Genomic DNA, 456300 nt, shown 5'->3' on the forward strand with positions numbered 1-456300 from the left:
ACTTTGATTCATCATCCTGCGCGATCAATTCATCGAGATCGGCGTTGCAGAGTATCCGTAAAACCAGGCGCTGCCGCGCCTCGCTCGCATGCTTGTCCTTTGCCGCGATAAACGCGTTCCGTTGTTTGGCCAAATCGATTGCCCACATGCTTCCATTCCTTGTTGAGGGATAGACGCAGTATGGACAAACGCGGATGGTGTAGGATAAAAGTCCTATAAAAATCGGTGGTAAAACAAAAAACCGATCCATAACAGATGGTTAGCAAGCGGACGACGGAAAACTTATCCACGCTCTTGTTCGCTTCGATATAAGAAGATATTCCTACATTCAAAGTGGAGTGAGAATGTCTTCGAGTTTGCCCCGCCTGATCCGCTCCGGAGCCGAAGCCCGGGCCGTCACCGATACGCTGAAGCCGAGACGCTGCCGTTTCAAGCGGTCTGTGCTGCCGGTCGTCGACGAGGATGCGCCGCTCGATGAGCGTCTTTTCCAGCTATGCGATGGCGTACTTGATATTCTGTCGGCTTTTTTCAATGTAAGCGGCCGGGATCTGCGTTCCCATTCGCGCTGTGAGCGTTCGGTGGCAAGGGTCCGGCAGGTCGGCATGTATGTGGCGCATGTGACATTGGCGTTGACCATGAGTGAAGTGGGGCGCGCCTTCGGCCGCGATCGTAGCACGGTCAATCATGCCTGCCATCTGGTCGAAGACATGCGCGAGGATATGGAATTCGACCGGATCATCCAGACGATCGAAAATATCATCCGGGTAGCCTATGTGGAAAGCGGGAGACTGCGCGCATGATCGAGCCGTCCAGCAAGGAAATTGCCCGGCTGCTGCGTTTTATTGCCAAAGGTGGCGCCGAAATTGTCGAGACGCAAAATTTGGACAAGCTGGTGCTGGAAAGCGGCGCCTATGGCACGATTTCCGCGACACGAAAGGTTGTGAAGTTCGCGCTGAGCCAAGGTCTCGGGGCTTTGAGCAAAGGTAAGGTATCGATCAGCGACGCGGGGCGCACCTGGCTTCGCCGTCTCGAATGCACGGACGACCCTTACGCCGGGCAGCACCGGAGTGAAGCGATCATTGCCATTGCCGATGAGCACGGGTCGGTGCGGGTGCGCAGCAATGCCATGGAGTCGCCGCTGGCGATGCTGCGCAACCGCAGGGATGCAAAGGGCCTGCCACTGATCAACGATGAGGCTTTCAAAGCCGGCGAGCGGCTGCGATCGGATTTCACCCTCGGCAATCTCATGCCCTCGATCAGCGTCAACTGGGATGTCACGGGGCCGGGTTCACGCGCCAATGCCGTGTTGGAGATCACAGAGGCGGCACTCGCTGCGCGTCAGCGTGTCGAGCGGGCGTTGGAGGCCGTCGGACCGGAACTGTCGGGTGTGCTGATCGACGTGTGCTGCTTTTTGAAAGGGCTGGAAACTGTTGAACGCGAACGGCAATGGCCGGCGCGCTCGGCCAAACTGATCCTCAAAACGGCGCTGGCCGTACTCGACCGGCACTATCACCCGCCGGCGCTCGTGCGAAGAAGCTCGCGGATCATCCACTGGGGCACGGACGATTACCGGCCGGTGTTTCAAAATTAATGCTGCGTGACCTCGGCGGGGGTGAGGGCGTTCTGCGCCTCGCTGCGAATACGGCCGATCATGGCGCGCAGGCCATTGGACCGTTGCGGCGTCAGATGTTCGTCGAGGCCGAGTTTCTTCAATATTACTTCGGGGTTGATCGCCATGATCTCGGAAGCGCGTTTACCGGAATAGAGCACCATCATGATGGCGACGAGACCGCGCACGATATGCGCGTCGGAATCGCCGACAAACTCGATGACGGGATCGGTGTCAGCATTGAGCGTACTCTTCAGCCAGACCTGACTCACACAGCCCCTGACCTTGTGAGCGGCATCCCGCGCCTCTTCCGGGTAAGGCTTCAAGTCGCGGCCGAGGTCAATGACATACCGATAGCGATCTTCCCAGTCATCGAGAAAGTCGAAATCAGCAAAAATATCGTCGATCGTCTGTGCCATACATCACATATAGTGATTTGAATCCTCTACGTCACCGCCTGAATCGAAAAAGCGCGATCACTGCCGGGAGACGGTGCCGGTCTGGGTCTTGTCGTCGACCTCGTTCGCCTGTTCGCGCTGGCGGGTGGCGGCATCGAGGATTTCGCGCAAGGCCATTTCACGCAGTTTCGCCTTTATGGCGTCTCCCTGCCCGGATTCCGTGTCGGCGTTTTGCGCGCCGGGTTTCTTCGAACTCTCGCCCATGCGTGCATCCAGATAGTCATAGCCGACCTTCGCGACCTCGCCTGCGCGGACGCCGGCGTTGGAAAGTGCGGCCTTGCCCGTTTCGCACGCCTGTGGCTTGCGGGTGCAGAAATCGCTGAGATCGCTGATCGTCTCCTGTGCTGCCAGAAGAGCCTCGATCGGGCCGGGCTGGATACCTCCCTGCGGCCGATCTTTCGGGTTCACGGGAATGAACAAGGAGATGAGCATCATCCAGAAGCAGAACTTGATCGCAAACCTGATCAGAAAGAACATTTCAGCAGTCCTCTATAGCGTCGCTATTCAACCCTTCGTGGTGGACACTGACACAGATCCGGCAAAAACCCGTTGAAACGCATTTCCGCATTTGAACGATCATAGAAACGAACGATTAATAACTGCTGAGGGTAACCGGGGTTGAAGCGGCAGCCATGCAAACCTTTCGCTCAGTTTCGCCGTTACCGCGCTGAAGCGGTTCACGACACCGGTGCGCTGCGGATCGGACGGCAAAGCGGGTCAAAGCCGAAACCCTTCATTTACCATGACCGTCACAATCGCTTGAAACACGGTTCGCTTGGCGTCGGGCGGCCCCGCTTTATCCTTTCCTTAAAGCCTCATCTGCAAAAGTTAACGCCGACAGGAATGTTGCAGAGAGCATTCGGGAAATGACCGCGACTTATCCGGCTCTGGCCGGATTTCGCGGAAAGCAGGAAAAAGTTGGTGCCGATCCACTCCGTCACACAGTCGAAAATTGCGGCAGGCTACAAACGCCTGTGCAAGCGCTGGGTCAGTCCGTCCGCTACTGGTGCCACCGCCGAGCGGGACGCGCGCATGGCCGGCGCGTTTCTCGGTATGCCGCTGATGCTGGCTGTCGCATTGACCATCAGCCACTCGATCGCAAGTGAACTCGATGCGGTACTAAGCTTGGTTGCTGGCGTTCTGGCGCTTCCGATGATCTTTTGCGGGGCGCTTTCGGTATCGAAGAACAGCAAGTTGGTCGGCATGAGCGCGCTTCTGGCCTATTCTCTGTCTGTCGCCGCAATCGGCGTCACCGCACCATCGGCGAATTTGCTGCTCTGGATAATGGCCGCGGCCATCCCACTCGAAACCTGGTTTATCGGCCGCAATGAGAAATCGATTCGCCTGCCGGCTGGTATTGCCGCCGGTGTGCTCGCAATATTCCTTGTCGTTGCGATGCGGGCAGGTGAAAGCGTGACATTGTCACCCCTGGTGCTGCTTGCTTCATTGGGATATCTGGCGGCCCTCATTGTCAGGACCACTGGCACTGTCGCCGCTCGGATTGCTGCGGCCCGCCGCGATGATCGCGTGGCCGATCTGGAGAATGCCATCGATGGCGTCGTGTTCAGTCTTGGGACGGATGGGCTCATTCTCTCGCTGTCCCCCAAAGCGCAGGATCAGTTCGGCATCGCACGCAATCTCCTGATGGGCACACCGCTGCTTGACCGCGTGCATGTGTCGGATCGTGTGCAGTTTTTGAGTTTCCTGTCGGACATGAAGAGCGGCGCCACGAGCGCAACGGCGGAGATCAAGCTGCGTTGTGTTGCGCCGGGGGCCACGCCAAAACATGCCCATAGCGTGCGCTTCGCCACTTATCGCCTGCGTGCTGTGCCGCATAGCGAGGAGACAGGTTTCGTCGTTGTCGCGACCGATATTTCGCAGGCCGTGGCTGACCGCAACGCACTGATAGTTGCACGCCGCGAGGTCGAAACCGCTGAAATCGCCAAGGGCCGGTTCCTTGCTTCGGTCAGCCATGAACTGCGCACACCGCTGAACTCCATAATTGGCTTTTCCGATGTGCTGCTGCAGGAGATTTGCGGCAAGCTGCCGGCCGGACGCCAGCGTGAATATGTGGAACTTGTAAACCAGTCAGGCAATCATCTCCTTTCGGTCGTCAACGCCATTCTCGATGTATCGAAGATCGAGGCGGGCACCTATCCGATCTTCACGGAGAGCTTTGCCTTCAAGAATGCCGTGACCATGGTGCATGACATGATGGCGCACCAGGCCTCGCAAAAAGGCGTAACTCTGTGCGACCGCGTCAGCCCGCGCATCGGCAACGTCGTTGCCGATAGCCGCGCCATCAATCAGGTGCTGATCAACCTGGTTTCAAACGCCATCAAGTTTACCGAAAGCGGCGGCGTCGTCACTATAGACGCGCTGATCGAAGACAACATGCTGGCATTTTCCGTCAGCGATACGGGCATTGGCATTGCCGAGGCGGACCTCAAGACTTTGGGCCAGCCGTTCCGGCAGGTGCAGAACGATTACACGCGCAACCACGAAGGTACGGGCCTTGGCCTTGCCACGGTCAAGGGCCTCGTCGGGCTGCATGACGGCGAGATGAGGATCAAGAGCACTCCGGGGCAGGGCACGGTTGTCGATGTGCGCATTCCCCTGGACGGTCCCGTGATCGAACATTTCCCGGACGAGGCGAACATTGTCGAATTCAAGATCGAAAGCGATATCGAGGGAGGTTCCCATGAGGAAGCCCGTAAGTCGGCCTAGCGGCAAGCGGCGCGCTCCGAGGCGGGGCAAGTTTGCCGTGGCTGTTTTCGCAACTGGCAGTCTGATCGCCAGCAATCCCGGTATTGCCGGCGGCACGACAGCCTTCCTGGTCACGCTCGGTTTCATCTCCGCCAATGCGCTCTGGTATCAGCCCCATGTCCATGACGGCGTGTTCTTCCGGACACGGCCGGAGCTCGTCTTCAAACCCATCAAGCAAAGTAATATTTCGTTGCCGGGCGGTACCTCGCAGGCACAATCAGCCGACGCACCCATTCGCAAGGTAAAATCCGTTCCCATTCCGCAGAGCCCGGACCCGATTGCCGCTGCGATCAATGGTGACCCGGTTCTGGCGCCGGGCGGCGATCCGGAAGTTGCCAAGCTGCAGCAGAAATTGCTGGCGCTCGGCTTTTATAGCGGCACTGTAGACGGTGTTTCGGGCAAAGGCACGCGTGCCGCTATCGATGCCTATCGCAAGGCAACGGCCGCCATGGGTATCGAGCCCGAGCAGGCCGTCGACAATGCCAGTGAGACCACCGCGAGCATTGCCATACCGGAGAAGAAGCCGGAACAGACGCAAGAAAAAGCTACAATCCAAAAGGTTTCGACCAGTCCAACGCAAGACAGTGCGGCCGTCGCAAGCGCTGACGCATTGTCGCCCGCAGAAATCGTTCGGGTTCAGGCGGGCCTTCGTGCATTCGGCAATGACATGGTCGAGATTGACGGCAAGGTTGGTGCCTCCACCAAAAGTGCCGTGAGCGAGTTCCAGAAGCTGTTTCGCCTACCGGTGACGGGCGAGCCGGATCAAAAGCTGCTCGCCAAGATGCAGGAGATAGGTTTAATAAATTAGAGCCTTTCATAGTCAGCTGGAACCGAGCCGTTGGTTTGCTTTGCAAACCAATATGCTTTCAAACCTGAACGCTTCCATCTGGCTATGAAAGGCTCTAGGCTCTGGCTATCCCCCTTGCGTGAGAGAAAGCGCTTTCGCTCGAATTGAGAGAATTGCATGCGCCTGACATCTGAATTCTGGGTCGCCGCACTGGTCAGGCGCGTGAACGGCTCAGGTGCGTTTGCGGCACTCAGCAACAAAGGTGCGGCTGAGGCTGGTGCCATCTTTATCAAGTTCCGCAACGCCGACGGGAGCTACGATCTTTTCGGGCCCGCGCCGCAGATGGTCTATGATGAAACCAAGCCCGCTGAGCGGTTGTTCACACCCTTGAAGACCGGCGTGGCTGAAATGGAAATCAATGACGATCTGGAAAAGCAGAAGCGCTGGGATCGGGATTTGTGGATTGTCGAGATCGAGGATTATCGCGGCGACCGATCCGAACTGTTTCCAGTCGCGAAAGGCTAGGCCGTAAACCGTCTGATTTATGAGTTCACGACCTAGGAGACCTTGCGCGCGCCGTTCTCGAAGTCCGCGGCCATCTCGCGCAGTTTCTGCCGCAGTTTCAGCGAGTTTTCCTTGGCCTTCCAGCGCTCGACGGTCGCTCCGGCTTTTTCCTGATCAATCTGGCGATAGGATTGCACGAAGAGGCGCAGCGAATGCAGATCCTTGTGCACGAGGCCGAACAGCCCTGTGAGGACCAGATGTGCGGCCTCGGCAGAAAGCCCGAGAGACGCCAGCGCGATCGTCAGTTCTGCATTCAGGCCATGGCCGATGATCCGTTTTGCACTTTCGGTATCGAGGTCAAGCGCGCTGGCAAACGCCTGTTCGAAGGATGCGGTCTGGTCGAGAAGCGCCGCATCGACAAGATGTTCGGCCAAAGCCTGATCGCTGGAGAAGCCGGCATCGCTGTCCCGCATCAGCGCCTTCAAAGCCTCACGCGTTTCACGCAGGCGGGGCGATTCCTGGGTCGGCTGGGTATCTGGCATGTCGCTTTCCCTCCCATGGACGGAATTCGATTGAGGCGTCAAAGCACGTTCAATGGCCGGGTCATTGAACCCATGCAGCACACGCAGAAGTTCAGGATCGGTGATCTCGCGCCGCGCGATCGCCCGTGCATGGCCAAGGCCCTTATGCGCGATTATATCGATCAGGTCAGACGTATTCAGCACCGGCGAACGCAGCAGAAGCGGCGCGGATATATCCACCTCGTCCTCCGCGAGCGCGATGACAAGCCGTTTCGGCGCGTGGGAAAATTCCGACAGGGCGGCCGCAGCATGGCGCCGCACACGCTGCGAGGCGAGGGCGAGGAGCGGCACCGCGAGGTCCTCGAGTTGCTGCACATCGCTCTTTGCCGGTCTTGCGACGCAGCAGAAGGCAGTAATTGACGCGGTGAGGAGATCGTCAGCCTTGCTGCCGCTACTGCGGTCTTCAAGCGCCCGAAACTCAGGATACTTCACGAACACAACTCCACGAGACGCAGTACGAGGTTAAACAATGGCTAAAATTAGCCGTGAAGCGTTAGCAACCCGTTAACCATCGATGGGCTAATGAAAATTATGGCGCAAATCGTGCGCGCGTAAGCATCGGCGTATCAAGGAGATCAACGAACTCGGATGCGTTGATATTCACGCCATGACGGCCTGCAGACGGCATTTTTCTGCGATCCGGTGCTCACGTACCTCAAGTACGCTCAGCTCCGGTTCTCGAAAACCACCGTTTTTCGCCTCGTCATGATCGCGAATTTCGACACATCCTAAAACGGATGGGCGATATGGGGTTGGTCATCACATTTCCAGGCAGCGCAAACAAGCGCCGCACCCTTGCAGACAACGAACGGCAGACGACCGCCGAAATCACGATTTTCCCCGGCGTGCGCTATGAGCGTTATGCACCGGAAGCGCCAAAGCGCGCCAAACCAAAATCACCGCGTAGATATTTCGATAGGATGCCGCAGCCAGGCTGAACTGCTGCCTGTTATTCAGGCAATTGGCATCTTTGCTCATTAAATCAGCTTTTAGCGCACGTGCGTGCTTGACACGAGTGGCGGCTGCGTATCCTATTGCGGATTATTGCGCGCGCTAAGTTTGTTCTTGAATCATTTCAATAGAGAGATTTTCAATGTCATCAATCACCGGCACCGCCGATAGTATCGGCTTCCCTTCAGCCCATCCAAAGCGTCTCGCCCTTGCCAGCATGGTTGGTACGACGCTCGAATATTACGATTTCACCATCTACAACACGATGGCGGCCCTGGCCTTCAGCCAGCTGTTCTTTCCGAGCGTGGATCCCATGGTCGGCACGATGCTGGCGTTTTCCACCTATGCAGTCGGTTACTTGTCACGCCCGCTCGGCGGCCTGTTTTTTGGCCGCCTCGGCGACAAGATCGGCCGCCGCGCTGTCCTTGTGATAACGCTGGTGATCATGGGGTTCACGACTGCAGCCATCGGCCTGCTGCCGACCTATGGCTCCGCCGGAATACTGGCGCCGCTGCTGCTGATAATTTTGCGCTTCGTGCAGGGTATTGCTCTCGGCGGCGAATGGGCGGGCGCGGTCTTGCTGGCGGTCGAGCATGGACGGCAGGACCAGCGGGGACTCAATGCCTCGTGGACACAGATGGGACCCGCCCTGGGCACCCTCCTTGGAACCGGCCTGATCTATGGTTTTACGTCGCTCATGGACAATGAAGCTTTCCTCGGATGGGGCTGGCGCGTCCCTTTTCTTCTTAGTCTCGCCTTGGTCACTTTTGGGCTGTGGGTTCGCAGCGGCGTTGAAGAATCCCCGATGTTCAAGCATCTCGAAGAGGCGCATACCAAGGCCAAAGCGCCGATCAAGGAGGTCGTCACCAATCATTGGCGCCGCCTTTTGCTAGCCGGGGGGTCGCGCATCGGCGGCGACGTGCTCTATGGGTTGATCGTTGTCTTCACGCTGACCTACGTGACAACCGTGCTGCAACTGCCAAGGTCCACGGCGTTGATGGCTCTCTTGATTGGTACGGGGTTCAACGCGCTGGCCGTTCCGCTGTTTGCGATGATATCCGATCGTTGGGGACGGCGACCGGTGCTCGCACTCGGTGTCGTGAGCGCAATAGTCTGGGCTTTCCTTATGTTCGCGCTGCTCGACACGGCGCATACCATGGCGATTGTGCTCGCCTCCGCCGGCGGCCTGATCGTGCATGCGTGTCTCTACGGTCCGCAGGCATCATTCATCGTCGAGCAGTTCCCGACCCGAATCCGCTTCACGGGCGCATCGCTCGCTTATACTTTTGCCGGGATTGTTGGCGGTGGATTGGCTCCCTTGATCATGGCGGCGCTGTTCAAAAGCTACTCGAGCTCCTACGCCATCTCGATCTATGTGGCAGGTGCGGCCTGCGTGACGGGATTGGTGCTGCTGTTGGCGCGCGAAACAGCGCACGTGCCTCTGGAGGAGTAGCATTCACGCTTGACGACGCGGCGATTGGATCCAATCGCTGCGTCGTTTATAGCAATGGCGTACAGCTGGCGCTCTTGAGGAAGGAACCGACTTCGTCTTTCCAGGACTCATCCGGTACGAAACTGCGGATGACAACAAAGCCTTCGTCCATGTCGGCCTCGATGAGCACGGAATTTTCCGCCGCTGCGGGCTTGGTCTTGTTGAGTTCGATCATCTGCAGCGGCGTCGCGATGACCAAATCGAGCTGGTCGGCGATCGCGGTGCGATCATTGATCGAGTAGGTGTTTTCGCCTTGCCGGTTGTAGACGGAGATCGACCAATAAGGTGTCGTGCCGACGCCGGTGATGTGGGCGGGAAGATCCTCGATATCGAAACGGCAGGCCGCTGCCTGAAACAGTGGATCGAAGGCTAACGGTACGGTTCCGGGCGCCTGGTCCCGAGAAACGCTATGGAATTGCCAGTCATCGCCATAGGCGGAAATGCGCGACCAGGCGTTGCGATCGGAATAGAGGGGCACGAGCAGGACAACCGCGATGTGAACGATGCCGGCTCCGATGAGACCAAAGAGCAGGGCGCGAACAAGCTTACCCATCACAGCTGATCCTCGTGACCGCCGGAAATGTCATGTCGACGAGACCCGAATTGCTGCCGACAGGCGTGTCATAGAGCGTCATAACCAGCACCATCCGTCCCGCGCCCATCGTCGCAAGCCAGTTTCCCGGTTGAGCCTTGGGCGAAACGAGCACGACGAACCGCCCATTCTCCTGGCGGAATATTTGCCGTGAATGCAGCGCAGGCAGGCGATCCTTACCCGGGTCAAGTGCGATGAGCGAGCGGTCGGCTGCGTAGAGCGTCCAGAAACGCGAATTGGGGCTATTGCCTTCAATCTTGTAGGAGCAGCGCCGGTCGAGTGCCTGACCCTGATCATCGTCATAGGCATAGAAGGCGAGACCCTCTGCCGACCCAAGCGGAAAGGCGCCTTCGCGGGCCGCCCGCGCCTTGGCATAGGGATCGGAAAGGGGTGTGCCGGCTTCTGGATGCCCGGTCCATTGGCCCACGGTCAGCGCGCCAAAGCCATCGAAACGGTTGACCGCATACCACGCGCTCAGCGTGCCGCCGCCGACAGCAATCACAAGCGCAATAAGGGCAAGGAAAACATTTCGAAACATCGAATCAGAAGTACACGCGAGTGTTGGGGCATGCAATCAAAGTGCGGAGACTTTCGAGGGCAGGATCGGCAGTTTGAGCTGCGGCGCGGCTTTCAGCGCCTGGCCGATTTCACGGATGGCCGTTGCGCTGGCGCCTGAAAGAACCCGCGGCCGCTCTTCCGCCTTCAGCGCATCATCGTCAACGGCCTCTTCAGCCTTGGCCGCCGCGACCTTGTCCTGCTTGGGCATGGTTGGGTCGATGCCCGGGATGGCTTTGAGATCGATGTTCTGATGGGCATAGTTCATGAAGCGCTGCCAGGTCATTGCCGGAAGGATGCCGCCTGTCAATTCCTTGGTCGGTGTGAAATTGTCATTGCCGAACCAGACAGCAGCCGTGTAGTTGCCGGTAAAGCCAACGAACCATGCGTCGCGATAGCTTTGCGTCGTGCCGGTCTTGCCCGCCGCCCGCGTCATCGGCAAGGCAGCTCGCCGGCCAGTGCCCCATTCCGGCACCTGCGACAGCATGATGTTCATGTTGTCCGCCGCCGTCACCGAAAGAACCCGGTGCGGTTTCACGCCATCCTTCTTCCAATCCCACAGGACATCGCCATTCTGGCTCAGGATCTGCGTGAAGGGATGACGCATGCCGGCGATGCCGCCGGTCGCGAAGACGTTGTAACCGGTTGCCTGATCCATGACGGTCATGCCGGAGGTGCCCAGCACCATGGTCTTATGCGAGCTGATCGGCGATTCAACGCCAAACGCCTTGGTCAACGCTACGATGGGCGCGGTCGTCAGGTAGTCCTTGGCGAGCCGCACGGGGACTGTATTGATGGATTTGACCAGTGCTGTTGTCAGGTCGATCTTTCCCAGATACTGGCGCGAGTAATTCTGCGGCGACCAGTTGCCCCAAGAAACCGCGCCACCGGAGACCAGAGTCTTCGGTGTCATGCCCTTTTCCATGGCAGCCGCATATACATAGGGCTTGAAAGACGAGCCCGCCTGCCGCAGCGCGGCTGTGGCGCGGTTGAACTGGCTTTCGCCATAGTCGCGGCCGCCGACAATAGCCCTGACCGCGCCGTTGTTTTCAAGAACCACGATTGCAGCCTGGTTGACGTGATATTCCTTGCCGAATTGGCGAAGGTGGTATTCCGCGGATTCCTCCGCTGCCTTCTGGATTCCTGTATCGAGCGTGGTGCGGACGACGAGCGTATGGGTCGGCATTTTCTGCGCGACCTTCTTGACCTCGTCAAAGGCCCAATCGAGGAAATAATCCGGGCTTTCCGAGCGGCCGCGATCGACCACGGTTGCGGGATTGCGCCGTGCGCCCACAACCTGACCTTCGGTCATCAGTCCGCCCTGTACGAGATTGCTGAGCACCACATTGGCGCGGGCACGGGCTGCCGGCAGATTGACATGCGGCGCGTATTTCGCCGGCGCCTTGAAGAGCCCGGCCAGCATGGCCGCCTCCGCCAGATTGACATCCTTGACGCTCTTGCCGAAATAGAATTCGGAAGCCGCCGCGATGCCGAACGTTCCGCCGCCCATATAGGCGCGGTCGAGATAGGTCTGCAGGATTTCCTTCTTGCTGAGGTTCGACTCCAGCCAGAGTGCGAGGAAAGCTTCCTTGATCTTGCGGTCAAGGCTTCGCTCATTGGTGAGGAACAGATTTTTCGCCAGCTGCTGGGTGATGGTCGAGCCGCCCTGAACAACGGAATTGGCGCGCAGGTTTTCCGTCATGGCGCGCGACAGTCCGAGGAAATCTATGCCGAAATGGTCGAAGAAGCGGCGGTCTTCCGTAGCAAGGACGGCCTTGATGACGTGGTCCGGCAGTTCGTCTATCGGTACCGCGCTACGGTGCAGAATACCACGCTGGCCGATCTCGTTGCCGTAGCGGTCAAGGAACGTCACGGCGAAATCATCGCGTGTACGCCAGTTCTTTTCCGTTTCATGAAAGGCCGGGATTGCCAGTGTCAGCATGAGCACGGAACCGACTGTACCCCAGGTGAATGCTTCGCCCAAAACCTCAAAAATCGCGCGCCGCCAGCCCGTGACGTGGAAGCGGCGGAAGAAGATGGTGGTGTCTTCCCAGAATTCTGCCAGGCGAAAGCGCGTTTCGTACAGGGTTGAATCGATCCAGGCATCAAGCCCAAGCAGCGGCGAGACCTTGAATCGCTTGCGTTTCCTGTCCGGCCTTGGCGCGTTCATCAACTTCTTGCCCGCCCTGTGCTAAGCCATACTTGCCCCTGAAGGCACATGGTTTAACGGATATCGCTTAACAGCTTCTTGAAGGGGCTGTTTAAGCTTCAATATATGGTCATTCCATCCCGTAAAAAGAATACCGCCTTTGTGATTAATGTCACAAGGGCAAGCGCTCCCGATATGGAGATTTGACCGGGACTGTTGCCAAAAAGTTTCCCCTTGCAATTGCGCCTATCCGGTGGATTGGTGTCATTTTTCCAAGTGGGAGCATGGGCATGTCCATTGAGCATTGGCTGGCATTCGTTGCGGCATCGGCAATTCTTCTCGCCATTCCGGGTCCGACGATCCTTCTCGTCATCTCCTACGCGCTTGGCCATGGCCGGCGCTTTGCAGCGGCGACGGTTGCGGGTGTCGCGCTCGGCGATTTCACCGCGATGACTGCGTCCATGCTCGGCCTAGGCGCCTTGCTTGCGGCATCGGCAGCGATCTTTACCGTGCTGAAATGGGTTGGTGCCGCATACCTTATCTATCTTGGCATCAAGCTCTGGCGTGCGCCGGTTGCCAATCCTGAAACAGGCGAAACGCCGGAAAAGAACGAGAAGGCCCACCGCATCTTCCTCCACGCCTATGTGGTAACGGCGCTCAATCCCAAGAGCATCATTTTCTTCGTGGCCTTCCTGCCGCAGTTCCTCGATACGACCCGCCCGATATTCACGCAGATGGTGATCTTCGAAACAACCTTCCTGGTTCTCGCGGCACTGAATGCCGCAACCTACGCCGTGATGGCATCGATGGCGCGCCAGACCATCCGCAAGCCGAAGGTCCAGCGTATCGTGAATCGCACGGGCGGATCGTTGATGATCGGGGCAGGGCTGCTGGCGCTCGGCTGGAAAAAGGCATAGAGGACCTCGATGACTCGCCGTGATGGGCATGAGGGGCGCTTCCGCGGCTTGCGAACCAAACGTCGCTGCGCTCCGGTTCTCGCAAAGCACACCAGCTGACTCATCAGGCTGAATTCTCAAAGTCCTGTTTTCACGCATTTAAGAAAATTTTCTTAGTTAAGAATATAATCCTTGACCGCGTAACGGTTGTCCTGTAGGTTTTAGTCATCGTCGGAAATGTGAGTCCAATACCTCGCCGGCCGGTTGGCCGGGCGCGTGGATTCGTTTCAATCTTCTCCCAGGGACAATTCATGACAGTCAATTTTGCCGCCGCTATGCGCCGGCGAAGCGCATTTATGCTTTGCCGTGAATATGGCATGTCCGCCGCCGAGATTGCGCCGGTGCTCGGCTTGAATGCGCAGCAATTCCTGCGCGCGCTCAACCGCGACGGTCTTTCTTATAGCGATATGCAACAGGGAAACGGGCAGTTGCGTCTTGCCCAGCGGATCATGGATCTGCTGCGCAAGGAACTGGATACGCTTTCCTCGTTGGATCGAGAGGCGCCGGGCAAAGTGAGGCTCGATGCCCTGGCGCTTCTTGCCCGCACCATCGATCGCGTGAGCGATCTACAAGACCGCTTTGCAACAACGAGGGCGCAAGCCGTGGGCGGCCTGAGTGCCGATGAACTTCGCGCGGTGCTCAAAAAGATTGACGAAAGGATCGATGAACTTGCCGACATCCGAGCGAGAGAGTTGGTCCGAAAGGAACTTGAACGACAGGGAAGCGCGGGCGGTCCAACCGGAGTGGATGTTCCGGGGCAGGACGGCGCAGCAGCCGCCGCGCTCTGACTGGCAGACATGGCTCATACTCGGGGGTAGAGGTTCCGGCAAGACCCGGATGGGTGCGGAGTGGGTCAACGGCGTGGCCTTGCGTCTCCCTCCGTTCGCGTCGAAAGGATCATGCAATATCGCGCTGGTCGGCGAAACATTGGCGGACGTGCGCGAAGTCATGATCGATGGTCCATCGGGCATCATGTCGGTCTCGCGGGCCGAGCGGCCGCGTTACGAAACGACACGGCGGCGTCTCGTTTGGTCAAACGGCGCCACGGCGTCGATGTTCTCATCGGAGGACCCGGACAGTCTGCGCGGACCGCAGTTTGACGCGGCCTGGTGCGATGAATTGTGCAAATGGAAACATGTTCAGGAAACCTGGGACATGCTGCAATTCGGCCTGCGCCTCGGGTTGAATCCGCGGCAGGTCGTGACGACCACGCCAAGACCGCTTGGCCTGATCAAGAGCATGCTGACCGATCCGGCGATTCCCGTCTGGCGTATGCGGACGCGGGAAAATGCGGAAAACCTCGCATCCGGCTTCGTCAGTCATGTCAATGGGCTCTATGGCGGCACGCGGCTCGGGCGGCAGGAACTCGACGGCGAGGTCATCGAGGAGAGCCCGGACGCGCTGTGGTCCCGGCTGACGATGGAGAACGTGTTCTCGCCAGACGTGCCGGAACTGAAGCGCATCGTCGTTGCGATCGATCCTCCGGCCAGCGCAACGAAGAAATCCGACGCTTGCGGTATCGTGGCTGCCGGCCTCGATGAAAACGAAATGGCATGGGTGCTCGCTGACGAGAGTTTCGCACCGGCCAAGCCGCACGAATGGGCCAGACGGGCGATTGCGCTGTTTCACCGGCTGGAGGCCGATTTGATCATTGCCGAGGTCAATCAGGGCGGTGACATGGTGGCCGCAGTCATCGCTGCGGAGGACGATAGCGTTCCCGTGCGTTCGGTGCGGGCCAACCGCGGCAAGGCGTTACGGGCCGAGCCCATCGCAGCGCTCTATGAACAGGGCAGGGTGCGCCATGCGGCGCGCTTTCCCATGCTGGAGGATGAAATGTGTGACTTCGCTCACGACGGCTTGTCGAGTGGACGCTCTCCTGATCGTGTGGACGCGCTGGTCTGGGCGCTCAGCGATCTCCTGCGGCGCCGCGATGGCAGCCCGAGGATACGCGTGGTGGGCTAATCTCCGGACCGGGAACAGATTTTTGCAGTCCACCTGAACGTTTCACCAAAAAGAAAGTACCCCGCATGGCACTCAACTGGCCGTGGCGCCGACGCGCTGCGAATGAGAACCCGTATCTGCAGCAGAAGTCGGCGCAGGGCTTCGTCGCCTTGCAGTTCGACCGGGAGGCGCGCTGGTCGCAAAGCGGCTATGTCGGGCTTTCACGGCAAGGTTTCATGCGCAATCCCGTTGCCTACCGCTGCGTCCGTCATCTGGCGGAAGCGGCCGGCGCAACACCCTGGCTGCTCTACGAGGGCAAGACGGAGCACAGCGAACATCCGCTGCTCGGTCTTCTGACCAACCCGCACCGTGGCATCGACGGCACAAGCTTCCTCGAGGCGCTCTATGGCCATCTGCTGCTCTCCGGCAACGCCTATGTGGAGCGGGTGCAGAGCGGCGGCGGCGCTAGCGAACTGCACCTCCTGCGGCCGGATCGTGTTCGTATCATTGCCGATGACAATGGCTGGCCGATCGCGCTGAACTACGGTGTCGGCGCGCAGAAACGGACAATCCCGCTTGACGAGGGGCGGGGGCTGCACCTGAAGCTCTTTCACCCGCTCGACGATCACTACGGCTTCGCACCGCTCGAAGCCGCGCTTATGGCGCTCGATATCCACAACGCTTCCGGCTCGTGGAACAAGGCGCTGCTCGACAATTCTGCGCGGCCCTCGGGAGCGCTCGTCTATGCGCCGGGCGAGACCAGCCACCTGACGGAAGATCAGTTCGAGCGGCTGAAGGGCGAGCTGGAAGAAGGCTATACGGGCGCGGCAAAGGCTGGTCGTCCATTGCTGCTGGAAGGCGGGCTTGACTGGAAATCCATGGCGCTGTCGCCGCTCGATATGGATTTCATTGCCGCCAAGAACACAGCAAGCCGCGATATAGCGCTGGCCTTCGGCATTCCGCCCATGCTGCTCGGCATTCCCGGCGACAACACCTACGCCAATTATGCCGAGGCCAACCGCGCCTTTTATCGCCTGACCGTCATCCCGATGGTGACACGAACAGCCAAGGCTTTCGCTGCCTGGCTCGGTCCGGTCTACGGCAATGATCTGCGCATCGAACCCGATCTCGACCGCGTCGACGGGCTTAGCCAGGAGCGTGATGCCTTGTGGCAGCGGATCGGCGCTGCGCCGTTCCTCAGCGATGAGGAGAAGCGGGAAGCAGTCGGCTACGCCCCAAAAAATCAGGGAGAATAAGATGACACAATGGTCCGATGCCGCCTGGATTCTGGCGGCAAAGGCGGCGGGCGCGATTGCAGGCTCCGCCGTCTCCCTCGCCTACATGCTGCCGCGCGACAAGAGCGAAGCGGCCATTCGCTTCATAGTCGGCATCGTCTGCGGTCTTGCCTTCGGAGGCGTAGCCGGGATCAAGATCGCTGCCGAACTCGATATTGGCGGTGAGCTCGGGAAAACCGAATTGATGCTTATGGGGGCGACAGCGGCAAGCCTCGCCGCCTGGACGTCGCTCGGCATTTTCGCTCGCATCGCCGCGCGCATCGGTGAATCAAAACCTCCGCAAATCAACGCAAGCTCCTCGAACGAAAGGGATATCGCCGATGTCCGATAGGCGTTTCCTGCCAAGACTCGAGAAGAAATATACCGGGCTCACTGTCGAAGCAATTGCGCAGGATGGCAGCTTTTCCGGCTATGCCAGCCTGTTTGGCGAGGTTGATCTCGGCAAGGATGCGATCGAGGCAGGAGCCTTTCTGAAGTCGATCCAGGCACGCGGTGCCGCCGGCATTCGTATGCTTTGGCAGCATGATCCGAACCAGCCCATCGGTACGTGGACGGTAGTTCGCGAGGACAAGCGCGGGCTCTATGTCGAGGGCAAGTTGGCCAAGGGCGTTGCCAAGGCTTCTGAAGTGCTGGAGCTGATGCGCTCCGGCGCCGTCGATGGCCTTTCCATCGGCTTCAAGACGATCAAGGCCAAAGCCGGTAGGGGCGGTATAAGGCATATCCACGAGGCGGACCTTTGGGAAATCTCCGTCGTCACCTTTCCGATGCTGCCATCGGCAAGGGTGGGACAGGTGAAGAGCCTGCCTGCCGATGCCCTGCCGGACAAGGATTATTCCAACCAGCATCGGCTTTTGTGGAACATCAAGGCCAACGAGGTGCTGATCGAGGCGCTGAAACGTTCGCCGCAGAGCGACTACAACGGCCGCTGGCTGGCGCGCTTGCAAGAAGAAAACGCGGAGCTGAAAAGCCACTCGACGCTCTATGAGCCTTTCCAGATCTGGGTCAGAAAATACAATCCGCACCAGCCGCGTGTTTCAGCGGGAAACGCCGATGGCGGCCAATGGACTGATGGGGGTGGCGGGAGTGGATCGCCGCTTGCACAAGAGGCGTTTGATCGCAGGTGGGGAACTGCCAGCAGGCCGGCAAGCGAGACGCGCATTGTCTCCGGTCATGGCCGCTTCGGCGGTGGTGCAGCGCTGGCCAACAGGCCTGGTACGGGCCCGAAAGCACCAGATGGAACGCCTGTGCAGTTGGCGCAGTCGGGTGGCGGGCGTCGCGGAAGTGGCCCCAACATCCGCATCATAGCCGGGCGGGCGCAGGAAGTTACGCCCGAGCAGGAACTGCGGATCGAGACGTCAAGGATACGTGCCGACGAGGCTGTCCGGAGGGTTCAGCAACGTGATGCCGGGTGGAAACCGCAACCGGGACTTTATGACACTGCGGAAGGGCTCATTCGCTATCATGAGAGCGTAGCGCGCCAAGCGGAGTATCGAGAGCGGGAACTGAGCGGCAACTGGTTGGGGCAAAATGGCGGTCCGCCGCTGAATGATAAGCCGGGCAGCGGGCAGCAAAGTCGACGTGACGAACTTCTGCAAACATTGCTGCCACGACCTAGTGGCATGAGCGATGCGGTGCTGAGCCACCGATCGTCCAAAACACCTAATGAAGGCACCCCAGGTTCCAGATATAAGAATCCGGGAAACGGGCAGGTAAGAATATATGGCTCGGATGGCAAGCCCATCAAAGATATAGATAGTAATCATGATCATGGATATGGCATTCCGCATGTGCATGATTGGGAGCGTGATGAAAACGGAAAAGCTGTTCGCGGGTCCGGACGCCCTTTTGACCCTACAATAGACGAATAAGGAGATCAGTAGTGGTAAATAATTTAGAGGATTTTCACGACGCTGAGGTGATAAAAATTGAAATAAATAGTGGTGATTTACATATAAGTGTAAATACTGTTGACAATAAAGTAAAAAATATAAAATTAATTGAATGTAAGTTGTTTAGAGTTAACGATTTCATACATCAAAATGTGATATCAAGAATACTACCAATTGGAATTGACTCGAATGATGAAGGCATACTAGAAAAAATTAGTTGGGCCACCGAAATCGGTGGCGACTCCCCTTTTATGGATGTTAAAAGTATTAAAGGCCTTCTCAATGATATTAGATCGGGAAGCCTGTTATTGGTATATTTTGAACCTAGTTGGGGGGCAGAGATTGTTGCTGTTTGCCGTAAAATTGAAATAGGGGCGCTGTAAGTCGACCTCGGCAAGGATGCGATCGAGGCAGGAGCCTTTCTGAAGTCGATCCAGACACGCGGTGCCGCCGGCATTCGTATGCTTTGGCAGCATGATCCGAACCAGCCCATCGGTACGTGGACGGTAGTTCGCGAGGACAAGCGCGGGCTCTATGTCGAGGGCAAGTTGGCCAAGGGCGTTGCCAAGGCATCTGAAGTGCTGGAGCTGATGCGCTCCGGCGCCGTCGATGGCCTTTCCATCGGCTTCAAGACGATCAAGGCCAAAGCCGCTTCGGGCGGTATCAGGCATATCTACGAGGCGATCTCAAGGGAAATCTCCGTCGCACCTTTCCCCGATGCTGCCATCGGCAAGGGTGGGGCCGGATATGAGCAACGCTTCACCGCAAAAAAACAGGAAGTCTCGCCGGCGTATACCCCCTTCGCAGCTTCGAGCGGCGCGGGAGAACCGCTTTCGCGCATTTTTCTAACAATTCAATTTAACAACCAAAGGAAAAGCAATGAACGCACATGACCCTCTGCACGAACCGATGCTGGAGACCAAGGTACTAGGCAACGCTGACAGTTTTGACGAATTTTCCCGCATATTTTACGAATACAAAGCCACGAACGACCTTCGCCTCGGCGACATCGAGAAAGGCAGGAGCGTCGATGTTCTGACGACCGAGAAGTTGCAACGCCTGGACACTGAAATGGACGCGCAAAAGCGCGCCCTGGATCGCCTGGAATTGAAACAGGCCCGCCCTGCGCTGGATGGCGGTGTTCGCCAAGTGTCTTCGCCCGAGCACAAGAATGCCTTTGAAATCTATGTGCGGCGCGGCGATGAAAGCGCTCTGCGTGTCATCGAAACCAAGGCGCATACGATCGGTTCGGCAAGCGATGGCGGCTACCTGGTGCCGCCGGAGCTCGAAACCGAAATTGGCGCGCGTTTGGCGCAAATCTCGCCAATCCGCAATATTGCTTCCGTGCGGCAGGTGTCGGGTTCGGTGCTGAAGAAGCCTTACTCGATCAAGGGACCTTCGGTTGGCTGGGTCAGCGAAACGGATATTCGCCCGCAGACGGAAGGCTCGAAACTGGCAGAGCTGCAGTTTCCCACCATGGAACTCTACGCCATGCCGGCGGCGACATCATCTTTGCTTGACGACGGGGCGGTCGACGTAGAGCAATGGATATCGACGGAAGTGGAGACTGCCTTTGCCGAACAGGAGGGCAAAGCCTTCATCAGCGGCGATGGCATCAACAAGCCGCGCGGTTTCCTGACTTATGACGTCGTGGCAGAAAGCGCCTGGTCATGGGGCAAGCTCGGCTCGCTTTCGACGGGCGTTGCCGGCAAGTTTCCCGCCGCCGATGCTTCCGACATTCTGCTCGATACGATCTACGCGCTGAAGGCCGGATACCGCCAGAATGCCAACTGGGTGATGAACCGCAAGACGCAGGCCGAAATCCGCAAGCTCAAGGACAGGGACGGCAATTATCTCTGGACGCCGCCCGCAACGCCCGGCGCCCAGGCCTCGCTGCTCGGCTTCGGACTTGTCGAGGCGGAGGATATGCCGGATATCGCCGACAAGGCGACGCCGATCGCCTTTGGCGATTTCGCGAGGGGCTATCTGGTGGTGGACCGTACCGGCGTGCGTGTGCTGCGCGATCCTTACTCTGCCAAACCTTACGTGCTGTTTTACACGACCAAACGTGTCGGCGGCGGCGTGCAGGATTTTGATGCGATCAAACTGTTGAAGTTCGCGGCCTGATCCGTTGGGGCCAGGACGGCCTGCGTGGTCCGATGCTCATGGACGAGCATGCACACGGTGCTCCGGTCTAGAAAACCACCATTTTCGGCTCGTCCTGGCCCCAACCCGCGCCTTAAGACCTTCGTCGAATTGCTCATTTCACCCAATCCCGTCGTTTCCGGAGCGCACATTCATGTCGGCGCCATTCAATTCGCATGAGCTGAAAATACTCTGGAACATCAAGGCCAACGAGGTGCTGATCGAGGCGCTGAAGCGCAGTCCGCCCCGGGAACATAACCTCCTTTGGCTGGCGAGCCTGGCCCAAGAGAACTGTGAACTGAAAAGCCGCTCGTTACTCTACGAACCTTTCCGGATCTGGGTCAGAAAATACAATCCGGACCAGCCGCGTGTATCCGCCGGCAGTTCCGACGGCGGGCAGTGGACCGATGACGGGGGCGGCGGAGTGACAGGTGGTGCGCAACCCGCCTCCGGCCATGGGCGGTGGGGCGGTGCGGTGGCGGCTGGACCCAAACCAGAAACTGGCCCCAAGGCACCGGATGGAACGCCGGCCACTTTAGCGCAAAGCCGGGGCGGCGGTCGTCGTGGCGGTGGACCGACGATCCGTACCATTGCCGGTCGCGCTCAAGAGATAACCCCAAAACAGGAGCTCCGGCTTACCCGGGCACAAGACGGTGCGGACGCAGCGACTCGAACTGTGCAGCAACGTGATCCGAACTGGCGCCCACAAGCTCGCCTTTATGAGGATGTCGAAAGCGAAATTGCAGCCAATGAAAGTATCAGGCGCGAAGCGAATGAGCGACTGGCCGAGCTCAATCAAGGTGTGAATATTCGCGGTAGCTTCATTCCCTATGGCTTTGTGGATCAGGAGCAATGCACTGCTTTTGGCTCTGCAGTACGCAACCGGCTGGCCGAACCGGAATAAGGGATGCGAGCATCCATCTGCGCGGCAGTGCGGTTACCGGCAGAAGCTTCACGTCACGAGCGCTTCACGATGGTGCTGAACGAAGTGATCTTGATGTGGCGATTGCCAGCGAAACGTTGTTCAGACGGGCGGAGGATGCAAGAATAACGCTGCGGGAAGGCTGAACGCGAACAGAGCCGATATACGAGCCAGAGACACTTGAGCGGCTTGGTCTTTTGAGGCTAAGAGACACGATGGAGGCCCAGACCGGACGCGACGTCAGTTTCATGGTATACAGGTCGAGGGAAGATATCAGAGAGCGGGGAGAATTTGCGACGCTGCAGGATTTTATCAAATTCATTAGACACAACGGGGATCAAAAATGATTGCCAAAAATCATATACTATTTGGAATACAAAACAGAAAAAAGGATGCGCAATTTACTAATAATGAATTATATGATCTGATAGACGCTGTTGATAAGATCATGTATAGGAATGCTGGGTATGTTGGTATAAATGAAATGGAGAGTCCAGAGGGATTTATTTACTACATATCGGATGACGAGAGTGTGTTGCTGAAAACAAATATATTTGGGCAAGAAACATTGGAAGAAGAAGAATTCCCTGACTTCGCATATCTTCTCTATATGTACGATGTAGGCAAACACCCACAATATTTAGCTGCGATTGAAAAGAGACCCGATATATTCATTAAGCTGAGAACCGAATAAAGCTTATTGTTACACCAATAAGGTGGACATCATCCCTGAGACCAATATCGATTGCGATAAGCTTCTATCTCCGAGGTGAACAAGCTTTTTCGATTTTCGCTACGGATTCAAGCCTGCTACCACCCTGTGATCGGCGTGCGTGTGCTCCGCGATCCTTATTCCGCCAAGCCTTACGTTTTGTTCCACACGACCAAACGTGTCGGCGGCGGCGTGCAAGACTTCGATGCGATCAAACTGTTGAAGTTCGCGGCCTGATCCGTTGGGGCCAGGACGGCCTGCGTGGTCCGATGCTCATGGACGAGCATGCACACGGTGCTCCGGTCTCGAAAACCACCATTTTCGGCTCGTCCTGGCCCCAACGTTCACGCGCCTTAAGACCTTCGTCGAATTGCTCATTTCACCCAATCCTGTCGTTTCCGGAGCGCACATTCATGTCGGCGCCATTCAATTCGCATGAGCTGAAAATACTCTGGAACATCAAGGCCAACGAGGTGCTGATCGAGGCGCTGAAGCGCAGTCCGCCACGGGAACATAACCTCCTTTGGCTGGCGAGCCTGGCTCAAGAGAACAGTGAACTGAAAAGCCGCTCGTTACTCTACGAACCTTTCCAGATCTGGGTCAGAAAATACAATCCGGACCAGCCGCGTGTACCCGCCGGCAGTTCCGACGGCGGGCAGTGGACCGATGACGGGGGCGGCGGGAGCGGCAAGCCGCTTACACAAGAGGCGTTTGATCGCAGGTGGGGAACTGCCAGCAAGCCGGCAAGCGAGACGCGCATTGTCTCCGGTCATGGCCGCTTCGTCGGTGGTGTAGCGCTGGCCAAGACGCCTGGTACCGGCCCGAAAGCACCGGATGGAACGCCAGTGCAGTTGGCGCAGTCGGGTGGCGGGCGTCGCGGAAGTGGCCCAAACATCCGCATCATAGCCGGGCGGGCGCAGGAAGTGACCCCTGAGCAGGAACTGCGGATTGAGACGTCAAGGATACGTGCCGACGAGGCTGTCCGCAGGGTTCAGCAACGTGATGCCGGATGGAAACCGCAACCGGGACTTTATGACAGTGCCGAAGGGCTCATCCGCTATAATGAGAGCGTTGCACGCGAAGCGGAGTATCGAGAACGAGAACTGAGCAGCAATTGGTTGGGGCAAAATGGCGGCCCGCCGCTGAACAATCCGTCAAACAGTGGACAGCGGGGCCGGTATGGTGGCCTGCTGGACTCGCCGCTTGCCGAGCCAAGGCCGACTCTGCCCCCGCCGGTTCCGGGCCACAAGATCGATTATGATAAGGTTTCGACGGCTAAACCTTATGAAGCAACGGAACCCCGCAATCTTGAAGAGCAGGTATTATGGAACGAAGTTATACGTGATCCAGGCGCCGGCAAACTCCTGAACGGACTTAACAACGATCCACGTTTTCCGGTGGAAAATGGATGGCAAAAAATGTACGTGACACATAGAAAACCGGATGGGAAAGTTCTTGAGGTTCACTATCAGTTTAATTTCTACACTGGCAAAGCCTATGACATAAAATTAAAAAACAAGGACTAATATCATGATGTTGCGTGAGTTTGATCAAGAACAGCCGTTGGAGGTCTATGCATTCTATTGGGCCAATAATCCAGCCTTGAAAAGACATGGACAGCGGATGCATCTTGTCGTCCTGTACCAAGGCCATGACGGACTTGGTGTGGTCGCAGAAGATGAATGTGAAATCGTTGACCCGAGCGTTGATGGATTTGTTCTGAGACGATCAGGAAGTGGCGGTGATATTTTTGTTCATTGGGCCGCCGACAAAGATGATCTGCTTGACAGGCTCATTGACCATGACCCCGGCGCAATGGCTGAGTTTCAACGACGCCTTCGTGAGGGAAGGTCCTGAGGACTTTTCGGGTCGCGCCGAGACTGGAAACGCTATAGCGGCAGTGTTTGGCAACTTCTTGAGGGTTTTGGTGTCGTATTGGAATGATAACTGAGGACCGTTCGCAGGTGCGGCCTGGAACAGAACGAGGATGCTCTGCGTATCACTTATTATAACGTGGATGAGAAAACTCTCTCGAAGAATATTAACAAGAGAATAGCCGCTTCGTAGCGGGATCGCCTGCGATTTGAATTCGATCCTCATGGCGATGGCGGTCATCAGCACCTCAATAAGGAGATTTCGGAGGCAATCATGAAGGGACTTGGCTCTAGTAAAAAAAGGTGATCAGCACGGAACTAAACACAACGGGGACTAAAAATGATTGCCAAAAATCATATACTATTTGGAATACAAAACAGAAAAAAGGATGCGCAATTTACTGATAATGGATTAGATGATCTGATAGATGCTGTTTGTAAGATCATGTATAGGAATGCTGGGTATGTTGGCATGAATGTAATGGAGAATCCAAAGGGATTTGTTTACTACATATCGGATGACGCGAGTGTGTTGCTGAAAACAAATATATTTGGGCAAGAAACATTGGAAGAAGAAGAATTCCCTGACTTCGCATATCTTCTCTATCTGTACGATGTAGGCAAACACCCACAATATTTAGCTGCGATTGAAAAGAGACCCGATATATTCATTAAGCTGAGAACCGAATAAAGTTTATTGTTACACCAATAAGGTGGACATCATCCCTGAGACCAATATCGATCGCGATAAGCTTCTATCTCCGAGGTGAACAAGCTTTTTCGATTTTTGGCAACCGGATTCAAGCCTGCTATCACTTGTAATTGGACGTGCGTGTGCTGCGCGATCCTTACTCTGCCAAACCTTACGTGCTGTTTTACACGACCAAACGTGTCGGCGGCGGCGTGCAGGATTTTGATGCGATCGAGCTGTTGAAGTTCGCGGCCTGATCCGTTGGGTAATTACGGTTTGGGGCCAGTAAATTTTAAGGACAGGAAATCAACATGAATGATGCGCTAGAGAAATCTATCAGGCGTATCCTCCTTCAGGAGTGGGATCCAATTGGCATAAAGGATGTTGTTGCAGCTCAGGACCAATATGACGGCTATGTTTCCCAAATTGCAAAAATGGTGTCAGATCACAAAACTGTCGACGATCTTGCACGATATCTGCTGATGACTGAGGATAAGATGGGATTGGATGGAAATCGGGTGCGAGCGGTGCGGGTTGCATCAAACCTGAGGACTCTTATTTGAAGCCCCCGCTTTAGTGAAGTCGAGGACGCTTACACCTATCGTCGAATTGATCCGGATTGGGTGGAAGAATAGATTCCTGGCATGCAGGGGTCAGATCTGCGCGCCGGGTTAATACCAAATATGAACAGGACATTCTTGACTGCACTGGCGTCGATGCGTGCGACTGCGATGGCAGCGGTACTCATCATGGCTGTCGGCAGGGTGGTCGCGCCCGACATGTCTGGCGCGACTGAGTCGACTTCGGCAGACGCGTTCATCGAGGCTTACCGCTGTCCGGTAGTGGCAAGATTGGCGCGTATGCACACAGGTGCTCTCGCGAGGCTACGGCCGCTTGATCGTTATCTTATCATTGATCTGGAAGGGCAGCGCTATGTTCAGTGCCGCTTCGTCGAGAATGACAGCAAGGCGCAGTGCGAGGCGTCGTCGGGATATTACGGTCCGAAGGAGGGTGAACCCGGCTCCTTTCGCATGAGTATGCACGGCTTGCGCGCGCTCGCCGGGCTCGGTTTCTCGACCGATGGGTCAGGCGGGAATTACGGGCTTGTCATCGAGACGCCAGGGCCGCGCGCTTATGCGAAAGTTGCGGAAACCATGCTCGCAGCACTGCAGCTCGGTTACGGGGCGAACATCCATTCCCGAATGGTCGCAAGGTCGGCGCAGGAGCCTGACGAGGAATTGCAAAGTTGCGCCAGTCTGCCGAGTGGGTGATGGCGAAACGTCGACTGGCCGGTTGAACCGGTTTGAACAGGATCGCGAACGCGGGGCGCTACAGAGGGCGCAATGATATTCCGCCGGCATCGGCAAATCAAAAGCTCGGATTTCAACACAGCCTGACATAGGGAATCCAAACATGACCATGACACTGATCAAGCCGCCGGCTGCCGAGCCGGTGACGCTGGCGGAGGTGCGCCAATTTTTACGCCTCGACAGTGATAGCGAAGATGCATTGCTTACTGGCCTTATCAAGGCTGCACGGGAAGCGCTCGAGGTGCAGACGGGCCTAGCACTGATCAACCAGACCTGGCGGTTCTATGCCGATGGCTGGCCGAAAAGCGGTGTCGTCCGGATCACGAAATATCCGGTGCGTTCCGTCGTCGCCGTAACGGCTTACATCGAAGATGGAATGCCGGTTTCGATTGCTGGGCACGACCTCCATCTCAGTGGCTACGCGAGGCCGGCGCGGCTTTACCTTGCGGCGCGCAATCGGCCGGCCCAGCCGCTCGGCGGGCTGGAAATCGATTTCATTGCGGGGTTCGGCCAAACCGGAAACGAGGTTCCCGACGCCTTGCGCCATGCAATTTTGTCCCTGGTTGCGCATTGGTATGAGCTTCGCGGGTTCTATGGCGCTGCGCAACAGCCTGTCTCGTATCCGCCGGCTTTTGAACGGGCGATCGGGCTTTGGCGCAGGGTATCGCTATGATGCCGGCGCTCTTCCTTGATCCGGGCAGTCTGTCCCGCGAGCTTTTGCTGGAGAAATCCATAGTCACTGCCGACGACACGGGCGAACTCATGGAGAACTGGGTCGAGATCGCCAGCGTCTGGGCGCAGATCGAACCGACGGAGCCCGGACTGCGCATCCTCGGCGAGCAAGGACTGCCAGAAGTCACGCACCGCATCACACTGCGGATGCGAAGCGATATCGCCAGCACCATGCGCCTGCGCAAGGGGCTCCGCATTTTTCAAATCCTGACCCTGCACGATCCCGACGATAGCGGGCGCTATCTGGTGTGCCGCGTGCGTGAGGAGCGTCAATGAAGATCACGATGCAGATGACCGTCGCCGACCTGATCCAGACTTTGCGCTGGCAAGCGATCGAACTCGCGGAAGATGCGAATGCCAGATCTGGAAAAGACCAAGCTGCAAATTCGAAGCGTAAGCCCAAGGCTACGAACGAGGCCAAGCCATGACGAGTGCCGGCCTGGAATTGCAAAAGGCACTTCTCGCACTTTTGCGGGCGGATGGCGCGCTGGAAAAATTGATAGAGGGACGGGTCTATGACCGTGTGCCGGAGAAGGCGGTGTTTCCCTACGTGACGCTCGGCGCAGCCAATATCTATGATTGGAGCACAGGGACCGAACGGGGCAGCGAACATCTGTTCACGCTTAACATCTGGAATCGGGCGAGCGGCCGAAAATCGGTATTTACGATCATGAACATCATCGAGCGGTTGTTGGACAAACCGGTACTCACGCTTGTCGGGCACCGGGTGGCCAACCTGGCGTTGCAGTATTCCCAGGCGCGTGCCGAGGACAACCGCGATGGCTATCTCGGTGTCCTGCGCTACCGGGCCGTGACGGAAGAACTCCCCGCCTGACCTCAAATTCAATCTGAAAGGAAATCGCATGAGCGCCCAGAGAGGCAAGGATATTCTGTTGAAGGTTGCCGATGCCAATGGCAGCTATGTGACATGTGCCGGCCTGCGGTCGAAGCGCGTTGCCTTCAACACCGAGACAGTTGATGTGACCGACGCCGATGCGGCCGGTCGCTGGCGCGAGCTTCTGGGGGGCAGTTCGGTCCAGCGCGCATCAATCGGTGGCGGCGGCATATTCAAAGATGCGCAGTCGGACGCGCGGTTCCGGCAAGCTTTTTTCGATGGCGAAATCCCGCTCTGGCAGATTGTATTGCCGGATTTCGGCGCGCTGCAGGGACCGTTTCAGATCACGGCGCTTGAATATAGCGGTGCCTACAACGGGGAGGTCACCTTCGAGATCGCGCTGGAATCCGCGGGTCCCGTTGCGTTCAGGGAGATTGCCTGATGGTGAACCGACATCGCGGCGAAATCAGCGCCGTTCTAGATGGCCGCGAATGGACCCTGTGCCTGACACTGGGCGCTCTTGCGGAATTGGAAGATGCATTCGGCGCGGAAGATTTGGCCGTCCTGTTGAAACGGTTTTCGACGAGCGCGCTCTCGGCGGCCGATATTCTCAAAATCATCGCTGCCGGGCTCCGCGGCGGCGGCAATGAACTGGCGCCGGAAGCAATTGCGCAGATGCGCGCCGATGGCGGAATAACCGGCTTTGCCCGCATCGTTGGCGAGTTGTTGAGCGCCACCTTTGGTGAATCAAATTCGGAGCAAGCCGGATCAAGGCTATGAATATCAACGACGATCATCCCGAGCCATTTCCCTGGGCAGCCATGATGGCGGCGGGGTTCGGCATCTTGCGGCTGTCCTCCGCCGCGTTTTGGGCGATGACACCGCGCGAACTCAATGCTGCCTTCCACAAATCCGGCGCCCGGGTTGCCCCAACACGCACTGCTCTCGAGCAGTTGATGCAAGCATTTCCGGATGAACGATAGGAAAACGTATGCGCGACAACTCCGTAACCACAGTTGAGGTCAAAGGCGATACCAGCGGCATCGACGCAGCCCTCGATGCCTTGCAGAAGAAATCAGAGCTGTTCGGTCGCACTCTGACGAACTCGCTGAAAAGCGCGGCGGTGAGCGGTCATGACCTTGGCGATGTTCTGAAACAACTGGCGATGAGCATAGCCAATATGAGCCTGAGTGCGGGGCTGAAACCGCTGCAGGATCTGGCTTCTGGCCTGTTCTCCGACATGCTGGGCGGACTGACGGGCAAAGCCAAGCCGCATGCGAAAGGCGGGATCGTCGATAGCCCCACCTATTTCAACGCAGGCGGGTCACTTGGCCTGATGGGCGAAGCGGGCACCGAGGCGATCATGCCTCTGGCGCGCGGTGCAGATGGGCGACTTGGCGTCGCCACGCACGGCGGCGGCTCGGCGGTGCACGTTACCTTCAACGTATCGACACCGGACGCTACATCCTTCCGCAAATCCGAGGCTCAGCTTACCGGCATGCTTGCCCGCGCGGCACGCAAGGGCGCCAGAACGTTCTAAGGTGACCATCATGACAGCTTTTCACGATGTCCGGTTTCCAGCGGGCGTTTCCTTCGGCGCGACCGGCGGGCCGGAGTGGCGCAACGAGATCGTCCCGCTGACGTCTGGTTTCGAACAGCGCAATTCGCGTTGGGCGCAATCCCGGCACCACTATGATGCAGGGACCGGTGTCCGCTCACTGGCAGATCTCGATGACGTCATGACTTTCTTCGAAGCACGGAGAGGTTCGCTCCATGCCTTCCGTTTTCGTGATCCGTTCGATCATCTGTCGTGCCGGTCCGGAAAGATGGTTGCACCAGGCGACCAGTTGCTTGGGAATGGCGACGGCACCAATGCTGTTTTCCAGCTGGTTAAACGCTACGGCGACTATGTGCGGCTGATAACCAAGGCACAGGGAGGCAGTGTACGGGTTGCTGTAAACGGTGTCGAAAAGACGGAAGCGCTGGATTTCGTCGTCGAGCTGATTACCGGGAAGGTTATCTTTCAGCCGGGTAGAATACCACCTGCGGGCGCATCCGTGACGGCGGGATTCGGCTTCGACGTACCGGTGCGATTCGATACGGACCGGCTGACGATCAGCATCAAATCATTCAAGGCAGGCGAGATCCCGACCATCCCGATCATCGAGGTAAAGGTATGACCGCAATTCCTCCCGCGCTTGAATCACATCTTGCAGGCGAAGTCACAACACATTGTTTCTGTTGGATCATCCGGCGAAAGGACAGTGTGATACACGGCTTCACGGACCATGATCGGTCGTTACTTGTCAGCGGAGTTGCCTGCGAGCCGCAAACCGGTCTCAGCGCCAGCGAAGCGACCAATTCACTGGGCCTTGGGGTAGACAGCGCGGAGATCGAAGGCGCCCTTTCGTCGGCAAGCATCACTGACAGTGATATCGAGCGAGGGGCCTTCGACGCGGCAATAGTGGAAACGTGGCTCGTCAATTGGGCGTCGCCGGATCAACTCACTCTCCTGCGCAGCGCCCGCATCGGTGCGATTACACGTTCGGGCGGCAAGTTCGTGGCCGAAACGAAAAGCAGCGCGGTCGATCTCGACAAGGTCAGCGGCCGGCGAATCACGCGCCTCTGCGACGCCCAGCTCGGCGACAACCGTTGCGGCCATGCGGGCGGGGCTCAGACGGGAATGGCCGTGACCATCATATCGGATCGGGAGATCGTTGTTTCCGGGCATCAACCTCCAAACGCCGACTGGTTCGATAATGGTACGTTGACCTGGACATCCGGGGCTAATGCCGGACGAGCCAATGTCGTTCTTAACCATGCTCCCTTTGGCAACGCCATTCGGCTCAGCCTGCGCGACGCGCAGATACCCGATGTCAAGGCCGGGGATCAGTTCTCCTTGTTGCCGGGCTGCGACAAGAGCTTCGCGCAATGCCAGGCGAAGTTCGCCAATAGCGTCAATTTTCGCGGGTTTCCGCATCTGCCTGGCAATGACGCCGCCTATAATTATGCCGATGGCAAGGGCAATTTCGATGGAAAGCCACTGGTGCCATGAGCATTGCAGAGGAAGTTCTATCCGAGGCGTGGCGCTGGATCGGCACGCCCTACCGGCACGGCGGGTCGAGATGCACGGTTGGTTGCGATTGCCTCGGACTGGTGCGCGGCATCTGGCGGGCACTCTACGGGCAAGAACCGCAGTTGGTTCCCGTGTATTCCATGGATTGGGCTGAGTCGAGCACAGCCGATCCACTGCTCGATGCCGCACGTCTGCACATGACGGAAAAAACGGTCAACGGGGCCGAACCCGGCGACCTGCTGGTGTTTCGCTGGCGCGATGGCGTAGCTGCCAAACATCTCGGCATCCTCGCCGACCAGGGGCGCTTCATTCACGCCTATGAGGGTCACAGCGTTGTGGGCTCGGCTTTGGTCCCGCAATGGCGCAAGCGGATAGCTGGCGTGTTCGCGTTTCCGGATCGCAATGCTGCTGTGCGTCGTTCGACAAGCTCACCATGAGGGAGGTGGTTTGATCGCAATGACAATAGCTAACGTTGTGGATTTGGCTCCCCTACAACCAATCTTCACCCCTTATGGTGAGCTTGTCGAACCACGCACGGCGGCAATGTAAAATCCAGTATTAATTCAGTAATTCCAGAAAGAATTCAATTGCATGGCAACACTTGTTCTAACGGCTGCAGCAACTTGGGCTTTCGGAACAACCGGGGTAGCTGCGGCGATTGGCTCGGCCGTTGCTTCGGTTGGCGGCTACCTCATCGACCGGGCGCTTTTCGGGCAGACGATCGAAGGTCCGCGCATGTCCTCAATGCGGCCGATGTCCGCCGAGGAGGGCGCGGCGCTCCCGCGCGTGTACGGTGCCGTTCGGTTGGGCGGCACGCTCATCTGGGCAACCCGCTTCGAGGAAGTGAAAACCACCTCGCGTCAAGGTGGCAAAGGCGGGCCAAAAGTCAGCGAATATAATTACTTTGCCAATTTTGCCATTGCTATCGCTGAAGGGCCGATCAGCATGATCCGCCGCATCTGGGTGGATGGAAAGGAGCTCGACCAGACCCGCTGCACGATCCGTGTTTATGGGGGAGCAAGCAGCCAGCCCGTCGACCCGCTGATCGAAGCGAAACAGGGACAAGGCAAAGCACCGGCCTATCGCAATACGGCCTATGTCGTGTTCGATCGATTCCCGCTGGACGACTATGGCAATCGCATTCCGCAGTTCCAGTTCGAGGCAGTGCGAGCGGTGGGAAGCGTCGCGAGTAATCTGAAAGCGGTGGCCCTGGTTCCGGGTGCAACGGAGTTTGGACTTTCCCCGCAACTGGTTACCAGTGAGCCATCCAAGGGTAAGACAAAGAGCCTGAACCGCAATTGCCTGCGTGCTGCTACCGATTGGCAGGCCTCAATGAATGAACTGCAGCACCTTAGTCCTTCGCTAAAACATATCGCCATTGTGGTGCCCTGGTTCGGCGCAGATTTGCGTGCAGCCAACTGCGCGATCAAGCCCGGCGTCATGGACAAGTCCGGATACAAGGAAAGCAGCACCTGGAGGGCAGGCGGGGTCTCGCGGTCACAGGCTCATCTTATTTCACGGGCTGGCACCGGCGCGGCCTATGGTGGGACGCCTTCCGATCAAAGCGTTATCGATGCTATTCGCGATGCCAAGGCGCGAAACCTGAATGTCACCCTTTACCCTTTCGTGATGATGGACATCCGAGCGGACAATAATTTGCCCGATCCATATGGAGGACCGCGGCAAGGTGCTTATCCATGGCGCGGGCGTATTACGTGTCACCCCGCGCCGTACCAACCGGGCAGCCCTGATAAGTCCGAAGCCGCCGCCGCCCAGATCAAAACATTTCTTGGCAGCGTGAAAGCCAGCGATTTCCTGATCAAAAACAACGTCGTCAGCTATCGAGGGAACAAGGACGACTGGGGGTATCGCAGGCTGGTGCTGCATCTGGCGCATTTGGCTGTATGTGCGGGAGGGGTAGAGGCCTTCATAATCGGGTCCGAACTGTGCGGCCTCACGACAATCAGAGACCAGTCCAACGGCTTTCCCTTCGTCAACGCCCTCTGCGATCTAGCGGGTGAAGTGCGCGGCATTCTCGGCAATGATTGCAGACTAACCTATGGTGCCGATTGGACGGAATATTACGGCCACCATCCGCAAGACGGATCGGGCGACGTGTTTTTCCATCTCGATCCGCTGTGGGCGCATGCTGCCATCAACGCGGTCGGCATCGACAATTACATGCCGCTCAGCGACTGGCGCGACGAGGATTACAGTGTTCCAAATCCCGACGGTTTGACCTCGCCCTATGATCTGGACGGTTTGCAACGTCAGATCGCCTCGGGCGAAGGGTTCGACTGGTACTATAAATCGGCCGACGATCGAGCATCGCGAACGCGCACACCCATCACGGATGGTGCGGGGAAACCCTGGGTCTATCGCTACAAGGATTTAAGTTCCTGGTGGAACAACAAGCACTATAACCGGCTGGGAGGTGTCGAGAGCGCGGAACAGACAGCGTGGCAACCGCAGGGAAAACCATTGTGGCTGACGGAATTGGGCTGCCCCGCCGCCGACAAGGGCCCCAATCAACCCAATGTCTTTCCGGACATGAAATCGTCCGAGGGCGCATATCCCTACTTTTCCGACCATGGCCGTAGCGATCTTGCGCAAAACCGCTTCTTGCGGGCGCATTTCAATCACTGGAACAGTGGTAACAACCGCGCCATGATCGATCCGGATCGCCTGTATGTCTGGGCCTGGGATACGCGGCCTTATCCGGAATTTCCGCTGAACAGGTCGCTCTGGTCGGATGGAGACAACTGGACGACGGGACACTGGCTCAACGGGCGGATCTCCGGCGTCGCGCTCGACGAATTGCTGGCTGCGATCCTCGCCGATTTCGGTACAGCCAATATTGACGTCGGCGGAGTGGATGGTTTCGTCAGCGGTTACGTCATTGAAGAGCCGACCAGCGTGCGAGCCGCTATCGAGCCGCTGCTTGCTCTTTTCGATGTCGATAGTTTCGAGAGCGGCAACAGCCTGATTTTCCGGAGCACGGCTCGTATGGATGCCACAGCCCCGCTCATCGACGAGTTTGTGGAACAGGAGGAGGGAGGGCCGGTTACCTGGCGGATGCAGGAACTTACCGATCAGCCGTCGCGTATCGAAATAGCCTATCGCGACCCGATGCTCGACTACCAGGCAGCGATGAGTTTTGCCGAGCGCCTCGACGGCAAGGGCACTGAAAACATCGGACTGCCGGGCATGATCGATACGGCGCAGGCGAAATCGCTGGCTGAGGAGGCGTTGCAGACATGCCGGGCAGCGCGGCGAACCGCATCGTTTGAAGTGCCCTGGAAGCAGGCTGCCCTGAAGCCGGGTGATCGGGTGAGGGTTGCTGGCAACACCTCGGCTCCGGATTTTGTCGTGACCTCCATCGAAGACGGAGCGACACGCCGGGTCGAGGCCAGAGCCTTGCCGCAACATGTCCGCTACCCCGTTCGCGGTGCGCTGCCGGTACCCGCCGATGGCAGGAAATCCGTAGTTCGCGGCAGGCCATATTTCGAGCTCCTGGACTTGCCGATGTGGCCGGGTGTGGAAAGGCCCCCAGACCAGTTTCGCATCGCGGCTTTCGCCGAGCCCTGGGGCGGGGCGAGTGTTTACGCTTCACCCGAAGCAGTTGATTTCAAGCAACGAACTGTAATTGCCGACCGCGCGGTGATGGGGGAACTGATTGCGCCGCTGGCGGGTGGAGCGAGCGGCCGGTTGCTGAACGGACAGGCGCTCGACGTGCAGCTCTATCACGGTGAACTGCGTTCAACGTCCATGGCGCAGATATTCGGCGGCGCAAACACTGCGCTGGTGGCTAGTTCCGACGGCAATTGGGAGGTGCTGCAGTTTATCAATGCAGAGGAAATACAAAGCGATCTGTGGCGATTGAGCGGGCTCTTGCGCGGCCAGTGCGGTACCGAGAACGAGGCCATGCAGCCAAGATCTGCGGGTACACCATTCATCTTGATGACGGATGCCGTTGCCCCGGCTGGATTGAAATCGGAGGAGACAGGCCTTGGACTTTCCTGGCGCATTGGCGCATCCGGAGAAGATTTCACCGATCAATTCTTCAGCACCGTTGAACGAACGGGCGGGTTGCGCGCTGTGCAGCCGCTCGAACCTGTGCAAATCCGGTCGCGCACGGGGGCAAATGGTGATGTCCACATCAGTTGGATAAGGCGTGGGCGGATTGATGCGGACAGCTGGCTCGCGCCGGATATTCCGCTTGGCGAGGAGCGTGAGGCCTACCGCGTCGAAATAAGAAAGGATGAAAAACTGGTTCGATCCGTTGATGTGGAAGGGCCAAACTGGACGTACCGTTTCTCTGAACGACAATCCGATCTTGGCACCCTGACAGCCGAAATCGACTTCGGCGTTGCGATGATTTCAGCCAGGGTCGGACCGGGACGGGCTGCCCGCCGCAAACTGCACTTTAATTGATTTCAAGGGTCTCTTGAGATTCCCGCCATGGCGGTATGCAAATCGCGTTTCTCTGCACTCGGGTGCTCAAAACCATCATTTGCGATCGCCTTGCAAAGAATCAGACCCCGTTCAACCCATTTGAAAAAAGGAATTTATGATGAACACTGAAAAAGCGTGGTATCTGTCGAAAACCGTATGGGCGTCGATCGTGACGATCTTGCTTTCCTGTTCAAGCTTCTTCCACATTTCCACCGATGGCATCGACCAAGGAGCGATCACCGATACTATTGTGCAGTTTCTGACCGCCTTGAGCGGGATTGTTGCGCTTTTTGGTCGGGTCAGCGCCACTGCGCTCATAACACGTAAAGAAATATAGTGTTAAAAGGCGTGAACTTGTGGCAATCCTGACAGTCAGATTACCAAACGTTCATGCATCGTTCAGACAGCAACCGATAATAATGACGCCATGATGAAACACCTCTTTATCTCCCTGCCCCTTGCGGGCCTGATCTCGGTCGCTGGCGCCTTCAATGCCGGCAGCGCCTTTGCCGCAGACTGCTCGTCCGTTGGGCAACGGGTGGCCGATTCGCAAGGTGGTACCCTTGCGCGTGCCACATCGGTTGTGCAGAACGGCAAGGAAGTCTGCGTCGTGGTGGTTCTGATCCCCGGCAAGGATGGTGAACGTCCGCGCCGTGTGGAAGTCGCCGTACCAGCAAGCTGATCCGCGCCGGCAAGGGAAATCCTGCATGAGAATACTCGTCGTCGAAGATGACCGTGATCTTAATCGCCAGCTCGTCGAAGCATTGACCGATGCTGGCTATGTCGTCGACAAGGCTTCCGATGGCGAGGAGGGTCACTTTCTTGGCGACACCGAGCCCTATGACGCTGTGGTCCTCGATATTGGCCTGCCGCAAATCGACGGACTGACCATACTTGAAAAATGGCGCAGGGACGGGCGGGTCATGCCCGTACTTCTGCTCACTGCACGTGACCGCTGGAGCGACAAGGTTGCCGGTATCGACGCGGGTGCCGACGACTATGTCGCCAAGCCGTTCCATATCGAGGAAGTTCTGGCGCGTTTGCGGGCCTTGATCCGCCGCGCTGCGGGTCATGCGTCGTCGGAAATCACTTGTGGTCCATTACGGCTCGACACCAAGACCTCCAAGGCGACCGTCAATGGGACTACACTGAAACTTACGTCGCACGAGTTTCGGTTATTGTCCTATCTCATGCATCACATGGACGAGGTGGTGTCCCGCACCGAGCTGGTCGAGCACCTGTATGATCAGGATTTCGATCGGGATTCCAATACGATAGAAGTGTTTGTGGGACGCCTGCGCAAGAAAATGGGAATGGATCTCATTGAGACCATCCGAGGAATGGGATACAGGATCAAATCGCAAGACAGCAAGTCATAGGCACCCTCCTGAACGCCATTAAAAGGCAGGACAACGTGTGACAATCCCGCTGACCAGCTATCTTCCCAGCCTGCGTTCCCTGTCGTTGCGCGTCATCATGCTCTCGACGCTATGGACCATCATCTCCTTCGTTGCCATTGCCACCATCATTTCAACGATCTATGGCGAGTCGCGTCTGCAGAGCTTCAAGCAGCTGCTTTCCGCCCATCTCTTCAGCGTGATCGCGTCGGTCAGCGTCAATGACGGCACGCTTGCCGGTCGTCCAGACCCGGGTGAGGTGCGCTATTCGAGCCCGCTTTCAGGCTGGTATTGGTCTGTCGAACCCGTGGCCGACAATCTGAAGGGTTCGCTCAAATCCGTCTCGCTGGGTGACAGGGAGATCGACTCGCCCTCGACACTCAATGTTCCCTTCGATACGTCCTTTCAACGCTCCTACGTAGAACCAGGTCCCAACGGCCAGCAGCTTTCCGTCGTCGAAACTGAAGTTGTTCTCGACGCGGAAAACCGCGTTGCACGGTTCAGGGTCATGGGAAATCTGAGCGAGGTCGAAGGCGAAATCGCCCATTTCCGCAACACCCTCTATTTCTATCTCGGTATATTTGCTCTGGGCGGCACGCTGATCAACGCGGCCGTGATCCTGTTCGGTCTGCGGCCGCTCGATCGTGTTCGCCGTTCCCTCGCCGATATCCGCGAAGGCAAGGTTTCGCGGCTGGATGAACGTCTGCCCGACGAGATCGCGCCGCTCGCGCGTGAAATGAACGCGCTGATCGATAATAATCGCCGCATCATGGAGCGATCGCGCACTCAGGTCGGCAATCTGGCGCATTCGCTCAAAACGCCGCTCTCCGTCCTCGTCAATGAAAGCCGGACGATCGGCGGGAGCGAAGGGCGCATTGTCGCCGAGCAGAGTGAGGCGATGCAGGTCCAGGTGCAACACTACCTCCAGCGCGCGCGCATAGCCGCACAGCGCGACAGTGTGGTATTTCGCGCGCCGGTCACCCCGATCCTCACCCGCCTGGTACGGGTCACCGCCAAACTCAATCCCTCAATGGATGTTCAGTTCAACAACTATATGGATGATGCGATTTTTGCGGGTGAGCAGGAAGATCTCGAAGAAGTCGTCGGCAACCTTCTGGAAAATGCAGGAAAATGGGGGCGCAGTGTCATCAGGCTTACGCTCGCGAAGGTAGATAGCGGGCTTGAGATCAGCGTCGAGGACGATGGAGCTGGTCTTGCGCCGAGGCAGATCAAGGACGCGCTGACACGCGGCAAGCGACTGGATGAGAGCAAGCCGGGGACCGGCCTTGGTCTCTCGATCGTCAACGACACGGTCCGGGAATATGGCGGTACGCTGCGGCTGGAGCGGAGCCCTGAGCTCGGTGGTCTGGCTGCGCGGCTGACACTTCCAGTTGCGGCAACCTGAATCGAGCTTGCAAGCGAGCGACTAATCAGGCCATAAAAGGCCACTTTAAAGGACACCCTAAAACGGACCGATGATGAAATTCCATATAGTCATTTCCCTGCTTGCCGTCGTTGTTTTAGCCGGATGTTCCACGACGTCGGCGCCCAAGAGCAATGGCGGGAGCACGCTAAGCAAACTGACAGGTGGCTCGAAACAATCCGCCACAACTGGGGTCCTTGCGGCGCTCGGCAACGGCTTGATCGGAAACAATCCATCTCTGGACGCGTCGGATCGCAAGCGTGCCTTGCAAGCCGAATACCAGGCGCTCGAGTATTCTCCTGCCGGCAAGACGGTCGAATGGAAAAACAGCAGCGGCAACCACTCCGGTGAAGTCGTTGCGGCGCAGCCTTATCAGGTTGGCTCGCAAAACTGCCGGCAATACACGCATACGGTGCGGATAGACGGTACACCGCAATCGGCTCGAGGCACTGCTTGCAGGAACGAGGATGGCAGCTGGACACCGCTGACCTAAGGTCTGGACGCCCCTAGGGCACGGACCCATTAATCTGGTCGAAATGGCAGGAGGCCATTTGATCGGCGGACGGCGCATTCAAACGACGCCGCAGGAAGAGACACGTATCCAACTCTCAGCGATGAATGCCGAGGCGGCGGTGCGCCGGTACAAGAGCGCGATCCAAACTGGAAGCCACGACCCGGCCTCTATGACAGCGCCGAAGGTGAAATCCGTAACAATGAGCGTATGACTCGCGAAGCGGAATACCGGATGATGGAGCCCGGGCGCGGTGCACAACCGGTTTATGAATGGACACCCTATGGCTTTCGCACTGCGCAAAACTATTCGGGATTCCGTCAAAGTATAAGAGACGCCTTCGCGATGCCGGGTATAAGGATGTGCATGTTTTTATGCGCGGCAGTGCCGTGACAGGTCGAACCTTCAAACAGAACTCACCTTTCGATGGCGCCGATCGCAGTGACTACGACCTCGCACTGGTCAGTCCGTCCATGTGGCGGAGATTGAACGACTTGGGGGCGCCAATGCGGAGCGGTCGAACACGTACAGAAGAACTGGACGATGATTTTGCAAATGGGCTCGGCATTGGTAGCCTGCAGCGTTCCTTACGTGCACTGACAGGTCGAAAGGTGTCGTTCATGATCTATCGCTCAGAGCTGGATATCGCAAATCGACCGGGGGAATATGCACGAATAGAGCTAATACTTGAATGATAGGAAATATCAATGAGAACAGATATACTATTTGGTATTTATTCGGAAGATATGGAAGAGATAAAAGAGTTATTGGAAGATATTCTTGGCAGAGAGCTTGAGGCCCGCGAGAGTCTTCAGAAGGGTGAGTACTACTGCCTTGGTGTGTTTGAGGATTTTCTGTATTTGCAGGATAACGAAAATATCGAAGACGGGGAGACGGTTGAAGATGAATTCCCGGAATATCCTCTCATTCTCTATATAAATGACGCAGATGAGTATCCGCATTATCTTTCTGCGATTGAAAAGCGGTCCGATATTTTTGTGAAATTGCGAACTGAACAATGGGATCCCCAAGGTTGATCCTTTGTGTTTGGGAGGGAAGTGACGGAGCTATGAACGCCGCCAACCTTTGCGGCGAATTGCCCTATCAATTTAAATCCATTTGGATTTTACGCGGGGGTGGGGGTATGTCTCAGCCATGGTTTTCTGGATTTCCGCTGCTGTTCTGACCGTAGTTGCGACGTTGCTTGTGCTTTGGCCATTGACGCGACGCGTTCAATCGCCCGTGTCGGACAATCAATATGATGTCGAGGTCTATCGCGATCAGCTGCGCGAACTTGACGCCGATGAAAAGCGCGGACTGATCGATCCTGTCAGCAGCGAACAGGCACGCGCCGAAATCGGCCGGCGTCTTCTCAAATCGGCGAAGGCCGTGGAGGACGACAAGGCGATTGTCCGGCCAGCGAAAAGCGCGACGCGCGAATGGCTCACACTGGCAACTGTTCTTGCCATCCCGTTGATTTCATGGGGTATCTACACCAAGCTCGGCTCTCCGGATCTGCCAGCCCAGCCACTGGCGGAACGGCTTGCGAAGCCGGCGGATCAGAGTACGCCAGCCGAATTGATTGCACGCGCTGAAGCGCATCTTGCGCTCAATCCCGATGACGGGCAGGGCTGGGAAGTGTTGGCGCCCATCTATTTGCGCATGGGACGCCCCGGGGATGCTGTCGCCGCGTATCAAAACTCGATAAGGTTGAATGGTGACAGTGCGGGCCGGCAACTTGGCCTGGGTCAAGCCTTGACTGCAGAGACTGGTGGTACGGTTACGCCCCGCGCAGAGGAAGCCTTCAAGCGCGCAATGGCGCTTGACCCAAAGGACATGCGCCCGCAATTTTACATCATCGATGGCTGGATGCAGCAGGGGCGCCTTCCAGAGGCGCGAGACCTGATCCGCAAGTTGTTGACGGAAGCGCCCGCGGATGTTCCATGGCGCGATCAGGCTCAGGCCGCCTTGACAAGGCTCGATCATGAAATTGCCGGTGATGCGCCGGACGTCAGCGATGTCGAGAAAACCGGTCCCGACGCCTCGCAGGTCGAGGCTGCCGCCGGCATGAACAACCAGGACCGCGCTGCGATGATCGAAGGCATGGTTGCGAACCTTGCCGAAAAATTGAAACAATCGCCTGATGATATCGAAGGCTGGGAGCGGCTCGTCCGATCCTATGTGGTTCTCAATCGGCCCAATGATGCGTTGGAAGCGCTGGGCCGGGCGAGAAAAGTGCTCGGTGCAGACAAGCTTGCGCGGCTCGATGCGGTGGCCAATGAGCTTGGCCTTGCGGACGAACCGGATAAACCGGAGAACAATTGATGACGCGCAAACAGAAGCGGCTTTCGGTGATCGGGGGTGGGCTGTTCGTCCTGGCCGTCGCAGCGGCACTGGTGCTATTCGCGCTGCAGCAGAAGATCGCATTCTTTCGCATGCCGTCCGACATTCAGACGTCCGATGTCGAATCGGAGTCGCGCTTCCGCCTTGGCGGGCTGGTCGAAAAGGGCAGCGTCGTACGCGGCGATGGCACGAGGATCAGTTTTTCCGTCACCGATCATGTCAAAAGCGTTCCCGTAACCTATGATGGGATTTTGCCGGATCTTTTCCGTGAAGATCAGGGCGTCGTCATCGAAGGCAGGTTTATGCCTGGCGGCGCGTTTGTGGCCGACAGTGTGCTCGCCAAGCACGATGAGAACTATATGCCGAAGGAAGTTGCCGATAGTCTAAAAGCCAAGGGCGTCTGGCAGGGAGGGAGCAAGCAGTGACCGTCGAACTTGGACATTTCACCCTGGTGCTGGCCTTGGCGCTTTCGATGATACAGGCTGTGCTGCCGGTGCTTGGCGCACGCCGCAATGACGACCGCATGATGGCTGTTGCGGTACCGGCTTCGTTTACCGTGTTCGCCCTGATTGCGCTGTCTTTTGTGGCACTGACCTCCGCGCACGTCCTCTCCGACTTTTCGGTACAAAACGTCTTTGAAAACTCACACTCGCAGAAGCCGCTGCTCTATAAATTCACAGGTGTATGGGGTAATCACGAAGGCTCGATGCTGCTTTGGGTGTTGATCCTCAGCTTCTTCACTGCGCTCGTCGCCTTCTTCGGCAATAACCTGCCGCCCGCGCTGAAAGCCAACGTCCTTGGCGTGCAGGCCTGGATCGGCAGCGCTTTTCTGCTGTTCATCATCGGCACCTCCAATCCGTTCGCACGGCTCAATCCGGCGCCCATTGAAGGTCAGGACTTGAACCCCATCCTCCAGGATATCGGCCTCGCTATACACCCGCCCATGCTCTATCTCGGTTACGTCGGCTTCTCGGTCTGCTTCTCGTTTGCGGTTGCAGCTCTCATAGACGGCCGCATCGATGCGGCGTGGGCACGCTGGGTACGTCCCTGGACACTGACCGCCTGGATATTCCTGACCGGCGGTATCGCCATGGGTTCCTATTGGGCTTACTACGAACTCGGCTGGGGTGGATGGTGGTTCTGGGATCCGGTCGAAAACGCGTCGTTCATGCCTTGGCTGGCAGGTACGGCGTTGTTGCATTCTGCGCTGGTCATGGAAAAGCGATCGGCACTGAAAATCTGGACCGTTCTCCTTGCTATTCTGACTTTTTCCCTGTCGCTGCTTGGTACATTCCTCGTTCGCTCGGGCGTGCTGACGTCAGTCCATACATTCGCCACCGATCCGGGCCGTGGCCTATTCATCCTGGCGATCCTCGTCCTGTTCATTGGCGGTTCACTGGCGCTCTTTGCCTGGCGGGCGCAGACGCTAGCGCCCGGTGGGCTGTTTCAGCCGATTTCGCGCGAGGGCGCACTGGTCTTCAACAACCTGTTTCTGACCACCGCCGCCGCTACCGTACTGATCGGCACGCTCTATCCTCTGCTGCTGGAATCGCTGACCGGCGAGAAGATCTCCGTCGGCGCACCGTTCTTTAATCTGACATTTGGTCCCTTGATGATCCCGCTGCTTGCAGCCGTTCCATTCGGACCGCTGCTGGCGTGGAAGCGCGGCGATATCCTCGCCGTAGCGCAGCGGTTGATGACGGCGTTTTTCGTGGCGCTGCTTGCCGTCGCCGTCGTGCTCTACAAGACCTCGGCTTCCGGAGTACTCGCCGCCTTTGGAATCGGCCTTGCCGTTTGGCTGATGCTCGGCGCATTAACCGATCTGTCGCTCAAGGCCGGGATCGGCAAGACCTCACTTCGAGGGATGGCACAGCGTATCATGGGCCTGCCGCGCTCGGTGTTTGGCACCACCTTTGCACATTTCGGCCTTGGCATCACGCTTCTCGGCATTGTTGCCACGACAACCTTTGCAACCGAAAGCGTATTGGTGATGAAGCCGGGCGACGGCATTCGGGCTGGTGGATATACGCTGCGGTTTGATCGCGTCGATTCTGTCAAAGGTTCGAACTACACCGAGGATCAAGGCAAGTTCACGATCCTGAATGACGAGGGGCAGCCGGTGACCGATCTTGTCTCGGCCAAGCGTTTCTTCCCCGTTCGCAAGATGCAGACGACCGAGGCGGGCATCAAGACATTCATGTTCAGCCAACTTTATGTTTCGCTCGGCGATGCGGCCAAGGATGGCGGCATCGTGGTCAGGATCTGGTGGAAGCCGCTGGTGACGCTGATCTGGCTTGGCGGCGTGGTGATGATGATTGGCGGCGGCATGTCACTGCTCGACCGGCGTCTGCGCGTCGGGGCACCTGCCAAGTCAAAATTAGGTAGGGCTAAGCCGCGACCGGCGCGAGCCATGCCATGAGACCGCTGTTCGCAGCTCTCGCGCTCGGCCTGACACTTTGCCTTGCCGCGACCGGCGCGCAAGCCCTGTCGCCCGACGAAATGCTGTCCAATCCCGTGCTCGAAAAGCGCGCACGTACCATCTCCGCGGAATTGCGCTGCATGGTGTGCCAGAACGAATCCATCGACGACTCCAATGCCGATCTCGCTCGTGACCTGCGCGTTCTGGTTCGCGAAAGGCTGGTGGCCGGCGATACGGACGAGCAGGTCATTGAGTTCCTTGTCGCGCGCTACGGCGAGTTCGTCCTGCTCAGGCCGCGCTTGCAATTGAGCACGCTGTTGCTTTGGGGTTTCCCGGTCGTCGTTCTGCTTGCTGGCGGCGTTGCGATCATCTTGTCGATCCGGCGGCGCCGCGCGACTTCTGTGGAAACGACGCCGCTTTCAGAGAGTGAGAAAAAGCAGCTGAAGAAGCTATTCGTTGCCCCTGGCGATTGACGCTTGCCATTCGCGGGAAACATGTGTGTCAGTGTGGTGTGAGGTCAGGCTTCCTGACGGCCCTTCAAGACGACATCTATATTGCGCGCGTGAACGGATTCGTAGGGCGCGTAGTAGCTGATCGCACCCGAGGCGAAATCCTCTGCAACGAAGGTTCGGAGGTCTTGTTCCGACAGTTCCGGTTCGTGGGGCAGGCGTAATAGCTTGGACACATAATTGCGCGTTGCCGCGATTAATTCCGGTCCGTAACCGCCCTCAACGATCATGTCCTCCGCGCCATGATTCGGCAGGATTCTCTCGATACCCCACGCCGCCATGCGCTCCAGGTCGCGCAAATGATGTTCCAGCCGTTTCGGTTCGGCGACGTAAGTAATCGGCTCTTCGAGCGCATCGCCCGCCAACATCAGCTTGAGCTGCGGCAGGATCAGCATCGTCCCGTCATGACTGTGAATGTCGACGTGACGCAGTTCCACTTCGACGTCGCCCACCTTCAAGCTCAGTTCCGTCTCAAATGTGCTGTTCGGCATGATGAGCGGTCTGATTGGTGGGTTGTCGTTCTCCAGTCGTTCACGATTGCTGTGCATTGCTTGCGCGGTCAGCGTATTAGCGATGATCTCGCAGTCGGCAAAGACTTCATTCCCGGCTACGTGATCCACGTGCCAGTGGCTGAGCACAACCTTGATATGATTGACACCAAGCTTCTTCTCGAGCGTTTCGCGGATAATCCTCGCATGGGCCAGCGAAATGCTGGTATCGTACACGAGAGCTTCCCCGCCAGATATGATCGCATAGGAGCAAACGCCCAGCGAATAGGCGCCATCGTCAAGCCAGTTCGGTTTGTCCGAGTAAGCCCGCATGCCTTCAATCCGGCCATCATAGAAGGCGACAACCCCCGGATAGGGCTGGTAAATGCGCATAGTCGATCCGAGCAGCGGCATGATGATCAAACTCCAAACGACGACAATGACGAATCGAACTTTTCGGGGACAGTCGAAGGGTTCAACCTACATTATAATATAGGCGTCCGCCCTAGATTTTGCAGATCAATGGCATCCCATATAATTCGCGGGCAATTCGGCCTACAGTCAACGCGGCATCGGCAACGCAATCCAAACGTGGCAAATGACCAATGTGGCTGCTGGCCAGCTCAATGCGCTGATTGACGCTTGCCGCAATAAAATGATCGAGTGAAGCCGCCCCGGCTTCGGCAGAACCTTACAAATTTGTCATAATGCGGAAATAGCGACGTAACCTTCCTATCTGTATCACTGGTATTACAAGACGATCCAAGATCGATCAGATGTCCAAGGAGATACATTCATGCCGAACATTCGTAAGTCCTCTGTTTACCGCACCGGCATTGCCGCCGCCCTGTTGTCCTCGGCTCTCGTCGGGGGCCTTCTGGCGACCGGACCGCTTAGCGCCATTGTCCCGGCGCAGGCCGAGGCTGTGCGTGTCGATGCTCCCCAGCAGCCCGGCTTCGCTGATGTTGTCGAAAAGGTCAGCCCCGCCGTCGTCAGCGTTCGGGTCAAGAGCGCCATTCATGACACGGCCGATGATGGCACCGGTTTCCCCGGGATGGACCAGCTCCCCGATGACAATCCCATGAAGCGTTTCTTCTTTGAGTTTGGCCAGGGCCAGCAGGGTCAGCAGGGCAAACGCGGCATGGAACGCAAGTCGCAGCGCGACCAGAACCGTCCCGACCGCGTTCGCCCGACTGCACAGGGTTCTGGCTTCTTCATCTCTGAAGATGGCTATCTCGTCACCAACAATCACGTCGTTGAAGATGGCTCGGCATATACTGTCGTCCTCAATGACGGCACGGAACTCGATGCCAAGCTCATTGGTAAGGACAAGCGCACCGATCTTGCCGTTCTCAAAGTCGACGACAAACGCAAATTCACCTATGTAACCTTCGGTGACGACAACCAGATCCGCGTCGGACAGTGGGTGGTTGCTGTTGGTAATCCGTTCGGCCTTGGCGGCACGGTGACAGCTGGTATCGTCTCGGCCCGCGGCCGCGATATCGGTGCAGGTCCCTATGATGACTTCCTGCAGATCGACGCTGCCGTCAACCGCGGCAATTCCGGCGGTCCAGCCTTCAATCTGAACGGTGAAGTTGTGGGCATCAATACGGCGATCTTTTCGCCTTCGGGAGGCAGTGTTGGTATTGCGTTTGCCATCCCGGCGACGACCGCCAAGAATGTTGTCGATCAGCTGATCAAGACCGGCTCGGTTTCGCGTGGCTGGATCGGTGTCCAGATACAGCCCGTCAGCAAGGAAATCGCTGAATCACTAGGCCTTTCTGAAGAAAAAGGAGCACTTGTTGCCGAGCCTCAGGCCGATGGTCCTGCAGCTAAAGCCGGTGTCACTGCCGGTGATGTGATCACCGCCGTCAATGGTGACAAGGTCGCCGATCCGCGCGATCTTGCCAAGAAGATTGCGGCAATCAGCGCCGGCAAGGATGCTGAGCTCACAGTCTGGCGCAAGGGCGAGGCCAAGTCGATCAATGTTGCAATCAAGCCTTACCCGCAGGATGACCAGCAGGCCAGTGCCGCTCCGCAGCAGGAGGAACAGGCGAAGCCGTCGGCTCTCGACGACTACGGTCTGACAGTCATGCCATCCGATGATGGCAAGGGCGTTGTAGTGACCGATATCGACCGCCAGGGCGATGCTGCCGACAAGGGTATCACAACGGGCGATATCATTGTCTCGGTCAACAACAAGCCGGTGAAGACTGGTGCGGAAATTGAAACCGCGATTGCAGATGCATCGAAGACCGGACGTAAGGCCGTTCTTCTGCAGGTGCAGACCAATGACCAGTCGCGTTTCGTGGCTCTGCCTATCAACCAGGGTTGATCCACACATAAGGGTTGCGGCGGCGCTGCATACCCACCCCGTCAGCGCCAAAGCACAATAGGGCGGCAGATCCTTCGATAACTCTGCCGCCCGCTTTTTCTGTCTGCGATGTGCGATACTTCACTCATTCGTCAAAACCGGCTTAATATACTGCCATGAAGATTCTTGTGATCGAAGATGACCGCGAAGCGGCCCGTTATCTAGAGAAGGCTTTCACCGAGGCGGGCCATTCTGCGGATATCGCTGGCGATGGCGAAACCGGTTATGCGCTGGCGGAGCAGGGAACTTACGACGCCCTTGTCGTTGACCGCATGCTTCCGCGTCGCGACGGTCTATCGGTCGTTGCGGCTCTGCGCGCTCAAGGCAATGATACGCCCGCTTTGATCCTTTCTGCTCTCGGTCAGGTCGATGATCGTGTCACCGGCCTCAGGGCGGGTGGCGACGATTACCTGACAAAGCCTTACGCCTTCTCGGAGCTCTTGGCCCGCATCGAAGTCCTGCAAAGGCGATCGAGCCCGAAAGAGGCGGAAACCGTCTACCGCGTTGGCGATCTCGAACTCGACCGCCTCTCGCATACCGCCAGACGGGCCGGTCAAGTCATCATCCTCCAGCCGCGCGAATTCCGTCTGCTCGAATATCTGATGCGCCATTCCGGACAGGTCGTCACGCGAACAATGCTGCTGGAGCATGTCTGGGACTATCACTTCGATCCGCAGACCAATGTCATCGATGTGCACGTCTCGCGCTTGCGTGGCAAGATCGAAAAGGGCTTCGAGACACCCCTTCTACACACGGTGCGTGGAGCCGGCTACATGCTGAAGGCGGCCGCCGGAACCAATGCATGAGCCGTTTTCGTGCAATGATGAAAATGACAGCCGTGCGGCTGTCAGCGCTGTATCTCGTACTATTCACGATCTGCGCGCTGGTGCTGGTATTTTATATCACCAGTTCCTCCGTCCGGCTTTTGACGACGCAGACCGAGACGGCCATCAATGAAGAAATCGAGAGCATCGGCCAGGTCTACCAACGAGGCGGTATCGTCGGTCTCGTGCGAACGATCGATCGGCGCGGACGTCAGCCGGGCGCTTACCTCTATCTCGTAACGGACCCAGCAGGGCGCATTGTTGCAGGCAATGTTCAGAGTATCGAGGTCGGCGTTCTGCAGACCGAGGGCTGGATCGAGCGCCCCATCACCTATGAGCGTTATAATGAGGGTAGTGATCCGCAGGTCCACACGGCCATTGCGAGGGTCATCGTCATGCCGAACGGTATCAGGGTCATGGTGGGCCGCGATCTGGGCGAGCCGGAACAGGTCCGGCTCGTCGTGCGCCGCGCGCTCATGGCCGCTCTCGGCATCATGGGTGTCGGGGCATTTCTGATATGGTTCTTCGTCGGGCGGCGTGCGCTGCAGCGTATTGACGAAGTATCGGTCGCTTCGCAGCGCATCATGGGCGGCGATCTGGCGGGGCGGCTTCCCGTGAGCGGATCCGGAGATGAGTACGACCGCTTGTCGGAAAATCTCAACGGGATGCTGGCACGCATTCAGGAATTGAACGAAGGCGTCAGGCACGTCTCCGACAACATCGCGCATGATCTGAAAACGCCGCTGACGCGTATGCACAATCGCGCTGAATCGGCGCTTTCAAGCGCCAAGACGACGAAAGCTTATCGCGCCGCCATGGAAGGCATGATCAGCGACTCCGATCAGTTGATCCGTACCTTCAATGCAATTCTGATGATCTCGCGCCTTGAATCGGGCTATTCGACCGAGATCATGGAGCAGATTGCGCTATCGACGATTGCTGAAGACGTTTTCGAGTTATATGAGCCTTCGGCCGAGGAGGCGGGCGTCAAGCTTACGCTAGGACCGATTGACGAAACGCCGGTCAAGGCGAACCGCGAGCTGATCGGCCAGACCATTTCCAATCTCGTGGACAACGCCATCAAATATGCGGGCGTCAGCGACAATCCGGTAGAAGTAACGCTGTCGGTAGAAAAGCACGACGACAAGGTCAAGGTTACCGTCGCCGATAACGGTCCCGGAATTCCGGCAGATCAGGTGGCTCGTGCGACCGAACGCTTTGTGCGGCTGGAGGAAAGCCGTTCGCAACCGGGGTCCGGATTGGGTCTCAGTCTTGCCAAGGCCGTCATGAAATTGCACGGTGGCACATTGGAGTTGACTGACAATGCGCCGGGGCTACGGGCTGTCCTCGTTTTTCCGGTGGGAGAGGAGAATGTATGAGTTCCGGAGCGGCGGGTGCTAGTGCGCCTTTCTTTGCGCAGGCCTTGCGCGATCTGGAACCATTGGATACGCAGAATGCCGAAGCTTTGCTCCGTGACCTCCTCATGCGCGCTTCGGAAAAGGAATGTGCCGGCGTCGGCACATTGACTGCCGACAAGCCTGCAGCCGCCTTTGTTGCAGCGGTCCTCGATCTCTCCCCTTATCTGCGCGCCATTCTATTGCGTCGTCCCCAAATCCTCGAACCACTGTTCGAGATGCCGTTGTCCAAGCGCCTGGAAGCGCTGATGTTGGAAATTGCAGCGACGAGCGAAGGCGACGATGTCACCGAAGCCGACCTGATGACTGCGCTTCGGCAAGCAAAGCTCAAGGGCCATGTGCTGATCGCATTGGGCGACCTGTCCGGTCAGTTTGCAACCTCCGAGACGACGTTCTGGCTGTCACGGTTGGCCGAAGAATGTCTTGGCGCCGCGGTGCGGTTCCTGCTGCGCGACGCTCATGAGGCGGGCAAGCTCAATCTGCTCGACCCGACCCATCCGACGGAGGATACAGGCTGGATCATTCTGGCGATGGGAAAGTTTGGCGCATTCGAGCTGAACTATTCTTCGGATATCGACCTGATCGTGTTCATCGACGAACAGAGCCCGGCGATTGCCGATCCCTACGAATGTGTCGAGACCTTTTCGCGCTTGACACGCCGCCTTGTCCGTATCCTGCAGGATCGCACCGCCGATGGGTATGTTTTCCGTACTGATTTACGGTTGCGGCCGGACCCGGGCTCAACACCGTTGGCCATCCCCGTCGTTGCCGCCCTCAACTACTATGAAGGTCGCGGCCAGAACTGGGAACGGGCCGCCATGATCAAGGCACGACCGGTAGCCGGCGACATTGAGGCGGGAAAGCGGTTCGTGGCAGAACTTGCACCTTACGTCTGGCGCAAATATCTCGACTATGCAGCGATTGCCGATGTTCATTCGATCAAGCGGCAGATCCACGCGCACAAAGGCCATGGTGAGATTGCCGTGCGCGGTCACAATGTGAAGCTTGGTCGGGGCGGCATTCGCGAGATCGAGTTCTTCGTACAGACGCAGCAATTGATCGCCGGTGGCCGCTTTCCGCAGCTGCGCGGTTCCAGCACTGTCGATATGCTTGGCGCCCTGCATGGCCTCGGCTGGATCAGCGAGGAGGCGCGCTCCACGCTGGTGCAGAAGTACGGTTTTCTGCGTGATGTCGAGCACCGCATCCAGATGATTGCTGACGAACAAACGCACATGCTGCCTGAGGACGACGAGAATTTCCTGCGTGTCGCCCACATGATGGGCTACCACGATGGCGAGACCTTTGCCGAGGATTTTCGGGCAGCACTCAAGACTGTGGAAACCCACTACGCCGCCCTGTTCGAGCAGGCGCAGGACCTGACCGCCGAGGCAGGCAATCTGGTGTTCACAGGTGACGTCGATGATCCCGATACGTTGAAGACACTGGAGAAGTTCGGCTTTGAGCGGCCGAGCGATATCTGCCGGGTCATCCGCACCTGGCATTTTGGCCGCTATCGCGCAACGCAATCAGCGGAGGCGCGCGAGCGCCTGACCGAATTGACGCCGGTGCTCCTGCAGGCTTTCGGCGCGACCAGCCGCGCCGATGAGGCGCTGATGCGTTTCGATGGAATGATCAAGGGTCTGCCGGCGGGCATCCAGCTCTTCAGCCTGCTGCAATCCAATCCGCGCCTGCTCGACCTTTTGGTACTGATAATGGGCGCTGCCCCGCGGCTCGCCGACATCATCACCCGCAAGCCACATATTTTTGACGGCATGCTGGATCCTGCGATCTTCGCGGATGTGCCGACGCGTGCCTATCTGGCCGAACGGTTGGAAGGGTTTCTTGGCCCTTCAAAGGTTTATGAGGATATTCTTGACCGCCTGCGTATTTTTGCGGCCGAGCATCGCTTTCTCATCGGTATCCGGCTGTTGACCGGCGCGATCAGTGGCGGACGGGCGGGCAAGGCCTTCTCGCATCTGGCCGATCTCGTCATCGACAGGGCCCTCAAAGCCGTCATGGACGAATTTGCCAGCAAACATGGCAGCATCAACGGCGGGCGCATTGCCATTCTTGGCATGGGGAAGCTTGGCAGCCGGGAACTGACAGCGGGGTCCGATGTCGATCTCATCCTGCTCTATGACCATGATGAGCATGCCGAGGAGTCGGATGGGGAGAAGGGGCTCGCGCCCTCGCAATACTATATGCGCCTGACCCAGCGACTGATCGCGGCGCTGTCCGCGCCAACGTCGGAAGGCGTGCTCTACGAGGTCGATTTCCGCCTGCGCCCATCCGGCAACAAGGGTCCGGTCGCCACGCACATCGACGCCTTTCGCAAATACCAGCTTAATGACGCGTGGACCTGGGAGCATATGGCGTTGACCCGCGCCAGGCCGGTTGCCGGCGATGAGACGTTGTTTGCTGAAATCGAAGAGGACGTCAGCGATATCCTGGCCATGCCTCGCGATCCGGTAAAGATCGCCAAGGATGTCGTGGAAATGCGCGCGATGATCGAGGCAGAGAAGCCGCCGAGCGATGCGTGGGATCTGAAGCTCGTTGCCGGCGGAATCATCGACATCGAATTCATCGCGCAGTTTGCGGTATTGACGGGCAATGTTGACGGGCCAGCAAATGCGCAACCCACCGCGGAGGTCCTCGAGAAGTTGAAGCCGGACTTCGCCGATCCAGCCGTGACTGACAACCTCGTCGAAGCGGCGCATCTCTATACGGGCATCACCCAGATCATTCGCCTGTGCCTGAACGGTGACGTGAAGCGCGAGGATTTCCCGCCGGGACTGTCTGAATTGCTCTGCCGCGCCTGTGATCTGCCTGATATGGAACGTGTCGAAAGCCAGCTGGCGGAGACCGCACAATCGGTGCGGAAGACATTCGATGCCCTGCTCGGGAAGGCCCGCGATAAGGCGAAATCGTCGAAGTAGGCGGTGCCTCAGGCTTGGTCCATTGCCCGCGTCGGTATGCGTACCGAAACGATTGTACCGACACCCTCGGTGGAACGTATCTTCAATGCTCCACCATGTAATTGGGTCAATGAGCGAGAAATGGCGAGGCCCAATCCCGAACCTGCGTGGGATTTTGTAAATTGATTTTCCACTTGTTCAAAGGGTTGGCCGATTTTCTTCAGCGCTTCTTTGGGTATGCCGCAGCCCGTATCCTCGATAGTGAATACAAGCGCACCTGATACCTTCCGCGCTCGAACAGAGATACGCCCGCCCGTATCGGTGAACTTCACGGCATTCGACAGCAGATTGATCAATATCTGTTTGATTGCACGGCGGTCGGCATTGAGTGTGACGCTTTCCGCGATCCTGGTATCGACCTTCACGTCCTTTTCCTGTGCCTGCAGCGACACGACGCGCACGGTTTCGCGGATGAGCGGGCAAAGATCGATCTCTTCGCGATCCAGCGAGAAATGCCCAGCCTCGATCTTCGACATGTCGAGTATGTCGTTGATCACATTGAGAAGGTAGTTGCCGCTGGTATGGATGTCGTGGACGTATTCCACGTAGCGATCGGAGCCGAGCGCGCCAAAAGTTCCGGAATGCATGATTTCCGAGAAGCCGATGATGGCGTTGAGCGGCGTGCGCAATTCGTGTGACATATTGGCGAGGAATTCTGATTTCGCCCGGTTTGCCGCTTCTGCACGCTCTTTCTCGACAGCATATTTGCTGTTGAGTTCTGTAAGCTCCAGCGTGCGTTCAATCTCGGATTTGCGCGCAAGGCTCAGGTCGTGAATTGTCGCCATCAAGCGGCGTTCGCTGTCGACCAATCGTTCTTCGTGCACTTTCAACTGGGTGATATCGGTACCCACTGACACGAGGCCCCCATCCTGCGTGCGGCGCTCATTGACCTGTAGCCATCGGCCATCGGCCAACTGCCGCTCGAACGTCAGCGCGCCATTGCGACCGTGTTCATTGGCCATCCGCTTTTCCAGGGCGACGGCGCGGATACGCGGCTCGAGCTCCTCGCGGCCGATGCCTGGCAGAAAGCACTCATTGGCGAGCCCTGAATATTCGTTGAACTTGCTGTTGGACATGACCAGACGGTTATCGGCATCCCACAGAACGAAGGTCTCCGAGATGCTTTCGATCGCTTCACGGATACGCTGATCGGCCTGTGCAGTCGCTTGAGCGAAACGGTGCTGTTCGCTGACATCGACAGCGACGCCGACGAGATGCAGATCGCCGACATTTGCATCTGCGACTTGCGCTCGCACCCGCATCCATACCCAATGCCCTTCCGCATGGCGCATGCGGAAGACGCGGTCCATCTGGCTTATTTCACCGGCCGCCACCTGCGCCGCAAGGCTGTAGAGTTTGTCGTCGTCCGGATGGATGATCGACGATATGTCGCCAAGGGAGAGAATGGCGTCGTAAGCCTCGTAGCCGAGCATTTCATACATGGAGCGCGACCAGTAAACCCGCCCACGCGCCATGTCCCAATCCCACAGTCCGCAGCGGCCGCGCGCCAGTGCCGTGTCCACCCGTGCTTGCGTGTGCTGGTAGAGCTCGTCCGCATCCTGTGCGCGAGCCGCCTGGCTGAAATAGGCATAGAGCACGATCAGCATGATCGTGGCTGTACCGGCAAACATCGTGACGTTGATCGAGACGACGCGACGCCAGTCGGCGAAGATGGCCTCTACCGGGTGCATGACGAAGACTGAATAGGCGCCATTGCCCGAACGGCTGAAGGCGGCAAGGGCAGGCGTGCCTTCGACTTTTACGGGCATTGCGCCTGCCCGGTCTCCAAAGAGGAAGAGCGGCTGTCCTTCGGTAACGAAACGCTCGAGATTTTTGCTACGCCAATAATCACTGCCATCGGATGAGACCACGATGTTCGCTTCATCATTCGCGATGGCAAACCACATGCCCGACGGGATCAGATCGTTGGCGCGGATTTCACTGATAATGTTCTGCAAGTCACCCGCACTCAGTTTTTGGCCGCCATTCATGCGATTGTCGATGACGCTCGCCACATGGGTCGCGGCCATCGACAAGGTTGCGCGAGCTGTACGCTCCGTGTCGTCACGCCAACCGAGAAGCGACATCGAGCGCGCGAGCGCCAGTGCGAGCAGGAAGACGATGATGAGGGGTGGAATCGCCCGGCGAAGATAAGGCTCGGCGGCTAGCAGCTTGCCATAGGCGGGATCGGCGAGAAGTTTTATGTGACCCGAAAGCCGGTTGCGCCCCCGCGCATTGTTCCGGTTTTTGGCATAAATCTTCCCCGTCGGCGCGCGATACGCGTCCGCATTTGCCATTGAATGGCCCCCTCATTTTACCATTGTAATCAGTGATTTGCTTCGGCACGCCGCACATCCGAAGCACCTGTAGTGAATCAAAACTGATTCTGCGTGTCTAGTCCCTTTGTTAAATATTTATCAATACTTATGGCGGGCCAAAACTATAGATCAGACGACGAGTCATAACTCCTTGAAATGACTCAAGATACCCTCGGGCGACGCCCGAGGACCATCGATAAGGGGGCAGTGGATAACCTCCGGAACGGCTTCTCAAGCCAGCGTCCGCTCGACAATATCCCGCACATCGGCCGAAAGTCCCGTCTCTTTGGCGATGGTCGCCAGTGATTCACGGGCATGCTCACGTCGCACTGGTTCGAACGATCGCCACGAGCGCATCGCCGTCAGAAGGCGTGCGGCAAGCTGCGGGTTCTTTTTGTCGATGGTCAGGATTGTCTCGGCAAAGAACTTGTAGCCGGCACCGTCGGCGCGATTGAAGCCTGTCTGATTACCGCTGGAAAACGCGCCGATCAAAGCCCGGGTGCGATTGGGATTGTCAAGCGAGAACAGCTTGTGGGTCATCAACGCGCGCACCTTGTCCAGCGCTCCATTTCCCGGTTGCATTGCCTGCACCACGAACCATTTGTCCATGACGAGCGGATCATTGCCGAAACGCGCCTCGAAGGCCTGCAGCGCATGGTTTGTCGCATCACTGTCGCCGAAGCGCTGGACAAGCACACCAAGCGCAGCCGCCCGATCTGTCATATTGTCGGCATTTTTGAACTGCGCTGCGGCCCGCTTCGAACTGCTCTCGGCGACGCTCAGATAATCGAGCAGCACGTTGCGCAGCGCTCGGCGTCCGGCTCCGGCCGCATCCGGCTTGAACGAGCCCTCCTGCGCGAGCTCGCTATAAATTTGCGCGAATTTCCCCGCATGTGCTTCGGCCACGGCGCTGATCAATGCATCACGGCTGCCGAGAATGGCATCCGGGTCGATATTCGCACCAAGTTCCCGCGCAATGTCGCTTTCGGACGGGATACTGAGGCACAGCGCCCGAAATGCCTCGTCCAGCGTTACGTTAAAGGCGATCTCGCCGAGGAGTTTGATCGACGAGTTCTCGATCGTCGCAGGCTTGCCGCCGCGGACGCGTTTGGCATTGCTCGTCAGTTTGGCGTTGAGCAGCTGGGTAAGGGCTTGCCAGCGCGTCACCTCATCGCCGTCGTTGCGGGCGAGGAAGGCGAGGTCGGTCCGGGTCAATTCGCTGGTAAGCGTCACAGGTGCCGAAAAGCCACGCAGCAGTGAAGGGACCGGCCGTTCCGGGATGCCGGAAAAGCTGAAGCGTTCCTTGCGCTTGCGCAGATGGATGACGTCGTCCTTGACCAGTCCGCCCTTCGCTGAGCGCGGCCTGAGCTCACGACCTTTGGCGCCGAGCAGCGCAAACTGCACGGGGATGTGCATCGGCTTTTTCGAAGTCTGGCCCGGTGTCGGCTTCAGCGACTGTTCGATCTCGATTTCGAAAGTCTTCGTCGCCTGGTCATAGTCGTAGGTGATGGCAAGATTGGGTGTTCCGGCCTGGTCATACCAGAGCGCGAACTGGCTGAGATCTTCGCCCGACGCATCCTCGAAGACCTTGATGAAATCCTCGATGGTGGCGGCATCGCCATCGTGACGCTCGAAATAGAGGTCCATGCCTTTGCGGAAGAGATCCGGCCCGAGAATGGTACGGATCATCCGCACGACCTCTGAACCTTTTTCGTAGACGGTCGAGGTGTAGAAATTGTTGATCTCGCGGAACTGACGCGGACGCACCGGATGGGCGAGGGGCCCGGCATCTTCCGGGAACTGATGGGCCTTGAGGCCCTTCACCTCGGCGATACGTTTGACGGCGCGCGAACGCATGTCTGCGGAAAATTCATGGTCCCGGTAAACGGTCAGCCCTTCCTTCAGGCAAAGCTGGAACCAGTCCCGGCAAGTGATTCTGTTTCCTGTCCAATTGTGGAAATATTCGTGAGCGATCACCGCTTCGATCCCTGCGTAATCCGTATCGGTTGCTGTATCGGGATCGGCTAGCACGTACTTGTCATTAAAGACGTTAAGCCCCTTGTTTTCCATGGCGCCCATGTTGAAATCGGACACCGCTACGACATTGAACACGTCGAGATCATATTCACGGCCGAAGACATCCTCGTCCCATTTCATCGAACGCTTGAGCGCATCCATGGCATAGAGTGCGCGGGGCTCCTTGCCGTGCTCGACATAGATGCCGAGATCCACATGACGCCCCGAAGCGGTTGTGAACGTATCGGTAATCACACCAAGATCGCCGGCGACAAGCGCGAACAGATAGGCAGGCTTCGGATGCGGATCATGCCAGACGGCAAAATGCCGGCCGTTGGTAAGTTTGCCCTTATCTTTTGGATTGCCATTGGACAGTAGCAATGGTGCTTCGTTGCGCTCGGCTTCAATGCGAACCGTGTAGACGGAGAGCATATCCGGCCGGTCGAGGAAATAGGTGATGCGGCGAAAACCCTCCGCCTCGCACTGCGTGCAATAGACGTCGCTCGACCGATAAAGGCCGGTCAACTGCCGATTGGTGGTCGGATTGATCTCCGTGGTTATTTCGAGCGTAAAGGCGCCGTTTTCCGGCAAGCCGCGAATCTCGAGACGATCAGGCGTCGCTACGTAGGCATTGTCGCCAAGAACGGCGCCGTCGAGGCGGATATCAACCAGCTTGAGGTCGTCGCCGTCCAGAATGAGTGGAGCGTCGGCTGCAACGCCCTCCCTGCGCTCGATCTGCAGCGTGGATCTGACGACGGTGCGCTCGGGATGGAGACTGAAATCGAGATGTGTTTCGGGTATGAGAAAATCAGTGGGCTTGTAATCTTCCAGATGAAAAACCTGGCCGGTATCGGTACGCATCGTCTAACTGTGTCCTTATTGATGGCGGCGACCCTATCGATCTTTCTTGTGGGGCACAACAAATGCCGATTTGTTTGGTTCACAAACGCAACGTGAATGACTGCCCACTGGTGTGGCCGCTTAAACCATCCTAAAGATATATCAGTTTACAATTCCACACCGCCGCCGACTACTCTTTCTTCCAGGATGTAAAACCGTGTCTACTATCGTTCACCCGCGAGATGGTGAACCACTTGTCGCAGATCGTGCGCGCAGCACCAATGTCATGCTGGGAATTGGCCTCAAGGTCGCTTCGGTCTGCGTATTCGTCTGCATGTCGAGCCTCTTGAAAGCATCTGACGGTATTCCGGCGGGCCAACTGGTGTTCTTCCGCTCTTTCTTTGCAATTTTTCCGGTCATCGCCTTCATTGCCTGGCAGGGACAGATGGCTGTGGCATTCAAGACGCGCGAGCCCTTCAGCCATTTCTGGCGCGGCTTCGTCGGCGTCAGCGCCATGAGCCTTAGCTTTTATGGTCTGACCAAGCTTCCCTTGCCTGAGTCCATTGCAATCAGTTACGCGACGCCGCTGTTGACCGTCGTATGCAGTGCAATTTTCCTACGCGAGACAGTGCGGCTCTATCGCTGGTCGGCGGTGTGCTTCGGTCTCGTCGGCGTCGTGATTATCCTTTGGCCGCGCATGTCGTTCTTTACCGGGGAAACAGAGTTCGGTGCGGATCAGGCTGTCGGCGCGTTGGCGACACTGGGCGGTGCAGGGCTGGCCGCCATTGCCATGCTGCTCGTGCGCAAGCTGGTGCAGACGGAACGCACCCCGACCATCGTCGTTTACTTCTCCATCGCCTCAAGCGTCATTGCGCTGGTGAGCCTTCCATTCGGCTGGGTCTGGCCGACTGCCTTTCAGGCGACCTGTCTGATCTTCGCCGGGATTGCGGGCGGCGTTGCGCAAATTCTTCTCACAGAGAGCTACCGCCATGCCGACATGTCGGCGATTGCCCCATTCGAATATACGTCCATGTTGCTGGGGCTCGCCCTCGGCTATCTGCTCTTCGGTGATATCCCTACGGCGGAGATGATTACCGGAGCAGCAATCGTCATCAGCGCCGGCATCTTCATCATATACCGCGAGCGTCGGCTCGGCCTCGCCCGGGCACGCGCCCGCAAGGTCTCGACGCCGCAGGGATGACCTTATTCTTCCTGGGCCGCCTCGCTCAGGGGGTGCAGCTGGAAAGTCTCTGGAGTATGCGGCCGGTCATGCGGGCGAATGGCGAAATCGGGACGCTCCGAGGGGGCCTGCGACGCACGGCGAAGGCTGCGCCAGAACGCATAGAAACCATAGACCGCATAGCTGATTGCCATCGTGACAAAGAATCCCGAAGGGCCATTCAGATCCATCAAACGCCCGGCGATCTGCGGGCCGATCATGCTGCCGACACCATAGACGATGAGCAGGCCACTGGAGATCTTGACGAATTCACTGGGTTCCGCGAAGTCGTTGGCATGCGCCACATTGAGCGAATAGATCGGAAACAGCACCGTCCCGAAAACAAACATCAACGTATAGACCACCCATGGCGTGACGGGCTGAACCATGATCATCGTCAGCGATATCGCGACACCGCCGATCCCGGCCACGACCATTACGTAGCGCCTGTCGACGAAATCCGAGATACGGCCGATGGGGTACTGGAAGATTGCGCCGCCGATCATAGAACTCGCGATCATGGTTGCAATGCCAAAAGTAGACAGGCCTATCTCGCGGCCGTAGATCGCCGCAAGGAAGTTCCATGCACCCGCAATGATCCCCGCCAGAAGCGAACCGATCAACGCAGCGGGTGATTTGCGGTAGAGCCCGGGAAGGTCCAGCGATACCTGCGTCAGCGGACGTGGAGACTGCGCATTTGAAAGGCCTGTCGGCACCAGAGCACCGGCATAGATCAACGCCCCGATCATGAACAAAGCCTGTGTCGCGGCGTCGCCGAACGGCAAAATATACTGGCCAACCAGAAGTCCGATCATGGAAACGATCATGTAGATCGAAAACACCATGCCGCGCGTCGAATTGGTGACGCGCTCGTTCAGCCAGCTTTCGATCACCATGTAGCTTCCCGCCAGCGAGAAACCCGCCAATGCGCGGAACAGCGTCCATGCCCAGGGATCGATGATCAGACCGTGCATCAGCATCGACATGCTGAGGAGCGTCAAGAGCACGGCAAAAACACGGACATGCCCGACACGCCGCACGAGACGCGGAACGATGATGCAGCCGCCGGTGAACGCCAGCGCGTAACCGGTTCCCAGCCAACCAATGGTTGTCGGCGACCAGCCTTCCATGCCCGCGCGCAACGGGAGCAGGATTCCCGCGAGGCCCCCTGCCGTCAGCATCAGAAAGGTGCTGGTCAATAATGCCGCGATGGGCAAGAGCTGGCGAAACATATATGTATCCTGCGTTTCAATGCCCGAAACTACAGGCTTGGCTTGGCGCGCGAGCCTGAAATTACGACACGGCCATTCCAGTTTTGCGCCAATCTAGTCCGTCAATGCACGCAGTCGTATTTTGACGTTGACGAGATCGCGCCAGGCGAAGCGCTTTTGGGCAGGATTTCGCAAAAGATAAGCCGGATGCAGCGTCGGCATCACCGGGATCTGGATGCCGGACGCAGTCAGATGGGCTTTCCAGTTTCCGCGCAGGCGCAAAATACCTTCTGTCGCATTGGTAAGCGCTTTGGCGGCCGGGCCGCCAAGAGCAACCAGCAGCCTTGGATTGACGAGTTCAATCTGCCGCTCGAAGAATGGGCGGCAAATCTCCGTTTCAAGCGGCGTCGGCGTGCGGTTGCCAGGTGGACGCCATGGAATGGTATTGGCGATATAGACGTTGGTCCGGTCGAAGCCGATGGCCGCAAACATGCGATCGAGCAGTTGCCCCGAACGGCCGATGAAAGGAATACCCTCGAGATCTTCTTCACGGCCCGGTGCCTCACCGACGAACATGATCGGAGCCGCGGGATTGCCGTCGGCGAACACGAGGTTCTTGGCGGTGAATTTCAAGTTGCAGCCGTCGAATGCGGCGAGTTGCTCGCGCAATTCCTCCAGCGTCGTTGCACTTGAAGCCGTCTGCCGCGCCATCGCAATTTTGGCATCGTCCGGGACCGAAGCCTTGCTGAGGATAGATGGAGCCGGTTGGCTAGCTACTACCGGCTGTTCAGGTCGCTGCGGCTGGGAAGGTCGAGCGGCCTGCGCGGGCGAAGCGGCAACGCGCTTTGCCTCGATTTGGGAGAAGCGGTCGACCGGCGCATCTTCGAGCGGCGTATCGACGCCGGCCTCGGCATAGAAATGCAGCAGTTCGCGCAAATTGGTCAAGCTATAATCCTTTTGTCTCTGAAGTCGCAAATTGCCGGCACAATTGCAAGGTCAGGAGGAAGGAATGCGCGGCTCCTGCACCAGATAAAACACGCGTTTAGGTGTGAAATCAGCAATAGGAAAATCAAAGCTCGCACCAAAGCCAGGATCGATCTTGCCATCCCGAAACACCATGCGATCATAGGGCTCGAAGTCATCGCTGAAAGTGCCGTAACCGGTCGATTTGATCATGCCCCTCTTGTCACCTGGCTGATAAAAGGAAAGCCCATCGCCATAATCGCTTGGCACGTTAAGCTGTTCCTGCAGTTCAAACTCGAACTCGACCCATGGATGACCGCTGCTGTTGGTTGCCCTGACGCGCAGATAGAATAGAATCCCGGCATCCTCGCTTGGGTTAAGTTGCGCTACTTTTTCGGTGCGAATGATGAGTGTGGTTGGCGTCACGGAGGGGAATTCTTCCGTAAGGATGATTGGATCCTGCATCGTTCCTGTGCCACTGATGGACCGAATGACGAAGCCCCCAAGCTCATCGGAAAATGAGTAAGGCCCCGCAGTCCAAAGCCGCGGGTCTTCTTGTGCCGATGCTTTTGGGGCGGAACCGACGAAAAGCATGCAGATGGCCATTATGCCACGCAGCATCCAGTCCGTGCGGTATCGTTTCATCAGGTCTCCCATCGGTTGGCATGCGAGACAATAAGCTGAATTATGACTGAAACCGCATCCTGTGCAAACACTCTATGAGAGCGGAAAATATTGACGTTTACGTTAAAGTTATTTAGATTCCGCCAACCGTCGTGAAATGAGGGCAATTGGCCGCATCTGGAATGCATGACTGTCTATGTCATATGGCTATTGTTGCGTTGCCAATCGGGAAAATACTGCACAAAAGTGCATGCGGGAATGATCATCAGGAGGATTGCATGAGCGAGGTAACCGAACTTCCAGAGCGCGAGAGCATGGAGTTTGATGTCGTCATAGTTGGAGGAGGGCCGGCCGGCCTGTCCGCAGCGATCAAGCTCAAGCAGATCAATCCGGAATTGTCGGTTGTTGTCCTGGAAAAAGGCGGCGAAGTCGGTGCGCACATCCTTTCGGGCGCCGTGGTCGACCCGATCGGCGTCGACAAGCTCCTGCCGGGCTGGCGTGACGTGGAAGGGCATCCCTTCAAGACGCCGGTTACAGCCGATCATTTTCTGGTTCTCGGACATTCCGGCTCGATGCGTCTCCCGAATTTCGCCATGCCGCCGCTAATGAACAATCATGGTAATTTCATTGTCTCGCTCGGCAATGTCTGTCGCTGGCTCGGAACCAAGGCAGAAGAACTGGGCGTGGAAATCTACCCGGGCTTTGCGGGCTCGGAGGTGCTCTACGACAATGGCGCCGTTATCGGCGTTGCCACCGGCGACATGGGCATCGAAAAAGATGGCAGTCCCGGGCCGGCCTATACGCGCGGTATGGCTCTCCTTGGCAAATATGTCCTGATAGCAGAAGGCGCGCGCGGCTCGCTCGCCAAGCAATTGATCAACAAATTCAAGCTCGACGAAGGTAAGGAACCGGCGAAATTCGGTATCGGATTGAAGGAATTGTGGCAGGTTGACCCGGCAAAGCACAAGCTTGGCCTGGTGCAGCATTCGTTCGGATGGCCGTTGGACATGAAGACGGGCGGTGGGTCATTCCTCTACCATCTTGAGGACAATACGGTCGCCGTCGGCTTCGTCATGCACCTCAATTACAAGAATCCCTACCTTTCGCCATTTGAGGAGTTCCAGCGCTTCAAGACCCATCCGTCCATTCGTGGCCTCTTCGAAGGGGGCAAGCGCCTGGGCTATGGTGCGCGCGCGATCACTGAAGGCGGGTGGCAATCGGTTCCGAAGCTGTCCTTCCCCGGAGGGGCGCTGCTCGGCTGCTCGGCTGGCTTCGTCAATGTGCCGCGCATCAAAGGCTCACACAATGCCATGCTCTCCGGCATGCTGGCCGCCGAACATGTGGCGGAAGCGATCGCCGCCGGGCGATCCAATGACGAGCTCATTGCCTACGAGAACGCTTGGCGCTCGAGTGAGATCGGCAAGGATTTGAAGCGTGTGCGTAACGTCAAGCCCATGTGGTCGAAGCTGGGCACAATCGGTGGGGTCATGCTTGGCGGCCTCGATATGTGGCTCAACACGATCTTCGGCGGCTGGTCACCCTTCGGCACGTGGAAGCATGGCAAGACCGATGCGGCCTCACTCGAGCCTGCGAGCAAATACGTCCCAATCGCCTATCCGAAGCCCGATGGCGTCCTGACATTCGACCGTCTGTCGTCAGTATTCCTGTCGAATACCAATCACGAGGAAAACGAGCCGGTTCATCTGATAGTCAAGGATATGAGTTTGCAGAAAAGCTCTGAGCTCGAAGTCTATGCCGGACCGTCGGCACGCTACTGCCCGGCTGGTGTCTATGAGTGGGTCGAGGAGGCAACCGGGCCGAAGTTTGTGATCAACGCGCAGAACTGCGTGCACTGCAAGACGTGCGATATCAAGGATCCCAATCAAAACATCAACTGGGTGCCACCACAGGGCGGCGAAGGTCCGGTCTATCAGAATATGTAACTGCCAAACCGCTCTGTCTCAATACCGTTTGCCGATCTGGACCGCCATTGTCATCGACGCCGCTGATCGTAAAGCGAAGCAGCAGCGGCAAATGATCCGAGCCGACAGGCTGCAGTGTTTCAACTCGCGTTTGGATAATTCGGTCGGAAACGAGGATGTGATCGATCGGCAGGCCAATCCAGCGCGCCGCATGCGCCAAGGAGCCGTTGACGAGCCAGCTCGGCCGTAACCCTTCGGCTGAAGATGTCTTGCTCGCTTCGGTGATGGTTTTAAGTGTCTGGCTCCAGGATGTCGCGTTGAAATCACCAGCGATAATCATTGGACCTTGCAGCCGCTCGAAGAAAGGTTGGATCGTCGCAACATTTTCGGCTTGCGAATAGGGCCACGGCCAGTCGAGATGGATTGCGGTAACAATGGCGCTGCGTCCACCGAAATCAATGCGTGCTAGACCAATCAGGCTGTCGACACATTGTGGCGTGGTTCCGAGAGCGAACGGGCGGCGGGAGAGAATGGCAACGCCGCCAATGTGACTGCGGTTCGGGCAGTAAAGATTATAGGGATAGCGTGCTTCGATCGCTTTCAGTTTGGGGCGCCAAGCGGTGGATACTTCCTGCAAGGTGATGACATCAGGCGTTTCTTGCGCGATCAAGCGAAGGACGTCCGCCTGGTGAGGATTGTCGTAGCGCAGGTTGAGCTGCATCAGTTTGTATTCCGGCTGGGCTGTCTTCGCCTCTGCGGAAGGTGCAGGGGAGGGAACAAGCACTGTACCAAGTGCGGTCAGTGCCAGCACCATTGCCATCAAACCTTCTCGCCACAGTCCGAGAACAAGGGCCGGGATGGCCGATATGGCCATCAACACTGCAAGATGCATGCGGAAATGCGCAAAGGAATCGAACAGCGGATGGGCCGCACCGAAAAACCCCAATACCAGCGGCAGCGAAAACATCACCGGTATCAATACGGCGGCAAGTCTAATCCACGATAGCCTGTTTTCTGTCGTCATGCTCCGCATTAAACCGGCAATTGCGACGCAATCAAGATGGCAGTGCTTGTGATCTCGGGACAACCCGCAGCGCCGCTAAGCAGCCGCTGATGCAACCCCTGCATTCGTTGTGTTCGACGATGATTCCAGCAATTTTTGGAGGCGTTTTGGAGGCATAAGCGGCACGTATCGAGTGAACCGGTACATCGGGGAAGATTGGCTACTCCGACTCCGGCAAAGCCTTGCCTTTGAAACTTGGAGGTGCACTATGCGGTTTTTGCCGTTTAGCGTCACACTGAGAATGAAGAGAACCCGGATAAGCTGGTCACTCAGCGTCCGGGTTCAAATCAAATAGTCAGCAAAACGAGGGGCGGATGAATATCCGCTCCTCACTCCAAACCGAAATATAGCAGCTTATCCATTGTTTCCAAGCAGTGCCGTTTTGGACTTTAGACGCATGACAGAGATGATTAGTGTGAGATCTCGGACGAGACTCAACCTTGAGGAGGATGTCCCGTGGTCGTAAAACGCATCGTTCCAAATTTCGCACATCCTGACCCCGGCAGCGTTCGTGACTTCTACGGAAACTTGCTGGAACTGAAGGTCGTCATGGACCATGGATGGATTCTGACATTTGCATCCGACATTGCGGCAAAGCCGCAGATCAGCATCGCCAGCGAAGGAGGGTCAGGCACTCCCGTGCCAGACATTTCGATCGAAGTGGACGATGTCGATATGGTCTATGAGCGGGCGAGAACGGCCGGCTATGAGATCGCATATGATATCGCAGATGAGCCTTGGGGCGTCCGCCGTTTCTACGTCCGCGACCCAACCGGACGATTGGTCAATATCTTGACCCATGCTGTTGATTGAGATCACAAGAGCTTCTTCAAGCCGTGTAAAAGTCGATCATGCTCGCCGTCTGTGAGCAGTTCTTCAAGTTTGCGATGGGATTTTTTCCATATCGGCACGACTTCCGAAAGCAGGCGCATACCGTCCGGCGTCAGCGCCATGAGGCGGCTACGTTTGTCAGCGGGATCGACCACCACCGTCACCAAGCCCCGTCGCTCCAGCGGCTTGAGGGCAGCCGTAAGTGTAGTGCGATCCATCGCGAGCAATGAAGCTACCGAACTCAGATTGGGTGGCGACGGCCGGTTCAGCGACATCAAGAGCGAAAACTGTCCGTTGGTGAGGTCGTAGGGCCGCAAGGCTTCGTCAAAGCGGCGCGCAAGAGCACGCGCAGCCCGTTGTACGGCGAGGCACAAGCATGTATCGCGAACATGGATCGTTGTTTCGAAAGGAACAGAAATCGGCTTTGACATAGCCTATATATGTTGATATCAACGTAAATGTCAACATCCAGACACGAGCCATCTATAAAATTCGGTCGATCATGAGAAGGAGGAGTATCATGTCCAATTCCGGTAATTTTGTTTGGTACGAACTGATGACCAGCGATGCGGCATCCGCCGAACGCTTCTACAGCAATGTCGTTGGCTGGAGTGCGCAGGACGCTGGCCATCCGCAGATGAAATACACCTTGCTGAAAATCGGCGAGGCTCCGGTTGCCGGTATGATGACAACGCCGGAAGGCTGCAATACCGGCGTCGAGTCAATGTGGTCCGGCTATATTGCTGTCGATGACGTCGATCAGTTTGCCGCCCGCGTAAAGGATGCGGGAGGCAAGATAACGGTCGAACCTCAGGATATACCGGAAGTCGGCAGATTTGCGATCGCTGCCGATCCGCAGGGCGCGCCGTTCACTCTGTTCAAGCCCTCGATGCAAGATCGCGGCGATAATCCAAAGCCGCCTGCGCCGGGTACAGTCGGGTGGCACGAGTTGAACACCAGCGACTGGAAGGGTGCTTTTGAATTCTATTCCGGCTTGTTTGGCTGGACCAAGGGCGAAGCCATGGATATGGGCGGCATGGGCACATACCAGATCATTGAGCGCGACGGCCAAATGTTTGGCGCCATGATGAACAATCCTGAGCCGTCAACCCGTCCAGCCTGGTGCTATTATATCTGCGTGGACGACATTAACGCCGCCGAATCGAGGATCAAGGACAAGGGCGGCAGCGTTGTCTTCGGGCCGATGGAGGTTCCGGGCGAGCAGTGGGTTTTGCAGGCGCTCGACCCGCAGGGCGTGTCTTTCGCTCTTCTTGGTCCTCGCAAATAAGGTTTACTGAAAGGCCATCTCGTAGAAACTGCGCAACTTTCTGGAGTGCAGTTTCTCAGGGGGCATGTCGGCCAGCTTTTCAAGGGCACGAATGCCAATCTGCAAGTGTTGCGCGACTTGGCGTTTGTAGAACTCCGTCGCCATGCCCGGCAGTTTCAATTCGCCGTGCAGCGGTTTGTCCGAAACGCATAGAAGCGTTCCATAAGGCACGCGGAAGCGAAAACCATTCGCCGCGATTGTCGCCGATTCCATATCGAGCGCGATCGCGCGCGATTGCGATAGCCGTTTAACGGGGCCGCGCTGGTCGCGCAGCTCCCAGTTGCGGTTGTCGATCGTGGCGACGGTGCCGGTACGCATGATGCGCTTCAGATCATACCCTTCGAGTCCGGTGATTTCCGCGACGGCCTGTTCCAGCGCGACCTGCACTTCGGCAAGTGCGGGTATGGGCACCCACACCGGCAAATCGTCATCCAGTACGTGATCTTCGCGCACGTAAGCATGAGCCAATACATAGTCTCCAAGCGCTTGCGTATTGCGCAGCCCCGCGCAGTGGCCAAGCATTAGCCAGGCATGCGGCCTCAACACGGCGATATGATCGGTAATCGTCTTGGCGTTGGAAGGACCGACACCGATATTCACCATCGTTATTCCGGACCCATTGCCGCGCACGAGGTGATAGGCAGGCATCTGCGGCAGCCGGCCAATAGGCACGCCCGACGTTGGCGCATCATTGCCGGCTTCAGTTATCAAGTTACCGGGCTCGACGAAACGCTGATAGCTGCCGCCGCCTTCCGCCATCAGTCCACGCGCCAGCGCGCAAAATTCGTCGATGTAGAACTGATAGTTGGTGAACAGCACGAAGTTCTGAAAATGCATCGGTCGCGTCGCCGTATAATGCGAGAGCCGGTGCAAGGAATAATCGACGCGCTGCGCCGTAAAGGGCGAGAGCGGCATGATACTGTCGAGGTCGTCGGTTTCATATTCGCCGTTGACGATGCGATCGTCCGTGGCTGCGAGATCCGGTACGTCGAAGAGATCGCGAAGCGGGCGGGTGAATGCATCCGCGACGGATGATTCGACATGCGTGCCCTCAAGGAAGGCAAAGTGGATGGGGATCGGTGTCGTGGATTCCTGTACCGTCACGGGACCGCCGTGGTTACGGATCAACAGTCTTATCTGCTCCTCGAGATAGTTGTCGAACAGGTCCGGCCGCGTGATGGTCGCCGTATATTGACCGGGTGCTGACACATGGCCGAATGCCAGGCGGGAATCGATCTGCGCATAGCTTGATGTTGAAAGACGCACTTCCGGATAGAAAGCGCGGAAATGCATTGTGTCGCGTTCTTCGCCTCGCGCAACTCTGTCGAAGGCATCACGTAGAAACTTGGTATTCCGTTCATACAGCACGCTGAGTGCCTGGACGGCCGCCTTGGCGTCGGTAAATTCACGAGCTTCGACATGGCTAGGCATGCTGATGGCGGTGGGCTTCTTGGTTCCGATTCTTTTGTCCATGCCCCAATATAGTGACATAGCATGACACTTGAAAAGCGGTGTCTCAAACTCTCTGCAGACTGACGAGGAGAACAAGCCCTATGCCGCCATTTGATGGGTTCCGCCCCTCATAGCTTGTGACAAACGCCACGACAGGACCGACGAGAATGGCAGAGAAAATGAGCGCACGCAGAAAAAGCAGCGATAAATTTCTGGTTGATTGTATCATGATCCGCTTGCTCTCCGTCCCGGTGCGGTCTTTCGATTGTCAATATCGAGACAATGGCGCAACCGGTCTGAATGAAAGCTGATGCGCTCGTTCATCCCGCGTTCAACTGACAATATGATTTTTCCAGTCGCAGGGCGCGTCTGCAGGGTTAGAGGCTTTCATGCCTGGATTGAAACAGTTCTGTTTCGTGGATGGCGAGACGATCCACGCGGAAGATGGCAAGGCCGATGTTTAGCCATCGGACACGCCGCCTGACAAAGTGGTTGGCCGCCAGCCGGAAACCCAGCCGTTGGTTTGCTTTTGCAAACCGATAAGCTTTCAAACCCGCTGGTCGAGCGGCATTTCGAGCGAAATGCGAATCGATCAGTGGGCCGGTGAATTTGCCCCAATTCCTTAGGGTTCGGCTTCGTCCGACGGATAAACATCGGCCTCGCCAAATCCCTCGACCTTGAACCGAACTCCTTCCAGCAGAACGCTTCCATCCTGGCGTGAAAGGCTCTAATCGAGGCACGGGCTTTCTATCCGAGCTAGATGGGCTCGGCGACGAGAAGGCAGGAAATCTTTGCTTCACTCTTCAAAACCATGAAAGAAAAAGGCAGCCATGGAGGGACAACCATGACTGCCTGTCTTTTGCCCATGACCAGCGAAGGATCTGTCCAGGCGTCTTGGTCTCGCATTGTTCAATCCAGGCAGGCGACGTACCAACGAATAGAATAGACAATACTTTTTCTATTCTTGGCCTCCCAGAATTTTCACTCAGACTTTGTATGCAGGGGAGGATGCACACAAACGACGATGACTGAACAATACGAGATAAAGAACTTCAATATTCGGCATTTCGAAACAATTACACGCTGAAAGCCGATTGATAGGAGATGTCGCGAATTTCCGCAATTATACCTTAGTCTAATCGATTGAATTTTGCGAAAACAGGGCAATCCATGGCCCAACTGGTATTGCGCCGATTTCGTTATAAATGGCGAATTTCTGCAGGTTGACGCTCCCAATGATCGTGCCTTCCATCCTGGTACTCAACGGGAGCGTTCAACAGGTCGTCAACCGTCAAATCGTCCAGACAGGCGACGTTTATCGCGTAGAACACACCCATATCCGGCGCTTCGCCACAGCCGAAGGGTTTAACGCCGCACGTCCGGCAGAAGAAATGGACGATGGTTCGACCGCCAAACTGGTATTCAGTCAAATAATTTGAGCCGGAGGTTACCCGAAGGGCATTTTCGTCAACAAATGCCTTCCAAAAGCGTGTTTTTGCGCAAAACGAGCAGTTGCATTTGCTCGTACCCTGGTCGATATCGATGTCGGCTTCGAAGCGGATAGTGCCGCAGTGACAGCTTCCGTGATATGTCGTTTTCATGGTCTCCTCCAATAGTGTATATAACCGTATAGTTAAATAACCTTTTGGTTTAATAATAGCTGCGATCACAAAGGTCAAGTTTACGGTCACCACTTTTTTGAGCCACAAGTTTTCCTTGGAAATTGCCATTTCGGATACCAGCTTCCGCCCGGCGGGATTCCGCGCTGTCTGATTTGTCGGAGATGGAGATGAGAAATGAGTGGTCGTATCACGCGCCGCGGGGCACTGATTGGTTCAATCCTGGCAATGCCGGCGCTGGCCTTGTCGCAGAGGTCAATACGGGCTGCACCGGAGAGCCGGATGGACCTTGCCAGCGCGTTCAAGGCAATCGAAGCGGCATCCGGTGCGCGCCTTGGGATTTCGGCGCACGATACCGGAAGCGATAATCGCATCGAACATCGCCAGCACGAGCGCTTTGCCATGTGCAGTACATTTCTGGCGGCAGCGGCGGTCCTCGCGCAACCCTGCAAGCATCGCGGGGCAAGATATTCAACCCTGCGTCGTTGCCGCTTTAGGCAAAGCAAGCCGTGGTTTGATGCTAAGCCGTTTAGGGTCACCCTGGAACTGCAAAGTACCCGGACCAGCGGCACCTGGTCCGGGCACCTGAACTTGTCTACTGACGGGTCAGGCTTTCGCTCTTGCAGATCAGCCCGCCCATCACGCATCCGGAGAGCGAGAGCTTGCTCCCGCTGGCCGTTGCCTTGCCGTTATAGGTCTTGCCTTCGTCGAGCTTGTTGACCGTACCCTTATAGGATCCGTCCTTGCCCGACATTGCACCAATCGACTTGCCCTTGTATTCCCCGGTCAAAACTGTTCCGCAATAGGAATCCCCACCGCACGAAGAATACTGGATAATCGTTCCGTTTGGCCGCTTCCAAGAGCCAACGATAGGTTCCTCCGCAAGGGCAGGGCCTGCCATGAGGACGAAACCGGCACAGGCCAGCACTATTTTGCGCTTCATACTTTCCTCCCGAAATGCGTGGCTGCACATCATTCAACGCATCCCGCGATATTACGCATACGTAAACGTAATTCAAGCTCATTTGCGACGGAATTTCGATCCTCCCAGCCATGCGGGGGCGGCAAATTATAATCGCTGCTCGCTGGGCAAACCTGTTCTTTGGTTATCAAATGCTTGAAATCGCGCACCGGCATTTTACGAGAATTTTCGACAAATGCCCGCAATTGCTGGCGCGTTATATTTAATGAATTCCGAAATTTACGAGTTGTTTTTGTTTTGTTTGTGCCCGGTTAATCATGCCTTTTAACAGCAATTTCAAGCCTATGCTGCATTCTCGAAAGCATCGAAGGAGCACGCGAAACAACAAAACAAGCGGTTCTCAGAAGTCTAACAGGGCTTTCGTCAAGTAACGGTTCGGGTTCAACAGGGGATTTGGTAAAATGGCACGCTTTGATCTTCAACATACGGATAGTGGACATGCCGGAGGTTCGGCGCAGACAGATATTCTCTTCGAAATGGGAATTATGTACGCAACGGGCCGGGATTGCGCTATCGATCTTGTGGCAGCCCATAAATGGTTCAATATCGCCGCCATCAAGGGGTGCGACCGGGCTGCAGAACTGCGTGCGGAACTCGCTCAGTCAATGTCGAAGCCCGATATCGCTGCTGCCCTGCGTGCCGCACGTGAGTGGATGACCTCCCACTAAGACAGTGCACCCGTCCTGCACAAAATCCCATATTGTGAACTCAATCACAACGGGATATCGTAACTTTTGCAACCTTGGGTATACAATCGGTTGTCTTCTCACGTATGAGTATTGCTGTGAGTGCGTATGATTCTTGAGGAAGACGGGGAAGCGATGCTTGACGATCTTGAAGGATTGTTATCGAGATTAACGGGTGCTCAAAAGCAGCTGATATTGTTGTCTGCCAAGTCAAGAGCATTTCCGGATAACAATACATTGAACAAAGTTGCCACCTTAGCTCTCAACATTTCTGCGGTTGAAGCGCTCATCGCCGAGGCCCGAGACCAGAAGGCAAGGCCCGTGAAGGCCAATGATTGAACACTGGAAACTCCAGCTTCGAGAGCTGGAGTTTGTTTCGCTTACTGCTTACACTTAGACGCCGGCCGGTCCGACACGGGTTGCTTCGAACAGGAACCAGTGCCTGCGCTCTGTCTCATCTATGAAGTTCTCGATGATACTCGTTGTGGCGCTGTCTCCGTGCTCGCTGCATAGCTCGTGAACCTGGCGCAGATAACCTATGAAGCTCTTATTATCGTCGCGTAGTTCCGCGAGCATATCCTCAGGCGTGACGAAATTGGCATCGTTGTCGGGGATGCGTTGTTGAGCGCTGATCTGTCCAATGGACTTCAACGTCGTGCCGCCGATTTTCCGTACGCGTTCCGCGAGGACGTCGGTCATCGCAAAAATCTGCTCCGCTTGTTCGTCCAGCAGAAGATGGTAGTCGCGAAAGTGCGGGCCGCTCATGTGCCAGTGAAAATTTTTGGTCTTCATGTAAATTGCAAATGTGTCTGCAAGCAGAGCATTCACCGCTCCAGCGATATCGCGCACTGCGTTACCGCCCAGATCACTGGGTGTAGCGGTTGGTGCACGTCTGATGGTCTGCAGGGATTTTTTAGCCACGGGTCGATCTCCTTGATGTAGGAAAACTCTTCGATTTGACGCTCGATCGAGTGCCGCGCTAGTTCTAGCACGCGTTACCCAGCATTTCTGCCTCAATTCTTGGTTGTATCGGCAGGTGCTTCCTCAAACCGCACCAGGGGGAAATTTTCTTTGACTTGCGAATTCTCGGACACGATCTCGGCAACCTTCCCATCATGCGGGGCGGTTATCGAGTGTTCCATTTTCATGGCTTCGAGCACGAGCAATATCTGACCTTTTTTAACCAGATCACCGGCGGCTACCCGTACGGCTTTTACCAGGCCTGGCATCGGGGCAGTGAGACGGTCTCCCGCGTTGCCTGCCTGTTCGGCGAGCAGAAAAGGATCGGCGATACTGAACGTCGTTGCTATCCCTTTGGCAACCACGGCTACGCCATGCGGTATTGCTACGGTTTTCGCCCGCAAATTGATGCCCTTGCCGGTGAGGTGCCAGCCTTGCGGTTCATGTCGCACCCGCAGTTCTGTTACGGCGTCTGCACCGGAAATCGCATAGCGCTCGTCTCCAAGCACCGACACACCATATCGTACGATCAGCCCAGCCTCTTCCAGCATGACCGGATAAGCCAGCCGGTTGTGATGATTGTAGCCGCGCAGGGCGGTCCACGGATCACCATGGACCGGTCGCTTCAGAAGACCGCTGGCAGACAGGATAGCCAGTTCCTTGGCACCAGGTGGCGTTGCAATTGGAACGATCAATCCTGCAAGATCGCGGTCGATCAGCCCGGTATCGACATCACCGGCGGCAAATCCCTGATGACGGATCAACGCCGACAGGAATGGCGCGTTCGTGGTGGTACCTGCAATTTCCGTCTGGTCCAGGGCACTCTCCATTGCGGCAAGCGCGGATGGGCGATCGGCGCCGTGCACCACAAGCTTGGCGATCATTGGATCATAGTAGGGCGAGATCGTATCGCCGGTCCGAACGCCGGTTTCGATGCGAACCGCGCCGTCGTCCAGCGCATTGGGAAACGACAGATGATGTAGCGTGCCGATGGCTGGCAGGAAACTTTTTGCCGGGTCTTCGGCGTAGAGCCGCGCCTCGATAGCATGGCCGCTGAGAGGGATTTGCTTTTGCGACAGGGGCAATGTTTCGCCTGCCGCCACACGCAATTGCCACTCTACCAGATCGAGCCCGGTGATCATCTCGGTTACCGGGTGTTCCACCTGCAGCCGAGTGTTCATTTCCATGAACCAGAAACGGTCGGGCTTCAGCCCTTCTGTGGCATCGACGATAAATTCGATCGTGCCCGCGCCGGAATAATTGATCGCTTGCGCTGCCTTGACGGCCGCACTGGTCATTGCAGAGCGCACCTCTGCGGTGATGCCAGGGGCAGGGGCTTCCTCGATGACCTTTTGATGGCGGCGCTGCAGCGAACAGTCGCGCTCGTAGAGATGCACCACATTGCCGTGATTGTCGCCGAACACCTGCACTTCTATATGGCGCGGTTTGGCGATGTACTTTTCAACCAGCACGCGATCGTCACCAAACGCACTCTTGGCCTCGCGACGCGCACTCCCCAGCGCCTCGGCGAAATCATCGGGATCATCGACTTTGCGCATGCCTTTGCCGCCACCGCCGGCGCGCGCCTTGATCAATACAGGATAGCCGATCTCGCGCGCTTTGGAGGCGAGCACGACCAGTTCCTGCGCTTCGCCGTGGTAGCCCGGAACGACAGGCACGCCGGCCTTCTCCATCAATCGTTTGGCTGCATCCTTGAGCCCCATGGCCCGGATGGAATCCGCGGACGGTCCGATAAAGACCAGACCGGCTTTTACCACCGCATCGACAAAACCCGGATTCTCTGAAAGGAAGCCGTAACCGGGATGAACGGCCTCAGCTCCACTTTTCAGGGCGGCGTCTATGATGTGGTCGGCACGCAGATAACTGTCGGTGACGGGCGGCGGGCCGATATAGATCGCCTCATCGGCCATCGCCACGTGCAGCGCATGCGCATCTGCATCGGAATAGACAGCGACGGTGCCGATACCCATTCTCTGCGCCGTACGAATGACGCGGCAGGCGATTTCACCACGATTGGCAATGAGGATTCTGGAGAACATCTTTGTCATTATTTCGCTCCCGTCACATCCTGAACATGCCAAAGCGCGTTTCCTCGACAGGCGCGTTCAACGCGGCGGAAAGAGAAAGCGCCAGCACTTCGCGGCTCTTCGCCGGGTCGACAATGCCGTCATCCCAAAGCCGCGCTGAGGAGTAGAGCGGGTGACCTTCGCGCTCATATTTTTCAAGGATGGGTGCCCGGAATGCTGCTTCATCGCTGGCTGACCACTCTCCACCCTTGCGCTCGATTCCCTCACGCTTGACCAGCGCCAGCACCGTGGCCGCCTGTTCGCCGCCCATGACGGAAATGCGCGCATTCGGCCACATCCACAGGAAGCGCGGCGAGAAGGCTCTGCCGCACATGCCGTAATTGCCGGCGCCAAACGAACCGCCAACAATCATCGTTACCTTGGGTACACGCGCCGTGGCGACGGCAGTGACAAGTTTTGCGCCATCCTTGGCGATACCGCGCGCCTCGTAGGAGCGCCCGACCATGAACCCCGTGATGTTCTGCAGGAAGACCAGCGGGATGCCGCGCTGCGTGCACAGCTCGATGAAATGCGTGCCCTTCAGCGCGCTCTCGGAAAACAGCACGCCATTGTTGGCGATGATACCGACCGGCATGCCGTAGAGATGCGCAAAACCGGTTATCAGCGTCGTACCGTAGTTCTGCTTGAACTCGTCGAATTCTGAACCATCGACAATGCGGGCGATCAGTTCGCGCGCGTCGTATGGCTGGCGCAGATCGCCCGGTATGATGCCGTAAAGTTCATGTGGATCATAAAGCGGCGGAATCAACTTGCGAAGATCGAGGCCTATCTCCTTCTTTCGATTCAGGTTTCCAACGATACGCCGGGCGATGGCAAGTGCGTGCGCATCATCCACGGCGTAGTGGTCGGCAACGCCCGACTCGCGTGTATGCACCTCCGCGCCGCCGAGATCTTCCGCCGACACTTCTTCGCCTGTCGCTGCTTTGACCAGGGGAGGCCCTGCAAGAAAAATCGTTGCCTGGCCTTTGACCATGATGGTTTCTTCCGACATGGCGGGCACGTAAGCACCGCCCGCCGTGCACGATCCCATAACGACTGCTATCTGCGGTATGCCCGCCGCCGACATATTGGCCTGGTTGTAGAAGATGCGGCCAAAATGTTCGCGATCCGGAAACACTTCGTCCTGATTGGGAAGATTTGCGCCACCGCTATCCACAAGGTAGAGGCAGGGCAGGTTGTTCTGCATGGCGATCTCCTGTGCCCGCAGATGCTTTTTCACCGTCAGCGGATAATAGGTACCACCCTTTACCGTCGCATCATTGATGACAATCATCACTTCCTTGCCGGATACCCGGCCAATCCCTGCGATCAGACCGGCGGATGAAATCGTGTCGTCATACATATCCCAGGCGGCGAACTGGCCGATTTCAAGAAAGGGCGAACCGGCGTCCAGAAGCTGTGCCAACCGGTCACGCGGGAGGAGCTTGCCGCGCGACGTATGGCGCTCGCGCGCCTCATCGGTACCACCCTTGATTACCAATTCCGCCTTGGCCTGGATGTCACCCACCAGTGCCTGCATTCGCTTTGTATTGGCCGTGAAGGTTTCGGACGTGGTGCTGATCTGGGAGGTGAGGACGGTCATGCGGTCTCCTGTTATCGGCCGGCAGTCATTAGCTGCAGTGATGGTGGCTCAAGCGCTCTCTGCAAACATTTCCCTGCCAATGAGCATGCGCCGTATCTCGCTCGTGCCAGCACCGATTTCGTAGAGCTTGGCATCGCGCAACAGCCGTCCGGTCGGATAGTCGTTGATATAGCCATTGCCGCCGAGCGCCTGAATCGCCTCGAGTGCACACCATGTTGCTTTCTCGGCTGCATACAGAACACACCCGGCCGCATCCTTGCGTGTGGTTTCACCGCGGTCACAGGCAGCCGCCACGGCGTAAACATAGGCCCGGCAAGCATTTGTCGTTGTGTACATGTCCGCCAGTTTGCCCTGCATCAGCTGGAATTCTCCGATCGGTTGGCCAAACTGCTTGCGCTCATGCACGTAGGGGACAACGACATCCAGGCAGGCGTCCATCACTCCCAAAGGTCCCCCGGCAAGCACGACGCGCTCATAGTCCAATCCCGACATCAGGATTTTGACGCCCTGACCCTCTTCGCCAAGTACATTTTCAAATGGCACTTCGCAGTCCTCGAATACGAGCTCGCACGTATTGGAACCGCGCATACCAAGCTTGTCCAGCTTTTGCGCCGTAGTAAAACCCTTGAATTCCTTCTCGATCAGAAATGCCGTGATTCCACGCGAGCCCGCGGCGGGATCGGACTTTGCGTAGACCACCAGCGTGCTGGCGTCCGGACCATTGGTGATCCACATCTTGTTACCGTTCAGAACATAACGGTCATTCTTCTTGTCGGCGCGCAGTTTCATTGAAACGACGTCTGAGCCCGCACCCGGTTCTGACATGGCGAGCGCGCCGACATGTTCGCCCGAGCAGAGTTTTGGCAAAAACTTTGCCTTCTGCTCCGCGGTGCCCCAGCGGTTGATCTGGTTCACGCAAAGATTGGAATGCGCACCATAAGAGAGGCCGACTGACGCCGAGGCGCGAGAGATTTCTTCCACCGCAATGGTGTGAGCGAGATATCCAAGGCCGGACCCGCCGAATTCCGGGTCGGCGGTCATTCCGAGCAAGCCGAGCTCGCCCATTTTTTGCCAGAGGTGCATAGGGAATTGATTGGCTCTATCGGTCTCCGCTGCTAGCGGCGCTATCTCCGCCTGCGCAAACCGATGTACCGTTTCCCGCAGTGCCTCGATTTCCTCAGAGACTCCGAATCTTAGGCCCGACTGGTACATCTCGTCCTCCCTTTTTAGTTGTCGCAATCTTCTTGGCGCCAACAAGGCGCAGTCCCATTTCGACGTACTTTTCTGCAATCTCGTCGACACTAAGCCTGTCGTCCGTCCGGAACCAGACCATGATACCGGTAATCATCGCGATAATGGCGCGCGTTGTCAGTGCAATATCGTCGATGGCAAATTCGCGTGTATCTATGCCGTCGTCGAGTATGTCGCGAAGGCTGTTCTCATAGCGCGCCCGCAGTTCAACGATTATGGCCCGGTTTTCCGGACTGAGGCTGCGCAGCTCCATATTTCCGATGTGCACATCATCCCGCCGCTCGACATGAAAACGGATGTGGAAACGAATGAAGGCGCAGAACTTCTCCAGCGCCGTATGAGCGTTGCGGCTCTCGGCTTCCCAGGCGGCAAGCACACGATCCATGTGTCCCCGCATAACCGAAAACAGCAATTCCTGTTTGTTGGGGTAGTAGCGATAGAAGGCCGCGGGCTGCACGCCCACTTCGTCCGCGAGCTGGCGCATCGACATCGCTTCATAGCCGACGCGGGCAATCAAATGCTTCGCAGCAACATCAATTGCGCTGCGTGTCCTTCCGCCGTCTGATCCGGTCGTGCGTGCCATGTTGAAATTAATAAAACGAACGTTCAATTAATTCAAGAGGCGTGTTGCGAGGTTGTAAACGCATAAATCTGGTGGAAATGGCATATCCATCAGATTTATGCGTTCGCGACCTAGACGAAGGTATGGATGGAGGGGCGGTAGGGATGCCTGTACGATCGGCCCATTGGAGTCGATTTTCATCAATCAATTTTTAGAGTGGGTTTCATGTTTGAACGACGCATCTCTCGTCTATTCGCTACCCTGATTACAGGGGTTTTGCTGCCGATGTCATTGAGCCCTTCTGCAAGCGCCTTGAGCATGAAAGAGTGCAGCGTCAAGTACAAGGCGGCGCAGAGTGCCGGCGAGGCAGAAGGCATTTCGTGGAGCGAATTCCGTAAAGCTCAATGCACCGCGTCCGCCGATGCGGCTGACAAGTCAACCGACACCTCATCGACGGAGGCCAAAGCAAGGACGACTGAAGATAAGCCGGAAACAACGCCAAAAACCGAAGTCGTAGCCAGATCCGCATCCGTAAAGACGACGTTTCCGGCATCGGTAGCCGAAAAATTTGCTGCCGAAAAACCTGCCAAGGCCCGTATGCACACATGCCTCGAGCAATACCACGCCAACAAGAAAGGCGGTACGCTGGGCGTCACGCGCTGGATCGAAAAAGGCGGCGGCTATTATAAGTTGTGCAATGCCAAGCTGAAGGGTGAAGGCTAGAGAGCGGCCGCCTTGGCTAATAAGCCTGCAAGGCTGGAGAGCTTGAAACCCAAATGGCGGAGGCACATTTGACGGTATGGAACATCGCGTCGCAATTCTGGAAAAATCGTTTAAGAAGTTGGACGGCAAACTGGATGTCATCCTCAATGGCATTACAGGTTTGAAGGAGGATGTTTCAATTCTGAAGGTCGACGTATCAGGTCTGAAAGGAGACGTTTCCATTCTGAAGGGAGATGTTTCGGGCCTGAAGGAAGGTGTCGCCTGTATGAGGGGCAAGGTTGAAACGCTTCCTACGGTCGAATTGTTCGCCGCGCTAAGTCAGTCGCTCGGACAGCTGAGCGGTCATGTACATACTCTGCCATCGGCGGCAGCTTTTGGGGAGCTCAAGGGGCGGGTAGATAGTCTGCCGACAACTGCGAAGCTTGCCAGTCTTCTCGCTATCGCGGTCGGTGTCATTGCCATTTTCAACAAATGGCCCAAGGTCATCGACACCATTTTCGGCTGGTAGCGCCAGTTATTCCAATCGCTTGAAGTCCAGTCGCCGCAACGCCGTCGCGGCGATGACGACCCACCCCAAAATAAGCAATGATCCGCCGAGCGGTGCGGCGAAGGCGAACAACCGGTCACCAGCAACATCGCGCGAAACGAGATCGCCGATGAAGAACAACAACCCAGCCACGAGCACCCACGCGCCGAAATAAGCGGCCCGGCTGGCCTTTGCCAATATGGACAGCGCTAAAAATGCGGGAGCGTGGATAAACAGGATCGGCGCAATGGTGGCCATATGACCTTCCGCGCTGTGGGCCGCCGCGGCATAGGCCGCGATCCCTGCAGCCCCGAACAGTCCACCGAGACCGGCAAAAACCCGATTGATATCCAAGCTATTCTCCGTTTCCAGGTTTGTCCGGGCTCACCGGTTATTTTACAGCGGCCAAGGCCTGCGGAAGCTGTTGTTCGAAATAATCGAGTTCGTCGTCAAGGCCGACGCTGACACGGATGCAACGGTCCAGACCAGGCGCCATTGGTTTGCGCACGAAAACGTCGCGGTCGATCAGGGCGTTGAGAACCGCGAGCGCATATGACCCATCGCGCCCGCAATCGATAGTGACGAAATTGGTAGCAGAGGCTATCGCCGCAAGATTGTTCTTCGCAGCAATCTGCACGATCCGCTCACGTCCAGCGATAATCCGTACAATCACCGCCTTGAGATAATCTTGATCCTTCAGGGCTGTAAGGGCGGCTATCTGTGTCAGTTTGTTCATGCCGAAATGGTTGCGGATTTTGTCAAAGGCGAGGATCTGTCTTTCTGCGCCGACAGCGTAGCCGCAGCGCATTCCGGCGAGCCCATAGGCCTTGGAGAAAGTGCGCATACGCAGGACATTTGGTCGCGAAACATCGATCCGCGGCAGAGCGCCCGTTGGTGCCGTTTCGCCATAAGCTTCGTCGAGGATCAGCATCGTATTTTTCGGCAGCGCATCGATAAACCGTTCGATCTCCGCCGCCTCCCACCACGTACCCATTGGATTGTCAGGGTTGGAGAGATAGACGAGCGGTGCCTCTTCGCGCTTTACCGCGGCAAGCAATGCCTCAAGGTCCTCGCGATCCTCCCTGTATGGCACTGTCACCAGCCGTCCCCCGAAGCCGGCCACATGAAAATTGAATGTCGGATAGGCACCGAGCGACGTGATGACCGGCGTGCCCTCGCGCACATACTGGCGCACGGCGAGTCCGAGCAACGTATCGACGCCTTCGCCAACGACGACATTGGCCGGTGCGACGCCGAGATGCGCTGCAAGCGCATGCTTCAAATCGAAATTTTCTGGATCGGCGTATTTCCACGCCTCCCTCGCATGGCCTTGTATGGCGGCAATGACTGAAGGCGCCGGGCCGAAGCCACTTTCATTGGCTCCAAGTCGCGCTTTGAAAGGCCGGTTGCGCTTGCGTTCCAGCGCCTCCGGTCCGACGAACGGTACAGTCGAGGGCAGGGACTCGATCAGCGGGATCAGGTGTGGTTCCATGTCCACAGCGATATCAGTTTTTGTGCCCGCGAGAAGCAAAAATTCGCTCTTTTGAGCTGAACTCACAGTTCGAAACAGTGATGACATATCATCCTTCCGCGGAACCAAACCAGTACCGCGGGGTTTCCCTCCCACTGGGACAAAACAGGTTCAATTGAGAGGCAGGATAATGAAAAAGGTTTTTGTAGTGACTGCAGCGGCGTTTTTCGCTACCTCCGGTCTGGTGATGGCTCAGGATCGCGTTGTCGTTGAAGTGCCGCAGTCCGCCCGGGATTATGTCATCGCGCATCCGGCCGATCCAGTGGTTGTAGAGGGTGACTTGTCCCAGGGTTACGTCGTACCCGAAACAATCGTGGTGCGGCCAATTCCGGAGAGCCCGGGCTATGGCTACATCTATGTCGATGGCCGCCCGGTGATCGTCTCCATGGAGAACCGCGAGGTCGTCTATCTGTCGGACAATGCCGGGGCTGCGCCCGATGACGGAGCTATTCCCGACGACGTTGTCTCCTACATAGAGACAAATCCGACCGATCCGGTTGTCATCGACGGTGATGTAGCCATGGGCACGGTCATTCCCGCCGATGTGCCGCTGGTCGCCGTGCCTGATCAGCCGCGCTACTCATATGTATATGTCCAAAATCGTCCCGCACTCATAGAACGAGAGACGCGGCGGGTCGTCTGGGTCCGATAGATAGATTGTCGAATGACACTCGCCCGCGGTCTGGCGGGCGGGTGTTTACCATCGCCCGTGCCGGTAACGATAGCGGTTGTCATAGAGGATCAGCGGGGTGTTGAATTGCATCTGCTCGAATTGCGCCCGGCTCGCGGCTCGCCTGTCAAGGTCGAGACTGAGCAGACAATTTGCGAATGCATCGGTCCCACGCCGGAAACCATAGGATGAACAGGTTTGGTTATCGAGCGCCCGCCGCTCTTCCGGTGTCATTGAGACACATCCAGTTATGAATAGTGTGAGCAAAACTGCCAATCCTGCCAATGGTCTCATCGATTCCTCTGCCGGACCGCTAAATCCCGATCAACACCAGGAATGTTCAGGTTCCAAATATTGGCGCTCGCACTTGCATCATATCAACAAGGTCGTGAGCACACTATCCCAATTGCTCGGCAGTTTTAATAGCCAGACTTTGGTTGGATAAAGGTATTGGCAGGGAAGCCCACCGCTTCAAGTCGCGAAAAAAACACCGGCAATCATGAGAATAATCACTGCTCCTGCCAGGAGCGGCAGGATTGAAAAACCTGTAGGGGTTGGTTGAGGCCTCAATACCAATTTGGCAAAGCGAGCAGAATGGTGGCTGCTACCTGGGTACATATGACAAAAGTGACGAAAGGTACAAACCCGTCACTGATCTTCCGGTTATCATTTGCTGCGGCAAAGCTCATAAGGACTGCTCCCGATTGGACGATCCTTTGAACGTGCCTAAGGATCATGATCGTCAGTGCCGAATTTCGGCTTGGTCACGCAACTGTAACAGTTTGAAACCTTTTGTCACCCAAAAAGTTCTCACCCTCGTTCAACAGTGCCGTGATAGCTTCCTTCCGGTGATGAATATTGCTGCTGCAACATAGAAGAAAGTCTTCAGTCTCAGTGGTTTAGCTCCGGCGGCGCAGAACCCTTGTAAGTACCGCGCCGCCGGAGATTATTGTTACTCGGCTGGCGTTGCAGCCGGTGCAATCGTGCCCGAATTGTGGCTGGAATCACCGTCGAAGGTGCTGGCATGGTGACTCGTCAGCCGTCGATTTCCGGTCATTGCACGTATCAGCACGTAGAACACTGGCGTCATGAACAGGCCGAACAACGTCACGCCGATCATCCCGGCAAACACCGCGACACCCATGGCACTGCGCATTTCCGCACCGGCTCCCGTCGATGTGACCAGAGGCACCACGCCCATGATGAAGGCGAGCGACGTCATCAGGATCGGCCTGAGCCGCAGACGACTGGCCTCAACCACAGCCTTGAATGGCGTCGACCCGGCAAACTCCAGTTCCCGCGCAAACTCTACGATCAGGATGGCGTTCTTGGCGGATAGCCCGACAAGCACGATCAGCCCGATCTGGGTGAAGACATTGTTGTCTCCCGCCGTCAGCCAGACGCCGGTGAGGGCGGCAAGCAATCCGAGCGGCACGATCATGATGATCGATAGCGGAAGTGACAGGCTTTCATATTGTGCGGAGAGAACGAGGAACACCAACAGGATCGACAGCGGGAAGATAAGGTAGGCCGAGTTGCCCGCAATGATCTCCTGATAGGTCAGTTCTGTCCATTCGAAGCCGATCCCTGGCGGCAGGGTGTCAGCGGCAATCTTTTCCACAGCGGCTCGCGCCTGGCCCGATGAGTAGCCGGGCGCCGCATTGCCGTTCACGTCGGCAGCGAGGAAGCCGTTATAGCGCATGGCACGATCCGGTCCCGCACTGGATGAGACGTTGACCAGGGCCGACAGCGGGATCATCTCGCCCGAACCCGATCGTACCTTCAGATCGCCGATGTCCTCGGACTTCGCCCGGAAATTCGACTCCGCCTGCATGCGGACGGAATAGGTGCGGCCGAACTTGTTGAAGTCGTTGACATAGACCGAGCCAAGATAAATCTGCAGCGTGTTGAAGATTTCCGGCAGCGATACATTGAGTTGGCGTGCCTTGGCACGGTCAACATCGGCATAGAGCTGCGGAACATTGATCTGATAGCTGGTGAACAGGCCCGTCAGCTCCGGCGCTGTGGCCGCCTTGGCGAGGAACGCCTTGGTTGCGTCGTCGAGAGCCTTATAGCCCAGACCATTGCGATCCTCGATCTGCAGTTTGAACCCGCCGATAGAGCCGAGACCCTGGACGGGAGGCGGCGGGAAGACGGCGCTGAACGACTCCTGGATGCCGGCTATCTGCTGATTGAGCGCCATGGCGATCGCCCCGGCACTCAGGTCGGGTGTCTTGCGCTCTTCGAAAGGTTTCAGCGAAACGAACACAACGCCGGCATTCGAACTATTGGTGAAACCGGCGATGGACAGCCCAGGGAAGGCAATCGTGCTTTGCACACCAGGTATCTTCAACGCCATATCCCCGATGCGGCGGACGACCGCTTCCGTCCGGTCAAGCGTCGCACCATCCGGCAGTTGTGTGAAACCGACCAGATACTGCTTGTCCTGCGGTGGAACGAAACCGCCCGGCACACTCTTGAACATGAAGGCCGTCGCGCCGATCAGGATGAGATAAATCCCCATCATGACCGTCTTGCGCGAGATTACGCCGCGCACGCCCTTGCTGTAACCGTTGGCTCCACGCGTGAACACGGCATTGAAGCCACGGAAAAGCCAGCCTAGCGTCAGGTCCATGAAGCGCGTCAAACGGTCTTTTGGTGCGTCGTGTCCCTTCAACAGAAGAGCGGCGAGGGCGGGCGACAGCGTGAGCGAGTTGAACGCCGAGATAACCGTCGAGATGGCGATGGTCAGCGCGAATTGCCGATAGAACTGACCCGTAAGGCCGCTGATGAAGGCGAGGGGTACGAACACCGCGACCAGAACCAGCGCAATCGCGATAATCGGTCCCGAGACTTCGCGCATCGCCTGCACCGTCGCTTGCCGCGGGGCCAGACCGTTCTCGATGTTTCGCTCGACGTTCTCGACCACCACGATGGCGTCATCGACGACGATACCGATGGCAAGAACAAGACCGAACAGGCTGAGCGCGTTGATCGAGAAACCGAACAGATGCATCACCGCAAACGTACCGACGATCGATATCGGCACCGCGATCAGCGGAATGATCGATGCACGCCACGTTTGCAGGAACAGGATAACAACGAGAACGACCAGCAATACCGCTTCAAGCAGCGTATGGATGACGGCTTCGATCGAGGCTCGCACGAACTGGGTTGTATCGTAGACGATCTCGTAGTCCACGCCTTCCGGCATGGTCAGCTTCATCTCGTTCATCGCGGCACGAACTTCGTCGGCGATCTGGATGGCATTGGAGCCGGGTGCCTGGAAGATCGGGATAGCGACGGCGCTCTTGTTGTCGAGCAGCGAGCGCAGGGAATAGTCGGCCGCGCCAAGTTCGATGCGGGCAATGTCGCTCAGATGCGTGATCGCGCCATTGGCTGCAGTCTTGACGATGATCTGGCCGAATTCCTCCTCGGATTGCAACCGACCTTGCGCGTTCACCGTCAACTGCAGATCGACACTGTTCGAGTTGGGCGACGCACCGATGGTACCGGCGGCAGCCTGTACGTTCTGTGCACGGATCTCGTTGAGAACATCGCTTGCCGAGAGGCCGAGTTCTGCGGTCTTCTGCGGATCGAGCCAGATGCGCATCGAATAGTCGCCAGATCCGAACAACTGCACATCGCCGACGCCGTTGATGCGGGCGAGGCGGTCCTTGATGTTGATCAGGGCGTAGTTGCGCAGGTACGTGATATCGTAGCGATCATTGGGCGAGATGAGGTTGACCACGAGCATCAGGTCAGGCGAACTCTTGACCGTGGTGATCCCGAGACTGCGCACTTCTTCCGGCAGGCGTGGTTCCGCCTGCGAAACGCGGTTTTGCACCAGCTGCTGCGCCTTGTCGGGATCTGTACCGAGCGCAAAGGTCACAGTCAGCGTCATCTGGCCGTCTGCCGTCGCCTGGCTGCCCATATAGAGCATGCCTTCAACGCCGTTGATCTGCTCTTCCATCGGCGTTGCGACTGTTTCGGCAATGACCTTCGGATTCGCCCCCGGATATTGAGCCCGCACCACGATGGATGGGGGCACAACATCCGGATATTCCGAGACGGGCATCGTCGTCAGCGCAATCAATCCGCCAAGGAAGATGATGAAAGAAAGAACGCCCGCAAAGATCGGGCGGTCGATAAAGAAATTGGAGATATTCATATCAATTCCACCTGCCCGATGCGGGGCTCTGGATAGTTATTGTTTGACCTTGGCCTGGTCCGCCAGCGCCTGCTGGTCTGGCGCCTTGCTGCCCATCGCTACCATCTCCGGTGCAACGAGCGAGCCCGGGCGAATGCGCTGCAGGCCATTGACGACGATCTTGTCATCCGCCTGCAATCCGGCTGTGACGATCCGCAGGCCATCGGCCTTGGCGCCAAGCGAGATTTCGCGATACTCGACGACGTTCTTCGAATTGACGACCATGACGAACTTCTTGTCCTGGTCGGTTCCGACAGCTTTTTCGTCGACCAGCAATTCGTTACGCTCATTGGCCTGCCCCATGCGGACCTTGGCGAACTGGCCGGGCATCAGCTTGCCATTGGCGTTATCGAACACCGCACGGACCTTGACGGTACCGCTCGTCGCATCGACGCTGTTGTTGATCAGCTGCAGCTTGCCGGTGATTCCGTCCTGGCCGTGCACATCCATCTGAACCGGGATGCGGTTGACGAAGTCGCGGCTGTTCAAGCCCTCGGGAAGATCGGCGAGCGCATTGGCGACGACGTTCTCATCGGCCTCGAAACTCGCGTAGATGGGGCTGATCGAAACCAGCGACGTCAGTAACGGTGCGCTCGGTCCCTCGGCGATGAGATTGCCGGGGGTGATTTCGATACGTCCGACCCGGCCGCTGATCGGTGCGCGAATGTCGGTCCAGTCGAGGTTGAGCATGGCGGTCTGTAGCACGGCCTTGGCCGCTTCGAGGTCCGCCTCGGCGCTGGTCTGAACGTTCAGACGTTGATCATAGTCGCTCTGGGATGCAAAGCGCGATGTCACAAGTTGCTTGCCGCGTTGAAGTTCGCTCTTGGCATAGGCGAGCTTCGATTCGGCAGAGGCCACCTGCGCCTTTGCGCGCGCAACCTCCGCCTCGTAAGGCGCCGGGTCGATCTTCACCAGAAGGTCGCCCTGCTTGACGATCGCGCCTTCTTTGAACGCGACGGACTGAATGGCGCCGGCGACGCGCGAGCGTACTTCAACCGCATCGACAGCCTCGAGCCGGCCGGAGAATTCACTCCACTGCGTTACGAGCTTCGGCTGTACGACCGCAACCGATACAGGGGTGGCTGGCGCAGGTGCCGCCTGGCCTTTCTCGCCTTCCGCATGGCTCTGCTGCATGTCCATAAAGTGCGAGCCGCCGACAGTGGCAAGTGTCAGAACCAAAGCGCTGGCATAAAGGCTTTTTCTTAAAGTGCTGATTGACATCGTGGTCATCCTGCTTTGAAAGTTTCCGCCATTGGGAGGGTGGCGAATCTGAATTCGATCATCGAATTGAGCATTGACGTTCTATACCGATCGGTATAGAACGGCTGATATAAGGCGGCGATGCAACAGCTGTCAATGGAATTTTATACCGAACGGTATAATTCTTTTAGGGAGTGTTGTCCATGGGACGGCCCAGGGAATTTGATGCGGATGATGCGCTGCAAGCGGCTTTGGAGCTATTCTGGCGAAAAGGCTATGAAGGCACGTCCATCACTGACCTGACCGACGGCATGGGTATCACCAAGCCCAGTCTTTACGGGACTTTCGGTAACAAGGAAGAGCTCTTCCGCATGGCGCTGCAGCGCTACGAGGAGAACTATATGGCCTTCTTCTGGAAGGCCTTGGGGCAGCCGTCCGCACGGATTGTTGCGCTGGATATATTGCATGGCTTTGCCAATGCCCAGACGGAAGAGTGCAATCCTGGTGGATGCCTTGGTATCAATGCCGCCATGGGTTGCAGTGAAGCCGCGGAAGCGATCCAAAAAACCCTCATCGAGCGTCGCCAGGTAGGTCAGAAGGCGCTGGCGCGGCGTTTCGAACGCGCCGTGCGTGAAGGTGATCTGCCCGCCGACTGCAATGCGGACGATCTTGCCCGCTATCTCTTGACCATCGCTCAAGGCACTGCTGTCCAGGCATCGAGCGGGGCCGGCCGGGAAGAGCTCTACCGGCTGATTGACATCGCCATGAAGTCTTTTCCAGGCTCGAACTAACCCCCGGCCGAGCGGTTCGACACTGCAGCTTGCAGCCGTTTTGGCGTCCGGAGGATATGGTCCATCTTCCCGGCAACATCGTCGCAAGGGACTTGAAAATGGATAAACATTTCCATCGCCCTTGCTCCTCGTATCCGAAAAGATGGCCTCATACCATTTCCATCGGATTTATGAGTTCACGGCCTAGCTCAGCCTGTTGCGGAACAGCCAGGCGGAAAATGGCAGGGTAACCGCGGCGATGGCCACAAGCGCCAGCATTTCCGGCAGCAATTGCCTCAATCCTGCGCCCTCCAGATAGACCTGGTGGGTAATGCTGATCGCATAGCGCAGCGGATTGATCATCGTCAGATACTGCAGGATCTCCGGCATGTTGCCGATTGGCGCGGTCAGGCCCGACAGCAGCATGAATGGCATCAGCAGGACGAACGAGTAGATCATTGCCTGCTGCATGTTGCCGGCCAGCGACGAGATGAAAAGGCCGATGCCCACTGCCGCAGCGAGGAACAGCACAAGGCCCAGGTAGAGGATGAAATAAGAACCCTTGAAGGGAATCTGGAACCATAGCTGGGCGACGAGCAAAATCGTCGTTGCCTGCGAGAGACCGACGAGCATCGAGGGCAGGGCCTTTCCAACCATGATCTCGGACGGTCTGAAGGGCGTGACCAGCAGCTGGTCGAAAGTGCCTGCCTCACGTTCGCGCGCGACCGACATGGCGGTCAGCATCAGCGTCATCATCATGGTGATCGTGCCGATCAATGATGGGATCATGTACCACCGCGTCTCGAGGCTCGGATTGTACCAGGCGCGCGTTGTTACCTTGATGCCGCTGTTGGCTGGCTGACCATTTTCCTCACGCCATTGCGCGGTGAAATCCGTCGCGATGGTATTGACATAGCTTTGCGCAGTGCCGGCCGTGTTGGAATTGCGGCCATCGGCAATGATCTGCAATTTGGCTGGCATCCCGGCCATCAGCCGCCTCTCGAAATCCTGGTCGATGACCACCACGAGCAAAACCCGGGCATCATTGATGAAATCGTCGATGTCGGATGTCCGTTGCAACGTCGCAACACGGCTGAAAATGCCCGAGCCGTCCAGTTTCGAAACCAACTCTATGGATGCCGCGCTGTGATCGTGATCGAGAACCGCATAGGGCACATTGTTGAGATCGTAACTCGCCGCATAGCCAAAGATCAGACATTGCAGGATAGGCGGCAGCACCAGCACGATACGGCTTTTAGGGTCTTTGAACATCGCCAGCAATTCCTTGCGGATCAGTGCGATTATCCGGAAGAAGGATTCTTTCATGGCCGTCTCATCCGAGTTTCTTGCGCGTGGCGAAAAGCGACGCAGTCATCAGAATGGTTGCCATGACCGCGAGCACCGCCGCGTTGGGCAGGATGACGGCCCAGATGTCGCCCGCAAGGAACAATGTCTGCAGCACACTGACGAAATAGCGCGCCGGGAAGATATAGGTGACACCCTGGATCACCAGAGGCATGCTTCGGATGTCGAACATGAAGCCCGACAGCATCATCGCCGGAAGAAAGGTGACAATCAATGTGATCTGGCTGGCGACGAACTGGTTCTTGGTGAGCGAGGAGATCAAAAGCCCGATACCGAGCGCCACCAGCAGATAGAGCATCGATACGATAATCAATATCCACAGTGATCCGCGCAAGGGCACGCCAAAGAGCACCTGGCTGCCGATGACTGAAAGTGCCAGTCCCAGCATGCCGAGGATGAAATAGGGGACAGTCTTGCCCAATAAAATTTCGCCGGGCCGGGCAGGGGTGACGAACAGCGCTTCGAATGTGCCGCGTTCCCATTCCCGCGCCATCACCAGTGCCGTCAGCAGCGCACCGATCAGTGTCATGACAAGAACGATCAACCCCGGCACCAGGAAATAGGTGCTGTCATTGGCCTCGTTGAACCAAAGCCGTGTCTGCAGATCGATCGACGCGCCGGAATTCAGGACCATTCCTTGCGCTGCCTCGCGTGCCAGCCACGTTCCGACCGCGCCTTGCGCATAGCCGAGCGCGATGCGCGCCGTGTTGGCGTCGCTGCCATTGACGACGACTTGGATTTCCGCCGTCCCGTTCTGCACATCGCGGGCGAATTGCGGAGGTATGCGCACGATACCGCTGACGGTCTTGTCCGCAAGCAACCGCTCGGCCTCCGCCATGGTCTTGACCGGATGCGTCTGGAAATAATCCGAAAGTTCGAATCCGGAAACGGCACCGCTCGCCTCTGCGGAAGATTCCTCCATCACCAGCGCAACGGGGAGGTTTTTCAGATCGAACGACAGGCCATACCCGAACAGGATCAACAGTACCATTGGCATGACGATGCCGACGGCAACGCTACTCGGGTCGCGCACCACCTGCCAGCTCTCCTTGCGCACCAGCGCGAGGATACGGCGCAGGCGGCCGTGCTGGTGCGAGGACGCGGTCATCAGGCGGCCTCCTTCTTGTCCCGCCGGGATTCCTCGACAATGGCGATGAACGCGTCTTCCATGTTCGGTTCTTCGCCATTCTTCGGCTTGGCATGGGCACGGATTTCGGCAGGTGTTCCCTCGGCGAGATTACGCCCCGCATCGAGAATGATGATGCGGTCGCAATATTCCGCCTCTTCCATGAAATGTGTGGTGACGATCACCGTCACGCCTTGCTCGGAAAGCGCGGTAATGCGCCCCCAGAACTCGCGCCGTGCCAGCGGATCGGCGCCGCTGGTCGCCTCGTCCAGAAACAGAATGTCCGGCTCGTGCAGAAGCGCCGCTGCCATAGCAAGACGCTGCTTGAAACCGCCGGGCAATTGTCCGCTCGGCAGCGTTGCCAGATCACCCAGCTCGAACTGCTCTTTCGACCAGGCAACGCGGTCGCGTTTCTTCTGCCCGCGCAAACCATAGGCGCTGGCGAAGAAATCGAGATTTTCATCCACGGACAGATCGCCATAAAGCGAAAACTTCTGTGCCACGTAGCCGAGTTTCTGCCGCGCTTCGGCCCGTGAGGTGCGCAGGTCCGCACCAGCAACGCGCAGCGTGCCGCTCGTTGCGGGCATCAGCCCGCACAACATGCGAAACGTGGTGCTCTTCCCGGCGCCATTCGGGCCGAGCAGTCCATAAATCTCGCCGCGCTTCACCTCAAAGCTGACGTGATCGACCGCAGTGAAATCGCCAAATTTGCGCACCAGATCATGAACTTCGACCGAAATTTCGTCACCCGCAGCAGCCTTGGGCCGCTCCAGTTCCACTTCGCTGGAATGGCTCTTGGTCGCTACGGCGCCGAACAGCACCATGAACCCATCTTCGAAACGCGCCGGGACCTGCTGAAGTTTGATGGCCTTGCCGTCAATCTTGATGTCGTCCTTGAAGTCCGGTTGCTTCACCACGCGTACTTTGCCAGCTTCCGGCACCGCATCGACAACACCGTCCAGCCGGAACAACCGGGCCTGCAGCGACCGCGCGCTGGTTCCTTTCCCCGGCGTGGCTATAAAAACACAGTCGCTGGCTTTTTCCGTGATTTCGCCGGGTTTCCCCTGCGCCAGAACCTTGCCCTGATGCATGACGACGGCATGGTCGCAGAGTTCCGCCTCGTCCAGATAAGACGTGCTGACGATGACTGTCAGTTTGTCCTCGCGCACGAGCTTGGTGACGATCTCCCATAATTCGCGCCGTGACAGGGGATCGACACCCACGGTCGGTTCGTCGAGCAGGAGAAGTTCAGGTGAACGCACCAGCGTGCAGGCGAGGCCGAGCTTCTGCTTCATGCCGCCGGATAGTTTGCCGGCGAGGCGCTGTGTGAAACGCCCGAGGTCGGTCATTTCCATGAGCCGGGGGTAAATCTCCCTGCGCTGTTCCGTGGTGATGCCGTGCAGGTCGGCGTAAAGATCGAGGTTCTGCTGGACACTCAAATCCTCGTAGAGGCCGAATTTCTGCGGCATATAACCTATGCGGTTCTGTATTGTCTGCGGATCGGCTGCGACATCGATGCCGAGCACGGAGAGCTCGCCACTGTCGGCGACCATCAACCCCGCAATCAGGCGCAGCAACGTGGTTTTGCCCACACCGTCAGGTCCGACCAAGGCTGTCAATGTGCCTTGCCGCGCTTCGAAGGAGACCCCCTCCAGCGCTCCGACGGTCTCGCCCGTATCGCGGCGGAAGCTCTTGTGGATGGTCCGCGCCGTGACGGGATTGGTTGGCGCGGCGCCGTTCATGGTGTTGCCTTGCGGTCCGCATTCTGAGGCAGGGGCTTTGGTGCTTCGCTTGCCAGGAGCTTGACGGTGGCGGGCATGCCGAGACGGAGCATATCGTCCTTGTCCTCGACGAAAACCCGCACCTCATAGACAAGGCTCGAACGCAGATCTTCCGTCTCGACGGTCTTCGGCGTGAATTCCGCCACCGGCGAGATAAAACCGACCCAGCCATCAAGCGGGCGATCCGGGAAACTATCGGATGTCACCTTGGCGCGCATGCCGGAACGGACATGTCCGAGATTGACTTCCGAGACATAGGCGCGCACCCATTTCGTGCCGATGGTTGCAAGGGAGAATACCGGCTTCGTCGGGGCTGCCATTTCGCCCGGCTCCATAAGACGCGAACGTACCACCGCGTCGAAAGGCGCCACGAGTTCCGCGTCGTCAAGTTCTTGCCGGATGAGGGCGAGTTGCGCCTCGCTGGCGCGAAGTTGCGCTTCGGCCTGCAGCAATTCTTCAGCGCGCGGACCAGCAATGGCGAGATCAAGCGCACTCTGCGCTACTTCGACCTTGGCGTCGGCAACGCCTGCAGCAGCTTTTGCCGTGTCGAGATCCTGCTTGCTGATCGTAGCCGTCGCGGTCAGGGCAGCTCGCCGCTCATACTGGATATTGGCGTTTGCCGCGTCCGCCTTGGCCGATGCAAGATTGGCGCGCGCCTGTGCGATTTCTTCGGGACGGCTGCCGTTGCGGAGTTTCATCACCATGGCACGTTGCGCGGCGACAGTCGCATCGGCCTCGCGCACCTGCGGCGACAGCCGGCTGGTATCGAGCCGCGCCAGAACCTGGCCCTTTTTGACGATATCGCCTTCCTCGACGAGAATACCAGCAATGCGCTCCGAGCCGTTGAAGGCGAGCGTTGCCTGCCGCAGGTCGACATTGCCGTAAAGCGTTAAAGCATCATTGGCCGCCGGCCGACGCAGATACCACCATGTTCCGCCGCCGATCGCGGCGAGAACAAGAAGGAGGATAACAGTGCGAAGTGGCTTGTTCATCTCTCAACCATAACGCGAAAAATATGCATATGTCAAATTTGAATTTGAATTTTAGCTTTCAAAAAGTTCGGATCTCCTGTAGAATTCTCATATGGCCCGAAAAACACCGCGAAAACTGCCCGGCCGCCGCGAAGACGGCGCCACAACGAAAGCCCAGATTCTGGAAGCTGCTGGCGCAGTTTTTGCCGAGAAGGGGTTCGACCGTGCCACCGGCAAGGAGATTGCCGAGCGGGCTGGGAGCAACTCGGCTGCGGTCAACTACTATTATGGCGGGATCGAAGGTCTCTATGCCGACGTGCTTGTAGAAGCCCATCGGCGGCTTTTGACCTATGACAAGCTCGTTGCGCTTGCGGAGAGTCCCGGAGAGCCGACCGAAAAACTCAAAAGCCTCATCGGCCTGATCGCCCGCAGGATCACCGGGCCTGGTTCGTCGTCGTGGGCGCTGCGTGTCCTCAGCCGCGAGATTCTCTCGCCGTCATCGGTGTTTCCGGTCCTTGTTAAGCAGGAAATTCTACCTAAAAAGCTTGTTGTGACCGGTATAATAGGAGAGATTTTGGGCAGGCCGCATGACGACCCGGCCGTCACGCGTTGTACCCTGAATATCATTGCTCCCTTCGCCATGCTGCTCGTCGGCAACAGGCAGATATTTACCCAGGTGCTGCCGGGGTTCAACTCCGGCGAGCCTGAAGTCCAGGAGCAGATCGTCGAGCATTTTCAACGCTTTGCCCTTGCCGGGCTGGCGGCAACGGCCGCTGCGTTGCGGTTAGACGATCACTGATGCGTATCTTTGGAGTTATGCCTGTCTTCGGGCGATGTGTAGGCAGGCTTGTCGGTGTTCTTTTGTGACTTGGCAATTGCCGCCCGCAGCATCTGCCATTCTCTTTCATGGCGCTGGTAAACATCCTGCGGAACAGTTTGTATCGTCATGTGGGTTCTCCGAATGGGTTGACGCCCTATAACGATCACATAGGGCGCCAGTTCCCACTTCGCCATTCAAGATTTGCAACCGGCATTTACAGATGCGAAGAGGCTGGTCCTGGCCTCCCCGAGGCCGGCGCATTTACCATAGTACGAGAACCTAAACGCTTGGAACTTTGTCGTTCATTGCAAGTTCATCGTAGTGGGTGCACCTAATGGTTGCACCACTCACAGGAGACAATCTATGCACAAGATACTGAACGCCATCTCCGCGGCTATGCTGGGATTGGCAATGTTGTTGACATCTGCGGTCGCGTCCCAAGCCGCGCCCGTGTCCCCCACGACCATTCAGCTATCATCGAATGTTGAACAGGTGCGCGACAACAGGGCAGATTGGAAGCGTCATCATTCCAGGCGCAATTGGCACCACGATCGTCGTGACGCGCGTCGTCATTATTATAGCAACCGCCGCGACTGGCGCCGGTCCCATTGGGACAATCGGCGGCACCATCGCCACCACCGCTATTATCAAAGCAACCGCGGGCGGTATGGCAACGGCTATGTAGGCAAGAGCTGGCAATAACAGCACCACCTTAGAAAAAGCGGGGCGGTTCGGGGAGCCGCCCTTTTTACCGGTGCTTCCGGAGAGACTCGTAACCGGCGCGAACCTTTTCAGCCAATGTCAGCAACCTGTCCTTGCAGGTTTTCGCATCATAGTCGGCGGGTTGTTTCGGCGAAGCGATCACCGCCCTGAGCCAGCCGCGTACGGTACTGTCCGCCTCGTCGGCCGATTTTCCGAGCCCTTGCAGAATGGTTTCGCTGCTTTCGATGGCCGAGTAATGCGGCTCGCGTCCGAGTGCGTCCTGACACTGATAGGAAACGATGACGAGATTCTTCGCATCCGGATGACGCCACTCTTGCTGACGCTGCCGCCCGTCGTCGTGCATGCCGGCAAGATCACAGCCGCCAGCGCAATAGCCAAAACTGAAAATCGCATCTGTTCCCCCATCACTGCAGCGTAGGCTATTCAACAGGCGTCCCGGTGTCGAGAGGCGCGATCTGGAAGGTTCTGGTCCTAGGGAACGAGCAGGTGCTGGCTCCAGTCCTTCTTCGGCACGAGATCGCCGATTTTATATTTGAAGCCGACGACGTTCATGTTGTCGGCGCTGGTTTGGCATTTGTATTTCAGATGGTACCACTCGCCGCGGCTGCGAAAGGCAGCGCCGCGCGTCTTGATGGCATGGTCTTCCATCGTCGGATCGGCGAAGGCATATGCGAGCACTTTATCCGGGTTGAACTTTCCCTCGTCCTTGCGGATGCGCTCCATCGCCTCTACGTCGCAGCGCTGCTCCAGCCGGGTTTGTGGATCAAGCTTCTTCAAGCCTGCCTCCTCGGTCGAATTCATGGCTGATGCTGGACGAAGCGCGAAAGCTGCCAGCGCAATCGTAACAAAAATCTTCTTCATGCTCTGATTGGCCCTGTATCTGCAAATGGTGCCGGACACTATCGGCAAGTGATGCCATTAGCCAACCCTTGCCGAGCGAGCGCCCACAAAATTGAACGATCCGGCAAAAGAGTGGTGCGATAACAGCCGACTGGCAAAGTCCGAGACGCCTTGGGAGAAAACGAATCGGGGTTATGCTATAGACATTCCACTTAAAGGACTTGACCGCATCTCTTTGTCCCCCGCACAAAAGGAGGGCACGGATGACCTAAATCGAATTGATTAGAAACACTTAGCCGAATTTTGCTTTGCGGAACAAGGTGCCATTTGTGTGCGTTGACCCACCATGACCAACCTCGATTTCCTTGCTGTCACGATTGAAGTTGATGAGACGGGCGAGCTGCGGAACGTGAGTTCCGTGGCTGAGGCCGCCGAAATTCTTCGTCAGAATTGGCCAGTCGACCGCGGCAAGGAGCTTTCCAAAGCGCGGCGTGCCTGCCTCGATGCAATGGAAGGCGCGGGGAGCGTGGAAGAGGCAAGAACGGCCTTCGTGGCTGCCGCCAAGGAAGCCGGCATATTGGTTTGGAACAGCGCTTGGCAGTTTTGATCCCGGCTCTGTGCCGGTTATGCGATTTTTGCGCGAGGCGGAACAAAATCCTTGCAAACATGGGGTTTCATCTTTAGTCAGCGTCCTCGGAGAGGTGGCCGAGTGGTCGAAGGCGCTCCCCTGCTAAGGGAGTAGACCCGTTAAACGGTCTCGAGGGTTCGAATCCCTTCCTCTCCGCCACAGACATGTTTTTATCATTATAATGAATGAGTTACGAATTAGACTTACTCAAAAGTGCCTTCCTACTGTAAGGCGCACAAAGACTACGGGGCCACTCGCAGTGTACAAGGTTCTTTTGCCCAGGGTCTCAAACAGCAGTATCTGCGACCGTGGAAACGGCAGCAGTTTTCCAACGAGTTTGGCCGCACTGGTCTGAAAAGGATGACCCCCTTGTGCAGCTGCTTTTCCCTCTTTGATCCAGATATGCGCACGAGATTGAATAAGAAGCAGAATTTGGGCGGCAAGATCAGGGCTTAGATCGGGCAGCCTGCTTCCCCGTAGCTCGGCTCCGCCCACATCGACGCTCTTTTCCTGCAAGTCGGAAAGGGCCGCCAGGTAAAGCTGTTGTTGCAGTTTCGACAGCGATTCCGCCGTTCATGCGCGCATAGTCTCTCGACGGTTGCGGTCAACCTCCTCGCGAAAAGCCGCGATCGGGGGACGTCGCGGAGTTTGACTCGACTGCACCCTGGCGCAATACCCCGCGCGGGGGTTTCGGAACTTGCAAACGCGCGCATAACTTGCCGACCGCTACGTCGGATATTCCGAGTTCCTTGGCCACCTCAGAGGATTTAATCATGCGTCCCAAGCGCCTGAAACAACGCGTTTTTCAACAGTATCGGCCCAAAGCGGCTGCAACGGACTGGCATTGTAACTGTAACGTACTTCCGCGGCATTTGAGCGTGTTTTACCCTAGGGTATCTGAATAGAGGAGCGTGTGGACCGGGAGATACCTGCGCCTGCAAAAGGCTGCACGTGTGTCGAAGGGTACGCGGCTTGGAGGATTCGGTTCGGAGGAAATGCAGTAGAAGGGATGTGGTCCGAGACTGGCATTTTGTCGGCTCTCGATAGGCTACAACAAGCTCATACAGAGAACTCGCGTTAGGAAGGAGCGTTCGTGCGATGGCCAGCAGCGCTGACAACAGTTTGTTTCGCTTCACGCATCTGCGTGCCGCGAAATCTCAATTTCGCCGCCCCGCGCCCGGCGGGACGCCAGTCACCTCAGCGTCGACCGTACGTAAGCCTGCGCCGCTATCCGCGAAGGTAAAGCGGTCCGCGACTATCAGCCAGCCGGTGTTCGATCCGCTGCGTGTGTCCAGAGATCTGGTGAGCGCCCAGCGCGAGTTTGAGAGGCTTGATCCGATCCGCGATCTTAACCTGTCAGTTGAGCGTGGCCTGTTCACGTTGCAGGCCAGCGCCATCAAGCGTTTGTCTTCAAGGACAAAGTCAACGCTGGAAAAACTCGGTATGTCGCTGACAGACACCCATATCGGCGATCTTGTCGCCGCGATCGATGGCGCGCTGACGCCGCCTCAGCCAGAGGATACGCCCGGAGAACCACCGGCGCCGAGCCCCCGTCCTGCCGAATTGAACGCGGTCGGCGTCGCCGATCTGCTGGTGGTAAAACAGCAAATCAAGCGCTATGAAGCCGGCGAAATCGCGCATATCGAAAACATTCTCGACGGTGAATCCAAACTCCGTACACATCGCCAGCTCAACCGAACCGAAGAAGTGATCAGCACGCTTAAGGAGCAGGAGCACGAAAAAGAGACGGAGCTGCAGACCACAGAGCGTTTCGAGCTCAATCGTGAGACTACGCGGACCCAGCAAGCCGATCAGAAGGTCGGATTCGGACTATCACTCTCCGGCAAGTATGGCCCGACTGTAGAGTTCGAAAGCAAGCTCGATGTGAGCAACCAAACCAGCGAAGAAAACGGCCTTAAGAACTCCGTTACCTATGCCAAGGACGTCGTCGAGCGCTCCAAGGAGCGGATTGTCGAGCGTGTCCGCGAAGAACGGCGGCTTACCATCCTCCGCGAGGTAGAGGAAGTAAACGAGCATCGGCTCACAAATGAGAGCGGCGAGCACAGCGCCGGCATCTATCAGTTCGTCGACAAGATATATGAGTCGCAGGTGTTCAACTATGGCCTGCGCCAGATGTTCGACTTCATGATTCCAGAGCCGGCGTCGTACATGTGGCACCTCGAAAAGATGCCGCAACCGGATCCGGAATTGCCTATTCCGCCAATCAGACTGGAGGTCGAAGCACCGGACGCGAGCCACATTCATGAGGGTAATTATCTGCGTCTTGGTGCCCGTTACGGCACCAAGGGGCTGAAGGCCCCACCGCCCATTTTTCTCGTGAAGAGTGCGAGCGTCACACAAGGCATGGGCAACGACTCAGAGGAAGATCAGCCTCGCAGCCGCAATCAAATCGAGATCCAGATTCCAAAGGGCTACCGACCCGTCTGGGCATTGACGACGGTGATGGGCGTGACGGACGAGGATCCTCACTTCGCGTTCAGTGTCGGCAACGAGTACGATTACTGGCGTCCGACGGCGCAAGGCGAGCGGATCGATGTTCAAGAGGGCGATCTTCGATTCTACCGGCCCAATGCCAACCGGGTAACGGTCTTCCCGAGTGACGGCGGTCTCTACGCCGACGACGACAAGCTCACCATCCATATTTTCGCGCATGAGACCGCGAACTACAGTGTGCACACCAAGGTCACCTTCCAGCGCCAAGCCGAGGGGCTGCGCGAATGGGCCACATCGACCTACGACACGATCGCCGAGGCATATTCGAATGTCTTGCTTAGGTATCAGCAAGAAGTCGAGACGCTGAAACAGAAGAAAGAAGCGGAAAAGGGACTCGCCTTCGAGTTTGGGAATCCCCCGTCCGTCAATGAACGTATCATCCGGACGGAGTTGAAAAAGCACTGCCTCGCGTTTATTCGCAATGAACACGCCGGCCTATTGAACACCGCACACACCAGTGGCGGCTCGCTCTACCCGCCGCACTTCGACATCGAGGATGCCAAAGCCGACGGGGCGATCATCCGCTTCTTCGAGCATGCATTCGAGTGGGACCAAATCCAATACGTGTTCTACCCATATTTCTGGGCACGACCCGGTGGATGGGCCGACCGCTTCCGTGCACGGAACATGGATGCCGAACTCGAAGATTTCTTGAAAGCAGGCTATGCGCGCGTCGTCGTGCCGGTGCGGGTCGGGTTCGAGGCTGCTGTCTCCTATTTCATGCAGGAGGGACGCGTCTGGAACGATGAGGGCGAGCCGCCGATCGATCATCCACTCTACAAGCCGATCGTCGATGAAATCAAGGAGCTCACCGGAGGCGATCGGGGCGAAGTCGCGGTCGGCGACCCGTGGGAAACGCATCTGCCGACAACGGCCGTCCTGGTGCGCAAAGGTCACACGCTGCCCGAATGGGAGCGGGTGTCGCCGAACGAGTGGAAATGGAAGCCCAAGGTCTAGAATTCGAGCGCGACTATGGCGAATGGCTCGAGCCCAAGCATTTTCTACAAGGAAGTGGACGACGCGATCGCGAGAAATCCTCCGGACGTGGGCGATCTCGTCGTCCTTAAACAGCTTTGCGAAGCTGTCGAGGCCGACGACAAGCCTGCTGTCGCGCGGCTCACGCGTGACCTCGTCAAGCTGGCCGGTCAGGAGGATCCCCTACACGCGATCTCTTACGAGCTTTTTCACGCCTTGATGGCCCGCATCCTCCTGAGGGGGTGGTTTGAGGAATTCGATCTCCTGATCAACTGGCCCCAAACCCGGTTTGGCAGCAAGAACAAGCGGATCGCGAACAACTGGGGCGGTATCATCACGATTGCGAAGGACCAGCCTCAATCAGTGGAGCTTCTAACTGGATCGAATCGCGAGAAGGAATGGCAGCGAGCTTTGAACGGGCTCGACGGTGCGATGCGGCATTTCGCGAAGGTTGACTTGCCCCCGGCCGCGCGGATGGGCGCGCCGCCAGAAGGCCCCTCCTTTGACGAAAGAGTACTCCCTGAGCAATTGCTGGAAACGATCGAGCAATTCTATCGCGTTCTGCAAATGCTTTTTCAGCAGTTGCTTGAACTCGCACTGGCGAAACTGGAGAGAGATAACAATGACGTGGTCGGCCTGCGCAAGCTGCAAGATCTGCAGCTGTCACTGTGGAAGCTGCTGACTACAAAGGATATTCCGAAAGACTTCAAAGCCGGGAAAGCCCTTGACGATCTGAAGACGCAGAATGACCGCCGTACAATAATTCTGAACAAGACAATACGCGTCACTGAATTCCGCTATGGACGTGGTCGGGCAAAACTGCATCGCTTTCTGGACGCATTTCCACCGCACAACGCGCGGAGCGTCATTTTCAATTCACTGGATCGTGACGATAAGGACCAGCCGGACGTCAGAGGCGAAAGAATAGGCAGCATCCAGGTTTCGCGGGATCGCCAACTTGCGTACTTTCTGGTGACGTATGGCCACACGTGGGATCCGAATGAGCGCCCAACGCCAGCGCATTTGTTTCGCCGCGCCTTGATCAAAGGGCGCCATGGCGGGCGGCTCAGGCTCGTCGAGAACGACGAGTTGATCACGTTCTTGTACAGTTTCTTCGCAGAGACACTCGCGGAGTTCACTCGCCAAGCCACGACCGCCGCAGAAAAGAGCAAGGCACCCGTCAATGCCTGGCGTGAAACCGTCGACACCGCCAGCGTGTATTTCGGGCAGGTGACGACTCACTCCAGGCTCAATCTGACGGAAGGACCGCCAAACTATCTGACGCATGCCTTCCCGCGTAACCTCATCGGCCGACTGCTTCATGACTGCGGAGTTCACGCCGTGAGATCGGCTTACGTGTTGTTGTCAGTCTTGAACCGGATCAACGGGTCACACGCGGAGCTTGCCGGTGGGATACATGCGCGGTGGGTGCGTCTGCCGCTTCACGTCGGTATGCTGATTCAAACCGGCAACTTCGGCGTGGTTGTGCAACACAACGAGTACAGTTCAGTGACCGACAATGACGAGTTGAAAACAACCATGACTGCGTGGAAACAACCGCCTCACGAGACCGACCCCCCGGATCCCAACGATGCCATGCTCAAATTCCAGGAGGATCTCACCGCCAATGGCTTCAGCAGCGATCTGGATATGCCGATCAGCTCGGTTCCAATTCTGGAGATTGGGGAGCCTGTCACGACCCACACCATCTGGAACTCGTATCAAAAGAAAGTTGTGCCGTCACAACTTTTCACGGGTTTGGTGGGCGCGAGCAATGCGCCGCAGTATCAGTTCGACATTCGCTACTTGCGGCTCTCGGAGCTGGAGCGCGAGTGGTACAATAGGGACGTGCTCCGATTTTGGAACAAGGAGTGTCTCGACATCTGGAACCATTGGGCAAACGTTTTGACCAGCACCAAGATCAGTGACACGGAGTATGAAAAGCAGAAGCAGCCATACATAAAGGCGCTGAACGAAGCACTGGATAGAATCGAAGAAAGCTACGAGGCACAGATTCGACCCAAGAAGGACGAACTCAGCAAAGCCATTCGCGGCGAACCCAAGCTCCTGGTACCTGGAGTACGCATCGTCTCCGCGTCGCGCCTAGAAACCGTTCTGCCGGCGGTCGAGAAAGTCGCGGAACACTTGAACGACATCTCGCAGCCGAATTTCAGGCTCAATCCGGACTTCGTTCCGCCTTTCGCCAGAAAGGAGGAGGTCCTGCTGGAGGTGCCATAGGGCGAGGACATGGCGTTAACAAAATAAGACGCTGCTCCGCGCCGCTTGGTCGTTGGCGCAAACCCGTGTGCGTCACCGCAACAGCCATCAGGTATTGGCAGACTGCTTCAAACTCTACCCTGATGACATCAGCCGGGAATACGAGCGATCACCTTGATCTCGAAGTCAAACCCCGCGAGCCAGTTGATGCCGATCGCGGTCCAGTTCGGATAAGGCGGTGCCGGGAAGACTTCGCTTTTTACGGTCATGATCGTTCCGAACTGATTTTCGGGATCGGTATGAAAAGTCATCACATCCACGATGTCATCAAGCCCGCATCCACCCGCTTGCAGGGTCGCTTCGAGATTAGCGAATGCCAGACGGACCTGAGCCTCGAAGTCCGGCTCGGGCGAGCCGTCGCTCCGACTGCCGACCTGACCGGACACGAACAGGAGATTGTCTGATCTGATCGCTGCGGAATAGGTCTGTGAGGTGTAGAGGTCATGCCGACCGGCGGGGAAAACGGTGTCACGCTGGGCCATATGGAATTCTCCTGTTGCGGGTGGAAAGGGTCCGACGAGTCAATGTCCGTCGCGTAGTCTTGTTTGTCCGGCGCACATCAGACGCGCGTCTCTCGCTTGAAGAAGTAATGCAGCACGAAGTGCGCTGGAGAGACAACCGCGACGAGCACCCATCCTTCAGCGCCCAGCTTCCCGAGATCGGCGGAATCCAAGGTCCTTTCGACCACTAGATATTCCCATTGCATCGTTCATTCTCCAATTAATCCTGAAGCATATCCTGGCAGCGGCGAGTATGATCAGCGGGTTCAACTGGTCGCAACGGCCATTGTCGGCAAGACCACCGCTTTCGTACCGACGGGAACTCGGTTGTAGAGGTCCATGATGTCCTGATTCAGGAGCCGGATGCAGCCGGATGACACTTTGGTTCCGATGGTCCACGGCTCGACCGTGCCGTGAAGGCGGTAGTAGGTGTCCCGGTTTTCCCGGTAGAGATAAAGCGCACGTGGGCCGAGAGGGTTTCCCGCACCGCCGGGAAGGCCCTCCTTCAGCGGACCATAGCGTTCCGGATCGCGGGCGATCATGTCAGGCGTGGGTCGCCAACGTGGCCATTCAGCCTTGCGTGCAATTATACCTTCGCCCTGGAAGTTGAAGGCCTCGATCTTGCCGACGCCAACGCCGTACCGCATCGCCTTGCCGTTCTCCAGGACGAGGTAGCAAAACTTTTCGTCAGGATCGACGACGATCGTGCCGGGCTTCTCGTTCGTCTGGTAGGCGACCTGTTGCCGGTAGAAGCGTGGCTTCACTTTAGTCAGGTCGATCGCAGGAACTGGGAAGGGCTCGGTGTCGATTGCCGCATACATCGTCAGATAGTACGGATCGTCGGAAGGTGACTTCAGCGTCATTTCCAGAGGCCGTTGCATCGCGCAGCCTCCCAGTACCATTGGCAATCCAACAACAAACGAACGCCTGCTTATCGACATTTTTACTTCAGTCCCGCGATAGATAAATGTGGGAGCCATAAAGCCCGTGGCGCGGACCGCGTCTTTCCGTTATGGTGTGATGGATCCTATAACCAGAGGATATAAATGGACGTCAATCTCGCCCTTCGAGCCTTTATCAGGACCGTTGAAAAGGGGTCGGTGACAGGTGCGGCACGCGATCTCGGCATTTCGCAGCCGGCGGTGACCAAGCATCTCCGCAACCTCGAACGCCATGTCAACGCGCGGTTGCTGGAGCGCACGACGCGCGCGGTCCGGCCGACCGCGCATGGGTTGAGACTTTATGAAGCGAGCCGTAATGCGCTTGCTTCGATTGAGGCCGCGATGGAGGGAGTTCGCCACGACATGGGCGAGATCGAAGGTGCTCTTCGCATCCATGCCCCATCCTGCATTGGCGCGCAGCATCTTCATGGCATGGTGATGGAGTTCCAGAATGAGCATCCTGCGGTCACGGTCGATCTCGTGCTCGACAACCGCCAGGTCGATTTAATCTATGAGAATTTCGATCTCGCCGTTCAGTACGGCAAGCCGGAACAACAGGAGCTGATCATTCGCCGGTTCGGATCGATCCGGCGCATTCTCGTCGCCGCGCCGGACTTTCTGAAACGAACCGGGCCGATCGACAGTTTGGATCGCTTGTCGCAAGTGGACATGGTCACCACCACGACAATCCTGTCGCCGCGAGATACGCTCACACTATGCAGAGAGGGGGCCATTTCCGAGATTTCCGTTCGCCCATCGCTCAGAACCAACAACGCGCAGGTGATAATAAACAGCCTGAAGTCAGGGCATGGTGCAGGCCCTGTCCAGGTAATCCTGGTATCGGAAGAGCTCGCGGACGGCCGCCTGGTGCGCATATTGCCGGAATACGAGGTCAGGCCGACGGACGCATACTTGACCTATCCATCGACGAGATTCATGCGCCCTGTTGTGCGAGCCTTTACCGATTTTGTGGTTCCGAAATTGCGCAATGTCGAAGGCATTGACTGAGTACTTGACATAGCTTCCCTTCGGCCAAAGGCTGTCCGTTCGCAACGCGCCTCAGGTGCGCGGCCCATCGGCGCAAGGCGCTCGCCATTCAAGCAGATAGCGCCGACCCCGCTGTAGTGAAGCGCGCTGTTAAAGAAACGGTCGGGGGCCTCGATATTCTCGTCAACAGCGTCGGCATTGCCCGCTATATTATCCACGCACATCTTGGGAAGGCGGTCGCATTATCACCGTAGGGTCGAACCCCGCTGAACGCGCCCCGTTTCCCGGCCTTGCCGGATACTCGCTGACCAAGTCCGCGCCGCTCGGACTGACACGCCACCTTGCTCGCGAACTCGGGCCGCAGGACATCACGGTAAACCTGGTACAGCCGGGAACCGATCGACACCGACATGAACCCAGCAAACGGTGAATTGGCCAAGACGGCTCGCGCCCCAAAAGCGGCCATTACGGATGTCGGTGATTGGGTGGAAAGCTGGCCGTCTACTATTGGTGATTCGATTGCGCAATGAGCCCAAGATGCATGTCGCCTCGCATCAGTTGATGATTTCTCCTCGTTCGTCTGAGCGCAATGCGATCAAACGCTCCCTCCACCCGTGTAGTGCTTCGGGCGTCAATCTGGTCCAATGCGTGATTTCGCCGATGACCTTGAGCGGTGCGCTGCTGCGATACGATCGCGTGGGGTTGCCGGGAAATTTCTTGTCGGTCACGTTCGGGTCGTTCTCGAATGTCCCAGTCGGCTCTACGACGTAGACACGCGGGACTGCGCCGCCTTCGATGAGTTCAGCCGCGATTTCAGCGGCAAGCCCGGCACCGTCCACAGTGGCAGTGAAGTAGATGTGATTCATCACCACTTCAGGACGATAGTTCGACCGGTATCCTGCGATGAGGAACTCACCCACGCGCAAATCCGCAACTGTGCCGTGAAAGAAGGGTCCCTTGTCGAGCACTTCGGTCATCGTGATCGTCCTCATCTTGTGAGTCTGCATATAGTCGATGAGCTAAGCGGTGCCAACGTCCGAATGCTGTGCAAAAAGATCAAAGAAGCGGTCCTCTCGAGGCAACAAGGCGCTAAACTATTTCGGCATGACGTGCACATTCTCATTAGCGGGCCTCCAATCAGCTGGCGACTTAACTCGTCGTGGCTGGATCGACCTGCCACTTCAACTGCGCCAACTGTTCTGCGTCCCCGGCACGTTCGGCGAAGCACCTCGACTGTTCAGGAAGTAAACGCCAGCTCCAGCCGCCTTAGCGGTCGGCAAACGCACGTATGGGTGTCGTCCGCAACCGCGTATACTAGGATCGCTGGGCAGTCGTCGTCTGCTCAGGATCCGCGCCGGGAACTTGCAGCGATGTAACCGAGGGGACGCCATGTACATTCTTTATGGGGGTGACTTCACCCGCGCACCGCTTGTCCAATGGGTGCTTGGGGAAGGTAAAATAGAATACGAACTTAGAAAAATAGACATTATGAAAGGCGAGCACCGCAGCGCAAAATTCCTCGCTGTAAACCCAGCCGGCTTGGTGCCCGTGCTGATTACTCCTGAGGGCGACGCACTCTATGAGGTGGCCGCTTTGATGCTATATCTGGCGGATCGGCACAAACTCACAGATCTTGCTCCTCAACTGGCGGATCCGGATAGGGGGCTTTTTCTCTCGACGCTTTTCCACATTGCCGGTGACATACAATCCGAGATGAAGCGCTTTCATTTCCCCCACCGCTTCTCATTGAGAAGGGAGGATAACGCAGGGATCCAGGATCTGGCGAGATCGTTCGTCCTCAGCCGCTTGAACGTCATGAATACCAGACTAGCAAAAGGGGGTCCATACGTCCTAGGATCCCGCTTTTCGCTGGCGGATTTCTATCTGAGCTTTTGGACCGCATACCTCGACCGCGCAACCGTTTGCATGCAGTTTCCGTCAATTGCCACCCTCTACGCCTTGGTCCGATCTCGTCCGAGCGCAGCTCGCTACCTCGATGAGACCGAGAGGATGGCGGAGACCTATGCGGAGATGATGAAAAAAAGACCCGGCGGCGTGATCACCTAACCACAGCCGGCGCTAGCATTTTCCAATCGAACGGATGGGCTAGGCGGCGATAGACGAAGCGGATTCCTCTATTCTCGATATAACAGTTGGGCACCGTTTCTAGCGAGACGGGCGTCCTGGTTCGCGGTACCGAACTCAGTCATGTCATCCTCCGGATGCTTGGCATAAAATATCGAGTGGGAGTAGCTGGTGCGGTTTTGACTGGGTCTGACTCGCTCGCGGTCCGAGGCGTTCCGTAGCCCGCACAGCACGCGTGGTGCTCCCGGCACGAAAGTGCCGGGGGCAGTATCGTCACTTCGCGAGTGCGGCCTTTTCAATCACCGCGGCGACTTCCTTCGCGTGGACGACGAGGGAGGCATGGCTACCGGCGACCTCCGTCGTCTGGGCCTTCATCCTGTTGGCGAACATCTTCTGGACCTCGGGTGTGATGACCTTGTCCTTCGTGCTGATCACATAGAACGTCGGCTTGTCCTGCCAAGCTGCCTTATCGACGGGAGCCTCGAACGCCGTGTGGTTCAGCGGGAGCTGATGGCTTGCCAAGGATTCGGCGATCTCCGGAGGAAGGTCCGCAGCGACTGCCGAAGGAAACACTTTGGGATCAATGTAGAGGTCGCCCTTTTCGTCGGGATGAATCGCTGCGGCGCCTTCGGTTGCCGGACCGCTCTTGGCTAAGATCGCCAGAGATTGTCCCACGTCGGGCGCGAACGCGGAGACGTAGACGAGCGCCGAGACGTGGGGATCGTCCCCTGCTTGCGTGATGACCACACCGCCCCAAGAGTGGCCGACGAGAACGGTCTTGCCGTTCTGTTTTGCGAGCGCCTGTTTGGTGGCATCGACGTCCGCTGCGAGGGAGGTGAGCGGGTTTTCGACAAGCGTTACGTTGAAGCCCTTTTTCGTGAGGATATCGGCAACCGGCTTCCAGCTCGTCTGGTCGACGAAAGCGCCATGGACGAGCACGATATTGTGAGCCGCCCCCTTGGGTAGTTGAGCTGATTGGGCGGGGGCGGCAAATGTTGCCCCGGCCATGAGGATGGTGGCGACTGAGAGTAGAAGATTTCGCATTGATTGCTCCTGTTGGGATGACGGACGACGCGTCCGGGGGAAAGGCAGGCGTGTCGGCAAAAGTCGCGGTCTCCCATCTCGCCGCGCGACCTGTTGGCTCGACTTGAGATCAGGTAGTACGTGGAGCATTTGGACGTTAGGCATCAATCGTCCGAATGTTGTGTCTGACCGTCCGTCGTATTAGCATCGGGAGGATGGACATCCTCGCCCAAGTGCTCGATCGCGTCCGCCTCGGTGGGACTTTGCTCTTCCACTTCGAGCTCGGCCATCCATGGAACCTGGCATTGCCAGCGCGTCCCTACGCCCTATTCCATTATCTCAGCGGTGGCTCAGCTACCCTCGCGCTTGATCAGGGACGAGAACTCGACATGACAGCAGGCGACTTTGTCGTCGTCACACGCGGCGAGCCTCACGTGATTTTCTCGGACCGCCGGACAAAGCCGTTACCGATTATGGACCTCGATCGACTGCCCGGACGTCTTGGCGTTGTTCGTCATGGAGGCGACGCGCAGCCGCTCTCGACGATGATCTGTGGCAATTTCACTGTGGAGCGGCCCTCGCGCGGTAGCGTGTTGGAATTACTTCCGCCCCTGCTTCTCCTGAAGCCGACGGAAGACGGTGGATGGCTCGAGGCAATTCTGCAACGCATGGTGAGCGAGTCGGCGCTTGCGCGTCCTGGCCAAGGCGTCGCGCTCTCGCGACTGACAGAAGTGCTCTTCGTTGAGGTGCTGCGAAGCTGGATCAAGTCTCTCGATTCCGGAGAAGGCGGGTGGCTGGGGGCGATGGCGGACCCGCACATAGGACCGGCGCTTCAGTTGATCCACGAGCGACCGGATCAACCCTGGACCCTTGGCGACCTAGGGCGCCGCGTGGGGCTCGGGCGCTCGGCGTTTTCAGCTCGCTTCACCAATCTCGTCGGCCAATCCATGTACCGTTATCTAATCGCACGCCGGATGTCGGAGGCCGCGTTTTTGCTCGAAACAAGCGACGAGGGGATTGCACGGATTGCGACCTGTGTCGGCTACCAGAGCGCGGCCGCGTTTTCGAAGCTGTTCCAGCGACATCATGGCCTATCGCCTGGCCGTTATCGAGCAGTTCGCCGGACTGACGGTGGCCGAAAGCAAGGGGGCGTTCTGCAAGCAGAACTCGCCGATTGAACTCGACCAGCTGGCTTCTGGGAAGTCTGGCGATTGGCGGCGGTGCGGCTTCGGGACGTATGCCCGGTTTTAGTTCACAAATGGCGTCCCCCGAGAGATTGGACTGTCGTCGCGTTTTGGCTTGATCACATTCGCGACAACTGCTTTCGCGAGTTTGCCATTCAGTAGTGGACAGTCTGCTTGCGGCTCCATCTCGGTCATTCAGGTTTCCTGGCCCATAACTGTTCTAGGGACCACTAGGATTCCCCTGCGCCTTGAAAGGATATGAACCGGCTGCCCGATTTATGAGGTTTCCTCTAATGCGGGTCCGAATGAGCCGTTGTCGATCTTCGACGCGCATTGTGAGAACATGGGGGCGATGTAGTGCTGAAAAAGGCATGACGATCGACGGCGATAAACGTTCCTTTGAAAATGCTGATAACAGGCAATATTCCAACAGTTTTAATTGTAGCGCGAATGACTACAATCCCGATCAAAGGCCTGTTGTATCGGGCCTGTTCGATGGCACTTTGCGCCCTCATTCCGGCCATCCAAACTGCCCACTTTAACTCTTAAAGCCGGTCAGTCTGTTATGCGCGCGATCGTTGCGGACTGCGCACCCAGCGGGGGTTGCCGAGAAGGACCCGTGCGACTGGTTATTACTGCGACCACGGGCTACGTTAAATTCAAGCTCGGCGCTGCAGAATGCCGACAACACCCGAAAGCTTCGTGAGAGTACGCATGGGCAGACCGAATTATCAGGATATCGCTGCGTTGGCCGGTGTAGGCACGGCAACAGTCGAACGGGTTTTAAATGGAAGAGGCGGTGTCCGATCGGAGCTTATTGAAAAGGTCACGCTGGCCGCTCGTGCGTTGAATTACCCACGGATCATACCTGATGCTTACCACAAGATGTTGCGCATCGAGGTGCTGATGGTACGTCCTGAGACCACGTTTTATCGGCGCCTGTCCCATGCATTTGAGGCAATCGCAGCAACGCTCGACCCTTTTGTGCTCGTGCATCGAAGCTTTACAGACGAGATGAATCCTTACGAGATTGCAAAGCGAATTCTCTCTATCGACAGCTCTCGCGCTGGCCTCATCCTTGCCGTACCGAATAGTCCCCAGATTAGCGCCGCTGTGGAAGCTGTTGCGAACAGAGGCGTCCCGATAGTCCATGTGGTGACAAGAGCATCGGAAACGATCGGAGAATTTGTCGGGATCGACAACTATGCAGCGGGACGAACGGCAGCGTATTTTATAGCTCGGATGGCACGGCAGTCCGGACCAGTCATCGGACTTTGCCACCCTATTTATCAGGTTCATCGGGAACGTATGCGGGGGTTCTCCGACTACTTTCGCGAGCATTCCACGGGGGTCAACTTCGAATGGATCGGCTTTAGCAGAGACGAAGAGCAGTACAGCAAGGAGTCACTGTCCTATGCCATTGAAAAGTATCCTGATCTTGTCGGAATTTATAACGCGGGCGGCGCCAATTCCGCTCTGATTGAGGTGTTGGGACGAGATCAGCGCGGCCGAGACATCCTCTTTGTCGCCCACGAATTGACGGACTATACCCGCACAGCCCTTCGCGACGGGCTGGTGGATGTCGTTCTTGATCAAGCACCGGAAGCCCAGGCCCAGCGTGCACTTGACCGGATATTATTCCGAATCGGCCTAACAAAGATTCAGCCAGACGAAAAACCCATCCGTTTCATCACCATCACCGCCGAAGGCCTCTGATCTGATCTGATCTGATCTGATCTGATCTGATCAACAAAGTCTTCGATGTTTTGGCCCTCTTGCTGCTACTTAAGGCGCAAGGAGGAGGGCAGGATGTTCATCTGAACAACTGCAAAAAGCGTCATTCGCTCTCCTTCAATAGAAACTTTGTGCGGGCACGGAGAACGTGATTTGCCTCAGGGAGAAGCCAATGGATGATCTCAACTATGGGAAGCGCAACAAGCGCGGCGACTGGGCACCGACGCAGCCAGTTCAATATGCACCCCTGTTTCAATTCCCAACCCGGATCATGGCGATCCTGAAATGGTTGCCCCATTATTTCTTTCCGTGGAACGCGATTTTCGCGGCTTCCGCAGTAGCATATTGGGCCTGGATTATTCCTTCCGTTGAAACCATGCGCACGCTCGGGTTCGGCTGGATCGGTTGGCTGTACGCCGTCAACGCGGTCTGCGTATTCCTGTTTTACGGAGCATTTGAGCTGCATCTGTATGTGCTAAAGCGGCAGGAAAACCGCTTCAAATACAACGGGAAATTTCCGTCCGAGCAGAAAAACCAGGCATTCTGGTTCGAAAATCAGAACAAAGACAATATCCTGCGCACGTTTTTGTCGGGCGTCACGATCTGGACCGCCATCGAAGCCGGAATGCTCTGGGCCTACGCCAATGGTTACGCGCCTTGGTTGACCGTGGCCGAAAACCCGTGGACGCTGGCGCTCGTTGCGCTTGTCGTTCCAATCATCCACGAGTTTCACTTCTTTTGCGTGCACCGGCTGATCCACACCCCGCTTCTCTACAAGTGGGTCCATTCGGTCCATCACAACTCGGCCAACCCGTCGCCATGGTCGTCGCTGTCCATGCACCCCGTCGAGCACTTGCTCTACTTCGGGACGGCATTTTACCACCTCATATTGCCGTCGAACCCCATCCTGATGCTGTATCAGCTTCATTATGCAGGCTTTGGCGCTATCCCCGGTCATGTCGGCTTCGACAAGCTCGAAGTTGGCGGGGACAAGCTGGTCGATAGCCATGCCTATGCGCATTATCTCCACCACAAGTATTTCGAGGTGAACTACGGGGATGCCTTGATCCCGCTCGATAAGTGGTTCGGCACCTGGCATGACGGCTCGCCTGAAGGTGAAGCGCAGATGCAGAAGCGTTATCGCAAGCGGAAAGAGAAGCTGGTGGCACACAAAGCGCGGGGCACGGTCGGGGAGGCTGCGGAATGAGCTGGGTTTCCGCTTGCCAACTCGAGGACATCGAACAAGAGGGTGCCATTCGCTTCGATCACAGCGGACGCTCGTATGCGATCTACCGTGGCCCGGATGACAGCGTTTACTGCACCGCGGGTCTTTGCACTCACGAAGCTGTCCATCTGGCGGACGGCCTGGTGATGGATTTCGAAGTGGAATGTCCCAAGCATTCCGGCGCCTTCGATTATCGCACCGGCGAAGCCATTCGCCTGCCTGCGTGTGCGAATCTGAAAACATATCCGGCCGAGGTGGTCGATGGAGAGGTTCGCGTGGCTTTGGACTAAGGCCGCCGAAACATCAGGCCCTGCGGGCCTGCGGAGCGTACTGGCGCGCTCCCGCGCCAGTCCCTCCGGGAGAGGAGCAAACCATGGGCGGTTTCGTTATTGTCGGAGCAGGGGAAGCGGGAACCAGAGCGGCCTTCGCGCTTCGGGAAACGGGTTATGACAAGCCCATAAAGTTGATCGGCGCTGAAACGCACTTGCCTTATGAGCGCCCACCCCTTTCAAAGCCGTACAACGGCGCCGTAGCGATGAAGGCGATTTGTTCTGCCGAAGCTCTGTTGAATGCGGGCATCACCTACCTTCCCGCCGTGGAAGTTGCGGAGCTCGATGTCGCGGGGCAGGCTGTAATCCTAAGCGACGGCCAGTCGTTGGCTTATGACAAACTTCTCTTAACCACCGGTGGGCGGCCTCGGAAACTGTCATGTCCTGGCGCCGGACGAGCGCTGGAGTTCCGTACCTATGATGATGCGAAGATCATTCTCGACAGCGTAAATGCTAGCCGGAGTGTCGCGATTATCGGAGGTGGTTTGATCGGGATGGAGCTCGCCGCCATGCTGCGTGGCAAAGGCTTGATCGTCAGTATCGTCGAAGCCGCGCCAAAACCGCTCGGCAGAGCGGTGCCTTCGCGTTTTGCCGCGAAGATGCACACGCGCCACGTTGACGAGGGTGTCAACTTTCATCTCGGGGTCGGCATTTCTGAAATTCGTGATAATACCGTCCTTCTAACCAACGGTGCGGAAGTGCCAGCAGATGTTGTTGTTGCCGCTGTCGGCGTCCAGCCTGAGATTTCCCTGGCTGAAAAAGCGGGTCTCGCGACCGGGAACGGGGTCCTGACCAATCCATTCCTGCAGACGAGCGATCGCCATATCTTCGCTGCTGGGGACTGCGCCGCGGTCGAACAGCATGGCGGCGGACATGTTCGGTTCGAGAGCTGGCGCAATGCCAGGAGCCAGGCGCAGACCGCTGCACGAAACATGGCTGGGGCCAATGAAGCGTTTTCGGCCATCCCCTGGTTCTGGACAGATCAGTATGACCTGGGTCTTCAAGTCGCTGGGTTACCGCAGCCGCATCATCAAAGTGTCGTGCGAGCTCTGCCGACCGGCGAGATGGAGTTCTATCTCGACGAGGGAACGTTGGTAGCAGCGGCCGGTCTCGGGATAGGAAACAGCGTTGCCAAGGACATCAAACTCTCGGAGATGTTGATTGCTGCTGCCGTCAGCCCAGACCCGGCCGCTCTGGCCGATGCTGGCGTCAATTTGAAAACCCTGCTTAAAAGCGCGAAAGCTGCATGATGCAGAAGCTGAATGTTTTCCAGTCTCTCTGGGCCATGGAACGGCGCCATAAACCAGAGAGTGATCAGATCGATCCTTGGGTCGAACCCTGTTCCCGCAATGCATCGGCAGTCTAACGCTACCAGAAGGGGGCGATTTGTGAAACCTCGCGCAGAATCCTCCATCTGAGGCTGGCCTTCTAGCGCCAACTTTTTAATCCAGATGTTGCCCCTCATATCAACGCTCCGAAGGGCCAATGACGGCCTATGAACATCGTGCTGCGGCCGAGCCAACCCTGTGTTCAGCGTTTCTCAATTTGATGATATGGACTGCGCCGCCTTGTTTAATCGGCGCTTCGCGCGAAAAATGTCCCACTGCTGATCGACAAGCACGCCAATAAGGATCACCCCTCCCATAACCGCAAAATTGAGCGATGAGGGAATGCCGAGGAGATTGACCAGATTCTGCAATTCTTGCAGCAGTATTGTGCCGAGAATCACGCCGACGATTGACCCTTCGCCGCCGCGCAGCGAAAAGCCTCCGAGGACGGCGGCCGCTATCGCATAGAGTTCATAGAAATTGCCGTGGCTGGCGGGGGAAATCGAGCGCGTATACATCGCAAAGTAGATGGCCGAGAGTGCGGTCAATACACCGCAAATGACATAGGCAGCCATCACCATTCTACCTGTCCTGATTCCGGAATATCTTGCCGCTTCCTCATTCTTGCCGATGGCATAAAGATAGCGTCCGAAAACCGACCGGTGCAGTACGACCCACGTCACGCCCATAATAACGAGAAGGGCTATAAAGCTGTTGGGAATGCCATAGGTGCGCCCGGCCGTAAGGAATTCAAGCGTGGGAAAGTTCTGGCCGAAAGCAAAGCCGGCGGTCCCATCGGCCGTATAGAACCGGGCGATCCCGCGATAAATCAACAAGCCACACAGCGTCACCACGAAGGGCTGGAGCTTCAGCCGCGTGATCAGCCAGCCATGGGCCAAGCCAATGAGCCCGCCGAGAACCAGGATGAGCATGAAAGCCAATGGCCAAGCCATGCCATGGTTTGCAATCAAATCGATGAACAGGACACCGAGGAGCGCGATGAGCGAACCCACCGAGAGTTCGATACCGCCTGTAATGATCACAAACGCTTGTCCTATCGACAGGATACCGAAGAGGCCGATGAGATTGGACGTATTGGCGAGATTGATGGGCAGCAGGAAACGTGGATTGATTGTTGCAACAACGGCTCCCACGACGACGATGAGGATCAGCAAGCCAATATCTTTTTTATTCATCGTGATCTCCAACCCTGATAGACGCTATCGTGGTGACTTGCCCACCGCCAGCAAAAGCACATTCTCCTGATCAAGTTGCTCCTTGGCCAGAATACCGGAAATCCGGCCTTCATGCATAACTGCGACGCGGTCGGAAACACCAATGACTTCCTCCATGTCGCTCGAAATCATGAGGACCGCGACACCCGTGTCGGCGAGCGCCTGCATCAGTCTGTAGATTTCAGCCTTGGCTCCAATGTCGATCCCGCGAGTCGGCTCGTCGAAAATCATGATCTTCGGTTTCATCGCCAGCCATTTGGCCAGCACGACCTTTTGCTGGTTGCCGCCCGACAAGGTGCCGACACGCGTCTTTACCGATGGAGCCTTGATGCCGAGGTTGCTTCTCTGTGCTTCCGCCGTCGTATGTTCGCTGGCGGCTGAAATGAGCAAATTGGCCGAATGCGCCGAAAGATTAGGCAGCGAAATATTCTGTGCGATAGCGAAATCAAGGAGTATGCCAGCCAGCTTTCGATCCTCGGGGACCAGAAAGATGCCAGTCGCCACCGCATCAGCGGACGAAGAAAGCAGAACAGGTTTGCCATCCAGATGGAGCTCTCCGCCAAGGCTCCTGTCTATGCCGAAGACGACGCGGGCGAATTCGGTCCTGCCCGAACCTACAAGTCCCGCCAGCCCGAGGATTTCGCCATGCAGCACGTCCAAATCGACGGTCCGATGAGGGTAGGTAGCTGTGCGAATGCCCCTGGCGGACAGCGCGACTGCACCAGCCTCGCGCTCCGACGTATGTGTACGGGCTTTCAAGGCACGGCCTATCATGAGCTTGACCATCTGGTCGTGATGAATGGCGTCGCGTGCAAGTGTGCCCGCCAGCATTCCATCTCGAAGGACGATAACGCGATCGGCGACGCTCTCGACCTCGTGGAGTCGGTGCGAAATAAAGATAACGCTGATACCTTCTGCCTTCAGACCCTTGATCACACCGAGCAACTTCTCGGTTTCTGCCAAGGGAAGACTTGAGGTGGGTTCGTCCAGGATGACAAGCCTTGCCTTGATCGAAAGCGCTTTGGCGATCTCGACCATTTGCTGCTGGGCCAGCGACAGTTCCGATACGGGGGTGTCGGCCGTAAAATTGGCGCCGACCCGTTTGAGCAGCGGTAAAACCATCTCGCGCAGTTTAGCGCGATCCACCAGCTTCAAAGGGCCGCCGTGCAGCGGCTCTCTGCCAAGGAAGATGTTGGCGGCAACGTCCAGATTTTCAAACAGGTTCAGTTCCTGATGTACGAAGGCAATTCCGGACTGGAGGCTGTTTTCGACAGTAAGACGGTCATGATCGACGCCGTCGATCCTGATAAGACCCCGGTCCGGGGCCGCCACACCGCCCAGAATTTTCATCAGCGTTGATTTGCCGGCGCCATTTTCGCCGACAAGGCCGATGACCTCGCCAGGTCTGATCTCGATGGAAAAGCCATCCAGCGCCACAACACCGGGATAGGTCTTTCGCACGTCATGCAGGCTGAGGAAGGCCGCCTGATGACGTGCGTCAGAAGAAGTATCGATTGTGCCCGGCATGGATTCGGCGTGATTAACGCCATCTGTTGCGGTAAAACCATTGCCAGTCATCGCGTCGAGCTCTTGTTCGAAAACAGCCTAGTTGCCAGCCATCTTTTTCAGATTGGCAGCGTACGCGTCGACATCGTCTTTGCCGACAATCACAGTCTTGATGATCAGCAATTTGTTGTCCGGAATGCTCGACTTGTCACCCTTAAGGTAAGCGGCCATCATTTTCATGCCCTGATAGGCCCATTCGAACGGCTGCTGCACGACAGTAGCGGCGACAGTGCCTTCCTTGACGCCGCCCAACGTAATCGGATCGTCATCAAACCCAACAACGGTGATCTGCCCCAACTTGCCTGCATCGCGCAGAGCCTCGTAGATGCGAGGTGTATTATAAGAGTAAAAGCCGACCATGCAGTTGACATCCGGGCTGGCCACCAGAGCGTCCTCGACGTTCTTCTTGGCGCGCGTCTGGTCAATATCGTCTCCGCGAACATCGACCAGTTCAATTTTGGTGCCTGCGAGACCATCCTTCATACCCTGGATGCGTTCCTTGGCATTGTCAGCGCCGAGCAGGCCGACAAATCCGAGGCACTTGCCCCCGTTGGGCATGGCTTTTTTGGCGATCTCGGCAGCCTGTTTGCCTGCATCGACGTTGGACGAACCGATATAGGCGATGCGATTGGTCTGAGGCGCATCGCTATCCGTAGTGAAGAGGGCAGTCTCGGACGCGATCTTGTTGAGACCATCGGTGGACGTCTTCGGATCTACGGCCGACACCATGATGCCCTTGACGCCGGCTGTGACGAGATCATCCATCAGACGTTGCTGGATGGCCACCGAGGACTGCTCGGGATATTTCAGCTCCAAGTTGTAGTCAGGCAATTCGGCCTGCGCCTTCTTGACGCCCGCCTCGGCAGCTTTCCAGAAATCGGAGGCCCCATTCACCACGAAAGCCAGCGTTGGCTTGTCGGCGGCATAGGCCATCGTTGGCATTGACGCGCTAAACATCAACGCAGCGCAAAGTGCGGCAATAGATATTGCGGATTTCATGTCTAACCTCCCATTTGGCTCAACGCAGTCGTTGATCCGAGTTTGCAACCGGTGATCGAAGCCGGGCCACCTCCTATGGCTACCGGCAAAGGGTGAAAGGCATTCCACCATTCAGCCTCAAGACTTTAATGAGCCGGTTCTGAATAGTAAATAGAATTATCATATAGTATTATCAATGCATTGAATTTGAAGGGCGAAGGCAGGGATTCGTGGCGGGCAACGTGCGCAAGCAAGCGATGCCACGAACCGGCCTCGGTGCGCCGGCAATGTGATCGTGCAGCCTCCAGGCGGAGCGGGTTGACATCACCCGGAACCGGGTAACAACATTTCCACCAAAGCGACAAATAGCGAGGAGGAAATTATCATGAAGGCAATCGTTGTGACGGACGAGGCCGCGGGAATGGCCGGGATGAAGCTGGTGGAGCGTCCCGAACCGCAGGCAGCGATAAACGACGTTGTCGTTCAGATTAATGCGTCGGGATTCGTTCCGACTGAGCTGACGTGGCCTTCGACCTGGACCGATCGAGGCGACCGCAATCGGACACCGTCGATCCTTGGCCATGAGCTCGCTGGAGTGGTGACGGCCCTCGGCTACGGCACGACGGGGCTGTCGGTAGGGCAGCGCGTGTTCGGGCTTGCCGACTGGTATCGCGACGGCACCTTGGCCGAGTATGTGGCGATCGAGGCTCGCAACCTTGCGCCGCTGCCCGGCGACGTCGACTTCACGATCGGCGCTAGCCTGCCAATTTCGGGACTGACCGCATGGCAAGGGCTGCTACAGCACGGCCGCCTCCAGACGGGACAAAGCGTCCTCGCGCACGGCGCGGCAGGCGCCGTTGGTTCAATGGTGACGCAGCTCGCACGTGAAGCCGGCGCCTACGTGATCGGCACCGGGCGCGCCGCCGACCGTCAGAAGGCGCTCGACTTCGGCGCGAACGAGTTCGTCGACCTCGAGAATGACGCACTGGAAGACGTTGGCGGAGTCGATCTGGTGTTGGATGTGATCGGCGGTGACATCCAGAAGCGGTCCGCCGGCCTGATTCGGGCCGGTGGAATACTGGTGTCCATCGTCGGCCCGGCCGAAGCGCGGCCAGTCGATGGCCTGGCGATCGATTTCGTTGTCGAGTCCGATCGTGCCCAACTGAGCGAGATCGTCCAGCGCGTGCGGGACGGCCGGCTGCGGACGAACATCGGCAAGGTTGCGACCCTCGACGATGCGGTCGCCATTTTCAACGCGGCCGAGCGGCGCACGGGGAAAACGGTCATCCGGGCTCGTCCGTGAGCAAACGGCGAGGGACGTGTACAATCATCGCCTCAGAGACTCGACACGGCGGCAAGTCCTACGCACGCAACCTAACTCTTTCCAGGTCCGGCTCCAGCGGATAATGTTCCCTACGACGACGGGTATCTTTGCGGCCCCTGCGGGGTATTGAGCTGGGAGAGTACAACGCCATGACCGGAACGCGCCGCAAGCTGACGACGATCTTCTCCGCGGATGTTCAGGATTATACGCGCTTGATGCGTACCGATGAGGAAGGAACTCTCGACACCCTGAAAGAATACCGCGATGCCATGTCAAGGTTGATCGAAAGCCATGGTGGCAGGGTCGTCAACACCTGGGGCGATGGACTGATCGCTGAATTCGCAAGCGTGGTCGAGGCGGTGCGCGCAGCACTCGATGTGCAGAACGAGCTTGCGGGCTATAATGCCGACCGCCCCGACGACACGCGCATGTTGTTTCGTATCGGTATCAATCTTGGCGATGTTATCGCCGAAGGTGACGACATTTACGGCGATGGTGTGAATGTGGCTGCTCGCCTGCAAGCATCGGCATCGGCTGGGGGCATCGTCATATCCAACACGGTGTACGACCACGTGCGCAACAAGGTTGCGGTGGGTTTCGAATGCTTGGGACAGCTGCCCGTCAAGAACATAGAGGGTGGCGTGCTCAGCTATGCTATCAGGATCGGGGAAGATAGTGTCCGTTCTCCGCAACAGGAGCCCTTTCCGGCCAAGGGCGCGTCCGGTGAAAAGACCGTTGAACTCACCGACACCCGCAGCGCCGGCTCCGGCGTGATACCAAAGTGGCGAAACTACGGGGTATTGGGTGCAATTTCAGCCGGTATACTCGCCATCAACCTGCTGGCGTGGGATGGTGAGTTCTGGGCGCCGTGGCCAATCCTCGCTTTAGCCATCGTTGCCGCACTCTCATGGATGCGTACCGCCCGACAGGTTGATCACGTTCTGGCCGTCCTCACGATCATTGGGTTTACCCTCATCTGCATCAATCTCCTTTCCTGGCAGGGCACTTTCTGGGCCGCTTGGCCATTGCTTGCCATGGCTGTCCTCGGCAGTATCCGATGGTTTACGCGCCGGCGCGCGGAACCCTAGAGCCTTTCATGCCTGCATGACAGGCTCCAGGGCAAGCGTCGAGGCCCGAACCTCCGGTGATCTTCGGCAGGATTTACTATTTCTCCGCCCACGGTGGATGATACGGTACAAAGGGCTTGCCATCATTGTGCAGGCAACCAGCGAGCAGCAACCCGATGATAGCCAAGGTGAGTAGGGACCTGAGAGACATCGCATTTGCTCCGGCACGCTGTTAGCGTGCGTCGCGCTTGGCCTGTGCTACTTGCGCAGCCGCGCGCTGCCGGCCGCGTTCCATTGGCCGGATAAGACTGTTTACCTTGGTGTTGGGATTCGAACGCATGCCTTGATGTGCATGCCGCGTGTTGAATTCATTGCCTTTTGTCGGCGCTTGCTGCTTCAGGGCCAGCACATTGCGTGCGTTTTCGATCAGCGTCATGCTGGCTGCCAGGCGGCGACGTCGATCCACTTCAGTGTTCAGCCGGCGCATTGTCATCGCGAGAACGGCGACCTTCAGCTGAGATCCATCATCCCGGGCGGAAACCGTGCTGCCCTTCGGGGCGGCCTTGCCGCGCATTTCGCGGCGGCGGCGGTTGGCCTCCGTTTGCGCCTTGTCACGCTGCTGACGTGCAAGCTTCACCAGGTTGGACAGGTCGGCATCATTCATCTCCTGCAGCGCAGGATGGTGAGACTTCTCCACCAAAATTCTCTCTTCTGCGTTCAGGGCTCGCAGTTCTTCCTTGCGTGAGATGGCCATGTTGTGTCCTCTCCGTAGAAGTTGTCGCCCGATTTTCTTATGAATCACGAATGGGGTCAAGGCTGGCGCCGGCATCTGCCCAGCTGACACCTGCGGCGACTGGGCAGGGAACCACCGCAGAGGATGACTTGACAGGGACCAGCCACATGACATTATGTTGCGCTATGGGGTTGCGATCACCCCACAAGGCGTCAGCCGAAGTATCGCGTCCAAACAACAACGGAGGACGCGTCATGACTTCACTTCTCGAAATTTCTTCTGAAAAACTCTATCGTTTGGTTGGCACCCCTGGTTGCCCTATCCTTGTCGACGTCCGCACCAGCGAGGACTTTGACGCTGATCCACGCCTGATCCCCGCATCAATAAGGCGCAGCCATGCCAACGTTCAAGAATGGCTCAACCATGTGGCAGGGCATGCGGTTGTCGTGATTTGCCAACGGGGACGAAAGCTAAGTCACGGCGTGGCGGCATGGCTTCGCCAGGCGAGGGTCGACGCCAATGTTCTCGAGGGCGGGATCGAAGCATGGCTGGCATCCGGCCTGCCGGCGATCCCGGTTTCGAAATTACCCGCTCGCGATAGCGCGGGGCGTACGGTCTGGGTGACACGAGCGCGACCGAAGATCGATCGAATCGCCTGTCCATGGCTGATCAAGCGCTTCGTCGATCGGGATGCCGTCTTTTTGTTCGTTCCCCCCACTGATGTCGAGGCAGTGGCAGAACGCTTCAACGCGGCACCATACGACATTGAGGGCGTTTTCTGGACCCACCGCGGTGACCGGTGCACCTTCGATGTGATGGTCGAAGAATTAGGCTTGTCGTCAGAGCCGTTACTGCGATTGGCGACAATCGTCAGAGGGGCAGATACAGCGCGACTTGATCTCGCCCCTGAAGCTCCTGGGCTTCTGGCAGCATCCCTTGGATTGTCGCGCATGTTCGCGGATGACCATGAGCAGCTGAACGCCGGTCTCGGACTCTACGACGCCTTCTATCGCTGGAGCAGAGATGCGACCGATGAGAAACACAATTGGCCGTCCACGAAGCGGACCGCATGATGACAGACACCATCGGCAAATCCAGCGCAATCACCGATGAGCGAGAGCATGAACATGGCATCTCCTTCTCGGATGCCGTGAAGGTCTGGGCAAGGGTCGCCGCTCTCAGTTTTGGCGGTCCTGCCGGTCAGATCGCGGTTATGCATCGGATCGTGGTCGACGAGAAGCGGTGGATCGGAGAGCATCGGTTTCTCCATGCGTTGAATTACTGCATGCTTTTGCCGGGGCCGGAAGCACAACAGCTTGCAATCTACATCGGATGGCTTTTGCACAGGACGGCGGGAGGCCTTGTCGCCGGGATCCTGTTCGTTTTACCCGGTTTCCTCGCAATCCTTGGCCTCAGCTACATCTATGTCGCCTTCGGCAGCGTCGATGTTATTGAAGGATTGTTCTTCGGGCTAAAAGCTGCAGTGCTGGCAGTGGTTTTTCAGGCGGTGTTTCGGATCGGCGGAAGGGCTCTGAAGAACAAGGCTATGGTCGCAATTGCGGCGTCCGCCTTCGTGGGGATCTTCTTCCTTCATGTCCCGTTTCCAGTGATCATCTTGATCGCCGGTGCGATCGGCTATATGGGCGGACGCATCGGATCACCGTTGTTTCAGCTCGGTGGAGGCCATAAGTCCGGAGCAAGCGCGGTGTTGGAAGACAGACATTCGGCGCTTGGCGAAATCACCCCGCGTCACGCGCGGCCCAACCTTGTCTGGTCGCTGAAGATCTCAGGCATCTTGCTTGCGCTTTGGCTGGTGCCTGTCGCACTCATTGTCGCCTTTCTTGGCTTCGACAGCGTGTTTTCCAAGATTGCGATCTTCTTCAGCCAGATGGCATTGGTAACATTTGGCGGGGCCTACGCCGTGCTTGCATATGTCGCGCAGGAAGCGGTCCAGCACTATGGTTGGCTCAAGCCAGGCGAGATGCTCGACGGCTTGGGGATGGCCGAGACGACACCGGGTCCGCTGATCATGGTTGTCCAGTTCGTTGGCTTCATGGGCGCCTTTCGCGATCCGGGCTCCCTAAATCCAATGGTCGCAGCAACATTCGGAGCAGTGTTGACGACATGGGTGACCTTCATCCCATGCTTTCTGTGGATATTCCTTGGCGCACCGTTCGTCGAGAGCTTGCGCGGCAACAAAGCGCTGACAGGTGCGATGTCTGCAATCACTGCTGCAGTCGTTGGCGTTATTTTAAACTTGGCAATCTGGTTCGGTCTGCACGTGCTGTTTGCAGACGTTGAAACCTTCAGTGTTGGATGGTTCTCGCTTGATATTCCAGTCTTCCGGTCGATAAATTTTGCGTCGCTGCTTTTGACTGCTGCGGCTGTACTCGCATTGTTTCGATTTCGTGTATCCGTCATCTTTACACTCATCGGCTGCGCTATGGCCGGTATGGCTTGGACGCTGATGACACGCTTCTGATGACAGCACGGCAAGCCAGATCGCATTGCCGTGCCCGCCTAGTCACTTCTGTTCGATACGCTTCAGCACGGAGTCGAGGGCAAGCGTCAACGCCTTCGTTCCACCATTCTCCTTGAACTCGGTGAAGACCTGCTCATTCAGACCGCCCTTTGTCGAAAACTCGGAGGCCATTGTCTCGAACGACTGTTCATTGGATGCGTCCGTTACATGGGAGAGACCGCCGAACAGCCCTTTTAAATAGATGCTCGCCTGATCATAGGGCATGCCCTCGGCTTCGAGCCAACGGGCACTTGTTTCCAGCAGACCGAAATATGTGGCCATCAGCGCGCTCGCGGCGCCAAAAAGATCGTATTGCTTGAGGTCTTCTGCCTGCACCGCAGTCCCGAGCGAAGAGAACAAGTCAGCGATCCGATCATTGGGCGGATAGATTGCCGTTGCTCCGCGCAATTCGGCGACGAATGGCAGGGGGATTGTCCTGGTGATGGTTACGGGTACCCCAATCCAACTGCTAAGCGACTCGATCGGTACAGCGGCAATAAAGCTCACCACCTGCTGGTGCTCCCGGAATTTGAGCTCTTTTACCACTTCCTCGGCGATTTGCGGCCTTACGGCAAGAAACACGATATCGGCGCTCTCCACGACATCCTGATTGTCACGACCCACGCGCACGCTCGGAAACATTTCCGCCAATCGCGCCGCAACGTCCTGACCGCGAGGGGAGACGACGATAGTTTCAATGTCGGACCTCGACTTCATCAAGCCAGTGATAACGGCCTCGGTAATGGCACCCGTTCCTACAAAACCTAATTTCATTGTTCCCCGCAAAATCTTGGCGTCTCCGTGTAGCATAAATCAAGCAACTCGCCGAGCCATGCAAAGCCGGCCGGGACTGTGCATCTCCCTCAACACTATGATCAGCTTGCAAGCGGTGGAATATGGGCGCTTCCTGTTATGTGCTGCGCCTTGATCGTTTGACATTATCAGGCACGACCAAAATTCGTAACGACGAAGGGGGACCCGATGAAGCTTTCAGGATTTCTAGGACACGCGCCGATGACGCTTGCGGTGCTGATGATGGTGACCGGCCCGATGATGGTATCGTCCGCGGATGCCGCCCGGCGAACGGTTGCTGGCTGCGGTCCGCGTGGATGTGCCGCCGTGTCGACGGTTCACAGAGGCGCCGTCGTCCGTCCGCCGGTCCGGCGCGGGGTCGTTGTCGTCAATCCGCGTCGTTATTGGCGGCCGGGCGGAGCGATTGCGGCAGGCGCCGCGATCGGCTTCGTTGCAGGGGCCTCGGCGGTCGCCATTGCAGGATCGCCGCCCCGGTCCGGTTATTGCTGGTATTACACCAACCCCGCCAGGACGACCGGATTCTGGGACGTTTGCCCGCGCTGACTCTCGCCTGATCTAATTCTTGGCCGGGCCCTTGTTGCCCGATTCGAAGTCCGTCCATGTCGAGCCGATGTTCAACCAGGTGTTCTTCGGTTGCAGCGTCTTGAATCCGACGCTGCCCGGGCCCAATGCTGCGCCTCGTTCGAAGACGTTCTTGTAGAGGATCGTGTTGTATTTGCGCGAACTGTAGAGCGGCGGCGTTTTGAAGCTTCCGGTGTAGGTCCACATGAGTTGGAAAGCGTCGATGAAGCCGAATTTCAGATTGGCGAACCGGTTTCCTTCAAAAACCGTTCCGTTGTAATCGGCCCCGTTATAACCCCAGGATTCAAATTCAACGCCGATATGCGCGAGCCTGTTGAAGGTGTTCTTGCGGTAGACATTGCCGAGACCGCCCCACACACCCGCAACGCCTGAATCGGTAAAGGTCGTGCCGACATAAAGCCCGCTATTGCTGTCGCTGACCGTGTTGTTGGAATATTGCAGGAAATACGGGCTGAGGCCGTTGGCCGAGCTCAAGGCGACAGTCATCATGCCATGGCGCATTTGCGAGATAGTGTTCCGGTCGACAACTGCGTCATAGACATTGCCGTAGAGCAGGACGGCGGTGGAGTCGGAATCATGCTTGAAATAGCTTGGGCGGCCCTGGAAAGTGTTGTTGTAAATCGCCACCTGCGAAGCCGCTGCCGCAAGGGCGAACCGGCTTGAGCCATCTGGGACGACATTCCAGGCTTTGTCCAAGGTCGCGGTGTTGTCGTTGACCGATACGATACGCCGATGCTGGCCAGCGCCTCTCCCGCCGACGATGACGAGATCCTGGCCTCCAGCCTTGTCGGAGGCCGCGAGTGACGAGAAGCTGACCGTGTTCGCCGTGGCTGCCTTGAATCCGTCCTTCAGGTCGCTGCCGACCATCTCGAAACATATTTGTTCACCCTTGTTGCAGTCGACCTTGTTGCAATTATGCGGGGCGGCCTGGTGTGAGACGTTGTCACCCCAATACATGTTTTCCATGCTGCCGGCGTGGCCTTGGGCCACAAAGAACCGGCCGATGCCGTGTCCGTCGTCACGGTTCTCGTCAGCATTGGCGAGATCGTTACCCACCATCGAAAACTCGCGTCCGCCCCAAAGCGCAACCACTGATTCGCCATATCCCGTCATGCGAAAGCGATTGTTGGTCATGAAGATCTGGCGGCTGCTGCCGTAGAACGATCCATTCTCGATCAACTCGGAGCTGTCGATATACAGGCCCGATGCGTCGTGCGCTTCAAGCGCAGGTGCGCCCCAGGCTTTCAACCGCATGGCTTGCAGGCGCAGGTTCTCGACGCCGGGGATCCACAGCAGCGGGGCTGTACCGGTATTGCCATTGGCATTGAGCGTCAGTTTTTCGAACTGGGCATTGCGGTTCGCGTCGACAATCATGCTGCCGGAAACCTTTTTGCCGAGTCTGATCTCCGTCGCATCCATACCGTCGCCAAGCCAGTGCACGTTATCGGGCGCTCTGAGCACCGAATCGATGCGATAGGTTCCGGCCGGAAAGTGTATGGTAGCGGGCGCAACGCTTGCTGCCGCCGTCAATGCCGCCTCTATAGCGGCGGTGTCATCGGTCACACCATCGCCCTTTGCGCCAAAACTCCTCACGTCGATCATCTTCTGATCTTGCCGGGCCCATGGAGTTTGAGCGGCGATGGCCAGGTTCAACGGACCGCTCCAGCCGAACCGACCTCCATGACCATTGTGGACCCAAACTTCGTAACTCCCCTGAGGGAGCTTCGGCACCTTGAAGTCGACCTTGAAGGGATTGACTGAAACCGGTGTCACATACTGCCCGGCATCATTGGCGGCCTTGATGTAGATGAACGATGTTGATGTGCCGTTGGACTTGGCCAGATTGCGCCCATAGACCGAAATCGCTGCTCCTGGAACAGCATTGTCAGGTCCGAGCCACCAGCTTTCCGTGCGGTTGATGGCAAAGGCCTTGCCGCCCGCGTCATCGCGCTTCGGCCGGATCAGATACATTGACCAGGCGGGCAGGGAATCGGGCAACAGGACGGTCGCAGCGGTATCGTCTGCACGCAGTGGCGGGGTCGAGATCACCGACCCTTCCGGGCTGGACGGCGGTTGCGAAAAGACATCGAAGCTGGTCGCTCCATCCAGCTCGACGCCGGTCATCGAGACGATTTCGTCGTGGTCCGCAGTTCTCGATATTTCGGCGATGGCCGGCGCAGACGGACTTGACCGGAAAACCGGCGGATCGAAGGCGTCCACACCCTGGGGCAGCTCCGGCTCGGGATTGGGTATGGGAAAGCCGAAATCGCTTGGCTGGGCTTTGTCATCTGCCCTGGATGCCTCCGGCAAAAATGCCGTTCCGACCCACGCTACCACAATCAGGACGAGACATTTCGTAAATCGGCTCATGGCCTACCCTGAATGACGGCATGTTGAAATTCAAGTCATGGCAGGACGTGGATTTCGGCCCAGATTGATGGAGTTTACGACCTAGCCTAGTCCGATACGTTTTGCGCCCTGCCTGAAGACAGCCTCGGTGTCGGGTGTGAACTGGAATGTCGCAAGAAAATCATCGACGCAGTACTGGGGTAGTGTCTTGCGTATGGAAGCGGCAAAGCCCTTCGCTTCGTCGATCCGCCCGGCCAGTGCCAGGCAATGTGCGGCGATGGAGAGAATGATGGCATGGGCATTGGGCCGCGCCGCTGCTCTCAGTGCCCATTGCGCCGCTTCCTCGAATTGACCGAGACGGACATGGGCCATGGCGCGCGCACCCAGCATACCGAACAACAGCGGATCGACGGGGCTCAAATGCCGTGAATGGTCGGACGATCCGATCGCCGCTGCCGGATCGCCGGACTGCGACTGGACGAACGACAGCGCGTAATGGCCGAGTGCGAAATTCGGGCTGAGTTCCACAGCTCGTTCAAGCTCGACGAGCGATTCATCCTGCCGATGCCGCAGCCACAGGGCCCGGCCCATGGCCCAGTGTGCTGCCGGATTGTTGTCGTCGACAATAAGGCTCTGGCCAGCCGCAGCGTAGGCCTGGTCACTTTCTTTCGTGTAATCGCCCCAGCGTTGAAAGGCGTTCTGCCAATGGGTGAACGACAGGCCCGCATGCGCTCTGGCAAAGGTTGGATCGAGCTTAACAGCCACCCCGAAAAAGTGTTGCGCAAGCTCGTTCTCCTGCCGTGTAAACCGGTACATGTGCCAGAGACCGCGATGATAGGCCTCCCAGGCATTCAATGAGCTTGGCGATTTAAGGATCGCGCGGTTGCGCTCGGCCAGTTCGATTTCGCTGGAGATTGCCGAAACGATCCTGTTGCCGATTTCGTCAAGCACGAGGAATGTGTCATCAAGCTTATGATCGAAGACTTCCGCCCACACGATGCGCGCGGTTCGCACCTCGACAAGCTCCGCGCGCACTAGAATGCGGTTTTGCTGGTACCGCACGCTGCCGCTGGCCACGTAATCCACGTTCAGGCGACGGCCAGCGTCTTCGGGACCAATATTTCGCTCTGCAAGGGCAAAAACAGAACCGCGTGCGATCACAAAGACGCTTTTCAGCCGGGCGAGGCGGGTGATGATGTCGTGCGTCAGGCCGTCTGCAAGCCCGCCCCGGATCAGCTCGCTGTTTGTCTCCAGCACAAACGGCATGACCGCAAGTGACGCGTGATGGTTTGCACCGGCAATAGGGGTCGTTGGTGAGATCAAATCGATGCGCGGGGTGGCGGGAATATGGATGTGTTCCGCAGTTTTGGTTGGTCGCCCGTTCTTGATGGCGGGCCATGCCTCACGTACCGGCGTGAAATCCAGTCCCTCCGCTTCGAACAACCGCGCCGCAGTTGCAAGATGTTCTTCGCATTCCACGATCTGACCGCACTCAGCAAGCGTTGCCAGCAATGCCAGATGCGCGCGCTTGTCAAATGGCGCGAGCCCAACCCATGCATTCAGAATGGATGATATCTCGTCCGAATCTGCCTGGAGTTTCTTGGCCAGATGTTCAAGTACGGCAGCGTGGCAGGAGCGGAACCGGCGCCGTTGAGCGATCAGCCAGTGGTTGAAATGCGGGCTGCGATCGATCTCAAGCCCTTCGAGAAAATCGCCGGCGAAGTGCCGGGAAAGTTCGCGCAACCGCGGTAGGTCGAGCGTCTCGATCCCTTCTTCCGCAGCCGAGGCAACATGCAGGGCATCGACGAAACAGCCGCCGAGATCGAGCCGGATCGTGTCGTCGGTGGTTTCAATTCGTTGGTGGCCCGGTTCGTTGAGGACACCTCGTAGCTTGCTGAGACTCCAGCGCAATTCGCCGCGCGGATCGTTGGGCACATCCCAGAGGAGATCGCAGAGGCGGCTGCGTCCGACGGCATGCGGCGTCAGCGCCAGATAAGCGAAAAGAGCGCGCACCTTGCGTGACGCGGGAAGTTCCAGCGGGACACCGTTCTGGGCGATTGACAGGGGACCAAGCATCCGCACGCAAACGCCGGCAGCATGGCCGGTCAACGCTATCAATGCAGATTCCACGTGCGTTTCCACGCTTGTTCCCACGATACCCCCACGCATTTGTTCTATCATGGAAATCGAAAAGTTGCATCCGGCGCCCTACGTGCCGGGTGCGGCTTGCGCAATTTGCGCAAAAAACAACCATAGGGGAAAAGGATCATGACAACGCAAGCAACAATCAGAACGACGAATGGGCGAGGGCGCCTTTTCGACAGCATTCTCGACACGGTCGGCGATACACCGGTGATCAGGATCAATAATCTCGCTCCCGATCATGTCAAAATCTATGTGAAGGCCGAGTTCTTCAATCCGGCTTCGTCGGTCAAGGACAGGCTGGCGCTCAACATCATCGAAGAGGCCGAGCGCAACGGCACCTTGAAGCCGGGTCAGACCGTTGTCGAGGCCACCAGCGGCAATACGGGGATCGGCCTTGCCATGGTCTGCGCGCAGAAGGGCTACCCGCTGGTCGTGACAATGGCGGATAGTTTCTCGATCGAGCGGCGCAAGCTCATGCGTATGCTGGGAGCCAAGGTCGTGCTGACGCCCCGCGCGCAAAAGGGGTTTGGCATGTACCGGAAGGCCGTGGAACTTGCCGAGATGAACGGCTGGTTCCTCGCACGCCAGTTCGAAACGGATGCCAATGCCGATATCCATGAAGCGACGACTGCCCGCGAGATCATCAATGATTTTACCGGATCACGGCTCGATTATTTCGTCACCGGCTATGGAACCGGCGGCACTGTCGCTGGCGTTGGCCGTGTCTTGCGCCGGGAGCGCCCGGAAACGCGGATCGTTCTCAGTGAACCGGCCAATGCGCAACTGCTCGGTAGCGGCAAGGCGCAGGAACGGGGCGCGGGCAACGCGCCGGCTGCCAGCCATCCTGCCTTCGAACCACATCCAATCCAGGGCTGGACGCCGGATTTCATTCCGTTCGTGCTGCAGGAAGCCATCGACGACAGCTTCTACGATCAAGTCGTGCCGATTCCCGGACCGGAAGGGATCAAATGGGCGCGGGCTCTGGCGCAAAAAGAGGGCATTTTCACCGGCATTTCCGGCGGTGCGACCTTTGCCGTCGCGCACAGCATCGCCGAAACGGCGCCCGCGGGTTCCGTGATCCTGTGCATGCTTCCCGATACGGGCGAGCGCTACATGACAACGCCGCTCTTCGAGGGGATCGAGGCCGATATGGATGAAGAGGAAACCGCACTTTCGCGCTCGACCCCCGGCTACCAGTTCGCCGCGGAATGACCGGAGGTCTGAAATGGACACATCGCTCAAGCCGGTAGCAAGGAACGCAGAAGAAACGCTCGATCCGGAGGACTGGGCGAGCGTCCAGTCTTTGTCGCATCAGGTCATCGACGATGCGGTCGGTTACTTGCGCAATGTTCGGGAGCGTCCGGTCTGGCAGGACATGCCAGAGGAGGTCAGGGCCTCCTTCGCCGCTCCCTTGCCCCAATCGCCGGCACCACTTGCCGAAGTCTATCGCGAGGTCACGGATACGGTGATGTCCTATCCCATGGGCAACATTCATCCGCGTTTCTGGTCGTGGTACATGGGCTCGAGCAACTTTACCGGGGCTTTGGGCGATTTTCTGGCCGCCATTCAGGGCTCTAACCTTGGCGGCGGCAATCATGCCGCCGCGCTCATGGATCAACAGGTGGTCAACTGGTGCAAAGAGATGCTGGGCTTGCCAGCCTCGGCCAGCGGCACGTTGGTCAGCGGCGGCTCGATGGCCAATATCATCGGCCTGACTGTGGCGCGCAACGCCAGGGCTGGCATTGACGTGCGCGAGCAGGGCGTCGCTGCGATCGAAAAGCCCTTGCGTTTCTATGGTTCGGATCAGCTCCACAGCTGTCACCGCAAGGCGATGGAATCGCTCGGCCTCGGCAACCACGCGCTCCGGCGCATCGGCACCGACGATGAGTTGCGCATTGACCTTTCCGCCTTGCGCGCGGCAATCGCGGAAGATCGTGCAGCAGGTTTTCGGCCTGCCTGCGTGATCGGAACCGCAGGCACCGTCAACACCGGCGCCTTCGATGATCTGCAGGGTCTGGCGACCCTGGCAGCGGAGGAGGGACTTTGGTTCCATGTCGATGGTTGCATTGGCGCACTCATCGCCATTGCACCCGAAAACCGGTGGCGCGTTGCCGGCATAGAGCGCGCGGACTCCGTCGCACTCGATCCGCATAAGTGGCTGCACGCTCCCTTCGAGGTCGGCTGCGCGCTGGTCCGCGATGCGGCTGCGCACCGCGAGACATTTGCGGTGACGCCGGAATATCTGGAGATGACGTCGCGCGGCCTCGCATCGGCCAATTGGCTGCACGAATATGGCTTGCAGACCTCTCGCGGGTTCCGCGCGCTGAAAGTCTGGATGTCGCTGAAGGAACACGGTGTTCAAAAATTCGGGCGTCTCATCGACCAGAACATCCGGCAGGGCCACTATCTCAATAGTCTGGTCGAAGCCGAGCCGCTGCTTGAGCTGGTCGCAATCACCAACATCAACATCGTCTGCTATCGCTATCGTCCTGAAGGGTTTTCCGGCGAACGGCTCAAGGCGCTCAACACCGAGATCATGCTGAGATTGCAGGAAGAAGGGACGGCTTCCATTTCAGACACAACCGTTCATGGCGAACACTGCCTGCGTGTCGCAATCAACAACCATCGCACCCGCCAAGGCGATCTCGACCTGTTGATACGCGAAACATTGCGCCTGGGAGTCGAGATCGCCAGCAGAAGCTGACGCCTTATGAAGGGCAGGCGGCGCCGGTCGCGACCCAGGCCTTGATCAGTTCGCCGAAGGCTTCCTGCGTTCCTGGTACCGGCTCCCTGCCATCGCCCGGATGCCAGCCCCAGCCGACGAGGTCGTCATGCGCTATATGCTCGACGATCTCGTCCAGATTCTTGCCGCCATTGCGCTGCGGATCCTTGATCTGGTTGCAGATGGCGCCGAGAGACTTGCCCTCCCAGGCCATTTCGATAGGGGCCAGGTGCCAGTTCGGATTGCCGGGAATGCTCTTGATCGTCTCGGATTGCCCGATGATCTTGACGTTTTCGGGCCCATGACAGGTGTTGCACTGCATTCCGGGCATGCCCATGCCGCCTTCACCGCGCGACACCGGGGGTTGGTGCGGATGCATGGACATATCCTGCAGCGGCCTGTCGCTTGCCGGATGACAATTGACACACCGCGGATGCTCGATGACCTTGCCGGCTTCCTCGAAAAGCGCAACCGATCGCTGCTTCTCATCGGTAATCGACTGGAACGACGATGCGGGTTTGAGCTCCTCCTTCGCCACGGCCGGCTTGTCCTGGGCGAGGGAAATACTCGAGATGGCAAGCCCGCCATTGACCGCAAGACACACTGCGAGCGAGATGTAAGCGATGTTCCTTTTCATCCTGCGTCCCCTCAAGCCGAAAGCACGTTGACGATCGGCAGCTGCCGGACGGGATTATTGGTCAGTCGCCGCCATGCATTGGCAACCGCGGGGCCGACCGGGGGCACACCCGGTTCGCCGACACCGGTCGGTTTTTCGGTTGACGGAATGATCGCGACTTCGATTGCCGGCATCTCGTTGATGCGCAATGACCGGTAGTCGTGGAAGTTGGATTGGACGATCTTGCCGCCGTCTCCAAGCGTGATCGCATCGAACAGGACCGCGCCGAGACCGTAGCCAATGCCGCCTTCCATCTGCGCCGCGATGACATTGGGATTGACCGCAACGCCGCAATCGACCGCACACCATACCTTGTGCACGCGGGGCGCGCCGTCCTCACCCAGGGAAATCTCGACGATCTGCGCGACATAGCTGTCGAAGCTCTTGACGATAGCAACGCCGCGCTGGCGTCCATCAGGCGCTGGCGAACCCCAATTGGCCATTTCGGCGACCTTCTTGAGCGTTCCCATATGCCGGGGCTCTTTGCTCAAAAGCGCCAGCCGGCCCTCGACCGGATCCTTGCCGACCTTCTGCAGCAATTCGTCGACGAAAGTCTCGACCGCGAAGCCCGTATGCGTATGCCCGACCGAGCGCCACCAGAGCGGCGGCACCTCGAGCGTGGTATTGTGCGCGATGACGCGAAGGTTCGGGATCGTGTACGGCAGGTCCGAAGCGCCTTCGACCGACGTGGAATCGAGGTCGGCCTTGCCCATGATCGACTGGCCGACGATTGTCTGGTCCCAGCCGACGATCTGGCCATCGGCATCCATCGCCCCGCGCATCTTGTGCACATACATCGGACGATAATAACCGCCGCGAATGTCGTCCTCGCGCGTCCACATGTGCTTCATCGGACGTGTGCCATCGGTGGCTGCAAAAACACCAGCGGCTTCCTGCATATAGGGCGAGCCGAACTGTGCCTTGCGGCCGAAGCTGCCGCCGGTGATCTGCGTGTTCAGCCGGACCTTCGCGGGATCGAGGTTCAAGACCTTTGCAGCGGTTTTATGGTCCATGCCGGGGAATTGCGCGCCGTTATAGACATCGACCGATCCATCGGCTCTCTTGATGAATACCGCATCAAGCGGCTCCATGGGCGCATGCGCGAGGAACGGAAAAACAATCGTGGCTTCGAGCGATTGTACGCCCTGGCCGCTGAATGCCTTGTCGACATCGCCATTATGCGTGGCCTGGAGACCCTTTTCTCCGAACATTTTGGTGTAGTCCGCCGTCAACTGGTCACTTGATCGGGTTTCGGCCTTCGAGAGATCCCATTCGACCTTCAAGGCGGCGCGGCCCTTCAGTGCGGCAAAGGTGTTGTCGGCATAGACGGCGACGCCTTGCGGTACCTGTTTGACATCGACAACGCCCGGCACCTTGCGCGCCTCGCCGTCGTCGAAGGATTTGACCGTCGCACCGAAATGCGCGGGGTGCTCCACGACAGCATAGAGCATGTTCTCGGCAGTTATATCGAGCGTATACACGGCTGTGCCATTGGTCTTGCTGAGCGTATCGAGCTTTGGAAGTTCCTGCCCGATTAGCACGAAATCCTTCGGGTCCTTCAGTGTCGGTTCGGCAGGAGGTGTCTGCGTCGCCGCCTTGGCGGCCAGTGCGCCGAAGCCGCTTTCCTTGCCGGAGGCTGCGTGCTTGATCCGGCCTTTCGAGACAGTGATCTCGCTTGCCGGAACGTTCCATTCCGCCGCCGCGGCGGATACCAGCATGGCGCGGGCGGTGGCGCCCGCCTTGCGGAGCTGCTCGTAGGAATTGGCGATGGAGGTCGAGCCGCCCGTGCCTTGAAGCCCAAAGGCAAGGTTGGCATAGACCTTGTCGTCCGCCGGCGAATGCACCGCCCGCATCTGGCTCCAGTCCGCGTCGAGCTCTTCAGCGACGATGGTTGCTAGCCCGGTGAATGGGCCTTGGCCGAATTCGATATGTTTCGACAGGACGGTGACCGTGTCATCGGCGCCGATCTTGACGAAGGCGTTCATCGGCGAAAGCGTCTCCGCGCCGCCGGCCGGGACACCTTCGAGCGCCTGAGCGGAAAACACTTTTGGCGCGAGCGTGAAGCCGATGACGAGCCCTGCACCTGCGAGGAAGGACCGGCGCGTAGCCGTGATGTTGTGAATGGTCATGGCTCAGCCCTCCATCGTGTCGGCAGCGTTATGGATCGCCTGCCGGATACGGTGGTAGGTGGCGCATCGACAGATATTGCCTGCCATCGCGCCGTCGATATCATCATCGGTCGGCTTGGGCGTCGTTTGCAGAAGCGCCACCGCGGACATGATCTGCCCGGATTGACAGTATCCGCATTGCGGCACGTCGATTGCAACCCAGGCTTTGTGAATGGCGTCGGCCTCCTTGCCTTCGATACCTTCGATCGTGATGATATCCGATCCTTCGACCGTCGATATCGGTGTGATGCAACTGCGGCGCGTGGTGCCATCCATGTGCACCGTGCAGGCGCCGCATTGGGCAATGCCGCAGCCGTATTTCGTGCCCGTGAGTTTCTCGAAATCGCGAATGACCCAAAGCAAGGGGGTCTCGGGATCCCCGTCGAAAGTCCGTTCTTGTCCGTTGAGTTTGAAGGTGATCATGTTCGTGTCCCGCATCTGGCTGCGCACGTGGGGCGTGCTGGCTTGAGTTGGTCTGTCCTGAGCGTCCAGGCTGGATCGAACATGGTAGGCGTCCGGCGGGGGGTCAAGACACTTTTCTGCTATCAGAACCGGAAAGCACCTCGCCAGCCCCGAAATAATTTTCGCAAGGCTGTCGGGTGCTCTGGCTACTGTTCGTCATAACTGCATTGGCACACATAAGTTCCCATTGTCCGAGGAGACGAACATGAAAATTCTTTCAAGCCTCATCGCTGTTGCGGCGGTTGCATTGATCGTAACGTCGGCCCACGCCGATCCCGCGGCAAAAAGCGGGCACGTCGAAGCTGGCGGCATTGACTACTATTATGAAATACAGGGCGAAGGGACCGGCACACCGCTGCTCCTGCTGCATGGAGGCCTTGGATCCACCGGTATGTTCCAGCCTATCATGCCGCGCCTCGTCCAGGGTCGGCAGGTTATCGCCGTCGACCTGCAAGGCCATGGCCGCACCGAGCTTGGCAATCGCCCGATGAGCCTTGAAGCGATGGGTGACGACATGGCGACGCTCCTGAAGTCGCTTGGCTACGACAAGGCCGACGTCCTTGGCTATTCCTTCGGCGGCGGCGTGGCGTTCCGGCTGGCCGTGCAGCATCCCGAAATGGTCGGTCGCGTGGCGCTGGTATCGGCAGGCTATGCGCAGGACGGATTCTATCCCGAAATGATCAAGATGCAGGGCGCGGTGGGTGCGGGCATGGCCGACATGATGAAGGAGACGCCCATGTACAAATCCTATGTTGCCGTCGCCCCGAAACCCGAGGACTTCCCCCGGCTCCTTGACGCGATGGGCGATTTGATGCGCAAGCCCTATGACTACTCCACCGACGTCGCGAAACTGAAGATGCCGGTAATGCTGGTGTTTGCCGATAGCGACATGTACCGCCCCGAACATGAAATCAAATTCTACCAGCTGCTTGGCGGCGGCCTCAGAGATGCGGGCTGGATGCGCGAGACCATGTCGCAAAACCGCCTCGCCATCATCCCGAACCGCACGCACTACGACATTTTCTTTGCCCCGGCGATGGCAGAGACCGTCATGCCGTTTCTCGACAGGCAGGACAAGGTGAAGAGCTGGGACGATCTGGTGAATGCGGCCAATTGAGGCAAGGTTCGTGGCGCTTGGCCGGGCAGGGATCGCCGTCCCTGTCCGGCCATTTTTTTCGCTTTCAGTTCACCCCGAACCGACGCTTCCGCAGCGGCTTGCAGAAGCATATGATATCCAGCTGGGTGGACAGCGGGAGACAGCCTATGGTGGCGACCGACAAAATCTTCGCGGGTGCAATTCCGGAAATTTATGACCGGCTCATTGTGCCGATGATCTTTGAGCCCTATGCGCAGGATCTCGCCGACCGGGTGGCCAGGTTCAAGCCGCAAACCGTGCTGGAGATCGCCGCCGGCACCGGTGTCCTGACGCGGGCCATGGCTTCCCGGCTCAACGCGGAAACACGGATCGTTGCATCGGATCTCAACCAACCGATGCTTGATCGTGCACGTTCGAGGCAGTCCGACGACCGTCGCATCGTCTGGCAGCAAGCGGACGCTCTCGCGCTTCCCTTCGATCCGCAGATGTTCGACGCCGTAGCGTGTCAATTCGGTGTCATGTTCTACCCGGACAAGGTCCGGGGACATAAGGAAGCCTATCGCGTCCTGAAGCCCGGCGGGGGCTATTTTTTCAACGTTTGGGACAGGCTCGACACCAGTGATTTCACTCAGGCCGTGACGAGCGCGCTGGAAGAATTGTTTCCCGACGACCCACCTCGTTTCATGGCAAGAACACCACATGGTTATTGGGATCAGAAGGTGATCCGCGACGAACTGTCGGCTGCGGGTTTCAGGTCGATCGCCATGGAAAAACGCGACAAGACCAGCCGTGCGGATTCAGCGCGCGATGCCGCGATCGCGTTTTGCCAGGGAACACCGCTGCGCAACGAGATCGAAGCCCGCTCGCCATCCGGTCTTGAGGAGGCAACAGAACATGTGACACAGGTTTTGGCCCAGCGGTTTGGAAGCGGCGCCATCGAGGGCCGTATCAGCGCCCACATTGTCGCCGCCGTCCGCTAGAGCAAATTTTTGCTCTAGCGTGCAACAACAGGCTGCACTTCGAAATTGTGCCGGGTATTGCCGATCGTCAGAACTGTTCCCCACAACACAAACAAGACGGCTGCCAATAACACTCCCATGACGAGGAAGTCCCGAAGTTCCAAAGGTTCAATGTCGCGATTCCGCATATCACTGGTCCCCGATTCGTTTCTGTGTATTGTGCGGAAACCACTATTTCTCCTCAATAAATCGTCACCTCACTAAAATTAATTAGGGCGTGTATTCATTTACTCCAGGTGCGATGACCTAGACGACCTCCGCTTTACTATCGATCAGCGGTTGATCCATTGTATCGAGCGTCGGGTGATGTTCTTTTTCGGCCGGCAATGGTATTTACCTTCTCGCCCGGCTCTCGCCCACAATGCTGATTGATACCGCAGAGGCGTTCCGTGCTAAGGCCGGGGGGCGTTGCGATGCAGATCAGGGGTAGCAAAAACAAAGGTGCCCTTTCGGCGTGGGCTGTGCCCTTGCGGCTGCATCTGAGTGTCGTGATCCTCGGGCTGCTGGCCTGCATTTCGCTACCCCTCATTTGGATGACCTATGCGCAGGGCAAGTTTACGGCTCTTTCGGCCGGCAAAGCCGAGATGGGCCAACTCGGGCTTCGCGCGATAGAGGATTACCGCAACGTGTTCAACAGTGGCTATGCGGGAGTGGTGACCGCCTCTGTCGTGCCGGAGATGCTTACCGCACCGCCAGGAGATCTGAAGGCAAAGCACGACTTCCTGCTCAAAGTCCTGCAGTCGACATTCCGTATCGACAGCGTCTATGCAGGCTATCCCGACGGTAGTTTCGTGCAGGCTGTCGACGTGACCGCAAATCCGGAATGGCGCACCAATTTGGATGCCTCCAAGGAGACGGCATTTGCCGTCCGCGTGATTACCGAGGTAGGCGGTGGGCAAAGTACTCTCTGGACGTTTTACGACAAGGATGGACGTCAGCTTTTTCGGCGTTCTGATCGCGATGATATGTTCGATCCGCGTATTCGGCCATGGTACATCGCAGCTGTCGACAACGGCAAGGCGGTCTCGGTCGGACCTTACGTCTCGGCCGCCACCAACTCCATGACGATAACGCTCGCGATGCCCGCGGGGGAAGGCAATCGCGTCGTGATCGGAGCGGACGTGCTGCTGCTTACCCTCGGGGAAACGGTCGATGTCAGTGCGCTTTCCAAAGGGGCGCACGGCTACGTTTTTGACCGGAACGGTCGCGTGCTCGTCCACTCCGACAAGACTGTCATGAATGAAATCCGCGGGCAGCTTCGGCGGGGACGGGAGCTCTCGGTTGCCGACCTTGCAAAAGCCGATCCTGCCATTCCGGCAATCGCAACTCTACTAACCTCGGGCGGGGGGCCTGCGACTGGCGATGTGGTCCGTTTTCCGGTGAACGGACGTGAATACCTGGCGCAGTTCTTTAGCGAGGACGTCGCCGGGCTGGTCGGCGGTTATACGGTGGTCATATCGGCCCCGCTCGACGAACTTGTGGCGTCCGTCGAGCGCACGCTGAAGCGCAACCTGGCGATTGCCGCAGCTTTCCTTGCCGCAGGCGTGCTGGCCGCGCTCGTCATATCCCGGCTGATCAGTAAATCACTCTTTGCGCTCGCCGACGAAGCCAGGCACATCGGTGAACTCGAATTCGGCGAAAGCCGCAGCGCACATTCCTTCATATCCGAGGTCAATGCGCTGGCAAAGGCCCTGAGTTCGGCGCGCACCGCCATCAAGACGTTCTCGCTCTACGTGCCGCGGGAGCTTGTGCGCAGGATCGTCATTGCAGGTCAATCGGCTGTCGGCTCGGCAGCACGGCAAGACATCACGGTCCTCTTCACCGACATACAAGACTTCACTACCATTTCCGAGCAGCGCTCACCGGAAGAAGTCGTCGCTCTGCTCTCGAGCTATTTTGAAGCACTCAACGGGATTATCGAACGTCACGGTGGGACGATTGTTCAGTATATAGGCGACTCCATTCTGGCCATGTGGAACGCGCCCGTTCCCGATGATCGGCATGTGGAGCATGCTTGTCACTGCGCCTTGGCGATGAAGGCTGCGATCGACACGATGAATGCCGCCAATTGCGCGGATGGTCGTCCCGAGCTTATCACGCGCTTTGGTCTGCACACCGGACCGGCTGTGGTAGGCAGCGTGGGTGCAGAGACACGCCGGCAGTACACGCCCATTGGAGACACCGTGAACATCGCCTCGCGTCTCGAGGGGCTCAACCGGCAGTATGGAACGTCGATCCTCGTCAGCGGCGCAGTCCGCGATGCGGTTGGCACAATGTTTAATCTTGTCCCGATCGAGATTGTCAGCGTCAAGGGACGAACCGGACAGACAGAACTTTTTGAACTTAGGCCATAGGGCCAATCCTGGTTGCGTGGCAGCCCGGGCTGTTTCAATTGCCGCCAGCAAGACCGCAGGTCTTTATAAGATTTTGATATTTCCGAACCAAAGCTCCAATCGATTTCATATGCCGTTCCGGCTATTTTGCGAATGTCTCCGCAAGGGGGCTCGTTGCTGGCCGGACTTCAGATGAACCGGTCGGAATGATCATCGGACAAAAGGCCTGCGCGGGTTCGACGCCGGTCCATTCGCATTTGGAGGTTACAGTTATGCGTGATCTTTCTATTCTGCTCGCCGTCGCTGTCGTCCTGATCCTGGCGTTCCAGACACAGCGCAAACATCGCTAGACGATCCAAGGCTTCATGGTTTGAGCCGTGCCATGCGGGCATCGACGCCCGGCTGAGCCCTGTCCCTCAACTTATGAGGCGGGGCCTCGTTTATTTACCTGCTGGCAGAAAATTATGAGCAGAGTTGGCAGATACCCACGGCGATCGAGACAGCAAAGCCGAAGATGAGCAAATGGCACCACATTGGCGTGGTGTAATGCATGATGTTGTCGTCTTCTTCATCGTCGTGCATGAATGCCCTCTTGACGTTAAGCCGTCCCTTATCAATTCAATGTGAACGTGGGATGTCAAGAGGCAAGGGGTGTTGCCGGCCGCCGCGTTGCCATCGAATTGGACATCGTTGCGGTTTCGATTATCCTTCCTCCCGTCGCTCGCGGGGAACATTCCATCGTCTCCGTGGTTGGTGATCTGGGCACCGAGAAAAGGATGATGAAATGACAGTCCGTGCCTCGTTCGCGGCGGTGGCGCTCGGTGCCATTGCCGCTATTTCACCGGTGCATGCCGAGCCCGCAGTGCCGGTTGCGGTGGCAAATTTCGACTTTCTCGACACGTCCGGTGAACCTGTGGATCAGAGCGAAGCGCACAAGCGCAGGTTGAAGGCGCTCTCCGATTTTCTGCGCGACCAGTTGGCTGCCAGCGGCAAGCTCGAACTTGTGACGCTTCCTTGCGAGGCGTCCCAATGTACGGCGGCAGACCCAGGTTTCGAACCGCTTGCCCGGCAGGCCAAGCAGGCTGGCGCACGTTTTGTCGTTATCGGTGCCGTCGAAAAGACCAGCACGTTGATTGGCTGGGTCAAATATTCCGTGCTCAACGTCGAGGATCAGCGCGCGATTTGCGGGGAATTGATCACCTACCGCGGTGATACGGACGAATCCTGGCGCCATGCCGCGAAGTTTTCGGCGGGACAGATCGTCAATCGCTGCCAATTCGGCGGATGAGGCTCGCTCGTCTCAGTTGTATGCGAGTTTCGGAGCAGGTGCCGCGTTGGCATGTGACTGCTTGTGCCGAAGCTCCGCAACCTTGAGCTCGGCCGCAGCCGCGAGGTCCGAGAATATCCCGTCGAGCGCATCGGCAGCTTCATGCAGCGCATCGACAAGGTCGACCGCACCGATCTCCCTAGCCAACATTCGCATTTCTTCTGCGTGATTTTCCAGAAAGATGTGCAGCCGTGTTGCCTGATCCAGCGTCAGGCCTTCATAGGCGAGAAACCTCGGTATCTTTTCGCTCAGCTGCCCCGCGAGTTCGTTTTTCTCGCGAAGTATATCCAACCATTGTGCCATTCAAGGTCTCCGGTGTGCCGCTTGAAATCCTTACAGATGAGCGGCGCAACGTCAATTAATCGTCGAGGTTAGATTTCTATAATGCAGATGTATTATGTGACTAAATCAGAAATAAGTTGATATCGGCGCAGTTTTTCTTGGAAAGGGCTCCTAGGGCACGAAAGTACTTTGCCTATTAACAGATCTTAAGCCTGTGAGCCCGCCGGGTTGACTGCGTGTCACCGGGGGGGACCCTGGACGTTTCCTCGGCCCTTGAAAAAAACGGGGTTCACCTTCCGCATGCCGCTGGACCCATGGACCCCAATAAGCTTGCAGGGGCTGGATATTCTTCATTCATCTCAATGGCGTTCGAGTACAGCCACGCAGCTATCGAGGTCATTGGTGGCAAGGTGCGCGTAGCGCATCGTCATCGACAGGGTCTGATGGCCGAGCCAGATCTGTACGCGCCTGATATCGATGCCGCCGCGAACCAGGCGTGAAGCGCAGGTATGGCGCAGAATATGCGGGACCACCTGATCGTCCGTCCCAAGTCCGACTTCCGCCTTGGCTTCGTTCCAGATCGCGCGAAAACGCACTTGCGTGTGCATGGCGAAGGGACCCTTCAACCGGCCATGCGGGATCTGGACGACCTCCTTCACCCGGGCGGTCAAAGGAACCGTGCGGCTGCGGCCGGATTTCGTCAGCCAGAAGGTCGAGCGCGAGTCCTGCAGGTCGTTCCAGTTGAGGCCGATTGCCTCGCCAAGCCGGCAACCCGTATCGACCAGGAAGATGCTCAACCTGTAGCTGTCTTCGCAACGCCTGCGGATCGCCGAGAAAAGCCGCTGTTCCTCTTCGGCTTCAAGGAAGCGGATACGTCCCTGCCGCTCCTTTTGCCGCCGGAACTCCGGCAGATTGTAAATGTCGCCCATCTTGCACGCCTTCCGCAGCAGCTTGCTCAAGGCAGCCATCTTTCGATTGATGGTTGCATTGCTATTGCCGCGCTCGCGTAGCGTGCCGATCACAGAATCGAGCATTTCCTGCGTGAAAACGCTGAAACGCTCGCCGCCCAATATTTCAGAGATTTCTCCAAGGAAAGACCGGACATTGGTTTTGTGCGAACCTTCATCCCAGAGAATACTGATATATTGCGCCGTCAGATTATTGAGAGAATACTCCTTGACCAATCGTTTGATCCCATGGTCCGCCGAAGCATAGCTGAGATCGTACTGGAACCGGACCGGAAACGCCGTTTCGGGCGGGGAGGGAGTGACACCCAAGATCGTCATAATGATTGCGCTCTAATCGATAAAACAAACATCGGAAAAATATCAGACGAGTTGTACCCGTCTTTTCCGAAAGCGCAATCCAGAAATCCATGCCACTTTAGGCTAATAGACTTCCGTTTGATAAAACCATCACCGGCTTCATCAAGGTCCAACCTTGCTGGTTGTTGTCCAAACATGTCACCATCTCCTCGGTCCACGACCGGTTTAAAAATCCTCTCTCGTTAATGTCTGTGCGTTGCTCTACGAACGCTGAAAATTGAATGGTGAATATGGTTTGAAGGGAAGGCCAACGCCGGAAAAAACCCGGCGTTGGTTGTTTAGTTGACCAATGATCAGAAGTTGCGCTGGAAGCGGACGATGCCCTGGAAGGCATCATCCTTGGCGCCGGGCGTACGGGCCTGGCGAGCATCATCAAACTTGGTATAGTTGAGTTCAGGCGTGATAACGAAACCGGGAACCAGGGTGTAAGCCACGTTCAAAGCAGCAGCGATTGTGCCTTCGTCTTCATAGCCGACCTGTGCGTTGACTGTTGCCTTATCTGTGACTTTGGCGGCGATACCGCCCCAGACAACGTAATCGCCATTCCAGGTGCCGTAGAAGTCCTTGCGGTTATTGGACTTGTAGCCGCCCATGACCCACGCCGAGACAGAATCTGTGAGGGTTACGTCCAGACGAGCCTTGCCGGCCCATTCCTCGGCCTTGGAGTCGTAACCGACGACACCGCTGATCGAACCCCAGCTCTGTTTGAATTTCGCGCCACCAAGAATGTGCGGAACATAGTCATCGATCAGGTAAGTGCCCTTACCCTGTTCCGCACCAATGAATGCCGAGAAACCGTTATCGGCAGAATAGGTATAGCTGATCTGGTTGGTGACGTAGCTGCCTTCGGCGATGACGTCATCGGAGATGATGCCGCTGCCGAGATAGCCGGTCCAGGATGTGAACTGCGAGTCGGCAGCGCCGACACGGAAGCCGCCAAGTTCGATGGTCGCCTGATTCAGATCGACCGTTTCCTTGTCTGCACCATTGTTGAAATTGTAGCGAAGTTCCGCGAAGGAACGCAATGTGCCGAGTTCTGTTTCCGAGCGGGCATCGAAGCGAGTAACTGCGCGGGCGCGCCAGTCATAGGTGTCGCGCTCGGCCCCCGTGTATGCATCGTCACCGGCATGAATTTCCGCACGGAGATAGCCGCCGACCTTCAGGCAGGTTTCGGTGCCGGGGATATAGAAGAAGCCGGCACCATATGCATCGCAGATGCGAACATATTCGACGGGTTCTGGTTCGGCGGCGACGACGGCGTCTGCAGCGCGTGCCCCTGATACTGCAACCAGTGCTGCAGCGGAGCCGAGAAGTAGGCTCTTGATGTTCATTTCTAATCTCCAATCAAATAAAAAATGGGTTTGGGCGTTTCAAAATTTGGTGGGTGGACAGGTCTTCTCGACCGGACCCCTGCATTGCAAACAACGAGCGTCGAATTGGCTTGTTGAGGGACAAAAAACCAATGCCGGAACGCCCGGCATTGGTTTGTGTCAGCCAATCAAGGAATTAGAAGTTGCGCTGGAAGCGGAGGATGCCGCCGAATGCGTCATCGGCACCGGCCGCGCGCGCACCGTCGAACTTGGTGTAGTTGATTTCCGGCGTGATCGTGAAACCAGGAACCAGCTCGTAAGCCACGTTCAAAGCAGCGGCGATTGTGCCTTCGTCTTCATAGCCAAGCTGTGCATTGACTGTTGCGGTCTCCGTAACCTTGGCGGAAATACCGCCCCAGACGGCGTAATCGCCATTCCAGGTACCGTAGAAATCGGTTCCGTCGTTGGATTTGTATCCGCCCAGAACCCAGGCTGAAATCGTGTCGCTGAATTTGACATCGAGGCGGAGCTTACCAGCCCATTCTTCCGCTTTGGAGTCGTAGCCGACGACGCCCGAGACCGCGCCCCAACCTTGTTCGAATTTCGCACCGCCAACGATGTGCGGAAGATAGTCATTGATCAGATTGTCGCCATTGCCCTGTTCTGCACCGACAAACGCCGAGAAACCATTGCCGCCAGTGAACGTATAGCTGATCTGGTTGGTGACATAGTTGCCTTCAGCGATCACGTCGTCATTGATGATATCGCCGAGATAACCGGTCCAGCTCGTGAACTGCGAGTCAGCTGCGCCGACCCGGAAACCGCCGAGTTCGATGGTTGCCTGGTTCAGATCGACCGTTTCCGCGTCCGCGCCATTCTTAAAGTTGTAGCGAAGCTCGGCAAAAGACTTCAACGTACCGAGTTCGGTTTCCGAACGGGCGTCAAAACGGAGAAGCGCACGTGCACGCCAGTCATAGGTGTCGCGCTCGGCGCCGGTATACACGTCGTCACCGCCCTGGATGTCGGCGCGCACATAGCCGCTGATCTTCAGGCAGGTTTCGGTGCCGGGGATATAAAAGAAGCCCGAGCCATACGCGTCGCACACCTTCACGTATTCGACGGGCTCTGGTTCGGCGACGACGACTGCGTCTGCAGCGTGAGCGCCTGATACTGCAACGAGAGCTGCAGCGGAGCCGATTAGAAGGCTCTTGATGTTCATTTCTGACCTCCAGTCAAGATTCGACCGGAGGCTCCTGGGAAATGGATGGCTGGCGCACCAATTGGGCAGCAGATACTGACCCTAAAGCCTTGAAAGGCCCTAGTGCCCGACTGAGCTGGAGAAGAGATTGACGATGAGCACGCCGGCAACGATCAGGATCAACCCGATAATCGCAGCAATATCCAGCGATTGCTTGAACCAGAACCAGCCAACAGCGGCGATCAACACGATTCCCGCACCCGACCAGATCGCATAGACAACGCCGACGGGCATGGTTTTGAGCAATATCGAGAGCAGGTAGAACGCCGCTCCGTAGCCGGCAATGCAAACCAGCGATGGCCAAAGCCTGCTGAATCCATCCGCCTGCTTGAGGGCGGAAGTGGCCACGACTTCGCAGACTATGGCGATAAGGAGGTAGAGATATGTCATGTCAAATCACCATTCAGGGAGAGCGGAAAATCGTTGATTCGATTCAGCGATTGGCCGGCAACGCCGCCGTAATGGCCGATTCTTCAGGTGTTTGCAGTTCCAATCCCGCCATGAGCCGACAAGATTTTATTAAAAACCGGGTTACCAATATTAATGAGGGGTAAAGATATTGGAGGAGCCGAGGCGATTTCGTGGCTTTTGTGCAACAGCGGCTTGGCATAGAGCCCTAACAGGGTGCCGATGGGGACATTCATGGTTGAAACCCCGGCGCTGGCGAGTATGGTCTGTCGGGAGGAAGGGCGTTCATCGCATTTCTTCTTGGACTTAGGGGATGGGGACAGGTTGTCCTTCAGCCAAATTGGAATGCCCAGACCCATTTTTAACTTTGACTGGAGGTCAGAAATGAACATCAAGAGCCTTCTAATCGGCTCCGCTGCAGCTCTCGTTGCAGTATCAGGGGCACGCGCTGCAGACGCAGTCGTTGTCGCTGAACCAGAGCCCGTCGAATACGTTCGCGTTTGCGACGCATACGGCGCTGGCTTCTTCTACATTCCGGGGACCGAAACCTGCCTGAAGATCAGCGGTTACGTTCGTTACGACGCTGCTGGTGGTGACAATGTCTATGACGGCACCAACGTTGGCGCCAAGGACAACGAAACCTGGTACAAGCGCACTCGTGCAGAAGTTCGTTTCGACGCTCGTTCGGAAACCGAACTCGGCACCCTGCGTTCGTACATCCAGGGCCGTTTCCAGTACACCAACGGTGTTGATGACGGCGGTTCGTTGCCACAGGCATGGATCGAACTCGGCGGCTTCCGCATCGGTACTGCTGACGAACTCTTCGGTTCGTGGACAGATTATGCCGGCGCGATCATCAACGACGACGTGATCAACTACCAGTCCGGCCAGAGCAACCAGGTCAGCTACACCTTCGTTGGCGGCAATGGTTTCTCCGCTATGATCGGTGCTGAACAGGGTCAGGACGATGTTACCGGCCTCGGCGGCAACTATGTCATCGAAGACTACATGCCACACGTTCTTGCTGGTGCGAAGTTCACACAGGGTTGGGGCGGCGTTTCGGCTGTTGTCGGTTACGACTCCAACGTTGAAGAATTCGCTGGCAAGATCCGTTTGGACGTGAAGTTCAACGAAATGTTCTCTGCTTGGATCATGGGCGGCTATCAGTCCGGTTATGACAACGACTTCGATCCGGTCACGGGCGCAGTTGATCTCGACAGCCGTAACTGGTTCGGTACATGGGAAGGCGATTGGGCAGCTTGGGGCGGCTTTGCTGTCAAGGCTACCGACAAGGCAACCATCAACGCGCAGGCTGCTTGGGAAGACGAGGGCACATACGCTTTCGCTCTTAACGTAGCGTACGAGCTGGTTCCTGGCTTCACGATCACGCCGGAAATCAACTACACCAAGTTTGACGGTGCTCGTCTGGCCGCTTCCGAATTCAACGGCGGTAATGACGATGCATTCGGCGGCATCATCCGCTTCCAGCGCAACTTCTAATCCTTCTCGGATTGGTTGATTTGGACCCGGCAGCGCAAGCTGCCGGGTTTTCTTTTGCCCGAAATCTGGTGCTCTGCAATGTTTATGGCTCGCGGACATACCGCTGTGTTGAAATGGCCATAAATAGCGGGCAGACATATTTTCGGGTGAGAGCCCGTTAGGAAAATCGCCGCGGCGAAACATATGACGTGGTTTTCGCGAACCGGAGCTGAAGCGTACCTATTGTACGCGAGTATCGGAAGCGCAGAAGATCGTGTCAGGTGAGCGCCGCTGCAGAGTTCCAGAACGGGCTCCAAGACAGGAAAGTATTGACTGTATGCAGACGATCAAAAGCTGGTTCTGGCCGGGCGTTATCACCATTGCGCTGCTGACGGCCTTGGCTGTGTGGTTTTTGACAGATCCGATCGACCGTGAGCTCACAGAGGCCGCCAACAATGCGCTTGAGGCCGGCAATCCATGGGCAAGCGCCGAAATCGATGGCCGCGATCTGGTCCTCAAGGGAATTGCACCATCCGAGGAAGCGCTCGCGGACGCGCTGAAAATTGTGAGTGCGACGAGGGGCGTTCGGGTCGTCGACAACCAGGCGACACTTTTGCCCCTCGCTGTTCCGTTTTCCTTCGCGGTCACCAAATCCGATGAAGGTATTCTGCTTTCGGGCAACGTTCCCTATGGCGATTCCCGCGCCAAGATCCTTGCCGCCGCCGAAAGTGCCATGCCTGGCATCGAAATTCTCGATGAAATGGCCGTGGCGCGCGGCGCACCGCAAGGTTTCTTCGATCTTGTCGATTTCGCGCTGGCGCAAGCGGCGCAATTGACCAATGGCGAAGTGGAAATTTCGGGTGAAACCTACAACATCAGGGGTACCGCTGCCAATTCGAATGGCTATGATAGCCTGAATGCTGCTCTGCAGACGGCGCTTCCGGGCAATGGAAAGCCGGGCGAGGTGAAATTGGAAGTGCCGGCCAGCGCCAGCAACAATTAGCCAGCAGCCATTGGCCAGCAGCCATTGGGAGGACAACGGCATGTGGTACTTGATCAGCGAACTCTGGCTCTTTCTTCTGATTGCCGCTCTTGTCGGTTTCTATGTCGGCTGGTCGACCCAGGCCTGACTTCTGCGCGAAGGTGGGATAACGAATCATGGTGATGTTCATTTTATCGTCGCTGTTCCTCATTGCCGCCGCCTTTATCATCGGCGCGATTTTGGGCAATGTTTCCAAGAGGTTCTCGGCAAAAAGCGATTCTGTTTCCGAGAGCTCGACGAGGGCAGCCGATGCGCGGCTTGCGTCCCTGTCGCTGCTCGGTAAACCTGCCAATGACGATGTGAAGAAATCTGCCAGAGAAGCCGCCGCCATGATCCCGCCGGCGGAACCGGTTCCCGCGCCAGATCCTGCAGGTGCGAGCCGCGGATCAGGACGCAAGACGGCCGCGCCAAAGAAAAACCAGGCAAAGGCCGAGGCGAAAATCGTGCGGAGCCCAAGGCAGGATGACAAGAACCGCCCGGCGTTACTCAAGACTGCACGCCGCGGCAAGCCGGACAAGTTGACCGAGATAGATGGTATTGGTGCGGTGATCGAATCGAAACTCTTCGCGGCCGGCATTTTCCATTACGACCAGATCGCCGGCTGGACTCCGGACGAAGCCGCCTGGGTCAGCGAGGAAATCGGCTTTCCCGGTCGCGCTCATCGCGAGGGCTGGGTCAAGCAGGCCGCCGGCTTGGTGAAGCCTGCGGCGAAGGCAAAGCCCAAGGCCGCGCCGAAAAAAGCTGCACCGAAGCCGGTGCGTGGTTCGACTGGCTCATCATGAGGCAAGCAGGGTACTGCAACGACAATCACCAACGTTGCAGAATTTCACTCCCTGCAGTCAATTTGCCCCCCTCATAGTGAGCTTCTATACGGTGAGCCTGTCGAACCGCGAACCACGAACAGCAGCATGGCCGGGCAACAGGAGCTCCAGGACCGGGTACTTAGACCGCCCTTAAATCCACACCAGCCACAAACGCTGCGATCAGCTCGGGCAGACGCCCGGTTTCCAGCATCGGCGCGTGGCCCTGACCGGCCACGTTGATCACCTGCAACGCTGGATGTCTGCGCGTCATTTCCTCGACCGTTTCCCGTGCCAGTAGCGGCGTGTTTTCCCCGCGGATGACCAGCAGCGGCAGTTCGGCCAATAGATCGAACTGTACCCATAGATCCGGCAATTTCTGCGTGAAATCAATACCTTGCAGCGTTTTCACGAGGTTCGGGTCGTAGTCCGGGCGGATAGTTCCATCGATCTCGCGGTAGATGGCATGGGCAAAGCGCACCCAGTCCGCATCCCTCAAAGCCGGAAATGCGGCCCCATGCACGGCGCGCTGGATCTGCGCCGCTTCCGTCCAGCTCTTCGGCAGCCGCGGGTTGTTCAGGTACTGGCTGATCTGCAACAATCCGGCTGGCCCGATCTCCGGGCCGATATCGTTGAAGATCACGCCGGCAAGGAGCTGCGGCGCAATCGCTGCGAGGATGTGGATAATCAGCCCGCCGCGCGACGTGCCGAGAAACACCGCGCGATCGATCCCGAGCACGCCGAGCCCGGCAATCACATCGCCTGCTTCAGTGCCTATATTATAATGCGTGAAATCGGGATCGTAGGCCGATCGCCCGCGCCCGCGATAATCGAAGCTGATCACGCGCCGCGGTGTCTCCGGATGCTGCGAAAGTGCCAGTGCCAGTTCATGGAAATCCCGGGCGTTGCGCGTCAGGCCGGGCAGGCACACCAGCGGCAGGCTGTCCGTCGCGCGCGCCGGTTCGTACACCCGCGCGTAAAGCTTCAACCCATCCGGCGCATCGTAGAATATCTCGCGAAAATCCAAGCGATCAGCCGCGCCGTCCGGCGGTCAGATCGCTTTCGATCTGCGCCTTGCCGGTAAGCCGCGCCTTATAGACCTCGTAGTTCTCCATCACCCGCTGCACGTAGTTGCGTGTCTCCGTATAGGGAATGCGCTCGATCCAATCGACGACCTCGTCGAGCGGCTTGCCGCGCGGATCGCCATATTTCGCCACCCACTCATTGGCGCGGGTCGGGCCGGCATTGTAGCCGGCAAAGGTAAGCACATACGAACCGTCGAACTTCGAGATCTGCTCGCCAAGGAATTTCGCGCCGAGTGTCGCATTGTAGGCGGCGTCGGTCGTCAGCCGGTCCTTCGAATAGCTCATGCCGGCGCGGGTGGCGACGCCCTTGGCCGTTCCAGGCAGAAGCTGCAGCAGGCCGCGCGCCCCGGCGCTGGATACGGCGGCCGGGTTGAACTCGCTCTCCTGCCGGGCGATGGCATAGGCGAGGGCCGTGCCCGAGCCGGAGATATTGGCGTTGCCCGGAATGGCGCCGATCGGATGCGACAGCGCGCCGACGTCGATACCGCGCTGGGCCGCAGCCTTGCCGACGCGCAGGGCGACGTAATGATTGCCCTTGCGCTCGGCCATCACCGCCAAAAGCGCGAGTTCGCCGGGACTGTCGAGTTCCTGTGCAAGGCTCGTATAAAGCATCGCCGCGCGCGAATCGTAACCCGTATCCTCGAGCCGCTGGATCGCCCGCACCGCCTCGCGCTGCGCAAAGCGTGTCCGTTCGGCGTCCGTCGGCTTGGGGTAGGGCAGTTGCAAGCCGGATTGCCCGAGCTTCGCGGCCGCAAGCTGCCCGTAGAACGTCGTGCCATAGCGGGATGCCCGGGTGTAATAGTCGCCCGCGCTGCCCGCGCTGCCGGCTTCCGCCGCGCGTCCGAGCCAGTAATAGGCGCGCGAAGCCGACATTGGCTTCGATGAAATCTCGGCGATCCGGGCAAAATGCTTCTGCGCCGTTTTCGCATCGTTGAGCGCCCGCAGCGCCACCCAACCCGCGTGAAATTCCGCATCCGCCGCAACCGCAGGCGTCTCGGCGCTGTGCGAGGCGGCAACGCGATAGGCGCGCTTGGCATCGCCAATATCCAGAAGCTCGCGCGACAACACCCGGCGCTCGGTCCACCACGCATCCGGGTCGACCAGCGAAGCCGCATCGCGCGGTGCTGCGGCCATCGTGTCCGCCGCTTCCTTGTATTTCTCCTGCCGCCGCAAATATTGCGCCTTGGCGAAGATATAGGCGGCGTTCTGCGCCCAGGAACCATCCACCTGCGCCAGCTTCCTGCCCGCATCGGGGGCTTTCTGCAGCACGGCGGCAAAGGCCTGATACAGCGAAGTCGCACCGGCAAGCTTGGCGACGCGCCCGGCGGATTTCACCTTGCCCTCATAGAGCATGGTCAGCATGCGCGTCAGATGGTCCTCGCGCGAAATCACCCCGGCAAACTCCTTGAGGATCATGGCTTCCTGATTGTCATCGAGCTTCTTCGTCCGCCAGAACGGCCCGAGGATTTGCCGTGCGGCGCGCTGGTTGCCGCTGGCCACATAGGCGCGGGCGAGGATGATCACGCCTTCGGTCGTCTGCGGCGCGGTGTTGCCAAAGGAACTTATGACCACCGAAGGCGCCGGATTTTCCTTGAAAAGCGCCCGTTCGGAATTGCTGCGGAAGGTTGCCATGCCCGGCCAGCCCGGCAGTTCTGCGGCGGCCTGCGCAATCTCGGAACTCGGCACACCCGGCGCATTGGAAAGGCCGATGGCCCAGGTCAGGATATGCCGGTCGAGCGCCTGCGAAGGCAGGCCGTTGCGAATGCCGATCGCCCGCCGCACGTCTCCCGAAGCGATGGCATCGAGCCCGCTCTTCAGGGTCCCGGCGATGGCGGTAGGCCTGGACGGCTGGGCGATGCCCGCCGTCGTCACCGGGTCCGGATGCATCGCCGCCTGAATGGCCGGGCTGACCCGCGTTTGCGTTGAGGCGAAAGGCTTCAGCGTAGGGATAGGGATCGCCGCCGAAGGCACAGGATTTTGGGCGTAGGAAGGCAGCGCACTCAATCCCGCTGGCAGCGCAACGGTGAGGCCAAGAAGAACATGACGCAAAACAGAAGTTCTCAGCATTAAACGACCAGTTATTTTAAAGCGGATCGGCGACTTCTTTGAGAATGCAGCTTGATGAGGCAACTGGTGCGGTTTTCGTGGACCGGAGCGCAGTGGACATTTTCGTCCATGAGCACCGAAGCGGAGAAAATCGCATCAGATGTCCATCAGGGTGCATTCGCATGAAATCGCTTGGGGGCCCCTGATCCGAAGACAATAGCATAATAATGGCGGACCTATGAAAGCACTCTTAACAAAGCGTTAGCCGGAAGCGTGGGATTTGAAGGGTAACGGCTTTGTGACGGTGTAGACTTGCGGGAGCAGCTTCCTCACAGTGTCAGTCATAGGGGCTTCGTTGGCGAGGGGCGTGGTTCGTCGTTCGACAGGCTCAGGATGAAGAAGCCCACCATGAGGGTGGTTGGGTGCTGCAAGGTTAATCACCAACGTTTGAGCCATCCCGGCATCAAGCTCCTCTGCAATCAACCCACCACCCTCATGGTGAGCTTGTCGAACCACGCACATGGCGGTTTTGCCAAGGCTACTTGAGCGCTTTGAGCGATTGATGGGGTTTGGCGTATGGGGAGGGAATTGCGGAGGAGGCGGCGTGGACTGATCCGCGCTGCCCCCTTCCGTGTCATCCGATCGTCGACCTCTCCGTCATCAAGACAGGGACGGGACCTGCGCCCGAGCGATCGCCCTTCATCCACCACGGAATACAGGGTGACCGGGCAACCTGATCAGCGGCGCCCGGCGGAAATGCAGTGTCGATGTTCTCGTGCGTGGTTCTGATACCTTCAAAGTATGAAATCTTGCGCGGTGAGAGGAGAAGCCAAATTCAACATATGGATTTTCATGTCGGCAAAGCCATTGCCGCCTCCACCGCAATTCCCTCCCCGAGGACGCGCAACCCCAGGAATCGCTCAAAGCGCTCAGGTAGGCTTGGCAAAACCGCCATGTGCGTGGTTCGACAAGCTCACCATGAGGGGTGTGGTTTGATTGCAGAGGCGCTTGATGCTGGGATGGCTCAAACGTTGATGATTAATCTTGCAGCACTCGACCGCCCTCATGGTGAGCTTCTTCATCGTGAGCCCGTCGAACGACGAACCACGCACATGGAATCGATGCAACTGGTGAGCACCCGATCGGAGGCGCCCGGTGGAATGCAGCGTCGATGTTCTCGTACGTCGTTCTCATGCCTTCAAAGTATGAAATCTTGCGCGGTGAGAGGAGAAGCCAAATCCAACATATGGATTCGCATGTCGGAAGAGCCATTGCCGTCGACATCCGCGGTGAGCTCCCCCGCGTCGTAACGCAGCGACGCGATCCCGCCTCCACTAAAATTGCCGTTGCCTACGAATGTGAATGCCTGGTCCCCAGCCATCCGCGAGACATCGATCTTGTCTCCTTCTGCGTGCGAAAAGTCGTAGATGCTGTCTTGAAGAAAGCCAAACTCATCTACAAATGGGCTGTCGCTGGCAAGTGAGTAAACGAAAAAATCGGCACCATTACCGCCGATCAATTGATCTCCGTCTCTGTTGCCGAAAATAAGGTCATTCCCGTCGCCGCCATTGATGGTGTCATTGCCAACCTGCCCGAAAATCATATTGTCACCGGCATTGCCCGTGAGGAAGTCATTGAACTGCGATCCGGCGATGTTTTCAAAGCCGCTGAGGACGACATCTCCGCCCGCACCGACCCCGGATACCGACGCGCCGCCAGAAGCATTAAGCGTTACCACGACACTGGTGAATGCCGTCGAATAGCCCAGCGTGTCGATGCCGGCCCCTCCCGTCAGCGTGTCGGCACCGCTGACGCCTTCGATATAATCATTGCCGTCGCCGCCATTGATGGTGTCATTGCCGCCCAGCCCGAAAATCATATTGTCGCCGGCATTGCCGGTGAGGGTATCGCCGAAATCGGACCCGACGATGTTTTCGAAACCGGAAATGACATCGGCTCCGGCGGCGCCGGTGACAAGATTGGTGAGAAGGTTGACATTGACGGCGCCTGTGGCGCTCGCATAACCCACCGTGTCGATGCCGGCGCCGCCGCTCAGCGTATCAACTCCGCCGCCGCCTTCGATATAGTCGTTACCGTTGCCGCCATTGAGGATGTTGATGCCATTGCTGCCATAGATCTGGTCGCTGCCGTCCCCGCCATTTGCGGTGCCGGTGAGGAGGTCGATCCCAAACGTGATACGGTCATTGCCGCCCATGCCGTTGACGACGAGACCGGCACCGATGTTGGTAATCTTGATATCGTCATTGCCCGCGGTGCCGTTGCCGAGCAGCGGGTTGGTGACGGGCCGGTTCCACGGTCCGTCGTAAATTCCAAGTTGCGTGAAAATTGAATGGTCGAGCGCCATGATGGCTTCCCCCGAGACGGGCTGCATGGGCCGGTATCCACCCCAGGGGCCTGTTACCCTGCAGTCAACGGCGCGCAGTCTGCGCCTTTAGGCGTATGGAAACAATAGAATTGCTTAGGCATGGTGCAAACACGCAAAAAATGAGGGCCCATCTAATGCTTACGGGTGAGTAGCTGACAGGGGGGCCTACGGCGATACCTCCAAAGACGTAGCCTGTTCGGTCTATTCCCCAAGCGTGACGTTTCCTGCCGGCCGCGCCGGACACCCACGCCAGCACGGCCATCCGCAATCCTTTCCGCCGCATTCTTGGCCATGCTCGTGCCCGGGTTAAACGCAACCCGAGAATGACGAAGTGCGGGTTAGTCCCCCAAGATGAGGTGGGCCACCGGGCACCCTGTCGGTGCCCGGTGGAAATGCAGTGGCATTGCCCTTTGCGGCCTACAGGATGAAATCACCCACCACTTGCGGAGCGCCGTTTGCAAATTGGATCGTCAGATCCGCCACGCCGTCGCCATTGACATCGCCTTCGATGCTATTATCGCCGGCATTGAAACGCAGCTGGCCGGCGGTATTGTCGAACGCTGTATTGCCGATAAAATTAAAGGCCTGGTCACCGGCAGCGCTCGTATTGGCATCGATCAGCTGCAGGTCGATCTTGTCGCCCTGCCGCTCCGAGAAATCCTCGATGGTGTCGACTGTCCCGTTAATACCGCCGAGCGCCGTGGAGTCGCTGGTGGCCAGATAACGGAACGTGTCCGCGCCGCCTTTGCCGGTGAGGTCATCGAAGCCACCGCCGCCCGTGATGACATTGTTATCGTCACCACCCACGATGAGGTCGGCCCACATGCTGCCGATGACGTTCTCGATGTTGTTGATGAACATCAGTGTCGGGTCGGGGATGTCGGCGACCTGGCCGTGGAACTCGTTGAGAAAGATCTGGACGTCCTCGAAGCCGCTGAGATCGAGCGTGTCGATGCCGTCGCCGCCATCGATGCTGAGCGAGGTATGCGTTGTCGGGGGGGTGAGATGCCCGAGCACCAGCCTGTCGTTGCCATCGCCGCCGTAGAGAGCGCCGCTGCCGTTGCCGGCGACGAGCACATCATCGCCGCCGTTGCCAGAAAGAATGTCATCGCCGTCGAGCCCGATAAGGACATTGTTGCCGGCATTGCCGGTGATCGTGTCGTTGAAATTGGTCCCGACGATATTCTCAAAATTGTTGGAGACGACATCGCCATTGGAGACCCGCTGGCCATTGCCATTGATGACCTTGACATCGATATTGCCGAGTGCATTCAGCTGGCTCATGTCGATGACGACGGGGCTGCCGGTGAAGTCTGCATAACTCAGCGTGTCGATGCCGGCGCCGCCGGACATGATGTCGCTGCCGAGGCCGCCCTGGATAAAGTCGTTGCCGTTGCCGCCATTGATGACGTCGACACCGTTATTTCCATAATCTGGTCGCTGCCATCGCCGCCATTGACGGTGGTAAGGATATTGGCGTTACTGCCGTCGATGGAGATTCGGTCGTTGCCGCCCAGGCCGTTGACGACGAGGCCGGCGACAATGTTGGTGATGTGAATATCGTCATTGCCCGCGGTGCCGTTGCCGAGCAGCGGGTTGGTGACGGGCCGGTTCCACGGTCCGTCGTAAATTCCAAGTTGCGTGAAAATTGAATGGTCGAGCGCCATGATGGCTTCCCCCGAAACGGGCTGCATGGGCCGGTATCCACCCCAGGGGCCAGTTACCCTGCAGTCAACGGCGCGCAGTCTGCGCCTTTAGGCGTATTGAAGCAAATAGAATTGCTTAGGGATTCAGCAATTAGCAACAAATGGAAAGCCTATGTAATCCTTACGTATAAGCGGACAGCAACCGCACGATAAGGGGGAAACTCGAAAGAGCTAGCTCGTTCGGTCTATAGGACTATGCCTTCCGTCGCTGCTGGCCGCGCCGGACATCCACGCCAGCACGATCTCCGCAATTCTTTCCGCCGGCCTGTTTGCCTTGCCATGGCGTTTCCTGATCCACGCCAGAAACTGACCAATCTGGTTATCTTGGCCATATCCGACACCTCACCCATGGAAGCGCAAACGGCGATAGAAATTCCTGCGCTTGAAGTAAGACGGGCGGCTTTGCGCGATCATAAACGGGCATGGCTGATAATCAGCGAATACAATTAGGATGTGGCCGAGCGGTCTTATCATTTTGATTCCGGCCAAGAGCCGCAGGGCCGTATCAGCGATAAATTTCTACTCGAAATTCAGCGCGCTTTGCGTCCTCTGCTGCACTCGCCCCGAGGCAGGATTGATCGGACCAGTTGAGATAATTGACGGAACTTTGCTGTTCCTGTGGGCTATATGAAAGGAATGGTCGTCGTGAGAATTAACGTTTACAATTTTTCCTTGTCGCCTAAGGCTACCGTTGCCATCGAAGCGCGGAAGTTGCCTTGTAACTAGCCGTGCTTACCAAACAGTGATAGCCTGATCGCGTTGGTCACAATCTGCATGTCCTGCTCGGTTGCCTGAAGCTTGGGAGATATCTGCGGCTGTTATGCTCCAATGAGGAGCGGACCGCAACCTCGTGGAAAGAAGGCTGGCGGTGCACGCTCTGCAGCTGTCACTTTTGGATACGCCATTTTGAGGAAGCCAGATGTAGCGCGAAGTACATGGCTCAACCGAGCAATCTGAGAGGGCAAGGGAGAGGAATGTTCGATTTCAAGTTTCTCAACCGTAGGGTGTCGCTCAACCGGGCCGTCGAGGTTGGTTGGACGCTTGACTCCGCCAAGGCTACCTTCATTTGGGAAGCCCCGAGCCGACTCGACCGAGAGGAGAAACGTACCTCGCACGCTAAGAGCGTCTCATTCTGCCCCGCGGTGATCGATCACGAAGCGCGAATTTTTCAAGTGAATTGCCCGGTCGACGTCCAGATCTGCCTCGAAATCGATCCGAAAACCAACCAGCTAAGACTGCGCAGCACGGCGGGCGAAATGTCCTCGATCCGGCCGAAGGCGCTCTCGGAACTGATCGCGCTCAATGCTCCCAGCGAATGGCGCCATCCGAAACGGCCATTTTGCAGATTCGCAGTCCATACGTGTTTGTAGCGGACGAGCTCGTCTATATGATGCAGTTGCCTGCCTTCAATTATTATCCCACGACGCGCTTGCCGGGCCTGATGATAGGCGGCCGTTTGCCGATACACATCTGGCCGCGCCCGATAATGTGGGCGTTCGAATGGCACGACACTAGTCAGGAGCTGGTACTGAAGCGTGGCGAGCCATGGTTCTATGTTCGCTTCGAATTTCAGGAGCCGACGCGACCGGTCCGGATGGTCGAGGCTGACATGACACCGCAACTGCGTGAGTACATACAGGGGCTGTCGGATGTGACCAACTATGTCAGCCGGACGTTTTCGCTGTTTGGAATCGCCAGGTCGCGGCGGCCAAAGACATTGCTCGTCGAAAAGCGGCGATAGGGAATCGAACGGGACGGTAGACGACGCAGGCGTTGCCTTCATTCATCAAAATGTCCAAGACAGCTCATGCGCACTGTGCAGTTGTTGAAGAAGCCCGGCGACGAGATTGGTGATCTTGATATCGTCATTGCCCGCGGTGCCGTTGCCGAGCAGCGGATTGGTGTGACGGGCCGGTTCCACGGTCCATCGTAAATGCCAAGTTGTGTGAAGTTGAATGGTCGAGCGCCATGATGGCTTCCCCCGAGACGGATTGCATGGGCCGGTATCCGCCCCACGGGCCAGTTACCCTGCAATCAACGGCGCAGAGTGTGCTCCCTCACCTTACGGTCGCAACAGAATTGCTTAGGGATTCCGCAGTACACAATAAAGGTAACGCGTGTGTAGTTCTTGCGGGTTAGGGGGATGACGAACTCAGCCATAGACGACACACCAAAAGAGCTAGCCTACTCGGTCTAGTGGACTATGCACCCCGTTCCAAGAGGGAGTTGCCTTCCCCGATTGATGAGGTTCCGCCCCCTTGAGTCTGGTTCATATCGGATGGCTTCTCGGGCTTGCCCGATCACCCATTTCATATGAACCGGCGCTTAATTGAACGGTCGTTTCTTTAATTTTCGCTTGAATTTGGGTTGGGAGGCGGAAATTGGCATGTTCGCGGCGCCCGCTTCCCGTTCCGGGTGCGTAAATGACACGCCTTCATCCCGAACTCACACAACAATCGGCGATTCTCATGCAAGAAACCGCGATTCTGGCGCAAGAATTTCAATCGGCGCGAGAATTTTGGTTGTTACAAGTTGATGATTTCCATCACCAAAAGGAACTTGTAACCAAAAGCCCGCGCGACTATGGTGCGCCACCTCGTGACCGGACAGGGTCGCGGGGCTGATCACTGTTATTTCGGAGTTTCCCATGCTGAAAGGCTCAATCACCGCTCTCGTCACGCCCTTCGATCAGGACGGCGCGTTCGACGAGAAAGCCTTTCGTGGCTTCGTTTCCTGGCAAATAGACAATGGAACCAATGGGTTGGTCCCCGTTGGCACCACTGGCGAGTCTCCGACGCTGTCCCATGCGGAACACAAGCGCGTCGTCGAGGTTTGCATCGAGGAAGCTGCCGGACGCGTGCCGGTGATTGCCGGCGCGGGCTCCAACAATACGCGCGAAGCCATTGAATTGGCTGAGTTTTCCGAGAAAGCCGGTGCCGACGCCATTCTGGTCGTTACGCCCTATTACAACAAGCCGAGCCAGCGTGGCCTCTACGCCCATTACGCGGCGATCGCCGAAGCGGTGTCGCTGCCGATCATCATCTATAACATTCCGGGCCGGTCGATCATCGACATGACCCCGGAGACGATGGGCAAACTTGCAAATGATTTCAAGAACATAGCGGGTGTCAAAGACGCGACAGGCAAGATCGAACGCGTGTCGGAACAGCGCATCACCTGCGGCAAGGATTTCATCCAGCTCTCCGGCGAGGACGCCACGGCGCTCGGCTTCAACGCCCATGGCGGCCATGGCTGCATCTCGGTGACGTCCAACGTCGCGCCGCGGCTTTGCGCGGAGTTTCAGGCGGCGACGCTCGCCGGTGACTATGATAAGGCATTGTTATTGCAAGATAAGTTGATGCCTTTGCATAAGGCGCTGTTTCTTGAGCCCAACCCGTCCGGGCCAAAATACGCGTTGGCGAAGCTTGGCAAAATGCAGAACGCGCTCCGTTCGCCGATGGTGCAGGTCGAGGCTCATACCGCCGATCGTATCGATCAGGCAATGCGGCATGCCGGTCTGGTCAACTAAGGGTCGGAATCCCATATAAATTGCATGAACAAGCCAAAAACCGCCTCAAAACCCATCACGGTTCGCAAAATCATTGCGGAAAACCGTAAAGCGCGCTTCAATTTCGAGATTCTCGACACGCTGGAGGCTGGCATCGTCCTGCAGGGCACCGAGGTCAAGTCGTTGCGCCGCAACCAGTCGAATATTGCCGAGAGCTATGCGAGTTTCGAGAATGGCGAGTTCTGGCTGATCAACTCGTATATTCCGGAGTATCTGCAGGCCAACCGCTTCAACCACGAGCCCCGGCGCCATCGTAAGCTATTGATTTCTAAAAGGGAAATGTCGCGGCTGGCGCAGTCCGTGGATCGTGAGGGAATGACGGTCGTGCCGCTGAAACTCTACTTCAACGACCAGGGCCGCGCCAAGCTGGAGATCGCCGTTGCGCGTGGCAAGAAGCTGCACGACAAGCGCGAAACCGAAAAGCAGCGCGACTGGAACCGCGAGAAATCACGGCTGCTCAGGGATCGCGGCTAGGTTTTTATCCAGCGATTCCATCGAGATAGCGCCTGACCTGTGCAAACACACCCTTGAACATTTCCGTCGTCAACCGGCCGGTATTGGTGTTGTAGCGCGAGCAGTGATAGCTCGAAAAGATCCGGATTTTGCCGATGTCCGACTGCCCGCCATGGCTGAAGGGAAACTTGGCTACGGGCTCGCCAAACGCCCGGATCGTCGATTGGTGCGCGATGGTTCCGAGCGTGACAATGGCACGCAAATTGACGAATTGTTCGATGGTCGGGGTCAAAAACCGCCGGCAATTGCTGATTTCGCCGCCAACCGGCTTGTTTTCCGGCGGAACGCAGCGAACCGCATTGGTGATGGCCGCATCGATCAGCTGCAGGCCATCGTCGGGACGCGCTGCGAACGTGCCGCGCGAAAAGCCGAATTCATTCAACGTGTTATAGAGGAGATCGCCCGCATAGTCGCCGGTGAAGGGCCGGCCCGTACGGTTGGCGCCGCGCAGGCCGGGCGCTAGTCCGACGATCAGCAACCTGACCGGTTGAACGCCTTCGACGGGGAGGAAGGTCGGTACAGGCGCATTGTGCCAGCCCGGCTCTTTCACCCGCCACTCGGCGATGAAATCATGCAGGCGTACACATATGGGGCAATCGGGGGAGGGTTCGACGCTCAACCCCGTTGCGATCAATAATCGACCTGTTCTTCTTCAACCCGCGGCCGCGGCGACCGTTCGGATGGTTCACGCCCGATCTCGGCCCGCAGCGATGTCAGATCGATGAAGTGATCGGCTTGGCGGCGCAATTCGTCCGAAATCATCGGCGGCTGTGTCGACAGCGTCGAAACGACGCTAACCTTGCGGCCTTTGCGCTGCAGCGCCTCGACCAGCGAACGGAAATCGCCGTCGCCGGAAAAGATAACGAAATGATCAACCGTATCAGTAAGTTGCATGGCATCGACAGCAAGTTCGATATCCATATTGCCCTTGATCTTGCGGCGGCCCGCAGAATCCGTGAATTCTTTCGCAGGCTTGGTCACGACCTTGTAACCATTATAGTCGAGCCAATCGATCAGCGGCCGGATTGAAGAATACTCTTGGTCTTCGACCAAAGCGGTATAGTAATAAGCGCGCAGCAAATAGCCGCGTTTCTGGAAAGCCGAGAGAAGTTTGCGGTAATCTATATCAAATCCGAGTACCTTGGACGCAGCGTAGAGATTTGCACCATCGATAAACAGGACGATTTTTTCGCGGGGATCAAACATAATAACGTTCCATTTCAAAAATCTGAGCTTCAATTTCAAATCAGCTGGAGAATAACAAAGCCCGATCTGATCTTATACGAAAGTTGAATATTTAATTACGTCGGGTTGCGGCAAAAGCCAAGGCCTTGATTGAAGATTTGTATATGTTTTTGGACATAAGTGCTCAACATTCGGTGAGGTACCGCACCGGATTCGTTCCATGTAGTGCGAACTTTCGGCGCTTTTGCTTGTTTTTTGCGCGCAAGCACGTTATGTCCCCATTAATCCGCTAATTCAGTTAAAAATGAAAGGGGCAGTTTATGGCCCGCGTCACTGTTGAAGATTGCGTTGACAAGGTTGAGAACCGTTTTGAGCTGGTTCTGCTGGCCAGTCACCGCGCGCGCCTGATTTCGCAAGGTGCAGCGATCACCATCGATCGCGATAATGATAAAAATCCGGTGGTTGCTCTACGTGAAATCGCAGAAGAAACGCTTTCGCCCGGTGACCTGAAGGAAGATCTGATTCATTCGCTGCAGAAGCATGTGGAAGTCGATGAGCCCGAAGCAGTCGCTGTGCCGCAGGTTACTGCTGATAGCGATCTGACCGAGACTGTCGAGACCGATGCTGACGACAATGTTTCCTTCGATTCGATGTCGGAAGAAGAATTGTTGGCCGGTATCGAAGGGCTGGTAGCCCCCGAGAAGAGCGACGACTACTAAGAGACCTGTTTAAACGTCTCTACATCAAATCTCTTTTTGATGCGTCGCAGTCTCTGCGGCGCATTATTTTTGTGTGTTGGTAACGCAATAACCATATAGACGGCATAACAATTCTTCTTCGACCAAATTCTGTTTGTGTGTAACTCCGGAGACCCCCATCCATGATGCGTCAGTATGAGCTTGTCGAGCGTGTTCAGCGTTACAAGCCTGACGTCAACGAGGCGTTGCTTAACAAGGCCTATGTCTATGCGATGCAGAAGCATGGTCACCAGAAGCGTGCATCGGGCGATCCGTATTTTTCCCACCCGCTGGAAGTCGCTGCCATCCTGACGGACATGCACCTCGATGAGGCGACGATCGCCATCGCCTTGCTGCATGACACTATCGAGGATACCTCTGCGACACGGCAGGAAATCGACACGTTGTTCGGTCCGGATATTGGCAAACTCGTCGAGGGGCTGACCAAGCTGAAAAAGCTGGATCTCGTCTCAAAAAAGGCTGTTCAGGCTGAAAATCTGCGCAAACTGCTGCTGGCGATCTCCGATGATGTGCGCGTCCTGCTCGTCAAGCTCGCCGACCGTCTGCACAATATGCGCACGCTTCACCACGTGCCCGAGGACAAGCGCCTGCGTATCTCCGAGGAGACGATGGATATCTATGCGCCGCTGGCTGGCCGCATGGGTATGCAGGACATGCGCGAGGAGCTCGAGCAGCTCGCATTCCGCTACATCAACCCTGAAGCCTTCAACGCCGTTACCAATCGGCTCGCCGAGTTAATGGAGAAGAACAAGGCGACGCTGAAGCAGATCGAAACCGATCTTTCCAGCCTGTTCGAAAAACACGGCGTCAAGGCCAGTGTGAAAAGCCGGCAGAAGAAGGCCTGGTCGGTGTTTCGCAAAATGGAAAGCAAGGGCCTTTCCTTCGAGCAGCTATCGGACATTTTCGGGTTTCGAGTCGTCGTGGACACGGTTGCCGATTGCTACAACGCTCTCGGCATCATTCACACGACATGGTCGATGGTTCCGGGACGGTTCAAGGACTACATCTCGACACCGAAGCAGAACGATTACCGTTCGATTCACACGACCATCGTTGGGCCATCGCGCCAGCGCGTCGAACTGCAGATCCGCACCCGCGAGATGAACGACATTGCCGAATATGGCGTCGCGGCGCATTCGATCTACAAGGACCGCGGCAGTGCACAGAACCCTCATGTCATTTCAACGGAAACCAACGCCTATGCCTGGTTGCGCCAAACTATCGAAGCCCTGGCGGAAGGCGACAATCCGGAAGAGTTTCTCGAGCATACGAAGCTCGAACTGTTTCAGGACCAGGTCTTCTGCTTCACGCCGAAGGGCCGCCTGATCGCACTGCCGCGCGGTGCGACACCCATCGATTTCGCCTACGCTGTGCACACGAATATTGGCGACAGCTGCGTAGGCGCCAAGGTCAATGGCCGCATCATGCCGCTGATGACCGTTCTGCATAACGGCGACGAGGTGGAAATCATCCGCTCCAAGGCACAAACACCGCCTGCCGCCTGGGAATCGATCGTTGTGACAGGCAAGGCGCGCGCTGCCATCCGCCGTGCCACGCGGCTGGCCGTGCGCAAGCAGTATTCCGGCCTCGGCATGCAGATACTTGAGCGAGCATTCGAGCGGGCAGGGAAGGTTTATTCGCGCGACGAATTGAAGAAGGGTTTGCCGCGCTTGGCGCGCAAGGAAATCGATGATGTTCTGGCTGCGGTCGGTCGTGGTGAATTGCCCTCGTCCGACGTGATGAAAGCAGTCTATCCGGAGTATCAGGACGCCAAGCCCAAGCCCAATGCTCCTGACCGTGAGGAAGGTTGGGTGAATTTCCGCAACACTTCCGGAATGATCTTCAAAATGCCGGAAGGTGCGGAGGCCGCTGGTCTGGAGCCGGGTGGCCCGAACGCCCTGCCGATCCGAGGCGCTAGCCCGGATATGCCTGTGCACTTCTCGCCTGAAGGTGCAGTACCCGGCGACCGGATCGTCGGCATTCTCCAGCCCGGCGCAGGAATGACAATCTATCCGATCCAGTCCTCGGCGCTGATGGCCTATGACGATCAGCCGGAGCGTTGGATCGATGTTCGCTGGGACATAGACGAGAGCCGGCGCGATCGTTTCCCTGCCCGCATTAACATTTCGGCGATCAATGCGCCGGGATCGCTGGCGGAAATTGCGCAGATCATTGCCGAGAACGAGACCAATATTCACAATCTTTCGATGGTCCGTACAGCCCCGGATTTCACACAGATGATCGTAGATCTCGAAGTGTGGAATCTTAAACATCTCAACCGGATACTGTCAAAACTTAAAGAGAGCAAATGCGTCAGCGATGCGCAGCGCGTTAGTGGATAGAGAGGCGGAATGAAAACAAATGAGGTCCTGGACGTTTTTCGCGAGGCAGGGGCGGTGCTGGAAGGGCATTTCATCCTGACATCGGGTCTGCGCAGCCCGATCTTTTTACAAAAAGCACGTGTATTCATGCACGCCGACAAGACGGAACGCGTATGTCGCGGCCTCGCGGAAAAAATCAAAGACGCCGGACTTGGCCAAATTGATTATGTGGTCGGTCCTGCTATCGGTGGTATCATTCCTGCCTACGAAACATCGCGGCATCTGGGTGTTCCTGCGATCTGGGTGGAGCGTGAAAATGGCATTTTCAAGCTACGCCGCTTTGAGATCGCCAAGGGCGCGCGCGTCGTCATTGTAGAAGATATTGTAACGACTGGGCTTTCCATTCGTGAAACGGTGACTTGCCTGCAGGAGTTGGGTGCGAATGTACTGGCAGCAGCGTGTATCATCGACCGGTCAGCTGGAAAAAGTGATGTGGGAGTACCGTTGATAGCGCTGGCGGAATATGAAGTGCCAGCCTATCCTCCTGACGATCTTCCGCCTGAACTTGCCGCAATTCCGCCTGTTAAGCCCGGTAGTCGCAACATCTGAATGAACCAAATGAACCAAAGCGGATTTGACACATTCAAAGTATATATTGCTTTGGTGAAGAAGGACTTGGATAGAAATGCTCTTTAAGAGGCGTAAAGAACCGTGTCTGCGGGAACGGCTGCGCGTGGCGCTTTGGCCTCGCCGTTCCGTCGGTCGCTCTTTACGCTATTTCGGCAAGCGTGTCCTAAGACTGCGAGCGACGCCCCACGCTATCGCGACTGGCTTTGCCTGCGGCATCTTCGCCGCGTTCATTCCGCTTCTCGGCGTTCACATTGCAGTTGCCCTGACCATCGCCTGGTTGATCGGAGGCAACATTGCCGCAGCAGTCATCGGGACAACCTTGGGTAATCCTTTGGTTCTGCCTTTTATATGGGCGGCAACGCTGGAAGTCGGTCGCTTCGTACTGACTGGCAGTCTGACCGGAGAACCCTTGCCCCCGCATCTCGGCGCCATGCTCAGGCATTTGGATTTTCTTGTTCTGTGGCAACCGCTGATCAAGCCCATGCTGATCGGTGCCGTTCCGCTCGGTCTCATCGCAGCGCTGCTCATTTATTTTCCGGTGCGCTGGACAGTCGCAAAGTTCCAGCATCGACGGCACAAGGCCGCATTCCACCTGGAAAAGGCAACCTAGGTTGGCGGCAGCGACGCCTTCTCATCGGACGAAACCGAAGCCGAAGGATTTGGAACAAATCGCCAAACTGTTTCCATCTAAACATGAAAGGCTCCAGCCGACATGATCATTGGAATCGGCAGCGATTTAATCGATATCAGGCGCATCGAAAAGACGCTCGAACGGCACGGCAGTCGCTTTGTCGACAGAGTCTATACTCCAATTGAACAGGCAAAGTCTGACCGCCGTAAGGAGCGTGCCGCCTCCTATGCCAAACGCTTTGCGGCCAAGGAAGCCTGCGCCAAGGCCCTCGGCACAGGCCTGTCGCGCGGTGTGTTCTGGCGCGACATGGGGGTCGTCAACCTGCCGAGCGGCGCTCCCACCATGCAACTCACAAATGGAGCGGCGAAACGCCTCTTGGCAATCACTCCTGCCGGCTATTCCACCCGAATTCATTTGACCATCACCGATGATTTTCCCCTTGCACAAGCATTTGTGATTATCGAGGCGCAGAGAATCGAAGAATAGCCGCAATCAAACGGCATTGAGCGGCATTGCCCCCCGCGCGTTCAGCGGTTAAGAGGGGGCACATTGGATTTTTGGAGATATGAGACACGTGAGCGACAAAGCTGTTGTGAAGAATTCTGGTGGTCTTGGCGAGACGATCAGCGTTATCGTGCAGGCGCTGCTGCTCGCCCTGGTAATCCGGACGTTGCTGTTTCAGCCCTTCAACATTCCATCCGGCTCGATGAGGCCGACCCTGCTTGAAGGCGATTATCTGTTCGTCTCGAAATTCTCCTATGGTTATTCCAAATATTCGATTCCCTTTGCGCCAAATCTGTTTTCTGGCCGCATCTGGAGCGGTGAGCCGAAACGCGGTGATATCGCCGTATTTCGCAAACCCAATGACACGTCTCTGGACTTCATCAAACGCGTTATCGGACTGCCGGGTGACAAGATTCAGATGCGCGGTGGTGTACTCTACATCAATGATGTGGCCGTACCGCGCGAGAAGGTTGGCCAGATCGACAATCCCGACGTGACCGAGGTCAACCGGCCTGTCGACGTCTATCGTGAAACGCTGCCGAACGGGATCACCTACGATACGCTTGACCTGACGCCGAACGGCCTAGGCGACGACACGCGGGAATTTATCGTTCCAGCCGGAAACTATTTCATGATGGGCGACAACCGGGACAATTCGAGCGATAGCCGTTTTGACGTCGGCTATGTTCCGCTTGAGAATTTCGTGGGCCGCGCCAATATCATCTTCTTCTCGATCGCCGGTAAAGCAAGCCCGCTTGAGATTTGGCGCTGGCCGTCGGAGGTTCGCTTCGGACGGTTGCTGCACAGCGTCAACGGCGCTCCAGACTCCGTCCAGAACAATTGATGAGCCAATGAGCCTGTCCGCCGACGCCGTTCGCAGACTGGAGGAAAAAACCAGGCACACCTTTCGCGATCTCGGCCGCCTGGAGCGTGCGCTTACCCATGCAAGTGCACGTCCTTCGGCGGGGTCCGATTATGAACGCCTCGAGTTTCTGGGCGACCGGGTTCTTGGTCTTGTGATCGCCGAACTGCTATTCCGGGCCTATCCAACCGCGACGGAAGGAGAACTGTCCCTACGGCTGAACTCCCTTGTCAACGCCGATACCTGTGCATCTGTTGCTGACGAGATTGGTCTGCATGAGTTCATTCGTACTGGCTCCGATGTGAAGGGCCTTGCGGACAAACGGCTCAAAAGCTTGCGTGCCGACGTGGTCGAATCGCTCATCGCCACGATTTATCTGGACGGCGGACTGGAAGCGGCGCAACCTTTCGTAGAGCACTATTGGGATGCCCGCTCGCGCGAAATCAATTCGGCGCAGCGCGATCCGAAAACGGAATTGCAGGAGTGGGCGCACCAGCAGAATGGCGCTCAACCGATTTACAGCGTGATCGACCGCACAGGTCCCGATCACGATCCGCAGTTTACGGTGAAGGTCGATGTCAAAGGCTTCGATCCCGCGACCGGCATAGGCCGTTCGAAGCGTATTGCCGAACAGGAAGCCGCGGTTGAGTTGCTTTATCGTCAAGGCGTTCGTAAGAAGACGCAGGAAGAAGAACCATAATGACCGAACAAGAACAGACAACAGAAGTCGACGCAAAGCCCGATGTTCCCACCCGCTCGGGCTTTATCGCTTTGATTGGCGCGCCGAATGCCGGCAAGTCAACGCTGGTCAACCAGCTCGTCGGAAGCAAGGTGTCGATCGTTACCCATAAGGTGCAGACGACGCGTGCACTCGTGCGCGGTATTGTCATCCACGAGCAGACGCAGATGGTTCTGGTCGATACGCCCGGCATCTTCAAGCCGAAACGCCGTCTGGACCGGGCAATGGTCACCACTGCCTGGGGCGGTGCCAAGGATGCCGATCTCATTCTGGTCCTCATCGATGTCGAGCAAGGGATCGACGAAGAGGCCGAAGCCATTCTCGGCAGTCTCCATGAGAAGAAACGCAAGGTGATCCTTGTTCTCAACAAGGTGGATCGTATCGAGGCGCCGAAGCTGCTGGAGCTGGCGCAAAAGGCCAATGAAATGGTCAATTTCGATAAAACCTTCATGATTTCCGCGCTGAAGGGCTATGGTTGCAAGGATCTGTTGAAATACCTTGCCGACAATTTGCCGGAAGGTCCGTGGTATTACCCGGAGGACCAGATTTCCGACATGCCCATGCGTATGCTTGCAGCGGAAATCACCCGCGAAAAGCTCTATCTGCGCCTGCACAACGAGCTACCCTATTCGTCGACCATCGAGACGGAAAGCTGGGAAGAAAAGAAGGACGGTTCCGTTCGCATTCAGCAGGTGATCTACGTCGAGCGCGACAGCCAGAAGAAAATCGTTCTCGGGCACGAGGGGCAAGCAATCAAGGCCATCGGCCGGGCCGCGCGCAAGGAGCTGATGGAAATCCTCGATCAGAAGGTGCATCTTTTCCTTTTCGTCAAGGTTCGTGACAACTGGGGCAATGACCCTGAGCGTTACCGCGAAATGGGCCTTGAATTCCCGAACTCATAGAGCCAGTCTCGTTAAATGGAATGGCATGACGAGGGCATAATCCTTGGAACAAGACGGCATGGGGAAACCAGTGCCATCCTTGAATTGATGACGCGCGAGCACGGCCGTCACATGGGATTGGTACGGGGCGGGCGTTCTCGTCGAATGCAACCGCTATTGCAGGCAGGCAATCGCGTCGACGTCATCTGGCGTGCGCGCATAGATGAACATCTGGGCATGATGCAGGTCGAGCCTGTCAGTTTTTCCGCTGCGCGATTGATAGAGCAGCCGGTGGCGCTTTACGGGCTCCAGCTGGCCGCCGCGCATCTGCGGTTGCTTCCCGAGCGCGATCCGCATCGGAATCTGTTCGAAACGCTCGCCATCATCCTCGAACATTGCGACGATACATTGATTGCAGGCGAACTCCTCGTGCGCTTCGAAGTGGCGATGCTAGAGGAACTGGGTTTCGGTCTGGATCTGAAACGCTGCGCCTCCACCGGCACGGATCAGGACCTGACCTATGTATCGCCGAAATCCGGACGTGCAGTCTCACGCGATGCCGGAGCGCCGTGGGCCGACAAGCTGCTTGCCATGCCACCGTTCATGGTCAGCTCGAGCGTGCGCGCAACATCACTTGCCGAGCTCATCGCGGCGTTCCGGCTGACCAGTTTTTTCTTCACCCGGCATGTCTGGGAACCCAGGGCGCAAAAGCCGCCTGAAGCACGTGACGGCTTTCTGAATGCCGTTGCCCGATCATTGGCGAATCCGGCAATTTTCCCCTCCGAGACTAACCAGCTCCTCTGAAACTTGTTGAAAAACTGCAACTTGGCGATCTGGATTTCGCCAAACCGTGTTTTGCCGGAAGTCATGCGTTGACTTAGGAAATTGCATATGAGTACACATTGATGCATTGCAGAATACAAATGTTCTGTGATGTGCGGTCGCGGAGGACTGCGGGGGAGGAATTGAATGGATACTATCTTGACCGGCTTGAAAGCCGCCGTCGACGCGATGGGACCGACGGTTCTGTTGCCAATCGTAATTTTCATCATTGCGCTGGTTTTGGGGGCGAGACCGGGCAGGGCGTTCCGGGCTGCCGTTACAATCGGCGTTGCCTTCATCGGTATCAACCTTGTTCTCGGGCTGATGCTTACGTCGATTGGCGATGTCGCCAAGGCGATAGTCACCAATACTGGCATTCATCGCGACATTGTGGATGTTGGTTGGCCATCGGCAGCAGCGATCGCCTTTGGATCATCGGTGGGCCTATGGGTTATCCCAATCGCCATCGCGGTCAATATCGCACTGCTGTTGACGCGACTTACCCGCACATTGAACGTCGATGTCTGGAACTTCTGGCACTTTGCATTTATCGGCTCGCTTGCCGTCGCAGCGACCAACAGCCTCACTTACGGCTTGATTGTCGCCGCGCTGATGGTTGCGCTTTGCCTGCTGTTTGCGGATTGGTCCGCCAGGGCCGTACAAAAATTCTATGGGATTCCGGGGATTTCCGTGCCGCATCTGGCATCGGCGCAAATTCTTCCAATTGCGATCGTACTCAATTGGATCATTGATCGCATTCCCGGGATCAACAAGATCGAGCTCAACACCGAAACCTTCGAACGCCGTTTCGGCGTTTTCGGTGAACCGGTCATTCTCGGTCTGATCATCGGCCTCGCGCTTGGCATCATAGCCTATTACAACGCCGGTGATTTCGGCGTAGTGCTCACGAAGGTGCTTCAGACCGGCATGACGCTGGCAGCCGTCATGCTGCTCCTTCCGCGCATGGTGAAAATCCTGATGGAGGGCCTTTTGCCTGTTTCGGATGCCGCGCAGGAATTCGTGCGTAAACGTACTGGTGATCGCGAACTGCTGGTGGGTCTGGATTCCGCCATCCTTATCGGCCACCCCGCAGCAATCTCGTCGTCGCTCATACTTGTGCCGATCGCGATCATCCTGTCGATCATTCTGCCCGGGAACCGCGTCATCCTGTTTGCTGATCTTGCAGTCATTCCGTTCCTTGTCGCCATGACCGCGCCACTTCTCAAGGGCAATGTCTTCCGCATGGTGATCGTCGGTACTGTTACTCTGGCTGTCGGCTTTTATGTTGCCAATGCCTTGGCGCCGCTCTTTACCGCTGCGGCCCAAGCGTCCGGCTTCCAGATGCCCGCAAATGCAGTGCAGATCACGAGTGTCGTCGATGGGTTCCTGTGGATACCCTATGTCGTCATCGCCCTTATCCAGAACCTAGGCGCAGTTGGGCTTGCGGTGCTGGCAATTGTCATTGCCGGAGCCTTCTGGGCCTATCGACGCAACACTGCGGCGTGGGAACGTGCGGCAGGTGCCGACGATCTCGGGACAGATGAAACCGTCTAGCACCAGTGGAGTAGATTGAATGGCGCATGCCTTGATGAGCTATCTTGATCCCGGGGCGATTGTCCTCGGGCTCAAGGCCGCGACAGACCAGGATGTCATCCGCATCTTGGCAGATCGATTGTCAGCGCTGGGAATTGTCAAGCCAAGTTTCGCCGATGCCGTCATCGCCCGTGAGGTCATGTTGCCTACGGGCCTGCCGCTCGGAGGCGACAACAACGTAGCGGTTCCGCACACAGATCCTGAACATGTGCTGAGGCCCGGTTTGGCACTTGCAACACTGGCTGAACCGGTGTTGTTCTCCAATATGGAAGATCCGGATGAGAAGCTGCAGGTCAGTGTTGTTTTCCTGATGGCTCTCAATGACAAGGATAAGCAAATTGAAATGCTGCAGGAGATCGCAGGCACAATTCAGTCACCCGAAATTATTTCGGCGCTGATTCTATCCAAATCGGTGGAAGACGTGTCTCGGCTTCTGCGATAAGTTTGCATTAAAAATCAGGGAGGGAATTTATGACTCGGCAGAAAACCGTGCTTTTTGCATGCGGAACGGGTATCGCCACCTCGACAGTGGTTGCGCATGCGGTCGAAGATGCAATGAAGGAACGTGGGATCCGCTTCAACTCAAGGCAGTGCAAGACGACGGAAGTGGCAGGACAGATCGATGATGTCGATCTCGTCGTCACAACCGCGCAACTGCCCAAGGATCTTGCCAAACCTGTCATCACCACGCTGGCCTTTCTGACAGGTATCGGTAAAGCGGAAGCGCTCGACAAGATTGAAGCTATTCTGAGAGATTGAGACTGAACTGCACAAGACAAATCCGCCGTTCATTGGCTTGAACGGCGGATTTGTCTATTCCGCGGGCTGGAGGGTAGGGCGTGCAGCGGCGGTCTCTTCGATGGGCCAATGCACAATAGCCGCAAATATACCGAGCGCGACTCCGAGCCACCAGACCGGATCATAGCTGCCGAAGTGATCATAGAGGTATCCGCCGAGCCACACACCCAGGAACGAGCCGATCTGGTGCGAGAAAAACACGATACCGCCAAGCATGCCGAGATAGCGGGTACCGAACATGATGGCGACGAGTGAATTTGTCGGCGGCACCGTCGAAAGCCACATCAGTCCCATCAGGATCGCGAAGACAATCACGGAAGTTCCCGTTTGCGGAAGCAGCAGAAAGGCCGTGACCAATATTGAACGCCCGAGGTAGAGAAACGCCAGAAATTTCGGTTTGGAGTAGCGCTGACTGATCATGCCCGATGCAAGCGAGCCAATGATATTGAAAAATCCGATGAGTGCCAAAGCTAACACAGCATAGGTAGCATCAATCCCAATATCGCCCAGATAGGCAGGAAAATGTGCAGTGATAAACGCCACCTGAAACCCGCAAACGAAGAAGCCCGTCGTCAGTAGCAGGTAGCTCTTGTGCGCAAGTGCTTCCTTTAATGCCTGGCCGATCGACTGCTTGTATTGAGCTTCCTTGATTCTGCCACTTGAGGAATTGCCGCGCAGGGGTATGGCAAGGATCGGAACAATCAACATTGCCAGGCCGAGATAGACCAGCGCATCCGACCAGCCAAACCGATCGATGAGGCCCTGGCTGATCGGCGCAAAGACGAACATACCTGCGGAGCCCGCCGCTGTGCCGATACCGAACACGAAGGTACGGTTCGCTGCTGAAACATTGCGCGCAAAGGCAGATAGAATGACGCCGAAGGATCCCGCCGCAATACCAAGGCCTACAAGGACGCCGCCGCCGAGATAGAGAATGCCGGGTGAGGTTGCCCAAGCCATCATGACCAGGCCACTCGAGTAAAATACCGCAGACAGAAACAGCACGCGCCAGGTGCCATACTTGTCGGCGATTGCGCCGAAGAATGGTTGCCCAGCGCCCCAGAACAGATTCTGCAATGCCATGGCCATGCCAAACGTGGTTCTATCCCAACCCTTCTCGGCCAGCATCGGCAGTTGGAAGAACCCCATCGCGGAGCGGGGCCCGAATGTCAAAAGCGCGATGAAACAGCCGGCGATGATGATCAGCCATGGCACGCCGGAATTCTGGACGACACTTGCTTTGTTCTGCGGCATAGCCGTCTCCTTTATGGAAGGAGCAGAATTATCGCATTTGTCATCCCAATCAATTGAATTGAGTTGATTGGTGCATAAATGCGTTTGATGAGTATCTCGGGTTCCGACCCTGCGATGAGTAAAGGATTGATTTTCATGCGAATATTTCTGCCGATTCTGCTAGCCGCTATGACTCTCGGCGGTTGCGCCAGCTCCGGCAGCGTCAGTCCACTCGTTTGGTGCGATCGGCCAAGCGATCGGGATGCGAAGGTGTTTACCGATTGTACGCCGCAGATCGGCGGCGACAGTCCGCAAAGACGTTATCTACAAGAGCGCCGTTACAATGATGACCGTCGGTCGAGGGGAGGGTAATACCAGGGGTGGAAAGGTCGTCAAGGCCGCACCTGGCATGTCCTTCCCGCCAGGCAGGTACAAAAAGCTCGATTATCAACCTTGAAGCCAGCAAAATAATCCCCTATGTATTCCGTGACGGCCCTGCCGTTTTTCTTTTGGTCATAAATATGCTCAAAGTGAGTATAAATGGCCGGCGACCAAAAACTCGGCCGACTTGCCGGGTAAAAGAATGTCCAGGAGGAAGTGGATATGACCAGCGCTGCCCGCATCAAGACCGACCGTGTGTCCGGTCAAACTGCAGCCGATCGTTTTGGCGTTCTCGAGATGCCGGATCTTTCCTACACACCGGAGATCGCGGCCGAAACCGAGCATCTCTACGAGCGTGTCGCTCACCATATCCCGCGGATCGAATGGCCGGTCTACGCACCTTATGTGGCTGCGATCAACCGTCTGAAGAAACAGCGCAACGCCGTCATCCTCGCCCACAACTATCAAACCCCGGAGATTTTTCACTGCGTGGCCGATATCGTCGGTGACTCCCTGCAGCTCGCCAAAGAGGCGACGCGCGTGGACGCCGAGATCATCGTTCAATGCGGTGTGCACTTCATGGCGGAGACGTCCAAACTTCTCAATCCGCAAAAAACTGTGCTGATCCCCGACATGCGCGCTGGCTGCTCGCTGGCCGAGTCCATTACCGGGGCTGATGTACGCTTGTTGCGCGAGACCTATCCGGGGGTGCCGATTGTCACCTACGTGAATACTTCCGCTGAAGTGAAGGCGGAAAGCGATATATGCTGCACATCGGCCAATGCAGTCCAGGTTGTCGAAAGCTTCGGCGTCGATCGGGTCTTGTGCATTCCGGACGAATTCCTCGCGCAGAATGTCGCCGCACAGACCAATGTCAAGATATTGACGTGGAAAGGCCATTGCGAGGTGCACGAGAGGTTCACGGCGGATGAGTTGCTCGCATATCGGGCGGCCGATCCGGATATCCAGATCATTGCTCATCCTGAATGTCCGCCTGAAGTGGTGGCAATCGCCGACTATACCGGCTCGACGCGAGGCATGATCGACTATGTGAAGGACAATCGTCCGGCGAAGGTGCTGCTCGTCACGGAATGCTCCATGGCCTCCAATATCGAATCCGAAGTGCCGGACGTAAAGTTCATCAAGCCGTGCAATCTCTGCCCGCACATGAAGCGCATCACATTGCCGAACATTCTTGAAAGCCTGGTCTACATGCGTGAAGAAATTCACGTCGATCCGCTGATCGCCGAAAAGGCGCGGCTCGCTGTAGAGCGTATGGTCAACCTGAAGAACTGAGACGGGAAAAGCTGATGTCCACTCATTCCGATCCCGTCATCATCATCGGTGGCGGACTTGCCGGACTTTTTTGTGCACTGAAACTTGCTCCCCGGCCAGTCACCGTGCTTGCGGCGGCACCCATTGGCCGCGGTGCATCCTCGGCCTGGGCGCAGGCGGGGATTGCTGCTGCCGTCTCGGAGGGTGACACAAAAGAAAAGCACGTCGCCGATACTGTCGCCGCTGGTGACGGCATTGTTGACGAGAACATAGCGCGTTTGATGGCGGGCGAAGCGGCCTCCCGTGTCCACGATCTTCTCGGCTATGGTGTTCCCTTCGACCGTGATCTCGAAGGCAGGCTGCAGGTATCGCGCGAGGCGGCGCATTCTGAAAGCCGTATCGTCAGGGTGCGCGGCGACATGGCGGGGCGTGCGATTATGCAGGCTCTGGTGAAAACGGTTGAAGATACGCCGTCTATCAGGGTGATGGAAGGATATGTGGTCGAAGATCTGATGCTTGAGAAAGGCGCTGTAACGGGTGTCATCGCGCGAACAGAAGCAGGGCGCGGCAGGCAAGTGAAACTGGCTTCAAGGGCGGTTGTGATCGCCACCGGCGGCATCGGCCATCTCTATGCGGTAACCACCAATCCTTCCGAAGCACGTGGCGAGGGGATCGGCATGGCGGCCCGGGCTGGTGCAATGATGGCGGATATGGAGTTCGTACAGTTTCACCCGACGGCGCTGGACGTGAAGAAAGACCCCGCACCCCTGGCAACGGAGGCACTCCGGGGTCACGGCGCCACGCTGATCAATCGCGCCGGTGAACGGTTTATGCTCAAGTTAGATCCTGATGCGGAACTTGGTCCCCGTGATGTCGTGGCGCGCGGGATTTATGCTGAAGTCATGGCTGGTCGCGGTGCCTGGCTCGACTGCACCAAGGCCGTGGGTGCATCGTTCGCCGAGGAGTTTCCGACAGTCTACAAGTATTGTCGCGACGCCGGCATTGATCCTGTTGTCGACCCCATTCCTGTCATTCCTGCCGCGCACTATTTCATGGGCGGTATTCTGACAGACGCCGATGGGCGCACCTCGATCAACGGGCTGTGGGCTTGCGGGGAATGCACCTCGACGGGAGCGCACGGGGCAAACCGGCTGGCGTCCAATTCCCTGCTTGAAGCCGTCGTGTTTTCTGCGCGCATTGCCGCCAAGATCGGCAAGGGTGACGCGCAATATACGGAAGATTGGTCGAAGGGCTCGGTAGACCGGGACGATCTTGCCGCCGAAGTGGATACGGCAGCGATGACAACGCTCCGCAAGACCATGAGCGCCAGTTTTGGTGTTGTTCGTGACCGCAAAGGCATGCTTCAAGGGTTGAAGACGATTCTTGAGTTGGACGAAGCTAATCGTGATCCTGCCTTTCGGAATGTATTGGCGACGGCAAAGCTGGTCGCCGTCAGTGCGCTGCGACGAGAGGAAAGCCGCGGTGGTCATTTCCGCAGCGACTTTCCCGAGAAACGTGCCGGGTGGCAGCATAGAACATTTCTGACACTGTCCGATGCCGAAGCTTTTGTGAGTGAAGTGATGGAGTTGGCCTGATGCCTGAAGACATGCAAAAGGCCTTTCCGCCATCACTGCCGCAATTGTTGATCGAGGATGCAGTGCGTGCTGCCCTGCTCGAGGATCTCGGTCGCGCAGGGGACATCACGACAAACGCAACCCTGCCAGCGGATGCCATCGCCAGTGCAGTGCTTTCCAGCCGTGAAGCCGGTACGATCTGCGGCATGGATTTTGTCCGCACCGCCTTTGTGCTGATGGACCCCAGGCTGAAAATCACGGCCCTGGCCACGGATGGCGCGAGGGTCAAGCCTGGCCAGGACATTGCACGCATCGAAGGCAACGCCCGTGCCATTCTCTCCGCCGAACGCGTCGCGCTCAATTTCCTCATGCATCTGAGCGGCATTGCAAGCTATACCGCAAAATTCGCTGATTTGATTGCCCACACCAAGGCCAAGGTCTGCGACACACGCAAGACCATTCCCGGCATGCGGGCCTTTGCCAAATATGCAGTGAAATGCGGTGGCGGCTCCAACCATCGGTTCGGCCTCGACGATGCAATCCTGATCAAGGACAATCACATCGCAGTCGCAGGCGGGGTGTCAAACGCCGTTCTCGGCGCACGCGCCTATGCCGGACATCTCGTCAAGATCGAGGTGGAAGTCGACAGCCTCAAGCAGTTCGAAGAGGCCCTTTCCGTTCATGCCGATGTGATTCTTCTTGATAATATGACGCCGGAACTGCTTGAAAAGGCGGTGAAAATCAATGGCAGACGGGCGAAACTGGAAGCATCTGGCAATATAGCGTTTGACACGATCAAGGCGATTGCAGAAACCGGTGTCGATTACATCTCGACATCGAAAATTACCATGGCAGCGCCGACCCTGGATATTGGACTGGATATCGAAATCAAATGAAGGTCATCGCCACCATTGCAGAACTGCGCGCTGCCCTGAAAGCTGACCGCCTCAAAGGCAAGTCCATCGGTCTCGTACCGACCATGGGCTATCTGCACATTGGGCATCTGACATTGGTCCGTCATTCTAAAACTGCCTGCGACGTCACCGTTGTTTCGATCTTCGTCAATCCGACGCAGTTTGGACCGAATGAGGACCTGTCCTCCTATCCGCGGGACATGGCAGGCGACCTTGCCAAGCTCGAGGCTGAGGGTGTCGACTACGTGTTTACGCCGGACGTTGCGGAAATCTACCGACTGGGCGCCCATACCATCGTTGATAACCCGGTTCTGTCCCGGATACTGATTGGCAAGATCAGGCCCGGGCATTTTCGCGGCGTAACAACTGTCGTCACCAAACTGTTCAATATCGTTCAGCCGGATCATGCGTTTTTCGGCGAGAAGGATTATCAGCAATTGACGATCGTCCGCCGCATGGTGGCCGATCTCGACATGCCCATTGAGATAACGGGGGTGGCCACCGTGCGCGAAGACGATGGTCTCGCATGTTCGTCACGCAATGCCATGCTGACCGCTGCCGACCGCAAAGCTGCTGTAGTCCTGGCGAAATCGCTGATGCGGGCGGAAGAACTGGTCGGACAAGGCCAGCGCTCCGTACCGGCCATTCGCAATGCTGTTCGCACAGTTCTGGAAACCGAAAAGCGTGGCGAGATCGAATCGGTCGATATTCGCGATGCGCGGACACTTGATCCTGTTTCGGGCAAATTCAAACAGCCAGTCGTCATTTTGTTGACGGTCCGCTTCGGCAAGGTGCGTCTGATCGACCAGCGGGTCATCGGCTGAACGGGGAAGTGGGAGGAGGAGCTATGAGCCAGGAAATCGTCACTCGCCGGGTCACCGCACCAGAAATACGGGTCCGCAAGGGCGGCGAGCCGATCGTTGCGTTGACCTCTTACCATGCCAACACCGCGCGCATTGTCGACCAGCACGCTGACATTCTCCTCGTTGGCGACAGTCTCGCTATGGTTCTTTACGCCATGGAATCAACGCTCGGCGTGTCGCTCGATCTTATGATCGCCCATGGCCGTGCCGTGGTGCGTGGCTCAAAGCGGGCGATGGTCGTGGTGGATATGCCGTTTGGCTCTTACGAGGAGAGCCCCGAGATTGCGTTCCGCAACGCCGCTCGCGTCATGCAGGAGACTGGTTGCGGTGCCGTCAAGCTAGAAGGTGGCGTGCGCATGGCTGACACCATCCGCTTCCTGATCGAGCGCGGGATACCGGTGATGGCGCATATCGGGCTGACCCCGCAGTCCGTCAACACGCTCGGTGGTTTCAAGACGCAAGGCCGCGACACGGCACTATGGCCGCTCATCAAGGCTGATGCAAAGGCGGTGAGTGACGCTGGAGCCTTTTCGGTCGTGCTTGAGGGAATTGTGGAGCCGCTTGCGGCTGAGATTTCGCGCGAGATCGCCATCCCCACGATTGGAATTGGCGGGTCACTCGAATGCGACGGTCAGATTCTCGTGCTTGAGGACATGCTCGGCTACAATCCGAAGCCACCCAAATTCGTCAAGGTCTACGGTGCTGTCGGCACGGCAATCGACGAAGCCGTCAAAGCCTACGCGGATGACGTCCGTTCGCGAAAATTCCCAGGCGATGAAAACGTCTATCTGTTGAAGTAAATACTAGCTTTGCGGTTTTCGCTCCGTATCAGCGCCCTGCCAGTATTCCATCGTAGCGGCTTTATCGTAGCCTTCACCCAGTAATCGCACGCCGACGCGTCCGGTTTCGGGATAGACAACGACTTCGTTCGAGTTTTTCTCGCCGATCATGATGAACCGGCAGGGCGTATCGCTGTGGTTGTAAAACGAATGTCCGACTTTCTGGCCGGCTGGAAAGCAGATGTGATCCCCCGCCTTCATCCGATATGTCTTGTCGCCCAGCCGCAGCGTCATCTCACCTTCGAGGATGAACGCCTGCTCTTCCTCGAGCATGTGATAATGGTTCATGTTGGATTCCTTGCCGGGCGCCAGCTCCTCCAGGGCAACACCAACGTGGTTCGCACCGCCGAACCCTGAAAGATACCGGAATTTGCTGCCATAGCGCGTGCCTTTCGACCATTCCTCTAACGGAACATTTTCCGATGCGAACGGTTCGGATATTCCTTCGGCGTTGAGCGATGTCGGCTTGTCGTTCATCCGTTCCTCCTATCCCCTGCCACCAACCCGCAATCCCGCCACGCTGCGCTCTTCGAGCACATTATGCCGGAACCGATAAAGCGCTGCAGGTCTGCCTCGCGCCTGCGTTTGTTCTGCGCCCGTTGGCTCGACCAGCTCCGTTGTCTCAACCAGCCTGCGGAAATTCTGCTTGTGCAGGTGGCGACCAGAAATCGCCTCCACAGTCTCCTGCAATGCGGTCAAGGTAAAAGTGGGAGGCATTAACTCGAATACCACAGGCCTGTATTTCAGCTTGGCGCGCAGCCGCGAGATGGCGGTCGCGAGAATGCGCCGGTGGTCAAAACTCATGGGAAGTCCCAGCACGCGCGAAAGATGTGTGCCTTCCGCCCGCCCATCCCGCGCCGCCTCCTCTATCAATCCTGCTTCGTACAGGAGTTCATAACGTTCAAGTACCCGCTCTTCATCCCACATAATTCCATCGTCTCCGAATGCGAGCCGGAAACGGCTTAGTCGCGCGGGAAGCCCACTCTTGTCGGCCCAGGCATGCAGAGCTGGGCGGATCGTTTCGTCAATCATGGCGGGCTTGCCGACGCGCCAGTCTTCCCAAGGCAAGAACGAATACCAGCTGCGCCAGCGAGCACCGGATTTGCGTAGCGCATCTCCGTCATCGGTTATGCGGGTGAGCGCTAGATAACCGACTGAAACGATGTGCAGGTCGCGATCTTCGGCGGTTTTGTGGCGACCACGGTCACCGAAGGTGTAAAGCTGTTCAACATATCCAAGACGCAAAGGCGTCTGCTCCGCCACCCACTCGCGCAGTCCGGTTTCGAAGGTTCGATGCATCAGCGGGTTGAACGGCCCGAAGGGCAGCTCGTCGCGCTCGTTGTCATCGCTGGAAGGTGTGGTCAGGATCAGCGGATCATTATTGGCGACGGCGACAATGGCGGCGCTGAGATTGATCTCGACAGCATTGGGCGTACCAGTCACGTCTACACCATCAGCGGAAGGACGAACGGCGTGCCCTCGAAGGCCTCTTCACCGCGACCGATCGCTTTGATTGCATCGACCATTCTGCCCTTGCGAACGAGGATGTCATCGGCGAGCGCTACTAGCCTGCCATTGGGTGAGGCAGAGGGTGCATTCTGGCGCAATTTCTGCGCCAGAAGCTCTTCGTCAAGCTCCGGATTAAGGGCAATCGCGGTGATATAGGCGGCGGCGGTCGAGCGCGAGATACCGGCGTAGCAGTGGATGAGCAACGGCGCCTGGCGGTCCCAAAGCCGGCCAAACGCGATCAGCTGGGTGATATGTTCGGCCACGGGGTGGGTCATGCCTTCCGCGGGCTCGAGAATATCGTTGAATCCAAGAAACAGGTGACGCTTCTCCAGAATCTCTACGGGGCGAGGCACGACCGTATCGGCATTGATCAGCGTGATCATATCCCGTGCACCGAAACGAGTTGCGGACTCAGCGAGACGCGACAAGGGAGAGACAACGATATGCGGCATGTTCTTATCCCCGGCTCTGTGCCCGTGACTCATTAAGTATAGCAAAACGCAGCAGAAAAGCATTTTGTGCATTCTGGGTCGCGAGTGCCGTCAAGTCGAGGACTTCCGGATCAATTCCGCGGGGACGCCCGAAAAACTGCACCGCTTCTTTCTCCGCAAACCCTGCAAGGCGGGTTGCTTCAAAATAGGCGGCTATCGCATCCGCCCGCTTGATGAGGCTACGTAAACTTTGGTGGACGACAGGGGCAAGTGAAAAGCGCAGATGAATGGCGTGTTGCAATCTCAATTCGACGCTTTTGTAATCTCCACCGACAACGGCTTTAAACGGCGAAATCATGTCACCGATCACATATTCCGGTGCGTCATGCAGGAGGGTTATAAGGCGCTGTTCCGTCGTCGCCTCGGGGGCGATCTTCCCAAAGATTTCTTCGACCAGCAGCGAATGCTGCGCGACCGAGAATGCGTGCTCACCAACCGTCTGACCGTTCCAGCGTGCAACACGCGACAGCCCTTGCGCGATGTCTTCAATTTCAATATCGAGCGGCGAGGGGTCAAGCAAATCCAGTCGCCGCCCTGAGAGCATGCGCTGCCAGGCACGAAATTCTGTTTTCTTCAAATTGCTCGGTTGCGGCTTTGCCGGTCGCAGCATCCTATTTCCCGATCAGGCCTCTTGCTTCGTCTCGGGAAATGTAAACCGGTGTTCGGAGGGAATGGCAAGGTGGACCGGCATGTCTCCTGCCAGAATTGGGGCGCCGCTATCCATTGCGTCCTTCACACGGTCAATGCGAACGAGAGCAAGTCCAGAGGATCCTGCAACACTGCCCAGCGTGCCAATCTCGCGCTCCTTGGCGGTTATGGCCGTACCAGTAGCCGGCAGGACCGAAGCCCCCGTCACAATCAGGATGCGCCTTCGCGCGGTGCCACGATGCTGCATGCGTGAGACAACTTCCTGACCGACAAAGCAGCCCTTTCGAAAGGAAACGCCGCCGATCTGGTCCAGATTAATGTCATGCGGAAACGCATCACCAAGCGCATAATCCACCGGCGCTTCCGCTACACCATGGGCAATGCGCAGCGCTGTCCACGCAGTTTCATCCTCGTCCACAACCGAAACTCCGCCGTAGCGCCGTGTCACACTCAACGCTGAGGGGAAACGCCGGTCATGCACTGTTGAATCGGTTTCCGAAGCGCCGGACTCATTTTGCCAGAAAACCTGGACAAGTGACTCTGAATCCACGGCTATTTGCACTTTGGCGCGCAGTTTATAAACCGTCAGCCTCTTCAACAAATCATCTGCACAGGTCTGCAGTGTATCTAGACGCAGGCCACCGCCGTTGCGGGAAACGAGAAACTCGAACAGGATCTTGCCTTGTGGATTGAGCAAAGCGCCTGGTTTCAAATCGCCGTCGTCCAGCGTGTCGAGATCGGTGGTAATGAGATTTTGCAAGAAATCTTCGGCATCCTCGCCCGCAACGTTCAGGATTGCTCTTCCACTTAAAGTTAGCCGCGGCATTCGATCACCCTTGCCTTTCCTGTCCCTGTTACGTAATCCGCAAGGGACGCGTTCGCAAGGCTGGAGTGGAAAAGCAAATGGCTCAGACGTTCGACACGATTTTCAGGAGCGGGATTGTCGTCAACCAGGACGGTGTCGGTTTGCGCGATATTGGCATCGTCAACGGCCGTATTGCAGCCATCGGCAATCTTGGTAGCGCTTCAGCCGCCGAGATCATTGACGCCACGGGCTTGCATATCCTTCCGGGCGTCGTCGACAGCCAGGTGCATTTTCGCGAACCGGGTCTTGAACACAAGGAAGACCTGGAGAGCGGTTCGCGCTCTGCAGTGCTTGGTGGAGTGACTGCAGTCTTTGAAATGCCGAATACCAAGCCGCTGACCACCTCCGCAGAGACGCTGGAGGATAAGGTTCGGCGTGGCCACCATCGCATGCATTGCGACTTCGCATTCTGGGTCGGTGGCACGCGCGACAATGCAGCTGATGTCGCCGAACTCGAACGTCTTCCCGGTGCTGCAGGCATCAAGGTATTCATGGGTTCATCCACGGGCGATCTTCTCGTGGAGGACGATGACGGGGTGCGTTCTATCCTGAAAAACACCCGCCGCCGCGCCGCTTTTCATTCCGAGGACGAGTTTCGTTTGCGCGAACGCGAAGGTTTGCGCGTTCCGGGCGATCCGTCTTCGCACCCAATCTGGCGCGACGAAATCGCCGCGCTGCAATGTACCCAGCGTCTCGTACGCATCGCTCGCGAAACCGGCGCGCGCATCCATGTTCTCCATATTTCCACAGCGGAGGAGATCGATTTCCTCGGCGGTCACAAGGACGTGGCGAGTTGCGAGGCAACGCCGCATCATTTGACCCTTGATGCCAGCCAATACGCGACGCTTGGAACGTTGCTGCAGATGAACCCGCCAGTACGCGACGCGCGTCATCGCGATGGTGTTTGGAAGGGCATCGGGCAGGGGATTGTCGATGTGCTGGGGTCCGACCATGCGCCGCACACACTCGAAGAGAAATCAAAGCCCTATCCGACATCGCCATCCGGCATGACCGGTGTGCAAACGCTAGTACCGATCATGCTCGACCACGTCAATGCTGGGCGTATGTCGATCGAGCGGTTTGTTGATCTGAGCTCACATGGCCCCAACCGCTTGTTCGGCATGGCTCGCAAGGGACGAATTGCGGTGGGCTACGATGCCGATTTGACCGTCGTCGATATGAAACGGCGCGAAACCATCACCAACGCGCAGGTTGGGTCAAAGGCTGGCTGGACGCCTTATGACGGCAAGACGGTAACCGGCTGGCCGGTCGGCACGATCATCCGCGGTCACAAGGTCATGTGGGAAGGCGAGATCGTGACGGCAAGCCGAGGCGAGCCGGTGTTGTTCGGGGAGGCACTTCAGGGCAAGTAAATCTGAGCCTTCATAAAGGTAACGGCCGAACCGGTAAGCAGCACACGGTCACCCTCGAGCTCACAACGCAGATGTCCGCCGCGCTTCGACCGTTGAAACGCCGAAAGCCTGGGTTTACCCAGTTCTTCTGCCCAATAGGGCACAAGCGTCGCATGGATTGACCCAGTAACCGGATCTTCCGGAATACCCGCATGCGGGACAAAATAACGCGAAACAAAATCGTGTTCGTCGCCCCTTGCCGTAATCACCAACCCAAATGGATCGAGTTGGGTGATCCTCGGTAAATCCGGAGTGAAATCGAGAACCGCCTGCTCATTCTTCAACACAACAAAGACGTTTTCGAAGTTCTGGAATGCCGATACGTGATCGCCTCCAGTGATTTCGTTGAGCAGGGGAAGAGTTTCGCCAATCGGTTCCGGCGGAAAGCATGGGAAATCAAGCTGGTACGCTGAGTCCTTCCTATTGACGCGCAAAGCGCCGACCCTGGTCTCAAATACCAGTTCGCCCTCCACGCCCAACTCGTTTGCAAGCACATGCGCCGTCGCTAGCGTCGCATGTCCGCAAAAGTCTACCTCGTGCACTGGCGTGAACCAGCGCAAATCCCAGGAGCTCGCATTAGGCTTCACGAAGGCGGTCTCGGCCAAATTATTCTCGCTGGCAATCGCCTGCATTGTCTTTACTGGCAACCAATCATCGAGGACAAGCACTGCGGCAGGATTGCCGCGGAAGAGTTCAGTGGTAAATGCGTCTACCTGATACATCGTCAATGATTGCATAGATAAGATCCTTGGAGGGCGATGATCGCCACGCTAACGAACGCCAGCCAAGGGTCAATGCGCAAAGTCGAGATGACGAAGTTTATCGGGATTTCGCACGACGTAGATGGCCTTGATCCTGCCGTCCTCAATTTCAAGCGCGGTGGTTTGCGGAATGCCGTCACTTTCCGTTGTTACAAAGCCGGGCAGACCATCGATCAATCCTTGATGCAGCAGCGGCGGTAAACTAAACCCGGCCCGGCGCGAAACATCGTCGAAGAATAGGCAAACATTCGCCATTGAATGAATCGGATCGATCACAGCGAAGCGAATTCCGCCGCCATCGGCGTAGAGAACGACATCGTCTGCCAAGAGAGACTGCAGGGCCTGCGTGTCGCCACTGCGGGATGCTGTGAAGAAGGCAGCGGCGATATTCTTGCCGTGCTCATCCGAAACCGGGAAGCGCGGTTTTGCTTTCTGGACGTGGCTGCGAGCGCGGCTCGCGAGCTGCCTGCATGTTGCTGGATCTCGACTGATCGCTTCGGAAATCTGACTGAAATCTTGGCCGAACACGTCATGCAGCAGAAACGCAACGCGTTCCAAGGGTGACAATCGTTCCAGCGCCATCATCAGTGTCAAGGTAATATCGCTATCGCACTCATCATCACTGGGATCGAAAATGGGCTCTGGCAGCCAGTTCCCGACATAGGTCTCCCTTCGAACGCGCGCGGATTTGAGATGGTCGAGGCAAAGCCGCGTGATGGTGCGCACGAGGAAAGCTTCCTCGCTGCGGACATCAGACCGGTCGGCCTGATGCCAGCGAATGAAGCCCTCCTGGACGATATCCTCCGCCTCCGCGACCGACCCGAGCATACGGTAGGCAATGCGGGTCAGGCGCGGTCTGAGGCGATGGAACGTCTCGGCACTATTGTCAGGCTGCGGCACTGTTTTTTTCTACCGGATGGACAGAGCGGAAGCCGATAGCCAGACGGTTCCATCCATTGATGGTTACGATCAACACGGACAGCTTGACGATCTCCTCCTCGGTAAACTGTTCCTTCAGAACGTCATAGACGTTGTCTGGAGCATGGGTTTTGGATATCAGCGTCAATGCTTCCGTCCAGGCCAGCGCAGCCCGTTCGCGTTCACTATAGAGCGGCGATTCCCGCCAGGCGTTCAACAGATAGAGTCGCTGCTCGGTCTCGCCCTTCTTTCGAGCATCCTTTGAATGCATGTCGAGGCAGAAGGCGCAGCCGTTGATCTGTGAAGCCCGCATCTTGACGAGCTCTATAAGGCTTATTTCGAGCCCGCTGCCAACGACGCTCTCTTCCATCTTGAGCATTGGCTTGATGAGTTCTTGGAAATTGTAGAGGTTCAATCTTGGTTTCATTGTCTATCTCCTTATGTGGCATTCAGATGCCTGTACACAAGACGAGACAGCTCCGCCGAACGTGACATCCCGGCAAACTTTTTTATGAATCTTCTATAAGATCAGTCGCCGGTGACGAAAAACCGCCAGCGCCCCTTTGGCGTGATGCCAAGGCGATAGAATACATAGGTGCCGAATTGCTTCATCTCGTCGTAATCGCCTGCGGTGACGATCTGGAAGAGTTCGACCTTCTGCTTCGCGTCAAGCTTGTCGAGCGGGTAGGCGAAGAAATAGGGCCAGACATAAAGCTCGTCTGCCGTGCCGGCATCGAGGTGCACATAACCGGACTCAAGCACATCCACCAGAATTGCGAGAATTTCCTGGCCATCCGGATCGCCGGCGAGGCTTTTCAGATAGGCCAATGGATCGCCATCAATATCCGTCAGCGAAAGCATCGTGACATCATCGCCCGAACCGATCAGTGGACGGAGCGCTTCAATTGATCCGGACTTGGCCGCAGTCAGAATGAGCTCGCGCATTTTCTGCACCGGGAAGGGCAGTTTGGCGACGTCGTATTCGACCTGAGGCGCCGGTGCGCCCTCCTTGGCATTCGGCATGGCAGGATTGTTGGTCTGCGCAGCGTCACCACTACCATCCGTTGCTGCCGGTGCTTGCGCAGGCTGCTCCGGCGTTGCGTCGGGCTTTTGGGGAGAGGTGGGTTGGGTCTGCGTTTCGCCAGCTGGTTTCTCTTCAGCGCCAGGCTTCGCTGGTTCGGTGGCTTTTGGCAGCTCTTCTTTCTTGATTTCGCTCAAGGCAAGCTGGGCGGGCGTGTCCAAACCTGCAGCAAGAGCCGGAACGGAGAAAGCACAAACCGCTGTCGCCAGCAAAAAGGTTCCGGCGATCGCGGAAGCGGAAAAGTGCTTTTCAGGCATGCAGGATCACCAATTATTGCAGAATGCGATTCGATGAAAATTCACCCGCAGAAATACGTTCACGCAAGCCATCGAGCAAGGCCAAGGCGGACACTTCGCCGTTATCACGGATCAGTTCGGTCAATGCGGTGGCAAAAGCGGCTTCGGCCATAATTTCCGGCTCGATACCCTCAAGCGTGCCATCAGCCCAGACTTCATTCTGATATTCGATTGCAACCAGCTTTTTCTCTTCTGCAACCAACCTATCAAGGTCTGTTGATGTCATGTTCATGATATACCATCCTTGGCCGAAGCCAATTCTTAAACTACCGCTAAACAATACCATACGTTTTGTTTAAAATGCGGTTCATTGGCTTCAACAGTTAAAGCCTGGTTAATTTCCATAGCCCGATACGATCTCCGAAGAAAGCCTTGTTCCTTCGATTTGGTAGCGGTCAATCGCCGCAATCGCCTGGCTCGTGCAGGTCGAGTAAGTTTCGTTGAAGGTGCGATATCCGCGATTGAAACTGGCGATCAACTTGGCCCGGCGTGCCGGATCCGGATTCTCCGCCAGGAGCAGCGAATCCATTCGATCTCGCCACTGGTTGCTCCTTTCGCCGCAAAGATTACGCAGCGAATGGATCGATCCGAGAACCTCGGCCAAACGCAGAAGCTTTGCCTCATACAGAGGGTCGACCGCGTAAGCCGGCATAGCCGTGGCGATTGCTGTCAAAAACGCTGTGATTGCAATTATACGCCGCACGAGATGACCCCGAGACCAATTCCCCGATAGGGTTGTTGCCTGAAAGCGAGGCAGCTTCAAGGCGTCCGTGGTCAATACCCTCAACTTTTAAAACCGGCAGCCAATTCAACTACGACGTCCAGAACACTTTCGGTCACATCGAACTTCGCCATTTCCTCCACCCGGAGCCAGTGCACGGCGGCCGCATCATCCGCAGCGATGGCTTCTCCTATTGGATCATGCGCCAGGAAGACGGCCAGGCGGAAAGGTTTCGCTGCTGGAAATTCCGGCGTCGAGTAATCGAAGGTGACGGTCGTGAGATAAGTTACTTCTGTTGCTATTATGCCGGTTTCTTCATGCAGTTCACGAATTGCCGCTTCCTGCGGTGTCTCGCCTTGCTCTCTCCGGCCACCTGGAAATGCGAGCCAGCCTTTTGACGGTTCGCGTGCTCGCTCCACCAAGAGGAAGGCATTATTGCGGATGCAAACGGCCGAAACGCCGTCGACAGTTGCGGAGAGGGGAATTTGGTCCATATGCCAGGGGTAGGTGGTAAGCGACGTTTTGACAAGGCCACCTTGACCCTGCATCGCAAATGCGGATGATCGCCACTCCCAAAACAAATCGGGCATTGACTGCATGTGCGGACGTTTTTCACTCCTCAGTACGCCGGAAGATATCGCGGCCTATCTCGCACTGATGGAGATCGAAGCGTTTCCTCCACGCTATAACATCGCGCCGACTCAGCCGATCCTCATGGTGATCGCTGGTGAAACACCGCCGCCAGGCAGCAACCGGCCTGATCGCAAGGCGCTTCTGGTGCGGTGGGGCTTTATTCCCGGTTGGGTAAAGGATACGGCAAATTATCCATTGATGATCAATGCCCGTTCGGAAACCGCAATTGAGAAGGCATCGTTCAAGACCGCAATGCGTCACCGCCGTGCGCTAATCCCGGCTTCGGGTTTCTACGAATGGCGGCGGGACGGCAACAGGAAATCGCAAGCCTATTGGATACGCCCCCGCAACGGTGCAACGATCGCATTTGCTGGTATCTATGAACCGTGGGCGAATGCTGAGGGCTCCGAAATAGATACCGGTGCGATCCTTACGACAAGCGCCAGTGAGGATCTGCGTTTCATCCACGACCGCATGCCCGTTATCATAGAGCAGAAAGATTTTACGCGGTGGCTCGATTGCAAGACGCAGGAACCACGCCATATCGCCGATCTTCTGCGGCCTGCGCAGGCGGATTTCTTCGAAACGATCCCTGTGTCGGACAAGGTCAACAAGGTTGACAACACAGGTCCGGAGATCCAGGAGCGGTTCGTCGAGACCTTAGCCGAAGCTAAAAAGCCGGCACGCGTCAAACCGCAGGAGCCTGACAACCAAATGAAACTTTTCTAGGCTCTTAAACCAACTATTTTTCAGGATATCTACGCGATGTTTTCTGCCGCTCTTTCCGGTTTCCTTCTTGGTGCGTCCCTTATTATCGCAATCGGCGCGCAGAACGCTTTCATATTGCGGCAGGGACTGCTGCGAGAACACGTATTCCTCTTAAGCTTGATTTGCGCTCTGTCCGACGCCCTGTTGATCACGGCGGGCGTCGCTGGCCTTGGGACCCTGATCGCACAATCGCCCAAACTCATCTCGGTCGTGACGCTGGGCGGTTCCGCATTCCTGTTCTGGTATGCTTCGGTTGCCTTCCGGCGCGCGCTCCACCCTGAAGTACTGAAAGCTGCGAACGCCGGCAACGGCAATTTGAAAGTCGCGATCGGCACCGTTCTGGCGCTGACCTTTCTCAACCCGCATGTCTATCTTGATACCGTCGTTCTGCTTGGCGGCCTGTCGGCACGCTTTGAAGGTTGGAACCGTGCGGCCTACGGCGCAGGCGCCTCGCTCGCGTCCTTCATATGGTTCTTCGGCCTCGGCTATGGTGCGAGGCTTTTGCAGCCGATTTTTGCCAAGCCAGCCGCATGGCGCGTACTTGACGTTTTGATCGGCCTCGTCATGGCCGGCATTGGTCTAAGTCTGTTAGTCCGTTTCCTGAACAACTGAAGCAAACTTCAATTGTGGGCGTTGGCGAACGGTACTGAGAACGGCTGCAAGGATCGCGGCTGGCCCGATTGCGCGGTATTGTGAGGTGAGATGGTCGGCACGAGCGCTTTCGCGCGGCTTTGCCGTTTGCTGGGTGTCGGTCATGGTTATTGTCCTCTCTATTCCCCTAAAGTCTAAGGCATCAGGATTCCCGTTCAAATTGGCCGGAAAGAAGGCACTTTCCGGGAGGATTTTGGGCTATTCGGTTAATTTGGATTAACCATCGGAAAGTCGACAAAAATGCAACACCACCTCTTTGGTCGGGGGCGCTTGACGATTTGCCCGCACTCGATCATAACTGCGCGCATGAAAACGTCGCCCGTAACGATTATTATTACCTGTCGGATGATTATCAGCTAGCGCTCGCTGGCCCGGCCGTTTTCGTCTCAAAAATCCTGATAAAGATGCAAAACGCACCGGTCGCCAGACCAGCGCGATGATATGCGTTTTGACAATGAACCCCGTTTTGAGATCCAGGACATGCCGCAGGAACTGAAACTGTACAACACGCTCACGCGCACGAAGGAAAGCTTTGTGCCGATCGATCCGGATAATGTGCGCATGTATGTCTGCGGCCCGACCGTCTATGACTATGCGCACATCGGCAATGCACGGCCGGTTATCGTCTTCGACGTGTTGTTTCGGTTGCTTCGTCACATCTACGGCGAAAGCCATGTGACCTACGTGCGCAACATCACCGACGTCGACGACAAGATAAATGCGCGGGCGGCCCGCGATTATCCGGACTTGCCGTTGAATGAAGCGATCCGCAAGGTCACTGAATTGACCAACAGGCAATTCCAGGCCGACGTGGCAGCGCTCGGCAATCTGCAGCCTTCGTCTCAACCGCGCGCGACCGAATATATTGCTGAAATGGCGGCGATGATCGATCGCCTCGTCGAGCGTGGCGTCGCCTATGTCGCCGATGGTCACGTCTTGTTCTCGCCATCGGCTATGAATGCCGCCAAAGGCCCGCGTTACGGGTCGCTCTCCCGCCGCTCATCTGACGACATGATTGCTGGTGCGCGCGTCGACGTTGCCTCCTACAAACGTGACGAGATGGATTTCGTTCTGTGGAAGCCCTCCAGGGAAGGGGAGCCCGGCTGGCCATCTCCTGCGGGCATCGCTGGTCCCGGTCGCCCTGGCTGGCATATCGAGTGCTCGGCCATGTCGATGGCGAAGCTGCTTGAACCATTTGGGGGCGGGTTGCAATGCGACGATCCGATGAAGAACATTTTCGACATCCACGCCGGAGGCATCGATCTGGTGTTCCCTCATCATGAAAACGAGCTTGCCCAGTCCTGCTGCGCCTTTGGCACCGACCGGATGGCCAATGTCTGGATGCACAACGGTTTCCTGCAGGTTGAAGGTCAGAAAATGGCCAAAAGCACCGGTAATTTCGTGACGATCCATGAGTTGCTGGAGACAGACACGTTTGGCGGCCGCAAATGGCCGGGCGAGGTGCTGCGCCTCGCCATGCTCATGACCAACTATCGCGAGCCGATCGACTTCAGTGTCAGAAAGCTGGAGGAGGCAGAGAATATCCTCGCCAAGGCCCGCGAATATGCGGGCGGTGCCAGCATCGGAGTAGTTCCGGATGAGGCGATCAATATCTTGTCTGACGACCTCGCAACGCCAAACCTGATCAATTGGCTGGCATCGATCAGGAAGTCGCGCGTCCTCGATCCTGAGGCTTATCGCGCTGTGTTCGCGCTGCTGGGCATTGATCTGAGCATAGAAAGCGTCTCACGCGAGCTGGAGAATGAAATCCAAGCTAAGATCCGCAATCGCCTGTCATTGCTTGCGGCCAGGAGTTTCCCTGAGGCTGACCGCATCCGTGATGAATTGCTGGAAAAAGGCATTCAATTGAAGGATGGAAAAGATCCCGCAACCGGCGAACGCGTCACGACCTGGGAGATGAAGCGATGAGTCTGGATAACAAGCCCGTCTACACTGGCGGTTGCCAATGCGGTGCGATCCGTTTTCGCGTGGAGGGTACCCTCGGTGATGCATCGATCTGTCATTGCCGCATGTGTCAAAAAGCCTTCGGCAACTTTTTCGCGCCCCTGACCTCAGTGCGCGGCACTCATTTTCAGTGGACTCGGGGCGAGCCCAAGCGGTTTCAATCGTCTAATCACGTCAAGCGCGGCTTTTGCGGAAACTGCGGAACGCCGCTCACCTATGAAGCACCGGACGGCACGGCACTTGCTATCGGTGCGTTCGATGAACCTGAAGAATTGGCGCCCACCGTTCAGTGGGGTATCGAAGACAAACTGCCTTACGTCGATGATCTGTCCAAACTTCCCGGATACACATCTGACAGCGACGCGGAGTCGGTAGAATTCCTGAAAACGATGGTATCCTACCAGCACCCCGACCATGACACGGAGCAGTGGCCGCCATCGGGGTCGCGAGGGGAGGCGGGCGAGTGACAAAGGAACGGATCTATCTCTTCGACACGACATTGCGCGATGGCCAGCAAACGCCGGGTATCGACTTTTCAGTCGAGGACAAGAAAGTCATTGCATCCATGCTGGACGAGTTCGGCTTCGACTACGTCGAGGGCGGCTACCCGGGAGCCAACCCGACCGACACGGCCTTCTTCGCCGAAAAGCGCACGAAGCATGCAAAATTCGCAGCTTTCGGCATGACCAAACGCGCCGGCGTCTCGGCCTCCAATGATCCCGGACTTGCAGCGCTCATCCGTTCGCCGGCCGACAGCATATGCTTTGTCGCCAAAAGCTGGGACTATCATGTCCGCGTAGCGCTCGGCTGCACGAATGCGGAAAACCTTGACTCCATCGACGCCTCCGTTCGTGCCGCCGTTGACGCGGGCAAGGAAGCCATCGTCGATTGCGAGCATTTCTTCGATGGGTATAAAGCCAATCCGGAATACGCGCTGGCCTGCGCCAAGACTGCCTACAGTGCCGGCGCCCGCTGGGTCGTGCTGTGCGATACCAATGGCGGCACCCAGCCCGGGGAAGTCGCCGAAATCGTCCGTGCCGTCACAAAATTGATCCCCGGTGATCATCTTGGCATTCACGCGCACAACGATACGGAGCAGGCAGTTGCCAATTCGCTTGCTGCGATCGATGCAGGCGTCCGCCATGTGCAAGGCACACTCAACGGTATCGGCGAGCGTTGTGGCAACGCCAATCTCGTGACGATCATTCCGACGCTCATGCTGAAACCCAATTGGTCGAAGCGTTTCGAAACGGGCATCAGCCTGGAGAAACTCCAGGGTCTCTCCCGCCTTTCACGCAGTTTCGACGAATTGCTCAACCGTGCACCCAATATGCAAGGCGCGTTCGTCGGTGCATCGGCATTTGCGACCAAGGCCGGTATTCACGCGTCGGCCTTAGTCAAGGAACCGGCGACATATGAACATGTACCACCGGAAACTGTCGGCAATCGTCGCAAGGTCATGGTTTCGGACCAGGGCGGCAAATCGAATTTCATCAACGAACTTGAACGTCGTGGCATTCCGGTGGCCAAATCGGATCCGAGGCTCGATACCTTGATCGCCCTGGTCAAGGAACATGAGTCCGAGGGCTATGCCTATGAAGGCGCTGACGCCAGTTTTGAGCTCTTGGCGCGACGGACGCTTGGCACTGTGCCGGAGTTCTTCAAAGTTGACTCATTCCGCTGCATGGTCGAGCGGCGTTTCGATGCAAATGGCAATATCAAGACCGTCTCGGAGGCCGTTGTCCGTATGGAGGTCGATGGTGAGACGCGGATGTCCGTCGCTGAAGGGCATGGACCGGTCAATGCACTCGATCTGGCGTTGCGTAAGGACATGGGCCGCTATCAGGACGAGATCGCTGATCTTGTGCTCGCTGATTTCAAGGTACGCATATTGAATGGCGGCACCGAGGCCATCACACGCGTGCTCGTCGAGTCGACCGATTCCAGCAATGTGCGCTGGTGGACGGTCGGTGTTTCGGACAATATCATCGACGCATCCTTCCAAGCATTAATGGACTCCATTGTCTATAAATTGATGAAAAATCGGGATTTGGCGGGAAAAATAGCAGCTGAATAGGGAATTCTGTTCCATTTCAGGTAAGATTTATCCAAAATTGTGCGAAAACATCAAACGGCTTGATCGATTGATCAGTCGAATTCAATAGACGGCATGCCGCGCGCGGACTACGACTTCGCACCATGACCCAACAGATTAATAGCAATCGAGCAGTCGCTGGCGACGATACAACATCCGATGCTTTCATTGGAATGTCGGATGCCAAGAAGGGATTTATTTTCGCTCTTTGTGCTTATCTGTTGTGGGGCATCCTGCCGTTCTATTTGAAATCGGTCGCGCATATACCGGCGCTGGAAGTGGTGGCCCATCGCATTGTCTGGTCGGTTCCCATTGCCGTGGTACTGCTATGGTGGCTTGGGTTGCTCGGCGATCTGAGGGTAGCCTTCACGACCCCGCGCATGCTGGCGATGGCCATATTGACCGCCAGTCTGATCACCGTGAACTGGGGCACCTATGTCTGGGCCATCGGCAACAATCACACTGTAGATACAGCGCTGGGCTATTACATCAATCCGCTGGTGAATGTGGTCCTTGGCGGCATCTTCTTGTCCGAACGTCTTTCGAAAGCACAAATGGTTGCCATAGCTTTGGCCGCATGCGCGGTCATTCTGCTGACCGTGTCGTCCGGTGGTCTCCCGTGGATTTCACTCGTCCTCGCGTTCAGCTTTGGCTTTTATGGTTTCTTTCGCAAAACCTTGCCGATCGGCGCCATACAGGGTTTCACACTCGAGGTTCTGATACTTTCCGTTCCATCGCTCGGGTTCATAGCCTGGACCCTGACGCAGAACACAAGCCACTTCATCAACGGCGCACCGCACGACGCGGGTATGTTGCTGTTTGCAGGTCTTGCAACCGCCGTGCCGCTTATCTTCTATGCCCTCGGCGCCAAGCTCCTGCGCTATACGACCATTGGTTTGATGCAATATATTGCGCCGACGATTGTGTTCTTCATTGCAATCTTTGTCTTCGACGAGCCGTTCTCGCATGTACAGCTAATTGCATTCGGTCTGATCTGGTCAGCCCTTGCGATCTACACCTGGTCAATGGTGCATGAGGCGCGAAAGCTGCGATTGGCACCGGCGCAGGCAAAACTTGCCTAGTTCCGCGATCCGCCGATCTTTCTCACGACGAGATAAACCATTCCAGAAATACCGAGTGCCAAGGCGGTAATCAGCCAGAACCCGTGTGTACTGCCCGCAAGCGGCAGTCCACCGGTATTCATGCCGAACAGCCCGCTTATGACAGTGCTTGGCAAAAGGACCGCGGTCATCACCGACAAGACATACAGAAACCGGTTCGACTGATCCGTGAGTTTCGCCAGGAGTTCGTCCTGGAGCAGGCGTGCACGTTGCTGCAATTGTTCACCTTCCGCGTGCAACGTTTCGGCCCGGCGTGACAAGCCTTCTATCAGATCGTCCAATTCTTCGGGGAACACCCGGCGATCGGCGTGATCGATATGACGGAACAGTCCTGTCGCAGCCGTGAGGTAGCGATGAAATACAACGATCTGACGCCGGACGGGCACGAGACGTTCCCGTTCGCCCTGCCAGTTCTCGCCGACGATATGATCCTCGATGGAATCCAGGGTTTCGGAGAGTTTGGTGATCTCTATTTTTAGAAGATCGAGAAAACGGCGGAAGATGGCGTTGAACAGGGCGATTGGCGATTTCGGCTTTACCTTGCCGCCGAGAATAGCCTGCCGGACATCGTCGACCGATTGGAGGGGGTGACGGCGTCCGCTGATGAAGAATCGCTCATTGAAAGCGAAGCGGAAATAACCAAGCTCCCGCGGATCCCCATAGTGCTTGTGCTGCAGGTCCGGCAATTCACCGTAGAGCCAGCCCTCTTCATAGGTAATCTGATACTGATCGCCGGGGGAGAGCAATGCTTCCCGCACAACTTCCGGCAGGCTTTCGTCAGTTTCGAGATTGCGCCTCGCCCGCGCATCGGCAAGGCCATAGCTTTTCCAAATCCAGGTACTTTCTGCTGCTCCGGCGTATGCGGATGGCAATAATGTACCGTCGTCGCGGAAGCTGTGGGCGATGACAAACTCATCACTTTGGATGAGGGGTGCGTTGCTTGAGGGATCGGGGGTAATATTATCCGCCATGAGATCCCTTTTACTTGCTATAGCCGCTCTATAATTGCTTCATTGCCTTCCCGGTCACCTCGTGCAGCAGCGTTGAGGATGGCGGGTACGATATCCTCCGGCTTCTCTACCACAAGCGGATTGACCAAATGTGACGTGTGCACGAAACCCTCGGCTTTCATATGCTCGATGAGAGCCAGCATAGGATTCCAAAATCCGTTGATGTTGGCAAAGACCATAGGCTTTCGATGACGGCCGAGTTGTGCCCACGTCATGATCTCGACGATCTCTTCCACAGTGCCGATACCGCCGGGCAAGGTAACGAACGCGTCCGAGCGCTCGAACATCTTGTGCTTGCGCTCATGCATGTCTTCGGTAACAATAAGCTCTGAAAGCTGGCCAAGCGCGTGTTCAGTGGCCTCTTTGTTCATCAGGAATTTCGGAATAATTCCTGTGACTTTGCCACCCGCAGACATGACTCCGTCTGCAACTGCGCCCATAATGCCTTTGGTGCCGCCGCCATAGACGAGCTCAAGCCCGTGCTCAGCAATCGTTTGGCCGAGAAGCTTGCCGCTTTGTTTGTAAATCGGGTCGCGGCCCGGCGAGGAGCCGCAATAGACACAAATGGATCGAATCTTGCTCATACAATGAGTGGTGCCTTGCACATCACAAAACGTCAAGTCGGTACAAGTGCGAGACAAAAGTTTCATACGCCGGCTTTATGGATACGTCGAAAGAATGGGTCTGAATCTAAAGGGTTTTCTTGTAGCTTTGGAGAAAAGGCGGTAGAGCAAAAGGAACAATAGGATCGGGGAACGATGTTCGAGAGTAAATTTGCGATTTTGGGATTTGGTACTGTCGTTGCTGCCGGCCTTGTTGCAGCCTATGTTGGCCTGATGCCGGGCAAGCCCGTTGTGGAGCAACCTGCCCCTGTCATGAGTGGAACGGTGCAGACACAGCCTGCAGCGCCCTCGGCAAAATCCGAACCTCAAATTCAGTCCCTGACAACCGTACCGGATGCAGACGTTGCTTCCGGACAGGTTTCGGCTCCGCCGCCAGCGACGGCAAATAATGGTGCGCCAACTTTTGACGTTCTGCGTGTCGATCCCTCGGGCACGATCGTTATCGCCGGCAACGCCGCAAAAAATGCGACGGTTGACCTTTTGTCGCGCTCAAGCGTCATCGGCACGACCAAATCGACTGAGAATGGTGATTTTGTCATCGCACTGGATAACCCGCTGAAGCCGGGCGACTACCAGCTTGTCTTGCGTTCGACAACACCAGAAGGCAACGCCCTGACTTCGCTTGAGACGGCGATAGTTTCCATTCCAGAGTCAAAGACTGGTCAGGTATTGGCGCTTGTTGAACAATCCGGCCAGCCAAGCCGTATGATTACAAAGCCCGAGCCGGTGGAACCCGCACCTTCATCCGCCAAGCCAACAACCGTTGCGGCACCCAAGGGTGACAAGCCAGGCATTGCTCCTGCAGAGAAAGCGTTGATCACGGTTGAGGCTGTCGAACTCGAAGGCAGCAAGATTTTCGTCGCTGGCAATGCCCAAGCGGGCTCCGCGGTAAAGGTCTACGCAAATTCCACGCTGCTTGGAACGACAAAGACAGCACCCAATGGCCGGTTTTTGGTACAGACTGTTCAGCAGCTGGCTGTCGGAGACTATATCATCCGTGCTGATATGCTGGGCAAGGATGGTGTGACGGTCGTGGCCAGAGCTGCCGTTCCGTTCAAGCGCGAGGCCGGCGAGCGCGTCTCGGCTGTCGCACCGGCGGCTCCGGCTGCGGATACTCAGACCGAGACCGGTGCCATCGCAAGCCAAACCGACGGACAGGCGCCGCAAGTCGCCGATGCGGGCACTCCTCTCCAGAATGTCGATGGATCGGTGATCATCCGCCGCGGTGACAGTCTTTGGCAGATTTCACGCCGTACCTATGGTGCTGGCATGCGCTACACGACCATCTATTTGGCTAACAAGGAACAGATCCGCAATCCGGACATGATTTACCCCGGGCAGATCTTCGCATTGCCAGAAAAAGATAAACCTGTAGTTCAATAGAAAAGACGGGCTGTCGACGCCCGTTTTCGAAAAAAAGAATCGCAATTTCTCCTTGCATCGGAAAATTATATCGTTTATCGCCGATGAACGATGAAACGCACGGGCTCGTTCCAACATCATTGTGATGCCAACACAGCGCGCATACTCGCCGCGTTAGCACATCCGGCGCGCTTGCGCATTATCCGCCAGCTCGCATGCCTTGATGCTTCTTGTTGCAAGGATATCGTCGCCGGGCTTGATCTGGCACAGTCGACCGTATCGCAGCATTTGAAGATCCTCGTCGACGCCGGTCTTGTCCGCTACAAGCAGTCTGGCCAGAGCTCTCACTACAGCATCGATCCGGCAGCGTTTGCCAGTATAGCCGCACGCGTGAACGAGATGGCCCGCCTTTGCTGCTCGCCAGAAACAATCATCGGGGATACGCAAGCGTTGCCCGAACTCGAAATTGTCTTCAAGGATTAATAGTGGCCAACAAAACCGTCTCAGACGAGTCTGGAAAAACCCTTCAGACCATTCGTAATCTCTGGCCCTATATGTGGCCGATGGAACGCCCTGATTTAAGAATGCGGGTCGTCTGGGCTTCCGTGTATCTGATCATCTCTAAGGTGGTGCTGATCCTCGTTCCCTATTTTTTCAAATGGGCGACAAATGCCTTGAACGGGAAATTCGAGGCATCTGATCTGGTACCGGCACTGCTCGTCGGTCCGCTCATGCTCGTGGCGGCTTATAATGCAGCACGTATCGTGCAGGCTGGTTTAAACCAGCTGCGCGATGCACTTTTCGCCAGCGTTGGCCAATATGCCGTACGAAAGCTTGCCTATAAAACCTTCGTACACATGCACGAATTGTCGCTGCGCTTCCATGTGGAACGCCGTACGGGTGGCCTTTCGCGTATCATCGAACGCGGAACGAAGGGCATCGAAACCATCGTTCGCTTCACCATCTTGAATACGGCGCCCACGATCATCGAGTTTCTGATGACGGCGGTGATTTTCGCCGTGACCTATGGAATGTCGTACTTGGCTGTGGTGGTGGCGACGGTGTGGCTCTACACATGGTTCACGGTGAGAGCCAGTGACTGGCGCATCGGCATTCGCCGGGACATGAATGCCTCAGACACGGACGCCAACTCCAAGGCAATCGACTCGCTGCTGAACTATGAAACTGTCAAATATTTCGGCAATGAGACCATGGAGGCCGGTCGTTTTGATGCTGCCATGGCGCGCTACGAGATTTCGGCGACACGCATCTGGACGTCGCTCGGTTGGCTCAACTTTGGACAGGCGGTGATTTTCGGCATCGGCATGGCGATCATGATGATCATGTCGGGCAGGGAGGTGCTTGCGGGCACGCAGACATTGGGTGACTTCGTCTTCATCAATGCGATGCTGATGCAGTTGTCAGTCCCGCTCAACTTCATCGGCTTTATTTATCGCGAAGTGCGTCAGGGTCTGACGGATATCGAGCAGATGTTCGACCTGCTCGACGTCGAGCAGGAAGTGATGGATAGGCCAGATGCCAAGCCCCTGGTGATCGAACGCGGGGCTGTGCGTTTCGACAACGTCCAGTTTGCCTATGATCCCAAGCGCCCGATCCTGAAGGGCGTCAGTTTTGAGGTCCCCGCCGGCAAGACCGTAGCGATTGTTGGGCCTTCCGGGGCGGGAAAATCCACCCTGTCGCGCCTGCTGTTCCGTTTCTATGACATCCAGAACGGCTCGATCACCATCGACGGTCAGGACATCCGTGACGTGACGCAGGACAGCTTGCGATCGGCTATCGGCATGGTTCCGCAAGATACGGTCCTCTTCAACGACACCATCGCGTATAATATCCGCTACGGGCGCATCACTGCGACGGAAGCCGAGATGCGCAATGCAGCGGAGCTTGCACAGATAGGACCTTTTATTGAAACGTTGCCCGAAGGCTATGACGCCATGGTGGGAGAGCGCGGGCTCAAGCTTTCCGGCGGCGAAAAGCAACGCGTGGCGATTGCAAGGACGATTTTGAAAGCTCCGCCCATCCTGATTCTCGATGAGGCGACTTCGGCGCTCGACAGCGCCACTGAACATGAGATCCAGTCCGCGCTCGATCTTGTCAGTCGCAATCGCACGACATTGGTTATCGCCCATCGGCTTTCAACCATCATCGGGGCTGATGACATTATTGTCCTGAAGGACGGAGTGATCGCCGAGCGCGGAACCCATGCGAAACTTTTGGCCAAGAGAGGGCTCTACGCCTCCATGTGGAACCGTCAGCGCGAGGCTACGGAAGCCGAGGAGCGTTTGCGCCGCGTACAGGAGGAGGACGACCTTGGTGTCATCGTGCGTGGAAAGCCCGCTATGCCCGCTTGAATGGTTTGCTCCAGCTGCCAATCTCCGATAAGTAACGCGCGACTTGCCTTGGAGCGCTCGCCGTTTCATGGAAAATGAGCTGCCGGCACAACCAGGAATAAATTAATGAGTCTTGTCGATTCCATACGCAACACCTTGGTGCCTATCCATCGGGAGGGGTATCCCTTCATTGCCGGTTTTGCCGGAGCGACAATTGTCCTCGGCTATTTTTGGGAACCGCTATTCTGGATCGGTCTTATCCTCACCGCTTGGTGCATCTATTTCTATCGCGATCCACAGCGCGTTACCCCGACCGATGACCAGCTCGTGATCAGTCCGGCAGATGGCATCGTGTCGGCTGTCGGACCAGCTATCCCGCCGCGCGAGCTTGGTCTTGGCGACAAGGAGATGACCCGGATATCCGTGTTCATGAATGTCTTTTCCTGCCACATCAACCGCGCCCCAGTACGCGGCCGGATAACGACGATCGTGCACAAGCCCGGCAAGTTCCTCAACGCCGACCTCGACAAAGCCAGTACTGAGAATGAGCGCAACAGCCTTTTGATCGACGGTCCAAATGGTGAGATCGCAGTGGTGCAGATAGCCGGGCTTGTGGCACGTCGTATTGTCTGCTGGGCCGACGAAAACACTGCCATTTCGATCGGCGAGCGGTTCGGTCTGATCCGCTTCGGCTCGCGCGTTGACGTTTATCTGCCGGAGGGCTTTACGCCGCGCGTTGCGATCGGCCAGACTGCCGTCGGCGGCGAATCCGTCATCGCCGAATTCGGTGGCGCGGCAAGCGCTCCGTTGGTCCGGATCAGTTGAGGCAGGGCGCATGACCGAGACCGAAGTCGATCCATTGTTTGACGAGAAGCCGCAGACCGCCGGACCGGTTGGCCGGCGGATTCCCATGCGCTATCTTGCGCCCAATGTCATCACCGTTCTGGCGATCTGTGCCGGACTGACCGGTATCCGGCTGGCCTTCGAGAACCGTTTCGAGCTGGCAGTGTCCATGGTGCTTCTCGCCGCATTTCTCGACGGGATCGATGGACGCCTCGCCCGTATGATGAAGGGTTCCACGAAGTTCGGCGCACAGATGGATTCCCTGGCCGACATCGTCAATTTTGGCGTTGCTCCTGCGCTGGTGCTTTATGCCTATATGCTGGATCAGGCGCGCTCGTTCGGTTGGATTGCGGCGCTGCTGTACTGCATCGCATGTTGCCTGCGTCTGGCACGCTTCAATGTGATGCTTGACGTCGTCGGCAAGCCGCTCTGGCAGAACAATTTCTTCACCGGCGTACCGGCTCCGGCAGGAGCCATGCTGGTCATGCTGCCGGTCTATCTCGGCTTTCTGGGTCTCGCGCCAACGCGTGCGATCGCCTTTGCGGCCGCTGCTTATACCGTTGGGGTCGCGGTGCTGATGATCAGCCGACTGCCGGTCTATAGCGGCAAGGCCGCAGGTACGAGGCTGCGTTCGGATTGGGTCATGCCCACATTCCTGTTCATCGTGGTCTACGTGGCATTCCTGATGAGTTATACGTGGCAAACGCTGACACTTACAGCAATCGCCTTCTTCCTGTCGCTACCCTTCAGTGCGCGAGCGTGGAAGCGCTACGAAGCGGCAGATCGCGCCGCTTTGGCAGCCGCTGAAAGCGCTGGCTCCGGAACCATATCCTGATTTCGGAGCTAATCTGTTTTCACTGCTCGGCTGCGATCAGATTTTTGCGGAAGAAGGCTAGGATATCTGCGTCAAACTGCTTGTGGAAAGCCACGCGATCAAAGCCTGCATGGTCGGTACATAGCTCAGGGTCACCGGAGTTGGATGCCCATAACTGGACTGGAACCGTCACTTTGCCCAAGCCATCGGCGGTGAAGAGGCCATCGCCTGCGGGGTCAACCAATACCGCAGCTTTGATCCGTGCATCACCCGCCAAAGGAGGAGTTGGGGCGCTGCGAATCTGCTCGCAAAAGCGGTTTCCGTCCGAAAAGTCTCTAGAGGTAACCATTTTTGTAGGTTCGTTGTGCAGGCTAGTTGGCGGCGTAGGCCTTTAGTATCCGTTCAAAGGCTTTGCTTATCATGTCGCTCAGCTGCGCATGAATTGCGGCGCGTAATCGCCACCGTCATCGCAAAGTGGATCACCTATCTTTTCAGAAACAATGATGTCGGCAGCGCCCGGTTTGCATTCGGCAAACATGCTATAATGGCTAGCATCTTCGACGACTGTGTACCTCGCATTTGAAATAGCTTTTGCGATCCCGGAGGCTTGAGCGCTCAGGGGATTTTCCCCGGTTTACCGAGATTAATGATATCAACCGGGATTTCAATCTTGGCAAAGCTGCTGAATTCAAAGATTTCGGATGGAGCAGGATCAATTGCCATGGCAAACCGGACGCGTTCATCTCTATTGTCACGATTTGCAGATTCCAAATTCATCGCATGAAGGTCGACTCCGCTCTATCTGACCCACCCGCAAAGTGAAGGATTGAGCAAGTCAGTATCGCAATAGCTTGCCAAAAGTTGTGGATCTATACGAGCACCCGCTATTGCCAAAGCGGAATTACCATCCATGGAAAGACCAAGAGCACCAATTTTGTCTAGATCAAGGTGATTTGGAAGAGTTCATTCTTTTCAATTGTATTCAGGGCTTCCGTCAGATCGGAAGGTCGCAACCATATCTTGAGGGAAGCTTGCCGCTCGCTCGCTGACACGGACGAACCGATCACGCGGATCATGTTTGATGCCGGCTTTCAGACGAAGTCGAACTTCAATCGCGAGTTCCTGCGCGTCACCGGCATGAGCCCGAAAGCGTGGCGTGCCCGGGCTTCTGTCGCCAACGAGAAGACGGAAAAGATCATTCGCCTCGTTAGGTCGTGACCTGGTTAACTCGGGTCGTTATAGCTCAGGAATTTGCCGGTACGTACATCGTAGAGCTTGCCGGTCGCGTTGAGTGCCGGGTCACAGAGCAGGGCGATCTTTTGGGCGACTTCCGCTGGCGTGGGCAAGGTCTCAGGATCTTCGCCCGGCATAGCCTGTGCGCGCATGGCGGTGCGGGTCGCGCCGGGGTCGACGGAATTGATGCAAAGGCGCGTCTGTTGCGATTCCTCGGCCCAGGTCCGAGCCATCACTTCCACAGCGGCCTTGGAAGCTGCGTAGGGTCCCCAATACGCGCGAGCAGTGTGTGCCACGCCCGACGATAGCAGTATAGCGCGACCGGCGTCAGCTAACTTCAAGAGAGGATCGGTGGTGCGGATCAGGCGCCAGACACTCGTAACATTGATTGCCATCAACCGGTCGAAGACTTTTGCCTCCACATGTCCGATTGGCGAAATCGTTCCAAGAATGCCCGCATTGGCGACCATGATATCAAGCCTGCCCCAGCGCTCATGGATGGAACCGCCGAGCCGATCAATGGCAGGCATGTCGGTCAAGTCCAACGGAACGAGCGTTGCGGTTCCGCCTGCTTCCTTGATTTCGTCGTCAAGTTCCTCAAGCCCGCCTACTGTGCGGGCAACGGCAATGACGTGGGCGCCGCGGGCTGCAAGTTCTTTGGAGAGCGAATAGCCGATGCCGCGGGATGCGCCGGTGACAAGCGCGAGCTTGCCGTCCAGCCGAAAACTGCCGTCAGAAATCATAGAGTGAACTCAACCGTTATTTGCGAGAAGCGAGAACTGGCGAACGTTACTCGCCCCGTCCTTGTCGAGAAGCCGCGTCGGATAATCGCCAGTGAAATAATGATCGGTGAAAAGCGGCGAGCGTGGGTCGCGAGGGGCGCCGCTGACAGCCTTGTAAAGCCCGTCGATTGACAGGAATGCCAGGGAATCTGCTCCAATGTATTCGCACATTGCATCAAGGTCCGCATACTGGTTGGCCAGCAGCTTATCTGCGTCGGGCGTGTCGATCCCGTAGAAATCCGGATGGAAGATCATCGGGCTGGCAACGCGGATATGCACCTCGAGCGCACCGGCGTCACGGATCATCTGCACGATCTTGACCGAAGTCGTGCCGCGCACGATGGAATCATCCACAAGCACAACGCGTTTGCCTTCAATGACGGCACGATTAGCCGAATGCTTCAGCTTTACGCCGAAGGCGCGGATCGACTGGGTCGGCTCAATGAAGGTGCGTCCGACATAATGGTTACGGATGATGCCAAGCTCGAAAGGGATACCGCTTGCCTGGGCAAATCCGATGGCCGCCGGAGTACCGCCGTCGGGAACTGGAACCACCACATCGGCTTCGAGTGGGGCTTCCTTGGCGAGATTGATGCCCATGTTCTTGCGGGCAGTGTAGACGTTGCGTCCGCCGACGACCGAGTCTGGACGGGCGAAGTAAACATATTCAAACAGGCAAAGCCGTTCGCGCTTCGGATTCTGCGGCTTGTATGTATCGATGCTGATCGAGCCGTCAGCCTGGATTTCGCAGACAACCACTTCGCCATTCTCGATATCGCGGACGAATTTCGCACCAATAATGTCGAGTGCGCAGGTCTCCGAAGCGAAAATCGGCTTGCCGTCCAGTTCACCCATCACGAGCGGGCGAATGCCGATCGGGTCACGCGCAGCGATAAGCTTGGTGCGGGTGAGGGCGAGCATCGCATAACCGCCTTCCATCTGGCGGATCGCATCGATGAAGCGATCGCTGGATGAGGCGTGGCGTGAACGGGCGATGAGGTGCAGCACGACCTCGGTATCGGAATTGGACTGGCAGATGGCGCCATCGGCGATCAGCTGGCGGCGCAGCGTGAGGCCGTTGGTGAAATTGCCGTTATGGGCAATGGCGATGCCGCCGACCTCAAGTTCGGCCAGAAGCGGCTGCACGTTGCGTAGAACCGTGTCGCCGGTGGTCGAATAGCGTACATGACCGATCGCCCGGTCGCCGGGCAGTTGTGCAAGGGTGGCCGGGTTGGTGTAGTGATCCCCGACGAGACCCATGCGACGTTCCGAACAAAACTGTTTCCCGTCATAGGAGACGATACCGGCGGCTTCCTGGCCGCGATGCTGCAGGGCGTGCAGCCCGAGCGCGGTCAGGGTCGCGGCGTCGGGATGCCCCAAAATGCCAAACACACCGCACTCTTCATGCAGTGTGTCGTCATCCAGGGACATCAATTGATTGTCGTTACGAGAAATGTCGGTCATTGCCGCCAGCCCTTCCGCCCCAAGATTACCTTGGATCGAGTCAATTGTGCCTATATCGCATTATGTCACGTATATGGAGCATTACCAAGTAAACGCCAAGGCCTGATAAATGCCAATATTGACGCAGTTGTGTTCTTCCACTGCATCAAGGCTGGTTTGTCGACCCTTCAGGCGGAATGTCTTCCTTCGGCTCCGGTGTTGTTGTGGCGCCCTCGGGTGCTGCATCCGGAGCCGCCGTCGTACCGGGCTTCAGGCGGTTGAGGATGGTTGATTCCGGGTCCTCAGGCAACAGGCCGATCAGCTTTGTACCCAGTTGATCGATCATCGGCTTGGATTTTGCCTGACCAACCCATGCCGGCTGGTTCTCAGGAACCAACCAATTGAAGAACAGCATGGCGACAACGACGAGAAGAATGCCCCGCGCCGCACCGAAGAGGAAACCCAGTGTACGATCGAGTGCGCCGATGCGGCTGTCGATGATGAAATCGGCAATCTTCATTGTAATGATCGACACGACAATCAGCGTCACGACAAAGACGAGGCCAGCCGCTGCGATCTGCGCAATGGTATCGTTGCTGATATAGGGTGTAAGGAACGGAATCACCGGCTTATAGAAGAGATATGCCGCTGCGGCCGCTGCTGCCCAGGAAACCACCGACAAAACTTCGCGCGAAAAGCCGCGCACCATGGCCAAAACCGCCGAAACGAGAGTGATGCCCAATAGAATTCCGTCAAGCAACGTTATTGGCATTTAAGTTCATCCCCATATTCAGTTTGGCCAATACTATCTGGTCAGTCGTCGCGTTGTCTCTTGTCAGATCCCGATGCCGCAATCCGGGCCACTAGGTCCGGCAGCGAAGCGGTTTCTGTCAGACGAGCATTGCCGTTCTTTGCCACGTCGTTGCTTCCCTTGGGAAGAACAGCCTGTTTGAACCCAAGCTTATCTGCCTCCTTCAGCCTCTGCACAGCATGCGCCACCGGGCGAACCGCACCAGATAAACTGACTTCGCCGAAATAGACGCAATCTGCGGGAAGGGCAATACCGGCAATTGAGGAAACCAGTGCAGATGCAACTGCCAGGTCCGCTGCGGGCTCGGCTATTCGATATCCGCCGGCCACATTCAGGTAAACGTCGTGCTGCCCGAACCTCACGCCGCAATGCGCTTCGAGTACGGCGAGAATCATCGACAGCCGGTTCCCGTCCCACCCGACAACTGCGCGGCGCGGCGTGCCAAGCGTCGAAGGTGCTACCAGCGCCTGGATTTCGACGAGTATCGGACGCGTACCCTCCATGCCGGCAAAAACCGCAGCTCCGGGAGACTTTTCGTTGCGTTCACCCAGGAAAAGCTCGGAAGGATTGGCGACTTCGCGCAATCCCTTGTCCGACATTTCGAACACGCCGATCTCATCCGTCGGACCAAAACGATTCTTGACAGTCCTCAAGATGCGGTAATGGTGGCCGCCTTCGCCTTCGAAATAGAGTACGGCATCGACCATATGCTCGATCACGCGAGGCCCGGCGATCTGACCTTCCTTCGTCACATGCCCCACGAGAACAACTGCAGCGCCGGTCTGCTTGGCATAGCGGATCATGGCTTGGGCGCCGGCTCGCACCTGCGTCACTGTGCCGGGGGCAGAATCGGCGGCGTCTGTCCACAATGTCTGGATCGAATCGATAATGATCAAATCTGGCCGCTTGGAATCGGAGATGGTCGCCAGGATATCTTCGACATTGGTTTCGGCCGCGAGCAGTACGTCGGTATCGGCAGCATGCAACCGCTGGGCGCGTAACCGGATTTGTGCCACCGCTTCCTCTCCCGAAACGTAGACGACACGGTGACCCTGGCGGGCGAGCGCAGCTGCTGCTTGTGTTAGCAATGTGGATTTGCCGATCCCGGGATCGCCGCCGATGAGAATCGCCGAACCGCGGACAAATCCCCCACCTGTGACACGATCCAGTTCGCCGATGCCTGACTGGATGCGCGGTGCATCCTCGATTTCGCCAGAAAGGGTGGTCAGCGCTACTGCCCGGCCTTTGCGTGATGAGAGCTTGCCGGGTCCACTGCCGATACCGCCCGCTGTGCCTTCCTCTACAAGGGTGTTCCACTCGCCGCACTCATCGCACTTGCCGGCCCAACGGCTGTGTACTGCGCCGCAGTTTTGACAGATAAATTGAATTCGTGGCTTTGCCATCAGTCGCTTTCGGATTTGAGATAACGCCGGTGATAGCGATTCCCAAGGCTGGTAAGCAACTCATATCCGATCGTTCCAGCGGCGCGAGCAGCGTCGTCCAACGCAATATTGTGTCCGAAGAGTTCGACGTAGTCCCCTGGGCTGATCGCATCCGCTGGAAGATCGGTGATGTCGAAGGAGGTAAGATCCATGGTGACGCGACCAATAATCGGAACTTTGCTGCCGGCAACAAAGCCTACGCCGCCGTTAGGTACGGCGCCGCGCAACGGCACACCGCTGCCTGATGCGGAACGAAGGTAGCCATCCGCATAGCCTACCGAGCAAACGGCAATACGCGTGTCGCGCGCGAGCGTCGCGGTAGCGCCGTAACCCACGGTCTCGCCCTTCAGTCCAGTGCGGATCTGTACAATGCGTGCTTCCAGCGTCACCACAGGGCGCATGGGATTGGCGGCGGACGAAAGCGGTTCGCCGCCATACATGGCGACGCCGGGGCGGCTCAGCTCATATTCACCTATGGCCGCGTGAAAAATGCCGGGGGAATTTGCAATGCTTGATTCTATTCCTGCAAAAGCCACGCGAAGTTTCTGAAATGATTCGATTTGTTTCCGGTTCAACGCATGCGCCTGATCATCAGCCGTAGCGAGGTGCGTCATCACTAGAACCGGCTTCGGGTTCCGTGGATCGTCCGCGAAAGTCAAGGCTTCCTCAACGGTAATGCCGAGACGGTTCATACCGGTGTCCACGTGCAGCGCGAAGGGAAGCTTGTCCTTTCGACGGGTATTCAGGCGCTTCCACGAACCGAGTTCATGCACCGAGCCAAGAACGGGGATGAGATCCGATTGGCCGTAAGTTTCGAATGCTTCGGCGAAGAACCCGTTGAGCACGAACACGCGCGCGTCAGGCGCGACGGCTTTTACCCGCAGACCTTCCTCAGCCAGCGCGACGAAGAAAGTGCGGCATCCCGCCTGCCACAAGGCCGGTACGACCTGAACAATGCCAAGGCCGTACGCGTCGGACTTGACGACAGCACTGGCCTCTGCGGGTTTCGATTTTTTGGCGAGGAATAGCCAATTGGCGACAAGCGCATCGAGATCGATAGTTAGCCGTCCCCCGGCTAGCCGAGGATCTGCGCCGGTTGTGACGGTTTGGATCTTTTTGGCAGTCAAAGGTTCACTCGAACCGTTCAGGAAGATGCGAATCTTCGGCAAGATCGGTAAAGCGGGTAAATTCCGCCTGGAATGCCAGTCTTACCGTGCCAGTCGGGCCGTGACGCTGCTTGGCGACGATGACTTCCGCTTTACCCGTGGCCTCGTTGAGATCGGCCTGCCACTTGAAATGCTCTTCCGTGCCGACCTTCGGTTCCTTGTTTTTGATATAATATTCGTCGCGATAAACGAAAAGCACAACGTCGGCGTCCTGCTCGATCGAACCGGATTCGCGCAAGTCGGAAAGTTGCGGATGCTTGTCTTCGCGACTTTCCACCTGACGGGAAAGCTGGGAGAGGGCGATGATCGGCGTGTTCAATTCCTTGCCGAGCGCTTTCAGCCCCGTGGTAATTTCGGTAATCTCCTGCACGCGGTTTTCCGACGCACGCTTTGACGAGCCTTGCATGAGCTGAATATAGTCGATGACCAGAACGTCGAGCCCGCGCTGGCGTTTCAGCCGCCGCGCTCGCGCTGCAAGCTGGGCGATCGAAATGCCGCCGGTCTGATCGATATAGAGCGGCACCTTCTGCATATGCTGCGAGCAGGCAACCAGCTTTTCGAAATCGGCTTCGCTGATTTCACCGCGACGGATTTTCGAGGAACTGATTTCGGATTGCTCGGAAATGATACGCGTGGCCAGCTGTTCCGACGACATTTCGAGTGAGAAGAAGCCGACAACGCCGCCATTCTTGGCCTTGAAGGTACCGTCTGCAAGCTGCTCGGGTTCGTACGCCGCGGCAATGTTGAATGCTATATTCGTCGCAAGCGAGGTCTTGCCCATGCCGGGGCGTCCGGCAAGGACAATCAGATCAGACGGTTGCAGGCCGCCCATGCGGGCATCGAGTGCGCGAATACCTGTCGAGATACCGGAAAGGTGCCCGTCGCGCATGAACGCCGCGTTGGCCATGTCGACGGCAGTCTTGACCGCATCGGTAAATGTCTGAAATCCGCCGTCGTAGCGGCCCGTTTCGGCAAGCTCGAACAGGCGCCGTTCCGCATCTTCGATCTGGCCCTGCGGAGCCACGTCAACCGGCGCATCATAGGCTATGTTGACCATGTCTTCGCCGATGGTGATCAGAGCCCGGCGCGTGGCGAGATCGTAGATCGCCCGGCCGTAGTCTTCGGCGTTTATGATCGTCACCGCCTCTGCAGCGAGGCGGGCGAGGTATTGCATTACCGTCATTTCGCCGATTTTGGCGTCAGCCGGCATGAACGTCTTCAGCGTGACCGGATTCGCCATCTTGCCCATGCGAATCATATCCGAAGCGACTTCAAAGATCTTGCGGTGTAGCGGTTCGTTGAAATGAGTCGGTTTTAGAAAGTCGGAAACACGGTAAAACGCGTCATTGTTGACGAGAATGGCGCCCAACAGGGCTTGTTCTGCCTCGATATTGTTAGGGGCTTCGCGGTAAAGCGCGCCTTGAGCCTCGTTGATCTTGCGTACCGTAGCTTCAGCCATTTCATATTTTCCTGTTCTTGGATCACTATGGCCACGGCGTTTTTAACGGCGCAATGCAGAGGCGGAATATACATTTCCATCCACAGCAAGAAGTACAAAACAGGATGTTTACAACTTGACTCAGAGTCACCGATTTGGCGTGTGATTCGCAGGTGACAGTGTATACCCGCAACGCGGAATGTCGCAATTTGGCAGCCATGGAAGCACAAAAAAATCCATCCGCAAATCGCTCTGCAGATGGATTTTGATGTTTGGGGTCAAATCGATAGCCCGACTTACCGCCCGGCGACTGATTCCTTGGTTTCCACCTGACTGTTGGCGGAGCTGCGTTCGCATTCGAGCCGCTTGAGCCGCTTTTCTTCCTTCTCGATATAGTTACGGGTTAGCGGCACGGCTTCCTGCCGGTGCGCGAGCTGGATCTGGAACACCACCAGGTTTTGCCAGCGGAATGCCGCTTCCGAGGCAGCAAGATAGAACTCCCACATCCGGCAGAACCGTTCGTCGTAGATTGCCTTGGCTTTCTCGCGGTTAGCCATGAATCGTTCACGCCAGATACGCAAAGTTTCCGCATAGTGCAGCCGGAGAATCTCGATATCGGTGACAACGAGGCCAGCCTTTTCAATGTGCGGCAGCACTTCCGAGAGGGCCGGAATATAACCGCCCGGGAATATGTATTTCTGGATAAAGGCGTTTGTATAGGAGGGGCCATCGGAGCGGCCGATAGAATGCAGGAGGAATACGCCGTCCTTCTTCAAGAGCCGCGCGGTGTGCTGGAAATACTCCGGGAAATGTCCGATGCCGACATGTTCGAACATGCCGACGGACACGATCCTGTCAAAGCTGTCCTCGATAGTCCGGTAGTCCTGCAAGCTGAACTGCGCCTGCGCCGTCAGGCCTTCTTCAAATGCGCGCTTGTTGGCGATACCGAATTGCTCTTGCGACAGCGTTACACCGGTCACATTGGCTTCGAGGTGCTTTGCGAGGTAGATTCCAAGACCGCCCCAGCCGCAGCCGATATCAAGCGTTTTGTGACCCTTCTGAACCAAAAGCTTGGCAGCGATGTGCCTTTTTTTCGCCAGTTGCGCTTCTTCAAGCGTTGCATCCGGCCGTTCAAAGTAGGCACAAGAATATTGCATGTCCGTATCGAGGAACAACCTGTAGAGATCTTCAGACAGATCGTAGTGGCGCTGAACGTTGCTGGAAGCACGGGTCAGCGTATTCATCTGGTGAAGGCGGCGGGTGGCGCGGCGGATACCTTCGATCGCCAACATCCAGGGTTCCTTGGCGACCGTTGCCCCGGTGTTCTCGAAAATAATCTTCAGGACGTCATAGATATCGCCTTCGAGAACGTCGATATCGCCATTCATATAGGCTTCAGGGAAGTGCAGCGATGGGTCGAATGCGATCTTTCGTTCGGCCGCAGCGCTATTGATGCGAAAGGTGAATTGCTCTCCGGTTCCATCACCGAAGGTTTGAGATTTACCGGAAGAGTCTATGATAACCAAAGTGCCAGTGTAGATCATCCGCGAGAGCGCGGCCTTTAGTATGGCATTCATGAGCAATCTCCATCATTGACGATAGAGCTCGGCCATTAACAGGCTCGGGAGGTGAGCCGTGGTCGGGCGTGGTAGGACAAACAAATCTAATCGTTTTTTCGTTCCTGAAAAGCAAAAAAATACCCGGCACTGCTGCCGGGTACTTTCAAAATGTTGATGAGATCATTCGAAAGAATGATTTATCGAAAAAAGATCAGGCGTTTTCTTCGCCTTCTTCGTCCTCATCAAAGAATTCGTCCGAAAGCGGAACTTCCTCGATACCGTAGATCGCCTCAGCGGAGGTAAGATCTTCGCCCTTTACCTGACGCTCGGCTTCATCTGCAGTACGGGCAATATTGATTGTGACCGTTGCTTCAACTTCCGGATGTAACGTCAGCACGATCTTGTGCAGGCCAATGGTCTTGATCGGCGTGTTCAGTTCAACCTGGTTACGGTTGATCGAGAAGCCTTCAGCGGTGATCAGATCAGCGATATCGCGTGTCGAAACTGAACCGTAAAGCTGACCGGTTTCGCCAGCCGAACGAACGGCGATGAACGACTTGCCGTCGAGCTTTTCGGCGATCGCCTGTGCTTCCGTCTTGCGTTCGAGGTTGCGGGCTTCGAGCTGCGCGCGCTGGCCTTCGAACTTCTTCTTGTTGGCTTCGTTGGCACGAAGAGCCTTGCCCTGTGGCAACAGGAAATTACGGGCAAAGCCGTCCTTCACCTTGACTGTTTCGCCCATCTGACCGAGGCGGCTGATACGTTCGAGTAGAATGACTTCCATTTGAATTATCCTTGTCTGTTCTAATGTTAATTGTCGTTGTTAGGTGGTGTTGTATTCGCAGCCTTCGAAACCGGGGCGTTGCGCGACGTGTCGAACAAACCGGCAAGAAGGAAGAGGAAAAGCACAAAGGCAAAAAGCAGCACCGCGAGGTAAGCGAACCATAGTGCCACTGGACGCCATGGTGCACCGCGCGTTCTTGCATGCAGTATGGCGAAACCCGCCATCGTGAAACCGGCACCGAGTGCGCCGGCAATTGCCGTTGCGGCGTAGCCTATGCCACCCGGCAAAAAGCATGCAGCGCAAACGATAGCGAAGATGATAAGCGCCGAGCGAGGCATACGCAGCGCCCGCGGCCAGTCATCATGCGGTCTGCGGAGTTTGCCTGAAGCGGACGTCAACCGCAGCGCAAGATAGAGGTTGGCGACAATTATCGTCACCCATACGGCAGGCTGCAGAGCGGGCAGTACCCGCACGACAAACACTGCCATGCTCTGTGCAACGTCGGCATTCGCGGCAAGTTCAGGGTTGCTTGCGGCAAGCTGCTGCCCCAGTGATTTCGCCAGCTCGCCCGCAAGTTCATCGCCAAAGCCAACGAGCATGCCGATGACGATGAAACTGGCTGCTACGATCAGCGCCAGGCGTAGCAGAGTATCGGCGAGTGGATACCAGACCATGACGTCCTTCGGCCCGCCGATTTCATCGGCAGGGCGCGCCAGGCCAGTATAATAAGAGGCAGCGGCGGCAGGAAGCGCAGTGATCAGGACAACGATAAGGGCCGCCATTGGCGCGGCAAGTACGGATACGGCAACAGCCATGGAAAGGGCGGCTATCAAGCCGGCGGCCGTACCCCAGCCGAGGGCGGCAACAAAGATAGGCAGTGGCGAAAACAGCAATAGCGCCATAGCGAGCGTCGATTGCGTGATGACGCCAACCGAAAGCAGCGCAGCGGCAAAGCCCGCCAGCACACCTACACCAAAATCTTTTGCAGCCAGTTTCATTTCGCTCGCTGTCCTGCCTGTATCAGCAGTTAGAGGCGGCCCTTAGACTACGACCTCAACTCGGGTTTTATGGATCACCAGACCCGCGCCCATCGCGGATGGTGGAATGAGGCGGCGGACTGAAATCCACCGCCTCAGTTTCATTATTTTACAACGTATGGCAGCAGACCGAGGAAACGGGCACGCTTGATCGCCTGAGCGAGTTCGCGCTGCTTCTTCTGGCTCACAGCTGTGATACGGGAAGGAACGATCTTGCCACGCTCGGAAATATAGCGCGACAGGAGCTTCACGTCCTTGTAGTCGATCTTCGGCGCATTGGCACCCGAGAACGGGCAGGTCTTGCGGCGGCGATGGAACGGACGGCGGGTCGGGATCTGATTGATATCAACCATTATTCTGCTCCTTCACCGGCTTCGTCACGCGGACGGCGTGGACGGCGCGGACGGTCGTCGTCGCGGCCACCGAACTTGTTGTCGTCGCGATCGCGGCGATCGTCACGGCGAGCGAGCATGGCCGATTGGCCTTCCTCGTGTTCGTCAACGCGGATCGTCATGAAACGCAGGACGTCTTCGTTGATGCGCTGCTGACGCTCGAGCTCGGCAACAGCTGCCGCGGGAGCAGTGATGTTGAGCAGCGAATAATACGCCTTGCGGTTCTTGTTTATGCGATAGGTGAGGGCACGAAGTCCCCAGCTTTCAATACGCCCGACTGAGCCGCCATTGGTCTCGATGATACCCTTGTATTGTTCTACAAGCGCATCGACCTGCTGCTGCGAAATGTCCTGTCGAGCAAGGAACACATGTTCATAAAGAGCCATTTGTCTTTGCCTTTCTTCGTTAATATTGCCCGGTATCAACGGTAAACCTCTGCGAATCTCTCTGCCGGAGACCGGCGAAGAAAGGACGCTGATGGAGACGATCGAGAGCGGAGACACGGGAGGCTGAAGCTCTTATGCTTCGACGGATCGAAATCCGGCCCTCCGTTCAGCCCCCAGCTGACGCCGAGCAATGAACGGGCGCTCTATACGGGCAAATACCCAAATAAGCAACCCGCCTGACAGATTTTCTAAGTGTAGGCGTAATCAGGCAAATGTCAGTTTCTGAGAGGGTGCTGGAATGTCGCGGCCCAACTCACTGGCGGCCTCGATCCAGGCTTCGATTGCATCATATGCGTTATGTACGGCCTCTTCCGGCGATTCGCCGCCACTATGATCGGCGTAATCATGAAAGAATGATGAGTGACAATCAATCCCACCCTTAGTCTAACCTCGATTGTGTTCGATCTCCCAAGGCAAGGTAGCATCAAAGCTTGACTTCGTGCTTGCCTGTAGGCACATCGCGCGTCAGATTCCCACTATAAGCAACCTTTGGAGGCGCAGCTTATGTCCATTGCATTCACCTTTCCGGGTCAAGGAAGCCAGGTCGTCGGCATGGGCAAGGCTTTGGCGTTGAATTTTCCGGTGGCCCGCGCGGTATTCGACGAGGTTGATGAAGCTCTGGGTGAGAAGCTGTCTTCGATCATCTGGGAAGGTCCTGAAGAAACATTGACGTTGACAGCCAATGCCCAGCCCGCACTGATGGCCGTATCCGTCGCCGTATTTCGCGTACTGGAGTCCAAAGGCGTATCCTTGAGGGATAAGGTTGCCTATGTCGCCGGTCATTCTCTCGGCGAATATTCTGCGCTTTGTGCAGCCGGCGCATTCTCGCTATCCGATACGGCGCGCCTCTTGCGCATTCGCGGCAACGCCATGCAGAAGGCGGTTCCGGCGGGCCAGGGCGCCATGGCGGCCATCATCGGCCTCGAACACGAAGATGTTGAGGCGATTTGCGCCGAAGCGTCGAAACAAGGCCCGGTTCAGATCGCCAATGACAATGGCGGCGGTCAGTTGGTGATTTCCGGCGCGAAAGTGCCTGTCGAAGCAGCGGCTGCGCTGGCATCCGCCAAAGGCGCCAAGCGTGCGATCATGCTGCCGGTGTCCGCTCCTTTCCACTCTGCTTTGATGGAGCCCGCCGCTGAGGCCATGCGTGTCGCCTTGGCCAATGTTGCCAAAAACGATCCGGTCGTGCCGCTTATTGCCAATGTCCGCGCTGCGCCTGTCAGGTCTGCAACCGAAATCGCCGCATTGCTGGTTGAGCAGGTGACGGGACAAGTGCGCTGGCGCGAGACAGTGGAATGGTTTGGCAACGATGGGGTCACAACGCTCTATGAAATCGGTGCCGGCAAAGTGCTGACTGGGCTTGCCCGCCGTATTAATAAGGACATATCCGGTATTGCTGTCGGCACGCCAGAAGACATCGACGCGGCTGTCGCCGCCTTGAACGCTTAAAAAGGAACGCGCAATGTTTGATCTCACAGGCCGCAAGGCTCTTATCACGGGTGCGACGGGTGGTATTGGCGAGGCAATCGCTCGAGCGCTTCATGCACAGGGTGCAATCGTGGGTCTCCACGGCACCCGTGTGGAAAAGCTGGAAGCTCTGGCGTCTGATTTTAGCGATCGGGTCATGATCTTCCCGGCTAACCTTTCCAATCGAGACGAGGTCAAGGCGCTTGGTGAAAAGGCCGAAGCTGATCTTGGAGGCGTCGAGATACTCGTCAACAATGCGGGTATCACCAAAGACGGGCTGTTCGTGCGCATGAGCGACGCGGACTGGGACAATGTGCTTGAAGTCAATCTGACTGCAGTTTTCCGCCTGACCCGCGAACTCACCCATCCAATGATGCGCCGCCGCTACGGCCGCGTCATCAACATCACCTCAGTCGTGGGCGTGACAGGAAATCCGGGTCAAACCAATTATGTCGCTTCCAAAGCCGGACTTATAGGCTTCTCCAAATCCTTGGCGCAGGAAATCGCCAGCCGTAACGTCACAGTCAATTGCGTTGCGCCGGGTTTCATCGAATCGGCAATGACCGACAAGCTCAACGACAAGCAGAAAGAAAGCATCATGTCGGCTATCCCGATGCGTCGCATGGGTACGGGCGCCGAAGTTGCTTCGTCGGTTGTCTATCTTGCCAGCAGCGAAGCATCTTATGTCACCGGTCAGACCATTCACGTCAACGGCGGTATGGCGATGATCTGATCGGGTTTGCGTCGATCCTATCCACCGGTATGGGTCTCAATCACATTTATGAGATTGAGGCCGTGAATAAAGCGTGATAAGTCGCGCACCAGTCTGGGCAGTCAAATCGATTTGATGTCCTTTCAGTTCCGCAAGGAAAGAGCCGCAAGGACGGGTGTTTTAGCTGTTAAACAGGGCGGAACAACCATCTTATTGCTTGATTAGAGTCATCCGTGCCGCTAACCAAGGCATAGGGAAAAACAAACAGGTTGAGGTTTCCACATGAGTGATACTGCAGAACGCGTCAAGAAAATCGTTATTGAACATCTGGGCGTTGATGCCGAGAAAGTCACCGATGGTGCGAGCTTCATCGACGATCTGGGCGCCGACAGCCTTGATACTGTCGAGCTCGTGATGGCTTTTGAAGAAGAGTTTGGCGTCGAAATCCCCGACGATGCTGCCGAGACGATTCTGACAGTCGGCGATGCCGTCAAGTTCATCGACAAAGCATCTGCCTGATTTTTGTTCGGCCCCGCAGCGATCGTGATATAAGGTATTTAGCCTTGCTCGTTCATGCGTTGGGCCGGAAACAATCATGTTGCATTTGATAGTTAAGGATCTGCCATGAGGCGCGTTGTCATAACCGGCCTTGGGCTGGTTTCTCCTCTCGCATCCGGGGTTGAACTAACCTGGTCGCGGCTTCTTGCCGGCCAGAGCGGCGCCCGGCGTGTGACGGAATTTGAAGTTGAAGATCTTCCTTGCAAGATTGCCTGCCGTATTCCGGTAGGCGATGGTTCTGATGGTACATTCAATCCTGACGATTGGATGGAACCCAAAGAGCAGCGCAAGGTCGATCCTTTCATCATTTACGCTGTTGCGGCTGCCGACCAAGCGCTCGCGGATGCCAAGTGGGCGCCGGAAAGTGATGAAGATCAGATCCGTACGGGTGTTTTGATCGGTTCCGGCATTGGTGGCCTCGAAGGCATTGTAGAAGCAGGCTATACACTTCGCGACAAAGGTCCCCGGCGCATATCGCCGTTCTTCATCCCCGGCCGTTTGATAAACCTGGCTTCCGGCCAGGTATCAATCAAACACAAGCTGCGGGGTCCCAATCATGCAGTCGTTACCGCGTGTTCCACCGGCGCACACGCTATCGGCGACGCCTCGCGTTTGATTGCGTTCGGGGATGCCGATGTGATGGTGGCCGGCGGCACCGAGTCGCCAGTTAGCCGGATTTCGCTAGCCGGCTTTGCTGCATGCAAGGCATTGTCCACTGCCAGAAACGACGATCCGACAACGGCCTCGAGACCCTATGATGAAGACCGCGATGGTTTCGTAATGGGTGAAGGCGCGGGGGTTGTCGTCCTAGAAGAGCTGGAACATGCCCTCGCGCGTGGCGCCAAGATTTATGCCGAGATCATCGGCTATGGCTTGTCCGGCGATGCTTATCACATCACTGCACCATCAGAGAGTGGTGAGGGCGCGCAGCGCTCTATGGAAATGGCTTTGAAGCGCGCAGGAATAACCCCGGGCGATTTGGATTACATCAACTCGCACGGCACTTCGACGATGGCCGATACGATTGAACTCGGTGCAGTGGAACGCGTTGTCGGCGACGCCGCTTCTAAAATATCGATGTCATCCACCAAATCCTCCATCGGTCACCTTCTTGGTGCCGCAGGCTCGACGGAGGCTATTTTCTGCGTGTTGGCGATCCGCGATAATATCGCTCCCGCAACGATCAATCTCGATAAGCCGTCCAAGGAAACGAAGATCGATCTGGTTCCGCACAAGCCGCGTGAACGCAAGATCGATATTGCGCTTTCCAATTCCTTCGGGTTTGGCGGTACGAATGCCTCGCTCGTCATGCGGCGCTATCAACAGTGATTGATTTTTTTGGCGGAGCGCTCTCGCGTTTTTGCCATATTCACAATCGATTCTACCGGCGTCAGCCGGTATCATGTCCCGAGGTGCTTGCGTGAGCTCAGATCAGCAGTCTGAAGAGACAAACGGTTCAGCCGCCAACGCGCCGGATCGTAAGCCGATTGTCCCGCAATCGGCTTCGGAAGCGTTGCGTCCCGAACCGGGTACCCCGCCACCTCTGCCGAAGCGACGCTCTCGCCGCGCTCGCAGCCAGATTGTCGTTTTTGCCAATTTCATGCTGTCGCTTGTCGTTCTGGTGGTTCTTGCTGCGGCGGCCGCCGTATACTTCGGCAAGCTGGCGTTCAACGAGCCTGGACCTAGCGATGTTACAACCAACTACGTTGTGAAGAGCGGTACCGGGATTGTTGAGATAGCCGACGGCCTGGAAAGGCGTAACATTATCAGTGACGCCCGCGTCTTCAAATATGGCGTTCAGGCCTATGGCCATCAGGGCGACATGAAAGCTGGCGAGTACGAAATCAAGGCGCATGCGTCGATGCGAGAGATCATGGATCTGTTGCGCAGCGGAAAGTCACTGCTTCGTTCGCTGACGATTCCCGAGGGGCTTACCGTCGAACAGATTTTTCAACGGGTGCGCGAGGATGACGTGCTTGTCGGCGATTTGCCGGCAATCATGCCGAGTGAAGGCTCGCTTTTTGCCAATACGATGCGCTTTTCTCGCGGCACGACACGCGAGGAACTCATCAAGAAGATGCAGGCGGATCAGAAAAAGCTGGTTGAAGACATATGGGAACGCCGCGATCCCAAGATTCCGTTGAAAACCATTGAGGAGTTCGTGACGCTCGCATCCATTGTCGAAAAAGAGACAGGCAAGGCGGACGAGCGTCCACGTGTTGCCGCCGTCTTCATTAACCGTTTGAACAACCGCATGCGTCTCCAATCCGATCCAACGATCATCTATGGCCTGTTTGGTGGCAAGGGCAAGCCGTCGGACCGCCCGATCCTGAAGTCAGATCTTGAGAAGCCGACGCCTTATAACACTTATACGATCAATGGCCTGCCACCTGGGCCGATTGCAAATCCCGGTCGTGACGCGCTGGAAGCCGTCGCTCATCCGTCGCAAACCAAGGACCTTTATTTCGTTGCCGACGGCACTGGCGGACACGTATTTGCTGAGACGCTTGAAGAGCACAACGATAATGTGAAACGCTGGCGTGAGGTCGAGAAGAATCGCCTCGACGAGGCCGCCAAGGCGGCAACCGGTGACAAGAATGCATCGCCGGACGCAGACAACGGAAATTGATATTGGAAAGGCCCGAGGAAGTTCAGGGCCTTTCGTTTCCAGGGGGTAGACATGTCATTGCAAAGCATGACGGGATTTGCCCGTCACCTCCGGAACAGCGCCGGGGTGCAAATCTCGTGGGAAATCAAGTCGGTTAACGGCAAGGGTCTCGACGTGCGGTTTCGCCTGCCGGCAGGTCTGGAAACGATTGAGCAGAAGGCCCGTGTCCTTTTCAGCCAGCATTTCAAGCGCGGTAATTTCCAGGCGGCCGTTACCGTCGACCGCAGCGCGGGTGTTGCCAAGGCGATCATCAACGAACCACTTCTGAAGGAACTGGCAGCGATCGCAGCGCGTCTGCGCGAGGATTACGGTCTGGCTGCATCCACGCCGGAGGGCCTTATGGCGCTCCGCGGGGTCCTGGAGGCGCCGCAGGAGACCGCCGATCCGGAAGATCAGCACAAGGTAGAAGAAGCAGTACTGGCGGTTCTGGACGAGACACTGGTTCAACTGGCGCACAATCGCCAGGCAGAGGGCAAGGCGCTGGGCGAAATTTTGACTGTACAAATTGCGGCGATCGAAATGCTGGTGGAACAGGCAAGACTTGATCCAAGCCGCTCGTTTGATGCAATTCGCTCGCGCCTGGCTGCACAAGTTTCGCTGCTGCTCGATGCCGCTCCCGCATTGGACGAATCGCGGCTGTACATGGAGGCCGCGTTCCTCGCGACGAAGGCTGACATCCAGGAAGAGCTTGACCGGCTGGAAATGCATGTCACGGCCGCCCGTGATCTTCTGAGGGAGGGAAACGGTGTTGGCCGCAAGCTTGATTTTCTTACACAGGAATTTAATCGCGAGGCGAATACGCTCTGTTCCAAGGCAAACGCGGCTTCGATTACATCAATCGGGCTTGACCTGAAGGCTGTTGTGGATCAATTGCGCGAGCAAATACAGAATTTGGAGTAACCATGCCCAACAGCATCAAAAGACGCGGTCTTATGCTCGTCCTGTCATCGCCGTCCGGGGCCGGGAAGTCGACGATTGCACGGCTGTTGCTGAACGACAAGGAAAAGCTTGAGCTCGCACTGTCTATCAGCGTGACCACGCGTGCACGCCGTCCCAGCGAAATTGAGGGCGTCCACTATCACTTCATCTCGACACGCGAGTTCGAGCGGCTGCGCGACAGCGACGCGTTGATCGAATGGGCGGAAGTCCACGGCAATTTCTATGGCACTCCGCGAGAGGCCGCGGAAAATGCGCTCGCAGATGGTCAGGACATGCTTTTCGATATCGACTGGCAGGGCGCGTTGCAGTTGCAGGAAAAGATGAAAGGCGATGTGGTCAGCATTTTCATCCTTCCCCCATCCATGGCTGATTTAAAAGAGCGGCTGCATCGACGTGCCGAGGACACTGAAGACGTCATCAACATGCGATTGAACAATGCCCGTAACGAGATAGAACGTTGGCGCTCCTACGACTACGTCATAGTCAACGAAGATCTGGACCGCGCCTACCATCAGGTTCAGTCAATAGTCACCGCCGAACGCCTGCGCCGCGACCGCTGCCCGGGTCTGTTCGATTTCGTCAGCAGTCTTCTCGACGAAAAGCTGGACTAGAGCGCGTTCGCCAACGCCACAAACTCTTCGATTGACAGCGTTTCCGCCCGGCGTGTCGGGTCGATACCGACCTTGGCGAGCAAAGCCTCACCGCCGAGCGATTTGATGCTTTGCCGCAGCATCTTGCGCCTCTGGCCAAAGGCAGCCTGAGTTACACGTCCCAGTACTGCCGCATCGCAGGCGAGCGGGGTCACACGCGGCACGAGATGGACCACCGACGACGTTACTTTTGGTGGCGGTGTGAATGCTTGCGGCGGGACGTCGAAAGTAATTTTCGCCTCGGTTCGCCAGCCAGCCAGCACGCCGAGACGACCATAGGCATCCGAACCCGGACGCGCGACGATCCGCTCCGCCACTTCGCGCTGAAACATCAGCGTCAGAGACGCATAGAATGGTGGCCATGGTTCACTCAGCAGCCAACTGATCAGTAGTTGCGTGCCGACATTATAGGGAAGATTGGCGACGATCTTCACATTGCCGCCATCTGCCAGCGCGGAGAAATCCGTATCCAAGGCATCGCCGGCGATGACGCGAAGCCGGCCCTGGTAATGATCGGATATTTCCTGCAAGGCTGCCAAGCAGCGTTCATCGCGCTCAATGGCGATAACATTGGCACCTTGGGCAAGAAGGGCACGCGTGAGCCCTCCAGGGCCGGGTCCAACCTCGATGACAGTCTGATCCTTGAGATCGCCTGCCTGGCGTGCAACTTTTCCCGTGAGGTTCAGATCGAGCAGAAAATTCTGGCCGAGAGACTTCTTGGCCATCAACTCATGGCGTTGGATGACGTCGCGAAGCGGTGGAAGGCTATCTATGCTCATGTGTCGAGTGCGCGGTTTGCCGCCAGTTCATCAGCAAGCCGCAGCGCTGCAATGAGGCTGTCAGGCTTGGCCCTGCCGGATCCTGCGATATCAAAGGCTGTACCGTGGTCCGGTGAGGTACGCACGAACGGCAAACCCAGCGTAACATTGACGCTGTCGTCGAAACCCAATGTCTTGGCGGGGATCAGTGCCTGGTCGTGATACATGCAGATGGCGGCGTCATAGGTGGCTCGTGCGGCGGCATGGAACATTGTATCCGCCGGGAGAGGCCCACGCGCATCGATGCCTTCAGCACACAGCGTTTCGACCGCAGGACGCACGATGACTTCGTCTTCCTTACCCATGCTGCCGCCTTCGCCCGCATGCGGGTTCAACCCGGCAATGGCAAGCCGTGGATTGGCGATGCCGAACTGACTTTTGAGTGCCAGAGCAGTGATCCGGCAGACAGTCAGAATCGTCACTGTATCGAGGACGGCGGGCACCTTGTTCAAGGCAATGTGAATTGTTACGGGAACTGCCCGCAGCAACGGTCCAGCCAACATCATCACCGGCGTAACAGCATGCCTCAGATGTTCGCCGGCGAGATGCGCCAAAAACTCCGTATGACCGGGATATTTGAAACCAGCCTCATAGAGCGGCTTCTTGGCGATAGGGCAGGTGACTACGGCGCGTGAGCGGCCTGCAAGTGTCAATGCCACGGCCTGTTCAATCGCCTCGATGGTTCCTGCCGCATTTTCGGACAATGGAATGCCGGGTTGATCCGATTGCCGGTTTTTCAGCGGCACGATTGGCAGCGCCTCGTCGAATCTGGCAGCCGCGTTCTCAGGTGTTGTGATTTCCAGTGGAACATTCACGCCGAGCCGCACTGCGCGCGAGGCGATTAATTCCGAGTCGGCAAGCAGAAAAAACGCAGGCAGCTGCATGTGCTTGCGCAATATCCACGCAGCCAGCGCGACGTCCGGCCCAATACCCGAAGGATCACCGGAACTGACGGCGAGAGCGGCTTTCATGCCAATCATTCAGTGACGATCTTCGCCTTGCTGCGCAGTTCCTCGAGATATTTCTTGTCGACCGCCTCAGCTGATGCATCCGGCTTGCCACCACCCGCGGCGGCTGTTGCTTCCTGGGAAAAGACCAGGCGAGCCACGCGATCGTCAGAGACTTGACGGGTCGCGCACACGCCGAGAAATTCGACGCCCTTATCCGTATCCAGGGTCGTCGTCGCATGGCCGACCGGTGTGGATATGACCAGCTTCGACCATTCGGGCGGCAGTTCCTGCTCTACGAATTTGCCGAGATCGCGCACTGTGACATCCAATGTGCCCTTGGCGATATCGCGCGTTGTCTGGCAGCCGCTGAAACGGCCGCGCATGGCATTGGCTTCACCTCGCCGCTTGGCGAGAATGCCGCGATTATTGGCAGGCACGACGAATATCACCTGCTGCAGCTGATATTCGGTAGAAACGGGCTTCTTCCCGCCGTCCTTGAGCATGCGTTGCACGGCATCCTGCTCGGACACCCTGGTTCCACCCTGTGTGCGGTTACGGGTGGCGAGCGCGCGGCCCCAACTCATCTGCATGCGGATATATTCTTTGAAGTGCTGCGGTGTCACACCGGACTTGTCCAGCACACCGTTGAGCTGATTGAGCGTCATCTTGTTGTTGGTAGCAAAGCGCGTATAGGCGTCGTTCACTTCGTTGTCGGAAACAAGCAAATTGAGACGTTTCAATTCCTGGCGCTTGAGCGCCTCGTCAGTCAATTCATCGCGCGCCTGCTGGGTAAGGTTGCCCTTTTTGTGCTGAAGTTTCAGAAAGGCAGCACGCTTTGAAATATCGTAGTCGGTGATAGCGGCTCCATTGACGACAATCTTGATCTCACTTGCTGCAGCAGGCAATGTCACGCCAACCGCCAGAACAGAGTTCAATGCAGTGATCATCGCCGCTGCAAGAATATGCTTCCTCACCATCATTTCTCAACTTTGTCCGATCATGGACCATTTTCGCGAAATGGACCGTGTTTTTCTTGTTTTGATGTTCATTTTCTCTTTATTGTCGCTTTACTAAGGCAAAAGCATGACTGGCCGCAAGTGCGGCCAGCTTAGACAATAAGATTAGATGCCACCGATATCGACCGGTTTGCCGATTCCCCACAAGGTCCGGAAGGAGATGTTGAAGCCGAACGTTGAGGTCTTTTCGCCCTCGACGTTGTTCACGGTAACCGGTTGCTCCTGAGTGTAGTACATGCTGTACGTGAAACACTCGTCATCATAGGCAAGCGCAGCGGTACGCTTTACGAGCGTACTCGAAACAAGATCATATGTACCGGAGCCGAGAAGCCGCCAATTTGGCGTCAACTTGGCCTGTCCGCCGACAGTGACTTCCTGGCGGTCGTCGGGGAAACCATAGGTTTCCTGTGCGGCGATAAAAGCGTATTTCACATAGACAGAGCCATATTTACCGGATGTCGTGGTCGCCACTGTGGCACGCTTGACTTCAAAATCGTCCTTATCGAATCTTCCGCCAGTCGTGATATTGAACGCGCCTTTATTGGCACCGATCATCGCGACATAGTCGGAGCGAGCTGATTCCAGGCCGGATTCGGCACCAGCATTGACAAAATCCGGGGATGCAAAGGAATTGAGCCCGCCCAGTTGGAACGATTGGCCTGCAATACCATTCAAGCCCCAGCCATTGTTGAACGTGCCCGAATATCTGAGACCGAGATTGGCACGGGTGCCACCTTCGACGCGGTCGTATCCGGAGAACTTGTCGCGTTCGAACAGGTTTGATGCATCGAACACGAAACTCTGTGCGTCTTCATTCGGCAACTCACCTGCATAGGGTTCGTTGTTGCGCACGAAAAGCTGGGCCGTCGGCTCGAGCACGTGAGACGAGTTGGCGGCCGTAAACAGGATTGGCCATTTCGTTTCTAGACCAGCGGTTGCCATCGCGCGGAAGTCGTTGGAACGCACGTCACCGATACTGCCGTCGGACTCGACAAACGTACCATCTGCATAAACACCATCGCCTCGCAGGGCGAGAAGGGGCGTGATGACCAATCCGCTTTCGGTGATCAACGAACGCTTCCATTCGGCTTCCCCGGTTATACGGCCATCGTCGCCTTCTATGCCGGCTATGTAACCGGTCCGATCGACACCGCTAAAATTGCCATCGAATTTGTCTCGATGCAGGGCCTGCAAATTCAAATTGAAATTGAGCTCGCCACCCGCAACAGACTGCGTAGGCGTATAGGCATAGTCCAGGCTCGGCAGAACCCAGGGCTGCTTCTCCTCAGAAGATCTCGGATCGGAGTTTTCAAAGCCCTCTTGAACGTGGAACCGGTAGAGACTGAGATCAAAATAGTTGCGATCGTGCAGGCCACGCAGATAGATTTGGTCGGTAATGTTATAGTTGTCATAGTCTGATATGCCGTAGCGATAGGCAAAAGCCTTGTCCGACTGAGCCAAAACACTCCAGCCATATGTCCAGCGCGGATTGATATTGAACGCGCCTGTCGTTCCGATCATGCCGCGTGTCGTCGCATTTGCGTCGACCTCGTCGCCGTCAATGCTGTCAAACGCACCAGGATCCTGCTGGTCGATGCCAGCAAGCTTGATCGTATATTGACCATTGGCCAGCCGGTGACGCCATTCGGCCTCGCCCAGGAAGCCCTGCTGCGTATAATAGGTTCCCTGCAACGTCAGGTCGTAATTGGGAGCCAATGCCCAAAAATAAGGAATGGTGACACCGGAACCCAGCTCCGTCTCGTGGCGATAGCTCGGCATCAGGAAGCCGCTCTTGCGCTTGACGGTCGGGTCGGCGATTTCGAACGCCGGCAGGAATGCCAGAGGCATGCCGAACATTTCGAAACGGCCACGCTCAAAGCGAATGGTCTTCTTCTTGCCGTTCCAGACGATTTTCTGGGCGCGAACCTGCCACAGCGGCGCCCGATCGGGTTTTGCCCGGCAGGGCTCGCACGCGGTATAGATACCATTGTTGAATGTCGTCAGCTCGCCGCCGATACGCTCCGCGCTCTCGGCTGCAAAGCGGGTATTGTCGGCTGCTTCGACCCGCAAGGCGTTGACGAAGCCTTCCTTGAAATCATCGGTAACATCGAGATTTTCTGCATAGATGCGATTGCCGTCTTTCTCGACGATCTCGACCTTGCCTTCCGCTTTGAGGCGGCCGGTATTCTGGTCATAGGTGACCTTCCGCGCCACGAGGCGGTTTCCGTCATAATCGATCTGCACGCCGCCGACCGCGGAAATGGTCTTGGCGTTGATATCATAGACAAGCTCGTCCGACTCCAGCAGCAATTGTGCGTTTGGATCCGTTCTTACATTTCCAACAAGTGCATCACCCGTCTGGGCGTAGGCTGGGAGCGAAATCCCGCCCGCAAGGCATAGCAAGGCCGTGCTGCACGCAAGCCGTGCGAGCCACGCCGGCAACACCGAGCGCGTTAAATTCAATCCCACTCTAACCATCCTCCTTGTGCAACAGAAAGGAGACCCCAAAAAATGTTGCAATCAACACGGGTGTCCATGCGGCAACAAAAGGCGGAACGAATCCCGCATTCCCGAATGCCTTGACCACAACAGTGACGACATAAAGCACGAAGCCCGCAAGGACGCCACCCAGAATCATCGTCCCCGATTGTCCGAACCGAACAAATTTCAACGAAACGGTTGCAGCAATTAAAGTCATCGCCATCAGCAGAGCCGGCAAAGCCAATAAAGACTGGAAATGCATATCAAAAGCGTTGGCTGGATAGCCAAAAGAGCGAGCTGCGGCAATTTTGTTACGCAGCTCAAAAAAAGGTATGGTCTCGGGCCGCGCGAGGCTTTCTTCAACGAATTCAGGGCGCAGATGGGTTGGAATGCGTACGGTTTCCAAGGAGACCGGCGTCTCTCCCAACACAAATTTCGTAACCTGATTCAGCTGCCAGAAACCGTCATCCAGATCGGCGCTCTTGGCGTCCAGCCGCTCGATAACGTCCTGGTTCTTGTCAAGTCGAATGAAGACGGCGTCGACCAAACGCAATCCACGGTTGACGATCGACTTGGAGCCGATGATCGTTTCGCCCTCTTCGGTTTTCTGCCGCAACCAAGGGACGCGATCTGCCGATACATCATTGGCTTTTCCAGCGCGCCAGTTTGCCGTTATCTGTTCGCTTCGCTCAAAACCATAGGCAGCAAGCGGATTGACGACCAGCACAGCAGCCAGGCCAAAGAGAAACGCGCCGGTACAGGCGGGCAGAAGAAACTGCCAAGCCGAGACGCCCACAGAACGCGCGACGACCAGTTCATATTTGCGATTAAGCGAAATGAGTGTCGCCATCGCCGCAAACAGCGCGATGAATGGAAAAACCTGCTGCATGATGTAGGGAATGCGCATCACCGACAGCCCAAAGGCCCGGATTGCAGAGTAATCGGGCAGCGCAGACAGTTTTCCCGATAATTCAGTGAAGTCGAGGATCAGGGCAAGCGCAAAGCTGCCCATCAGGAAATAGCATGTGATCGTCACATAGCGGAGGAAGAAGTAGCGCCCTAGCGTCCAGCCGATCATCACCGGTGTCCTCCGCGCTTGCGACCGAACAATCTTGCTCCGGCGCTCGCAAATGCCACCTGCCTCGTTTCAAAAGTCCGTTTGAACCAGTTGCTCCACGTTGTCGGGATACCGATCTGGCGATTGGTTGCAAGCGCATAGATTGCGGAAAGCGCTGCGAGAATCGGAATCGCGAACAGCATTGGCAGCATCGAAGCGTTTTTGTCCGTGCTCTGCCCGGTCGAATATCCTAGCCAGAATACAATGAGACTGATCGTTATCGCGGTAAATGAAGCGGATATGCGCGCTTCGCGATGAGAGCGCGAGTCGGCGGCTGCGGCGAGGGAGATCAATGCAAACACAATTGGATACATCCAGTCCGTCAAGCGCTTGTAAAGCTCGGAAGTGTAGCGAAGCGGACGCTGTTGATATTGTTTGTCGTTTGGATCCGGATTCAGGAGGTAATCGAGAGGCCGGTCCTTCGGAAAAATGGTAGCCTCCTTGTCGTCCGACGAAAGAAATGCCGCGAGATCAAGAGCATAGGTATTGAACTTGATGATGGACACATTGCCGGTCTGCACATCGCGTCGATGAACCTCGCCATCCTTCATGATCAGCAGGCCCTGATCGGCAGTTTGGACGACAAGGCCCTCCTTGGCGTAGTAAATGAGATCCGTCGTCTTGTCGCGGGAGTCAGAAACGAACAGGCCCTGGATCGTGCCATTGGAATCGCGGTTCTCGATCTGGAGATAGAGGTCGGTATCGATTTCCCGGAACGAGCCTTGTTGAACCACGAGATTGATCACATCGCCACGCGCCTCAGCCACCATCTGGCGCATGTTCATCTGGGAATAGGGCACGACGAAGTTGGAAATAAGGAAGGATGCAGCTGCGATGACGATCGCAAAAAGCATGACAGGACGGATCACGGCGGAGCGTGGCGCGCCCGCCGCATTGATGACAACGAGTTCCGAATCCTGGTTCATCGTCGAAAGCGTTTGCGTCACGGCAATCACCAGAGCGAACGGCATCACCACGGGAAAGGCGGACGGAAGCAGATTGGAACTGAATTTCAGAATGTAGTAGAAGCTCTGTCCGCTGGTCGTCAGAAAATTGATGCGGCCGAGCACCTGGACGATCCATGTGATTCCGACCGCTGAAAGCAGAACGGCAAAAAACATGACGACGATCCGTCGCAAGATGTATATCTCAATCAGGCGCATGTCATGTTTCGCAAAAAGAGTTCCGCCACCTTGTTCGACCAGCCGTTCATTAAAGCCCGAACTGTCCAATCCATGCCATGGGAGCCAAGGCATTATTTTGAGCTTTATGGGACGAACCCGTTACATGTTCAATAAACCCGACATATGTTCAATCTAGTCAGGCTTGGCTAAAAATAGGCGAAGAAAGCTAGTTAACAAGGTCTTAGTCAATCCCTTCACGGTCACCCCCTTCATTCATCAAGATCGATGATCATGAAAGTCACATTTTTGTTCAAACCGGAGATATCATGTCCAAACGCCCATCCATCAGTTTCGCAAAATATGCAGTCGTCGAAAGCGCCACTGCAATCTTGCTTGTTACCACTGAAGGCCAAGCCGCTGCAGAAGCCGAATCTGTCGTCGGACAGGCATTGCTGTCGCGTATCATCGATGTCTCGGATTTCAAGGGAAAACTTGCAACGAGCCTGTCTACCCTTGCTCCAAATGGTACGGAACTCGAACGGCTGGTGCTCGTGGGCAGCGGCGATCCGGGCAAGCTCAAGGGCGACGATTGGCTGAAAATCGGTGGCGCGGCATTTTCAAAAATCGGAAAATCCAAAAATGTCTCGGTGATCCTCGCGCTACCGGGCAAAGATATCTCAGCAGAAAACGCCGCCGATTTCGCTCTGGGTATGCTTCTTCGCTCCTACACATTCGATAAATACAAGACAAAAAAGGGCAAAGACGAGAGCGAGAAGGAAGATAAATTCGTCGCTGCCATCACCATCCAGGTAGCGGACCCTCACGCCGCGAAAAAGGCATTTGCCAGCGCCCAGGCGGTGGCGGATGGCGTTGTTCTTGCCCGCGACCTGGTCAACGAACCTGCCAATATTCTCGGTCCAGTCGAATTCGCCGAACGTGTCGAAGAATTGAAAAAGCTCGACGTCAAGGTCGAGATTTTGACGGAGAAAGACATGAAGAAGCTCGGCATGGGCTCGCTGCTCGGTGTCGCACAAGGGTCCACGCGCCCGGCGCGCATCGCGATCATGGAATGGCATGGCGGGAAAAGCAAAGACAAGCCGATCGCCTTTGTCGGCAAGGGCGTGACCTTTGATTCTGGCGGTCTGTCGATCAAACCCGCTGGCGGCATGGAGGAAATGAAGGGTGATATGGGCGGTGCCGCCGCAGTCACCGGCCTCATGCATGCACTTGCCTCGCGCAAAGCCAAGGTCAATGCCGTCGGTGTCATTGGGATTGTGGAAAACATGATCAATGGTGATGCGCAGCGCCCTGGCGACATCGTCACGTCCATGTCCGGCCAGACGATCGAAGTGCTCAACACCGATGCGGAGGGGCGACTCGTCCTCGCTGATGCGCTTTACTATTGCAATGATCGCTTCCAACCCAAGTTTATGGTCAATCTTGCGACCTTGACAGGCGCCATCATGGTGGCACTCGGCGTTTATCAGGCGGGGCTGTTTTCCAATGACGATGCGCTCGCCGCACAGCTCTTCGATGCTGGCCAGGCAACCGGTGAAAGGCTCTGGCGCATGCCACTCGGCGCCGAATACGACAAGCTCATAGACACCAAGAACGCCGACATGAAGAACATTGGCGGACGTCACGGTGGCGCGATCATTGCTGCACAGTTCCTGAAGCGCTTTGTGGGTGAGACGCCTTGGGCCCATCTCGACATTGCCGGCACTGCGATAGGCGCGCCGACCAATGAGTATAGCCAGTCCTGGGCGTCGGGCTACGGCGTTCGCCTTCTCGACAGGCTGGTGCGCGACAATTTCGAAGGGTAGACGTTAAAAAGGACTGGCTTGACGGGAGCCAGTCCTTTCACACAAGACTGCGCTTATGACCGAAATTCTCTTCTACCATCTGACTGAATCGACACTGGAGAATGCATTGCCGGGTCTCGTCGAGCGTTCGCTCGATCGCAAATGGAAAGTCGTCATCCAGACAGGTTCCGAGGAGCGGCGCGACAGTCTCGACAATCATCTATGGATCTGGTCCGATGCGTCATTCCTCGCCCATGCGACCGACCAGGAGCCTCACCCAGAAGAGCAGCCCATCATTCTGACGACGGGCCACGGCAACCCCAACGGCGCGACCGTGCGGTTTCTCGTCGATGGCGCCGAGCCGCAGAATGTCGAAGCCTATGAGCGGCTGGTTCTCATGTTTGATGGCCACGACCAGCAACAGCTTGAGCAGGCGAGGGCACAATGGAAACTGTTGAAAGAACAGGGTCACAAATTGACTTACTGGCAACAGAACGCTGAAGGGCGTTGGGAAAAGAAAGCTTGAGAAACTGTTGATGCGTCCGCTTTTGCTACTCCTCTTGATCGCTGGAATTGTGCTCGGCATCGGATATCCTTGGGTGGTCGGCAATTTCTCGGGAGAAGAAATCGGCTCATGGCCCGTCTATGATCGTCCTGGTCCCTACAAACCTGTCACCGTAACCTTGACTGCAGCCGACTCTCCGGTGCGCGCCTTCGTCGATATGCAGCCTGTGCGAAATTTCGTACCCTCCATAGGGCGCTCGGCGCTGACAGCCGTCGTCACGCGACAAGGCAGGGACGTTCTTGTCAGGACCTTGAGCTACGAGAACAGCAAAGCGGCCAACAGGGGCTCGCCGCAGGGCCCGCAAGTCTATCGCGACAGCATTGGAGATATCGATCCGGTGGAGGATGGCGACTATGTCTTCACCATCGGACCTGGCGATTTCGACGGCCTCGAGATGGCAGAGGTTGATCTTGTCTTGCGCAGGGGCGCGACCGCCGTCGACTGGCGAGCCATGCCTGCAGGCATCGCGCTGATTGTGATCAGTCTTTTTGGGCTCGTTCGCCTGAGACGCAGTCGCAAGGAAGCAGCAAACAATGCACCGCCTCCGCCCAAGTGGGGCAGATGATGGCGGATCAGGCAGGGACCTTTCCAAAGATCCTTACCGAAAGGCTTCGGTTGCGCCAATTCGAGCCAAAGGATGATGCCGGGCTCCACGCCTGTATTGGAGATGCAAATCTCGTGCGCTACTGGGATTTTTCTGCCTGCAGGAATATTCAGGAAACGCGGAGCTGGGTACGGGTGCTCGCCAAAACCACGTCACCCGATGAATCCATCGCTTGGGCGGTTGCCGAAAAAGACAGCGATAATTGCATCGGCATGGTCAATTATCATCACCGTGAACCGCTCAATCGCCGCTTGGAGATCGGCTACATTCTCCGCTCGGAATGGCACGGCCGGGGCTTAATGAGCGAAGGGGTCCGAGCGGTGATGTCCCATTGCCTCGGTAAGCTGAATACCCACCGTATCGCAGCAGTTATTCATCCCGACAATGCCCCCTCCATCAGGCTGGTGACGCGACTTGGATTCGCATGCGAGGGCGGGCCGCTGCGCGATTACTGGCGTGTGGGCAACAACTATATGAGCCCCATGCTTTACAGCTTCATCGCCAACTGACGCTCTTCATCGTGATTTTCGCCGATACGGTAGGCACAGCGCCGTGCACCTTTCAATATATGTTCGAAGCGTTTGACCTCGACATTCGGCCCAAGCGCCGCCTGAAACACCTCGAGCTCTGACCGGCATAATTTCTGGCAGGCTTTGGCTGCAACGCAGATAGGGCAGTGATTCTCGATCAAGACAAGATGGCCACCCGCGCCCCGGCTTACTTCGGCCATGTAGCCCTCTGCCGAACGAATTTCTGCGAGGTGTTGGACCTTCTCTTCTAGCGAAGCAATAGGTTCCAGCGCCGTGCGGTACTGGTTCAGCGTCATTTTCTCACGATGGGAAATCAATTTGTCGAGCCCCGCATCACCAAAGACCGCTGACACCGACGCCAGGAGATCCGCTGTCAATCCGGCATGATTGTCGGGAAACCGAGCGTTTCCGGCGCCGGTCAGATGCCAGAATCGTTTGGGCCTGCCGACGCTCTCCCGGCTGTCCTCGAAACCAACGAGACCGTCCTCGTAGAGACGTGCAAGCATCTGCCGCACCGCCACGGATGTAACGCCCAGCCGACCGGCCAGTGCCGCGGCGGTCTGCGCGCCAGTCACTTTCAGCGAATAAAGCATGCGATTTGTCGTGCGATCCTGCATAGACATACGATACCAAGAAAAATTTAAAAAGCTATTGATTGTTTTATTGGGAGGAATATAAAAACATAAGACTTACTAAATTGAGGGAAGGCCATGCACGAGACGAAAGAAGAAGCCGGCAGTACCAGCTGGTCGGAACTCCTGAGCCCCTCATATTCGGCGGCTACCCTGACGTTGTGTCTTGGTGTAGCGCTGTTTGCCTTCAATGGCTTTCTGGTTTCCACATCACTTCCGACGGCAGTGCGCGAGATTGGCGGACTCGAGCTGATTTCCTGGGCTTTCACCCTCTATCTCGTCCTCTCCATTGTCGGCGGCGCCAGTGGCGCATTGCTGAAGGCCCGCGTAGGCGCGAGAACGGCGCTGGTGGCGGCCGCGCTGGTGTTTCTTGCGGGCACGCTTATCGCGGCCTTTGCTTCGTCGATGACCGAGGTACTGATCGGGCGTGCGTTTCAAGGACTCGGCGAGGGTATCATCGCCGCGATCTGCTACGCACTTATTCCCGAACTTTTCTCTTCGCGGCTTGTTTCCAAAGTTTTTGGCGCCGAGGCCGTGGTTTGGGCAGTGGCTGCCTTCGGTGGGCCGCTGGTCTCGGGGCTGCTGACGGAACATCTGTCGTGGCGTGCCGCGTTCCTCGTGAATGTGCCTTTGGCCCTGATATTCATCGCACTGGTCTTCTATATCGTGCCCAGGTTTTCCGGCGACATCGCACGCCTGTCCGTGCCGTTCCTCCGGTTGGCGGCCATCGGTTTCGGCATCATGCTGGTCGCCTTCGCCAGCATCATGCAGACGGTTGCGACGGAAGTGCTGCTTGTCCTGGGCGCCGCGATTGTCCTCGCCTTGGTGGTCGTCATCGACCGGCGCAGCCGCACGCCGCTCTTTCCCTCCGATGCCTTCGCTCTGAATTCCACTGTCGGCATTGGCCTATGGATTGTCCTGCTCATGCCGGTTGCACAAGCTTCCACGTCCGTTTACCTGGTCATGACCCTGCAGAACCTCTGGGGTTACGGCCCGACAAAGGCAGGTGCCTTCAATGCCACGTTCGCCATTGCATGGAGTACAGTTGCCATCCTCGTTGCCAACATACAGGACGAGCGTCGCCGTGCCTGGTTGATCCGGCTCGGACCGACACTGCTCGTCGTGGGCCTCGCTACAATCGTCTTCGGCTTCTTCGTCGACAGGCCGCTGGTCGCGATGGCGGGTCAGATCGCCATTGGTACCGGCTTCGGCGTCAGCTGGGGTTTCCTCAGCCAGTGGGTTATGGAATCAGCGCGAAGCGGCGAACGTGACCGTGCCTCAGCCCTGTTGCCGACCCTGCAATCCGTTGGCTATGCGATCGGGGCCGCTCTCGCTGGTCTCGTTGCCAATGCCGTGGGCTATCCTGAAGCCACGACACCAGCCGCACTGCGGGATGCTACGATAATTGTCTTTGCCGTTTCGACCGTCATCGGCATTGGCGCTTTCGTGGCCGGGTTCGCCTTGCCGACCCGCAAGAAAACTCTACTGGCGATCGAAATGCAAAAACGGCTATAGATCGCCGATGGCAATTGATGAGCGAGATATGAAAGCCGATCCTGCAATCGTCAGAACATGGGTCAAGGGATGGGCCCTAACCCGTCAGGTAGCGGCGCCGGTTTTCGAGAACGGGGGCTATCGTGTCGAAGTTGGTCTTCCGGACCAGTTGAGGCGTTATGTTTTCTCAGAATATTCCGATTGGGTCCGTCACCGTGCCGAGGCCATATCCGAGCCGGCGGTCTTTCTGAAAGTCTGTGCGCCGCCGGAGCTTGTCCAGCCGAATCTGCCGACGCGTTGGCAGATCCAATCTCCCGCATTCATGATGTTGCTCTCCGGCCCAATGCAAGGCGAAACCACCTCTTTGCCGGATGGCTATGTCTATGACCATCAGGTCTATGACGGCGTAACCATTGTCAATGTCCTTGATACGGGCGGGGAGGTCGCAGCCACGGGGAGGATCGGATTTCCCGGGGAATTGGCTGTCTATGACCGGATAAGTACCCATGAGAACCATCGCCGCAAGGGGCTCGGCCGGTCTGTCATGAAGCGGCTGGAAATGCTTTCCCGAGAAAAAGGCATACAACGCGCGGCACTCGTTGCAACGCCCGATGGCCGTGCGCTCTATGAACCGCTCGGCTGGCAGCTGCATTGCCTCTACACAACCGCTGTTATTCCAACGCCCGGTGCTTGAACCCGGCCCTACTGCGCCAGCTCGGTCATCGCTTCTTCATATTCGCCGGAAAGTGTCAGCCACTCTTCCTCCGCGCGGGCGAGCGAAGACTTGGCGTAGCCAATTTCCTTGCCGATCTGCGTCGCTTTGGCAGGTTCGCGCGTGTAGATGACCGGATCGGCAAGTTGAATCTGCAGCGAGTCGATCTTTTTCTGGAAGCGATGCACCTGTGCTTCCGCTTCCTGGATCTTCTTTTGCAGAGGCTTCAAAGCTTCACGCTTCTGCGCGGCAAGCTTGCGTTGCTCGGCCTTGCTGAGTTTCTGGCCTTCTTCCACCACGATTTTGTTGCCCGACCGCTCCGCTTTCGCATCGGCCAACACCAGTGAGCGATAGGCATCGAGATCGCCATCATAGGGCGCAACGCTGCCATCGCGTACCAGCCAAAGCCGGTCCATGGTCGCTTCGATCAAATGTCTGTCATGGGCGATCAGGATGACGGCGCCGTCGAAATCGTTCAGTGCGTGCATCAGTGCTTCACGGCTGTCGATGTCGAGATGGTTCGTCGGCTCGTCGAGGATCAGCAGGTTCGGCCCCTGAAAGGTCGCAAGACCCATCAAAAGCCGGGCTTTTTCACCGCCGGAAAGGTCTTTTGCGGCCGTGTTCATCTTCACCGTAGCCAAGCCCATGCGTGAGACGCGGGCGCGCACCTTGGATTCCGGCGCATCCGGCATCAATTTGCGCACATGCTCGATCGCGTTGTCCTCAGGGATCAGATCGTCGAGCTGATGCTGGGCAAAGAACGAGATTTTCAGGTTCGGTGCAACGGTAATCTTGCCCTTCTGCAAGGGCAGGCGACCGCCGATCAGCTTGGCCAGTGTCGATTTACCATTACCGTTCGAGCCGAGCAGGGCAATTCGGTCATCCGCATCGATACGCAAATTGAGATGCTTGAGGATGGGCTTGCCCGGCGTGTAGCCGACTTCGCCGCTCTCGATGGCGATAATGGGCGAAGCCACCACTTTTTCCGGTTCCGGAAAATGAAATGGCATCACGTGATCTTCAATGTGGGCGGAAATCGGCTTCAGCTTCTGCAGTGCTTTCAGGCGGGACTGCGCCTGCTTGGCTTTGGATGCCTTGGCACGGAAACGTTCGACGAAAGCTTCCATGTGACTCCGTTGCGCTTCCTGCTTCACGCGCTGCTTCTGCTGCAATTCGAGCGCCTCGCTGCGAAGCTTCTCGAACTGATCGTAATTGCCCTGCCAGAGCGTCAGCTTCGTCTGGTCGAGATGGATTATCGAGTTCACCGCGGAGTTCAGAAGATCGCGGTCATGACTGATGAGGATGACTGTGTGCGGATAACGCCGCACATAATCCTCGAGCCATAGGGTGCCTTCAAGATCGAGATAGTTGGTCGGCTCGTCGAGGAGCAGCAAATCCGGCTCTGCGAAAAGGACCGCGGCGAGAGCTACGCGCATCCTCCAGCCGCCCGAAAATGATGAAGCCGGACGCTTCTGCGCTTCCGCGTCGAAGCCAAGGCCCGAGAGGATCGCGCCGGCGCGCGCTTCGGCGGAATGCGCTTCGATATCCGCAAGCCGAATATGGATATCGGCGATGCGGTGCGGGTCGGTGGCGGTCTCGGCCTCTGCAAGCAAGTCAGTGCGCTCGGTATCGGCGGCAAGCACGATCTCGATCAGGGAATCCTCGGTACCCGGGGCTTCCTGCGCGACCTGGCCGATCTTGATGTTCTTCGGCAGGAAGAAATCGCCAGTTTCCGCGTGAAGTTCGCCGGTGATCACCTTGAACAGCGTCGATTTGCCCGCGCCGTTACGTCCGACCAGGCCCGCTTTCGTGCCGGAGGGCAGGTTCAGGCTGGCATGATCGATGAGCAGGCGGCCGGCCATACGCACGGAAATATCGTCGAGAATAAGCATGGCCGCGCTTTTGCACGGGAAATGGCTTTTCCGCAAGACCGTACTGTTGCATATCTGCCGTGCGCTTGAGGTAAAGAGACGTCACAACGTTTAAAGCAAGTTTTGTTTATTCAAAGCCAATTCAGTTTCGCGGATGGCGAGACAATCCACGCGCAACCAAATCCCTCGACCTTGAACCAAATTCCCTCCGGCAGAATGGCTCTGAATAGACAGAATTTGCTCTAGGAGTACGGCCTGCCTTCTTCCGTTCGCTGGAACTGGATGAGATCAAAGGACGGCGCAGCTTTGCCGAGCGCTGTCAAAATGGCGTGTGCCTGACCGCGATGGTGCGTCTGGTGGTTGAAGAGATGCGCCAATGCCGGCGCCAGCCGCTGACTGATCGTCCGCATGTCGCTAACGGTCGTATAGGTGAAGCGTCCGGCAATATCGGTGCTGTCAAGCCCGTTGACCCAGTCGATAATACGCGCATCCTCCTTTTCGCGTGCAGCCTTCAACGCGTCCAGTTTTTCAAAAAGGGTCGCATCGAGCGCCTTTGGTGCATCGCCTTCGCCGGTAAAGCGGTAGAGCCAGATCCGATCGGTCACCAGCAAATGGTTCAGCGTCCCGTGCAGCGAAGTGAAGAATGCCCGCACGTCGCGCCGGTATTCCTCATCGTCGAGCTCGGCTGCCGCAGCATAGAGGCGTTGGTTTACCCAGCGATTATATGCGGCAAGCATCCTGAAATGCTGTTCCATTACATTGGCTTTTTATAAATATGGTGGGCGTTATTGACATTATGATATCTGAAGGAGGAGTTGTTTCCATGGAAATCATTTGCCGCGAGAATTGAAATGACCGGTCCGCAACTCCTTCCTTGCGAAACGCCTGATGTGAAACTGCCGAGAGGGTCGAAAGGCAAGACCCGGTGGGTTCTGCCCGCCACGATTCTCGGTTCGAGCTTGGGTTTTATCGACGGTTCTGTCGTGAACGTCGCGCTCCCTGCGATTCAGGGGAGTTTTGGATCGAGCCTCGCCACCATGCAATGGCTGGTCAATGGTTATATGCTGATGCTTGCGAGTCTCATTTTGCTGGGCGGGTCGGTTGGCGATCGTTTCGGCCGGCGCCGCATTTTCATCGCCGGCCTTATCGGCTTCGCTGTTGCCTCGATGGGATGCGGGCTGGCGCCATCGGCCGGATGGCTGATAGCGATGCGGCTGTTGCAGGGCGCGAGTGCTGCGATGCTGGTGCCCGCCAGCCTTGCGCTTATCAGTTCTGCCTACAGAGGAGAGGCACGCGGGCGGGCGATCGGAACATGGGCGGCGGCTGGTGCACTCACGATGGCATTGGGACCTCCATTCGGCGGCTGGCTGGTCGATACTGTCGGCTGGCGTTCAATCTTCTTCATCAATCCACCGATTGCCGCCATCGCTTTGTTCTTCGCCTGGAAGTTGCCGTCCGACGGTCGCAGCGATGGTGCATCGAAGCCCCTCGACCTGCGCGGCTCCACGCTTGTGGTCCTGTCTCTCGGATTACTCTGCTATGGGTTGATTGCGTCCGGTGAGGGCAACGGTTTGATCGGGGGGCTCGCCATCGCTGCGGCCATTCCTTTGGGTGCGCTGTTCGTTGTTGTTGAAGCCCGGTCCGTCGCGCCGATCATGGCACTATCGCTGTTCCGCGATCGCGATTTTTCGGGTGCAAACGGCATCACGGTGCTGTTGTATGCAGCGCTCAGCGCGGCCTTGTTTTTACTGCCGTTTCTGTTGATCGAGGTCCATAAGTACAGCGCGACTGCGGCAGGGGCGGCGCTGTTGCCGTTTTCGCTGATCATGGGGATTGGATCGCGCTGGACCGGAGGGCTGGTCGAACGGATCGGGGCGCGGATACCGCTGATGATCGGCCCTTTGGCGACGGGGCTTGGCTTCGTGATCCTGGGCCTGTCGGGCAAATATCCGGGCTATTGGATGGGCTTCCTGCCTGGACTGATCGTTGTTGGCCTGGGCATGACGCTTAGCATTCCGCCGCTGACGACCACCGTCTTCGATTCCGCGCCGGATGAAAAAAGCGGCACAGCATCCGGCGTCAACAATGCGGCAGCACGGGCCGGGGGGCTTGTGGCAGTCGCGGCTCTGGGGCTTGCCTTCGGCGGATCGGAACTTTCATCCATGGACGCCGATGCTATCACCGATGCCTATCGGCTCATCATGTTTGGAGCAGCGAGCCTGGCAGCCTTGAGCGCGCTTGTTGCAGCATTGACGATTGGCAAGCGTAGCGTAGCCCCCGTGAGGGAACCAGCGCCCAAACGAGGCTGAAATGGTCTGCAACTGCGATGGATTGGCAAATGGTCTATTGGCAAATGGCCGGCCTGACGCTATAGAGCGCCACCATTCCCCCAAATGACAAGGTTTCACCAAATGGCAATTGAACGCACTTTTTCGATGATCAAGCCCGACGCGACCCGCCGCAATCTGACCGGTGCCATCACCCAGAAGTTTGAGGAGGCTGGCCTTCGCGTTGTCGCTTCCAAGCGCGTCTGGATGAGCCGCCGTGAAGCCGAAGGCTTCTACGCTGTGCACAAGGAACGTCCATTCTTCGGTGAGCTGGTTGAGTCAATGTCCTCCGGCCCGACTATCGTTCAGGTTCTCGAAGGCGAGAATGCCATTGCCCGCAACCGTGAAATCATGGGCGCGACTAACCCGGCCAATGCTGACGAGGGCACGATCCGCAAGATTTTTGCGCTCTCCATCGGCGAGAACTCGGTTCATGGTTCCGATGCCCCTGAGACTGCCGCAGAAGAAATTGCCTACTGGTTTTCAGGTACGGAAATCGTCGGCTGATACTCGGCTGCGCGAATACGAAAAGCCGGGCGGAAATGCCCGGCTTTTTATTTTGGATCAATCAGTTTTGCTGCGCGAGCCTGGCGATGGTTTTTCCGGCTTCGTCGTGTAGAAGCAGTTTGCCGGTGTCGGCATCGATAGCGTAGGATCGCGTCCGTTCAAGCGCGGAAAAAAACTTTGTTCCTGATCCATCAGGGCGGGTGGACACATCATGCGCGTAGCAGCCGCTGGTTTGAAAGAGAGATTGGATCCAGCAATCGTGGCGCTGGTCGTGAAGCGGTTGCAACCGCCTGATCCATTCGCAGATCCGTCGGCATCGATCGTCAGAGTCGTTTGCGCATTATCGATGACACCGCGTCCGTCGATGTCTTCGGCAAGCCAGGTCACATTCCTGATCTCGCCTCCCGGTTCATCACTGCGGGCGGACAATGACAAAACCAGTAACACCAGAGCGGCCAGAAAGCCGATGATGAGTGAACCAACGGCGACACGGTTCATTTGGTTTTTTCCCAGCGCTTGAGTGCTGCCTCGTCGGTTGCCTTCGCCTCGACCCAGTCGCTGACTTCACCACTGACGAGGTGCTGCTTTTTCCAGAAAGGGGCAGCATTTTTCAGATAGTCCATCAGGAAGGACGCGGCCTCGAAAGCTGCCTGGCGGTGTGCCGACGCAGCGACGACTAGGACGATGTTCTCGCCAGGTTTGATAAAACCGTAGCGATGGACGACGGTCAGGCCTGTCAGACTCCAGCGCTCCAGGGTTTTTTCGGCGATACGGCCAATTTCGACCTCCGCCATGCCGGGATAATGTTCGATTTCAAGCGCTGCCAGCGTCCCGGCTTCGTCCCGGCAAAGGCCGCTGAATGTTACCACCGCGCCGATGCCGCGTCGGTTCCTGGTCATCCGGTCAATTTCGGCGGCTGTATCGAAATCCTCAGCCTGGATCCGGATGAGTGGTTCGACCGTGCTCATGCTTCATCCCCCGGTCATCGGCGGGAAAAGCGCAATCTCGTGTGCACCCTTGATCGGCGCATCGTGTTCGACATGTTCCTGATTGATCGCAACGCGGATCACGTCCTGGTATTCAAGCGCCGATTGATATTCTTCGCCGCGGGACTTCAGATGGGTCAGAAGGTCATTGACCGTAACGATCGAGGGCTCGAGGTCGAGATATTCTTCGCCCTTGCCGATCCGTTCACGCACCCATGCGAAATAGACGAGTTTGGTCATTGGTCAATCCACCACGTGTTTCAGCCCGGCCCGGAAATAGTCCCAGCCAGTGTACAGCGTTATCAGTGCGGCGATCCACAATAGAATAATACCCAATATGGTGATCACCGGAATGATTTCGTCGCCGGCAGGTCCCGCCAGCAGAAATGCGATGGCAACCATCTGGATAGTGGTCTTCCACTTGGCAAGCTGGCTTACCGGCACGCTGACCTTGAGTTCCGCCAGATATTCGCGCAAGCCCGACACCAGAATTTCGCGGCAAAGGATAATGATGGCAGCCCACAGCGACCAGCCCGCGATCGTTCCATCGGCCGCCAACAGGAGCAGACATGCAGAAACGAGCAACTTGTCTGCAATCGGATCGAGCATGCGGCCGATGGTCGACGTCTGCTTCCAGATGCGTGCAAGATAGCCATCCAGGAAATCGGTTATGCTGGCGATAGCGAAGATCGCCAGAGCGCCCCAGCGCGCGGCGTCGCTCGATTGCAGGCGTCCTTCCAGAAAGAAGCACACCACTACCAGAGGGACGGCGATTATTCGGGCATAGGTAAGAATGTTCGGCAGAGAGTAGGCGTTGTTCTTCGACATATTTTCAACCAATCAAATCAGTGCCGATCAAAAGGGTTCGACCGTCAAACGTCAAGCTCATCAGCGGGGAGTCGGGCGCATTTATGTCCCGATTACAATAGTTAGAGTCCTATGTACGAAAATGATCGCGAATTGTAATGGCCATGGCTTCAGATATACCGTCGACCTTCATCAAATCTTCGACAGCCGCTCGCGAAACCGCCTTTGCCGTACCAAATTGATGCAACAAAGCGCGCTTGCGCGAGGGGCCGATCCCGGCGATTTCATCCAGCGGATTCTTTACCATCTCCTTCTTTCGTTTGGCCCGGTGCGTGCCGATAGCAAAACGGTGGGCCTCGTCGCGCAGACGCTGCAGGAAATACAGAACCGGATCACGCGGTGGAAGGGTAAAGGAGGGCTTACCCTCCATGAAGAACCGTTCGCGCCCTGCGTCGCGATCGACGCCCTTGGCAACACCGATGGCGGTCACCTTGTCGGCAATGCCCATCTCCTGCAGGATACCGCGCACCGCGCTCATCTGACCTTGACCGCCGTCGATAAGGATTATGTCAGGCCAAGCCGGGAAAGCATCGGAATCATCGTCAAATTCATCGACCTCCACATCCTCCGCCGGCGCATCCTTGGTTTCCGGCGTACCGTGCTCTTTGACCAGTCGGCTGAAACGCCGCTCGATCACCTCGCGCATCATGCCGAAATCGTCGCCAGGCGTGATCTCGGTCGAGCGGATATTGAACTTGCGATACTGATTTTTTACGAAACCTTCTGGACCCGCCACAATCATCGCGCCAATGGCGTTGGTTCCCATGATATGAGAGTTGTCGTAAACCTCGATGCGTCGTGGTGTTTTCTCCAGCCCGAAGGTCTCAGCCACACCCTTGAGCAGGCGTGATTGCGATGAGGTCTCCGCCAACTGGCGGCCAAGCGCTTCGCGTGCATTGCTAAGAGCGTGCTCGACCAGATCGCGTTTCTCGCCGCGCTGCGGAACTGTGATCGTGACCTTGCGATCCGATTTCGCCGTCAGCGCAACGCCAAGCAATTCCTGATCTTCCACCGTTTCGGAAAGCATGATCAATGCAGGGCAGGGCTTGTCATCATAGAACTGCGACAGGAACGCGCCGAGCACCTCCGCGCCCGAGAGCGATGAATCCGCCTTGGGATAATAGGCGCGGTTGCCCCAGTTCTGGCCGGTTCGAAAGAAAAACACCTGGATGCAGGTCACCCCGCCATCCTGATAGATGGCGAAAACGTCGGCTTCTTCCACCGATTGCGGATTGATGCCCGAATGGGCCTGAACGTGCGAAAGCGCCGACAGGCGATCGCGATATATGGCTGCCCGCTCGAAATCGAGGTCTGCCGAAGCCTCGCGCATCGCATTCGACAGATGCGTTTTCACAGCCTGGCTTTTGCCGGAAAGAAACGCCTTGGTTTCGCTGACCAGTTCGTCATAGTCCGCTTCGCTGATTTCTCCCGTGCAGGGGCCGGAGCAGCGCTTGATCTGGTAGAGCAGACAAGGGCGCGTGCGGTTTTCATAGAACGAATCCGTGCAGGTGCGCAGAAGGAATGCACGCTGCAAAGCATTGATCGTGCGCCCGACTGCCCCCGCCGATGCGAAGGGTCCGAAATAATCGCCTCTACTTGAGCGAGCGCCCCGATGCTTGAAAATTCCAGGCGCGAGCCGCCGATCAGTCTGCTTGGGGGCTGTGAGGAGGATGTACGGAAACGACTTGTCGTCCCGCATCAGCACATTAAACCGCGGCCGTAACCGCTTGATCAGGTTGGCTTCCAGAAGCAGTGCTTCCGTCTCAGTGCGGGTGACGACGAACTCCATTTTCGTGGTTTCGCGAATCATCCGTGCGATGCGATTGTTGTGGCCCTGACCGCGGGCGTAGTTGGAAACACGCTTCTTAAGGCTGTGCGCTTTGCCCACATAAAGCACGTCGCCGGCCTCGTTGAACATGCGATAGACGCCCGGCTTGTTTGGCAGGCGCTTGACCAGCGCAGCGATGACATCGGCGCCGCTTGTTCCATCGCTGACAATCGTCGAATCCCACTCAATGGCACCGATCAGAGCCGCTACGTCCCGCACAGGTTCGCTGCTATCCTCGATTGGTTCGTCCAGATCCTCGCCGAGTGGCAAGTCGACACCATCTTCTCTCACATCGTCGGAAAGAAACTGTTTTGGGCTGGATTGATTTGCCGGGTCGTTCATTCTGCTATCCCTGAAACATCCGGCGTCTGCCAAGCCAGATGCTGCCCTCCGTCGAGAGCGATCATTTGCCCCGTAATAGATGGTGTTTCCCATAGATAGCGGATCGTACGGCCGAATTCTGACAGATCGGGCCCATGCTTCAAGAGGAGCGTGCTTACCTGCCGATCGAAGTCGGCCTGGCTCTGCCTGTCACTCGGCATTGTTGGCCCAGGCGCTATGCCATTGACCCGGATCCGTGGTGCGAGAGCTTGGGCAAGCGTCTGCGTGGCAGTCCATAAAGCCGATTTGGATAAGGTATAGGATATGAATTGCGGCGTGAGCTTCCAGATGCGCTGGTCGATCATATTGACAACGAGACCGTCCTTGCCTGCCGGCAACGCCGTTGCCATCGCATCCGCGAGCAGGACGGGTGCCTTGACGTGCACGGCGAAATGACGGTCCCAGATTGTGTCGTCTGCCAGATTACCGATGCCGTCTTCCTGAAAAAGCGAAGCATTGTTGACCAGCAATTGCACAGGCCCCAGTTGATCCTGTGCGTCGCGAACAAGGCGGCGGACTGCATTGCTATCGGAAAGATCGGCCTGCACCACGCAGGCGGTGCCACCCGCCGCATAGATGTCCGTCAAGAGCTCTTCGCCCTCGTCGCGGGAATGATTGCAATGAATCGCCACGGCAAAGCCATGTGCAGCCAGATCCTGGACAATTGCCTTGCCGATCCGCTTTGCGCCACCGGTTACAAGAACAACGGGCTGATCAGTCTTCAAGTGGTGGGCTCCCTCATGCGGCGATTCAGTCACGAATATAGGGATCGCAGCATGAAAGCGCGAGAGTGAAAGGCCGCAACACTGTCAGTAGTGAACAGATGCAATCGATCGTCGATGTTTATCTGCGCCAAGGCGGGCGCGGGTCGTATAGCAACACAACATCCTCCTGTGATCCAAGTCGAAAGCAAAACTTAAGCATCCATTAAGTGTAATATATTGCACTGCAATATCGCGAGACTTTCGACTAAATTTCTCTCAAATATCGATCGGCATCTATGTTACCGGCTTACTACATTGGCATTGAAATCATTGAAGAATTTGCGATGTTGCAGAAAAAACACATCGCATTTCCGCCATTTTCTCGACAGTTTCTTTTCACAGTGCGGCGCAAGTGCCGCCACAATGCAAAGCGAATGTCTGCCCTGTCAAGCGGATGCAATTCTTGGTTCTTCCCCCCAACCAGTGCCCGCTCCGTGTAAAAGAGTTTAAAAAAGGAGATTGCCATGCGCACTCTTAAAACAACGATCCTCGCTACCGCGGCAGTGTTCGCGCTCTCCGCTCCAGTATTTGCCGCCGACGCCATCCAGGAGCAGCCACCTGCACCGGCTCCTATCGAAGCACCGGCTGCTGCTGATTGGTCCGGCGCTTACCTCGGCGCTTACGGCGGTTACGGCTGGAACAAGCACAAGACCGACGATGCTGGCAACATCAACGCAGACGGTTTCCAGGGCGGCGCTTACGGTGGTTACAACTTCCAGAACGGCCAGTTCGTCTATGGTGGTGAAGCGGATCTCGGCTACTCCGGTGGTGACGAGACCCGTGGCGGCATCAAGGCGAAGCAGGGCGTAGAGGGCTCGGTTCGTGCTCGCGCCGGTATCGCACTTGACCCGGTTCTGTTGTACGGCACAGGCGGTCTCGCCGTGACCAACAGCAAACTGTCGTCGGATACGGGCAGTGATTCGAACACGCGCGTCGGCTGGACAGTTGGTGCCGGTGCCGAAGCCAAGTTTACCCAGAACATCGTAGGCCGCGTCGAATATCGCTACAGCGATTATGGCAAGAAAGACTTCGACCTCGGCGGTCTTGACGACGTTTCCAGCAAGCTGACAACGAACGAAATTCGTGTCGGTGTTGGTTACAAGTTCTAAGCCACGACTGATCTGAAAAGAGCCGGGCGGGAAACCGCCCGGCTCTTTTTTGCGCTTATTTCGGCAGAAGGGCGGCCAAGTCCGGATGCAATTCCTCAAAGCGCTTTTGCCAGCGCTTGAGCTTCGAACGGCCCTTTTCCCATTTGCCTTCAAAACGCAGGCTCGCATAGGCGAGGGCTGCCGCAAGCGCGATATGTCCGCCATGAATTTTCTTGCCGAGACGCGGCGGTGCGGCGTTGAGGTGATCAAGCACGCGGATTGCCTTGCCCCACTGGCGGTCGAGCCATGGCTGATGGATCTTTTCCTCCGGATGGAAGCGGCGTTCATAGACGTGCGCGAGCAGCACATCGCAAAGCCCGTCGGCAACCGATTCCAGTTGTTCGGCCTCAAGCCGCTTTTCGGCATTGCGCGGGAAAATCTTGTTGCCCGAGACGCGGTTCAGGTATTGCGTGATGACGCGGCTGTCGAAGATTGCCTTGCCGTCATCCAGAATGAGCGTTGGAATCTTGCCGAGAGGATTGGCGCTGACCAATTCCACCGGTTCAGCGTTGCTGTCCACCAGCACATTCTCGACAGGGACTCCCGCGTAAAGCGCCGTCATGCGGACCTTGGTACTATAGGGCGAGGCGGGGGAATATAGAATTTTCGGCACGGTGAACTCCCGTTGATTGCGATTCGGTGCCGAACCGTAAACCTGCAGTGGGCTTTCGCAAAGAGTGGCATTTTGCCTGATTATTGCGCAGCGGGCATATCCACGGAACGCCGCCTGCAAGATGACCGCTCGACCTCAGGACAGGAGCGGAAGTTCAGCTCCTTTGTCAGGCAAACGCGCACTTCCCGGAAATAATCGCTGTCGCAGATTACGGCAATGCCGTCTTTGGCAAGTCCGGGATTGGCGGAAACAAAGGCCTGTTCCAGTACCTGGGGATTGACCGGCGCGCGCGATGTGGGCTGGCGGTAGGGGGCTGGGATCGCAACACGCCGGACTGCCTGGCGCATCACGGAGAAATAGTCCTGCTGGGTGAGGCCGGTACAGGAGCCATGTTTGCGCCACTCATAGGTAATGAGGCCGGGCGACGGCATGATATCGGACAATTGTTTGGCTTGGGCATAGGGAACGTTGCGCGGCTGCGATGTATCGCAATCCTGCGGATAACCCCGTTCATATTGCGGCCAGAGCCCATGCACGACAAATCCGTACGGCCGCCCTGACGAACATTGTTGCCGATTGGCATTCGGGCCTTCCGCCGCGCAATAACTCGGCGACCAGGAAAGCGCCAGCACATAGTAGTCGAAGCCCGTACCGGAGGGCAGTGACGAGGGCTGCCCGGCCTGCCGCTCCATCGGCGTGTCCGGAGGAGGCGCGATAGGAGCATTCGTTACCGGCGCATTCTCTTCGCGCAGATAGGAAAGTATTGAAATGCCGATCAGAGCCGCAAACAGCGCATAGCGAGCCAGCTTACCGATCGGCATGCTTTGGCTTGATTAGTAAAGCGTGCGGCAATTGCCGTTGTAGACGTGCCAGCGATCAAATCCGGAAACGCAGAATTCAACATTGTTGCCGATGCCGACGAAACCTTGGCCTTCTTCGACCAGATACCAAACCGGACGTTGATCACCGTCCGAGAGATGTGCAGTCGCGCGGCAGTAATGGCGCGCCACGGCATCCATGTCCGGATCGCGGCTAGGCTCAAAGTGAGTCAAGCGCACGTCGGTGAAATCTTGAATCCCGACTTGAGGCAGGTTTGGTACATGCCTTACCTGATAGGAAAATCTGTTGATGATGCGATTGAGGACGCGCGCCTGCCCGCACGTATCGTCATAACCGGGTCCGCTTTCCACATAGTCTGCTGCCCGCGCCGGAGCGGCAGCCGATGCCAGCGCGACGCCCACGGCGAAGCTTGCAGCAAGAAACGATGATACGCGTGTCATAGGATCACTCTCCGTGAAATCTCGTTGGTCGCAATCTCAACCAGCCGTTGCCTTCGGTCAAGCGACAAGTTACTCGCCGCGTATCCATTCGAGCGTGAAACCTGCATTCTGTTCTTCACTGAGGATTTTCGACAACGCTGGCAGCACGATGCGCAGTTCGCTATCGAGCGTAAAGGGTGGGTTGATGACGATCATGCCGGTGCCATCCATCCGCGGTTCCGGCGAGGCTGGGCGAATCATGAGTTCGGTCCGCAATATCTTGGGGATGCCGGTATTGTGCAGCGCGGCTACAAACCGCCGGACTTCTTGCCGGTCCTTGACTGGGTACCACAAAGCGAAGGTTCCACCGGAAAAGCGCTTGTGCGCCCGCACCAGCCCGTCGACGAGACGGTCGAATTCACCCGACACCTCGAACGGTGGATCGACGAGGACAAGCCCGCGTTTTTCCTTCGGCGGCACGTGCGCGCCGAGCGCCAGCCAGCCGTCCAGCTTGGTCACACGGACTTGCACATCGCCCTCGAACGTCTCGGTCAACAACGCGGCATCTTCCGGATGCAATTCCAGCGCGGAAAGCCGGTCCTGCCGCCGCAGAAGATGCCGCACGATCAGCGGCGACCCCGGATAGTGTCGGATCTCTCCATCCGCATTTTCGGCGCGTACAATATCGAGATAGGGCTGGATGAGTTCCGCAACCTTGGCGTCGATCGTGGCGTCGAGCAGCCGTCCGACGCCGTTCCGCCACTCGCCGGTCTTGCCAGCTTCGACACCGCCAAGATCGTAGCGGCCTATGCCCGCATGGGTATCGATAACGCGAAAGGCTTGCTCCTTGCGTTGGAGATAGAGCACAATTCGCGTCAGGATGATGTGTTTGACCACGTCGGCAAAATTGCCGGCATGATAGGCGTGGCGGTAGTTCATGCTGGGCTTCTCTCATGGCGCGAGCCGGGTCGCAAGCGGGCTTGGTACTTCTTCATTTTCTTTGATGTTGAACTCCAGCTTATCGAATTTGCCATCTGTCGCAAATCTGTCATACAGCGCATCAGGCACACTCGTATCGCTGGCGTGCTGCGGGTGAGCAATAATGTCCGGAACCGTCGTCCTCCTCGTTCTGTTTGCAGCACTCATGCATGCAAGCTGGAATGCCGTTGTCAAATCCGAGGGCAACAAGTTCCTGAACACTGTCGTCGTCGTCACGTCTGCCGGCATCATCGCGGCCATCTGCCTGCCATTTTTAACACCGCCAGCCCGCGAAAGCTGGCCTTTCCTCGCCGCTTCCGGTGTCGCGCAGGTCATCTATCTTGCGCTGGTCGCGGCGGCGTATCGCAGCGGTGATATGAGCCAGGCTTATCCGATCATGCGCGGCACTGCGCCCTTGATCGTTGCCATCGCCAGCGGTCCATTGATCGGCGAAGTGCTTTCCGTGCAAAAGTGGGCGGGAATTGCGCTCATCTGTGGCGGCGTCCTTGCACTGGCGCTGGAGTCGCGGCGGCGCGCCGGCTCAAATCGCGCCACCACCATCCTTGCGCTCATCAACGCCGTTGTGATTGCGTCCTATACGCTGATCGACGGCGTTGGAGTTCGTCACTCGGGCGCTCCGGCTTCCTATACGATGTGGGTGTTTGTGCTGAATGCGGTGCCGTTGTTCGTCTGGACGATGATCATGCGCCCGGGTGAATTGTGGCCGCATTTCCTCAAGCGAACCCGTCTTGCAACGATCGGCGGCGTAGGCACGCTTGGCTCCTACGGCCTCGCGCTTTGGGCCATGACCATGGCGCCAGTTGCTGCGGTTGCCGCTCTACGGGAAACGGCGATCCTGTTTGCAGTGGCTATTTCGGCATTCATTCTCAAGGAAAGCGTCGGGCCGAAGCGCCTTGCGGCTGTAGCTTTGATCGCAATGGGTGCCGCGGTCATGCGCCTGGCTTAAATTTTTGTAATCTACTGGCAAACATTGGATGTGCGCCCTATCTGCGGGTACGCATTTTTGCGCGGGCCTATTCAGACTTGGATAAATCTTGGATATTTGCACCTTCTGGTTCGGTCCCTCTCTTCGTTTTGTTGACCGAATATGTCTGGCATCAATGCTCTTGGCAGGGCATCGCGTAAAGCTTTTTTCGTTCGGCAAGATTGATAACATACCGGCTGGCATCGAAGTTCACGATGCCGGGCAGATCCTTTCCCGTGACACCTTCGCGCGAATCAACCGTAATTTTCCGGCCACGACACCCGGTGTTTCGATCCTCCAGTTCAGCGATCTGTTCCGGGTGATGTTGATGAAATACGACCAGGGAGCTTGGCTCGATACGGATGTTTACCTGTTCAAACCGTTTCTCCCTGCACCGGACAAACCATATCTCGCGCATGATACTCTGACGAGGCTCGGCGTTTCCGCGCTATATCTGCCAATGGGTAATCCTATCATCGCCGATTTTGTCGCCTATATCCAGGGAACCGAGGTTCTCCCCGATTGGCTCGGCTTTCACCGTCGGGTGATCAAGCCGGCCCTGGCCCGCTGGAACGGCAAAGAAGTTACGACGGCAATGATCGGCCATACCGTCTTTGGCAATGACGGCATCTCACGTCTGGCACGCCGGCACGGTTTTTTCACAGAAGCTGCTCCGAAACAAAGTTTCTACTATTGGACGGGTCGGGATGCACTTCGCATATTCGACCCGAGATACGGCTTGGAACCGACACGTCACAAAGACTTCATCGGGTTCCATATTCATAAGAAGAAGCCGACAGATCTGCCTGCAGAGCCGGGAAGTTTCTATCATTGGGCGATTGAGCGGGTGCAGCACCTGCTCGTTTGAACAAAGAGCGCTACTCCGGCCGCATGTGGAAATAGGGCTGTGCTTCCTCCAAGGCTCTCGCAAAGGATGGCCGGTTCATCAGTCTGTCCAGATAACGCGATACGTTCGGATGTTCGCCACCGAGCGGGACCGTCAGATTGGCATAGAAAAGTGCCGGTGAAGCCGCACAGTCCGCCATTGTGTAATGATCGCCAGTCGCCCAAACGGTGTTCGAAAGTTCCTTTTCCAGAATGCCATAGGCAACCGTGAGTTTCTTTTTGCACTCGTTGACTCCGAACGCGTCGTTCTGGCCCTCCGGCCGGAAATTATCAGTCACGATCTTCTGCATCGGCACCTGGACATGCAGATCGAAAAATCTGTCGAGCTGCCGCGCCCTGAATGCCGGCTCGATATCGGCTGGGAGCATCTGCGCTTTCCCCGGATAATGCAGGTCGAGATATTCGATGATCAGGCTGGATTCAGGAATCGTCTTGCCGCGCGCGTCGTCCCGGAGGACTGGAAATTGCCGGATCGGCCAGACCTCGGTGAAGCTCGCGCTTGCCACCGGGTCCATGAAATCAACGACATCCTTCTCGAAGGACAGGTCTTTCTCATAAAGCGCGGTCAGCACCTTCATGCAGAATGACGATAGCGGATGATAATACAGCCTCAGCGACATTTCATTCCTCCCGAGATGAAACTAAAGTAGTTGCTTAACTATCAGCGCATCGTGCGGGCGTCAAGCTTGTCACCAAGACAAAAAGCAGCATTTGTGACAGCCGGAATTTGCGCTATGCATATCCCATGAACAAACCTGTCCTGCTCCGCACGGGCCATTCCGCCTGTCCCCACGACTGCCCTTCGACCTGCGCCCTTGATATCGAGATACTCGATACGGGACATATCGGCCGCGTGCGCGGTGCGAAAGAGAATAGCTACACGGCTGGCGTCATCTGCGCCAAGGTAGCCCGCTATGCCGAGCGCATTCATCACCCTGAACGGCTGCTGAAACCCGTCATTCGTGCCGGCGCCAAAGGCGAGGGCATATGGAAAGAGGCGAGTTGGGATGCGGCGCTCGACCTGATCGCTGAACGGTTTCTGAAAGCGGAAGCCGAATACGGCTCTGAGAGTGTCTGGCCCTATTATTATGCCGGCACCATGGGGCTTGTGCAGCGCGATTCGATCCATCGCCTGCGCCACGCCAAGAAATATTCCAACCAGTTCGACAGCATTTGCACCAACCTGGCCTGGACCGGCTTTTTCGCCGGCACCGGCAAGCTCGGCGGTGTTGATCCGCGCGAAATGGCAAAGTCTGATTGTGTTGTGATCTGGGGCACCAATGCTGCGGCGACACAGGTCAATGTCATGACCCATGCCGTCCGCGCCCGCAAGGATCGCGGTGCCAAGATTGTCGCCATCGACATCTATGAGACCGCGACCGTCCGCCAGGCGGACTTGGGGCTTGTCCTCAAACCCGGAACCGACGGTGCATTTGCCTGTGCCGTCATGCACGTGCTGTTTCGCGATGGCCTTGCCGATTGGGGCTATCTCAACGCCTATACCGACGATCCGAAGGGACTCGAGCAACATTTGAAGGAGCGCACGCCGGAATGGGCCGCTGCGATCACCGGTCTCACCATCGCCGAGATCGAAGAGTTCGCCCGGCTCGTCGGCACTACCAAGCGGACATTCTTCCGTCTCGGCTATGGCTTTGCCCGCCAGCGTAACGGTGCAGTCAACATGCATGCGGCGCTGTCGATTCCGGCTGTCACCGGCGCCTGGAAATATGAGGGCGGCGGCGGCTTCCATTCGAATTCAGGTATTTTCCGCATGGACAAGCGGGAAATCGAGGGCCGTGCATTTGCCGACCCGTCAGTCCGGCACATCGACCAGTGCAAAATCGGACCGGCGCTCACCGGCGATCCGGCCGCGCTCTATGGCGGCCCGCCAGTCATGGCGATGCTGGTGCAGAATACCAACCCTGCCAATGTCGCTCCGGAACAGCGTCTGGTGAAACAAGGTATGCTGCGCGATGATCTGTTCATGGCCGTGCATGAGCAGTTTATGACCGACACCGCCAAACTAGCCGATGTCGTTCTACCGGCCACGATGTTCATGGAGCATGACGATATTTATCGCGGCGGCGGCCAGCAGCACATCGTGCTCGGTCCAAAGCTGATCGATGGTCCAGGTGAAACGCGCCCGAACCTCTATGTTATCAACGAACTTGCGAAACGCCTCGGTGTTGGTGATTTCCCCGGCTTCGATCTCGACGCAAAGACACTCATCGATAACATGATGGCAGCAAGCAATCTGCCAAGCTTCGATGTGCTGAAGGAGAGTCGCTGGCTCGACATCCAGCCGGATTTCGAAACGGCGCATTATGAAAAAGGGTTCAGCTGGCCGGATGGCAAGTTCCGTTTCAAGCCGGACTGGACCAATGGCCCGTCACCCAACCGGCCGCCGCAATCGATGGGCCTGCAAGGTCCGTTCGAAACATTGCCGCAATGGCCGGACTACTGGCAGGCAATCGAAGTTGCCGATGCGAAGCACCCCTTCCGCCTGGCGACGTCTCCCGCGCATAATTTCCTGAACTCCACCTTCTCCGAAACCCCGACTTCGGTGGTCAAGGAAAGGCGGCCGGAGCTGCTTATCCATCCGGAAGATGCGGCCGAACTCGGTATCGAAGACGGCGCGCGCGTTGAAATCGGTAATGATCGCGGCGAAGTGGTTGTGCATGCGCGCATTCAGGCTGTCACCAAGCGCGGCGTGGTAATCTCCGAAGGCATCTTTGCCAATTCGGCGTTCGAGCGAGGCGAGGGGATCAATGTCCTGACCGGCGCCGATGCTCCAGCACCCAATGGCGGTGCCGCCTTCCACGATAACAAGGTCTGGGTGCGGCTGGCGGCGAACTAGTCGGTAAAAACCGTCCGCCCTTTCTTCATCACGGCTTTGCCGCTTGCAACCATCGCGAGCGCCTGCACATAGGTTTGGTGCTCCACTGACAGCACCCGTTCGGCGAGCGTGTCGGGCGTATCGCCGGTCTTCACGGGCACGACGGTCTGGGCGATGATCGGCCCTTCGTCCATGCCAGCTGTCACGAAGTGCACCGTGCAGCCATGCACACGCATTCCGGCTTGGAGCACCTGCTCATGCGTGTGGAGGCCTTTGAACAGAGGCAGCAGGGAAGGGTGGATATTGAGCACCTTTCCTTCCCACTCAGCTACGAATTCGGGCGAGATAATTCTCATGTAACCCGCAAGGCAGACGATATCGGCCCTCGCTGTCTCCAGCGCTTGGGAAACAGCCTTTTCATGCTCGCGTTTCGATGCAAAATCGCGGTGGGGAATGGCAAAGGCCGCAATGCCTTGCGCCCGTGCTGCTTCCAGCCCGCCAGCGTCTGTCTTGTTGGCGATAACCGCAACGATTTCCGCCGGATAATCTGCGTTCTTTGCGGCTTCGATCAGCGCACTCATATTCGAGCCGCGTCCGGATATCAGGATGGCGACACGTTTCTTTGATGTGTTCACAGCGCCAGCGTGCCCTGATAGACGACCCCGGCATCGGTGCGTGCGACCATCGTGCCGAGCCGCACAGGCTGTTCGCCCTGTGCGTTCAGAGCCGCAAGCACCGCATCGGCATTGTCGGACGCCACAACGGCAATCATCCCGATACCGCAATTGAACGTCCGCAGCATTTCATCGCGCTCGACGCCTCCCGTCTTTGCCAGCCACGAAAACACGGGCGGAACCTTGATGGCCGACAAGTCGATGCTTGCGGTCAGGTTCTCGGGCAGCACGCGCGGAATATTGTCCGGGAACCCGCCGCCGGTAATATGCGCCAGCGCTTTTATCGCGCTGGTTTCGCGAATGGCGGCAAGCAGCGGCTTCACATAGATTCGCGTCGGCGTCAGCAGCGCTTGCCCCAGCGTCGTGCCGGTCTTGAATGGCGCGTCGGCGTCCCAGCCGAGGCCCGAAAGCTCGACGATGCGCCGCACCAGTGAAAATCCGTTGGAGTGAACACCGGAGGAGGCGAGACCGAGAATGACATCGCCCTCGGCAATGTCACCGGACGGCAGCAATTGATTGCGCTCGGCTGCGCCCACGGCAAAGCCGGCAAGGTCATAATCCCCGTCGCGGTACATGCCGGGCATTTCCGCCGTCTCACCGCCGATCAGCGCACAACCGGCCTGCAGGCAGCCTTCGGCAATCCCGCTGACGATAGCCGCGCCCTGATCCGGATCGAGCTTGCCGGTGGCGAAATAGTCGAGGAAGAACAGCGGCTCCGCGCCTTGCACGACGAGATCATTGACGCACATGGCGACGAGGTCGATACCGACGGTGTCATGTACGCCCGCATCGATGGCGATTTTCAGCTTGGTGCCGACACCGTCATTGGCTGCAACCAGCACGGGATCGGTAAAACCTGCGGCCTTCAGGTCGAAAAGTCCGCCAAAACCACCTATTTCGCCATCAGCGCCGGGCCGGCGCGTCGAACGCACGATCGGCTTTATCTTTTCGACAAGCAGATTGCCGGCATCGATATCCACGCCGGCCTGCGCGTAGGTAAGGCCATTCTTGCCACCTTTGGCGGGCTCGTTCTTGGTATTCATGATCTGCTCCGGATTGTTGCCCGCGAAATGGCACGACTCTGGCGCTGCTGCAAGGTCTCAGTACCTCAAGGGCCAGGAAAACGCCACTTATCGACATCTTGCCTGCCGTTTGGGCTTGAGCACCACACTCATTCTCTCCATTTACGACCTGAGACACACTGCTTAAGGAAGCGGACCAGGTGACAATTCCCAATTACATCACGATCTTCCGTTTCATTCTCGTTCCGTTCATCGTGATGGCCTTGCTGTCCGGATATGTCGGAGCCGCACTGATAGGCTTCGTTGTCGCCGGTATCTCCGACGGCATCGATGGTTTCATTGCGCGGCGCTACAACCAAGGGTCAGAGCTCGGCGCCTATCTCGATCCCATCGCCGACAAACTCTTGCTGGTTTCGCTGTTCGTGGTGCTTGGTTTTGTCAAGGAATTGCCAGTCTGGCTGGTCGTCATCGTCGTTTCACGCGATATCTTCATTATAGGCGCGGTGCTCCTCGGTGCGGTCATCGGCAAACCGTTGGAAATGCATCCGCTGCTGGTGTCCAAGGCGAACACGGCGTTGCAGATTGTCCTTGTCGCCGTCACACTGGCAGATATTGCATTTGATTTTTCACTCGCCGGCATTCGCATGGTATTAGTATGGATGGTCGCCCTCTTGACCGCAGCTTCCGCGACTGCCTATCTCATGACGTGGACGAAACACATGGCGGGATATGAGCAAGAGCATAAGCAAGACTAAAACGGATCCTGTTCCGGTCGAAATCCCGGACAAGGACATTCATGTCGATATCCAGGTCACTACGCTTGGCGCGAGCGTGCGCCGCCAAGCCGTATTCTGGACAGGCGCAATGCTTTTCCTGGCGTTGTTCCTTTATATCTTCTCATCGATCCTCCTGCCTTTTGTCGCGGGACTTGTACTCGCCTATTTTCTTGATCCTGTCGCCGACCATCTCCAACGTCTCGGCCTGTCGCGTCTGCTGGCGACGATTGTCATCCTCGTCCTGTTTGTCGTCACCTTCGCGCTGCTGCTCATCATCCTTGTGCCGGTTCTCGCTTCGCAGATGAGCGATTTTATCGTGCGTTTGCCAAGTTATGTATCGCGCCTGCAGGAACTCATCGCCAATCGCGACTCGCAATGGTTGAAGGATTTCATAGGTGTCGATGCTTCGGTCATCCGCAGCAGTCTGGACTCGCTTCTCCAGCAGGGCGCCGGCTTCCTTACCACCTTGCTGCAATCGATCTGGAGTTCTGGTAAAACCTTGATCGATGTCGTGGCGTTATTCGTCGTCACGCCTGTTGTGGCGTTTTATATGCTGCTCGACTGGGACCGCATGGTTACCGAGATCGACAAGCTCGTCCCCCGTGAACACGTCCACACCGTTCGCGTCATAGCGCGCGATATGAACAAGGCCATCGCCGGTTTCGTTCGCGGGCAGGGCACGGTGTGTCTCCTTCTCGGTATCATATATGCGGTTGGTCTCACGGTTACCGGGCTGAATTTCGGCCTGCTGATCGGTCTCTTTGCCGGTCTGATCAGCTTCATTCCCTATGTCGGCTCGCTGGTCGGTCTGCTTCTGGCACTTGGCGTGGCGCTGGTGCAGTTCTGGCCCGACTACATCAATGTCCTTTATGTCGCCATTGCGTTCGGCATTGGGCAGTTCATCGAGGGCAATATTCTTCAGCCGAAGCTCGTCGGTTCGTCCGTGGGCCTCCATCCCGTCTGGCTGATGTTCGCGCTGTTCGCCTTCGGCTCGCTGCTTGGTTTCACGGGCATGCTCATCGCCGTGCCGACCGCCGCCGCCGTCGGCGTTCTCGTGCGCTTCGTCATCCATCGCTATCAGCAATCCCCGCTCTACACAGGCGACTATCGCAAAAACGAGAAGACCAAAGAAATCAGATGACAGTGCAGCGTTGCTGGCTGTATTTCATCGCTCCATGACCGATGTAAGTACACCGCGCCAGCTGCCGCTCGATCTTGGCCACGAACCGGGCTATTCCCGTGACGATCTGATCGTGTCCGCATCCAACATGGCCGCAGTGGATATTGTCGATCGCTGGCCGGCATGGATATCGCCCGTCGTCGTGTTGGCCGGTCCGACAGGCTCAGGCAAAACCCATCTTGCCGCCGTCTGGAAAGCGGAATCCGATGCCATCATTCTCGATGCGCACAGCATCGGTCACGCATCGGGTGAGAAGGGACCATTCCTGATCGACGACATCGGCTCTGGTCCCATCGACGAATCCGGCCTTTTCCACCTGATCAACACTGTGCGCCAGAGTGGCTCCAGTTTGCTGATGACCTCGCGCAAATGGCCTGCCAACTGGCCGGTGACCTTGCCGGATCTGGCCTCGCGCCTGAAAGCCGCGACGACCGTGGAAATCGGCGAGCCGGACGACATGCTGCTTTCGGGCGTTCTCTACAAGCTCTTCGCTGATCGGCAGATTGCCGTTGATCCCAATGTCATCAACTTCCTTGTCAGCCATATCGAGCGTTCGCTCTCTACTGCCAATCGCATTGTCGAACGGCTGGACCGCGTTGCACTCGAAAAAAAATCGAGGATCACCCGGGCCCTTGCCGCCAGCGTCGTCACCGCGAGCGATGAGGGGCAGGCGGCGTTTGAGCTCTAGAGCGACTCCCAGCGAGAGTGGGAACCGATTTGGCCCGGAATTGCGTAAAAACAAGCAGTTAGAGCAATTCCGTGATTCAGAACGGAATTCTCTAGTGCGCTTTGTCAACTCTCCTGTTCAGGCAGCAGCGTAGCACCCGGGCGATAGAGCAGGATTGGCCGGATTTCATAGACGGCAGTCGGATTGGCACGGCGCAAATCGCGTGCGGCCGCAACGGCGTCCTCAAGCGTCGGGCAATCCACAATGTAGAGGCCGAGCAACTGCTCTTTGGTCTCGGCAAAAGGGCCGTCGATGATCACGCCGGCGCCCTTGCCACGCAAGGTCACGGCGCGCTGTGTTGGACCAAGCCGTGCCGCCGGCCCTAAAAGCTTTTCGCGGACGAGGCGCTGATTGACCTCGAGCAGTTCAGCCATCAGCGCCGCGTCCTCCTCTTTGGTCCATGATTCGACCACTTCCTCTTCATGATAGGCCAAGATGGCATAGAACACGTTTTATCCCTCCCTTTGTCTCGGTCAAACTTCGCTAATCGGGCAGAGTCCTTTCGGAAACTCGCTGCAGTAGAGTTTTCAAAACGGGCTCTCAGCCTTCGCCCTCGTTTTCGATATTGACGATAGCCCCGCACGCTTTGCAATGCACTGCATCGGGATCATGTCGGCTGAGTCCGCAGGTCGAACAGAGATAGCGAACTTTATTTGGCCGAAACAACACTTGGGCAAGGCGCAAGAACAGCGTTACGCCAAAGATCATGATCGACACTGATATCAACCGGCCGCTCGTTCCCTCAAGCGTGATGTCTCCAAAACCCGTTGTCGTGAGGGCGGTGACGGTAAAATAGAGCGCGTCGGCATAATTGGCGATCTCGGCATTGGTCCGGTGCTGCGTCTCGTAAACCACACCCGTCATGATGAACAGGAACACCAAAAGATTGAGGACGGCGATCAAGGCATCCTCGTATTGGCGCACAAACGGAAAGTCGATGCGCAGCCGGGCGAGAACCTGATAGGTGTGAATTAGGCGAAGCGTGCGAAGAATTCGTAGAAATCCGAAACCCTCTCCGGTAACCGGGGCAAGAAAAGAGAAAACGGCGACAAAATCCGCAAGCGTGGAGGGCCGCCAGATTGACCGCATCGTCATCTCGCCGGTCGAAAAGCGGGCTATCAGATCAAGCAGTATAATCAATCCAATGCCGGTATCTGCCCACTCAATGACCTGGCTCCGCGGAAGGAAGGATGTGCCGATCACGAACAGGACAGTGGCGATATCGAAAGCCAGCAACGCATACCGGAACCGGTGTGCCCTGTTGGTGTTTCCCTCATACAGTTCCGATATCAACCTGCTCACGGCGATCCTGTCATCCCGTTCAACCTGATAAAACCATAAGGCAGAATTCGTTTGCAAATACCATCAAACGAAAATTTTGCGTACAGGAGTTATGGACGTCAGGTCGAGAGGCATCAGCCGTCGGATGTGTTACAGTTACGTACTTGTTCATCGTGGATGCAGAATTCAGAATCGCCAAATACGGCCGTTTCGGCCGCGGGTGGGGCACTGGAGAGTGGAGCAGATCATGACGATGTCGTTGGATTCGGCTGCGGAGGTTTTCCGTGCGGCCATGCGGGAAACGGTCAAGCGGTACTCGTTGTGGTACCTCATTCAAGGTGCGCTTCTTGTCGCAGCAGGCGTCCTGGCGATCATCTATCCCATTTTATCGTCGGTAGCGGTCATCATCATGTTGGGTTGGCTGTTGATCATCAGTGGCGTTGCGCAGGGCATCAGCCTGGTGGGAGCACGGCATGTGCCGCACTTTTGGCTGCAACTCATCTCCGTTTTCCTTGCCTTCCTTATCGGCTTTCTCTTCCTGCGTGATCCGGCGCAGGGCTTGTTGACGGTCACGCTTCTCCTGATCGTGTTTTTCATGATCGAAGGCATCTCGAAGATCGTCTTTGCGCTGACGATCCGCCCATTTCCCTATTGGGGCTGGGTGCTGGCCAGCGGACTCGTCGGTGTCCTGCTCTCTCTGGTGCTTTGGGCAAGCCTGCCGGTAACGGCGCTATGGCTCGTCGGATTGCTGCTCGGAATTCAACTGATCAGCGTTGGCGGTGCGCTGGCACGACTTGCCTGGCAAGTCCGGCGAAGCCCGACGGCTTGAGACGACGGAAATTCTCACCGACCTTTGACGGCTGATGGACGAAGCTTCAGCATTCTCTCATCGATTTTCTGCGAGACGAGGACACTTGACAAAGTGTATTAACAACTTTCGCGCCACTATGTCCGCTCTCGCTCTAAGCAACAGAGTTTTGTATGTCCGATGTCCCGCTGCTCGAGTCCGCCATCATTGCCCGGTTGAAAGCCGAATTACAGGCCAAAGAATGCATAATCCGCGATCAGGCCACTGCACTGGAACACAGTCGCAAAATCTTCGCACGAGCGTCGGTAGCTGCCCGGATTGGTGTGTGGGAGTGCAGCCTTCCCGACGAGACATTGCATTGGACCGACGTGGTATTCGACATCTTCGACCTGCCGCGCGGGTCGGATCTCGATCGCAGCCAGATCTTGGAATGCTATGCGGAGAACACTGTAAAAGAACTCCAGCGACGCCGTAAAAGAGCAATTGAAGATCGCAGCGGCTTCGAGATGGATGCCGAAATTATTACAGTGCAGGGCAATCGCCGCTGGATACGAATTACTGCAACGGTTGAGTCCGAAAATGACGTACCTGTTCGCATTTTCGGCATGAAACAGGACATCACCGAGCAAAAGATTTTGTTGGACCGCACGCGATATCTGGCCGACTTCGATCTGTTGACTGGACTGGCCAACCGCAGCCAGTTCCAGATGAGACTTGCAGATTTGTGTAAAATTGAGACCGGTCAAAGTCCGCGCGGCGCATTGCTCCTGATCGATCTCGACGGCTTCAAGATTATCAACGATAGCCTGGGACACCCCGTCGGCGATGAGTGCCTGAAAGAGGTCGCCAACCGCCTCCTTGCTTTATGTCATGAAACTGAGGTTGTAGCCCGAATTGGCGGCGACGAATTCGCCATTTTGCTGGGACCCCAATTTGGTCAGGATGCGATTACGGACCTTGCACGGCGGATCGTCGGTTCTGTGAGCAGACCTTTGGAGTTTTTCGGTCAGTCACCAAAGCTTGGGGCATCAGTGGGTATCGCGCTCATCGATGATAGTGTGCCGTCCGACGTCGTAAAGAATGCCGATACGGCCCTCTATGCCGCCAAAGCTGCCGGACGCAACACGTTTCAGGTTTTCGATCCGGCGCGCACTCCCGACGAAAAAGCGGCCTGAATTCCAGCTGGTAGTCAGCTTCCTTCGGCCAATTTATCCTCGGTCTTCGTTTCGAAATCGCTCGCATCGTGACGCTCGCGCAACTGGGTCGAAGGTTCGCCTGATGTGCGATTGACCATCCGGCCACGCTTGACTGCCGGGCGTTCGTCGATCTGGTTGGCCCAACGCACCACGTTCTTGTAATCCTGCACCTGCAGGAATTCCGCGCCGTCATAAAGCCGCCCTTTGACCAGTCCGCCATACCACGGCCAGACCGCAATATCAGCGATGGTGTATTCGCTGCCTCCCAAATACTCGCTTTCCGCGAGGCGGCGGTCGAGCACATCGAGCTGACGTTTTGTTTCCATGGCAAAACGGTCGATTGCATATTCGATCTTGGTCGGCGCGTAGGCGTAGAAGTGGCCGAACCCGCCTCCGAGATAAGGCGCACTCCCCATCTGCCAAAACAGCCATGACAGACATTCGGCGCGCGCCGCTGTTTCCGTTGGAAGGAACGCACCGAATTTCTCGGCGAGATAGACGAGGATAGAACCGGATTCGAAAACCCGGATAGGTTTCGGGCCACTGCGATCCACCAGAGCGGGTATTTTGGAGTTTGGGTTGATCGCCACAAATCCGCTACCGAACTGGTCGCCATCATTGATATTGATCAACCAGGCGTCATATTCCGCGCCCCGCTGGCCAAGTGCCAGCAGCTCTTCGAGCATGATAGTGACCTTCACACCATTCGGCGTACCCTGAGAATAGAGCTGAAGCGGATGGCGGCCGATGGGCAGGTCTTTCTCATGTGTCGGCCCCGCAATCGGCCGGTTGATATTTGCGAAGCGACCTCCGCTCTCTTTCGTCCAGGTCCAGACCTTTGGCGGCGTATAATCGTTGGAAGCACTCATTTGCAAACTCCGGGGGGATTCGGTGGTGAATCGCATTGACCATCGATCTAGACTTATTGCTCGTGATGACCAGAGTAACAGGTCAACTTTTGTGGTTCCTGACTTCACTTTTCTGTCAAGTTGCCACCTGACCGGCCGAGACGCGGATCGTTGACTATCGGCCAAACAAGTGAGGTTTGCAATTTATGCGGGACTTTTGGTGTGACACGCCGCCTTTGCAAACCATTCGTTCGGTTTTCTGCTTTTTTCGTGTTTTGAGCTATTGCGTTCTCAGGCCAATATCTCTAGGGACAGCAGCGTCAACAAAGGACGGAGCGTAGCGCAGCCTGGTAGCGCATCTGGTTTGGGACCAGAGGGTCGCAGGTTCGAATCCTGCCGCTCCGACCACTTTCCCAAGCAAATGCTGCTGGAACTGAATTGAAGCCTGTAATATATCGGGATTGCAGACAAAGGAATCTCTTCAATGGCAGCACGCATCTTTCGCCCGGCAAAAACCGCAATGCAATCCGGCAAGGCAAAGACCGATACCTGGACGCTTGAGTTCGAGCCGGAGCAGCCGCGCAAGATTGAACCGCTGATGGGCTATACCTCGTCGCGCGACATGAAGAGCCAGATCCGCCTGACTTTCGAGACGAAAGAAGAGGCGATCGCCTATGCGCAGAAAAATGCCATTGACTATGTCGTGCTGGAGCCCAAGGAAACACGCCGGCGTATCGTGTCCTATTCGGAAAACTTCCGCTTCGACCGCAAGCAGCCTTGGACGCATTGAAATAGCGGTTTCGATTTTTCCCGGGGAGGATCGCTCTCTGCGGGAACTCATATTGGTCCCGTAGCTCAGCTGGATAGAGCACCGGCCTTCTAAGCCGACGGTCACTGGTTCGAATCCAGTCGGGATCGCCATATTTTCAATAGATTGACTGTTGCTCGGAGAAGCCACTCGTCGGTCCATCAGATGGGACGGCGCGCCAAATGGCCGCCGTCCGCACTCCTAGAGCTCAACGCAGCGATCGAAACGCCGACCAGAGGTCTTTGGACAACAGCATCGGCTGTTCCCAAGCGGCAAAGTGACCGCCCTTCTCGACCTTGTTGTATTGGATCAGGTTCGGATACGCCTTTTCTGCCCAACTGCGCGGCGTCTGATAAAGTTCGTCCGGAAACGCGGTAACGGCGACCGGGACTTTGACACCCTTCGGAGTGAAGAAGGGAAGTTTGTTTTCCCAATATAGCCGCGCCGACGAGACGCCTGTGTTTGTCAGCCAGAACAAGGTGCAGTTGTCTAGAACATCGTCAGGCGTAAGACCCTCGGCCCGTCCATCGAATGAGCGCGCAATCATTTCAAGGCTTCGGGCGTCGTGATCGAGCAAAAAGGTTGCCAGCCCGATAGGCGAGTCGGCAAACGCGACCCCTGTCTGCGGTCGAGTTGCCATCCAGAATGCGTAGTAAACCTTCTTGTAGAAGGAGACGAGTTGGTCGTATGTGCTTTTCTCCTCGTCGCTGAGACCAGCCGGCGCCGGCGCTCCACCGAAGGCAGCCCCGTTGATGTCTTCCGGGATCGCACCGGGCATGTTGACGTGGATACCGGCCAACTCTGGTGGAGCTCGCACACCGATCATATCAGTGACGACTGAGCCCCAGTCGCCACCCTGCGCAACGAACTTCTTGTACCCGAGACGCCGCATCAACGTGATCCAAGCGTCGGCGATCCGCTCTGGTCCCCAGCCCGTTGTGGTTGGTTTGCCGGAGAAGCCGTAGCCCGGCATTGATGGAATAACCACATGGAAGGCATCCTCGGCGCGCCCGCCATATTCCGTTGGATCAGTCAATGGTCCGATGATCTTCAATTGCTCCATGATGGATCCTGGCCATCCATGGGTCACGATCACTGGAAGGGCATTTTCATGTTTCGACCGGGCATGGATGAAATGGATATCCAGCCCATCGATTTCAGTGAGATAGTTCGGCACGGCATTCAGCCGGGCCTCAGCCTTGCGCCAGTCATACTTGTCACGCCAGTGTGCCAGAACCTGCTGGACGGTTTTCAGCGGCACGCCTTGGGAGAAGTCGTCAACAGTTTCCTTCTCGGGTAAGCGGGCTTTGGACAAGCGATCGTGCAAATCCGCAAGCGCCTCATCCGAAAAATTAACTTCAAACGGTCGGAGAGCTTCAAATGTTGCTTGGTCTGCCATGGGTATGCTCCTGTTGGTCAAGGCCAAGACAAAGAGACATGTTCCTCACAAATAATGACCCCCGCAGCATCTCCCGTGCTCAGTGGACTTGGCCTGTGAAGGTGCGCGCCGTGATGCTGGTAACCAAGGTCCGAGCGGCGTGGGCTCGCACCATGGTCCGAGCCGTGGGAAAGGGCAAGGATATTCCGGTAATAAGTGCTCTGCTTCGATGAATGTCTTTGCAATGGCCCATCCATGCTCGGTGCGACGCCGGATTGAGGGTGGAAAGCGGAACTTTCCCCAACGGAATGCAGTTACAGCTCCTCATAAGGAGACATTGATATGGGTGATCCGATACCTACGCCAGAGCCAGAACCGTACCCGCCGCTGCCGGACGATCCACCGATTCCCGACCCTGATAAGCCAGGGCCCGTACGGCCATTGACGGAGCCACCGCTAATTGAAGGATGCGATGCGACATCCCTATTAAAATCCCGATCAGGCGGCGCCTGTGGGGCTAATGCTGGGTAACGAGGCGTTTGTTCCAAACTTTGGTCCGGTCGATGTCGCTGCGTGATCTTATCTGTGTCGTTGCCCTGCGATGCTTAAAAAAAGAGGCTCGGCGGAGTACATTCTGGTCGCACACTTCAACGCCGAGCCTCATGCCATTTAGGGTGGATGGCACAAGGGAATTATGTAATGATTTCCGTGAGATAACAATTAATCTGGAGCTCGATAAATCTAGTTATGACCAAAGGCCCTAAGAATAAGAGACCTTCGACCATATCCGCTGATCAGCCGCTGAGCCTGGACTGGGGCCGTTGATTTGCAACTGCGTGGAAGCCCGACCCTCCGGAACGTAAAATTGCCGGAGGATCGAGCGTCAGTCGGGTCTGCTGTGAAAAAGAAGCGGTGCCCTCTTTAGCAGGCCTCGCCGGCCCCGGGGGAGGTGCCGGCGCAACCAAAGGTACTCCCAAAACGATCGTGGCAATATGGACCAAATGCCTGCGAATGCTCAGACCAAGGTCCGGTCTGCAAATTCGCAGGTCTGATGCGATCGGGACCAGATGAGGCCGGCACCCTCTTTGGGCTACCGGCCAGAAAGATGGCCGATCAAGCGGTGGCGTTATTTGATCGCCAATCGGGTGTTGGTTTCGGCGCCCTGTGCCGCCAACTGCTCATGAGCGCTGGACTTGAAGCGGGCTTCAATATCCAGGTAGGTCGAGTAGCCGATGCCGACCAGCAGCACTATGGCCACGCCATAATCGCAAATCTTTACCAGGAATGACCGCGTGCGTCTTTCTTCAAAATCATAATGGTTGCGAAGTCTTCTCATGGCCCCACCCAGTTTCTTCTTGTTATTGGGTGAGGATTCTACTCCCGAGGGTAGTCCCGGGCAATTCACCGACGGGTAATCAGTTGGGATGAAGATCCCGCTCCGGGAACAGCCAAAATTTGCTGCGCCGGGCTCCATACGGTAGGCTTCATCCCTGCTCAATCTGCGAGTGCCGGTGATGAAACGTGGCCTTATTTTCGGTTTAGCCCTGTGCGCCGGTCTGCTGGGCGGTGCCGCTGTCTTTGTTGCCGGCCAATCCAGCGTTTCACCCAAGGCAATAGAAGCGTCGGTCATCCGTACACCGGAACTTCTAGAGCGGGCATGGCGCCTTCCGGTTGCCGCTACATTCAACTCAGACGTGACTTGGCAATCCAACGGGTCTCGCTGCGGGCCGGCAAGCATCGCAAACGCTTTCCGCTCGATTGGCGAGGAGGAAACCACGGAAGCGAAGGTTCTCGAAGGCACGGGCAAATGCTGGACCGGCTTCTGTATCATCGGGCTGACGCTGGACGAACTCGCCGAAGTCGCGCGTGCCCATACCGAGCGAAAAGTCTCGGTCATTCGCGATCTGACCGCCGAGCAGTTTCACGAGCATATGAAACACGCCAATGATCCGGATCGCCGCTACATCGTCAACTTTGCCCGGGAAGAGATTTTCGGCGGCGGTAGCGGTCATCATTCGCCGATCGGCGGATATCTGGAGGCGGAGGATGCGGTTTTTGTTCTCGACGTGAACGAAAACTACAAGCCTTGGCTGATCAAGCGAGAACGATTGTTCAAGGCGATGGATACGCTGGATGGCGACAGGAAGCGCGGGCTGCTACTCATACAATGAATAATCTATGTCCATTCAACCCAAAGCGTTTCGCGTTTCGACATGTCGAGAACCGTTGCGTGACGGTCCAGTATCGCCCGCAGACAGGGGCCGATCCGCTCCTCTGGCATGGGTCCAAAGCCAAATTTGCGAAACCACGGACCGTTCCAGCGCGGCGCCCGGAAGGTCGTCAACATGACGCCGGACAGGTTTGAATCTTTGGCACGCGATTCAACCACGTCGAGAAATGCTGCGCCCACACCGCTTCCGGAGAAATCGGCAGCGACCATGATGCTGGCAATGTACATCAAGCCGTCGAGCGGCTGCATAAGGACATAGCCGACGCATTTTCCATCGATTTCGGCGACGACTGTTTCACCACGCAGAAAGCGTTCTGGGGCGATAGACGGAGCGTCCACCATCATCTCGAGACCGTCCCATCCGGCATAACGCAAACGCGCGGATTTCTCGATCGATCGCAACGTTTCGATTTCTTCGAAGCGCAATGGCCGCAGGTTGAGGTCGTGATGGTCCATTGTGAATTTCCCGGCGCGCAGAATCAAAGGAATCATAAGACTCCTTCATGACAGCTGCGCGTCGGGTAATTATTTCGGTGTAACTTCTATGCGCTCGCCCGTCGATAGAATGCGAGCGAACCGGCGAGGGCGAGCAATGCGCCGCCGCAGATCCTGTCTAGCCAGAGCGCACCGGATTTTTTCAAGAGGCGCACTGCACGCGAACCCAGAACGGCGTAACCGAACATGACGGCAAAATCGATCAGCGCGAAGGTCGCCGCCAGTGCCAGATACTGCGGTAACTGCGGCAATTCCGGTCTGACGAACTGCGGAAGAAACGCCGAGAAAAACAGATATCCCTTCGGATTTGTTACAGCGACGAAGAAACTCTTCAGAAATATTGCTCGCGATGACGAACCTGCGCTACTGCCTCCCGTATGCAAGACATCCAGCGTTCCCTTTGACCGCAACAGCATGACACCGAGGAAGGTGAGGTAGCCGACGCCGATCCACTTGACGATGGCGAACCAGAATTCCGACGCAGCGAGGAGGGCGCCGAGCCCTAGCGCTACCGCGCCGATGAGGACGAAATCCGACAGCACCGCGCCGGCCATACCGAGACAAGCGGCCTTGATTCCGAATCGCGAGCCGTTCGTCAGCGCCAGCAGAACTGTCGGCCCTGGTGTTGCGATGCCGATGAATGACACCAATGCAAATGCCAAAATCGTCAAGTTCGTCATGACCCGCTCCCCGCCCATCCACTAGCATCAAACATCATTCTCTTTTTTCGGTTGTGAACTCAAGGCGCTGGTCGCGGATTATTGGTTCGCCATTGATTTGCCGTCCCTTGAAGCGATAATGAGTGGATCACTCATGATCGCGGAGTCGCCTCAAAGAATCGATGGAAACCAAGGCCAACTATCTTCTCGTTACGGTTTTCAGCCTTGTGGTCTGTGCGCTGGCGTTTGGTTTCTTTTACTGGGTCGGCCGTTATGGCGATACGCGGGAAACGTCGACGCTGGAAATCAGGGTTCCAGGTTCCGTCACGGGCCTTGCCGCGAACAGCCCGGTATTCTTCAACGGCCTGAAGGTCGGTGAGGTGAAGCGTCTCTTTATCGATTCGACCAATCCGGACGCCGTTATCGTTCAGACCGCGATTGACTCGACTACGCCGATCACGCGCTCGACCGTGGCAACGCTTGCCTTCGAAATCTTGGCCGGACAGGCGCGTATCGAGTTGACGGGCGGTAAGGCCTATGAGCCCAGGCTTCTGGAAGAGGCGGACAAGGAGGACACGATCGCGCGTATGGACGTCGATCCGTCGTCGCTAAAGACGCTGGTACAGACTGCGCAGGACTGGATCGACCGTGTCGACAAGGCGACGACCGCCACGGAGGAATACGTCGCAAAAACGCGCGGGCCGCTGCTCGCGAGCATCCGCCAGGCCAAGGAATTTACCGACGGCCTTGCCGGCAAAACCGAAATGATCAACGAATATGGCCAAAAGGCCCGTAGCGTCGGGGAACTCATGAATGATGCGCGCGATGTCATCTCGCGGGTCAACAAGGCTTCTGTGCGCGTCGATGAAACATTGGCCAAGGTCGACAAGCAGCTTTCGGACGACAAGGACAGCGTGGCCAGCGAAATACGCTCCAAGCTTCAATCCTATCAGCTGCAAGCCAAGAACTTGAATACCCAGCTCGTCGCCGTCCTTAACAATCTCAGCAATTGGACGGGTCAACCGCTAAAAAATGCGCAGCGCTTCATCTCGAATAGCCGGCGTACGGTCGAAGGTATTGATCGCAGCGTTTCCGAAATCGCGGATGATCCGCACAAATATTTCTTCGGGCCCACCCGTACCGCCCCCGAATACAAAGCGGCCCCGCGATAGAAATTCAGGAAAAATACATTCCCACAGCGTAGCTGCCGACGGCCAGAAGAACCATGATCATTGCTGGCGGCCAGTACAGATAGAACTTCATTCCATTGTCGGCTGCGTACCCGTTTTCATCATTCGACGGGGTATATGTCATTGTTGCAGGGGACTTCGCCCTCTTGTTAAAGCTCGTTAACGACACAAGAATTCACCTTCCGAACTGGCGGCCTAAATACAGGACAATTGGTATGATGATCAAAAAGATTATGAGATAGCCCCAGATGGACGTCATGTAGGGCGCATAATCTTCCTTTTCCTTTTTTTCATCCTCTTCCATTGGTGCCTCCCACATCTGCCAATGAAAACAGTGATTAAGAGGACTTCGAGCCGCGATAAACTACGGCTTTGATCGCATCAGGCCATAGCGGCAGTGCGAAAACAACTTAGTAATTTTGGCTATAGAGCTAGCTCGAAAGCACTTCATAGGATCAATCCTTATCCGTGAGCCCGGATAAGGATGCGGTGAGTCCGCCGTGCAGGCAAGCCGGATGGTCTAATGTGTCTTCCAGGGGACAAAAGTAACATCGTAAATACAAAAAGATCGCTGCAGCACGGCCACGGCGATCTTCATGTCAATCCTGCCGTGACTCCGTCGCGGGCTATTTCGTATGCTGCTTAAAACGCCGATGTGCAAAGCCGCCTTTGGCTCGTCTCAGGATGTCCGAAAGCCTGTTGGGGCTGGTAGGCTTTTTTGGCATTTCTTCGCGGACTTTTTGTAAAATCTGCGGTGTAGCGCAGCAGGCATTGTGGGGGGTATGAAGCGTCACGTCTCCCATTTGTCACTCCCTTAGAGAACAATTGACCTAGCGGGCTTATCCGAAAGGCTGAAAGCAATTCCTTCGCTTAAGCTGATAGGTGTACGCTTAGTTTTGCGGTTATTCAACTGGATTTGCAGGGCGGGGTAGTCGTGTCTGCGTTTGCCGATCATCAACATGCTGTGAAACAAGCGGCGTTGCTTGAAAAGGACACCGCTTGCCTCTGTTTCGCAGAGCTGAAGGCTTCGGTATCAGGCGTAAATCGGGTGAAACCTTCGCAGCGAAAGAAAGCCCGCGATTACGAACAAAACCAGCAAAATACCCTGAGCAATCGCGAACGGTGGTTCTGACCCTGTCGGAGCAAGTGCGTTGAGTGCGGGTATCTTCTGGAACGACTGCGCAATGAGAACAAAGCAATTCAGATAGAGCGACACGATTGCGCTGACCACATAGATCAAGCGCCAGAAACCGGCAAGACGATAGACATAGAGCGCAACGATGGCCGCGATGAGGAAGATCATCGATATGATACCCACCCCTATGGCCGGCGTGAAGCCGCTATAGGGAAAAAGGAAGCCGGTTACGCTCGTGGCTACTGTCGTTATCAGGAAGATCAACGTCCAGCCTTCCTTCCTGTCGGAGCCGATAAGACCCGCCAGAACAATCAGCCCTGAAACAATGCCGATCAGGCTTAGAATCACATGGAAAAGTGTAAAAGGCGTCATACCGAAGATCATGTTCGTGCCCCCAAGTTGCGATCCATCCGTTCTTTTGAATCCGGATATGGCAACACGAAACAATGTTTGCGGCCGGTTGTAAATCCGTCTGTTTGCGAAGAAAATATGAGAAAACAACTCAATAATTCTTCAACAATCAACGGATGTTGATTTATCCAGTGCATTTCCGGCGGTCTATTGATCGGGTCATTGAATCGGCTTGTCCCTGCAAGGCGCCGGCCTGCTTCTGGTTGGCTGTTCGATAATCGGGCAGGAAGGGACCGAAACCGGTGATCACATTCGGGTCCTGGTAGCCGCGGCCGTTCGTAAGCCGGCTGATCTCGGCCACAGCCTGGTTGCGTTGCGCCACAAGGGCGGGGCAGGCGACATTGTCATAACGCAAGGATGAAATTTTTTCATTATCAAGCTGGCTTTGAATGCCTGCGCAGCCCGAGAGCAGAGCGGAAAGAATGATCACCTTAAGGTGCCTTGTCGTCATGGGCCAATATCCTCACCGGATCATGTCGCGCAAAAGCGTGCAGCGGTTTCGCGCTAACGACTTGCGTGAAAATCAAAGATCTAAAGCGCGGAGCGAATCTGAAAGATCGCGACGCGCTTCAGCGAACAGCGCGGACATGAATGCGGCAACGGCGCCAGTTTGGCAAGATGGATGCGAAAAAAGCAGCATTCAACTGAAGTCTAGCGGTCAGTCGATCAGCAGGACGCGCACGCTTCCCTGGTCGAGGGGGATGTCAGATACGTTGACGATTCGTGGCTCGGCGTCAGTCAACAAGACGCAGCGGCGATAATATGTAGCGAGATAGCGAACGAAGCTCGAACCATGATCGCGGTGATAGAGTTCCGGCGAAAGCACGGCATAAATTGGAATATTGCGCTCCATTAGCCCGGTCATCGACAGGCAGGCGATCGCCTCATAGCCTTCAATATCGATCCATACGAGACCGATCTGTTCCAGCGGGACATGCGCGTCCTGCAGGATCGTCTCGACCCTGCTGATCGGGAGTCGCATCTGGGTATCACTGAGGCTCTGCCGTTTCATGCCGCTGCGCTGCCTGTCGTCGCGGCCCACGTAGAAATTGGTCATTCCGTCGATGACGCCAGCTGCACATGGGAAGCAGGAAACCCTATCCCGCAGATCGTAGTCGTCTACATTGCGTTTCAAGGCTGCAAAGTTGACCGCCTCCGGTTCGACGGCGAGGATGCGCGCAAATGCGCCGCATGTTGCCATCTCGATGGTCTGCACTCCGGATCCGGCGCCGAGTTCCAGCAATGTCGCATTAGCGCGAAATGTGCCCGTTGTGCTCAAGATATGACAAACTTTCGCGACTTCGCTTCCGGGGAGTTCGCCAAAGCCGATACACCCGGCCTGGGCGCTGCTTGGCTCACCCCATGCGCCTGTTTTCAAAGAAGGAAAACACCCGGCAAGCGGCTGGATGCAGGCGGTCAAATAACCACCGAGACGTCGTATGAAATTGCCCGAAAAATCTGGCCGCGGCTCAAATGCCGCCGTGCGTTGAAAATAGGTCATTGAAAAAGTCCAGTTCAAAACAATGATCGATAAAAGCAGAATGTATTTCTCAATAACGTTGCGGGCCTTTCCAGTCAAACCTGGACAACTCAATAATTAGAGTTATATGGAAAATTTTCCTCGAAAAATACAGTATATTCAACGGCATGGTCAATCATGCGCAGTTCTTGGTTGAATGAAAGAGCTTAAAACTGTAGCGAAAACTCGATTTAATCAAGAATGACTAGTAAAATGGTATGGTATGGCAGATTAGGCTTGCGATAGGTGCCAACTCACCCTTATGATTCCACTTCCGGGAGCCCCCGGCAGTTGCAACACAAAGAGTGAGGAGACAGGAATGCCTGGTTTGCTGCACCCACTTCATGAGGGCCATGCGCCCATCATATTGCACAATGCCTTTCAGGATGCGATTGACGCCTTGGAGGATTGGGAACTCGGCAGTGACGAGCCCCAGATTGACGTCAACGAGAAACGGGTCCCGATCAGTGCTGTGTTCCGGCGTCTATGGACCTGCACGGATATCCTTCCCGCGCGCACGCTTGCCGTCGTGGAGGATTTGTTGCCTTTGCGTTCAGCCGAATTCAGAATCGGATCATCGACCTATGCCGATGCCGCCCATAGTCTTTGGCAGTTGAGCATGCAGAAACGCGCTGCAACGAACGAGATACGCCAGTAAACTGGAAAATGGTTTTGTGAAAATCACCCGCCGGCGAAAACCGGCGGGTGATTCCTGTTTGTTCAGCCGCCGTTCTTGGCCAGCCAGGTTTTCATCTGTTTGATCTCGCCTTCCTGTGCTGCGATGATCGTTTCGGCCAGTTTGCGAATCTCCGGATCCTTGCCGTATTCCAGCTCCACCTTGGCCATGTCGATGGCGCCTTGATGATGCGCGATCATGCCAGACACGAAATCCTTGTCGGCATTGCCGGTAAAGGGAATTGCCATGCCCTTGTGCATTTTCGCATTGGCTTCAGCAAACGCCTTGGAGGATGCGCTTTCATCGCCTTTGGGCATCGCCATCATGTCATGCTGTTTGGTCTTGTGCTTTGTGTGATCCTGAGCCAGCACCGGTGAGGTGAAGGCGAGGGCGCAGACCAGCACTGCACTGTGAATATATATGTTTTTCATCGTTGATCTTTCCATGGGCCAGTCAAACCGGCGCAGGCTGTGGCCCGCTCACCTGCGCGTGAAAACGAAAGGATTGATCAATTATATGCGGGGAGGGCGCGGGAGCGGCGCATCGTCGAGCGCTACAAGCGGCAATTCTCCGGCTCGCGGAATGACGATTTTGGGTTGCGGAATAACCGGGACCACAAGCGCGATTGCGGGCACGCCGATACAGGCCGCACAGACCGCTGGATGCAGTTGTTTTATGTCCCCCGGACAATGATGCTTGCCGGCGCAGTCATTGCTACGATGAATATGGCCAGACGACTGCGAAGCCCCGGTCGCGACATCCTGTAAACCCAGTTCAACGGCCAGACGGGCAGGCGCCGCAAACACCGGGACCCAGCCAACGCTGAGCGCGGTCAACAATGCGAGGATTGCGGCGAGCCTTTTCATTTGCGCTTTATAACCTGCGTGCTATCCGGATTGAAATCATTTTGTGTTTATCCTTGAACTGCCCTTGCTGCGGCCAATCCGTTTTCAATGTCGGCAATAAGATCGGCCTTGTCTTCAAGCCCGATCTGCAGCCGGATGACCGGTCCTGCATAATTCCTGCCTGTAATCTCTCGGCCGCCGAGATGGACATGCAATGCGAGGCTTTCATATCCGCCCCAGGAATAACCCAAGCCGAAAATCTTCAACGCGTTGAGGAAGGCGTGTGCCTGTGCAACTCCGCCCTGGATCACAAGGGAAAACACTCCCCCCGCGCCACAAAAATCGCGTTTGAACAAGGCGTTTCCCGCATGGCTCTCAAGACCGGGATGCAGCACCTCGATGACACCGTCCTGCGCCTCGAGCCATCGGGCGATTTCCAGCGCGCTCTCCGCATGCCGTTCCATGCGCACGCCCATGGTGCGCAGTCCGCGTAGAACCTGATAGGCATCGTCACCGCTCACACAGAGCCCAAGCGCCGAATGCGCCGCATCCAGTGTCTTGAAGCATTTCTCATTGGCTGAAATGGTTCCCATCAGGATGTCTGAATGACCCGCCGGATATTTGGTCGCCGCATGGATCGAGATATCGACGCCATATTCCAGCGCCTTGAAATAGATCGGCGTCGCCCAGGTATTGTCCATCATGACGATGGCATCTGCCGCATGGGCCTTCTCAACGATCGCCGGGATGTCCTGGATTTCGAATGTGTTGGAGCCTGGCGATTCGGTGAAGACGACACGGGTGTTCGGCTTGATCAGTTTCTCGATGCCAGCGCCGATCAGGGGGTCATAGAATTCGACCTCGATACCCAATCGCTTCAACATGGTTTTGCAGAAATGGCGGGTATTGCCATAACAGCTGTCGACCATCAGGAGATGATCACCGGGGGCGAGGAAAGCCAGAAGCGGTACCGTCACTGCCGCGAGACCCGAGGGAACGAGGACAGTGCCGGCAGAGCCCTCCAGCTCATCGATCGCACGGCACAAAGCATCGGTGGTCGGTGTTCCATGCGTGGCATAGGTGTATTGCTGGCTGTGATTGGCCATGGTTTGCGCGTCCGGAAACAGCACTGTAGAGGCATGGACAACAGGTGGATTGACGAAGCCGTGATAGTCGCGTGGATCATAGCCACCATGGGCAAGCCTCGTATTGATTCCGAATGGTTTCGGTTGCTTATCCATGAGATCGTCTCCACATCTTGTATGCTTTATGAGATGTCGATAATGCCACGGAGTGCTTGTTGCAACAGGAGAGCAGGCTGATTGACTGGAAAGACAAGATGACGAAGCCACGCAATCAGGAACAAACGCAATCCGCCTTGAGCCGGGTCGGTCAGTCCGTTGTCCGCTTTCTGCGCCGCATCAATTCGCCCGCCTATCCGGGTTCGCCGCCCGCATGGACGAACGGCATGCTCATGGCTGTCGTTCTCATCTTCTTCCTCATTCTGTTGATTCACCCCTATGACGCGCTCCTGTCGCGCACGCTGTCGACCTATGAGCCCCTCAATGGTGTGCGGCATCTGACGGATATCGGCCTGTCGCAATGGTATCTCATTCCGGCCTTCGTCATCGGTGTGTGCCTGATCGGCATCGACTGGCGGAATATTGCCCGAGACCGGCGGATGCGCTTTGGCCTCGTCTATGCACAGGCAACGTTCGCGTTCTGGGCTATCGCCTTATCTGGGATCCTGACCAATATTGCGAAGTTCCTTATTGGCCGGGCGCGCCCCAAATTCATCGATACGCTGGGTGCCAACAGTTTTTCACCGTTCGAAGCCGGGTACAATTTTGCGAGTTTTCCGTCTGGTCATTCAACCACGATGGGCGCGGTTGGCGGTGTACTGGCTCTATGGTTCCCGCGATGGCGGACGCCGATCATCCTGGCAACTATGTTCATCGCCTTGACCCGGGTCTTTGCCCGCGCCCACTATCCGACAGATGTCGTGGCCGGTTATACGCTCGGCTTTTTGTTCACGATTGTGCTGGCCCGATTCTTGGCTGGACGCCGTACCGCCTTCGTCTTCGGGAAAAGCCATTTCTGGCCTTCTATGCGGTTCGGCGAGCGTTTTTGGTAACAAAACGCAGGTCTGAACAACAAATGAACCAAAAATCTCGTCGTAGCAGTCGAAAGTCTAGAGCAAATTTTGTCTATTCAGAGCCGTTCTGCCGGAGGGAATTGGGTTCAAGGTCAAGGGATTTGGCGAGGCCGATGTTTATCCATCGAACGAAGCCGAAGCCCGAAGGAATTGGGCCAAATTCACCCGGCCCCTTGGGTTTTCGGCTGGCGGCCAACCACTTTGTCAGGCGGCGTCATCCGATGGATAAACACCGGCCTCGCCACCTTCCGCGTGGATTGCCTCCCCATCCGAGAAACAGAACTGGCTTTGAATAAACAGAACTTGCTCTGACATTGCTATAATATTGGGCAAAGATTACCGCTTGACCAAAGCGTCAGAATGGCCTTCGATAGCCGTGTGAATGGGAGACATATTGGGCCCTTTTTTGGGGCGTGGGGAGCGATCCGCCAGTATGATTTTTCCTCTGTGGGAACTATGGGCATCAACTTAAAGGGTCAAATCGTTATGAAAAATCTTGTTTTGAAGGGCGCACTGGCAGCCTCGGCGCTCGTCCTTCTGGCGAACGCAGCTTCGGCTGCCACACTGGATGACGTCAAGAAGAAGGGCTTCCTTCAATGCGGCGTCAACACCGGTCTTCCAGGCTTCGCTTCACCGAATGACAAAGGCGAATGGTCGGGTTTTGACGTTGACTATTGCCGCGCTGTTGCTGCTGCCGTTTTTGGTGATCCGACAAAAGTAAAATATACGCCATTGTCCGCGAAAGACCGCCTCCCTGCATTGCAGTCGGGCGAAATCGACGTTCTCATTCGCAACACAACCTGGACTCTCAGCCGTGACGAACAGGGCTTTGATTTCACTGGCGTCAACTATTATGACGGTCAAGGCTTTATGATCAACTCGAAGAAGTTGTCGGGGATCAATTCCGCCTTGCAGCTTTCTGGTGCTTCGGTCTGCGTTCAATCGGGCACAACCACCGAGCTGAACCTTGCCGACTATTTCAAGGCGAACAAGATGGAATATAATCCCGTCGTGTTCGAAAAGGTTGAAGAGGTCAATGCTGCGTACGATTCAGGACGTTGCGACGCCTATACGACCGACCAGTCCGGTCTTTATGCGTATCGCCTCGCGCTGACAGCGCCGGATGATCACATCGTTTTGCCTGAGATCATTTCAAAGGAACCGCTCGGACCTGTCGTACGCCAGGGTGATGCGCAATGGGCCGACATTATCCGCTGGACTCATTATGCCTTGTTGACTGCGGAAGAACTTGGCATCACCAAAGCCAACGTCGAGGAATTGGCCAAGGGTGACAGCCCTGAGGTCAAGCGTGTGCTTGGCCAGGAAGCCGGGACGAAGCTTGGGACTGATCTTGGTTTGACCAATGATTGGGTCGTCAACATCGTCAAGGCCGTGGGCAATTACGGCGAAATTTTCGACAAGAACCTCGGTTCCGGAAGCCCGCTCAAGATTGCACGCGGTATCAATGCCCAGTGGAGCAAGGGGGGCCTGCAATACGCGATGCCGATCCGCTGATTACTGAAGCAATTCCAGCAAAAATGGGAACTGGAATTGCGGCAAACAAAGTGATCTTTTGAAAATCAGGTGGGGAGGCCCGGCCTCCTCACCTACCATAATAAAAAACAATAAGAACAAGCATATACAGAAATGAGGGGCCAATGGCATCACAGGATATTACGCCTGTCGGCAAAGACAGCGCCAAGGTATCACTTTTAAACGATCCGAAATTCCGCGGTTATATTTTTCAGGCGGTGGCTGTCCTTGTGATCGCCGGCCTCGTGTACTGGATGGTCAACAATACGATCGCCAATCTCCAGCGTGCTAACCTTGCATCGGGCTTCGGGTTTCTGGACGGTCGTTCCGGTTTCGATATCAGCAGTAGTCCGTACCTGGCTTATTCGAGTGATTCGACTTATCTGCAAGCCCTGTGGGTCGGTATTCTCAATACGCTGACAGTTGCTTTCACCGGCATCATCACCGCCACGATCATCGGTTTCATCATCGGTGTCGGCCGGCTTTCTCACAACTGGCTGATACGCAAGATTTGCACGGTTTACGTCGAGGTTTTCCGCAACATTCCGCCACTGCTCGTTATTTTCTTCTGGTATTCCGGCGTTTTGTCGGTGCTCCCGCAGGCCCGTCAAAGCATCAGCCTGCCATTCAACACGTTCCTGAACAATCGTGGCTTTTTCTTCCCTGCAGCTGTCTTCGGTGAGGGCGCGTGGCTTGCAGGAGTTGGCCTCCTGGTTGGCATTGCGGGCACATTCTTCGTCCGGCGCTGGGCCTACAAGCGGCAGATGGCGACCGGACAGCAGTTTCCCGTCGGCTGGACCTCGCTTGGATTGATTATAGGATTGCCAGTCCTGGCGCTCGCCATCAAGGGTTTCCCGCTGTCGTTCGACTATCCGGTTCTAGGCGCTTTCAATTTGAAGGGTGGATCTCAGGTCGGTCCGGAGTTCATGTCGCTCTATCTGGCCTTGTCTTTCTATACCGCTGCCTTCATTGCCGAAATCGTTCGCGCCGGTATTCGTGGTGTCGGCAAGGGCCAGAGCGAAGCCGCTCATGCTCTCGGATTGCGCGCAGGCCCGACGACGCGGCTCGTAGTCGTGCCGCAGGCAATGCGCATCATCATCCCGCCTCTGACGAGCCAATATCTCAATCTGACCAAGAACTCGTCCCTTGCCGTTGCGATCGGCTATCCGGATCTGGTTGCAGTGGGCGGAACGATCCTCAATCAGACAAATCGTTCTATTGAAGTCGTTACCATCTGGCTGGTGGTCTATCTTAGCATCAGTGTTCTGACATCGCTGTTCATGAACTGGTTCAACGCCAAAATGGCACTGGTGGAGCGCTGATCATGGTCGATAGTAATCTAAGCTTTGTCCGTACCGAAATGCTTCAGGGGCAGACACCGCCGCTGGCCGAACGTGGCGTGGTCAAATGGGTGCGCACCAATCTCTTCGCCACGCCCATCGATTCGGTACTTACGATTCTCGCGCTTCTGCTCATAGCGTGGTTCCTCCCTCCGGTTATCAGATGGGCGTTCATCGAGGCGTCGTGGGTCGGGCCTGACCGGTCGGTCTGTTCGACGGTCGCGCAGGGCGGTATCCAGCCGGATGGCTGGTCTGGCGCCTGCTGGGCCTATGTGAACGCCAATTTCAACCAGTTCATGTATGGCCGCTATCCGATTGAGGAACATTGGCGCGTCAATCTCGTGGGCATTATGTTTGTGCTGCTTCTTGTTCCGCTGCTCATTCCCAAAGTGCCCTACAAGGCGGTGAACGCCGTCACGTTTTTCTTCATTTTCCCGATCGTGGCGTTCTTCCTGCTCGTTGGGGGCTGGCTTGGCCTTCCCTATGTCGAGACGCCATTGTGGGGCGGCTTGCTGGTCACGCTGGTGATATCCTTCGTCGGTATTTGCGTCTCCCTGCCGCTTGGCATCATCCTGGCGTTGGGGAGACGGTCGAAACTGCCTGTCATCAAGATGCTGTGCGTCATCTTCATCGAGACGATCCGCGGCGTCCCGCTGATAACGGTTCTCTTCATGGCGAGCTATATGCTGCCGCTGTTCCTCCCGCCCGGCGTGACATTCGACAAGTTGTTGCGTGCCCTGATCGGTGTGGCGTTGTTCGCATCGGCCTATATGGCCGAGGTCGTACGCGGCGGTCTGCAGGCGATCCCCAAGGGCCAATACGAAGGTGCCGATTCGCTCGGCCTTGGCTACTGGCAGAAAACGAGGCTGATCATCCTGCCGCAAGCGCTGAAGCTGGTGATACCCAGTATCGTCAACACCTTCATTGGCCTGTTCAAGGATACGAGCCTTGTTTCCGTCATCAGTATGTTCGATCTGCTCGGAATCGTGAAACAGCACTTCTCCGATGCCAATTGGGCATCTCCGCAAACACCTATTTCCGGCCTAGTCTTCGCCGGGTTCGTCTTCTGGATTTTCTGTTTCGGTATGTCGCGTTATTCCCTGTTCATGGAGAACCGGCTCGATACAGGACACAAACGCTAAGGAGCATATGCTTATGACCACAGAAAACATCATCGATCCGGAAGAAATCCATGTCGACCGCTCGCTCCTTCACGTTTCAAAGACGGACGTAGCTGTTGAAATTATCAACATGAACAAGTGGTATGGCGACTTTCACGTTCTGAAAGACATCAACCTCAAGGTGATGCGGGGTGAGCGCATTGTCATTGCGGGTCCTTCCGGTTCGGGCAAGTCCACCATGATCCGCTGTATCAACCGCCTGGAAGAGCATCAAAGCGGTAAAATCCTTGTCGACGGTATCGAGCTCACCAGTGATTTGAAAAAGATCGATGAGGTGCGCCGCGAAGTCGGCATGGTGTTCCAGCACTTCAATCTCTTCCCGCATCTGACGATCCTCGAAAACTGCACGCTCGCGCCGATCTGGGTGCGGAAGATGCCGAAGAAAAAGGCCGACGAAGTGGCAATGCACTTCCTGGAACGCGTCAAGATTCCCGAACAGGCCAATAAATATCCGGGCCAGCTCTCCGGGGGCCAGCAGCAGCGCGTGGCAATCGCCCGGTCGCTCTGCATGAATCCGCGGATCATGCTGTTCGATGAACCGACTTCGGCACTCGATCCGGAGATGATCAAGGAAGTGCTGGATACGATGGTCCAGTTGGCCGAAGAAGGCATGACGATGATTTGCGTCACGCACGAGATGGGCTTTGCCCGTCAGGTCGCAAACCGTGTGATCTTTATGGATCAGGGTCAGATCGTCGAACAGAATGAACCCGCAGCATTCTTCGACAACCCGCAGCACGAGCGCACGAAACTGTTCCTCAGCCAGATCCTGCACTAGCAGCCCTGGAGCGAAATTTCCGATTTATTGCGGCGGCCAAACCGGCCGCCGTCATTTTATGATTTTTAATTTCAGATTTTTGACAAAGCCATTTTCATCAGGATTTGCATGACCGAAGATCTTCAGCAGCCCAACTCCGCGCAACAGCAAGCGGTAGCAACAGAAAAGATTCGTAGCAATGAAGTTCAAAAATATATAGCCGCCGCTATCGACAGGTTATCCACTGCTGTCGCCGTCGTCGGGTTCCTAGGTCCTGTTGTCAGCTTTGCAAATTCGGAAATTGAACACAGACCATCGTTTTATGTTGTGCAATCGATCGTCATGTTCAGCAGTGCGTCGCTCTCGTATGGCCTTCATCTATATGGTAGATTGCAACTGAAAAGAGGACTGCAATAATGTGGTTTGATGCATTTTTCATAGTATTTTGGCTGACGTTTATCAGCGGTGGCGCGATCTTGGTTGCCAGACACGAGTTCAATCAGGACCGGAGAGAAACCAAGGATCGCATCGCCGAAATCACCCGCGGGTTGAAACGCCGCGGCACGCCGGCCGAATAACGTTCAAACCTGTTCTTTTCGTTCTTCCGCATCAAATCCGTACAGCCAGTCAAATCCCTTGATGAACTTTTCCACCGGACGGTTGCGCAAAAGGATATTACGCGCAACGGCCACCGGTCCCTTTGCGTGATAGGCCAGGTGGTTGAGCGCTCCGCGCCTGACAACTGCGCTGATACGCTTCGTCCGGGCTCTGCTGAACCGGGCGAGGGCAGAGGGCCACGCGGCGCGATCTGCACTTAAAGCATCAGCCAATGCGCACGCATCTTCGATGGCCATCGCTGCACCCTGTGCCGCATAGGGTGTCATGGCATGCGCAGCGTCGCCAATCAGCACCACACGTTCCTCGGTCAGGAACCGGCATTTCTTCATTTCAAATAGCCGCCATGGCGTCCAGGGACGACCCGCGCGCATGACGTCGCGTAGGCCCACATGCCAACTCGCGAACTCCCGGATGAAATTCTGGCTCGGGCTCCCCGGATCGACGGGAACGGGCCATCGGTTGCCAGCCTGATGGTCGGGCGCGACCGCTACGAAATTGATCATCTGGCCTGAACGGATAGGATAGGCGATCAGATGCGCGTTGGAGCCGGTCCAGGCGACGACGTTGATCCCTGGTGGCAACAGGGTCTTGAACGATTCCGGCAATTGGTCGACCCCTAGCGACGATCGCCATGCGACCATGCCGGTATAACGTGCACGGTCCGCGTCGGAGACGGCGGTACGCAGGTTCGACCACACGCCGTCTGCGCCGACCAGCAGCGCGCCGCGGTGTTCTTCGATGCGGTCATGATATTGCACGCGGACGAGCATGCCCTGGCTGTCTGCCTTGCGCTGCGTCACGGTCGACTGCAACTGTATGGCGATGTTGGGCTGGCTGCGGGCAAGAGTGAGCAAAGTGTTCTGCAAATCGGCGCGGTGACAAACGATATAGGGCGCTCCCCAGCGTTCCGTCGCCTGTTCGCCAATTGGCAACCGCAGCAATTCGCCCCCGCTTGTTCCATCCTGCAGGCAGACCGCTTGCGGTTCAACAGATGCGTATTGCAGCTGTTCCATCGCGCCGAGCCGAGCGAGAAGCCGAGTCGCATTCGGGGAAAGCTGCAATCCGGCACCGATTTCAGCGAGCGCCGCGCTTTTCTCGAATATCTGGACATGAAAGCCCTTGGCGCTCAACGCGAGGGCAAGAGTGAGGCCAGCAATCCCTGCACCGGCAATGATGATCTGATCAGGATTTGGAATTCGCCTGTTTCGTTCTGTTTTCAGATCAATGAGTGCTGCTTTCAAGCGGCCTTATCCACATAGGTGCAACCCTCGGGAACGGTCACATCAGCGGCAAGTGAGGGGTCAAATCGATAAAGCGTCGAGCAATAGGGACAGACCTTCTCATTGTCGTCGCCGAGATCGAGGAAAACATGCGGGTGGTCGAAAGGAGAATTGGCGCCGACGCACATGAATTCCTTCACTCCGATGGCGATGCTTGCATGTCCTGCGCTGTTCTGGAAATGAGGGATGCTGTGTCCAGCCATTATTCGCTCCTGAAATCTTCGCCAAGCGCGCACAGCGCCCATTCGATTTGTCTTAAAACAAAAGGCGCGCAAAGGAAACGCGTTCTATGTCGCAGTATTGCTTCTGCATTCGCCAAACAGTGCGAATCCCCGGAGGCATCCCGCCGGCAGGTCCATCATCCTCTCAAGACGAGCCGCGCAATGGCTATTTCAAAGTAAAATTCACCCGGCACAACGATTCCATTTGGATGTTTTTCGCTCTAGAGTGCAATTCAGCGATATGATGACGATTTCAAGACGCTTGCTATCAAACTGTCAAAAGACTTGTCTACGGTGAGCGCCTGAGCGTCCGTCTTGAAAGGCGCTGCGGCGACATATGGCGTGGTTTTCGGGGTCGCTTTCGCGACGAGTGCAACGTACGTAAGATGCGTGAGCACTGAAAGTGTAGAAAATCGCGCCGGATGACCGCCGCAGTAAAGTTTCAAGTCGGACACTGAGACCATTTCCAAAGGGCGCCGAAGGGTCTTCCATTTTTAACGGGACGTTTTTGTCGGAGAGTACCAATGAACGAACAATCATCCGCGATTCCGAAAGCCTTGGAACAAGCGGATTCGAATGCGATTCCACAGGCCCTGGAGAATGTGGATCTGGCGAATTTGCACACCAGCGTCGATCGCTTCGTTAATCGTGAGTTCTCCTGGCTGCAGTTCAATCGCCGCGTTCTAGAAGAAGCCGAGAACACGCACCAGCCGTTGCTCGAACGTTTGCGTTTCCTCTCCATCTCTGCAGCCAATCTCGATGAATTCTTCATGGTGCGTATCGCCGGACTGGCAGGACAGGTACGCGCTGGCGTTTCAGACCGCAGCGACGATGGGCGCACACCCCAGGAACAGCTGGAATTCGTCCTCGATGAGGTCGTGAAGCTGCAGATTGCCCAGCAGCACCGGTTTGATGATTTGCGCGCGGAAATGCTCAAGGAAAACATCGAGATCGTTCGTCCTGACAGGTTGACCGCCAATGAGCAGTCCTGGCTGGAAGACCATTTCCTTGAAACGATCTATCCCGTTCTGACGCCGCTTGCCATTGATCCGGCGCATCCTTTTCCATTCATTCCCAATCTTGGTTTCTCGATCGCCATGCTCCTCAACCGGAGCACCGACAATCGTCCAATGACAGCGTTGCTGCGTCTGCCTCAAGCGTTAAGGCGCTTCATCCAAATTCCCGACGACAAGGGTCGTTTCCGCTTCCTCACGCTGGAGGATGCGATCAGCCTGTTCACCGGGCGGCTTTTCCCGGGGTACGAGGTTAAAGGTGCCGGTACTTTCCGCATCATCCGCGACAGTGATATAGAGGTCGAGGAGGAGGCAGAGGATTTGGTGCGCCTGTTCGAAACGGCACTCAAGCGGCGCCGTCGCGGTCAGGTTATTCGCATCGAATTCGACGATGAAATGCCGGAATCACTGCGCAGTTTCGTTGCCACCGAGCTCGGTGTTCCCGACAATCGCATCAGCGTTCTCGATGGACTGCTTGCGCTCAACATGATTTCGGAAATCGTCAGCATCCCGCGTGCCGATCTGAAGTTCGTGCCCTATAATCCACGTTTCCCCGAGCGCGTTCGCGAGCACGGCGGCGATTGTTTTGCAGCTATCCGCGAAAAAGATATCGTCGTTCACCATCCTTACGAATCCTTCGACGTGGTCGTCCAGTTCCTGCGCCAGGCTGCCGCCGATCCGGATGTCGTAGCGATCAAGCAGACCCTCTATCGCACGTCGAACGACAGCCCGATCGTGCGTGCCCTGATTGATGCCGCCGATGCCGGCAAGTCGGTAACGGCGCTTATCGAACTCAAGGCCCGCTTCGACGAGGAAGCCAATATCCGCTGGGCCCGCGATCTCGAACGTGCCGGTGTACAGGTCGTCTTTGGGTTTATCGAATGGAAGACCCACGCTAAGATGTCTCTCATCGTGCGCCGTGAAGAGGCGAAGTTGCGCAGTTACGTGCATCTGGGGACGGGAAACTATCATCCGATCACCGCGAAGATCTATACCGACTTGTCATTCTTCACCTGCGAGCCTTCTATCGGTCGCGATGTGGCGCAGATATTCAACTTCATCACGGGCTATACGCCGCCCTCCGGCGAGATGGGCATTGCCGTTTCGCCGATCACACTTCGCCCGCGCATCATGCAGCACATTGCCGAGGAAATCGCTCATGCCAAGGCCGGGCGGCCGGCTTCGATCTGGATGAAGATGAACTCCCTGGTCGACGCCGAGATTATCGACGCCCTCTATGACGCGGGCCGGCAAGGGGTAGAGATCGATCTCGTCGTGCGAGGCATTTGTTGTCTTCGACCGCAGCTCCCGGGCCTTTCTGACAATATCCGCGCGAAATCCATCGTTGGGCGTTTTCTCGAACACAGCCGCATCTTCTGCTTTGGCAACGGTGAAGCGATGCCGTCAGAAAAGGCACGGGTTTATTTGGGCTCTGCCGACATGATGACCCGCAATCTCGATCGCCGCGTCGAGACGCTGGTGCCGATCACCAATCCAACAGTGCATCAACAGGTTCTTTCACAGATTATGTTGGCGAACCTTCTCGACAATCAGCAGAGTTACGAGTTACTAGCAGACGGAACGTCGCGTCGGATCACACCTGCTGACGGGGAAGAAGCTTTTAACGCACAGGAATATTTCATGACAAATCCCAGCCTTTCAGGCCGTGGCAAGTCGCTGAAGTCTTCAGCACCGCGATTGATTGCGCATCGCAAGCGGTCAAAGAGAAATAAGGCTTAGAGCCTCGGACGATAAATATGACGCATTCTGCCGGAGGGAATTTGGCTCAAGGTCGAGGGATTTGGCGAGGGCGATGCCTTTGCATCGGACGAAGCCGAAGCCCCAAGGAATTGGGCCAAATTCACCCGGCCCTTCGGGTTTCCGGCTGGCGGACACCCACTTTGTCAGGCGGCATCGTCCGATGGGTAAACATCGGCCTCGCCACCTTCCGCGTGGATTGTCCCGCCATCCGGGAAACAGAACTGCGCCATACTTACCGTCCGATTCTCTCATGATATCGGCTGCACAAGGACGCGTGCAGGGGCGTCAACCAGCTGCTGTCATCGATATCGGTTCGAACTCTGTACGTCTGGTGGTGTATGAAGGCGTAAACCGGTCTCCCACCGTTCTGTTCAATGAGAAGATACTCTGCGGCCTCGGCAAGGGGCTGGCGAAAACCGGCAAGCTGAATGCGAAGGCAGTACAGAGCGCGCTGCGTGCTTTGCGTCGTTTTCGCGCGCTGGCCGATCAGGCCGGGGCCGTTTCGCTCGACGTTCTGGCGACAGCCGCAGCGCGCGAGGCCGAGAACGGCTCACAATTCATCCGGGAAGCCGAAGCGCTGCTCAAAGAGCCGATCAAGGTTCTTTCGGGCAGGGAGGAGGCCTATTTCTCCGCGCTTGGCATTATTTCTGGCTTCCATGATCCGGACGGCATAGCCGGCGATCTTGGCGGCGGCAGTCTGGAACTTGTCGATATCAAAGGCAGTCAGATCGGCGATGGCATCACCCTTCCGCTTGGCGGTCTGCGCCTGCAGGACATGTCCGACGGCGATTTGAACAAGGCCACGGATCTTGCAAGAAAACATCTCGCGTCGGCAAAGCTGCTGGGCAATGGCAAGGGCAGGGCGTTTTATGCGGTTGGTGGCACATGGCGAAATCTTGCTAAGCTGCACATGAGTGCCAAGCACTACCCGCTCCATGTCATGCATCATTATGAGATCCCGTTTGATGAAGCCCAACGCTTCCTCAAGCTCGTAGCGGCAGGCGATCTTGATTATATGCGTGGCATCGAGGACGTTTCCAAAAACCGCCGTTCGCTCCTGTCTTACGGTGCCATAGCCCTTCTCGAAACCATCCGGTTGATGCGGCCTTCCAACGTCGTCTTCTCGGCGATCGGCGTGCGCGAGGGCTTCCTCTACTCGCTCCTGTCGGAGAGCGATCGACTGGAAGATCCGCTGATCTCGGCAGCAGAAGAACTGGCGGTTTTGCGCGCCCGCTCGCCTGCCTATGCGCGGGAGCTCGCGGAATGGAGTGGAGAGGCGTTTGCCGCTCTCGGCTATGAAGAATCCGAGGATGAAAAACGCTATCGTCGTGCCGCCTGTCTGGTCGCGGATATCAGCTGGCGCGCGCATCCGGATTACCGCGGAAGCCAGGCGCTGAACATGATTTCAAACGCCTCCTTCATCGGTATCGATCATCCCGGACGCGCCTATATTGCGCTCGCCAATTTCTTCCGGCACGAGGGTATTACCAACAGTGTGGCGGATCCCGAACTTGCCGCCATCGCCAGCCCGCGCTTGCTCGAATATTCGAGGGTCCTCGCAGCGGTCATGCGCATCACCTATCCGTTTTCCGCATCCATGTCCGGTGTGGTCCCCAAGCTTTCCTGGAAGACGACGGCGGACGGGCTCGAGCTTGTGATCGACAAGAGTAAGGCTGACCTGATAGGCGATGTGCCGGAAGGCCGCCTGCAGCAACTCGCAAGGCTGACAGGCAAGAATATCAGGATGGTTATCAGCTAAACGCTGACGGGACGCGATAGGCGTACAGCTACAACATCACCTTTAGAGCCTGTTTGGAACGTGGAGTTTCCAGACGGGCCCTCAGGCGGCGATGCCCAGCACGCCCGTGAACAGCGCACGGCCATCGGTGCCGCCATGAGCCGCTTCGATCAGGTTTTCCGGATGCGGCATCAGCCCCAGCACGTTACCATTCTTGTTGATGATACCCGCAATATCGTTCATCGAGCCGTTCGGGTTGGTGCCTTCGGCATAGCGAAACACGACCTGGCCGTCGCCCTCGATGCGGGCAAGCGTCTCAGCGTCGGCAAAATAATTGCCATCATGATGTGCGACAGGGCACTGGATGATCTGACCATGCGAATAGCCGCGGGTGAACGGCGTATTGGCATTGGTCACTTCGAGTTTCACCTGGCGGCAAACGAATTTCAGCGAGGCATTGCGCATCAGCGCACCGGGCAGGAGGCCGGCTTCCACCAGAATCTGGAAGCCATTGCACACGCCCATCACCATGACGCCCTTGTTGGCTTTCTCGCGGATCGCCTCCATTACGGGCATGCGCGCGGCGATGGCGCCGCAGCGCAGGTAATCGCCGTAGGAAAAGCCGCCGGGGATCACAATCAGATCGACATCGGGAATTTCCGTATCCGTCTGCCATACCGTATGCGGTGCAACGCCGGAAATCTTCGTCAACGCCGCAATCATGTCGCGGTCGCGGTTAAGGCCGGGAAGGAGTACAACTGCCGATTTCATGGGTGTGGTTCAAACCTTGCTTGTGCTTCTGCGAATTCCCGAAGATCGAGGCGGGTTTCGATACGATCGAGACGATCCAAAATTTGCGTAACGTTGCCATGCAGATTATTCAGATCACCCTGCATCAAATGGATTTGGCTACGAATACTATTATTATCGTGGCGTAAGTCACGGTGACCATCTTTCAAATACGAAACGTCCGCCTGAATTTTCTTCAAAATTTCATAAATCACAGCTTGAGTCACTTCGATCATTGAAAATCTCCGATGCGTCAATCAATGACGACAGCATAATCCTCGATCACCGTATTTGCCAGCAGCTTGTCGCACATCGCCTTAAGGTTCGCTTCAGCGCTGGCGCGGTCCGTCGTATCGAGTTCGACGTCGAAAACCTTGCCCTGGCGAACCGAGCCGACACCCTCGAAACCGAGGCTGCCGAGAGCACCGACGATCGCCTTGCCCTGGGGGTCAAGAACGCCATTCTTCAAGGTTACAGTGACACGTGCCTTCATCGATCTGTCTTCTCCGGTGTTACTTGACCAGAACGGGCCCGGCAGGCCGCGTCGGTTCGTTTTCATTCATGATGCCGAGACGGCGCGCAACTTCCTGATAGGCCTCGATCAGGCCGCCCATATCGCGGCGAAACCGGTCCTTGTCCATCTTCTCGCTCGTCTGCGCGTCCCAGAGGCGGGCGCTGTCGGGCGAGAATTCGTCGGCCAGCACGATGCGCATCATTTCCCCTTCGTAAAGCCGGCCGCATTCGATCTTGAAATCGACGAGCTGGATGCCGACACCGAGAAACAGTCCGCTCAAGAAGTCGTTGATGCGGATGGCGAGCGCCATGATGTCATCGATTTCCTGCGGTGCAGCCCAGCCGAAGGCCGTAATGTGCTCCTCGGAGACCATCGGGTCATCAAGCTCATCGTTCTTGTAGTAGAACTCGATGATCGAGCGCGGCAGCACGGTGCCTTCCTCGATGCCGAGGCGCTTTGCCAGCGAGCCGGCCGCGATGTTGCGCACGACAACCTGCAGCGGGATGATCTCGACTTCCTTGATCAGCTGCTCGCGCATGTTCATGCGGCGTATAAAGTGCGTCGGGATGCCCATGCGGTTGAGCTGGGTGAAGATATATTCGGAAATGCGGTTGTTGAGGACGCCCTTGCCGTCGATTACTTGGGTTTTCTTGGGGTGAAGCACAGTTGTGTCGTCTTTGAAATGCTGGACGAGTGTGCCTGGTTCTGGTCCTTCGTAAAGGATCTTTGCTTTGCCTTCGTAGACACGGCGGCGACGGTTCATTGCGGATTCTCTGGTATTGGAGTTATCGGTCGGCCTTGGGTCTTGGCCGTCATGTTGGCGCGCTAACTATCGCAAAAGCAAGCATTCTACAATGATCCTTTATGGAGCTCCCCCGATTTATGGGTTATATGCTGGTTCTACGACAATTTGAAACCAGTGATGATCGATTGAGACTTTTGATTTTGCACGGAATGATTATATGGGAAACGAACAAGACAAAAACATCGGGACCTGCCTGAAAAACGCCTGATACATGATTGTATTACTAAGCAAGACACAATTTGCGGGAGCAAGAGAGGATGACAATGCAAGATCGCGAAAACGCCTTTGAAAACAAGTATGCGCATGACGCAGAAGTGCGTTTCAGGGCGGAGGCCCGGCGTAACAAGCTTCTTGGCATCTGGGCGGCGGAAAAGCTCGGCAAGACCGATGAAACCGCCGACGCTTATGTAAAAGAGGTCATCAAGGCGGATTTCCAGGAAGCAGGCGACGACGATGTCTTCCGCAAGATCCGGGCCGATTTCGATGCCGCCGGAATAGACACCTCCGACCACCGCATCCGTCGCAAGATGGAAGAGTTGATGATCGAGGCCATACAGCAAATCGAAGGCGCTCCCTGATTTTCTGCCGCCCTTCAGAACCGGAAAAAGCCGCCCGCTGGGCGGCTTTTTTCCGTAAGATGCCTCGGCCATTTGGAGATTTCGCGTGGTAGAACCTTCCTCGGCAAAGTTCGACGCAGCTCGTGCCAACGAATATGCTCGACAAAGCCGGATCGCACTCGCAGGCTATGACGCATGCCACGAGCTTACCGCTTGCATGCTGGCTACACATCTCGGACATGATCGACCGGCTCGAATTCTGGGGGTGGGCGCTGGAGGAACCGCGGGCGAGATTATCTCTTCGGCGAAGCTCGGACCGAATTGGGATTTTGTCGCAGTCGACCCATCCGAGCCGATGCTGGAGCTCGCGCAGAGCAATATTGTCGAAGCCGGCATTCAAACCCGCGTGCAATGCATGCTCGGCAACGTCTCCGACATAGTGGCACAAGAGCCATTTGATGCGGCAGTGATGATCGGCGTGCTGCACCATCTGCCGGGTGCGCAGATGAAGGCCGATATTCTGAAACAGGTATCGACACGGCTGAAGCCGGGTGCGCCGTTCGTCATCGCGGGCAATTATCGCACATATGCGTCTCAGCCCTTGCTCATGGCGGCATGGGCCGAAAGATGGCGGCTGCATGGTGCGAGCTCTTCCGAGATAGAGGCGAAGATGGCGAAGATTTTGCAGGGCGCCGACCCGCCTGTATCCGAAGAAGCCGTATTCTCGCTCTTGTCGGCTGCGGGCTTCGAAGCACCTTTGCGTTTCTTTTCGAGCCTTTTCTGGGGCGCATGGCTTGCGCAGCGAGTCTAGCCTTATCGGCCCACTCCTCACGTCAAATAACGCTGACATGGTTTCGCCCACCGAGCTTCGCCTCATAAAGAGCAAGGTCAGCGCGGGCGAAAAGATCTTGTGCCGTATCGCCGGGACGCAATGCCGTAATCCCGACCGAACATGTATAAGCAAGGTCCGGCCAATTCTGCAAAGGGCGGGCCAACCTGATCCGCTCCAACACGCGCTCAAGAATGCCGATGCCGGTTTCTAGTGGTGTGTCGGGCAGGATCAGCATGAATTCCTCACCGCCGATCCGTCCAAAACAATCGAGCCGCCGCACAAAACTATGCGCGTGCCGTGCGAAATCGAGCAAAACCTGATCACCGGCCTGATGCCCGTAACCATCGTTGATCGCCTTGAAATGATCGATATCGAGCACCGCGACACAGCCTTTCAGAGGCTCATCAGGCGGCAATTCGCGCCTTGTCAGCTCCTCGAGCCTGGTCATGATGAAACGCCGGTTGCCAACGCCGGTCAGTTCGTCCGTCTGCGAAGCACGCAATGCGAGATCGCGGTCCTGCCGCAAGCGGCGGTCGTCCGTGCGTAACGGCGTAACGTCACTGGCCGTACAAAGCATCCAGCCGTTCCGTTGGACCGATTCCGTCATCCAGAGCCAACGGCCATCGACCACATCTGTCTCAAAAGCGCGAAACGGCACCTTTCCCCGGCGCGACTGGGTCGATATCAGCCATTCGTCGAAATTTTTGGTTGCGAGCACCGTCCCGAGCCCGGCCTCGAAATTCCGGCGCATCAGCACCCCCCATGCGACCTCTTCGCCAGGTGCAATATGATAGGCCGCTCGCCAGCTCTTGTTGGCGTAGCGCAAAACATCATTCTGGTCGTAGAGAGCGATGAGAACCTGACTTTCATCCTGCGATAGCAGGAGGTTGTAGAGAATTTCGTCTCTTAGCCCGGTCTCTTCTATGAATTTCTGCTCGTTTCCATCATGGAAAACTGTCATCTGCACCATAATTGCTTTGGTGATAGGACTCACATTATCGTTAGTTTACACGATTTCGACCCTACAATCGATCCCGTCACGCATTTGTTCCAAACGCGCTTGGCAAATGTCGGAATTTCACCATCGCCCTTGACCAGTCTGCTCCCGCGTTCCCATACTCGCGCAAAACACCACACGAGGAATCTCCCATGTCGCTCGCATCGCGTCTGAAATCTGGCGAAATCATCTATTCTGGCTGGTCGCATCTGACCGATCCTTTCGCGATGGAGGCGCTTGCCCGTACACCGCTCGATGCCGTGCTCTTCGATATGCAACATGGCCCGCACGATACCGCGAGCGTCGCCGCGCTCACCGGCATCCTGCGGAGCGTTCAAAAGCATGCGCTGGTGCGCATCCCGGTCGGTCGTTTCGACATGGCGAGCCGCGCGCTGGATTTCGGCGTTGAAGGCGTCGTCGCGCCGATGATCAACAGCGTCCACGATGCAAAGCTTTTTGCAGCCGCGATGAAATATCCCCCGCTCGGCGAACGTTCCTGGGGCCAGATGCGCGGTCGTCCCTCAAGCTATGGCGCCGGCGGCTCCGGCGGATATTTGCGCGAGGTGAATGATCAGACGCTTTCCTTCGCCATGATCGAGACCCGCGCCGCCTATGAGGCGCTGGATTACATTCTTGAGGTGGACGGTATCGATGGTGTGTTTGTTGGCCCTTCGGATTTCTCCATTGCCTGGAGCGACGGGCAGGAGGTGGATGCGGCTTCCGAGGCTATCATCGAGCCGCTGATGCAGATTGCCGCGAAGACCAAGTCGGCGGGCAAGCTCTGCGCGATCTACGCTGCGACTCCCGCGCTGGCAAAACGCTTCGCTGGTCTCGGCTATACCTATATTCCTCTTTCCGTGGACACTGCCTATCTCACGCTCGGCGTGCAAGCGCTGCTTGATGCGATAAAGGGCTGAGACCGTTCTCCTGGAGTTTCATGCGGGGAAACCGTAGAAAATATAGGCGCCGACGATCATGACGATCGAAAGCAGGATGAGCGTCGTTTCGTTCACGTCAATCACTCCCGTTGACCGCTTCCAGCAAAGGCGCGGAGAATGAAGGCACAGGATAGGGAGTTAATCCCTCGGGATGAGGTGGTCCACCGGGCCCCGTTCCTTGCCCAACGCCTTTGTCGCGCCGTTTAACGTGTAAGTTGGTTGCCTCCTGCCATGACTTGCTTGACGAGACCGAGTTGCCTATCGACGCAGTCGGGTAAGGCGTAACGCTCCACGATCGTTTGGCGTGCGCGTAAGCGATGCTGCGCGAATGCTTGCGGCTCGGCCAATGCATGACAGATCTTATCGGCAAGTGCTGCATGATCGAAGAAATCAGTCAGTAGCCCATTGCGATCATGCTCGATCACCTCGCAAACTGGCGGCGTGTTGGACCCGATAACGAGTGCGCCGCAAGCCATCGCTTCGAGGCATGACCAGCTTAGCACGAACGGATAGGTCAAATAGACATGGGCGCGGGATGTCCGTAGCAGCGCAAGAAAGTCGAGATAGGGCAGCTTGCCGATACAATGCACGCGTGAGCGATCGACCGCGACCTCCGCAAGCATTGCTTCGCGCCAGTTGGGGTGTTCTTCCGGTTTGGACCCATAGCTGACATCATCGCCGCCGACAATGACGACTTGCGCGTTCGGCCGGCGGTGCATGATCTCAGGAAGTGCGCGCATGAAGGTCGGGAAACCGCGATAGGGTTCGAGATTACGCGCGGCATAGGTGATGAGTTCGTCGTCCCGGCGAACGGCGGTCCCATCGGGTAGGGTCAGCGTCTCGTCGCCATCCGGATTGACGCGATCGGTATCGATGCCGTCGAAGATCACCTCGATTTTGCTGTGAAAGGCGTCCGGGTGAACGCTCTTCTGCCAGTGGGTGGGGCTGATCCCGATGTCACAGGCCTCAAGACTGAGCAGCAAATGGCTATTCTGTGCCCGCGAACGACAGATTGCATCGATATTGGCGATCTCGCCGGAATCGAACGCGAGGTCCGATCCCCGGTAGAAGAACTCGCAATAGCTGATCACCGGCACCTGAGGGAGCACGTCCTTGACGAACAGCAGTTCGCCCCAGCCCGGATGGCCAATGACGAGATCGGGCTTGAAGCCTTCGCGCGACATTGCCTCAATCGCCCGCACGACCTGCTGACCGTGCAGCATGGCGCTCTCGTGAAGCCGCAAATAAGGATGGGTGTCTTTGCGCACGTCGCGCGGTGGCCTATAGGTCACCCGCGCAACGCCGGGTAACATGACGTCGTCGCGTTTGGTGAGGAAGGCGACCCGATTTCCCGGATCGCGCCCCAAGGCCGGGGCGAGATGCTTGAACTGTCCCGGCATGTTCTGGTGAATGAAAAGTATGTTCATTGCCGTCGCAGGTGGGGTATCTGTCAAATGCAGGGCGGATAGCCGCGCTGTGCGCCGCGATCCGCCCTGCCGCCCCGGAGGATGAAATCGGCGGCCGCCGATGGCTTGCCGTTGCCGAGCCCATTCAGCTGGCTCAAGTCGATGACGACGGGGCTGCCTGTGAAGCCCGCATAACTCAGCGTGTCGATGCCGGCGCCGCCGGACATGATGTCGGCGCCAAGGCCGCCCTGGATAAAGTCGTTGCCGTTGCCGCCACCGATGACGTCGACACCGTTATTGCCATAGAGCTGGTCGCTGCCATCGCCGCCATTGACGGTGGTGAGGATATTGGCGCTACCGTCGTCGACGGAGATTCGGTCGTTGCCGGCCATGCCCCTGACAACGAGGCCGGCGACAATGTTGGTAATGTGAATATCGTCGTTACCCGTGGTGCCGAGCAGCGGGTTGTTGACGGGGCGGTTCCACGGTCCGTCGTAAATTCCGAGCTGCGTGAAAATTGAATGGTCGAGCGGCATGATAGCTTCCCCCCGAAACTCTTACCCATGCTGCCGCCTTCGCCCGCAGTCTGCTCCTTTAGGCGAAGGGACGCAAATAGAATTGCTTAGGGATTCGGTGATACGCAACAAATCGAAAGGTCGGCGTGTAGTCCTTGTGTATGACTGGAAGGGGAATGGGCATTGTAGAGATACATCGAAAAATGTAGCCCGTTTGCGCTATAGGACTATGCATTCCGTCCCAAGGGGCGTCTGGTGCACCACCGTTGCACTCCCTCTCCGTACAACTCTGTATACTCCCTGGCCGTCCATCCTCGGGACATCCACGGGCTTGTCCCAAGGACAAGGATGACTGGCGTAGGTCGTGTCGCGGGCAGGGGGTCGCCGGTTAAAGGCGCGACAGGAATTGCGCGAAGACCATGGAGCCTTCCGTCCAGGGGCCATGGCCGCTTGTCGCATTGAGATGGCCGGATGCGCCGGCACGATGATCATCGATCCCCAGGCGGCGGCATGGTGCGCGAGCGTATCTTGCCTGCTGCCGAAACGCTGTTCACCCCGCCGTGACCGCCGCTCTCCGGCGGGTTGGCAGCGTCATTGCTGCGACGCCCGCAATGACGCAGACAAGGCCAATCCATGCGGTCGGATTGAGGCTTTCGCCAAGGAAGAGGACGCCGATACCGACGCCGATCGGCACACGAAGATAGGCTTGTGATGTGGTGCTGACCGAACCCAATGTGTGGATCAAGCGGAAATAGATCACGAAGGCGAGGGCGGTCGAAAAAATCGACAGGCCGAGTAGTGCCAGGATCGAGTGTGCCGATGGCACGACGGTCCAGGGCTGGTCGATGACGAGGCTGACCGGAATGAGCAGCACCGCTCCGCAGAGGAGCGAGCCGGCGGCGGGCATCATTGGGTCGAGCCCCTTGAAACCTCGGCCGAAGATTGCCGCCGCGGCATAGGAGATGGTCGCGGCCACAATCGCCAGTTGCGCCAGCGCTTCCTTGCCTACGCCGTGAAACGCTTCAAGACCGATGATGAGGCTGATGCCGATGACACCGGCAACCACGCCGAAAAGCTTGCGGGCTGTCACGGCTTCATGACGCGTGATCAGGACGGTCAGAAGGAAGGTGAAGATTGGCGTCGTCGAATTAAGGATTGTTGCGAGTCCGGCATTCACAGTCAGCTCCGCCCAGGCGATGAGCGTGAACGGAACGACACTGTTGATGCAGGCCTGGATAAAGAAGCGTTTCCAGATGGCAGGGGCGCGTGGCAGCGATAATCCGCGCATCCTGATGATCGCCAGAAGCAACCCGCCGGCGATGAGCGTCCGTGCCGCGATGAAGGTGACAGGCGGAATGGTTTCGACGCCGATCTTGATGAACGTATAGGACGCGCCCCACAGCGTCGCGAGAACGGCGAGGAGGGCGATTTCTTTTGCAAGCGACGGGGCAGGGAGCGTCGATGTGGTCATGATGGTCTACTCAATTTTTGCTGCATGAATATTGTGGGTGGTGCGACGACCTCCCCATGCGGGAGTGAGTGAGTTGCAAAAGCCGAGAACAGCAACCTCAACGATTATCACTGCAATCAACCTTTCTCCCTATGGCGAGCTTGTCGAACCAGGCACATGATCGATGCAAGAAATCGATGGCTCGATGCTTCGGTCACGACCGAACTATATGTTTCGAGTAAACCTGTTTGGTCCTGGGATAGAAATCACACAAGATTTTGCGATTCCTGCACAGGAATGATCAATTCCCATGCAAGAATCATCGAATCCGGCGCAAGAATTTCAATCGAGAGTAGAAATTTGGTTGTTTTCGGTTGCGGTGCTGGCGTCCGGCCATTTTACGGCGCGTATCTTCTTGTTCTCGAATTTGAGGCAGAGCCCGCCGTTGATGAGCTGCAGCGCCTTCTCGCCAAACACCTCGCGGCGCCATCCCTGCAGCGCTGGAATGTCATCCGCATCGCCTTCCGCGGCGATCCTGTCGATCTCGTCGGTGGTGGCGACAACCTTTGCGGCAACGCCGTGCTCCTCGGTAACGAGCCGCAACAGCACCTTCAAAAGCTCGGCCGCTGCACCGGCGCCTTCTGGCGACTGCACGGATTTTGGCAGACGCGGCATGTCTTCCTTGGGCAGATCCAGCGCGAGATTGACAGCATTGAGCAGGCCGGTAGCCATACTCGAACGCTCCCAACCCTTTGGAATCGTTCGCAAACGTGACATCGCTTCCGCATCGCGCGGCTGCTGCTGGGCGATTTCGTAGATGGCGTCATCCTTGATGACCCGGCCGCGTGGCACATTGCGTTCACGTGCTTCCCGCTCGCGCCAGGCGGCGACGCTGCGCAGGACAGCAAGCTCCACCGGCTTGCGCAGGCGCATCTTCAGCCGCTTCCAGGCATCATCCGGATGCATGTCGTAGGTCTCGCGTGCGGTGAGGATCTTCATCTCATCGAGAACCCACTCCGTGCGGCCTTCCGCTTCGAGACTGCTTTTGAGATGCAGGTAAATGTCGCGCAGATGGGTGACGTCGGCCAGCGCATAGTCGAGCTGCTTTTCCGAGAGAGGACGCCGCCGCCAGTCGGTGAATCGCGACGATTTATCGATCTGCGCTCCAACGATCCGTTGCACCAACTGGTCGTAAGCGATTGCATCGCCGAAGCCGCAGACCATCGCCGCGACCTGTGTGTCGAATACCGGATGCGGGATCAGATTGCCGAGGTGAAAGATGATTTCGATATCCTGCCGCGCGGCGTGGAACACCTTGACGATTTTTTCGTCGGCCATCAGCTTGAAAAACGCAGCTAGATCAAGGCCCGGCGCCAAAGCATCGACGATCGCCGTGTGGTCAGGCGAGGCAAGCTGTATGACGCAAAGCTCCGGCCAGAAGGTGGTCTCCCGGATAAATTCCGTATCGACTGTCACGAAATCGGATTGGGTGAGGGCGGCAACAGCCTGTTCAAGCTGATCAGTGGTTGTAATCATGGTCATGAAATTTCTATAGCGAATGGATATGCGTTTGTCTCCGTCCAATCCTGATCTTGACAAATCACCCTCAAAATGCGCTTGTCCGCGCAAATTCCTGGACCGCTTGCGGGGCTTTCCACGCATGTCCATCCCACTATCAGAGGCACTTATCATGCACCGTTACCGCAGCCATACCTGCGCCGCCTTGCGTAAATCGGACGTAGGTTCAACTGTTCGTCTTTCCGGCTGGGTCCATCGCGTCCGCGACCATGGCGGCATTCTGTTCATCGATATCCGCGACCATTATGGCTTGACGCAGATCGTCGCCAACCCGGACTCGCCAGCCTTCAAACTGGCAGAAACCGTGCGCGGTGAATGGGTTATCCGCGTTGACGGCGAGGTCAAGGCTCGTACGGACGACACGATCAACCCCAATATGCCGACTGGCGAGATCGAAGTCTTTGCTCGGGAAATCGAGGTGCTGTCTGCCGCAAAGGAATTGCCTTTGCCGGTATTCGGCGAGCTCGATTATCCGGAAGACATTCGCCTGAAGTATCGCTTCCTCGACCTGCGCCGCGATAGCTTGCACAAGAACATCATGTCGCGGACCAAGATCATCGCTGCGATGCGCCGCCGCATGACCGATGTCGGTTTCACCGAGTTTTCGACACCGATCCTGACGGCGTCGTCCCCCGAAGGTGCGCGCGATTTCCTCGTGCCGAGCCGCATTCATCCCGGCAAATTCTACGCACTGCCGCAGGCGCCGCAGCAGTACAAGCAGCTGATCATGATGTCCGGTTTCGACCGTTACTTCCAGATCGCGCCCTGCTTCCGTGATGAAGACCCGCGCGCTGACCGGCTTCCAGGCGAGTTTTACCAGCTCGATATCGAGATGAGCTTCGTCGAGCAGAATGACGTGCTTTCGACCATGGAACCCGTTTTGCGCGGCGTTTTCGAGGAATTTGCCGACGGCAAGCCTGTGACGCAGGAATTCCCGCGGATCACCTATGACGACGCCATGCGGAAATATGGTTCGGACAAGCCGGACCTGCGCAACCCGATTGAAATGCAGGCGGTGACCGAGCACTTCGCCGGTTCCGGCTTCAAGGTTTTCGCCAACATGATCGCCAACGATCCGAAGGTCGAGGTCTGGGCGATTCCGGCGAAAACCGGTGGTTCGCGCGCTTTTTGCGACCGCATGAATTCCTGGGCGCAAAGCGAAGGCCAGCCGGGCCTGGGCTATATCTTCTGGCGCAAGGAAGGCGACAATCTTGAAGGGGCAGGCCCTCTTGCCAAGAATATTGGTCCGGAACGCACCGAAGCGCTGCGCATCCAGCTGGGTCTCGACGATGGCGATGCGGCCTTCTTCGTTGCCGGCGATCCGAAAAAGTTCGTCTCATTTGCGGGTAGCGCCCGTACACGCGCCGGCGAAGAACTGAACCTCGTCGACCGCGATCAGTTCAAGCTATGCTGGATTATCGATTTCCCGTTCTTCGAGTGGCTCGAAGACGAGAAGAAGATCGACTTCGCCCACAATCCGTTTTCCATGCCGCAGGGTGGAATTGAGGCGCTGGAAAACCAGGATCCCCTATCGATCAAGGCGTTCCAGTACGACATGGTCTGCAATGGTTTCGAGATCGCTTCGGGTGGCATCCGCAACCATTTGCCGGAAACCATGGTCAGGGCTTTCGAGGCTGTCGGTCATTCGCGAGAGACGGTCGAGGAACGTTTTGGTGCTCTCTACCGAGCCTTCCAGTATGGCGCACCTCCGCATGGCGGCATGGCGGCTGGCATTGATCGTATCGTTATGCTGCTCGTCGGCGCAAAGAACCTGCGCGAGATCACGATGTTCCCGATGAACCAGCAGGCCAATGATCTTTTGATGAATGCCCCGTCAGAAGTCTCGCAGGCTCAGTTGCGCGATCTGCACATTCGGCTCAATCCAGTGAAGAAAGAGGTTTAAAAACCTCTTCTAACGGACTCCAACTAAACAAAAAGCCTGGCATTGCTGCCAGGCTTTTTACGGATCAGCTTGATCACTGGTTGGCGTTCACCGTGACGCCGAGGGTCTTGATCAGCGATTTCGGATCGGCCATGCCGCCGGCAGCGATAATGGCAAAGGGCACCGGCTTTGCGGGAGCTGCCTTGACCTCGATATTTTTCGGATCATCGAGATAGGCATTGACGGCAGCCGCAAGCGATTGGGCGAATTCCGCATTGCCGAGTTGCGCCGCCGCCATTGGCAAGATCATCTTGGCCTGACCGACGAGATCGCTGCGCTTGGCATTTTGCTGTTTGGCGAGATAATCCAGCGCCTTGTTGGTGAGTGAAGCATCATCGAAACGGATGGACGCACCGGTAAAGCTCAGCTGCTGCATCAGCCCGAGCATGGCCATGCTTTTGGCGTTGTCATCCTTGCCCTCCATGTTCTTGGTGGCTTCCTGCATGCCCTTGATGAAATCGAGCGTATAGCCCGAAATGTCGATCTTGATGCCGAGCGTCCCAGCATCGTCCGCGACAAAGTCCATTTTTTCCATATTCAGACGGCCGTCGGACATATTCCATGTCCCTGCGGCGTCGATCTTTCCAGAAATGGTCTCGTATCCCAGCGCTTTTAGCGCCTCTTTGGTCTTTGGGTCTTGCACATCAGAAAGGTCGGCCTTGAAGCGCGCGACGCTGCTCGTGAAAGTAACGGGTGACGTCTCGGTAAGCGGTGTGATCGTTGTAATCAAATCATCGGCAGCGAAAATATCCTTGCCCTTGGCATTGACGGCAACGTGCTTGATCTCGGCTTTCTCGTATTGAAAAACCTTGGCCAATGGTTCCGTCGCCCCCTCGGGTGGAAGGGTGATGCCCTGGAGGTTGATGCCCTGGACGCTTATTTTGCTGTCTGGCTCGGCTGGCGGTGTGTAATTGATATCCGGCATAGCCAACGTACCAATTTTGAATCCGCCGCCCGATAGGTCGGCGACGTCGCTGAGCGTAATATCGCCGACTTTGAAGGTCTCCTTCATGCCCGCGGTCGACAGTTTCGTGTCCTGAAGAATGACTGTCGAGTCATGCGTTTCCACATGGCTGTACTCCATCGTACCGCCCTGTTCGCCATAAATGGCCTTTAAGCGGGCGGCAACCGCTTCGCCATCGACCGCATAGGCCGAACCCGCAAATAAAACGGAGAGAGCCGAGGCGGCTGCAAGAACGCGCAGACCCGACTTCATAGGATGGATTGGAGGCATATTTTGATCCCTGTTGTTTTCAACCATAACGCATCAGGAGCGGTAAGACTGTGATGCAATTTGGGCGCTACAAAGTCAGATTTGAGGTGTGGACGCAAGCTCTCTGCAATTGAACGTGCGATGATCGCCACCAGCCTGTGATCTAGGCGAATCATCACTTGCCCGGGATTCAGTGAGTTGATAGTCCATTGACATGGGAAAAAGCCTGATTCCGCCAGACAATGGCGATGATAATGTGGAACCGGTCGATCTGAAGGCGGCGCTGGAAGAACGCTATCTTGCCTATGCACTATCGACGATCATGCATCGCGCTCTGCCGGATGTCCGCGACGGGTTGAAGCCGGTTCACCGCCGCATCATGCATGCCATGCGCCTGTTGCGTCTCTCGCCCGATCAGTCCTATGCGAAATGCGCGCGTATTGTCGGCGAGGTCATGGGTAAATTCCACCCGCATGGCGACCAGTCGATCTATGACGCGCTGGTGAGGCTGTCGCAGGATTTTGCCGTGCGTTATCCCGTTGTCGACGGGCAGGGCAACTTCGGCAATATCGATGGCGATAATCCAGCAGCCATGCGTTACACCGAAGCGCGGATGACCGATGTCGCCATGCTGCTGCTCGAAGGCATTACCGAGGACGCAGTTGATTTCCGCCCTACTTATAACGAGGAAGACGAGGAACCGATCGTTCTTCCCGGCGCATTTCCCAATCTGCTCGCCAATGGCTCCTCGGGCATTGCAGTCGGCATGGCCACCTCGATCCCACCGCACAATGTGTCGGAGCTCTGTGCGGCTGCGCTGCACCTGATCAAGCATCCGGATGCGACGGTCGAAGACCTGATGTCCCAGGCCGAGGACGAGGACCCGCCAAAGACCAAAGTTCGCGGTCCGGATTTCCCGACCGGCGGCATTATGGTCGAGACACCGGAGGCTATTCTCGATGCCTACAAAACCGGGCGTGGCGGGTTTCGCTTGCGTGCACGCTGGCAGGTCGAAGATCAGGGGCGCGGCACCTGGAATATCGTCGTCACCGAAATTCCGTATCAGGTGCAGAAATCACGACTCATCGAAAAGATCGCCGAGCTGCTGATTGCGAAGAAGCTGCCGCTGCTGGACGACGTGCGCGACGAGTCCACGGAAGACGTGCGGCTCGTGCTGGAGCCCAAGAGCCGCAGCGTCAATCCTGAAATCCTCATGGAATCCCTGTTCAAGCTGACCGAGCTTGAAACGCGCTTTCCATTGAACATGAATGTGCTTTCGAACGGCAAGGTACCGAACGTTCTGTCGCTGCGCGATGTGCTGAAGCAATGGCTGGAACACCGGAAGGACGTCCTCATAAGGCGGTCCCGCCATCGTCTCGGCGAGATCGAGCGCAGGCTCGAAATCCTTGGCGGCATGCTGATCGCCTACCTCAATATCGATGAGGTCATTCGCATCATTCGCGAGGAAGACGAGCCGAAGCAGGAAATGATCCGCCGCTTCGAACTCACCGACAACCAGGCTGAAGCCATCCTCAACATGCGTTTGCGTTCTTTGCGCAAGCTTGAGGAATTCGAGATCCGCAAGGAATTCGACGGCCTGACAGGCGAGAAGAAGCAGATCGAGGAATTGCTGGGGTCCGATGCCAAGCAATGGCAGACGATTTCCTGGCAGATCGCCGAGATGCAGAAAAAGTACGGCCCGGACACGCCGCTTGGCAAGCGCCGGACCACTTTCGCCGATGCACCGCAGCATGATTTGACGGACATGCACCACGCCATGATCGAGAAGGAGCCGGTAACGGTCGTCGTCTCCGAAAAAGGCTGGTTGCGCGCCATGAAGGGGCACCTGGCGGACTTTTCGACGCTGACCTTCAAGGAAGGCGACAAGCTCAAGCTCGCCTTCCACGCCGAGACCACGGACCGCATCCTCGTCCTGACGACCGGGGGCAAGTTCTATACGATCGGCGCGAACAGCCTGCCGGGCGGACGAGGTCACGGTGAGCCGATCCGGATCATCGTGGACATGGAGAACGACCAGGATATCGTAACGGCCTTCGTGCACAATCCGGAGCGAAAGCTGCTCCTTTCGTCTCATATGGGCAATGGCTTCCTTGTGCCCGAGGCCGAGGTGATCGCCAATACACGCAAGGGCAGGCAGGTGATGAACGTCAAAACGCCCGACGAAGCTCGCCATTGCATCCCGATCAGCGGCGACAGCGTTGCGATCGTCGGCGAAAACCGCAAGATGCTGGTGTTTCCCCTTACCCAAATTCCGGAACTTGCTCGCGGCAAGGGTGTTCGTCTGCAACGCTATAAGGATGGCGGCGTCGCCGATATCCGCGTTTTCACGATGGAGCAGGGGTTGACGTGGCAGGATGCATCCGGCCGCAGCTTCACTCGCGGAAAGCTCGAATTGCTCGAATGGGCCGGGCCGCGCGCGACGGCGGGGCGCATGGTGCCAAAGGGTTTCCCGCGTTCCGGCAGGTTTTCCTGACAACCAGTTCGATTTGTAGGAAACGAGAATGATCATTCTCGTATTGATCTTCCCTTGAGCGTCGTGTAAATGAGAGAGAACGTTCTCTCTTTTTTGGTGCTTTATGGTTGATCAGGCCCTGCCCAAGCAGGCTGCAAATATCTCGGCCGATGCCGCGGACGACGAACCTCGTTGTTTCGTCGCCAAGCTCTTCGGCAAGCGCGCGCGCAATCGCGAGGCGCAGGAAGAACGCATTCTCACCGCCGCGATGAATTGTTTTATACGTTCCGGTTTTCGTGGCGCGTCCATGAATGAGATTTGCTCGGAAGCCGGCATGAGCCCGGGAGCGCTCTACCGTTATTTTCCTTCGAAAGAAGCGATCATCGAGAAGATTGCCGCGACTCATCGTCACCAAAGTGCGGAAATTCTCGCACGGATGTCGCAGTCAAAGAATATCATTGATGCCATCACGAATGTTGGCCTCGATCACGTGCGCAAGATGTCGATGAATGATCAGGGGCCGGGGCCTCGCGATTCCAGCGCCCGTCTTTTTGTCGAGGTGCGCGCCGAATCCATGCGTAACGAAAGCGTTGCCGGCATCTGTGACCTGCACGAAGGCCTGATGCGCGAAGAGCTGCTCGCAGCATTTTCCGCCGCCAAGGAACGCGGCGAGATCGATCCTGTCACCGATCTCGAGCTCGCGGTGGCGTCACTGGCTGCCATGGGCGAGGGGATCATCATGCGTAATTTTCCTGCGCAAGGCGTACCGCTTGAGGCGCTGGAACCGGTGTTCCGCGCGCTCGCCGTCGGCTTGCTGCGGCCCACAAATCCTCTGGCGAACAAATGAATATTGCTCTCACCCCGGGTCTTCCAATGAGCCACAACAGCAAAAAAGTCCTGATTTCCTTGGCTCTCGCCCTGGGCCTCTCAGCGTCCGTGACGACCAGCGGATTTGCCGACGAGAAAACGGCGGCAGCTATCCACGAGGCCAAGCCGCCGGTCATCAATGTCATCCCTGCAGGCATCAATGAAATGGTCGCAACGCTCACCGTCACCGGTACGATCGTGCCTCGCCAGGAGGTGGCAGTAGGCACCGATGTCGCCGGTTTGCTTGTTCTGGAGCTGAATGCCGATCAGGGTGACGTGGTGAAAGAGGGCGATATCCTCGCGCGCCTCGATAAATCGTCGCTCGAAATCCAGTTGGCTCAGATCGAAGCGCAGCGCGCCCAGGCCGATGCTTCCATTGCCCAATCCGAGGCGCAGATCGTCGACGCGGAGATTGCCGTCCGCCAGGCGCAGGAAGCTCTCGAGCGGGCGCGTGCCCTGTCGATGAAGGGCATCAACTCCAAAATGGAACTGGACAACGCCACCAACGCGTATGACAGCGCCAACGCCCGTCTCAATACGGCCCGGCAGGCCCTGGCCGCCACCAAGTCGCAATTGCAGCTCGTTGCTGCGCAAAAGCGCGATGTCCTGCTGCGACTGGAGAAGGCCGATGTGAGGGCGCCGGCAAGCGGCGTGGTGTTGAGTCGCAACGCTCTTCTCGGTGGGATTGTCTCTTTCAATGCCGGCCCGCTGTTCCGCATAGCCCGTGATCGCGATTTCGAGCTGGCGGCCAATATTCCTGAAGTCGATCTGCCGCGCTTGAAAGAAAATATGCCGGTCTCCGTCCGCGTATCCGGCTTGGACGATCCGGTTGCCGGCCGTGTCCGCCTCATATCGCCGGAGATCACCGCAAGCTCGCGTCTGGGTTCGGTCAAAATCGCGCTGGACAGGAATGCATCGATCCGGCCCGGCAACTTTGCCCGGGCAGTCATCGAGCTGACCCGCCGCGAAGGCGTCAGCGTTCCGCTCTCCGCCGTGGTTTACCATGGGCCGTCAGCGCTCGTGCAGGTGGTCAAGGATGGTGTCATCGAAAGCCGCAAGGTTGAGCTTGGCATTCGCAATGATCGAGCTGTCGAGGTCCTGCAGGGCCTTGGGGAGGGCGAAGATGTCGTGGCGCGTGCCGGTACGTTCGTTGCCAATGGCGATCGCGTCACACCTGTCCGGGTAAGCGGCGAGGCGACGGGGGCCATCAAATGAACTGGAACATTTCCGCTTGGTCTATCCGCAATCCCGTCCCGTCGATCCTGCTTTTTGTCGTGCTGGTGGTGCTGGGCTTGATGGCCTTTGCCAAGTTGCCCATCACACGCTTTCCCAATATCGATGTGCCTTTGATTTCGGTCTCCGTCACCGATCCAGGCGTGGCGCCGACGGAACTTGAAACGCAGATCGCCAAGCGGGTCGAGGATTCGGTGGCGAATATCACTGGCGTGAAGAATGTCACGACCAATTTGACCGAAGGCAATTCCACGACGCTCGTGGAGTTCCGGCTCGAGGTCGATACGCAAAAGGCATTGAACGACGTCAAGGATGCAGTTTCGCGTATCCGCGATGACCTTCCCGCGACGATCAAGGAGCCGATAATCAATTCTGTCGACGTGGAGGGTTCTGCGATCCTGACTTACGGCGTTTCGGCGCCGACAATGACTTCGGAAGAGCTTTCCTGGTTCGTCGATGACAAGATCCTCCGCGATATCCAGGGCTTGAAAGGCGTCGGACGTGTCGAGCGGTATGGCGGCGTCACGCGTGAAATCCGCGTCGCGCTGGATCCCGATCGATTGACCGCACTTGGCGTGACGGCTGCCGATGTGAATCGTGCGCTGAAGTCGATGAATGCCGATCTGACCGGCGGACGCGGCGATCTCGGTACCACCCAGCAGACGATCCGCACGCTCGGCGCATCGCGCACCCTTGATGATTTACGGGCAGTGGAAATCCCGATTGCTGGGGGACGGTCCGTGCGGCTCGATCAGCTCGGAACGATCACCGACGCCTATGAGGAGCCAAAGTCCTTTGCGCGCGTGAACAACCAGACCGTCGTATCGCTCGGCGTATTCCGCGCCAAGGGCGCGAGTGACGCCGATGTCTATTCGCTGGTGCAGGCCCGAATGGACCAGCTGCAGCAGAAATATCCCGACGCGCGCTTCAGCATCATCGATAACTCGGTGAACTACACCTATGGCAATTATGAATCCGCCATGAGTTCATTGGTGGAAGGCGCATTGTTGTCGATCGTCGTGGTCTTCCTGTTCCTGCGCAATGTCCGCGCTACTTTGATTGCGGCCATTGCCTTGCCGTTGTCGGCAATCCCGACCTTCTGGGCCATCGACATGCTCGGATTTTCGCTCAATCTGATCAGCTTGCTTGGTATCACGCTGGTGACGGGTATCCTGGTCGACGATGCCATCGTCGAGATCGAGAATATCGTCCGGCACATGCGATCCGGCAAATCGCCATACCGTGCGTCGCTCGAAGCCGCCGATGAAATCGGTCTCGCGGTTATCGCCATTTCGGTGACCATTATCGCTGTCTTCGCACCGGTCAGCTTCATGAGCGGCATCGCCGGGCAGTACTTCAAGCAGTTCGGTCTGACGGTAGCCGTCGCAGTGTTCTTTTCACTGCTCGTCGCCCGTCTGATAACACCGATGATGACGGCCTATCTTCTGCGCGATGGCAAGAGCCTGCATCATGGCGAGCAGGAGACTGGCTGGATCAAGGCCTATACCCGTTTCCTCACCGTCACTCTGCGCTATCGATGGCTGACGCTGCTCAGTGGCGTGGCCATTTTCGCCATCGCGATCTGGGCCATGGGCTTTCTACCAGCTGGTTTCGTGCCGCCGCAGGACGAAGCGCGCGTCGCCGTCAGCCTCGAGCTGCCGCCAGGAGCACCGATCGATGAGACCCGCCGGGTCACCGACGAAGCGGCATCGCTGGTCCGCGAAATTCCCGAGGTCCAGCAAACCTATATAACCGGCGGCGCCTCGCCAACGGGCTCTCTCGACACCCGCCGCGCAACGATGATCGTCAAGCTCAGTCATAAGAGCGAGCGTGAACGTACGCAAAAGCAGGTCGAGGTGGATATTTTCAACAAACTGTCGCAAGTACCTGATTTGCGGGCGAATTTCGTCAATGACCGCGGAGAGCGCGAATTCGCTGTCGGCGTCATCGGCAGCAACGGCGACAAGGTCAATGAACAAGCACGCTCACTGCAGAGCGCCATGACTGCGACTGGCAACTTTCAGGCAGTATCTTCGACGGCGGCGCTTGATCGACCGGAAATCATCGTAACGCCCCGCATGGACAAGCTGGCGGAGCTGGGCATCTCCACAACAGCGCTGTCGGACGCGTTGCGCGTTGCGACGCAAGGTGATCTCGATCCCAATCTTGCCAAATACACTGTCGGCGACCGGCAGATACCGATCCGCGTTCAATTGACCGAAGAATCCCGCCGCGATCTATCGATTCTCAGTACGCTGACCGTCACCACACCATCGGGAGTCGTGGTGCCGCTGGAATCCATTGCCCAGATCAGTTTCGGGCAAGGGCCGTCCTCGATCGAGCGCTTCAATCGCGAACGGCGTATCGTTGTCGGCGCCAACATGGCCGGCGGCAAGGAGATCGGCGAGGGGCTCTCTATCGTCAAGAACCTGCCGGAGGCGAAATCCATGCCGGAGGGCGTGCGTATCCAGGAAACCGGCGACGCCGAAGTCATGGGCGAGGTCTTCGCCGGGTTCCGCGATGCCATGATCATGGGCCTGATGCTGGTGTTCGTCGTTCTTATCCTGCTGTTCGGCAGTATTTTCCACGCCTTCACCATTTTGATGTCATTGCCGTTGTCGATCGCCGGTGTCGCCGTCGCGCTGCTATTGACAAACAATTCGGTCTCCATGGCGGTCGTCATCGGTATTCTAATGCTGATGGGCATCGTCACCAAAAACGCTATCATGCTTGTCGATTTCGCCGTCGAAGAGGTGAAACATGGCATACCGCGCAATGAAGCGATCATCGACGCGGGCCGCAAGCGTATTCGCCCGATTGTCATGACCACGATTGCCATGTCGGCCGGCATGCTGCCCGCAGCCATGGCTTTCGGTGACGGCGGTGAGTTCCGTGCGCCGATGGCGATTGCGGTGATTGGCGGCCTGTTGATCTCGACCGTCCTGTCACTGGTGTTCGTGCCGTCTTTCTACACGATCATGGACGATGTCAGCCGTTGGACAGCGCGTGTATTCCATTGGTCGTTCCGTCCGAACAAGCCCGATGAGCCGGGGATCATCGTGAGGCCCGGCATTCACACCGTTCCTCTGCTGCCTTCGAAGCCTGCTGCTATTGAAGCGGCAGAGTAAGCTTGCTCCAGGGTTCTGTCTCTAGATCGGATGGCGGACCAAGCCTGCTATCCGTGACCTCTTGCGCGCATGATACATCTGCCAAAGCGAATGACTCACGAGCGATGTAATGATTATGATCCCGCCCGCAAGGGTCGGATCGCTGGGCCGTTCTGCAAAGACCAGCCAGACCCAGATCGGCGTCAACACGGTTTCCAGCAAATAAAACATGGCAACCTCAGGTCCAGAAAGGAACCGTGGACCAGCAGCGAGGCAGAGAAAGGCGAGGGTCGTCACGACCGCGCCGTTGAAAATGATCCAGCCGGGTACTGCCACGGTGTAACCGTTCTGCGAGACCATAAAGGCAGCGACGATCATCGGCAACATGGTGCCGATAATCGCGGCAAATCCCATATCCTTGCCCGAAGAGCGGCTGACCGTGATCGCTGTGGAAAGAATGAAGGTGGACAGCAGAGCCACCAGATCGCCGAAAACATGACCGGAGGATAGCCCCTCGCGCACAATGATTCCGACGCCGATGAGCATGAAAAACATGGCGATGAACGTAACCGTCTTCGGTCGTTCCTTCAGGAATACCCAGGACAGCAACGCTGAAAACACGGTGTTGAACGCCAGGATGAAGACAAGATTAGCCGTCTTCGTATTATAGACCGCGATCATGAAGCAGATCGAAGCGAGGCCATAGAGACCTGCGACCAAAAACCCGACGCGGCCGGGAACGATCGTACGCGCGCGCCCTGTCGCAAGACTCCATACCGCCCAGATGACAAAGGCGCTGATGAATGTCGTACCGCTGCGCAAAAGCAGCGTCGACCAGGTCTCGCCTTCACCGAGCCTTAGCAGGGGAATATCTGCGGACAGGATCAATCCGCCGAGGCCAGTGATAAGGAGACCTTTGCGGTGATCGAGATGAAGTTGAGACATGCGGCGGCGTTTCCCGTATTTTTGTTATGCCGCGTGGTCTAGCTGGAAGGACAATCTTCGTCCAGAGGCGCAAGAACGTAAAACAAAGTTCAGCGATACAAGACGTGTTCAAACGGCCAGGATGTTTTGAGCCAGCTGGAAACCGTCTCGTACAGCGGCGTGTCGAGATAAGCGCGGTCGGCGGTGACCCATGACCTCACAACCGTTATCGCCGGATCTTGCTTGGAGGGATAGATATAGACGCAGCCAATCACTTGCGACCCTTCGAGCACCGTATAGGTAAATCCGGTGCGGTTGGTAAAATCGCGAGCGTGCTCTTCGAGATCGCCAAGATTGGCTTCGAGGCTCATGCCTTGCAGTGGCGGCCAGTCGCTGAAACCCGGCGTTGCAAGGATGTGGGGAATGCTCGAGGACCACGCCTGGTGATCCGACAGATTGTGCTGCGGCCCAAGGGGCTCAAGCCGGAAGTCTTGCCCGTCAAGTCCTGCGGGGGGCACAAAATTCGCTGGTACAAAGCTCATCTAATCCTGGCGTTCCCAGCCTTTTGTGCCGAGATGTTCCTGCGGCTTGTAGCGGATTTTATATTGCATCTTGCGCGAACCCTCGACCCAATAGCCGAGATAGACATGCGGCAAACCGGCGGCTGCGGCGCGCTGTATATGATCGAGGATCATGAATGTGCCGAGCGAACGGCTTGCATGTTCCGGGTTGAAGAAGGAATAGACCATAGACAGCCCATCTCCCATCACGTCCGTCAAGGCGACGGCGATGAGTTCACCTTCGCCCTTCTTGGTAATGAAGGAGTCGGGTCCGCGCCGCCTGTATTCGATGATTTGCGTTGGCACATGCGTATCCTCGACCATCATCGCATAGTCGAGCACCGTCATTTCTGACATGCCGCCCTTGTTGTGGCGCGCGTCGAGATAATGCCGGAACAGCGAATATTGCTCGGTAGAAGGCTCGGCGTGGTGGATATTCCCGATCAAATCGCGGTTGCGGTTCCAGACCCGGCGCATGGACTTGTCCTGCTTGAACTCGCCCGCTAGGATTCGTACCGATACGCAGGCTCTGCAGTTCTCGCAGGCCGGGCGATACGCGATATTCTGCGAGCGACGAAAGCCGCCCTGTGTCAGCAGTTCATTGAGTTCTGCGGCGCGACCGCCGACGAGATGCGTGAAGACCTTGCGCTCAAGCTGACCCTCCAGGTAAGGACAGGGCGAAGGCGCTGTCAGGAAGAACTGCGGTGATTGCTGCGGCTGATGGGTCATCCAAGGTCCTGAGACGGTCTTAACACCTATAGAATCCTATGACCGCCTGAAACGTCAATTCAATTATATTGTATTCAGATGTGTATGTCTTGGACGAGTTAGGTTCGCTGGCTGTTATCTGACCGAACCTCCGCCGCAGCGCGCGCCATTCCATGAATGGCTGGGTGCATCATACTTGCCATTGACGGAGCTGCCCCAGCTTCCGTTGAAACCGTCAAAATCACTGGAGAAGTCGAGGTAGAGAAGCCCGGTACCATATTTGTCAGTCCAGACCAGTGCGCGGGACGTGCCGCTGCCGATGTCCTTTTCTACCAGGTTGCCTTCGACGCGACCATCCGGCTCATCGAGTTCATAGGTGCCGGAAAGATGGCCATCCCTGGCGACATTCAGGGTCGTCTCCACATCACGATAGTCACCACTAGAGATCATCTCGCCGCAAAACCGTCCTGCAGGTGACGCTGCCATGCTGGTCGTGGTGCCAAGGCCATAGAGTGCAAGCGCCGCAGTAGCGAACGCCAAGAAGCGTAAGTTCATGATATTACCAAGCCAAATGAAGAAGGGCTCCAGATCAGGAGCCCTTGAAATTAGTTATAAGCGCGAACGACAACCGTGCCGAGCAAAAGGTCGTGGACAGTGCGTTTGCGATCGAGAAACAGTGTTGCCAGCAGAATGAGCGGCGTCAGGACCACGTTCAGGCACCAGAACAGGACGGTATGAACGACCGCGAGCAAGCCGTCGACCTTCTGCCCATCCAGACGTTCAAGCTTCAATCCCATCATCTGCATGCCTTTCGTCGCCTGGCGTGGTCCGCCAAGAGTTGTTGCGACGTAGGCAAGGGCGACAACAGGAAACATGATGCCATACAATATCCAGCCGAGACCCAGAGTCGCCACACCAATGATGGCGATGAGGATCGCGACGGGAATGCACAGGAAGAAAACAATCACATAGTCGATCAGGAACGCGAAGATGCGGCTCGTGCGCACGCCCTGATACAACCGCCAATCATCAAGGCGGTTGGTGACAATTTCGCCATCAAGGGTCTTCGTGTTCATTTCATTTCCTGTTCACAAGACGGACACATCGCCGTTGCGTTGCAATTGGGAATTCGAGAACAAAATATCAAGAAGATTTCAATAACCGGCTTGCAAACGTTCCGCCACGGTCGGTGCAAAATAGGTCAGGATGCCATCGCAGCCGGCCCGCTTGAAGGCCAGGAGCGTTTCCATCATGACCCGCTCCTCGTCGATCCAGCCATTGGCGCCAGCAGCCTTGATCATCGTATATTCACCGGAAACCTGATAGGCGAAGGTCGGCACGGCGAAGGTGTCTTTTAGCCGGCGGATAATATCGAGATAGGGCAGGCCAGGCTTCACCATCAGCGAATCCGCGCCCTCGGCCAGATCTTGCTCGGCCTCGCGTACCGCCTCATCGCTGTTTGCCGGGTCGATATAGTAGGTCTTCTTGTCGCCCTTCAAACGGCCCGACGTTCCGATCGCCTCGCGGTAAGGGCCATAGAAGGCCGAGGCGAATTTCGTGGCATAGGCCATGATCGCCACGTCCTGAAAGCCGTTCTGGTCCAAGGCATCGCGGATAGCGCCAATACGCCCGTCCATCATGTCCGACGGCGCGATGATATCGGCACCCGCTGCTGCCTGCAGCACGGCGCCTTGGGTGATTTGCTCGACGGTCTCGTCATTGACGATGATGCCATCGCGCAGGATGCCGTCATGGCCGTGGCTCGTGAAAGGATCGAGCGCGACGTCGGTGATCATGCCGATTTCCGGCACGGCGCTCTTGATCGCCCGCGTCGCACGGTTGATGAGATTATCGGGATCGAGAATGCCGGAACCTGCATCATCGCGCAGGTCCGCATCGATATTGGCAAACGTGGCGATGGCGGGGATGCCGAGCTTGGCTGCACGCTCTGCCTCGCGCACCGCCATATCGACGGAGAAACGCTGGACACCGGGCATGGCGTTTATGTCCTCGCGCCGGTTCGTACCTTCGCACAGGAAAATCGGCCAGATCAGATCATCGACGGTCAGCTGGTTCTCCTGAACCAGACGCCGCGACCAATCGGCCTTGCGCATGCGTCGCAAGCGGCGGCCTTGCGTGATTTCGTCGACCGTTCTTGCCGCACGTGTTTGAAAGGTTGGATGTTTGTTCATGATTGCTCAGCCGGACGTTGGCATTTCCTCGTTGTTTGGAATTGTTTTAACAGGGAACGTCCTGTTGACCAAGATGCCCGCCATAGATGTGATCCATTGACGCGGTGTGCCAGAGTTTCCTAACCTCTGTTACGAAGGTTCGGAGGGGAGCATGGAGATCGATTTCGGCGGCGAGGGGGAAGTCGTATTCGAGCGCCGAGGCAAGGCTGGCCTCATTCGCCTGACGCGGCCGAAGGCCTTGAACGCCCTGACGCGGAACATGGTCAATGCGATGCATCGTGCACTTGTCGCGTGGTCGTCCGATCAAGATGTCCATTGTGTCCTTGTCGAGGGTGAGGGACGGGCCTTTTGTGCCGGCGGCGATATTCTCGCGGTCTATCACGCCGGCCGGTCCGGTCGGCCCTTCTATGAGTTCTTTGCTGACGAATACCGCCTCAACGCCTATATCAGGCACTTTCCGAAGCCTTATATCTCGCTGATCGATGGTATCTGCATGGGTGGCGGCGTTGGAATTTCGGTCCATGGCTCGTATCGCGTTGTTACAGAAAATATCGTGTTCGCAATGCCGGAAGTCGGCATCGGCTTCTTCCCGGACGTCGGAGGAAGTGCCTTTCTTCCGCATCTTCCCGATCATTTCGGCACTTATCTTGCGCTGACGGGTAACCGTATCCGTCAGGGCGATTGCCTTCAAAGTGGGATTGCCACCCACGCCATCAAGGCGGAAAACAAGGAGAAGCTGCGGCGTAGTCTGATCAGAACAGGCAATCCCGAAACGGCACTGCGCGGCAAAACCATCAACCCCGACTACGAAACGCCCGAAAAAACCCGCGACATGATCGGCGTGCTGTTCGATTCGAAAACACTGGGCGGTTGCGTGATCCGCCTGGCCGCCGCTGGCGTAAATGGCAGCGACGAAGCGCAAAAGCTTCTCGATCTCATCAAGACCCGTTCGCCGACGAGCCTGCATGTGACGTTCCGGCAGATCGAAGACGGCCGCGATCTCGACATGGATCAATGCATGCAGATGGAGTACCGCATTCTATCTCGCATGCTCGAGAACCATGATTTTTATGAGGGTGTTCGTGCGCTTCTTGTGGATAGGGACAATATGCCTGTGTGGAGCCCGGACAAAATTGACGATATAACGCCCGAAATGGTCGATACCTATTTTGCATCACTGGGCGAGCGCGAACTGCAACTGACATGAAAAGACATACATGAGCGATAGGCCCACCCATCTGCCATTCGATGCGACAATGGCTCAACTCGGCTTCGTGTGGTTCCTGCGGCTTGTCTCCATCTATTGCCTCGTTGCAGGCGTCGGCTACTGGGCGCAGCTCAGCGGCTACTATGAAGGCATGCTCTGGCGGTTCGATTTGATGCCCTGGCAGTGGAAGGTCGCGACCGTCTCGCTTGCCATGCTCTATCCCGTGGCGTCGACCGGGTTGTGGATGATGGTCTCCTGGGGCCCGGTCATATGGTTTGTGGCCGCATTGGGCGAAACGCTCATGTTTACGGTGTTCTCGAATTACTTTTTCTACAGGCCGCAGATCGCCATCGTCCATGGCTGCGTGGCGCTGCTTTATATTCTGTTCCGGATTGTGCTTTTCGTGCAGAAGCGCCAGCACGCCATGCCCGTCAGGTAAGTCTTCATTAAGATTGAAATTGATTCATTCGCGGTAACGCACTGTTAAGTCTGTGTTTTAAGTCGAATTTTATGCGTATTCGATAGTGTCTCCTCAACGGTGAGAAAAATACACCGAAACAACAGTGAGGCAGGTACTATGAACAACACACAGAGAAAGTCTGGTGAGAACCAGCGTTCGACACCAAGTGATACAGCATTACGTACACTATATCTTGAAGCACTTCAGTTGGTCGAACGGTTACATCGTCGTCTGCTTGATGTGGTCAAGGATGAGTTCGACCGCAATGGTCGCAGCGACATCAACGCCATCCAGGCATTGCTGCTGTTCAACATCGGCAATGCGGAACTGACCGCAGGCGAACTGCGCAGCCGCGGTTATTATCTGGGCTCGAACGTTTCCTACAATCTGAAGAAACTCGTCGAGCTCGGCTTCATCTCCCATGAACGTTCACGCACCGACCGCCGTTCGGTCCGGGTCAGCCTGACCGAAAAGGGAACCGAGGTCGCCGAATTGGTCGCGGGTCTCTATGAACGTCATGTCGCATCGATCGAACATGTTGGTGGCATCAAGGCGGAAGAATTCCAGTCGATGAACAAGGCACTGCAGCGCCTCGACCGCTTCTGGAACGACTCTATCGCCTACCGCATGTAAGGCCATGCAATCCACGGCAAAAGCCCGGCTTCGTGCGAAACGAAGGCGGGCCTTGTTGTTCAAAGCTCGAGAGGAAACGGCGTTCTTTCCCAAAAACTCTCGATCCCGTAAGACCTAACGGATTGCGCTTCCCAGTCGTGGAAGATCTTTGCCAGAGCGGCGCGATCACCTGCAAGTAGAGCTAAATGAAACGTCGGATTTTCAGCAATAAGGATTTCTAGTAGCCTCCCGGCAGGATAAACCGGCTTCTGTTCAATGGAATTCCACAATTCCTGCGCCTTATCAAAATGCCCTGCGGCTGTAGCCATCAGCATTCGCTCAAAGGTGCTGGTTTTATAGGGAAATTCATCTGCCGGACCGATAGCAGCGGCAAACGTCTCGAAGTCATCGAATGAGACGATCTTTCTAAGGTTGGGTAGCACGTCTTCTTCAATCATCTCGTACATGAGCTCGATACTGGCAGGCCTGGTAATATCCCAACATACCACTTCTATTCGGACTTCATCATCCCGGTGTTTTGGTTTTTCATGATTTTGGTTGTGATCTAAGATTGCTCTCCTCATGTCCCAGGTTACACGCATTTTTCCAACGCTACTGTCAGGATGGGGTATCGATTTACCAATCATAGGAAAGTTTTCCAGCTTTGAGAGTTCTCCGGGTTCAACATAAAAACCGTAGAGTCGCTCACAGCGTGCATTTTTCCATCGGCCTTGATCCAACAATATGAGATTGACCTCGGCAATTGTCACAAACTCATTCTTGTCACTGCTACGGTCAATATAAATGCCCTTCAACATGTGTCGGACTGGTTTGAGGAAGAGAAATCTACCCATCAAGACCACATCCGGATTGCGGGCGAGCACGGGCTTAAGCGTTTGAGAAACTTGAGAAATCGTCGTCATTGCTCTAGGTTCACTTCTACAATGCGTACTTCAGGCATGCGCAAGTTCTTGCACTTGGTCAAACTCGGGGCAATACCGTTTTATTTCATCTTTTGTGGCCAGACGCCCACCCGATTTGAGCCGCATCTGAATTGGCTTGCTCTCATCTACGCCTCCCCAATCCTTGGGTCGAAACAGTATGATCGGCTGTTGCCGCGGATTGTTCTGTTTTGATAGGCGATTGAAGGTGGCAAGGCCATCCTCGAAAGATAGAGGGCTTGGAAACTCTTCCGGCTTTTTGAATAACTCAGGGGCTGCCAAGCCGGTGGCTGCCCCGACGCCTGCACCAGCCGCAAAATCACCACCGCCACCACCCGCAGTGAGTGATTCGAACCGGTTCAGTGGACCGCGATTATCCAGATATGCTACCTGCGATGAACCGCCATTTTCGTCCGACCATCTTCCACTGGTTTCACCACTGCCAGCCGGAACACGCGACTGGTCTGGATCGAAGTTCGCGCGAAGCTCCAATGTCTCCAGCAGATCGAGCTGCTCCAGCAGCATCTTCTGCTCGCGTCGGACATGATCGGGTGCACGGTAGTTGGACCCATAATGCGGGGCGAGCCTCTCCAGCGCAAAAATAACATTGTTGCCAGCTATTTGATGTTTCACACGAAGGATCGTGTATTCCGGTGTGTCAAAAATACTCATGAATAAAATCCCTTAAGTAAAGGATCATATTCCTATTATTGGTCGTATTCCGCCAGATTTTTCGAGTTGTCGGCGCCGAAGGCACCCAGTCATTAATCCGCCATGTTGCGCGTTGGAATGCCACAACACATATTCGTAAAGTTCCATAGACAGCCGGAGAGGGCTGGTCGCGGGTCTCTATGAACGTCATGTCGCATCGATCGAACATGTTGGTGGCATCAAGGCGGAAGAATTCCAGTCGATGAACAAGGCACTGCAGCGCCTCGACCGCTTCTGGAACGACTCTATCGCCTACCGCATGTAAGGCCATGCAATCCACGGCAAAAGCCCGGCTTCGTGCGAAACGAAGGCGGGCTTTGTTGGTTCAAAGCTCGAGAGGAAACGGCGTTCTTTCCCAAAAACTCTCGATCCCGTAAGACCTAACGGATTGCGCTTCCCAGTCGTGGAAGATCTTTGCCAGAGCGGCGCGATCACCTTTAAGCAAGGCAGGATAGAAATCCGGGCTCATCGACTTAAAGATCTCAAGCTCTTGTACTTTGAAGTAATCGGGGTCCTGTTCGTGTCGATTCCATAATTCGCGCGCTTTATCCAAATCGCCTTCGACCGCAGCAATAAACATGCGTTCGAACACGCTCGTTCGGTAGGGATAGTTGTCCGCCCAACCCAGCGTATCGGCAAACGTTATGAAGTCGTCAAATGATACGATTTTTCGTAGATCAGGAAGAACCTCATCCTCAATCATTTCACACATCAGGCGAATAGTTGCCGGTTCCGCGATATTCCACAAAACCCGCCACCCCCCGATCCGCTGATCCAGTTCTTCCATGCTCGTATAATTTCTGTTGTAAAGTTGAACAGCCCTGTCCATCTCGATTGTGGTACGAATTTTACCCACGGCACGGGGGTTGTCATCGTCATTATAGTTGACTGTTTCTGGAACAGGGATCTGCAATTTGGCCAAATCCTTTGGATCGATATAAGTTCTGTTAAAGCGCTCCCCACGGGAACTTTCATAGCGTCCTTTGTTCAAGACTATAAGATTGACTGTGGTGCTGGGCACAAATTCATTTTTATTACTGCTTCGGTCAATATATATGCCCTTCAAAATATGACGCACTGGTTTGAAGAAAAGGAATCGTCCCATCAAAACCAGGTCCGGGTTGCGGGTGAGCACTGGAGCCAGCGTCCTGCGAACTTGGGATGTTGTCGTCATCGGCTTGGGTTTACTTCCACGATACGGACTTCGGGCATAGGTTTAATACGCCGTTTGACAGACTCGTATATTTCAATAGCTCGTGGGATGGTGATGCCTTTGGTCCCAGTTTTAAGATCGTAAACACACACTGTATCGTCGTGCTGGACCTGTCCCCTCGTATCTATGCGCAGGGAGTTTTTTGAGGGGTATTGCGGATTCCGTTGATAGAAGTCGGGAGCTTCCATAACCTCTTCCCTATATTTTACGAACGATTCTTCTGTATACAGGTTTTTATTGTCAGGGTCTTCCAGTGTGAGATCTTTCATATTCACATGCGTTGCTGTTCCCCATGTGGCTGCAGATGAGTATTCAGACCGAGGGCCGGTCCTCGCCGCAGCTTCGTCAGCCAGCCGCTGCACTTGGTCAAACTCGGGGCAATACCGTTTTATTTCATCTCTTGTGGCCAGACGCACACCCGATTTGAGCTGCATCGATATTGGCTTGCTCTCATCGCCGCCTCCCCAATCCTTGGGTCGAAACAGTATGATCGGCTGTTGCCGCGGATTGTTCTGTTTGGACAGGCGATTGAAAGTGGCAAGGCCATCCTCGAAAGATAGAGGACTTGGAAACTCTTCCGGCTTTTTGAATAACTCAGGGGCTGCCAAGCCGGTGGCTGCCCCGACGCCTGCACCAGCCGCAAAACCACCACCGCCACCACCCGCAGTGAGTGATTCGAACCGGTTCAGTGGACCGCGATTATCCAGATACGCTACCTGCGATGAACCGCCATTTTCGTCCGACCATCTTCCACTGGTTTCACCACTGCCAGCAGGAACACGCGACTGGTCTGGATCGAAGTTCGCGCGAAGCTCCAATGTCTCCAGCAGATCGAGCTGCTCCAGCAGCATCTTCTGCTCGCGTCGGACATGATCGGGTGCACGGTAGTTGGACCCATAATGCGGGGCGAGCCTCTCCAGCGCAAAAATAACATTGTTGCCAGCTATTTGATGTTTCAGACGAAGGATCGTGTATTCCGGTGTGTCAAAAATACTCATGAATAAAATCCCTTAAGTAAAGGATCATATTCCTATTATTGATAGCGACTCGTCAATTGGTCTTTGGTCGTATTCCGCCAGATTTTCCGAGTTGTCGGCGCCGAAGGCACCCAGTCATTAATCCGCCAGGTTGCGCGTTGGAATGCCACAACACATATTCGTAAAGTTCCATAGACAGCCGGAGAGGGCTGGTCGCGGGTCTCTATGAACGTCATGTCGCATCGATCGAACATGTTGGTGGCATCAAGGCGGAAGAATTCCAGTCGATGAACAAGGCATTGCAGCGCCTTGACCGCTTCTGGAACGACTCTATCGCCTACCGCATGTAAGGCCATGCAATCCACGGCAAAAGCCCGGCTTCGTGCGAAACGAAGGCGGGCTTTGTTGCTTAAAGCTCGAGAGGAAACGGCGTTCTTTCCCAGATTTTCTCCAGCTTGTGATTGGTGACTGTGGCCGCTTCCCATTCATGCAGGATACGGGCAATCTCAAAGCGATCACCATCAACGAGGGCGCGATAGAATCCTGGGCGATATTCTTTGATATCGGCAAGTATTCGAGCATCTCGTTCGAGATTTTTCCGTGACAGCTCGAGGTCGCCATTGGCCGCCGGAATGTACACCTCAAGATATTGGATATGGCCCGTATAATCGATTGGAAAGCGGAAACCGGAGATGAATGCGAAATAATCTTCGAACGTATTGATAGTACGCAACTTCGGCAAAGCCTCGTTTTCGATCATGTCCAGCATTTGCTTGATCGTTTCCGGTTGCCTGATATCCCAGTCGGATGACCGGATATTGCGAGGACCGTAGATATTTCTGAAAATTCGTTGTCCGAATCCCCTAACACCTCTGCTTTTTGCTGGTATGAGCATGCTGAGCGAAATACGAGGCGCAAATGCGTGCGGATCAATCGTGGATTCGATGAAGACTGCCCGCCAGATATGGCGGACAGGTTTGATCATCACGAACCGGCCGATGCTTGCAAGATCACTATGTTGCTGAATGAGGGGGCGCACTGCTTGCCGGACTTGTGCGATCGTTGTCATTTTCTTCCTCCCCTACCAATGACGCCCGGACTTGGTCTAATCTGGATAACAAAGAACCATTTGATTTTTGGTAGGATCGCGTATTCCGGTGTGTCAAAAATGCTCATGAATAAAATCCCTTAAAAAGGGGATCATATTCCTATTATTGGTAGCGACTCGTCAATTCGTCTTTGGTCGTAATCGGCGAGGTTTTTCGAGTTATTGGCGCCGAAGACACCCAGTCATTAATCCGCCATATTGCCGTGGAAATGCCACAACACATACTCAGTGACGTTCCACAGACGGCCGGAGAGGGCTGGTCGGCATTTGAACCATCACAATTGCGCGATCAGTGCGAATATTGCTGTTTGTTAAGAATGTTCCTGATAATTTTCGCGACCGAAGCTGTTTTTCTTTGCAAGCGGCGGGTTGACGGCAGATTTCCAGTTGGGTTGGACAAAATATGAAGAAATTTGGATCATCAGCACTTGACCGCCGTACCTTTTTGACTGGCGTGGCAACTGCTGGTCTTGCCGCGGTAACAACATCGGCCTTTGCACAGCAGACGGATATTGGCGAAATTCTTGCCGCTCCGCGACGGGGTAACTGGGATGACCAGTTCGACGCCCGCTCGACGACACGGGCCAAAGTTGCAGGTTTTCAGCCGATCGCCAGCCCGGAGACGGTTTCATTCACCGAAAGCGCGATCAATACATACAATCAGATTGTCAGCGGCGGCGGCTGGCCCACGGTACAACCGACGGTAAAGTTGCAGCTCGGCGTGGTTGATCCTTCCGTTTCCGCCATGCGCAAGCGCCTGATGATTTCCGGCGATCTTGCCGAAACAGCCGGCTTGTCGAATTCTTTCGATACCTATGTCGATGCCGCGGTGAAGCGTTTCCAGTCGCGTCATGGTCTGCCGGCCGATGGCGTCATGGGACAATATTCAATCGCTGCAATGAATGTGCCGGCCGATATTCGCCTTGGTCAGCTGCACACCAATCTTGAGCGCCTGCGCAAGCTTGCCAGCGACGATCAGGGCCCGCGTTATGTCATGGTCAACATTCCGGCAGCGCAGATCGAGGCCGTGGAAGCGGGGCGTGTGGCCCAACGCCACACGGCCATCGTCGGCAAGATCGATCGGCAGACGCCGATCCTCGACTCCAAGATTCAGGAAGTCATCCTCAATCCGTACTGGACGGCGCCGAAGTCGATTATCCAGAAGGATATCATTCCGCTGATGCGCAAGGATCCGACCTATCTGACGCGCAACAAGATCCGGCTGTTCAACGAGCAGACACGGGAGGAAATTGCGCCGGAGACCGTCGATTGGAACACCGACGATGCGGTCAAGCTGATGTTCCGCCAGGACCCCGGCAAGATCAACGCCATGTCCTCGACGAAGATCAACTTCCCCAATCAGTATGCGGTTTACATGCATGACACGCCGCAGCAGGGCATTTTCAACAAGCTGATGCGGTTCGATTCCTCGGGCTGCGTGCGCGTGCAGAATGTTCGCGACCTGAACGTCTGGCTGTTGCGCGACACACCCGGTTGGGATCGCCAGACGATGGAAGCGACGATCAAGACTGGCGTCAATACGCCGATCGCCGTCACCAATCCCGTGCCCCTGCATTTTGTTTATGTCAGTGCCTGGTCAACCGGCGATGGCGTGGTCCACCTGCGTGACGACATCTACGAAATGGACGGTCAGGCCGCCCTGTCGATCGGAACGAACACCTGATCGAGCCGGCATACATCTAACAACAGGACCGCCTTCGGGCGGTCTTTTTGTTAGGGCGGTTTCGGGCTATTGCTTTTCGCGTACCGGCCATTGGCCTTGGGTATTTAAGTATGATAATGCGCCGCAATTACCTATGAATTCCCCACCGGCAAATGAGGGTCCTGTCACCATGTCGAATGCAGATACATTTTTCAACGCATCGCTCGAAGAAATCGATCCGGAGATTTTCAGCTCAATCCGCAAGGAGCTTGGCCGTCAGCGCCATGAGATCGAGCTGATCGCATCGGAAAACATCGTGTCGCGCGCGGTGCTGGAAGCACAAGGCTCGATCATGACCAACAAATATGCCGAAGGCTATCCGGGCAAGCGCTATTATGGCGGCTGCCAGTTCGTCGACATCGCTGAAGAATTGGCGATCGAGCGTGCCAAGCAGTTGTTTGGCTGCGAATTTGCCAATGTGCAGCCGAATTCCGGCAGCCAGATGAATCAGGCGGTTTTCCTGGCGCTCCTGCAGCCAGGCGATACGTTCATGGGGCTCGATCTCAATTCAGGTGGTCACCTTACCCACGGCTCGCCTGTCAATATGTCCGGCAAATGGTTCAAGGTCGTGTCTTACGGCGTACGCCAGGACGATCACCTTCTCGACATGGATGCGATCGAGAAACAAGCGCATGAGACCAGGCCAAAATTGATCCTTGCCGGCGGCACCGCCTATTCGCGCATCTGGGATTGGAAGCGTTTTCGCGAAATCGCAGACAGCATTGGCGCTTATCTTATGGTCGATATGGCGCATATCGCTGGTCTCGTTGCTGCCGGCGTGCACCCGTCTCCTGTCCCGCACGCGCACGTCGTCACCACGACGACACACAAATCGTTGCGCGGTCCGCGCGGTGGCATGATCCTCAGCAATGACCCGGAGATTGCCAAGAAGATGAATTCGGCCGTGTTCCCTGGGCTTCAGGGTGGCCCGCTCATGCATGTCATCGCTGCGAAGGCAGTTGCATTCGGTGAAGCGTTGAAGCCGGAATTCAAGACCTATGCCCAGAATGTGGCCGCCAACGCGAAGACGCTGGCCGAGACATTGAAGAAGAACGGCCTCGATATCGTCTCCGGCGGCACCGATAATCATCTGATGCTGGTCGATTTGCGCCCGAAGAATGCAACCGGTAAACGTGCCGAAGCAGCGCTCGGACGGGCGAATATCACCTGCAACAAAAACGGCATCCCTTTCGATCCGGAGAAGCCTTTTGTTACGTCCGGCGTTCGCCTCGGCACACCGGCCGGAACGACACGTGGTTTCGGTGCGGCAGAATTCACGGAAATCGGCAATCTGATATCGGAAGTTCTGGATGGCTTGAAAGTGGCCAATTCCGACGAGGGGAACGCAGCCGTTGAAAAAGCGGTTCAGCAGAAGGTCGTTGCGCTGACGGACCGTTTCCCGCTCTATCCATACCTCGGATAATACACTGGCAACAATCTCCCCGATCGCGGGGAGATTGTTCTCCTACGTCAATTGGTTGACAGTTCGTATCGCAGGAACGCTTTAATCTCGCACCGAAAGACACTATCTTTGCAGCGATTTTAGAATCGCGTTCAGAAAGCTCATCGATGCGTTGTCCCTATTGCCAGTCCGAAGATACTCAGGTGAAAGACTCCCGCCCTGCGGAAGATGGTGCCGTCATCAGGCGCCGGCGCGTCTGTCCCGATTGCGGCGGACGTTTCACGACCTTCGAACGCGTGCAATTGCGTGACCTTTCCGTCGTCAAGAAAAGCGGCCGCAAGGTTGCCTTCGATCGCGACAAGCTGATGCGTTCGGTCGAAATCGCATTGCGCAAGCGGCAGGTCGATCCCGAGCGCGTGGAACGCGCCGTATCCGGCATTGTTCGCCAGCTGGAAAGCTCTGGCGAGCCGGAGGTGGGCTCCGATGAGATAGGCCGGCTGGTCATGGACGCACTGAAGGGTATCGATGACATTGCCTATATCCGCTTTGCTTCGGTTTATCGCAATTTCCGCGAGGCCAAGGACTTTCACGATGTCATCGATGAGATTACTGCCGGTGACATCGCTGCCGAGCCTGTCAGGGACGAATGAGTCCGATGACAGCTTCTGCTCTTGATCGCCGCTACATGGCAGCGGCCATTCGGTTGTCACGCACCCATCAAGGGCTGACCGGAACAAATCCCTCCGTCGCAACATTGATCGTCAAGGACGGCGTGATCGTGGGGCGCGGTGTTACCGCCATTGGGGGACGCCCGCATGCGGAAACACAGGCTCTGCTCGAGGCCGGCGAGAAAGCCCGCGGCGCCACGGCCTATGTGACATTGGAGCCGTGTGCCCACCACGGCAGGACCCCTCCTTGCGCCAATGCGCTCGTGACGGCTGGCGTAATCCGTGTAGTCTCGGCCGCAAACGATCCCGACGAACGCGTGGCTGGCAAAGGCTATGCCATCCTGCGCAACGCGGGCGTCAACGTCGAGGAAAACGTGCTTCGGGCGGAAGCTGCCGACTACCTTGCTGGTTACTTGATTCGATCTTCCAAAAAACGTCCGGAAGTGACTCTGAAGATTGCGCTTTCGAGCGACGGGTTCATCGGCGCCAAAGGGCACGGGCAGGTTGCGATCACCGGTCCTGTATCGCGCGCGCAGGTTCACCTCATGCGGGCCGAGTCCGATGCAATCCTTGTCGGTATCGGGACGGTTCTCGCCGACGATCCGCTGCTGACGTGTCGCTTGCCGGGCTTGGAGGCACGTTCTCCTACCCGTATCGTGCTCGATAGCCGGCTTCGTTTACCGCTTGATAGCTCCCTGGTCAGAACGTCTGGCACTGTTCCGGTCTGGATAGCCGCCAATGCGGAAGCTGATCCAGCCAAACGGCAAGCGTTGGAAGCCGCTGGTTGCCGCATCCTCGCGACCGAAACCGATTGCGGCGCCACCGCACTGCCGGAATTGCTGGATGATCTTGCGGCACAGGGCATGGCAACGCTGATGGTTGAGGGTGGTGCGGCCGTCGCCAACTCGTTCCTGCAGGAAGATCTGGTGGATCGCCTGGCCCTGTTCGAAGGTCCGTCTGCAATTGGCAGTGCAAGCGGGGTTGTAGTGCCTGCACTGCAATCCCATATGGCTCGTGGTTTCAACCTGTCACATGAATATCGCTTCGGTGAAGATCGCTACAGCGAATATGTCAGACCTCTCTAGGGAATCGCGAATGTTTACGGGCATTGTAACGGATATTGGCAGGATAGGTCAGGTAAAGCCGCTCAATGAGGGCGTGCTGCTGCGTGTCGAGACCAATTACGACCCGGAAACGATCGAGATCGGTGCATCCATTTCATGCTCCGGCGTTTGCCTTACCGTAACCACACTTCCCGAAAGAGGCTCCAATGCGCGCTGGTTTGAGGCAGAGGCTTGGGAAGAAGCGCTGCGACTCACCACCATTTCCGGTTGGAAAACAGGAACACGCATCAATCTCGAGCGCTCGCTGAAACTCGGTGACGAGATGGGCGGCCACCTTGTATCCGGTCATATCGACGCGATGGCGGAAATCATCAAGCGTGAGGACGAAGGCGATGCGGTTCGTTTCACACTGCGTGTGCCCGGACAACTTGCGCGCTTCATCGCGCAAAAAGGTTCCGTCGCGCTTGATGGTACGTCGCTCACGGTCAATGGTGTGAATGGCAACGAGTTCGATGTTCTCCTCATACGTCATTCTCTGGACGTGACCACTTGGGGTGACCGCAAGATTGGCGATAGGGTCAATATCGAGATAGATCAGATGGCGCGATACGCTGCACGGCTTGCAGAATATCCGAAATCAGCCTAGGACCTGAACCAACAACTAAAGTGACCTTTGAAATTCACCTTGACAGGTAGCTGATGCGGTTTTCGAGAACCGGGGCACAGTGAACCTTTGGTTCATGAGCACCCGAGCGCAGACAATCGCTTCAGATGGCCATCCGGGTGGATTGATTTCCTTCGGAGCTATCATGTCGAAAAAAAAGACGCACGCGCCACATCTGTTGATCGTGGAAGCGCGATTCTATGAAGATTTGTCGGACGCCTTGTTGAATGGCGCAAAAATGGCTCTCGACGAAGCCGATGCCACCTATGATGTTGTAACCGTTCCCGGCGCACTAGAGGTGCCGGCTGTCATTTCCTTTGCGCTTGATGGTGCGGAGGATGGCGGGACCGAGTATGATGGTTATGTGGCGCTGGGCACGGTCATCCGTGGCGAGACCTACCATTTTGATATCGTCGCCAATGAATCCTGTCGTGCGCTGATGGACCTTGCTGTTGAGGAAAGCATCGCTATCGGTAACGGCATTCTGACTGTCGAGAATGAAGAGCAGGCATGGGTGCGCGCACGGCGTGAAGACAAGGACAAGGGTGGCTTTGCGGCACGCGCTGCATTGACGATGATTGCCCTCAAGGACAAGCTCGGAGCCTGATCGATGCCTACTCCAAAAGACGAGCAAAGCCCTCTCGTGAAGACCGCGAATAAACGTGGCGTTGCTCGGCTGGCTGCAGTTCAAGCCCTTTATCAGATGGATGTAGCGGGTACAGGCGTGCTTGAGGTCGTGGCAGAATACGAGGAACACCGTCTCGGCAAGGAAGTCGATGGCAAGCAATATCTCGATGCCGACGCGCAATGGTTTCGCGCCATTGTTTCAGGCGTCGTTGCCGATCAGACTACGCTAGACCCAATGATCCGTCAGGCTCTGACCGAAGACTGGCCGCTTTCACGTCTTGATTCGACGCTGCGCGCGATCTTGCGTGCCGGCATCTGGGAATTGAAGAACAAGGCTGATGTCCCAACGGCTGTCATCGTGTCGGAATATGTCGACATCGCCAAGGCGTTTTATTCGGAAGAAGAACCAAAGCTGGTCAATGCTGTTCTGGATCGGCTTGCTTTTGAACTTCGCGGTGAGAGCAAGGGTGTAAAAGGCCCCCGGCGTTAGAGAATTCTCATTCTCTATTTTTGATCGCGAGGGCGGTGATGCTGGGGTGGGTATCTCCAATCGTAGAAAAGTACAGCGCCTGCAAGAATTAAACTGCCACGGGCATTATACACAACGAGAGCATTTGCAGAGTGGTCACGGCCTCATCCTCTTCAGGATAGTGCTTGCGCTGTAGTGTATGATACCCGCAACAATGCCTGACAGAAGCCAAGAGCAAATGTTGGTCCGGTAGGACCATAGAGAGCCGACACCCTCGGAGCTACGCCACCAACGGCAAAAATCGCAACGCCTACGCTGTTCATGAACGTCGCAAATAATTTGACCCGTTCGTTATAAATTACATCCACGCGTTGCCTCACACAAATGCTACGCCCTGAACATTGGCCTGCCATCCGTGCAGCAGCAAGCCCTACTTTCGTCTTGCGTTTCGCTAAGATGCGAAAGACCTTGACGTTTTCACATTTGCTTCGCTACTTCTTACACATACGGTCGCGTTTCTGCCGGCCTGGCGGATTTCTTTGTGTGCCGTACCGAACGTGACCCGGGGAGGGGTTTTTCCGGTCAAAATCTGAGGGAGTGGCATGACAATACTGTTTTTGGTCATTGCCTGCGGTCTGCTGTCTATTGTCTACGCGTTTCTAGCCACCAAATCGGTGCTCGCGGCGGACCAGGGCAATGCGCGCATGCAAGAAATCGCCGGTGCAATTCGTGAAGGCGCACAGGCATATCTCACACGTCAGTACACCACGATCGCCATCGTCGGCGTTGTCGTTTTCCTTGCAGTCTGGTTTCTGCTTACCGGAACGGCTGCGATCGGCTTTCTGATTGGCGCAGTGCTGTCAGGTCTTGCCGGTTTCATCGGTATGCACGTTTCTGTCCGTGCCAACGTCCGTACGGCACAGGCCGCATCTCGCAGTCTTGCCGCAGGGCTTGAAATCGCTTTCAAGTCAGGCGCGATTACCGGCATGCTGGTCGCGGGTTTGGCCTTGCTCGGCGTTTCCGTCTACTACTGGATACTGACTGGACCCATGGGTTATGCGCCCGCCGATCGCACTGTGATCGACGCGCTTGTCTCACTCGGTTTCGGCGCCTCCCTCATTTCCATTTTCGCGCGTCTTGGCGGTGGTATCTTTACAAAGGGTGCTGACGTTGGCGGTGATCTCGTTGGCAAGGTCGAAGCTGGTATTCCTGAAGACGACCCACGCAACCCTGCGACGATCGCCGATAATGTCGGCGACAACGTTGGCGATTGCGCCGGCATGGCAGCCGATCTGTTCGAGACCTATGCGGTGACGATTGTCGCCACCATGGTTCTCGGTGCAATCTTTTTTGCCGCAACGCCCGTCCTCAGTGCGGTCATGCTCTACCCATTGGCCATCTGCGGCGCGTGTATCGTCACCTCTATCGCCGGCACCTTCTTCGTCAAGCTTGGCGCCAATAACTCCATCATGGGTGCTCTCTACAAGGGGCTGATCGTGACGGGGCTTCTGTCGATCCTCGGTCTTGCGGCGGCAACATCCGCAACTGTCGGCTGGGGTGAGGTCGGCACTGTCGCCGGCAAAATCGTCACGGGGTCGAACCTGTTCATCTGCGGCCTTGTCGGGCTCGTTGTGACAGGTCTCATCGTGGTGATCACCGAATACTATACCGGTACCAATAAGCGCCCGGTGAATTCGATCGCACAGGCATCGGTAACCGGGCATGGCACGAACGTTATCCAGGGCCTGGCGGTCTCGCTTGAATCGACTGCGCTACCGGCACTGGTTATCGTTGGCGGTATCATTTCGACGTATCAGCTTGCCGGCCTGTTCGGCACTGGTATCGCGGTGACGGCTATGCTCGGTATTGCCGGCATGATCGTTGCGCTCGATGCCTTCGGACCGGTTACCGACAATGCCGGTGGTATCGCTGAAATGGCAGGGCTCGACCCCGAGGTTCGCAAATCGACAGATGCGCTCGATGCGGTTGGCAATACGACGAAAGCCGTCACCAAGGGTTATGCAATCGGTTCTGCCGGTCTTGGTGCGCTGGTTCTGTTCGCGGCCTATTCCAACGACTTGCAGTTCTTCATTGCTGAAGCCAACAAGGAAGGCGCGACCGCTTTCTCCTACTTCAAGGGAATCGGTACCGTATCGTTCGAGCTGTCCAACCCTTATGTGGTTGCCGGTCTCATTTTCGGTGGCCTTATTCCCTATCTCTTCGGCGGTATTGCAATGACGGCGGTTGGCCGCGCTGCAGGCTCCGTTGTGGAGGAGGTACGCCGCCAGTTCCGTGAAAAGCCGGGCATCATGCAGGGCACGGAACGGCCAGACTATGCGAGGGCGGTGGACATTCTTACCCGCGCTGCGATCAAGGAAATGGTTGTTCCTTCGCTTCTGCCTGTGCTGGCACCGCTTGTCGTCTATTTCGGCGTGCTGCTGATTTCGGGTTCAAAGGCTTCTGCCTTCGCGGCTCTCGGTGCTTCACTCCTTGGCGTTATCATCAACGGCATCTTCGTTGCCATTTCGATGACGTCAGGCGGCGGCGCCTGGGACAACGCAAAGAAATCCTTCGAAGACGGCTTCGTGGACAAGGATGGAAAGCGCCACATGAAGGGGTCGGAAGCGCACAAGGCGTCGGTAACGGGCGATACCGTTGGCGATCCTTACAAGGATACGGCCGGACCCGCTGTCAATCCGGCGATCAAGATCACCAACATCGTTGCATTGCTGCTTTTGGCCGTGCTTGCACACTGAGTGCTGATGCGTGCCCAACAAAAAACCCGCGAAACATGTTTCGCGGGTTTTTTGTTTTTAGGGATTGTCCGGCGCGCCTCCGGTGGGCGTGCTTCCGGCAGAGGGCATTGACGGGGTTTTGCCGACACCTTGCAGCAACTGTCCGAGGAACGAAAGATCCCTGCCGCCGGTCGGCGTGGTACGGGAAATGAAGTCGAACACCTTGCCATCCTGCAATCCATAATTGGAAATGCTGGCAACTTTGCTGTCCTTGTCGAAATAGACCGCGAGGATGCGGCGTTCCTTGACCTTGGGCTGCAGGAAGGCGACGCTGCGATGGGCTTTTTGCGAGATGTAGTAGAAAACCTCATTGTCGAATGTAGCCGTCGTCGACGGACTGCCAAGCGACAGGATTACCTGTTCTCGACTGGAGCCCACGGGAACGAACTCCAGGGCCTTGTCGTCAATGACATAGCCTTGGGTCAATGTCTCCGATGGATTGAGGTTGGCGGTATTGCAGCCAGCGAGCCCCGTAGCCAATAAAAAGGTTCCGGCGAGAAGGTATTCCCTTGAACAACCGGTCTTGAAAATCCGCTGCAGCAACGACATCTCCATTTCAATCTGGGCGCAAGTCTTTCGCTGCCCGCAGAACTTCGGTAAACCACCTTGAAGTCCGATGCAACACGCGACTCGTGACTCAAGTTGAGGCCTAACTACATGATTCTCAGTCTATTCAGCCGCAAGGCCAAAGCAAATGAGGCGATTACCATTGCCCTCTACGATGCGATCGTGGCAGCGGCGCGGCAGCCGTATTTTTATTCTGACCTCGACGTGCCGGATTCGCCGCTTGGCCGGTATGAAATGCTTTCCCTGCATGTTTACCTGTTCGTCAGGCGTATCAAGGGCAGGAGCCCTGCATTGAAAGCGATCGGTCAGGAAGTGACGGACGAATTTTTCAGGGATGTCGATCATTCGTTGCGCGAACTCGGCATCGGGGATTCGGGTGTGCCCAAGCGTATGAAGAAACTGGCGCGGATGTTTTACGGCCGTATCGAATCCTACGACAAGGCGCTTGAAAGCAATGATCACCCGGCATTGATTGCCGCGCTTGCTCGCAATATCCGGCCCGACAGCGATAGCTGGTCAGGTGCAACCAGGCTGGCGGATTATGTGGAGCAGGTGGTCCGGTTGCTGGAGAACCAGCCCGATGATGTGCTCGCAGGCGGAAAAGTGATATTTCCTGATGCGAGTGCTCTTGAAACATCGCGGCATTGAAAGGGGAAAGCAATATGACGACGAGAAAAACCGATGGAGCATTAAGCTTTCCTGTCTCCGTCAGCCGCTTGCCGCAAAAAGGAGTCACCATCAAGATCGATGCCGATCAACGTGAGCGCGATGCATTGCGCGACTTTCACGAATTGGAGGATGTCAAATCGTTCAAGGCCGATCTGCAGATCGTGCCTTGGAAAAAGGATGGCATTCGCGTTCGGGGTACGGTCAAAGCAGAGATCGTCCAGTCATGTATCGTAACGCTGGAACCGATCGATGCGACCGTCAATGCGGCGATCGATACGCTCTTCGTGCCGGAAAATTCCCGGCTTGCCCGTTTGCCGCTCGACGAGAATGGCGAACTCATCATCGACGCCGAGGGCCCCGATGCACCGGAGACGTTTTCTGGCGACAGGCTCGACGCAGGTGCTATCGCCGAGGAATTTTTTGAGCTTGCGATCGATCCCTATCCACGCAAGCCCGGAATCGAGGATGCGCCGCCAGTCGTGGCGCGTTTCGGCGAAGATGACGAAACGGAAAAACCTGCCAATCCGTTCGCTGGTCTGAAGGATTGGAAACAGAAGACTTGATTGGTGCTATGTCCTCGGCATAAGTAATGCCGCCCGGACAGGCGCATCCGTACTGAACAGGACAGGACAATCGAGAGTGATCAGAATATCCATTGATGCCATGGGCGGTGATTTCGGTCCATCGATCGTCATTCCCGGCATGGCAACGGCGCTGGAGCGCCATCCTGATATCAGGTTCGTGATTTTTGGACGAGAAGAAGAGGTCCAGCCGCACCTGGCAAAACATCAGGCATTGTCCAACGCCTCGACTTTCCACCATTGCGATGTGTCCGTGCGCATGGACGAGAAGCCGAGCCAGGCTTTGCGCAATGGCCGCTGGAAATCGTCCATGTGGCGTTCGATCGAGGCCGTAAAGACGGGCGAGGCTGATGTCTGCGTTTCCGCGGGCAATACCGGCGCGCTCATGGCGATGTCGAAGTTCTGCCTGCGTACGATGGCAAATGTCGAGCGCCCTGCCATCGCGGGCATATGGCCGACTTTGCGCGGTGAAAGCATTGTGCTCGATATAGGCGCTACGATCGGCGCCGATGCACAGCAACTCGTGGACTACGCTGTGATGGGCGCCGCGATGGCGCGTTCGCTTTTTGACATCGAGCGCCCCACGATCGGCCTTCTGAATGTCGGCGTTGAAGAGATCAAGGGGCAGGATGACGTCAAGGACGCGGCGCGTATTCTGCGCGAAATTCCGTTACCGAGCCTCGAATATTACGGCTTCGTCGAGGGTGACGACATCGGCAAGGGCACGGTGGACGTCGTCGTCACGGAAGGGTTCACCGGGAATATCGCGCTCAAGGCAGCAGAAGGTACAGCCAAGCAATATACGCAGTATTTGCGCGAGGCCATGGGCCGCACCCTGATGGCGAAGATCGGATATATTTTTGCCCGGGGTGCGTTCAACCGTCTGCGTGAGAAGCTTGACCCGCGCAAGACCAATGGCGGCGTGTTCCTTGGCCTTAATGGTGTCGTCATCAAGAGCCATGGTGGCACGGACGCGCTGGGCTTTGCCTCCGCCATCGATGTTGGTTACGACATGGCTCACAACAAGCTTCTCGACAAGATCGCCGCAGATCTCACGCATTTCCACAAGGGTCCGGTCGGTGTCGCCTTCAAAGACGAAGCGGACAACGACACAGAAGCCGAAATACAACAGGAAGTTAAATGATCAGATCAGTTGTTAAAGGTATAGGGGCGGCCAAGCCGGCACGCCTGGTCAAGAATGCTGATCTGGAAGGCATTGTCGAGACGAGCGACGAATGGATCGTCCAGCGCACGGGTATCCGCCAGCGTTATATCGCTGGTGAGGGTGAGACGACGGCTTCGCTCGGCGAGGCAGCAGCACGGGCCGCGCTCGACAATGCCGGTCTCACGCCGGACGATATCGATCTGATCATCCTGGCTACTTCGACGCCGGACAACACATTTCCCGCGTCAGCGGTTGATATTCAGGCGCGTCTTGGCATGACGCACGGCTTTGCATTCGACATGCAGGCGGTGTGCTCCGGCTTCGTCTATGCGATGACCACCGCCGATCTTTATATTCGCGGCGGCATGGCCAAACGCGTTCTGGTCATCGGATCCGAGACGTTTTCCCGTATCCTCGACTGGAAAGACCGTACGACATGCGTGTTGTTCGGTGATGGTGCAGGCGCTGTCGTTCTGGAAGCGGGTGAGGGCCGCGGACTGACCTCGGATCGAGGCGTCCTCACTGCCAATCTGCGTTCCGATGGGTCGCACAAACAGAAACTATATGTAGATGGTGGACCGTCCACGACGCAGACGGTGGGATATCTCCGGATGGAAGGACGGGAGGTGTTCAAGCACGCCGTCGGCATGGTCACTGACGTGATCGAAGCGGCGTTTTCCGAGGCAGGAATTACGGCTGCGGACATTGATTGGTTCGTCCCGCACCAGGCCAACAAGCGCATCATCGACGCTACCGCGAAGAAGCTCGACCTGCCCGCCGGGAAGGTCGTCATCACAGTCGACCAACACGGAAATACCTCAGCCGCTTCAGTACCCTTAGCTCTTGCGGCGGCTGTGGCGGACGGCCGGATCAAGCAAGGCGATCTCGTCCTCCTCGAAGCCATGGGTGGGGGGTTTACGTGGGGTGCAGTTCTGCTACGGTGGTAGCAGGCAGGTTAAGCATTGAATTAGTTCACGAACTTTCTCAACGTGCTTGCCCGATCCGGTTTCATTCTGTAACTTCCGCTGTCACCTGGTAGTTTTGCAACAAACGAGAGCTTTGAGATCGTATGGGGGGTAAGACCATTACGCGCGCTGATCTGGCTGAAGCAGTCTATCGCAAGGTAGGGCTTTCGCGAACTGAATCAGCTTCGCTTGTCGAGACAATTCTCGATGAAGTATGTGACGCAATTGTTCGTGGCGAGACCGTCAAATTGTCGTCGTTCGCCACGTTCCAGGTAAGAGATAAAAACGAACGCATTGGTCGCAATCCCAAGACGGGTGAAGAGGTTCCAATCCTGCCGCGCCGGGTCATGACGTTCAAGGCGTCGAACGTGCTGAAGCAGCGAATTTTGCGCTCTCACCAGACGCGCAAGAAAAAAACAGCCTGAACATGGCTGAATTTGCATTCTGCACGCTCCGGATGCAAGATTGCTGTGGTGTAGTTTAGTGCCACGCTTGAAAAATGGTCGATAAACCGCTGAAATAGAGGTCGAATCAGAATTTCTCCTGAGAGGGTGAAATCATGGACAAGAGTCCCGACGCATTTAGAACCATCAGCGAAGTTGCAGAAGATCTTGACCTGCCCCAGCACGTCCTGCGTTTCTGGGAAACGCGCTTCACGCATATCAAACCGATGAAACGTGGTGGCGGGCGCCGATATTACCGCCCGCTGGACGTGGATCTCCTAAAGGGCATCCGCCATCTGCTTTATGATCAGGGCTATACGATCAAGGGTGTGCAGCGGCTTCTTCGGGAAAACGGCACCCAATTCATCATAGCGCTCGGCAGCGGCGATACTGCAGCCGCCGAAGCCATCAGCCAACAAAAGCAGGCCTCGGCCCGTCAGGAAGAGGCGCTTGCCGCCGAGCAGGACCGCGTCGATGCTGACGAGGAAGCTGCCGTCATGGGAACGTCGAAATCTGCACCTCACGGCAGACGTCTCTTCGGGTTGATCAAGGGGGACGACGAGGGGCCGGTTGCAGCCGATGGCAAGCGGCTCTCCAAGGACAATCGTACGCTTCTGCAGGAAACGCTGTTTGACCTGCTTGAATGCAAGCGTCTGCTTGATCAGGTCCGGTGAAAAAAAAAGCCCAGCTTCTACCGGAGCAGAAGCTGGGACTCGGGGTTGGCTGTGGGGTTGCAGCCTAGCTGGTTGGGGGACCAGTTTTGTAGGAACGCGGAGATATCCCAAAGGTTCCGCAAAAAAATAATTTTTTTCTCGCGCGCAACCAAGGCCGATTTTCTAGCGGGCCAGCATACCGATAATGACGCCGAGGCCGGCGATGATCATCAGGGTCGAAACCGAATTTTGCGTTTGAGTATTGGCAATTTTCTGAGCCCGATGACCCAGCGCGCTGGCGGCACGTGCCCCACGCTCCTTGATTTCATCGAAAGTCGAGCTTTCGCCATCATCCGAAAGATTATCGAGCAATTCGATACCCCGGTCGGACAAGGTTTGCGTAATCGCCGCCAGATCGCGCTTCAAATCGGCGATCTCACTGCGTAATTTTTCCTTGTCCGTCTCACCCTGCATGGCTTCGGTCATGTCGTCCATGGTAAATCATCCTTGTATCAACGCCGCGAGAAAAGCCCGAGTAGCAAAGCTGCAGCCGCGATGATCGCGACAGTTGCCACAGGATTCTCCTTGGCGGTCTCGGCAGCGTAACGGGCCTGCCTTGATGCGGAGCGCTTCATCTCGTCAAATCGTTCAGATCCCAAATCGGAAAGACTGGCCGAAATTTTAGAAATCTCTTTGCGCAACGCCGCGATCTGCGCCTCGACGTCGCCCTGGATATCATCAGCATTTCTGGAAAACATTGCCATTTTGGAGCTCCTGTTCATCACAGGGCTATAACGGACCGCCAACGCTTATGTTCCCCGCTATTGTGCGACGGCGGTGGAATTGCTTCGTGCTTTGCCTTGCCAGAGCGGCAATCCTATCGACTTGGCTACTTCGGGATCAGCCGTATAAACCGGATATCCCCGACGCAGCAGCGTCAGCAATATTTCGCTGTCCATTTCGACGTGGAGGCGGGACAAATTTTCCTGGTTATAGACATGTCCGGTCGATTGCGGGTTGATTCCGCTGATGATCACGTCTGTGGCGCCGTTCAACAGCGCGAAGAGTACTGCGATCACCCCGTTCGAGCATTTGGAAATTGCGTCCAGTTCGAGCACCTTCAACCCGCAGATTTTTTCCACCAGCGCAATGCGCTGGTAGCGGTTGACGATCTGAACCTTGTCATAGTGATAGTCAAATGCTTGCAGGTGCTCGTTCAGGCTCGCCAGTCCCTTGCGCCACAACAGCACATAAAGCATGCCCGTGCGCTCGCCCTTGAGCACGCGACGAACCTCAACCGCGTTCGTGTTCGTGCCATCGAGCTGTCTGTACTGCATGAGCGTAACGTCGGGCACCTCTATGCCCCATTTTCGGGTGACTGCCTGCGAACCATTGATAGTGATCACGCGAAATGTTTCGTCAAAATCGATGGGCTTATGAGAAATCGGAGCCGAACCGACAACCACGACTGGTCCGGTAAAGGGAACGGCCAGCACTGGAGGCTTTGGACGGCGCAGTATGTATTTGAGTCTCCGGAAAAGGAGGAGCTTGGTTTCCGCGAACGAAGCGGTCATTCGGTATTTCTCCAGTCGGAAACAATTCTACAACGGCCGAATACGGACCTTGTACTGGCCGACTTTCGGTGACGTTCCAAAAATCTGCAGTTCTTCATCTTCAAACCGGAAAACGGATGACGCAAGCCTGAATTCCGTATGAACATTGACAGGGTTCAACTCGCCCTTCTCGGTAAAGCGCACCACTGACACCTCATCGTCGCGAAAGCTGATATGGACGCGCGTGCGCTCGTCGACCGTCCTGTCGCTGCTGAACAGGATGTCGGCGTCGAAACGGCACCTGCCGCCACGGTCCCTGTTGATGCCCGAATAATCTACGAAGTTGGCCAATGCGTCGAGGTTCGCATCTTGGTCAACAGGGTTTGTTTCCGGCCGTTCCATTGTATTTCTCCAGCGGCGGAAGCCAAACGTCCGAGCGCCTGTCTTTGAAAGTCGCTGCAGCGAGACGTATGGCCCGGTTTTCAAGCGGAGCGTACATTAAGTCCGTGAGCACCGGAAGCGCGGAAAATCACGTCAGACGTCCGCGACAGTGGGGTCTAACGACGGGCTCCTAGAACTTGAAGGAAAGATCGGCCTTAAATCCGTTGTCGATTGCCTTGCTGCCAAATTGGCCATTATAGGACACACCAAGCGTCGCGCTGTGCGTGATCTTGAGATCGAGACCGGCCTCGACTGCGAACGCATCCTTGTCGATTGGAACGCCCGATATCGTGAAAGCGTCGCTTCCAGTGAAGGCGAGGCGGGATTGCGGCGTTACGTCGTCAAATGCATGACGCCAACCCAGCATACCGCGTGCCGTCGCCGACATGCTTCCCATCGTGAAATCGGTGGACGCCCGCAGACCCAGTGTGGTGAAGGTCGTGTCGGTCGTTTCGCTCGATGCGGACAGTGCCGCTGCGCCGCCGGATTCGGAGAAGGAGTCGCTCCGGAAGTTAACGTAGGCGAGATTGGCGAAAGGTTCGAACGCCACGCGGCTGGTATCGATACGATAGCCAAGTTCACCGAAGACCTGGGCTGTTCCGGCGTCGTAGTCGGCGTTCAGGTCCTCGGAAAAGCCCGGGAATTCCACCGAGCGATGCGTATCGATATTGCTCCACGTATAGGCTGCACCGGCACGAAAGCCGAGATTGCCCCACTGCGTGCCACCATAAATGCCGAGGTGATAATTGTCGCTGTCCCCCGAAGAGGAGCGATCATCGACGTCAAACGATGTGCGGCTGTAACCGGCAAGCAGACCAAGACGCCAGTTTTCCCAGACAAGTGCGTCGGCGCCAATGACAAAACCGCCGGTCGTACGGTCAAGGGATGCAGCATTGCCATCGCTGTCGGTCGAACCCCAATTGCCGAAGCCTGTTCCCCAGACACCGAATTTGTCGGTTGTTGCAGGAGCAAGTTCCGGGCCGCCTTCGCCATGGGCCATGATCGGCAGAGCAGGGGTTGCCACGCCGCCAAAGGAACTGCGAACCCTGTTGATTGCAGCATCGCGGATGAAACGGCTGTCCTCGATCAACGCTGTCTTCGTCGAAGCGTAAATCTCGCCCGACAATGAATCGAATGCTTCACGAGCTGTGGCGGCATCGAGCACAAGAAGGCTGTTGTACAGGGCCAGCGAGCTGCCGCTCTGAACCAGCGTATCAAGAGCGCCGGCCGTCGCCAGCTGGTTGCGGGTCTGCGCGGCGGTCACGAACACCGGTGGAGGACCGGGTGGGTTAGGGGGTGTCGGTGCGACTACGATGGTCAGATCCACTGCATTGGCGGTATTCGCAAGCGTCGCGCTCAAAAATGCGGAGTTGCTCAGCACACTCGGATCGAACGCTCCGCTGACGCCACCCTGTGCCGTCAAGATCCTGTAGACCTGCCCAGTTTGATAGCTCGTCTGCGGGTCTAGTGCCGTGACCGCCACCGAACCGCCCTGCAAGGTTGCAACGCCGGAAGCGGCGATCAGATCGGATGCGCCTGAGCCTGCAAGTTCGACGCTGTAGATCGACCCCGCATCAAGAGTGATATCGCCGGCGACATTCAGCGTGCCGATAGAATTGCCCGGCGCAATGGTGGCACCGGAGACCACGACCGTATTGCCGACCGTACCGATGCCGCCGAGCGTCGCGCCGCTCAAAACATTGACGGCGCCGATTGTGCCGTTGACGGAAAGGGTTCCCTGATTGACGGTCGTGCCGCCGGTATAGGTGTTGATGCCAGAGAGGGTCAGGGTTCCTGTGCCGGTCTTGGTCAACGACGCGCCGGTCCCGCCATTGGTGCCGCCATCCTGGATCACACCGGAATATGTGGTCGACAGATTGTTCGAGCCGACGGTGAAGTCAATGGAACCAAGCCGCAATTCGCCGCTGCCCGAGATGGAGCCAGCTCTATTTGCAGCAATGGCGCTGCGTGAAAAGTCAACGAAACCGGTGCCAATTGTTACCAGTTGCGCGTTGTCGCCAGTGCTGGTCGCTTCAAAGAACGTGCCGCCACCGACATCGTTGGTGATTGTGGCGTTTCCGGCGGTACTACTACCGAGGAACTGTGTTCGACCATCACTTATGTTGGTGATCCTGGCGCTGCCCGCCGTGCTCGTCGTATCAAATATCGTTGTCGAATTCTGGACGGCCGGTGATGTAGAGGAGCCGCTGTTGGTGATCGTGGCTGTCCCGGCAGACGTGCCTGTGCCATCGAACCGAATCTGGCTGCCAGTATCATTCAAAATCGTAGCCGCACCCGCCGTGCTGTTATCCAGAAATTGAATCAACCCGGTAAAGGATTCGAGACTGATCTGCGCATTACCGCCGGTTGCATTCTCCGAGAATATGATAGTTGCCGTTCCGCTCAGCTGGGCATCCCCAGCCGTGCTGCTGTCCTCAAAGCGGACATCGCCACCCGGCAGCAAAAACCTGGCGTTCCCGGCCGTGCTGGTATCGGTGAACAAGGTGACACTTGGCTGCCCCGCGCTGATATCGTTGGTAATCGTGGCATTACCGGCGGTGCTGTTGTTCATGAAAGTAGTGCCGCCGCCCTGGCTGTTTCTAATGGTGGCACTTCCAGCGTTCCCACCATCGAAAACAGTGTTTCCCGTGGTGTTGTTGGTGATATCCAGTGATTGAGCATTGAACCCATTGGTCAACTGCAGCACGGCAGACGCACCACCGCCGGGATCGCCCACGACCACAGCACCTGTTCCGAGAGTACCCGTTCCCCGCGCTTCAACTATACCAGACAACACATTTGTGCCGCCGGTATAGGTATTGTTGCCGAGGAGAAAGAGCGTGGCGGTTCCATTCTGCGTTACGCCGCCAATACCAGTGATATTTGCATTTATCCCCAAGCCGCCCGATGACGTGTTCGTCAAACCTGCCGCAGTGAGAAAGTTCACCGTGCCGTTTTCCATCGAGTAGGTCGTGCCGCCACTAACGTTCCAGCCGTCGACCGAGAAAGTATTTCCCCCAAGATCCACCACATCAGCGCCGGCACCATTGAACGTCGCGCTCTCTCCGGCAGCGTCCGGTACATCATTCGGCGTCCAGTTCGTGGCGGTGCCGTAGTCCTGCGTCGCCCCATTCCACGTCTGCGCCTTTGCTTCATCGAAAATCGAGAGGGAGACCGTGGCAGCCATGCCGAGAATCGAGACCACGGTCAGCGCAGTCGATGCGCGCAAAGCTTTGCGTAGAGTCATGCCGATACCTATCCCACCTTTTCTTCGGACGCAGCTGTCAAGGATCCCCCCTCTGCCGTGCCGGCTTTTAGAAAATGCATAAAACGGTCATTAGCCGTGCGAGTCAAAGCTCTACTATAAGTCGAAAGGTTTAGTTTTCGAATACAATCGGGCCGAGCATTCATCTTTGGGCAAAGGTGTTGCGGAATTGTTACTTAATGGCGGGGCCGAAGAAGACGCACCGCAGTCGGGGGCGCGATGTGACCTTGTTACGTCGACCGCTTCATCGGCGGCTGCTTCCAGGTTCCGTCAAGCGCTTCCTGTTTGGGCCAGTAAAGTCGCATCGCAATGATAAATGGCCCTTTGGGTGCAGGCAGCCAGTTCGGCTCCTTGTCTTTGCCCGGACTCTCGTTCTGGATATAGAATGTCAGGCCGCCATCGGCGTCCCTCACGAATTGCGGCAGCATTGGCGAGTTGAGCAGATAGCGGTTGATCGGATTGGCGACGAGCAGGCTCTGCGGCAGCTCATACATGGTCAACGACCAGAAGGCGTGGACCGGCGGCAGCTTGTCCGCCGCGAAATGCACGGTATATTTGTTGGCTCCATTGAGCTTCTTCCCGTCGGCATCGATGGCATAGGCGGGATACATCGCCTCGTCTTTGGAATTACCGTAGATGCCTAATACCGCCGCGCCCATGCGGTAAAGGTAGTTGTTCTTCAAATAGGCCCGCGTTCCGAATACCTCGCCGGATGTTACCTTGCCCGAATCGAATAGCTTCCGGAACGCCTCAAGGTCGGTCCAGGCATCGGCCATGCCCTCCTCGATGGCTTTTTTCATTTCCGGTAAGCTGACATCCACGGCTTTGCCCGCGCCGACACCGATCTTCGCGAAGCGTGCCATGAGTTCGATTTCGGACGGGTCAGTCGGGCAGAATTGCAGGACAAAGTTCAGGATATTGAAGAACTCGGGCGAGGTCTTCTCGTCGGCAAGGGATAGCGGCTTGATAAAATCAATGGCGGGCGCCGCTGCCGGCGCTGCCTGGCCGAGGAATTTGGATAGCGGTTCGGCCCTGTATTCGCCTTGAATCTTCTTGACGTTGTCGATGTCATCCGGATTGAACAGTTGCGTGCGATAGGCGGCCAGCACCAGCTCCGTTTCCGAGCGGATGACTTCTTTCACGCGCTTGGGTGTCTCGCCCTTCCATCCTGGCCCGGCGATGAGATAGCTGCCGCCATCATTGCCGGTCGTGCGGCTGCCGATATAGGCGAAATTGAATGTGTATGCATCGATGAGTTGGATGCTGAAATACCGGCGCTTTTCAATTGGCGGTACCGTGAGCACCATGGGTTCGGCCCGCAAGTCCATGCCGAGCATAGAGTAGGGCGTATCGGAGTTGGGTGTCTGGATGGCCGTGTCCGCCGGCGTATAAACACGCGGAATGTTGACGAGGGTGTTCCACGGCCCCTTGTATTCCGGATTTTTGACATCGACGAAATAGGCGTGCTCGATCCGGTAATTGTCCACCATCGGGAAACCGTAGATATAAGCTTCCTTGGCGATGGCGCGCGCATTGTCCGGGGTGATGCTGGTCTGGGCTAGTGCCGATGTGAAGCGCAACGCCGGAATCAGGGCAATACCGCAGGCAAAGACTCGGCGTGTGATACTTGTCACGAGTTGATCCTTCCCCGTTGTTTTGGTGCAATTGTCGCGTGCGGCGTTCAAACACCAAAAGAAAATCCCGCCGTGAGGAAAGAACAAGTACGTAACGGTTAATTCACGGATCGAAGATCGAAAATGCGCGTTTAGAATTTGGCGCTACCTTCGAATGCAGATATTAAACTCAATTGCCAACCCATCACGTAGCAAGCAAAACCATGATTGAAACAGACCGTCTCATCCTGCGTCCGCTCGTCATCGGCGATTTTGAAAGCTACAAGACCGTATGGGTGAACAAGCCGATGACGGACGATTCTCCCGGCCATCCCCAACTGAGCGAGGAAGATATCTGGTATCGGCTGCTGCGTTGGATCGGACACTGGGCGACGTTTGATTTCGGCCCTTTTGCCATTGTCGACCGCATCACTGGCGCGGTGATCGGCGAGGTAGGGCTGGCGCACTTTCATCGAGGTCACGGCATTCCCTACGATGGTTTTCCAGAGGCCATGTGGAGGGTGGAATATTCCCGCCACGGCCGAGGTATAGCGACCGAGGCGATGCAAGCCGTATTCGTCTGGTTCGACTCCAGAAAAATTTCAACCCGGACAGTTTGCATGATCGATACGTGGAACGATACGTCGAAAAGTGTCGCCGCACGCCTGGACTTCAAAATGTTCAAAGCCACGACATATCGCGGCAATCCTGTGGAACTATTCGAAAGAGTGACCGATCCCGACTGACCGGCCAATTGAAACAGATCCGGGAGCAACTGGACCTAACATGTTGCGCAGGCTAGCAATGGCCTCTAGGCATCTTTTGGCAGTACTGAGCGAACCCTTGCGATGAAGACATGGAAGTCCTGCATGAAAGTGCTAAGGAAGTCGGCGGTGGTGTCGTTCGTAACCTCGCCGTCATCTGTGATCAGCCCCGGTGTGAACTGGATGTAGGCTTCCGGGGCATTCATCTGGGGAGAGTTGCAGAAACTAAGCACGCTTCGCAAATTCTGTTGAGCGACTGCCGTGCCTATTGCGCCTGGCGACGTGCCGATCACCGCTGACGGCTTGCGTGTGAACGAGTTGGTGCCGTAGGGCCGGCTCGCCCAGTCGATAGCGTTTTTCAGCCCGCCGGGTATCGATCGATTGTATTCGGGTGTGACGAACAGCACGGCGTCCACGGCCGCGATGGCCGCCTTGAATGCCTTGCCAGCCGGAGGGTAGTCGGCGTCATAGTCGTAGCTGTAGAGCGGCAGCTCCTTGAACGATATCTCCGACATTTCAAGTTCCGGCGGGGCGAGCCGCACCAACGCATTGGCGAGCTTGCGATTGATGGAGCCCTTGGCGAGGCTGCCGATGAAATAGCCTACTTTATGCGTGGTCATGGCGTTCTCCAATTTCTCGCATGATAAAGAACGTATCATACGCAAAAATCATGGAAGGGTCTCTCGTCCATCAACTAATCGCCTACGAGGGTGCACGTCTCGCGAAACCGGCGACAATGCGTAATCACGCCTTGATCTGGGAAACGTATATCCAACGTATGTTTGGATGGATGCGTCCAAAGGGCATGTGGTCGAGGGGTCAAGGCCAATGGTTAACAAGTTAAAAATAAAGTGGAAATTCCGTAAACTGGTGTAACTTGACTGCGCTGGTTGTGATGGCATGCCAAATTCTGCAACCCGCCATCTGGGGGAGGATTGGGGGCGATATGTCTTCTCTTCTCCCTCTTTGTTTCGAGCGGAGGGGAAGTGTGATTGGACCCATGGGCGAGGGTGGGCGACACTACCCCGCTGCCTGAACTCAACTACCCCAATGCCCATTGGCAGCAATAGGCCGGAGCCGACGAAGCATTTCCACAGTCCCCTGTGAAGCACTGCTTTGGCGCTTCGGCCATTTTTTTGAATGGCTTTCCCGGCGATTGCCCGAATTTTGCGATTACGCCTTTCGGTGGATGGCCATAAAGCCATTTATACGGCACGCCAAATCGGGTGTAACTTGACCGCGCTGACCGCCGTTGGCACCCCGGTCTTGGGACAAATGTTTCTTCCGCTGAAGCGGCCAGTTGGGGGGAGAGAGAGGAGAAGAGACAGCCGCGTGGGGGTTGGTTGTCTTGCTCTCCTCCTTCTTCTCATCCCAGATGATGCCAGCGATATTCAGTTTATTTTACGGCTCCAGCCGAAACTGCTCCCTAGACGTAACATACGCCATAACACAGGAGCGTCGTTTTCTTTGGGGTGTTCAAGCCGCTTCAGCAGCGTTTCCAGCTTGCGGATTTCGCACATTTCATCTGCAATCAATGACCTGCTGAAAGCGACTTCATCTCCGGCAGTCGTTATGGATCCGGTTCGCAATTCAAACAGTCTCCATTGGGCTTTCTCGACATTATCAAGATGTAAATTAATGAGCGTCTTGTAAGACGCAATCTTCTCCTCGTGATTGGGCAACGTTCAGTCCCTCCGTTCCTCCGGCCAAACCATAGCAGGTTTCACCCGGAGTTCCGACCGGCAGGAAATAATCACTATGGGCGAAAACGGGGCAGATTGTTATCAAATCAACGGGCAAGCCGGCCGAACGCTTGGTCGAACTCCGCAAAAAAGCGGACGTTTGGATACCAGACCTCCTAGCGGTTTTTTGGCAGTTTTCTTGTCCGTAGTTCCATTGCGGCCCTTGCCTCCGGTAACGCCATAGGGTAATTGCTCGCCTGTCGATTTGAGGTTTCCCCCAGAAGCTTCGCATAAATTCGGCGTGACTGTTACCCCTCGGCGTTATCCCGGCAGAAAACGAGCCGGATATTCTGAGGATTGAATGCCCAGCTAAGTCGTTGATTTAGCGAATTATCGGAGTGTAGCGCAGCCCGGTAGCGCACTTGACTGGGGGTCAAGGGGTCGTCGGTTCGAATCCGGCCACTCCGACCATTATAGCCGCGATATCGGCTATGTGACGGCTCCGGGAGCAGACGAGAGCAATCCCAGCAAAAGCGGGAACCGGTTTGCGTGGGGAATTGCGTTAAAACCGAAATATTCCAAACAGCGCATCCGGGTCGATGTTTTACGATCAATCGTGCTTCGAAGCGAGTTCCGCGGCCACTTCCAGCACTTGATCTTCCCTGATGCCGACCGTGAAATCCTCGATATCGTCGATCGTCTCGCCGTCAGGAATGCGGATGGGATTGTGCGTGCCGACCAGAACGGTCTTTATCCGCCGCGGCAGGGCCGGGAGCAAAAATCTTTTGACGCATTCGATCAGAACGGCCCGCTTGTCCGGCGCAAGTTTCCCGAGTTTTTCCCGCAATAGGTGACCGAACATATTGCCGTCCGCGAAGCCGAAGGGGCTCGCGAGATCAAATGCATGCAACCTGTATTCGATCCGGGTCATGGCCGTTCCTCGTGTTGGGCAGAGCTTATATGTAAACCTGTACGGTTGGCAGCAATAGGGCGGGACGGCCATGCGACCATTTATTTTGGGGGAACTGGTAAATAGAGCCGGCAACGTTATTCCGCTGCACGCAATGCTGTACTATTCGTGAGACAGGCCATTATTTTCGGGTCATAATATAGCAAAACGTCTGTCCGGGGGCAAACGCATGAGTACTGCCGTGTTTCAAGCCATGACCGCCAAAATGCGCATACTGCTTGCATTGAGCTGCGTTGTTTTCCTGGGTCTTGCCGATGTTTCGCAGGCGCAGACTGCGGCTACCGAGCCGCCGCCCAAAAAAGTCGAAGAGCTTTTGAAGCTTCTGGATGACCCCGAAATCAAAGCATGGATCGCCGCCAAGGGTGCTCCGCCTGCTGCGGCGGAAGAAGATTTCGTTGCGCCATCCGCAAGCGATTTCATGCAATGGTCGAACGCCGTTCGGGCGCACTTGCGCGGGCTCGTACAGGCCATTCCGGCAGTTCCCGGTGAATTTGCGGGGGCACGCTCCACGATCATGACCGAGATCAACGGCCGACGTCCGGGGGCGGTCCTGCTGCTCTTCGCAGCATTTGCTGCACTCGGGTTCGGCGCTGAATTTCTCTTCCGGCATATCCTCAGCCGGGCGCGGCGGAAAATGGCCGTGCCAGCCGCAACCGAGGCGGATTTACCCAAACGGCACCATATGATCGGCCGGTCGATCTTTGCCGCCATGGCGCCGCTGGTGGTCTTTGCGCTGGCCAGTATCGGTGCGTTCCTCGCCTTTACCTGGCCGCCGCTTCTGGCCATGCTTGTCCTGCACATGCTCGTCGCCCTGATAGGCTGGCGTGTGATCATGCGATTGGCCGCCATTGTGCTTGCAATTGACCGCAGGCAAGCGCACGGTGGCGAGATCGTCGCGCGTCTCATTCCGATGGATGACGTGCAGGCTGCGTTCTGGTATCGCCGCGTCGCCTGGTTCGCAGGTATCTTCTTAACCGGTTGGGCGGCGGCCGGAATGATGACCGCGCTCAATTTTACGCCCAACGTCAGAAGCCTCATCGTCTACACGCTCGGTCTCGGTCTTTTGGTGGTGGCGCTGGAAATCGTTTGGAACCGCCCCGAGGCTCCCGTCGCATCCCGGGCCTACCGCGCCAAGGAGTGGCTGCTCACACTCTATCTTTGCGCACTTTGGCTGTTATGGGTTGCCGGCATGAGCCTGGCTTTTTGGGTCGGCGTCTATGTCATCATCCTGCCCCCGATTTTGAGGACGACCAGCACAATCGTGAAATCGTTCTTCTCCGGTCCCGATGATTCGCCAAAAGCCAAAAATCCGGTCTTTGAAGTCCTCATAGAGCGCGGTGCAAGGGTGATCATCATCATACTTGCGGTTGCCTGGCTCGGCGCGGTCATTCGTTTCCGCACGAGTGGGTTGATGGAAGACGAGGCCGCGAGCCGCATGATTCGCGGCGTGCTGGGCGGCGTGGTGATCCTGCTCGCCGCAGATCTCGTCTGGCATATGCTCAAAGGTCTCATCAACGTGCGTATCGAACGAGCCCGCATCGAAGGTGGCGACGAGGCTGCGCTGGCCCGCAGCGGGCGGCTTATGACCTTGCTGCCGATTCTGCGCAATTTTCTGGCCGTGCTCATCGCCGCGATTGCCGTGATGATGGTCCTATCCGGTCTCGGCGTGGCAATCGGCCCGTTGATCGCGGGCGCCGGCATTTTTGGCGTCGCCCTCGGCTTCGGCTCGCAGGCCCTGGTCAGGGACATCATCAGCGGCATCTTCTACATGACCGATGACGCGTTTCGTGTGGGAGAATATATCCAGAGCGGCAGCTACAAGGGCACAGTCGAATCCTTCAGCATCCGCTCCGTCAAATTGCGGCACCATCGCGGACCGATCTTCACCGTGCCGTTCGGCACGCTAGGTGCCGTGCAGAACATGAGCCGTGACTGGGTCATCGACAAATTCCTTATTTCGGTCAGTTACGACACCGACATCGCCAAGGTCAAAAAGCTGGTGAAAGTCGTCGGTGCCGAACTGCTGCAGGATCCGGAATTCGGCCCGCAGATCATCGAGACGGTCAAGATGAAGGGCGTCGAGGCCTTCGGCGACTACGGCATCAATCTGAGTTTTGCCATGATGACGAAACCGGGGCATCAGTCCACGATCCGGCGCCGCGCCTATGCCATGATCAGGGAAGCGTTCGTGGCCAATGGCATCGGCTTTGCGTCACCAACAGTACAAGTTGCCGCCAATGAGGATCATACGGCAAATGTCGCGGCGGCAGCCACAAATGACGCGATAGCCCGTAAAAAAGCTGCCGAAGCAGCAAAGCTGCAAGAGAATTGAGGGTCGTGACGCCGGGGTCACGACCTGTTGATCTGGTCCTTGGCCTCAGCGTTCGCGCGGCTCTTGCGTCGTACCAGAACTGCTTTCACCGCAAACTTCGCCATGGACTCCACGTCGCGATTGCCGATGATGAAGGCAGCGCGCACAAAACGTGCCAGCGTGTGGACTTCGTCGTCTGATATGTCCTGGCTATTCAGCTGCCGGATGGCCGAATCCAGAGAGCGCTGCATGAGCTTGGCGTCAGCGTCCGAATAATTGTTATCGCAGCTTCTAAAATGTGCCAATTGGTATACCCGTCATACGGTCAATTCTTTCTTCTGTCAGCAACTAGACCGCAGATACGACTTTCAAGTAAGCGACACATTTCATCTTGATAGAAGACACATCAAAAAGTTGCCGTTGGTAATGTTGTACAATTGTTGATTGTATTATGTCTTTCAACATACAATTTGTATTGCCGAAAATCAAATGTGGACGGGTCATTTGGCATTTCTCTGATGGCGGACCTCCAATGCGGCACATCCCCAGATGATGCCGATGAGTAGCCAGAAATGCCGCCAATGGTCGGTGTCGATGACATTGCCGATGGCAACATGCGCTATATAGACAAGATAGGCGCAGAGCAGAAAGGGTTGCCAGGGGCGCTCGCGAAACAGGATGCGCAGTCCGAGGCCCAGCGTCACCATGGTGAGGGTCAGATAGCTGATGAACCCGATCCAGCCATAGTCCAGCGCCGCTTTCAGCCAGATATTATGCGTGTCTTCGCCGAAGATCGGCCCAAACTCCAGCGGGCCTATACCGAGCGGATGATCGATCGACATGAGCAGGCCATACCAGTGGCGGGCGAAGCGTCCGAATTGCGCATCGTCATAGTCCTGCACCAGCTGCGCCCTCGCGGTGAAAAGGTCGGCAACGCTCGGAATCTGCAGCGCGACGACAACAGCCAGCAGGACAAACACGACGGCAAGGCCTGCAAGCAGGATGATCCTCGTCCGGAACAGCGGATTGGGGTTTCTGATGAACAAAAGCAGTGCCAGACCGGCAATGATCAGGGCGGCCATTCCCCAGGCTGCACGCGAGAAAGACAGGAAGATGCCAAGCGTCAGGATGAGGATCGGGATCAAGCGCAAGGGCAGCGCCCGAAGGTCGCCCACAAGGACGCCATGTACCAGCCAGGCAAGTGGTAGCATGAGAAAAGGACCGAAAACATTCGGATCCTGGAAAGCACCCATCGCCCGGCCATAGCGCGTGAACAGTTCTGCTCCGGGAAATGCATCGAAATAGCCAAGGATACCGAGCAGCGATGTACCGATCGCAGCGAGGATATAGGCCTTGAAGATGACACGAAGGACGCGCTGGTCGGCATCGATGATCGCAGCGAAGAAAACCGCCGTAAAGCCGAGGAAAAGCGAAACGGCGATGTACATTGGCGCCGCTTTGAGGTCGGGCATCTGCGCAATGGAAACAAGGCCGCCGAGATTGAAGACCACTAGAATGGCGAGGAGGGCGGCGACCGTGCGCGACAATCTCAGACCGAACAGGGCCCAGACCGCGATAAGGCCAGCCATGTACAGCTCGTATGGCGCTGGTTCATCGATGACAAAGCCGCTGAGGAACACCCCGAAACCCACGGCAAAAGTCGAAATCAACTTGATCAGAGCGCGGTTTTTTGTTGCGTGATCGACGCTGGCCTGCCGGTTCTGATCAATCGCCGCGCTCAATAGGCATTATCCGTGTTGAGGAGCCGTACAGGAGTCAGGAACAGGATTTTCAGATCAAACCACAACGACCAGTTCTCGATGTAGTAAAGATCGAATTCCGTGCGCATCTTGATCTTGTCGTCCGTGTCGACTTCGCCGCGCCAGCCGTTGATTTGCGCCCAACCGGTCACGCCGGGCTTGACCCTGTGCCGTGCGAAATAGCCATCGACAACCTCGTTATAAAGCAGATTGCGGGTATGCGCCGCGATCGCGTGCGGCCGTGGCCCCACGAGTGACAGCGTTCCCATCAACGAGTTGAAGAATTGCGGCAGTTCGTCGATCGAGGTCTTGCGAATGAAGCGGCCGACACGAGTCACGCGCGGATCGTCCTTGACCACTGCATTGCGCGCCGTCGGGTCGCACATCTCGGTGAACATGGAGCGGAACTTCCAGACTTCGATGATCTCGTTATTGAAGCCATGCCGGAGCTGCTTGAAGATCACCGGCCCCTTGCTCTCGAGTTTGATGGCAATGACAGTCGCCAGGATGATGGGACTGAAGACGATCAAGCCGAAGAGGCTGAAGAAAATGTCGAAGGCGCGCTTGGCTACGGAGTCCCAGTCGTTGATCGGCTTGTCGAACAGGTCGATCATGGCGACAGACCCGATATAGGAATAGGCGCGCGGCCGGAACTGCAGATGGTTATTGTGCGCCGACAGGCGGATATCGACGGGCAGAACCCAGAGCTTCTTCAAAAGCGACAGGACCCGTGCTTCCGCGGTGATCGGCAGGGACACGATCAGCATATCGATTTGCGCGATGCGCGCGAACTCGATCAATTCGGAAATATTACCGAGCTTTGGGTAACCGGCGACGATCGGGGGTGACCGCTTGGCATCGCGGTCGTCGAAAACGCCGCAAATGCGAATGTCGTTATAGGGCTGTTGTTCGATCGACCGGATAAGGTCTTCCGCCGGCTTACCCCCGCCAACGATAACCGCGCGCCGTTCCATCTTGCCGTTGCGCGCCCAGCGCCGGATCATGCGCGACATGACTATGCGGAATACCAGGAAAAGGATCAGTCCGGACCCGTACCAGGCGCCAAACCACACACGCGAATAGTCTTCCGACGTCTTGAGGAAAAACGCCGCCAGCGACATCATCGCGAAAGCGCCGGACCAGACGAGGATGAGTTTTCCGAACTTGCTGAAGGGATCGCGCATGACGGCAAGCTGGTAGCTGTCGGTAAGCTCCAGGAGCATGACTGTGACCACTGCCGTGGCGAGGATCGCAAGCGAATACTGCAGGAACGTGTAAGCCGATGGGCCCACGTAGATTATGAAGACGGCAATGCCCGCCAGCACGATGATCAGGAATTCGATGATCCGCATGATGCCGCTGATCATCACCGGAGAATTGGTGTCCTTGGCATATTGCGAGGCGATCTGATAGGCGACCGGGCTCAGCACCGGTTTCTTGCCGGAAGTGCGCGGTGTGTCAGGCGTAAGGTTGCGAACAACCTCCCGCGAAAGCTTCGATTCCGCTTTTCTGTCTGTCATGATTCACCTGAACGCCCGAATTGCCCGTCAATAGCACATATGCGCTAAGAAAGGCTTGAGGAATCTAGCGATCCAGCGCTGCGAAATACTCGGCTTCCAGTCGCGTCGCCATTGCCTCGCTGCCGAACTTTCGCTTGATGGTTTCGATAGTTGGAAGCATCTTCCTATAGGTCGCGATGTCGCCGATGACATAGGTCATTTTGATCGCGAGATCGGTGGCGTCCGGCTGCACCAGGGCAGGGGAATCATCGCCGAGGATTTCCGGAATGCCGCCGACCCGGCTGGCGATGACCGGCATCCCGGCAGCGAGAGCCTCGATCACGATATAGGGTAGGGCCTCGGCGCGGGAAGGGATCACCACTACCTTGGCCAGCCTGAACGCTTCATGCGCCTTCATCGGCATGAGAAAACGGATATCTGCACCGGCCTGTCTGACGAGGCTGGCTCGATCCTTGCCGTCTCCAACCATGACTGCCGTCAGCTTCTTTCCGCTTTGGCTGTTCGCTTTCGCAAGCGCGTCGATGAAGATGTCCGGGCCCTTCAATACGCGCATCTCGCCGATAAAAAGGAAATCGGCGGCTTCATGCAATGCCACGATCGGTTCGAATTCACTGTCTGCCAAGCCGTTATAAATCAACGCGAAGGCGCACCGCGGCTCACCGATTTTCTTCGCATAAACGTTCTGTTCAAATGCGGAGACGAAGATGATCCTGTCAGTCATCTTCTCCATCGCTCGTTCGACCCGGAAAATCAAACGGCCCTGCAGACTGTCAGGATCGTAGTGCAAACTGCCACCGTGCGGCGAGTAGAACCGGGCAACGCGCGAACCGGATACTCGCAGCCAGGAGCCGAAGAGCCGCGCATAGGTGCCGCCTTTGGCACCGTGCCCATGCAGGACATCCGGCTGCAACTTCTTGATGATCCTGTATGTCCGCAGCGCCGCCATCGCATCGCCCGGCCCGATCTGGCGTTGCATTGCAATGCGTTTGAGACCGAGCTCAAGCCTGTCGCGCAGCCCTGCAAGCAGTGCTTCTTCGAAGTCACCGCCCGTCGATGCGTCACAGATCACGCCGACCTTGTGACCGGCCTTCACTTGCGCTTCGATGAGATCGCGCACGTGGCGGAATATTCCGCCAACAGGCGCGCGAAAACAGTGAACGATGCGAAGGGATGGTTTGTCGGCCATTCCCGTGATCAGAAAAACCGCTCGCGCACATAAATTGTGTCGCCGGGCAGCACCTGATCGGAAATGGTAACGCGCCCGGTCAGGCTTTCGCCATTGAACTGGCGCGTGATATCGACGTCGTTCTGTTGGGCGCGCGGGGTAAAGCCACCGGCGGCGGCAATGGCTTTCTGCGCCGTCATGCCCGGGACGTAGGAGTATTGCCCGGCCGCACCGACTTCACCCATGATGAAGACCGGTCGGTAGCGATCGATCTCGACCGCCACGTCGGGGTCGCGAAGATAACCTTTGCGCAGCTTGGCGGCGACTTCCTTTGCGATCTGCTGGATGGTCTTGCCGCGCGCTGGGACGCTGCCAATCAGCGGGACGGAGATATATCCGGCCTGGTCGACGCTATACGTGTTGGTAATGCCTTCCTGCTCGAACACAGTCAGCCGGATGCGGTCGCCCGCGTCCAGCACGTAAGGCTTGTTGATGGCTTCGTTGAACGCTGCCGGGGCCGGGCGGTAACTGGCGCAGCCGCCCAGCGTCATGGAAACAACGCCGATGGCCACCAGAAAGATCTGCTTGCTGAACACGTCACGAACCCTAACAAACGTTGCGGAGAAGTTTTCTCGATTCTGTGCCCGATTATCAGTTCATTAGGGTTAATGGCTGGTAAAGTTTAGCTGCGACAGGCAGGTGAATGCACGCTGTGGTTGAATACTACAACGTCTTAACTCGCTGGTTACCATGCGTCTTTACCATTATACCATTCGTATTGGAGTGTTCTGGAAATGCCCGCGAGCTCTGTCGGAAACGATGTGGACATTGATATAGGCGCGTTGTTTGCCAGTTTGTGGCGCAACAAGCTGCGAATACTCGTCGGCTCGCTTCTGTTGACGGCGCTGGCATTCCTGCTCATGTCATTGGTCGCGCCAAAATATCGTGCCGAGACCCGCATCCTCATCGAAACGGGTGAATCGGTTTTCACCCGGCCCGCAAATCAACAGGCGGACGATCGCCCGGTGCTGGATCAGGAGGGCATCAAGAGCCAGGTCGAACTCATAGGTTCGTCCGATCTTTTGAAACGCGTCATCGTCAAGCTGGACCTCGCGAAAAACCCCGAACTTTCGGCTGGCGCTGAACCCTCGGCGCTGTCGCGTCTGTTTGGCGCTGTCGGTATCGGCAACAACCCGGATGAAGAGACGCGCGACGACTATATTCTCCAGTCCGTCCGCGATCGCCTGCTCGTTTATAATGTCGCGGCGTCGCGCGTCATCGTCATTCAGTTCTCCTCCAAGGATCCGGCGCTTGCCGCATCGGTCGCCAACGCTATCGCGGACGAATATGTGGCCACGCAGCAATCGGCGAAATCCCGGGCGAACACCGATGCAGCAGGCTGGTTGCAGCCCGAGATTGCCGACCTCAGCCAACGCGTCAAGGATGCCGAGGCAAAGGTAGCGGCGTATCGCGGCTCCTCGGACCTCCTGATCGGCCAGAACAATGCTGTTCTCGCTACCCAGCAGCTTTCGGAGCTCTCCACGGAACTGTCGCGTGTACGGGCAAACAGGGCTGCGAGCGAGGCAAGCGCCCAGAGTGTCCGTGCTGCGTTGGCCAAGGGCGCGCCAGTCGAAACGCTGCCTGCCGTCATGGCGTCGCCCCTGATCCAGCGCCTGCGCGAGCGCCAGGTACAGCTCAATAACGATATCGCGGATCTTTCGGCGTCCCTCCTTAGCGGCCATCCGCGTATTCGGGCACTGCGTTCGCAGCTCGCCGATCTCAACAACCAGATACGCCTGGAGGCGCGCAAGGTTCTCGGCAGCCTCGAGGCGGAAGCGGAGACCGCGCGTTTGCGTGAGAGCCAATTGACGAGCTCACTCAATGAGTTGAAGGAGCAATCGTCAAAAGCGGGCGAAGAAGAGGTGGAGTTGCGCGCACTTGAACGCGAAGCGACCGCCCAGCGGCAATTGCTCGAATCTTACCTCACCCGTTATCGCGAGGCGTCATCCCGCACGGATCGCGGCTATCTGCCGGCGGATGCGCGCATCTTCTCCCGCGCGGACAGGCCCATCGAGCCGTATTTCCCCAAGAAAATCCCGATGACGATTGCCGCATTCGTTGCGTCGCTGCTGCTCCTCAGCATCATCACTTTGCTTCGCGCCCTGTTCAGCGGGCAGGCGCTTCGCCCGGCCACACAGCCATTCGTCATGGAAGAAGCACCCGCTCCGGCAGCCGTTCGCGATATCCCTGGGCCGGTTCAGCCTGTTATTGTCGAACCTGTCCAGCCGGTGGCACAACCCGGCGCACCCCTTGCTGGCGATATTCCCGAAGAGCCGGCGTTCGTCGAAACGAAAGAGCAGCAGGCGGGATTGCACACACCGGCCGTGGAGGCTTCGGTGGAACCGCCGGCAATCCCCACCGGTCATTCGGGCATCGCCAATGTTGCGACGCGTTTGATGGCGAGCGGCGCGGCGCGGGCCGTGGTGGTTTCGCCGGAAGGCGATGAAGCGTCGGCCCTGACCATCCTGCTCGTGCGCGAATTGGCTGACCGGGGCGTCCGGGTCATCCTCGTCGACATGACGGGCTCGGGTGAAATCGGCCGTTCCATGCTGGACGACAAAAATCTTCCGGGCATTACCAACCTTCTGGTTTCGGAAAAGCACTTCAGCGATGTCATCCATCCGGATCACTATTCACAAGCCGAGATCATCCCGCTCGGCAACCACGATCCGGCGAAAGCCATGCAGTCCGTCGGGCGTTTGCCAATGATTCTCAACGCCTTGCAGTCAGCCTATGATCTTGTCGTTGTCGATGCGGGGCCGGCGACCGTCGTCGAGTTGAAGCATTTGCTGGCCGACGGAACGGAACTCATTCTCGGCGTCGTCGACCCTGACGATCCTGACGTGGCCGCTATAGCCAAAGCCGTCTATGACGCGAAGCTGCTTGAGCCCGAATTGCTGACACCCTTCGAAAAAGAGCATCTGCGTCTTGATTCTGGCCGGATTGTACGTTCGGCTTAGAGCCTTCCATCGAGCTATGAACGGCTCTAACGCTTGCCGAACAAACGCGAACGGGCCTTTTTCACCGCGGCCCAGACGGTTTCGTTCTTCTTGATGCGGCGCACCAGCTTGCCGCGTGCATGGAGATATCCTGCAAACATTCTGCCCTTTGCCGTAAGGCTGACATCGGTATCGTAGCTCGGCACCTCGATATCGGACCAGCTGCGTTTATAGGGTTCGTCGCCAATGCCAAAACTATAGACGGCGAGATCCGTCGTGCAACTGTCCTGAATGTCTTCGAAAAACAGGAACTCGCCGGGGCTGGCGCTGACCAGATCATCCTCGGTGATGCCGATGAAATCGATGAACGTCTGTTTTCTCGCATAGGACTTCCCGAGAACCGCGCGATACTGGCCGGCTACTTCAAGGGCTTTCAGTTGAAAGCGTGGCATCGTCGATTGAACTTCATGGGCGAACAGCTGCTGGAAGAATTCCATGGTTCCGGCCGGTTCATAGGTGTTCTTGATACCAGCCTTGGCAAGCCGCGCTGCCTTGCACTCGAAATAATTGTTGAGCATTGCGCTGGTCTCGACGGGGGTCGTTGCCGTCACGATACGATGTCCGCCTGCGTCCTCAAACCGCCGCGTGTTCTGACGATGTTTCTTCTTCTTGCGTTTGGCATTGTGCCGGCCGACCACGACTTCAAAATCCCGGTCCAACGTAATGCCCAGGCTGATATTGGCATTCTCGCGACTGCGCAATTCCACCAACGGATTTACCTTGCCGTCAAGCTCACCCAATTGCCGTACGAGCGAGACAAGATCTATATCCGGTCGGGCTTGGTGCAATGCTTTGAAGAGAGTGGTGAGATCGGCTGCCGTAATCTGCGCGTCAGCCGCCAACGCAGGAAAATTGCAATTGGCGTGCGGCCCGCCGGGAAATGCTGCAATCCAGACGGGACCTCTTTTCACAACCTCCAGCGGCAATAGGAAAACCGGCCTTTCCGCTTCGAAGAGCGCCGCTACAAGACAGTCTGCGTTGACGCATGACTGCCAGAATGAAAACCAGTTGGCGGTTTGTGCTGGACCGGCAAGAAAATCCTCGCCCAGTTCATTCCACAATGCTTTGCCGTCAAGCGGTACAATTATTTTTGCTTGTCGTGAAGTGACGGACATTCTTGCGTTCCACTGGGAGGAGATGCGAAAGGCGGCGAGGTTTTGTTGATCAACCATATATAAACGTTTAAGCCGCAAGAGTTGATGAACAGAATCCCTTCGATATCTTCAAATAACGCGAATTGGTGAAGGAATGGTCCACGCGGCCGACTTGATACGAAAAGCCGTGATGAGACTGGCTTGGCATAGCGGCTTTGCCTCAAGTACGCGTGACCGCTTTGGCGGGCTCGGTTCCATCATCATGCTGCACCGGGTACGCCCGGATTGTATAAGTCCGCTCGGCGTCACCCGTTCACTGGCGATCACGCCCGTCTTTCTCGATCAAATCATCACGTCGCTGAAATCCGAGGGAACGGAAATCGTCTCCATGGACGAGATGGCTGAACGCGTCAAAGCCGGATCACCCGGCAAACGGCGCTTTGTCGCCATCACGCTCGACGATGGCTACAACGACAACCTCAATCACGCCTATCCGGTTTTCCAGCGGCACAATGCCCCGTTCACAATATATGCCGCTCCTGGCCTGATCGAGGGCGCCGCGGTGCTGTGGTGGGAAATCGCTGAAAAACTGATCGCCAAGGCCGATTCCATCAAGATCCCCGGCGGACCCGAATGGCGTTGCGGAACTCTGTTTCAAAAACGCGCTACTTTTCATTCCTTGATGCGCTATTTTTCTTTCACGCTGACCGAATTGGAGCAATTGCCGGTCCTTCGTGAAATGTGCGAGCAGGAGGGAATGATCTGCGGCGTGGCCGCCGATCAGGATGTCATGAGTTGGAAGGAAATGCGCCAGATCGCCAGCGATCCGCTATGCACGATCGGCGCGCATACGGTTCATCACTACAACCTGAAGAAATTGACTCCGGATACGGTCGCCCAGGAAATGCGCCTGTCCGCCGATATGCTGGAAGCAGAACTCGGCAAGCGGCCCGCTCATTTCGCCTATCCATACGGCTCTTCAAAAGCCGCAGGACGACGCGAAGCCAACATAGCCGCCGCGGAAGGTTTTGTCTCCGCCGTCACGACAAGGCACGGCACCATCCACGCCGAACACCAGGCGAATATGTGGGCGCTGCCACGCATCTCCATCAACGGCCGCTTCCAGAAACTGGTCTACGCCAGGACGATGATGAGCGGCGTGACGACGCCAATCGCCAATGCGGGAAGGCGAGTGGTCCAGGCCTAGAGCGAGGTCTAGGGCCATTGTCGGCGCTTCCCCACCGGCGTATCGTCAATCAGCGTAGGTGGGAGGTTGACATGGATGATCGAGCCGTGCGGGCGGCGCTGCAGCGCCATTGGGATGCTTCTGACGCGAGTGATTTCAACGTCGAACATGAAATCTACCGCGAGGACGCCGTGCTCTCTTATCCTCAGTCCGGCGAACGGATAGACGGGCGGACAAACATTCAGGAAAGCCGGTTCGTTCAGCCAAACAAGAAGCGTTTTACGATCCGGCGAATTATCGGTGGCGGCGATCTCTGGGTGACTGAATACATACTCACCTATGACGGCGTACCATCATATGTGGTGAGCATCATGGAATTCCACGAAGGACTTGTGGCAAAAGAAACGCAATATTTCGCCGATCGGTTTGATCCGGCACCCTCGCGCGCGCATCTTGTCGAGCGAATATCAGGGTGAATTCTTCTTCGGCGCCTTTTCCATCCAGCTGATGATGAACATGGCCGGTACGACCCAAAGGAATCCTGTTCCGAAGAAGTAGAGCAGGTGAACCCACGGACCGGAATTGCCAAGCAGCGCAACGGCAAAGATCGTTGCGACGATTGCGTAGACGCAGACGAGCGCCACGAGCAGAAATGTTCCGATGAGTTTCTTCAGCCTTACAGGCATTGCGCTATCCAGTCTTACAATTTGCGGCCATCCTCTAACGGTAAACAAAACTGCCGGAAAGCAAAAAAGCCATTGCGCTGATAAAAAGCTGGCCATTCGAACAGGGGCGGCCAATCTTTTCAGGGGAATCCTAAAGCAGTTTTACGCTTGAGCAAAATCCTGGCTGATATTGGTAGACCCACTGTGTCTTCGTCGTACTGCTGCCGGACACCCATTGGGTCATGCCGTTCATCGTGTCGAAGAGGAGTTTCGAACGTTGCATCACCTTGGCGGCAAATGCGCCACTATCGGATTTGACCTTGAAGGAAAGTTCGGCAATCGCAGGCTTTGCGGCAGTGCCGACATACCATAGCGTCAACGAGAAATCCGCGTCCTTTGCGCCAAGATCGCTGTCGACACCGGTATAGGTATGTTCGGTAATATCGAGCTTGCCAACAAGACTCAAACTATCCTTCTTCGGCAGATTGAGTGATTTGATGCCTGGAAAGAGGTCGGTTACATCATCCAGACTGTTCAGTTTTTTCGTCGCAGCGAGCGGTTCTGTCGTCGAGTGCGAGAAGGTTTCCCTTAAAGGTGGCACGATGTCGTCTTCGAGCTTGGTCTTGGCTCCGGAAACGCTACCGGCGACATCGGTGGCCGCGGCCGTCGATTGACTGGACGAGCGGAATTTGAGCGTGATTTCACTGGCCGCGTCGTCGCCGCGTGTGCGTAGCATGTAGCCCGACGCATTGAGGTGGCAGGTGCCGGGCGAATCATAGAAGCGCACGGTACGCGTTTCATCGTCGCTGAACTGGCCGTCCACGCTGCGATCGAAATTGACCGTCTTCAGCTGGGCTTTCAGATCAGCCAGGAACTGATTGGCAACTATTGCGGGTTGCTTGTCGAAGAGGGACGGTGTGAGCAGGATCTTGTATTCCTTGCTCGCCAACACGTCCGCAGCCTGAGCAGCACCGGTGACATAGACGACGGCGGCGGCAGTGCCGGCTGCGATTTTCAACCAATTGAACATCATAACCTCTCGGATTAAAGGGATGTTGCCGGGCACGATGCCAGGCGCAATTTGCTCCAGCAGTGTGGCGAATAAGCGATGACGCCTTCGTGACGGCGCAGATCAGGACGCGACGGCGTGTCGCGTGAACTGCGCTTGTCATGCAACCGCTTATGCTGCACCTATCGGCGCAATAAGGAGCGTCTTGCATGGCTGCCAATACACTATCCCAGGGCACGATTGTCTCGGTTCAGGACCGCGAAGCGCGAAACCGCCAATATATCCGCATCTGGCTTTATCTGGTGCTGATCGTTCTGGCGACCATCGTCCTTGTCGGCGGTGCAACGCGGATGACCGGCTCCGGGCTTTCCATCACCGAATGGAAGCCTATCCACGGCATCATACCGCCATTTGGCCATGATCAATGGATGGAGGAATTCGATAAATACCGACAGATCCCGCAATATCAGCGGCTGAACAAGGGCATGAGCCTTGCTGAGTTCCAGCAAATCTTCTGGTGGGAATGGGCGCATCGCTTTCTCGCGCGCGGCGTAGGCTTTCTCGTCGCCGTACCGCTCGCGTTCTTCTGGCTTACCGGCAGGCTGGAGCGCCGGTTGAAGCCGCGCATGATCTTCATTCTCGCGCTCGGCGCTCTGCAAGGCGCGGTCGGCTGGTGGATGGTCGCGTCGGGGCTGGTCGACCGGGTCGACGTCAGTCAGTACCGGCTCGCCACGCATCTCACGCTCGCCTGTATCATTTTCGCGGCCGTCATGTATGTGGCGCGCGGCCTTGCCGTCTACTCCGAAGCACCGGCCAATCGCCAGATTCAGCGCTTGGCCGGCTGGTTCGTGTTCTGCGTCTTCATCCAGATATATCTCGGAGCATTGGTTGCTGGCCTTGACGCAGGCCTTTCCTACAATACCTGGCCGCTGATGGACGGGGCAGTCATTCCCGGCGACCTCTTTCCCATCCAGCCCATCTGGCACAATCTCTTCGAAAGCCCGAAGACAGTGCAATTCGTCCATCGCTGCTTTGCTTATTTCGTGTTGATCGTGGCTATCTGGCAGGCTGTATCGACAGCCCGGCAAGCCCCCGCCACCACGCATGCGCGCCGTGCCGTGCTTCTTGTCGTTCTGGTAACCCTGCAAGCGGCGATCGGCATCACGACGCTCTTGATGCAGGTGCCGATCGGCCTCGGGCTGCTGCATCAGTTCTTTGCCATCGTCATTCTCGGCTTTTCCGTCGCCCATTGGCGCGGCACCAAAGGCGCTTATCCGCGCGAGACAGAGGTCGTCGCTGGCTAGAGCCTTTCATGCAGGGGTGAGAGGCTCCAGGTCGTGAACTCATAAATCTGATGGAAATGGTATGAGGCCATCTTTTCGGATACGAGGAGCAAGGGCGAAGACAATGTTTATCCATTTTCAAGTCCCTTGCGACGCTATTACCGGGAAGATGGACCATATCGTCCGGACACTGATCCGGCTGCAAGCTGCAGTATCGAACCATTCGGCCGGGGGAAAAACCCCGCCCTTCACGCTTCTCCTCGCATCTTCTTGCCGCTTCAGGCGCCATTTCTACCAGATTTATGAGTTTACGACCTAGGTATCGCGTGCCCAAAGCTGGGGCACTTCCTTGTAGGTGTGAACTACACTGTCGGCGTGAACCAATATCAAACCGTCAGATTGCGCCTGCGCTATCAGCATTCGGTCGAAGGGGTCCGGATGCGACCATGCGAGTTGTCCCGCAAGTTTTGCATGATGCGGCGATATGGAGAGCGGCAAAAAGCCATTTCGCTCGATGGCTGCATGGGGCGAGCCGGAAAATCGTAACTTGCCTTTGGCGCTTTTGATGGCAATTTCCCAGATGGATGCTGCGCTGATGTAGATCTGGTTGTCAGGATTGGCTATTGCGTCGCGTGTTACAGCGCCGAGTCTATCGGCTCCCTCATCCCACCAGAGAAGCACATGTGTGTCGAGCAGCAGCTGCATTACAATGTGCCATCGTTGAACAGTGCTGCCATCTCCGGATCTAACGCGTCGAAGTCTTCGGCAATATAGGAAATGCCGAGCGCATGAGCAGGCTTGCGCGGCTCCTGCTGTTTCGGCAGAGGGCCGAGTTTTGCGAGCGGGATTCCATTCTTCGCAATAATGACCTCTTCACCGGACGCAGCTCGATCCACCAAACTTGAAAGGTTGGTCTTCGCATCATAGAGATTGATCTGGTTCACGGTGCACTCCTTGACCAAGTAGACCAAAGGTACCATGGTCAACGCCGCTTGGTCAACTTGGTCAATGCAAATTTAAATGGTTTGGAGCACGCGCCGGATTGCCTCTGCCACGCCAAGGCTGCGTTTCGACTCGTCAAAATTCTGGTCCTCGTCATGCCATGAGGCCGAGAGGCAGGCATGGATCATGCCAAAGCCCAGAATGGTTTTTATATGGCGGTTGAAAGCTTGCGAGAACGCCTGCGCCATGGTTGCAATGCGACGCTCGCTCATCCGCAGATCATCGCGATCCAGCGGGTTGTAGAACATATTGGCGGTGTCAAACATCGGATCGCCGATCAGCCCCTTGGGGTCGATGACCAGCCAGCCGCGTTTCCCGTGCAGTACGTTCTCGTGGTGCAGGTCGCTATGCAGCGGCTGGACGTCTTGTTGTTGGTCCAGGAGCATGTCTGCAAGGGTAGCCGCTTCGACGAACCGGCTCGTCACTCCGCGTGCCCGGTTCGCCTCGGCCTTCTTGAACAGGCTGGCGAAATGCGTCCGTAACGGTATGAGCCCAGCGGGGAAGGGCCGGTTTTGCCGCGTCGACTGCATGAGGCGCAGGAACACGTTGACAAAGATCTGCGTCGCGTCGTCGTCACCCTGTTCGTTGAGATGATCAAGCAGGGTGCGGGCGCCGGCATATTCCAGCAGCAGGTTGTTACCCCGCTGCGCCAGCAAACGAATACAGCCATTGCCGTCGTGCCAGTCCAGATAGCGCGTGCCACCCAACTCTTCCCGCACACCGAGCGGTGTCAGATGTTTGACTATCGCGGGTTCGCCATCTTCCAGCCGGATCTTGACAATCCGGCTGGTGGCGGTCTCGGCGACGAGCTCGGGGGAGGAGACTTTCCACTCCGGTGGGAAAGTCTCCGCTATTGCATCAAGCATTTCCGAGCATCAAGTCCAGATTCTGCACCGCAGCCCCCGACGCACCCTTGCCGAGATTGTCGAGGAGAGCAACGAGATTGACCTGACCGGCACCTTCAGTCCCGAACACGTAGAGCTTCATGATATCCGTATCGCGTAGCTCTTCCGGATCGAGGCGGGGCAACATGGCGCTTTCGGCCAGCGGCACCACCTGCACGATATTCTGGCCCGCATAATGGGCGCTGAGCGCTGCATGGATGTCCATCATTGATGGATTACCATCCAGGTCCGCGGTAAACAGCGGCACTTGAACGATCATGCCTTGTGCAAAGCGTCCGACGCTAGGCGAAAAGATAGGTTTGCGATCCAGATGCCCATGCACCTGCAACTCCGGCACGTGCTTGTGCTTCAGCGGCATCGCATAGAGGAAGTGATTTGCGTCGATATGATCAGGCGCATCCGGATTCTCCATCTGCGCGATCATTTGCTTGCCACCGCCGGTATAGCCGGAAACCGCGTTGACCGTGACCGGATAATCGCCGGGCAGGATGCCCGCATCGCGCAACGGACGCACCAGTGAAATAGCGCCGGTCGGATAACAACCGGGATTGGCGACCAGCCGCGCATCGACGATTTTTTGTCGCTGGTCGCGGTCGAGCTCGGCAAAGCCGTACGCCCAGTCCGGATGCACGCGGTGCGCGGTCGAGGTGTCGATGATCTTTGTCGAGTTATGCCCTTCGAGAATGGATACGGCTTCCCTCGACGCATCGTCGGGTAGGCAGAGGATGGCGACATCGGATTCCTTGAGAAAGTCCGCGCGCATGTCTTTGTTGCGCCGCTCGGCTTCCGGAATCGAAAGCACCTCGAGATCGGCGCGGCCGGCGAGCCGTGTGCGGATCTGCAGGCCGGTGGTGCCGTGTTCGCCGTCGATGAAGATTTTCGGTTTCATGGAAGTGCCTTTAATTCAACTGATCTCAGTTCTTTATATGAATACGCATGACAATTGTGCGTGGTTCGACAAGCTCACCATGGAGATAGATGTGCTGCAAGCCTGTCGCAATGTAGGTTTGTTTCCCAGCAATCAATCCATTTTCTCATGGTGAACAGCTACCTCCCACACGGTGAAACTCCTTCATGATGAGCAGTTACCTCCCTCATGGTGAGCAGTTACCTCCCTCATGGCGAGCAGCTACCTCCCTCATGGCGAGCAGCTACCTCCCTCATGGTGAGCTTGTCGAACCACGCACAACCCTGCTGCGACGTTTAAACCTGCCGTGCCTGCTGCTCCGCCAGTATACCCAGATAATACATCGCGATTGTGGCACCTGCGATCGCGGTCACATCGGCATGATCATAGGCGGGCGCAACTTCAACGACGTCGGCGCCCACAATGTTCAGTTCCGTCAGGTGCCGCAGCACCGAGAGGATCTTCGCCGAAGACGGTCCTCCTGCGACAGGTGTGCCCGTGCCCGGCGCGAAGGCCGGGTCGAGGCAATCGATGTCGAAGGTCAGATACACCTTCCTGCCAGCTGTCCGGGCGATGATCTGCTTTGCGATGTCGGCTGCGGACATTTCCTCAACCTCGTAGCCATAAACGATCTTCAACCCGCAATCGTCGGGAGCATGGGTGCGAATGCCGACCTGTATCGAATGAGCGGGATCGATGACGCCATCGCGCGCGGCGCGGCCAACGAACGATCCATGATCGATCCGCTTGCCGTCATCGTACCAGGTGTCCTGATGCGCATCGAACTGTACCAGCGCCACGGGACCATGCCTTGCCGCATGCGCCTTGAGGATCGGCCATGTCACGAAATGGTCGCCGCCGAGTGAAAGGAGAAACGCGCCGGACTTGATGATCTTTGCAGCTTCCCGCTCGATCGTCGCCGGGGTTTTCTGGTGATTGCCGTAATCGAGCAGGCAATCGCCATAATCTACGACCGCAAAATCGGCAAACAGATCGCGCTGGAACGGATACTGCGGATCATTGTCGAAAATCGCCGAGGCCCGCCTTATTGCCTGCGGGCCAAACCGCGCGCCTGGCCGGTTGGATACGGCAGCATCGAACGGAATGCCCCATACGACCGCCTCGGCACCATTCAGGTTCTTGGTATAGCGCCGGCGCATGAAGGAGAGGGCGCCTGCATGGGTCGGATCAGTCGCCGCGCTGGTCAGATTGCGCGCTGTAAAGGCATGGTCGATGGATTTTGATGGCATCTGCTGCTCCCGTTCCTGCAATCCGATATGCGTTTTGCTCATTCGCGTGCCTCGGCGCAACAAAAAAGCGGACCCGAAGGCCCGCTTTCTGTTCGTGTCCATATAAAGCGATATTAGCGCTTCGAGAACTGGAACGAGCGACGGGCTTTCGCCTTGCCGTACTTCTTGCGTTCGACGACGCGGCTGTCGCGTGTCAGGAAACCGCCCTTTTTCAGAACGCCGCGCAGTGCGGGTTCGAAATAGGTGAGAGCCTTGGAGATGCCGTGACGAACGGCACCAGCCTGACCGGACAGACCACCACCGGCAACGGTCGCGATAACGTCGTACTGGCCGGCGCGGTTGGCAGCAACGATCGGCTGCTGCAGGATCATCTGCAGAACCGGACGGGCGAAATACTTGCCGTATTCCTTTTCGTTGATGACGATCTTGCCGGAACCTGGCTTGATCCAGACGCGGGCAACCGCATCCTTGCGCTTGCCGGTTGCGTAGGCACGGCCTTTGGCATCGAGCTTCTGGACATGAACCGGTGCAGCGGCCTGCGCCGGGGCGACGGCAGAGGTACCGAGTTCTGCGAGCGAGTTGAGCTCAGCCATTCTTATGCGCTCCTTTTATTCTTGGAATTCAGCGCGCCAACGTCGAGGACTTCAGGTGCCTGAGCTTCATGTGGGTGGTTGGAACCGGCGTAAACGCGCAGGTTCTTCATCTGGCGACGGCCGAGCGGGCCACGGGGAACCATTCGCTCGACAGCCTTCTCAACGACGCGTTCCGGAAAACGGCCTTCGAGCAGCTGACGGGCAGTGCGTTCCTTGATGCCGCCGGGATGGCCAGTGTGCCAGTAATAAACCTTGTCGGTAAATTTCTTACCGGTAAGCGCAACCTTGTCGGCATTGATGATGATGACATTGTCGCCATCGTCCACGTGCGGGGTAAAGGTTGCTTTGTGCTTGCCGCGCAGGATGTTGGCGACGATGGAAGCAAGACGGCCGACGACGAGACCCTCGGCGTCGATCAGGATCCACTTTTTCGTCACATCTGCCGGCTTCTGTGTGAAGGTAGCCATTGTGTTCGTCCTTGAGATCATCCTTCATGAAAGAAGGCTTTTCTTGTTGCTTGGGTTATGCGGATCGATAAAAATTCGCATAACAATGAAAAACGGCGGGAAACCCCACCGCAGTCGAGGGTTTCAATAAAGGGGCCGGGCGCCTGCGTCAAGTGGCGATTTAGGCGTCATACCAGAAATAATCCTGAAAATACAGTCACTTATCGAAAAGGTATTATATTACCACATAATTTTGTGTGACTGGATCCGGCGAGAGTGCTCACCTAGGCCTCATTTTTCATGCGGGGCAGGTTCGCAATACTCGATCAGCAATTCGGTGAGGACCCGTATCTTCCGTGCGGGATGCTGACCTGGCGGGCGGATGACATATGCACCTGCCGGCGGTGGTGGATACCGCGTCATGACCGGAACCAGCGCGCCGGAAACTATATATTGATGGGTAAGACAATCGGGCAGGTAAGCGATTCCGAGCCCTGCTGCCGCAGCCGCGACGAGAGCAGTGCCGTTGTCGGCCTTGAAGCGCCCCTGCGGACGAACCATGATGATCTTGTCGCCATCCATGAGTTGCCAGGCTTCGGTGCCCTGCATAAGAGCCTCATGAGCGGAGAGCTCCTCCGGCGTTTCCGGCGACCCATGTGTCTTGATGTAGTCCGGGCTCGCGACGAGCTTCCCATAGATCCCTCCGATGCGCCGTGCGATCAGGTTGGAGTCCTGAAGATAGCCTACCCGTATCGCACAGTCGTAACCCTCTGTGATGAGATCGACGAAGCGGTCGCTGTAGCAGGTGTGGATTTGGAGCTGGGGGTGGCGTCGCGCCATTTCCGCGAGGATCGGAGCGAAGTGGGTCTGTCCGAAAGAAAGCGGCACTGCAACGCGCAAGCGGCCGCGAAGGTCGCCGGCAGGTAGGATCGTTTCCTTTGCCACGTCGATCTCGGCACAAACTCTTGCCGCATAGTCTCGAAACGTGGCCCCGGCTTCTGTGAGAGCAGCGCCGCGGGTGGTGCGCGCAAGAAGCTGGACGCCAAGTTCCGCTTCAAGCCGGAAGAGCCGGCGGCTGACGATCGACTTGGAGACGCCGAGCCGGAGCGCGGCGGCCGAAACGCCACCAGCATCGGCAACTTCTACGAATGTCCGCAACTCTTCGATATCCAATCCAGCGTTCCCCATTTCGCGACACAGCTTGCCACTTAAGGGTACTACCCCATCAAGCGCGGGAACGGCAATGTCCCTTTCAGGCAACGTCGCCCTTGGCGCGTGTCTTCGCGCAAACAATCTCACCAACAACGACAGCATAGGAAGTAATAATGACCTTTCGTAACGGCCTTGATTCTCTTCTACGCCCCGAGGACTCCGTCCTTGTTCTGATCGATCACCAGCCTTACCAGCTCGCGAACCTGAACAGCCACGATCCGCAAGCTGTGGTCAACTACACCACCGCGCTGGCGAAGCTGGCAAAAGCCTTCAATGTTCCGACCATTCTCACCAGCGTGATCGCGGCACGCGGTGGCCTTCTCTTTAAGCAGATCACCGACGTCTTTCCGGACCAGGAAGTCATCGATCGCACCTGGGTGAACACCTGGCAGGACGAGAATGTGGTGAATGTCGTCAAGGCGACCGGCCGCAAGCAGCTGATCATCGCCGGGTTGTGGACCGAGGTCTGCGTTGCAATGCCTGTGATCCAGGCCGCCGGCGAAGGCTGGGACGTGACCGTGATTACCGACGCGTCGGGCGGGATTTCGAAGGAGTCTCACGAAGTCGCCATCCAGCGCATGATCGCGGCCGGCGCGAACGTGATGACGGTCATGGCGCTCGCTGGCGAATGGCAACGCGATTGGGCGCGCACCGAGCATGTCGAGGAGCTGACCGAGATTCTCATCCAGCACTTCGGCGGTAGCGGCATCGCCTATCTTTGGGAGCAGCAGCTCCTCAACACTCCGGTGCCTGGCAAGGCGGGCTGATCTAGCAGGGGTGCAGAGGTTTTCGAGCGACGCCTCGCAAAAAAGCGGATTGCTTCTTGAACCTCTTCACCGCTCCCGGTCATTGGGGCACTCCATGTGCCCCGAGACGTCACTTCACAGCGACGACAACCTTCCCCTTCGCGCGACCTGTTTCTACGTACACCAGCGCCTCATTGGTCTTCTCGAACGGGAACACCCGATCCACTACCGGTCGTATGACACCTGCCTCGATCAGGGTGGTGATCTGACCAAGCTGCGCACCATTGGCCGTCATGAAGTGGAAGGAATAACTGATGCCTTGGCGTTTCGATTTTCTCCTGATGCCCAAACTCAATAGGCGCATGACCAGTCGCAGCGGCCAGGCCAAACCCTTCTCCTTTGCGAAATTCGGGTCCGGCGGGCCAGAAATCGAAATCAGCTTTCCGCCCGGCTTCAGCAGCCCAACGGATTTTTTCAGCGTGTCTGTGCCAAGGCTGTTCAGTACGACGTCGTAGTCCTGCTGCAGAACGTCCTCGAAGTTGTCCTTCTTGTAGTCGATCACGACATCTGCGCCGAGGCCTTTGACGAGATCGATATTTACAGTGCTCGTGGTCGTCGTCACATAGGCCCCGAGATGCTTGGCAAGCTGGATCGCAATCGTGCCCACGCCGCCCGAGCCCGCATGGATCAGGACTTTCTGCCCCTTTTGCAGGTTGGCCCGCTCGACAAGCACCTGCCACGCCGTCAGGGCGACAAGGGGAATCGATGCGGCGTCTTCCATGGTCAGGTTCTGCGGCTTCATCGCCACATCGGCCTCGTCCACGGCGATATACTCCGCAAATGTCCCGATGCGATCCTGAGCCGGGCGCGCATAGACCTCGTCACCGGGCTTGAACCGCCGGACATTGGCACCGACCCGGACCACGACGCCCGCTACATCGTTGCCGAGGATCAGGGGAAGTCGGTATGGCAGGATGAGCTTGAACTCTCCATCTCTGATTTTGGCGTCCAGAACATTTACACTGGTGGCTTGAATCTCCACCATCACGTCATTCTCCCGCAACTCCGGCTCCGGGCTTTCCGTGAAACGAAGGGACCCGCCTTTCACATAGCGATCGATCAGGAATGATTTCATTGAACTAACTTTCGTTTCGGTGGTCAGTGGGTAAGCCGACCAGGGCCCTGTCGGTACTCAGGCAGGAAGTCCGCTGAATTTCCGCAAGTTCTTGTCGACGAAGGACTCCGGCAGGAAGCGGCGCATAAACCGGACTTGCGCGGCCGCTTTGCCTGCAGTGTAGCGCCGTTTGGGCGATGCGGCATTGGCGGCCCTTACGACCGTTGCGGCGACCACCTCCGGTGCGTCACCCTTCGCGATGATTTCGCGCATCAGCTTCTCTGTATTGGCGCGAATGGTTTCATAGACTGGAAGCGGCTGGTCCGGCCGGGTGATGTTCTCTTCGAAGGATGTGCGGGTTACACCCGGCTCGACAAGCACAACGCGAATGCCCTGCGTTCGAACTTCGTGGTCGAGGGATTCCGAATAGCCCTCGATGGCGTGTTTGGTCGAGGCATAAAGGGCATTATAGGGGGAGGGAATGAGCCCGAGTATGGAGCTCAGGTTGACAATCCGGCCGCGGCGTTGGCGTCTCATCACGGGCAGGATCGCATTTGTCATCCGCAGGACGCCGAACACGTTCACGTCGAACACCGCCTTCGCCTGGGCCGCCGAGGACTCCTCAGCACCGCCGAGCAGCCCGATCCCGGCGTTGTTGATGAGTAGATCGATCTGCCCGGTGCGGCTTAGAACATCGTCGACGGCCGCCTGCACCGATGCGTCGTCGGTTACATCGCAGATCAACATCGTCACCCCGTCTGGGGTATCGGACATCGGCTTTCGGCTGGTGCCGAATACACGGTAGCCATCGCGCCGCAGCGCCTTTGCCGTTACCAGCCCGATACCGGAGGAAGCGCCCGTTACAATGGCGACGCGGGGTTCTGTCTTGTTCATTGCTTTTTCCTTCATTTTGTCATGGAACATCGATGAATGATATGTTACTATCAATTTAGTAGTAAGTCACTATCAAAAAGATATCGACATGAAGAATCATTCGAATGAGCCATGCCTTATCGCCCGGAGTCTTGCGCTTGTAGGGGATGCATGGAGTATGCTGATCATGCGGGACGCCCACGCGGGCCTCACTCGCTTTGACGAATTTCGCAAGAGCCTGAAGATTGCGCCGACGATGCTGACGGCGCGACTTTCAGCTCTGACTGAGGACGGATTACTGGAGAAACGCCGCTATTCCGATCGTCCGCCACGGGACGAGTATGTCCTGACGGAAGCTGGCCGCGACTTTCTGCCAGTCCTGTTTGCGATCGGCGCGTGGGGACGCAAGTATCGTGGCGGAGGCAACGTGACCCGGTTCTTCGACGCCGAGACCGGAACGGAGATTGATCCGGTCACCATCGACCGCGAGACCGGCGCCCCGGTCGGAACGCGTGCCATTCGCATTGTTCTGCCCGGGTAGCCGCGGCGTGGCAGATGAATCAGCGTCTGACAATTTCTATCGGAAGCCCGGCTCCGGCATCAGGTTGCCACTGGCGGTCCGTGCCTTGGCGGGATCGAATAGGTCGCTGTTGCATGCGCTACGAGTTCGCTTGTTAAACCGCTTGTCAGGGAAATCTCGACAATCGCCAGACGCTTGCCGAGTTTGAGAATTGTCGCTCTGGCATCGACGGGTCCCGATTCCGGTTTGCGCAGGAAATTGATATTGAGGTTCGTTGTCACGGCGAGGGCCACCGGACCGATCTGCGCGAGGATCGCGATATAGGCGGTGATATCGGCGAGTGCGAACAATGTTGGTCCGGAGACGGTCCCCCCCGGTCGGAGATGCCGGTCTGACGGGTCGAGCCGCATCGACGCAAAACCGTCGCCGGCGTCCGTCACCGTGAAGGACATTCCTTCCGCGTTCACCTGTGGAAATTCGCGTTCCAGAAAGGAAGTCAACGCCTCTACGTCCATCACTACAGCCATAAAATCCATCCCTTGCTGTTTTTTCTTTACACTTAGCTGTTATTCTTGACGCTCCTATTTCTGCATCGTCTTTTCAAGACGGAGGACGTTATGAAACCGCCTGGATTGGTCGCAGCATGCTGCGTTTTCGCGCTTGCCTATGCGGGAACTATCGCGACACAGAGGACAACAACCCCGATACAAGCTGTTGAGACATTCAGTCTGCCGGAGCGGCCGGTGCCTCTGACGGAGGATACGATCAAACGTTTCCTTTTCGGATTTGCCCCGGTGGCTGCGACGGTACGTGAAGTGGACGGCAGGGGGGAAGCCGCCGAGCGAACCGCTATCCTCGATGTGAAAGCTGCGGAATATGGTTTTGCCAGCTTCTCGGACTGGGTGGATACAACCAATACGATCATGGTGACCTATCATTGGGCGACCAATCCCGATCCGCGCGCCGAAGTGGACAAGGCGATTGCCGCAATTCCCGCCATGCCCAATCTTTCCGAACAGGAAAAGACCGATATGATCGCTGGGTTGAAAACCGGGCTTGCCAAGGTCGAAAATGCAAAACCGACGCCGGAGAACATGGCGATTGTCCAGAAGCATTTGCGTACGCTGAAGCCGTTCTATGAACTTTGGGCTGCGCCGCCTGGATAAACGCAATCAGGGTACCCGTGATGATGCAAGAACATGACTATTATTCCGACGACTATATTCGCGAGATTTTATCTTCGGTCAAAACAATCGCCTTGACCGGCGCATCGCCCAATGAAACGCGGCCGAGTTTTTCCGTGATGAGATTTCTGCTTCTTCAGGGATATCACGTCATACCGGTCAATCCGGGGCAGGCGGGAAAGACCATTCTTGGCCAACAAGTCCATGCACGGCTCGCGGACATTCCTGAGCCGATCGACATGGTGGATGTCTTCCGCAACTCATCGGCCCTTCCGGGTGTGGTCGACGAGGCCTTGGCACTCAAACCGCTGCCACGTGTGGTCTGGACTCAGCTCGGTGTTTGGGATGAGGCTGCAGCGCGCAAGGCGGAAGCAGCCGGGATACAGGTCGTCATGAACCGGTGCCCGGCCATCGAAATTCCCCGCCTCGGCATGCGCGTCTAGGACGGGATTTCCCACCTGCGCAGATTCATTTTCGTGGAGCGCTGAAAACGGAAATTGCTATGTGTCGTTCCGCTGCACGAGTTGAACGCTTTTAGCAATTCTCATGCAAGAAGTGCGGATTCTTATGCAAAAAACCCCGAAAATGGGACAAGAATCTCAATCGCTGGCTGTAATTAGATTGTCCTTGGTTGCGAAAATGCGCACTTGGCCCCAGCGTCGCAATCCCATAGCCTTGCGGGAAGGTTGGCAGCAGGAGGACAAACATGGCGCATCGGGCCCCCGGAATCGAAACATTGGCGGTCCACGCCGGCGCGAGGCCCGACCCTGAAACGGGTGCGCGGGTGACGCCGATCTATCAAACGACGGCATTCGTCTTCGATGACGCGGATCATGCGGCGTCCCTGTTTGGCCTGAAGGCGTTCGGCAATATCTACAGCCGAATCACCAATCCAACCAATGCGGTACTGGAAGAACGTGTCGCGGCACTTGAAGGTGGAACGGCCGCCTTGGCGGTTGCATCAGGTCACGCGGCACAATTTCTGATATTCTATACGTTGATGCAGCCTGGGGACAACTTTGTCTCGTCGAACAAGCTCTATGGCGGGTCCATCAACCAGTTCGGCCAGTCGTTCCAATCCTTTGACTGGCAGGTGCGCTGGGCAGACGGGACTGATCCCGGCGCATTCGAGGCGCAGATCGACGACCGGACCCGCGCCCTCTTCGTCGAGAGCATCGCCAACCCCGGCGGCATCATCACCGACATCGAAGCCATCGCAAAAATCGCCCACCGGCATGGCCTCCCGCTGATCGTCGACAACACTCTGGCGTCGCCATATCTGATACGTCCGATCGAGCATGGTGCTGATATTATTGTACATTCTGCGACGAAGTTCCTGGGCGGCCATGGCAATTCCATGGGTGGCATCATCGTCGATTGCGGAACTTTCGACTGGTCGAAATCCGGAAACTACCCGCTGCTGTCGCAGCCGCGTCCCGAATATAATGGGGTGGCGTTGCACGAAACCTTCGGCAATTTCGCCTTTGCCATCGCCTGCCGCGTGCTCGGTCTGCGCGATCTTGGACCAGCGCTCTCGCCGTTCAATGCCTTCCAGCTTCTGACTGGTATCGAAACGTTGCCGCTACGCATGCAGCGTCATTGCGACAATGCGCTCGAAGTCGCCAAGTGGTTGAAACAAAATGAGAAAATAGATTGGATCAGCTATGCCGGACTGACGGACGATCCCTATCATGAGCTGCAGCAGAAATATGCGCCGAGGGGAGCGGGCTCGGTTTTCACCTTCGGTCTGAAGGGCGGATATGACGCCGGCGTCAAGCTCGTCGAACAGCTGGAGCTCTTCTCGCACCTTGCCAATATCGGCGATACGAGGTCACTTGTCATTCACCCGGCGTCGACTACGCACCGGCAACTCAGCGACGACCAAAAGATCGCGGCAGGCGCTGGTCCCGATGTGGTGCGGCTTTCGATCGGCATCGAGAACGTTGCGGATATCATCGCCGATCTCGAACAAGCGTTGGCGAAGGCAGGCTAACTCAATGAAAAGTTTCATTAAAATCGAATCCGGCAATATCGACCCCGAGCACGGCGTCCCGAAACCAGAGCGCGTCATTGCTGGCGATCCGAAATTCCGGACATGGAATTGCGATGAAGCCGAAGGCGGAATCTACGCCGGAATTTGGGAGGCTACGCCCGGAAAATGGCGCATCGCCTATGATGAATGGGAGTTCTGCCACATTCTTTCCGGGCGTTCGATCATCACGGAAGAGGGTGGTGCTGAACAGCATGTCGCGGCGGGCGACAGTTTCGTGCTGCGTCCCGGTTTTCGCGGAACCTGGGAAGTGCTCGAGACGACGCGCAAGGAATATGTGATCAGGCTTTGAGCAGAATTCGGCTTGTGTCGACGATCATGTGTTGAACATCTTGCGAAACCGGGTGGCGACGCCCTATGTATCGTTAGTCTTCCACGAATCTGGGGTGGTCAAGCCCCTTATTCTCCAAAACGCTGAGGCCCACCGATGAGAGACCCAATCGAAACAGCTATGAATCTCGTGCCAATGGTCGTCGAGCAGACCAACCGGGGCGAGCGGGCCTATGATATTTTTTCGCGCCTGCTGAAAGAACGCATCATCTTCATAACCGGGCCGATCGAGGACGGCATGGCGACGCTTGTCTGCGCGCAGTTGCTGTTCCTTGAATCGGAAAATCCGAAAAAAGAAATCAATATGTACATCAACTCACCGGGCGGTGTCGTCACCTCCGGCATGGCAATCTATGACACGATGCAGTTTATCCGCCCAGCCGTATCGACGCTGTGCTTCGGTCAGGCCGCTTCCATGGGATCGCTGCTGCTGACCGCTGGCGAGAAGGATATGCGTTTCGTCCTTCCGAACGCTCGCATCATGTTGCACCAGCCGTCAGGTGGCTTCCAGGGACAGGCGTCGGATATCGAACGTCATGCGCAGGATATCATCAAGATGAAGCGCCGCCTGAACGAGATTTACGTCAAGCATACCGGCCGTGACTACGAGTCGATTGAACGTACCCTCGATCGCGATCACTTCATGACTGCGCAGGAATCACTCGAGTTCGGCCTGATCGACAAGGTGCTTGAATCGCGAGCTGTGCTCGAAGGTGACACTAAGTAACCGGCTAAATCGCCCATCGGGGTTAAAAATGAAGTTTTTTTGACCCCGATGCGGACTTTCTGCCACACATGTAGCTTGCATAGAGCGGAGCAGACGTTACGTTAAGCCATTGGTGAGTTAGAGAAGCCTATTCTACGAATGACTATTCACTTCCACCTGGAGGAAGTGGCGGACCCGGGAGAGCGGGACCGATACTGAAAGGAAACTGCAATGAGCAAAGTCAGCAACGGCGGCGGCGATTCCAAGAATACGCTATATTGCTCGTTTTGCGGGAAGAGCCAGCATGAAGTTCGCAAGTTGATTGCGGGCCCGACTGTTTTCATCTGCGATGAATGCGTCGAATTGTGCATGGACATCATCCGCGAGGAAAATAAATCCTCGATGGTGAAATCCCGTGAAGGCGTCCCGACGCCGCAGGAAATCATGGCTGTCCTCGATGATTATGTCATCGGCCAGAACCATGCCAAGCGTGTTCTCTCTGTCGCGGTCCATAACCACTACAAGCGGTTGGCCCACGCATCGAAAAACAATGAAGTCGAACTGGCGAAGTCCAACATTCTTCTCGTTGGCCCTACCGGTTGCGGCAAGACCTATCTGGCACAATCGCTAGCCCGCATCATCGACGTGCCGTTCACGATGGCAGACGCGACGACGCTAACGGAAGCCGGTTATGTCGGCGAGGATGTCGAGAACATCATTCTGAAGCTGTTGCAATCGGCGGACTACAATGTCGAGCGGGCGCAGAGGGGCATCGTCTACATCGATGAAGTCGACAAGATCAGCCGCAAATCGGACAACCCGTCCATTACACGCGACGTCTCGGGTGAGGGTGTCCAGCAAGCGCTGTTGAAGATCATGGAAGGCACCGTTGCTTCCGTGCCGCCACAAGGTGGCCGCAAGCATCCCCAGCAGGAGTTCCTGCAGGTGGACACGACCAACATCCTGTTCATTTGCGGTGGCGCTTTCGCCGGTCTCGACAAGATCATCTCGGCCCGCGGTGAAAAGACGTCCATCGGCTTCAGCGCTGCCGTCAAGGCACCGGATGATCGCCGTGTCGGGGCGATCTTCCGCGAACTTGAGCCTGAAGATCTGCTGAAGTTCGGTCTTATCCCCGAGTTCGTTGGTCGTCTGCCCGTTATAGCGACACTTGAGGATCTCGATGAGGTCGCGCTGGTGCAGATTCTGTCCGAACCCAAGAACGCCTTGGTCAAGCAGTATCAGCGCTTGTTCGACATGGAAAACGTCGAGTTGACCTTCCATGAGGATGCGTTGAAGGCCATTGCCAAGCGGGCAATCGCGCGCAAGACAGGTGCACGTGGACTGCGATCGATCATGGAGAAGATCCTTCTCGACACGATGTACGAGTTGCCGACGCTTGATGGTGTCCAGGAGGTGGTGATCTCCGGTGATGTCGTTGAAGGCAACTCAAGGCCTCTGTATATCTATGCCGAGCGCAAGGAAGAAAAAGGCAATGTTTCCGCGTAAGCCATCGGAAATAGAGCAGTCTAACGGCAAGGCTCCGCGTCTCGCGGAGCTTTTCTGTTTTGTATTAGGGTCGAATTCTGTGCACGGCTTTGCGAGCGATTGCGCTCGGACTGTCGTGAGCGCAGGATAGATTACGATTCTGTGAATGAGCCTGGAGCGTGGGTGCTTGAAACAAGCGGGCCTCCACTCCAAGTAAGTGTTAAGCTGCATAAACGGTCGTACGCCGCTCAATGCATGCGCCGCCAAAGTGGATCTCGATTTTGGATTGGCCATGCAGCTTAAAGGGTACCCGCACGTGGCGATCTGGCCGAATGGCCTGAGAAAGGACATAAAATGACGGTTGCAAGCAAGAAGACACCGGCGGGTGGCGAGAACGGGCTTTATGCCGTTCTGCCGTTGCGCGATATTGTTGTCTTCCCCCACATGATCGTTCCACTCTTCGTTGGCCGCGAAAAATCCATTCGCGCGCTTGAGGAAGTTATGGGCGTCGACAAGCAAATTCTGCTTGCCACACAGAAGAACGCTGCGGACGACGATCCGCAGGCGGACGCGATCTACACAGTCGGCACTATTGCCAACGTCCTGCAATTGCTGAAATTGCCAGACGGCACGGTCAAGGTGCTGGTTGAAGGTATTGCCCGCGCTGAGATCACCGGTTTCAGCGAGCGCGAAGATTATCACGAAGCCTCTGCCGTGACGCTGACAGAACCAGAAGAAGATCCGGTCGAGATCGAAGCTCTTGCTCGCTCGGTCGTGTCGGATTTTGAAAACTACGTCAAACTGAACAAGAAGATTTCGCCTGAAGTTGTCGGCGCTGCCGGACAGATCGAGGATTATTCGAAGCTGGCCGATACAGTCGCGTCGCATCTCGCGATCAAGATTCCTGAAAAGCAGGATATGTTGTCGATCCTTTCCGTGCGTGCGCGGTTGGAGAAGGCCATGTCCTTCATGGAATCGGAAATTTCGGTTCTCCAGGTCGAAAAGCGTATCCGCTCGCGCGTCAAGCGCCAGATGGAGAAGACGCAGCGCGAATATTACCTGAATGAACAGATGAAGGCGATCCAGAAGGAACTTGGCGATGGCGAAGATGGCCGCGACGAGTCCGCCGAACTGGAAGACCGCATCAAAAAGACGAAACTGTCGAAGGAAGCCCGCGAAAAGGCCAATGCTGAGCTGAAGAAGCTGCGCCAGATGAGCCCGATGTCCGCCGAGGCGACTGTCGTTCGCAACTATCTCGACTGGCTGCTGTCCATTCCCTGGGGCAAAAAGTCGAAGATCAAGAACGATCTGAACCTTGCTGATGAAGTCCTGGATACCGAGCACTACGGCTTGGACAAGGTCAAGGACCGCATTGTCGAGTATCTGGCGGTGCAGGCTCGTTCGACCAAGATCAAAGGTCCGATCCTCTGCCTCGTTGGTCCTCCCGGTGTCGGCAAGACGTCGCTCGCCCGTTCGATCGCCAAGGCTACCGGCCGCGAATACATTCGCATGTCGCTTGGCGGTGTGCGTGACGAGGCCGAGATCCGCGGCCATCGCCGCACCTATATCGGTTCGATGCCCGGCAAGGTCATCCAGTCGATGAAGAAGGCGAAGAAGTCAAACCCGCTCTTCCTGCTCGACGAGATCGACAAGATGGGCCAGGACTTCCGCGGCGATCCGTCATCAGCTCTGCTGGAGGTGCTCGATCCGGAACAGAACTCCACGTTCATGGATCACTATCTCGAGGTCGAGTATGATCTGTCGAATGTGATGTTCGTGACGACGGCCAATACGCTGAATATCCCAAGTCCCTTGATGGACCGCATGGAGATCATCCGTATTGCCGGTTACACGGAAGATGAGAAGCTGGAAATCGCCAAGCGGCACTTGTTGCCAAAGGCAATCCGCGATCATGCATTGCAGCCGAAGGAGTTCTCTGTATCCGAGGACGCTATCCGCGCCATCATCCGCAATTATACGCGAGAGGCCGGTGTTCGTAACCTCGAGCGTGAATTGATGAAGCTGGCTCGCAAGGCCGTCACCGAAATCATGAAGACGCAGAAGAAGTCGGTGAAGGTCACGGATGCAAACATCGATGAATATCTCGGGGTTGAGAAATTCCGATTTGGACAGATCGATGGCGAAGACCAGGTTGGCGTTGTCACAGGCCTCGCCTGGACCGAAGTGGGCGGCGAGTTGCTGACCATTGAAGGTGTCATGATGCCCGGTAAGGGTCGCATGACAGTAACAGGCAACCTGCGCGACGTGATGAAGGAATCGATCTCGGCAGCGGCATCCTATGTCCGCTCGCGCGCCATCGATTTCGGCGTCGAGCCGCCACTGTTCGATCGTCGCGACATCCACGTGCACGTGCCGGAAGGTGCGACGCCCAAGGATGGTCCATCAGCCGGCGTTGCGATGGTCACAGCCATCGTATCGATACTGACGGGCATTCCAGTCCGCAAGGATATCGCCATGACTGGCGAGATCACGCTGCGGGGCAGGGTGTTGCCCATCGGTGGTCTGAAGGAGAAGCTGCTCGCCGCGCTGCGCGGTGGCATCAAGACGGTTCTGATCCCGGAAGAGAACGCCAAGGATCTGGTGGAGATTCCGGACAATGTGAAGAACGGTCTTGAGATCATTCCAGTCAGCCATGCCAATGAAGTGCTCAAGCATGCATTGGTACGCCAGCCGGAGCCAATCGAGTGGACCGAGCCAGCCCACGTCCCTTCGTCGGGCGTCGAGGATGAAGCGGGCGCTCAGATCGCTCACTAAGCAGCATTAGAATAAAGGCCGGGCAAGAAATTGCCCGGCCTTTTTGATTCGTAACCAATGACGCGGTCCAGGACGCGCACGCGCACAATGCTCGTGGTGGCGAGCCTGAGCGTTGGGATATCAAAATGTTCATGGGGGATGGAATGGTGGGCGATGAGAGACTCGAACTCCCGACATCTTCGGTGTAAACGAAGCGCTCTACCAACTGAGCTAATCGCCCTTCGCAAAGGGTGCGTTCCGGAGCGTTTATGCGTTTCCGCTGATATTGGCAAGAGGGGATGCGACACTTTTATGATTTGTCGGATGAGTTTTTCACAATCGCATCTTTCCTCTCCAGTTGTGCTTGACACACCCCCGCGAACCCCTTAAACGACCGCTCACGCCGTACAAATAGTGCGGTACGAAAGTGCGCGGGTGTAGCTCAGTTGGTTAGAGTGCCGGCCTGTCACGCCGGAGGTCGCGGGTTCGAGCCCCGTCACTCGCGCCACTTTTCTCTCAGTGATTTCAAGTAGATAATTCCCCTTTGGAAACCCCTGACTAAAGCGGCGCAAATACCGCGCACGGGGCAGCGATGCCTCGCAGGCGGTGTTCGCCGAGCGGGATCAGTGACTGCTTCGTTTCCGCCGCAAAAGCGCCGGAAAGCAATACTGTGCGGCCGAGCGGCCGGCACAGGCCCTCCAGCCGGCTCACGAGGTTAACGGAGGGGCCGATTGCTGTGAAATCCAGCCGGTCGGCAGTACCAATATTGCCCCAAAGCATCTCGCCGAGATGCAACGCCATACCGAACGACAGAGGCTGCGCGCCTTGTGCAGCGCGGGCCCGATGGAGGTGGTCCATCCCGGCGCAGGCAGCGGCGACTGCGCGCAATGCCGCGTCGCATGCAGCCGGAGCGCCGCGCTCCCCGATCGGGAATATCGCCAGCACACCGTCGCCGATGAATTTTAGTACTTCGCCGCCAAAGGCGTGGACGGCACCCGCGATGCGGTCGAACCAGGCGTCGAGAGCGGCGATTACCTCCTGCGGCTCTGTCGACTCCGACAACTCGGTAAAACCGCGAAGGTCGGCAAAAAGCAGGGCCGCGCTTATGGTCTCACCGGGCTCGCGACGCAAACGGCCCGCCAGCACCTGCGCCGCGCTGCGCCGGCCGAGGTAGGTCGTTAGCAGCGCGGACAGCGTGGAGCGCGCGGCCAGCAAGGCAAGCGGTGCAGCGGCAAAGCGCGCAACCTCATGCAGCAATTCCGATTCGGATTCGCTAAACGGCCGGCTGCCGATCCAGGCAAGCACCGCGCCGTCCGAGGCGCCGCCGGCGAAATCCTCTTGCACGGCACCAGTGCCAATCCCGGCCAGCCAGTCGCGAGCGACATGGGTATGCTCGATATGGGCAGGCCTCGCCAAAGCCAGCGCCTCGATCACTCTTCCTGTATCGGCGCGCCAGAGCCAGGTGCGCCGCTCGATAACCGGATGCGGCGCGGCTTGGGTGAGCGCACCACCGGATAGCGGCACACCGTCGGATATGAGCCGTGCGGCAAGCGCAGTCAGGAAGGCGGCGCCGTCAGGCACGTCAATCGCTTCGTCAATTAGAAAGGAGAGAGCGGACGGCAGTTGCATAATGCCATCATGCAGCCGCGCCAGGCAGCTGTCACGAGCTTTTGTTTCTTGCGCGAAATCTCGATTGCCTTACATTGCGCCAAAGCTGGAATTACATCGAGCCGCACCGGGAGGAATCGCCGATGACCGAGACGTTTCACAGTGAGATTGAGATCGCAGCCCCGCAAGCAACAGTCTTCGCCTTCCTCACCGACCCGGACAAGATTCTGCGCTGGATGGGCACCAAGGCGACGGTCGAGCCGCACCCGGGCGGTATTTATCTCCTCAGCATGAGCGATACTCACACTGCTCGCGGGCATTTCACGGAAGTGATACCAGTCCACCGTCTGGCCTACAGCTTCGGCTGGGACGACCACGAGACTGTGCCGCCGGGATCAGGCCTGATTGAGATCGACCTGATCGAGAAGGACGGGGGGACGCTGGTGCGCTTCACCCACGGCGGACTGCCCGACGAGAAAGAACGAGCCAGCCATGAAAAGGGCTGGAACCACTATCTGCGCAGACTGGCTGTAGCCGCGGCTGGCGGCGATCCAGGACCGGATACAACTCCCGAGACATGAGGGCGAAAAGTGCGGTCAATGAAGCTTCGACCTCTCAGGTAAATCTCCTCGCCGATGACGGTTTTTTCCATGTAAATGCCATGCAGTGATATTATATGTGGCAGACGCACTTGCGAGCTCGGCCTGATTGGAAGGGAGCGATCAATGGCAACAACCATTAAAGTACGACATGCGGTGTTGGGACTTGGCGCGCTGGTCGCCCTTGCCGGCGTTGCTCATGCCGGTAGCTATGCTGAAATCCTCTTTAAGGAAAAGTTCGAAGCTCACATCCGGGAGATGGTTGCAGACGGCATCACTCGTAGAAATGCCGGCTACATCGCCTATGCTGCCCTGGCTCGTGGTTCGTACGAAATGTGCGGCGATCACCTGTTTCCGAAGAGTTTGGTATATCGCAGCTATCAGCAATCGCTTGAAGAGACATCGCTACCGCAGAGGGTGGTCGATCGGCACATCCGCGCTTTTGAAGGCATCATGAATGCAGAGTTGCAGAATAAGCGCGCGCTCATGGAATATTGCGGATCAAAACCATAAGATCGCAGCACTTTGGCGCCCATGATGGCTCACCGTTTGCCGTTTTTGCCGGACAGAGAATTGCCGTATGTGCTCACGAGATAAAGCAACACATACGTCAGGCAAAACGACACTAGGCATGGTAGCAAATAAGGGGTCATGGAGCACCTGGCTGTTAGATTAGCATAAGTGTCCATCTGAAGAATGAGGATTTTGCTAAGATCAAAACTAAAACGCATTCATACCCGATCAACCAGAACCCGCGTAAATGCATTGCTGCGTTGCACAAAAATCATTTGTGAAACATTTCAACTGTATGCAGCATCGTTTTTCCTCCAGACGCGCGGTCGCCTCATGCCCCTACCGATTCTTGCCCTTGCCATAGCCTCGTTCTGTATCGGTACAACCGAGTTCGTGATCATGGGCTTGCTACCGGAAGTAGCCGCCGATCTCGGTGTGTCCATTCCAAGTGCGGGCCTGCTGGTTACCGGATACGCGCTCGGCGTTGTCATCGGAGCCCCGATCATCGCGATCGCCACCGCATCGCTGCCGCGTAAATCAGTGCTGATCGGATTAGCGATGCTGTTTGTCGTCGGCAATCTCTTCTGTGCGATTGCGCCCAATTACTGGATGCTCATGATTGCGCGAGTGGTAACGGCGTTCGGCCATGGCGCCTTCTTCGGAATTGGCTCAGTGGTGGCTGCAAATCTTGTCCCCCGCCATAAGCGCGCCAGCGCTATCGCATTGATGTTTGCGGGTTTGACGCTTGCCAATATCCTCGGAGTCCCGGCAGGAACTGCGCTCGGCGAAATTTATGGTTGGCGCGCAACCTTCTACGCGGTTGTGGCGATCGGTATTGCTGCCGTAATAGCTATCGTTCTGCTTGTCCCCGCAACCAAAGAAGAGCAGAAGGGTGGGGGCTTTGTAAGTGAAATCAAGGTGCTCGGGAAATTGCAGGTCTGGCTTGCCATGCTTATTTCGGCGTTGGCATCCGCAGGCCTCTTTGCCGTGTTCACCTATATAAAGCCGATCCTGACCGATGTTTCAGGCATTTCGACATCTGCGGTCACCTGGGTGCTTCTGCTCTTTGGGGCAGGAATGACGGCTGGCAACATCATCGGAGGAAAACTTGCCGATTGGAAGCTTATGCCGACTGTAATCGGCACGCTCGTCGCGCTCATGTTCATCCACGCAATTTTCGCCGTAGTCGGCGGCAACGCCATTGCTGCAATCGTTGTTATCTTCATTTGGGGTGTCCTGACCTTTGTCATCGTTCCGCCACTGCAAATGCGGGTGGTCGAGACGGCTGAAGAAGCGCCAAATCTGGCGGCAACGCTCAATCAGGGAGCGTTCAACGTTGGCAATGCGTCGGGCGCGTGGATTGGCGGGGCTGCGCTGACTTGGGGCGTGTCTTACCAGAACCTGCCTTTTGTCGGATCAGCGCTCGCCGTTATTGCCGTCCTGGTTGCTGTTGGTTCATGGGTTCTGGACCGCAGGGCGGGCCAAGCCAGGATTGGCTCCGACGAACGGGAGAGGCTCAGCCTCGAGCCGCTCGCTGGTCTTTGATGACGTGGCTTTGCCCAGCCAAAATAAATGGCGCCGAGGAGAGGGCAATTCACCACTTAAATCGTTTGTAGGACCGAATGTCGCAGTCAGAGACTCATGTCGCGGGTCGCCACAGGACTGCTGCAGATTAATATCGTTCTAAAGAGCAAATCGACACCATTTTGCGGCATAATATGGAAGAAAACGCCATATTTTGGCAGTTTGCAGACAAATCAGGTAACCGATGAAGTCAATATGCACGGGTTGTCACGAATTTTGTTGCACTTGCGCGCATGGCACTAACGCGCTAACCCTCGCCCTGTCGCACCCTCTTCAAGAATGGTGTGATCTGTCGCGTATTTGTGGCAGTCATGTGCATAACATGGCATTCTTGTCAGCCTGAGTTCACAAGGCGGAAAAAGACGGATCATGAACGAGTTGTTAAGTTCCTACCTGCCCATCGTTATCTTTATCGGGGTAGCGCTGGTAATCGGTTTGGCACTGTTGATTGCGCCTTTTGTGGTCGCATATAGTGCGCCGGACCCCGAGAAATTGTCAGCTTATGAGTGCGGCTTTAACGCCTTCGACGACGCTCGTATGAAGTTCGACGTACGCTTTTATCTCGTTTCGATCTTGTTCATTATCTTCGACCTGGAAGTGGCGTTCCTGTTCCCGTGGGCAATTTCTTTCGGCAAGATTGGCTGGTTCGGTTTCTGGTCGATGATGGCCTTCTTGGGTGTCCTGACGATCGGCTTTATTTATGAGTGGAAAAAGGGAGCGCTGGAATGGGATTGACCGACAGCAACACTACCCTCGTAGCACCACAACCAAAGGGTATTCTTGATCCGAACACCGGCAAGCCGGTTGGTTCCGACGATGCGTTCTTCGGGGAGATCAACAATGAGCTCGCCGACAAGGGATTTCTCGTCACCTCGGCGGATGCACTGGTTACCTGGGCGCGTACTGGATCGCTGATGTGGATGACTTTCGGCCTCGCATGCTGCGCCGTTGAAATGATGCACACCTCCATGCCACGCTATGATGCTGAGCGTTTTGGTTTTGCGCCGCGCGCTTCACCGCGCCAATCGGACGTCATGATCGTTGCGGGCACGCTGACCAACAAGATGGCGCCCGCATTGCGCAAGGTTTATGACCAGATGCCCGAGCCGCGTTATGTGATTTCGATGGGTTCCTGTGCCAATGGCGGCGGCTATTACCACTATTCGTATTCCGTGGTGCGGGGCTGCGATCGCGTCGTTCCCGTCGACATCTACGTGCCGGGGTGCCCTCCTACTGCAGAAGCGCTTCTGTATGGCGTGTTGATGTTGCAAAAGAAAATTCGCCGCACCGGCACGATAGAGCGATAGGACGCGGCGATGGCTGAAGAAGCATTGAGTGAACTTGGCAACTATCTTAAAGACAGGGCAGGTCTCTCCCTCAAATCGGTCGAGCTGGCCTATGGCGAACTGACTGTTGGGGTCGAGGTCAGCGAACTCATCGCGACACTGATTTTCCTGCGTGATGATGCCCAGTGTCAATTCATCTCGCTCATCGACATCAGTGGTGTTGACTATCCCTCCCGCGCCGAGCGGTTCGATGTCGTCTATCATCTGCTTTCGCCGCATCAGAACTTGCGTATACGCGTAAAAGTGGCGACCGACGAGGATACGCCGGTACCGTCAGCGACGCCGGTTTATCTGGGAGCGGACTGGTACGAGCGTGAGACTTACGATCTTTACGGCGTATTGTTCTCGGGTCACCCGGACCTTCGCCGCATCCTCACGGATTATGGTTTCGAAGGTCATCCATTGCGTAAGGACTTTCCGCTTACCGGCTTCGTTGAGGTTCGTTATGACGACGAGGTCAAACGCGTTGTCTATGAGCCGGTCGAACTGAGGCAGGAGTTTCGCAATTTTGACTTCCAATCCCCTTGGGAAGGCACTGATTATGTGCTCCCGGGTGATGAAAAGGCGAAGACAAATTGAGCGTGCCGATAACATTAGACGCAGCACACCGGGAATTTACCCATGACTGAACACAGCGTCCGCAACTTCAACATCAACTTCGGCCCACAACATCCGGCCGCACACGGCGTTTTGCGGCTTGTGCTTGAACTGGATGGTGAGGTGGTCGAGCGCGTTGATCCACATATCGGCTTGCTCCATCGCGGCACCGAAAAGTTGATGGAGGCGAAGACCTATCTGCAAGCCGTGCCTTATCTTGATCGCCTCGACTATGTCGCGCCGATGAACCAGGAGCACGCTTATGCGCTAGCTGTCGAGCGCCTGCTTGAAATTGAAGTGCCAAAGCGCGGCCAACTTATCCGCGTTCTGTTTTCAGAAATCGGCCGCATCCTGTCGCATCTTTTGAACGTGACGACACAGGCGTTGGACGTTGGCGCGCTAACGCCGCCGCTTTGGGGCTTCGAGGAACGTGAGAAGCTGATGGTATTTTATGAGCGTGCTTGTGGCGCCCGCATGCACGCAGCCTATTTCCGTCCGGGAGGCGTTCATCAGGACCTGCCGGATCAGCTGATCGAGGACATCGGCAAATGGTGTGATCCATTCCTGCAGACGGTCAAGAATCTCGATGATCTGATTACGCCGAACCGCATTTTCAAGCAGCGTAACGTCGATATCGGCGTCGTGAAGCTGGAAGATGCGTGGGCTTGGGGCTTCTCCGGCGTCATGGTTCGTGGTTCCGGTGCTGCGTGGGATTTGCGCAAGTCGCAGCCCTATGAATGTTACTCGGAAATGGAATTCGACATTCCGATCGGCAAGAATGGCGATTGCTACGATCGCTATTTGATCCGCATGGAAGAGATGCGCCAGTCCGTTCGCATCATGCGCCAATGCGTAGAGCAACTGCTTGGCAAGGAGCGGGTAGGGCCTGTTTCCAATACATCCGCCAAGATCGTGCCACCGAAACGCGGTGAAATGAAGCGCTCGATGGAATCCTTGATCCATCACTTCAAGCTCTACACAGAAGGCTATCACGTGCCTGCAGGTGAAGTGTATGCCGCAGTCGAAGCGCCTAAGGGCGAGTTCGGTGTATTCCTCGTTTCGGATGGTTCCAACAAGCCTTATCGCGTCAAACTCCGCGCGCCGGGTTTTGCCCATCTTCAAGCCATGGATTTCATGTGCCGTGGCCACATGCTAGCCGACGTTTCCGCGGTCCTCGGCTCGCTCGATATCGTATTTGGTGAGGTTGATCGTTAATGTCCGTCCGCCGTCTCGCAGAAGATAACGTCCAACCAGCAGCGTTCGCGTTCAATCGCGAAAACAGCGCTTGGGCAAAGCTTGCAATCAAGAAATATCCAAAAGGCCGTGAACAGTCGGCAGTTATTCCGCTTTTGATGCGCGCGCAAGAACAGGATGGCTGGGTTACCAAGGCGGCGATCGAATATGTAGCGACCTTGCTCGATATGCCCCTGATCCGTGTCCTTGAAGTTGCGACGTTCTATACGCAGTTCCAGTTGAAGCCAGTAGGCACCCGCGCGCATATCCAGGTATGTGGAACGACGCCCTGCATGTTGCGTGGCTCGGAAGACCTTAAGAAGGTCTGCCAGCACAAGATCCATCATGACCAGTTTCAGCTGAACGAATCCGGCACCCTGTCATGGGAAGAGGTCGAATGCCTCGGCGCCTGCGTCAACGCGCCGATGATCATGGTGTTCAAGGACACTTACGAGGATCTGACGCCGGAACGGCTCGAGGAAATCATCGATGCGTTCGATGCCGGAAAGGGCGATTCCATACCGGTCGGGCCGCAAATCAAGCGTATTTTCTCTGCTCCCCAGACCGGCTTGACTTCGCTCAATGGCGATGAAAAGCCCAAGCGTGCAAAAGCCGGCAATTCGGACAAGGCAAGTGTGCCGCCGTCAAATGCTGGTAAACCTGTTACGCATGATGAAGTAACCAATGCCGCGATCAGATCACCGTCCAAGGTGAAGACGACCGAAGCAGCGGAAGAGGTGACTTCGACGCCTGCTGCTGCAGCAGCACCTGTCGCGCGGACAATCAAGAATCCCCCATTGGCTGAAGGCTCCCTGGGCGAAAAGCCTGCAGTGCAGACGATCAAAACTCCGGTGAAGCTGGTTTCGCTGGAAGACAAGGATCGTCCGGCCGGTATCGAAAGACCTGCGGTTGTCGATGATCTCAAGATGCTCTCCGGCGTCGGTCGGAAGTTCGAAATCCTCCTGCACGAGCTTGGCATCTATACGTTCGCACAGATTGCTGCGTGGAAGAAAGCCGAGCGCGACTGGGTCGACAGCTATCTGAAGTTCGGCGGCCGCATTGAGCGAGACGACTGGGTCAAGCAAGCCAAGGCCTTGGCCAAGGGCGGCGAAGCCGAGTACATCAAGGTTTTCGGCCGGAAGCCGAGATAAATGGATTGGCGGATGCACATTTCGCATCCGCAAGAACGGACGAAGAGAGTAGGACCGGTGCGAAATGCTTGCTGATAAGGACCGCATCTTCAATAATATTTACGGCATTCACGACAAGTCGTTGAAGGGCGTGATGTCACGCGGCCATTGGGATGGCACTGCGGGAATTATTGCCAAAGGCCGTGACTGGATCATCAACGAGATGAAGGCCTCGGGACTGCGCGGGCGCGGTGGTGCCGGCTTTCCGACCGGTCTGAAATGGTCGTTTATGCCGAAGGAAAGCGACGGCCGTCCGCATTATCTCGTCATCAATGCTGACGAATCCGAGCCAGGCACCTGTAAAGACCGCGATATCATGCGGCACGATCCCCATACGCTGATTGAAGGCTGCCTGATTGCCGGTTTCGCCATGGGTGCCAACACTTGCTATATTTACGTCCGCGGCGAGTATATCCGCGAGCGTGAAGCGCTGCAGATCGCTATCGACGAATGCTACGATGCGGGCCTTATCGGTAAGAACAACAAGAATGGCTGGGACTACGATATTTTCGTCCATCACGGCGCAGGCGCGTATATTTGCGGCGAAGAGACGGCTCTGCTCGAAAGCCTGGAAGGCAAGAAAGGTCAGCCGCGCCTGAAGCCTCCATTTCCGGCCAATATGGGTCTTTATGGCTGCCCGACCACGGTCAATAATGTCGAGTCCATTGCAGTGGCTCCTACGATCCTGCGTCGCGGCGCCGCATGGTTCTCCAGCATTGGTCGTCCGAACAATGTCGGTACCAAGCTGTTCATGGTGTCCGGGCACGTCAACAACCCCTGCACCGTCGAAGAAGCCATGGGCATTCCGTTCCGTGAGCTGATCGAGAAGCATGCGGGCGGCATTCGCGGCGGCTGGGACAATTTGCTGGCGGTTATTCCTGGCGGTGCATCCTGCCCCGTGGTAACGGCGGCCGATATCATGGACTGCCCGATGGATTTCGACGGACTGCGCAACGTCAAATCGTCGTTCGGTACAGCCGCTGTCATCGTCATGGATAAATCGACTGACATTGTCCGCGCGATTGCGCGCCTGTCCTACTTCTTCAAGCATGAGAGCTGTGGCCAGTGCACGCCATGCCGTGAAGGGACTGGCTGGATGTGGCGCGTGATGGAGCGCATGGTTACCGGCAACGCTCAGAAACGTGAAATCGACATGCTGCTTGACGTTACCAAGCAGATCGAAGGTCACACGATCTGCGCTCTTGGTGATGCTGCCGCATGGCCCATTCAGGGTCTTATCCGCAATTTCCGTCCGGAGATCGAACGCCGAATCGATGAATTTTCACGCAATGCAGCCGCAAGCCCAGTGCTTGTCGCTGCTGAATAGGTGAAGGACGATGTCAGACCCCGGAACAACCAGGAACTCCAGCGCCGATTGGGCGGCACTAGTGCCAAAGCAAGTGCTGCCCGCGGTGAATTTGCTGACACCACAGCTTGGAGCAGCGGCAGCGGCTTCTGCACTCGGCTTTGGTGTCGCCAGCCAGATATGGGGTTTCTGGGCCGGTGCAATGGCAAGTGCCTTGGACATGAATACAAGGTTGACCGCTCTGCCCGGCCAATCGCCTGTAGCCGAGCCGCAACCTTCGCCTGATATAGATGCGCTGAAGACGATCATCCGCAAGCAGGCAGGGACAAATAAGGAAAAGGCGCCCGTTTCAATTGGACAAATGCCTACCAATAAATTGAACACCTCGATCGCAACCAATTCATTGGCTCATGCCGTTGCAACTGCAACGGAGATCGCAGCAGACGATCTAAAGCGCATTTCCGGCATAGGTCCTAAGCTTGAACAGGTCCTGAACGGCATGGGTATCCGAACTTATGCTCAAATCGCGGCATGGACGGTGGATGATTTGGCCAAGGTTGACGATCAGCTCAAACTTCGCGGGCGAATTTCTCGTGACGACTGGGTGGGACAGGCAAATGGTCTGGTAATGTCGAACGGAGCAGGTCAGTGATGAAGGTGCATGCGACACGTGACGTCCTTGATGTGCGCGACGCAAGCGTTGCCAATTCCAAATTTGATGACGTGAATTTGTCGAATACCCGTTTTCACAACGTGAATCTGTCAGCTGCCGTGATTGAAAAGGTGAATTTGAGCAATTCAAAGATTGAGAATGTCAATCTTTCCAATGTGTTGTTCAGAAATGTTAACATGAGCAATGTGAAGATTGAGAACGCCTTGCTTGCAGAAATGATCATCAACGGCGTTTCTGTGAAAGACCTGTTTGAAGCTTATGAATCGGCCAACCGTGCCGGAGAAGAATAATGGCGAAGATCAAAGTCGACGGTAAAGAAATCGAGGTACCGGATCACTACACGCTGCTGCAGGCTGCGGAAACGGCTGGTTCAGAGGTGCCACGATTCTGTTTTCATGAGCGCTTGTCGATCGCCGGCAATTGTCGCATGTGCCTGATCGAAGTGAAGGGCGGACCGCCCAAGCCGGCTGCATCCTGCGCGATGGGCGTGCGCGACCTGCGACCTGGTCCCAATGGTGAGACACCGGAAATTTTCACCAATACGCCCATGGTCAAGAAGGCGCGTGAGGGCGTAATGGAATTCCTGCTCATCAATCATCCGCTTGATTGCCCGATCTGCGATCAGGGCGGCGAATGCGATCTGCAGGATCAGGCAATGGCCTTCGGTGTTGATTCATCGCGTTATAAGGAAAACAAGCGCGCAGTTGAGGACAAGTATATCGGTCCACTCGTCAAGACGATCATGACACGCTGCATTCATTGCACGCGCTGCGTCCGCTTTACGACAGAGGTCGCGGGTATTTCCGAGCTTGGTCTGATCGGACGTGGCGAGGATGCCGAGATCACCACATATCTCGAGCATGCAATGACATCGGAGCTGCAGGGAAATGTGATCGACCTCTGCCCGGTTGGAGCACTTACCTCGAAACCCTATGCCTTCCAGGCGCGTCCATGGGAATTGAACAAGACCGAGTCCATCGATGTGATGGATGCGGTCGGCTCGGCTATCCGGGTCGATACGCGAGGCCGTGAAGTGATGCGCATCCTGCCGCGCGTCAACGAGCAGGTAAACGAGGAATGGATTTCCGACAAGACTCGTTTCATCTGGGACGGTTTGCGTACCCAGCGCCTTGATCGACCCTATGTCCGCAAGGACGGCCGTCTGGTTGCTGCAAGTTGGCCCGAAGCCTTTGAGGCCATCAAAGCCGCTGTCGCCAAGACCAAGGGCAACAAGATCGGCGCTATTGCCGGTGATCTGGCAACAGTCGAGGAAATGTACGCTCTAAAGCTGCTGATGCAGTCGCTTGGATCGGAAAACATTGATGCACGGCAGGATGGTTCTGTCCTCGATACTGCCAACGGGCGCGCGTCCTATATATTCAACCCGGCAATCGATGGCATCGAACTCGCTGATGCGATCCTGATTATCGGCTCCAATCCACGTTTTGAAGCTTCATTGCTCAATGCGCGCATCCGCAAGCATTGGCGGGCTGCGGGAACGCCGATTGCCGTGATCGGAGAGCAAGCTGACCTCCGCTACAAATACGAGTATCTCGGAAGCGGTCCCGAAACACTGACAGATCTCGCCAATGGTTCCCTGAAGTTCCTGTCTGTGCTGAAGAAGGCTAAAAACCCAATGATAATTGTGGGGCAGGGCGCTCTATCCCGTGCCGACGGCGCTTCCGTGCTCGGTCTTGCGGCCAGGATTGCCGCCGACACCGGCGCGCTCAGCGCCGAATGGAACGGCTTTGGTGTCATCCACACGGCCGCCAGCCGGGTTGGTGCACTCGACATCGGGTTTGTGCCAGGGCCGAACGGCAAGACAGTCGCGGAGATGAAGGGTGCGCTTGACGTGCTTTTCCTTGTCGGCGCCGACGAACTGAACTGGGAAAAGAAGAGCAAGGCCTTCACAGTTTATATCGGAACTCATGGCGATCAGGGCGCACATAACGCTGACGTAATCCTGCCCGGTGCGGCCTATACCGAGAAGTCTGGTACGTACGTCAACACCGAAGGTCGCGTGCAGATGACCAATCGTGCCGGGTTTGCTCCGGGTAACGCCAAGGAAGATTGGGCGATCCTGCGGGCGTTGTCTGATGTGCTCGGCAAGAAATTGCCGTTCGACTCGCTGGCAGCCTTGCGTTCTGTCCTCTACGCGGAGTATCCGCATCTCGCCATGATCGATCACATCGTGGCCGGTGATCCAGCAGATGTCAAGAAGCTGGCAAATGCGTCTGGTCCTGTTGAGAAAACTGCCTTTGTATCGCCGGTGAAGGATTTCTACTTGACCAATCCGATAGCACGCGCATCAGCCGTCATGGCCGAATGTTCCGCGCTTGCCAAGAGTGGCTTCAAGCAGGCGGCCGAGTAGGCGGAGAAGAAGACTGACATGGAAGAAATTTTCGCAACCTATATCCTGCCGCTGCTGATCATCCTCGGAAAATCACTTCTGTTGCTGGTCGTAATGCTGCTGATCATCGCTTATCTGCTCTATGCGGATCGCAAGATCTGGGCAGCAGTTCAGCTGCGCCGGGGCCCGAACGTTGTTGGGCCATTCGGTTTGCTGCAGTCGTTTGCCGATCTGCTGAAGTTCGTCGTCAAGGAGCCGATCATCCCATCCGGCGCCAACAAGGGAATTTTCCTGCTGGCGCCGCTGGTTTCGTCGGTACTTGCCATGGCAGCGTGGGCGGTTATCCCCGTCAACGAGGGCTGGGCGGTCGCCAATGTTAACGTCGGCATTCTTTATGTCCTCGCCATTTCTTCGCTCGAAGTTTACGGCGTGATCATGGCTGGCTGGGCGTCGAATTCGAAGTATCCTTTTCTCGGCGCCTTGCGCTCTGCAGCGCAGATGGTGTCATACGAAGTCTCTATTGGTTTCGTTATCGTCACTGTTCTGCTTTGCGTCGGTTCATTGAACCTGACAGACATCGTCAATTCACAGAGGGATGGCCTGGGCACAATCGTTGGGCTGCCAAGCTCATTTCTTGATTGGCACTGGCTCGGTCTGTTCCCGATGTTCATCATCTTCTTCATCTCGGCACTGGCAGAAACCAACCGTCCGCCCTTCGATCTCGTTGAAGCGGAATCGGAACTGGTTGCCGGTCACATGATCGAATATTCGTCTACTGCCTTCCTGTTGTTCTTCCTTGGCGAATACGTTGCGATAACACTGATGTGTGCGCTGACGACGATCATGTTCCTGGGCGGTTGGCTGCCACCGGTTGATGTGTGGTTCCTCAACTGGGTCCCCGGGGTCGTATGGTTTCTGCTCAAGCTGTTCTTCTGCTTCTTCATGTTTGCCATGGTGAAGGCATTCGTTCCGCGTTATCGCTATGACCAATTGATGCGCCTTGGCTGGAAGGTGTTCCTGCCTATCTCGCTTTTCATGGTCATCGCGACGGCGGCCTTCCTTAAAATCACGGGTCTTACGCCATGAGTTCGAATACCGGTTCGTTGGCACAAGCTGCCAAATCCCTCCTGCTTCTAGAATTCGTCGGGGCGTTCTTTCTGTCGATGCGGCAGTTCTTTGCTCCGAAGGCCACTTTGAATTATCCATACGAGAAGGGTCCGCTGAGCCCGCGTTTTCGCGGTGAGCATGCGCTGCGCCGCTATCCCAACGGGGAAGAACGTTGCATTGCCTGCAAGCTCTGCGAAGCGATCTGCCCGGCACAGGCCATCACGATCGAAGCAGGCCCGCGCCGTAATGACGGTACCCGCCGTACCGTGCGCTATGACATCGACATGGTGAAGTGCATCTATTGCGGCTTTTGCCAGGAGGCATGCCCAGTAGATGCCATTGTCGAGGGACCGAACTTCGAGTTCGCCACGGAGAGCCGTGAGGAACTTTACTACGATAAGGACCGGCTCCTCGCTAACGGCGATCGCTGGGAGCGGGAACTGGCGCGCAACATCGCGATGGACGCGCCTTACCGGTGAAAATGCGTGCGCGCTTGTGTCCTTGGGGCGATAGCTTCTATCGGACCGGAACATGGGCTAAGAGGCTGCGAACGCGTCGAAATCGCGTGAATCGCATGAGAGCAATCTCTGGGAAGTGGAAACCGGTTTCCCGTCCGGAATTGCTGTAAGACGAAGTTAGAAATGGCAGGAAAGCCCTGCCGGAATGGAAATCGGGGGAACCCATGCTGACAGGTATCGCGGCGGCGTTTTTTTATCTCTTCGCCTTCATAACCGTCGCCAGTGCGTTCATGGTGATTGCGGCTCGCAATCCTGTGCACTCCGTGTTGTTCTTGATCCTCGCATTTTTCAATGCGGCGGGTTTGTTCCTTTTGACCGGCGCCGAGTTCCTGGCGATGATCCTTTTGGTCGTTTATGTTGGGGCGGTCGCGGTTCTGTTCCTCTTCGTTGTCATGATGCTTGATGTCGATTTCGCTGAACTGAAAAGCGGCGCGTTGCAGTATGCACCCATCGGCGCACTTGTCGGTCTGATCCTTGCTGCTGAGCTGATTATCGTTCTGGGCGGATCGGTTTTTGCACCGAAACTGGGAACGGTGGCATTCCAGCCTACGCCGGACGTAGCGACGCGCACCAATACGGCGGCGCTCGGCGACATTCTCTATACAGACTACGTTTACTTCTTCCAGATTGCTGGTCTCGTTCTTCTGGTTGCGATGATTGGCGCGATTGTATTGACGCTTCGTCACAAACCGAACATCAAGCGACAGAACGTTTCAGAACAGGTCGCACGTACGCCGGCAACGGCCATCGAGGTCAAACAAGTTGAAACAGGCAAGGGCCTGACAGAGGTGTCATGATGGAAATCGGTATCGCACACTATCTGACTGTTTCTGCCCTGCTGTTTACGCTCGGCATCTTCGGCATCTTCCTTAACAGGAAGAACGTCATCATCATTCTGATGTCGGTCGAATTGATCTTGCTTGCAGTTAACCTCAATTTCGTAGCGTTTTCCGCTGCTCTGGGCGATTTGGTCGGCCAGGTGTTTGCACTGTTTGTTTTGACCGTTGCCGCTGCAGAAGCAGCGATCGGTCTTGCTATTCTCGTCGTGTTCTATCGCAATCGCGGGTCGATTGCGGTGGAAGACGTCAACATGATGAAAGGTTGACGGGGGCATGCTGTATCTGGCGATTGTCTTCCTTCCGCTCCTTGGCTTTTTGATTGCTGGCCTTTTCGGCTCATCGATCGGTGCGAAGGCGAGCGAATATGTTACGACCGGCTTGTTGATCGTATGTGCGGTCCTGTCCTGGATTGCATTTGCGACCGTGGCATTTGGTCATGGGGAGGCGTTCAAGATTCCGGTTGCGCACTGGATCGAGTCGGGTTCGTTGAGCTTCGACTGGGCGCTCCGCATCGATACACTGACCGTGGTAATGCTGGTTGTCGTCAACACGGTCTCGGCGCTGGTCCATACCTATTCAATCGGCTACATGCACCATGATCCGAATCGGCCACGCTTCTTTGCCTATCTTTCATTATTCACTTTCGCCATGTTGATGCTGGTGACCGGCGATAATCTGGTTCAGATGTTCTTCGGTTGGGAAGGTGTCGGCCTTGCGTCCTATCTTCTGATCGGCTTTTGGTTCAAGAAGCCTTCGGCAAATGCAGCGGCCATTAAGGCCTTCGTGGTCAACCGCGTCGGCGATTTTGGCTTCCTGCTCGGCATATTCTCGCTGTTTGTGCTTTTCGATACGGTTCAGTTCGACACACTTTTTGCTTCCGCTGCGCAATATCTCCCGGCAGAGGGTGCTGCGGAGAGCGGTCAGACGGTCCTGAACTTTCTTGGTTATACGCTCGATAAACAAGGCGCGATCACTGTTGCCTGCCTGCTGCTCTTTATGGGCGCGATGGGTAAGTCTGCGCAGTTTCTCCTGCACACTTGGTTGCCGGACGCCATGGAAGGCCCGACGCCGGTTTCTGCGCTCATCCATGCAGCAACCATGGTCACGGCCGGCGTATTTATGGTTGCCCGCTTGTCGCCAATCTTTGAATTGTCGCATACTGCCTTGATTTTCGTGACATTCATCGGCGCAACCACAGCCTTCTTTGCCGCAACGGTTGGCCTCGTGCAAAACGATATCAAGCGCGTGATCGCTTATTCGACCTGTTCGCAGCTCGGATACATGTTCGTTGCCTTGGGTCTTGGTGCTTACGGAGCTGGCATTTTCCACCTGTTCACGCATGCTTTCTTTAAAGCGCTGCTGTTCCTTGGTGCAGGTTCCGTGATTCATGCTGTTTCCGATGAGCAAGATATGCGCCACATGGGCGGTCTTCGTACGTTGATCCCCAAAACCTACTGGATGATGATCGTCGGGACTGTTGCCCTGACAGGATTGGGTATTCCAGGGACACTTATCGGTACGGCGGGGTTCTTCTCGAAGGACATGATTATCGAATCCGCATTCGCGTCGCATAGCCCAATGGCAAGCTACGCCTTCATTCTCCTTGTCGTAGCGGCGATCTTCACCAGCTTCTATTCATGGCGTCTGATTTTCATGACCTTCCACGGCAGGCCACGCGCCAGCCACGACGTGATGCATCATGTGCATGAATCACCCTATGTCATGCTGGTTCCATTGTTCATTCTGGCTGCGGGCGCGCTGTTCGCCGGTGTTATATTCCGTGAGTATTTCTTCGGTCATGAGTATGCGGAATTCTGGAAGGGAGCGATCTTCACGGGGCCGGAAAACGAAATCCTCGAAGAGCATCATCACGTGCCATTCCTGGTGGCGATGTCACCCTTCCTCGCGATGGCAGTTGGATTCATCGTTGCCTGGTACTTCTATATTCGCTCGCCCGAGACACCGAGACGGCTCGCTGCACAGCATCCTGGCCTCTATCAGTTCCTGCTCAACAAGTGGTATTTTGATGAGCTTTACGACTTCCTGTTCGTGCGTCCGACCAAGGCCCTTGGCCGGTTCCTGTGGAAGCAGGGCGATGGCTGGTTGATCGACGGGCATGGTCCGGACGGAATCTCCGCGCGCGTGGTTGACGTCACCAACCGGGTCGTTCGCCTGCAGTCCGGTTACCTTTATCATTATGCGTTCGCGATGCTCATCGGGGTCGCCGCACTCGTCACGTGGATGATGCTCGGGAGCAATTTCTGATGACTGACTGGCCAATACTCTCGACTGTTACCTTCCTGCCATTGGTCGGTGCTCTACTTGTCCTGATGATCCGGGACGATAGCGATGCCGCGCGCCGCAACATCCGCAATGTGACCCTGTGGACGACGATCATTACGTTCCTGTTGTCATTGCCTATCTGGTACTATTTCGACAACGGCCAAGCCGGCTTTCAGTTCGTCGAGAAAGCTGACTGGCTCGACTCTGGAATTTCCTATCACATGGGCGTCGACGGCATTTCAATGCTGTTCGTCATCCTAACCACGTTCCTGATGCCGCTATGCATTCTGGCGAGCTGGGAAGCGATCCAGACACGGGTCAAGGAGTATATGATCGCGTTTCTGGTTCTCGAAACGCTGATGATTGGCGTGTTCTGTGCGCTCGATATCGTGCTGTTCTACGTGTTTTTCGAAGCCGTTCTCGTGCCGATGTTCATCATTATCGGTGTCTGGGGTGGTAAGAGACGCGTCTATGCCAGCTTCAAATTCTTCCTTTATACCTTGCTCGGCTCGGTGCTGATGCTACTTGCCATCATGGCGATGTACTGGCAGGCCGGTACGACGGATATTCCAACCTTGCTTGCCTACAAGTTCCCGGCGTCGCTGCAGACTTGGTTATGGTTTGCCTTCTTCGCCTCGTTTGCGGTCAAGATGCCGATGTGGCCGGTGCACACATGGTTGCCGGATGCCCACGTTGAAGCGCCGACGGCGGCATCCGCCATTCTGGCCGGCATCCTGTTGAAGCTTGGTGGTTACGGGTTCATTCGTTTCTCGCTGCCGATGTTTCCGATCGCATCGGCCGATTTTGCACCGCTGATTTATACGCTTTCAGTCGTCGCTATCATCTACACGTCGCTTGTTGCGCTGGCGCAGCAGGATATAAAGAAGCTGATTGCCTACTCATCCGTTGCCCACATGGGCTATGTCACGATGGGCATCTTCGCAGCCAACGAGCAGGGCATTCAAGGCGCGATCTTCCAGATGCTCTCGCACGGCCTGGTATCCAGCGCGCTGTTTCTCTGTGTGGGTATTGTCTACGACAGAACCCATACGCGCGAGATCGCGGCCTATGGTGGCCTTGTCAACAACATGCCGAAATATGCGGTCGTGTTCATGATCTTCACCATGGCCAACGTTGGTCTCCCCGGCACGTCGGGATTCATCGGTGAGTTCTTGACATTGCTTGGCGTTTTCCGAGTCAACACTTGGGTTGCCCTGTTCGCAACCAGCGGCGTCATCTTCTCGGCGGCGTATGCGCTCTGGCTCTATCGGCGCGTTATATTCGGAAGCTTGGACAAGGAAAGTCTGAAGTCGCTTCTGGATATGTCACCGCGTGAAAAGGCAGTGATCTACCCGCTCGTGATCCTGACAATTTTCTACGGCGTGTATCCGATGCCCATCTTTGATGCGACGGCAAGCTCCGTACACGCTCTGATCAATCAATATAATAACGCACTTTCGTCAGCGGCCACATTGGCGTTGAAATAGCAGGAAGAGGCCAAGGCCGATGCAGACCGACATGATTGCCAACCTGACGCTTATGGCTCCTGAACTCCTGATAACGGTGGGTGCATTGGCGCTCCTGATGATCGGTGTGTTCTCGGGAGAGCGTGCCTATTCGCTTGTCAACAGTCTAACGGTAGCAATCTTGCTCGTAGCGCTGGCGCTTGTCGTTCTGTTTCCGCAGGACGGTCACGTCTTCGGTCGTGCATTCGTCACCGATCCCTTCTCCCGCTTCATGAAGGTCCTGACCCTGGTCGGATCTATAGTGACGCTTGTCATGTCGGTTGGTTTTGCCAAGTCAGAGAAGTTCGACAAGTTCGAATTCCCGGTCTTGGCTCTTCTGGCGACCCTCGGCATGATGCTGATGATTTCGGCCAATGACACACTATCGCTCTATCTCGGCCTGGAACTGCAGTCGCTTGCACTCTATGTCGTCGCTGCCATCAACCGTGATAGCGCACGCTCGACGGAAGCTGGCCTCAAATATTTCGTTCTCGGGGCGCTCTCTTCGGGCATGCTCCTATACGGGATTTCTTTGGTGTATGGCTTTACAGGGCATACCGGTTTCGAAGCTATTGCACAGGCACTGAGCAGTTCCGAACGGCAGCTTGGCGTTGTCTTTGGTCTCGTGTTTATCTTTGCGGGTCTTGCCTTCAAGATTTCCGCGGTACCGTTCCACATGTGGACACCGGACGTTTATGAGGGCGCGCCTACGCCGGTCACCGCCTTCTTCGCGACTGCGCCGAAAATGGCAGCCATGGCATTGTTTACCCGTGTTGCCGTTGAGACCTTCCAGCCTATCACCCGTGATTGGCAACAGATTATCGTGTTTATTGCGATTGCATCCATGGTCCTTGGCGCGTTCGCCGCTATTGGCCAGCGGAACATCAAGCGTCTGATGGCCTATTCATCGATCAGCCACATGGGCTATGCGCTTGTCGGGCTCTCCGCCGGTACACTGGTGGGTGTCCGCGGCGTTGCGATCTATATGCTGATCTATCTGGTCACTACACTTGGCACGTTCGCTTTCATTCTTGCCATGCGTCGCAAGGAGGGCAATGTCGAGTTGATCGGCGATCTTGCCGGTCTGTCACGGACGAATCCGATCATGGCGACTATCCTGACGATCCTGATGTTCTCGTTGGCCGGTATTCCGCCACTCGCTGGGTTCTGGGGCAAATGGTATACGTTCCTTGCAGCCATGCAGGCCAACCTTTATGCGCTGGCTATTATTGGTATCGTGGCGTCGGTCGTCGGTGCATTCTACTATCTGCGCATCATCAAGATCATGTGGTTCGACGAACCGGTGGGCGCGTTCGTACCCATGGCAGGCGAGTTGCGCCTGGTCCTTGGAGTATCCGGCCTGCTGGTGCTATTCTACGTCCTGGTGGGCGGCCCAGTCAGCACGTTTGCTAACGCCGCCGCCAAGACGTTTTTCTAGGAGCCCGATGGGATTCTCACTTTCGCCTCTGGCAGAGCAAGACGGCTTTCGGCTGGAGGCATTCGATACGATCGGCTCGACCAACGCCGTGGCGTTGGAACGTGCGCAGGCGGGCGATCCCGGAAAACTTTGGATCGTCTCCAAACAGCAGGAGAGCGGCCGCGGAAGGCGAGGACGCGCCTGGGCGACCTCACATGGCAATCTTGCTGCTTCGCTGCTCCTGACCGGAAACTTCGAGCTGAAAACCGCCGCGACACTTGGCTTCGTCGCTGGGCTGTCCCTTGCCGATGCCTTGGATGCTGTTTGTCCCGCGGCGGCATTCAAGGTCGGCATCGATGGAGCGGGGCATGCCGGGCGAGGCAAATCAGCTTTACGAGTTGAGCTGAAATGGCCAAATGACCTCTTGGCAGACGGTGCGAAGCTTGCCGGCATTCTTTTGGAATCGACACAACTGCCAGACAATCGCTTGGCGATTGTTGTTGGTATCGGTGTCAACGTAGTCGTCTACCCTGAGGATGTTCCCTATCCAGCTACTTCGTTGGTGAAGCTTGGAGCAAATTGCGACGCGGATACACTTTTTCTGGCGTTGTCCGATGCGTGGGATGAAAACAGCAGAATCTGGAGCGACGGCCGAGGGCTGGCGGAGATTCGCAAGCGCTGGCTTGCAAGGGCGGCAGGCGTCGGCAGCGAAGTTGCCGTCCGAGTCGACGGAGCGGTGCTGCGTGGTATATTCGAGACTATCGACGAAGACTGCCGCTTTGTCATTCGCGACAATGAAGGCGAACGGGTAAAGATTGCCGCTGGCGACGTTCATTTTGGCGCAGTCGCGTCGGCGCGCGCTGAGTAGATTTTAGTTCAGGGGTATAAATGGCTAGTTCCGATCAAGCAGAACTTGTTTTCCTGCCGCTAGGCGGTGTCGGCGAGATCGGGATGAACCTGGCTATGTATGGCTACGGTCCTGCGCACAAACGTGAATGGGTCGTAGTCGACATGGGCGTGAGCTTCGCCGGCCCGGATCTGCCAGGCGCTGATCTGGTGTTGCCGGATATTCGTTTTTTGCAAGCGGAACGCCACAATCTAAGGGGCATTGTCATTACGCATGCCCACGAGGATCACTACGGTGCGTTGCTTGACCTTTGGCCGTTACTGAACGTTCCCGTTTATGCGACGCCCTTCGCGGCGGGCCTGCTTGCTGCCAAGCGCCAGTCGGAACCTGGTGCGCCGAACATTCCAGTAACCATTTACCGTGCGGGTGAGACCTTTAACGTTGGTCCATTCGAGTTCGAGGCGATTGCCGTTACCCATTCCATTCCCGAGCCCGTTTCGCTGGCTATCAAGACACCACTGGGCACCGTAATTCATACCGGCGACTGGAAGATGGATCCGGAACCATCGCTCGGACCGCTCATCAACGGAGCGCGGTTTCGCGCGCTTGGCGACGAGGGCGTGCTCGCGATGATGTGCGATTCCACCAATGCTTTGCGCGATGGCGAGTCCCCGTCCGAGCGCGAGGTGGGCGAAAGCTTGCGTGAGATCATTGAGAATGCCCGCGGCCGCGTTGCGATAACGACTTTCTCATCGAATGTCGGGCGCATTCGCTCGATAGCCTTGGCGGCGCGCGATGCCGGCAGACAAACGCTGGTTCTTGGGCGGTCAATGAAGCGGATGATCGATGTAGCAAGCGAGCTCGGCTATCTCGATGGCGTTCCCGAATTTCTGTCCGAGGACGACTACGGCTACGTTCCGCGCGAAAACATGGTGATCATCTTGACTGGCAGCCAGGGCGAGCCGCGCGCGGCGCTTGCCAAGCTTGCGCGCGACGAAATGCGAAACGTTGCATTATCGGCTGGCGATACGGTGATTTATTCTTCGCGTCCGATTCCCGGCAACGAAAAGCCGATTATCGACACGAAAAACCTCTTGATCGAGCAGGGCATCCACATCATTTCCGATGGCGATCAATTGGTGCACGTCTCCGGTCATCCACGCCGCAATGAATTGAAGCGCATGTACGAGTGGGTGCGCCCGCGCATCCTCGTACCTGTACACGGCGAAGCCGCGCATCTGGTTGGACAGGGGTCGCTGGCGGCGATGGCAGGAATTCCGGAAGTGCCGCAGGTGCGCAACGGTGACGTACTGCGTCTTGCGCCGGGCAGGGCAGAAATCATTGACCAGGCTCCGATTGGCCGCTGGTACAAGGACGGTAAGCTGATCGGTGACGAGGAAGAGGTTGGCATCGTTGACCGCCGCAAGCTTTCCTATGTCGGACATGTTGCGGTTTCGATGCTGCTTGACGAGAAATTCAACATCCTGGAGGACCCTGAAATTGTTCCGATCGGGCTTCCGGAAAATGATGCCGAAGGTGAGCTGCTCGAGGATCTGCTGTACGATGCAGCGGTGAGCGCGGTGCAAAGTATTCCGCGCGAAAAACGCAAGGATATTGCCATGGTGCGCGAAGCAGTACGCCGGGCAGTTCGCGCCGCAGCCAATGAGGTCTGGGGAAAAAAGCCCGTGGTTACGGTTTTCGTCACCCGCCCATAAGGAAACGCCCATGCTGGGACGTCTCAATCATGTCGCGATCGCCGTGCCGGACCTGGAGGCCGCGTCCGTGATCTATCGCGATACACTTGGTGCAAAACTGACCCAGCCACAAGCATTGCCGGAACATGGTGTCACCGTTGTCTTCATCGATGTTGGCAATACCAAGATCGAATTGTTGGAACCTTTGGGTGCGGACTCGCCCATTGCCGCTTTCCTGGCGAAAAACCCGTCGGGCGGTATGCACCATGTCTGCTACGAAGTGCCCGATATCCACGCGGCGCGCGATCGGTTAATAAAGCAGGGTGCGCGCATTCTTGGTGACGGCGGACCGAAGATCGGCGCGCACGGCAAGCCCGTTATCTTTCTTCACCCGAAGGATTTTGGCGGAACGCTGATTGAACTGGAGCAAGAATAAGAATGCCAATCGCGACGGCAATGGCGGTGTATTTCATATTTTGGTGGCTCACTCTTTTCACAATGCTGCCGATTGGCCTTCGCACGCAAGCTGACGAAGATGATGTGACGCTGGGAACAACGCCCAGCGCACCGCACAAGCACCGCATGGGCCGGGTTTTCCTGCTGACGACGATCGTGGCCACTATCATATTTGCCATCTTCTATGTCGTGAATGAGGTGCTGGGTTACGGCGTAAACGATCTGCCGGTTTTTTTCCCGCAGCTGGACTAAATTTCGCCCGTCAGAGCGACACGCCACGAACAAAATCAAATTAGCTTGCTAATGAAATTGGATGCGCTGCCAGTGCGTAGAATCCAACGTGGTCTTTGTTGGAATTCCATTCATGACGAAGTGTTGGAAGCCGAAGCGTCAGCAGGCAAATGATATGTTACTTGAGGAAAATACAGCAACGTGTTGATTCAAAAAAACAGACAAAAAAAATGCAAGGCTTTCACCTTGCATTTTAAAGATCGCGTCTGACCAAATCCACTTGCGTGGCGGCTGCGGAAAACCGCGCCTAGGTCACATCCTCCCAAGACTTTGACCGCGTAGGAAAGCAGAAATATTCTTACTTTCTCCTTATGATTAAAAAAATAGCGGACTGCCTGCGAAATGTCACGAAAAATATTCGTTCTTGTCATTTTTTGCTTACAAATCCAGCAAGGCGGTGAATCTCCTATAAATAACTGCCCGTTTCATTTGGCGTCACGGGTTCCCAATCCACCGGGAAGCCGGTAAAGAAACATCACTTTGCACTTGGTTTTGCCTGATTCTTAAAGCACTCAGGCGATGTTCAATTTGGTGATTCTCCATGCGGCTTTCCCGTTACCTGTTACCCATTCTGAAAGAAAACCCCAAGGAGGCGGAAATCGTCTCCCACCGCCTGATGTTGCGTGCCGGTCTGATACGCCAGGAATCGGCGGGCATCTATGCCTGGTTGCCGGCAGGTCTGCGGGTTCTGAACAAGGTGAGCGCAATTGTTCGCGAGGAGCAGAACCGTTCCGGTGCGATTGAGCTTCTCATGCCGACAATCCAGTCTGCGGATCTTTGGAGGGAAAGCGGACGTTATGACGCCTATGGCGACGAGATGTTGCGCATTAAGGATCGCGGTGATCGCGACATGCTCTTTGGTCCGACGAATGAGGAGATGATCACCGAGATTTTCCGCGCTTACGTCAGATCTTACAAAGACTTGCCGCTTAACCTTTATCATATCCAGTGGAAATTCCGCGATGAGCGGCGTCCGCGTTTCGGGGTCATGCGGTCGCGCGAATTCCTGATGAAGGATGCCTATTCTTTCGATTTGGATTTTGAGGGTGCGAAAGCGGCATACAATCGCATGTTCGTTGCCTATCTACGCACGTTTTCGCGACTGGGTATCAAAGTCATTCCCATGCGGGCCGATACGGGTCCGATTGGCGGTGACCTCAGCCACGAATTCATCATCCTCGCCGATACGGGCGAGAGCCAGGTATTTTGCGATCGTGCCTATCTCGATCTGCCCGTGCCCGGTCCCGATACCGACTTTAATGATGACGCGCAGATTGCCGATATCGTTAAGCGTTGGACCACGCCCTATGCTGCCACCGACGAAATGCATGACGAGGCCGCTTGGGCGAAGGTCGGTGCTTCGGAGCAACTCGCGGCTCGCGGCATCGAAGTGGGCCATATTTTCCACTTTGGAACAAAATATTCGGAACCAATGGGCGCCAAAGTAACGGGACCAGATGGCAAGGACTATCCGGTTTCAATGGGCTCCTACGGTATCGGGCCATCACGCGTGGTCGCTGCGATCATTGAAGCGTCGCATGATGAAAATGGCATTATCTGGCCGAAAGCCGTCGCGCCATTCGGTGTGGGCATTGTGAACATGAAGCCTGGCGACGCAGCCTGCGATACCGTTTCGACCAAATTGTATGATGCGTTGACAAATGCTGGCCTTGAACCTCTGCTCGACGATACGGATGATCGCCCAGGTGCCAAATTCGCCACCATGGATCTGATTGGTCTACCGACACAGGTCATCGTCGGTCCGCGCGGTGTCGCGGCGGGCGAGGTCGAGATCAAGGATCGAGCGACCGGCGAGCGTGAGTCCTTGAGTATCGAAGCCGCGCTTAACAAGCTCGCGGGCGTTCAGGCAGGCATTTTATGAGCGAAAAGGCAGTCACCGCGCCGAACGGTTCCAAGCCGTTCTCAGCCTATGAACGTATGATCGCCTGGCGCTATTTGCGCGCCCGGCGCAAGGAAACGTTCATTTCCGTGATTGCCGGGTTCTCGTTTACGGGGATCATGCTTGGTGTTGCGACTTTGATCATCGTGATGGCGGTGATGAATGGCTTTCGCGCTGAACTTTTGACGCGCATCCTCGGCATCAACGGTCATGTTATCATGCAGCCGATGGATCGGCCTTTCGACGATTACGATGCGGTCATCAAACGCGTCGACGCTGTCCCCGGTGTCTCCTTTGCCATTCCGGTTGTCGAGGGACAAGTGTTGGCCAAGGGCAATGTCGGGGCAGGGGCCGGAGCCCTGGTACGCGGCCTACGCGAGGAAGACATTGCGAAACTTCAGCTTGTTTCCAAAAACGTGCGCCAAGGTACGTTTCAGGGATTCAACACGGCTGGCGGCGTCGCTATTGGAACCCGTATGGCTGAAAATATGGGTCTCGGTCTCGGTGATAAACTTACCCTGATATCTCCGGACGGGGATGTGACACCGCTTGGCATGGCTCCGCGTGTCAAATCCTATCCGGTTACAGCCATATTCGAGATCGGTATGTCGGAGTATGACGCATCGATTGTACTTATGCCGCTCGATGAATCGCAGCTTTATTTCAACCAGGAAAACAAGGTTCAATCGATCGAGATATTCGCCGATAATCCCGACAATATCGACGCGTTGAAGAAACCGATCGAGGATGCGGCGCAACGGTCGATCCTGTTGACCGACTGGCGTCAGCGCAATCAGACGTTCTTTTCCGCCCTTCAGGTTGAGCGCAATGTCATGTTCATGATTCTGACGCTGATCGTGCTCGTCGCGGCTCTCAATATCATCTCCGGGCTGATAATGCTCGTGAAGGATAAGGGGCATGACATTGCCATCCTTCGGACCATGGGGGCGACGCGAAACTCGATCCTGCGCATCTTTCTTATGACAGGCGCTGCGATCGGTGTGACCGGAACGATTGCAGGTGTGGTTCTCGGCATCGTTGTATGTCTCAACGTTGAACGAATCAGAGAATTCTTTTCCTGGATTTCCGGAACCACGCTGTTCAATCCTGAACTCTATTTCTTGAGCACCTTACCCGCCAAAATGGATTTCAACGAGACCTTCTCGGTCATCCTCATGGCATTGGTCTTGTCATTTCTGGCAACGCTGTTTCCCGCGTGGCGCGCAGCCAAGCTCGATCCAGTTGAAGCCTTGAGGTACGAATAAAATGGTGGCAGGCCCAATTTTGCAGCTGATGAATGTCGGCCGCCGTTATGACGAGATTGGCCGTGAGTTGGTCATTCTCAACGATGCCAGCTTTACGCTTGGCAAGGGCGAGATGGTGGCGCTTGTCGCGCCTTCCGGGGCCGGCAAGTCGACACTGTTGCATACGGCTGGATTGCTGGAGCGGCCAGACAGCGGCGATGTCGTTCTCGACGGCAGGTCCTGTGGTTCCCTTTCCGATGAGGAGCGTACAGCCATACGGCGAAACGACATCGGCTTTGTCTATCAGTTCCATCATCTTCTGCCGGAATTCACGGCATTGGAGAACGTCATGATGCCGCAACTAATTCGCGGCATGAAGCCAGCTGTGGCATCCGAGCGCGCGCAGCAGCTACTCGATTACATGAAGGTTGGCGCCCGTGCTTCGCACCGTCCAAGCGAACTTTCCGGCGGCGAGCAACAGCGCGTGGCTATTGCCCGTGCTGTGGCGAACGCACCCTTGGTGCTCCTCGCTGACGAACCGACAGGCAATCTCGATCCCGTGACATCTTCCTATGTGTTCGAAGCACTTGAAGCGCTTGTGAGACAGTCGGGGCTGTCAGCCATGATCGCCACTCATAATTTTGAGCTGGCGCGCCGTATGGACAGGCGGGTGACCCTCAAGGACGGCAAAATCACCAACCTCTGATCGCGCCCCCTTCATTTTCCATTAACATTTCGAAAACCATAGCGCCAATGGGCGATGGATAGGCTTGACTTTGGAACAAAAATAGAACAAAAGACATACATACAGACAACGAAGAAGGGTTTTACCGATGAGCGAACTTTTCCAGGATGTTATGTCATTCGTTACAGTCAGCCTGTTCATTGCGACGTTTGCAATGTGGGTCAGCGCAATCTGATGGATCAGGGGTCGCTGAGATCGGAAATCCTGCGATCCCATTTCGTCCACTGTCGAAGGAGGCAAAAACCTCAAATCGGGTGGACACTTCATCGCGCATGTCGGACTATACCGGCGCGGTGAATCAATTTCTCCGTTGAAGTTTTCGGAGACAGAATAATTGGCAGATGGACAGATCAACGGAAGTTTAGGTGTCGCAAGCAAACAAACGCTGCGCTTCGTCCACCTTCGAGTCCATTCTGCGTATTCCTTGCTTGAAGGTGCCCTGCAGGTCCCAAAAGTCATTGATCTCGCAGTTGCCAACAAGGCACCGGCGATTGCGATTACGGACACTAACAATCTTTTTGGGGCTCTGGAGTTTGCCCAGAAAGGCTCGAAGGCAGGTCTGCAGCCAATTATTGGCTGTCAGCTTGATATCGCCTTTCATGACCAAGCGGAGGAAAGCCGCAGCGCTAACAGACGCGAAGCGTTGGGACTGGCGCCGCTCGTCCTTCTTGCGGCCACCGAGGCAGGTTATGCCAATCTCGTGCGCCTTGTCAGCCGCGCATACCTGGAAACGCCAGCTGGTGATCCGGTGCATATCACGTCGGCATGGCTCAAAGCCCGTACTGACGGTATCATCGCTTTGTCTGGTGGTCCTGAAGGCCCCATCGCCAAATCGATCAAGGACGATCGGATTGATCGTGCACGGCAACGGTTGAACTATTTGAAATCGCTGTTTGGTGATCGGCTCTATGTCGAGCTCCAGCGCCATCGTGGTTACGATCGCGCGTTGGAAGCAGCGCAGGTTGAACTTGCCTACGAACTGGAGCTGCCGCTCGTCGCGACGAACGACGTATTTTTTTCCAAAAGTGCTGATTATGAAGCGCACGATGCACTTTTGGCTATTGCCTCCGGCTCGCTCCTGTCGATTGACGATCGCCGCAGGTTGACGCCGGACCACTATCTCAAGAGTGAAGACGAGATGGTGGACCTGTTTACCGATCTGCCTGAGGCGGTTGAGAACACTGTCGAGATCGCACTGCGCTGCTCCTACTATCCCAAGAACCGTGCACCGATTTTGCCGCGCTTTACGGGCGAGAGTGATGATCCGGAAGCGGCCTTGCAGGCCGAGGCCCATGAGTTGGCCCGTCAGGCGCGGGAAGGCCTTGCCCAGCGGATCCAGACTTTGGGGCTAGCCGGTGGCCATACAGCCGAGCAATATTCGGAACGGCTGGAATACGAGATTTCCATCATCACCCGGATGAAATATCCGGGTTACTTTCTTATCGTTGCCGACTTCATCAAGTGGGCCAAAGCTCATGATATCCCAGTCGGTCCCGGACGTGGATCAGGCGCCGGGTCACTTGTCGCCTATGCCCTGACGATCACCGATGTCGATCCCCTGCGTTTCTCTCTTCTCTTCGAGCGCTTTCTCAATCCGGACCGCGTCTCGATGCCGGACTTTGATATCGACTTCTGCCAGGAACGCCGCGATGAGGTTATTCGCTATGTTCAGGGCAAATACGGCCGTGATCAGGTAGCTCAGATCATAACCTTCGGTACGCTTCAGGCCCGCGCCGTATTGCGCGATGTCGGGCGTGTATTGGAAATGCCCTATGGTCAGGTTGACCGCCTGACCAAAATGGTGCCGGCAAACCCTGCAAATCCTGTGACGTTGTCCAAGGCAATCGAAGACGAGCCGCGTCTGCGGGAGGAGCGTGACAAGGAGCCAGTCGTCGAGCGATTGCTCGACATATCCTTGAAGCTGGAAGGGCTTTATCGCCATGCTTCGACCCATGCGGCGGGTATCGTCATCGGTGACCGGCCGTTGTCGGAACTTGTACCGATGTATCGCGATCCGCGCTCGGATATGCCGGTTACGCAGTTCAACATGAAAATGGTTGAAGAGGCCGGGTTGGTCAAATTCGATTTTCTTGGTCTGAAAACGCTGACAGTTCTGCAGACCGCCGTCAATCTCGTCAAACGGCGCGGCATCACGATGGATCTTTCGAATCTGCCCTTCGATGACAAGCCCACTTACGAGATGCTATCCCGCGGCGAGACTGTCGGGGTGTTCCAGGTGGAAAGCACCGGCATGCGCAAGGCGCTGATCGGCATGCGGCCCGACCGGATCGAGGATATCATCGCTCTCGTCGCGCTCTATCGGCCGGGTCCGATGGAGAACATTCCGACCTACAACGCGCGCAAGAATGGCGATGAGGAGATGGCGTCGATCCATCCGAAGATCGATCATCTCGTCAAGGAGACTCAAGGCGTCATCATCTATCAGGAACAGGTGATGCAGATCGCGCAGGAAATGTCGGGCTATACGCTCGGCGAAGCCGATCTCCTCCGGCGTGCCATGGGCAAGAAGATCCGAGCTGAAATGGACATGCAGCGGGTCCGGTTCGTTGATGGTGCCGTCGAGCGCGGTGTGACCAAGCCGCAAGCCAACTTCATCTTCGACCTGCTCGCCAAGTTCGCCGATTACGGTTTCAACAAATCCCACGCCGCGGCCTATGCAATCGTGTCGTTTCAGACGGCCTACATGAAAGCCCACTATCCGGTAGAATTCCTTGCCGCATCAATGACATACGACATGTCCAATACGGACAAGCTCAACGATTTCCGCCGGGAGGCGGTACGTCTTGGCATCGAAGTCGTCACTCCATCGGTCAATACGTCGTATCGTTTGTTCGAGGTCGGCGAGAACCGCATCTTCTATTCGCTGGCGGCCATCAAGGGTGTTGGCGAAGCAGCTGTCGATCATATTGTCGAGAAGCGCGGTGCGACGCCCTACACCGGCCTCGAGGATTTCTGCGAGCGGATCGACCCGCGTGTCGTCAACCGCCGCGTCTTCGAAAGCCTTATAAATGCTGGGGCATTCGACTGTTTCGGGCGTGAACGGCCTGCGCTAATTGCCGGGCTCGACCGGATCATCGGTCATGCACAACGCACGCAGGAAGACAGCATCAGCGGGCAGGCGGATATATTCGGAGGAATGGCCGCAAGTGCCCAGACCATCCAGCTCCCCGCGGCTGCGCCCTGGCTTTCGGCCGAGAAGTTACGGCGCGAATTCGAGGCGGCGGGGTTCTACCTCTCGGCGCATCCGCTCGACGAGTACCGGGCGGTGCTTGAAAAGATGCGCGTCCAGACCTGGTCGGAGTTTTCGGCGGCGGTCAAACGTGGCGCCAATGCGGGGCGTCTAGCCGGGACAATTACGGCCAAGCAGGAGCGCAAGACCAAAACCGGCAACAAGATGGGAATCATCCAATTCTCTGATTCTTCAGGACAATTCGAGGCGGTACTCTTTTCTGAAGCCCTCTCTCAGTACCGCGACCTGCTTGAACCCGGTCGCTCCGTTGTGGTCACCGTTGGTGCCGAAGACCGCCCGGAAGGCATCAGCCTGCGCATCCAGACGGCCCAATCGCTCGAAGATGAGGCAACGCGTATGCAGAAGGCACTGCGCCTTTATATGCGTTCCAGCGACCCATTGACCGCCATTTCTCCCTATCTGGTGCCACAAAACGACGGCCAAGTCGTCAGTCTGATCCTGATCAAGGAGAATGGTGCATCCGAGGTCGAAATCGAATTGCCGAACCGTTATCGCGTTGGACCACAGGTCGCCAGTGCCATGAAAGCCATACCGGGAATTGTGGAGGTCGAGATGGCCTGAGGGCCGGAGCCTCAACCAGTCACAACTGAATTGCAATTGCGGATTGAGATTTTCGTTCCAGATTCGGCTATTCTTGCGCAAGATCCGGACAATCTTATCTCATTTTACCGGTTTTCGTTTGAATCCGTATCATCGGGCAGAGCTTCGACACGCGATTTGACCCTGCCGAACGTGTATCCGGTCTCCACAGCATGGTTGCCGAATTTCCCGCGGAGTTTGTCTATTGCCGTTTCGGCAACCGCACGTTTAGTTGCCTGGACATCGACAAGGTCGCGCGGGTCGGCGCGATCATCGTTACCAAGGTCGCTGACGCCGATTCCGAGCAGACGAAATCGCGTGCCGTCGACTTCTTTTTCGAGCAGCGAAAAGCCGGTCCGGAAAATCCGGTCGGCCAGTTGTGTCGGATCGGCCAACTGGCGGTTTCGGGTTCTGAGTTTGAAATCCCGAGTCTTCAATTTAAGGACGACGGTCCTTCCCGCGATGTCAGCCGCTTTGAGGCGCCTCGACACCTTTTCCGATAACGACCGCAAAATCGGTGTGAGCTCTTCAAGCGATGCGATATCTTCATTGAAGGTGGTTTCAGCGGATACACTTTTGCTCTCGCTGTCGGGTTCGACGCGGCGTGTATCAAGTCCCCGCGACAGACGGTAGAGCCGCTGCCCCATGGTACCATAGGCAGCCATCAAGGGGCCAAGCTCCATCGTCTGAAGCTGGCCGATGGTGCGAATGCCATCGCGCTCCAGCGTTGCATTGAACGCCTTGCCGACGCCCCATATCAGGGTCACCGGTTTATCGGCGAGAAAAGCGGGTGCCTCTTGTTGTCCGATGATAGAAAAACCACGGGGCTTCTGAAAGTCCGAGGCGATCTTCGCCAAAAACTTGCAGTACGAGATACCGACCGAAACGGAAAGCCCCATTTCTCGTTCTACCCGATTTGAAAAATGCGCCATCACCCGGGAAGGTGGATCGTGATGCAGACGCTCTGTCCCTGACAGGTCCAGAAAAGCTTCATCGATCGACAACGGCTCGACCAAAGGTGTCAGATCGCGCATCATCTGCCGGATTTCGCGACCAACCCGGGCATATTTTTCCATATCTGGACTGATGACCACGGCGTGCGGGCAAGCCTCCAGAGCCTTGAACATGGGCATTGCCGACTTCACACCATGGATGCGGGCGACGTAGCAAGCTGTTGAAACGACGCCGCGTTTGCCGCCGCCAATAATGACAGGCTTGTTTCGCAATTCAGGATTGTCGCGCTTTTCCACCGATGCATAGAAAGCATCGCAATCCACATGGGCGATGCTGAGGCGATAAAGCTCCGGATGGCGCACGAGACGTGGACTTCCGCAGGTATGGCAGCGGCGTCCTTCCGATGTCTGGGCTGCCAGACAGTCACGGCAAAAACCAAATCTCGGATCGTTGAGGGTTGCCATGGGGGTCCGGAACATAAAAGGAACGAGCAGACCTTAGCGAAGGTGCCTTTACCTTGCAACGACAGCCTAAGCCTATCAACCGTTCAATCGATATCTTGCCGGCCACCAGGAAGGAGCCGAAGTGCTTCCTGGAAGAGGGCAGGGTCTGTGCTTGTTGCCTCGCAATAGCGCATTAGCGTCGGTTCGTGCCCGAGGTAGAATTGGAGAACACCCGCCAGAAATCCCGGTTCGCCGGCCGCCGTCCGAATCTGATCGGCGGTAATTCCGGTCAAAGCAAGGAACCTGGAAAGCAGCTCACTGTCATCGGCCAGGAATATCAAAGCATTGATGGCCAAGGTTTCCGCTTCGCCGAGATTGATCTGATTCCCCATTTACACCGCCTGCCCATGGTTTGCCGGGTCCTGCAACCCAGAATAGTACGTCTCACAGTCTTACATCCAGTTTCGCGTGCCCAAATTTCGCTATAGCCGGTTGAATATGATCAAAAGAAGATGTTCAATAAATCCTTGGTTAAACATGATCAGCAGCATTTCGGGATTGGGCTGAAGAGTTACCTTTTCATCAATCATCACAGGCTATCAAATGCATCCATACAGTTGGGGCTGCGACCTGATCCTTTGTCCCATAGTTCTTCACGGACGGCGCGCGTCTTTCAAGTATGATCAACAGGAAATTGCCGATGGTAAAGAAAGTGATGATCGTCGAGGATAATGAGCTTAATATGAAGCTCTTCCGCGATCTTATTGAAGCCAGCGGCTATGAAACCATCCGGACCCGCAATGGGCTGGAAGCGCTTGATCTGGCTCGCGAACATCGGCCGGATCTGATCCTTATGGATATTCAGCTACCCGAGGTGTCGGGTCTGGAAGTCACGAAATGGCTGAAGGCAGACGACGATCTGCACGTAATCCCGATCATCGCCGTTACTGCTTTTGCCATGAAGGGCGATGAGGAACGTATCCGGCAAGGTGGCTGCGAGGCCTACATTTCAAAACCCATCTCGGTGCCGAAGTTCATCGAAACCATCAAATCGTATCTTGGCGACGCTTGACCGTCAGGGGAGTTAAATATGACGGCCCGCATACTAGTCGTTGACGATGTTCCCGCCAATGTGAAGCTGCTCGAAGCACGGCTGAGCGCGGAATATTATGAAGTCGTCACGGCATCGGACGGCTATCAGGCCTTGGAGATATGCGAGAACAGCAATGTCGACCTCATTCTGCTCGATATCATGATGCCAGGGTTGGACGGCTTCGAAGTTTGCCGCAGGCTGAAGTCGCAAGCCTCTACCGCTCATATCCCTGTGGTGCTGGTCACAGCTCTGGATCAGGATACTGACCGCATTACCGGACTGAATTTCGGCGCTGATGATTTCCTGACCAAACCCGTAAACGACTTGCAACTTCTTGCACGCGTAAAGAGCTTGGTGCGGTTGAAAAACCTGACCGACGAGCTGCGGTTACGTGTTGCTACTACCCGCGATGTCGGATTGGAGTCGATCTTGCGGTTCCCGATTGGCAGCGAGGGCAGTGCAAAGAACGCCCGTGTTCTGCTGATTGATGAACGACCCGAAAGCGTCGAGCGGATTCAGCGCATATTGGCTGATGAAGGGGTCGTCGATGTTCAAACGGACCCGCAAACAGGATTCTTCGACGCCGTCCAAGGCGACTATGATTGTCTGATCATTTCGTCAAGCTTTGCCAAATTTGACCCACTGCGCATTTGTGCGCAATTGCGGTCGCTCGACAACACGCGGTCGCTGCCTATCATCCTTGTGGCTGACCGGGGTGAAGAACCATTGATCCGGCGCGCCCTGGAATTGGGCGTCAACGATTATCTGGTGCGCCCGCTGAATCCGAATGAATTGCTGGCGCGGTTGCGTACGCAACTTCGACGCAAAGCTTATCATGATGGTTTGCGGGCCAGCGTTGTAAAAACCTACGAAATGGCAGTGACGGATAGCCTGACCGGTTTGCACAATCGTCTCTATCTTGAGACGCATCTGGCAACCCTGTTCAAGCGTGCTGTCGAACGCCGGCGGCCCCTGTCCATTCTCATGACCGATATCGACCGGTTCAAGCTCATAAACGATACGCATGGTCACGATGGCGGGGATGAGGTGTTGCGGGAATTTGCAAGACGTCTGCGACGGAATGTACGCGGGAGCGACCTTGCAAGCCGCTACGGCGGCGAGGAGTTTTTCATAGTGATGCCGGACACCGATTCGGCGCTCGCTGCCGTGGTGGCCGAGCGCATCAGGCGCGAGGTCGCCGCGACGCCATTTGTTGTCAATCAAAACGGGACCGGCGCTCCCGTGACGATCAGCATCGGCATCGCCAGCATTCTATCCAAGGAAGACACCGTGCAAAATCTGCTGAAGCGTGCTGATGACGCTCTCTATGGTGCAAAGGCTGCGGGACGCAATCGCGTTGTGTCGGCCGCGGCCTGACGAACTACACCAACACGTAATGGTATGTACAAATAAAAATGCCGCCCTGAAGGCGGCATCTTTGTTTTCGGGATAACAAGATTACTTGATCTTGGTTTCCTTGAATTCAACGTGCTTGCGTGCGACCGGGTCGTACTTGCGGAAAGACATCTTCTCCGTCTTGGTACGGCTGTTCTTGCTCGTAACATAGAAGAAACCGGTGTCAGCGGTCGACAGAAGCTTGATCTTGATATTCGCAGCCTTGGCCATTTTCAGTTTACCTGTTCTGATTATCGAGGACCGCTATTCAAGTCCAGCAACGTGGCCATAAGCGGAAATTCGGCCGGACACTTAACCGAACGGCGCGAAAAGTCAAGCCTGGGTGGGGTATCGCACGAATATAATCCATCAGTCGGCATGTTGCCACTGCCAGACAACCTCATACCACATTTGCCGAGATGTGATTCAACCCTGCGTTCGTTGCCCAGTATCCCAAATCACGCGATGAGTCGAACTTCGAGTTTTGAAGGCAAAAGCAGCAACACCGAGCCAGCCGGTGTATCGGGGGAGACGGGTTCCCTCGACTGCGGCAAGAGCCTTGCCTTCAACCTTGGAGTTGAATCTATGCGGTATTTACCGTTTAGCATCAGCCTTACTATGAAAAGAACCCGGACGTGCTGGACAATAGCGATCCGGGTTCACTTTCAAAGATAAGGAAGAGAGGGGCGGGCGAAAGCTCGCCTCTCACTCCTGGGGTCAATATAACATCGTGGGGAATAATTCCAAGCGCGCTGTAGTTGTAGTCGCTTTAAGTTCCGTATCTAACCCCTGCGGCTGATCAAGCGTGAGCCCACCAAAAGCGCATAAGCAGCGAAAAATATGGCGAGGGCGACTGCAAAACCCGCGGGGCCCATCAGATCCATGCCGATACCGACGGCTTGTGGACCGACGAGCATACCGACTGCGTAGCAGAAGACGAAGGCGGCGTTGGCCGAGGCGAGCTCACGCCCCGTAAGCTGCGACCCGAGATGTGCCAGGCCAACCGTATAAAGGCCGGCCACAACGCCGCCCCAGACGAACAGCAATCCCGCGACGAGGTACCAGTTGGAATAGATGAACGGCAGGACGCACATGCCCGCCAAGCCGATCAGCGCGCAGACAAGCAGGATCTTGCGGCGGTCATTGATATGATCGCTGAGCAAACCGATCGGAATTTGCAGGAGAACATTGCCCAAGCCGATCGTGGTAAGAAGGAGTGCGGCATTTGCCTCGCTATACCCAATGCGGGAGCCGAAGACGGGAAACAGCGCAAAGCCACCGGTTTCAACTGCGCCAAAGACAAAGACGGCCGCCGTCGCGGTGGGCACAGCCCAAATGAATGGAGCGAAAGGAACATGCTCCTCTTCATGGAAATCCGGGCTTTCCTTCCACGCGAAAAGCACCGGCAACATGGCGAAAATGATGATGCCGAAGCCGACGGCAAACGGCATGATACCGACGCTGCCGATGCGCGAAAACAGCCATGGCCCCAGCGCAAATCCCACGGAAAGGACCGTGGCATAAATACCAAGCACCAGGCCGCGCTTTTCGGGAGGAGCTGCAGCATTGATCCAGTATTCGGAAAGGATGAACAGCATTGTCAGTGCGAAATGCAGGAAAACGCGTAATACGACCCACATCCAGAACTCGCTAAAGAAGTGAAAGCCGACGAATGAGAAACCGCCGATCAGCAGCATTCCAAGCAGGGTAGGCACCACACCGAACCGGGCCGCGATTGGAGCGGCGAAAGGAGCGGCCACAATTGACGCGATCCCCGCCACCGCGGCGTTCAAGCCTATCATGGTGGCCGAATGGCCGCGGCTCTCCAGAATGACACTCAGGAGTGGAATGCCAAGCCCGATGGCGACACCAACGGAGCTGATGGTGGCGATGGCCGCGACAAGCGCGCGCCAGGAAGACCGGACGGTTGTCTGGTCAGTGGTCGGCGTTGCATCCATGAATCAAAAAACCTCTCGGACGAATCGTCCATACTTCATACGGTAGCGAATGACGGCATTGCCCGGGTCCAGGGAAGGATTGGCGGCAAGAATAGCCTGCGCCTCCATTATGATCGTCCGGGTGATCTCGGGAATATCCAGTCGGTTGGCCTCATGGAAGGGCAGCCAGCATAATTCCTCGAGTTCCTGTGATGGCCCGGTTGCTTCGGGAAGGGTATCGGCGACGGCATCGCGAAAAGCAAGGAAGAATCGTGTATCGAACCGGCGGGAGCGACCGGGCGGGGTGGTAGCTCTCGCGAAATAGCGCAGCACAGAAAGGTCGGGAAGAATCCTGCGTTCGACAAAAGCGGACCAGTCGGGGTGCGATATCGAAACGGCATCCGGATGTCGGCGTCCGAGAAGAAGCCCTGCCTCTTCATAGGTTTCGCGAATGGCAGAGAGCGCGAGTGCCCGGCAGCGCTGAACGCTTGAGCGACTGCCCATACCGGTCAGGAGTTTTGCTTGATCAACATCGGAGAGTTCGGCAATTGCGGATATGCGGCCGTCCGCTGGTTCCGTTCGTCCCCCCGGAAAGACGAATTTCCCCGGCATGAAGACGTGACGCATATGGCGCTTGCCCATGAGGATGCGCAGATCCTTGCCGGATCGGTCGATGAGCAAAAGCGAAGCGGCATCGCGTGGCCGTATAGGAGCTATCGGCTTGTCCAGCTGGATCGGGACCGCATTGCCTTGATCATTCACTGTTCCCGTGGCTCCTGATCGTCAGTCTCGCCACCAAAACCATGCATGTAATTTGCCCATTGCAACCCGATGATGGCGCCTTTGACTGGCTGCAGCAAACCGATCGACAGGAGGATCGTCAAGGGAACCCAGATGGCCAGATGCACCCAATTGGACAATATGAAGAGGGTTTCAACAGCCAAAAATCCACCAAGGACGATATGGCCAACGATCGTGATGGTGATATAGGCCGGAAAATCATCGGCCCGTTGATGGGTGTAGTCCTCGCCGCATACGGCGCAATGGTCGACCGGCTTCACGAAAGCGCGAAATAGCTTTCCTTCGCCGCAATGCGGGCAGCGACAGCGCAATCCGCGCCACATCGCCTGCCACACCGGGCGGCGCTCTCTCGCGGGCGCCGTATCGGCACCGAAAATCTGTTCTGCCATTACCTGCCTCTTCGTCCGCCCCGCGATACGGTAGACGGACGTTTCTGGTTTCCGCGTATAAAACGCTTTGCCTTGTGGTGCGAGCGAACACCGCTCGGTACCGGGTGCGGTTCGGAAAGCATCTCGAACCGCAATGCGCCAGCGACTGGCAAGGCTTCGACCAAACGAACCTCGACAACGTCACCGAGGCGGAAACCCTTGCCACTGCGTTCGCCGGATAGAGCGTGGTTGGTTTCGTCGTAAAGATAGTAATCATCGCCCAAAGTTGAAATGGGGATAAACCCGTCCGCGCCATATGTCGCAAGGGAGACGAACAGCCCTGCTTTGGTGACGCCCTGGACGCGGCCGTCGAAACTGCTGCCCACCTTGTCCGCCAGAAAGTGTGCGATCAGCCGGTCGACAGTGTCGCGCTCGGCGGCCATGGCGCGACGCTCGGACGTCGAGATCAGGGCGGCGATTTCGGGCAATGCCGCTTCTTCGTCCGGCGTCAGCCCATCCGGTCCAAGGCCCAAAGCCGAGATCAGCGCGCGGTGCACGATAAGGTCGGCATAGCGGCGGATGGGCGAAGTGAAATGTGCGTAGCGATGAAGATTGAGGCCGAAATGCCCAATGTTGGCCGGGTTGTACTCCGCCTGCGATTGCGAACGGAGCACGACCTGATTGACGAGATCCTGCTGCTCGCTGCCCTCGACGCGCTTCAGGATATGGTTGAACTGGTTCGGACGCAGTTCTGCGCCGCGAGCCAGCGATATATCCATTGTCCGCAGGAACTCACGCAGCGTTTCCTGCTTGGCCAGCGAAGGCGCGTCGTGGATGCGGAAGATCAGTGGCTGTTTCTTGCGCTCAAGCGTTTCGGCAGCTGCAACATTGGCCTGTATCATGAATTCCTCGATGAGCTTGTGCGCATCGAGCCGCGGCGGGATGACGACCTTGTCGACCTTGCCCTCCGGTGTAAGCAGGATCTTCTTTTCCGGGAGATCCAGTTCCAGTGGCTCCCGCGCGTCGCGGCCGCGCTTCAGCACCCGATAGGCGGCCCAGAGCGGCTTCAGGATCGTATCGAGTATGGGCGCTGTCTTTTCGTCCGTCGCGCCATCGATCGCCGCCTGGGCCTGCGGATAGGAAAGCCGGGCGTGCGAGCGCATCATGACGCGGTGGAACGTGTGCGAGATCTTGCGGCCTTCAGTATCAAAAATCATGCGAACGGCAAGGGCAGGGCGGTCGACCAGTTCTTTCAGCGAACAGAGGTCGTTGGAAATGCGCTCAGGCAGCATCGGCACGACGCGGTCGGGAAAATAGACCGAATTGCCCCGCTTCAACGCTTCGCGGTCGAGCTGAGAACGCGGGGTTACATAGGCCGCGACATCGGCGATGGCGACGGTGACGATGAAGCCGCCCGGATTTTTCTCGTCCGGGTCAGGCTCGGCATAGACCGCGTCATCGTGATCTTTTGCATCGGCCGGATCGATGGTCACCAAGGGGATATGACGCCAGTCCTCGCGATGCGCCATGGTCGCGGGTTTGGCCCTTTCAGCTTCCGCGCTGACGCTATCCGGAAAGACATGCGGGATCTCATGCTCGTGGATGGCGATCATCGACAGGGCTTTTTCACTCGCGACGGAGCCTACAACCTGTGTGATGCGGCCAAGTGCAAGCCCGTAGCGGCTGACTTTTGAAACCTCGACTTCGACAAGGTCATTTGCCTTGGCATTGTTCAGCTGGGCAGGGTCGATGGCGAGTTCGACCTGTCTCCGTTCGACGGGTTCAAGGCGCCACTCGCCATTGTCCAGCTTGCGTAATACGCCCAAAACCGCATCCTTGCGATGCTCGATCTTCTTGATGACACGTCCCGTGTAAGCAGGTCCGGTAGGGTCAGCACCATGAAAAATACGCGCCAGAACACGATCGCCCACGCCGGGAGTCGGACCTTTCTGATTGCGCGACGCGCGAATGAAAACAACAGGCGGCCGTTCCTGGTGGTTTGCGTCCCATTCAGCGGGCTTGGCGATCAGCCCGCCATCGCCGTCACGTCCGGTAATGTCGAGAACTGCCACGTTCGGCAAGCTACCAGGTACGGCCAGCCGCTTGGCGCGTTTTTCGACGAGGCCGTCGCCAGCCAAATCCCGCAAGATATCCTTCAACGCTATACGAGCATCACCTTTGATATTGAATGCTTTGGCGATGTCACGTTTGCCGGTAAGGTCCGGGTTTTCCTTGATAAACTGGAGAATATCATCGCGGCTTGGCATATGCTGTTCGCGACCGGAAGCGTCAGAATTGGCAGACCGCTTTTTTCCGTTGGGGGGAGAGATACGGCGTGCCAATCGATTTTTCCTAACTTGCTTTTTTGGTGGCGGTCTTCTTCGCAGCCGGTTTCTTCGTGGCAGGTTTTTTTGCTGCCGTTGCCTTCTTGGCTGGTGCTTTCTTGGTACCCTTCGACCCCGCCTTTTCGGCGATCATAGCAAGAGCTTCCTCAACGGTCACGCCCGCCGGGTCCTTGCCCTTCGGCAACGTGGCATTGACCTTGCCCCAGTTAACATAAGGGCCGTATTTGCCGTCGCGAACAGTGATCATGCCGCCATCGGGGTGCTCGCCAAGCTCTTTGAGGGCTGCAGGCGTACCTCGACCGCGCCCCGGACCCTTTGCCTGCTTATCCGCAAGCACGGTAACCGCACGATTGAGGCCGATTGAGAACACGTCTTCCGCATTCTCCAGATTCGCATAGGTCCCATCATGCGTGATGTAAGGGCCGTAGCGCCCGATTCCGGCCGAGATCATCTTCGCCGTTTCGGGATGTTGGCCTACATCGCGAGGCAGAGAGAGTAGAGCCAGAGCTTTTTCATGATCCAGTGCATCTAACGTCCAGCCTTTTGGCAGGCTGGCGCGCTTGGCTTCCTTGCCTTCGCCCCGCTGCACATAAGGCCCAAACCGGCCATTGCGTGCGGTAATATCTTCGTCCGTATAGGGATCCTTGCCGAGCAGTTTTGGCTCGTCGCCGCCATTGCCGTTTTCGTTTGCCGCTTCGCTGCCGCCAAGCTGACGCGTGAATTTGCATTCAGGATAGTTCGAACAGCCGATGAACGCGCCATACTTGCCGAGCTTCAGCGATAGATTGCCCGTGCCGCAGACCTGACAGATGCGCGGATCGCTGCCATCTTCACGCGGCGGAAACACGAGCGGCCCAAGCTGTTCATTCAACGCATCCAGCACATTTGTAACACGCAGTTCCTTGATTCCATCGACCGACCCGAAGAAATCGGTCCAGAAAGCCCGCAGAACATCCTTCCACTTCAGCTTTCCATCGGAAATCTCATCGAGCTTTTCTTCTAGATCAGCGGTGAAATCATATTCGACGTAGCGCTTGAAGAAACTTTCCAGGAAGGCAATAACCAGCCGGCCTTTGGCTTCCGGAATGAGCTTGCGCTTGTCGATGGTGATGTATTCGCGATCGCGAAGGGTGGCGAGCGTCGACGCATAGGTGGAAGGACGGCCGATGCCGAGTTCTTCCATCTTCTTGATGAGTGTTGCTTCCGAATAGCGCGGAGGCGGCTCAGTCGAGTGCTGTGTTGCGTTGATCTTCTCGCGGGCCAGAGCCTCTCCGGAGCGGATTTCCGGGAGACGTCCACCATCTTCATCGACGTCTTCTTCCTCGCGATGATCCGTATAAGCACCGAGAAAACCATCAAACCTGATGACCGAGCCTGTCGCGCGCAGTTGTGCGGAACGCGACCCGTTCTGCGCATCGATTTCCACCGTCGTTCTTTCGATGTCCGCCGACTGCATCTGACTTGCGATCGCTCGTTTCCAGATCAGCTCGTACAACCGTGCCTGATCGGCATCAAGAAACCGGCGCATGTCCTTGGGATGCCGATTGAAATCGGTCGGGCGGATCGCTTCGTGCGCTTCCTGAGCATTCTTTGCTTTCGTGGCGTAAAAGCGCGGCTTCTCCGGCACATATTTTTCACCGAAAACCTTACCGATCGTCCGGCGCGCCGCCTGAACGGCTTCGGGCGCCATCTGCACGCCATCGGTACGCATATAAGTGATCAAGCCAGCGGTTTCGGTACCAAGATCCATACCTTCGTACAGCTTCTGTGCGATCTGCATCGTGCGCGATGCGGAAAATCCGAGCTGACCGGAGGCCGCCTGTTGTAAACTCGATGTGGTGAACGGTGGGCCGGGACTGCGTTTAATAGGCTTGGCCTCGACCGAGGCTGCCTTGAAGGACGCGCCTTCCAGCATGCCGCGGATCTCGCCGGCCTGTTCGGCATTCTTGATGTCGAGCTTGCCGAGTTTCTTGCCATCGACTGATACAAGCCGTGCTTCGAACCCGTCATTGCGTGGTGTTTTCAGGAGCGCGGCGATATTCCAGTATTCTTCGCGGATAAAGCGTTCGATTTCCGCTTCGCGATCCGCGACGAGCCGCAATGCTACCGATTGAACTCGGCCAGCGGAGCGTGCGCCCGGGAGTTTGCGCCAAAGCACCGGGGAGAGGGTGAAGCCGAAAAGATAGTCCAAAGCCCGCCGTGCGAGATAGGCGTCGACGAGCGGCATATCGATGTCGCGCGGACTGGCCATGGCTTCCAGCACTGCATTTTTGGTGATCGCGTTGAATACGACGCGTTGGACGCTCTTCTTTCCTATAGCCTTTTTTTGCTGCAGTACTTCGAGCACATGCCAGGAAATAGCCTCGCCTTCACGATCCGGGTCGGTTGCGAGGATGAGGCCGTCGCTCTCTTTCAAGGCTTTGACGATGTCGCTTAGTCTCTTGGCCGAGGCCGAGTCGACTTCCCACGACATCGAGAAATCATCGTCCGGGCGTACCGATCCATCCTTGGCCGGCAGGTCGCGCACATGACCGAACGAGGCCAGGACCGTATAACCCGAACCGAGATATTTGTTGATTGTTTTGGCCTTGGCAGGCGATTCGACGACGACAACATTCATTACAGATTTGAGCTTTCCTGCCCTTGTCAGATTGCAAAAGCACTAATTTAGCTTCGGAACAGGCCTGTGAAATGAACAGGCTTCGACACAACGTCAAGGTCTGTACATCAAAAATCGTGAATTACAACCTACAGTTGCTCGCATAACTTATGCAATTAATGGTATTTTCCCTATAGGTTCAAGCCTAGGGCGAATTCCTGTGTGCGTCATTTACGGTTTCGTATATAGCGTATAAAAAACAGCAGCTTATATAGCCATAAATTAAGATATTCTGAGTCAAAGTATAGTGCGTATTTTCGAAATAAATTTATATTTAAGGAATCAAATCATGAGCGAAAGTCGAATTGATCAAATTGAAAACGCCAGATTTATTCAGCAAATGCTCGGTGAGTTACGAGCAATGGCCAAGACGAACGGGCTGGAGATGTTGGCGTATCTTATAGAAATTGCATATATCGAAAGCAGTGACCAGTTGCAGAAGGAATTGGGGACAGCTTCACGCGTAAACAAGCGAAACATGTCCGCCTGAGTGACGCTGCAAACGTCCGGCTAGATCGAGTTCGAGCAGAATCAGCATTACCATCGACGGGTGTAGTTCGCTGGTACGGATCAGGTCGTCGATATCGACTGGAACGGGGCCCAGCAGATTGACGAACCGGTCCCGATCGGTTTCGTCGGGTGGATTGATTGGCGGGAAATCCATATCTGGTGCAAGAAACGCCGGATCGTCGAAAACAGGCCGTTCGATCAGTGGCGTCAATGCAGTTATGATGTCTTCGGCACTCGTTGTCACAATGGCTCCGTTTTTCAGCAACCCGTTGGTGCCCTTGGCCCTCGGGTCGAGTGGAGAGCCAGGGACTGCGAACACAAGCCTGCCAAGTTCTCCCGCCAGCCGGGCACTGATCAGTGAGCCGGAGCGTTCGGCGGCTTCTACCACAACCAGGCCAAGCGACAGGGCGGCGATAATACGGTTGCGCCTCGGAAAATCCCGGGCACGGGGATCCCAACCGAACGGCATTTCACTGATCGCGGCTCCATTGCGCGCACTTATTGCCTTATAGAGATCAAGGTTTTCCGGGGGATAGGGGACATCCAGCCCGCCCGCCATGACGGCCACTGTTCCGTAATCCAAGCTGGCCTCATGGGCTGCCGTATCGATTCCACGGGCAAGACCGGAGATAATCGCGTAACCGGCTTCACCCAGCTCCCGTGCGATCGTCCGCGCAAACTTGATCCCCACCAACGATGCGTTGCGTGCGCCCACTATGGCAACGGGCGGTAGCCTGAACACCTCGGGATTTCCTTTAATCGCGACCAACGGCGGGGGATTGTCGCATTGGCGAAGATAGCGGGGATAGTCGGGCTCGCCGATGCCGACGAAAACGGCGCCCATTTTTGTCGCCGCGTGCATTTCGCGTTCCGCGTCCTGCAGACTGGCAATTCGAATTGCCCGCCCGCCGCCGCCGCGCCTGACGAGTTCGGGCAGCATTTCCAATGCATCGCTCGCAGAACCGCAATGAACGATCAGATCGCGGAACGTCGCGGGGCCGACATTTTCACTGCGGATCAACCGAAGCCAGCTCAAGCGCTGGCTATCAGAAAGGCGTATGCCCTTCCTTTCTTCATTCATCCTTTGGCGCCGATCTTGCCTTCGGTGCCTGAGACAAGCCGCTGGATATTGGCCCTATGCTTGATAAAGACAATGATCGTCAGGACGAGGAAAAGCGCGGCGATCTGGTGCATCCCCAATATGTAGAGGGCAATCGGAACGATGATGGCCGCGACAAGGGCGGCGAGAGAAGAATAGCGAGACGCGTAGGCTACGATCAGCCAGACGACGGCGAAGATCAGCGCACCCTGCCAGAACAGCCCGAGCAGAACGCCAAGATAGGTTGCGACACCTTTGCCACCCTTGAATTTCAACCAGACCGGAAAGATATGACCCAGGAAGGCACCGAAGCCAGCAATGATTGCGGCTTCAGGGCCGGCGATGCCGGCGATCAACACCGCCACGGTACCTTTCAGCATGTCCAGCACCAAGGTTGCAGCGGCGAGTTTTTTGTTGCCGGTACGCAGGACATTCGTTGCGCCGATATTGCCGGAACCGATGCTGCGCACATCGCCAAGCCCAGCCATGCGGGTCAGAATCAGACCAAAAGGAATGGATCCGAGCAAATAGCCAAAGGCAAGCGCAAAGAAGAGAAGCGGAAATCCTGCCTGCCCATTGACGAAATCCGACATGCATATCCCCTTAGATAAAACTAGATCGTGAAGACCGGTTTCCCTGCAACAAATGTCTGTACAACGCGGCCTTGAAAACGTGCACCCTCGAAACAAGAGTTCTTGGAACGCGACCGTAAATCTTCTTCCTTCACTACCCACGGTTCGTCAAGATCGACTATGGTCATATCCGCCTTCGATCCCGGGCGCAGTGAACCGGCGTCCAGGCCGAAAATCCTGGCGGGGGCACTGGACATCGATTCGACGATGCGCAGAAGCGGAACGTCACCGTTGTGATACAATCTCAGTGCTGCGCCAAGCAGCGTTTCAAGGCCGATCGCGCCAGCTGCCGCATCGGCAAACGGCAGTCGCTTGGTGTCGACATCCTGGGGATCATGCGCGGAAACAATGATATCGATCGTGCCGTCGCGCAGGGCTTCCACCATGGCGAGGCGGTCTTCCTCCAGGCGTAACGGCGGCTGCAAGCGGAAGAACGTGCGGAATTCACCGATATCGTTCTCGTTCAGGGAGAGATGGTTGATCGATACGGCAGAGGTTACATTCAGGCCGTTCTGCTTCGCACGGGAAATCACCTCGGCCGACATGGCAGTCGAAATCTGCGCGGCGTGGTAGGCGCCCTGCGTCAGCGCGGCCAGACGCATGTCGCGCTCGAGCGGGATCACTTCGGCTTCGCGCGGCGTGCCGGAAAGCCCCAGCCAACTCGCATAGAGACCTTCATTCATGACGCCGTTGCTACCGAGGTGCGGATCCTGTGCTTCGTGTGCAAGGACCACACCGAAATCGCGTGCATAGGTGAGGGCGCGGCGCATGAGCTGCGTATTGGCGATCGAATTGCGACCTTCAGTAATCGCCACCGCACCGGCCTCACGCAGCAGGCCGATCTCGGTCATTTCCTCGCCATGCAGGCCTTTGGTGACCGCCGCTGCCGGGTAGACATTGATAACCGCCGTATCGCGCGCCGTTCGCTTGATGAATTCGACCAGTGCGACATTATCGATGACCGGATCGGTATCCGGCATCATGATCACCGACGTGACACCGCCCGCTGCCGCGGCATGGCTGGCAGACGCGATGGTTTCGCGATGTTCAGCGCCGGGTTCACCAATGAAGACGCGCGCATCGACCAGACCCGGAAGCACCGCCTTGCCCTTGCAGTCGATAAGGGTCGCGCCTTCCGGTGCGCCTTGATTGCGGGCATTGGCGCCGCTGGCGACGATCCTGTCATTCTCGATGATGACCGTGCCGGCTTCGTCGAGCCTGCGCGACGGATCGACGATACGGGCATTTTGCAGAACGGTGGTGCTCATCCGGCCACTCCTTCCGCATTCCGGCGGCTATCGAGCAGCGCTTCCATCACTGCCATGCGCACAGCAACGCCCATCTCGACCTGTTCCTGGATGACGCTCTGTGAGCCGTCGGCTACATCCGATGCGATTTCGACGCCGCGGTTCATCGGACCGGGATGCATGACCAGCGCATCGGGCTTGGCGTATTTGAGCTTATCGCGGTCGAGGCCGTGATAGCGGAAATATTCGCGTGACGATGGTACGAATGAGCCTGTCATGCGCTCGCGCTGCAGCCGCAGCATCATCACCACGTCGGCGTCTTTCAGGCCTTCTTCCATGTTGTGGAAGACTTCGGCGCCCATATGGGCAATGCCCGCGGGAAGGAGGGTCGAGGGAGCAACAACGCGAACGCGTGCGCCCAGGGCATTGAGAAGGATCATGTTCGACCGCGCCACGCGCGAGTGCAAAACGTCACCGCAGATGGCAACAGTCAGCCGCGCGATCTTGCCCTTGGCGCGGCGGATCGTCAGCGCATCGAGCAGCGCCTGCGTCGGATGTTCATGTGCGCCGTCGCCGGCATTGACCACCGAACAGCCAACCTTTTGTGCGAGAAGCGCCGCGGCTCCGGCCGACCCATGGCGGATGATCAGGATATCGGGGCGCATGGCATTGAGCGTCATCGCCGTATCGATCAGCGTTTCGCCCTTCTTGACCGAGGAATTTCCGACCGCCATGTTCATGACGTCAGCACCCAGCCTCTTTCCGGCAAGTTCGAAGGATGATTGGGTGCGGGTCGACGCCTCAAAAAACAGATTGATCTGCGTGCGGCCGCGCAAGGTCGCCTTTTTCTTCTCGGACTGGCGTGAAACCGCGATCTCGCTCTCGGCAAGATCAAGCAGCTGGACGATGTCTTGAGGCGAAAGGCCCTTGATGCCAAGCAAGTGGCGATGGGGAAACAGGAGAGGGGGCTCTTTTGATGTCATGTCAAGTCCCCCCTATAGGCGCGATGCCCTGTTGTCGCAAGCGGTCTGGAGGCTAACATGCTTCGTTCCCCAATAAATTGATCAGAAAAGCTGAAAGTGCGAAAAGGATTATGGCGATGAATATCGACTAACGGACGAGAGTCCATATATTGTGTGAGAAGCTCAACGAAAATTCGCGACCCCATGACGAAGTTTTGTTTGCGCTCTAAGTTAACCGCTTGTCAGAGTCTTCATCCCATAAAGAGTTCGACGCGCAATCAATCGCTTAGCAGAAACTTTGCGCGACCATTGAAATTTGAATCAGGACAGTTTCTTGAAAACCCACGACGTTCTCAACCAGACGCCACCGATGACCGGCCTCAACGCCTTTCTCGGCGATCCACTGTTGATGCAGATCACCAAGCGCTTGCCGCAATCCGTGCGCACGGAGCTGGAACAGAACGGCAAATTCGTACTCTCGGGCGACGCCCAGGATCTGGCGAGACTTGCCAATATCGAGGTGCCGAAGCTCAGGACGCATGACCGTCAGGGACATCGAATCGACGTTGTCGACTATCATCCGGCGTACCATGCGTTGATGCGCCGGTCGGTGAGCCAAGGCCTGCACTCATCTATATGGGAGGACGGCAAGCCGGAGGCCGGATCGCGGCACCAGTCGCGGGCAGCACGATTTTACCTGACGTCGCAGCTGGAATGCGGGCATCTGTGCCCCCTGACCATGACGAGCGCCTCGCTGGCGGCGTTGATGGCTGCCCCGAATCTCTATCGCGAATGGTCGCCGCTGATCCTGCCGCGCAAATATGATTCCAGCAATAAATCGCCGGCCAAGAAGACCGGGCTGACGCTTGGCATGGGCATGACCGAGAAGCAGGGCGGCACGGACGTCCATACCAACACGACAAAGGCGGAACCGGCCGGAAGCGGTTTCTATCGCATCACCGGCCACAAATGGTTCATGTCCGCGCCGATGTCGGATGCGTTTCTGGTGCTGGCGCAGGCGCGCGAGGGGTTATCCTGTTTTCTCGTGCCCCGCATTCTCCCGGACGGCTCTTCCAACGGCTTTCGTTTTCAACGTTTGAAGGAGAAGTTGGGCAATCGCTCCAATGCTTCTTCGGAGGTCGAATTCGACAATGCGCTCGGCCAGATGGTCGGAAACCCCGGCGACGGCGTCAAGACGATCATCGATATGGTGACGCTGACCCGCCTCGACTGCGCAATTGCTTCGGCTGGGCTGATGCGTGCTGGCTTGGCGGAGGCCGTACACCATGCGCGGCATCGCATCGTCTTCGAAGGGCCACTGATCGACAAGCCCCTGATGCTGCGGGTTCTGGCCGACATGGCACTCGACGTGGCCGGCGCAACGGCGTTGGCGCTGCGCCTGGCGCGGGCGTTCGACAATGCTGCAAAAGACCGCGGCGAGGCCGCGTTTGCGCGGGTGATGACGCCGGTTGTCAAATATTGGGTGGCGAAGATTGCGCCTGCGATGCTCTACGAAGCGATGGAGTGTCTCGGCGGCAATGGCTATATCGAGGAAGGTAATCTTGCGCGTTATTACCGCGAGGCTCCGGTGAACGCGATCTGGGAAGGATCCGGCAATGTCATGGCACTCGATGTGCTGCGGGTGCTGAAACGCGGTCCGCAGCTTTTCGACGAGGTGCTCAGCTGGATCGGCGCGCAACTCGGGCGCGGCGGGCAGGGCACGGTTGAAGTCCTGCGCGCAGCAATGCGCGTTGCCGAAAACGACGAAGGTGCCGCGCGCATATTGACCGAGCAATTGGCGCTTGCGGCCGCAGGGGCCGAGCTGCGGCATCTGCAGTCCGAAGATATCGCCGACGCCTTCATTGAGACCCGTCTGGGCGGCCAGTGGCGCACGACCTACGGCATGCTTGATGCGCGCCACAATGCCAAGGATATTATCAGCTCGCTCTATCCGGCGGCGGGCTGAATCATCCGGCTTCGATCAACCCCTTGAGTACGGTTTCCAGGCTAACCTTGCCTTTCAGCGAGTTTTGTTCGCCGCATTCGAAGTCGATCCAGCTTTCGTTGAAGCCGTCGAGCATTTGAATGCGTGGCATGGGGTCCTTCATGCCCTGTGATTTGAACAGACTGGCCCATGTTTCGCGTGGGACAGCTTCGACCCGAACCGGCCGGTCGAAAATCTTGGAGAACGTGGCCGCGGCTTCGTTTGGGCTGATACGATGGTCAGCTTCGAGCTCGACGACGCGCCGTCCATGCCATTCCTGCTGCAGAAGTTCAGCTGCCACGCGACCGACGTCCGCCGTAGCGACCATGGGAAATCTCTTGTCGACCGGCTGCAGAAATGTGGAAATAACGCCATTGTCGCGCGCAGAGGGGATGTCCCAAGCGAAGTTTTCCATAAACCACCCCGGCCGAAGGAACGTCAGGGGAATTCCAAGTGTACCGAGCCTTTGCTCCATGAGCGTCCTTTGTGTCAGCAGGTTCGGCTGCGTTGCCTGCGCCCCCACGGTCGAAAGACAGACCACCTTTCCTGGACGAGCCGCCTTGATCGCTGTGTAAACTGCATCGATGACAGCACGTGCTTCGGGAAAGCCGGGTGCCGGATCGAATTCGGAAGGTGGCAATACGAATACGTCGCAAGCGCCCTTGAAGGCAGCGGTGAGGGCGGACGGATCTTCCATTTCCGCGACGGCAACTTCACAGCCCTTCTGCGCCCACGACCGACCTTTCTCAGAACTCCGCACAACGGCCCGGACCAATTGGCCTGCGTCCAAGAGTGTCTGTGCCAGCGCTCCGCCGACCTGGCCCGTTATTCCTGTAATGGCGTACATCGAGATCTCCTGACATTGCCCAACTTCCAGATACATCGAGACGAACATTGCCTCATGAGTATCTGCTGGCGGATTTATAAGGGCTCTATCATTGTTGCTGAAAGTGCGGTTATGTCATATCATTCATGACGTGGGATCATGAGTAGAGGACAGCAGCGAGATGGCTTTCGACGGACGGTTGGTGGCCAATGTTGGTGTGTTGGCGGCAATCGTTGAAGCTGGCAGCTTTGCCCGCGCAGCTGATACGCTGGGGTTGTCACCGTCGGGCGTGAGCAGAGCCGTCACGCGGCTTGAACGAAGCGTTGGTGTCCGGTTGCTCTATCGGACAACGCGATCCGTCACGCTGACCGACGAGGGACGGCGGCTCTATAACGAGATTGGCCCGCTTCTGTCGGGCATCGAGGACGCCTTCACCCATACTGCGGGATCTTCGGCTATCGTGCGGGGTCGCCTGCGGGTCAACGTGGATGCGTTCTTTTCGCGGATGATGCTGGCTTCCCATATCGGGCGCTTTCTCGATCGCTATCCGGAAATTTCGTTGGAACTGATTACCCGCGAACAGCTGGGTGATCTCGTCGGTGAGGGCTTCGATGTAGCAGTGCGCTTTGGCCAGCCGCCTGCATCCTCTCTCATCGCCCGCAAGCTGCTGGAAACGCGCACGATCACCGTGGCCTCGCCAGCATATCTGGCTAAATTCGGACGCCCGATTCATCCGTTGGAACTCGCCGGTCATGAATGCATCCAAGTCCGCGATTCTCTGACCGGCGAAGCGCTTGGGGATTGGGACTACCGGCGAGCGGGAAAAATTGTGTCTGTCAAAACAGCGGGCCGCTTGGTGGTCACCGAGTTTGGAACAATGTTGGGTGCCTGCCTCGGCGGGGTCGGCATTGCTCGCGTCAAGTCGACAGGTGTCGAGGATTTGCTCGACGAGGGAGTTCTCATCGAACTCTTTCCTGATTGGCAGGGCGAAACGTTTCCTCTCCACGCTTTATATCCTTCGCGTCATCTGCCGGCGGCGAAAGTTCGCGCTTTTATAGACTTCGTGGCCGAGACAATCGCAACGAAATAGGTGCACGCCCTGCGTGTGCCGTCTCCTGTTGTCAAAAAATTTGCTGACTCACCTAAAAAATCGCATCGGCGGCGCAGAAGGGGGCTCGCTAATGCCTTCAATTTGAATTAAATTTTTATAAATTAACCTTAACAAAAGGTTTACGTTGCGGTGAGTTTCTTAAACGATATCACTACAACCTGAAAATGCACTGCAAAAACGCAGGGTTAAGACGAAATGATTAGACCAGCTCAATCGAGGAGAAACTGAATGCGCAGCTTCCTGATTTTTTGGGCTGGGCCTCTGGGCTTCCTGTGGGGTTGGTATTTTCTCTCGCTTTATGACCTGAGCATGGGCATGTTTTTCTTCAGCCGCGAGATGCACGATCAGGTTTTCACAATCTACGGAAATATCCTGGGTATCCCGCCGGAAACGATTCCACCACTGGTTGCACGCGCCTGCATCATCGATACCGGCCTCGTTCTGTGTCTGATAGCGTTCCGCCGCCGTCGCCAGATTATTGCCTGGGTGCAGGCCTGGCGTGCTGCACGTGCAGCAACCGCAGCAACCTATGTCGAGGAATTGCCATCCACGTCGGCTTCCTGACGCAGGGTTTGCAGACGGTCTAGTGCGCCCTGCAGGATGAAGGCTGCTGCCGCTGAATCGATCCGCTCGGCGCGCTTCTGTCTGGAGACATCCATGCCGATCAAGGCCCGTTCGGCCGCTACGGTCGACAGCCGCTCGTCCCAATAAACAAATGGCAACTCGGTCAGCTTTTCCATATTGCGGACAAAAGCGCGGGTAGCTTGCACCCGGGGACCCTCACTGCCATCCATATTCACCGGCAGCCCAATGACGATTGCGCCGACATTGTCAGCACGCAAAGCCTTCAACAGATCCTGAGCGTCGTGGGTGAATTTACTGCGCCTCAACACGGGACGCGGATTGGCGAAAGAAAAACCGCGATCGGAAATGGCGATACCGATTGTCTTCGTACCAAGGTCAAGGCCGGCTACCGTCTTGCCATCCGCTACGTGCTCTTCGAGCTGTTCAATTGTCAGTACCGTCAATTTGATAGGTTCCGCACTTTCATGGATCGATTTATTGTCACATACCGGCAATAGAGCCTTTCATGCTTAAATAAAACCAGTTCTGTTTCCCGGATGGCCAGACAATCCACGCGGAAGGTGGCGAGGCCGATGTCTTTCCATCGTCCGACGCCGCCTGACAAAGTGGGTGTCCGCCAGCCGGAAACCCAGCCGTTGGTTTGCTTTGCAAACCAACAAGCTTTCAAACCCGCTGGTCGAATTATCCGCATTTTGAACGATATGCGGTTCGACCAGTGGGCCGGGTGAATTTGGCCCAATTCCTTCGGGCTTCGGCTTCGTCCGATGGATAAACATCGGCCTCGCCAAATCCCTTGGTCTTGAAGCAAATTCCCTCCGGCAGAACGGTTCTATTTAAGCATGAAAGGCTCTAGAAGCTTATAGCGAGGGTTCACTTGCAGTTGAAGGGATATGGATATGAAGATTACCTGGCTTGGCCATTCGGCCTTTCGGATTGAAACAGCAAAAAATACCATTCTTATCGACCCGTTCCTGACCGGGAACCCGAGTGCCAAGGGTGTGGACGTGAAAGAAGCTGCGAAGGGTGTCAAACACATCATCCTGACCCACGGCCACGGCGATCATGTGGGCGATACGATTGAGCTGTCGAAAGAGACGGGGGCGCTGGTGACCGGTAATGCCGACCTGGTAACGTGGCTCGGCTCCCGCGGTGTCAATCGCGTTGATCCGACCAATACAGGCGGCACGGTGTCCTATGACGGTTTCACGGTCACCTATGTCAACGCTCTGCATTCTTCCGCACAAATGACGGAAGATGGCGTTTCCCATTCGTTGGGCTCCGCCAACGGCGTTGTGCTGCATTTCGACGATGAACCGACACTTTATCACATGGGCGATACGGACATCTTTTCCGATATGGCGCTGATCAATGAATTGCATCAGCCGGAAATAGGTATTGTGCCAATTGGTGACCGTTTCACCATGGGCGGTGCAGTTGCTGCGCTCGCAAGCCGGCGCTATTTCAAATTCAGCAAAGTCATACCTTGCCATTACGGATCATTTCCGATCATCGATCAGACGGCGGACAAGTTCGTCGCCGGTATGGAAGGCGGTACAAGCGAAGTTATCGTTGCCAGTACGAATGAGCATTTTGCGGTTTGATGCAGAGTGCTACAGCACGTTCGTCAATTCACAATCTCTGGAGTGCACGTGCGTAAACTGTTTCTGATCTCGTATTTGCTGATTGCCACGACGCCGGTGCATGCACAGGCCGTCGATGTGTCCGGTGCAAAAGCGCTTACCGACCTTCTGGCCAACTATCTTGGAAAGAAGGCGATCGAGAAGAATATCATCTCGGTTGTCCCTGATGGAGACAGTTACCGCATTACCTTCAGCACGGCGAAGTTGATTGAAACGCTTCCCAAGCAGAATTATTTCAAGGGCGATTTCGGTCAATACAGCCTGCTGATAAAGCCGCTTGCCGACGGGTCCTGGAATGTCTCGTCGACAGCGATTCCTGGTGGATCAGTCGAGGTAACAACCCCGGCAGGCCGAGAGGCGGTTAAGTGGTCCGTTGACAATGCGAATATTAACGGAACGTTCGATCCCAAAATCGGCGCTTTCTCCAAGGCATCGTTTTCCTATGGCGCCGTGAAAATGCGCACGACGAGTCCTACGCAGGATGCCGAAGCGAGTGTCGATTCGGCCAAGGGTGAAGTGCTTGGCCTGGCCGCGCCATCCGGCGGCGTTAATTTCAGCAGCAATCATTCCGCGACAAATTTTCAGGAGACTGTGACTGTCAAATCGCCGCCCTCAGGCGATGTCGCGACTGCCGCGCAGCCGATGAAAATCGTTCTGAGCGGCGGCGAGATCGGCGCCAATGCGGAAGGCAAGGGCGTTCGCAACCTGGAGTTTCTGGAGCTCTGGAAATTTTTCATTGCGCATGTAGACGAGACAACGCTGCGGGATCAGGAGTAGGCTGAACTGAAGGCAAAGGTCCTTGCTGCCCTGCCATTTTGGGACAAGCTTTCGGGGGCGTACCAGTTTTCCGATCTCAACGTCGAGACTCCGATTGGACCATTTGCCGCCAAGACCATGTCCCAGCAAATCGACTTCGATGGGATCAGCAAGAGCGGCGGCTATCACTATGCGCTGCGGACCAACGGTCTCAGATATCCTGCGTTGCCGATACCTGCGTGGAGCGTGCCGTTTTTGCCGACTGACATGGAATTCGTGTTTGGTACGGAAGATCTTGATCTCGATACGGTTGTCCGGGCAGCAGTCGCCGACATGGACTTGAGCCGTGCAGAGCCGTTTTCCGACGAATTTGAAGCAAACACAGCTGCGGCATTCATGGCCAACCCGCCGAAGATGGTGATTAACAGGAGCTTTGTCCGAACGATTGATACGGAGCTTTCGGTTGAAGGCGAGGTCTCGTTCACAGCTCTTAAACCGGAGAGCCACACCACCTGGGAGATGAGCAATTTCGATGCGGTTGTTGCTCGGTTGACGACGGCCTCCGAACAGGAGCCTGAAATCAAGAACTACATCGTGTTTGCCAAACTCGCCAAGGATTTCGGCACCCAGCTGCCAAACGGACACCTACAATGGATCGTCGACCAGAAATCCGACGGGTCGGTAAGCGTCAACGGGAACCCGGTGAAGGGGCCGGATCCCATCGTCGATCCATCACCTGACGGCGCCGGTGTCACTGCGCCCGACGACGGCACGTCGACGATGCCCGACGACCCCACGCAGGATGACAATGTGATCGTACCTGACGACGAGGAGGACAATTCGGATCCTGCCCCGCCAGCTCCGCAATAGCACGATTTTCAAATCGTCTTGTCCGTTGCGCTTGGCCGCAACGGACACTATAGCTGCGTAATCCAAGATCCGAATTTTCAGGAATCCCGAATGTCTGTCGATATTTCCACTGTCAAACGCGTTGCCCACCTTGCTCGTATTGCCGTGAGTGAAGACGATGCGGCCCGTATGACAGGGCAGCTCAACACCATACTCGGCTTTGTCGAACAGTTGAACGAAGTGAACGTTGATGGCGTCGAGCCGATGACATCCGTCACGCCCATGGCGATGAAGAAGCGCCCCGACGTTGTCGACGATGGTGAAAAGGCAGCGGACATTGTCGCCAATGCGCCGATTCATGAAGAGAATTTCTTCGTCGTGCCGAAAGTGGTGGAGTAAGCGGGGCGATGGCCATTTCCGTTGCCATTGAAACGCCGCTGCAGGATGACGTGAGGGCTCTGGTTAGCGACCTTAATGATCATCTCTTGCCGCTGTCCCCCATCGAATTCCAGTTCAAGATGACTGTGGAGCAGATGGCGGGTGCAGACACAACGGTTTTCGTGGCGCGCGACGAGAGTGGTGCGGCAGTCGGTTGCGGCGCATTGAAAGACCATGGAAACCACGTTGGCGAGGTGAAGCGGATGTTCACCCGGCCGACGGTGCGAGGTCAGCGCGTCGGATCGGCCTTGCTCGAGGCCATTACCGCACTCGCCAAGGCAAAGGGTGTCACACGGCTTGTTCTTGAGACGGGCGCTGGCGAGGCATTCGCGGATGCCTACCGGCTTTATGAGCGATCCGGGTTCACGCGTTGCGGCGTCCTGCTCGATTACCCGGACTCCGAACACAGTGCATTTTACGAAAAGTGGCTGGCCATCGCGCCAGCTCAATAAGGACCTGAAAAGACTATGACCGATCTGACCGCTCTCACCATTGCCGAGGCGCGCGAGCAGCTAAAAGCCAAGGCGATTACCGCTACGGAGCTGACTGGCGCTTATATCCAGGCGATCGAGAACGCTAACGAGGCGCTGAACGCCTATATCGTCACCACACCGGAAAAGGCGCTGGAGATGGCAAAAGCTTCGGATGCACGCCTTGCTTCGGGCAATGCCGGAGCGCTCGAAGGCATTCCGCTTGGCATCAAGGACCTGTTCGGTACCGAGGGTATTCATACCCAGGCCGCATCGCATATCCTCGACGGCTTCAAGCCGCATTACGAGTCGACCGTCACCGCCAATCTCTGGGCGGATGGCGCGGTCATGCTCGGCAAGCTCAACATGGATGAGTTTGCCATGGGATCGTCGAACGAAACCTCCTATTATGGTCCGGTGAAAAACCCATGGCGCGCCAAGGGTTCCAATACCGATCTCGTGCCGGGTGGCTCATCTGGCGGTTCGGCCGCCGCCGTTGCCGCACGCCTGTGCGCCGGTGCGACGGCCACAGATACTGGCGGCTCCATCCGCCAGCCGGCTGCATTCACCGGCACCGTCGGCATCAAGCCGACCTACGGCCGCTGCTCGCGCTGGGGCGTTGTTGCCTTTGCATCGTCGCTGGATCAGGCCGGGCCGATTGCCCGCGACGTGCGTGATGCGGCGATAATGCTCAAATCCATGGCTTCGGTCGATGCCAAGGATACGACGTCGGTGGATATTGCCGTGCCGGATTACGAGTCGGCCATCGGCAAGCCGCTCGCCGGGCTAAAGATCGGTATTCCCAAGGAGTATCGCGTCGATGGTATGCCGGAAGAAATCGAAAAGCTGTGGCAGCAGGGCATTGCATGGCTGAAAGACGCCGGCGCTTCGATTGTCGATATCTCGCTACCGCATACGAAATATGCCTTGCCTGCCTATTATATCGTGGCGCCAGCCGAGGCGTCATCGAACCTTGCCCGCTATGATGGTGTACGCTACGGCCTGCGCGTTCCAGGCAAGGATATCGTCGACATGTACGAAAGGACCCGCGCCACCGGCTTCGGCGAAGAGGTCAAGCGCCGCATCATGATCGGCACATATGTGCTGTCGGCTGGGTATTACGACGCGTACTACCTCCAGGCGCAGAAGGTGCGGAACCTGATCAAGAAGGACTTCGAGGACGTCTTCCATGCGGGCGTCGACGCAATCCTGACGCCGGCCACGCCTTCCGCGGCATTTGGCATTGCCGACCAGGATATGGCGGCAGATCCGGTCAAAATGTATCTCAACGACATCTTCACTGTCACCGTGAACATGGCTGGTCTTCCCGGGATCGCTGTTCCCGCGGGTCTCGATGCGCGCGGACTGCCGCTTGGCCTGCAGCTGATCGGGCGGCCGTTCGACGAGGAAACGCTGTTCCAGACCGCCTATGTCATCGAACGGGCAGCAGGCAAGTTCAACGCTCCGAAATGGTGGTAGCTTAAGCGAGATGTCCTCGTTTCGCATTCGTCCTGCAGCGGAGGCCGACATTGCAGCCATTGCTGCGGTCGGCGCGCGGGCCTGGGCGTCCAACGTTTTTTCGTTCGAACCCGAATTGCCCGGCATGCGGATGCATGTCGAAAAGGCATTCCGCGCTTTCGCAGAAACATCCTACGGGAACGTTCTGATCGGTGAACTGGACAATGTCGTGCTAGGCTGGGGCGCCCGCGAAGAGGACAACGACTATATCTCCGATCTCTGGGTCGATCCCGTCGTTCAAGGCCAAGGTATAGGTTCGGCAATTCTTCGTACCTTGATGTCCAATATTCGCGACGCGGGGTATTTGCGTGCGCGTATCAGCACCCATGCGCGCAATGTGAGGGCCATCCGTCTCTACGAACGCGAAGGCTTCACTGTTATCGAGCAGGGGCCGGAATGGTCAACGAGCCTCGAGCGTGAGATGGACAAGGTAAAAATGCTGGCGGAGCTGAGATAGAATGTTCTTCACTCTGTCAAAAATCCTATGGTTCTTTGCCGAGCCGCTGAATTTCTCCATATTGCTGATCGGTCTGACGTTTTTTCTGCTGCTGCTGGCTTGGCGGCGTTTCGCTCTGGTGACGACGGCGGGTGCTTTTTTGATTCTCGGCCTTGGTGCGTGGACGTCGCTGGGCGCGTTGATGATGCATCCGCTCGAGGATCGCTTTCAGCGTCCGGCCTCGTTGCCGGAAAAGATCGACGGGATCATTGTGCTGGGGGGCGGTTTTGAGGGCGGCGTCAATCTGGTCCGCGGCGGCTACGAGATGAACTCCAGCGGCGACCGCTTCGTCGAGGCGGCTATTCTTGCAGCGCGCCATCCGCAAGCCAAGGTCGTCGTGACGGGTGGATCGGGTAATTTGTTGCTCAACGGCGAGGGCGATGGTGTGACGGCGCCCCGTTTGCTGACGGCACTCGGCATCGCTCCGGATCGGCTCATCATGGAAAGCCAGTCGCGCAACACTTACGAAAATGCGGTGCTCACCAAGGAAATGGTGAAGCCGAAACCGGGCGAGACGTGGGTGCTCATCACGTCGGCATTCCATATGCCGCGTTCCATGGGGATTTTCCGCACGGTCGGGTTTGATGTTGTGCCTTGGCCCTCCGACTACCGGACCTCGGGTGACGAGAGCATTGGCGTTACACATGACAATCCGCAGGATTCGCTGCAGAACGTGTCGATAGCGCTCAGAGAATGGATCGGACTGGTGGCCTACCGGCTGACGGGACGGACGGGCGAGCTTTTGCCGTCGCCATGAAGCGGGTGGACGTCGTCATCATTGGTGCTGGCGCCGCAGGCATGATGTGCGCCATCGAAGCAGGCAAGCGCGGCCGCTCGGTTATTGTGGTCGACCATGCCGCCGCGCCCGGCGAAAAGATCCGCATCTCGGGCGGTGGCCGCTGCAATTTCACCAATCTCAATGCTGCGCCGCAGAACTTCATCAGCAACAATCCGCATTTTTGCATTTCAGCCCTGCGCCGCTACACCCAGCGCGACTTTATCGGCCTCGTTGATCGCCATGCCATTGCCTGGCATGAAAAGACTCTCGGCCAGCTTTTTTGCGATGGCTCGGCCAAGCAGATCATCGATATGCTGGTTGCGGAAATGAACCGGGCAGGGGTTGAGCTCCGTTTGCGTACGACGGTCGATTCCATCGCCAAATCGGGCGATGTGTTCGACCTCGATCTGTCGGACGAACGCGTACGGTGTTCGTCCTTGGTAGTCGCTTGCGGCGGAAAATCCATCCCGAAAATGGGCGCGACGGGGTTCGGCTACGATATTGCCCGGCAATTCGGCATTGCAGTCACCGAGACACGTCCGGCGCTGGTACCGCTGACCTTCGACGAAAATACCCTGGCACCGATGAAACCGCTATCGGGTATTTCCGTTGATGCGGTTGTGAGCCACGGCAAAACCAGGTTCAGCGAGGCCATGCTCTTTACCCATCGCGGTCTAAGCGGCCCGTCAATCCTGCAAATTTCATCCTATTGGCGGGAAGGTGATGTGATTTCGGTAGCCATGCTTCCGGGTGTCAAAGTCTTCGAGGCACTCCGCGCTGCGCGCGCCCGCAACGGCCGGCAAGCGCTGCAGACGGCGCTCGGTGAATTATTACCGAAACGGCTGGCACAATTGATCGCGGAAAACAGCAGCATAGAAACGCATCTGGCGGATATTTCGGACAAGCAGCTGCTTGCCGTCGAAAAATCCGTCAACGAATGGCAAGTCAGACCGGCGGGGTCCGAGGGTTACCGTACAGCGGAGGTGACGCTCGGCGGTGTCGATACGGATATGCTCGACCAGAAAACCATGGAAGCCAGATCGGCCAAAGGTCTTTATTTTATCGGCGAGGTTGTCGATGTAACGGGTTGGCTTGGCGGTTATAATTTCCAATGGGCATGGTCATCTGGCTGGGTTGCCGGACAGGCGGTGTAGGAACGCGATTGCCGGTTTCAATCGTTAGCTCTATCGCTATCATTACCATGTGAAAAATGATCTCGGGAGGAGCTCATGACAATTCTTGGAAGCTGCCACTGCGGCGCGATCAAATTCGAAATCAGTGAGGCTCCGGCCATTGCAACTGCGTGCACCTGTACATTTTGCACAAAGCGGGGTGCACTCTGGGCGTATTATACCCCCGATCAGGTGATGCTGTCGGTTACGCCTGAGGCCGACGCCGTCTATTCGCGCAATGGCTTCAGCAAGCATCATCACTGCAACGTCTGCGGTTGCGGGACATTTTCGCAATTGCCGACATGGACTGATCACAAGCCGGATTTCGACAAGCCACGAATTAGCGTCAACGTCCGCCTCTTCGACAATTTCGACATAGGTTCCCTGCCGGTGGAAACGCTGGATGGCAGAAATCTCTGGTAAGTCATTGCCTCGACGAGGGAATCCTGCTTCCTTGGTTTACGACTTAACGTTCGTTGCAAACAGGGAGATACGGCCATGTGGATCAATCTGACTGACGTCAATGGCGATCATATTACCCTTAACTTCGCTCACGTCGTCTCTTTCAACCCGTATGGAACAGGGACCCACATTGTGACAACCACGGCGGGGCTGACGTTTTTCGTGAAAGAAACCACCGACGAAATTCAGCGCAAAGTCGGAATTACGACCAGTTAGGCAAATACGCACTGAACCGGCGGTCGGCCAAGAGAAGAGGCATGGGCAGCTTTGTAGCCGCTCGTTGCGTTCGAGATTAAGAAGAAAATCACTCTTCCGTGCGTTGCCCAAACCCCACAATTGGTATTTATATTGTGAACACGCGCGGGTTGTCCTTGCCTTTGTCACATTTGTCGCTCAATTGCGTCGACGAGTTACCGGCATTGCACTTTTCGATTGCCGGACCGGGAAGACCTTCGGGGTTGGTGTCTTCCATGATGCAATCTGCATGATCTACTCATGCATTGGTAACGCACATGCCAACAGGTGAAATGGGTTCCGGATACAAATGATACGCTTGATCGGATATTTTTTCGGAATCGGCACTGTCATGGCGCTTCTGGGAGCGGGCGCCGTTGCGCTTTACGTTGTCAATATGTCGAAAGACCTGCCTGACTACGAAGTGCTGGCGAAGTATGAGCCGCCGGTCATGACACGCATTCATTCCTCCGATGGTTCGCTGATGGCTGAATTTGCACGCCAGCGCCGGCTCTATCTGCCGATTCAGGCAGTTCCCGATCGCGTCAAGGCAGCGTTTATCTCGGCCGAAGACAAGAATTTCTATCAGCATCCGGGTGTAGATATTGCTGGTCTCACCCGTGCAGTCATCACCAATGTCCAGAATTGGGGTTCACGCCGCCCGGTTGGTGCATCGACGATTACGCAGCAGGTAGCCAAGAACTTCCTCCTGAGCAACGACCAGACCATCGGGCGCAAGGTAAAGGAGGCGATTCTTTCCTTTCGCATCGAGCAAGCCTATTCCAAGGATCGTATTCTCGAACTCTATCTGAACGAAATTTTCTTCGGCTTGAACTCCTATGGTATCGCAGGGGCCGCGCTGACCTATTACAACAAATCGGTCAATGAACTGACCGTAGCCGAGGCAGCTTACCTCGCAGCGCTCCCTAAGGGGCCATCGAATTACCACCCCTTCCGGCAGCCGGATCGGGCCGTCGAACGCCGTAACTGGGTGATCGACCGCATGGCTGAAAATGGCTATGTGACCGCCGAGGAAGCAAAAGTAGCCAAGGCGGAGCCGCTTGGCGTCACGCCGCGTCACACCGGAAATTATCTCTTTGCTTCCGAATATTTTACGGAAGAAGTCCGGCGCCAGATCATCGCCCGCTATGGTGAAAACGCGCTTTATGAGGGCGGTCTGTCGGTGCGCACAACGCTCGATCCGAAAATGCAGGTGCAGGCGCGCGCAGCTTTGCAGCACGGCCTGTTCAAATATGATGAAGCACGGGGCTATCGCGGCGCCTACAAGACCATTTCGACGAACGGCGACTGGGGCATTCCCCTGTCAGAGATAAAAGCGTTTTCCGATGTGCCCGACTGGCAGTTGGCTGTTGTTCTTGAGGTGACCCCGGAGCAAGCTACCATCGGGCTTCAGCCGGAGCGGGACGCTTCGGACAAGCTTGCCGCTGAACGCAAGAAGGGCACCATCGCAGCGGCGGATGTCAAATGGGCATTCCGCCTGATCACTGGAGAAAAGCGCACCACTGCCAAGTCGCTGGAGAGCGTTTTCAACGTCGGCGACGTGATCTTCGTTCAGAAGAAAGAGGGCAGCGACACTGAATTCGATCTGCATCAGGTGCCGAAAATCGAAGGTGGCGCGGTGGCGATGGACCCGCATACCGGACGCGTTCTCGCCATGGTCGGCGGCTTCTCCTTTGCCGAATCCGAATTCAACCGGGCAACGCAGGCGATGCGTCAGCCGGGCTCGTCTTTCAAACCTTTCGTCTACTCCGCCGCACTCGATAACGGCTATACACCGGCTTCGGTGGTGCTTGATGGTCCCATCTCCGTCGATCAAGGCGGCAGTCTTGGAATCTGGGCGCCAAAGAACTACGGCGGAAAATTCGCGGGACCATCGACATTGCGCTACGGTATCGAGCAGTCGCGCAATCTGATGACTGTGCGACTGGCCCAGGACATGGGCATGAAACTCGTGGCAGAGTATGCCGAGCGGTTCGGCATTTACGACAAGATGCTGCCGGTTCTCGCGATGGCGCTAGGCTCCGGAGAAACGACGGTACTCCGGATGGTCACGGGTTACTCGATCATTGCCAATGGCGGTCGCAAGATAACGCCGTCGATGATCGACCGGATACAGGACCGCTATGGCAAGACGATTTTCAAGCATGACGAGCGCAAGTGCGATAATTGTTCGGCGGACGAGTGGAAAAACCAGCCGGAACCCGAGCTGATCGATGATCGGGATCAGGTGCTCGATCCGATGACCGCTTATCAGATCACCTCCATGATGGAGGGCGTGGTTCAGCGCGGGACTGCGACGATCCTGAAAAGCCTTAATCGTCCGATTGCCGGCAAGACCGGAACTACCAACGACGAAAAAGACGCCTGGTTTATCGGGTTCACGCCGGATCTGGTCTTCGGTGTCTACCTTGGGTATGACAATCCCTCACCCATGGGCCACGGTTTTACCGGCAGCGGTCTTGCGGCACCAGTGTTCAAGGACTTTGCCGAAGCTGCGCTTCAGGGGCAGCGTTCCGTCGATTTCCGCGTACCGGAAGGCATGGCTGTCCTTCCGATCGATCGCAAGACAGGCATGCGAGCATCGCCCGGTGGACCAAATGTGATCATGGAAGCCTTCAAGCCCGGTACAGGACCTGCCGACAGCTATTCCGTCATCGGTATGGATACGTTCTCTGAGGGCTCGCCTGTCGGCGTGCAGTCTCCGAACGTCAATCGGGCGCTACAGGGCGGAGGCGGCGGGCTGTTTTAACGGCTTTGCTGCCAAGCACACGCTGAAAACCTCAAGACTTTACATCGCGCGGACCAGCCAATATGGTCCGCCGAAATTTGAGCATAGAGAAGGAACGGATTGCCGATGCGCGCCGAAATCGAGACCTTGGTCGATGAGATCAAGCAGGCCATAAGCCTGCTGAGGAGGCATCTTTGACTGGGATACGTCAATCAAACGCCTGGGCTATCTGAATCAGCTCGCCGAAGATCCAACACTCTGGAACGACGCGCAGGAAGCGCAGAAGCTGATGCGCGAACGCCAGCAGCTTGAGGATAGCATCAATTCGATTCGCACGCTGACGCAGTCTCTCGATGACAATGTCGAACTCATCGCCATGGGCGAGGAGGAGGACGACAAGTCGATAGTGACGGAGGCGGAAGAGAATATCCGCGCGATCAAACAGGAAGTCGACCGTCGCCAGATCGACACGTTGCTCTCTGGCGAAGCCGACGCAAACGACACGTATCTCGAAGTACATTCCGGTGCCGGGGGTACGGAAAGCCAGGACTGGGCGAATATGCTCCTGCGCATGTACACGCGCTGGGCAGAGCGCAAGGGCATGAAAGTCGAATTGCTCGAGGTCCACAATGGCGAAGAAGCCGGCATCAAATCTGCGACCATCCTCGTCAAGGGGCACAATGCGTACGGCCTCTTGAAGACGGAATCCGGCGTACACCGGCTCGTGCGTATTTCGCCCTACGATTCCAATGCACGCAGGCACACGTCGTTTTCGAGCATCTGGGTCTACCCGGTCGTCGATGACAATATCGATATCGCTGTAACGGAAGCAGATGTGCGCATCGATACCTATCGCGCATCCGGTGCAGGTGGTCAGCACGTCAACACGACCGACTCGGCGGTTCGTATCACTCATATCGCCACGGGCATTGTCGTGCAGTGTCAGGCAGAACGTTCGCAACACAAGAACCGCGCGACGGCCTGGTCGATGTTGCGCGCTCGTCTTTACGAAGCGGAATTGGAAAAGCGTGAACAGGCCGCGGATGCGATTTCGGCCTCCAAGACCGATATCGGCTGGGGACACCAGATCCGCTCCTACGTGTTGCAACCCTATCAGCTGGTGAAGGATCTGCGCACCGGCGTTGAAAGCACGAGCCCGCAGGATGTACTCGATGGCGATGTCGATATGTTCATGGAGGCCGCTCTGGCCCACCGCGTGCACGGTTCGGATGTCGAAGTCGAAGACATCGCTTGATTTAGGCTGGCGCTAAAGTTCGTCTGCCAGCTTTCGCCCGATAGCCAGATACCCGACGGGATTAACAGCGCTGCCGTTTCTGCGAACCTCATAATGCAGATGAGGGCCCGTTGAGCGGCCGGTGCTGCCGACCTTCCCGATTGTATCGCCAAGTTTCACGCGCTGGCCGACGCTTACGAGAATCTGGCTCAAATGGCCATATCGCGTTGTAATTCCATTGCCGTGATCGACTTCGACCATATTGCCATAGCCGCCATTATAGTCGGCTGCGGTCACCGTTCCGTTGGCGGTCGCATGCACCGAGCTTCCCGATAGGGCGCGAAAATCCATACCGGAATGAAACGCGATCATGCCAAGAAGCGGGTCCGCGCGTGAACCAAACGGGCTCGAAACTGGCATGCCGGGGACCGGATTGGCGATAGGAACCGATTTCGCGAGGGTCCTGGCGCTCTCGAGCCGCTGTACCGCCTCATCCAGATCGGCGAATTTTGTGTCGAAACTGGACGTCGCATTTGTACTTGCCAGCAGCAACGGTCCACCCCTACCGGCCGTTTCATCGTCAGACACCTGTTTAACGCCGGCCGCAGCCAAGGTTTCCAAAATCCTGTCGGCGCTCTCATAGGCAGTGTTGGAGAGCTTCTGCATTTGCTGAGTCTGCCGGGATTCTATTCCGGTCAAGGAATGATCAACGGATTTGAGCAGAAGCTCGGCCTTGTCTACGCTGGTTTTGGTCTTGTCATCACGCGGCACGGGCTTGCGTGTTGAAGTGGTTGGTCCCGTAATAATCGGATCGATGCCGTAAAAACCGTCTGCATCGCCGGAATTCATCACGTCCTGACCGTTACCCTCCATCGAAAGAGCATCGGCTGCGTTCTCCGGCAAGACGGCCCCGGCTTTTTCAGCGCGCTGCAGCACGGGCGCAAGCTTTTCATGCCGCTCGCTCAGTGCCCTTTGCCGTTGAATGAGCTCACTGACTTTGCCGTCCATCAATTTCTGGTCAAGCAATTGCCGGCTTGTGATCCGATCGAGTTGAACGCGCAGCGCGGCAATTCGGTCTTCGTAAGCCTGTTGCAAGCGTGCCTGACGGGCGACGCTGCCGGTTATGAGATCGTCGCGGAAGACCAGATAGGATGTCGCGAGAAGATAGCTGCCAGCCAAGCCAAGGGCGAGGGTGCCACCCAGAAATGCCATCCACGGCTTGATGGTGAAATGCCGGATCGTTTCGCCCCGCGCGATAATGATCGTGTGAGGCTCTTTTGTGCTGCCGAAGATGCTGGTATTTTGAGGCTTCTTCATTGCGGCTACGCTCGTTGATTTGCAGCTTCAATTTGTACAGCGATTACACTCTGTTAGGGTTAACAAATCCTGACAACTGCGCGGTATTTCAATCAAATTGCAACCAAAACAGGCGGATCAGGTGTTAAGTGCCTTCGTTGCTTCGAGCACTTCGGCTGCGTGCCCCGGAACTTTCACCTTGTTCCAGATTTTGGCGATCCTGCCAGCCGAATCGATGAGGTAGGTCGTCCGCTCTACGCCCATATATTTCCGGCCATACATGCTCTTCTCGACCCAAAGACCGTAGGCTTCGATGATAGCCTTGTCTTCGTCTGCAACGAGATCGACCTTCAAATCATGTTTGGTCTTGAACTTGTCGTGTTTTTTGACGGGATCCGGCGACATTCCGATGACTTTCACACCAAGCTTTTCAAACTGCGGTCTGAGACCGGAGAATTCGATCGCTTCCTGGGTACAGCCGCTCGTGTCGTCTTTGGGATAAAAATAGAGAACGACAGGGTTTCCGCGCAGGCCCGACAGGGTGATTGTACCGCCACCATCACGCGGCAAGGTGAAGTCGGGCGGGGTGCTGCCAATATCCAAAATAGTCATAGGAATGCCTTTCTTTGATGATTGAACGCGATCGCTAGTTACGCAATTATAGAGAGGTGCGGGAATCGTCTACGGTTTCCCAATTGATTCCTCAATTGGCTTTGGAATTTGACAGAGAAACCGAAAAGAGTCCGTTTTACAAAGCGGGACTTCACGAAACTGCACCAATATCCTTCTGCTTGCGAGCAAGACGAGGTTCCCTTAGCGACGCCTCGAAGGCGATCGCGGCTGCATTTCGCGGCCGGTGCCACATGTTCCTTTGCCATCCTCATGGCGGTGTTGGCTGGCATCGCTTTCGTGATATTACGCGTCGGCGTTGGGGGAGAGGCGCTGACACAGCGCGCACAAACCGCGTTGCAAACGGTTCTTGGGCCGGAGGCAGATGCCACGATCAATTCTGCGCAAATTTCTCTAGACCAGCGCCACCACGTTGCACTTGAGGCGCGGGACGTAAATATCACCGTTGCAAGGCGCGGTATCCAGATAAACAATGTGCGATCGGTGCGCATCGGCCTCGCAACCTTGCCCTTGCTACATGGGAATATCCGGGTCGAGCGACTGGAACTCGACGGCGCGCAGATCAAGGTTACCTCGGTTGCGCCGTTCGATTTCATGGCTTTGGTGCCCAAGGACGATCGCGGCCTTGTCGATCTCGACGGTGCATCGGCGGCGATTTTTTCGGGTCTCGAAAGTGCGGTATCGCTGCTCGATCAGCGCGAGACGCGCGATATCTCAATTGCAGATACAACATTTGATTTTACGCTCGCCGGAGCGCCGGAACGCCTGCGCATCGTCAATCTCGATCTATCGGAAACCGGTGGCCCGGTTGCCATCAATGGCACGGTGGAGTGGCGCGGAAAGCAAGTCGATATCAATGCTCAGGCCAAGCGTTCGGCGATCGGCGCGAAAATCGAAGCGTTCTCGTTGGCTGTCAGCAAGATTCCGCTCGCAGGAAAATTTGGTACGCCTCCCGTCCCCGACATCGACGGCATCAAGCCCAATGGCGCTTATCTAACCTTCGACAATCTGGCTGAGGTGAAGCTGGATGGCTTGGCGGCGACCGCTTCCGAGCCAGCGCGTGTCTGGGGTGCGCTCAATATCGGCAACGGCCCGGTTACGATCGGCAATGTCGAAGATATGGCGGTGGAATCACGGATCAATTTCGAGCACGTATCCGGGGTCGACCAGATCGCTATCAAACCGTCGAACATTCATTTCGGTGGATTCACGGGTATTGTCGAAGGAGCAATCGGACCGGAGACACTGCCGCTGGTCCCTGCGTCAGCGGCCAATCCGGGTTACCAGTTCGAATTTACCGCGAAAGACGCCAAGTCAGCTCCCGCCGATTCTCCGGTCCCGGCACTTCCGTTCGATGCGCGCCTTGCAGGCCGGTATGATTTGACGTCGAAGCATCTCGACGTCTCGCAGATAGAAGTGCTGGCAAACAAGGAGAGTTCGCTGTCCGGCAGCGCCAGTGTTACTTTCGGCGGGGGTTCACCTGCCATGAACCTCGACCTGCAGATACCTCAAATGCCGGTCGCCGATGTGAAGCAGCTATGGCCCATCTGGGTCGCTACGGGCGCTCGACGCTGGCTTATCGACAAGATGCACGACGGTGAGGCGAAGGACAGCACAATCAAAGTGGCGTTTCCGGCCGGACGATTCAATGGACCAGGCAAGCCGCCACCTCTCGAAGATGATGAGGTTCAAGTCGATTTCAACGTCACGGGCTCGCGCTTTGATATTGTCGGAGACCTGCCGGCTGTTCAGAACGCCGATGGGAAAATCAGCGTTCGAGGCGCCTATACGACGATCAGTCTAGAGAAGGGGTCGTCAATCACGCCCGCCAATCGCGAGGTGGAGATCGTCGATGGAAAGCTGGTCATTCCGTGGGGTCCGCAACGCCCAGTCCTCTCCGACCTTGATTTGAATGTTGTTGGCGACGCCTCCGCCGTATCGGAGTTCATCGGCTTTAAACCGATCAATGGATTGAAAAATCTTCCTTTTACGCCGGAAGACATAAAAGGCGACGTGAAAGCGCACGTGTTGGTGACGTTTCCGGTGACGAGGCACGCACCGGACGGCAGCCTTAAATGGTCGGCTGACATGCAGTTATCCGATGTTTCGATCGCAAAAAAGATCGATGGGCAGACGATAACCGATGCTGCCGGAACGCTCTCCGTCAATCAGGACGAAGCGCGCATCGAGGCTACCGCAAAGGTGAACGGTATACCGGCTGAAGTGACCATGTTTGAACCTTTGGGGAAAAACACGGCGAAACGCGAACAGAGTGTCACTTTACAACTCGATGACAAGACCCGGAACGCGCTTTTCCCGGCTCTCGATCCGTTGCTTTCCGGCCCAATTTCCGTGGAGATCGAAAAGGCAGCCGACGGGTCGCGGATCGCTATCGCCGACCTGACGAAGGCCGAGATCAAACTTGCACAGCTCGGTTGGACCAAGGGAGCGGGCGTAAAGGCGACCGCAAAATTCTCGCTCCAGCAAGATGGAGACAACGCCAGTATCCGCAACCTTGACGTTTCCGGCGACACTTTCCGCCTGCAGGGCGATGTGGATGTCGTGGACGGGGAGATGACCTCGGCTGACTTTGGCACCGTCAGGTTGAATCGCGGTGACGATATCGCGGTAAAGGTCGACCGAACCAAATATGGTTACCGGGTCGGTGTGCAAGGCAGTACATTCGACGCCCGCCCTTTGCTCAATCAGATAACAGACAAGAAAAAAAACGGGGGCGACGGCAGCAACAGCAAGCAGCGCGTTCTGATCAACGCTGACATCGCTGAGGTGACCGGTTTTTACACCGAGAATTTCAGCAATGTCTCTCTGTCCTATGAGGGGGTCGGCTCCAATGTTTCGGGCCTTGCCTTCAATGCAGTAACCAGAACGGGACAGAAGGTAGTGGCAGCCGATAGTTCCGAAAGTGGCGCGCGCTCGATCAGCCTGCAATCGCGGGATGCCGGTGCGGTTCTACGTTTCTTCGGTTATTACGACAAGATGTCCGGGGGAAGCATCAATGTTGCGCTCGATTCCAAGGGTGACGGTCCTTTGCGGGGACAAATCGATGCGCGCGATTTTACACTGGTCAACGAACCGCGTTTGGCCAAACTTGTATCCACAGCGCCCAATGGTACGAGCCTCAACGATGCGGTGAAGAAGAATATCGACGTGTCGAAAGTGACATTCGACCGCGGTTTCTCGCAAATCGAAAAGGGCGCAAATTACATCAACCTTGCCAATGGCGTTATCCGCGGTTCGACGATCGGCACGACGTTCCAGGGCGTGCTCAGCGATCCTCAGGGCAACATGTCACTGACGGGTACATTCATGCCTGCCTACGGCATCAACCGCATCTTCGGCGATGTCCCGATCCTTGGACTTTTCCTTGGCAATGGCCGCGATGGGGGGTTGATCGGCATCACCTACAAGTTAATCGGGCCATTGAAACAACCGCAGATTATCGTCAATCCGATTTCGGTGATCGCGCCGGGTATTTTCCGTTCGATTTTTGAATTTCAGTAGAAGCGAACCTTGCACAGGCTTGGGCTCTCTGCCGGATAGAACTATTGCTATGCGTGGTTCGACAAGCTCACCATGAGGGGGTTGAGGATTGCAGGGAGACATTATCTCCAACGTTGTTGATCGTTTTGCAGTCCACTCATCTTCCTCATGGTGAGCTTGTCGAACCACGCATGGCAGTAATGCCGACCATTTCTAAACCGGCTTCACAAGAATATGTTTCTTCTTGCCGAGGGAGAGTTTGATCACGCCCTCTGCCGTTACGTCAGACGTCCCGACCTGGGATTTCTCATCGGAAACGCTGGCATCGTTGACCCGCACAGCACCGCCCTGGATGTGGCGCCGCGCCTCACTATTCGATCCGGCAAGACCGGCTTTGACGAGAAGCGTCAGAATGCCAATTCCAGCGTCGAGCTCGCTGCCTGCAATTTCGACGGTCGGGAGGCTGGTAGCCAAAGCGCCTTCCTCAAAGGTTTTTCGTGCGGTTTCGGCGGCTTCCTCGGCAGCCTGGCGGCCGTGAAGAAGCGCTGTGATTTCGGTGGCAAGGATCTTCTTGGTCTCGTTGATCTCCGCGCCGCCGAGCGAGGCCAGACGACCGATCTCATCCAACGGCAACGTCGTGTAGAGTTTCAGGAACCGCTCGACATCGGCATCTTCGGTGTTGCGCCAATATTGCCAGAAATCGTAGGGGCTCAGCAGATCGGCATTGAGCCAGACCGCACCATTCATCGATTTGCCCATCTTCGCGCCTGACGACGTGGTCAGAAGCGGCGAGGTGAGGGCGTAGAGCTGCGGCGTGCCAAGACGATGACCGAGGTCGATGCCGTTGACGATATTTCCCCACTGATCGGAGCCGCCCATCTGCAGGCGCAAGCCATAGCGCTTGTTCAGTTCGACGAAATCGTAAGCCTGCAGGATCATGTAGTTGAATTCAAGAAAGGAAAGCGACTGCTCGCGGTCCAGCCGCTGCTTCACCGAATCGAAGGACAACATGCGGTTGACGGAAAAATGCTGGCCGACATCGCGCAGAAACTCGAGGTAGTTGAGCGGCAACAACCATTCGGCATTATTGACCATCAGCGCGTCTTTCGGACCTTCGCCAAAGGATAAATAGTTGGCGAAGACCTTCTTGAGACTATCGATATTGCTCTGGATGATCTCCGGCGTCATCAGCTTGCGCGCCTCATCCTTGAAGGATGGGTCGCCGACCATACCGGTACCACCGCCCATCAGTGCCACCGCACGATGACCGGTCTTCTGCATCCAGTGCAGCATCATGATCTGCAACAGGCTGCCGGCGTGGAGGCTGGAGGCTGTGGGGTCAAAGCCGATATATGCCGACACGGTTTCCTTGGCGAAGAGTGCATCCAGACCTGCGTCGTCGGAGGTCTGATGGATGAAGCCGCGCGTTGAAAGCGTGTGCAGAAATTCGGATTTGAAGGCAGACATAGATATTTTCCTGAGATTGAATCGACGTGCACGAAATGCGTGCCGTGAGAGACGCAGCCGTTACGAGCAAATTTTGTCTATATGAAGCCGTTCTGCCGGGTGAATTCGGGTCAAACCCTTCGGACCTGGGCATCGACCGACGGGTAAACATCGGCGAAGCCCAACCTTGACCTCGTCCACGAGTGCCCTGCGGCAGAACGGCTTCCTATAGACAAAACTTGCTCTAACATCATTCTCTATCGAATCACAAGAAAGGCAGTGTCTTGGCAGCGATACGGCGTGCAATCGGCCTGATGAGCGGAACGTCGATGGATGGAATTGACATCGCGCTCCTGGAAACGGATGGCAGAAGCGAAGTGCGACGTGGGCCGGCGGACTTCATGCCTTACGAACGGTCATTTCAGCGCCGGATCGAAGCCGGCCTCAACGATGCGAAATCAATCTGGTCGAGGACCGAGAGGCCGGGTGAACTTGGCGCGATCGAAGCGGAGCTGACAAAACGCCACGGCGACGCGGTCTCGGTTTTTCTTTCGAGCCATGGGCTGAGTAAAGCCGATGTCGACGTGATCGGTTTTCATGGTCAGACAGTTCTGCACAGACCACTTCAGGCGCTGACAGTACAGCTCGGCGATGGGAAAATGCTGGCTGACAGGACAGGCGTTCCCGTCGTTTATGACATGCGAGCCAATGACATGAGGCATGGCGGGCAGGGTGCACCATTGGTGCCTGCCTATCATCAGGCACTGGCTGCGCGGGTGCCTGCTGAACTCAGCAAGGGCAAGCCTGTCGTATTCGTCAACATTGGCGGCATTTCCAACGTGACCATTACTTCCGGCAATGCCGATCCGGTCGCCTTCGATACCGGACCGGGCAACACGCTGATCGATCAGTGGGTCTCGGAAAAGGCAGGCATCGCCTACGATGCTGGCGGTAGGATTGCCAGCGAAGGGCTAGTGATAGGCCAGGCGGTCACGCGCTATCTGGCGAAACCGTTTTTCGATCTCGCTCCTCCGAAATCACTCGATCGTAATCATTTTACGCTCGCTGATCTGGGCGATATGGAACTTTCGGATGGGGCGCGGACCTTGGCCAAAGTGACGGCCGAAGCAATTCTCAAGGCCACCGCTTATTCACCTGAAATACCATCACTTTGGGTCATTTGCGGCGGTGGCCGCAAGAATGCGACGATCATGGCCGATCTCACGCAAGGCGCAGCCAATGCCGGGGCAAAGACTATCGTGGCGGAGGATTTGGAATTCGATGGCGATTCGATGGAGGCCGAAGCCTGGGCTTATCTCGCAGTGCGGTCACTCGACGGGTTGCCGTTGACCTGGCCAACGACAACCGGCTGCAGCGCCCCCGTGTCCGGGGGTGTGCTCGCCAATCCTACCTAGTGGAGCGGATTTGACATTTGCATCCCGCGTGACATCGGTCTCTCAAGCGAATGTCAAATCCAAAGCTCCACTGGCACGTTGAATTTGCTAGTGGTCTTCGATTCCAACATTTGTGAGCGATTGGTATAGGGGTTGCAAATGTTGGAATCGGACCACTAGCGCAAGCGCTTCGGCTTGGCCTCGACCAATTCGCCATTCAAACGGCGATCGAGATAATCGGAGCATTCTGCGATGACCTCATCGGTCATGCCCGAAAAGAAGTGATTGGCGCCGACCATCGTCTTTTGCGTGATGGTGATACCCTTCTGCGTTTTCAACTTATCAACCAGGCCCTGTACATCCTTGGGCGGTGCAACCTTGTCCTGGTCGCCATGAAGGATCAGCCCGGAAGAAGGGCAAGGCGCGAGGAATGAGAAATCATAGGTGTTGGGTTGCGGCGCAACGGAGATAAAACCTTCGATCTCCGGGCGGCGCATCAATAATTGCATACCGATCCACGCGCCGAAGGAATAACCGGCGACCCAGCAGGTCTTGGAATCCGGATGGAGCGACTGCACCCAATCGAGCGCGCCGGCGGCATCCGACAGTTCACCGGAACCATGATCGAACTCACCCTGGCTGCGGCCGATGCCGCGGAAGTTGAAACGCAACGTCGTAAATCCGCGCTGCTGGAACATGTAGAACAGATCGTAGACGATCTTGTTGTTCATGGTTCCGCCAAACTGCGGGTGGGGATGCAGGACAATCGCGATCGGGGCATTTTTTTCCGTCGAAGGCTGATATCGGCCCTCAAGACGTCCCGCTGGTCCATTGAAAATCACTTCAGGCATGTATACTCCAGTTTTCGCCGTGGCCACTTATTGATCTGCCGGGCTTGACGACAATCAATAGCGACCATAAAACCAGTTTAGAACCGTTCAAAACTGGTGTAGAACTAATCTCGAACCGGCTTAATAGGCCGGTACGAGGCTGAATTTCAAGAAAATTGCGCTTTTTGCCAAAAGAACAGGAATCAGGAGAAGCATGACCCGCAATCGCGCCTATCTCGACTACAATGCAAGTGCGCCGCTGATTGCGGCAGCGCGCGATGCTTTGGTCGATGCGCTGATGCAGACCGGCAATCCGTCATCCGTTCATCTGGAAGGCCGTGCGACCAAGGCAATTCTCGAAGCTGCACGTCGCGATGTCGCCGCGCTGGTCAACTCCAAGCCTGATCATGTGGTCTTTACATCGGGTGCGACCGAGGCAGCTTCAACCCTCTTGACGCCACATTATACTATGGGACGGGCGGCGATGCGCCTTTCGCGGCTTTATGTCAGCGCAAGCGAGCACCCCTGTATCCTTGCAGGCGGCCAGTTTCCGCTAGATCAGGTTGACGTCATTGGTGTTGATAGCAGCGGGCTGCTTGATCTGGAGCAATTGCGCGAGCTCCTTGTTGCCCATGATCGCGGCCAGGGGCTACCGCTTGTCGCCGTACAGGCAGCTAATAATGAAACGGGGGTCTTGCAGCCCATCGAAAGGATCGGGGCGATAGTGAAGGAATTCGGCGGGCTCTTCGTTGTTGATGCGGTGCAGGCCGCTGGACGCATTCCGCTCGACATTACAACATCTTCTGCGGATTATCTCATTCTGTCGTCGCACAAAATCGGTGGCCCAAAAGGCGTTGGCGCGATCGTAGCCATATCTGATCTGGTGATGCCGAAGCCCATCATCCGCGGCGGAGGACAGGAAAAGGGCCATCGTGGCGGTACTGAAGCATTGCCACTTATAGCCGGATTCGGTGCTGCGGCACGCGTGGCCAAGGAACGTCTGGATTCTGGCGGCTGGCCGACGCAAAAACGTGAAATGATAGAACAGAACGTTCGAGCGATAGCGCCTGACGCCATTATCTATGGCGAAGCTGTTGACCGCCTGCCGAACACTACCATGTTTTCGCTGGCCGAGATGAAAGCGGAAACGGTACAGATCGCTTTTGATCTTGCAGGAATCGCGCTATCGGCCGGGTCCGCCTGTTCCTCCGGAAAAGTCGGCCCAAGTCACGTGCTTGCGGCGATGGGATATGGCGAGGGAACGGGCGGTATGCGGGTCTCGACAGGGCCGGATACCAGTGACGAGGAGATCGTGCTTTTTCTGGAAGCGCTGAAAATTATGGTCGAGCGACGCGACCGCACCAAGCCAGCCACGGCCGATGCCGCATAAAGAAATTGGACTATCGGCAGATTATCGCCGTTAATTGAAAAAATCCGGTGAATACCGGTGTTAAATTGTGCGATTGCGCACTACATAGAGGCAGATATTCAAGACGACATACTGCCTTGACGTTTGCAACTGCGGGACCTTGAACCCCGCGTGGATGGAGAACGCCAATGCCTGCAGTGCAGGAAACCATTGACCGGGTCCGTACGCTTGACGTGGACCAGTACAAATACGGCTTTGAAACCCTTATCGAAATGGATAAGGCGCCGAAGGGCCTTAATGCAGATATCATTCGCTTTATCTCTGCCAAGAAAAATGAGCCGGACTGGATGCTTGAATGGCGTCTGAAGGCTTATGAACGCTGGCTGACGATGGAAGAGCCCACTTGGGCGCGCGTGAATTATCCGAAGATCGACTTCCAGGACATGGTCTATTACGCCGGTCCGAAGAACCAGAACGGCCCGACGTCGCTTGCCGAGGTCGATCCGGAGCTGCTTCGTACCTATGAAAAGCTGGGAATTCCGCTGAAAGAGCAGGAAATCCTCGCGGGTGTACGCAAGGTCGGCGAAGCGAGCCCCAGCGACGAAGACGAAGAAGCCAGCGACAATGTCTACAAGTCCGGCCGCGTCGCTGTCGATGCGGTGTTCGATAGCGTCTCGGTGGTCACGACGTTCAAGGCTGAACTGGCCAAAGCCGGGGTCATCTTCTGCTCGATCTCCGAAGCGATCCGCGAACATCCGGATCTCGTGAAAAAATATCTCGCAACGGTTGTTCCGGTTTCGGATAATTTCTACGCGACCCTGAATTCGGCTGTCTTCACTGACGGTTCGTTTGTCTATGTGCCAAAGGGCGTGCGCTGCCCAATGGAGCTGTCGACCTATTTCCGCATCAACGAGCGGGATACCGGCCAGTTCGAGCGGACACTGATCATCGCGGAAGAAGGTGCGTATGTGTCCTATCTTGAGGGCTGCACGGCACCGCAGCGCGACGAAAACCAGCTGCATGCGGCGGTTGTCGAGCTGATTGCACTTGACGATGCAGAGATCAAATATTCGACGGTGCAGAACTGGTTCCCTGGCGACGCGGAAGGCAAGGGCGGCATCTACAACTTCGTCACCAAGCGTGGCGATTGCCGTGGCGTCAACTCGAAGATCTCGTGGACACAGGTCGAGACCGGTTCGGCGATTACCTGGAAATACCCATCCGTCATTCTGCGCGGCGACAATTCACGCGGCGAGTTCTACTCGATCGCAGTTTCCAATGGTCACCAGCAGATCGACAGCGGCACCAAGATGCTGCATCTAGGCAAGAACACGTCGAGCCGTATCATCTCCAAGGGTATTTCGGCGGGCAAGTCGAACAACACTTATCGTGGTCAGGTTTCAGCCCATCGCAAGGCTGAAAACGCCCGCAACTTCACCCAGTGCGACTCGCTGTTGATTGGTAATGATTGCGGCGCGCATACGGTGCCTTACATCGAAGCCAAAAATGCGACCGCGCAATTCGAACACGAGGCGACGACCTCGAAGATTTCGGAAGACGCGCTGTTCTATGTGATGCAGCGCGGGATTCCGGAAGAAGAGGCGATTGCACTCATCGTCAATGGCTTCGTCAAGGAAGTCATCCAGGAACTGCCGATGGAATTTGCCGTTGAAGCGCAGAAGCTTATCGGCATCAGTCTCGAGGGGAGCGTCGGATAATGGCACCGATCACAACTGACGCACTCGACAGGCTGCGCAGACGCTACGAAGAGCTGGGCGAAGTGATCGACGAGTTGACTGACACGATTGCTCGTTCGTCTACTGCAACAGAGAGTGTTCTGGAGCCGGAATTGATCAGAGCGCGGAAGGAACTCGCCTCCCTGGTCGAGCGCCTCAAGACCCTCAGCGGCGAGAGCTCATCATAGTCGGCGCGGCACGTGCCATTGGCCGACAGGACCAAGATTAAAAGTTAGGGATCGCCAAGGCTGATTCCCGGAATCCAAAAGGTAGTACAATGCTGGAAATCAGAAACCTTCATGCGAAGATCGCAGACACGGACACCGAAATCATTCGCGGTCTGAATCTCACCGTCAAGGCTGGTGAAGTCGCTGCGATCATGGGGCCGAATGGTTCCGGAAAATCGACGCTTTCGTACATTCTCGCGGGTCGTAGTGACTACGAAGTCACCGAAGGCGACATTCTTTACAATGGCGAATCCATTTTGGAGCTCGACCCGTCCGAGCGTGCGGCAAAGGGCATTTTCCTCGCATTCCAGTATCCGATGGAGATACCCGGTGTTGCGACGATGGAATTCCTGAAGGTAGCGATGAATTCGCAGCGCAAGGCGCGCGGTGAAGAGCCGCTAAAAATTCCGGAGTTCATCGGGCGCGTGAAGACAGCAGCTGCATCGCTAGACATGGATATCGCCATGCTCAAGCGTCCGCTTAATGTCGGTTTCTCCGGTGGCGAGAAGAAGCGTGCGGAAATCCTGCAGATGAAGCTGCTGGAGCCGAAGCTCTGCGTTCTCGACGAGACCGATTCCGGTCTTGACATCGATGCGCTCAAGATCGTTGCCGATGGGGTCAATGCGTTGCGGTCGCCCGATCGTGCGGTAATCGTCATCACCCACTACCAGCGTCTGCTCGACTACATCGTGCCGGACACCGTCCACGTTCTTTATAAGGGGCAGGTGATCAAATCGGGCGACAAGAATCTGGCACTTGAGCTGGAAGAGAATGGCTATGCCGATATTATCGGTGAGGCGGCCTGAGGAATAACGTCATGAATGTTCATACAGGACGCCAACCCACACCTGCTGAATCGGCATTGGTCGACGCTTTCGTTGACCGGATGGGTGAGTTGCCCGGCGATGGCGAGATCGCCAGCGCCCGCGACAATGCGATTGAAGCGTTGAAGACGCAAGGCCTTCCTTCGCGTCGCGTCGAGGCTTGGCACTATACTGATCTGCGCACACTGCTGCGCAACATTCCCGTCTATGACGGGACCGCGGGAACCAACGCCTTGCCGGCGATTATCGCAGGATCTGCGGTGGCGACCGTTTCCAACGGGATCGCGTTGACCCATCCGCGTGTCGAAGGTGTCGCGTTCAGCAAGTTCAGCGACAAGCTGGCCGATGGCTCGGTGATCCGCGAGCTTGCCGTTCGTGACGGCGACGATGCGATCGGCCAGATCAATGCGGCTTATGTCACTGATGGCTGGGCGATTGCCTTTGCCGATGGCGTGGAACTGGAAACACCGCTCGAATTGCAAAACGCCCAGCTTCGCGGCCAGGGGCATGTGCGTTTTCCAGTCAAGTTCGGCAAGGGTGTCAAGGCAACCGTCATCGAGCGCCAAACCGGCGGCGAGGGCGAAGGGTTTTCAACCAGCGTTAGCAATGTGACCGTCGCTGATGATGCGGAAATCACCTGGATCATTCTGCGCGAGCAGGGCGTCGAGGCAACGCAGCTGGCGCAGTTCATTGCCAAGATTGGCTCCAATGCCAAATTGACGGTTTATGTCGTCAATGCCGGCGGCAAGCTCGTCCGTCAGGAAGTCCACGTGCTGGTGAAGGGTGAAGGTTCCGATTTCCAGTTACGCGGCGTCAACTTGCTCGGCGGCGACAGCCATACGGACGTCACCATGACGCTCGGTCATCTGGTCGAAAACACAACATCGGTCCAGATCATCCGAAACGTCGTCACCGATCGCGCGCGGGGCGTGTTTCAGGGTCAGATCAAGGTCAACAAGATCGCCCAGAAGACCGATGCGCGCATGGCATGCAACACGTTGCTTCTCTCTGACGATGGCGAATTCGACGCCAAGCCGGAGCTGGAGATTTTTGCGGACGATGTTGCCTGCGGCCATGGTGCAACGGTTACAGAGATCGATGGCAATCATCTGTTCTACCTGCGTGCGCGCGGCATTCCGGAAAATGAAGCGCGGGGTCTTCTCATCAAGGCGTTCGTTGCCGAAATCGTCGAAGAGCTCGAAAACGAACCACTTGTCGAGGCGCTCGAAGCCATTCTCGACAAATGGCTCGCGGTACACGTCTGATCGACCGAACCTATTTG

Annotated in this window: 446 protein-coding genes, 6 tRNA genes and 10 pseudogenes (1 of these 462 cut by a window edge); 261 read left to right on the top strand and 201 right to left on the bottom strand. The window is 56.7% G+C overall.

What is annotated here, in order from left to right:
* Window positions 1-148, bottom strand: the 5' portion of a protein-coding gene (locus J2X72_RS12245; RefSeq protein WP_310072303.1) for a cytoplasmic protein. The gene continues 155 nt to the left of window position 1, outside the view; only the first 148 of its 303 coding nucleotides appear in the window; its start codon is at window positions 146-148; its stop codon lies beyond the left edge, outside the window.
* Between the two features lie 196 nt (window positions 149-344).
* Between J2X72_RS12245 and J2X72_RS12250 the strand changes: the two genes are divergently transcribed.
* On the top strand, window positions 345-800 hold the full coding sequence (locus tag J2X72_RS12250; protein WP_209997577.1) for a helix-turn-helix domain-containing protein: 456 nt from the start codon (window positions 345-347) through the stop codon (window positions 798-800).
* On the top strand, window positions 797-1591 hold the full coding sequence (locus tag J2X72_RS12255) for a DUF6456 domain-containing protein (RefSeq protein ID WP_310072305.1): 795 nt from the start codon (window positions 797-799) through the stop codon (window positions 1589-1591). The genes J2X72_RS12250 and J2X72_RS12255 overlap by 4 nt, the downstream gene beginning before the upstream one ends.
* On the opposite strand, the gene J2X72_RS12260 is transcribed toward J2X72_RS12255, so the two are convergent.
* A complete protein-coding gene (locus tag J2X72_RS12260) occupies window positions 1588-2028 on the bottom strand; it encodes a SufE family protein (protein WP_310072307.1) in 441 nt (146 codons plus the stop codon). The two genes, J2X72_RS12255 and J2X72_RS12260, sit on opposite strands and share 4 nt — an antisense overlap.
* Before the next feature lie 57 nt (window positions 2029-2085).
* Window positions 2086-2544 (bottom strand): DUF5330 domain-containing protein, encoded by a 459-nt coding sequence (locus J2X72_RS12265; RefSeq protein ID WP_310072309.1) that lies wholly within the window; start codon window positions 2542-2544, stop codon window positions 2086-2088.
* Between the two features lie 444 nt (window positions 2545-2988).
* Here J2X72_RS12265 and J2X72_RS12270 point away from each other — a divergent pair, with 444 nt between their 5' ends.
* From J2X72_RS12270 to J2X72_RS12280, 3 genes are all read left to right on the top strand, one after another.
* The gene (locus J2X72_RS12270) at window positions 2989-4794 is read left to right on the top strand and encodes an ATP-binding protein (RefSeq protein WP_310072311.1); all 1806 of its coding nucleotides are present in this window, start codon (window positions 2989-2991) and stop codon (window positions 4792-4794) included.
* On the top strand, window positions 4769-5641 hold the full coding sequence (locus tag J2X72_RS12275; protein WP_209997572.1) for a peptidoglycan-binding protein: 873 nt from the start codon (window positions 4769-4771) through the stop codon (window positions 5639-5641). Before J2X72_RS12270 ends, J2X72_RS12275 begins: the two co-directional genes overlap by 26 nt.
* Window positions 5642-5797: 156 nt before the next feature.
* Entirely contained in the window at window positions 5798-6145 is a 348-nt protein-coding gene (locus tag J2X72_RS12280; RefSeq protein ID WP_310072315.1) for a DUF1491 family protein, read from the top strand.
* A gap of 32 nt (window positions 6146-6177) precedes the next feature.
* Here the strand turns inward: J2X72_RS12280 and J2X72_RS12285 are convergent, their stop codons facing one another.
* A complete protein-coding gene (locus tag J2X72_RS12285; protein ID WP_310072317.1) occupies window positions 6178-7137 on the bottom strand; it encodes a DUF2336 domain-containing protein in 960 nt (319 codons plus the stop codon).
* A gap of 661 nt (window positions 7138-7798) precedes the next feature.
* Here J2X72_RS12285 and J2X72_RS12290 point away from each other — a divergent pair.
* Window positions 7799-9109 (top strand): MFS transporter, encoded by a 1311-nt coding sequence (locus tag J2X72_RS12290; protein WP_310072319.1) that lies wholly within the window; start codon window positions 7799-7801, stop codon window positions 9107-9109.
* A gap of 46 nt (window positions 9110-9155) precedes the next feature.
* Here the strand turns inward: J2X72_RS12290 and J2X72_RS12295 are convergent, their stop codons facing one another.
* Genes J2X72_RS12295 through J2X72_RS12305 form a run of 3 tightly spaced genes read right to left on the bottom strand, consistent with a single transcriptional unit; the run spans window position 9156 to window position 12465 of the window.
* A complete protein-coding gene (locus tag J2X72_RS12295) occupies window positions 9156-9701 on the bottom strand; it encodes a hypothetical protein (protein WP_310072321.1) in 546 nt (181 codons plus the stop codon).
* Window positions 9694-10278, bottom strand: a complete 585-nt coding sequence (locus tag J2X72_RS12300) for a DUF1214 domain-containing protein (RefSeq protein WP_310072323.1) — start codon at window positions 10276-10278, stop codon at window positions 9694-9696. The genes J2X72_RS12295 and J2X72_RS12300 overlap by 8 nt, the downstream gene beginning before the upstream one ends.
* 36 nt (window positions 10279-10314) lie before the next feature.
* Window positions 10315-12465, bottom strand: coding sequence for a penicillin-binding protein 1A (locus J2X72_RS12305; protein ID WP_310072325.1), 2151 nt, complete (start codon window positions 12463-12465; stop codon window positions 10315-10317).
* Between the two features lie 269 nt (window positions 12466-12734).
* Between J2X72_RS12305 and J2X72_RS12310 the strand changes: the two genes are divergently transcribed.
* From J2X72_RS12310 to J2X72_RS12505, 40 genes and pseudogenes are all read left to right on the top strand, one after another.
* Window positions 12735-13361 carry a LysE family translocator gene (locus J2X72_RS12310; protein ID WP_310072327.1) on the top strand — a complete coding sequence of 209 codons (627 nt, stop codon included), beginning with the start codon at window positions 12735-12737 and terminating at the stop codon, window positions 13359-13361.
* A 356-nt stretch (window positions 13362-13717) separates the two neighbouring features.
* Entirely contained in the window at window positions 13718-14188 is a 471-nt protein-coding gene (locus J2X72_RS12315) for a hypothetical protein (protein ID WP_310072328.1), read from the top strand.
* On the top strand, window positions 14148-15362 hold the full coding sequence (locus J2X72_RS12320; protein ID WP_310073015.1) for a terminase large subunit domain-containing protein: 1215 nt from the start codon (window positions 14148-14150) through the stop codon (window positions 15360-15362). Before J2X72_RS12315 ends, J2X72_RS12320 begins: the two co-directional genes overlap by 41 nt.
* 65 nt (window positions 15363-15427) lie before the next feature.
* Complete coding sequence (locus J2X72_RS12325; protein WP_310072330.1) at window positions 15428-16597, top strand: phage portal protein; 1170 nt, start codon at window positions 15428-15430, stop codon at window positions 16595-16597.
* A gap of 1 nt (window position 16598) precedes the next feature.
* Window positions 16599-16967 (top strand): DUF6107 family protein, encoded by a 369-nt coding sequence (locus J2X72_RS12330; RefSeq protein ID WP_209997557.1) that lies wholly within the window; start codon window positions 16599-16601, stop codon window positions 16965-16967.
* Window positions 16957-17436 (top strand): annotated as a pseudogene (locus J2X72_RS12335) (HK97 family phage prohead protease); the annotation flags it as partial. The gene J2X72_RS12330 and the pseudogene J2X72_RS12335, both read left to right, overlap by 11 nt.
* A gap of 1079 nt (window positions 17437-18515) precedes the next feature.
* Complete coding sequence (locus J2X72_RS12340) at window positions 18516-18908, top strand: hypothetical protein (RefSeq protein WP_310072333.1); 393 nt, start codon at window positions 18516-18518, stop codon at window positions 18906-18908.
* A gap of 3 nt (window positions 18909-18911) precedes the next feature.
* Window positions 18912-19263 (top strand): annotated as a pseudogene (locus tag J2X72_RS12345) (HK97 family phage prohead protease); the annotation flags it as partial.
* A 141-nt stretch (window positions 19264-19404) separates the two neighbouring features.
* Window positions 19405-20652, top strand: coding sequence for a phage major capsid protein (locus tag J2X72_RS12350; RefSeq protein ID WP_310072335.1), 1248 nt, complete (start codon window positions 19405-19407; stop codon window positions 20650-20652).
* Window positions 20653-20824: 172 nt separating this feature from the next.
* Complete coding sequence (locus J2X72_RS12355; protein WP_310072337.1) at window positions 20825-21574, top strand: hypothetical protein; 750 nt, start codon at window positions 20825-20827, stop codon at window positions 21572-21574.
* 361 nt (window positions 21575-21935) lie between these two features.
* Window positions 21936-22286, top strand: a complete 351-nt coding sequence (locus J2X72_RS12360; protein ID WP_310072339.1) for a hypothetical protein — start codon at window positions 21936-21938, stop codon at window positions 22284-22286.
* A 129-nt stretch (window positions 22287-22415) separates the two neighbouring features.
* Window positions 22416-22541: pseudogene (locus J2X72_RS12365) on the top strand (phage major capsid protein); the annotation flags it as partial.
* A gap of 176 nt (window positions 22542-22717) precedes the next feature.
* A complete protein-coding gene (locus tag J2X72_RS12370; RefSeq protein ID WP_310072341.1) occupies window positions 22718-23830 on the top strand; it encodes a hypothetical protein in 1113 nt (370 codons plus the stop codon).
* A 4-nt stretch (window positions 23831-23834) separates the two neighbouring features.
* Entirely contained in the window at window positions 23835-24161 is a 327-nt protein-coding gene (locus J2X72_RS12375) for a hypothetical protein (RefSeq protein WP_310072343.1), read from the top strand.
* Between the two features lie 357 nt (window positions 24162-24518).
* Window positions 24519-24869, top strand: coding sequence for a hypothetical protein (locus J2X72_RS12380; protein WP_310072345.1), 351 nt, complete (start codon window positions 24519-24521; stop codon window positions 24867-24869).
* Between the two features lie 137 nt (window positions 24870-25006).
* A pseudogene (locus tag J2X72_RS12385) lies at window positions 25007-25126 on the top strand (phage major capsid protein); the annotation flags it as partial.
* 54 nt (window positions 25127-25180) lie between these two features.
* A complete protein-coding gene (locus tag J2X72_RS12390) occupies window positions 25181-25432 on the top strand; it encodes a hypothetical protein (RefSeq protein WP_310072346.1) in 252 nt (83 codons plus the stop codon).
* Between the two features lie 120 nt (window positions 25433-25552).
* Window positions 25553-26140 carry a TY-Chap domain-containing protein gene (locus J2X72_RS12395; protein ID WP_310072348.1) on the top strand — a complete coding sequence of 196 codons (588 nt, stop codon included), beginning with the start codon at window positions 25553-25555 and terminating at the stop codon, window positions 26138-26140.
* 142 nt (window positions 26141-26282) lie between these two features.
* Window positions 26283-26852, top strand: a complete 570-nt coding sequence (locus J2X72_RS12400) for a head-tail connector protein (RefSeq protein WP_310072350.1) — start codon at window positions 26283-26285, stop codon at window positions 26850-26852.
* Window positions 26849-27187 (top strand): phage head closure protein, encoded by a 339-nt coding sequence (locus tag J2X72_RS12405; protein WP_310072352.1) that lies wholly within the window; start codon window positions 26849-26851, stop codon window positions 27185-27187. The genes J2X72_RS12400 and J2X72_RS12405 overlap by 4 nt, the downstream gene beginning before the upstream one ends.
* The gene (locus tag J2X72_RS12410) at window positions 27184-27339 is read left to right on the top strand and encodes a hypothetical protein (protein ID WP_310072354.1); all 156 of its coding nucleotides are present in this window, start codon (window positions 27184-27186) and stop codon (window positions 27337-27339) included. Before J2X72_RS12405 ends, J2X72_RS12410 begins: the two co-directional genes overlap by 4 nt.
* Window positions 27336-27746 (top strand): DUF3168 domain-containing protein, encoded by a 411-nt coding sequence (locus J2X72_RS12415; RefSeq protein ID WP_310072356.1) that lies wholly within the window; start codon window positions 27336-27338, stop codon window positions 27744-27746. The genes J2X72_RS12410 and J2X72_RS12415 overlap by 4 nt, the downstream gene beginning before the upstream one ends.
* 28 nt (window positions 27747-27774) lie before the next feature.
* On the top strand, window positions 27775-28188 hold the full coding sequence (locus J2X72_RS12420; protein ID WP_310072358.1) for a phage major tail protein, TP901-1 family: 414 nt from the start codon (window positions 27775-27777) through the stop codon (window positions 28186-28188).
* Window positions 28188-28526 carry a GTA-gp10 family protein gene (locus tag J2X72_RS12425; RefSeq protein WP_210001759.1) on the top strand — a complete coding sequence of 113 codons (339 nt, stop codon included), beginning with the start codon at window positions 28188-28190 and terminating at the stop codon, window positions 28524-28526. The genes J2X72_RS12420 and J2X72_RS12425 overlap by 1 nt, the downstream gene beginning before the upstream one ends.
* Window positions 28523-28729, top strand: coding sequence for a rcc01693 family protein (locus tag J2X72_RS12430; protein WP_210001761.1), 207 nt, complete (start codon window positions 28523-28525; stop codon window positions 28727-28729). Before J2X72_RS12425 ends, J2X72_RS12430 begins: the two co-directional genes overlap by 4 nt.
* A gap of 8 nt (window positions 28730-28737) precedes the next feature.
* A complete protein-coding gene (locus tag J2X72_RS12435; protein WP_210001763.1) occupies window positions 28738-29286 on the top strand; it encodes a phage tail tape measure protein in 549 nt (182 codons plus the stop codon).
* A 7-nt stretch (window positions 29287-29293) separates the two neighbouring features.
* Window positions 29294-29926, top strand: coding sequence for a DUF2460 domain-containing protein (locus J2X72_RS12440; RefSeq protein WP_310073017.1), 633 nt, complete (start codon window positions 29294-29296; stop codon window positions 29924-29926).
* Window positions 29923-30801, top strand: coding sequence for a DUF2163 domain-containing protein (locus J2X72_RS12445; protein ID WP_310072363.1), 879 nt, complete (start codon window positions 29923-29925; stop codon window positions 30799-30801). Before J2X72_RS12440 ends, J2X72_RS12445 begins: the two co-directional genes overlap by 4 nt.
* Window positions 30798-31259, top strand: a complete 462-nt coding sequence (locus tag J2X72_RS12450; protein ID WP_310072364.1) for an NlpC/P60 family protein — start codon at window positions 30798-30800, stop codon at window positions 31257-31259. The genes J2X72_RS12445 and J2X72_RS12450 overlap by 4 nt, the downstream gene beginning before the upstream one ends.
* A 154-nt stretch (window positions 31260-31413) precedes the next feature.
* Window positions 31414-35256 (top strand): glycoside hydrolase/phage tail family protein, encoded by a 3843-nt coding sequence (locus tag J2X72_RS12455; protein WP_310072366.1) that lies wholly within the window; start codon window positions 31414-31416, stop codon window positions 35254-35256.
* Window positions 35257-35395: 139 nt separating this feature from the next.
* Window positions 35396-35614, top strand: a complete 219-nt coding sequence (locus tag J2X72_RS12460) for a hypothetical protein (RefSeq protein WP_210002502.1) — start codon at window positions 35396-35398, stop codon at window positions 35612-35614.
* A 93-nt stretch (window positions 35615-35707) separates the two neighbouring features.
* Window positions 35708-35959, top strand: coding sequence for a hypothetical protein (locus J2X72_RS12465; protein WP_210002504.1), 252 nt, complete (start codon window positions 35708-35710; stop codon window positions 35957-35959).
* Between the two features lie 25 nt (window positions 35960-35984).
* Window positions 35985-36656, top strand: a complete 672-nt coding sequence (locus tag J2X72_RS12470; protein WP_210001771.1) for a response regulator transcription factor — start codon at window positions 35985-35987, stop codon at window positions 36654-36656.
* A gap of 121 nt (window positions 36657-36777) precedes the next feature.
* Window positions 36778-38079, top strand: coding sequence for a HAMP domain-containing sensor histidine kinase (locus tag J2X72_RS12475; RefSeq protein WP_210002505.1), 1302 nt, complete (start codon window positions 36778-36780; stop codon window positions 38077-38079).
* A 73-nt stretch (window positions 38080-38152) separates the two neighbouring features.
* Window positions 38153-38590, top strand: coding sequence for an RT0821/Lpp0805 family surface protein (locus J2X72_RS12480; protein WP_210001773.1), 438 nt, complete (start codon window positions 38153-38155; stop codon window positions 38588-38590).
* Between the two features lie 725 nt (window positions 38591-39315).
* Window positions 39316-39645, top strand: a complete 330-nt coding sequence (locus tag J2X72_RS12485) for a hypothetical protein (RefSeq protein WP_310072372.1) — start codon at window positions 39316-39318, stop codon at window positions 39643-39645.
* Between the two features lie 118 nt (window positions 39646-39763).
* The gene (ccmI, locus tag J2X72_RS12490; protein ID WP_210001780.1) at window positions 39764-40933 is read left to right on the top strand and encodes a c-type cytochrome biogenesis protein CcmI; all 1170 of its coding nucleotides are present in this window, start codon (window positions 39764-39766) and stop codon (window positions 40931-40933) included.
* Window positions 40933-41376 carry a cytochrome c maturation protein CcmE gene (gene ccmE / locus J2X72_RS12495; protein ID WP_210001782.1) on the top strand — a complete coding sequence of 148 codons (444 nt, stop codon included), beginning with the start codon at window positions 40933-40935 and terminating at the stop codon, window positions 41374-41376. Before ccmI ends, ccmE begins: the two co-directional genes overlap by 1 nt.
* The gene (locus J2X72_RS12500; RefSeq protein WP_310072375.1) at window positions 41373-43370 is read left to right on the top strand and encodes a heme lyase CcmF/NrfE family subunit; all 1998 of its coding nucleotides are present in this window, start codon (window positions 41373-41375) and stop codon (window positions 43368-43370) included. Before ccmE ends, J2X72_RS12500 begins: the two co-directional genes overlap by 4 nt.
* Complete coding sequence (locus J2X72_RS12505; protein ID WP_310072377.1) at window positions 43367-43843, top strand: cytochrome c-type biogenesis protein; 477 nt, start codon at window positions 43367-43369, stop codon at window positions 43841-43843. The genes J2X72_RS12500 and J2X72_RS12505 overlap by 4 nt, the downstream gene beginning before the upstream one ends.
* Window positions 43844-43887: 44 nt before the next feature.
* Here the strand turns inward: J2X72_RS12505 and J2X72_RS12510 are convergent, their stop codons facing one another.
* Window positions 43888-44781, bottom strand: a complete 894-nt coding sequence (locus tag J2X72_RS12510) for an MBL fold metallo-hydrolase (RefSeq protein WP_310072379.1) — start codon at window positions 44779-44781, stop codon at window positions 43888-43890.
* 382 nt (window positions 44782-45163) lie between these two features.
* On the opposite strand from J2X72_RS12510, the gene J2X72_RS12515 reads away from it, so the two are divergent.
* From J2X72_RS12515 to J2X72_RS12530, 4 genes are all read left to right on the top strand, one after another.
* Window positions 45164-46702 carry a Do family serine endopeptidase gene (locus tag J2X72_RS12515; protein ID WP_310072380.1) on the top strand — a complete coding sequence of 513 codons (1539 nt, stop codon included), beginning with the start codon at window positions 45164-45166 and terminating at the stop codon, window positions 46700-46702.
* Window positions 46703-46857: 155 nt separating this feature from the next.
* A complete protein-coding gene (locus J2X72_RS12520) occupies window positions 46858-47547 on the top strand; it encodes a response regulator transcription factor (RefSeq protein ID WP_310072383.1) in 690 nt (229 codons plus the stop codon).
* The gene (locus J2X72_RS12525; RefSeq protein WP_310072385.1) at window positions 47544-48944 is read left to right on the top strand and encodes a HAMP domain-containing sensor histidine kinase; all 1401 of its coding nucleotides are present in this window, start codon (window positions 47544-47546) and stop codon (window positions 48942-48944) included. The genes J2X72_RS12520 and J2X72_RS12525 overlap by 4 nt, the downstream gene beginning before the upstream one ends.
* On the top strand, window positions 48941-51916 hold the full coding sequence (locus J2X72_RS12530; RefSeq protein WP_310072387.1) for a bifunctional [glutamine synthetase] adenylyltransferase/[glutamine synthetase]-adenylyl-L-tyrosine phosphorylase: 2976 nt from the start codon (window positions 48941-48943) through the stop codon (window positions 51914-51916). The genes J2X72_RS12525 and J2X72_RS12530 overlap by 4 nt, the downstream gene beginning before the upstream one ends.
* 8 nt (window positions 51917-51924) lie before the next feature.
* On the opposite strand, the gene J2X72_RS12535 is transcribed toward J2X72_RS12530, so the two are convergent.
* Together J2X72_RS12535 and pepN are read right to left on the bottom strand one after the other, a co-directional pair.
* Window positions 51925-54252 (bottom strand): ATP-binding protein, encoded by a 2328-nt coding sequence (locus tag J2X72_RS12535; protein ID WP_310072389.1) that lies wholly within the window; start codon window positions 54250-54252, stop codon window positions 51925-51927.
* A 252-nt stretch (window positions 54253-54504) separates the two neighbouring features.
* A complete protein-coding gene (gene pepN / locus J2X72_RS12540) occupies window positions 54505-57150 on the bottom strand; it encodes an aminopeptidase N (RefSeq protein ID WP_310072391.1) in 2646 nt (881 codons plus the stop codon).
* 265 nt (window positions 57151-57415) lie between these two features.
* On the opposite strand from pepN, the gene J2X72_RS12545 reads away from it, so the two are divergent.
* A complete protein-coding gene (locus J2X72_RS12545) occupies window positions 57416-58330 on the top strand; it encodes a DMT family transporter (protein WP_310073021.1) in 915 nt (304 codons plus the stop codon).
* Window positions 58331-58332: 2 nt separating this feature from the next.
* Here J2X72_RS12545 and J2X72_RS12550 read toward each other — a convergent pair whose 3' ends face one another.
* From J2X72_RS12550 to J2X72_RS12560, 3 genes are all read right to left on the bottom strand, one after another.
* Window positions 58333-59580, bottom strand: coding sequence for an MFS transporter (locus J2X72_RS12550; protein ID WP_210001802.1), 1248 nt, complete (start codon window positions 59578-59580; stop codon window positions 58333-58335).
* Window positions 59581-59673: 93 nt separating this feature from the next.
* Entirely contained in the window at window positions 59674-60504 is an 831-nt protein-coding gene (locus tag J2X72_RS12555) for a uracil-DNA glycosylase family protein (protein WP_210001804.1), read from the bottom strand.
* A 51-nt stretch (window positions 60505-60555) separates the two neighbouring features.
* Complete coding sequence (locus J2X72_RS12560) at window positions 60556-61167, bottom strand: hypothetical protein (RefSeq protein ID WP_310072394.1); 612 nt, start codon at window positions 61165-61167, stop codon at window positions 60556-60558.
* A gap of 257 nt (window positions 61168-61424) precedes the next feature.
* Between J2X72_RS12560 and J2X72_RS12565 the strand changes: the two genes are divergently transcribed.
* Window positions 61425-63089, top strand: a complete 1665-nt coding sequence (locus tag J2X72_RS12565) for an electron transfer flavoprotein-ubiquinone oxidoreductase (RefSeq protein WP_310072396.1) — start codon at window positions 61425-61427, stop codon at window positions 63087-63089.
* Here J2X72_RS12565 and J2X72_RS12570 read toward each other — a convergent pair.
* The gene (locus J2X72_RS12570) at window positions 63037-64092 is read right to left on the bottom strand and encodes an endonuclease/exonuclease/phosphatase family protein (RefSeq protein WP_310072398.1); all 1056 of its coding nucleotides are present in this window, start codon (window positions 64090-64092) and stop codon (window positions 63037-63039) included. The two genes, J2X72_RS12565 and J2X72_RS12570, sit on opposite strands and share 53 nt — an antisense overlap.
* A 495-nt stretch (window positions 64093-64587) precedes the next feature.
* Here J2X72_RS12570 and J2X72_RS12575 point away from each other — a divergent pair, with 495 nt between their 5' ends.
* On the top strand, window positions 64588-64944 hold the full coding sequence (locus J2X72_RS12575) for a VOC family protein (RefSeq protein ID WP_310072400.1): 357 nt from the start codon (window positions 64588-64590) through the stop codon (window positions 64942-64944).
* 2 nt (window positions 64945-64946) lie between these two features.
* On the opposite strand, the gene J2X72_RS12580 is transcribed toward J2X72_RS12575, so the two are convergent.
* The gene (locus tag J2X72_RS12580; RefSeq protein WP_310072402.1) at window positions 64947-65393 is read right to left on the bottom strand and encodes a MarR family transcriptional regulator; all 447 of its coding nucleotides are present in this window, start codon (window positions 65391-65393) and stop codon (window positions 64947-64949) included.
* 89 nt (window positions 65394-65482) lie between these two features.
* Here J2X72_RS12580 and J2X72_RS12585 point away from each other — a divergent pair, with 89 nt between their 5' ends.
* Entirely contained in the window at window positions 65483-66250 is a 768-nt protein-coding gene (locus J2X72_RS12585) for a VOC family protein (RefSeq protein WP_310072404.1), read from the top strand.
* A gap of 3 nt (window positions 66251-66253) precedes the next feature.
* On the opposite strand, the gene J2X72_RS12590 is transcribed toward J2X72_RS12585, so the two are convergent.
* The 4 genes from J2X72_RS12590 to J2X72_RS12605 all read right to left on the bottom strand — a co-directional run bounded on the left by J2X72_RS12590 (window position 66254) and on the right by J2X72_RS12605 (window position 70303).
* Window positions 66254-67762 (bottom strand): AMP nucleosidase, encoded by a 1509-nt coding sequence (locus J2X72_RS12590; RefSeq protein ID WP_210001816.1) that lies wholly within the window; start codon window positions 67760-67762, stop codon window positions 66254-66256.
* 735 nt (window positions 67763-68497) lie between these two features.
* Window positions 68498-68647, bottom strand: a complete 150-nt coding sequence (locus tag J2X72_RS12595; protein ID WP_310072406.1) for a hypothetical protein — start codon at window positions 68645-68647, stop codon at window positions 68498-68500.
* A gap of 293 nt (window positions 68648-68940) precedes the next feature.
* Window positions 68941-69471 (bottom strand): GFA family protein, encoded by a 531-nt coding sequence (locus tag J2X72_RS12600; RefSeq protein WP_310072408.1) that lies wholly within the window; start codon window positions 69469-69471, stop codon window positions 68941-68943.
* Window positions 69472-69955: 484 nt separating this feature from the next.
* The gene (locus J2X72_RS12605; RefSeq protein ID WP_310072409.1) at window positions 69956-70303 is read right to left on the bottom strand and encodes a DUF2147 domain-containing protein; all 348 of its coding nucleotides are present in this window, start codon (window positions 70301-70303) and stop codon (window positions 69956-69958) included.
* Window positions 70304-70743: 440 nt separating this feature from the next.
* On the opposite strand from J2X72_RS12605, the gene J2X72_RS12610 reads away from it, so the two are divergent.
* Both J2X72_RS12610 and J2X72_RS12615 read left to right on the top strand, forming a co-directional pair.
* Window positions 70744-71010, top strand: a complete 267-nt coding sequence (locus tag J2X72_RS12610; protein ID WP_112527615.1) for a sel1 repeat family protein — start codon at window positions 70744-70746, stop codon at window positions 71008-71010.
* Between the two features lie 126 nt (window positions 71011-71136).
* A complete protein-coding gene (locus J2X72_RS12615) occupies window positions 71137-71367 on the top strand; it encodes a hypothetical protein (RefSeq protein ID WP_310072411.1) in 231 nt (76 codons plus the stop codon).
* A gap of 54 nt (window positions 71368-71421) precedes the next feature.
* Here the strand turns inward: J2X72_RS12615 and J2X72_RS12620 are convergent, their stop codons facing one another.
* The 5 genes from J2X72_RS12620 to J2X72_RS12640 form a co-directional block, all read right to left on the bottom strand.
* Window positions 71422-71949: a DNA starvation/stationary phase protection protein gene (locus tag J2X72_RS12620; RefSeq protein WP_310072413.1), complete on the bottom strand. Its 528-nt coding sequence runs from the start codon at window positions 71947-71949 to the stop codon at window positions 71422-71424.
* Window positions 71950-72041: 92 nt separating this feature from the next.
* Window positions 72042-74048, bottom strand: a complete 2007-nt coding sequence (locus tag J2X72_RS12625; protein ID WP_310073024.1) for an acetyl/propionyl/methylcrotonyl-CoA carboxylase subunit alpha — start codon at window positions 74046-74048, stop codon at window positions 72042-72044.
* A 22-nt stretch (window positions 74049-74070) separates the two neighbouring features.
* Window positions 74071-75678, bottom strand: coding sequence for a carboxyl transferase domain-containing protein (locus J2X72_RS12630; protein ID WP_310072415.1), 1608 nt, complete (start codon window positions 75676-75678; stop codon window positions 74071-74073).
* A gap of 48 nt (window positions 75679-75726) precedes the next feature.
* Window positions 75727-76890, bottom strand: a complete 1164-nt coding sequence (locus tag J2X72_RS12635; RefSeq protein WP_310072417.1) for an isovaleryl-CoA dehydrogenase — start codon at window positions 76888-76890, stop codon at window positions 75727-75729.
* Window positions 76856-77512: a TetR/AcrR family transcriptional regulator gene (locus J2X72_RS12640; protein ID WP_310072419.1), complete on the bottom strand. Its 657-nt coding sequence runs from the start codon at window positions 77510-77512 to the stop codon at window positions 76856-76858. The genes J2X72_RS12635 and J2X72_RS12640 overlap by 35 nt, the downstream gene beginning before the upstream one ends.
* Window positions 77513-77716: 204 nt before the next feature.
* On the opposite strand from J2X72_RS12640, the gene J2X72_RS12645 reads away from it, so the two are divergent.
* Window positions 77717-78214 carry a hypothetical protein gene (locus tag J2X72_RS12645; RefSeq protein WP_310072421.1) on the top strand — a complete coding sequence of 166 codons (498 nt, stop codon included), beginning with the start codon at window positions 77717-77719 and terminating at the stop codon, window positions 78212-78214.
* Between the two features lie 76 nt (window positions 78215-78290).
* Entirely contained in the window at window positions 78291-78722 is a 432-nt protein-coding gene (locus J2X72_RS12650; protein WP_310072423.1) for a hypothetical protein, read from the top strand.
* A 6-nt stretch (window positions 78723-78728) separates the two neighbouring features.
* Here the strand turns inward: J2X72_RS12650 and J2X72_RS12655 are convergent, their stop codons facing one another.
* Together J2X72_RS12655 and J2X72_RS12660 are read right to left on the bottom strand one after the other, a co-directional pair.
* Window positions 78729-79094 (bottom strand): DUF423 domain-containing protein, encoded by a 366-nt coding sequence (locus J2X72_RS12655; protein ID WP_210001828.1) that lies wholly within the window; start codon window positions 79092-79094, stop codon window positions 78729-78731.
* 37 nt (window positions 79095-79131) lie between these two features.
* On the bottom strand, window positions 79132-80232 hold the full coding sequence (locus J2X72_RS12660) for a pyridoxal phosphate-dependent aminotransferase (protein ID WP_405044717.1): 1101 nt from the start codon (window positions 80230-80232) through the stop codon (window positions 79132-79134).
* Between the two features lie 169 nt (window positions 80233-80401).
* Between J2X72_RS12660 and J2X72_RS12665 the strand changes: the two genes are divergently transcribed.
* Window positions 80402-80923: a DUF1236 domain-containing protein gene (locus J2X72_RS12665; protein ID WP_310072425.1), complete on the top strand. Its 522-nt coding sequence runs from the start codon at window positions 80402-80404 to the stop codon at window positions 80921-80923.
* 45 nt (window positions 80924-80968) lie between these two features.
* Here the strand turns inward: J2X72_RS12665 and J2X72_RS12670 are convergent, their stop codons facing one another.
* The 3 genes from J2X72_RS12670 to J2X72_RS12680 form a co-directional block, all read right to left on the bottom strand.
* Window positions 80969-81235: a hypothetical protein gene (locus tag J2X72_RS12670; RefSeq protein WP_310072427.1), complete on the bottom strand. Its 267-nt coding sequence runs from the start codon at window positions 81233-81235 to the stop codon at window positions 80969-80971.
* 658 nt (window positions 81236-81893) lie between these two features.
* Window positions 81894-85112, bottom strand: coding sequence for an efflux RND transporter permease subunit (locus tag J2X72_RS12675; protein ID WP_210001834.1), 3219 nt, complete (start codon window positions 85110-85112; stop codon window positions 81894-81896).
* A 36-nt stretch (window positions 85113-85148) separates the two neighbouring features.
* The gene (locus J2X72_RS12680; protein ID WP_310072429.1) at window positions 85149-86372 is read right to left on the bottom strand and encodes an efflux RND transporter periplasmic adaptor subunit; all 1224 of its coding nucleotides are present in this window, start codon (window positions 86370-86372) and stop codon (window positions 85149-85151) included.
* 182 nt (window positions 86373-86554) lie between these two features.
* Here J2X72_RS12680 and J2X72_RS12685 point away from each other — a divergent pair, with 182 nt between their 5' ends.
* Window positions 86555-87142, top strand: coding sequence for a TetR/AcrR family transcriptional regulator (locus tag J2X72_RS12685; protein WP_310072431.1), 588 nt, complete (start codon window positions 86555-86557; stop codon window positions 87140-87142).
* A gap of 183 nt (window positions 87143-87325) precedes the next feature.
* On the opposite strand, the gene J2X72_RS12690 is transcribed toward J2X72_RS12685, so the two are convergent.
* From J2X72_RS12690 to J2X72_RS12705, 4 genes are read right to left on the bottom strand one after another with little or no spacing between them, the layout of a single operon-like run.
* Window positions 87326-88447, bottom strand: coding sequence for an ABC transporter permease (locus J2X72_RS12690; protein WP_210001839.1), 1122 nt, complete (start codon window positions 88445-88447; stop codon window positions 87326-87328).
* A 7-nt stretch (window positions 88448-88454) separates the two neighbouring features.
* Window positions 88455-89594 (bottom strand): ABC transporter permease, encoded by a 1140-nt coding sequence (locus tag J2X72_RS12695; RefSeq protein WP_310072434.1) that lies wholly within the window; start codon window positions 89592-89594, stop codon window positions 88455-88457.
* Entirely contained in the window at window positions 89594-91354 is a 1761-nt protein-coding gene (locus tag J2X72_RS12700) for an ATP-binding cassette domain-containing protein (protein WP_310072436.1), read from the bottom strand. The genes J2X72_RS12695 and J2X72_RS12700 overlap by 1 nt, the downstream gene beginning before the upstream one ends.
* The gene (locus J2X72_RS12705; protein ID WP_310072438.1) at window positions 91351-92385 is read right to left on the bottom strand and encodes an efflux RND transporter periplasmic adaptor subunit; all 1035 of its coding nucleotides are present in this window, start codon (window positions 92383-92385) and stop codon (window positions 91351-91353) included. Before J2X72_RS12705 ends, J2X72_RS12700 begins: the two co-directional genes overlap by 4 nt.
* 91 nt (window positions 92386-92476) lie before the next feature.
* Here J2X72_RS12705 and J2X72_RS12710 point away from each other — a divergent pair, with 91 nt between their 5' ends.
* Window positions 92477-93163: a CerR family C-terminal domain-containing protein gene (locus J2X72_RS12710; RefSeq protein WP_310072440.1), complete on the top strand. Its 687-nt coding sequence runs from the start codon at window positions 92477-92479 to the stop codon at window positions 93161-93163.
* Here J2X72_RS12710 and J2X72_RS12715 read toward each other — a convergent pair.
* On the bottom strand, window positions 93157-93312 hold the full coding sequence (locus J2X72_RS12715; RefSeq protein ID WP_310072442.1) for a hypothetical protein: 156 nt from the start codon (window positions 93310-93312) through the stop codon (window positions 93157-93159). The two genes, J2X72_RS12710 and J2X72_RS12715, sit on opposite strands and share 7 nt — an antisense overlap.
* Before the next feature lie 235 nt (window positions 93313-93547).
* Between J2X72_RS12715 and J2X72_RS12720 the strand changes: the two genes are divergently transcribed.
* On the top strand, window positions 93548-93886 hold the full coding sequence (locus J2X72_RS12720; protein WP_210001852.1) for a hypothetical protein: 339 nt from the start codon (window positions 93548-93550) through the stop codon (window positions 93884-93886).
* Window positions 93887-93932: 46 nt separating this feature from the next.
* Here the strand turns inward: J2X72_RS12720 and J2X72_RS12725 are convergent, their stop codons facing one another.
* Together J2X72_RS12725 and J2X72_RS12730 are read right to left on the bottom strand one after the other, a co-directional pair.
* Complete coding sequence (locus J2X72_RS12725) at window positions 93933-94334, bottom strand: hypothetical protein (protein ID WP_310072445.1); 402 nt, start codon at window positions 94332-94334, stop codon at window positions 93933-93935.
* Between the two features lie 44 nt (window positions 94335-94378).
* A complete protein-coding gene (locus tag J2X72_RS12730) occupies window positions 94379-94768 on the bottom strand; it encodes a DUF930 domain-containing protein (protein WP_210001857.1) in 390 nt (129 codons plus the stop codon).
* Window positions 94769-95093: 325 nt separating this feature from the next.
* Here J2X72_RS12730 and J2X72_RS12735 point away from each other — a divergent pair, with 325 nt between their 5' ends.
* The 4 genes from J2X72_RS12735 (at window position 95094) to J2X72_RS12750 (ending at window position 101102) form a co-directional block, all read left to right on the top strand.
* Entirely contained in the window at window positions 95094-95354 is a 261-nt protein-coding gene (locus J2X72_RS12735; protein ID WP_310072448.1) for a DUF982 domain-containing protein, read from the top strand.
* Between the two features lie 88 nt (window positions 95355-95442).
* Window positions 95443-95534, top strand: a tRNA-Ser gene (locus J2X72_RS12740).
* 939 nt (window positions 95535-96473) lie between these two features.
* A complete protein-coding gene (locus J2X72_RS12745) occupies window positions 96474-98846 on the top strand; it encodes a hypothetical protein (protein ID WP_310072449.1) in 2373 nt (790 codons plus the stop codon).
* Window positions 98847-98861: 15 nt separating this feature from the next.
* Window positions 98862-101102, top strand: coding sequence for a hypothetical protein (locus J2X72_RS12750; protein ID WP_310072451.1), 2241 nt, complete (start codon window positions 98862-98864; stop codon window positions 101100-101102).
* A gap of 128 nt (window positions 101103-101230) precedes the next feature.
* Here J2X72_RS12750 and J2X72_RS12755 read toward each other — a convergent pair whose 3' ends face one another.
* From J2X72_RS12755 to J2X72_RS12765, 3 genes are all read right to left on the bottom strand, one after another.
* A complete protein-coding gene (locus tag J2X72_RS12755) occupies window positions 101231-101623 on the bottom strand; it encodes a RidA family protein (protein WP_310072453.1) in 393 nt (130 codons plus the stop codon).
* 77 nt (window positions 101624-101700) lie between these two features.
* The gene (locus tag J2X72_RS12760; protein ID WP_310072455.1) at window positions 101701-101847 is read right to left on the bottom strand and encodes a hypothetical protein; all 147 of its coding nucleotides are present in this window, start codon (window positions 101845-101847) and stop codon (window positions 101701-101703) included.
* Window positions 101848-101907: 60 nt separating this feature from the next.
* Window positions 101908-102522, bottom strand: a complete 615-nt coding sequence (locus tag J2X72_RS12765) for a L,D-transpeptidase (RefSeq protein WP_405044703.1) — start codon at window positions 102520-102522, stop codon at window positions 101908-101910.
* A 165-nt stretch (window positions 102523-102687) separates the two neighbouring features.
* Here J2X72_RS12765 and J2X72_RS12770 point away from each other — a divergent pair, with 165 nt between their 5' ends.
* Window positions 102688-103590, top strand: a complete 903-nt coding sequence (locus J2X72_RS12770; RefSeq protein WP_310072457.1) for a LysR family transcriptional regulator — start codon at window positions 102688-102690, stop codon at window positions 103588-103590.
* A gap of 71 nt (window positions 103591-103661) precedes the next feature.
* A pseudogene (locus tag J2X72_RS12775) lies at window positions 103662-104021 on the top strand (SDR family NAD(P)-dependent oxidoreductase); the annotation flags it as partial.
* Window positions 104022-104123: 102 nt separating this feature from the next.
* On the opposite strand, the gene arr reads toward J2X72_RS12775, so the two are convergent.
* Window positions 104124-104546, bottom strand: a complete 423-nt coding sequence (arr, locus tag J2X72_RS12780) for an NAD(+)--rifampin ADP-ribosyltransferase (RefSeq protein ID WP_310072459.1) — start codon at window positions 104544-104546, stop codon at window positions 104124-104126.
* A 412-nt stretch (window positions 104547-104958) separates the two neighbouring features.
* Here arr and J2X72_RS12785 point away from each other — a divergent pair, with 412 nt between their 5' ends.
* Window positions 104959-105636, top strand: coding sequence for a glutathione S-transferase family protein (locus J2X72_RS12785; protein ID WP_310072461.1), 678 nt, complete (start codon window positions 104959-104961; stop codon window positions 105634-105636).
* A 291-nt stretch (window positions 105637-105927) separates the two neighbouring features.
* On the opposite strand, the gene J2X72_RS12790 is transcribed toward J2X72_RS12785, so the two are convergent.
* Window positions 105928-106698 (bottom strand): alpha/beta hydrolase, encoded by a 771-nt coding sequence (locus tag J2X72_RS12790; RefSeq protein ID WP_310072463.1) that lies wholly within the window; start codon window positions 106696-106698, stop codon window positions 105928-105930.
* 194 nt (window positions 106699-106892) lie between these two features.
* On the opposite strand from J2X72_RS12790, the gene J2X72_RS12795 reads away from it, so the two are divergent.
* From J2X72_RS12795 to J2X72_RS12815, 5 genes are all read left to right on the top strand, one after another.
* Window positions 106893-107855, top strand: coding sequence for an AraC family transcriptional regulator (locus J2X72_RS12795; RefSeq protein WP_310072465.1), 963 nt, complete (start codon window positions 106893-106895; stop codon window positions 107853-107855).
* Between the two features lie 720 nt (window positions 107856-108575).
* On the top strand, window positions 108576-109577 hold the full coding sequence (locus J2X72_RS12800; protein ID WP_310072467.1) for a LacI family DNA-binding transcriptional regulator: 1002 nt from the start codon (window positions 108576-108578) through the stop codon (window positions 109575-109577).
* A gap of 190 nt (window positions 109578-109767) precedes the next feature.
* Window positions 109768-110802 (top strand): sterol desaturase family protein, encoded by a 1035-nt coding sequence (locus J2X72_RS12805; RefSeq protein WP_310072469.1) that lies wholly within the window; start codon window positions 109768-109770, stop codon window positions 110800-110802.
* Entirely contained in the window at window positions 110799-111110 is a 312-nt protein-coding gene (locus J2X72_RS12810; protein WP_210001886.1) for a MocE family 2Fe-2S type ferredoxin, read from the top strand. The genes J2X72_RS12805 and J2X72_RS12810 overlap by 4 nt, the downstream gene beginning before the upstream one ends.
* An 83-nt stretch (window positions 111111-111193) precedes the next feature.
* Window positions 111194-112399 carry an FAD-dependent oxidoreductase gene (locus tag J2X72_RS12815; RefSeq protein ID WP_310072472.1) on the top strand — a complete coding sequence of 402 codons (1206 nt, stop codon included), beginning with the start codon at window positions 111194-111196 and terminating at the stop codon, window positions 112397-112399.
* 290 nt (window positions 112400-112689) lie between these two features.
* Here J2X72_RS12815 and J2X72_RS12820 read toward each other — a convergent pair whose 3' ends face one another.
* The 3 genes from J2X72_RS12820 to J2X72_RS12830 all read right to left on the bottom strand — a co-directional run bounded on the left by J2X72_RS12820 (window position 112690) and on the right by J2X72_RS12830 (window position 116277).
* Window positions 112690-113673: an ABC transporter permease gene (locus J2X72_RS12820; protein ID WP_310072474.1), complete on the bottom strand. Its 984-nt coding sequence runs from the start codon at window positions 113671-113673 to the stop codon at window positions 112690-112692.
* A gap of 24 nt (window positions 113674-113697) precedes the next feature.
* Window positions 113698-115239 carry a sugar ABC transporter ATP-binding protein gene (locus tag J2X72_RS12825; protein WP_310073029.1) on the bottom strand — a complete coding sequence of 514 codons (1542 nt, stop codon included), beginning with the start codon at window positions 115237-115239 and terminating at the stop codon, window positions 113698-113700.
* A gap of 78 nt (window positions 115240-115317) precedes the next feature.
* Window positions 115318-116277, bottom strand: coding sequence for a sugar-binding protein (locus J2X72_RS12830; protein ID WP_210001889.1), 960 nt, complete (start codon window positions 116275-116277; stop codon window positions 115318-115320).
* 364 nt (window positions 116278-116641) lie between these two features.
* Here J2X72_RS12830 and J2X72_RS12835 point away from each other — a divergent pair, with 364 nt between their 5' ends.
* Both J2X72_RS12835 and J2X72_RS12840 read left to right on the top strand, forming a co-directional pair.
* Window positions 116642-117559 carry an NADP-dependent oxidoreductase gene (locus J2X72_RS12835; RefSeq protein WP_310072477.1) on the top strand — a complete coding sequence of 306 codons (918 nt, stop codon included), beginning with the start codon at window positions 116642-116644 and terminating at the stop codon, window positions 117557-117559.
* Between the two features lie 170 nt (window positions 117560-117729).
* The gene (locus tag J2X72_RS12840; protein WP_310072480.1) at window positions 117730-118668 is read left to right on the top strand and encodes an adenylate/guanylate cyclase domain-containing protein; all 939 of its coding nucleotides are present in this window, start codon (window positions 117730-117732) and stop codon (window positions 118666-118668) included.
* A 211-nt stretch (window positions 118669-118879) separates the two neighbouring features.
* On the opposite strand, the gene J2X72_RS12845 is transcribed toward J2X72_RS12840, so the two are convergent.
* The gene (locus tag J2X72_RS12845) at window positions 118880-119401 is read right to left on the bottom strand and encodes a hypothetical protein (protein WP_210001892.1); all 522 of its coding nucleotides are present in this window, start codon (window positions 119399-119401) and stop codon (window positions 118880-118882) included.
* Window positions 119402-119634: 233 nt separating this feature from the next.
* On the opposite strand from J2X72_RS12845, the gene J2X72_RS12850 reads away from it, so the two are divergent.
* A complete protein-coding gene (locus J2X72_RS12850) occupies window positions 119635-120453 on the top strand; it encodes a sulfurtransferase/chromate resistance protein (protein WP_310072484.1) in 819 nt (272 codons plus the stop codon).
* Window positions 120453-121862, top strand: coding sequence for a chromate efflux transporter (gene chrA, locus J2X72_RS12855; RefSeq protein ID WP_405044718.1), 1410 nt, complete (start codon window positions 120453-120455; stop codon window positions 121860-121862). Before J2X72_RS12850 ends, chrA begins: the two co-directional genes overlap by 1 nt.
* A gap of 42 nt (window positions 121863-121904) precedes the next feature.
* Here the strand turns inward: chrA and J2X72_RS12860 are convergent, their stop codons facing one another.
* Window positions 121905-122675 carry a pyrroline-5-carboxylate reductase gene (locus J2X72_RS12860; protein WP_310072488.1) on the bottom strand — a complete coding sequence of 257 codons (771 nt, stop codon included), beginning with the start codon at window positions 122673-122675 and terminating at the stop codon, window positions 121905-121907.
* Between the two features lie 207 nt (window positions 122676-122882).
* Between J2X72_RS12860 and J2X72_RS12865 the strand changes: the two genes are divergently transcribed.
* Window positions 122883-123257 (top strand): hypothetical protein, encoded by a 375-nt coding sequence (locus J2X72_RS12865; RefSeq protein ID WP_210001896.1) that lies wholly within the window; start codon window positions 122883-122885, stop codon window positions 123255-123257.
* 12 nt (window positions 123258-123269) lie between these two features.
* Here J2X72_RS12865 and J2X72_RS12870 read toward each other — a convergent pair whose 3' ends face one another.
* Entirely contained in the window at window positions 123270-125666 is a 2397-nt protein-coding gene (locus J2X72_RS12870; RefSeq protein ID WP_310072490.1) for a glycosyl hydrolase family 28-related protein, read from the bottom strand.
* Between the two features lie 81 nt (window positions 125667-125747).
* The gene (locus J2X72_RS12875; RefSeq protein WP_405044704.1) at window positions 125748-127814 is read right to left on the bottom strand and encodes a transcriptional regulator; all 2067 of its coding nucleotides are present in this window, start codon (window positions 127812-127814) and stop codon (window positions 125748-125750) included.
* 99 nt (window positions 127815-127913) lie between these two features.
* On the opposite strand from J2X72_RS12875, the gene J2X72_RS12880 reads away from it, so the two are divergent.
* Complete coding sequence (locus J2X72_RS12880; protein ID WP_310072492.1) at window positions 127914-129002, top strand: pyridoxal-phosphate dependent enzyme; 1089 nt, start codon at window positions 127914-127916, stop codon at window positions 129000-129002.
* 13 nt (window positions 129003-129015) lie between these two features.
* Window positions 129016-130494 carry an aspartate aminotransferase family protein gene (locus tag J2X72_RS12885; protein ID WP_310072494.1) on the top strand — a complete coding sequence of 493 codons (1479 nt, stop codon included), beginning with the start codon at window positions 129016-129018 and terminating at the stop codon, window positions 130492-130494.
* Window positions 130495-130498: 4 nt separating this feature from the next.
* On the opposite strand, the gene J2X72_RS12890 is transcribed toward J2X72_RS12885, so the two are convergent.
* The 3 genes from J2X72_RS12890 to J2X72_RS12900 are packed head-to-tail and all read right to left on the bottom strand — an operon-like array spanning window position 130499 to window position 133779.
* Entirely contained in the window at window positions 130499-131149 is a 651-nt protein-coding gene (locus tag J2X72_RS12890) for an Isoquinoline 1-oxidoreductase subunit (protein WP_310072497.1), read from the bottom strand.
* Between the two features lie 11 nt (window positions 131150-131160).
* Window positions 131161-133317: a xanthine dehydrogenase family protein molybdopterin-binding subunit gene (locus J2X72_RS12895; protein ID WP_310072499.1), complete on the bottom strand. Its 2157-nt coding sequence runs from the start codon at window positions 133315-133317 to the stop codon at window positions 131161-131163.
* A 3-nt stretch (window positions 133318-133320) separates the two neighbouring features.
* Window positions 133321-133779: a (2Fe-2S)-binding protein gene (locus tag J2X72_RS12900; protein ID WP_210001910.1), complete on the bottom strand. Its 459-nt coding sequence runs from the start codon at window positions 133777-133779 to the stop codon at window positions 133321-133323.
* A gap of 244 nt (window positions 133780-134023) precedes the next feature.
* On the opposite strand from J2X72_RS12900, the gene J2X72_RS12905 reads away from it, so the two are divergent.
* Window positions 134024-134935, top strand: a complete 912-nt coding sequence (locus tag J2X72_RS12905; RefSeq protein ID WP_310072502.1) for an alpha/beta hydrolase — start codon at window positions 134024-134026, stop codon at window positions 134933-134935.
* 146 nt (window positions 134936-135081) lie between these two features.
* A complete protein-coding gene (locus J2X72_RS12910) occupies window positions 135082-135894 on the top strand; it encodes a methyltransferase domain-containing protein (protein WP_310072504.1) in 813 nt (270 codons plus the stop codon).
* Between the two features lie 14 nt (window positions 135895-135908).
* Here J2X72_RS12910 and J2X72_RS12915 read toward each other — a convergent pair whose 3' ends face one another.
* Window positions 135909-136061, bottom strand: coding sequence for a hypothetical protein (locus J2X72_RS12915; RefSeq protein WP_210001916.1), 153 nt, complete (start codon window positions 136059-136061; stop codon window positions 135909-135911).
* A 285-nt stretch (window positions 136062-136346) separates the two neighbouring features.
* Here J2X72_RS12915 and J2X72_RS12920 point away from each other — a divergent pair, with 285 nt between their 5' ends.
* The 3 genes from J2X72_RS12920 (at window position 136347) to J2X72_RS12930 (ending at window position 139554) form a co-directional block, all read left to right on the top strand.
* The gene (locus J2X72_RS12920; protein ID WP_310072507.1) at window positions 136347-138287 is read left to right on the top strand and encodes an adenylate/guanylate cyclase domain-containing protein; all 1941 of its coding nucleotides are present in this window, start codon (window positions 136347-136349) and stop codon (window positions 138285-138287) included.
* Window positions 138288-138472: 185 nt separating this feature from the next.
* The gene (locus J2X72_RS12925; protein WP_310072508.1) at window positions 138473-138616 is read left to right on the top strand and encodes a hypothetical protein; all 144 of its coding nucleotides are present in this window, start codon (window positions 138473-138475) and stop codon (window positions 138614-138616) included.
* A 434-nt stretch (window positions 138617-139050) separates the two neighbouring features.
* Complete coding sequence (locus J2X72_RS12930) at window positions 139051-139554, top strand: DUF2380 domain-containing protein (RefSeq protein WP_310072510.1); 504 nt, start codon at window positions 139051-139053, stop codon at window positions 139552-139554.
* Window positions 139555-139566: 12 nt separating this feature from the next.
* Here J2X72_RS12930 and J2X72_RS12935 read toward each other — a convergent pair whose 3' ends face one another.
* From J2X72_RS12935 to J2X72_RS12960, 6 genes and pseudogenes are all read right to left on the bottom strand, one after another.
* On the bottom strand, window positions 139567-139896 hold the full coding sequence (locus J2X72_RS12935; RefSeq protein ID WP_210001920.1) for a hypothetical protein: 330 nt from the start codon (window positions 139894-139896) through the stop codon (window positions 139567-139569).
* Between the two features lie 338 nt (window positions 139897-140234).
* Window positions 140235-141065: pseudogene (locus J2X72_RS12940) on the bottom strand (tyrosine-type recombinase/integrase); the annotation flags it as partial.
* A 428-nt stretch (window positions 141066-141493) separates the two neighbouring features.
* A complete protein-coding gene (locus J2X72_RS12945) occupies window positions 141494-142531 on the bottom strand; it encodes a porin (protein WP_310072515.1) in 1038 nt (345 codons plus the stop codon).
* Between the two features lie 175 nt (window positions 142532-142706).
* The gene (locus J2X72_RS12950; RefSeq protein WP_310072517.1) at window positions 142707-143729 is read right to left on the bottom strand and encodes a porin; all 1023 of its coding nucleotides are present in this window, start codon (window positions 143727-143729) and stop codon (window positions 142707-142709) included.
* Between the two features lie 99 nt (window positions 143730-143828).
* Entirely contained in the window at window positions 143829-144158 is a 330-nt protein-coding gene (locus J2X72_RS12955) for a multidrug efflux SMR transporter (protein WP_310072519.1), read from the bottom strand.
* 83 nt (window positions 144159-144241) lie between these two features.
* Window positions 144242-144568 (bottom strand): hypothetical protein, encoded by a 327-nt coding sequence (locus tag J2X72_RS12960; RefSeq protein WP_310072521.1) that lies wholly within the window; start codon window positions 144566-144568, stop codon window positions 144242-144244.
* On the opposite strand from J2X72_RS12960, the gene J2X72_RS12965 reads away from it, so the two are divergent.
* The 3 genes from J2X72_RS12965 to J2X72_RS12975 all read left to right on the top strand — a co-directional run bounded on the left by J2X72_RS12965 (window position 144561) and on the right by J2X72_RS12975 (window position 147479).
* On the top strand, window positions 144561-145676 hold the full coding sequence (locus tag J2X72_RS12965; RefSeq protein WP_210001934.1) for a porin: 1116 nt from the start codon (window positions 144561-144563) through the stop codon (window positions 145674-145676). The genes J2X72_RS12960 and J2X72_RS12965 overlap by 8 nt on opposite strands.
* A gap of 316 nt (window positions 145677-145992) precedes the next feature.
* A complete protein-coding gene (locus J2X72_RS12970) occupies window positions 145993-146658 on the top strand; it encodes a BON domain-containing protein (RefSeq protein WP_210001938.1) in 666 nt (221 codons plus the stop codon).
* Between the two features lie 155 nt (window positions 146659-146813).
* Window positions 146814-147479: a hypothetical protein gene (locus J2X72_RS12975; protein ID WP_310072524.1), complete on the top strand. Its 666-nt coding sequence runs from the start codon at window positions 146814-146816 to the stop codon at window positions 147477-147479.
* Window positions 147480-147639: 160 nt separating this feature from the next.
* Here the strand turns inward: J2X72_RS12975 and J2X72_RS12980 are convergent, their stop codons facing one another.
* The 5 genes from J2X72_RS12980 to J2X72_RS13000 form a co-directional block, all read right to left on the bottom strand.
* The gene (locus tag J2X72_RS12980; RefSeq protein WP_310072526.1) at window positions 147640-148524 is read right to left on the bottom strand and encodes an alpha/beta hydrolase; all 885 of its coding nucleotides are present in this window, start codon (window positions 148522-148524) and stop codon (window positions 147640-147642) included.
* Window positions 148525-148528: 4 nt separating this feature from the next.
* Window positions 148529-150649 carry a lytic transglycosylase domain-containing protein gene (locus J2X72_RS12985; RefSeq protein WP_405044705.1) on the bottom strand — a complete coding sequence of 707 codons (2121 nt, stop codon included), beginning with the start codon at window positions 150647-150649 and terminating at the stop codon, window positions 148529-148531.
* Between the two features lie 1177 nt (window positions 150650-151826).
* A complete protein-coding gene (locus J2X72_RS12990; protein WP_310072528.1) occupies window positions 151827-153020 on the bottom strand; it encodes a calcium-binding protein in 1194 nt (397 codons plus the stop codon).
* Window positions 153021-153431: 411 nt separating this feature from the next.
* Window positions 153432-154421 (bottom strand): calcium-binding protein, encoded by a 990-nt coding sequence (locus J2X72_RS12995; RefSeq protein WP_405044719.1) that lies wholly within the window; start codon window positions 154419-154421, stop codon window positions 153432-153434.
* Window positions 154337-154708, bottom strand: coding sequence for a hypothetical protein (locus J2X72_RS13000; protein WP_310072533.1), 372 nt, complete (start codon window positions 154706-154708; stop codon window positions 154337-154339). The genes J2X72_RS12995 and J2X72_RS13000 overlap by 85 nt, the downstream gene beginning before the upstream one ends.
* Window positions 154709-155694: 986 nt before the next feature.
* On the opposite strand from J2X72_RS13000, the gene J2X72_RS13005 reads away from it, so the two are divergent.
* The 6 genes from J2X72_RS13005 (at window position 155695) to smpB (ending at window position 158762) form a co-directional block, all read left to right on the top strand.
* Window positions 155695-156090 (top strand): hypothetical protein, encoded by a 396-nt coding sequence (locus J2X72_RS13005; protein ID WP_310072535.1) that lies wholly within the window; start codon window positions 155695-155697, stop codon window positions 156088-156090.
* Window positions 156081-156461: a hypothetical protein gene (locus tag J2X72_RS13010; RefSeq protein WP_310072537.1), complete on the top strand. Its 381-nt coding sequence runs from the start codon at window positions 156081-156083 to the stop codon at window positions 156459-156461. Before J2X72_RS13005 ends, J2X72_RS13010 begins: the two co-directional genes overlap by 10 nt.
* 66 nt (window positions 156462-156527) lie before the next feature.
* On the top strand, window positions 156528-156653 hold the full coding sequence (locus J2X72_RS13015) for a hypothetical protein (RefSeq protein WP_310072539.1): 126 nt from the start codon (window positions 156528-156530) through the stop codon (window positions 156651-156653).
* A gap of 490 nt (window positions 156654-157143) precedes the next feature.
* On the top strand, window positions 157144-157344 hold the full coding sequence (locus J2X72_RS13020) for a hypothetical protein (protein WP_310072541.1): 201 nt from the start codon (window positions 157144-157146) through the stop codon (window positions 157342-157344).
* Between the two features lie 23 nt (window positions 157345-157367).
* Window positions 157368-158249 carry a 4-hydroxy-tetrahydrodipicolinate synthase gene (dapA, locus tag J2X72_RS13025; protein ID WP_210001961.1) on the top strand — a complete coding sequence of 294 codons (882 nt, stop codon included), beginning with the start codon at window positions 157368-157370 and terminating at the stop codon, window positions 158247-158249.
* A gap of 24 nt (window positions 158250-158273) precedes the next feature.
* Complete coding sequence (gene smpB, locus J2X72_RS13030) at window positions 158274-158762, top strand: SsrA-binding protein SmpB (RefSeq protein ID WP_210001963.1); 489 nt, start codon at window positions 158274-158276, stop codon at window positions 158760-158762.
* Window positions 158763-158766: 4 nt separating this feature from the next.
* On the opposite strand, the gene J2X72_RS13035 is transcribed toward smpB, so the two are convergent.
* The gene (locus J2X72_RS13035; protein ID WP_210001965.1) at window positions 158767-159420 is read right to left on the bottom strand and encodes a uracil-DNA glycosylase; all 654 of its coding nucleotides are present in this window, start codon (window positions 159418-159420) and stop codon (window positions 158767-158769) included.
* An 11-nt stretch (window positions 159421-159431) separates the two neighbouring features.
* A complete protein-coding gene (locus tag J2X72_RS13040; RefSeq protein ID WP_210001967.1) occupies window positions 159432-160007 on the bottom strand; it encodes an NYN domain-containing protein in 576 nt (191 codons plus the stop codon).
* A gap of 299 nt (window positions 160008-160306) precedes the next feature.
* Between J2X72_RS13040 and rpoZ the strand changes: the two genes are divergently transcribed.
* The 12 genes from rpoZ (at window position 160307) to J2X72_RS13100 (ending at window position 170486) form a co-directional block, all read left to right on the top strand.
* Window positions 160307-160705 carry a DNA-directed RNA polymerase subunit omega gene (rpoZ, locus tag J2X72_RS13045; protein WP_210001968.1) on the top strand — a complete coding sequence of 133 codons (399 nt, stop codon included), beginning with the start codon at window positions 160307-160309 and terminating at the stop codon, window positions 160703-160705.
* 161 nt (window positions 160706-160866) lie between these two features.
* Complete coding sequence (locus tag J2X72_RS13050) at window positions 160867-163086, top strand: bifunctional (p)ppGpp synthetase/guanosine-3',5'-bis(diphosphate) 3'-pyrophosphohydrolase (protein ID WP_210001971.1); 2220 nt, start codon at window positions 160867-160869, stop codon at window positions 163084-163086.
* Window positions 163087-163095: 9 nt separating this feature from the next.
* A complete protein-coding gene (gene pyrE / locus J2X72_RS13055) occupies window positions 163096-163674 on the top strand; it encodes an orotate phosphoribosyltransferase (protein WP_310072543.1) in 579 nt (192 codons plus the stop codon).
* 76 nt (window positions 163675-163750) lie between these two features.
* A complete protein-coding gene (locus J2X72_RS13060) occupies window positions 163751-164305 on the top strand; it encodes a DUF2062 domain-containing protein (protein WP_210001974.1) in 555 nt (184 codons plus the stop codon).
* Window positions 164306-164407: 102 nt separating this feature from the next.
* Window positions 164408-164812 carry a holo-ACP synthase gene (gene acpS / locus J2X72_RS13065; protein WP_210001976.1) on the top strand — a complete coding sequence of 135 codons (405 nt, stop codon included), beginning with the start codon at window positions 164408-164410 and terminating at the stop codon, window positions 164810-164812.
* 79 nt (window positions 164813-164891) lie between these two features.
* Window positions 164892-165674, top strand: a complete 783-nt coding sequence (gene lepB, locus J2X72_RS13070; protein WP_210001978.1) for a signal peptidase I — start codon at window positions 164892-164894, stop codon at window positions 165672-165674.
* Between the two features lie 7 nt (window positions 165675-165681).
* The gene (gene rnc / locus J2X72_RS13075; protein ID WP_310072544.1) at window positions 165682-166392 is read left to right on the top strand and encodes a ribonuclease III; all 711 of its coding nucleotides are present in this window, start codon (window positions 165682-165684) and stop codon (window positions 166390-166392) included.
* On the top strand, window positions 166392-167333 hold the full coding sequence (gene era, locus J2X72_RS13080) for a GTPase Era (RefSeq protein ID WP_310072546.1): 942 nt from the start codon (window positions 166392-166394) through the stop codon (window positions 167331-167333). Before rnc ends, era begins: the two co-directional genes overlap by 1 nt.
* Before the next feature lie 15 nt (window positions 167334-167348).
* Window positions 167349-168116 (top strand): DNA repair protein RecO, encoded by a 768-nt coding sequence (gene recO, locus J2X72_RS13085; RefSeq protein WP_210001985.1) that lies wholly within the window; start codon window positions 167349-167351, stop codon window positions 168114-168116.
* A gap of 165 nt (window positions 168117-168281) precedes the next feature.
* Window positions 168282-169688: a PTS transporter subunit IIC gene (locus tag J2X72_RS13090; protein WP_310072548.1), complete on the top strand. Its 1407-nt coding sequence runs from the start codon at window positions 168282-168284 to the stop codon at window positions 169686-169688.
* Window positions 169689-169707: 19 nt separating this feature from the next.
* On the top strand, window positions 169708-170169 hold the full coding sequence (locus tag J2X72_RS13095; protein ID WP_210001989.1) for a PTS sugar transporter subunit IIA: 462 nt from the start codon (window positions 169708-169710) through the stop codon (window positions 170167-170169).
* A 29-nt stretch (window positions 170170-170198) separates the two neighbouring features.
* Window positions 170199-170486 (top strand): PTS sugar transporter subunit IIB, encoded by a 288-nt coding sequence (locus J2X72_RS13100; RefSeq protein ID WP_210001991.1) that lies wholly within the window; start codon window positions 170199-170201, stop codon window positions 170484-170486.
* Window positions 170487-170540: 54 nt separating this feature from the next.
* On the opposite strand, the gene J2X72_RS13105 is transcribed toward J2X72_RS13100, so the two are convergent.
* Window positions 170541-171779: an MFS transporter gene (locus J2X72_RS13105; protein WP_310072550.1), complete on the bottom strand. Its 1239-nt coding sequence runs from the start codon at window positions 171777-171779 to the stop codon at window positions 170541-170543.
* Window positions 171780-172361: 582 nt separating this feature from the next.
* Between J2X72_RS13105 and nadA the strand changes: the two genes are divergently transcribed.
* Genes nadA through panB form a run of 5 tightly spaced genes read left to right on the top strand, consistent with a single transcriptional unit; the run spans window position 172362 to window position 177565 of the window.
* The gene (gene nadA / locus J2X72_RS13110; protein WP_210001995.1) at window positions 172362-173435 is read left to right on the top strand and encodes a quinolinate synthase NadA; all 1074 of its coding nucleotides are present in this window, start codon (window positions 172362-172364) and stop codon (window positions 173433-173435) included.
* 14 nt (window positions 173436-173449) lie between these two features.
* Entirely contained in the window at window positions 173450-175009 is a 1560-nt protein-coding gene (locus tag J2X72_RS13115) for an L-aspartate oxidase (RefSeq protein WP_310072553.1), read from the top strand.
* A gap of 11 nt (window positions 175010-175020) precedes the next feature.
* The gene (nadC, locus tag J2X72_RS13120; protein WP_405044720.1) at window positions 175021-175884 is read left to right on the top strand and encodes a carboxylating nicotinate-nucleotide diphosphorylase; all 864 of its coding nucleotides are present in this window, start codon (window positions 175021-175023) and stop codon (window positions 175882-175884) included.
* Window positions 175881-176726 (top strand): pantoate--beta-alanine ligase, encoded by an 846-nt coding sequence (gene panC, locus J2X72_RS13125; protein ID WP_210001999.1) that lies wholly within the window; start codon window positions 175881-175883, stop codon window positions 176724-176726. Before nadC ends, panC begins: the two co-directional genes overlap by 4 nt.
* A 23-nt stretch (window positions 176727-176749) precedes the next feature.
* Window positions 176750-177565: a 3-methyl-2-oxobutanoate hydroxymethyltransferase gene (panB, locus tag J2X72_RS13130; RefSeq protein WP_224505684.1), complete on the top strand. Its 816-nt coding sequence runs from the start codon at window positions 176750-176752 to the stop codon at window positions 177563-177565.
* Window positions 177566-177568: 3 nt separating this feature from the next.
* Here the strand turns inward: panB and J2X72_RS13135 are convergent, their stop codons facing one another.
* From J2X72_RS13135 to J2X72_RS13155, 5 genes are read right to left on the bottom strand one after another with little or no spacing between them, the layout of a single operon-like run.
* Entirely contained in the window at window positions 177569-178081 is a 513-nt protein-coding gene (locus J2X72_RS13135; protein WP_310072558.1) for a cupin domain-containing protein, read from the bottom strand.
* Window positions 178082-178090: 9 nt separating this feature from the next.
* Window positions 178091-179047 (bottom strand): NrtR DNA-binding winged helix domain-containing protein, encoded by a 957-nt coding sequence (locus tag J2X72_RS13140; protein ID WP_310072560.1) that lies wholly within the window; start codon window positions 179045-179047, stop codon window positions 178091-178093.
* A gap of 2 nt (window positions 179048-179049) precedes the next feature.
* The gene (locus tag J2X72_RS13145; protein WP_310072562.1) at window positions 179050-179565 is read right to left on the bottom strand and encodes a tyrosine protein phosphatase; all 516 of its coding nucleotides are present in this window, start codon (window positions 179563-179565) and stop codon (window positions 179050-179052) included.
* Window positions 179566-179569: 4 nt separating this feature from the next.
* Entirely contained in the window at window positions 179570-180214 is a 645-nt protein-coding gene (locus J2X72_RS13150; RefSeq protein WP_310072564.1) for an HD family hydrolase, read from the bottom strand.
* A 12-nt stretch (window positions 180215-180226) separates the two neighbouring features.
* The gene (locus J2X72_RS13155) at window positions 180227-181078 is read right to left on the bottom strand and encodes a folate-binding protein YgfZ (protein ID WP_310072566.1); all 852 of its coding nucleotides are present in this window, start codon (window positions 181076-181078) and stop codon (window positions 180227-180229) included.
* 77 nt (window positions 181079-181155) lie between these two features.
* Here J2X72_RS13155 and J2X72_RS13160 point away from each other — a divergent pair, with 77 nt between their 5' ends.
* Complete coding sequence (locus tag J2X72_RS13160; protein ID WP_310072568.1) at window positions 181156-182490, top strand: dihydroorotase; 1335 nt, start codon at window positions 181156-181158, stop codon at window positions 182488-182490.
* On the opposite strand, the gene J2X72_RS13165 is transcribed toward J2X72_RS13160, so the two are convergent.
* The 7 genes from J2X72_RS13165 to J2X72_RS13195 all read right to left on the bottom strand — a co-directional run bounded on the left by J2X72_RS13165 (window position 182478) and on the right by J2X72_RS13195 (window position 186800).
* Window positions 182478-183266, bottom strand: coding sequence for a PhzF family phenazine biosynthesis isomerase (locus J2X72_RS13165; RefSeq protein ID WP_310072570.1), 789 nt, complete (start codon window positions 183264-183266; stop codon window positions 182478-182480). The two genes, J2X72_RS13160 and J2X72_RS13165, sit on opposite strands and share 13 nt — an antisense overlap.
* 54 nt (window positions 183267-183320) lie before the next feature.
* Window positions 183321-184118, bottom strand: a complete 798-nt coding sequence (locus J2X72_RS13170) for a sigma-70 family RNA polymerase sigma factor (RefSeq protein WP_405044721.1) — start codon at window positions 184116-184118, stop codon at window positions 183321-183323.
* Window positions 184119-184176: 58 nt separating this feature from the next.
* On the bottom strand, window positions 184177-184635 hold the full coding sequence (locus J2X72_RS13175) for a carboxymuconolactone decarboxylase family protein (RefSeq protein WP_310072574.1): 459 nt from the start codon (window positions 184633-184635) through the stop codon (window positions 184177-184179).
* A gap of 101 nt (window positions 184636-184736) precedes the next feature.
* Complete coding sequence (locus J2X72_RS13180) at window positions 184737-185546, bottom strand: hypothetical protein (RefSeq protein ID WP_310072576.1); 810 nt, start codon at window positions 185544-185546, stop codon at window positions 184737-184739.
* Between the two features lie 13 nt (window positions 185547-185559).
* Window positions 185560-185817, bottom strand: a complete 258-nt coding sequence (locus J2X72_RS13185) for a hypothetical protein (RefSeq protein WP_112527803.1) — start codon at window positions 185815-185817, stop codon at window positions 185560-185562.
* A gap of 102 nt (window positions 185818-185919) precedes the next feature.
* Window positions 185920-186237: a TIGR02301 family protein gene (locus tag J2X72_RS13190; RefSeq protein WP_210002528.1), complete on the bottom strand. Its 318-nt coding sequence runs from the start codon at window positions 186235-186237 to the stop codon at window positions 185920-185922.
* 131 nt (window positions 186238-186368) lie between these two features.
* Complete coding sequence (locus J2X72_RS13195; protein ID WP_310073036.1) at window positions 186369-186800, bottom strand: NUDIX domain-containing protein; 432 nt, start codon at window positions 186798-186800, stop codon at window positions 186369-186371.
* Between the two features lie 103 nt (window positions 186801-186903).
* Here J2X72_RS13195 and J2X72_RS13200 point away from each other — a divergent pair, with 103 nt between their 5' ends.
* Together J2X72_RS13200 and J2X72_RS13205 are read left to right on the top strand one after the other, a co-directional pair.
* Window positions 186904-187668 carry an SOS response-associated peptidase gene (locus tag J2X72_RS13200; protein ID WP_310072578.1) on the top strand — a complete coding sequence of 255 codons (765 nt, stop codon included), beginning with the start codon at window positions 186904-186906 and terminating at the stop codon, window positions 187666-187668.
* Between the two features lie 36 nt (window positions 187669-187704).
* The gene (locus J2X72_RS13205) at window positions 187705-188319 is read left to right on the top strand and encodes a LysE/ArgO family amino acid transporter (RefSeq protein WP_310072579.1); all 615 of its coding nucleotides are present in this window, start codon (window positions 187705-187707) and stop codon (window positions 188317-188319) included.
* Here J2X72_RS13205 and J2X72_RS13210 read toward each other — a convergent pair.
* Window positions 188296-188463, bottom strand: a complete 168-nt coding sequence (locus J2X72_RS13210) for a hypothetical protein (protein ID WP_310072581.1) — start codon at window positions 188461-188463, stop codon at window positions 188296-188298. The genes J2X72_RS13205 and J2X72_RS13210 overlap by 24 nt on opposite strands.
* 375 nt (window positions 188464-188838) lie before the next feature.
* Between J2X72_RS13210 and cysS the strand changes: the two genes are divergently transcribed.
* The 4 genes from cysS (at window position 188839) to rarD (ending at window position 193500) form a co-directional block, all read left to right on the top strand.
* Window positions 188839-190287 (top strand): cysteine--tRNA ligase, encoded by a 1449-nt coding sequence (gene cysS, locus J2X72_RS13215; RefSeq protein ID WP_310073037.1) that lies wholly within the window; start codon window positions 188839-188841, stop codon window positions 190285-190287.
* A complete protein-coding gene (locus J2X72_RS13220; RefSeq protein ID WP_310072583.1) occupies window positions 190284-190790 on the top strand; it encodes a GFA family protein in 507 nt (168 codons plus the stop codon). Before cysS ends, J2X72_RS13220 begins: the two co-directional genes overlap by 4 nt.
* Complete coding sequence (cimA, locus tag J2X72_RS13225; protein WP_310072586.1) at window positions 190787-192400, top strand: citramalate synthase; 1614 nt, start codon at window positions 190787-190789, stop codon at window positions 192398-192400. Before J2X72_RS13220 ends, cimA begins: the two co-directional genes overlap by 4 nt.
* Window positions 192401-192522: 122 nt before the next feature.
* Complete coding sequence (rarD, locus tag J2X72_RS13230) at window positions 192523-193500, top strand: EamA family transporter RarD (protein ID WP_405044706.1); 978 nt, start codon at window positions 192523-192525, stop codon at window positions 193498-193500.
* Here the strand turns inward: rarD and J2X72_RS13235 are convergent.
* Both J2X72_RS13235 and J2X72_RS13240 read right to left on the bottom strand, forming a co-directional pair.
* A complete protein-coding gene (locus J2X72_RS13235; RefSeq protein WP_310072588.1) occupies window positions 193497-194510 on the bottom strand; it encodes a CorA family divalent cation transporter in 1014 nt (337 codons plus the stop codon). The genes rarD and J2X72_RS13235 overlap by 4 nt on opposite strands.
* Before the next feature lie 17 nt (window positions 194511-194527).
* Window positions 194528-195133: a TIGR00730 family Rossman fold protein gene (locus J2X72_RS13240; RefSeq protein WP_112527829.1), complete on the bottom strand. Its 606-nt coding sequence runs from the start codon at window positions 195131-195133 to the stop codon at window positions 194528-194530.
* A 174-nt stretch (window positions 195134-195307) separates the two neighbouring features.
* On the opposite strand from J2X72_RS13240, the gene J2X72_RS13245 reads away from it, so the two are divergent.
* From J2X72_RS13245 to J2X72_RS13270, 6 genes and pseudogenes are all read left to right on the top strand, one after another.
* Complete coding sequence (locus J2X72_RS13245; RefSeq protein ID WP_310072591.1) at window positions 195308-196555, top strand: LysM peptidoglycan-binding domain-containing protein; 1248 nt, start codon at window positions 195308-195310, stop codon at window positions 196553-196555.
* A gap of 90 nt (window positions 196556-196645) precedes the next feature.
* On the top strand, window positions 196646-197017 hold the full coding sequence (locus J2X72_RS13250) for a metalloregulator ArsR/SmtB family transcription factor (RefSeq protein ID WP_310072593.1): 372 nt from the start codon (window positions 196646-196648) through the stop codon (window positions 197015-197017).
* A gap of 2 nt (window positions 197018-197019) precedes the next feature.
* Window positions 197020-198906: an ABCB family ABC transporter ATP-binding protein/permease gene (locus J2X72_RS13255; RefSeq protein WP_405044707.1), complete on the top strand. Its 1887-nt coding sequence runs from the start codon at window positions 197020-197022 to the stop codon at window positions 198904-198906.
* A gap of 105 nt (window positions 198907-199011) precedes the next feature.
* Window positions 199012-199710, top strand: a complete 699-nt coding sequence (locus J2X72_RS13260) for a phosphatidylserine decarboxylase (RefSeq protein ID WP_310072595.1) — start codon at window positions 199012-199014, stop codon at window positions 199708-199710.
* A 10-nt stretch (window positions 199711-199720) separates the two neighbouring features.
* Window positions 199721-200563 (top strand): CDP-diacylglycerol--serine O-phosphatidyltransferase, encoded by an 843-nt coding sequence (pssA, locus tag J2X72_RS13265; RefSeq protein WP_405044708.1) that lies wholly within the window; start codon window positions 199721-199723, stop codon window positions 200561-200563.
* A 999-nt stretch (window positions 200564-201562) separates the two neighbouring features.
* Window positions 201563-201760: pseudogene (locus J2X72_RS13270) on the top strand (helix-turn-helix domain-containing protein); the annotation flags it as partial.
* Between the two features lie 5 nt (window positions 201761-201765).
* Here J2X72_RS13270 and J2X72_RS13275 read toward each other — a convergent pair.
* The 11 genes from J2X72_RS13275 to rpsF all read right to left on the bottom strand — a co-directional run bounded on the left by J2X72_RS13275 (window position 201766) and on the right by rpsF (window position 213012).
* Window positions 201766-202518: an SDR family NAD(P)-dependent oxidoreductase gene (locus J2X72_RS13275; RefSeq protein ID WP_310072597.1), complete on the bottom strand. Its 753-nt coding sequence runs from the start codon at window positions 202516-202518 to the stop codon at window positions 201766-201768.
* A 9-nt stretch (window positions 202519-202527) separates the two neighbouring features.
* Window positions 202528-204021, bottom strand: coding sequence for an amidophosphoribosyltransferase (purF, locus tag J2X72_RS13280; protein WP_210002056.1), 1494 nt, complete (start codon window positions 204019-204021; stop codon window positions 202528-202530).
* A gap of 145 nt (window positions 204022-204166) precedes the next feature.
* Complete coding sequence (locus J2X72_RS13285; RefSeq protein WP_310072598.1) at window positions 204167-204772, bottom strand: CvpA family protein; 606 nt, start codon at window positions 204770-204772, stop codon at window positions 204167-204169.
* A 41-nt stretch (window positions 204773-204813) separates the two neighbouring features.
* Window positions 204814-206214 (bottom strand): DNA repair protein RadA, encoded by a 1401-nt coding sequence (gene radA / locus J2X72_RS13290; RefSeq protein ID WP_310072600.1) that lies wholly within the window; start codon window positions 206212-206214, stop codon window positions 204814-204816.
* On the bottom strand, window positions 206214-207380 hold the full coding sequence (gene alr / locus J2X72_RS13295; RefSeq protein ID WP_310072603.1) for an alanine racemase: 1167 nt from the start codon (window positions 207378-207380) through the stop codon (window positions 206214-206216). Before alr ends, radA begins: the two co-directional genes overlap by 1 nt.
* Window positions 207381-207384: 4 nt before the next feature.
* Window positions 207385-208878 (bottom strand): replicative DNA helicase, encoded by a 1494-nt coding sequence (locus tag J2X72_RS13300; RefSeq protein WP_210002062.1) that lies wholly within the window; start codon window positions 208876-208878, stop codon window positions 207385-207387.
* Window positions 208879-209153: 275 nt separating this feature from the next.
* Window positions 209154-210434 (bottom strand): cyclopropane-fatty-acyl-phospholipid synthase family protein, encoded by a 1281-nt coding sequence (locus tag J2X72_RS13305; RefSeq protein WP_310072605.1) that lies wholly within the window; start codon window positions 210432-210434, stop codon window positions 209154-209156.
* Between the two features lie 193 nt (window positions 210435-210627).
* On the bottom strand, window positions 210628-211197 hold the full coding sequence (gene rplI / locus J2X72_RS13310; RefSeq protein ID WP_310072607.1) for a 50S ribosomal protein L9: 570 nt from the start codon (window positions 211195-211197) through the stop codon (window positions 210628-210630).
* Between the two features lie 26 nt (window positions 211198-211223).
* Window positions 211224-212195 (bottom strand): DUF2232 domain-containing protein, encoded by a 972-nt coding sequence (locus J2X72_RS13315; protein WP_310072610.1) that lies wholly within the window; start codon window positions 212193-212195, stop codon window positions 211224-211226.
* Between the two features lie 143 nt (window positions 212196-212338).
* Entirely contained in the window at window positions 212339-212587 is a 249-nt protein-coding gene (gene rpsR / locus J2X72_RS13320; protein ID WP_008128538.1) for a 30S ribosomal protein S18, read from the bottom strand.
* Window positions 212587-213012 (bottom strand): 30S ribosomal protein S6, encoded by a 426-nt coding sequence (gene rpsF, locus J2X72_RS13325; protein ID WP_106717052.1) that lies wholly within the window; start codon window positions 213010-213012, stop codon window positions 212587-212589. Before rpsF ends, rpsR begins: the two co-directional genes overlap by 1 nt.
* Window positions 213013-213576: 564 nt before the next feature.
* Between rpsF and fabD the strand changes: the two genes are divergently transcribed.
* The 7 genes from fabD to gmk all read left to right on the top strand — a co-directional run bounded on the left by fabD (window position 213577) and on the right by gmk (window position 220027).
* Complete coding sequence (gene fabD / locus J2X72_RS13330) at window positions 213577-214521, top strand: ACP S-malonyltransferase (protein ID WP_310072620.1); 945 nt, start codon at window positions 213577-213579, stop codon at window positions 214519-214521.
* A gap of 13 nt (window positions 214522-214534) precedes the next feature.
* On the top strand, window positions 214535-215272 hold the full coding sequence (fabG, locus tag J2X72_RS13335; RefSeq protein ID WP_210002072.1) for a 3-oxoacyl-[acyl-carrier-protein] reductase: 738 nt from the start codon (window positions 214535-214537) through the stop codon (window positions 215270-215272).
* A gap of 261 nt (window positions 215273-215533) precedes the next feature.
* Window positions 215534-215770, top strand: a complete 237-nt coding sequence (locus J2X72_RS13340; RefSeq protein WP_091880344.1) for an acyl carrier protein — start codon at window positions 215534-215536, stop codon at window positions 215768-215770.
* Between the two features lie 105 nt (window positions 215771-215875).
* The gene (gene fabF / locus J2X72_RS13345) at window positions 215876-217138 is read left to right on the top strand and encodes a beta-ketoacyl-ACP synthase II (RefSeq protein WP_112527867.1); all 1263 of its coding nucleotides are present in this window, start codon (window positions 215876-215878) and stop codon (window positions 217136-217138) included.
* Window positions 217139-217211: 73 nt separating this feature from the next.
* A complete protein-coding gene (mltG, locus tag J2X72_RS13350) occupies window positions 217212-218438 on the top strand; it encodes an endolytic transglycosylase MltG (RefSeq protein ID WP_405044709.1) in 1227 nt (408 codons plus the stop codon).
* 51 nt (window positions 218439-218489) lie between these two features.
* Complete coding sequence (locus tag J2X72_RS13355; RefSeq protein WP_210002078.1) at window positions 218490-219377, top strand: YicC/YloC family endoribonuclease; 888 nt, start codon at window positions 218490-218492, stop codon at window positions 219375-219377.
* A 2-nt stretch (window positions 219378-219379) separates the two neighbouring features.
* On the top strand, window positions 219380-220027 hold the full coding sequence (gene gmk, locus J2X72_RS13360; RefSeq protein WP_310072633.1) for a guanylate kinase: 648 nt from the start codon (window positions 219380-219382) through the stop codon (window positions 220025-220027).
* Here the strand turns inward: gmk and rsmA are convergent.
* The 6 genes from rsmA to J2X72_RS13390 all read right to left on the bottom strand — a co-directional run bounded on the left by rsmA (window position 220024) and on the right by J2X72_RS13390 (window position 227611).
* A complete protein-coding gene (gene rsmA / locus J2X72_RS13365; protein WP_310072635.1) occupies window positions 220024-220845 on the bottom strand; it encodes a 16S rRNA (adenine(1518)-N(6)/adenine(1519)-N(6))-dimethyltransferase RsmA in 822 nt (273 codons plus the stop codon). The two genes, gmk and rsmA, sit on opposite strands and share 4 nt — an antisense overlap.
* Window positions 220842-221855, bottom strand: coding sequence for a 4-hydroxythreonine-4-phosphate dehydrogenase PdxA (pdxA, locus tag J2X72_RS13370; RefSeq protein WP_310072637.1), 1014 nt, complete (start codon window positions 221853-221855; stop codon window positions 220842-220844). The genes rsmA and pdxA overlap by 4 nt, the downstream gene beginning before the upstream one ends.
* A gap of 5 nt (window positions 221856-221860) precedes the next feature.
* Window positions 221861-222814, bottom strand: a complete 954-nt coding sequence (locus tag J2X72_RS13375) for a peptidylprolyl isomerase (protein WP_210002086.1) — start codon at window positions 222812-222814, stop codon at window positions 221861-221863.
* 141 nt (window positions 222815-222955) lie between these two features.
* A complete protein-coding gene (locus J2X72_RS13380) occupies window positions 222956-225319 on the bottom strand; it encodes an LPS-assembly protein LptD (RefSeq protein ID WP_310072639.1) in 2364 nt (787 codons plus the stop codon).
* 1 nt (window position 225320) lies between these two features.
* A complete protein-coding gene (gene lptG / locus J2X72_RS13385) occupies window positions 225321-226409 on the bottom strand; it encodes an LPS export ABC transporter permease LptG (RefSeq protein WP_210002089.1) in 1089 nt (362 codons plus the stop codon).
* Window positions 226409-227611 (bottom strand): LptF/LptG family permease, encoded by a 1203-nt coding sequence (locus tag J2X72_RS13390; protein WP_210002091.1) that lies wholly within the window; start codon window positions 227609-227611, stop codon window positions 226409-226411. The genes lptG and J2X72_RS13390 overlap by 1 nt, the downstream gene beginning before the upstream one ends.
* A 287-nt stretch (window positions 227612-227898) precedes the next feature.
* Between J2X72_RS13390 and J2X72_RS13395 the strand changes: the two genes are divergently transcribed.
* From J2X72_RS13395 to J2X72_RS13410, 4 genes are read left to right on the top strand one after another with little or no spacing between them, the layout of a single operon-like run.
* Window positions 227899-229395, top strand: coding sequence for a leucyl aminopeptidase (locus tag J2X72_RS13395; RefSeq protein ID WP_310072642.1), 1497 nt, complete (start codon window positions 227899-227901; stop codon window positions 229393-229395).
* A gap of 55 nt (window positions 229396-229450) precedes the next feature.
* Window positions 229451-229900, top strand: coding sequence for a DNA polymerase III subunit chi (locus J2X72_RS13400; RefSeq protein ID WP_310072644.1), 450 nt, complete (start codon window positions 229451-229453; stop codon window positions 229898-229900).
* A gap of 10 nt (window positions 229901-229910) precedes the next feature.
* The gene (locus J2X72_RS13405) at window positions 229911-230504 is read left to right on the top strand and encodes a hypothetical protein (protein WP_310072646.1); all 594 of its coding nucleotides are present in this window, start codon (window positions 229911-229913) and stop codon (window positions 230502-230504) included.
* Window positions 230505-230554: 50 nt separating this feature from the next.
* On the top strand, window positions 230555-231052 hold the full coding sequence (locus J2X72_RS13410; protein WP_310072648.1) for a GNAT family N-acetyltransferase: 498 nt from the start codon (window positions 230555-230557) through the stop codon (window positions 231050-231052).
* Here J2X72_RS13410 and J2X72_RS13415 read toward each other — a convergent pair.
* Complete coding sequence (locus J2X72_RS13415) at window positions 231031-231696, bottom strand: metalloregulator ArsR/SmtB family transcription factor (protein WP_310072650.1); 666 nt, start codon at window positions 231694-231696, stop codon at window positions 231031-231033. The two genes, J2X72_RS13410 and J2X72_RS13415, sit on opposite strands and share 22 nt — an antisense overlap.
* Window positions 231697-231783: 87 nt before the next feature.
* Here J2X72_RS13415 and J2X72_RS13420 point away from each other — a divergent pair, with 87 nt between their 5' ends.
* Window positions 231784-233220: an MFS transporter gene (locus tag J2X72_RS13420; protein WP_310072652.1), complete on the top strand. Its 1437-nt coding sequence runs from the start codon at window positions 231784-231786 to the stop codon at window positions 233218-233220.
* A gap of 28 nt (window positions 233221-233248) precedes the next feature.
* Entirely contained in the window at window positions 233249-233893 is a 645-nt protein-coding gene (locus J2X72_RS13425) for a GNAT family N-acetyltransferase (RefSeq protein ID WP_310072654.1), read from the top strand.
* An 8-nt stretch (window positions 233894-233901) separates the two neighbouring features.
* On the opposite strand, the gene J2X72_RS13430 is transcribed toward J2X72_RS13425, so the two are convergent.
* Together J2X72_RS13430 and J2X72_RS13435 are read right to left on the bottom strand one after the other, a co-directional pair.
* Entirely contained in the window at window positions 233902-235803 is a 1902-nt protein-coding gene (locus tag J2X72_RS13430; RefSeq protein WP_310072655.1) for an ABC-F family ATP-binding cassette domain-containing protein, read from the bottom strand.
* A gap of 221 nt (window positions 235804-236024) precedes the next feature.
* Window positions 236025-236537, bottom strand: coding sequence for a DinB family protein (locus tag J2X72_RS13435; RefSeq protein WP_310072657.1), 513 nt, complete (start codon window positions 236535-236537; stop codon window positions 236025-236027).
* A gap of 96 nt (window positions 236538-236633) precedes the next feature.
* Here J2X72_RS13435 and J2X72_RS13440 point away from each other — a divergent pair, with 96 nt between their 5' ends.
* Entirely contained in the window at window positions 236634-238091 is a 1458-nt protein-coding gene (locus J2X72_RS13440) for an MFS transporter (RefSeq protein WP_310072659.1), read from the top strand.
* A gap of 102 nt (window positions 238092-238193) precedes the next feature.
* Entirely contained in the window at window positions 238194-238616 is a 423-nt protein-coding gene (ndk, locus tag J2X72_RS13445) for a nucleoside-diphosphate kinase (protein ID WP_112527903.1), read from the top strand.
* A gap of 57 nt (window positions 238617-238673) precedes the next feature.
* Here the strand turns inward: ndk and J2X72_RS13450 are convergent, their stop codons facing one another.
* From J2X72_RS13450 to J2X72_RS13475, 6 genes are all read right to left on the bottom strand, one after another.
* Window positions 238674-239114: an META domain-containing protein gene (locus J2X72_RS13450; protein ID WP_310072662.1), complete on the bottom strand. Its 441-nt coding sequence runs from the start codon at window positions 239112-239114 to the stop codon at window positions 238674-238676.
* Window positions 239111-239584, bottom strand: coding sequence for a molybdenum cofactor biosynthesis protein MoaE (locus J2X72_RS13455; protein ID WP_310072664.1), 474 nt, complete (start codon window positions 239582-239584; stop codon window positions 239111-239113). Before J2X72_RS13455 ends, J2X72_RS13450 begins: the two co-directional genes overlap by 4 nt.
* 3 nt (window positions 239585-239587) lie before the next feature.
* On the bottom strand, window positions 239588-239842 hold the full coding sequence (moaD, locus tag J2X72_RS13460) for a molybdopterin converting factor subunit 1 (RefSeq protein ID WP_210002114.1): 255 nt from the start codon (window positions 239840-239842) through the stop codon (window positions 239588-239590).
* A 3-nt stretch (window positions 239843-239845) separates the two neighbouring features.
* On the bottom strand, window positions 239846-240430 hold the full coding sequence (gene pgsA / locus J2X72_RS13465) for a CDP-diacylglycerol--glycerol-3-phosphate 3-phosphatidyltransferase (protein ID WP_210002116.1): 585 nt from the start codon (window positions 240428-240430) through the stop codon (window positions 239846-239848).
* A gap of 109 nt (window positions 240431-240539) precedes the next feature.
* Complete coding sequence (uvrC, locus tag J2X72_RS13470) at window positions 240540-242639, bottom strand: excinuclease ABC subunit UvrC (RefSeq protein WP_405044710.1); 2100 nt, start codon at window positions 242637-242639, stop codon at window positions 240540-240542.
* Complete coding sequence (locus J2X72_RS13475) at window positions 242636-243403, bottom strand: SDR family oxidoreductase (protein ID WP_310072668.1); 768 nt, start codon at window positions 243401-243403, stop codon at window positions 242636-242638. Before J2X72_RS13475 ends, uvrC begins: the two co-directional genes overlap by 4 nt.
* A 503-nt stretch (window positions 243404-243906) precedes the next feature.
* Here J2X72_RS13475 and J2X72_RS13480 point away from each other — a divergent pair.
* Window positions 243907-244551, top strand: coding sequence for a porin family protein (locus J2X72_RS13480; RefSeq protein ID WP_310072670.1), 645 nt, complete (start codon window positions 243907-243909; stop codon window positions 244549-244551).
* Between the two features lie 55 nt (window positions 244552-244606).
* On the opposite strand, the gene J2X72_RS13485 is transcribed toward J2X72_RS13480, so the two are convergent.
* The 4 genes from J2X72_RS13485 to J2X72_RS13500 form a co-directional block, all read right to left on the bottom strand.
* The gene (locus tag J2X72_RS13485) at window positions 244607-245203 is read right to left on the bottom strand and encodes a glutathione S-transferase (protein WP_210002122.1); all 597 of its coding nucleotides are present in this window, start codon (window positions 245201-245203) and stop codon (window positions 244607-244609) included.
* An 80-nt stretch (window positions 245204-245283) separates the two neighbouring features.
* Complete coding sequence (locus J2X72_RS13490) at window positions 245284-246024, bottom strand: ribonuclease T2 family protein (protein WP_310072673.1); 741 nt, start codon at window positions 246022-246024, stop codon at window positions 245284-245286.
* A gap of 12 nt (window positions 246025-246036) precedes the next feature.
* Window positions 246037-246483 (bottom strand): hypothetical protein, encoded by a 447-nt coding sequence (locus J2X72_RS13495; RefSeq protein ID WP_210002126.1) that lies wholly within the window; start codon window positions 246481-246483, stop codon window positions 246037-246039.
* Window positions 246484-246552: 69 nt separating this feature from the next.
* Entirely contained in the window at window positions 246553-247401 is an 849-nt protein-coding gene (locus J2X72_RS13500) for a 23S rRNA (adenine(2030)-N(6))-methyltransferase RlmJ (RefSeq protein WP_210002129.1), read from the bottom strand.
* 163 nt (window positions 247402-247564) lie between these two features.
* Here J2X72_RS13500 and J2X72_RS13505 point away from each other — a divergent pair, with 163 nt between their 5' ends.
* Both J2X72_RS13505 and J2X72_RS13510 read left to right on the top strand, forming a co-directional pair.
* Window positions 247565-248407, top strand: a complete 843-nt coding sequence (locus J2X72_RS13505; protein WP_210002130.1) for an EamA family transporter — start codon at window positions 247565-247567, stop codon at window positions 248405-248407.
* An 88-nt stretch (window positions 248408-248495) separates the two neighbouring features.
* Complete coding sequence (locus J2X72_RS13510; RefSeq protein ID WP_210002132.1) at window positions 248496-249293, top strand: hypothetical protein; 798 nt, start codon at window positions 248496-248498, stop codon at window positions 249291-249293.
* Between the two features lie 10 nt (window positions 249294-249303).
* Here J2X72_RS13510 and J2X72_RS13515 read toward each other — a convergent pair whose 3' ends face one another.
* Window positions 249304-249951, bottom strand: a complete 648-nt coding sequence (locus J2X72_RS13515) for a glutathione S-transferase family protein (protein WP_310072678.1) — start codon at window positions 249949-249951, stop codon at window positions 249304-249306.
* Window positions 249952-250076: 125 nt separating this feature from the next.
* On the opposite strand from J2X72_RS13515, the gene J2X72_RS13520 reads away from it, so the two are divergent.
* On the top strand, window positions 250077-252188 hold the full coding sequence (locus tag J2X72_RS13520) for a molybdopterin oxidoreductase family protein (RefSeq protein ID WP_310072680.1): 2112 nt from the start codon (window positions 250077-250079) through the stop codon (window positions 252186-252188).
* On the opposite strand, the gene purN is transcribed toward J2X72_RS13520, so the two are convergent.
* Both purN and purM read right to left on the bottom strand, forming a co-directional pair.
* Entirely contained in the window at window positions 252185-252802 is a 618-nt protein-coding gene (purN, locus tag J2X72_RS13525; RefSeq protein ID WP_310072681.1) for a phosphoribosylglycinamide formyltransferase, read from the bottom strand. The genes J2X72_RS13520 and purN overlap by 4 nt on opposite strands.
* Entirely contained in the window at window positions 252799-253884 is a 1086-nt protein-coding gene (purM, locus tag J2X72_RS13530) for a phosphoribosylformylglycinamidine cyclo-ligase (RefSeq protein ID WP_310072683.1), read from the bottom strand. Before purM ends, purN begins: the two co-directional genes overlap by 4 nt.
* Before the next feature lie 179 nt (window positions 253885-254063).
* Between purM and J2X72_RS13535 the strand changes: the two genes are divergently transcribed.
* The 3 genes from J2X72_RS13535 to hdaA are packed head-to-tail and all read left to right on the top strand — an operon-like array spanning window position 254064 to window position 256507.
* Window positions 254064-254618: a CDP-alcohol phosphatidyltransferase family protein gene (locus J2X72_RS13535; protein ID WP_310072685.1), complete on the top strand. Its 555-nt coding sequence runs from the start codon at window positions 254064-254066 to the stop codon at window positions 254616-254618.
* On the top strand, window positions 254593-255780 hold the full coding sequence (locus J2X72_RS13540) for an AI-2E family transporter (RefSeq protein ID WP_210002144.1): 1188 nt from the start codon (window positions 254593-254595) through the stop codon (window positions 255778-255780). The genes J2X72_RS13535 and J2X72_RS13540 overlap by 26 nt, the downstream gene beginning before the upstream one ends.
* A 34-nt stretch (window positions 255781-255814) precedes the next feature.
* A complete protein-coding gene (gene hdaA / locus J2X72_RS13545) occupies window positions 255815-256507 on the top strand; it encodes a DnaA regulatory inactivator HdaA (protein ID WP_310072687.1) in 693 nt (230 codons plus the stop codon).
* Between the two features lie 104 nt (window positions 256508-256611).
* Here hdaA and J2X72_RS13550 read toward each other — a convergent pair whose 3' ends face one another.
* Both J2X72_RS13550 and J2X72_RS13555 read right to left on the bottom strand, forming a co-directional pair.
* Window positions 256612-256995, bottom strand: a complete 384-nt coding sequence (locus tag J2X72_RS13550) for a YciI family protein (protein WP_210002148.1) — start codon at window positions 256993-256995, stop codon at window positions 256612-256614.
* A 91-nt stretch (window positions 256996-257086) separates the two neighbouring features.
* Window positions 257087-257848 (bottom strand): potassium channel family protein, encoded by a 762-nt coding sequence (locus tag J2X72_RS13555; RefSeq protein WP_310072688.1) that lies wholly within the window; start codon window positions 257846-257848, stop codon window positions 257087-257089.
* Window positions 257849-258074: 226 nt separating this feature from the next.
* On the opposite strand from J2X72_RS13555, the gene J2X72_RS13560 reads away from it, so the two are divergent.
* Together J2X72_RS13560 and J2X72_RS13565 are read left to right on the top strand one after the other, a co-directional pair.
* Window positions 258075-258656: an HdeD family acid-resistance protein gene (locus tag J2X72_RS13560; protein WP_310072690.1), complete on the top strand. Its 582-nt coding sequence runs from the start codon at window positions 258075-258077 to the stop codon at window positions 258654-258656.
* A 152-nt stretch (window positions 258657-258808) separates the two neighbouring features.
* Window positions 258809-259810, top strand: a complete 1002-nt coding sequence (locus tag J2X72_RS13565; RefSeq protein WP_310072691.1) for a diguanylate cyclase domain-containing protein — start codon at window positions 258809-258811, stop codon at window positions 259808-259810.
* 14 nt (window positions 259811-259824) lie between these two features.
* Here J2X72_RS13565 and yghU read toward each other — a convergent pair whose 3' ends face one another.
* Window positions 259825-260700: a glutathione-dependent disulfide-bond oxidoreductase gene (yghU, locus tag J2X72_RS13570; RefSeq protein ID WP_210002154.1), complete on the bottom strand. Its 876-nt coding sequence runs from the start codon at window positions 260698-260700 to the stop codon at window positions 259825-259827.
* Between the two features lie 310 nt (window positions 260701-261010).
* On the opposite strand from yghU, the gene J2X72_RS13575 reads away from it, so the two are divergent.
* From J2X72_RS13575 to J2X72_RS13585, 3 genes are all read left to right on the top strand, one after another.
* Window positions 261011-261087 (top strand) — tRNA-Pro (locus J2X72_RS13575).
* 76 nt (window positions 261088-261163) lie between these two features.
* Entirely contained in the window at window positions 261164-261469 is a 306-nt protein-coding gene (locus tag J2X72_RS13580) for an ETC complex I subunit (protein WP_112527958.1), read from the top strand.
* Between the two features lie 54 nt (window positions 261470-261523).
* Window positions 261524-261600 (top strand) — tRNA-Arg (locus J2X72_RS13585).
* 95 nt (window positions 261601-261695) lie between these two features.
* Here J2X72_RS13585 and J2X72_RS13590 read toward each other — a convergent pair.
* Window positions 261696-262913 carry an epoxide hydrolase family protein gene (locus J2X72_RS13590; RefSeq protein WP_405044711.1) on the bottom strand — a complete coding sequence of 406 codons (1218 nt, stop codon included), beginning with the start codon at window positions 262911-262913 and terminating at the stop codon, window positions 261696-261698.
* A gap of 1078 nt (window positions 262914-263991) precedes the next feature.
* Entirely contained in the window at window positions 263992-264201 is a 210-nt protein-coding gene (locus tag J2X72_RS13595) for a hypothetical protein (protein WP_310072696.1), read from the bottom strand.
* A gap of 178 nt (window positions 264202-264379) precedes the next feature.
* Here J2X72_RS13595 and J2X72_RS13600 point away from each other — a divergent pair, with 178 nt between their 5' ends.
* The gene (locus tag J2X72_RS13600) at window positions 264380-265036 is read left to right on the top strand and encodes a phytochelatin synthase family protein (protein WP_310072698.1); all 657 of its coding nucleotides are present in this window, start codon (window positions 264380-264382) and stop codon (window positions 265034-265036) included.
* 5 nt (window positions 265037-265041) lie between these two features.
* On the opposite strand, the gene J2X72_RS13605 is transcribed toward J2X72_RS13600, so the two are convergent.
* The gene (locus J2X72_RS13605) at window positions 265042-265551 is read right to left on the bottom strand and encodes a GNAT family N-acetyltransferase (RefSeq protein ID WP_310072700.1); all 510 of its coding nucleotides are present in this window, start codon (window positions 265549-265551) and stop codon (window positions 265042-265044) included.
* Window positions 265552-265637: 86 nt separating this feature from the next.
* Complete coding sequence (locus J2X72_RS13610; protein WP_210002164.1) at window positions 265638-266270, bottom strand: LysE family translocator; 633 nt, start codon at window positions 266268-266270, stop codon at window positions 265638-265640.
* Between the two features lie 161 nt (window positions 266271-266431).
* Between J2X72_RS13610 and J2X72_RS13615 the strand changes: the two genes are divergently transcribed.
* Window positions 266432-267421 (top strand): MlaD family protein, encoded by a 990-nt coding sequence (locus J2X72_RS13615; RefSeq protein WP_210002166.1) that lies wholly within the window; start codon window positions 266432-266434, stop codon window positions 267419-267421.
* Window positions 267422-268472: 1051 nt separating this feature from the next.
* On the opposite strand, the gene J2X72_RS13620 is transcribed toward J2X72_RS13615, so the two are convergent.
* From J2X72_RS13620 to J2X72_RS13630, 3 genes are all read right to left on the bottom strand, one after another.
* Window positions 268473-268958: a hypothetical protein gene (locus tag J2X72_RS13620; protein WP_310072701.1), complete on the bottom strand. Its 486-nt coding sequence runs from the start codon at window positions 268956-268958 to the stop codon at window positions 268473-268475.
* A 151-nt stretch (window positions 268959-269109) separates the two neighbouring features.
* Window positions 269110-269436: a hypothetical protein gene (locus tag J2X72_RS13625; protein ID WP_210002170.1), complete on the bottom strand. Its 327-nt coding sequence runs from the start codon at window positions 269434-269436 to the stop codon at window positions 269110-269112.
* A 207-nt stretch (window positions 269437-269643) separates the two neighbouring features.
* On the bottom strand, window positions 269644-270486 hold the full coding sequence (locus J2X72_RS13630) for an FkbM family methyltransferase (protein WP_310072705.1): 843 nt from the start codon (window positions 270484-270486) through the stop codon (window positions 269644-269646).
* A gap of 337 nt (window positions 270487-270823) precedes the next feature.
* Here J2X72_RS13630 and J2X72_RS13635 point away from each other — a divergent pair, with 337 nt between their 5' ends.
* Complete coding sequence (locus tag J2X72_RS13635; protein ID WP_210002175.1) at window positions 270824-271162, top strand: hypothetical protein; 339 nt, start codon at window positions 270824-270826, stop codon at window positions 271160-271162.
* A 62-nt stretch (window positions 271163-271224) separates the two neighbouring features.
* Here J2X72_RS13635 and J2X72_RS13640 read toward each other — a convergent pair whose 3' ends face one another.
* From J2X72_RS13640 to J2X72_RS13650, 3 genes are all read right to left on the bottom strand, one after another.
* Window positions 271225-271611: a DUF305 domain-containing protein gene (locus J2X72_RS13640; RefSeq protein ID WP_310072707.1), complete on the bottom strand. Its 387-nt coding sequence runs from the start codon at window positions 271609-271611 to the stop codon at window positions 271225-271227.
* An 81-nt stretch (window positions 271612-271692) separates the two neighbouring features.
* The gene (locus J2X72_RS13645; RefSeq protein ID WP_310072709.1) at window positions 271693-272046 is read right to left on the bottom strand and encodes a hypothetical protein; all 354 of its coding nucleotides are present in this window, start codon (window positions 272044-272046) and stop codon (window positions 271693-271695) included.
* A 47-nt stretch (window positions 272047-272093) separates the two neighbouring features.
* Window positions 272094-273266, bottom strand: coding sequence for a cystathionine beta-lyase (locus tag J2X72_RS13650; protein ID WP_310072710.1), 1173 nt, complete (start codon window positions 273264-273266; stop codon window positions 272094-272096).
* Window positions 273267-273364: 98 nt separating this feature from the next.
* Between J2X72_RS13650 and J2X72_RS13655 the strand changes: the two genes are divergently transcribed.
* From J2X72_RS13655 to J2X72_RS13685, 7 genes are all read left to right on the top strand, one after another.
* Window positions 273365-274159 carry a phosphatase PAP2 family protein gene (locus J2X72_RS13655; protein WP_210002183.1) on the top strand — a complete coding sequence of 265 codons (795 nt, stop codon included), beginning with the start codon at window positions 273365-273367 and terminating at the stop codon, window positions 274157-274159.
* A gap of 507 nt (window positions 274160-274666) precedes the next feature.
* Complete coding sequence (locus J2X72_RS13660; RefSeq protein WP_210002185.1) at window positions 274667-275695, top strand: amino acid ABC transporter substrate-binding protein; 1029 nt, start codon at window positions 274667-274669, stop codon at window positions 275693-275695.
* Window positions 275696-275838: 143 nt separating this feature from the next.
* A complete protein-coding gene (locus tag J2X72_RS13665) occupies window positions 275839-277035 on the top strand; it encodes an amino acid ABC transporter permease (RefSeq protein ID WP_310072714.1) in 1197 nt (398 codons plus the stop codon).
* A gap of 2 nt (window positions 277036-277037) precedes the next feature.
* The gene (locus tag J2X72_RS13670; RefSeq protein WP_210002189.1) at window positions 277038-278195 is read left to right on the top strand and encodes an amino acid ABC transporter permease; all 1158 of its coding nucleotides are present in this window, start codon (window positions 277038-277040) and stop codon (window positions 278193-278195) included.
* Window positions 278196-278208: 13 nt separating this feature from the next.
* The gene (locus tag J2X72_RS13675; protein ID WP_210002190.1) at window positions 278209-279012 is read left to right on the top strand and encodes an amino acid ABC transporter ATP-binding protein; all 804 of its coding nucleotides are present in this window, start codon (window positions 278209-278211) and stop codon (window positions 279010-279012) included.
* A 108-nt stretch (window positions 279013-279120) separates the two neighbouring features.
* Entirely contained in the window at window positions 279121-279408 is a 288-nt protein-coding gene (locus J2X72_RS13680; RefSeq protein ID WP_310072717.1) for a hypothetical protein, read from the top strand.
* Window positions 279408-279569, top strand: a complete 162-nt coding sequence (locus J2X72_RS13685; RefSeq protein WP_310072718.1) for a hypothetical protein — start codon at window positions 279408-279410, stop codon at window positions 279567-279569. The genes J2X72_RS13680 and J2X72_RS13685 overlap by 1 nt, the downstream gene beginning before the upstream one ends.
* A gap of 3 nt (window positions 279570-279572) precedes the next feature.
* Here J2X72_RS13685 and J2X72_RS13690 read toward each other — a convergent pair whose 3' ends face one another.
* Together J2X72_RS13690 and J2X72_RS13695 are read right to left on the bottom strand one after the other, a co-directional pair.
* Window positions 279573-280850, bottom strand: a complete 1278-nt coding sequence (locus tag J2X72_RS13690) for an FAD-dependent monooxygenase (protein ID WP_310072720.1) — start codon at window positions 280848-280850, stop codon at window positions 279573-279575.
* A complete protein-coding gene (locus tag J2X72_RS13695) occupies window positions 280847-281092 on the bottom strand; it encodes a zinc-finger domain-containing protein (protein WP_210002196.1) in 246 nt (81 codons plus the stop codon). The genes J2X72_RS13690 and J2X72_RS13695 overlap by 4 nt, the downstream gene beginning before the upstream one ends.
* A gap of 542 nt (window positions 281093-281634) precedes the next feature.
* Here J2X72_RS13695 and J2X72_RS13700 point away from each other — a divergent pair.
* Both J2X72_RS13700 and ppx read left to right on the top strand, forming a co-directional pair.
* Window positions 281635-283863 (top strand): RNA degradosome polyphosphate kinase, encoded by a 2229-nt coding sequence (locus tag J2X72_RS13700; RefSeq protein WP_210002198.1) that lies wholly within the window; start codon window positions 281635-281637, stop codon window positions 283861-283863.
* A 271-nt stretch (window positions 283864-284134) separates the two neighbouring features.
* Window positions 284135-285643, top strand: coding sequence for an exopolyphosphatase (gene ppx, locus J2X72_RS13705; RefSeq protein WP_210002200.1), 1509 nt, complete (start codon window positions 284135-284137; stop codon window positions 285641-285643).
* Window positions 285644-285724: 81 nt separating this feature from the next.
* On the opposite strand, the gene purQ is transcribed toward ppx, so the two are convergent.
* The 4 genes from purQ to purC are packed head-to-tail and all read right to left on the bottom strand — an operon-like array spanning window position 285725 to window position 287688.
* Window positions 285725-286393: a phosphoribosylformylglycinamidine synthase subunit PurQ gene (gene purQ, locus J2X72_RS13710; protein WP_112530808.1), complete on the bottom strand. Its 669-nt coding sequence runs from the start codon at window positions 286391-286393 to the stop codon at window positions 285725-285727.
* Complete coding sequence (locus J2X72_RS13715) at window positions 286390-286647, bottom strand: hypothetical protein (RefSeq protein WP_310072723.1); 258 nt, start codon at window positions 286645-286647, stop codon at window positions 286390-286392. Before J2X72_RS13715 ends, purQ begins: the two co-directional genes overlap by 4 nt.
* Before the next feature lie 17 nt (window positions 286648-286664).
* Window positions 286665-286904 (bottom strand): phosphoribosylformylglycinamidine synthase subunit PurS, encoded by a 240-nt coding sequence (gene purS, locus J2X72_RS13720; protein WP_210002204.1) that lies wholly within the window; start codon window positions 286902-286904, stop codon window positions 286665-286667.
* Window positions 286905-286923: 19 nt separating this feature from the next.
* The gene (purC, locus tag J2X72_RS13725) at window positions 286924-287688 is read right to left on the bottom strand and encodes a phosphoribosylaminoimidazolesuccinocarboxamide synthase (RefSeq protein ID WP_112530810.1); all 765 of its coding nucleotides are present in this window, start codon (window positions 287686-287688) and stop codon (window positions 286924-286926) included.
* Between the two features lie 299 nt (window positions 287689-287987).
* Between purC and J2X72_RS13730 the strand changes: the two genes are divergently transcribed.
* Both J2X72_RS13730 and J2X72_RS13735 read left to right on the top strand, forming a co-directional pair.
* Entirely contained in the window at window positions 287988-288308 is a 321-nt protein-coding gene (locus tag J2X72_RS13730) for a DUF1476 domain-containing protein (protein ID WP_210002206.1), read from the top strand.
* 85 nt (window positions 288309-288393) lie between these two features.
* Window positions 288394-289098: a class I SAM-dependent methyltransferase gene (locus tag J2X72_RS13735; protein WP_310072727.1), complete on the top strand. Its 705-nt coding sequence runs from the start codon at window positions 288394-288396 to the stop codon at window positions 289096-289098.
* 22 nt (window positions 289099-289120) lie between these two features.
* Here the strand turns inward: J2X72_RS13735 and J2X72_RS13740 are convergent, their stop codons facing one another.
* Window positions 289121-290080, bottom strand: coding sequence for a GGDEF domain-containing protein (locus tag J2X72_RS13740; RefSeq protein WP_310072730.1), 960 nt, complete (start codon window positions 290078-290080; stop codon window positions 289121-289123).
* A 188-nt stretch (window positions 290081-290268) separates the two neighbouring features.
* On the opposite strand from J2X72_RS13740, the gene J2X72_RS13745 reads away from it, so the two are divergent.
* Window positions 290269-291033, top strand: coding sequence for an aldolase/citrate lyase family protein (locus J2X72_RS13745; RefSeq protein WP_210002213.1), 765 nt, complete (start codon window positions 290269-290271; stop codon window positions 291031-291033).
* A 224-nt stretch (window positions 291034-291257) separates the two neighbouring features.
* On the opposite strand, the gene J2X72_RS13750 is transcribed toward J2X72_RS13745, so the two are convergent.
* The 5 genes and pseudogenes from J2X72_RS13750 to rnd form a co-directional block, all read right to left on the bottom strand.
* Window positions 291258-292481, bottom strand: a complete 1224-nt coding sequence (locus J2X72_RS13750) for a glycosyltransferase family 4 protein (protein ID WP_310072732.1) — start codon at window positions 292479-292481, stop codon at window positions 291258-291260.
* Between the two features lie 23 nt (window positions 292482-292504).
* Window positions 292505-292996, bottom strand: a complete 492-nt coding sequence (locus J2X72_RS13755; RefSeq protein WP_310072735.1) for a hypothetical protein — start codon at window positions 292994-292996, stop codon at window positions 292505-292507.
* 367 nt (window positions 292997-293363) lie between these two features.
* Window positions 293364-293485: pseudogene (locus tag J2X72_RS13760) on the bottom strand (alpha/beta hydrolase); the annotation flags it as partial.
* A gap of 40 nt (window positions 293486-293525) precedes the next feature.
* Window positions 293526-294446, bottom strand: a complete 921-nt coding sequence (locus tag J2X72_RS13765) for a DMT family transporter (RefSeq protein WP_210002221.1) — start codon at window positions 294444-294446, stop codon at window positions 293526-293528.
* 321 nt (window positions 294447-294767) lie between these two features.
* Window positions 294768-295967 carry a ribonuclease D gene (rnd, locus tag J2X72_RS13770; protein WP_310072738.1) on the bottom strand — a complete coding sequence of 400 codons (1200 nt, stop codon included), beginning with the start codon at window positions 295965-295967 and terminating at the stop codon, window positions 294768-294770.
* A gap of 148 nt (window positions 295968-296115) precedes the next feature.
* Here rnd and aspS point away from each other — a divergent pair, with 148 nt between their 5' ends.
* A complete protein-coding gene (gene aspS / locus J2X72_RS13775; protein ID WP_310073048.1) occupies window positions 296116-297906 on the top strand; it encodes an aspartate--tRNA ligase in 1791 nt (596 codons plus the stop codon).
* A gap of 73 nt (window positions 297907-297979) precedes the next feature.
* Here aspS and J2X72_RS13780 read toward each other — a convergent pair whose 3' ends face one another.
* Window positions 297980-299179, bottom strand: a complete 1200-nt coding sequence (locus J2X72_RS13780; RefSeq protein ID WP_310072740.1) for a hypothetical protein — start codon at window positions 299177-299179, stop codon at window positions 297980-297982.
* 193 nt (window positions 299180-299372) lie between these two features.
* Between J2X72_RS13780 and parC the strand changes: the two genes are divergently transcribed.
* From parC to J2X72_RS13800, 4 genes are all read left to right on the top strand, one after another.
* Entirely contained in the window at window positions 299373-301652 is a 2280-nt protein-coding gene (parC, locus tag J2X72_RS13785) for a DNA topoisomerase IV subunit A (RefSeq protein WP_310072742.1), read from the top strand.
* Between the two features lie 103 nt (window positions 301653-301755).
* Window positions 301756-302478: a TetR/AcrR family transcriptional regulator gene (locus tag J2X72_RS13790; protein WP_310072744.1), complete on the top strand. Its 723-nt coding sequence runs from the start codon at window positions 301756-301758 to the stop codon at window positions 302476-302478.
* 26 nt (window positions 302479-302504) lie between these two features.
* Window positions 302505-303713: an efflux RND transporter periplasmic adaptor subunit gene (locus J2X72_RS13795; RefSeq protein ID WP_310072746.1), complete on the top strand. Its 1209-nt coding sequence runs from the start codon at window positions 302505-302507 to the stop codon at window positions 303711-303713.
* Window positions 303710-306859: an efflux RND transporter permease subunit gene (locus J2X72_RS13800; protein WP_310072748.1), complete on the top strand. Its 3150-nt coding sequence runs from the start codon at window positions 303710-303712 to the stop codon at window positions 306857-306859. Before J2X72_RS13795 ends, J2X72_RS13800 begins: the two co-directional genes overlap by 4 nt.
* Before the next feature lie 21 nt (window positions 306860-306880).
* On the opposite strand, the gene J2X72_RS13805 is transcribed toward J2X72_RS13800, so the two are convergent.
* From J2X72_RS13805 to hemB, 6 genes are all read right to left on the bottom strand, one after another.
* Entirely contained in the window at window positions 306881-307783 is a 903-nt protein-coding gene (locus J2X72_RS13805; RefSeq protein ID WP_310072749.1) for a DMT family transporter, read from the bottom strand.
* A gap of 89 nt (window positions 307784-307872) precedes the next feature.
* Complete coding sequence (locus tag J2X72_RS13810; RefSeq protein ID WP_210002233.1) at window positions 307873-308304, bottom strand: hypothetical protein; 432 nt, start codon at window positions 308302-308304, stop codon at window positions 307873-307875.
* A complete protein-coding gene (locus tag J2X72_RS13815; RefSeq protein WP_112551303.1) occupies window positions 308305-309051 on the bottom strand; it encodes an arginyltransferase in 747 nt (248 codons plus the stop codon).
* A gap of 114 nt (window positions 309052-309165) precedes the next feature.
* Complete coding sequence (locus J2X72_RS13820; protein WP_310072752.1) at window positions 309166-309585, bottom strand: hypothetical protein; 420 nt, start codon at window positions 309583-309585, stop codon at window positions 309166-309168.
* A gap of 50 nt (window positions 309586-309635) precedes the next feature.
* Entirely contained in the window at window positions 309636-310106 is a 471-nt protein-coding gene (locus J2X72_RS13825) for an RDD family protein (protein ID WP_310072754.1), read from the bottom strand.
* 78 nt (window positions 310107-310184) lie between these two features.
* Window positions 310185-311222 carry a porphobilinogen synthase gene (gene hemB, locus J2X72_RS13830; protein ID WP_310072756.1) on the bottom strand — a complete coding sequence of 346 codons (1038 nt, stop codon included), beginning with the start codon at window positions 311220-311222 and terminating at the stop codon, window positions 310185-310187.
* Window positions 311223-311373: 151 nt separating this feature from the next.
* Here hemB and J2X72_RS13835 point away from each other — a divergent pair, with 151 nt between their 5' ends.
* From J2X72_RS13835 to ldtR, 3 genes are all read left to right on the top strand, one after another.
* Complete coding sequence (locus J2X72_RS13835) at window positions 311374-312429, top strand: enoyl-CoA hydratase/isomerase family protein (protein ID WP_310072759.1); 1056 nt, start codon at window positions 311374-311376, stop codon at window positions 312427-312429.
* A gap of 10 nt (window positions 312430-312439) precedes the next feature.
* A complete protein-coding gene (locus J2X72_RS13840) occupies window positions 312440-312868 on the top strand; it encodes a DUF6163 family protein (protein WP_210002243.1) in 429 nt (142 codons plus the stop codon).
* Between the two features lie 138 nt (window positions 312869-313006).
* Entirely contained in the window at window positions 313007-313522 is a 516-nt protein-coding gene (ldtR, locus tag J2X72_RS13845; RefSeq protein ID WP_114429215.1) for a transcriptional regulator LdtR, read from the top strand.
* 59 nt (window positions 313523-313581) lie between these two features.
* Here ldtR and J2X72_RS13850 read toward each other — a convergent pair whose 3' ends face one another.
* Both J2X72_RS13850 and J2X72_RS13855 read right to left on the bottom strand, forming a co-directional pair.
* Window positions 313582-314424 (bottom strand): hypothetical protein, encoded by an 843-nt coding sequence (locus J2X72_RS13850; protein ID WP_310072763.1) that lies wholly within the window; start codon window positions 314422-314424, stop codon window positions 313582-313584.
* A 30-nt stretch (window positions 314425-314454) separates the two neighbouring features.
* Window positions 314455-315114: a hypothetical protein gene (locus tag J2X72_RS13855; protein WP_310072765.1), complete on the bottom strand. Its 660-nt coding sequence runs from the start codon at window positions 315112-315114 to the stop codon at window positions 314455-314457.
* Window positions 315115-315280: 166 nt separating this feature from the next.
* Here J2X72_RS13855 and J2X72_RS13860 point away from each other — a divergent pair.
* Window positions 315281-315418 (top strand): annotated as a pseudogene (locus J2X72_RS13860) (MarR family transcriptional regulator); the annotation flags it as partial.
* Window positions 315419-315478: 60 nt separating this feature from the next.
* On the opposite strand, the gene J2X72_RS13865 reads toward J2X72_RS13860, so the two are convergent.
* On the bottom strand, window positions 315479-316327 hold the full coding sequence (locus J2X72_RS13865) for a hypothetical protein (protein ID WP_310072767.1): 849 nt from the start codon (window positions 316325-316327) through the stop codon (window positions 315479-315481).
* Window positions 316324-317364, bottom strand: a complete 1041-nt coding sequence (locus tag J2X72_RS13870; RefSeq protein ID WP_310072769.1) for a hypothetical protein — start codon at window positions 317362-317364, stop codon at window positions 316324-316326. Before J2X72_RS13870 ends, J2X72_RS13865 begins: the two co-directional genes overlap by 4 nt.
* A gap of 191 nt (window positions 317365-317555) precedes the next feature.
* On the opposite strand from J2X72_RS13870, the pseudogene J2X72_RS13875 reads away from it, so the two are divergent.
* Window positions 317556-317693 (top strand): annotated as a pseudogene (locus J2X72_RS13875) (MarR family transcriptional regulator); the annotation flags it as partial.
* Window positions 317694-317752: 59 nt separating this feature from the next.
* Here the strand turns inward: J2X72_RS13875 and J2X72_RS13880 are convergent.
* Window positions 317753-318412, bottom strand: a complete 660-nt coding sequence (locus tag J2X72_RS13880; protein WP_310072771.1) for a hypothetical protein — start codon at window positions 318410-318412, stop codon at window positions 317753-317755.
* Window positions 318413-318854: 442 nt separating this feature from the next.
* Between J2X72_RS13880 and J2X72_RS13885 the strand changes: the two genes are divergently transcribed.
* The 8 genes from J2X72_RS13885 (at window position 318855) to J2X72_RS13920 (ending at window position 327824) form a co-directional block, all read left to right on the top strand.
* Window positions 318855-320135: a murein L,D-transpeptidase gene (locus tag J2X72_RS13885; RefSeq protein ID WP_210002258.1), complete on the top strand. Its 1281-nt coding sequence runs from the start codon at window positions 318855-318857 to the stop codon at window positions 320133-320135.
* A 169-nt stretch (window positions 320136-320304) separates the two neighbouring features.
* Window positions 320305-321597: a serine hydroxymethyltransferase gene (gene glyA, locus J2X72_RS13890; protein WP_210002260.1), complete on the top strand. Its 1293-nt coding sequence runs from the start codon at window positions 320305-320307 to the stop codon at window positions 321595-321597.
* A gap of 146 nt (window positions 321598-321743) precedes the next feature.
* Entirely contained in the window at window positions 321744-322226 is a 483-nt protein-coding gene (gene nrdR, locus J2X72_RS13895) for a transcriptional regulator NrdR (RefSeq protein ID WP_310072776.1), read from the top strand.
* Between the two features lie 5 nt (window positions 322227-322231).
* Window positions 322232-323329, top strand: coding sequence for a bifunctional diaminohydroxyphosphoribosylaminopyrimidine deaminase/5-amino-6-(5-phosphoribosylamino)uracil reductase RibD (gene ribD, locus J2X72_RS13900; protein ID WP_405044712.1), 1098 nt, complete (start codon window positions 322232-322234; stop codon window positions 323327-323329).
* 10 nt (window positions 323330-323339) lie between these two features.
* A complete protein-coding gene (locus tag J2X72_RS13905) occupies window positions 323340-323954 on the top strand; it encodes a riboflavin synthase (protein ID WP_210002266.1) in 615 nt (204 codons plus the stop codon).
* Window positions 323955-324117: 163 nt separating this feature from the next.
* Window positions 324118-324579 carry a 6,7-dimethyl-8-ribityllumazine synthase gene (locus J2X72_RS13910; protein ID WP_310072781.1) on the top strand — a complete coding sequence of 154 codons (462 nt, stop codon included), beginning with the start codon at window positions 324118-324120 and terminating at the stop codon, window positions 324577-324579.
* Between the two features lie 3 nt (window positions 324580-324582).
* Window positions 324583-325089 carry a transcription antitermination factor NusB gene (gene nusB, locus J2X72_RS13915; protein ID WP_210002270.1) on the top strand — a complete coding sequence of 169 codons (507 nt, stop codon included), beginning with the start codon at window positions 324583-324585 and terminating at the stop codon, window positions 325087-325089.
* 581 nt (window positions 325090-325670) lie between these two features.
* Window positions 325671-327824 (top strand): sodium-translocating pyrophosphatase, encoded by a 2154-nt coding sequence (locus J2X72_RS13920; RefSeq protein WP_310072784.1) that lies wholly within the window; start codon window positions 325671-325673, stop codon window positions 327822-327824.
* A 57-nt stretch (window positions 327825-327881) separates the two neighbouring features.
* On the opposite strand, the gene J2X72_RS13925 is transcribed toward J2X72_RS13920, so the two are convergent.
* Window positions 327882-328406, bottom strand: coding sequence for an outer membrane protein assembly factor BamE (locus J2X72_RS13925; RefSeq protein WP_405044713.1), 525 nt, complete (start codon window positions 328404-328406; stop codon window positions 327882-327884).
* A 114-nt stretch (window positions 328407-328520) separates the two neighbouring features.
* Between J2X72_RS13925 and J2X72_RS13930 the strand changes: the two genes are divergently transcribed.
* From J2X72_RS13930 to J2X72_RS13955, 6 genes are all read left to right on the top strand, one after another.
* Entirely contained in the window at window positions 328521-329078 is a 558-nt protein-coding gene (locus tag J2X72_RS13930) for a ubiquinol-cytochrome C chaperone family protein (protein ID WP_310072787.1), read from the top strand.
* 14 nt (window positions 329079-329092) lie between these two features.
* Window positions 329093-329662 carry a DUF177 domain-containing protein gene (locus J2X72_RS13935; RefSeq protein ID WP_210002278.1) on the top strand — a complete coding sequence of 190 codons (570 nt, stop codon included), beginning with the start codon at window positions 329093-329095 and terminating at the stop codon, window positions 329660-329662.
* Between the two features lie 76 nt (window positions 329663-329738).
* Window positions 329739-330824 (top strand): phosphate acyltransferase PlsX, encoded by a 1086-nt coding sequence (gene plsX / locus J2X72_RS13940; protein WP_210002280.1) that lies wholly within the window; start codon window positions 329739-329741, stop codon window positions 330822-330824.
* A complete protein-coding gene (locus J2X72_RS13945) occupies window positions 330821-331792 on the top strand; it encodes a beta-ketoacyl-ACP synthase III (protein ID WP_112551315.1) in 972 nt (323 codons plus the stop codon). Before plsX ends, J2X72_RS13945 begins: the two co-directional genes overlap by 4 nt.
* A 122-nt stretch (window positions 331793-331914) precedes the next feature.
* Window positions 331915-332235: an integration host factor subunit alpha gene (locus J2X72_RS13950; protein ID WP_106716952.1), complete on the top strand. Its 321-nt coding sequence runs from the start codon at window positions 331915-331917 to the stop codon at window positions 332233-332235.
* A 134-nt stretch (window positions 332236-332369) separates the two neighbouring features.
* Window positions 332370-332927, top strand: a complete 558-nt coding sequence (locus J2X72_RS13955) for a MerR family transcriptional regulator (RefSeq protein ID WP_210002282.1) — start codon at window positions 332370-332372, stop codon at window positions 332925-332927.
* A 162-nt stretch (window positions 332928-333089) separates the two neighbouring features.
* Here the strand turns inward: J2X72_RS13955 and J2X72_RS13960 are convergent, their stop codons facing one another.
* The 6 genes from J2X72_RS13960 to J2X72_RS13985 form a co-directional block, all read right to left on the bottom strand.
* Window positions 333090-333401, bottom strand: coding sequence for a hypothetical protein (locus J2X72_RS13960; RefSeq protein WP_310072791.1), 312 nt, complete (start codon window positions 333399-333401; stop codon window positions 333090-333092).
* A 17-nt stretch (window positions 333402-333418) separates the two neighbouring features.
* On the bottom strand, window positions 333419-333670 hold the full coding sequence (locus J2X72_RS13965; protein ID WP_210002286.1) for a hypothetical protein: 252 nt from the start codon (window positions 333668-333670) through the stop codon (window positions 333419-333421).
* Between the two features lie 57 nt (window positions 333671-333727).
* Window positions 333728-334480: a membrane-anchored protein gene (locus J2X72_RS13970; protein ID WP_210002288.1), complete on the bottom strand. Its 753-nt coding sequence runs from the start codon at window positions 334478-334480 to the stop codon at window positions 333728-333730.
* 27 nt (window positions 334481-334507) lie between these two features.
* Window positions 334508-334861 (bottom strand): hypothetical protein, encoded by a 354-nt coding sequence (locus J2X72_RS13975; RefSeq protein ID WP_210002290.1) that lies wholly within the window; start codon window positions 334859-334861, stop codon window positions 334508-334510.
* 169 nt (window positions 334862-335030) lie between these two features.
* Window positions 335031-338147, bottom strand: a complete 3117-nt coding sequence (locus tag J2X72_RS13980; protein ID WP_310072795.1) for an autotransporter domain-containing protein — start codon at window positions 338145-338147, stop codon at window positions 335031-335033.
* Window positions 338148-338395: 248 nt separating this feature from the next.
* Window positions 338396-339757: a DUF1254 domain-containing protein gene (locus J2X72_RS13985; RefSeq protein WP_405044722.1), complete on the bottom strand. Its 1362-nt coding sequence runs from the start codon at window positions 339755-339757 to the stop codon at window positions 338396-338398.
* A gap of 245 nt (window positions 339758-340002) precedes the next feature.
* On the opposite strand from J2X72_RS13985, the gene J2X72_RS13990 reads away from it, so the two are divergent.
* A complete protein-coding gene (locus tag J2X72_RS13990; protein WP_310072797.1) occupies window positions 340003-340524 on the top strand; it encodes a GNAT family protein in 522 nt (173 codons plus the stop codon).
* 65 nt (window positions 340525-340589) lie between these two features.
* Here the strand turns inward: J2X72_RS13990 and J2X72_RS13995 are convergent, their stop codons facing one another.
* Window positions 340590-341162 (bottom strand): NADPH-dependent FMN reductase, encoded by a 573-nt coding sequence (locus J2X72_RS13995; RefSeq protein ID WP_310072799.1) that lies wholly within the window; start codon window positions 341160-341162, stop codon window positions 340590-340592.
* Window positions 341163-341933: 771 nt separating this feature from the next.
* The gene (locus J2X72_RS14000) at window positions 341934-342224 is read right to left on the bottom strand and encodes a hypothetical protein (RefSeq protein ID WP_210002298.1); all 291 of its coding nucleotides are present in this window, start codon (window positions 342222-342224) and stop codon (window positions 341934-341936) included.
* Between the two features lie 394 nt (window positions 342225-342618).
* Between J2X72_RS14000 and J2X72_RS14005 the strand changes: the two genes are divergently transcribed.
* A tRNA-Pro gene (locus tag J2X72_RS14005) sits at window positions 342619-342695 on the top strand.
* 139 nt (window positions 342696-342834) lie between these two features.
* Here J2X72_RS14005 and J2X72_RS14010 read toward each other — a convergent pair.
* Window positions 342835-343155, bottom strand: a complete 321-nt coding sequence (locus J2X72_RS14010; RefSeq protein ID WP_112530852.1) for a hypothetical protein — start codon at window positions 343153-343155, stop codon at window positions 342835-342837.
* Window positions 343156-343363: 208 nt separating this feature from the next.
* Here J2X72_RS14010 and J2X72_RS14015 point away from each other — a divergent pair, with 208 nt between their 5' ends.
* The gene (locus J2X72_RS14015) at window positions 343364-345526 is read left to right on the top strand and encodes a mechanosensitive ion channel family protein (RefSeq protein WP_310072802.1); all 2163 of its coding nucleotides are present in this window, start codon (window positions 343364-343366) and stop codon (window positions 345524-345526) included.
* Window positions 345527-345543: 17 nt separating this feature from the next.
* On the opposite strand, the gene J2X72_RS14020 is transcribed toward J2X72_RS14015, so the two are convergent.
* The 5 genes from J2X72_RS14020 to J2X72_RS14040 form a co-directional block, all read right to left on the bottom strand.
* Window positions 345544-345756 carry a hypothetical protein gene (locus J2X72_RS14020; protein ID WP_310072804.1) on the bottom strand — a complete coding sequence of 71 codons (213 nt, stop codon included), beginning with the start codon at window positions 345754-345756 and terminating at the stop codon, window positions 345544-345546.
* Between the two features lie 249 nt (window positions 345757-346005).
* On the bottom strand, window positions 346006-347247 hold the full coding sequence (locus tag J2X72_RS14025; RefSeq protein ID WP_310072806.1) for an O-antigen ligase family protein: 1242 nt from the start codon (window positions 347245-347247) through the stop codon (window positions 346006-346008).
* The gene (locus J2X72_RS14030; protein WP_310072808.1) at window positions 347244-348785 is read right to left on the bottom strand and encodes an undecaprenyl-phosphate glucose phosphotransferase; all 1542 of its coding nucleotides are present in this window, start codon (window positions 348783-348785) and stop codon (window positions 347244-347246) included. Before J2X72_RS14030 ends, J2X72_RS14025 begins: the two co-directional genes overlap by 4 nt.
* A 64-nt stretch (window positions 348786-348849) precedes the next feature.
* Window positions 348850-349971 carry a glycosyltransferase family 4 protein gene (locus J2X72_RS14035; RefSeq protein WP_310072809.1) on the bottom strand — a complete coding sequence of 374 codons (1122 nt, stop codon included), beginning with the start codon at window positions 349969-349971 and terminating at the stop codon, window positions 348850-348852.
* Window positions 349972-349979: 8 nt separating this feature from the next.
* Complete coding sequence (locus tag J2X72_RS14040; RefSeq protein ID WP_310073051.1) at window positions 349980-350501, bottom strand: polysaccharide biosynthesis/export family protein; 522 nt, start codon at window positions 350499-350501, stop codon at window positions 349980-349982.
* A gap of 243 nt (window positions 350502-350744) precedes the next feature.
* Here J2X72_RS14040 and J2X72_RS14045 point away from each other — a divergent pair, with 243 nt between their 5' ends.
* Window positions 350745-352970 (top strand): GumC family protein, encoded by a 2226-nt coding sequence (locus J2X72_RS14045; protein WP_405044714.1) that lies wholly within the window; start codon window positions 350745-350747, stop codon window positions 352968-352970.
* A 26-nt stretch (window positions 352971-352996) separates the two neighbouring features.
* Here the strand turns inward: J2X72_RS14045 and J2X72_RS14050 are convergent, their stop codons facing one another.
* Window positions 352997-354124, bottom strand: coding sequence for a GNAT family N-acetyltransferase (locus tag J2X72_RS14050; RefSeq protein WP_310072813.1), 1128 nt, complete (start codon window positions 354122-354124; stop codon window positions 352997-352999).
* Between the two features lie 169 nt (window positions 354125-354293).
* Between J2X72_RS14050 and J2X72_RS14055 the strand changes: the two genes are divergently transcribed.
* Together J2X72_RS14055 and J2X72_RS14060 are read left to right on the top strand one after the other, a co-directional pair.
* Complete coding sequence (locus tag J2X72_RS14055) at window positions 354294-355310, top strand: polysaccharide deacetylase family protein (protein ID WP_310072815.1); 1017 nt, start codon at window positions 354294-354296, stop codon at window positions 355308-355310.
* Window positions 355311-355381: 71 nt separating this feature from the next.
* Entirely contained in the window at window positions 355382-355765 is a 384-nt protein-coding gene (locus tag J2X72_RS14060; RefSeq protein WP_310072817.1) for a nuclear transport factor 2 family protein, read from the top strand.
* Here J2X72_RS14060 and J2X72_RS14065 read toward each other — a convergent pair.
* On the bottom strand, window positions 355757-355975 hold the full coding sequence (locus J2X72_RS14065) for a DUF2842 domain-containing protein (protein WP_112530862.1): 219 nt from the start codon (window positions 355973-355975) through the stop codon (window positions 355757-355759). The genes J2X72_RS14060 and J2X72_RS14065 overlap by 9 nt on opposite strands.
* 130 nt (window positions 355976-356105) lie before the next feature.
* Window positions 356106-356987, bottom strand: coding sequence for a hypothetical protein (locus J2X72_RS14070; RefSeq protein WP_310072821.1), 882 nt, complete (start codon window positions 356985-356987; stop codon window positions 356106-356108).
* Between the two features lie 185 nt (window positions 356988-357172).
* Here J2X72_RS14070 and J2X72_RS14075 point away from each other — a divergent pair, with 185 nt between their 5' ends.
* Window positions 357173-358267: a COX15/CtaA family protein gene (locus J2X72_RS14075; RefSeq protein WP_310072824.1), complete on the top strand. Its 1095-nt coding sequence runs from the start codon at window positions 357173-357175 to the stop codon at window positions 358265-358267.
* A 294-nt stretch (window positions 358268-358561) separates the two neighbouring features.
* Here J2X72_RS14075 and J2X72_RS14080 read toward each other — a convergent pair whose 3' ends face one another.
* From J2X72_RS14080 to J2X72_RS14115, 8 genes are all read right to left on the bottom strand, one after another.
* Window positions 358562-358951: a type II toxin-antitoxin system VapC family toxin gene (locus tag J2X72_RS14080; RefSeq protein ID WP_310072826.1), complete on the bottom strand. Its 390-nt coding sequence runs from the start codon at window positions 358949-358951 to the stop codon at window positions 358562-358564.
* Window positions 358951-359190, bottom strand: coding sequence for a type II toxin-antitoxin system Phd/YefM family antitoxin (locus tag J2X72_RS14085; protein ID WP_310072829.1), 240 nt, complete (start codon window positions 359188-359190; stop codon window positions 358951-358953). The genes J2X72_RS14080 and J2X72_RS14085 overlap by 1 nt, the downstream gene beginning before the upstream one ends.
* A gap of 72 nt (window positions 359191-359262) precedes the next feature.
* Window positions 359263-360114, bottom strand: a complete 852-nt coding sequence (locus J2X72_RS14090) for an aminoglycoside phosphotransferase family protein (protein WP_310072832.1) — start codon at window positions 360112-360114, stop codon at window positions 359263-359265.
* Window positions 360107-361042, bottom strand: a complete 936-nt coding sequence (gene argC, locus J2X72_RS14095) for an N-acetyl-gamma-glutamyl-phosphate reductase (RefSeq protein WP_310072834.1) — start codon at window positions 361040-361042, stop codon at window positions 360107-360109. The genes J2X72_RS14090 and argC overlap by 8 nt, the downstream gene beginning before the upstream one ends.
* Before the next feature lie 314 nt (window positions 361043-361356).
* A complete protein-coding gene (gene speB, locus J2X72_RS14100; protein WP_310073053.1) occupies window positions 361357-362310 on the bottom strand; it encodes an agmatinase in 954 nt (317 codons plus the stop codon).
* Window positions 362311-362423: 113 nt separating this feature from the next.
* Window positions 362424-362903 carry a 30S ribosomal protein S9 gene (rpsI, locus tag J2X72_RS14105; RefSeq protein WP_210002333.1) on the bottom strand — a complete coding sequence of 160 codons (480 nt, stop codon included), beginning with the start codon at window positions 362901-362903 and terminating at the stop codon, window positions 362424-362426.
* 2 nt (window positions 362904-362905) lie between these two features.
* Complete coding sequence (gene rplM, locus J2X72_RS14110) at window positions 362906-363370, bottom strand: 50S ribosomal protein L13 (RefSeq protein ID WP_112551331.1); 465 nt, start codon at window positions 363368-363370, stop codon at window positions 362906-362908.
* A 270-nt stretch (window positions 363371-363640) separates the two neighbouring features.
* Window positions 363641-364522, bottom strand: a complete 882-nt coding sequence (locus tag J2X72_RS14115) for a LysR family transcriptional regulator (RefSeq protein ID WP_310072837.1) — start codon at window positions 364520-364522, stop codon at window positions 363641-363643.
* A 152-nt stretch (window positions 364523-364674) separates the two neighbouring features.
* On the opposite strand from J2X72_RS14115, the gene J2X72_RS14120 reads away from it, so the two are divergent.
* Window positions 364675-365328: a hydrolase gene (locus J2X72_RS14120; RefSeq protein ID WP_210002338.1), complete on the top strand. Its 654-nt coding sequence runs from the start codon at window positions 364675-364677 to the stop codon at window positions 365326-365328.
* 109 nt (window positions 365329-365437) lie between these two features.
* Here the strand turns inward: J2X72_RS14120 and J2X72_RS14125 are convergent, their stop codons facing one another.
* Complete coding sequence (locus J2X72_RS14125; RefSeq protein ID WP_310072842.1) at window positions 365438-366442, bottom strand: NADP-dependent oxidoreductase; 1005 nt, start codon at window positions 366440-366442, stop codon at window positions 365438-365440.
* 57 nt (window positions 366443-366499) lie between these two features.
* Window positions 366500-367315 carry an oxidoreductase gene (locus tag J2X72_RS14130; RefSeq protein ID WP_310072844.1) on the bottom strand — a complete coding sequence of 272 codons (816 nt, stop codon included), beginning with the start codon at window positions 367313-367315 and terminating at the stop codon, window positions 366500-366502.
* A gap of 88 nt (window positions 367316-367403) precedes the next feature.
* Between J2X72_RS14130 and J2X72_RS14135 the strand changes: the two genes are divergently transcribed.
* The gene (locus tag J2X72_RS14135; RefSeq protein ID WP_310072846.1) at window positions 367404-367835 is read left to right on the top strand and encodes a helix-turn-helix domain-containing protein; all 432 of its coding nucleotides are present in this window, start codon (window positions 367404-367406) and stop codon (window positions 367833-367835) included.
* Window positions 367836-367894: 59 nt separating this feature from the next.
* Here the strand turns inward: J2X72_RS14135 and J2X72_RS14140 are convergent, their stop codons facing one another.
* Window positions 367895-368341, bottom strand: a complete 447-nt coding sequence (locus J2X72_RS14140; RefSeq protein ID WP_310072848.1) for a PaaI family thioesterase — start codon at window positions 368339-368341, stop codon at window positions 367895-367897.
* 90 nt (window positions 368342-368431) lie between these two features.
* Here J2X72_RS14140 and J2X72_RS14145 point away from each other — a divergent pair, with 90 nt between their 5' ends.
* The 7 genes from J2X72_RS14145 (at window position 368432) to lon (ending at window position 376344) form a co-directional block, all read left to right on the top strand.
* Window positions 368432-368980 carry a hypothetical protein gene (locus tag J2X72_RS14145; RefSeq protein WP_210002347.1) on the top strand — a complete coding sequence of 183 codons (549 nt, stop codon included), beginning with the start codon at window positions 368432-368434 and terminating at the stop codon, window positions 368978-368980.
* A gap of 23 nt (window positions 368981-369003) precedes the next feature.
* Window positions 369004-369441 carry a CoA-binding protein gene (locus tag J2X72_RS14150; RefSeq protein ID WP_210002552.1) on the top strand — a complete coding sequence of 146 codons (438 nt, stop codon included), beginning with the start codon at window positions 369004-369006 and terminating at the stop codon, window positions 369439-369441.
* A gap of 263 nt (window positions 369442-369704) precedes the next feature.
* Window positions 369705-370991, top strand: coding sequence for an O-acetylhomoserine aminocarboxypropyltransferase (locus tag J2X72_RS14155; protein WP_310072851.1), 1287 nt, complete (start codon window positions 369705-369707; stop codon window positions 370989-370991).
* A 4-nt stretch (window positions 370992-370995) separates the two neighbouring features.
* Window positions 370996-371340, top strand: a complete 345-nt coding sequence (locus tag J2X72_RS14160; protein WP_210002352.1) for a cupin domain-containing protein — start codon at window positions 370996-370998, stop codon at window positions 371338-371340.
* Window positions 371341-371475: 135 nt separating this feature from the next.
* Complete coding sequence (locus J2X72_RS14165) at window positions 371476-372105, top strand: ATP-dependent Clp protease proteolytic subunit (protein ID WP_112530883.1); 630 nt, start codon at window positions 371476-371478, stop codon at window positions 372103-372105.
* 210 nt (window positions 372106-372315) lie between these two features.
* A complete protein-coding gene (gene clpX / locus J2X72_RS14170) occupies window positions 372316-373590 on the top strand; it encodes an ATP-dependent Clp protease ATP-binding subunit ClpX (RefSeq protein ID WP_008120789.1) in 1275 nt (424 codons plus the stop codon).
* Between the two features lie 333 nt (window positions 373591-373923).
* The gene (lon, locus tag J2X72_RS14175; protein WP_210002355.1) at window positions 373924-376344 is read left to right on the top strand and encodes an endopeptidase La; all 2421 of its coding nucleotides are present in this window, start codon (window positions 373924-373926) and stop codon (window positions 376342-376344) included.
* Window positions 376345-376488: 144 nt separating this feature from the next.
* On the opposite strand, the gene J2X72_RS14180 is transcribed toward lon, so the two are convergent.
* Window positions 376489-376564, bottom strand: a tRNA-Val gene (locus J2X72_RS14180).
* A 190-nt stretch (window positions 376565-376754) separates the two neighbouring features.
* Between J2X72_RS14180 and J2X72_RS14185 the strand changes: the two genes are divergently transcribed.
* A tRNA-Asp gene (locus J2X72_RS14185) sits at window positions 376755-376831 on the top strand.
* Between the two features lie 50 nt (window positions 376832-376881).
* Here J2X72_RS14185 and J2X72_RS14190 read toward each other — a convergent pair.
* Window positions 376882-377952: an adenylate/guanylate cyclase domain-containing protein gene (locus J2X72_RS14190; protein WP_310072856.1), complete on the bottom strand. Its 1071-nt coding sequence runs from the start codon at window positions 377950-377952 to the stop codon at window positions 376882-376884.
* Window positions 377953-378074: 122 nt separating this feature from the next.
* On the opposite strand from J2X72_RS14190, the gene J2X72_RS14195 reads away from it, so the two are divergent.
* From J2X72_RS14195 to dnaE, 27 genes are all read left to right on the top strand, one after another.
* Window positions 378075-378512: an SRPBCC family protein gene (locus tag J2X72_RS14195; protein ID WP_310072858.1), complete on the top strand. Its 438-nt coding sequence runs from the start codon at window positions 378075-378077 to the stop codon at window positions 378510-378512.
* 144 nt (window positions 378513-378656) lie between these two features.
* A complete protein-coding gene (locus J2X72_RS14200) occupies window positions 378657-379043 on the top strand; it encodes a hypothetical protein (protein WP_210002361.1) in 387 nt (128 codons plus the stop codon).
* 333 nt (window positions 379044-379376) lie between these two features.
* Window positions 379377-380588, top strand: a complete 1212-nt coding sequence (locus J2X72_RS14205; RefSeq protein ID WP_310072862.1) for an MFS transporter — start codon at window positions 379377-379379, stop codon at window positions 380586-380588.
* Window positions 380589-380996: 408 nt separating this feature from the next.
* Window positions 380997-381362: an NADH-quinone oxidoreductase subunit A gene (locus tag J2X72_RS14210; RefSeq protein WP_310072864.1), complete on the top strand. Its 366-nt coding sequence runs from the start codon at window positions 380997-380999 to the stop codon at window positions 381360-381362.
* Window positions 381353-381934, top strand: coding sequence for an NADH-quinone oxidoreductase subunit B family protein (locus J2X72_RS14215; protein ID WP_112530888.1), 582 nt, complete (start codon window positions 381353-381355; stop codon window positions 381932-381934). The genes J2X72_RS14210 and J2X72_RS14215 overlap by 10 nt, the downstream gene beginning before the upstream one ends.
* Window positions 381935-381943: 9 nt before the next feature.
* Window positions 381944-382552, top strand: coding sequence for an NADH-quinone oxidoreductase subunit C (locus tag J2X72_RS14220; protein WP_310072868.1), 609 nt, complete (start codon window positions 381944-381946; stop codon window positions 382550-382552).
* Window positions 382553-382594: 42 nt separating this feature from the next.
* The gene (locus tag J2X72_RS14225; RefSeq protein ID WP_310072870.1) at window positions 382595-383785 is read left to right on the top strand and encodes an NADH-quinone oxidoreductase subunit D; all 1191 of its coding nucleotides are present in this window, start codon (window positions 382595-382597) and stop codon (window positions 383783-383785) included.
* Window positions 383785-384954 (top strand): NADH-quinone oxidoreductase subunit E, encoded by a 1170-nt coding sequence (locus J2X72_RS14230; RefSeq protein WP_310072871.1) that lies wholly within the window; start codon window positions 383785-383787, stop codon window positions 384952-384954. The genes J2X72_RS14225 and J2X72_RS14230 overlap by 1 nt, the downstream gene beginning before the upstream one ends.
* A gap of 64 nt (window positions 384955-385018) precedes the next feature.
* Window positions 385019-386320, top strand: a complete 1302-nt coding sequence (gene nuoF, locus J2X72_RS14235) for an NADH-quinone oxidoreductase subunit NuoF (RefSeq protein WP_210002372.1) — start codon at window positions 385019-385021, stop codon at window positions 386318-386320.
* Window positions 386321-386330: 10 nt separating this feature from the next.
* Window positions 386331-386951 (top strand): helix-hairpin-helix domain-containing protein, encoded by a 621-nt coding sequence (locus tag J2X72_RS14240; RefSeq protein ID WP_310072874.1) that lies wholly within the window; start codon window positions 386331-386333, stop codon window positions 386949-386951.
* Window positions 386951-387262, top strand: coding sequence for a pentapeptide repeat-containing protein (locus tag J2X72_RS14245; RefSeq protein WP_310073058.1), 312 nt, complete (start codon window positions 386951-386953; stop codon window positions 387260-387262). The genes J2X72_RS14240 and J2X72_RS14245 overlap by 1 nt, the downstream gene beginning before the upstream one ends.
* The gene (gene nuoG / locus J2X72_RS14250) at window positions 387262-389343 is read left to right on the top strand and encodes an NADH-quinone oxidoreductase subunit NuoG (protein ID WP_310072876.1); all 2082 of its coding nucleotides are present in this window, start codon (window positions 387262-387264) and stop codon (window positions 389341-389343) included. The genes J2X72_RS14245 and nuoG overlap by 1 nt, the downstream gene beginning before the upstream one ends.
* Before the next feature lie 18 nt (window positions 389344-389361).
* Window positions 389362-390408 (top strand): NADH-quinone oxidoreductase subunit NuoH, encoded by a 1047-nt coding sequence (gene nuoH / locus J2X72_RS14255; RefSeq protein ID WP_310072878.1) that lies wholly within the window; start codon window positions 389362-389364, stop codon window positions 390406-390408.
* Window positions 390405-390908, top strand: coding sequence for an NADH-quinone oxidoreductase subunit NuoI (nuoI, locus tag J2X72_RS14260; protein ID WP_112530897.1), 504 nt, complete (start codon window positions 390405-390407; stop codon window positions 390906-390908). Before nuoH ends, nuoI begins: the two co-directional genes overlap by 4 nt.
* Before the next feature lie 203 nt (window positions 390909-391111).
* Window positions 391112-391744 carry an NADH-quinone oxidoreductase subunit J gene (locus tag J2X72_RS14265; protein ID WP_112530898.1) on the top strand — a complete coding sequence of 211 codons (633 nt, stop codon included), beginning with the start codon at window positions 391112-391114 and terminating at the stop codon, window positions 391742-391744.
* On the top strand, window positions 391744-392052 hold the full coding sequence (gene nuoK, locus J2X72_RS14270) for an NADH-quinone oxidoreductase subunit NuoK (RefSeq protein ID WP_112530899.1): 309 nt from the start codon (window positions 391744-391746) through the stop codon (window positions 392050-392052). The genes J2X72_RS14265 and nuoK overlap by 1 nt, the downstream gene beginning before the upstream one ends.
* A 7-nt stretch (window positions 392053-392059) precedes the next feature.
* On the top strand, window positions 392060-394051 hold the full coding sequence (nuoL, locus tag J2X72_RS14275; RefSeq protein ID WP_210002379.1) for an NADH-quinone oxidoreductase subunit L: 1992 nt from the start codon (window positions 392060-392062) through the stop codon (window positions 394049-394051).
* Complete coding sequence (locus tag J2X72_RS14280; RefSeq protein WP_310072882.1) at window positions 394051-395556, top strand: NADH-quinone oxidoreductase subunit M; 1506 nt, start codon at window positions 394051-394053, stop codon at window positions 395554-395556. The genes nuoL and J2X72_RS14280 overlap by 1 nt, the downstream gene beginning before the upstream one ends.
* Window positions 395557-395575: 19 nt before the next feature.
* Window positions 395576-397012: an NADH-quinone oxidoreductase subunit NuoN gene (nuoN, locus tag J2X72_RS14285; RefSeq protein ID WP_310072884.1), complete on the top strand. Its 1437-nt coding sequence runs from the start codon at window positions 395576-395578 to the stop codon at window positions 397010-397012.
* 7 nt (window positions 397013-397019) lie between these two features.
* Complete coding sequence (locus J2X72_RS14290) at window positions 397020-397859, top strand: biotin--[acetyl-CoA-carboxylase] ligase (RefSeq protein WP_310072886.1); 840 nt, start codon at window positions 397020-397022, stop codon at window positions 397857-397859.
* Window positions 397860-397879: 20 nt separating this feature from the next.
* Window positions 397880-399553, top strand: coding sequence for a ribonuclease J (locus tag J2X72_RS14295; protein ID WP_310072888.1), 1674 nt, complete (start codon window positions 397880-397882; stop codon window positions 399551-399553).
* 10 nt (window positions 399554-399563) lie between these two features.
* Entirely contained in the window at window positions 399564-399968 is a 405-nt protein-coding gene (mce, locus tag J2X72_RS14300; protein ID WP_310072890.1) for a methylmalonyl-CoA epimerase, read from the top strand.
* A gap of 2 nt (window positions 399969-399970) precedes the next feature.
* Window positions 399971-400240 (top strand): DUF1467 family protein, encoded by a 270-nt coding sequence (locus tag J2X72_RS14305; RefSeq protein ID WP_112530905.1) that lies wholly within the window; start codon window positions 399971-399973, stop codon window positions 400238-400240.
* Between the two features lie 580 nt (window positions 400241-400820).
* Entirely contained in the window at window positions 400821-402161 is a 1341-nt protein-coding gene (proS, locus tag J2X72_RS14310; RefSeq protein WP_310072893.1) for a proline--tRNA ligase, read from the top strand.
* A complete protein-coding gene (locus J2X72_RS14315; protein ID WP_310072896.1) occupies window positions 402158-403444 on the top strand; it encodes a lipoprotein-releasing ABC transporter permease subunit in 1287 nt (428 codons plus the stop codon). The genes proS and J2X72_RS14315 overlap by 4 nt, the downstream gene beginning before the upstream one ends.
* A 1-nt stretch (window position 403445) precedes the next feature.
* The gene (locus J2X72_RS14320; RefSeq protein WP_210002399.1) at window positions 403446-404129 is read left to right on the top strand and encodes an ABC transporter ATP-binding protein; all 684 of its coding nucleotides are present in this window, start codon (window positions 403446-403448) and stop codon (window positions 404127-404129) included.
* A gap of 388 nt (window positions 404130-404517) precedes the next feature.
* Window positions 404518-408000, top strand: coding sequence for a DNA polymerase III subunit alpha (gene dnaE, locus J2X72_RS14325; RefSeq protein ID WP_310073061.1), 3483 nt, complete (start codon window positions 404518-404520; stop codon window positions 407998-408000).
* A gap of 104 nt (window positions 408001-408104) precedes the next feature.
* Here the strand turns inward: dnaE and J2X72_RS14330 are convergent, their stop codons facing one another.
* Both J2X72_RS14330 and J2X72_RS14335 read right to left on the bottom strand, forming a co-directional pair.
* Entirely contained in the window at window positions 408105-409436 is a 1332-nt protein-coding gene (locus tag J2X72_RS14330) for a DNA polymerase IV (RefSeq protein WP_405044715.1), read from the bottom strand.
* A gap of 83 nt (window positions 409437-409519) precedes the next feature.
* Window positions 409520-409807: a DUF3572 domain-containing protein gene (locus J2X72_RS14335; protein WP_310072900.1), complete on the bottom strand. Its 288-nt coding sequence runs from the start codon at window positions 409805-409807 to the stop codon at window positions 409520-409522.
* A 308-nt stretch (window positions 409808-410115) separates the two neighbouring features.
* Here J2X72_RS14335 and J2X72_RS14340 point away from each other — a divergent pair, with 308 nt between their 5' ends.
* Window positions 410116-410487 carry a response regulator gene (locus J2X72_RS14340; RefSeq protein ID WP_008122893.1) on the top strand — a complete coding sequence of 124 codons (372 nt, stop codon included), beginning with the start codon at window positions 410116-410118 and terminating at the stop codon, window positions 410485-410487.
* 18 nt (window positions 410488-410505) lie between these two features.
* Window positions 410506-411885 (top strand): PleD family two-component system response regulator, encoded by a 1380-nt coding sequence (locus tag J2X72_RS14345; protein ID WP_310072907.1) that lies wholly within the window; start codon window positions 410506-410508, stop codon window positions 411883-411885.
* An 81-nt stretch (window positions 411886-411966) separates the two neighbouring features.
* On the opposite strand, the gene rpmG is transcribed toward J2X72_RS14345, so the two are convergent.
* The 6 genes from rpmG to topA all read right to left on the bottom strand — a co-directional run bounded on the left by rpmG (window position 411967) and on the right by topA (window position 419974).
* Window positions 411967-412134 (bottom strand): 50S ribosomal protein L33, encoded by a 168-nt coding sequence (rpmG, locus tag J2X72_RS14350; protein WP_008122896.1) that lies wholly within the window; start codon window positions 412132-412134, stop codon window positions 411967-411969.
* 551 nt (window positions 412135-412685) lie between these two features.
* On the bottom strand, window positions 412686-413861 hold the full coding sequence (locus tag J2X72_RS14355; RefSeq protein ID WP_310072910.1) for an MFS transporter: 1176 nt from the start codon (window positions 413859-413861) through the stop codon (window positions 412686-412688).
* 3 nt (window positions 413862-413864) lie between these two features.
* A complete protein-coding gene (locus J2X72_RS14360; protein ID WP_310072912.1) occupies window positions 413865-414602 on the bottom strand; it encodes an NUDIX hydrolase in 738 nt (245 codons plus the stop codon).
* Window positions 414599-415030, bottom strand: coding sequence for a DUF983 domain-containing protein (locus J2X72_RS14365; protein ID WP_310072914.1), 432 nt, complete (start codon window positions 415028-415030; stop codon window positions 414599-414601). Before J2X72_RS14365 ends, J2X72_RS14360 begins: the two co-directional genes overlap by 4 nt.
* Complete coding sequence (gene rnr, locus J2X72_RS14370; protein WP_310072916.1) at window positions 415030-417351, bottom strand: ribonuclease R; 2322 nt, start codon at window positions 417349-417351, stop codon at window positions 415030-415032. The genes J2X72_RS14365 and rnr overlap by 1 nt, the downstream gene beginning before the upstream one ends.
* A gap of 10 nt (window positions 417352-417361) precedes the next feature.
* Window positions 417362-419974, bottom strand: a complete 2613-nt coding sequence (topA, locus tag J2X72_RS14375) for a type I DNA topoisomerase (RefSeq protein ID WP_310072918.1) — start codon at window positions 419972-419974, stop codon at window positions 417362-417364.
* Window positions 419975-420302: 328 nt separating this feature from the next.
* Here topA and J2X72_RS14380 point away from each other — a divergent pair, with 328 nt between their 5' ends.
* Window positions 420303-420503: a hypothetical protein gene (locus J2X72_RS14380; protein WP_210002415.1), complete on the top strand. Its 201-nt coding sequence runs from the start codon at window positions 420303-420305 to the stop codon at window positions 420501-420503.
* Here the strand turns inward: J2X72_RS14380 and dprA are convergent.
* The 4 genes from dprA to J2X72_RS14400 are packed head-to-tail and all read right to left on the bottom strand — an operon-like array spanning window position 420471 to window position 424484.
* Window positions 420471-421604 (bottom strand): DNA-processing protein DprA, encoded by a 1134-nt coding sequence (gene dprA / locus J2X72_RS14385; protein WP_310072920.1) that lies wholly within the window; start codon window positions 421602-421604, stop codon window positions 420471-420473. The two genes, J2X72_RS14380 and dprA, sit on opposite strands and share 33 nt — an antisense overlap.
* Window positions 421601-422215: a glycerol-3-phosphate 1-O-acyltransferase PlsY gene (gene plsY, locus J2X72_RS14390; protein ID WP_310072922.1), complete on the bottom strand. Its 615-nt coding sequence runs from the start codon at window positions 422213-422215 to the stop codon at window positions 421601-421603. The genes dprA and plsY overlap by 4 nt, the downstream gene beginning before the upstream one ends.
* A gap of 20 nt (window positions 422216-422235) precedes the next feature.
* Complete coding sequence (locus J2X72_RS14395) at window positions 422236-423522, bottom strand: dihydroorotase (protein ID WP_310072924.1); 1287 nt, start codon at window positions 423520-423522, stop codon at window positions 422236-422238.
* Window positions 423519-424484: an aspartate carbamoyltransferase catalytic subunit gene (locus tag J2X72_RS14400; protein ID WP_210002424.1), complete on the bottom strand. Its 966-nt coding sequence runs from the start codon at window positions 424482-424484 to the stop codon at window positions 423519-423521. Before J2X72_RS14400 ends, J2X72_RS14395 begins: the two co-directional genes overlap by 4 nt.
* Window positions 424485-424797: 313 nt before the next feature.
* On the opposite strand from J2X72_RS14400, the gene J2X72_RS14405 reads away from it, so the two are divergent.
* The gene (locus J2X72_RS14405; protein WP_310072926.1) at window positions 424798-426429 is read left to right on the top strand and encodes an acyl-CoA dehydrogenase family protein; all 1632 of its coding nucleotides are present in this window, start codon (window positions 424798-424800) and stop codon (window positions 426427-426429) included.
* A gap of 1 nt (window position 426430) precedes the next feature.
* On the opposite strand, the gene J2X72_RS14410 is transcribed toward J2X72_RS14405, so the two are convergent.
* Window positions 426431-427294, bottom strand: coding sequence for an NmrA family NAD(P)-binding protein (locus tag J2X72_RS14410; RefSeq protein WP_310072928.1), 864 nt, complete (start codon window positions 427292-427294; stop codon window positions 426431-426433).
* Between the two features lie 160 nt (window positions 427295-427454).
* Here J2X72_RS14410 and J2X72_RS14415 point away from each other — a divergent pair, with 160 nt between their 5' ends.
* Both J2X72_RS14415 and J2X72_RS14420 read left to right on the top strand, forming a co-directional pair.
* On the top strand, window positions 427455-428363 hold the full coding sequence (locus tag J2X72_RS14415; protein WP_210002432.1) for a LysR family transcriptional regulator: 909 nt from the start codon (window positions 427455-427457) through the stop codon (window positions 428361-428363).
* Between the two features lie 249 nt (window positions 428364-428612).
* Window positions 428613-428948 carry a DUF6105 family protein gene (locus tag J2X72_RS14420; RefSeq protein ID WP_310072931.1) on the top strand — a complete coding sequence of 112 codons (336 nt, stop codon included), beginning with the start codon at window positions 428613-428615 and terminating at the stop codon, window positions 428946-428948.
* Here J2X72_RS14420 and ruvX read toward each other — a convergent pair.
* Window positions 428912-429412 (bottom strand): Holliday junction resolvase RuvX, encoded by a 501-nt coding sequence (gene ruvX, locus J2X72_RS14425; protein ID WP_210002435.1) that lies wholly within the window; start codon window positions 429410-429412, stop codon window positions 428912-428914. The two genes, J2X72_RS14420 and ruvX, sit on opposite strands and share 37 nt — an antisense overlap.
* Before the next feature lie 453 nt (window positions 429413-429865).
* On the opposite strand from ruvX, the gene J2X72_RS14430 reads away from it, so the two are divergent.
* The 11 genes from J2X72_RS14430 to J2X72_RS14480 all read left to right on the top strand — a co-directional run bounded on the left by J2X72_RS14430 (window position 429866) and on the right by J2X72_RS14480 (window position 437764).
* Window positions 429866-430570, top strand: coding sequence for a metal-dependent hydrolase (locus J2X72_RS14430; RefSeq protein ID WP_210002437.1), 705 nt, complete (start codon window positions 429866-429868; stop codon window positions 430568-430570).
* Between the two features lie 48 nt (window positions 430571-430618).
* Entirely contained in the window at window positions 430619-431386 is a 768-nt protein-coding gene (locus J2X72_RS14435; protein WP_310072935.1) for a hypothetical protein, read from the top strand.
* A gap of 117 nt (window positions 431387-431503) precedes the next feature.
* Window positions 431504-432235, top strand: coding sequence for a hypothetical protein (locus J2X72_RS14440; RefSeq protein ID WP_310072937.1), 732 nt, complete (start codon window positions 431504-431506; stop codon window positions 432233-432235).
* A gap of 90 nt (window positions 432236-432325) precedes the next feature.
* On the top strand, window positions 432326-432613 hold the full coding sequence (gatC, locus tag J2X72_RS14445) for an Asp-tRNA(Asn)/Glu-tRNA(Gln) amidotransferase subunit GatC (protein WP_210002442.1): 288 nt from the start codon (window positions 432326-432328) through the stop codon (window positions 432611-432613).
* An 8-nt stretch (window positions 432614-432621) separates the two neighbouring features.
* Complete coding sequence (locus J2X72_RS14450; protein ID WP_210002444.1) at window positions 432622-433104, top strand: GNAT family N-acetyltransferase; 483 nt, start codon at window positions 432622-432624, stop codon at window positions 433102-433104.
* A gap of 15 nt (window positions 433105-433119) precedes the next feature.
* Window positions 433120-434601: an Asp-tRNA(Asn)/Glu-tRNA(Gln) amidotransferase subunit GatA gene (gene gatA / locus J2X72_RS14455; RefSeq protein ID WP_310072939.1), complete on the top strand. Its 1482-nt coding sequence runs from the start codon at window positions 433120-433122 to the stop codon at window positions 434599-434601.
* 10 nt (window positions 434602-434611) lie between these two features.
* Window positions 434612-435097: a GNAT family N-acetyltransferase gene (locus J2X72_RS14460; protein ID WP_310072943.1), complete on the top strand. Its 486-nt coding sequence runs from the start codon at window positions 434612-434614 to the stop codon at window positions 435095-435097.
* Between the two features lies 1 nt (window position 435098).
* Entirely contained in the window at window positions 435099-435893 is a 795-nt protein-coding gene (locus J2X72_RS14465; RefSeq protein ID WP_310072945.1) for a YdcF family protein, read from the top strand.
* Window positions 435890-437068, top strand: a complete 1179-nt coding sequence (locus tag J2X72_RS14470; RefSeq protein WP_310073062.1) for an NAD(P)/FAD-dependent oxidoreductase — start codon at window positions 435890-435892, stop codon at window positions 437066-437068. The genes J2X72_RS14465 and J2X72_RS14470 overlap by 4 nt, the downstream gene beginning before the upstream one ends.
* 75 nt (window positions 437069-437143) lie before the next feature.
* Entirely contained in the window at window positions 437144-437509 is a 366-nt protein-coding gene (locus tag J2X72_RS14475) for a GFA family protein (protein ID WP_210002452.1), read from the top strand.
* 75 nt (window positions 437510-437584) lie between these two features.
* A complete protein-coding gene (locus J2X72_RS14480; RefSeq protein WP_210002453.1) occupies window positions 437585-437764 on the top strand; it encodes a hypothetical protein in 180 nt (59 codons plus the stop codon).
* 127 nt (window positions 437765-437891) lie between these two features.
* Here the strand turns inward: J2X72_RS14480 and J2X72_RS14485 are convergent, their stop codons facing one another.
* A complete protein-coding gene (locus tag J2X72_RS14485) occupies window positions 437892-438020 on the bottom strand; it encodes a hypothetical protein (protein ID WP_310072949.1) in 129 nt (42 codons plus the stop codon).
* Between the two features lie 72 nt (window positions 438021-438092).
* Between J2X72_RS14485 and J2X72_RS14490 the strand changes: the two genes are divergently transcribed.
* Together J2X72_RS14490 and prfB are read left to right on the top strand one after the other, a co-directional pair.
* On the top strand, window positions 438093-440552 hold the full coding sequence (locus tag J2X72_RS14490; RefSeq protein ID WP_310072951.1) for a penicillin-binding protein 1A: 2460 nt from the start codon (window positions 438093-438095) through the stop codon (window positions 440550-440552).
* Window positions 440553-440657: 105 nt separating this feature from the next.
* A protein-coding gene (gene prfB, locus J2X72_RS14495) for a peptide chain release factor 2 (RefSeq protein WP_210002457.1) occupies window positions 440658-441786 on the top strand; the annotation gives its coding sequence in 2 pieces (ribosomal slippage) (window positions 440658-440726 and window positions 440728-441786; 1128 coding nt in all).
* 12 nt (window positions 441787-441798) lie between these two features.
* Here prfB and J2X72_RS14500 read toward each other — a convergent pair.
* Window positions 441799-443082, bottom strand: coding sequence for a M23 family metallopeptidase (locus J2X72_RS14500; RefSeq protein ID WP_310072953.1), 1284 nt, complete (start codon window positions 443080-443082; stop codon window positions 441799-441801).
* A gap of 117 nt (window positions 443083-443199) precedes the next feature.
* Window positions 443200-443673 carry a peroxiredoxin gene (locus tag J2X72_RS14505; protein ID WP_210002461.1) on the bottom strand — a complete coding sequence of 158 codons (474 nt, stop codon included), beginning with the start codon at window positions 443671-443673 and terminating at the stop codon, window positions 443200-443202.
* Between the two features lie 297 nt (window positions 443674-443970).
* Between J2X72_RS14505 and J2X72_RS14510 the strand changes: the two genes are divergently transcribed.
* Window positions 443971-447213 (top strand): DUF3971 domain-containing protein, encoded by a 3243-nt coding sequence (locus tag J2X72_RS14510; RefSeq protein ID WP_310072957.1) that lies wholly within the window; start codon window positions 443971-443973, stop codon window positions 447211-447213.
* A gap of 192 nt (window positions 447214-447405) precedes the next feature.
* Here J2X72_RS14510 and tyrS read toward each other — a convergent pair whose 3' ends face one another.
* Complete coding sequence (gene tyrS, locus J2X72_RS14515) at window positions 447406-448659, bottom strand: tyrosine--tRNA ligase (protein WP_210002464.1); 1254 nt, start codon at window positions 448657-448659, stop codon at window positions 447406-447408.
* Window positions 448660-448922: 263 nt separating this feature from the next.
* Between tyrS and J2X72_RS14520 the strand changes: the two genes are divergently transcribed.
* Window positions 448923-450053: an anhydro-N-acetylmuramic acid kinase gene (locus J2X72_RS14520; RefSeq protein WP_310072959.1), complete on the top strand. Its 1131-nt coding sequence runs from the start codon at window positions 448923-448925 to the stop codon at window positions 450051-450053.
* Between the two features lie 155 nt (window positions 450054-450208).
* Here J2X72_RS14520 and J2X72_RS14525 read toward each other — a convergent pair whose 3' ends face one another.
* Window positions 450209-450883 (bottom strand): alpha/beta hydrolase, encoded by a 675-nt coding sequence (locus J2X72_RS14525; RefSeq protein ID WP_027231414.1) that lies wholly within the window; start codon window positions 450881-450883, stop codon window positions 450209-450211.
* A gap of 193 nt (window positions 450884-451076) precedes the next feature.
* On the opposite strand from J2X72_RS14525, the gene J2X72_RS14530 reads away from it, so the two are divergent.
* From J2X72_RS14530 to sufD, 5 genes are all read left to right on the top strand, one after another.
* Window positions 451077-452252: a cysteine desulfurase family protein gene (locus J2X72_RS14530; RefSeq protein ID WP_310072967.1), complete on the top strand. Its 1176-nt coding sequence runs from the start codon at window positions 451077-451079 to the stop codon at window positions 452250-452252.
* Window positions 452253-452419: 167 nt separating this feature from the next.
* The gene (gene sufB / locus J2X72_RS14535; RefSeq protein WP_210002471.1) at window positions 452420-453949 is read left to right on the top strand and encodes a Fe-S cluster assembly protein SufB; all 1530 of its coding nucleotides are present in this window, start codon (window positions 452420-452422) and stop codon (window positions 453947-453949) included.
* Window positions 453949-454155 (top strand): hypothetical protein, encoded by a 207-nt coding sequence (locus J2X72_RS14540; protein ID WP_310072969.1) that lies wholly within the window; start codon window positions 453949-453951, stop codon window positions 454153-454155. The genes sufB and J2X72_RS14540 overlap by 1 nt, the downstream gene beginning before the upstream one ends.
* Window positions 454156-454244: 89 nt before the next feature.
* Entirely contained in the window at window positions 454245-455000 is a 756-nt protein-coding gene (gene sufC, locus J2X72_RS14545) for a Fe-S cluster assembly ATPase SufC (RefSeq protein WP_271893810.1), read from the top strand.
* 11 nt (window positions 455001-455011) lie between these two features.
* Window positions 455012-456283: a Fe-S cluster assembly protein SufD gene (gene sufD, locus J2X72_RS14550; RefSeq protein WP_310072972.1), complete on the top strand. Its 1272-nt coding sequence runs from the start codon at window positions 455012-455014 to the stop codon at window positions 456281-456283.
* Window positions 456284-456300 lie beyond the last annotated feature (17 nt).

Source organism: Phyllobacterium sp. 1468 (genome assembly GCF_031455525.1).
Classification (GTDB): Bacteria; Pseudomonadota; Alphaproteobacteria; order Rhizobiales; family Rhizobiaceae; genus Phyllobacterium.

Excerpts from the sequence above, each read along its gene's own strand:
- J2X72_RS14075 (WP_310072824.1), top strand. The coding sequence starts at position 357,173 with ATGGCTGCCAATACACTATCCCAGGGCACGATTGTCTCGGTTCAGGAC.
- J2X72_RS13235 (WP_310072588.1), bottom strand. The coding sequence starts at position 194,510 with ATGGCGGATAATATTACCCCCGATCCCTCAAGCAACGCACCCCTCATC.
- J2X72_RS13865 (WP_310072767.1), bottom strand. The coding sequence starts at position 316,327 with ATGACGACAACATCCCAAGTTCGCAGGACGCTGGCTCCAGTGCTCACC.
- J2X72_RS12465 (WP_210002504.1), top strand. The coding sequence starts at position 35,708 with ATGAAACACCTCTTTATCTCCCTGCCCCTTGCGGGCCTGATCTCGGTC.
- rpmG (WP_008122896.1), bottom strand. The coding sequence starts at position 412,134 with ATGGCCAAGGCTGCGAATATCAAGATCAAGCTTCTGTCGACCGCTGAC.
- J2X72_RS12520 (WP_310072383.1), top strand. The coding sequence starts at position 46,858 with ATGAAGATTCTTGTGATCGAAGATGACCGCGAAGCGGCCCGTTATCTA.
- ndk (WP_112527903.1), top strand. The coding sequence starts at position 238,194 with ATGGCAATTGAACGCACTTTTTCGATGATCAAGCCCGACGCGACCCGC.
- J2X72_RS14245 (WP_310073058.1), top strand. The coding sequence starts at position 386,951 with ATGAAGGTGCATGCGACACGTGACGTCCTTGATGTGCGCGACGCAAGC.
- J2X72_RS13095 (WP_210001989.1), top strand. The coding sequence starts at position 169,708 with ATGGCGCATGCCTTGATGAGCTATCTTGATCCCGGGGCGATTGTCCTC.
- J2X72_RS12600 (WP_310072408.1), bottom strand. The coding sequence starts at position 69,471 with ATGGCAATTTCCAAGGAAAACTTGTGGCTCAAAAAAGTGGTGACCGTA.
- J2X72_RS13605 (WP_310072700.1), bottom strand. The coding sequence starts at position 265,551 with ATGGACCATCACGACCTCAACCTGCGGCCATTGCGCTTCGAAGAAATC.
- J2X72_RS12450 (WP_310072364.1), top strand. The coding sequence starts at position 30,798 with ATGAGCATTGCAGAGGAAGTTCTATCCGAGGCGTGGCGCTGGATCGGC.
- J2X72_RS13820 (WP_310072752.1), bottom strand. The coding sequence starts at position 309,585 with ATGAACTTACGCTTCTTGGCGTTCGCTACTGCGGCGCTTGCACTCTAT.
- J2X72_RS14055 (WP_310072815.1), top strand. The coding sequence starts at position 354,294 with ATGAGACTGGCTTGGCATAGCGGCTTTGCCTCAAGTACGCGTGACCGC.
- J2X72_RS13190 (WP_210002528.1), bottom strand. The coding sequence starts at position 186,237 with ATGCCGGCTTACGCGGTCGACCCTCTGTATGAGGCAAAGCTTCTGCGT.
- J2X72_RS12905 (WP_310072502.1), top strand. The coding sequence starts at position 134,024 with ATGAAAATTCTTTCAAGCCTCATCGCTGTTGCGGCGGTTGCATTGATC.
- J2X72_RS14450 (WP_210002444.1), top strand. The coding sequence starts at position 432,622 with ATGGCCATTTCCGTTGCCATTGAAACGCCGCTGCAGGATGACGTGAGG.
- sufD (WP_310072972.1), top strand. The coding sequence starts at position 455,012 with ATGAATGTTCATACAGGACGCCAACCCACACCTGCTGAATCGGCATTG.
- J2X72_RS14430 (WP_210002437.1), top strand. The coding sequence starts at position 429,866 with ATGAAGATTACCTGGCTTGGCCATTCGGCCTTTCGGATTGAAACAGCA.
- pyrE (WP_310072543.1), top strand. The coding sequence starts at position 163,096 with ATGAAAACAAATGAGGTCCTGGACGTTTTTCGCGAGGCAGGGGCGGTG.
- J2X72_RS14355 (WP_310072910.1), bottom strand. The coding sequence starts at position 413,861 with ATGGATGCAACGCCGACCACTGACCAGACAACCGTCCGGTCTTCCTGG.
- J2X72_RS12610 (WP_112527615.1), top strand. The coding sequence starts at position 70,744 with ATGGCACGCTTTGATCTTCAACATACGGATAGTGGACATGCCGGAGGT.
- gatA (WP_310072939.1), top strand. The coding sequence starts at position 433,120 with ATGACCGATCTGACCGCTCTCACCATTGCCGAGGCGCGCGAGCAGCTA.
- J2X72_RS12445 (WP_310072363.1), top strand. The coding sequence starts at position 29,923 with ATGACCGCAATTCCTCCCGCGCTTGAATCACATCTTGCAGGCGAAGTC.
- J2X72_RS13020 (WP_310072541.1), top strand. The coding sequence starts at position 157,144 with ATGACACGCCTTCATCCCGAACTCACACAACAATCGGCGATTCTCATG.
- J2X72_RS12840 (WP_310072480.1), top strand. The coding sequence starts at position 117,730 with ATGACCGGAACGCGCCGCAAGCTGACGACGATCTTCTCCGCGGATGTT.
- J2X72_RS12720 (WP_210001852.1), top strand. The coding sequence starts at position 93,548 with ATGCACAAGATACTGAACGCCATCTCCGCGGCTATGCTGGGATTGGCA.
- J2X72_RS13300 (WP_210002062.1), bottom strand. The coding sequence starts at position 208,878 with ATGGCTGAAGCTACGGTACGCAAGATCAACGAGGCTCAAGGCGCGCTT.
- J2X72_RS13965 (WP_210002286.1), bottom strand. The coding sequence starts at position 333,670 with ATGGCAATGTTTTCCAGAAATGCTGATGATATCCAGGGCGACGTCGAG.
- J2X72_RS14165 (WP_112530883.1), top strand. The coding sequence starts at position 371,476 with ATGAGAGACCCAATCGAAACAGCTATGAATCTCGTGCCAATGGTCGTC.
- J2X72_RS14145 (WP_210002347.1), top strand. The coding sequence starts at position 368,432 with ATGAAACCGCCTGGATTGGTCGCAGCATGCTGCGTTTTCGCGCTTGCC.
- J2X72_RS12660 (WP_405044717.1), bottom strand. The coding sequence starts at position 80,232 with ATGGAACCACACCTGATCCCGCTGATCGAGTCCCTGCCCTCGACTGTA.
- fabD (WP_310072620.1), top strand. The coding sequence starts at position 213,577 with ATGTCCATTGCATTCACCTTTCCGGGTCAAGGAAGCCAGGTCGTCGGC.
- J2X72_RS12985 (WP_405044705.1), bottom strand. The coding sequence starts at position 150,649 with ATGCTGAGAACTTCTGTTTTGCGTCATGTTCTTCTTGGCCTCACCGTT.
- J2X72_RS12825 (WP_310073029.1), bottom strand. The coding sequence starts at position 115,239 with ATGCCGGGCACAATCGATACTTCTTCTGACGCACGTCATCAGGCGGCC.
- J2X72_RS12370 (WP_310072341.1), top strand. The coding sequence starts at position 22,718 with ATGTCGGCGCCATTCAATTCGCATGAGCTGAAAATACTCTGGAACATC.
- J2X72_RS14345 (WP_310072907.1), top strand. The coding sequence starts at position 410,506 with ATGACGGCCCGCATACTAGTCGTTGACGATGTTCCCGCCAATGTGAAG.
- J2X72_RS12960 (WP_310072521.1), bottom strand. The coding sequence starts at position 144,568 with ATGTTCATTTCTGACCTCCAGTCAAAGTTAAAAATGGGTCTGGGCATT.
- J2X72_RS13435 (WP_310072657.1), bottom strand. The coding sequence starts at position 236,537 with ATGGAACAGCATTTCAGGATGCTTGCCGCATATAATCGCTGGGTAAAC.
- J2X72_RS12990 (WP_310072528.1), bottom strand. The coding sequence starts at position 153,020 with ATGCAGCCCGTCTCGGGGGAAGCCATCATGGCGCTCGACCATTCAATT.
- J2X72_RS13285 (WP_310072598.1), bottom strand. The coding sequence starts at position 204,772 with ATGCCAATAACGTTGCTTGACGGAATTCTATTGGGCATCACTCTCGTT.
- J2X72_RS13455 (WP_310072664.1), bottom strand. The coding sequence starts at position 239,584 with ATGAGCACGGTCGAACCACTCATCCGGATCCAGGCTGAGGATTTCGAT.
- J2X72_RS14295 (WP_310072888.1), top strand. The coding sequence starts at position 397,880 with ATGGCTAGTTCCGATCAAGCAGAACTTGTTTTCCTGCCGCTAGGCGGT.
- J2X72_RS12665 (WP_310072425.1), top strand. The coding sequence starts at position 80,402 with ATGAAAAAGGTTTTTGTAGTGACTGCAGCGGCGTTTTTCGCTACCTCC.
- rplI (WP_310072607.1), bottom strand. The coding sequence starts at position 211,197 with ATGGAAGTCATTCTACTCGAACGTATCAGCCGCCTCGGTCAGATGGGC.
- ccmE (WP_210001782.1), top strand. The coding sequence starts at position 40,933 with ATGACGCGCAAACAGAAGCGGCTTTCGGTGATCGGGGGTGGGCTGTTC.
- J2X72_RS12410 (WP_310072354.1), top strand. The coding sequence starts at position 27,184 with ATGAAGATCACGATGCAGATGACCGTCGCCGACCTGATCCAGACTTTG.
- J2X72_RS13415 (WP_310072650.1), bottom strand. The coding sequence starts at position 231,696 with ATGTCTATGCAGGATCGCACGACAAATCGCATGCTTTATTCGCTGAAA.
- J2X72_RS13170 (WP_405044721.1), bottom strand. The coding sequence starts at position 184,118 with ATGCTCGGGTCGGTCGCGGAGGCGGAGGATATCGTCCAGGAGGGCTTC.
- J2X72_RS14220 (WP_310072868.1), top strand. The coding sequence starts at position 381,944 with ATGGCTGAAGAAGCATTGAGTGAACTTGGCAACTATCTTAAAGACAGG.
- J2X72_RS12595 (WP_310072406.1), bottom strand. The coding sequence starts at position 68,647 with ATGCGAGACCAAGACGCCTGGACAGATCCTTCGCTGGTCATGGGCAAA.
- J2X72_RS13500 (WP_210002129.1), bottom strand. The coding sequence starts at position 247,401 with ATGAACTACCGCCACGCCTATCATGCCGGCAATTTTGCCGACGTGGTC.
- J2X72_RS12590 (WP_210001816.1), bottom strand. The coding sequence starts at position 67,762 with ATGGACAAAAGAATCGGAACCAAGAAGCCCACCGCCATCAGCATGCCT.
- J2X72_RS12885 (WP_310072494.1), top strand. The coding sequence starts at position 129,016 with ATGGACACATCGCTCAAGCCGGTAGCAAGGAACGCAGAAGAAACGCTC.
- nuoF (WP_210002372.1), top strand. The coding sequence starts at position 385,019 with ATGCTTGCTGATAAGGACCGCATCTTCAATAATATTTACGGCATTCAC.
- yghU (WP_210002154.1), bottom strand. The coding sequence starts at position 260,700 with ATGAGTGCTTCCAACGATTATACGCCGCCAAAGGTCTGGACCTGGACG.
- J2X72_RS13430 (WP_310072655.1), bottom strand. The coding sequence starts at position 235,803 with ATGCTTATTCTCGACGATATTTCCGTGCGTATGGCCGGCCGCCTGCTC.
- J2X72_RS14060 (WP_310072817.1), top strand. The coding sequence starts at position 355,382 with ATGGATGATCGAGCCGTGCGGGCGGCGCTGCAGCGCCATTGGGATGCT.
- J2X72_RS12750 (WP_310072451.1), top strand. The coding sequence starts at position 98,862 with ATGGCGAATGGCTCGAGCCCAAGCATTTTCTACAAGGAAGTGGACGAC.
- glyA (WP_210002260.1), top strand. The coding sequence starts at position 320,305 with ATGTCGAATGCAGATACATTTTTCAACGCATCGCTCGAAGAAATCGAT.
- J2X72_RS12955 (WP_310072519.1), bottom strand. The coding sequence starts at position 144,158 with ATGACATATCTCTACCTCCTTATCGCCATAGTCTGCGAAGTCGTGGCC.
- J2X72_RS12810 (WP_210001886.1), top strand. The coding sequence starts at position 110,799 with ATGAGCTGGGTTTCCGCTTGCCAACTCGAGGACATCGAACAAGAGGGT.
- J2X72_RS14475 (WP_210002452.1), top strand. The coding sequence starts at position 437,144 with ATGACAATTCTTGGAAGCTGCCACTGCGGCGCGATCAAATTCGAAATC.
- J2X72_RS13750 (WP_310072732.1), bottom strand. The coding sequence starts at position 292,481 with ATGAACATACTTTTCATTCACCAGAACATGCCGGGACAGTTCAAGCAT.
- J2X72_RS13520 (WP_310072680.1), top strand. The coding sequence starts at position 250,077 with ATGAACAAACCTGTCCTGCTCCGCACGGGCCATTCCGCCTGTCCCCAC.
- J2X72_RS13000 (WP_310072533.1), bottom strand. The coding sequence starts at position 154,708 with ATGCAGCCCGTTTCGGGGGAAGCCATCATGGCGCTCGACCATTCAATT.
- fabG (WP_210002072.1), top strand. The coding sequence starts at position 214,535 with ATGTTTGATCTCACAGGCCGCAAGGCTCTTATCACGGGTGCGACGGGT.
- J2X72_RS13935 (WP_210002278.1), top strand. The coding sequence starts at position 329,093 with ATGACGACGAGAAAAACCGATGGAGCATTAAGCTTTCCTGTCTCCGTC.
- nusB (WP_210002270.1), top strand. The coding sequence starts at position 324,583 with ATGCCTACTCCAAAAGACGAGCAAAGCCCTCTCGTGAAGACCGCGAAT.
- acpS (WP_210001976.1), top strand. The coding sequence starts at position 164,408 with ATGATCATTGGAATCGGCAGCGATTTAATCGATATCAGGCGCATCGAA.
- moaD (WP_210002114.1), bottom strand. The coding sequence starts at position 239,842 with ATGACCAAACTCGTCTATTTCGCATGGGTGCGTGAACGGATCGGCAAG.
- arr (WP_310072459.1), bottom strand. The coding sequence starts at position 104,546 with ATGACCGAAGTGCTCGACAAGGGACCCTTCTTTCACGGCACAGTTGCG.
- J2X72_RS12635 (WP_310072417.1), bottom strand. The coding sequence starts at position 76,890 with ATGTACCAGTCGGGCCTAAGATTCGGAGTCTCTGAGGAAATCGAGGCA.
- J2X72_RS12830 (WP_210001889.1), bottom strand. The coding sequence starts at position 116,277 with ATGAAATCCGCAATATCTATTGCCGCACTTTGCGCTGCGTTGATGTTT.
- J2X72_RS12315 (WP_310072328.1), top strand. The coding sequence starts at position 13,718 with ATGTCCGCCGCCGAGATTGCGCCGGTGCTCGGCTTGAATGCGCAGCAA.
- J2X72_RS13805 (WP_310072749.1), bottom strand. The coding sequence starts at position 307,783 with ATGTCTCAACTTCATCTCGATCACCGCAAAGGTCTCCTTATCACTGGC.
- argC (WP_310072834.1), bottom strand. The coding sequence starts at position 361,042 with ATGAAACCGAAAATCTTCATCGACGGCGAACACGGCACCACCGGCCTG.
- J2X72_RS12630 (WP_310072415.1), bottom strand. The coding sequence starts at position 75,678 with ATGACCGTCCTCACCTCCCAGATCAGCACCACGTCCGAAACCTTCACG.
- purF (WP_210002056.1), bottom strand. The coding sequence starts at position 204,021 with ATGACCGACATTTCTCGTAACGACAATCAATTGATGTCCCTGGATGAC.
- clpX (WP_008120789.1), top strand. The coding sequence starts at position 372,316 with ATGAGCAAAGTCAGCAACGGCGGCGGCGATTCCAAGAATACGCTATAT.
- parC (WP_310072742.1), top strand. The coding sequence starts at position 299,373 with ATGGGAAAAAGCCTGATTCCGCCAGACAATGGCGATGATAATGTGGAA.
- dprA (WP_310072920.1), bottom strand. The coding sequence starts at position 421,604 with ATGAATGAAGAAAGGAAGGGCATACGCCTTTCTGATAGCCAGCGCTTG.
- J2X72_RS12565 (WP_310072396.1), top strand. The coding sequence starts at position 61,425 with ATGAGCGAGGTAACCGAACTTCCAGAGCGCGAGAGCATGGAGTTTGAT.
- nadA (WP_210001995.1), top strand. The coding sequence starts at position 172,362 with ATGACCAGCGCTGCCCGCATCAAGACCGACCGTGTGTCCGGTCAAACT.
- topA (WP_310072918.1), bottom strand. The coding sequence starts at position 419,974 with ATGAATGTTGTCGTCGTCGAATCGCCTGCCAAGGCCAAAACAATCAAC.
- J2X72_RS14125 (WP_310072842.1), bottom strand. The coding sequence starts at position 366,442 with ATGAAATCATTCCTGATCGATCGCTATGTGAAAGGCGGGTCCCTTCGT.
- J2X72_RS14505 (WP_210002461.1), bottom strand. The coding sequence starts at position 443,673 with ATGACTATTTTGGATATTGGCAGCACCCCGCCCGACTTCACCTTGCCG.
- J2X72_RS13620 (WP_310072701.1), bottom strand. The coding sequence starts at position 268,958 with ATGATCTTCGGTATGACGCCTTTTACACTTTTCCATGTGATTCTAAGC.
- J2X72_RS13610 (WP_210002164.1), bottom strand. The coding sequence starts at position 266,270 with ATGACGAACTTGACGATTTTGGCATTTGCATTGGTGTCATTCATCGGC.
- J2X72_RS13565 (WP_310072691.1), top strand. The coding sequence starts at position 258,809 with ATGTCCGATGTCCCGCTGCTCGAGTCCGCCATCATTGCCCGGTTGAAA.
- J2X72_RS12815 (WP_310072472.1), top strand. The coding sequence starts at position 111,194 with ATGGGCGGTTTCGTTATTGTCGGAGCAGGGGAAGCGGGAACCAGAGCG.
- J2X72_RS13540 (WP_210002144.1), top strand. The coding sequence starts at position 254,593 with ATGAGCAAGAGCATAAGCAAGACTAAAACGGATCCTGTTCCGGTCGAA.
- plsY (WP_310072922.1), bottom strand. The coding sequence starts at position 422,215 with ATGTCGGATTTCGTCAATGGGCAGGCAGGATTTCCGCTTCTCTTCTTT.
- J2X72_RS12670 (WP_310072427.1), bottom strand. The coding sequence starts at position 81,235 with ATGAGACCATTGGCAGGATTGGCAGTTTTGCTCACACTATTCATAACT.
- J2X72_RS13305 (WP_310072605.1), bottom strand. The coding sequence starts at position 210,434 with ATGAATGCCATACTAAAGGCCGCGCTCTCGCGGATGATCTACACTGGC.
- lepB (WP_210001978.1), top strand. The coding sequence starts at position 164,892 with ATGAGACACGTGAGCGACAAAGCTGTTGTGAAGAATTCTGGTGGTCTT.
- J2X72_RS12375 (WP_310072343.1), top strand. The coding sequence starts at position 23,835 with ATGATGTTGCGTGAGTTTGATCAAGAACAGCCGTTGGAGGTCTATGCA.
- hdaA (WP_310072687.1), top strand. The coding sequence starts at position 255,815 with ATGACCGATGTAAGTACACCGCGCCAGCTGCCGCTCGATCTTGGCCAC.
- J2X72_RS13920 (WP_310072784.1), top strand. The coding sequence starts at position 325,671 with ATGACAATACTGTTTTTGGTCATTGCCTGCGGTCTGCTGTCTATTGTC.
- J2X72_RS13840 (WP_210002243.1), top strand. The coding sequence starts at position 312,440 with ATGAGCGATAGGCCCACCCATCTGCCATTCGATGCGACAATGGCTCAA.
- J2X72_RS12545 (WP_310073021.1), top strand. The coding sequence starts at position 57,416 with ATGCTGGGAATTGGCCTCAAGGTCGCTTCGGTCTGCGTATTCGTCTGC.
- J2X72_RS13880 (WP_310072771.1), bottom strand. The coding sequence starts at position 318,412 with ATGACAACGATCGCACAAGTCCGGCAAGCAGTGCGCCCCCTCATTCAG.
- J2X72_RS12835 (WP_310072477.1), top strand. The coding sequence starts at position 116,642 with ATGAAGGCAATCGTTGTGACGGACGAGGCCGCGGGAATGGCCGGGATG.
- pgsA (WP_210002116.1), bottom strand. The coding sequence starts at position 240,430 with ATGTCGAAGAACAACGCCTACTCTCTGCCGAACATTCTTACCTATGCC.
- J2X72_RS13355 (WP_210002078.1), top strand. The coding sequence starts at position 218,490 with ATGTCATTGCAAAGCATGACGGGATTTGCCCGTCACCTCCGGAACAGC.
- J2X72_RS14160 (WP_210002352.1), top strand. The coding sequence starts at position 370,996 with ATGAAAAGTTTCATTAAAATCGAATCCGGCAATATCGACCCCGAGCAC.
- J2X72_RS13090 (WP_310072548.1), top strand. The coding sequence starts at position 168,282 with ATGGATACTATCTTGACCGGCTTGAAAGCCGCCGTCGACGCGATGGGA.
- J2X72_RS12730 (WP_210001857.1), bottom strand. The coding sequence starts at position 94,768 with ATGAAGAAGATTTTTGTTACGATTGCGCTGGCAGCTTTCGCGCTTCGT.
- J2X72_RS13390 (WP_210002091.1), bottom strand. The coding sequence starts at position 227,611 with ATGCGCCTGATTGAGATATACATCTTGCGACGGATCGTCGTCATGTTT.
- J2X72_RS13495 (WP_210002126.1), bottom strand. The coding sequence starts at position 246,483 with ATGACACGCGTATCATCGTTTCTTGCTGCAAGCTTCGCCGTGGGCGTC.
- J2X72_RS12250 (WP_209997577.1), top strand. The coding sequence starts at position 345 with ATGTCTTCGAGTTTGCCCCGCCTGATCCGCTCCGGAGCCGAAGCCCGG.
- J2X72_RS13155 (WP_310072566.1), bottom strand. The coding sequence starts at position 181,078 with ATGCCGCGGCTAACTTTAAGTGGAAGAGCAATCCTGAACGTTGCGGGC.
- rplM (WP_112551331.1), bottom strand. The coding sequence starts at position 363,370 with ATGGCTACCTTCACACAGAAGCCGGCAGATGTGACGAAAAAGTGGATC.
- J2X72_RS13800 (WP_310072748.1), top strand. The coding sequence starts at position 303,710 with ATGAACTGGAACATTTCCGCTTGGTCTATCCGCAATCCCGTCCCGTCG.
- J2X72_RS13765 (WP_210002221.1), bottom strand. The coding sequence starts at position 294,446 with ATGACCACATCGACGCTCCCTGCCCCGTCGCTTGCAAAAGAAATCGCC.
- J2X72_RS14365 (WP_310072914.1), bottom strand. The coding sequence starts at position 415,030 with ATGGCAGAACAGATTTTCGGTGCCGATACGGCGCCCGCGAGAGAGCGC.
- J2X72_RS12685 (WP_310072431.1), top strand. The coding sequence starts at position 86,555 with ATGGGACGGCCCAGGGAATTTGATGCGGATGATGCGCTGCAAGCGGCT.
- J2X72_RS13240 (WP_112527829.1), bottom strand. The coding sequence starts at position 195,133 with ATGAGCAAGATTCGATCCATTTGTGTCTATTGCGGCTCCTCGCCGGGC.
- nuoG (WP_310072876.1), top strand. The coding sequence starts at position 387,262 with ATGGCGAAGATCAAAGTCGACGGTAAAGAAATCGAGGTACCGGATCAC.
- J2X72_RS13780 (WP_310072740.1), bottom strand. The coding sequence starts at position 299,179 with ATGCCTCCAATCCATCCTATGAAGTCGGGTCTGCGCGTTCTTGCAGCC.
- J2X72_RS13795 (WP_310072746.1), top strand. The coding sequence starts at position 302,505 with ATGAGCCACAACAGCAAAAAAGTCCTGATTTCCTTGGCTCTCGCCCTG.
- nuoN (WP_310072884.1), top strand. The coding sequence starts at position 395,576 with ATGCAGACCGACATGATTGCCAACCTGACGCTTATGGCTCCTGAACTC.
- radA (WP_310072600.1), bottom strand. The coding sequence starts at position 206,214 with ATGGCAAAGCCACGAATTCAATTTATCTGTCAAAACTGCGGCGCAGTA.
- J2X72_RS12400 (WP_310072350.1), top strand. The coding sequence starts at position 26,283 with ATGACCATGACACTGATCAAGCCGCCGGCTGCCGAGCCGGTGACGCTG.
- J2X72_RS13205 (WP_310072579.1), top strand. The coding sequence starts at position 187,705 with ATGTTTTCTGCCGCTCTTTCCGGTTTCCTTCTTGGTGCGTCCCTTATT.
- J2X72_RS14150 (WP_210002552.1), top strand. The coding sequence starts at position 369,004 with ATGCAAGAACATGACTATTATTCCGACGACTATATTCGCGAGATTTTA.
- J2X72_RS13595 (WP_310072696.1), bottom strand. The coding sequence starts at position 264,201 with ATGAGAAGACTTCGCAACCATTATGATTTTGAAGAAAGACGCACGCGG.
- dapA (WP_210001961.1), top strand. The coding sequence starts at position 157,368 with ATGCTGAAAGGCTCAATCACCGCTCTCGTCACGCCCTTCGATCAGGAC.
- J2X72_RS12735 (WP_310072448.1), top strand. The coding sequence starts at position 95,094 with ATGACCAACCTCGATTTCCTTGCTGTCACGATTGAAGTTGATGAGACG.
- J2X72_RS13420 (WP_310072652.1), top strand. The coding sequence starts at position 231,784 with ATGCACGAGACGAAAGAAGAAGCCGGCAGTACCAGCTGGTCGGAACTC.
- J2X72_RS14280 (WP_310072882.1), top strand. The coding sequence starts at position 394,051 with ATGACTGACTGGCCAATACTCTCGACTGTTACCTTCCTGCCATTGGTC.
- J2X72_RS14480 (WP_210002453.1), top strand. The coding sequence starts at position 437,585 with ATGTGGATCAATCTGACTGACGTCAATGGCGATCATATTACCCTTAAC.
- rpsR (WP_008128538.1), bottom strand. The coding sequence starts at position 212,587 with ATGGTTGATATCAATCAGATCCCGACCCGCCGTCCGTTCCATCGCCGC.
- J2X72_RS14020 (WP_310072804.1), bottom strand. The coding sequence starts at position 345,756 with ATGCAGCGCTCTCTGGATTCGGCCATCCGGCAGCTGAATAGCCAGGAC.
- J2X72_RS12570 (WP_310072398.1), bottom strand. The coding sequence starts at position 64,092 with ATGACGACAGAAAACAGGCTATCGTGGATTAGACTTGCCGCCGTATTG.
- J2X72_RS12515 (WP_310072380.1), top strand. The coding sequence starts at position 45,164 with ATGCCGAACATTCGTAAGTCCTCTGTTTACCGCACCGGCATTGCCGCC.
- J2X72_RS13275 (WP_310072597.1), bottom strand. The coding sequence starts at position 202,518 with ATGATTTCTGACGGCAGTTTTCGGCTGGACGGCAAGCTCGCGCTTGTC.
- J2X72_RS14290 (WP_310072886.1), top strand. The coding sequence starts at position 397,020 with ATGGGATTCTCACTTTCGCCTCTGGCAGAGCAAGACGGCTTTCGGCTG.
- J2X72_RS12875 (WP_405044704.1), bottom strand. The coding sequence starts at position 127,814 with ATGCGTGGGGGTATCGTGGGAACAAGCGTGGAAACGCACGTGGAATCT.
- J2X72_RS12695 (WP_310072434.1), bottom strand. The coding sequence starts at position 89,594 with ATGACCGCGTCCTCGCACCAGCACGGCCGCCTGCGCCGTATCCTCGCG.
- J2X72_RS13400 (WP_310072644.1), top strand. The coding sequence starts at position 229,451 with ATGACCGAAATTCTCTTCTACCATCTGACTGAATCGACACTGGAGAAT.
- J2X72_RS14080 (WP_310072826.1), bottom strand. The coding sequence starts at position 358,951 with ATGCAGCTGCTGCTCGACACACATGTGCTTCTCTGGTGGGATGAGGGA.
- J2X72_RS14525 (WP_027231414.1), bottom strand. The coding sequence starts at position 450,883 with ATGCCTGAAGTGATTTTCAATGGACCAGCGGGACGTCTTGAGGGCCGA.
- J2X72_RS13975 (WP_210002290.1), bottom strand. The coding sequence starts at position 334,861 with ATGGAACGGCCGGAAACAAACCCTGTTGACCAAGATGCGAACCTCGAC.
- J2X72_RS14065 (WP_112530862.1), bottom strand. The coding sequence starts at position 355,975 with ATGCCTGTAAGGCTGAAGAAACTCATCGGAACATTTCTGCTCGTGGCG.
- J2X72_RS13740 (WP_310072730.1), bottom strand. The coding sequence starts at position 290,080 with ATGACAGTTTTCCATGATGGAAACGAGCAGAAATTCATAGAAGAGACC.
- J2X72_RS13825 (WP_310072754.1), bottom strand. The coding sequence starts at position 310,106 with ATGAACACGAAGACCCTTGATGGCGAAATTGTCACCAACCGCCTTGAT.
- J2X72_RS13980 (WP_310072795.1), bottom strand. The coding sequence starts at position 338,147 with ATGACTCTACGCAAAGCTTTGCGCGCATCGACTGCGCTGACCGTGGTC.
- J2X72_RS13960 (WP_310072791.1), bottom strand. The coding sequence starts at position 333,401 with ATGGACGACATGACCGAAGCCATGCAGGGTGAGACGGACAAGGAAAAA.
- J2X72_RS12935 (WP_210001920.1), bottom strand. The coding sequence starts at position 139,896 with ATGGCACAATGGTTGGATATACTTCGCGAGAAAAACGAACTCGCGGGG.
- J2X72_RS13995 (WP_310072799.1), bottom strand. The coding sequence starts at position 341,162 with ATGACCACGCATAAAGTAGGCTATTTCATCGGCAGCCTCGCCAAGGGC.
- J2X72_RS12700 (WP_310072436.1), bottom strand. The coding sequence starts at position 91,354 with ATGAACGGCGCCGCGCCAACCAATCCCGTCACGGCGCGGACCATCCAC.
- J2X72_RS13180 (WP_310072576.1), bottom strand. The coding sequence starts at position 185,546 with ATGCCTGAAAAGCACTTTTCCGCTTCCGCGATCGCCGGAACCTTTTTG.
- J2X72_RS12505 (WP_310072377.1), top strand. The coding sequence starts at position 43,367 with ATGAGACCGCTGTTCGCAGCTCTCGCGCTCGGCCTGACACTTTGCCTT.
- rnc (WP_310072544.1), top strand. The coding sequence starts at position 165,682 with ATGAGCCTGTCCGCCGACGCCGTTCGCAGACTGGAGGAAAAAACCAGG.
- J2X72_RS13405 (WP_310072646.1), top strand. The coding sequence starts at position 229,911 with ATGCGTCCGCTTTTGCTACTCCTCTTGATCGCTGGAATTGTGCTCGGC.
- J2X72_RS13870 (WP_310072769.1), bottom strand. The coding sequence starts at position 317,364 with ATGAGTATTTTTGACACACCGGAATACACGATCCTTCGTCTGAAACAT.
- J2X72_RS14410 (WP_310072928.1), bottom strand. The coding sequence starts at position 427,294 with ATGTACGCCATTACAGGAATAACGGGCCAGGTCGGCGGAGCGCTGGCA.
- J2X72_RS12420 (WP_310072358.1), top strand. The coding sequence starts at position 27,775 with ATGAGCGCCCAGAGAGGCAAGGATATTCTGTTGAAGGTTGCCGATGCC.
- J2X72_RS13930 (WP_310072787.1), top strand. The coding sequence starts at position 328,521 with ATGATTCTCAGTCTATTCAGCCGCAAGGCCAAAGCAAATGAGGCGATT.
- pssA (WP_405044708.1), top strand. The coding sequence starts at position 199,721 with ATGACCGAGACCGAAGTCGATCCATTGTTTGACGAGAAGCCGCAGACC.
- J2X72_RS12390 (WP_310072346.1), top strand. The coding sequence starts at position 25,181 with ATGAATGATGCGCTAGAGAAATCTATCAGGCGTATCCTCCTTCAGGAG.
- J2X72_RS14240 (WP_310072874.1), top strand. The coding sequence starts at position 386,331 with ATGTCAGACCCCGGAACAACCAGGAACTCCAGCGCCGATTGGGCGGCA.
- rpsF (WP_106717052.1), bottom strand. The coding sequence starts at position 213,012 with ATGGCTCTTTATGAACATGTGTTCCTTGCTCGACAGGACATTTCGCAG.
- J2X72_RS14120 (WP_210002338.1), top strand. The coding sequence starts at position 364,675 with ATGACCTTTCGTAACGGCCTTGATTCTCTTCTACGCCCCGAGGACTCC.
- pepN (WP_310072391.1), bottom strand. The coding sequence starts at position 57,150 with ATGCGTACCGATACCGGCCAGGTTTTTCATCTGGAAGATTACAAGCCC.
- J2X72_RS14490 (WP_310072951.1), top strand. The coding sequence starts at position 438,093 with ATGATACGCTTGATCGGATATTTTTTCGGAATCGGCACTGTCATGGCG.
- J2X72_RS13220 (WP_310072583.1), top strand. The coding sequence starts at position 190,284 with ATGAGTCTGGATAACAAGCCCGTCTACACTGGCGGTTGCCAATGCGGT.
- J2X72_RS13755 (WP_310072735.1), bottom strand. The coding sequence starts at position 292,996 with ATGCCGCTCGACCATTCAATTTTCACGCAGCTCGGAATTTACGACGGA.
- J2X72_RS12360 (WP_310072339.1), top strand. The coding sequence starts at position 21,936 with ATGATTGCCAAAAATCATATACTATTTGGAATACAAAACAGAAAAAAG.
- J2X72_RS12530 (WP_310072387.1), top strand. The coding sequence starts at position 48,941 with ATGAGTTCCGGAGCGGCGGGTGCTAGTGCGCCTTTCTTTGCGCAGGCC.
- J2X72_RS13990 (WP_310072797.1), top strand. The coding sequence starts at position 340,003 with ATGATTGAAACAGACCGTCTCATCCTGCGTCCGCTCGTCATCGGCGAT.
- J2X72_RS12925 (WP_310072508.1), top strand. The coding sequence starts at position 138,473 with ATGATCATCGGACAAAAGGCCTGCGCGGGTTCGACGCCGGTCCATTCG.
- J2X72_RS13185 (WP_112527803.1), bottom strand. The coding sequence starts at position 185,817 with ATGAACATGACATCAACAGACCTTGATAGGTTGGTTGCAGAAGAGAAA.
- tyrS (WP_210002464.1), bottom strand. The coding sequence starts at position 448,659 with ATGTCTGCCTTCAAATCCGAATTTCTGCACACGCTTTCAACGCGCGGC.
- J2X72_RS14130 (WP_310072844.1), bottom strand. The coding sequence starts at position 367,315 with ATGAACAAGACAGAACCCCGCGTCGCCATTGTAACGGGCGCTTCCTCC.
- J2X72_RS13135 (WP_310072558.1), bottom strand. The coding sequence starts at position 178,081 with ATGAACGACAAGCCGACATCGCTCAACGCCGAAGGAATATCCGAACCG.
- smpB (WP_210001963.1), top strand. The coding sequence starts at position 158,274 with ATGAACAAGCCAAAAACCGCCTCAAAACCCATCACGGTTCGCAAAATC.
- J2X72_RS14135 (WP_310072846.1), top strand. The coding sequence starts at position 367,404 with ATGAAGAATCATTCGAATGAGCCATGCCTTATCGCCCGGAGTCTTGCG.
- J2X72_RS12525 (WP_310072385.1), top strand. The coding sequence starts at position 47,544 with ATGAGCCGTTTTCGTGCAATGATGAAAATGACAGCCGTGCGGCTGTCA.
- J2X72_RS14470 (WP_310073062.1), top strand. The coding sequence starts at position 435,890 with ATGAAGCGGGTGGACGTCGTCATCATTGGTGCTGGCGCCGCAGGCATG.
- rarD (WP_405044706.1), top strand. The coding sequence starts at position 192,523 with ATGACCCAACAGATTAATAGCAATCGAGCAGTCGCTGGCGACGATACA.
- J2X72_RS12675 (WP_210001834.1), bottom strand. The coding sequence starts at position 85,112 with ATGAATATCTCCAATTTCTTTATCGACCGCCCGATCTTTGCGGGCGTT.
- J2X72_RS12260 (WP_310072307.1), bottom strand. The coding sequence starts at position 2,028 with ATGGCACAGACGATCGACGATATTTTTGCTGATTTCGACTTTCTCGAT.
- J2X72_RS13885 (WP_210002258.1), top strand. The coding sequence starts at position 318,855 with ATGAAGAAATTTGGATCATCAGCACTTGACCGCCGTACCTTTTTGACT.
- J2X72_RS12350 (WP_310072335.1), top strand. The coding sequence starts at position 19,405 with ATGAACGCACATGACCCTCTGCACGAACCGATGCTGGAGACCAAGGTA.
- J2X72_RS13040 (WP_210001967.1), bottom strand. The coding sequence starts at position 160,007 with ATGTTTGATCCCCGCGAAAAAATCGTCCTGTTTATCGATGGTGCAAAT.
- J2X72_RS12560 (WP_310072394.1), bottom strand. The coding sequence starts at position 61,167 with ATGAAACGATACCGCACGGACTGGATGCTGCGTGGCATAATGGCCATC.
- rpsI (WP_210002333.1), bottom strand. The coding sequence starts at position 362,903 with ATGGCTGAGCTCAACTCGCTCGCAGAACTCGGTACCTCTGCCGTCGCC.
- J2X72_RS12535 (WP_310072389.1), bottom strand. The coding sequence starts at position 54,252 with ATGGCAAATGCGGACGCGTATCGCGCGCCGACGGGGAAGATTTATGCC.
- J2X72_RS14540 (WP_310072969.1), top strand. The coding sequence starts at position 453,949 with ATGGCACCGATCACAACTGACGCACTCGACAGGCTGCGCAGACGCTAC.
- J2X72_RS12845 (WP_210001892.1), bottom strand. The coding sequence starts at position 119,401 with ATGGCCATCTCACGCAAGGAAGAACTGCGAGCCCTGAACGCAGAAGAG.
- J2X72_RS12890 (WP_310072497.1), bottom strand. The coding sequence starts at position 131,149 with ATGAAAAGGAACATCGCTTACATCTCGCTCGCAGTGTGTCTTGCGGTC.
- J2X72_RS14500 (WP_310072953.1), bottom strand. The coding sequence starts at position 443,082 with ATGAAGAAGCCTCAAAATACCAGCATCTTCGGCAGCACAAAAGAGCCT.
- J2X72_RS14305 (WP_112530905.1), top strand. The coding sequence starts at position 399,971 with ATGCCAATCGCGACGGCAATGGCGGTGTATTTCATATTTTGGTGGCTC.
- sufB (WP_210002471.1), top strand. The coding sequence starts at position 452,420 with ATGCCTGCAGTGCAGGAAACCATTGACCGGGTCCGTACGCTTGACGTG.
- J2X72_RS14225 (WP_310072870.1), top strand. The coding sequence starts at position 382,595 with ATGACTGAACACAGCGTCCGCAACTTCAACATCAACTTCGGCCCACAA.
- J2X72_RS14040 (WP_310073051.1), bottom strand. The coding sequence starts at position 350,501 with ATGACGCTGGGCGGCTGCGCCAGTTACCGCCCGGCCCCGGCAGCGTTC.
- J2X72_RS13945 (WP_112551315.1), top strand. The coding sequence starts at position 330,821 with ATGATCAGATCAGTTGTTAAAGGTATAGGGGCGGCCAAGCCGGCACGC.
- J2X72_RS12310 (WP_310072327.1), top strand. The coding sequence starts at position 12,735 with ATGTCCATTGAGCATTGGCTGGCATTCGTTGCGGCATCGGCAATTCTT.
- J2X72_RS13810 (WP_210002233.1), bottom strand. The coding sequence starts at position 308,304 with ATGAGCTTTGTACCAGCGAATTTTGTGCCCCCCGCAGGACTTGACGGG.
- J2X72_RS12320 (WP_310073015.1), top strand. The coding sequence starts at position 14,148 with ATGTTCCGGGGCAGGACGGCGCAGCAGCCGCCGCGCTCTGACTGGCAG.
- J2X72_RS14440 (WP_310072937.1), top strand. The coding sequence starts at position 431,504 with ATGTCCCAGCAAATCGACTTCGATGGGATCAGCAAGAGCGGCGGCTAT.
- ldtR (WP_114429215.1), top strand. The coding sequence starts at position 313,007 with ATGAACAACACACAGAGAAAGTCTGGTGAGAACCAGCGTTCGACACCA.
- J2X72_RS12760 (WP_310072455.1), bottom strand. The coding sequence starts at position 101,847 with ATGCAATGGGAATATCTAGTGGTCGAAAGGACCTTGGATTCCGCCGAT.
- lon (WP_210002355.1), top strand. The coding sequence starts at position 373,924 with ATGACGGTTGCAAGCAAGAAGACACCGGCGGGTGGCGAGAACGGGCTT.
- J2X72_RS12975 (WP_310072524.1), top strand. The coding sequence starts at position 146,814 with ATGGTGATGTTCATTTTATCGTCGCTGTTCCTCATTGCCGCCGCCTTT.
- J2X72_RS13440 (WP_310072659.1), top strand. The coding sequence starts at position 236,634 with ATGACCGGTCCGCAACTCCTTCCTTGCGAAACGCCTGATGTGAAACTG.
- J2X72_RS12295 (WP_310072321.1), bottom strand. The coding sequence starts at position 9,701 with ATGGGTAAGCTTGTTCGCGCCCTGCTCTTTGGTCTCATCGGAGCCGGC.
- J2X72_RS12510 (WP_310072379.1), bottom strand. The coding sequence starts at position 44,781 with ATGCCGCTGCTCGGATCGACTATGCGCATTTACCAGCCCTATCCGGGG.
- J2X72_RS14010 (WP_112530852.1), bottom strand. The coding sequence starts at position 343,155 with ATGACCCGGATCGAATACAGGTTGCATGCATTTGATCTCGCGAGCCCC.
- J2X72_RS12330 (WP_209997557.1), top strand. The coding sequence starts at position 16,599 with ATGACACAATGGTCCGATGCCGCCTGGATTCTGGCGGCAAAGGCGGCG.
- J2X72_RS12480 (WP_210001773.1), top strand. The coding sequence starts at position 38,153 with ATGAAATTCCATATAGTCATTTCCCTGCTTGCCGTCGTTGTTTTAGCC.
- J2X72_RS12880 (WP_310072492.1), top strand. The coding sequence starts at position 127,914 with ATGACAACGCAAGCAACAATCAGAACGACGAATGGGCGAGGGCGCCTT.
- J2X72_RS13700 (WP_210002198.1), top strand. The coding sequence starts at position 281,635 with ATGAACGAACAATCATCCGCGATTCCGAAAGCCTTGGAACAAGCGGAT.
- J2X72_RS12305 (WP_310072325.1), bottom strand. The coding sequence starts at position 12,465 with ATGAACGCGCCAAGGCCGGACAGGAAACGCAAGCGATTCAAGGTCTCG.
- J2X72_RS13250 (WP_310072593.1), top strand. The coding sequence starts at position 196,646 with ATGAAACGCACGGGCTCGTTCCAACATCATTGTGATGCCAACACAGCG.
- J2X72_RS13675 (WP_210002190.1), top strand. The coding sequence starts at position 278,209 with ATGACCACAGAAAACATCATCGATCCGGAAGAAATCCATGTCGACCGC.
- J2X72_RS13645 (WP_310072709.1), bottom strand. The coding sequence starts at position 272,046 with ATGAAAAGGCTCGCCGCAATCCTCGCATTGTTGACCGCGCTCAGCGTT.
- purM (WP_310072683.1), bottom strand. The coding sequence starts at position 253,884 with ATGAATACCAAGAACGAGCCCGCCAAAGGTGGCAAGAATGGCCTTACC.
- J2X72_RS12715 (WP_310072442.1), bottom strand. The coding sequence starts at position 93,312 with ATGACGATACAAACTGTTCCGCAGGATGTTTACCAGCGCCATGAAAGA.
- J2X72_RS12860 (WP_310072488.1), bottom strand. The coding sequence starts at position 122,675 with ATGAAATTAGGTTTTGTAGGAACGGGTGCCATTACCGAGGCCGTTATC.
- J2X72_RS12605 (WP_310072409.1), bottom strand. The coding sequence starts at position 70,303 with ATGAAGCGCAAAATAGTGCTGGCCTGTGCCGGTTTCGTCCTCATGGCA.
- J2X72_RS12970 (WP_210001938.1), top strand. The coding sequence starts at position 145,993 with ATGCAGACGATCAAAAGCTGGTTCTGGCCGGGCGTTATCACCATTGCG.
- J2X72_RS14380 (WP_210002415.1), top strand. The coding sequence starts at position 420,303 with ATGAGCGAAAGTCGAATTGATCAAATTGAAAACGCCAGATTTATTCAG.
- J2X72_RS13315 (WP_310072610.1), bottom strand. The coding sequence starts at position 212,195 with ATGAAACTGGCTGCAAAAGATTTTGGTGTAGGTGTGCTGGCGGGCTTT.
- J2X72_RS13650 (WP_310072710.1), bottom strand. The coding sequence starts at position 273,266 with ATGGATAAGCAACCGAAACCATTCGGAATCAATACGAGGCTTGCCCAT.
- J2X72_RS14340 (WP_008122893.1), top strand. The coding sequence starts at position 410,116 with ATGGTAAAGAAAGTGATGATCGTCGAGGATAATGAGCTTAATATGAAG.
- J2X72_RS14465 (WP_310072945.1), top strand. The coding sequence starts at position 435,099 with ATGTTCTTCACTCTGTCAAAAATCCTATGGTTCTTTGCCGAGCCGCTG.
- panB (WP_224505684.1), top strand. The coding sequence starts at position 176,750 with ATGAGCCAGGAAATCGTCACTCGCCGGGTCACCGCACCAGAAATACGG.
- J2X72_RS13905 (WP_210002266.1), top strand. The coding sequence starts at position 323,340 with ATGTTTACGGGCATTGTAACGGATATTGGCAGGATAGGTCAGGTAAAG.
- J2X72_RS13910 (WP_310072781.1), top strand. The coding sequence starts at position 324,118 with ATGTCGAAAAAAAAGACGCACGCGCCACATCTGTTGATCGTGGAAGCG.
- J2X72_RS13850 (WP_310072763.1), bottom strand. The coding sequence starts at position 314,424 with ATGACGACGATTTCTCAAGTTTCTCAAACGCTTAAGCCCGTGCTCGCC.
- J2X72_RS12920 (WP_310072507.1), top strand. The coding sequence starts at position 136,347 with ATGCAGATCAGGGGTAGCAAAAACAAAGGTGCCCTTTCGGCGTGGGCT.
- rnd (WP_310072738.1), bottom strand. The coding sequence starts at position 295,967 with ATGACCATGATTACAACCACTGATCAGCTTGAACAGGCTGTTGCCGCC.
- panC (WP_210001999.1), top strand. The coding sequence starts at position 175,881 with ATGAAGGTCATCGCCACCATTGCAGAACTGCGCGCTGCCCTGAAAGCT.
- gmk (WP_310072633.1), top strand. The coding sequence starts at position 219,380 with ATGCCCAACAGCATCAAAAGACGCGGTCTTATGCTCGTCCTGTCATCG.
- J2X72_RS13625 (WP_210002170.1), bottom strand. The coding sequence starts at position 269,436 with ATGACGACAAGGCACCTTAAGGTGATCATTCTTTCCGCTCTGCTCTCG.
- era (WP_310072546.1), top strand. The coding sequence starts at position 166,392 with ATGACCGAACAAGAACAGACAACAGAAGTCGACGCAAAGCCCGATGTT.
- J2X72_RS12395 (WP_310072348.1), top strand. The coding sequence starts at position 25,553 with ATGAACAGGACATTCTTGACTGCACTGGCGTCGATGCGTGCGACTGCG.
- J2X72_RS14015 (WP_310072802.1), top strand. The coding sequence starts at position 343,364 with ATGAGTACTGCCGTGTTTCAAGCCATGACCGCCAAAATGCGCATACTG.
- aspS (WP_310073048.1), top strand. The coding sequence starts at position 296,116 with ATGCACCGTTACCGCAGCCATACCTGCGCCGCCTTGCGTAAATCGGAC.
- lptG (WP_210002089.1), bottom strand. The coding sequence starts at position 226,409 with ATGATCGGCTGGACGCTAGGGCGCTACTTCTTCCTCCGCTATGTGACG.
- J2X72_RS13950 (WP_106716952.1), top strand. The coding sequence starts at position 331,915 with ATGGGGGGTAAGACCATTACGCGCGCTGATCTGGCTGAAGCAGTCTAT.
- nrdR (WP_310072776.1), top strand. The coding sequence starts at position 321,744 with ATGCGTTGTCCCTATTGCCAGTCCGAAGATACTCAGGTGAAAGACTCC.
- J2X72_RS14090 (WP_310072832.1), bottom strand. The coding sequence starts at position 360,114 with ATGCTTGATGCAATAGCGGAGACTTTCCCACCGGAGTGGAAAGTCTCC.
- J2X72_RS12705 (WP_310072438.1), bottom strand. The coding sequence starts at position 92,385 with ATGAACAAGCCACTTCGCACTGTTATCCTCCTTCTTGTTCTCGCCGCG.
- J2X72_RS13970 (WP_210002288.1), bottom strand. The coding sequence starts at position 334,480 with ATGACCGCTTCGTTCGCGGAAACCAAGCTCCTCCTTTTCCGGAGACTC.
- J2X72_RS13245 (WP_310072591.1), top strand. The coding sequence starts at position 195,308 with ATGTTCGAGAGTAAATTTGCGATTTTGGGATTTGGTACTGTCGTTGCT.
- gatC (WP_210002442.1), top strand. The coding sequence starts at position 432,326 with ATGTCTGTCGATATTTCCACTGTCAAACGCGTTGCCCACCTTGCTCGT.
- J2X72_RS12435 (WP_210001763.1), top strand. The coding sequence starts at position 28,738 with ATGCGCGACAACTCCGTAACCACAGTTGAGGTCAAAGGCGATACCAGC.
- J2X72_RS13100 (WP_210001991.1), top strand. The coding sequence starts at position 170,199 with ATGACTCGGCAGAAAACCGTGCTTTTTGCATGCGGAACGGGTATCGCC.
- J2X72_RS13835 (WP_310072759.1), top strand. The coding sequence starts at position 311,374 with ATGGAGATCGATTTCGGCGGCGAGGGGGAAGTCGTATTCGAGCGCCGA.
- J2X72_RS14395 (WP_310072924.1), bottom strand. The coding sequence starts at position 423,522 with ATGAGCACCACCGTTCTGCAAAATGCCCGTATCGTCGATCCGTCGCGC.
- J2X72_RS12300 (WP_310072323.1), bottom strand. The coding sequence starts at position 10,278 with ATGTTTCGAAATGTTTTCCTTGCCCTTATTGCGCTTGTGATTGCTGTC.
- J2X72_RS12895 (WP_310072499.1), bottom strand. The coding sequence starts at position 133,317 with ATGACCATTCACAACATCACGGCTACGCGCCGGTCCTTCCTCGCAGGT.
- J2X72_RS13175 (WP_310072574.1), bottom strand. The coding sequence starts at position 184,635 with ATGAAACCAAGATTGAACCTCTACAATTTCCAAGAACTCATCAAGCCA.
- J2X72_RS13685 (WP_310072718.1), top strand. The coding sequence starts at position 279,408 with ATGTGGTTTGATGCATTTTTCATAGTATTTTGGCTGACGTTTATCAGC.
- J2X72_RS14070 (WP_310072821.1), bottom strand. The coding sequence starts at position 356,987 with ATGATGTTCAATTGGTTGAAAATCGCAGCCGGCACTGCCGCCGCCGTC.
- J2X72_RS12325 (WP_310072330.1), top strand. The coding sequence starts at position 15,428 with ATGGCACTCAACTGGCCGTGGCGCCGACGCGCTGCGAATGAGAACCCG.
- J2X72_RS12680 (WP_310072429.1), bottom strand. The coding sequence starts at position 86,372 with ATGTCAATCAGCACTTTAAGAAAAAGCCTTTATGCCAGCGCTTTGGTT.
- J2X72_RS14035 (WP_310072809.1), bottom strand. The coding sequence starts at position 349,971 with ATGGCCGACAAACCATCCCTTCGCATCGTTCACTGTTTTCGCGCGCCT.
- purS (WP_210002204.1), bottom strand. The coding sequence starts at position 286,904 with ATGAAGGCACGTGTCACTGTAACCTTGAAGAATGGCGTTCTTGACCCC.
- J2X72_RS13340 (WP_091880344.1), top strand. The coding sequence starts at position 215,534 with ATGAGTGATACTGCAGAACGCGTCAAGAAAATCGTTATTGAACATCTG.
- J2X72_RS13670 (WP_210002189.1), top strand. The coding sequence starts at position 277,038 with ATGGTCGATAGTAATCTAAGCTTTGTCCGTACCGAAATGCTTCAGGGG.
- proS (WP_310072893.1), top strand. The coding sequence starts at position 400,821 with ATGCGGCTTTCCCGTTACCTGTTACCCATTCTGAAAGAAAACCCCAAG.
- J2X72_RS12900 (WP_210001910.1), bottom strand. The coding sequence starts at position 133,779 with ATGATCACCTTCAAACTCAACGGACAAGAACGGACTTTCGACGGGGAT.
- ribD (WP_405044712.1), top strand. The coding sequence starts at position 322,232 with ATGACAGCTTCTGCTCTTGATCGCCGCTACATGGCAGCGGCCATTCGG.
- J2X72_RS13600 (WP_310072698.1), top strand. The coding sequence starts at position 264,380 with ATGAAACGTGGCCTTATTTTCGGTTTAGCCCTGTGCGCCGGTCTGCTG.
- J2X72_RS13505 (WP_210002130.1), top strand. The coding sequence starts at position 247,565 with ATGTCCGGAACCGTCGTCCTCCTCGTTCTGTTTGCAGCACTCATGCAT.
- J2X72_RS12805 (WP_310072469.1), top strand. The coding sequence starts at position 109,768 with ATGGATGATCTCAACTATGGGAAGCGCAACAAGCGCGGCGACTGGGCA.
- J2X72_RS12585 (WP_310072404.1), top strand. The coding sequence starts at position 65,483 with ATGTCCAATTCCGGTAATTTTGTTTGGTACGAACTGATGACCAGCGAT.
- J2X72_RS14215 (WP_112530888.1), top strand. The coding sequence starts at position 381,353 with ATGGGATTGACCGACAGCAACACTACCCTCGTAGCACCACAACCAAAG.
- J2X72_RS12580 (WP_310072402.1), bottom strand. The coding sequence starts at position 65,393 with ATGTCAAAGCCGATTTCTGTTCCTTTCGAAACAACGATCCATGTTCGC.
- J2X72_RS12460 (WP_210002502.1), top strand. The coding sequence starts at position 35,396 with ATGAACACTGAAAAAGCGTGGTATCTGTCGAAAACCGTATGGGCGTCG.
- J2X72_RS14230 (WP_310072871.1), top strand. The coding sequence starts at position 383,785 with ATGTCCGTCCGCCGTCTCGCAGAAGATAACGTCCAACCAGCAGCGTTC.
- nuoH (WP_310072878.1), top strand. The coding sequence starts at position 389,362 with ATGGAAGAAATTTTCGCAACCTATATCCTGCCGCTGCTGATCATCCTC.
- J2X72_RS13660 (WP_210002185.1), top strand. The coding sequence starts at position 274,667 with ATGAAAAATCTTGTTTTGAAGGGCGCACTGGCAGCCTCGGCGCTCGTC.
- chrA (WP_405044718.1), top strand. The coding sequence starts at position 120,453 with ATGACAGACACCATCGGCAAATCCAGCGCAATCACCGATGAGCGAGAG.
- J2X72_RS12615 (WP_310072411.1), top strand. The coding sequence starts at position 71,137 with ATGATTCTTGAGGAAGACGGGGAAGCGATGCTTGACGATCTTGAAGGA.
- J2X72_RS12275 (WP_209997572.1), top strand. The coding sequence starts at position 4,769 with ATGAGGAAGCCCGTAAGTCGGCCTAGCGGCAAGCGGCGCGCTCCGAGG.
- J2X72_RS14195 (WP_310072858.1), top strand. The coding sequence starts at position 378,075 with ATGACCGAGACGTTTCACAGTGAGATTGAGATCGCAGCCCCGCAAGCA.
- J2X72_RS14140 (WP_310072848.1), bottom strand. The coding sequence starts at position 368,341 with ATGGCTGTAGTGATGGACGTAGAGGCGTTGACTTCCTTTCTGGAACGC.
- J2X72_RS13635 (WP_210002175.1), top strand. The coding sequence starts at position 270,824 with ATGCCTGGTTTGCTGCACCCACTTCATGAGGGCCATGCGCCCATCATA.
- J2X72_RS12800 (WP_310072467.1), top strand. The coding sequence starts at position 108,576 with ATGGGCAGACCGAATTATCAGGATATCGCTGCGTTGGCCGGTGTAGGC.
- J2X72_RS14205 (WP_310072862.1), top strand. The coding sequence starts at position 379,377 with ATGCCCCTACCGATTCTTGCCCTTGCCATAGCCTCGTTCTGTATCGGT.
- J2X72_RS14400 (WP_210002424.1), bottom strand. The coding sequence starts at position 424,484 with ATGACATCAAAAGAGCCCCCTCTCCTGTTTCCCCATCGCCACTTGCTT.
- nuoI (WP_112530897.1), top strand. The coding sequence starts at position 390,405 with ATGAGTTCGAATACCGGTTCGTTGGCACAAGCTGCCAAATCCCTCCTG.
- J2X72_RS12485 (WP_310072372.1), top strand. The coding sequence starts at position 39,316 with ATGAGAACAGATATACTATTTGGTATTTATTCGGAAGATATGGAAGAG.
- J2X72_RS13790 (WP_310072744.1), top strand. The coding sequence starts at position 301,756 with ATGGTTGATCAGGCCCTGCCCAAGCAGGCTGCAAATATCTCGGCCGAT.
- J2X72_RS13115 (WP_310072553.1), top strand. The coding sequence starts at position 173,450 with ATGTCCACTCATTCCGATCCCGTCATCATCATCGGTGGCGGACTTGCC.
- ccmI (WP_210001780.1), top strand. The coding sequence starts at position 39,764 with ATGGTTTTCTGGATTTCCGCTGCTGTTCTGACCGTAGTTGCGACGTTG.
- J2X72_RS13005 (WP_310072535.1), top strand. The coding sequence starts at position 155,695 with ATGTTCGATTTCAAGTTTCTCAACCGTAGGGTGTCGCTCAACCGGGCC.
- J2X72_RS12910 (WP_310072504.1), top strand. The coding sequence starts at position 135,082 with ATGGTGGCGACCGACAAAATCTTCGCGGGTGCAATTCCGGAAATTTAT.
- J2X72_RS13425 (WP_310072654.1), top strand. The coding sequence starts at position 233,249 with ATGAAAGCCGATCCTGCAATCGTCAGAACATGGGTCAAGGGATGGGCC.
- J2X72_RS13200 (WP_310072578.1), top strand. The coding sequence starts at position 186,904 with ATGTGCGGACGTTTTTCACTCCTCAGTACGCCGGAAGATATCGCGGCC.
- J2X72_RS13375 (WP_210002086.1), bottom strand. The coding sequence starts at position 222,814 with ATGATGGTGAGGAAGCATATTCTTGCAGCGGCGATGATCACTGCATTG.
- J2X72_RS14190 (WP_310072856.1), bottom strand. The coding sequence starts at position 377,952 with ATGCAACTGCCGTCCGCTCTCTCCTTTCTAATTGACGAAGCGATTGAC.
- J2X72_RS13655 (WP_210002183.1), top strand. The coding sequence starts at position 273,365 with ATGACGAAGCCACGCAATCAGGAACAAACGCAATCCGCCTTGAGCCGG.
- J2X72_RS12965 (WP_210001934.1), top strand. The coding sequence starts at position 144,561 with ATGAACATCAAGAGCCTTCTAATCGGCTCCGCTGCAGCTCTCGTTGCA.
- hemB (WP_310072756.1), bottom strand. The coding sequence starts at position 311,222 with ATGAACAAACATCCAACCTTTCAAACACGTGCGGCAAGAACGGTCGAC.
- J2X72_RS14030 (WP_310072808.1), bottom strand. The coding sequence starts at position 348,785 with ATGACAGACAGAAAAGCGGAATCGAAGCTTTCGCGGGAGGTTGTTCGC.
- J2X72_RS13815 (WP_112551303.1), bottom strand. The coding sequence starts at position 309,051 with ATGACCCATCAGCCGCAGCAATCACCGCAGTTCTTCCTGACAGCGCCT.
- J2X72_RS13665 (WP_310072714.1), top strand. The coding sequence starts at position 275,839 with ATGGCATCACAGGATATTACGCCTGTCGGCAAAGACAGCGCCAAGGTA.
- J2X72_RS14415 (WP_210002432.1), top strand. The coding sequence starts at position 427,455 with ATGGCTTTCGACGGACGGTTGGTGGCCAATGTTGGTGTGTTGGCGGCA.
- J2X72_RS13515 (WP_310072678.1), bottom strand. The coding sequence starts at position 249,951 with ATGTCGCTGAGGCTGTATTATCATCCGCTATCGTCATTCTGCATGAAG.
- J2X72_RS13145 (WP_310072562.1), bottom strand. The coding sequence starts at position 179,565 with ATGCCGCATATCGTTGTCTCTCCCTTGTCGCGTCTCGCTGAGTCCGCA.
- J2X72_RS12430 (WP_210001761.1), top strand. The coding sequence starts at position 28,523 with ATGAATATCAACGACGATCATCCCGAGCCATTTCCCTGGGCAGCCATG.
- J2X72_RS12380 (WP_310072345.1), top strand. The coding sequence starts at position 24,519 with ATGATTGCCAAAAATCATATACTATTTGGAATACAAAACAGAAAAAAG.
- J2X72_RS14050 (WP_310072813.1), bottom strand. The coding sequence starts at position 354,124 with ATGTCCGTCACTTCACGACAAGCAAAAATAATTGTACCGCTTGACGGC.
- J2X72_RS12645 (WP_310072421.1), top strand. The coding sequence starts at position 77,717 with ATGTTTGAACGACGCATCTCTCGTCTATTCGCTACCCTGATTACAGGG.
- J2X72_RS13490 (WP_310072673.1), bottom strand. The coding sequence starts at position 246,024 with ATGCCGATCGGTAAGCTGGCTCGCTATGCGCTGTTTGCGGCTCTGATC.
- J2X72_RS12355 (WP_310072337.1), top strand. The coding sequence starts at position 20,825 with ATGTCGGCGCCATTCAATTCGCATGAGCTGAAAATACTCTGGAACATC.
- J2X72_RS13745 (WP_210002213.1), top strand. The coding sequence starts at position 290,269 with ATGTCGCTCGCATCGCGTCTGAAATCTGGCGAAATCATCTATTCTGGC.
- mltG (WP_405044709.1), top strand. The coding sequence starts at position 217,212 with ATGTCCCGAGGTGCTTGCGTGAGCTCAGATCAGCAGTCTGAAGAGACA.
- J2X72_RS14200 (WP_210002361.1), top strand. The coding sequence starts at position 378,657 with ATGGCAACAACCATTAAAGTACGACATGCGGTGTTGGGACTTGGCGCG.
- rsmA (WP_310072635.1), bottom strand. The coding sequence starts at position 220,845 with ATGAGCATAGATAGCCTTCCACCGCTTCGCGACGTCATCCAACGCCAT.
- mce (WP_310072890.1), top strand. The coding sequence starts at position 399,564 with ATGCTGGGACGTCTCAATCATGTCGCGATCGCCGTGCCGGACCTGGAG.
- J2X72_RS12915 (WP_210001916.1), bottom strand. The coding sequence starts at position 136,061 with ATGCGGAATCGCGACATTGAACCTTTGGAACTTCGGGACTTCCTCGTC.
- fabF (WP_112527867.1), top strand. The coding sequence starts at position 215,876 with ATGAGGCGCGTTGTCATAACCGGCCTTGGGCTGGTTTCTCCTCTCGCA.
- J2X72_RS13715 (WP_310072723.1), bottom strand. The coding sequence starts at position 286,647 with ATGATCGAAGTGACTCAAGCTGTGATTTATGAAATTTTGAAGAAAATT.
- J2X72_RS14155 (WP_310072851.1), top strand. The coding sequence starts at position 369,705 with ATGGCGCATCGGGCCCCCGGAATCGAAACATTGGCGGTCCACGCCGGC.
- J2X72_RS13695 (WP_210002196.1), bottom strand. The coding sequence starts at position 281,092 with ATGGCTGGACACAGCATCCCTCATTTCCAGAACAGCGCAGGACATGCA.
- J2X72_RS12865 (WP_210001896.1), top strand. The coding sequence starts at position 122,883 with ATGAAGCTTTCAGGATTTCTAGGACACGCGCCGATGACGCTTGCGGTG.
- rpoZ (WP_210001968.1), top strand. The coding sequence starts at position 160,307 with ATGGCCCGCGTCACTGTTGAAGATTGCGTTGACAAGGTTGAGAACCGT.
- nadC (WP_405044720.1), top strand. The coding sequence starts at position 175,021 with ATGCAAAAGGCCTTTCCGCCATCACTGCCGCAATTGTTGATCGAGGAT.
- J2X72_RS12950 (WP_310072517.1), bottom strand. The coding sequence starts at position 143,729 with ATGAACATCAAGAGCCTTCTAATCGGCTCCGCTGCAGCTCTCGTTGCA.
- purC (WP_112530810.1), bottom strand. The coding sequence starts at position 287,688 with ATGAACCGTCGCCGCCGTGTCTACGAAGGCAAAGCAAAGATCCTTTAC.
- J2X72_RS12795 (WP_310072465.1), top strand. The coding sequence starts at position 106,893 with ATGGACATCCTCGCCCAAGTGCTCGATCGCGTCCGCCTCGGTGGGACT.
- nuoL (WP_210002379.1), top strand. The coding sequence starts at position 392,060 with ATGCTGTATCTGGCGATTGTCTTCCTTCCGCTCCTTGGCTTTTTGATT.
- J2X72_RS12550 (WP_210001802.1), bottom strand. The coding sequence starts at position 59,580 with ATGTTTCGCCAGCTCTTGCCCATCGCGGCATTATTGACCAGCACCTTT.
- J2X72_RS12415 (WP_310072356.1), top strand. The coding sequence starts at position 27,336 with ATGACGAGTGCCGGCCTGGAATTGCAAAAGGCACTTCTCGCACTTTTG.
- J2X72_RS13160 (WP_310072568.1), top strand. The coding sequence starts at position 181,156 with ATGGCTCAGACGTTCGACACGATTTTCAGGAGCGGGATTGTCGTCAAC.
- J2X72_RS13150 (WP_310072564.1), bottom strand. The coding sequence starts at position 180,214 with ATGCTGCGACCGGCAAAGCCGCAACCGAGCAATTTGAAGAAAACAGAA.
- cysS (WP_310073037.1), top strand. The coding sequence starts at position 188,839 with ATGCCGCAGGAACTGAAACTGTACAACACGCTCACGCGCACGAAGGAA.
- J2X72_RS13680 (WP_310072717.1), top strand. The coding sequence starts at position 279,121 with ATGACCGAAGATCTTCAGCAGCCCAACTCCGCGCAACAGCAAGCGGTA.
- J2X72_RS14335 (WP_310072900.1), bottom strand. The coding sequence starts at position 409,807 with ATGGGGAATCAGATCAATCTCGGCGAAGCGGAAACCTTGGCCATCAAT.
- J2X72_RS13260 (WP_310072595.1), top strand. The coding sequence starts at position 199,012 with ATGAGTCTTGTCGATTCCATACGCAACACCTTGGTGCCTATCCATCGG.
- J2X72_RS13730 (WP_210002206.1), top strand. The coding sequence starts at position 287,988 with ATGACAATGCAAGATCGCGAAAACGCCTTTGAAAACAAGTATGCGCAT.
- J2X72_RS12625 (WP_310073024.1), bottom strand. The coding sequence starts at position 74,048 with ATGTTCTCCAGAATCCTCATTGCCAATCGTGGTGAAATCGCCTGCCGC.
- J2X72_RS12640 (WP_310072419.1), bottom strand. The coding sequence starts at position 77,512 with ATGGCACGCACGACCGGATCAGACGGCGGAAGGACACGCAGCGCAATT.
- J2X72_RS13195 (WP_310073036.1), bottom strand. The coding sequence starts at position 186,800 with ATGGACCAAATTCCCCTCTCCGCAACTGTCGACGGCGTTTCGGCCGTT.
- J2X72_RS12755 (WP_310072453.1), bottom strand. The coding sequence starts at position 101,623 with ATGGCCCAGCGTGACACCGTTTTCCCCGCCGGTCGGCATGACCTCTAC.
- J2X72_RS14320 (WP_210002399.1), top strand. The coding sequence starts at position 403,446 with ATGGTGGCAGGCCCAATTTTGCAGCTGATGAATGTCGGCCGCCGTTAT.
- J2X72_RS13560 (WP_310072690.1), top strand. The coding sequence starts at position 258,075 with ATGACGATGTCGTTGGATTCGGCTGCGGAGGTTTTCCGTGCGGCCATG.
- J2X72_RS12870 (WP_310072490.1), bottom strand. The coding sequence starts at position 125,666 with ATGAGCCGATTTACGAAATGTCTCGTCCTGATTGTGGTAGCGTGGGTC.
- ppx (WP_210002200.1), top strand. The coding sequence starts at position 284,135 with ATGATATCGGCTGCACAAGGACGCGTGCAGGGGCGTCAACCAGCTGCT.
- J2X72_RS12930 (WP_310072510.1), top strand. The coding sequence starts at position 139,051 with ATGACAGTCCGTGCCTCGTTCGCGGCGGTGGCGCTCGGTGCCATTGCC.
- J2X72_RS12710 (WP_310072440.1), top strand. The coding sequence starts at position 92,477 with ATGGCCCGAAAAACACCGCGAAAACTGCCCGGCCGCCGCGAAGACGGC.
- J2X72_RS14530 (WP_310072967.1), top strand. The coding sequence starts at position 451,077 with ATGACCCGCAATCGCGCCTATCTCGACTACAATGCAAGTGCGCCGCTG.
- J2X72_RS13450 (WP_310072662.1), bottom strand. The coding sequence starts at position 239,114 with ATGAACCGTGTCGCCGTTGGTTCACTCATCATCGGCTTTCTGGCCGCT.
- J2X72_RS14420 (WP_310072931.1), top strand. The coding sequence starts at position 428,613 with ATGCGCAGCTTCCTGATTTTTTGGGCTGGGCCTCTGGGCTTCCTGTGG.
- J2X72_RS12290 (WP_310072319.1), top strand. The coding sequence starts at position 7,799 with ATGTCATCAATCACCGGCACCGCCGATAGTATCGGCTTCCCTTCAGCC.
- J2X72_RS13165 (WP_310072570.1), bottom strand. The coding sequence starts at position 183,266 with ATGCAATCATTGACGATGTATCAGGTAGACGCATTTACCACTGAACTC.
- J2X72_RS14210 (WP_310072864.1), top strand. The coding sequence starts at position 380,997 with ATGAACGAGTTGTTAAGTTCCTACCTGCCCATCGTTATCTTTATCGGG.
- J2X72_RS13395 (WP_310072642.1), top strand. The coding sequence starts at position 227,899 with ATGTCCAAACGCCCATCCATCAGTTTCGCAAAATATGCAGTCGTCGAA.
- J2X72_RS13855 (WP_310072765.1), bottom strand. The coding sequence starts at position 315,114 with ATGAGTATTTTTGACACACCGGAATACACGATCCTTCGTGTGAAACAT.
- pdxA (WP_310072637.1), bottom strand. The coding sequence starts at position 221,855 with ATGAAAGCCGCTCTCGCCGTCAGTTCCGGTGATCCTTCGGGTATTGGG.
- J2X72_RS13955 (WP_210002282.1), top strand. The coding sequence starts at position 332,370 with ATGGACAAGAGTCCCGACGCATTTAGAACCATCAGCGAAGTTGCAGAA.
- J2X72_RS12470 (WP_210001771.1), top strand. The coding sequence starts at position 35,985 with ATGAGAATACTCGTCGTCGAAGATGACCGTGATCTTAATCGCCAGCTC.
- J2X72_RS12790 (WP_310072463.1), bottom strand. The coding sequence starts at position 106,698 with ATGCGAAATCTTCTACTCTCAGTCGCCACCATCCTCATGGCCGGGGCA.
- J2X72_RS14485 (WP_310072949.1), bottom strand. The coding sequence starts at position 438,020 with ATGGAAGACACCAACCCCGAAGGTCTTCCCGGTCCGGCAATCGAAAAG.
- J2X72_RS13015 (WP_310072539.1), top strand. The coding sequence starts at position 156,528 with ATGCGCACTGTGCAGTTGTTGAAGAAGCCCGGCGACGAGATTGGTGAT.
- J2X72_RS12785 (WP_310072461.1), top strand. The coding sequence starts at position 104,959 with ATGTACATTCTTTATGGGGGTGACTTCACCCGCGCACCGCTTGTCCAA.
- J2X72_RS12455 (WP_310072366.1), top strand. The coding sequence starts at position 31,414 with ATGGCAACACTTGTTCTAACGGCTGCAGCAACTTGGGCTTTCGGAACA.
- J2X72_RS14045 (WP_405044714.1), top strand. The coding sequence starts at position 350,745 with ATGCCCGCGAGCTCTGTCGGAAACGATGTGGACATTGATATAGGCGCG.
- J2X72_RS12280 (WP_310072315.1), top strand. The coding sequence starts at position 5,798 with ATGCGCCTGACATCTGAATTCTGGGTCGCCGCACTGGTCAGGCGCGTG.
- J2X72_RS14330 (WP_405044715.1), bottom strand. The coding sequence starts at position 409,436 with ATGGCAACCCTCAACGATCCGAGATTTGGTTTTTGCCGTGACTGTCTG.
- J2X72_RS12255 (WP_310072305.1), top strand. The coding sequence starts at position 797 with ATGATCGAGCCGTCCAGCAAGGAAATTGCCCGGCTGCTGCGTTTTATT.
- J2X72_RS12650 (WP_310072423.1), top strand. The coding sequence starts at position 78,291 with ATGGAACATCGCGTCGCAATTCTGGAAAAATCGTTTAAGAAGTTGGAC.
- J2X72_RS12425 (WP_210001759.1), top strand. The coding sequence starts at position 28,188 with ATGGTGAACCGACATCGCGGCGAAATCAGCGCCGTTCTAGATGGCCGC.
- J2X72_RS13050 (WP_210001971.1), top strand. The coding sequence starts at position 160,867 with ATGATGCGTCAGTATGAGCTTGTCGAGCGTGTTCAGCGTTACAAGCCT.
- J2X72_RS13640 (WP_310072707.1), bottom strand. The coding sequence starts at position 271,611 with ATGAAAAACATATATATTCACAGTGCAGTGCTGGTCTGCGCCCTCGCC.
- J2X72_RS13060 (WP_210001974.1), top strand. The coding sequence starts at position 163,751 with ATGCTCTTTAAGAGGCGTAAAGAACCGTGTCTGCGGGAACGGCTGCGC.
- J2X72_RS12770 (WP_310072457.1), top strand. The coding sequence starts at position 102,688 with ATGGACGTCAATCTCGCCCTTCGAGCCTTTATCAGGACCGTTGAAAAG.
- speB (WP_310073053.1), bottom strand. The coding sequence starts at position 362,310 with ATGCCATCAAAATCCATCGACCATGCCTTTACAGCGCGCAATCTGACC.
- J2X72_RS13630 (WP_310072705.1), bottom strand. The coding sequence starts at position 270,486 with ATGACCTATTTTCAACGCACGGCGGCATTTGAGCCGCGGCCAGATTTT.
- J2X72_RS12945 (WP_310072515.1), bottom strand. The coding sequence starts at position 142,531 with ATGAACATCAAGAGCCTACTTCTCGGCTCCGCTGCAGCACTGGTTGCA.
- J2X72_RS13615 (WP_210002166.1), top strand. The coding sequence starts at position 266,432 with ATGGAAACCAAGGCCAACTATCTTCTCGTTACGGTTTTCAGCCTTGTG.
- J2X72_RS14265 (WP_112530898.1), top strand. The coding sequence starts at position 391,112 with ATGCTGACAGGTATCGCGGCGGCGTTTTTTTATCTCTTCGCCTTCATA.
- J2X72_RS12765 (WP_405044703.1), bottom strand. The coding sequence starts at position 102,522 with ATGCAACGGCCTCTGGAAATGACGCTGAAGTCACCTTCCGACGATCCG.
- nuoK (WP_112530899.1), top strand. The coding sequence starts at position 391,744 with ATGGAAATCGGTATCGCACACTATCTGACTGTTTCTGCCCTGCTGTTT.
- sufC (WP_271893810.1), top strand. The coding sequence starts at position 454,245 with ATGCTGGAAATCAGAAACCTTCATGCGAAGATCGCAGACACGGACACC.
- J2X72_RS12405 (WP_310072352.1), top strand. The coding sequence starts at position 26,849 with ATGATGCCGGCGCTCTTCCTTGATCCGGGCAGTCTGTCCCGCGAGCTT.
- purQ (WP_112530808.1), bottom strand. The coding sequence starts at position 286,393 with ATGAAATCGGCAGTTGTACTCCTTCCCGGCCTTAACCGCGACCGCGAC.
- J2X72_RS14315 (WP_310072896.1), top strand. The coding sequence starts at position 402,158 with ATGAGCGAAAAGGCAGTCACCGCGCCGAACGGTTCCAAGCCGTTCTCA.
- J2X72_RS13580 (WP_112527958.1), top strand. The coding sequence starts at position 261,164 with ATGGCAGCACGCATCTTTCGCCCGGCAAAAACCGCAATGCAATCCGGC.
- J2X72_RS12745 (WP_310072449.1), top strand. The coding sequence starts at position 96,474 with ATGGCCAGCAGCGCTGACAACAGTTTGTTTCGCTTCACGCATCTGCGT.
- J2X72_RS12265 (WP_310072309.1), bottom strand. The coding sequence starts at position 2,544 with ATGTTCTTTCTGATCAGGTTTGCGATCAAGTTCTGCTTCTGGATGATG.
- J2X72_RS12850 (WP_310072484.1), top strand. The coding sequence starts at position 119,635 with ATGACTTCACTTCTCGAAATTTCTTCTGAAAAACTCTATCGTTTGGTT.
- recO (WP_210001985.1), top strand. The coding sequence starts at position 167,349 with ATGGAATGGCATGACGAGGGCATAATCCTTGGAACAAGACGGCATGGG.
- J2X72_RS13480 (WP_310072670.1), top strand. The coding sequence starts at position 243,907 with ATGCGCACTCTTAAAACAACGATCCTCGCTACCGCGGCAGTGTTCGCG.
- J2X72_RS14460 (WP_310072943.1), top strand. The coding sequence starts at position 434,612 with ATGTCCTCGTTTCGCATTCGTCCTGCAGCGGAGGCCGACATTGCAGCC.
- J2X72_RS13210 (WP_310072581.1), bottom strand. The coding sequence starts at position 188,463 with ATGACCGACACCCAGCAAACGGCAAAGCCGCGCGAAAGCGCTCGTGCC.
- J2X72_RS12690 (WP_210001839.1), bottom strand. The coding sequence starts at position 88,447 with ATGAAAGAATCCTTCTTCCGGATAATCGCACTGATCCGCAAGGAATTG.
- uvrC (WP_405044710.1), bottom strand. The coding sequence starts at position 242,639 with ATGAACGACCCGGCAAATCAATCCAGCCCAAAACAGTTTCTTTCCGAC.
- J2X72_RS13105 (WP_310072550.1), bottom strand. The coding sequence starts at position 171,779 with ATGCCGCAGAACAAAGCAAGTGTCGTCCAGAATTCCGGCGTGCCATGG.
- J2X72_RS12820 (WP_310072474.1), bottom strand. The coding sequence starts at position 113,673 with ATGAATAAAAAAGATATTGGCTTGCTGATCCTCATCGTCGTCGTGGGA.